The organism is Cellvibrio sp. QJXJ (assembly GCF_024452345.1).
GTDB lineage: Bacteria > Pseudomonadota > Gammaproteobacteria > Pseudomonadales > Cellvibrionaceae > Cellvibrio.
This window is the reverse complement of record NZ_CP101662.1, coordinates 3,227,295-3,688,667: the sequence shown is the minus strand read 5'-3', so window position 1 is coordinate 3,688,667 and position 461,373 is coordinate 3,227,295. Positions and strand designations below refer to the sequence as shown.

At 50.1% G+C, this 461,373-nt stretch carries 384 protein-coding genes and 2 pseudogenes (2 of these 386 running past the window's edge); 213 read left to right on the top strand and 173 right to left on the bottom strand.

All coding sequences use genetic code 11. The features are described from left to right. Positions 1-242, bottom strand: partial view of a prolyl aminopeptidase gene (gene pip, locus NNX04_RS15955; protein WP_007638533.1) — the 5' portion only. Its footprint begins 730 nt before the window's first position; only the first 242 of its 972 coding nucleotides appear in the window; its start codon is at positions 240-242; its stop codon lies beyond the left edge, outside the window. Positions 243-433: 191 nt separating this feature from the next. Between pip and NNX04_RS15950 the strand changes: the two genes are divergently transcribed. After that, on the top strand, positions 434-1,567 hold the full coding sequence (locus tag NNX04_RS15950) for a PQQ-dependent sugar dehydrogenase (RefSeq protein WP_007638536.1): 1,134 nt from the start codon (positions 434-436) through the stop codon (positions 1,565-1,567). An 84-nt stretch (positions 1,568-1,651) separates the two neighbouring features. After that, positions 1,652-2,047, top strand: coding sequence for a gamma-glutamylcyclotransferase family protein (locus NNX04_RS15945; protein WP_007638537.1), 396 nt, complete (start codon positions 1,652-1,654; stop codon positions 2,045-2,047). A gap of 19 nt (positions 2,048-2,066) precedes the next feature. On the opposite strand, the gene NNX04_RS15940 is transcribed toward NNX04_RS15945, so the two are convergent. Both NNX04_RS15940 and NNX04_RS15935 read right to left on the bottom strand, forming a co-directional pair. Further along, entirely contained in the window at positions 2,067-2,348 is a 282-nt protein-coding gene (locus tag NNX04_RS15940; RefSeq protein WP_261946429.1) for a DUF6482 family protein, read from the bottom strand. A gap of 46 nt (positions 2,349-2,394) precedes the next feature. Continuing rightward, positions 2,395-2,697: a DCC1-like thiol-disulfide oxidoreductase family protein gene (locus NNX04_RS15935; RefSeq protein ID WP_410004059.1), complete on the bottom strand. Its 303-nt coding sequence runs from the start codon at positions 2,695-2,697 to the stop codon at positions 2,395-2,397. A 235-nt stretch (positions 2,698-2,932) separates the two neighbouring features. Here NNX04_RS15935 and hemH point away from each other — a divergent pair, with 235 nt between their 5' ends. After that, the gene (hemH, locus tag NNX04_RS15930; protein WP_261946428.1) at positions 2,933-3,955 is read left to right on the top strand and encodes a ferrochelatase; all 1,023 of its coding nucleotides are present in this window, start codon (positions 2,933-2,935) and stop codon (positions 3,953-3,955) included. A gap of 36 nt (positions 3,956-3,991) precedes the next feature. On the opposite strand, the gene NNX04_RS15925 is transcribed toward hemH, so the two are convergent. The 4 genes from NNX04_RS15925 to thiI all read right to left on the bottom strand — a co-directional run bounded on the left by NNX04_RS15925 (position 3,992) and on the right by thiI (position 9,277). Further along, the gene (locus NNX04_RS15925) at positions 3,992-4,651 is read right to left on the bottom strand and encodes a hypothetical protein (protein ID WP_261946427.1); all 660 of its coding nucleotides are present in this window, start codon (positions 4,649-4,651) and stop codon (positions 3,992-3,994) included. A 102-nt stretch (positions 4,652-4,753) separates the two neighbouring features. After that, the gene (gene typA, locus NNX04_RS15920; protein ID WP_232283040.1) at positions 4,754-6,505 is read right to left on the bottom strand and encodes a translational GTPase TypA; all 1,752 of its coding nucleotides are present in this window, start codon (positions 6,503-6,505) and stop codon (positions 4,754-4,756) included. 235 nt (positions 6,506-6,740) lie between these two features. After that, positions 6,741-7,802 carry an acyltransferase gene (locus NNX04_RS15915; protein ID WP_261946426.1) on the bottom strand — a complete coding sequence of 354 codons (1,062 nt, stop codon included), beginning with the start codon at positions 7,800-7,802 and terminating at the stop codon, positions 6,741-6,743. Continuing rightward, positions 7,799-9,277, bottom strand: coding sequence for a tRNA uracil 4-sulfurtransferase ThiI (gene thiI, locus NNX04_RS15910; RefSeq protein ID WP_261946425.1), 1,479 nt, complete (start codon positions 9,275-9,277; stop codon positions 7,799-7,801). Before thiI ends, NNX04_RS15915 begins: the two co-directional genes overlap by 4 nt. 281 nt (positions 9,278-9,558) lie before the next feature. Here thiI and NNX04_RS15905 point away from each other — a divergent pair, with 281 nt between their 5' ends. Then, entirely contained in the window at positions 9,559-11,178 is a 1,620-nt protein-coding gene (locus tag NNX04_RS15905; RefSeq protein ID WP_151055630.1) for a methyl-accepting chemotaxis protein, read from the top strand. 105 nt (positions 11,179-11,283) lie between these two features. On the opposite strand, the gene NNX04_RS15900 is transcribed toward NNX04_RS15905, so the two are convergent. Further along, a complete protein-coding gene (locus NNX04_RS15900) occupies positions 11,284-12,495 on the bottom strand; it encodes a cation:proton antiporter (protein ID WP_040391004.1) in 1,212 nt (403 codons plus the stop codon). A gap of 602 nt (positions 12,496-13,097) precedes the next feature. Between NNX04_RS15900 and glnA the strand changes: the two genes are divergently transcribed. From glnA to NNX04_RS15870, 6 genes are all read left to right on the top strand, one after another. After that, entirely contained in the window at positions 13,098-14,498 is a 1,401-nt protein-coding gene (gene glnA, locus NNX04_RS15895) for a type I glutamate--ammonia ligase (RefSeq protein ID WP_007638557.1), read from the top strand. A gap of 256 nt (positions 14,499-14,754) precedes the next feature. Next, complete coding sequence (locus tag NNX04_RS15890) at positions 14,755-15,429, top strand: ferric reductase-like transmembrane domain-containing protein (RefSeq protein ID WP_261946424.1); 675 nt, start codon at positions 14,755-14,757, stop codon at positions 15,427-15,429. 72 nt (positions 15,430-15,501) lie between these two features. Then, on the top strand, positions 15,502-16,038 hold the full coding sequence (locus tag NNX04_RS15885; RefSeq protein ID WP_151055628.1) for a DUF4124 domain-containing protein: 537 nt from the start codon (positions 15,502-15,504) through the stop codon (positions 16,036-16,038). A 153-nt stretch (positions 16,039-16,191) separates the two neighbouring features. After that, positions 16,192-17,265 (top strand): nitrogen regulation protein NR(II), encoded by a 1,074-nt coding sequence (glnL, locus tag NNX04_RS15880; protein WP_007638563.1) that lies wholly within the window; start codon positions 16,192-16,194, stop codon positions 17,263-17,265. After that, on the top strand, positions 17,252-18,688 hold the full coding sequence (gene ntrC / locus NNX04_RS15875; protein WP_007638565.1) for a nitrogen regulation protein NR(I): 1,437 nt from the start codon (positions 17,252-17,254) through the stop codon (positions 18,686-18,688). The genes glnL and ntrC overlap by 14 nt, the downstream gene beginning before the upstream one ends. Before the next feature lie 263 nt (positions 18,689-18,951). Next, a complete protein-coding gene (locus NNX04_RS15870; protein WP_261946423.1) occupies positions 18,952-20,442 on the top strand; it encodes a methyl-accepting chemotaxis protein in 1,491 nt (496 codons plus the stop codon). A gap of 32 nt (positions 20,443-20,474) precedes the next feature. On the opposite strand, the gene NNX04_RS15865 is transcribed toward NNX04_RS15870, so the two are convergent. Next, positions 20,475-21,647, bottom strand: coding sequence for a GNAT family N-acetyltransferase (locus NNX04_RS15865; RefSeq protein WP_261946422.1), 1,173 nt, complete (start codon positions 21,645-21,647; stop codon positions 20,475-20,477). A 144-nt stretch (positions 21,648-21,791) separates the two neighbouring features. On the opposite strand from NNX04_RS15865, the gene NNX04_RS15860 reads away from it, so the two are divergent. The 3 genes from NNX04_RS15860 to NNX04_RS15850 all read left to right on the top strand — a co-directional run bounded on the left by NNX04_RS15860 (position 21,792) and on the right by NNX04_RS15850 (position 24,788). Continuing rightward, a complete protein-coding gene (locus NNX04_RS15860; RefSeq protein WP_040391008.1) occupies positions 21,792-22,445 on the top strand; it encodes an exopolysaccharide biosynthesis protein in 654 nt (217 codons plus the stop codon). 25 nt (positions 22,446-22,470) lie between these two features. Further along, the gene (locus NNX04_RS15855) at positions 22,471-24,033 is read left to right on the top strand and encodes a TerC family protein (protein WP_198284731.1); all 1,563 of its coding nucleotides are present in this window, start codon (positions 22,471-22,473) and stop codon (positions 24,031-24,033) included. Between the two features lie 191 nt (positions 24,034-24,224). Then, positions 24,225-24,788, top strand: coding sequence for a hypothetical protein (locus NNX04_RS15850; RefSeq protein ID WP_151055622.1), 564 nt, complete (start codon positions 24,225-24,227; stop codon positions 24,786-24,788). A gap of 82 nt (positions 24,789-24,870) precedes the next feature. On the opposite strand, the gene NNX04_RS15845 is transcribed toward NNX04_RS15850, so the two are convergent. Continuing rightward, on the bottom strand, positions 24,871-26,793 hold the full coding sequence (locus NNX04_RS15845; protein ID WP_261946421.1) for an ATP-binding cassette domain-containing protein: 1,923 nt from the start codon (positions 26,791-26,793) through the stop codon (positions 24,871-24,873). A gap of 50 nt (positions 26,794-26,843) precedes the next feature. Here NNX04_RS15845 and NNX04_RS15840 point away from each other — a divergent pair, with 50 nt between their 5' ends. Further along, positions 26,844-27,368, top strand: a complete 525-nt coding sequence (locus tag NNX04_RS15840; protein WP_261946420.1) for a TIGR02444 family protein — start codon at positions 26,844-26,846, stop codon at positions 27,366-27,368. Here NNX04_RS15840 and NNX04_RS15835 read toward each other — a convergent pair. Together NNX04_RS15835 and rph are read right to left on the bottom strand one after the other, a co-directional pair. Then, positions 27,335-27,580: a DUF2789 domain-containing protein gene (locus NNX04_RS15835; protein WP_007638578.1), complete on the bottom strand. Its 246-nt coding sequence runs from the start codon at positions 27,578-27,580 to the stop codon at positions 27,335-27,337. The genes NNX04_RS15840 and NNX04_RS15835 overlap by 34 nt on opposite strands. A gap of 115 nt (positions 27,581-27,695) precedes the next feature. Continuing rightward, positions 27,696-28,418, bottom strand: a complete 723-nt coding sequence (rph, locus tag NNX04_RS15830; protein WP_261946419.1) for a ribonuclease PH — start codon at positions 28,416-28,418, stop codon at positions 27,696-27,698. 164 nt (positions 28,419-28,582) lie between these two features. Here rph and NNX04_RS15825 point away from each other — a divergent pair, with 164 nt between their 5' ends. Further along, positions 28,583-29,452, top strand: coding sequence for a YicC/YloC family endoribonuclease (locus NNX04_RS15825; RefSeq protein WP_007638582.1), 870 nt, complete (start codon positions 28,583-28,585; stop codon positions 29,450-29,452). A gap of 69 nt (positions 29,453-29,521) precedes the next feature. On the opposite strand, the gene NNX04_RS15815 is transcribed toward NNX04_RS15825, so the two are convergent. The 3 genes from NNX04_RS15815 to NNX04_RS15805 all read right to left on the bottom strand — a co-directional run bounded on the left by NNX04_RS15815 (position 29,522) and on the right by NNX04_RS15805 (position 34,999). Beyond that, the gene (locus tag NNX04_RS15815) at positions 29,522-32,155 is read right to left on the bottom strand and encodes a rhamnogalacturonan lyase family protein (protein WP_315973053.1); all 2,634 of its coding nucleotides are present in this window, start codon (positions 32,153-32,155) and stop codon (positions 29,522-29,524) included. A gap of 242 nt (positions 32,156-32,397) precedes the next feature. Further along, positions 32,398-34,485 carry a polyphosphate kinase 1 gene (gene ppk1 / locus NNX04_RS15810; RefSeq protein ID WP_261946418.1) on the bottom strand — a complete coding sequence of 696 codons (2,088 nt, stop codon included), beginning with the start codon at positions 34,483-34,485 and terminating at the stop codon, positions 32,398-32,400. A 196-nt stretch (positions 34,486-34,681) separates the two neighbouring features. Next, positions 34,682-34,999, bottom strand: coding sequence for a DUF4156 domain-containing protein (locus NNX04_RS15805; RefSeq protein WP_151055607.1), 318 nt, complete (start codon positions 34,997-34,999; stop codon positions 34,682-34,684). 287 nt (positions 35,000-35,286) lie between these two features. Here NNX04_RS15805 and NNX04_RS15800 point away from each other — a divergent pair, with 287 nt between their 5' ends. From NNX04_RS15800 to NNX04_RS15770, 7 genes are all read left to right on the top strand, one after another. Then, on the top strand, positions 35,287-37,473 hold the full coding sequence (locus tag NNX04_RS15800; RefSeq protein WP_261946417.1) for a di-heme-cytochrome C peroxidase: 2,187 nt from the start codon (positions 35,287-35,289) through the stop codon (positions 37,471-37,473). Between the two features lie 148 nt (positions 37,474-37,621). Further along, positions 37,622-39,214, top strand: a complete 1,593-nt coding sequence (locus tag NNX04_RS15795) for a serine hydrolase domain-containing protein (protein ID WP_261946416.1) — start codon at positions 37,622-37,624, stop codon at positions 39,212-39,214. A gap of 40 nt (positions 39,215-39,254) precedes the next feature. Further along, positions 39,255-40,088: a CPBP family intramembrane glutamic endopeptidase gene (locus NNX04_RS15790; protein ID WP_261946415.1), complete on the top strand. Its 834-nt coding sequence runs from the start codon at positions 39,255-39,257 to the stop codon at positions 40,086-40,088. 390 nt (positions 40,089-40,478) lie between these two features. Next, positions 40,479-41,063 (top strand): hypothetical protein, encoded by a 585-nt coding sequence (locus NNX04_RS15785; RefSeq protein ID WP_007638603.1) that lies wholly within the window; start codon positions 40,479-40,481, stop codon positions 41,061-41,063. Between the two features lie 384 nt (positions 41,064-41,447). Then, the gene (locus tag NNX04_RS15780) at positions 41,448-41,846 is read left to right on the top strand and encodes a hypothetical protein (RefSeq protein ID WP_261946414.1); all 399 of its coding nucleotides are present in this window, start codon (positions 41,448-41,450) and stop codon (positions 41,844-41,846) included. A 108-nt stretch (positions 41,847-41,954) separates the two neighbouring features. Beyond that, on the top strand, positions 41,955-44,177 hold the full coding sequence (gene uvrD, locus NNX04_RS15775) for a DNA helicase II (protein ID WP_261946413.1): 2,223 nt from the start codon (positions 41,955-41,957) through the stop codon (positions 44,175-44,177). Between the two features lie 104 nt (positions 44,178-44,281). After that, positions 44,282-45,433 carry a TRAP transporter substrate-binding protein gene (locus NNX04_RS15770; protein WP_261946412.1) on the top strand — a complete coding sequence of 384 codons (1,152 nt, stop codon included), beginning with the start codon at positions 44,282-44,284 and terminating at the stop codon, positions 45,431-45,433. Between the two features lie 36 nt (positions 45,434-45,469). Here NNX04_RS15770 and NNX04_RS15765 read toward each other — a convergent pair whose 3' ends face one another. After that, entirely contained in the window at positions 45,470-45,691 is a 222-nt protein-coding gene (locus NNX04_RS15765) for a hypothetical protein (RefSeq protein WP_261946411.1), read from the bottom strand. Positions 45,692-46,137: 446 nt separating this feature from the next. On the opposite strand from NNX04_RS15765, the gene gmk reads away from it, so the two are divergent. The 4 genes from gmk to NNX04_RS15745 all read left to right on the top strand — a co-directional run bounded on the left by gmk (position 46,138) and on the right by NNX04_RS15745 (position 49,722). Further along, positions 46,138-46,755, top strand: a complete 618-nt coding sequence (gmk, locus tag NNX04_RS15760) for a guanylate kinase (RefSeq protein ID WP_007638624.1) — start codon at positions 46,138-46,140, stop codon at positions 46,753-46,755. A 133-nt stretch (positions 46,756-46,888) separates the two neighbouring features. After that, positions 46,889-47,140, top strand: coding sequence for a DNA-directed RNA polymerase subunit omega (rpoZ, locus tag NNX04_RS15755; protein ID WP_007638626.1), 252 nt, complete (start codon positions 46,889-46,891; stop codon positions 47,138-47,140). Positions 47,141-47,200: 60 nt separating this feature from the next. Continuing rightward, entirely contained in the window at positions 47,201-49,315 is a 2,115-nt protein-coding gene (gene spoT / locus NNX04_RS15750) for a bifunctional GTP diphosphokinase/guanosine-3',5'-bis pyrophosphate 3'-pyrophosphohydrolase (RefSeq protein ID WP_007638628.1), read from the top strand. Positions 49,316-49,338: 23 nt separating this feature from the next. Beyond that, on the top strand, positions 49,339-49,722 hold the full coding sequence (locus NNX04_RS15745; RefSeq protein WP_261946410.1) for a RidA family protein: 384 nt from the start codon (positions 49,339-49,341) through the stop codon (positions 49,720-49,722). A gap of 73 nt (positions 49,723-49,795) precedes the next feature. On the opposite strand, the gene lpdA is transcribed toward NNX04_RS15745, so the two are convergent. The 5 genes from lpdA to def form a co-directional block, all read right to left on the bottom strand. Further along, positions 49,796-51,217, bottom strand: a complete 1,422-nt coding sequence (gene lpdA / locus NNX04_RS15740) for a dihydrolipoyl dehydrogenase (protein WP_261946409.1) — start codon at positions 51,215-51,217, stop codon at positions 49,796-49,798. A 42-nt stretch (positions 51,218-51,259) separates the two neighbouring features. Continuing rightward, on the bottom strand, positions 51,260-52,645 hold the full coding sequence (trkA, locus tag NNX04_RS15735) for a Trk system potassium transporter TrkA (protein ID WP_007638633.1): 1,386 nt from the start codon (positions 52,643-52,645) through the stop codon (positions 51,260-51,262). 82 nt (positions 52,646-52,727) lie between these two features. Further along, complete coding sequence (gene rsmB / locus NNX04_RS15730) at positions 52,728-54,029, bottom strand: 16S rRNA (cytosine(967)-C(5))-methyltransferase RsmB (protein WP_261946408.1); 1,302 nt, start codon at positions 54,027-54,029, stop codon at positions 52,728-52,730. Further along, the gene (gene fmt / locus NNX04_RS15725) at positions 54,023-54,994 is read right to left on the bottom strand and encodes a methionyl-tRNA formyltransferase (protein WP_261946407.1); all 972 of its coding nucleotides are present in this window, start codon (positions 54,992-54,994) and stop codon (positions 54,023-54,025) included. The genes rsmB and fmt overlap by 7 nt, the downstream gene beginning before the upstream one ends. An 88-nt stretch (positions 54,995-55,082) precedes the next feature. After that, the gene (gene def, locus NNX04_RS15720; RefSeq protein WP_007638636.1) at positions 55,083-55,592 is read right to left on the bottom strand and encodes a peptide deformylase; all 510 of its coding nucleotides are present in this window, start codon (positions 55,590-55,592) and stop codon (positions 55,083-55,085) included. Between the two features lie 154 nt (positions 55,593-55,746). Between def and NNX04_RS15715 the strand changes: the two genes are divergently transcribed. The 9 genes from NNX04_RS15715 (at position 55,747) to NNX04_RS15675 (ending at position 63,396) form a co-directional block, all read left to right on the top strand. Then, a complete protein-coding gene (locus NNX04_RS15715) occupies positions 55,747-56,784 on the top strand; it encodes a LysM peptidoglycan-binding domain-containing protein (RefSeq protein WP_261946406.1) in 1,038 nt (345 codons plus the stop codon). Between the two features lie 54 nt (positions 56,785-56,838). After that, complete coding sequence (gene dprA / locus NNX04_RS15710) at positions 56,839-58,026, top strand: DNA-processing protein DprA (protein WP_007638638.1); 1,188 nt, start codon at positions 56,839-56,841, stop codon at positions 58,024-58,026. A 103-nt stretch (positions 58,027-58,129) separates the two neighbouring features. Beyond that, positions 58,130-58,699: a Sua5/YciO/YrdC/YwlC family protein gene (locus NNX04_RS15705; protein ID WP_261946405.1), complete on the top strand. Its 570-nt coding sequence runs from the start codon at positions 58,130-58,132 to the stop codon at positions 58,697-58,699. 98 nt (positions 58,700-58,797) lie between these two features. Continuing rightward, the gene (gene hemF / locus NNX04_RS15700) at positions 58,798-59,718 is read left to right on the top strand and encodes an oxygen-dependent coproporphyrinogen oxidase (protein WP_261946404.1); all 921 of its coding nucleotides are present in this window, start codon (positions 58,798-58,800) and stop codon (positions 59,716-59,718) included. Between the two features lie 46 nt (positions 59,719-59,764). Further along, on the top strand, positions 59,765-60,595 hold the full coding sequence (gene aroE / locus NNX04_RS15695) for a shikimate dehydrogenase (RefSeq protein ID WP_261946403.1): 831 nt from the start codon (positions 59,765-59,767) through the stop codon (positions 60,593-60,595). Positions 60,596-60,632: 37 nt separating this feature from the next. Beyond that, positions 60,633-61,562, top strand: coding sequence for a substrate-binding periplasmic protein (locus NNX04_RS15690; protein ID WP_151055579.1), 930 nt, complete (start codon positions 60,633-60,635; stop codon positions 61,560-61,562). Between the two features lie 24 nt (positions 61,563-61,586). Next, positions 61,587-62,009: a YqaA family protein gene (locus NNX04_RS15685; protein WP_261946402.1), complete on the top strand. Its 423-nt coding sequence runs from the start codon at positions 61,587-61,589 to the stop codon at positions 62,007-62,009. A 169-nt stretch (positions 62,010-62,178) separates the two neighbouring features. Beyond that, entirely contained in the window at positions 62,179-62,613 is a 435-nt protein-coding gene (locus tag NNX04_RS15680) for a DoxX family protein (RefSeq protein WP_261946401.1), read from the top strand. A gap of 90 nt (positions 62,614-62,703) precedes the next feature. Continuing rightward, positions 62,704-63,396, top strand: coding sequence for a pirin family protein (locus NNX04_RS15675; RefSeq protein ID WP_261946400.1), 693 nt, complete (start codon positions 62,704-62,706; stop codon positions 63,394-63,396). On the opposite strand, the gene NNX04_RS15670 is transcribed toward NNX04_RS15675, so the two are convergent. Genes NNX04_RS15670 through NNX04_RS15660 form a run of 3 tightly spaced genes read right to left on the bottom strand, consistent with a single transcriptional unit; the run spans position 63,393 to position 66,457 of the window. Then, positions 63,393-64,082, bottom strand: a complete 690-nt coding sequence (locus NNX04_RS15670) for a fumarylacetoacetate hydrolase family protein (RefSeq protein WP_261946399.1) — start codon at positions 64,080-64,082, stop codon at positions 63,393-63,395. The two genes, NNX04_RS15675 and NNX04_RS15670, sit on opposite strands and share 4 nt — an antisense overlap. Positions 64,083-64,084: 2 nt before the next feature. Further along, a complete protein-coding gene (locus NNX04_RS15665; RefSeq protein WP_261946398.1) occupies positions 64,085-65,908 on the bottom strand; it encodes a diguanylate cyclase domain-containing protein in 1,824 nt (607 codons plus the stop codon). A 12-nt stretch (positions 65,909-65,920) separates the two neighbouring features. Then, positions 65,921-66,457, bottom strand: coding sequence for a gamma carbonic anhydrase family protein (locus tag NNX04_RS15660; protein WP_261946397.1), 537 nt, complete (start codon positions 66,455-66,457; stop codon positions 65,921-65,923). Between the two features lie 82 nt (positions 66,458-66,539). Between NNX04_RS15660 and prlC the strand changes: the two genes are divergently transcribed. The 8 genes from prlC (at position 66,540) to NNX04_RS15620 (ending at position 77,207) form a co-directional block, all read left to right on the top strand. Continuing rightward, entirely contained in the window at positions 66,540-68,612 is a 2,073-nt protein-coding gene (prlC, locus tag NNX04_RS15655; protein WP_261946396.1) for an oligopeptidase A, read from the top strand. Further along, on the top strand, positions 68,612-68,866 hold the full coding sequence (locus NNX04_RS15650; RefSeq protein WP_007638662.1) for a YheV family putative zinc ribbon protein: 255 nt from the start codon (positions 68,612-68,614) through the stop codon (positions 68,864-68,866). The genes prlC and NNX04_RS15650 overlap by 1 nt, the downstream gene beginning before the upstream one ends. Before the next feature lie 332 nt (positions 68,867-69,198). Next, positions 69,199-72,279 (top strand): TonB-dependent receptor, encoded by a 3,081-nt coding sequence (locus tag NNX04_RS15645; RefSeq protein WP_007638664.1) that lies wholly within the window; start codon positions 69,199-69,201, stop codon positions 72,277-72,279. Between the two features lie 97 nt (positions 72,280-72,376). Then, positions 72,377-73,132, top strand: coding sequence for a SapC family protein (locus NNX04_RS15640; RefSeq protein ID WP_040391286.1), 756 nt, complete (start codon positions 72,377-72,379; stop codon positions 73,130-73,132). Beyond that, a complete protein-coding gene (locus tag NNX04_RS15635) occupies positions 73,098-74,168 on the top strand; it encodes a cupin-like domain-containing protein (protein WP_232283017.1) in 1,071 nt (356 codons plus the stop codon). The genes NNX04_RS15640 and NNX04_RS15635 overlap by 35 nt, the downstream gene beginning before the upstream one ends. An 11-nt stretch (positions 74,169-74,179) precedes the next feature. Next, entirely contained in the window at positions 74,180-75,661 is a 1,482-nt protein-coding gene (locus tag NNX04_RS15630; RefSeq protein ID WP_007638670.1) for a tryptophan halogenase family protein, read from the top strand. A gap of 17 nt (positions 75,662-75,678) precedes the next feature. Next, complete coding sequence (locus NNX04_RS15625) at positions 75,679-76,377, top strand: DUF6445 family protein (RefSeq protein WP_261946395.1); 699 nt, start codon at positions 75,679-75,681, stop codon at positions 76,375-76,377. A 224-nt stretch (positions 76,378-76,601) separates the two neighbouring features. Then, positions 76,602-77,207, top strand: a complete 606-nt coding sequence (locus NNX04_RS15620) for a TonB-dependent receptor plug domain-containing protein (RefSeq protein WP_007638675.1) — start codon at positions 76,602-76,604, stop codon at positions 77,205-77,207. A 276-nt stretch (positions 77,208-77,483) separates the two neighbouring features. On the opposite strand, the gene NNX04_RS15615 is transcribed toward NNX04_RS15620, so the two are convergent. Continuing rightward, positions 77,484-78,548 (bottom strand): hypothetical protein, encoded by a 1,065-nt coding sequence (locus NNX04_RS15615; RefSeq protein ID WP_040391014.1) that lies wholly within the window; start codon positions 78,546-78,548, stop codon positions 77,484-77,486. 125 nt (positions 78,549-78,673) lie between these two features. On the opposite strand from NNX04_RS15615, the gene NNX04_RS15610 reads away from it, so the two are divergent. Then, the gene (locus tag NNX04_RS15610; protein ID WP_007638689.1) at positions 78,674-78,907 is read left to right on the top strand and encodes a TonB-dependent receptor; all 234 of its coding nucleotides are present in this window, start codon (positions 78,674-78,676) and stop codon (positions 78,905-78,907) included. Between the two features lie 82 nt (positions 78,908-78,989). Here the strand turns inward: NNX04_RS15610 and NNX04_RS15605 are convergent, their stop codons facing one another. After that, positions 78,990-81,575 (bottom strand): glycoside hydrolase family 3 protein, encoded by a 2,586-nt coding sequence (locus tag NNX04_RS15605; protein WP_261946394.1) that lies wholly within the window; start codon positions 81,573-81,575, stop codon positions 78,990-78,992. A 505-nt stretch (positions 81,576-82,080) separates the two neighbouring features. Between NNX04_RS15605 and NNX04_RS15600 the strand changes: the two genes are divergently transcribed. Genes NNX04_RS15600 through NNX04_RS15575 form a run of 6 tightly spaced genes read left to right on the top strand, consistent with a single transcriptional unit; the run spans position 82,081 to position 89,265 of the window. Then, complete coding sequence (locus NNX04_RS15600) at positions 82,081-84,510, top strand: DUF1592 domain-containing protein (protein ID WP_261946393.1); 2,430 nt, start codon at positions 82,081-82,083, stop codon at positions 84,508-84,510. After that, complete coding sequence (locus NNX04_RS15595; protein WP_261946392.1) at positions 84,482-85,837, top strand: DUF1552 domain-containing protein; 1,356 nt, start codon at positions 84,482-84,484, stop codon at positions 85,835-85,837. The genes NNX04_RS15600 and NNX04_RS15595 overlap by 29 nt, the downstream gene beginning before the upstream one ends. Before the next feature lie 21 nt (positions 85,838-85,858). Continuing rightward, on the top strand, positions 85,859-87,208 hold the full coding sequence (locus tag NNX04_RS15590) for an ankyrin repeat domain-containing protein (protein WP_261946391.1): 1,350 nt from the start codon (positions 85,859-85,861) through the stop codon (positions 87,206-87,208). Continuing rightward, positions 87,205-87,696, top strand: coding sequence for a c-type cytochrome (locus NNX04_RS15585; protein WP_261946390.1), 492 nt, complete (start codon positions 87,205-87,207; stop codon positions 87,694-87,696). The genes NNX04_RS15590 and NNX04_RS15585 overlap by 4 nt, the downstream gene beginning before the upstream one ends. A gap of 6 nt (positions 87,697-87,702) precedes the next feature. Further along, a complete protein-coding gene (locus NNX04_RS15580; protein ID WP_261946389.1) occupies positions 87,703-88,365 on the top strand; it encodes a cytochrome b/b6 domain-containing protein in 663 nt (220 codons plus the stop codon). A gap of 27 nt (positions 88,366-88,392) precedes the next feature. Further along, positions 88,393-89,265, top strand: a complete 873-nt coding sequence (locus tag NNX04_RS15575; protein ID WP_261946388.1) for a dienelactone hydrolase family protein — start codon at positions 88,393-88,395, stop codon at positions 89,263-89,265. 22 nt (positions 89,266-89,287) lie between these two features. Here the strand turns inward: NNX04_RS15575 and NNX04_RS15570 are convergent, their stop codons facing one another. The 6 genes from NNX04_RS15570 to NNX04_RS15545 all read right to left on the bottom strand — a co-directional run bounded on the left by NNX04_RS15570 (position 89,288) and on the right by NNX04_RS15545 (position 99,820). Beyond that, a complete protein-coding gene (locus tag NNX04_RS15570; RefSeq protein WP_007638707.1) occupies positions 89,288-90,394 on the bottom strand; it encodes a Wzz/FepE/Etk N-terminal domain-containing protein in 1,107 nt (368 codons plus the stop codon). Between the two features lie 447 nt (positions 90,395-90,841). After that, a complete protein-coding gene (locus tag NNX04_RS15565) occupies positions 90,842-91,636 on the bottom strand; it encodes a gluconate 5-dehydrogenase (RefSeq protein ID WP_261946387.1) in 795 nt (264 codons plus the stop codon). 17 nt (positions 91,637-91,653) lie between these two features. Further along, positions 91,654-92,493 carry a 5-dehydro-4-deoxy-D-glucuronate isomerase gene (kduI, locus tag NNX04_RS15560; RefSeq protein WP_007638710.1) on the bottom strand — a complete coding sequence of 280 codons (840 nt, stop codon included), beginning with the start codon at positions 92,491-92,493 and terminating at the stop codon, positions 91,654-91,656. Positions 92,494-92,611: 118 nt separating this feature from the next. Beyond that, positions 92,612-95,140, bottom strand: coding sequence for a glycoside hydrolase family 88 protein (locus NNX04_RS15555; protein ID WP_261946386.1), 2,529 nt, complete (start codon positions 95,138-95,140; stop codon positions 92,612-92,614). A gap of 166 nt (positions 95,141-95,306) precedes the next feature. Next, positions 95,307-98,024, bottom strand: a complete 2,718-nt coding sequence (locus NNX04_RS15550) for a TonB-dependent receptor (protein ID WP_261946385.1) — start codon at positions 98,022-98,024, stop codon at positions 95,307-95,309. A gap of 278 nt (positions 98,025-98,302) precedes the next feature. Further along, positions 98,303-99,820 carry a glycoside hydrolase family 28 protein gene (locus NNX04_RS15545; protein WP_261946384.1) on the bottom strand — a complete coding sequence of 506 codons (1,518 nt, stop codon included), beginning with the start codon at positions 99,818-99,820 and terminating at the stop codon, positions 98,303-98,305. Positions 99,821-100,488: 668 nt separating this feature from the next. Here NNX04_RS15545 and NNX04_RS15540 point away from each other — a divergent pair. From NNX04_RS15540 to NNX04_RS15520, 5 genes are all read left to right on the top strand, one after another. Further along, complete coding sequence (locus NNX04_RS15540; protein WP_007638720.1) at positions 100,489-102,009, top strand: UxaA family hydrolase; 1,521 nt, start codon at positions 100,489-100,491, stop codon at positions 102,007-102,009. Between the two features lie 190 nt (positions 102,010-102,199). Further along, a complete protein-coding gene (locus tag NNX04_RS15535) occupies positions 102,200-103,372 on the top strand; it encodes a Re/Si-specific NAD(P)(+) transhydrogenase subunit alpha (RefSeq protein ID WP_151055542.1) in 1,173 nt (390 codons plus the stop codon). A gap of 12 nt (positions 103,373-103,384) precedes the next feature. Beyond that, a complete protein-coding gene (locus tag NNX04_RS15530; protein WP_007638723.1) occupies positions 103,385-103,684 on the top strand; it encodes a proton-translocating transhydrogenase family protein in 300 nt (99 codons plus the stop codon). A gap of 2 nt (positions 103,685-103,686) precedes the next feature. Beyond that, on the top strand, positions 103,687-105,093 hold the full coding sequence (locus NNX04_RS15525) for an NAD(P)(+) transhydrogenase (Re/Si-specific) subunit beta (protein WP_151055540.1): 1,407 nt from the start codon (positions 103,687-103,689) through the stop codon (positions 105,091-105,093). Between the two features lie 116 nt (positions 105,094-105,209). Continuing rightward, positions 105,210-105,605, top strand: a complete 396-nt coding sequence (locus NNX04_RS15520; RefSeq protein ID WP_007638725.1) for a VOC family protein — start codon at positions 105,210-105,212, stop codon at positions 105,603-105,605. A 51-nt stretch (positions 105,606-105,656) separates the two neighbouring features. On the opposite strand, the gene NNX04_RS15515 is transcribed toward NNX04_RS15520, so the two are convergent. Next, entirely contained in the window at positions 105,657-106,598 is a 942-nt protein-coding gene (locus tag NNX04_RS15515; protein ID WP_151055536.1) for a sugar kinase, read from the bottom strand. Positions 106,599-106,923: 325 nt separating this feature from the next. On the opposite strand from NNX04_RS15515, the gene NNX04_RS15510 reads away from it, so the two are divergent. Then, entirely contained in the window at positions 106,924-108,399 is a 1,476-nt protein-coding gene (locus NNX04_RS15510; protein ID WP_261946383.1) for a mannitol dehydrogenase family protein, read from the top strand. Between the two features lie 75 nt (positions 108,400-108,474). After that, positions 108,475-109,590 carry a pectinesterase family protein gene (locus NNX04_RS15505; RefSeq protein WP_261946382.1) on the top strand — a complete coding sequence of 372 codons (1,116 nt, stop codon included), beginning with the start codon at positions 108,475-108,477 and terminating at the stop codon, positions 109,588-109,590. An 8-nt stretch (positions 109,591-109,598) separates the two neighbouring features. Here the strand turns inward: NNX04_RS15505 and NNX04_RS15500 are convergent, their stop codons facing one another. Genes NNX04_RS15500 through NNX04_RS15490 form a run of 3 tightly spaced genes read right to left on the bottom strand, consistent with a single transcriptional unit; the run spans position 109,599 to position 114,106 of the window. Further along, positions 109,599-112,097 (bottom strand): ABC transporter permease, encoded by a 2,499-nt coding sequence (locus NNX04_RS15500; protein ID WP_261946381.1) that lies wholly within the window; start codon positions 112,095-112,097, stop codon positions 109,599-109,601. Positions 112,098-112,121: 24 nt separating this feature from the next. Then, positions 112,122-112,805, bottom strand: coding sequence for an ABC transporter ATP-binding protein (locus NNX04_RS15495; protein ID WP_261946380.1), 684 nt, complete (start codon positions 112,803-112,805; stop codon positions 112,122-112,124). 44 nt (positions 112,806-112,849) lie between these two features. Continuing rightward, positions 112,850-114,106, bottom strand: coding sequence for an efflux RND transporter periplasmic adaptor subunit (locus tag NNX04_RS15490; RefSeq protein ID WP_261946379.1), 1,257 nt, complete (start codon positions 114,104-114,106; stop codon positions 112,850-112,852). A gap of 281 nt (positions 114,107-114,387) precedes the next feature. Here NNX04_RS15490 and NNX04_RS15485 point away from each other — a divergent pair, with 281 nt between their 5' ends. The 3 genes from NNX04_RS15485 (at position 114,388) to NNX04_RS15475 (ending at position 119,653) form a co-directional block, all read left to right on the top strand. Continuing rightward, complete coding sequence (locus NNX04_RS15485; protein WP_261946378.1) at positions 114,388-115,785, top strand: sigma-54-dependent transcriptional regulator; 1,398 nt, start codon at positions 114,388-114,390, stop codon at positions 115,783-115,785. Continuing rightward, positions 115,775-117,148 (top strand): sensor histidine kinase, encoded by a 1,374-nt coding sequence (locus NNX04_RS15480; protein WP_261946377.1) that lies wholly within the window; start codon positions 115,775-115,777, stop codon positions 117,146-117,148. The genes NNX04_RS15485 and NNX04_RS15480 overlap by 11 nt, the downstream gene beginning before the upstream one ends. A gap of 159 nt (positions 117,149-117,307) precedes the next feature. Then, the gene (locus NNX04_RS15475) at positions 117,308-119,653 is read left to right on the top strand and encodes a methyl-accepting chemotaxis protein (protein ID WP_261946376.1); all 2,346 of its coding nucleotides are present in this window, start codon (positions 117,308-117,310) and stop codon (positions 119,651-119,653) included. Here the strand turns inward: NNX04_RS15475 and NNX04_RS15470 are convergent, their stop codons facing one another. The 10 genes from NNX04_RS15470 to NNX04_RS15425 form a co-directional block, all read right to left on the bottom strand. Continuing rightward, positions 119,654-120,625: a class 1 fructose-bisphosphatase gene (locus tag NNX04_RS15470; protein ID WP_261946375.1), complete on the bottom strand. Its 972-nt coding sequence runs from the start codon at positions 120,623-120,625 to the stop codon at positions 119,654-119,656. A gap of 179 nt (positions 120,626-120,804) precedes the next feature. Further along, a complete protein-coding gene (gene fbaA / locus NNX04_RS15465; protein WP_198284733.1) occupies positions 120,805-121,884 on the bottom strand; it encodes a class II fructose-bisphosphate aldolase in 1,080 nt (359 codons plus the stop codon). Positions 121,885-122,058: 174 nt separating this feature from the next. Continuing rightward, complete coding sequence (tpiA, locus tag NNX04_RS15460; protein ID WP_007638758.1) at positions 122,059-122,829, bottom strand: triose-phosphate isomerase; 771 nt, start codon at positions 122,827-122,829, stop codon at positions 122,059-122,061. A 239-nt stretch (positions 122,830-123,068) separates the two neighbouring features. Continuing rightward, a complete protein-coding gene (locus NNX04_RS15455) occupies positions 123,069-124,679 on the bottom strand; it encodes a diguanylate cyclase domain-containing protein (protein WP_261946374.1) in 1,611 nt (536 codons plus the stop codon). Continuing rightward, positions 124,676-125,101: a hypothetical protein gene (locus NNX04_RS15450; protein ID WP_040391016.1), complete on the bottom strand. Its 426-nt coding sequence runs from the start codon at positions 125,099-125,101 to the stop codon at positions 124,676-124,678. Before NNX04_RS15450 ends, NNX04_RS15455 begins: the two co-directional genes overlap by 4 nt. After that, positions 125,101-126,375: a hypothetical protein gene (locus NNX04_RS15445; RefSeq protein WP_261946373.1), complete on the bottom strand. Its 1,275-nt coding sequence runs from the start codon at positions 126,373-126,375 to the stop codon at positions 125,101-125,103. The genes NNX04_RS15450 and NNX04_RS15445 overlap by 1 nt, the downstream gene beginning before the upstream one ends. A gap of 100 nt (positions 126,376-126,475) precedes the next feature. Then, positions 126,476-127,366: a response regulator gene (locus NNX04_RS15440; protein WP_261946372.1), complete on the bottom strand. Its 891-nt coding sequence runs from the start codon at positions 127,364-127,366 to the stop codon at positions 126,476-126,478. Between the two features lie 102 nt (positions 127,367-127,468). After that, positions 127,469-127,846, bottom strand: coding sequence for a TfoX/Sxy family protein (locus NNX04_RS15435; protein WP_007638764.1), 378 nt, complete (start codon positions 127,844-127,846; stop codon positions 127,469-127,471). 152 nt (positions 127,847-127,998) lie between these two features. Continuing rightward, entirely contained in the window at positions 127,999-128,775 is a 777-nt protein-coding gene (gene yaaA, locus NNX04_RS15430; protein WP_261946371.1) for a peroxide stress protein YaaA, read from the bottom strand. A gap of 26 nt (positions 128,776-128,801) precedes the next feature. Next, positions 128,802-129,290 (bottom strand): DUF4265 domain-containing protein, encoded by a 489-nt coding sequence (locus NNX04_RS15425; protein WP_007638766.1) that lies wholly within the window; start codon positions 129,288-129,290, stop codon positions 128,802-128,804. A 77-nt stretch (positions 129,291-129,367) separates the two neighbouring features. Here NNX04_RS15425 and NNX04_RS15420 point away from each other — a divergent pair, with 77 nt between their 5' ends. The 14 genes from NNX04_RS15420 (at position 129,368) to NNX04_RS15355 (ending at position 148,974) form a co-directional block, all read left to right on the top strand. Then, positions 129,368-130,639 carry a M48 family metalloprotease gene (locus NNX04_RS15420; RefSeq protein WP_007638767.1) on the top strand — a complete coding sequence of 424 codons (1,272 nt, stop codon included), beginning with the start codon at positions 129,368-129,370 and terminating at the stop codon, positions 130,637-130,639. A gap of 122 nt (positions 130,640-130,761) precedes the next feature. Continuing rightward, entirely contained in the window at positions 130,762-131,331 is a 570-nt protein-coding gene (locus NNX04_RS15415) for a TRAP transporter small permease subunit (protein ID WP_007638768.1), read from the top strand. After that, complete coding sequence (locus NNX04_RS15410; RefSeq protein ID WP_261946370.1) at positions 131,325-132,698, top strand: TRAP transporter large permease; 1,374 nt, start codon at positions 131,325-131,327, stop codon at positions 132,696-132,698. Before NNX04_RS15415 ends, NNX04_RS15410 begins: the two co-directional genes overlap by 7 nt. A gap of 129 nt (positions 132,699-132,827) precedes the next feature. Then, a complete protein-coding gene (locus tag NNX04_RS15405; RefSeq protein WP_261946369.1) occupies positions 132,828-134,987 on the top strand; it encodes a hypothetical protein in 2,160 nt (719 codons plus the stop codon). Positions 134,988-135,096: 109 nt separating this feature from the next. Beyond that, entirely contained in the window at positions 135,097-135,486 is a 390-nt protein-coding gene (locus NNX04_RS15400; protein WP_007638773.1) for an acyl-CoA thioesterase, read from the top strand. A 246-nt stretch (positions 135,487-135,732) separates the two neighbouring features. Beyond that, positions 135,733-136,281 carry a cytochrome b gene (locus tag NNX04_RS15395; RefSeq protein ID WP_007638774.1) on the top strand — a complete coding sequence of 183 codons (549 nt, stop codon included), beginning with the start codon at positions 135,733-135,735 and terminating at the stop codon, positions 136,279-136,281. Between the two features lie 74 nt (positions 136,282-136,355). After that, on the top strand, positions 136,356-136,940 hold the full coding sequence (locus NNX04_RS15390) for a YceI family protein (protein ID WP_007638776.1): 585 nt from the start codon (positions 136,356-136,358) through the stop codon (positions 136,938-136,940). A gap of 277 nt (positions 136,941-137,217) precedes the next feature. Beyond that, positions 137,218-140,730 carry a type I restriction-modification system endonuclease gene (hsdR, locus tag NNX04_RS15385; protein ID WP_261946368.1) on the top strand — a complete coding sequence of 1,171 codons (3,513 nt, stop codon included), beginning with the start codon at positions 137,218-137,220 and terminating at the stop codon, positions 140,728-140,730. 105 nt (positions 140,731-140,835) lie between these two features. Beyond that, entirely contained in the window at positions 140,836-141,492 is a 657-nt protein-coding gene (locus NNX04_RS15380; protein WP_261946367.1) for a hypothetical protein, read from the top strand. Continuing rightward, on the top strand, positions 141,489-142,181 hold the full coding sequence (locus NNX04_RS15375; RefSeq protein WP_261946366.1) for a hypothetical protein: 693 nt from the start codon (positions 141,489-141,491) through the stop codon (positions 142,179-142,181). The genes NNX04_RS15380 and NNX04_RS15375 overlap by 4 nt, the downstream gene beginning before the upstream one ends. A gap of 102 nt (positions 142,182-142,283) precedes the next feature. Continuing rightward, the gene (locus NNX04_RS15370; RefSeq protein ID WP_261946365.1) at positions 142,284-143,882 is read left to right on the top strand and encodes a class I SAM-dependent DNA methyltransferase; all 1,599 of its coding nucleotides are present in this window, start codon (positions 142,284-142,286) and stop codon (positions 143,880-143,882) included. Continuing rightward, on the top strand, positions 143,879-145,255 hold the full coding sequence (locus NNX04_RS15365) for a restriction endonuclease subunit S (protein ID WP_261946364.1): 1,377 nt from the start codon (positions 143,879-143,881) through the stop codon (positions 145,253-145,255). Before NNX04_RS15370 ends, NNX04_RS15365 begins: the two co-directional genes overlap by 4 nt. A 34-nt stretch (positions 145,256-145,289) precedes the next feature. Then, entirely contained in the window at positions 145,290-147,911 is a 2,622-nt protein-coding gene (locus NNX04_RS15360) for a P-loop NTPase fold protein (RefSeq protein ID WP_261946363.1), read from the top strand. A gap of 22 nt (positions 147,912-147,933) precedes the next feature. Then, positions 147,934-148,974: a restriction endonuclease gene (locus NNX04_RS15355; RefSeq protein WP_261946362.1), complete on the top strand. Its 1,041-nt coding sequence runs from the start codon at positions 147,934-147,936 to the stop codon at positions 148,972-148,974. 47 nt (positions 148,975-149,021) lie between these two features. Here the strand turns inward: NNX04_RS15355 and NNX04_RS15350 are convergent, their stop codons facing one another. Further along, on the bottom strand, positions 149,022-149,657 hold the full coding sequence (locus tag NNX04_RS15350; RefSeq protein ID WP_261946361.1) for a putative glycoside hydrolase: 636 nt from the start codon (positions 149,655-149,657) through the stop codon (positions 149,022-149,024). A 120-nt stretch (positions 149,658-149,777) separates the two neighbouring features. Next, a complete protein-coding gene (locus NNX04_RS15345; RefSeq protein ID WP_261946360.1) occupies positions 149,778-151,442 on the bottom strand; it encodes a carboxylesterase/lipase family protein in 1,665 nt (554 codons plus the stop codon). Positions 151,443-151,591: 149 nt separating this feature from the next. Here NNX04_RS15345 and NNX04_RS15340 point away from each other — a divergent pair, with 149 nt between their 5' ends. Both NNX04_RS15340 and NNX04_RS15335 read left to right on the top strand, forming a co-directional pair. Next, entirely contained in the window at positions 151,592-152,611 is a 1,020-nt protein-coding gene (locus tag NNX04_RS15340) for a LacI family DNA-binding transcriptional regulator (protein ID WP_261946359.1), read from the top strand. 139 nt (positions 152,612-152,750) lie between these two features. After that, positions 152,751-154,454, top strand: a complete 1,704-nt coding sequence (locus tag NNX04_RS15335; RefSeq protein WP_261946358.1) for a family 43 glycosylhydrolase — start codon at positions 152,751-152,753, stop codon at positions 154,452-154,454. Positions 154,455-154,482: 28 nt separating this feature from the next. On the opposite strand, the gene NNX04_RS15330 is transcribed toward NNX04_RS15335, so the two are convergent. The 4 genes from NNX04_RS15330 to NNX04_RS15315 all read right to left on the bottom strand — a co-directional run bounded on the left by NNX04_RS15330 (position 154,483) and on the right by NNX04_RS15315 (position 157,462). Next, a complete protein-coding gene (locus tag NNX04_RS15330) occupies positions 154,483-155,988 on the bottom strand; it encodes a Ppx/GppA phosphatase family protein (RefSeq protein ID WP_261946357.1) in 1,506 nt (501 codons plus the stop codon). A gap of 189 nt (positions 155,989-156,177) precedes the next feature. Further along, positions 156,178-156,684 (bottom strand): protein-export chaperone SecB, encoded by a 507-nt coding sequence (gene secB / locus NNX04_RS15325; protein ID WP_151055478.1) that lies wholly within the window; start codon positions 156,682-156,684, stop codon positions 156,178-156,180. Positions 156,685-156,741: 57 nt separating this feature from the next. Then, complete coding sequence (grxC, locus tag NNX04_RS15320) at positions 156,742-156,999, bottom strand: glutaredoxin 3 (RefSeq protein WP_040391020.1); 258 nt, start codon at positions 156,997-156,999, stop codon at positions 156,742-156,744. A gap of 49 nt (positions 157,000-157,048) precedes the next feature. Beyond that, positions 157,049-157,462: a rhodanese-like domain-containing protein gene (locus NNX04_RS15315; protein WP_007638822.1), complete on the bottom strand. Its 414-nt coding sequence runs from the start codon at positions 157,460-157,462 to the stop codon at positions 157,049-157,051. Positions 157,463-157,820: 358 nt separating this feature from the next. Here NNX04_RS15315 and gpmI point away from each other — a divergent pair, with 358 nt between their 5' ends. From gpmI to NNX04_RS15290, 5 genes are all read left to right on the top strand, one after another. Then, the gene (gene gpmI, locus NNX04_RS15310; protein ID WP_007638824.1) at positions 157,821-159,365 is read left to right on the top strand and encodes a 2,3-bisphosphoglycerate-independent phosphoglycerate mutase; all 1,545 of its coding nucleotides are present in this window, start codon (positions 157,821-157,823) and stop codon (positions 159,363-159,365) included. A 70-nt stretch (positions 159,366-159,435) separates the two neighbouring features. Beyond that, entirely contained in the window at positions 159,436-160,617 is a 1,182-nt protein-coding gene (locus NNX04_RS15305) for a murein hydrolase activator EnvC family protein (RefSeq protein WP_261946356.1), read from the top strand. A gap of 141 nt (positions 160,618-160,758) precedes the next feature. Further along, a complete protein-coding gene (locus NNX04_RS15300; protein WP_007638829.1) occupies positions 160,759-162,171 on the top strand; it encodes a S41 family peptidase in 1,413 nt (470 codons plus the stop codon). A gap of 53 nt (positions 162,172-162,224) precedes the next feature. After that, a complete protein-coding gene (locus tag NNX04_RS15295) occupies positions 162,225-163,061 on the top strand; it encodes a divergent polysaccharide deacetylase family protein (protein ID WP_261946355.1) in 837 nt (278 codons plus the stop codon). A gap of 168 nt (positions 163,062-163,229) precedes the next feature. After that, positions 163,230-163,454, top strand: coding sequence for a DUF6316 family protein (locus NNX04_RS15290; RefSeq protein ID WP_040391022.1), 225 nt, complete (start codon positions 163,230-163,232; stop codon positions 163,452-163,454). 82 nt (positions 163,455-163,536) lie between these two features. Here the strand turns inward: NNX04_RS15290 and hisF are convergent, their stop codons facing one another. The 4 genes from hisF to hisB form a co-directional block, all read right to left on the bottom strand. Continuing rightward, positions 163,537-164,310: an imidazole glycerol phosphate synthase subunit HisF gene (gene hisF / locus NNX04_RS15285; protein ID WP_007638833.1), complete on the bottom strand. Its 774-nt coding sequence runs from the start codon at positions 164,308-164,310 to the stop codon at positions 163,537-163,539. Between the two features lie 14 nt (positions 164,311-164,324). Beyond that, positions 164,325-165,056: a 1-(5-phosphoribosyl)-5-[(5-phosphoribosylamino)methylideneamino]imidazole-4-carboxamide isomerase gene (gene hisA / locus NNX04_RS15280; protein WP_261946354.1), complete on the bottom strand. Its 732-nt coding sequence runs from the start codon at positions 165,054-165,056 to the stop codon at positions 164,325-164,327. A 128-nt stretch (positions 165,057-165,184) separates the two neighbouring features. Beyond that, complete coding sequence (hisH, locus tag NNX04_RS15275; RefSeq protein ID WP_261946353.1) at positions 165,185-165,853, bottom strand: imidazole glycerol phosphate synthase subunit HisH; 669 nt, start codon at positions 165,851-165,853, stop codon at positions 165,185-165,187. A gap of 3 nt (positions 165,854-165,856) precedes the next feature. Next, the gene (hisB, locus tag NNX04_RS15270) at positions 165,857-166,486 is read right to left on the bottom strand and encodes an imidazoleglycerol-phosphate dehydratase HisB (RefSeq protein WP_261946352.1); all 630 of its coding nucleotides are present in this window, start codon (positions 166,484-166,486) and stop codon (positions 165,857-165,859) included. 217 nt (positions 166,487-166,703) lie between these two features. On the opposite strand from hisB, the gene NNX04_RS15265 reads away from it, so the two are divergent. Next, positions 166,704-167,375 (top strand): hypothetical protein, encoded by a 672-nt coding sequence (locus NNX04_RS15265; RefSeq protein WP_261946351.1) that lies wholly within the window; start codon positions 166,704-166,706, stop codon positions 167,373-167,375. Between the two features lie 172 nt (positions 167,376-167,547). Next, entirely contained in the window at positions 167,548-168,252 is a 705-nt protein-coding gene (locus NNX04_RS15260; protein ID WP_007638838.1) for a hypothetical protein, read from the top strand. Here NNX04_RS15260 and NNX04_RS15255 read toward each other — a convergent pair. Together NNX04_RS15255 and NNX04_RS15250 are read right to left on the bottom strand one after the other, a co-directional pair. Beyond that, on the bottom strand, positions 168,249-169,550 hold the full coding sequence (locus NNX04_RS15255) for a dicarboxylate/amino acid:cation symporter (RefSeq protein ID WP_261946350.1): 1,302 nt from the start codon (positions 169,548-169,550) through the stop codon (positions 168,249-168,251). The two genes, NNX04_RS15260 and NNX04_RS15255, sit on opposite strands and share 4 nt — an antisense overlap. 84 nt (positions 169,551-169,634) lie before the next feature. Further along, entirely contained in the window at positions 169,635-169,910 is a 276-nt protein-coding gene (locus NNX04_RS15250) for an HU family DNA-binding protein (RefSeq protein WP_007638849.1), read from the bottom strand. Between the two features lie 141 nt (positions 169,911-170,051). Here NNX04_RS15250 and NNX04_RS15245 point away from each other — a divergent pair, with 141 nt between their 5' ends. The 5 genes from NNX04_RS15245 to NNX04_RS15225 all read left to right on the top strand — a co-directional run bounded on the left by NNX04_RS15245 (position 170,052) and on the right by NNX04_RS15225 (position 175,456). Next, entirely contained in the window at positions 170,052-170,642 is a 591-nt protein-coding gene (locus NNX04_RS15245; protein WP_261946349.1) for a chorismate--pyruvate lyase family protein, read from the top strand. Positions 170,643-170,806: 164 nt separating this feature from the next. Continuing rightward, positions 170,807-171,673 (top strand): 4-hydroxybenzoate octaprenyltransferase, encoded by an 867-nt coding sequence (gene ubiA, locus NNX04_RS15240; RefSeq protein WP_261948411.1) that lies wholly within the window; start codon positions 170,807-170,809, stop codon positions 171,671-171,673. Between the two features lie 130 nt (positions 171,674-171,803). Continuing rightward, a complete protein-coding gene (phoB, locus tag NNX04_RS15235; RefSeq protein ID WP_007638853.1) occupies positions 171,804-172,502 on the top strand; it encodes a phosphate regulon transcriptional regulator PhoB in 699 nt (232 codons plus the stop codon). A 147-nt stretch (positions 172,503-172,649) separates the two neighbouring features. Further along, positions 172,650-173,933 carry a phosphate regulon sensor histidine kinase PhoR gene (gene phoR / locus NNX04_RS15230; RefSeq protein ID WP_007638854.1) on the top strand — a complete coding sequence of 428 codons (1,284 nt, stop codon included), beginning with the start codon at positions 172,650-172,652 and terminating at the stop codon, positions 173,931-173,933. Between the two features lie 329 nt (positions 173,934-174,262). Further along, on the top strand, positions 174,263-175,456 hold the full coding sequence (locus NNX04_RS15225) for a lytic polysaccharide monooxygenase (protein WP_007638856.1): 1,194 nt from the start codon (positions 174,263-174,265) through the stop codon (positions 175,454-175,456). Positions 175,457-175,570: 114 nt separating this feature from the next. Here the strand turns inward: NNX04_RS15225 and NNX04_RS15220 are convergent, their stop codons facing one another. Both NNX04_RS15220 and NNX04_RS15215 read right to left on the bottom strand, forming a co-directional pair. Then, positions 175,571-177,331 (bottom strand): ABC transporter transmembrane domain-containing protein, encoded by a 1,761-nt coding sequence (locus tag NNX04_RS15220; protein ID WP_261946348.1) that lies wholly within the window; start codon positions 177,329-177,331, stop codon positions 175,571-175,573. Positions 177,332-177,532: 201 nt separating this feature from the next. Then, the gene (locus NNX04_RS15215) at positions 177,533-177,742 is read right to left on the bottom strand and encodes a cold-shock protein (RefSeq protein ID WP_007638858.1); all 210 of its coding nucleotides are present in this window, start codon (positions 177,740-177,742) and stop codon (positions 177,533-177,535) included. 262 nt (positions 177,743-178,004) lie between these two features. On the opposite strand from NNX04_RS15215, the gene NNX04_RS15210 reads away from it, so the two are divergent. The 4 genes from NNX04_RS15210 to NNX04_RS15195 all read left to right on the top strand — a co-directional run bounded on the left by NNX04_RS15210 (position 178,005) and on the right by NNX04_RS15195 (position 180,948). Further along, positions 178,005-178,433, top strand: a complete 429-nt coding sequence (locus NNX04_RS15210) for a hypothetical protein (RefSeq protein WP_261946347.1) — start codon at positions 178,005-178,007, stop codon at positions 178,431-178,433. Positions 178,434-178,552: 119 nt separating this feature from the next. Then, positions 178,553-179,752 (top strand): Bcr/CflA family multidrug efflux MFS transporter, encoded by a 1,200-nt coding sequence (locus NNX04_RS15205; RefSeq protein WP_261946346.1) that lies wholly within the window; start codon positions 178,553-178,555, stop codon positions 179,750-179,752. A gap of 9 nt (positions 179,753-179,761) precedes the next feature. Further along, positions 179,762-179,986: a VF530 family DNA-binding protein gene (locus NNX04_RS15200; RefSeq protein ID WP_040391328.1), complete on the top strand. Its 225-nt coding sequence runs from the start codon at positions 179,762-179,764 to the stop codon at positions 179,984-179,986. Positions 179,987-180,123: 137 nt separating this feature from the next. Then, a complete protein-coding gene (locus NNX04_RS15195; protein ID WP_151055452.1) occupies positions 180,124-180,948 on the top strand; it encodes an MBL fold metallo-hydrolase in 825 nt (274 codons plus the stop codon). 18 nt (positions 180,949-180,966) lie between these two features. Here NNX04_RS15195 and NNX04_RS15190 read toward each other — a convergent pair whose 3' ends face one another. From NNX04_RS15190 to NNX04_RS15155, 8 genes are all read right to left on the bottom strand, one after another. Then, positions 180,967-181,416 (bottom strand): chemotaxis protein CheX, encoded by a 450-nt coding sequence (locus NNX04_RS15190; protein WP_151055450.1) that lies wholly within the window; start codon positions 181,414-181,416, stop codon positions 180,967-180,969. Between the two features lie 10 nt (positions 181,417-181,426). Next, the gene (locus NNX04_RS15185) at positions 181,427-181,789 is read right to left on the bottom strand and encodes a response regulator (protein ID WP_040391023.1); all 363 of its coding nucleotides are present in this window, start codon (positions 181,787-181,789) and stop codon (positions 181,427-181,429) included. Then, on the bottom strand, positions 181,767-183,965 hold the full coding sequence (locus tag NNX04_RS15180; RefSeq protein WP_261946345.1) for an ATP-binding protein: 2,199 nt from the start codon (positions 183,963-183,965) through the stop codon (positions 181,767-181,769). Before NNX04_RS15180 ends, NNX04_RS15185 begins: the two co-directional genes overlap by 23 nt. A gap of 299 nt (positions 183,966-184,264) precedes the next feature. Continuing rightward, positions 184,265-186,079 carry an ABCB family ABC transporter ATP-binding protein/permease gene (locus tag NNX04_RS15175; RefSeq protein ID WP_261946344.1) on the bottom strand — a complete coding sequence of 605 codons (1,815 nt, stop codon included), beginning with the start codon at positions 186,077-186,079 and terminating at the stop codon, positions 184,265-184,267. A 54-nt stretch (positions 186,080-186,133) separates the two neighbouring features. Continuing rightward, positions 186,134-187,492, bottom strand: a complete 1,359-nt coding sequence (locus NNX04_RS15170) for an ATP-binding protein (protein ID WP_261946343.1) — start codon at positions 187,490-187,492, stop codon at positions 186,134-186,136. Further along, positions 187,489-188,157: a response regulator transcription factor gene (locus NNX04_RS15165; protein ID WP_007638885.1), complete on the bottom strand. Its 669-nt coding sequence runs from the start codon at positions 188,155-188,157 to the stop codon at positions 187,489-187,491. Before NNX04_RS15165 ends, NNX04_RS15170 begins: the two co-directional genes overlap by 4 nt. Then, positions 188,157-188,465: a PepSY domain-containing protein gene (locus tag NNX04_RS15160; RefSeq protein ID WP_261946342.1), complete on the bottom strand. Its 309-nt coding sequence runs from the start codon at positions 188,463-188,465 to the stop codon at positions 188,157-188,159. The genes NNX04_RS15165 and NNX04_RS15160 overlap by 1 nt, the downstream gene beginning before the upstream one ends. A 34-nt stretch (positions 188,466-188,499) precedes the next feature. Next, complete coding sequence (locus NNX04_RS15155; RefSeq protein ID WP_007638887.1) at positions 188,500-188,808, bottom strand: PepSY domain-containing protein; 309 nt, start codon at positions 188,806-188,808, stop codon at positions 188,500-188,502. 307 nt (positions 188,809-189,115) lie between these two features. Between NNX04_RS15155 and NNX04_RS15150 the strand changes: the two genes are divergently transcribed. Further along, the gene (locus NNX04_RS15150; RefSeq protein ID WP_261946341.1) at positions 189,116-191,089 is read left to right on the top strand and encodes an alpha/beta hydrolase family protein; all 1,974 of its coding nucleotides are present in this window, start codon (positions 189,116-189,118) and stop codon (positions 191,087-191,089) included. Positions 191,090-191,249: 160 nt separating this feature from the next. After that, positions 191,250-192,110 (top strand): PA4780 family RIO1-like protein kinase, encoded by an 861-nt coding sequence (locus tag NNX04_RS15145; RefSeq protein WP_007638893.1) that lies wholly within the window; start codon positions 191,250-191,252, stop codon positions 192,108-192,110. A 77-nt stretch (positions 192,111-192,187) separates the two neighbouring features. Here NNX04_RS15145 and NNX04_RS15140 read toward each other — a convergent pair whose 3' ends face one another. The 5 genes from NNX04_RS15140 to NNX04_RS15120 all read right to left on the bottom strand — a co-directional run bounded on the left by NNX04_RS15140 (position 192,188) and on the right by NNX04_RS15120 (position 198,905). Next, positions 192,188-192,883: a hypothetical protein gene (locus NNX04_RS15140; protein ID WP_040391024.1), complete on the bottom strand. Its 696-nt coding sequence runs from the start codon at positions 192,881-192,883 to the stop codon at positions 192,188-192,190. A 75-nt stretch (positions 192,884-192,958) separates the two neighbouring features. Further along, a complete protein-coding gene (locus NNX04_RS15135; protein ID WP_261946340.1) occupies positions 192,959-194,596 on the bottom strand; it encodes a histidine kinase N-terminal 7TM domain-containing diguanylate cyclase in 1,638 nt (545 codons plus the stop codon). A gap of 59 nt (positions 194,597-194,655) precedes the next feature. Next, the gene (locus NNX04_RS15130; RefSeq protein WP_261946339.1) at positions 194,656-195,693 is read right to left on the bottom strand and encodes a metal-dependent hydrolase; all 1,038 of its coding nucleotides are present in this window, start codon (positions 195,691-195,693) and stop codon (positions 194,656-194,658) included. Position 195,694: 1 nt separating this feature from the next. Then, positions 195,695-197,500 (bottom strand): DNA helicase RecQ, encoded by a 1,806-nt coding sequence (recQ, locus tag NNX04_RS15125; protein ID WP_151055440.1) that lies wholly within the window; start codon positions 197,498-197,500, stop codon positions 195,695-195,697. Positions 197,501-197,888: 388 nt separating this feature from the next. After that, positions 197,889-198,905 carry an alpha/beta hydrolase gene (locus NNX04_RS15120; RefSeq protein ID WP_261946338.1) on the bottom strand — a complete coding sequence of 339 codons (1,017 nt, stop codon included), beginning with the start codon at positions 198,903-198,905 and terminating at the stop codon, positions 197,889-197,891. A gap of 201 nt (positions 198,906-199,106) precedes the next feature. On the opposite strand from NNX04_RS15120, the gene NNX04_RS15115 reads away from it, so the two are divergent. From NNX04_RS15115 to NNX04_RS15090, 6 genes are all read left to right on the top strand, one after another. Continuing rightward, positions 199,107-199,457 (top strand): ArsR/SmtB family transcription factor, encoded by a 351-nt coding sequence (locus NNX04_RS15115; protein ID WP_261946337.1) that lies wholly within the window; start codon positions 199,107-199,109, stop codon positions 199,455-199,457. Positions 199,458-199,526: 69 nt separating this feature from the next. Beyond that, positions 199,527-200,063, top strand: a complete 537-nt coding sequence (locus NNX04_RS15110; RefSeq protein ID WP_261946336.1) for an SRPBCC family protein — start codon at positions 199,527-199,529, stop codon at positions 200,061-200,063. 128 nt (positions 200,064-200,191) lie between these two features. Continuing rightward, positions 200,192-200,662 carry an RrF2 family transcriptional regulator gene (locus NNX04_RS15105; RefSeq protein WP_261946335.1) on the top strand — a complete coding sequence of 157 codons (471 nt, stop codon included), beginning with the start codon at positions 200,192-200,194 and terminating at the stop codon, positions 200,660-200,662. Positions 200,663-200,665: 3 nt separating this feature from the next. Further along, on the top strand, positions 200,666-201,571 hold the full coding sequence (locus tag NNX04_RS15100) for an NAD(P)/FAD-dependent oxidoreductase (RefSeq protein WP_261946334.1): 906 nt from the start codon (positions 200,666-200,668) through the stop codon (positions 201,569-201,571). Positions 201,572-201,718: 147 nt separating this feature from the next. Further along, positions 201,719-202,336, top strand: a complete 618-nt coding sequence (locus tag NNX04_RS15095; protein ID WP_151055432.1) for a PEP-CTERM sorting domain-containing protein — start codon at positions 201,719-201,721, stop codon at positions 202,334-202,336. A 322-nt stretch (positions 202,337-202,658) separates the two neighbouring features. Then, complete coding sequence (locus NNX04_RS15090) at positions 202,659-203,423, top strand: HNH endonuclease (protein ID WP_261946333.1); 765 nt, start codon at positions 202,659-202,661, stop codon at positions 203,421-203,423. 129 nt (positions 203,424-203,552) lie between these two features. On the opposite strand, the pseudogene NNX04_RS22920 reads toward NNX04_RS15090, so the two are convergent. From NNX04_RS22920 to NNX04_RS15070, 5 genes and pseudogenes are all read right to left on the bottom strand, one after another. Then, positions 203,553-203,691 (bottom strand): annotated as a pseudogene (locus tag NNX04_RS22920) (IS3 family transposase); the annotation flags it as partial. A gap of 56 nt (positions 203,692-203,747) precedes the next feature. Beyond that, positions 203,748-203,903: pseudogene (locus NNX04_RS15085) on the bottom strand (IS3 family transposase); the annotation flags it as partial. A 114-nt stretch (positions 203,904-204,017) separates the two neighbouring features. Further along, positions 204,018-204,836, bottom strand: a complete 819-nt coding sequence (locus NNX04_RS15080; RefSeq protein ID WP_261946332.1) for a hypothetical protein — start codon at positions 204,834-204,836, stop codon at positions 204,018-204,020. A 19-nt stretch (positions 204,837-204,855) separates the two neighbouring features. After that, positions 204,856-205,371, bottom strand: a complete 516-nt coding sequence (locus NNX04_RS15075) for a hypothetical protein (protein WP_261946331.1) — start codon at positions 205,369-205,371, stop codon at positions 204,856-204,858. 867 nt (positions 205,372-206,238) lie between these two features. Beyond that, complete coding sequence (locus tag NNX04_RS15070; protein WP_261946330.1) at positions 206,239-206,454, bottom strand: hypothetical protein; 216 nt, start codon at positions 206,452-206,454, stop codon at positions 206,239-206,241. A gap of 214 nt (positions 206,455-206,668) precedes the next feature. On the opposite strand from NNX04_RS15070, the gene NNX04_RS15065 reads away from it, so the two are divergent. Then, positions 206,669-207,478 carry a Cof-type HAD-IIB family hydrolase gene (locus tag NNX04_RS15065; protein WP_261946329.1) on the top strand — a complete coding sequence of 270 codons (810 nt, stop codon included), beginning with the start codon at positions 206,669-206,671 and terminating at the stop codon, positions 207,476-207,478. 13 nt (positions 207,479-207,491) lie between these two features. Here the strand turns inward: NNX04_RS15065 and NNX04_RS15060 are convergent, their stop codons facing one another. Next, positions 207,492-207,629, bottom strand: a complete 138-nt coding sequence (locus NNX04_RS15060) for a hypothetical protein (RefSeq protein WP_261946328.1) — start codon at positions 207,627-207,629, stop codon at positions 207,492-207,494. Between the two features lie 89 nt (positions 207,630-207,718). On the opposite strand from NNX04_RS15060, the gene NNX04_RS15055 reads away from it, so the two are divergent. Further along, positions 207,719-208,819: a DUF2157 domain-containing protein gene (locus NNX04_RS15055; protein WP_261946327.1), complete on the top strand. Its 1,101-nt coding sequence runs from the start codon at positions 207,719-207,721 to the stop codon at positions 208,817-208,819. Then, on the top strand, positions 208,816-209,670 hold the full coding sequence (locus NNX04_RS15050; protein WP_261946326.1) for a DUF4824 family protein: 855 nt from the start codon (positions 208,816-208,818) through the stop codon (positions 209,668-209,670). The genes NNX04_RS15055 and NNX04_RS15050 overlap by 4 nt, the downstream gene beginning before the upstream one ends. A gap of 165 nt (positions 209,671-209,835) precedes the next feature. Here the strand turns inward: NNX04_RS15050 and NNX04_RS15045 are convergent, their stop codons facing one another. Continuing rightward, positions 209,836-210,339 (bottom strand): methylated-DNA--[protein]-cysteine S-methyltransferase, encoded by a 504-nt coding sequence (locus tag NNX04_RS15045; protein ID WP_261946325.1) that lies wholly within the window; start codon positions 210,337-210,339, stop codon positions 209,836-209,838. 171 nt (positions 210,340-210,510) lie between these two features. On the opposite strand from NNX04_RS15045, the gene NNX04_RS15040 reads away from it, so the two are divergent. The 8 genes from NNX04_RS15040 (at position 210,511) to NNX04_RS15005 (ending at position 226,010) form a co-directional block, all read left to right on the top strand. Further along, positions 210,511-212,613 carry a TonB-dependent receptor gene (locus NNX04_RS15040; protein WP_261946324.1) on the top strand — a complete coding sequence of 701 codons (2,103 nt, stop codon included), beginning with the start codon at positions 210,511-210,513 and terminating at the stop codon, positions 212,611-212,613. A 60-nt stretch (positions 212,614-212,673) separates the two neighbouring features. Beyond that, positions 212,674-213,759: a PepSY-associated TM helix domain-containing protein gene (locus NNX04_RS15035; protein WP_261946323.1), complete on the top strand. Its 1,086-nt coding sequence runs from the start codon at positions 212,674-212,676 to the stop codon at positions 213,757-213,759. A gap of 104 nt (positions 213,760-213,863) precedes the next feature. Beyond that, entirely contained in the window at positions 213,864-216,797 is a 2,934-nt protein-coding gene (locus NNX04_RS15030; protein WP_261946322.1) for a bifunctional diguanylate cyclase/phosphodiesterase, read from the top strand. A 137-nt stretch (positions 216,798-216,934) separates the two neighbouring features. Next, positions 216,935-217,843: a hydroxypyruvate isomerase family protein gene (locus NNX04_RS15025; protein ID WP_261946321.1), complete on the top strand. Its 909-nt coding sequence runs from the start codon at positions 216,935-216,937 to the stop codon at positions 217,841-217,843. Between the two features lie 20 nt (positions 217,844-217,863). Next, a complete protein-coding gene (locus NNX04_RS15020; RefSeq protein ID WP_261946320.1) occupies positions 217,864-219,552 on the top strand; it encodes a GMC oxidoreductase in 1,689 nt (562 codons plus the stop codon). Then, positions 219,549-220,103, top strand: coding sequence for a gluconate 2-dehydrogenase subunit 3 family protein (locus tag NNX04_RS15015; protein WP_007638955.1), 555 nt, complete (start codon positions 219,549-219,551; stop codon positions 220,101-220,103). Before NNX04_RS15020 ends, NNX04_RS15015 begins: the two co-directional genes overlap by 4 nt. Before the next feature lie 171 nt (positions 220,104-220,274). Then, entirely contained in the window at positions 220,275-223,955 is a 3,681-nt protein-coding gene (locus NNX04_RS15010) for a thrombospondin type 3 repeat-containing protein (protein WP_261946319.1), read from the top strand. A gap of 297 nt (positions 223,956-224,252) precedes the next feature. Then, positions 224,253-226,010, top strand: a complete 1,758-nt coding sequence (locus NNX04_RS15005; protein ID WP_261946318.1) for a polysaccharide lyase — start codon at positions 224,253-224,255, stop codon at positions 226,008-226,010. A 92-nt stretch (positions 226,011-226,102) separates the two neighbouring features. On the opposite strand, the gene NNX04_RS15000 is transcribed toward NNX04_RS15005, so the two are convergent. The 3 genes from NNX04_RS15000 to NNX04_RS14990 form a co-directional block, all read right to left on the bottom strand. Beyond that, positions 226,103-226,429: an SHOCT domain-containing protein gene (locus tag NNX04_RS15000; RefSeq protein WP_261946317.1), complete on the bottom strand. Its 327-nt coding sequence runs from the start codon at positions 226,427-226,429 to the stop codon at positions 226,103-226,105. Positions 226,430-226,519: 90 nt separating this feature from the next. Further along, positions 226,520-227,110: a hypothetical protein gene (locus tag NNX04_RS14995; RefSeq protein ID WP_261946316.1), complete on the bottom strand. Its 591-nt coding sequence runs from the start codon at positions 227,108-227,110 to the stop codon at positions 226,520-226,522. A 148-nt stretch (positions 227,111-227,258) separates the two neighbouring features. Further along, entirely contained in the window at positions 227,259-227,996 is a 738-nt protein-coding gene (locus NNX04_RS14990; RefSeq protein ID WP_261946315.1) for a RipA family octameric membrane protein, read from the bottom strand. A gap of 284 nt (positions 227,997-228,280) precedes the next feature. Here NNX04_RS14990 and NNX04_RS14985 point away from each other — a divergent pair, with 284 nt between their 5' ends. Further along, positions 228,281-229,792, top strand: coding sequence for a methyl-accepting chemotaxis protein (locus tag NNX04_RS14985; RefSeq protein ID WP_261946314.1), 1,512 nt, complete (start codon positions 228,281-228,283; stop codon positions 229,790-229,792). Between the two features lie 138 nt (positions 229,793-229,930). On the opposite strand, the gene NNX04_RS14980 is transcribed toward NNX04_RS14985, so the two are convergent. Beyond that, positions 229,931-230,608, bottom strand: coding sequence for a YkgJ family cysteine cluster protein (locus NNX04_RS14980; protein WP_040391035.1), 678 nt, complete (start codon positions 230,606-230,608; stop codon positions 229,931-229,933). Between the two features lie 486 nt (positions 230,609-231,094). Here NNX04_RS14980 and NNX04_RS14975 point away from each other — a divergent pair, with 486 nt between their 5' ends. Both NNX04_RS14975 and NNX04_RS14970 read left to right on the top strand, forming a co-directional pair. After that, complete coding sequence (locus NNX04_RS14975) at positions 231,095-232,513, top strand: alpha-amylase family protein (RefSeq protein WP_261946313.1); 1,419 nt, start codon at positions 231,095-231,097, stop codon at positions 232,511-232,513. A gap of 131 nt (positions 232,514-232,644) precedes the next feature. Beyond that, positions 232,645-233,727 (top strand): SGNH/GDSL hydrolase family protein, encoded by a 1,083-nt coding sequence (locus NNX04_RS14970; RefSeq protein WP_261946312.1) that lies wholly within the window; start codon positions 232,645-232,647, stop codon positions 233,725-233,727. Between the two features lie 205 nt (positions 233,728-233,932). On the opposite strand, the gene NNX04_RS14965 is transcribed toward NNX04_RS14970, so the two are convergent. Then, positions 233,933-235,333 carry a glycoside hydrolase family 5 protein gene (locus NNX04_RS14965; RefSeq protein ID WP_261946311.1) on the bottom strand — a complete coding sequence of 467 codons (1,401 nt, stop codon included), beginning with the start codon at positions 235,331-235,333 and terminating at the stop codon, positions 233,933-233,935. A gap of 309 nt (positions 235,334-235,642) precedes the next feature. Beyond that, on the bottom strand, positions 235,643-236,263 hold the full coding sequence (locus NNX04_RS14960) for a cation transporter (RefSeq protein WP_151055383.1): 621 nt from the start codon (positions 236,261-236,263) through the stop codon (positions 235,643-235,645). 257 nt (positions 236,264-236,520) lie between these two features. Here NNX04_RS14960 and NNX04_RS14955 point away from each other — a divergent pair, with 257 nt between their 5' ends. Beyond that, complete coding sequence (locus NNX04_RS14955) at positions 236,521-239,067, top strand: sensor domain-containing protein (protein ID WP_261946310.1); 2,547 nt, start codon at positions 236,521-236,523, stop codon at positions 239,065-239,067. A 115-nt stretch (positions 239,068-239,182) separates the two neighbouring features. Here NNX04_RS14955 and NNX04_RS14950 read toward each other — a convergent pair whose 3' ends face one another. Beyond that, positions 239,183-239,707, bottom strand: coding sequence for a Crp/Fnr family transcriptional regulator (locus tag NNX04_RS14950; RefSeq protein WP_261946309.1), 525 nt, complete (start codon positions 239,705-239,707; stop codon positions 239,183-239,185). Between the two features lie 146 nt (positions 239,708-239,853). Here NNX04_RS14950 and NNX04_RS14945 point away from each other — a divergent pair, with 146 nt between their 5' ends. Further along, entirely contained in the window at positions 239,854-240,591 is a 738-nt protein-coding gene (locus NNX04_RS14945; RefSeq protein ID WP_261946308.1) for an SDR family oxidoreductase, read from the top strand. A 25-nt stretch (positions 240,592-240,616) separates the two neighbouring features. Further along, positions 240,617-241,279 carry a VTT domain-containing protein gene (locus NNX04_RS14940; protein ID WP_261946307.1) on the top strand — a complete coding sequence of 221 codons (663 nt, stop codon included), beginning with the start codon at positions 240,617-240,619 and terminating at the stop codon, positions 241,277-241,279. Between the two features lie 137 nt (positions 241,280-241,416). Here NNX04_RS14940 and NNX04_RS14935 read toward each other — a convergent pair whose 3' ends face one another. The 4 genes from NNX04_RS14935 to NNX04_RS14920 form a co-directional block, all read right to left on the bottom strand. After that, the gene (locus tag NNX04_RS14935; protein WP_261946306.1) at positions 241,417-244,545 is read right to left on the bottom strand and encodes an efflux RND transporter permease subunit; all 3,129 of its coding nucleotides are present in this window, start codon (positions 244,543-244,545) and stop codon (positions 241,417-241,419) included. 11 nt (positions 244,546-244,556) lie between these two features. Further along, the gene (locus NNX04_RS14930) at positions 244,557-245,795 is read right to left on the bottom strand and encodes an efflux RND transporter periplasmic adaptor subunit (protein WP_261946305.1); all 1,239 of its coding nucleotides are present in this window, start codon (positions 245,793-245,795) and stop codon (positions 244,557-244,559) included. Continuing rightward, the gene (locus NNX04_RS14925; protein WP_261946304.1) at positions 245,792-247,054 is read right to left on the bottom strand and encodes a TolC family protein; all 1,263 of its coding nucleotides are present in this window, start codon (positions 247,052-247,054) and stop codon (positions 245,792-245,794) included. Before NNX04_RS14925 ends, NNX04_RS14930 begins: the two co-directional genes overlap by 4 nt. An 80-nt stretch (positions 247,055-247,134) precedes the next feature. Then, positions 247,135-247,602 (bottom strand): hypothetical protein, encoded by a 468-nt coding sequence (locus NNX04_RS14920; protein WP_261946303.1) that lies wholly within the window; start codon positions 247,600-247,602, stop codon positions 247,135-247,137. Positions 247,603-247,652: 50 nt separating this feature from the next. Between NNX04_RS14920 and NNX04_RS14915 the strand changes: the two genes are divergently transcribed. The 5 genes from NNX04_RS14915 (at position 247,653) to NNX04_RS14895 (ending at position 255,785) form a co-directional block, all read left to right on the top strand. Next, positions 247,653-250,172: a cation-translocating P-type ATPase gene (locus NNX04_RS14915; protein WP_261946302.1), complete on the top strand. Its 2,520-nt coding sequence runs from the start codon at positions 247,653-247,655 to the stop codon at positions 250,170-250,172. Between the two features lie 90 nt (positions 250,173-250,262). After that, positions 250,263-250,673 carry an MbcA/ParS/Xre antitoxin family protein gene (locus NNX04_RS14910; RefSeq protein ID WP_261946301.1) on the top strand — a complete coding sequence of 137 codons (411 nt, stop codon included), beginning with the start codon at positions 250,263-250,265 and terminating at the stop codon, positions 250,671-250,673. Then, positions 250,673-251,341: an RES family NAD+ phosphorylase gene (locus NNX04_RS14905; RefSeq protein WP_261946300.1), complete on the top strand. Its 669-nt coding sequence runs from the start codon at positions 250,673-250,675 to the stop codon at positions 251,339-251,341. Before NNX04_RS14910 ends, NNX04_RS14905 begins: the two co-directional genes overlap by 1 nt. Positions 251,342-251,379: 38 nt before the next feature. Beyond that, positions 251,380-254,952, top strand: a complete 3,573-nt coding sequence (locus NNX04_RS14900) for a hypothetical protein (protein ID WP_261946299.1) — start codon at positions 251,380-251,382, stop codon at positions 254,950-254,952. Positions 254,953-255,401: 449 nt separating this feature from the next. After that, positions 255,402-255,785, top strand: a complete 384-nt coding sequence (locus NNX04_RS14895) for a GreA/GreB family elongation factor (RefSeq protein WP_261946298.1) — start codon at positions 255,402-255,404, stop codon at positions 255,783-255,785. Positions 255,786-256,144: 359 nt separating this feature from the next. On the opposite strand, the gene NNX04_RS14890 is transcribed toward NNX04_RS14895, so the two are convergent. From NNX04_RS14890 to NNX04_RS14875, 4 genes are all read right to left on the bottom strand, one after another. Next, on the bottom strand, positions 256,145-257,413 hold the full coding sequence (locus NNX04_RS14890) for a hypothetical protein (RefSeq protein ID WP_261946297.1): 1,269 nt from the start codon (positions 257,411-257,413) through the stop codon (positions 256,145-256,147). 34 nt (positions 257,414-257,447) lie between these two features. Continuing rightward, positions 257,448-258,644: an organoarsenical effux MFS transporter ArsJ gene (gene arsJ, locus NNX04_RS14885; protein ID WP_261946296.1), complete on the bottom strand. Its 1,197-nt coding sequence runs from the start codon at positions 258,642-258,644 to the stop codon at positions 257,448-257,450. A gap of 130 nt (positions 258,645-258,774) precedes the next feature. Continuing rightward, on the bottom strand, positions 258,775-259,797 hold the full coding sequence (locus NNX04_RS14880; protein ID WP_261946295.1) for an ArsJ-associated glyceraldehyde-3-phosphate dehydrogenase: 1,023 nt from the start codon (positions 259,795-259,797) through the stop codon (positions 258,775-258,777). A gap of 39 nt (positions 259,798-259,836) precedes the next feature. Continuing rightward, positions 259,837-260,181 carry a metalloregulator ArsR/SmtB family transcription factor gene (locus NNX04_RS14875; protein WP_261946294.1) on the bottom strand — a complete coding sequence of 115 codons (345 nt, stop codon included), beginning with the start codon at positions 260,179-260,181 and terminating at the stop codon, positions 259,837-259,839. A 100-nt stretch (positions 260,182-260,281) separates the two neighbouring features. On the opposite strand from NNX04_RS14875, the gene NNX04_RS14870 reads away from it, so the two are divergent. The 3 genes from NNX04_RS14870 (at position 260,282) to NNX04_RS14860 (ending at position 263,262) form a co-directional block, all read left to right on the top strand. Next, positions 260,282-261,367, top strand: coding sequence for an ArsO family NAD(P)H-dependent flavin-containing monooxygenase (locus NNX04_RS14870; protein WP_261946293.1), 1,086 nt, complete (start codon positions 260,282-260,284; stop codon positions 261,365-261,367). A gap of 154 nt (positions 261,368-261,521) precedes the next feature. After that, complete coding sequence (locus NNX04_RS14865; protein WP_261946292.1) at positions 261,522-262,886, top strand: type II toxin-antitoxin system HipA family toxin; 1,365 nt, start codon at positions 261,522-261,524, stop codon at positions 262,884-262,886. Between the two features lie 31 nt (positions 262,887-262,917). Further along, positions 262,918-263,262: a helix-turn-helix domain-containing protein gene (locus NNX04_RS14860; RefSeq protein ID WP_261946291.1), complete on the top strand. Its 345-nt coding sequence runs from the start codon at positions 262,918-262,920 to the stop codon at positions 263,260-263,262. Positions 263,263-263,266: 4 nt separating this feature from the next. On the opposite strand, the gene modC is transcribed toward NNX04_RS14860, so the two are convergent. From modC to modA, 3 genes are read right to left on the bottom strand one after another with little or no spacing between them, the layout of a single operon-like run. After that, positions 263,267-264,340 carry a molybdenum ABC transporter ATP-binding protein gene (gene modC / locus NNX04_RS14855; protein WP_261946290.1) on the bottom strand — a complete coding sequence of 358 codons (1,074 nt, stop codon included), beginning with the start codon at positions 264,338-264,340 and terminating at the stop codon, positions 263,267-263,269. Between the two features lies 1 nt (position 264,341). Beyond that, positions 264,342-265,022, bottom strand: coding sequence for a molybdate ABC transporter permease subunit (gene modB, locus NNX04_RS14850; RefSeq protein ID WP_261946289.1), 681 nt, complete (start codon positions 265,020-265,022; stop codon positions 264,342-264,344). After that, the gene (gene modA, locus NNX04_RS14845; RefSeq protein WP_261946288.1) at positions 265,012-265,791 is read right to left on the bottom strand and encodes a molybdate ABC transporter substrate-binding protein; all 780 of its coding nucleotides are present in this window, start codon (positions 265,789-265,791) and stop codon (positions 265,012-265,014) included. The genes modB and modA overlap by 11 nt, the downstream gene beginning before the upstream one ends. Before the next feature lie 447 nt (positions 265,792-266,238). On the opposite strand from modA, the gene NNX04_RS14840 reads away from it, so the two are divergent. From NNX04_RS14840 to NNX04_RS14825, 4 genes are all read left to right on the top strand, one after another. After that, a complete protein-coding gene (locus tag NNX04_RS14840) occupies positions 266,239-267,726 on the top strand; it encodes a SulP family inorganic anion transporter (RefSeq protein WP_261946287.1) in 1,488 nt (495 codons plus the stop codon). An 86-nt stretch (positions 267,727-267,812) separates the two neighbouring features. After that, a complete protein-coding gene (locus NNX04_RS14835; RefSeq protein ID WP_261946286.1) occupies positions 267,813-268,979 on the top strand; it encodes a helix-turn-helix domain-containing protein in 1,167 nt (388 codons plus the stop codon). A gap of 75 nt (positions 268,980-269,054) precedes the next feature. Next, a complete protein-coding gene (gene lpxL, locus NNX04_RS14830; protein WP_261946285.1) occupies positions 269,055-270,011 on the top strand; it encodes an LpxL/LpxP family Kdo(2)-lipid IV(A) lauroyl/palmitoleoyl acyltransferase in 957 nt (318 codons plus the stop codon). Positions 270,012-270,081: 70 nt separating this feature from the next. Then, a complete protein-coding gene (locus NNX04_RS14825; protein ID WP_007639020.1) occupies positions 270,082-270,777 on the top strand; it encodes an SDR family oxidoreductase in 696 nt (231 codons plus the stop codon). Here the strand turns inward: NNX04_RS14825 and NNX04_RS14820 are convergent. Both NNX04_RS14820 and NNX04_RS14815 read right to left on the bottom strand, forming a co-directional pair. Beyond that, positions 270,733-271,791, bottom strand: a complete 1,059-nt coding sequence (locus tag NNX04_RS14820; protein ID WP_261946284.1) for a family 16 glycosylhydrolase — start codon at positions 271,789-271,791, stop codon at positions 270,733-270,735. The two genes, NNX04_RS14825 and NNX04_RS14820, sit on opposite strands and share 45 nt — an antisense overlap. Positions 271,792-271,908: 117 nt before the next feature. After that, the gene (locus NNX04_RS14815) at positions 271,909-273,105 is read right to left on the bottom strand and encodes a carbohydrate-binding protein (protein ID WP_151055333.1); all 1,197 of its coding nucleotides are present in this window, start codon (positions 273,103-273,105) and stop codon (positions 271,909-271,911) included. A 330-nt stretch (positions 273,106-273,435) separates the two neighbouring features. Here NNX04_RS14815 and NNX04_RS14810 point away from each other — a divergent pair, with 330 nt between their 5' ends. Genes NNX04_RS14810 through NNX04_RS14795 form a run of 4 tightly spaced genes read left to right on the top strand, consistent with a single transcriptional unit; the run spans position 273,436 to position 276,669 of the window. Next, positions 273,436-274,020: an RNA polymerase sigma factor gene (locus NNX04_RS14810; protein ID WP_007639024.1), complete on the top strand. Its 585-nt coding sequence runs from the start codon at positions 273,436-273,438 to the stop codon at positions 274,018-274,020. After that, the gene (locus tag NNX04_RS14805; protein ID WP_007639025.1) at positions 273,987-274,724 is read left to right on the top strand and encodes an anti-sigma factor; all 738 of its coding nucleotides are present in this window, start codon (positions 273,987-273,989) and stop codon (positions 274,722-274,724) included. Before NNX04_RS14810 ends, NNX04_RS14805 begins: the two co-directional genes overlap by 34 nt. A gap of 34 nt (positions 274,725-274,758) precedes the next feature. Continuing rightward, positions 274,759-275,412 (top strand): leucine-rich repeat domain-containing protein, encoded by a 654-nt coding sequence (locus NNX04_RS14800; RefSeq protein WP_261946283.1) that lies wholly within the window; start codon positions 274,759-274,761, stop codon positions 275,410-275,412. An 18-nt stretch (positions 275,413-275,430) separates the two neighbouring features. After that, positions 275,431-276,669, top strand: coding sequence for an alginate export family protein (locus tag NNX04_RS14795; RefSeq protein ID WP_261946282.1), 1,239 nt, complete (start codon positions 275,431-275,433; stop codon positions 276,667-276,669). A gap of 54 nt (positions 276,670-276,723) precedes the next feature. On the opposite strand, the gene NNX04_RS14790 is transcribed toward NNX04_RS14795, so the two are convergent. From NNX04_RS14790 to NNX04_RS14780, 3 genes are all read right to left on the bottom strand, one after another. After that, positions 276,724-277,824 carry a hypothetical protein gene (locus NNX04_RS14790; RefSeq protein ID WP_261946281.1) on the bottom strand — a complete coding sequence of 367 codons (1,101 nt, stop codon included), beginning with the start codon at positions 277,822-277,824 and terminating at the stop codon, positions 276,724-276,726. After that, positions 277,808-278,614 (bottom strand): hypothetical protein, encoded by an 807-nt coding sequence (locus NNX04_RS14785; protein ID WP_261946280.1) that lies wholly within the window; start codon positions 278,612-278,614, stop codon positions 277,808-277,810. The genes NNX04_RS14790 and NNX04_RS14785 overlap by 17 nt, the downstream gene beginning before the upstream one ends. 84 nt (positions 278,615-278,698) lie before the next feature. Then, a complete protein-coding gene (locus tag NNX04_RS14780; protein WP_007639032.1) occupies positions 278,699-280,120 on the bottom strand; it encodes a lipoprotein in 1,422 nt (473 codons plus the stop codon). A gap of 174 nt (positions 280,121-280,294) precedes the next feature. Between NNX04_RS14780 and NNX04_RS14775 the strand changes: the two genes are divergently transcribed. Both NNX04_RS14775 and NNX04_RS14770 read left to right on the top strand, forming a co-directional pair. Further along, a complete protein-coding gene (locus tag NNX04_RS14775; protein WP_007639034.1) occupies positions 280,295-281,449 on the top strand; it encodes a PA0069 family radical SAM protein in 1,155 nt (384 codons plus the stop codon). 74 nt (positions 281,450-281,523) lie between these two features. Beyond that, on the top strand, positions 281,524-282,495 hold the full coding sequence (locus tag NNX04_RS14770; RefSeq protein WP_261946279.1) for an NAD(P)-dependent alcohol dehydrogenase: 972 nt from the start codon (positions 281,524-281,526) through the stop codon (positions 282,493-282,495). A gap of 252 nt (positions 282,496-282,747) precedes the next feature. On the opposite strand, the gene NNX04_RS14765 is transcribed toward NNX04_RS14770, so the two are convergent. Beyond that, on the bottom strand, positions 282,748-283,182 hold the full coding sequence (locus tag NNX04_RS14765; protein WP_261946278.1) for a PACE efflux transporter: 435 nt from the start codon (positions 283,180-283,182) through the stop codon (positions 282,748-282,750). A 116-nt stretch (positions 283,183-283,298) separates the two neighbouring features. Here NNX04_RS14765 and NNX04_RS14760 point away from each other — a divergent pair, with 116 nt between their 5' ends. Next, complete coding sequence (locus NNX04_RS14760) at positions 283,299-284,231, top strand: LysR family transcriptional regulator (protein ID WP_261946277.1); 933 nt, start codon at positions 283,299-283,301, stop codon at positions 284,229-284,231. Positions 284,232-284,235: 4 nt separating this feature from the next. Here the strand turns inward: NNX04_RS14760 and NNX04_RS14755 are convergent, their stop codons facing one another. The 3 genes from NNX04_RS14755 to NNX04_RS14745 are packed head-to-tail and all read right to left on the bottom strand — an operon-like array spanning position 284,236 to position 287,943. Next, positions 284,236-285,000 carry a LytR/AlgR family response regulator transcription factor gene (locus NNX04_RS14755; RefSeq protein WP_261946276.1) on the bottom strand — a complete coding sequence of 255 codons (765 nt, stop codon included), beginning with the start codon at positions 284,998-285,000 and terminating at the stop codon, positions 284,236-284,238. Continuing rightward, positions 284,997-286,091 (bottom strand): sensor histidine kinase, encoded by a 1,095-nt coding sequence (locus tag NNX04_RS14750; protein WP_261946275.1) that lies wholly within the window; start codon positions 286,089-286,091, stop codon positions 284,997-284,999. Before NNX04_RS14750 ends, NNX04_RS14755 begins: the two co-directional genes overlap by 4 nt. A gap of 4 nt (positions 286,092-286,095) precedes the next feature. Further along, positions 286,096-287,943 carry a serine hydrolase domain-containing protein gene (locus NNX04_RS14745; protein ID WP_261946274.1) on the bottom strand — a complete coding sequence of 616 codons (1,848 nt, stop codon included), beginning with the start codon at positions 287,941-287,943 and terminating at the stop codon, positions 286,096-286,098. A 180-nt stretch (positions 287,944-288,123) separates the two neighbouring features. Here NNX04_RS14745 and NNX04_RS14740 point away from each other — a divergent pair, with 180 nt between their 5' ends. Next, positions 288,124-289,107: an MFS transporter gene (locus tag NNX04_RS14740; RefSeq protein ID WP_261946273.1), complete on the top strand. Its 984-nt coding sequence runs from the start codon at positions 288,124-288,126 to the stop codon at positions 289,105-289,107. After that, positions 289,074-289,457 carry a hypothetical protein gene (locus NNX04_RS14735; RefSeq protein WP_261946272.1) on the top strand — a complete coding sequence of 128 codons (384 nt, stop codon included), beginning with the start codon at positions 289,074-289,076 and terminating at the stop codon, positions 289,455-289,457. The genes NNX04_RS14740 and NNX04_RS14735 overlap by 34 nt, the downstream gene beginning before the upstream one ends. A gap of 16 nt (positions 289,458-289,473) precedes the next feature. Here NNX04_RS14735 and chrA (NNX04_RS14730) read toward each other — a convergent pair whose 3' ends face one another. Next, positions 289,474-290,838, bottom strand: coding sequence for a chromate efflux transporter (chrA, locus tag NNX04_RS14730; RefSeq protein WP_261946271.1), 1,365 nt, complete (start codon positions 290,836-290,838; stop codon positions 289,474-289,476). A 49-nt stretch (positions 290,839-290,887) separates the two neighbouring features. Next, positions 290,888-291,661: a sulfite exporter TauE/SafE family protein gene (locus tag NNX04_RS14725; protein ID WP_261946270.1), complete on the bottom strand. Its 774-nt coding sequence runs from the start codon at positions 291,659-291,661 to the stop codon at positions 290,888-290,890. A gap of 153 nt (positions 291,662-291,814) precedes the next feature. On the opposite strand from NNX04_RS14725, the gene NNX04_RS14720 reads away from it, so the two are divergent. Both NNX04_RS14720 and NNX04_RS14715 read left to right on the top strand, forming a co-directional pair. After that, entirely contained in the window at positions 291,815-292,603 is a 789-nt protein-coding gene (locus NNX04_RS14720) for a glycoside hydrolase family 19 protein (RefSeq protein WP_261946269.1), read from the top strand. A 9-nt stretch (positions 292,604-292,612) separates the two neighbouring features. Continuing rightward, positions 292,613-293,155: an XAC2610-related protein gene (locus NNX04_RS14715; RefSeq protein ID WP_261946268.1), complete on the top strand. Its 543-nt coding sequence runs from the start codon at positions 292,613-292,615 to the stop codon at positions 293,153-293,155. 71 nt (positions 293,156-293,226) lie between these two features. On the opposite strand, the gene NNX04_RS14710 is transcribed toward NNX04_RS14715, so the two are convergent. From NNX04_RS14710 to NNX04_RS14660, 11 genes are all read right to left on the bottom strand, one after another. Beyond that, positions 293,227-295,197, bottom strand: coding sequence for a glycoside hydrolase family 11 protein (locus tag NNX04_RS14710; protein ID WP_261946267.1), 1,971 nt, complete (start codon positions 295,195-295,197; stop codon positions 293,227-293,229). A 1,866-nt stretch (positions 295,198-297,063) separates the two neighbouring features. Beyond that, positions 297,064-297,282, bottom strand: coding sequence for a hypothetical protein (locus NNX04_RS14705; protein ID WP_261946266.1), 219 nt, complete (start codon positions 297,280-297,282; stop codon positions 297,064-297,066). Beyond that, positions 297,270-298,577, bottom strand: a complete 1,308-nt coding sequence (locus tag NNX04_RS14700; RefSeq protein WP_261946265.1) for an MFS transporter — start codon at positions 298,575-298,577, stop codon at positions 297,270-297,272. Before NNX04_RS14700 ends, NNX04_RS14705 begins: the two co-directional genes overlap by 13 nt. A gap of 88 nt (positions 298,578-298,665) precedes the next feature. Beyond that, positions 298,666-299,022 (bottom strand): DUF6488 family protein, encoded by a 357-nt coding sequence (locus tag NNX04_RS14695; protein ID WP_261946264.1) that lies wholly within the window; start codon positions 299,020-299,022, stop codon positions 298,666-298,668. A 31-nt stretch (positions 299,023-299,053) separates the two neighbouring features. Beyond that, positions 299,054-299,902: a HupE/UreJ family protein gene (locus NNX04_RS14690; RefSeq protein WP_261946263.1), complete on the bottom strand. Its 849-nt coding sequence runs from the start codon at positions 299,900-299,902 to the stop codon at positions 299,054-299,056. A 27-nt stretch (positions 299,903-299,929) separates the two neighbouring features. Further along, positions 299,930-303,085 carry an efflux RND transporter permease subunit gene (locus tag NNX04_RS14685; RefSeq protein WP_261946262.1) on the bottom strand — a complete coding sequence of 1,052 codons (3,156 nt, stop codon included), beginning with the start codon at positions 303,083-303,085 and terminating at the stop codon, positions 299,930-299,932. Positions 303,086-303,127: 42 nt separating this feature from the next. Then, on the bottom strand, positions 303,128-304,375 hold the full coding sequence (locus NNX04_RS14680) for an efflux RND transporter periplasmic adaptor subunit (protein WP_261946261.1): 1,248 nt from the start codon (positions 304,373-304,375) through the stop codon (positions 303,128-303,130). A 13-nt stretch (positions 304,376-304,388) separates the two neighbouring features. Beyond that, positions 304,389-305,723 carry a TolC family protein gene (locus tag NNX04_RS14675; protein ID WP_261946260.1) on the bottom strand — a complete coding sequence of 445 codons (1,335 nt, stop codon included), beginning with the start codon at positions 305,721-305,723 and terminating at the stop codon, positions 304,389-304,391. A 24-nt stretch (positions 305,724-305,747) separates the two neighbouring features. Continuing rightward, positions 305,748-306,713: a M56 family metallopeptidase gene (locus tag NNX04_RS14670; RefSeq protein ID WP_261946259.1), complete on the bottom strand. Its 966-nt coding sequence runs from the start codon at positions 306,711-306,713 to the stop codon at positions 305,748-305,750. Then, positions 306,710-307,144 (bottom strand): BlaI/MecI/CopY family transcriptional regulator, encoded by a 435-nt coding sequence (locus NNX04_RS14665; protein WP_261946258.1) that lies wholly within the window; start codon positions 307,142-307,144, stop codon positions 306,710-306,712. The genes NNX04_RS14670 and NNX04_RS14665 overlap by 4 nt, the downstream gene beginning before the upstream one ends. 409 nt (positions 307,145-307,553) lie before the next feature. Beyond that, the gene (locus NNX04_RS14660; protein WP_261946257.1) at positions 307,554-308,129 is read right to left on the bottom strand and encodes a TetR/AcrR family transcriptional regulator; all 576 of its coding nucleotides are present in this window, start codon (positions 308,127-308,129) and stop codon (positions 307,554-307,556) included. A gap of 154 nt (positions 308,130-308,283) precedes the next feature. On the opposite strand from NNX04_RS14660, the gene NNX04_RS14655 reads away from it, so the two are divergent. The 4 genes from NNX04_RS14655 (at position 308,284) to chrA (NNX04_RS14640) (ending at position 314,003) form a co-directional block, all read left to right on the top strand. Continuing rightward, positions 308,284-309,000 (top strand): ABC transporter ATP-binding protein, encoded by a 717-nt coding sequence (locus tag NNX04_RS14655; RefSeq protein ID WP_261946256.1) that lies wholly within the window; start codon positions 308,284-308,286, stop codon positions 308,998-309,000. Beyond that, a complete protein-coding gene (locus NNX04_RS14650) occupies positions 308,997-311,408 on the top strand; it encodes an ABC transporter permease (RefSeq protein ID WP_261946255.1) in 2,412 nt (803 codons plus the stop codon). The genes NNX04_RS14655 and NNX04_RS14650 overlap by 4 nt, the downstream gene beginning before the upstream one ends. Positions 311,409-311,709: 301 nt before the next feature. Continuing rightward, positions 311,710-312,642 carry a chromate resistance protein gene (locus NNX04_RS14645; protein ID WP_261946254.1) on the top strand — a complete coding sequence of 311 codons (933 nt, stop codon included), beginning with the start codon at positions 311,710-311,712 and terminating at the stop codon, positions 312,640-312,642. Beyond that, the gene (chrA, locus tag NNX04_RS14640; protein WP_261946253.1) at positions 312,639-314,003 is read left to right on the top strand and encodes a chromate efflux transporter; all 1,365 of its coding nucleotides are present in this window, start codon (positions 312,639-312,641) and stop codon (positions 314,001-314,003) included. The genes NNX04_RS14645 and chrA (NNX04_RS14640) overlap by 4 nt, the downstream gene beginning before the upstream one ends. Before the next feature lie 157 nt (positions 314,004-314,160). On the opposite strand, the gene NNX04_RS14635 is transcribed toward chrA (NNX04_RS14640), so the two are convergent. From NNX04_RS14635 to NNX04_RS14620, 4 genes are read right to left on the bottom strand one after another with little or no spacing between them, the layout of a single operon-like run. Next, positions 314,161-315,294, bottom strand: coding sequence for a cysteine desulfurase family protein (locus NNX04_RS14635; protein ID WP_261946252.1), 1,134 nt, complete (start codon positions 315,292-315,294; stop codon positions 314,161-314,163). Between the two features lie 20 nt (positions 315,295-315,314). Next, positions 315,315-316,559, bottom strand: coding sequence for a hypothetical protein (locus NNX04_RS14630; RefSeq protein WP_261946251.1), 1,245 nt, complete (start codon positions 316,557-316,559; stop codon positions 315,315-315,317). Further along, entirely contained in the window at positions 316,556-317,359 is an 804-nt protein-coding gene (locus tag NNX04_RS14625) for an outer membrane lipoprotein-sorting protein (RefSeq protein WP_261946250.1), read from the bottom strand. The genes NNX04_RS14630 and NNX04_RS14625 overlap by 4 nt, the downstream gene beginning before the upstream one ends. After that, complete coding sequence (locus NNX04_RS14620; protein ID WP_261946249.1) at positions 317,356-319,716, bottom strand: efflux RND transporter permease subunit; 2,361 nt, start codon at positions 319,714-319,716, stop codon at positions 317,356-317,358. Before NNX04_RS14620 ends, NNX04_RS14625 begins: the two co-directional genes overlap by 4 nt. 289 nt (positions 319,717-320,005) lie before the next feature. On the opposite strand from NNX04_RS14620, the gene NNX04_RS14615 reads away from it, so the two are divergent. The 8 genes from NNX04_RS14615 to NNX04_RS14580 all read left to right on the top strand — a co-directional run bounded on the left by NNX04_RS14615 (position 320,006) and on the right by NNX04_RS14580 (position 327,790). After that, the gene (locus NNX04_RS14615) at positions 320,006-320,680 is read left to right on the top strand and encodes an ArsR/SmtB family transcription factor (protein WP_261946248.1); all 675 of its coding nucleotides are present in this window, start codon (positions 320,006-320,008) and stop codon (positions 320,678-320,680) included. An 80-nt stretch (positions 320,681-320,760) separates the two neighbouring features. Then, positions 320,761-321,114, top strand: a complete 354-nt coding sequence (locus NNX04_RS14610) for a DsrE/DsrF/TusD sulfur relay family protein (RefSeq protein WP_261946247.1) — start codon at positions 320,761-320,763, stop codon at positions 321,112-321,114. 216 nt (positions 321,115-321,330) lie between these two features. Then, positions 321,331-322,149, top strand: a complete 819-nt coding sequence (locus NNX04_RS14605; RefSeq protein WP_261946246.1) for a phosphonate ABC transporter ATP-binding protein — start codon at positions 321,331-321,333, stop codon at positions 322,147-322,149. Continuing rightward, positions 322,136-324,250: a PhnE/PtxC family ABC transporter permease gene (locus NNX04_RS14600; RefSeq protein ID WP_261946245.1), complete on the top strand. Its 2,115-nt coding sequence runs from the start codon at positions 322,136-322,138 to the stop codon at positions 324,248-324,250. The genes NNX04_RS14605 and NNX04_RS14600 overlap by 14 nt, the downstream gene beginning before the upstream one ends. Positions 324,251-324,298: 48 nt before the next feature. Then, on the top strand, positions 324,299-325,186 hold the full coding sequence (locus NNX04_RS14595; protein ID WP_261946244.1) for a putative selenate ABC transporter substrate-binding protein: 888 nt from the start codon (positions 324,299-324,301) through the stop codon (positions 325,184-325,186). 80 nt (positions 325,187-325,266) lie between these two features. Further along, complete coding sequence (locus NNX04_RS14590) at positions 325,267-326,187, top strand: transglutaminase-like domain-containing protein (protein WP_261946243.1); 921 nt, start codon at positions 325,267-325,269, stop codon at positions 326,185-326,187. A gap of 33 nt (positions 326,188-326,220) precedes the next feature. After that, on the top strand, positions 326,221-327,375 hold the full coding sequence (locus NNX04_RS14585; protein ID WP_261946242.1) for an NAD(P)/FAD-dependent oxidoreductase: 1,155 nt from the start codon (positions 326,221-326,223) through the stop codon (positions 327,373-327,375). 49 nt (positions 327,376-327,424) lie between these two features. Beyond that, positions 327,425-327,790: a rhodanese-like domain-containing protein gene (locus NNX04_RS14580; RefSeq protein WP_261946241.1), complete on the top strand. Its 366-nt coding sequence runs from the start codon at positions 327,425-327,427 to the stop codon at positions 327,788-327,790. A 204-nt stretch (positions 327,791-327,994) separates the two neighbouring features. Here NNX04_RS14580 and NNX04_RS14575 read toward each other — a convergent pair whose 3' ends face one another. Continuing rightward, positions 327,995-329,053, bottom strand: a complete 1,059-nt coding sequence (locus NNX04_RS14575) for a hypothetical protein (protein WP_261946240.1) — start codon at positions 329,051-329,053, stop codon at positions 327,995-327,997. A gap of 41 nt (positions 329,054-329,094) precedes the next feature. On the opposite strand from NNX04_RS14575, the gene istA reads away from it, so the two are divergent. Together istA and istB are read left to right on the top strand one after the other, a co-directional pair. Next, on the top strand, positions 329,095-330,636 hold the full coding sequence (gene istA / locus NNX04_RS14570) for an IS21 family transposase (protein WP_261946239.1): 1,542 nt from the start codon (positions 329,095-329,097) through the stop codon (positions 330,634-330,636). Then, positions 330,626-331,414 carry an IS21-like element helper ATPase IstB gene (gene istB / locus NNX04_RS14565; protein ID WP_261946238.1) on the top strand — a complete coding sequence of 263 codons (789 nt, stop codon included), beginning with the start codon at positions 330,626-330,628 and terminating at the stop codon, positions 331,412-331,414. Before istA ends, istB begins: the two co-directional genes overlap by 11 nt. 45 nt (positions 331,415-331,459) lie before the next feature. On the opposite strand, the gene NNX04_RS14560 is transcribed toward istB, so the two are convergent. The 25 genes from NNX04_RS14560 to mnmG all read right to left on the bottom strand — a co-directional run bounded on the left by NNX04_RS14560 (position 331,460) and on the right by mnmG (position 358,444). Next, positions 331,460-332,626 (bottom strand): hypothetical protein, encoded by a 1,167-nt coding sequence (locus tag NNX04_RS14560; RefSeq protein WP_261946237.1) that lies wholly within the window; start codon positions 332,624-332,626, stop codon positions 331,460-331,462. After that, the gene (locus NNX04_RS14555) at positions 332,604-333,461 is read right to left on the bottom strand and encodes a TnsA endonuclease C-terminal domain-containing protein (RefSeq protein WP_261946236.1); all 858 of its coding nucleotides are present in this window, start codon (positions 333,459-333,461) and stop codon (positions 332,604-332,606) included. Before NNX04_RS14555 ends, NNX04_RS14560 begins: the two co-directional genes overlap by 23 nt. 143 nt (positions 333,462-333,604) lie before the next feature. Further along, positions 333,605-335,437 (bottom strand): glutamine--fructose-6-phosphate transaminase (isomerizing), encoded by a 1,833-nt coding sequence (gene glmS / locus NNX04_RS14550; RefSeq protein ID WP_261946235.1) that lies wholly within the window; start codon positions 335,435-335,437, stop codon positions 333,605-333,607. Positions 335,438-335,474: 37 nt separating this feature from the next. Beyond that, positions 335,475-336,242, bottom strand: coding sequence for a DeoR/GlpR family DNA-binding transcription regulator (locus NNX04_RS14545; protein WP_151055277.1), 768 nt, complete (start codon positions 336,240-336,242; stop codon positions 335,475-335,477). Between the two features lie 92 nt (positions 336,243-336,334). Then, positions 336,335-337,564: a serine hydrolase domain-containing protein gene (locus NNX04_RS14540; RefSeq protein WP_261946234.1), complete on the bottom strand. Its 1,230-nt coding sequence runs from the start codon at positions 337,562-337,564 to the stop codon at positions 336,335-336,337. 117 nt (positions 337,565-337,681) lie between these two features. Continuing rightward, the gene (locus NNX04_RS14535) at positions 337,682-338,764 is read right to left on the bottom strand and encodes a helix-turn-helix domain-containing protein (protein WP_261946233.1); all 1,083 of its coding nucleotides are present in this window, start codon (positions 338,762-338,764) and stop codon (positions 337,682-337,684) included. Between the two features lie 94 nt (positions 338,765-338,858). Then, a complete protein-coding gene (locus NNX04_RS14530; protein WP_261946232.1) occupies positions 338,859-340,907 on the bottom strand; it encodes a glycoside hydrolase family 9 protein in 2,049 nt (682 codons plus the stop codon). 188 nt (positions 340,908-341,095) lie between these two features. Further along, positions 341,096-342,118 (bottom strand): DUF4405 domain-containing protein, encoded by a 1,023-nt coding sequence (locus tag NNX04_RS14525; RefSeq protein WP_261946231.1) that lies wholly within the window; start codon positions 342,116-342,118, stop codon positions 341,096-341,098. A gap of 88 nt (positions 342,119-342,206) precedes the next feature. Further along, positions 342,207-342,710, bottom strand: coding sequence for a hypothetical protein (locus NNX04_RS14520; protein WP_261946230.1), 504 nt, complete (start codon positions 342,708-342,710; stop codon positions 342,207-342,209). A 139-nt stretch (positions 342,711-342,849) separates the two neighbouring features. Then, entirely contained in the window at positions 342,850-343,533 is a 684-nt protein-coding gene (locus tag NNX04_RS14515) for a response regulator (protein ID WP_261946229.1), read from the bottom strand. Between the two features lie 30 nt (positions 343,534-343,563). Further along, positions 343,564-344,979 (bottom strand): ATP-binding protein, encoded by a 1,416-nt coding sequence (locus tag NNX04_RS14510; RefSeq protein WP_261946228.1) that lies wholly within the window; start codon positions 344,977-344,979, stop codon positions 343,564-343,566. Between the two features lie 78 nt (positions 344,980-345,057). After that, entirely contained in the window at positions 345,058-346,416 is a 1,359-nt protein-coding gene (gene glmU / locus NNX04_RS14505) for a bifunctional UDP-N-acetylglucosamine diphosphorylase/glucosamine-1-phosphate N-acetyltransferase GlmU (protein WP_261946227.1), read from the bottom strand. 105 nt (positions 346,417-346,521) lie between these two features. Further along, positions 346,522-346,947, bottom strand: coding sequence for a F0F1 ATP synthase subunit epsilon (locus NNX04_RS14500; protein WP_261946226.1), 426 nt, complete (start codon positions 346,945-346,947; stop codon positions 346,522-346,524). A gap of 78 nt (positions 346,948-347,025) precedes the next feature. Next, on the bottom strand, positions 347,026-348,405 hold the full coding sequence (gene atpD, locus NNX04_RS14495) for a F0F1 ATP synthase subunit beta (protein WP_007639060.1): 1,380 nt from the start codon (positions 348,403-348,405) through the stop codon (positions 347,026-347,028). Positions 348,406-348,509: 104 nt separating this feature from the next. After that, positions 348,510-349,373 carry a F0F1 ATP synthase subunit gamma gene (atpG, locus tag NNX04_RS14490; RefSeq protein WP_007639062.1) on the bottom strand — a complete coding sequence of 288 codons (864 nt, stop codon included), beginning with the start codon at positions 349,371-349,373 and terminating at the stop codon, positions 348,510-348,512. A 74-nt stretch (positions 349,374-349,447) separates the two neighbouring features. Beyond that, complete coding sequence (gene atpA / locus NNX04_RS14485) at positions 349,448-350,992, bottom strand: F0F1 ATP synthase subunit alpha (RefSeq protein WP_007639064.1); 1,545 nt, start codon at positions 350,990-350,992, stop codon at positions 349,448-349,450. A 23-nt stretch (positions 350,993-351,015) separates the two neighbouring features. Beyond that, complete coding sequence (locus NNX04_RS14480; RefSeq protein WP_007639068.1) at positions 351,016-351,552, bottom strand: F0F1 ATP synthase subunit delta; 537 nt, start codon at positions 351,550-351,552, stop codon at positions 351,016-351,018. An 11-nt stretch (positions 351,553-351,563) separates the two neighbouring features. Continuing rightward, positions 351,564-352,034, bottom strand: a complete 471-nt coding sequence (locus NNX04_RS14475) for a F0F1 ATP synthase subunit B (RefSeq protein WP_040391052.1) — start codon at positions 352,032-352,034, stop codon at positions 351,564-351,566. A gap of 48 nt (positions 352,035-352,082) precedes the next feature. After that, complete coding sequence (gene atpE / locus NNX04_RS14470) at positions 352,083-352,319, bottom strand: F0F1 ATP synthase subunit C (protein WP_007639073.1); 237 nt, start codon at positions 352,317-352,319, stop codon at positions 352,083-352,085. Positions 352,320-352,386: 67 nt separating this feature from the next. After that, complete coding sequence (gene atpB, locus NNX04_RS14465) at positions 352,387-353,295, bottom strand: F0F1 ATP synthase subunit A (RefSeq protein ID WP_007639074.1); 909 nt, start codon at positions 353,293-353,295, stop codon at positions 352,387-352,389. Between the two features lie 39 nt (positions 353,296-353,334). Continuing rightward, positions 353,335-353,733 carry an ATP synthase subunit I gene (locus tag NNX04_RS14460; RefSeq protein ID WP_157152437.1) on the bottom strand — a complete coding sequence of 133 codons (399 nt, stop codon included), beginning with the start codon at positions 353,731-353,733 and terminating at the stop codon, positions 353,335-353,337. Positions 353,734-354,028: 295 nt separating this feature from the next. Further along, positions 354,029-354,940 (bottom strand): ParB/RepB/Spo0J family partition protein, encoded by a 912-nt coding sequence (locus NNX04_RS14455; RefSeq protein WP_261946225.1) that lies wholly within the window; start codon positions 354,938-354,940, stop codon positions 354,029-354,031. 26 nt (positions 354,941-354,966) lie between these two features. Next, on the bottom strand, positions 354,967-355,767 hold the full coding sequence (locus NNX04_RS14450) for a ParA family protein (RefSeq protein WP_007639078.1): 801 nt from the start codon (positions 355,765-355,767) through the stop codon (positions 354,967-354,969). Positions 355,768-355,803: 36 nt separating this feature from the next. After that, positions 355,804-356,463, bottom strand: a complete 660-nt coding sequence (rsmG, locus tag NNX04_RS14445; RefSeq protein WP_261946224.1) for a 16S rRNA (guanine(527)-N(7))-methyltransferase RsmG — start codon at positions 356,461-356,463, stop codon at positions 355,804-355,806. Between the two features lie 70 nt (positions 356,464-356,533). Beyond that, positions 356,534-358,444, bottom strand: a complete 1,911-nt coding sequence (gene mnmG, locus NNX04_RS14440; protein WP_261946223.1) for a tRNA uridine-5-carboxymethylaminomethyl(34) synthesis enzyme MnmG — start codon at positions 358,442-358,444, stop codon at positions 356,534-356,536. 826 nt (positions 358,445-359,270) lie between these two features. Between mnmG and NNX04_RS14435 the strand changes: the two genes are divergently transcribed. Beyond that, a complete protein-coding gene (locus NNX04_RS14435; protein WP_261946222.1) occupies positions 359,271-359,462 on the top strand; it encodes a DUF6435 family protein in 192 nt (63 codons plus the stop codon). Positions 359,463-359,485: 23 nt separating this feature from the next. Here the strand turns inward: NNX04_RS14435 and mnmE are convergent, their stop codons facing one another. From mnmE to rpmH, 5 genes are all read right to left on the bottom strand, one after another. Then, a complete protein-coding gene (gene mnmE / locus NNX04_RS14430) occupies positions 359,486-360,847 on the bottom strand; it encodes a tRNA uridine-5-carboxymethylaminomethyl(34) synthesis GTPase MnmE (RefSeq protein ID WP_261946221.1) in 1,362 nt (453 codons plus the stop codon). 8 nt (positions 360,848-360,855) lie between these two features. Further along, positions 360,856-362,517: a membrane protein insertase YidC gene (gene yidC, locus NNX04_RS14425; RefSeq protein WP_261946220.1), complete on the bottom strand. Its 1,662-nt coding sequence runs from the start codon at positions 362,515-362,517 to the stop codon at positions 360,856-360,858. Between the two features lies 1 nt (position 362,518). Then, positions 362,519-362,770 carry a membrane protein insertion efficiency factor YidD gene (gene yidD, locus NNX04_RS14420; RefSeq protein ID WP_410004058.1) on the bottom strand — a complete coding sequence of 84 codons (252 nt, stop codon included), beginning with the start codon at positions 362,768-362,770 and terminating at the stop codon, positions 362,519-362,521. A gap of 28 nt (positions 362,771-362,798) precedes the next feature. Then, positions 362,799-363,293, bottom strand: a complete 495-nt coding sequence (gene rnpA / locus NNX04_RS14415; RefSeq protein ID WP_261946219.1) for a ribonuclease P protein component — start codon at positions 363,291-363,293, stop codon at positions 362,799-362,801. 106 nt (positions 363,294-363,399) lie between these two features. Continuing rightward, complete coding sequence (rpmH, locus tag NNX04_RS14410) at positions 363,400-363,537, bottom strand: 50S ribosomal protein L34 (protein WP_081489620.1); 138 nt, start codon at positions 363,535-363,537, stop codon at positions 363,400-363,402. Between the two features lie 494 nt (positions 363,538-364,031). On the opposite strand from rpmH, the gene dnaA reads away from it, so the two are divergent. The 7 genes from dnaA to NNX04_RS14375 all read left to right on the top strand — a co-directional run bounded on the left by dnaA (position 364,032) and on the right by NNX04_RS14375 (position 372,270). After that, the gene (dnaA, locus tag NNX04_RS14405; RefSeq protein ID WP_007639100.1) at positions 364,032-365,615 is read left to right on the top strand and encodes a chromosomal replication initiator protein DnaA; all 1,584 of its coding nucleotides are present in this window, start codon (positions 364,032-364,034) and stop codon (positions 365,613-365,615) included. An 88-nt stretch (positions 365,616-365,703) separates the two neighbouring features. Continuing rightward, complete coding sequence (gene dnaN, locus NNX04_RS14400; RefSeq protein WP_007639106.1) at positions 365,704-366,807, top strand: DNA polymerase III subunit beta; 1,104 nt, start codon at positions 365,704-365,706, stop codon at positions 366,805-366,807. Positions 366,808-366,843: 36 nt separating this feature from the next. Further along, on the top strand, positions 366,844-367,968 hold the full coding sequence (gene recF, locus NNX04_RS14395; RefSeq protein WP_261946218.1) for a DNA replication/repair protein RecF: 1,125 nt from the start codon (positions 366,844-366,846) through the stop codon (positions 367,966-367,968). Positions 367,969-368,018: 50 nt separating this feature from the next. Continuing rightward, entirely contained in the window at positions 368,019-370,439 is a 2,421-nt protein-coding gene (gene gyrB, locus NNX04_RS14390) for a DNA topoisomerase (ATP-hydrolyzing) subunit B (RefSeq protein WP_261946217.1), read from the top strand. 155 nt (positions 370,440-370,594) lie between these two features. After that, on the top strand, positions 370,595-371,467 hold the full coding sequence (locus NNX04_RS14385) for a lytic transglycosylase domain-containing protein (protein WP_261946216.1): 873 nt from the start codon (positions 370,595-370,597) through the stop codon (positions 371,465-371,467). A 3-nt stretch (positions 371,468-371,470) separates the two neighbouring features. Beyond that, positions 371,471-371,896: a DUF5991 domain-containing protein gene (locus NNX04_RS14380; protein WP_261946215.1), complete on the top strand. Its 426-nt coding sequence runs from the start codon at positions 371,471-371,473 to the stop codon at positions 371,894-371,896. A gap of 212 nt (positions 371,897-372,108) precedes the next feature. Then, entirely contained in the window at positions 372,109-372,270 is a 162-nt protein-coding gene (locus NNX04_RS14375) for a hypothetical protein (protein WP_007639109.1), read from the top strand. 34 nt (positions 372,271-372,304) lie between these two features. Here the strand turns inward: NNX04_RS14375 and NNX04_RS14370 are convergent, their stop codons facing one another. After that, positions 372,305-373,867, bottom strand: coding sequence for a sigma-54 interaction domain-containing protein (locus tag NNX04_RS14370; protein ID WP_261946214.1), 1,563 nt, complete (start codon positions 373,865-373,867; stop codon positions 372,305-372,307). Between the two features lie 290 nt (positions 373,868-374,157). On the opposite strand from NNX04_RS14370, the gene NNX04_RS14365 reads away from it, so the two are divergent. The 7 genes from NNX04_RS14365 (at position 374,158) to NNX04_RS14335 (ending at position 381,681) form a co-directional block, all read left to right on the top strand. Beyond that, positions 374,158-375,597, top strand: a complete 1,440-nt coding sequence (locus NNX04_RS14365) for a CmpA/NrtA family ABC transporter substrate-binding protein (protein ID WP_261946213.1) — start codon at positions 374,158-374,160, stop codon at positions 375,595-375,597. 2 nt (positions 375,598-375,599) lie between these two features. After that, a complete protein-coding gene (gene ntrB, locus NNX04_RS14360; protein WP_007639112.1) occupies positions 375,600-376,427 on the top strand; it encodes a nitrate ABC transporter permease in 828 nt (275 codons plus the stop codon). A gap of 4 nt (positions 376,428-376,431) precedes the next feature. Beyond that, complete coding sequence (locus tag NNX04_RS14355) at positions 376,432-377,310, top strand: ABC transporter ATP-binding protein (protein WP_261946212.1); 879 nt, start codon at positions 376,432-376,434, stop codon at positions 377,308-377,310. A gap of 17 nt (positions 377,311-377,327) precedes the next feature. Next, positions 377,328-377,768: a cyanase gene (gene cynS / locus NNX04_RS14350; protein WP_040391059.1), complete on the top strand. Its 441-nt coding sequence runs from the start codon at positions 377,328-377,330 to the stop codon at positions 377,766-377,768. Positions 377,769-377,773: 5 nt separating this feature from the next. Continuing rightward, positions 377,774-378,220: a nuclear transport factor 2 family protein gene (locus tag NNX04_RS14345; RefSeq protein WP_261946211.1), complete on the top strand. Its 447-nt coding sequence runs from the start codon at positions 377,774-377,776 to the stop codon at positions 378,218-378,220. Positions 378,221-378,335: 115 nt separating this feature from the next. Beyond that, on the top strand, positions 378,336-379,664 hold the full coding sequence (locus NNX04_RS14340) for a fibronectin type III domain-containing protein (RefSeq protein ID WP_261946210.1): 1,329 nt from the start codon (positions 378,336-378,338) through the stop codon (positions 379,662-379,664). Between the two features lie 388 nt (positions 379,665-380,052). Then, the gene (locus NNX04_RS14335; protein ID WP_261946209.1) at positions 380,053-381,681 is read left to right on the top strand and encodes a glycoside hydrolase family 43 protein; all 1,629 of its coding nucleotides are present in this window, start codon (positions 380,053-380,055) and stop codon (positions 381,679-381,681) included. A gap of 58 nt (positions 381,682-381,739) precedes the next feature. Here NNX04_RS14335 and NNX04_RS14330 read toward each other — a convergent pair whose 3' ends face one another. Further along, on the bottom strand, positions 381,740-382,204 hold the full coding sequence (locus tag NNX04_RS14330) for an Lrp/AsnC family transcriptional regulator (RefSeq protein WP_261946208.1): 465 nt from the start codon (positions 382,202-382,204) through the stop codon (positions 381,740-381,742). Positions 382,205-382,501: 297 nt separating this feature from the next. Here NNX04_RS14330 and leuA point away from each other — a divergent pair, with 297 nt between their 5' ends. The 7 genes from leuA to NNX04_RS14295 all read left to right on the top strand — a co-directional run bounded on the left by leuA (position 382,502) and on the right by NNX04_RS14295 (position 391,716). Beyond that, the gene (gene leuA, locus NNX04_RS14325; RefSeq protein WP_007639125.1) at positions 382,502-384,169 is read left to right on the top strand and encodes a 2-isopropylmalate synthase; all 1,668 of its coding nucleotides are present in this window, start codon (positions 382,502-382,504) and stop codon (positions 384,167-384,169) included. Positions 384,170-384,604: 435 nt separating this feature from the next. Next, positions 384,605-385,855, top strand: a complete 1,251-nt coding sequence (locus NNX04_RS14320) for an ABC transporter permease (protein WP_007639128.1) — start codon at positions 384,605-384,607, stop codon at positions 385,853-385,855. Between the two features lie 14 nt (positions 385,856-385,869). Further along, a complete protein-coding gene (locus NNX04_RS14315; protein ID WP_007639130.1) occupies positions 385,870-387,132 on the top strand; it encodes an ABC transporter permease in 1,263 nt (420 codons plus the stop codon). Positions 387,133-387,329: 197 nt separating this feature from the next. Next, entirely contained in the window at positions 387,330-388,055 is a 726-nt protein-coding gene (locus NNX04_RS14310; protein ID WP_007639136.1) for an ABC transporter ATP-binding protein, read from the top strand. Between the two features lie 5 nt (positions 388,056-388,060). Then, on the top strand, positions 388,061-389,299 hold the full coding sequence (locus NNX04_RS14305; protein WP_261946207.1) for an ABC transporter permease: 1,239 nt from the start codon (positions 388,061-388,063) through the stop codon (positions 389,297-389,299). A gap of 10 nt (positions 389,300-389,309) precedes the next feature. Next, on the top strand, positions 389,310-390,575 hold the full coding sequence (locus NNX04_RS14300; protein ID WP_151055200.1) for an ABC transporter permease: 1,266 nt from the start codon (positions 389,310-389,312) through the stop codon (positions 390,573-390,575). Between the two features lie 67 nt (positions 390,576-390,642). Then, positions 390,643-391,716 carry an efflux RND transporter periplasmic adaptor subunit gene (locus tag NNX04_RS14295; protein WP_007639139.1) on the top strand — a complete coding sequence of 358 codons (1,074 nt, stop codon included), beginning with the start codon at positions 390,643-390,645 and terminating at the stop codon, positions 391,714-391,716. 79 nt (positions 391,717-391,795) lie between these two features. On the opposite strand, the gene NNX04_RS14290 is transcribed toward NNX04_RS14295, so the two are convergent. After that, positions 391,796-392,533, bottom strand: a complete 738-nt coding sequence (locus NNX04_RS14290) for a hypothetical protein (protein ID WP_151055197.1) — start codon at positions 392,531-392,533, stop codon at positions 391,796-391,798. A gap of 208 nt (positions 392,534-392,741) precedes the next feature. Here NNX04_RS14290 and NNX04_RS14285 point away from each other — a divergent pair, with 208 nt between their 5' ends. From NNX04_RS14285 to NNX04_RS14200, 18 genes are all read left to right on the top strand, one after another. Then, the gene (locus tag NNX04_RS14285; RefSeq protein ID WP_261946206.1) at positions 392,742-393,659 is read left to right on the top strand and encodes a MipA/OmpV family protein; all 918 of its coding nucleotides are present in this window, start codon (positions 392,742-392,744) and stop codon (positions 393,657-393,659) included. A gap of 19 nt (positions 393,660-393,678) precedes the next feature. Continuing rightward, a complete protein-coding gene (locus NNX04_RS14280; RefSeq protein ID WP_225318519.1) occupies positions 393,679-394,104 on the top strand; it encodes a DUF3019 domain-containing protein in 426 nt (141 codons plus the stop codon). Positions 394,105-394,148: 44 nt separating this feature from the next. Next, positions 394,149-395,306: a hypothetical protein gene (locus NNX04_RS14275; protein WP_261946205.1), complete on the top strand. Its 1,158-nt coding sequence runs from the start codon at positions 394,149-394,151 to the stop codon at positions 395,304-395,306. 11 nt (positions 395,307-395,317) lie between these two features. After that, positions 395,318-396,043, top strand: a complete 726-nt coding sequence (locus NNX04_RS14270; protein ID WP_007639144.1) for a hypothetical protein — start codon at positions 395,318-395,320, stop codon at positions 396,041-396,043. A gap of 65 nt (positions 396,044-396,108) precedes the next feature. Then, on the top strand, positions 396,109-396,810 hold the full coding sequence (locus tag NNX04_RS14265; protein ID WP_007639146.1) for a winged helix-turn-helix domain-containing protein: 702 nt from the start codon (positions 396,109-396,111) through the stop codon (positions 396,808-396,810). Positions 396,811-396,816: 6 nt separating this feature from the next. Further along, positions 396,817-398,109, top strand: coding sequence for an ATP-binding protein (locus tag NNX04_RS14260; RefSeq protein ID WP_261946204.1), 1,293 nt, complete (start codon positions 396,817-396,819; stop codon positions 398,107-398,109). A gap of 691 nt (positions 398,110-398,800) precedes the next feature. Then, positions 398,801-401,797, top strand: a complete 2,997-nt coding sequence (locus tag NNX04_RS14255) for a TonB-dependent receptor (protein WP_261946203.1) — start codon at positions 398,801-398,803, stop codon at positions 401,795-401,797. 91 nt (positions 401,798-401,888) lie between these two features. Then, complete coding sequence (locus NNX04_RS14250; protein ID WP_261946202.1) at positions 401,889-404,768, top strand: fibronectin type III domain-containing protein; 2,880 nt, start codon at positions 401,889-401,891, stop codon at positions 404,766-404,768. 106 nt (positions 404,769-404,874) lie between these two features. Beyond that, a complete protein-coding gene (locus NNX04_RS14245; RefSeq protein ID WP_261946201.1) occupies positions 404,875-408,228 on the top strand; it encodes a pectinesterase family protein in 3,354 nt (1,117 codons plus the stop codon). Positions 408,229-408,326: 98 nt separating this feature from the next. Then, entirely contained in the window at positions 408,327-410,297 is a 1,971-nt protein-coding gene (locus NNX04_RS14240) for a pectate lyase family protein (protein WP_261946200.1), read from the top strand. A gap of 679 nt (positions 410,298-410,976) precedes the next feature. Continuing rightward, positions 410,977-414,474, top strand: a complete 3,498-nt coding sequence (locus NNX04_RS14235; RefSeq protein WP_261946199.1) for a pectate lyase family protein — start codon at positions 410,977-410,979, stop codon at positions 414,472-414,474. A 143-nt stretch (positions 414,475-414,617) separates the two neighbouring features. Then, the gene (locus NNX04_RS14230; RefSeq protein WP_261946198.1) at positions 414,618-417,437 is read left to right on the top strand and encodes a pectate lyase family protein; all 2,820 of its coding nucleotides are present in this window, start codon (positions 414,618-414,620) and stop codon (positions 417,435-417,437) included. Positions 417,438-418,143: 706 nt separating this feature from the next. After that, positions 418,144-420,969, top strand: a complete 2,826-nt coding sequence (locus NNX04_RS14225) for a monovalent cation/H+ antiporter subunit A (protein ID WP_261946197.1) — start codon at positions 418,144-418,146, stop codon at positions 420,967-420,969. Continuing rightward, the gene (locus tag NNX04_RS14220) at positions 420,969-421,361 is read left to right on the top strand and encodes a Na+/H+ antiporter subunit C (protein ID WP_007639170.1); all 393 of its coding nucleotides are present in this window, start codon (positions 420,969-420,971) and stop codon (positions 421,359-421,361) included. Before NNX04_RS14225 ends, NNX04_RS14220 begins: the two co-directional genes overlap by 1 nt. Then, positions 421,358-422,908 (top strand): monovalent cation/H+ antiporter subunit D, encoded by a 1,551-nt coding sequence (locus tag NNX04_RS14215; RefSeq protein WP_261946196.1) that lies wholly within the window; start codon positions 421,358-421,360, stop codon positions 422,906-422,908. The genes NNX04_RS14220 and NNX04_RS14215 overlap by 4 nt, the downstream gene beginning before the upstream one ends. Then, on the top strand, positions 422,905-423,447 hold the full coding sequence (locus tag NNX04_RS14210; RefSeq protein WP_261946195.1) for a Na+/H+ antiporter subunit E: 543 nt from the start codon (positions 422,905-422,907) through the stop codon (positions 423,445-423,447). The genes NNX04_RS14215 and NNX04_RS14210 overlap by 4 nt, the downstream gene beginning before the upstream one ends. Then, the gene (locus NNX04_RS14205) at positions 423,429-423,698 is read left to right on the top strand and encodes a K+/H+ antiporter subunit F (RefSeq protein WP_040391064.1); all 270 of its coding nucleotides are present in this window, start codon (positions 423,429-423,431) and stop codon (positions 423,696-423,698) included. The genes NNX04_RS14210 and NNX04_RS14205 overlap by 19 nt, the downstream gene beginning before the upstream one ends. A 40-nt stretch (positions 423,699-423,738) precedes the next feature. Further along, on the top strand, positions 423,739-424,170 hold the full coding sequence (locus NNX04_RS14200; RefSeq protein WP_261946194.1) for a Na+/H+ antiporter subunit G: 432 nt from the start codon (positions 423,739-423,741) through the stop codon (positions 424,168-424,170). Between the two features lie 126 nt (positions 424,171-424,296). Here the strand turns inward: NNX04_RS14200 and NNX04_RS14195 are convergent, their stop codons facing one another. Genes NNX04_RS14195 through NNX04_RS14185 form a run of 3 tightly spaced genes read right to left on the bottom strand, consistent with a single transcriptional unit; the run spans position 424,297 to position 425,539 of the window. Further along, entirely contained in the window at positions 424,297-424,770 is a 474-nt protein-coding gene (locus NNX04_RS14195; RefSeq protein WP_261946193.1) for a hypothetical protein, read from the bottom strand. Positions 424,771-424,775: 5 nt separating this feature from the next. Then, positions 424,776-425,264: a type II toxin-antitoxin system HicB family antitoxin gene (locus tag NNX04_RS14190; RefSeq protein ID WP_261946192.1), complete on the bottom strand. Its 489-nt coding sequence runs from the start codon at positions 425,262-425,264 to the stop codon at positions 424,776-424,778. After that, positions 425,261-425,539 carry a type II toxin-antitoxin system HicA family toxin gene (locus NNX04_RS14185; RefSeq protein ID WP_261946191.1) on the bottom strand — a complete coding sequence of 93 codons (279 nt, stop codon included), beginning with the start codon at positions 425,537-425,539 and terminating at the stop codon, positions 425,261-425,263. Before NNX04_RS14185 ends, NNX04_RS14190 begins: the two co-directional genes overlap by 4 nt. Before the next feature lie 319 nt (positions 425,540-425,858). Here NNX04_RS14185 and blaKHM point away from each other — a divergent pair, with 319 nt between their 5' ends. Both blaKHM and NNX04_RS14175 read left to right on the top strand, forming a co-directional pair. Next, complete coding sequence (gene blaKHM / locus NNX04_RS14180; protein WP_261946190.1) at positions 425,859-426,584, top strand: KHM family subclass B1 metallo-beta-lactamase; 726 nt, start codon at positions 425,859-425,861, stop codon at positions 426,582-426,584. A 19-nt stretch (positions 426,585-426,603) separates the two neighbouring features. Then, on the top strand, positions 426,604-426,963 hold the full coding sequence (locus tag NNX04_RS14175; protein ID WP_261946189.1) for a VOC family protein: 360 nt from the start codon (positions 426,604-426,606) through the stop codon (positions 426,961-426,963). Between the two features lie 82 nt (positions 426,964-427,045). Here NNX04_RS14175 and NNX04_RS14170 read toward each other — a convergent pair whose 3' ends face one another. The 4 genes from NNX04_RS14170 to NNX04_RS14155 form a co-directional block, all read right to left on the bottom strand. Continuing rightward, the gene (locus NNX04_RS14170) at positions 427,046-427,291 is read right to left on the bottom strand and encodes a hypothetical protein (protein WP_261946188.1); all 246 of its coding nucleotides are present in this window, start codon (positions 427,289-427,291) and stop codon (positions 427,046-427,048) included. A gap of 4 nt (positions 427,292-427,295) precedes the next feature. Then, on the bottom strand, positions 427,296-428,504 hold the full coding sequence (locus NNX04_RS14165; RefSeq protein ID WP_261946187.1) for an RtcB family protein: 1,209 nt from the start codon (positions 428,502-428,504) through the stop codon (positions 427,296-427,298). A 424-nt stretch (positions 428,505-428,928) separates the two neighbouring features. Further along, positions 428,929-430,650: a DUF3592 domain-containing protein gene (locus NNX04_RS14160; protein WP_261946186.1), complete on the bottom strand. Its 1,722-nt coding sequence runs from the start codon at positions 430,648-430,650 to the stop codon at positions 428,929-428,931. Between the two features lie 161 nt (positions 430,651-430,811). Next, a complete protein-coding gene (locus tag NNX04_RS14155) occupies positions 430,812-431,099 on the bottom strand; it encodes a hypothetical protein (protein WP_151055122.1) in 288 nt (95 codons plus the stop codon). Between the two features lie 143 nt (positions 431,100-431,242). On the opposite strand from NNX04_RS14155, the gene NNX04_RS14150 reads away from it, so the two are divergent. From NNX04_RS14150 to NNX04_RS14125, 6 genes are all read left to right on the top strand, one after another. After that, a complete protein-coding gene (locus tag NNX04_RS14150) occupies positions 431,243-433,351 on the top strand; it encodes a pectate lyase family protein (protein ID WP_261946185.1) in 2,109 nt (702 codons plus the stop codon). Positions 433,352-433,451: 100 nt separating this feature from the next. Then, positions 433,452-436,028 (top strand): pectate lyase family protein, encoded by a 2,577-nt coding sequence (locus tag NNX04_RS14145; protein WP_261946184.1) that lies wholly within the window; start codon positions 433,452-433,454, stop codon positions 436,026-436,028. A 136-nt stretch (positions 436,029-436,164) separates the two neighbouring features. Continuing rightward, positions 436,165-436,755 carry a Crp/Fnr family transcriptional regulator gene (locus NNX04_RS14140; protein WP_261946183.1) on the top strand — a complete coding sequence of 197 codons (591 nt, stop codon included), beginning with the start codon at positions 436,165-436,167 and terminating at the stop codon, positions 436,753-436,755. Positions 436,756-436,831: 76 nt separating this feature from the next. After that, entirely contained in the window at positions 436,832-437,458 is a 627-nt protein-coding gene (locus NNX04_RS14135; RefSeq protein WP_151055113.1) for an NAD(P)H-dependent oxidoreductase, read from the top strand. Continuing rightward, positions 437,455-437,895 carry a DMT family transporter gene (locus NNX04_RS14130; RefSeq protein WP_151055111.1) on the top strand — a complete coding sequence of 147 codons (441 nt, stop codon included), beginning with the start codon at positions 437,455-437,457 and terminating at the stop codon, positions 437,893-437,895. The genes NNX04_RS14135 and NNX04_RS14130 overlap by 4 nt, the downstream gene beginning before the upstream one ends. Positions 437,896-437,910: 15 nt before the next feature. Beyond that, positions 437,911-438,675 carry a GNAT family N-acetyltransferase gene (locus NNX04_RS14125; protein ID WP_261946182.1) on the top strand — a complete coding sequence of 255 codons (765 nt, stop codon included), beginning with the start codon at positions 437,911-437,913 and terminating at the stop codon, positions 438,673-438,675. A gap of 33 nt (positions 438,676-438,708) precedes the next feature. Here NNX04_RS14125 and ruvX read toward each other — a convergent pair whose 3' ends face one another. The 4 genes from ruvX to gshB all read right to left on the bottom strand — a co-directional run bounded on the left by ruvX (position 438,709) and on the right by gshB (position 441,741). Continuing rightward, positions 438,709-439,131, bottom strand: a complete 423-nt coding sequence (gene ruvX, locus NNX04_RS14120; RefSeq protein ID WP_261946181.1) for a Holliday junction resolvase RuvX — start codon at positions 439,129-439,131, stop codon at positions 438,709-438,711. Between the two features lie 16 nt (positions 439,132-439,147). Further along, positions 439,148-439,744 carry a YqgE/AlgH family protein gene (locus NNX04_RS14115; RefSeq protein ID WP_261946180.1) on the bottom strand — a complete coding sequence of 199 codons (597 nt, stop codon included), beginning with the start codon at positions 439,742-439,744 and terminating at the stop codon, positions 439,148-439,150. A 61-nt stretch (positions 439,745-439,805) separates the two neighbouring features. Beyond that, the gene (locus NNX04_RS14110; RefSeq protein ID WP_261946179.1) at positions 439,806-440,726 is read right to left on the bottom strand and encodes an energy transducer TonB; all 921 of its coding nucleotides are present in this window, start codon (positions 440,724-440,726) and stop codon (positions 439,806-439,808) included. A 61-nt stretch (positions 440,727-440,787) separates the two neighbouring features. Further along, positions 440,788-441,741: a glutathione synthase gene (gshB, locus tag NNX04_RS14105; RefSeq protein WP_040391073.1), complete on the bottom strand. Its 954-nt coding sequence runs from the start codon at positions 441,739-441,741 to the stop codon at positions 440,788-440,790. A gap of 356 nt (positions 441,742-442,097) precedes the next feature. On the opposite strand from gshB, the gene pilG reads away from it, so the two are divergent. The 9 genes from pilG (at position 442,098) to NNX04_RS14060 (ending at position 455,507) form a co-directional block, all read left to right on the top strand. Then, on the top strand, positions 442,098-442,493 hold the full coding sequence (pilG, locus tag NNX04_RS14100) for a twitching motility response regulator PilG (protein ID WP_007639219.1): 396 nt from the start codon (positions 442,098-442,100) through the stop codon (positions 442,491-442,493). 156 nt (positions 442,494-442,649) lie between these two features. Next, positions 442,650-443,012 carry a response regulator gene (locus NNX04_RS14095; protein WP_261946178.1) on the top strand — a complete coding sequence of 121 codons (363 nt, stop codon included), beginning with the start codon at positions 442,650-442,652 and terminating at the stop codon, positions 443,010-443,012. Between the two features lie 124 nt (positions 443,013-443,136). Continuing rightward, a complete protein-coding gene (locus NNX04_RS14090) occupies positions 443,137-443,679 on the top strand; it encodes a chemotaxis protein CheW (RefSeq protein ID WP_007639224.1) in 543 nt (180 codons plus the stop codon). Positions 443,680-443,778: 99 nt separating this feature from the next. Continuing rightward, on the top strand, positions 443,779-445,938 hold the full coding sequence (locus NNX04_RS14085; RefSeq protein WP_040391078.1) for a methyl-accepting chemotaxis protein: 2,160 nt from the start codon (positions 443,779-443,781) through the stop codon (positions 445,936-445,938). 57 nt (positions 445,939-445,995) lie between these two features. Then, entirely contained in the window at positions 445,996-446,853 is an 858-nt protein-coding gene (locus tag NNX04_RS14080; RefSeq protein WP_261946177.1) for a CheR family methyltransferase, read from the top strand. Between the two features lie 40 nt (positions 446,854-446,893). Further along, a complete protein-coding gene (locus NNX04_RS14075) occupies positions 446,894-453,655 on the top strand; it encodes a hybrid sensor histidine kinase/response regulator (RefSeq protein WP_261946176.1) in 6,762 nt (2,253 codons plus the stop codon). A 12-nt stretch (positions 453,656-453,667) separates the two neighbouring features. Further along, positions 453,668-454,585: a chemotaxis protein CheB gene (locus NNX04_RS14070; RefSeq protein WP_261946175.1), complete on the top strand. Its 918-nt coding sequence runs from the start codon at positions 453,668-453,670 to the stop codon at positions 454,583-454,585. 47 nt (positions 454,586-454,632) lie between these two features. After that, positions 454,633-455,118 (top strand): chemotaxis protein CheW, encoded by a 486-nt coding sequence (locus NNX04_RS14065; protein WP_007639233.1) that lies wholly within the window; start codon positions 454,633-454,635, stop codon positions 455,116-455,118. Between the two features lie 50 nt (positions 455,119-455,168). Continuing rightward, positions 455,169-455,507: an FKBP-type peptidyl-prolyl cis-trans isomerase gene (locus NNX04_RS14060; protein WP_007639234.1), complete on the top strand. Its 339-nt coding sequence runs from the start codon at positions 455,169-455,171 to the stop codon at positions 455,505-455,507. 4 nt (positions 455,508-455,511) lie between these two features. Here NNX04_RS14060 and NNX04_RS14055 read toward each other — a convergent pair whose 3' ends face one another. The 4 genes from NNX04_RS14055 to glyQ form a co-directional block, all read right to left on the bottom strand. Then, on the bottom strand, positions 455,512-456,258 hold the full coding sequence (locus NNX04_RS14055) for a lysophospholipid acyltransferase family protein (RefSeq protein WP_007639235.1): 747 nt from the start codon (positions 456,256-456,258) through the stop codon (positions 455,512-455,514). 11 nt (positions 456,259-456,269) lie between these two features. Continuing rightward, a complete protein-coding gene (gmhB, locus tag NNX04_RS14050; protein WP_261946174.1) occupies positions 456,270-456,857 on the bottom strand; it encodes a D-glycero-beta-D-manno-heptose 1,7-bisphosphate 7-phosphatase in 588 nt (195 codons plus the stop codon). Between the two features lie 79 nt (positions 456,858-456,936). After that, entirely contained in the window at positions 456,937-459,015 is a 2,079-nt protein-coding gene (glyS, locus tag NNX04_RS14045; RefSeq protein WP_261946173.1) for a glycine--tRNA ligase subunit beta, read from the bottom strand. Next, complete coding sequence (glyQ, locus tag NNX04_RS14040; protein WP_261946172.1) at positions 459,015-459,965, bottom strand: glycine--tRNA ligase subunit alpha; 951 nt, start codon at positions 459,963-459,965, stop codon at positions 459,015-459,017. Before glyQ ends, glyS begins: the two co-directional genes overlap by 1 nt. A gap of 334 nt (positions 459,966-460,299) precedes the next feature. Between glyQ and NNX04_RS14035 the strand changes: the two genes are divergently transcribed. Both NNX04_RS14035 and NNX04_RS14030 read left to right on the top strand, forming a co-directional pair. Continuing rightward, positions 460,300-460,911 carry a hypothetical protein gene (locus tag NNX04_RS14035; RefSeq protein WP_261946171.1) on the top strand — a complete coding sequence of 204 codons (612 nt, stop codon included), beginning with the start codon at positions 460,300-460,302 and terminating at the stop codon, positions 460,909-460,911. Positions 460,912-460,973: 62 nt separating this feature from the next. Then, positions 460,974-461,373, top strand: partial view of a cytochrome b gene (locus tag NNX04_RS14030; protein ID WP_261946170.1) — the 5' portion only. 146 nt of this gene lie beyond the right edge of the window; the window shows 400 of its 546 coding nt (coding positions 1-400); its start codon is at positions 460,974-460,976; its stop codon lies beyond the right edge, outside the window.

Genomic DNA, 461,373 nt, shown 5'->3' with positions numbered 1-461,373 from the left:
TCCAATTCCGCGTGGGGGCGCGAACGGCCAGCGCCGCGCTGATCAAACAAAACGATGCGATAGACTTCCGGATCAAAAAAGCGGCGGTCGTATTTACCACAACCCGCACCGGGGCCACCGTGTACAAACAATACGGGGATGCCATCGGGGTTGCCGGATTCATCGACATACAATTCGTGGGGGGCTTCTACAGCGATCTGGTGACGTTGGTAGGGTTTGATCTCGGGATAAAAAATCTGCATAAACTCGCCTTGTTCGGGTCAGTGTTCGGGTCTACAACACCGGGATTAGATTGTCATAAAGGTAGCACATCCCCCTGTTAAACCCGAATCTTTTCTCTGTGCAAGCATCCGCCAAAATCGCTTAACAAAGCTTTATTTGCTGCCCATCACCCCGCTTGTTACCCTGAGTCAAATTGATTGAGGAGACTGCTATGACATTATTTACCCCCCTGCGCAAACTCGGTTTACTGGCTTGCCTGATCGCTACCCCCATGGTGGATGCCAAAACTCTGGACGTAAAAACCGAAACCGGGGCGATTCAAGTAAAAACCATCGCAGAAGGCTTGCAAAACGTATGGGGCATGGCGTTCCTGCCCGACGGCCGCATGTTAGTCACCGAGCGCGCCGGGCGGATGCGCATTGTCGGCGCCGATGGCAAAGTAGGTGCGCCGCTCGCTGGCTTGCCGGACATTTACGCCCAAGGCCAAGGCGGTTTACTGGATGTGATATTGGCACCAGATTTTGCCGCCAGCAAACGCATCTATTTCAGTTATTCCGAGCCGGGTACCGGTGGCAATAGCACCGCAGTGAGCTATGCAACACTCGCGGGCGACAAACTCGAAAACGTCACCCGGGTATTTAGCCAACAACCTAAAATTGATTCCAGCGCGCATTTCGGTTCGCGCTTGGTGTGGGCGCCGGATGGCACCTTGTTTATCACCCTGGGCGATCGCTACAGCCAAAAAGACAAAGCCCAAACCCTGGATAACCATCAGGGCAAAGTCGTGCGCATTAATGCCGACGGCACAGTACCAGCCGATAACCCCTATGTAAAAACTGCCGGGGCACTGCCCGAGATTTGGTCTTACGGCCACCGCAATGTGCAAGGCGCCGCGATTAACCCGCTCACCCAAAAGCTCTGGACCGGTGAACATGGCCCGCAAGGCGGCGATGAATTAAATATTGATGAAGCGACCAAAAATTACGGTTGGCCGGTAATCACCTACGGTGAAAATTACGGCGGCGGCAAAATTGGCGAAGGCACTCACAAAGCGGGCATGGAGCAACCGGTTTATAAATGGGTTCCTTCTATCGCAACAGCCGGTTTTATTTTTTACACCGGCGATAAATTTCCACAGTGGAAAAACAATATTTTACTCGCCAGCTTGCGCGAACAAACTCTGGTGCGTTTGACACTGGAAGGCGACAAAATCACCAAAGAGGAGCGCCTGCTGAAAAAAGAACTGGGCGCACGCTTCCGCTCGGTAGTGCAGGGGCCAGATGGTTTGATTTATCTGGTGAGCGATGAGAGCAAAGCAAAAATTTATCAACTATCACCCAAATAATTTTTACGCCTTAACCTGAAAAAGTTATGCTGAACTCCCGCTACGGCGGGAGTTTTTATTGGCGAGTCAGAAGTGAATTAATTTATGTACGACGGTGAATTTATTTTTGTGTACGGCACCTTGCGCCGCGCGTGCAGCACAGGGGCACACAATATTTATTTGGCAGGTGCAGAATTTATCGACAGCGCAGCAGTAGATGGCACTTTGTTTCGGGTTAGCTATTATCCGGCGCTGAAACTCGATAACAGTGGGAGCAAGGTGATTGGAGAGGTTTATAAACTCCACTCCGCGGAGCAATTAGCACGATTGGATGTGTATGAAGAGTGCGATTACCCCGCACAACCGGATCAGGAATATCAACGCCAGAAAATTAATTTACTAACGACGTCAGGAGTAGCGCTGTCGGCATGGGTTTACGCTTATCAACACGCCAGTGAGGGTTTGGAAATTATCACCAGTGGCGACTTTCTGAACCCCTAAAAACACAGGCACACCACCATTAATCGCCAAGGTTAAACGGCATCGGCAATTCCGTTTTTTGCGCCGCCCCGTTGCCAATCATTTCATCGTAGGGCGATTGCATAACCAGCCAGCCATTGGAGTAGCCCAACTTTTTCAGTGCCTCCCGTGCGCGAAACAGGCTGGGGAATTTTGCCACTTTCCCCTCGGCATTGCGCAGCAGTTGTGCGGCGCTACTTGAGCCTTCAGGCTCTTGGGTAGTGCCGGCAAGGTAATGCGCACAATCACTGTAACTGAAAATTAACGCACGCCCACTGACCATAGCGACATCTCAACAGTAAATTGCTGTGTTGTTTAGTTGGGTTTTCTCAACTCGCATTATCCAGCGAGCACGCGTAGCTTTTGCAGTAACGCTTATCTGCCCAGCGGCGATAAACACGATCCACCAGCCCCGACCAAATTCGCCAGCGCAGCGGCTTCCATAAAAAGCCCATGGGTGTAAATGACCAGGCCGCTACATTCGCCTCCACGCCTAACAGCCAGCGACCATCCGGCAATAACAGATGCAAATCGCGCAACATCTGCTCGCGCTCTGCCTCACTAATACTCAGCAGCGAGTGAATATCCACCAGGGTTAATCCAGCACGTTTGTGTTTGCGTAAAAGAGCCATCTCCCCTGCGCACAATGGACAGCGGCCATCATAAAAAAGTTGGGCGCTTTGGATGGGCAGGGGCAATGGCATAAATCGCAAACCTCAATTAACGAGTGGTTTCTCAAACGTTAATACTTACGCCAGTTCTTCCCACCTGGATCAACGCTCGCCTTGCCGGACTCACAGCGAGCGGGTATGTTGTGCTGCTTTAGCGCCGCAGGTTTTAGCGCATCGCGTTTTACGGAGATAGATAATGAGTCAATACACAGCACTGAATTACGACATAGACCCGATTTTTCACGCCGCCAATAAACCCAAGGCAAAAATCGGTATTGTGCTGGCAAATCTGGGCACGCCCGATGCCCCCACCACACCCGCCCTGCGTCGCTACCTGGCAGAGTTTTTGGCTGATCCGCGAGTGATTGAAGTACCGCGCGTGATTTGGATGCTGATTTTGCACGGCATTATTTTACGCGTGCGCCCAAAAAAATCTGCTGCGTTGTATAAAAGTGTGTGGACCAGCGAAGGCTCGCCGCTACTGGCAATTAGCAAACAACAACAGGTGGCGATTCAGGAACAGCTGGGGAATGGATTCAGTGTTAAATTGGGCATGCGCTATGGCAACCCTTCCATTCACAGTGCGCTGCGTGAATTGCAACTCGAAGGCGTGCGCAAAATTATTGTGTTGCCACTCTACCCGCAATACGCTGGCCCCACCACCGGCTCAACCTTTGATGCCGTAGCGATGGAATTAAAAACCTGGCGCTGGGTGCCGGAGTTACATTTTATTAATAACTATTGTGATGAGCCGCTCTACGTGGAAGCACTGGCTAACTCTGTGCGCGAGCACATTGAACAAAATGGCCTGCCGCAAAAAATTATTTTTTCCTATCACGGCATGCCCAAACGTTATTTAACCTCGGGCGACCCCTACTTTTGTCTGTGTCAAAAAACCACGCGTTTGGTGCAGGAAAAACTGGGCTTGGATAAAAACACATGCCTCACCAGTTTTCAATCGCGTTTTGGTCGCGAGGAATGGCTGAAACCCTATACCGATGAAACATTGGAAAATCTGCCGAAAGACGGCATCAAAGATATCGCGATTATATCGCCGGCATTTAGCGCCGACTGTTTGGAAACCTTAGAGGAATTGGCAGTGGAAAATCGCCATGCGTTTATAGCAGCGGGCGGAGAAAAATACGCTTATATTCCAGCCCTGAATGACCGCGCGGATCATATTCATGCGCTGGTGGAATTATTGAAATCAAAGGTATAGAAGCCTCCCTGTCTTTTTAAAAAAGCAGGGAGCAAATTATTTTTTATTTAGTACCGCCAACAGCAACACCCAAAAACACAACACCAAATTAAACAAAGGAATTTGCAATTCTGTGGGCATGGCATAAACCACACTCACTGCCGGAATCCACACCAACCAGTTGGATAAAATAACCGTGGGAATTTTCACCAAGAAAAATTCCCTGCTCATTGCCTGCCGCGTTGCACGAACACTCCAGCCGGACTCCATCCATAGATACACAATAGTAATGCCCGGTGCCGCCCAGAGTGCACTGTAAAGAAATTGATCCACCGCCATTTTAGTGGCTATCGTCGGTAAGTCATTACCACTACCAAACCACTGCTCCTGCAGGCGATAGAAAAAATCCACCTCCATGCCTTTTAATCCCCAAAAGACAATATAAAAAATCAGTAACACCAGAAGGTTGCAACGCGGCGGAAGGCTATTGCTTAACCACAAATACAGGAATGGAATTAATCCACCAAACAGCGCGGTAGCAATAAATGAATAACCAAATCCGTAAGTTTGTTTTAACTCGCCAAATAAGGTGAACGCCGGCTTGGCGGCAGGGATAAAAAAATAAACCAACAACATACTGACTGCAAAAATTTGCAACACCAAACCAGGCAAGAGATTTTGTTTAAACGCGGTGAAAATAGCTTGTTTGATGTTCATTGGGAATGTCCAATCAGTGGCTTGTTGTGCAAAAAAAATCCCCGAGGTTTTACGTCGGGGATTTTTGCAAAACAGAACAATTATTTAATCAGGCAATAATCGTTACGCTTTTTTGCCGCGCTTACGCTCGTTTTCGGTGAGCAGTTTTTTGCGCAGGCGGATGCTTTGTGGCGTTACTTCTACCAATTCGTCATCTTCAATAAATTCCAATGCTTGCTCAAGAGTGTGACGGATAGGCGGAGACAGGGTCAGCGCATCGTCAGTACCGGAAGCACGTACGTTGGTCAATTGCTTGGCTTTGGTTGGGTTTACTACCAGGTCATTGGAGCGCGAGTGAATACCCACGATTTGACCTTCGTACACTTCCACACCAGCACCGAGGAACAAACGACCGCGATCTTGCAGTGGGTGCAGGCCGTAGGCGAGGGTTTTACCTTTCACCATGGAAACCAACACACCGTTTTGACGCTTGGCGACTTCACCCTCTTTTACCGGGCCGTAGTGGTCAAAAATACTGGTCATGATGCCGGAACCGGAAGTCATGGTCAGGAACTGACCACGGAAACCGATCAAGCCGCGCGATGGGCAGAGGAATTCCAACTTGATGCGGCCTTTGCCATCCGGCTCCATATTGTTCAGCTCGCCTTTACGCAGGCCAAGCTCTTCCATCACTTTACCTTGATGCTCTTCTTCAACGTCGATGACCACTTGCTCGAAGGGCTCATGTACCACGCCGTCGATAATTTTCTGAACCACTTCCGGGCGCGATACACCCAACTCGTAGCCTTCACGACGCATGTTTTCGATCAGTACCGACAGGTGCAATTCACCGCGACCGGAAACGATAAATTTATCCGGTGAATCGCCTTGCTGTACGCGCAGCGCTACGTTGGCAATCAATTCCTGATCCAAACGGTCTTTGATGTTACGGCTGGTGACGAACTTGCCTTCTTTACCGGCAAAGGGCGAGTCATTTACCTGGAAGGTCATGCTCACGGTTGGCTCGTCAATCGACAGTGCTGGCAAGGGCTCAATACAATCCGGGCTGCACAGGGTATCGGAGATACCGAGTTTATCGACACCGGTAATACACACGATATCGCCCGCGTAAGCTTTGTCGGTCTCGATACGTTGCAAGCCGTGGTAACCCATCACTTGCAGCACTTTCGCTTTACGGGTGTTGCCTTCGTGGTCAACCACAACGATTTGTTGGTTGGGCGACAGACTGCCGCGAGTGATACGGCCAATACCGATAACACCCACATAGCTGCTGTAGTCCAGCGCCGAAATTTGCATTTGGAAGGGGCCATCCAGGTCAACTTTAGGCGGCTTCACTTTGTCTACGATCATTTGGAACAGCGGAGTCATGTCATCGGCGATGTCATCGGGTGACAGGCCAGCAACACCATTCAACGCGGAGGCGTAAATGATCGGGAAGTCGAGCTGCTCTTCCGTCGCACCCAAGCGGTCAAACAGGTCAAATACTTGATCTACCACCCACTCAGGGCGAGCGCCCGGACGGTCAATCTTGTTGATAACCACAATTGGGTTCAAACCTTGTTCAAACGCTTTGGAGGTTACAAAACGGGTTTGTGGCATTGGGCCGCCAACGGCGTCCACAATCAGCAATACCGAGTCAACCATCGACAATACGCGCTCTACTTCACCGCCGAAGTCGGCGTGGCCGGGAGTGTCCACGATATTGATGCGATAGTCATTCCATTTGATGGCGGTGTTTTTCGCCAGAATGGTAATGCCGCGCTCGCGCTCCTGATCGTTGCTGTCCATGATCAGGTCGGCGCCGTCATCGCGACGATCAAGGGTCCCTGATTGGCGCAACAACTGGTCAACCATAGAGGTTTTGCCGTGGTCAACGTGGGCGATAATGGCGATATTGCGTAGTTTTTCGATTGCTGAATTGTCTGTCACTATGGAATTACTCTTGGGTATGCGCCTAAAGAAAGGCAAATGGGGAAGCGTAAAAAGGCGCGCATTATACCTATGAAGGTGTTGCACGGATATGACTAAGCGATGCTAATTGGTGATTTTTTGGGCTATTGGCCGCCCATAATCACGCCAAGCCACTTTTTTACCCTATCAGCCACCTGCTATCTGAACCCAGCGTGTGACGCAACACCACCGCAATCACCACCGATCCGTAAAACTGCACAATAAATGTCGCGACAAAGATGGCGAGACTGAGTTGGATATTGGCTGCGGGCAAAAATGGTTTAAACACCTCCGTTTGTACCAAATTTTCCAGCGCGATTGTCAGCAGCGGATGGATAAAAAAGATCGGAAAACTCAGTTCAGCAAGCCATGCCAGATGCTGTTGCAACCAGCGCCAGTGGAGGTGGTAGCAGAGTAACAACAGGGCAATACAGGCAAACAATACCTGCACAAATTGCAGATCCAGCCCCTCATAACTAAATGCGGCCTTGTGGTAATTGCCGAGATGACCCCAAAGATAAGTTTGGCTCAGCGCTGTGACTACAACCACCAGCACACTCCCCAAGAGCAGCAGCCCGCGCCATTGATGCACTCGTGCGTAATATTGCGAAACCAACATACCCAGCAAATAAAAAGGCGTGTAGTAAACCAGCGACTGTAAAAAATTATTGTTGGACTGGGGGCGATGCAGAAACAGCGCAACTACCGAAAACGCCAGCAGCAACAATAATTGCCAGCGGCAATGCAACTGCAAGAACCGCATATGCAGCGGGGCACAGCAAAAGGTCAAGAGAATGAAAGGAATGTACCAGTGAGGATAGAGCACATACCCATTGCGCAGGGTGTACCAGACATTGAGCAGGTTCTGCTGCCAGGGGAGGCCATCCTGCCACCAACCAAAGGCGCGAATCAGCAGTGCCAATAGCGAAATAAAAACAAACGGAATCAACAGGGCTTTGGTTTTTTTCGCGACAAAATCGCGATAGTCAAAACGCGCCGCAAATACGCGATGGAAGAAGAAACCGGAGATAAATACAAACAGCCCAGTGCCACCGCGCAACAGGTTTTCGAGCAGCGCCGGAAACAGCGGTTGGGCAAGGAAAATCGAGTGACCGAGCACAATCACGCCAATTGCCAGACCGCGCAGGTAATCAAACTCGACTATTCGTTCCCTCCGCGCTGTCACTGGCGCAAGGCTCATGAAATGGCGCAGGCGCTGCGTGGTTCGGGGCGATAAACCCCCACGTTAAGGTGGCCCGCATCTTTCAGATTGGCGGCATGCAATTGACTCATGACCCCCTTCTGGCAGTAGAGAAAATACTGGAGACTGCTATCCAAGTGCGCAAATTGGTTGTTGAGGGAATAAAAAGGGATGACGCGCACATCTATGCCATCCAGTTTGAGCGGATTGGCCTCCTGCTCATCCGGGTGACGAATATCAATCACCACCTGCCCGGCGGCGATTTCGCCCACCATGGGCACACTCAGGTCAGCATCCAGCTCATCGACAATTTCGTCGATATTCTGCGCGCGCCGCTCGCTGAAGGCGCGATCCAGAATCGTCATGTCGAACTTGCTTTCCTCGTGCTCTACACGCGGCAATTTGGCTCTGGTGGTCGGGTTGACCGAAATCACCCCGCAGTACTCAGGCATGCTCGCGGCAAAGCTCTCAGTGCCGATTTTGCGCGAGATGTCGATAATTTCGCCCTTGTCCATAGTTACCAGCGGACGCAACACTACAGTGTCGACGGCGCGATCAATCACATTCAGATTGATCAGGGTCTGACTCGCTACTTGCGCCACGCTCTCGCCGGTTACCAGCGCCGGAATCTCCAGCGATTCCGCCACTTTTTCCGCTGCGCGCAGCATCATGCGCTTGAGCACCACGCCCATATAAGCGTTGTCGACTTTTTCCAGAATCTCTTTCAGCACTTCCTCAAAGGGCACAGTGACAAACTTCACCCGATGGGAGGCGCCGTATTTATTCCACAGGTAGTAGGCAACTTCTTTCACGCCGATTTCATGGGCGCGGCCGCCCAGATTAAAAAAGCAGTAGTGGGCACGCAGGCCGCGTTTGATGCACAGATAGGTTGAGACGGTGGAGTCAAAACCGCCGGAAATCAGCGACAGCACCGGGTCTTGCGCGCCGAGCGGATAACCACCCAGCCCTTGGGTTTTACTGGTGACGACCCACAGGCGATCACCCTTGATTTCCAGCGGCACAGTGATTTCCGGTTTTTGCAGTATCACGCCCTTGGCCTGCGAATGCTGCAGCAGACCACCGCCCACATACTTCTCGGCCTCCACCGAACTAAAGCTGTGCTGCCCCACGCGCTTGATGCGCACACAAAAGGTTTTGCCGGCCAGCGGCTCGCGCCAGTGATGCAGGGTGTGTTGGAAAATCGACTCCAAATCGCCCAAGGGATATTCATGAATCAACACAAAGTTGGCGATACCGGGGGTATGGGCAAGCACCTCGGCGACCTGCGCGGTGATCTGTGCATCTGCCTCGGGGCTGCGAATTTCAATTTTTTCCCAGTCGCGCTGCACATCAATTTGCACCCCGATATTGGCCAGTAGCAACCTCAGGTTGTCGCGCAGCTGCTTGATAAAGCGCTTACGTACCGGAGGGGTTTTCATAATGATTTCGGGAAAAACTTTGACAACAAAATGCATGGAAGTCGCGCCTGGGGACATTCAGCTGTAGCCCAAGATGGATCTGACAGCTGCAGCTAGCTGGATAAAAAGGCGGCGATTATAAAGCAAGATTGAACAAAAAGCGGGGGCAAGCTTACGCTCCAGCGCAGAATACAGATCAGGTGGATATAATTTTTTGTGGCTTTACGTTTAAGCATATTGGTCAATACTCAATAACACTGGGCATTTCAATGACCTATGACCCGTATGGCTTTGACTGAATTAACCCATAAGCATTTTGCTGCAACAGAGAGGAAGCAATGAGAAACATCAGGATAGGATTGCGTTTGACATTTGGCTTTGGAGCGCTTGCGCTGATTTTGTTAGCGCAAGGCATTTTCGGCCTGAACAGCATGTCGAACATGAATAACCATACAAAAGAAATTACTGGTATTTGGATTCCCACCCTTAACGCCGTGGGAGATTTAAACCTCGCACTGATGCGCTACCGCGTTAATGCGGTGCGTTTAGTGGTGGACGCAGACCCCTCTGCGGTTGCCAAAGGAGAAACAAATTTGCAGTCGCGCGCGCAAGAGCTTGAGCAAGCATCTATGGCCTTTGAGCGCGAAATTACCGAGCCTGAAGAACGGCGGATTTTCGAAGATCTCAAGCAAACCAAATCACTCTATATGCAGAATACCGCGCGGGTTTTGGCCGCCATGAAAGCGGGTGACACCACCGCTGCGATCACCATTGTGGACACCGAACTCAATGTTCTCGCCGACCAAATGACCAAGATGCTTCTTGTCCTTGGACAAATAAACCGCGATGGCGCCAAAAAGGCAGCCGATGCATCCAGCGAAGCTTATACGAGCGCCCAAACCTTAGTCATTGGCAGTATTGTCATCGCCCTTTTCATCACTGCCGTGCTGGCACTTATGATCACGCGCAGCATTGTGAGCCCCTTACAACAAGCCGTAGCCGCCACCGAAACCATCGCCACCGGCAACCTTACCCAGCAGATCCGCTTTGACGGCAACGACGAGCCAGCGCGCCTGCTCGCATCACTCGCGATGATGCAAGATAACCTGCGCAGTACCATCACCCAAATTGGCAACTCGTCGGTACAGTTAGCCTCTGCAGGCGAGGAGCTAAGTTCGGTAGCGGAAGAGTCCTCACGCAACTTACAGCGGCAGAATGATGAGATCCAGCAGGCTGCGTCGGCAGTCACCGAAATGAGCGCCGCGGTGGACGAGGTTGCGCGCAATGCAGTTAGCACGGCCGAGGAGTCCAATGAATCTTCTCGCTTGGCGCATGATGGGCGCGACAAAGTGCATCACACAGTAGCGGCACTTAAATCCATGAGCCAAGAGTTTGGGCGCACCTCAGCATTGATTGGCGGTCTCGCGGAACAATCCAAAGATATTGGCAAGGTATTGGATGTGATTCGCGCCATCGCTGAACAGACTAATTTGCTCGCCTTGAATGCGGCAATTGAAGCGGCGCGTGCCGGAGAGGCTGGCCGTGGTTTTGCAGTAGTGGCGGACGAAGTGCGCGCACTGGCGCATCGCACCCAAGTGTCCACCCAAGAAATTGAACAGATGATTAGCAAGGTGCAAGGCGGCACAGCAGCAGCGGTGGAATCGATGAAAGGCAGCGTCGAACACGCCAGTAAAACCCTCACCGTGGCCGAGCAAGCGGGCGGCGCACTGGAGCAGATTTACCAAAAGGCGGGGCAGATCGGTGAACGCAACCTGTTGATTGCCAGCGCGTCGGAAGAACAGGCCGCGGTCGCGCGCGAAGTGGATCGCAATATTGTGAACATCAGCGATCTCTCCACCCAATCGGCGGCAGGCGCCAATCAAACCAGTGCTGCTACCTACGAGCTGGCGCGGCTGGCAACTGATTTGAATACACTGGTATCGCGCTTTGTTATTTAAGCCGCGTAGTTTATTGCACCCATCATCTGATCGTTGATCAGCGCCAATAAAAATCCCCCGTCACCTGAATGACGGGGGATTTTTACGTATATCCGCAGCCATGAACTACTTGGAGCGGAAGATAATCTCTTTCATTTTTTGCAACTTGGGCGCTACCACCGGTACGGTCAGCATGGTGCTGGCCACTGCCATGATCAGCAGCGCGGTGAAGGTTTCATTGGTGATGATTTCCTTGTCGAGCAAAACATTGGCAAAAATGATCATGATCAGCGCTTTGGTTTGTAACAACCAACCAATAATCGATGCCTCGCCTTTTTCCCACTTGAGGATTTTGCCCGCCGCATGCACACCAGCCAATTTACCCGCCACTGAAGCCACCAGCAGGATGGCTGCCGCGATAAATACCGCCGTGCCACCCACATCCCAATTGGTGCGCAAACCAGTACTGAGGAAGAATACGGGCATGATGATCATCAGGACAAAATGGCGTAATTTATCCATATCTTCCTGATTAAACCATTCGCCATCCATTACGGCACCGGCAAGGAAGGCGCCGACCATATAGTGCAAACCCGCCCAGTCGGCTGCGAGACCGCAGACTGCCAACCAGATAAAACCAGCGTACCAGCGGTCTTTCTCTTGAATCGCCACCATCAACTTGCGGAATAAGTAAGCAAGCACAGTAAAGCCCAGCAAAAACATACCCTGGCGACCCACACGCTCCCAATCCAGCAGAATCAACGCCAATACACCCCAGATGGCGATGTCGTCCAAACTGGCGTAACGCAAAATACGCTGGCCAATCGGTTGACGCAGGATTTCAAGCTTTTCCATCAACAGAATCAGAATCGGCAGCGCCGTTACTGCACAGGCCATGCCCACACCCAGAATAAATTGCCAGGTCATGCCCTTGGCACCAATCCAGCCATCGCTAAAGGCCATCATCGCCAGCGCTGCCCCACAACCAAACAGCAGCGGTGTACCCAGCGCAAGCCCAGCGGTGATGCTACTTTCCCGCTTGTAGGCCCAAGCTTTTTTCAGGTCGAGCTCGATCCCGGCAATCCACACAAAAATCATTACCGCCCACCAAGCAATACCGTTGAGCGATTTGATGACATCCGGGGTGAATACAAAGGTGTAGTACTCAGGAAAGGCTTTGCCCAGCACACCCGGGCCAAGCACTATACCCATGATGATTTGTACGACCACCAGGGGTGCCCAATAGTCAGTGCGACCGAGGCGCCAAATTAAAAAGGGCACCGTAAAAATGATTACCATGGCAATCAGGAATATTTCTGTTGTTGTCATTGCATGCATAACTAACCTTTTATTGTTCTGGGTAGAGTATTGGTTAAAAAAAGAGCGATAAACCCCCGGGCATATCACCTCGCCGTCGGTGTTACCCAATCGCGGCGCAGGCTACAAGGGAATTAGACGTGGAGCGAGGCGAACACCATAGAAATTGACTATCGACTTTTGCAGCAAAAATGAATGGCTTCACAGTGAGAATGCACGCACGCTAGTCAGCGACACGATTTGGTGCAAAGCAACCGCTTTTCTGTGACATGCCAAGAGGCATTCTTGATGCTAATATGGCGACACTATTCAACACAGCACACAATCGCACCACAATAGATCACTTAACAGAAATACCGCACCAAAATAGTGCTTATGGCAATATTTTTCAGGCCTCCATGACCCCAGGAGCCTTATTTTTAAAGGTGTGTTGCTATTTTATTTAAATGGCATATATTTTGCCCCTTTTCTGACACCCTAGTCTTGCCCCGCTCCCCTAAATGAGTCGCGAGTCCGGATGAAGTGGGGAAAATTTTCAGGTAAACGACCTTCGGCCGGTTATCTTGGTAGTTATAACTTTTCACAATCCGTAGCCTTCGGGCTATAACACTTGGAGGCATTCAATGTCTAAGACTTTAGACCTGATCAAAGAACACGAAGCTCGCTGGATTGATTTGCGCTTCACCGATTTCAAAGGTAAAGAGCAGCATGTAACTTTCCCTGCCCACGTTGTAAACGACAGTTTCTTCGTTGACGGTAAAATGTTCGACGGTTCTTCTATCGCTGGCTGGAAAGGCATTAACGACTCAGACATGATCCTGATGCCAGACGATTCAACTGCTGTTCTGGATCCTTTCTACGACGAAGCAACCATCAACATTCGTTGTAACATCGTTGAACCAGCCACCATGCAAGGTTATGACCGCGACCCACGCTCTATCGGCCTGCGCGCTGAAGAGTACCTGAAGTCTACCGGTCTGGGCGATGTAGCCCTGTTTGGTCCAGAGCCAGAATTCTTCATCTTCGACAGCGTTCACTTCCACAGCTCAATGGGCGGTGCTTTCTACAAAATCAAATCCGAAGAAGCGGCATGGTCATCAGGTGACGACGTTGAAGGTAAACACGGCCACGCGCCACGCGTAAAAGGCGGTTACTTCCCCGTTGCTCCAGTAGACTCACTGCACGACATCCGTGGCGCTATGTGTAACGCCATGGAAGCCATGGGCCTGGAAATCGAAATCCATCACCACGAAGTTGCTAACGCTGGCCAATGTGAAATCGGCGTAGGCGCTAACACTCTGGTTAAGAAAGCGGACGAAGTACAGATCCTCAAGTACTGCGTACACAACGTTGCTCATCAATACGGTAAAACCGCAACCTTTATGCCGAAGCCTTTGATCGGTGATAACGGTTCAGGTATGCACGTTCACCAGTCTTTCTCCAAGAATGGTAAAAACCAATTCGCGGGCGACGCTTACGCTGGCCTGAGCGAAACTGCTCTGTACTACGTTGGCGGTATCATCAAGCACGCTAAAGCCTTGAACGCTTTCTGTAATGCGTCTACCAACTCGTACAAGCGTTTGGTTCCAGGCTTTGAAGCTCCAGTAATGCTGGCTTACTCTGCCCGTAACCGCTCTGCCTCTATCCGTATTCCTTACACTGTTGGTGAAAAAGCCAAGCGTATCGAAACCCGCTTCCCTGATCCAACTGCTAACCCATACCTGTGCTTCGCTTCATTGCTGATGGCCGGTATCGACGGTGTTCTGAACAAGATTCATCCGGGCGAAGCAGCGACCAAAGATCTGTACGATCTGGAGCCGGAAGAAGAAGCAGAAATCCCACAAGTGTGCTCATCTTTGGAAGAAGCTTTGGCCTCTTTGGAAGCTGACCATGACTTCCTGTTGGCTGGCGGTGTGTTCTCTAAAGACTTCATCGATGCTTACATCGACCTGAAGAAACAAGAGATCCAACGCGTCAACATGACTCCGCACCCAGTAGAATTCGAACTCTACTACTCAGTGTAAAAGTCAGGGCTGCTTAGGCAGCCTCGTCAGACCTCAAAAACCCGCATAGCCTGGCTTGCGGGTTTTTTCTTACCCGCTTTTTAGCCATTTCTAACGAGATCGATATGCGCCCAGTCACACTCGATACGATCTATCAAATATTGAACACAAACTGCATCAATTCGTACTGATCATTGCTAGATAATGCCCTTACTGACACAAAAAACCTCTAGCGCCTGATCTTGCTTAACCATTAACCTTAAAAGGAATCGATGCAATGAGCCAACTTACCCGCTTCGCTATCGGCATGACCATTCAGAGATTATTCTCAAGCCAGATGTATAAAGGCTGGCAACTCTTCCATGTGAGCGCTGTATTAATCCTTGTTATGACCGGCCTGGCGGTAGCGATGCAGCCGGATCTGGTAGAGGGGTTACGCAGTGCAATCCGCGCTACAGCGCGCTCCTCTTTCGTGTTATTCATCGCCGCATTTACGGCTTCTGCTTTCGCCGTACTAACACCATCCCCCTTCACCAAAGCTCTGGTGCGTGAGCGGCGTTTTATTGGTTTAGCCTTTGCTTTTTCCCATTTTGTTCACGCTGTGTTGATCTATTTCTATGGACAGCTGCATACAGGATTTTGGCCAGCAAGGTCTGTTATCGATAATATCCCCGGCACATTGGCCTATGTATTTATAGTGTTAATGGCGATCACCTCGTTCAAAACACCTGCAAAACTCATGGGACCAAAAGCCTGGAAAAGACTGCATTCGATAGGCATGTGGATCATCGTCGCCGTTTTCGCCTTTGCTAATTTCAAGCGCATTCCCATGAGTGATTGGTACCTGCTACCGTTTGGCATCATCTGCGCTGCAGTGGCAATCCGTCTTGTCGGCAAGTTGGCGCAAGCCAACAGACGCAGCCAAACCGAACTGACTCACCGTAGCGGCTAAAGCGCGCGACGGGCTTTTTCTTTGGGCGCAGCGCGAGTAACCTAGGGCAAATCAACCTAATGGGAGAGTGCAATGCGCGTCTGGTGGCTTTTGTTAATACTCATTGCTCCGCTGGCTACAGCGGAAGTTTACAAAACCGTCGATAAGGATGGCCGCACGGTTTATACCGACAAACCCAAAACCGACAATGCCGAAAAGCTGGAACTGCGCGAGATCAATACCGTACCCGGCGCCCAGCCACTCCCCAACTCATCACCAGCCATTTCGGTAGACTCGCGCCCGGCGCAGGTGGACTACCGGATTGAGATTATTAGCCCCCGCTCCGATGTCACTATCCCGGTTGGCCAGCGCGATCTGGCCATTGCCACCGTACTTCAGCCTGCCCTCCGGGAGGGTCACCTGCTGGTGTATTTTATGAATGGTGAACTACTGGAGGAGACCACGATGAACAATATCATCGTGAAGGATGTGCCGCGCGGCACCCACACCCTGGTTGTCGAAGCCATCGACGTGAATGGGCAATCATTGGGCACATCGGCACCGGTGATTGTTAACGTAATACGCCCTGTTATCAAAAAGAATGCCCCACCAAAGCCCACCCCCAAATAAGCGCACCATTTTGGTGCTATGATTTTCCCGCTATTCACCATTATGGATAGTTTTTCAGGCTAAATTTGCGGGATCATGCCGATTGCTAACTTGGTTTGGTTTTTGCAGTAGCCTAGTTGCCCATTGTCAGGGCGTTCAGGAGAGCAAAAGCCGGTGAACTCGCACAATATCTACAAGCCCATATTGGATAGCCTCAGTACCGCCATTATTTTGGTGGATGTGGACTTGTTGATTTGCCATATGAACCCCGCCGCCGAAGCCTTGCTGGCCATGAGCTGCGAGAGCAATACCGGCGAACCCATCACTTATTTCTTTTACGAGTCCGATGAAACTGACCGCCAACTTAAAATGGCGGCAACCCAAGCCAATCATTACACCAAACGCCATGCGGAATGGCGCTTGCTCAGCGGTGGCTCGGTGACGGTGGATTACACCGTAACCCCCTTTGGCAATCACGATGGGTTAATTATTGAAATCCAGCCGATCGACCGCCTATTGCGCATCAGCCGCGAGGAGATGCTGACCTCATCCCACGAGACCAGCCGCAACCTGATTCGGGGTATGGCTCATGAAATCAAAAACCCGCTGGGTGGCATTCGCGGCGCGGCGCAACTGCTGGCGCGTGAACTGCCCAACAGCAGCCTGACCGAATACACCAGCATCATCATTGATGAAGCGGATCGCCTGCGCAATCTGGTGGATCGCATGCTCGGGCCCAATCAATTGCCCAAATGGCAGTCACTCAATATCCACGAGGCGATTGAGCGGGTGGCCAATATCATCAAGGCCGAAAGCGACGACGCGATCAAAATCGTGCGCGACTACGACCCCAGTATTCCTGAACTGCAAGGTGATAAGGAGATGCTGATTCAAGCGCTGCTAAACATAGTGCGCAACGCCATGCAGGCGCTGACCGAGGCACAGGTGGATAACGGGGTGATCCAACTGCGCACCCGTATCCAGCGCCAATACACCATTGGCCGCAAACACCACGGCCTGATTTGCCGCATCGACATTATCGACAATGGCCCGGGCATACCCGAGCACATGATCGAAAACATTTTTTACCCCATGATTTCCGGCCGCGCCGAGGGCACGGGTTTGGGTTTGACCATTTCGCAACATCTCATTCATCAGCACCATGGCCTCATCGAGTGCCATAGCGAGCCGGGCAATACCCGCTTCTCGCTTTACTTACCAATGGAAACCTACCATGCAGAAGTCTAATAAAGTCTGGATTATCGATGACGATCGCTCCATTCGCTGGGTTCTGGAAAAGGCCCTGCAGCAAGCGCATATAGAGACGCGCTTGTTTGAGTCGGTGGACAGCGCCATGAGCCAGCTCAATCGCGATGCACCCGATGCGATCATCAGCGATATTCGCATGCCCGGCACCGACGGCCTGACCCTGCTCGGCAACCTGCATGCGACCCACCCGCAAATTCCGATCATCATCATGACCGCCCACTCGGATCTGGATAGCGCCGTCGCCGCTTACCAAGGCGGTGCGTTTGAATACTTGCCCAAACCTTTTGATGTGGATGATGCCGTTGCCGTGACCCAGCGCGCCCTCGCCCATGCCCAGGAGCAAAAGTCAGACCACGGTACCGAGACAGCGCTGGAAACCAATACGGAAATCATCGGTGAAGCACCGGCGATGCAAGAAGTATTTCGCGCCATTGGCCGTTTGTCGCAATCCAACATTACCGTGCTGATCAACGGTCAATCGGGTACCGGTAAAGAACTGGTGGCACGTGCCCTGCATCGCCACAGCCCCCGTCGCAACTCACCGTTTATCGCCCTCAACATGGCGGCGATTCCCAAAGATTTGATGGAATCCGAACTATTTGGCCACGAAAAAGGCGCGTTTACCGGCGCTGCCGCACAGCGCCAGGGGCGTTTTGAACAGGCCAATGGCGGCTCTCTGTTCCTCGATGAAATCGGCGATATGCCCGCCGAAACCCAAACCCGCTTATTGCGCGTATTGGCTGACGGTGAGTTCTATCGCGTGGGCGGCCACACACCTGTAAAGGTGGATGTCCGCATTATCGCTGCCACCCACCAGAATCTGGAAACCCTGGTCGCAGACAACCGTTTCCGCGAAGACTTGTTCCATCGCCTCAACGTTATCCGCATCCATATCCCCAAACTCGCCAACCGCCGCGAAGACATTCCCAAGCTGGCGCGCTTCTTCCTGCACAAAGCGGCGACTGAATTAAATGTTGACCCCAAGGTGCTGCTGCCGGAAACCGAAGAGTATTTCTGCACCCTGCAGTGGCCAGGCAACGTGCGCCAGCTGGAAAATACCTGTCGCTGGATCACAGTGATGGCGTCCGGGCGCGAAGTGCATATCGAAGACTTGCCACCAGAGCTGCTCGACAACAAAGAAGTCTCCACTCCGGCTGACGATTGGGAAAAGGCACTGCGTCACTGGGCCGACCAAGCGCTGGCGCGCGGCCAGCACCAACTGCTCAGCGAAGCTGTACCTACATTTGAGCGCGCACTGATTGAGACCGCCCTGAAAAGCACCGCCGGACGCAAGCGCGATGCCGCCAACCTGCTCGGCTGGGGGCGCAATACCCTCACCCGTAAACTCAAAGAGTTGGGTATGGCAGGAGGCAACGACCCGGATGGCGACGGTGAAGATTAAGCTCAACCGCTCAACCTGACGCGATTGTATTCCCCCAGTAGGCGCCAACCCGGTTGGCGCCTAAATCATTTCTTACTTTTCCCCTCCTGTGCGCGCAGCTTCTGTTAGCTGTGTCTATACTCACAACACTTATCAACATTGCGATCATGACCAAGGCAGCGGAACCCAGCCGCTCAAGATTCCTGGCCAGAAGCCGCAATAGTGATTACACAACGGCTCAAACAACAATAAGCGCTATAAACCGAATTAATTCGGGGGGAACCATGGTACAAAAATCCTTACTTACAAAATTAATGACCTTCTTGTTTTTGGTAATGACAGCCATTGCGCTGCTGGTAATTTTTGTTAACTACCGCATTGCCGCCAGCGACCTGCAAAACAAACTCGATAGCGAGACAGCGGCCATGGTGGAGCTCACCAACAGCTCCATTCTGGAAGCAGTGTTTGCTTATGATTTCCAACAAATCGAGGCGATTGCCAAATCGCTGGTGAATACCTCCCTGATTACATCAGTTAATGTCGTAGATCATCGCGGCAAGTCACTGGCTAAAGCGGCCGACGATGATCGCAGCGAAGGGCAAATAGTCCGTCAGGCCATTCCTATTGTGTATGGCGGTAATACCATTGGCAGCTACGACATCACCTTTAGCAGCCAATCCATGACTGATGCATTAGCCGATCAAATTCAAACCAACTCCTTAACGGTAATCGCGCTGCTCGCAGTCAGCCTGCTGACGGTTTACTTCCTGGTGCGCAGCATGGTGCTGGCCCCCATGTATGAAGTGACTCGCTCACTCTCCACCATCGCCGATGGCGGTGGCGATTTAACCCGCCGCCTGCCCACCAATAGCGGCAATGAAATTGCGGCCCTGGCGCACAACTTTAACCGCGTGATGGAGCATATTGCCGACATCATCCGCAACGTGGTGCAGGTAAATGACAAGGTGCGCGCCAACGTCAATACCATGAGCCGCGCGACCGAAAGTACCGTTAATTCCACTTCCCAACAGTTGCGTGAGATTGAGTTAGTCGCCACCGCGGTAGAAGAGCTGTCCGCCTCGGCGACTGAAATTGCACGCCATGCCGGTGAAACCGCCGAGCGTACCAACGCCACCAGTATCCTGGCGGAAGAGGGCAATACCATTGTGAATTTATCGCTGGAAAACGTGAACCGCCTGACCGGACAAATCGAATCCACCGCGCAGAAAATTCAGGTATTGAAAAACAACTCAGTGAATATCGGCTCGGTGATGGAAGTAATCCGCACTATCGCTGAACAGACCAACCTGCTTGCATTGAATGCGGCGATTGAGGCTGCGCGCGCGGGTGAACAGGGCCGCGGTTTTGCGGTGGTAGCCGATGAAGTGCGCTCACTCGCCCAGAAAACCCGCTCGTCCACCGAGGAAATCGAATCCATTATTGTGCAGCTGCAACGCGCCGCCGATGAAGCACATCAGGCGATGCACACCAGCACCACCTCGGCGCGCGAAACCATCGACACCGCATCCAAAGTGGGTGAAGCACTGGGTAAAATTCGCGCCAATATCGGCACTATTAATGACATGAACCACCAAATCGCTACAGCATCCCATCAACAGAGTTCTGTCGCTAATGAGGTGAGTAAAAACATTACGGCGATTCACGGCTTGTCTGAAAACGTGGTGGAAAACGCGCAGGTGGTCAACCACAGCGGCAGCCAGCTGATCAACGAAACCAGCGAACTGAAAAAACAAATCGACAGTTTCAAAGTCTAGCTTCAGAGCTCGTCCCTACCCAAAATGGCGCCTCAGGGCGCCATTTTGTCGTTCTGGTCAATGCTTTTAAACGGCAAAAGTTCACTAGCCTCGGCCGCATACTGCACAACCCCTTCGGCCTCCTGCGCCACAAACTGCGCTATCGCAGAGCGAAAACCGGGCTCTGCAATCCAGTGGTTAGAATAGGTCAGCACCGGCGCAAATCCCCGTGCGATTTTATGCTCCCCCTGCGCGCCACCATCAAAGCGCTGCAATTGCTGGGCAATGGCGTACTCAATACCCTGGTAATAACAGGTTTCAAAATGCAGGAATTGATACTCCTCAAAACAACCCCAGTAGCGACCATAAAGCGTGGAGCTATCGCGCACAAACAGTGAGGCGGCGATAGTACGCTGCTGCGGGTCATCACTTTTGCTGGCACTAATCAGCACCAGATTCTCGCTCATGCTGGCGCCCAACTGCCGAAAAAAGTCCTCCGTCAAATAGCCGCTGTGACCGCTGCGTTTGAGATAAGTCGTGCGATACAGGGCGTAAAATGTTTCCCAATCGGCAGGGTCAAGCTGGCTGCCGGTTTTTACTGCAAACGCAAACCCCTGCTCCCGCACTTGGCGGCGCTCCTTGAGGATATTTTTGCGCTTGCGTGCACTCATACTGGCGACAAAATCCTCGAACCCGGCATACCCCTGATTAACCCAATGGAACTGGCACCCCAGGCGCTGCATCAACCCCTGGGTGCGCAACTGCTCACTCATGGTGCCATCGGGAAACAAGCAGTGCCAACCGGAAAGGCCTTGGCTTACACACTCGGCATTGAGCGCGGGGGCAATCTGCGCCAGCAGCTCCGCTAGCGACGCCTCAGGCGCGCACAACAAACGCGCCCCATAACAGGGAGTAAAAGGAACCGCATTAATCCACTTGGGGTAATACTCCAAACCATGACGGCGATAGGCGTCAGCCCAGGCCCAATCGAACACATACTCGCCATAAGAGTGAGTTTTGATGTAACCCGGCATGGCAGCGATCAAACACCCATCGGCCTCCACCAGCAGATGGTGCGGCTGCCAGCCGCTGCGGGCAGAGGTGCAATCGCTGGTCTCCAGCGCACAGAGAAACTCATAGCGGACAAAGGGGTAATCCGGCGGGCAAAGCCTATTCCAGCTGCCCGCATCCACCAACAGGATTGAACTGATAAAACGAATTTGCACGCCAGTGGCTCCATCGCAAGGGAAAGGCAACCTTATAGATTCAGGCCACCATCGGTAAAGTTACGCAACCACAAATAGGCTTGCTGGTCTTTGTCACCATGAGTGCAGTAGAATCGGCGCACTTTAGTCACTATTGGTTACTCAATGTCTATGTCTGATCCCGACCCCGGGCTGCCAGTGCTACGTCATTCAAGTGTCAGTTTATCCTCCTTGCTATTGGATTTTGCCGCCAACGTCAGTGCTGAGAGAGTAAAAGTTAGTGATATCACTGATTCCCTCGGCCAGCGCTCCTTCGGTTTTATTCTGCTGATTTTCGCCCTCCCCAATTCACTGCCCATTTTGGGCATTCCCGGTGTTTCAACGATTACCGGCCTGCCACTTTTATTTGTGGCGGTGCAAATGGCGTTGGGGCATGAACGGGTATATCTACCGCGCTGGATTGCCAATAGTTCACTGGCCACCACCGATTTCAAAGCACTGATTAACAAGGTAGTGCCCTGGCTAAAGCGTATTGAGCGGCTCATGAAACCGCGCATTCTTTTTCTCACGGCGGGTAACGCCGAGCGCTGGCTAGGTGCTTTCTGTGCCGTGCTCGCACTGTTGCTGGCCCTGCCGATTCCCTTGGGGAACCTCATGCCCGCCCTGGGGATATTATTTATTGCCCTCGGCCTGATTGAAACCGATGGTGTGTGTGTACTTACCGGTATCGCACTGGGTATTGCAAGTTGGGTACTGCTGGGTGGTCTGGCATGGGTGATTTTTAAAACTACCCTGCTGGTTATCGAGCGGATGTTTTAATTCTGAGGCTATAAACGTGGAATGGATGGCTGATCCCGGCGCCTGGCTGGGACTCTTAACCCTTATCGTGCTTGAGATTGTGCTGGGGATCGACAACCTGATCTTTATCGCCATTCTCGCCAACAAACTTCCCCCGCACCAGCGCGACAAAGCGCGGGTTATCGGCCTCAGTTTGGCATTGCTGATGCGCCTGCTGTTGCTCCTGGGCATCTCCTGGCTGGTGACACTTACCGAACCGCTGTTCAGTATTTTTGATAAATCCCTCTCCGGGCGCGATTTAATCCTGTTGCTGGGCGGAATATTCCTCCTCTTTAAAGCCACAGTCGAAGTGCACGAACGCCTGGAAGGTAAGGCCATCACCGCACGCAAAGGTCAGGTTCACGCCGCCTTTTGGGCGGTAGTCGCGCAAATTATTGTGCTGGATGCTGTCTTCTCGCTCGATGCCGTGATTACCGCCGTGGGCATGGTTGAACACGTGGAAGTGATGATGATTGCGGTGGTTATCGCCATGATTATCATGATCGTAGCAAGCAAGGCGCTCACCGATTTTGTCAACCGTCACCCCACCGTGGTGATGCTCTGTTTGGGCTTCCTGCTGATGATTGGTTTCAGCCTGGTAGCCGAAGGTGCCGGCTTCCACATCCCCAAAGGTTACCTGTATGGCGCTATCGCCTTCTCTATATTAATTGAGGTTTTCAACCAGTTAGCGCGCTCCAACCGCACCCGCCACCTGATTGGCGAACGCCCCTTGCGCGACCGAACCGCTGAAGCAGTCTTGAAACTGCTGGGTGGCCGTGGCGATGCGGACGAAGTGGGCGAGGATATCGCCGGCATGACCGCCCATCGCGGTGAAGATGACGCCTTTGAACACAGCGAGCGCAGCATGATTCGCAGCGTGCTGCAGCTCTCAGATCGCCCGGTGCAATCACTCATGACCCCGCGCCCCGATATTGTGTGGGTGGATGCCAACGCCAGCCCGGCAGAGCTGTTGGAGATTCTGAAAACCACCCCGCAAACCCGCCTATTGGTCGCCCGCGACGAACTGGACAACCTGCTGGGCGTAGTCCAGAGCCGCGATTTACTCACCGCCGCACTCGACAATCAACCGCTCGACTTGGCCAAACTGGCACTCTCGCCGCTCGCGGTACCCGAAGGCACCAGTGCGCTCAAAGTGCTCGAAATGCTGCGTCAGGAGCCTTTGCCGCTCGCCATTGTGATTGACGAATACGGCAGCATTAAAGGTCTGGTCACAACCGGCGACTTGCTCGCGGCGATTGCCGGTGAATTAGCCGATACCAACGACCAACCGCTCGCGGTCGCGCGCGACAATAGCTGGTGGCTGGACGGCAGTATCGCCCTCGATCAAGTGGAAGAGCTGTTGCACATTAAACTGGATCGCGGCGATGGCGATTATTTTACCCTCGCGGGTTTACTGCTCGAACAACTGCAGCATGTGCCCGTGGTGGATGAACAAATTTTGCTCGCGGGTTATGAATTTCAAATCAAAAGTATGGAAGGCCGCCGCATTCTGCAGGTGTGTGCCACACCGCTCGTCAACGATCTGGGCACACCGCAAATTGGATATTGAGTAAAAAACCGTCACTCGCTGTGTATGGGCTAAATAAGATGAAAAATGTGTCATCGTACGAGACCCAGCGCACCGACTGGCGCACAAAATCTGCAGATAATGCCGCCACAAAATTAGTGCCGAGGAACATTCAGTTATTGTTCATTTGCGCAGATTAGTATCACCCTTGAAGACCTTACTGGAGAATTTTTATGAAATCATCAATCAAAAAGATGGGCTTGGTTATCGCAGCGGCAGGTTTATTCGGCAGCGTAAATGTGTTGGCAAATTCGCCCATCAGTTACAACTACGCCGCACTGCAATTTGTAAATCAGGACATTGATGACAGCAACTGTGATCAAGACGGTTTGCGCCTGAGCGGCAGCCTGGAATTGAACAGCGATTTTTTTGCCGTGGGTTCTTTTAGTGACCTGAGCGATGGCCGCTGTGGTGCTGAAGCACTGAGCGTGGGTATTGGTTACCACACATTGTTTGGCGCCGATTCAAGTTTGTACGGTACCTTGAGTGTAGAAAATGTTGATATTGATCATTATGACAGCGACTCGGGCATCGTTGCTGCCGTTGGTCTGCGTGGTTTTATCAATCAACAAGTGGAAGCAAAAGCACAACTGGCCCACCACACTGCATTTGATGGCAACACCGTATTAAGTGGTGGCCTTGCCTACTGGTTCGCACGCAACTTTGCTGCAACCGCGGATGTTGGTTTGGGTACAGAAGCCTCAGAAATTGCTTTGGGCGTGCGCATGAATTTTTAATTCTCCAGGGTAAATTCTGGACTGTGCTACCAATAAAAAAGCCGACATTTTTGTCGGCTTTTTTATTGGAAAAAATTGACTGTTATTGGTTTGCCGCCTCCAGCTCTTCACTGATCATCAGCCAATTTTCTTCGGTTTCTTCCAGTTGCGTTTGCAGTTTCCCCTGCTCGGTAATCAGCTCCTGCAATTTTGTTTTATTTTTATCATCGTAAATACTGCTATCGCCTAATAGGCTTTCAATTTCACTTAATCGTTTCTGGAGTTTTTCCAACTGCGCTTCCAGATTTTTCAATTTATTGGTGAGCGGTTTTAGTTGCGCGCGTTGCGCTGCGGACTGTTGGCGCTGGGCTTTTTTATCGACTTTATCACCGCCCTCTGCACTGATGATTTTTTCTTTTTCGACCGCGGCCGCCGTGGTTTTTTGCTGTTGCATCCACTGGTAATAATCCTCCAGATCACCGTCAAACTCTTCAACTTTGCCATCGGCAACCAGCCAGAATTCATTGACGGTGTTGCGCAACAAATGGCGATCATGCGATACCACAATCACCGCGCCTTCAAATTCCTGCAGCGCCATGGTGAGTGCGTGACGCATTTCCAAATCCAAATGGTTGGTGGGTTCGTCGAGCAATAAGACGTTAGGTTTTTCCCACGCGATAATCGCCAGCGCCAAACGCGCTTTTTCACCGCCAGAAAAATGGGTGATAGGTTCAAACGCGCGGTCGCCGTGAAAATCAAAACTGCCGAGAAAATCACGAATTTCCTGCTCGCGCGCCATAGGCGCTAACCGCTGGATATGCAACGCGGCGGAGGCATTAATATCCAGCGCTTCCAATTGATGCTGCGCAAAATAACCCAGCTTGAAATGTTCGCCGTTAGTGCGATCACCGCTCAGCAACGGCAGCGAACCGGCGAGGGTTTTTACCAAACTGGATTTACCCGCGCCGTTAGGGCCGAGCAAACCGATACGCGTTTCCGCGCGAATGCTCAGCTCGACTTTATTCAAAATAACTTTGTTGCCCTGATCATTTTTATAGCCAATATCAGCGCGTGCGATATGCACCAGCGGCACCGACATTTTGTCGTGACATTTAAACGTAAAGGTAAACGGCGAATCGATATGGGCGGGCGCAATTTTTTCCATGCGCTCCAACTCTTTAATCCGGCTCTGTGCCTGACGCGCTTTAGTCGCCTGCGCACGGAAACGGCGAATATAACTTTCGACGTGGGCAATACGCTCTTGTTGCTTCTCAAAACTCGCCTGTTGCTGTGCGAGCTTTTCCGCGCGCTGACGTTCAAACGCGGAATAGTTGCCGCTGTAGTTATCGAGTTTTTGTTTTTCGATATTTACAATGCGATCGACAATATTGTCGAGAAAGTCGCGATCGTGCGAAATGATAATCAAGGTGCCGGCGTAGCGTTTGAGCCACTCTTCCAGCCACAGGGTTGCATCCAAATCCAGGTGGTTGGTCGGCTCATCGAGCAGGAGTAAATCCGATGGACACATCAGCGCCTGCGCGAGGTTCAAACGGATGCGCCAGCCACCGGAAAAATCCGATACCGGACGCTGGTCATCACCCGGGGCAAAACCCAAACCATTTAACAATTGCTGTGCGCGCGACGGCGCAGTGTAAGCGTGGATATTTTCCATATCGCTATACAAATGTGCCAAGGCTTCGCCGTTGTGTTCCGTGTCCTGCAGGGCGGTGGCAATGGCGCGCTCCAAACGGCGCAATTCGCTGTCGCCATCGAGCACATAATCCAGCGCACTGCGGCTGGTATGGCCAACCTCCTGCGCCATATGCGCGACGCGCCACTGCTTGGGGATATCCAGCGAGCCGGTATCACTGTGCAATTGGCCGAGCAATAGTTGGAATAAAGTGGATTTGCCTGTGCCATTGGCGCCGATTAAACCGACTTTCTGGCCAGGGTAAATAGTGAGGTCAGCACCATCCAACAGGAATTTGGTGCCGCGCTGAACGGAGACGTTTTGTAATTGAATCATGGCGCGCATTCTAGCAGACTTGCCCTAAACCCCTGCTAGCGGATTCTGCAATGCCCACACCTGCCCAACTCGATTCCCTGTGGGATTTTTCCCTCGCCCTCTATGCGCAACCCGACGTGGCAGATACCTGTTTACGCCTGCAGGATGAGCAGGGCATCAATGTGAATTTATTGCTTTGGAGTGTATGGCTGGAATGCAAAGGGCTGGCCCTGGACGATGCCCATCTGCACGAAGCCCAACGCCGCACTCGCGGCTGGGATCATCATTACGTGGTGCCTTTGCGCCATTTACGCAAGCGCATAAAGGCGGAATTTGGTATTCAGAACGAAGTGATTGAGGGGGTGCGCAAACATATCAAACAAGCCGAGCTGGCCGCCGAGCAGCAATTGCAGATGCAATTACAAGACCTGACCCAGCAGTGGTTGCAACAGCCTAACGGCCTAAAACCGATGGCTATTGGGAACACACAATTTGAAGGCAGGAATTTGCGCCGCTATCTGGATGACGCGGGTGTGAAGCGCGGCGCAATAGATTCCCTGGTTCAGTGTTTGACTGGCGTTTTGCGCAGCATTTGATCCAGTTGATCGACCAGCTCGCACCAGTCGGAATCCTGCTGCCAGCTTTCACGCAGAAAGGCGCGTTGGGATGGTGTCCAGAAACTGGCATCGGCAAGGCGTATATCGGCGGGTAAAGGGTGATGTTGGATAAACTGCGCGATATCCGCGTAGTCATTATCCAAGCCCAGCTGGGAAAAGAGTTCCGGCATGCCCATGGGTTGTTGATTCATAAAAGATCCTCCGTGTTATATCCCTTAAAGTATGAATCCCCTTTCGGGGAAACGTTCAATTGTTTTTTCATAAAAAAAGGAGCGTACAGAGCGCCCCCTTTTTATCACTTCGTCATTAACCGGCACTCAATGCTTGCTTTTGCAGGGTATGCAACTCCGCAATGGCTTTTTTGCCCAAGCTCAACATGGCAGCAAATTCCGCCTCGCTGAAGGGTTCGGCTTCGGCAGTGCCCTGAATTTCGATAATACCGCCATCATCGCCCAGCACCAGGTTCATATCAGTGTCGGCGGAGGAGTCTTCGGGGTAGTCCAAATCCACCACCGGCACACCTTGGTAAATCCCTACTGAGATAGACGCAATACCGCGTCTGAGCGGCTCACCCGTCACCTTGCCTTGCGCTTTGAGAAAGTTAATCGCATCCGCCAGTGCGACCCAGGCACCGGTGATGGAGGCGGTGCGGGTGCCACCATCGGCCTGAATAACGTCGCAATCAATATGAATGGTGTTTTCACCCAGCGCGGTTAAATCCACCGCGGCACGCAGCGAGCGGCCAATCAAACGCTGGATCTCCACCGTGCGCCCCTGTTGTTTACCGCGCGCGGCTTCGCGATCCATACGCGTGCCGGTGGAGCGCGGCAACATGCCGTATTCGGCGGTGAGCCAACCCTGCCCCTGACCACGTAAGAATGGTGGCACTGAATTGACCACACTGGCCGTACAAATCACTTTGGTATCGCCAAATTCCACCAACACAGAACCTTCAGCGTGTTTGGTGTAATGGCGGGTAATACGAACAGGGCGTAACTGGTCGGGAGTGCGACCGCTAGGGCGTTGCATGGCTTGAATCCTTACTGCAAAAAGGGAACTTTAAAAGGTAAAGCGGGCGGCTGTGATAAGATCCCGCATCGGTTATGACAATTAATTTACGCGGGAACTCTACCAGCTCAAGGGCCGACAAGACCAGCATTGATCGCCCAACCCGCGCCTTTAGAGGATTTACTATGCCACGCAGTATGACCGGGTTCGCACGCCGCGAAGCCAAACTTCCCTGGGGAACCCTCGTCTGGGAAATTCGCAGCGTCAACCACCGCTACCTTGAACCCAGCTTCCGCCTGCCCGAGGATTTCCGCGAAATAGAACCGCACCTGCGCGACGCCATGCGTAAAGCGCTGCAGCGCGGTAAAGTCGAAGCCAGTTTGAACGTGCACTGGGAACAGGAAGGTGAAAACGAATTAGGCCTGAACCTCACCAAAGTCGCGCAGCTCACCAAAGCTGCACAACAAATCAACGGCTTGCTGGGCGATGTTGCAGCGCCAGTAAATGCGCTGGAAATTTTGCGCTGGCCGGGTGTGATTCAAAAGCAGGAGCTGGACCGCGACGCCATGCACCAGGCCGCGCTCGAATTATTTGACAGCGCACTGGAAGGGTTAATCGAACACCGCTCGCGCGAAGGCGCAGAACTGGAACAGCTGATCCTCAGCCGCTTGGACAGCGTCTCCACACAAGTGGTAAAAGTGCGCGCGCGCATGCCCGAAATCCTCGCCGCACAGCGCGAAAAACTGCAAGCCAAACTCAGCGCCCTGCAAGTGGAGTTAGACCCGGAGCGCCTGGAACAGGAAATTGTTTTACTCGCGCAAAAAGCCGACGTGGACGAAGAATTGGATCGCCTGGACACCCACGTCATCGAAGTCAAACGCAGCCTCAAACAAACCGATTCCTTAGGCCGCCGCCTTGACTTCTTGATGCAGGAACTCAACCGCGAAGCCAATACACTCTCATCAAAAAGTATTGTGAGCGATACCACCCAGGCAGCGGTGGAATTGAAGGTGCTGATTGAGCAAATGCGGGAACAGATCCAAAATATCGAATAAATTTTTTGTCGCACACCCAATAAAAAGGCCGATGGAAAACACCATCGGCCTTTTTATTGGGCTAGACAATTAATTACACGCTGAACCCGTTACCACGGGGATTTCTGCCGTGCCGGAGTGGGTTCCTTGAAAACCGAACTCTGCTGACTGGCCGGGTTGAATGCTGGCATTCCAGCCGGCGGGGGTGGCGCTGTAGGGGTTGTTGCCGCTGAGGGTTGCGTTCCAGCTGCTGGTGATGCGCGTGCTGCCGCTGTAGTTCCAACTCACATTCCAGTTGTTGATTGCGCTGGTGCCCGTATTGGTAATGCGGATGGTGCCGGTGAAACCCGAACCCCAGTTGTTGCTGACGATGTAGCTGCAGTTGCCCCCGCTCACTGCACTGGAAGCCGAACTTGAGGCGACGCTGGAAAGCGCACTGCTGGTGACGACTGCACTGCTGTTGGAACCGGCAGTGGGTGTAGCGCTGAAGGCATTGGAGTTGTATGACACACCATTCGCCGTGTATTTCACCCAGAACCAATAGGCCGTGCCATTGCTGAGATCAGTTGCGGTATAGCTGCGGGTGCTGGCGGCGAGCGATGCGATGCGCGTGCGCCCGGCGGGGTCGGCATCGGTGTCGCGATAGATTTCTATCGCACTAATCGTCCCGCTCGCAGACCAACTGAGCGCAACTTGACCATTGCCGGCGCTGCCCCCGAGGGTGACCGCTACGGGCGCCACAGAACTTGAACTGTTGGATGAGCTGCTACTTACCGGCCCGGCGTTGGGGTTGGTGCCGACAAAATACAGATCCGGTGCAGGCGGTGTCGCCATACCATCGCCGAGGAAAAAACCGGGGTGCGGCGGTTGGTTGTAACCTACGTTTTGCCAGGCGATGGCGGTACGGTACTGGCTGTCGTGCATTAGCGTGCGCAGCTTATGGGCGGTGATAGTGTTGGTGGAGAAGATCAGCAATTGGCTGTTGTTTTCGTGGCGCCAGATCACCTCTTCACGCCAGTCGCCCAACAGGTCGGCCGAAAGCCCCGGTGTCGCTTTGGTGCTGTTATTGGAGGCCGCGCCATAGTTGTAGGCGGTGAGCAGGCGCGAGCTGCTGTTAGTGCTGTAATTCCACTTGTCGATCATGGTGTTATTGAGCTGTTCGCGCAGCAGATCGCCATCCCACCAGGCGGCAAAATTGATCGATGCCGGTTTGCTGCTGGTGATTTGGCTACCACTGGCCGAATTGATACCACCGGCGCTGGCCCAGCTCTCGGCGCCCGGGGTGCGTGGGTCTATGTCCATAATCACGCCGCGCCCGATATCGCCACCGCCCTGAAAACTCCAGATGATCTGGCCAGTTTTGGCATCGTGCATTTCCACGCCGTGGTTGCCGTAGCTACTGGGCGATTCATGCACCATAAACACCTCCAAACCGGGGCGACTGGGCAGGAAATCGCTCAAGTGCAGCGCATCCCCATGGCCGAGGCCAGTGGAATAGAGCAGGCTGCCGTTGTCGTTGATGGTGGCGGCGCCATAGACGATTTCATCCCTGCCGTCCTGATCGACATCGCCCACAGTGAGGCTGTGGGCGCCTTGGCCCGCAGCGGCGCCATTGCCGCTGCTATTGCTGTCAAATGTCCAGCGGCGAGTGAGTTGGCCGTTGCGCCAGTCCCAGGCGACGAGTACTGCGCGGGTGTAATAACCGCGCGCCATGATCAGGCTGGGGCGGGTGCCATCCAGATAGGCGATGCCAGCGAGGAAGCGATCCACCCGGTTGCCGTAATTATCGCCCCAGCTGCTGACCGTGCCGCGCGCGGGCAAATAATCCGTTGTTGCCATGGCGACACCGGTATGGCCGTTAAATACGGTTAGGTATTCAGGGCCGCTGAGAATATAACCACTGCTATTGCGGTAATCGGTGTTGGCATTGCTGCCGCCAAGCACTGTGCCTGCAGCGTCGCGGGTGCCGGGGGCGGTTTTCATGGCCACTTCGGCTTTGCCGTCGCCGTCCAGGTCGTACACCATAAATTGCGTGTAGTGGGCGCCGGCGCGAATGTTCCGGCCTAAATCAATACGCCACAACTGGGTGCCGTTTATCTCGTAGGCATCGATAAACACGTTGCCGGTGTAACCGCTTTGGGAGTTGTCCTTGGCGTTGGAGGGGTCCCATTTCACGACAATTTCATACTGTCCATCGCCGTCCAGGTCGCCCACACTCAAGTCATTGGGGGAATAGGTATAAGCCTCACCGCTGGGCGTGGTGCCGCCATTGGGGCGGTTCAAATTTACCGCCAGATAGGGGTTAGACCAGGTCGCTTTGGCTGCGTTAGCGGCATATTCGACGCCATTGATTACCGGGCGAATGGTGTAGGCTGCGCTGGTGGTGCCGCTGCTATCAAGGTAATTGGTACTGTTGGTAATGGGCGTGGCGGTGATTTTGCTGCCGTTGCGATAGACATTAAAACCAACCGCCGCCGGGTCATCGCCGAGCATGCGCCAACTGATAAACACGCCATTGCCTGCGGGCAGGGCAACGACACCGCGATCCAGATATTCCGCTTGGCGCGCCGCAAAAACGGGCGCCGCCGCAAGCCCGATAAGGCCGGCACATACACAATTCCGCAGCATTTTAGGCAATCGGCGCGAAGGCGGCGGTGGATCAATAGTGGGTGAATGGATGGGCTGCGACGGGGCGATCTGTGATTGTGATTGTGATTGTTCCATGACTGTAATCTCGACTTATTGATTATTAGGAGTGCCGCAAGGGCTTGTCGAGGTTATATAAATCTGATTTATAGCGAAGCGCTGTTGTACGCCAGACCGATTTTCAGCGCCACAAATTGTGCAAAATGTGAACTGGGTATGCACAGGATTTTGTGTATTGAAGTGATTTTTACAAATAAAAATTACCACTGACTGGCTTTGGAATCAGCCAGTCAGCAGGTAATGCGGAGGATAAAGTTAAATCAACTCGCGACGTGCGCCGACCAGCGCTCCAACAGGATCGCCTGGGCATCAATTGCCTCTTCGCCCTGTTTGGGTTGGGTGGGCAGGTAGCTGCCGTCCTCTTGCAGAATCCAGGCGTGGGTATTGTCGCGCAGGTATAAATCCAGGTCTTCCAAAATACGGTCGCGGATTTTTTTGTGTTTGATCGGGAAGCAGGTTTCCACGCGATGAAACATGTTGCGCACCATCCAGTCGGCACTGGAGCAGTAGAGTTCCGGGTTGCCGTTATTTTCAAAATAAAACACGCGATGGTGTTCCAAAAACCGGCCGATAATCGAGCGCACCTGAATATTTTCCGATTGCCCTTTTACGCCGGGGCGCAATTGACATACACCGCGCACAATCAAATCAATTTTCACGCCGGCCTGCGAGGCCGCATACAATTCGTTCACCAATTCTTCATCATAAAGTGAATTCATTTTGGCGATGATATGGGCGGGTTTGCCCTGCTCGGCATTTTCTTTTTCGGTGCGAATCCGCCGCACCATACCTTTGTGCAGAGTAAATGGCGCATACAACAGCGATTCCATTTTGGACGCTTTGCCCATGCTGGATAATTGCAAAAATACGCGGTAGACATCTTCACCCAAATCTTTATCCGAGGTGAGCAAACCATAGTCGGTATAAATTTTACTGGTGCGCGGGTGATAGTTGCCGGTGCCCAAATGCACGTAATAACGCAGTTTGGTCTGTTCGCGGCGCGCGACCAAAATCATTTTGGCGTGGGTTTTAAAACCGACCACACCGTAAATCACGTGAATACCAAAACGCTGTAAACGCTCGGCCAGTGCCACGTTTTGTTCTTCATCAAAACGTGCGCGCAATTCCACAATCGCGGTCACCTCTTTGCCCGCTTTGGCAGCGGCAACCAAGGCATCCACAATTGGTGAGTTGGAGCCGGTGCGATAAAGCGTTTGTTTAATCGCCAGCACTTGGGGGTCGGCAGCGGCTTCGCGTAAAAAATCCACCACACACTGAAATGAGTCAAAGGGGTGATGCAGCAACATATCCTGCTTCTGCAACATTTCAAAATACGAGTTGTTGCGCTTGGGCAGTTTGGGCATGGCCTGCACAAACGGTTTGAAATAATGTTGCGGGGTTTTGATCAGTTCAAATAAATCGGCAAAGCGATTGAGGTTCACCGGGCCGTTTATGCGATACAAATCGCGCTCTTTAATTTCGCAGCGCTGCAATAAAAACTGCTCCAGCTCGCCGGGGCAGGTGTCGGTAATTTCCAGGCGCACTTCGTCGCCATATTGGCGATAGGCAAGTTCACCTTGCACCGCGCGCAACAGGTCATCGGTCTCCTCTTCATCGAGAAAAATGTCCGAGTTGCGGGTGAGTCGGAACTGGTAACTTTCCATCACCGTCATGCCCACAAAAATCTCACCCATAAAAAAATGAATAATGGAGGAGACAAAAACAAATGCGCGCCCTTGGGTGACTAATTCTTTGGGCAATTCGACAATGTGTGGCAGCGAGCGCGGCACCTGCACTATGGCGCGGCCGGAGTTGCGCCCAAACGCGTCTTTGCCATCGAGGCGTACAATAAAATTCAAACTTTTATTGAGGATGCGCGGAAAGGGGTGCGCCGGGTCCAGGCCGATGGGGCTGAGTACCGGTAGCACTTCGGATAGAAACACCTGCTTTAAATGCACAATTTGCTCTGGCGTCCACTCGTCGCGGCGCAGCACAGAGATGCCGTTTTCGCGCATCGCCGGCACCACTTCTTCATTCAGAATGCGGTACTGCTCATCCACCAATTGATGGGCGCGCACAGAAATTTCATTCAGCGTCTGGGTTTGGGTCAGGCCGTCCGGCCCTTGGGTTGGGGGCGCATTGCGCTCCAGAATTTCTACCAGGCCACCCACGCGCACTTCAAAAAATTCGTCAAGATTGGTGGAAAAAATACACAGGAATCGCAGCCGTTCCAGCAGTGGCAAACTGCGGTTATAGGCTTGATGCAAAACACGTTTGTTGAATTCGAGCAGGCTCAGCTCGCGGTTGAAATAGGCGTTATCCACCTTGTACCTCGTAACACGATTCATGTGAAGCCAATAAGTTGCGCCAGATTATGGCAATTGTGTGACAGAAATAAGACAGTAGTGTTCCTGTTGTAACACTAGCAAAGAATCGCTGCGGCGGGGCCGTTAGGTGAGAATGAAAAATAGCGGCGGGAAGGAAAAACAAGGCCTGCACTTGCAGGCCTTGGTGACTGATCCACTGGTGGGAATCAGCGACGAATCAGTTGCACTTGTATACATCAAAACTCTGGCGGCCATTGTTCACCAGACTGGCCGGAACAATGGTATCACCACCAAATGAACTGGCTTCATTGCGTGCCATGTTGGTCAATTCAGTGGCCACTTTGTTAGGGTCGCGCTTCATAGAACCAACAAAGTTATCTTTCACTTTTACATTCACGGTGCGGACTTTTTCACAGCTGCGTACGTTAGCGGCGTTGGCAACCGCCACATTGCTGCCTTGTTCATTCACTTTCACCCAAGTACAGGCGCTGGTGAGTGATACCAGGGCTACAGCCAACAGAGACATTTTTTTCATAAGCAGATCCTCGCAAGTGATGGTGGGGTAGTCGCTGGTCAGATACTAGCCAACGACCAAAAACTCGCGGCTACACTAATGCCAGCGCGTCAGGGTTGCAAGCCTTGCCGCGCGCAAGCCTGTGGCATCAAAGATAATAAATTTGGGCAATCGCTATCGGCAGTAGTATCTTTAGCGCTAGCGCATCCGGCCCCGCTGCCGCGCTGTGACTAATATGCGTCACCCCCGTGTTGTACGACCAATAATCAGATTCAGCGATAGGACAATCCCTAAAGAGGAGTTTACCCATGGGTTCATCACCGCAAGGTGCCCGTCATCACCTGTTCAACCGGCAAAATCTGCGGCGGCTAATCAAGCTGTTGGCAGTGCTGGGTATTTTTATGTCAATCACTCTTGCCATTGGCAAACTCTACCAAAAATGGGACGACGACCCGGTGCGCGGTGCGCTGGCGGTAGAAAACGGCACTTTTGGCGAGAACTATTCCACCCCCATCTACCTGGATCAGGGTTGGAGCGCCAACGACAGCCTCTGGTACTACAACACCACCCAAGGCTCGGCACTGATTCCCTACGACTTTTTTATCGCCCTGGAACAGGCCGAATTCAACGAGCCGTTTCGCGCCAAAAGCCTGATCGACAAATACCGCTACCTGCCGCAAAAACCCACTTTCTTCAACCCCGACGGCCTGCCGGTCGGCTTTGTCAAAGAGAGCTATAAAGGCAAGGATTACGTCGGGTTTACCTGCGCCGCCTGCCACACGGGTCAGGTTAACTACAAAGGTACGGCCATCCGGATCGACGGTGGCCCGGCGCTGGCTGATATGGTGGGTTTTCTCACCGAGCTGGAAAAAAGCATGACCCGCGCGCTCACCGACGCGGAAAAAAACCAGCGCTTTGTACAGCAGGTGTTGACGCTGAATAACAGCTACAGCCGCGCGGAGGATGTGCAGAGCGACCTCAAACGCTGGACCCGCAAAATTAACCTCTACAACACTATTAACCACTCCAGTGTCGACTACGGTTATGCGCGCCTCGATGCCTTTGGGCGCATCTACAACCGGGTGCTGGAACATGTGATCAGCCGCAAACAGTTGCGCGATGTACTCATCGGCGCCACCAAAGCCGATGGCGACACCAACCTCATGACCGCCGCACAGGTGGACAAGGTGCTGTACAAGATCAGCGAGACCATTATTGGCGACCTACAGTTTGCCAAAATTATCGAGCGCTTGATGTCTACCGATGACGGCTACCCCGGCCTCGGCATGGTGGATATGGAGCGCATCAAGGCCCTGATTTTCAACGAACCTAACGCCCCCGTCAGCTACCCCTTTTTATGGGACATCGCCCAGTCTGACTATGTGCAGTGGAATGGCTTGGCGAGCAATGCGGGCATGGGGCCGCTGGGGCGCAATACCGGGGAAGTGATTGGTGTGTTCGGCATTTTGGACTGGACCGCCCACAAGCGCGGCTGGACCTTGTCGTCCCTGCTCACCGGTCAGCGCAGCAAAAGTTACCAAATCGACTTTTCCTCCTCGATTGATATGGTGAACCTGTCGCGTCTCGAATCGCACCTTAAAAGCCTGACCTCACCGGTCTGGCCGACGATTGAAACCCACACCAAAAACCCGGAGCAGCAAAAGGCCAATGCGGTATTTGGCGCACTGCCCGAGTGGCGCATCGACTACGCCAAGGTCCGCCGCGGGCGTAAACTCTATGCCGAGTATTGTGAGTCCTGCCATGAAGTGGCGGATCGCACCGACCGGGATCGCATCTTGGTGGCCGACATGTCCAATATCGATGTGGTGGGCACTGACCGGGCCATGGCCGAAAACAGCGTTAATTACACGGGCTATTCCGGTAACTTTAAAAACACCTATCAAAGTGAGAGTGTGGGTTCACTGGTACTTAAAGACCGCGCGCCAGTGGTGCAGATTCTGACTGCCGCCACCATGGGTGAAGTGGCCACCGAACCCGACCCGGATAAGTGGCTGCCGCGCCGCACCCTGGACTGGCTCTATTTAATGGCCAAATCCTTTTTTGATAATGAAATCAAAGCCAGTGTAAAATCCGGCAACTATCTGGCGGATACTACCGCGGCACCCTATCAATCGCTGCTATCCTACAAAGCGCGAGCCTTGAATGGCATTTGGGCGACGGCGCCCTACCTGCACAATGGCTCGGTGCCCAGTATTTACGACCTGCTGTTGCCAGTGAAGCGTCCGGGTGATCCTGAGGACGGAGAATACCGCCCCAATCAGTTTATGGTGGGCAGCCGCGAGTTTGACCCGATCAAAATCGGCCTGCGCAGCGAGGGATACCCCGGCTTTGAATTCAAGGCCGACAAGCGCGGCGACTTTAATTCAGGTCACGAATACGGCACCATCCACTCACCGCCGGTTAAAGGTCAGCAGCAGGAACCGCTGACGGAAAACCAGCGCTGGGATTTAGTCGAATACATAAAAACCTTGTAGTTAAGGTGCGCTAGCCAAAACTTTGTTGCTACTGCACTGGTCAAAGGAACGATAACGCCACTCTCTTCACGCCCGGCACTTGCGGCGGGCGTGAGCAGGGTGGCGTTGTTGTATGTGGATTACCCTAATTTGAGTTGCCCGACGGCATATGTTGTTAACCATCAGTAAGCGCTGTAAAAATCTCCGCCTGCCGAGCATGCCACCCCTGGTTGCGCTGCTGCTGGCGCTCGCGTCCGCGACCACCCTGGCCAGCACCAAGCGGGTGACTGTGCCCATAGCGCTGCCCTTCCAGCAGCACAGTAGTGCCAGCGCCAGCGCTGTAGCCACGGCGGCAGAGCCATCCGCCCACGGCTTGCAAACCACCCAATTCACCCAGACGGCGCCCGCCCCAATAGCCTCATCGGCTGCAGCCTCCAGTGTTGCCGCGCCAGAACCGGTTCCCATTCCGCTCACCCTTCCCAGAGCCCAGGTTGCCGCCTCCCAAGCGCAGGCCTCCAGTCGCCCCGCGGCTCCCCTTGCCACCAAACCTCCGACTTCATCGGCAGCCGCCAAGCCGGCCGTTGCCAAAACCGCACAGCCAAAACCGGCGCCCGAACCTGCCGCGAACATTCCGCTGGTGACTACCGCGCCGATCAAAGCACCACGCTACCCAAGCGGCCACCCCGAGGCGTTTGTGGCAGAGTTTGAGGATTATGTGGCGAAGAAAATTGCGCCCTTTGTACCGGGCGTGGCGATTGTGGTCGTCTCGGGCGGGCAGATTAAATCCCTGCAGGGCTATGGTGTGCGCCGCGCGGGCACGCGCGAGAAAGTCACCCCCGATACGGTATTCCGTCTGGCCTCGCTCTCCAAACCCGTAGCCGCTACCGCCGCCAGCGTGCTGGTGCATGAAGGTGGTATCAGCTGGGATACCACCATTACCTCGGTACTGCCTAAAGTCAGCTTTAAAAATGCCAAATACGGCAAGCAGCTGACCCTGCGCCATGCGCTCAGCCAATCATCGGGGTTGCCGCGCCACACTTACAGCCACTATATCGACCAAAACATGAACTATGCCGATGTGGTGAACCGCCTGCGTTATGTGAACTTCGTTTGCCCGCCCGGCAAGTGTTACGCCTACCAGAATGTCACCTACAGCCTCGCGGGGGATATGATCAAACAGAAATCGGGCATGAGTTTTGAGTCCTACGTCGGCAAAAAAATATTTGAACCCTTGGGGATGCGCAGCGCTTCCTACGGTTTGAACAGCTATAACGCCTCGCCCAACCGCGCCGCGCCGCATATCGCCAATGGCAACCGCTGGGTGCCCACGGCCGTGGTGGCCAACTGGTACAAAGTTGCCCCGGCTGCCGGAGTGAATGCCAGTATTGTGGATATGTCCAAGTTTTTGCTGGGGCAAGTAGGTCGCCGTCAGGATGCCCTACCACTCGCGGTGCTCAAACCCATTCAGTCGCGGGTCACCAAAAACACACCCGAGCAGAACTACTACGGCGTGCGCAAAGCCGTGGGCAACACCGCCTATGGGCTGGGCTGGCGCGTGTTTGATTACGGTCGCAACAAAAACTTTGTGCATCACGGCGGCCACGTCAAAGGCTTCCGCACCGAGATGGTATTTAACCGCGAGCTGCAAATCGGCATGGTGTTCCTCTCCAACTCGGAAACCCGTTTGGCGCGCGATGTAATCTTCAAATTTTTAGATATGCACGAGCGCGCACAACAGGCGGCCCGCGCCAAAAAACAATAACCGCGACTCAAGGCTTCACCGCTACCGCCGAGGGACAACTATGGCACTGGCCAACTTGCACCCGCGCCGCATTTTGCAGGCGCTGGATACCATCGATGCCGAATCACCTTCCTACCAATTGAGCCGCCCCGCGGCTTTGCGCCGGGTTTTTACGGTGCTGGCCTGTGTCAGCGTGAGCCTGTTGATCCTCAACTACAGCCGCTACTCGGTAAATTTGCACGAGCTGCTTGCCCGCTTGGGGCAATGGCAATTGCAGGATGCGGGTTATTACCTACGCGCGCTGGAGGCCAGCGGCTGGCTGGAATTGGCGGGTTATATCTGGTGGACTGGCTGCCACCTGTTTGCGTTTATTGTTATTCCCTGGCTGGTGATCCGTTTTTTGTTCAACGAAAAAATGGTCGATTTCGGCTGGCGCTGGAATCAAGTCGGCCAGCATTGGCGCGGTTATTTGCTGCTACTCAGCCCGATTCTGGTCTTTGTGGTACTGGTCAGCTTGGGCGAGGACTTCGTCAACCATTACCCCTTTTACAACAAGGCCGGGCGCAGCTGGTTGGATTTCCTGCTGTGGGAACTGCTGTATATAAGCCAGTTCATCTTTCTGGAATTCTTTTTCCGTGGATTTATGGTGAACGCCCTGCGCCCGGCAATCGGCGCCAATGCCGTGTGGGTGATGTGTGTCCCCTACCTGATGATTCACTTCCCCAAACTCTGGCTGGAGGCAACGGGGGCGATTTTATTTGGCCTCTTCCTCGGTATTTTGGCACTGCAATCGCGCTCTATTTGGGGCGGGGTTTTGGTACATGCCGGTGTCGCCTTGAGCATGGATATAGCCGCCTTGTTGCGCAAAGGGCAGTGGCCGGTCGAACTTTGGTAAGCGGCCTGCCGTGCCGGTTTTTTTTACATATTCACCCTCGCCCTACGCACCCACCGCCATCGCGGATCAATGGCAAAAGCGCCGTTTTGAGCTGTTTTTATGCTAAGCGATTCACGCCTTAGATACCCTCACACTGAAAACCGTTTTTGATCACTTTTGGCGTTAAAAACCCCAGTCTTTAATGCTGATTTCCGCGTCGATTTTTTTGTCGAGTTACGCGCCAACTTTTTTGCTAACTCCTTCATATTGCAATAAAAACCCCACCAATACAGAGGCTTAACCTAACCCGCAAAACAATCATTTATATGGCGCGTAAATTGCTAAACCAAAGTGTGAGATAAATCACAGCTTAGCTTGAACGTTCAATCAACTAGCGGAAGGAATTTAATCATGAACACTTGGAATCGCTTTTCCGTTTTACCACTGGCAACACTCGCTTTGGTCAGCGCGCTGGTATGTGGCTCTGTACAGGCGGGCACTGTAGCCTGTGATGCAAGTACCTTGGCGCTCGTCACCAATACCACCGACTGTGAAAGGAGCACCAGCGCGACTCAAGACTTCCTCAACACCGATCCAATAACAGTAAATGCTGAGGAATTTTTTAGTTTCGACGACTGGCTGTTTTTGGATAAAGACGAATACGACGATAATTCAGGCCAAAGTGGCAATTGGGCAGTGGATGCCAGCGTATGGGACAACTACAGCAACCTGATGCTGATATTCAAGGACGGCGCGGGCACTACCTTGGTGGGTTATCTGGCTGCTGACGGCGCTACCGGCGGGACATGGGAGTCACCCTTCCGTGAACCCGAGTTTGATATGAAACCTGATGATAAGATTAAGGACGTTTCCCACATCAGCTATTACGTGCGTGGCGCCGTGACCCGGGTTCCCGACACTGGCTCTATTGTACTGATGCTGATTGGTTTGGCGTTCCTGGGGCTGTCGCGTGCACGCACCACCCAAACCGAATAATGGGTGTTTACCGCAAGGATTGATTGCCCGTAAATGTTGATACTTTAGCCACCCAAACCGCCGTACCCCTACGGCGGTTTTTTTATGCCCGCCAAACCGGTTTTCTGCCTTGCCTGGTTATCCGTTGCGACAATTTGGCGGTCCGCATCAATAGTCGGTACGGCCTGATTGCTGGATCATTTTTTTATTTGCATTTATTTGCTTATAGCTGGCGATAAGGATGTTTTTTGTCAGGATGCAAGTGTTTCAACAAAATCAACAACTTGGCGCCTAAATTTACATTTAACCTAAAATCCATGCTCACCAAGCCACAAAAACGTGACTTGCATCACTCTTTTTAGCTGCTACATTCACAAATACCACCGCACCAGCAGGAAAACGGACATGGCTCACCAGTATCACAATATGGCTTTTGTAGTTACCGCCCGCACAGCCTTGGGTTTGCTATTTAGCCTTGCGGCCTTGATCTCGACCCACAGCTACGCCGCCTATGCGGATTGTTTGGCCACCCCTGATACAGACACCCGAGTTGATTGTTTTTCCATACAACCCCACACAGTAGCTGTCACAAACAATGACGGCTACTTTGATGCCGCCGTGGTCGCCGCCGCCAGTATTGCTACAGCGACTACCCCCGCGGCACCGGCGGCTAACCCCGGCTTTTACGTCGCCCAACCCCATAGCCGTGACGAGCGCCAGCCTGAATCCCTGCCCATAATGCTACTCTTGGCCGCACTGGTGACCGTGTGGTTAGTACGCGCCAAAAACGTGAATAACAAGTAAGCTAGCCGGCGCAATCACGGAAACCTGCGCACTGGATCAAAACAAAGATAGTCATATGTATATCTAGCCAGTAAAATCCCCGCATTCATGTATTTACTGGCTCAGGTTATGGACGTTTCCCTCCTCCTCGATCAACTCAACAACGAACAGCGCGAAGCCGTATCGGCGCCAGCAACCAACCAGCTGATCCTCGCTGGTGCGGGCAGCGGTAAAACCCGCGTGCTGGTGCACCGTATTGCCTGGTTGATTCAGGTGGAGCAGATGTCGCCCTATTCGATCATGGCGGTGACCTTTACCAACAAAGCTGCGCGCGAAATGCGCAGCCGGTTGGATGAACTGTTCAATCAGAACAATCAATACATCAACAGCCGCGCCATGTGGGTGGGCACTTTCCACGGGCTGGCCCATCGCCTGCTCAAAGCCCATTGGCAGGACGCTGACCTGCCACAGAATTTCCAGATTTTGGACAGCGACGACCAGCTGCGCCTGATCAAGCGCATTTACCAAGCGCTCAACCTCGACGAAAACAAATGGCCGCATAAACAGGCGCAGTGGTACATCAACGCGCAAAAAGACGAAGGCCTGCGCTCCCGCCACATTCAGGAAACTGCCGATCCTTTTGTGCGCACTATGCTGCAGATTTATCGCGCCTACGAAGAGGATTGCCAGCGCGGTGGCATGGTAGATTTTGCCGAAATCCTGCTGCGCGCCCACGAACTCTGGCTCAACAAACCGCACATCCTTGAGCACTATCGCCAACGCTTCCCGTTTATTTTGGTGGACGAATTCCAGGACACCAACTCAGTGCAATACGCCTGGCTCCGTATGCTGGCGGGCAAAGAATCGCGCGTGACCGCTGTGGGCGATGACGATCAATCCATTTACGGTTGGCGCGGCGCAAAAATCGAAAATATCCAGCGCTTCTCGCAGGATTTTGCCGACACCCACATTTATCGCCTCGAGCAAAATTACCGTTCCACCGGCAATATTCTCAAAGCCGCCAACGCGGTGATCAAACACAACTACGGCCGCCTCGGTAAAGAGCTGTGGACGGACGGCGACAAAGGCGATCCCATTTCGCTCTACGCCGCCTACAACGAACAGGACGAAGCGCGTTTTATTGTCGAGCGGATTCAGGATTGGGCGCGCAAAGGCCACGCGAAAAAAACTATCGCGATTTTGTACCGCTCCAACGCCCAGTCGCGGGTATTGGAAGAAGCTTTATTGCGCGAGGCAATTCCCTATCGCATTTACGGCGGCCAGCGCTTTTATGATCGCCTCGAAATTAAAAATGCAATTGCGTACATGCGCTTGATTAGCAACCGCCACGATGACGCCGGTTTTGAACGGGTGATTAATACCCCGACGCGTGGTATTGGCGGAAAAACCGTGGACGACATTCGCCTGTTTGCACGCGAACAGGGCTGCTCCTTGTGGACAGCTGCAGAGCAGATGCTCGCCAATAAAGTCCTCACCGCACGCGCGGGCAATGCGCTGCAATCCTTTTTAAGTTTGATTAACAAACTCGCGCAGGATGCCAACGAAATTGATATTCACGGCGATACGCCGGGCTTGGATTTAATCGCCAAAATGGTGATAGAAGACACCGGTTTGTTGCTATTCCATCAAAATGAAAAAGGCGAAAAAGGCCAGGCGCGCGGCGAAAACTTGCAGGAATTAATTACCGCCTGCCGCGCCTTTGATGCGGAAGAAGAGAATGCAGAGCTCTCACCCCTGCAACAATTTTTAGATACAGCGGCACTCGATGCCGGTGAAACCCAGGCCGATGAATTTGAAGATGCAGTGCAATTAATGACCCTGCACTCGGCCAAGGGGCTGGAATTTCCACTGGTGTTTTTAGCCGGTGTGGAAGAGGGTTTGTTCCCGCATAAAATGTCGGCGGACGACCCGGATCGATTGGAAGAAGAGCGACGTCTGTGTTACGTGGGCATCACTCGCGCTATGGAAAAGTTATTTATTAGTTACGCTGAAACCCGTCGCTTGTACGGCAATGAAACCTTTAACGCGGTGTCCCGTTTTGTGAAAGAAATTCCTGAAGATTGTATCGAAGAAGTGCGTTTAAAAACCGCAGTTACCCGCCCGGTGAGCGTTAAACGCCCACTTACCCAACCGTCCAATCGCCAACCCATGTATGACACTGGCGAAGACACCGGTTTTCGCCTCGGTCAGCGCGTGACTCACCCCATGTTTGGCGAAGGTGTTATTTTGCAATTTGAAGGCTCGGGCCCCAACGCCGTGATTCAAATTAAATTCGCCGACACTGGCATCAAGCGCCTGGTGATGCAATACGCGAAATTGACGGGGCTATAAGCAGGCCACATAAAACCGGCAGGGCGCTCCCCAAAAGCGCCCTGCGAGTTGATAATAAATAATGATTTATTTTGTATTGTTCAATCACGGATAAGACAAAGGCTATGAACACCAAAACAATAAATTGGTACCCCTTGGTTATCGTTGTATTAGTCGCCGCATTGGCGGCTGTTTTTGCTGCACTGGTGCTGGAAAAAACCAAACCCCAAACACTTACAACACATAACAACCCCGCTTCCGATTCGGCATCAACACAAACCTACCACTGGAAAATGGTCACCTCCTGGCCGAAAAATACCCCTGGTTTGGGCGTGGGCGCGGAAAATGTAGCGCGCGTGATTAATGAAATGTCGGGCGGGCGTTTGCAAATCCATGTCTATGGCGCCAACGAATTAGTGCCCGCGATGGGCGTGTTTGATGCGGTCTCATTCGGCAGTGTGGAGATGGGCCACTCAGGCAGTTATTTCTGGCGCGGCAAAGTGCCCGCCGCACAATTTTTTACCTCTGTGCCCTTTGGTATGAATGCACAAGAATTGTATGGCTGGATCAACCACGGCGGTGGTTTGGAATTGTGGCGTGAACTTTACGCCCCCTTCAATTTAATTCCATTCCCGGCAGGCAATACCGGTGTACAAATGGCTGGTTGGTTTAATCGCGAAATTAATTCGGTGGAAGATTTGCGCGGTTTAAAAATGCGTATTCCCGGTTTAGCAGGCGAAGTTTTTAATTTAGCAGGCGGCACGGCAGTCAATATTCCCGGCGGCGGACTTTATACCGCCTTGCAAACCGGTGTAATCGATGCAGCCGAATGGGTGGGGCCAGAAAATGATTTAGCCTTCGGGTTCCAGCAGATCGCCAAATATTATTACTATCCGGGCTGGCATGAACCGGGCCCGTCGATGGAATTAATCATCAACAAAACAGCATTTGAAAATTTACCCAAAGATTTGCAGGCGATTGTCACTTACGCCGCGCGCGCCATGAGCCAGGATATGTTTGACAGCTACACCGCCAACAACAGTCGCGCCTTAAAAGAATTGGTAGAGCAGCAGGGCGTGGAAATTCGCAAATTGCCCGATGAAGTTTTAACACGCTTTTACGAAATTTCCCAAGAGGTTTACGCGCAGCAGGCAGCAAAAGATCCGCAATTCAAAAAGGTTTACGAATCCTACAAAGCCTTTATGGATGACTCGGCAGATTATCAAAAAATTTCCGAGCAAACCTATTATCAGGTGCGCGAACAACAGCGGCAGTAAACCGATGCTAACGCGCGGCGACATTCGACCCGCGCGTTATTTTTCCGGATCATCCTGCGCGCAAATTTCTACCAATGTGGCTATGCCATTTTTGCGCAATTTTTCCATCAGCTTGGCAAGCTGTTCTACCTGCGCCGCATCCAACTGTTCACCGTGAATAAACTCAAGCCGCTTCTTGGCAACCAGCTCACGCACATATTCAGGGCGCACACGCAGGCGTTCGGCAGTTTGGGTGATGGAAAGCAGTTGACGCAACATGGAGTGCTCGCGAAGGATCGATAAGGTTGCTTACTATGACATATTTATCCACATTCTAACTCCTCTGGCTGTGCTGGTTTTGCCACTGCGATCACTCATCTTCTTAAACTGACATATATTAGAGAGATACAAGCGCCTTTCTCTCATCCACTCTTCCCACGCAACTACGGAGACCATTTTATTTGTGGTGGTATTGCCGTGCGCGGAACATTCTTATGGAGCTGAAAATGGCAAAATTTAAAATTGACTTAAGACTTAATTATGAGTTCTCAGTAGGCAGGAAAGAGATAGCTAAAGTCGGCTATTTGATCCTCTTGGCTTTGCAATCAATAGATATGATTGAACCTTTTTGTAATGCCTCGGCTGTGAGTTATGAATGGCTGTGCCATAATTTATCTCATTATCTGTTTATCCCACGCTCACTTTTTCGTTTGATAGGTTCTCTTATGGCCAACCTCGGCACGCTCTATACCGTCTCTGCCCCCTCTGGCGCAGGCAAAACCAGTTTGGTGAGCGCACTGGTAAAATCCAATCCCGAAGTCTGTGTGTCGGTGTCGCACACCACTCGCCCTATGCGCCCCGGTGAAATTGACGGGGTGAATTACCATTTTGTTGATCACGCGACGTTTGAATCCATGCTGGAGCAGGGCGCCTTTCTGGAACATGCGCGGGTATTTAGCAACCTCTACGGCACATCGCAGCAGTGGGTGGTGGATACGCTAAAGCAGGGCATCGACGTGATTCTGGAAATCGATTGGCAGGGCGCCGAGCAAGTGCGTCGTTTGATGCCAGGCACAGTGAGCCTGTTTATCCTGCCGCCGTCATTGGCCTGTTTGCGTCAACGCTTGACCGGTCGCGGTCAAGATGATGTGGCGGTGATTGATGCGCGGATGAGCGAGGCAATTAGCGAGATGTCGCATTACGTGGAAGCGGACTACTTGATCATCAACGACGACTTCACCGTGGCGCTGGCACAATTCCAGGCGCTGATTACCAGCCAACATATCCGCCTGGCACGCCAAAGCGAGCGCCATAGCCAGTTATTAAAGGAGTTATTGGCTTAGTTATTGGTTTAAATGTGCCCAGTGCGGTTGGCATAGATGCCACCGCTGACGCATAATAGCCGACCGGACTGCAGCCCCGCTGCCTGTCCACCCCAAGCGCCTATAGATCACACCAAGTAGAGCACACAAAGTTATGGCACGTATTACCGTTGAAGATTGTTTGGATCACGTTGATAACCGGTTTGAACTGGTTATGGTTGGCAGCAAGCGCGCGCGTCAATTGGCAATCGGTGGTAAAGAGCCACACGTAGCACCCGAAAACGATAAACCTACCGTTATCGCCCTGCGCGAAATTGAAGAAGGTTTTATCGATGCCAGCATTCTGCTGGAGAAAGACACGCTGCCACAGCCAAAACCCGAGCGCGTGTACGAGAACGATATCTAAGATTTTGATCATGCCAGTCGCCGCTATACTCCATAGCGGCAATTCTGTCTGGAGAAGGGCGTGCAAACCATAGAGGCTTTAAGCCACCGGCTATCGTCTTATCTGGAACCTTCCCAAATCAATTTGGTGAAGCGCGCCTACTTCTATGCCGAACAAGCCCACGACGGCCAAAAACGTCGCAGTGGCGAAGCTTACATAACACACCCTCTCGCGGTTGCTGACATTTTGGCGACCATGCACATGGATCATCAGAGCCTGATGGCGGCCATGCTGCACGACGTGATTGAAGATACCGGCATCAGTAAAAAAGCAATCTCCGGCCAATTTGGCGATGCGGTGGCGGATTTGGTGGACGGCGTATCCAAGCTGACCCAGATCGAATTTGAATCCCACGCCGAAAAACAAGCCGAAAACTTTCAAAAGATGGCCTTGGCCATGGCCAATGACCTGCGCGTGATACTGGTCAAGCTCGCTGACCGTTTGCACAACATGCGTACCCTAGGCGCTATGCCGCCCGACAAAAAGCGCCGCATTGCCAAAGAAACCCTGGAAATTTACGCCCCTATTGCCCACCGTTTGGGTATGAATGAGGTGCGCCTGGAGCTGGAAGATCGCAGCTTCTATTGTATGTATCCGCTGCGCGCCACCCGTTTGCAAGCGGCGCTCAAAACCGCGCGCGGCAACCGCAAAGAATTAGTCGAACAAATCCAGACCTCGTTTGAAAAACGCCTGCAAAAAGAAAGTATCAACGCCATTGTGATTGGCCGGGAAAAACACTTATTCAGCATCTACGAAAAGATGCGTCAAAAGAAAAAATTCTTCAAAGAGATTATGGATGTCTACGCATTCCGCATAGTGGTGGACTCGGTAGACACCTGCTACCGCGTGCTGGGCGTGGTGCACAACCTTTACAAGCCGGTGACCAGTGAGTTCAAGGATTACATTGCCATCCCCAAAACCAATGGTTACCAGTCGCTACATACTGTGCTGGTAGGCATGCACGGGGTGCCGATCGAAGTGCAAATCCGCACCAAGGAAATGGACGAAATGGCCAACAGCGGTATCGCCGCCCATTTCCTGTACAAATCCAATAGTGACGAACCGGTCAACGCCAGCCACAACCGCGCGCGCCAATGGGTGCAGGGTTTGCTGGAAATGCAGAAAAATGCCGGCAACTCCCTCGAATTCATCGAGAACGTGAAAATCGACCTCTTTCCCGACGAGGTCTATGTATTTACTCCCAAAGGCAAAATTGTCGAGCTGCCCACCGGCGCAACACCGGTCGATTTTGCCTACGCCGTGCATACCGATGTCGGCAATACCTGCGTTGCCTGCCGCATTAATGACCGCATGGCGCCACTGTCGCAGCCGCTGCAATCCGGGCAAAAGGTGGCGATTATCACCGCTCAAGGCGCGCAGCCGAATCCCAGCTGGCTCAATTTTGCAGTGTCAGCCAAGGCGCGCTCGGCGATTCGCCACTACCTCAAACACCAGCGCCACCATCAGTCGGTCAGCTTGGGCAAACGCATGCTCAGCCGCGCCCTGAGCGAAATCCAGTTGGACCTGGAACATTTGCCCGAGGAGCTGCAGCAAAAACTGCTGAGCGGTGCGCAACTGGAGTCCATGGATAAACTCTATGAAGAGATAGGCCTGGGCAACAAAGTGGTTTATTCGCTGGTGAAATTGCTGCAGCCGGATGCCGAACTCAAGCCGCGCTCCGGCTCTGCTAACTCGGCGATTACCATCGATTCCGCCGAAGGTATGATGATCAGCTTCGCGCGCTGCTGTCGCCCGATTCCCGGCGACCCGATTATTGGCCATGTCAGCTCCGGTAAAGGCTTGGTGATTCACCAGGACACTTGCCGCAATATCGCCGAGATTCGCAATTACCCCGATAAAATCAGCCAGGTTAACTGGGCTGCTACCGTCAGCGGTGAGTTTTTGGTGGACGTGCGCGTGGAAGTGGAAAGCGAGCGCGGCATTATCGCCACCCTCGCCACCCGCATCACCGAACAGGGCGCAAGTATTGAGCACATCAACGTGCACGAGCGCGACGCTCACAACAGCGTGATCCACCTGTGTATCGGCGTACACAACCGCATCCATCTCGCCAACATCATGCGCCGCATCCGTACCCTGAGCTTTGTGATTCGCGTGAATCGCTCTAAAAATTAATCACTCACCATTAAGGTTTCCCCATGACCAACAAAGCCATTATCCACAGCGATAACGCTCCCGCCGCTATAGGTACTTATTCACAGGCGGTGAAAGTCAACAACACCGTTTACCTCTCCGGCCAAATTCCGCTCGACCCGAAAACCATGCAATTGGTGGAAGGCGATTTTGCTGCCCAAGCCCATCAGGTTTTCAAAAACCTCGCTGCCGTGTGTGAAGCCGCCGATGGCAGTTTGAAAGACATAGTCAAAATCAACATCTACCTCACCGACTTGGCCAACTTCCCAATCGTGAATGAAGTCATGGGCCAGTATTTCCAACCACCCTACCCGGCGCGAGCCGCTATCGGCATCAACCAATTACCACGTGCTTCACTGATTGAAGCAGATGGGATTATGGTGATTTAACTCATCACAACCGTTTAATAAAAAGGCCGATCAGATTGCTCTGATCGGCCTTTTTGTTGCTCAGACAACCGATTTACTTTTTCAGTGTCGCCTTGGGATTAGGCAAATCCGTAATCGTGCCCGCGCCCAGTTCTGCCGCCAGACCCACCGATTCGTGCAGGGTTGGATGAGCATGGATGGTCAGGGCTATATCCTCTACGCTCGCGCCAAATTCCAGCGCCAGGGTCAGTTCACCCAACAGTTCACCGGCGTGCACACCCACCAAACCGGCACCCAGCAGGCGATCGGTTTTGGCGTCATAAATCAGTTTGGTTTTGCCTTCGCTGCGGTCGGCGGCTATGGCGCGGCCGCTGGCGCTCCAGGGGAAAATGGCAGTTTTGTAATCCAGCCCCTGTTGTTTGGCTTCTTTTTCGGTCAGGCCGACCCAGGCGATTTCCGGGTTGGTATAGGCGATGGAGGGGATCGCCATAGGGTCAAAGGCGTGTGGATGACCGGCAACACCTTCGGCGGCGGCATGGCCTTCGTGGGTGGCTTTGTGCGCAAGCATGGGTTGGCCGATGATGTCACCAATCGCATAAATGTGCGGCACATTGGTTTGCAGGTATTGGTTGACGGCGATAAACCCGCGCTCATCCACATTAACCCCGGCTTTTTCCGCGCCGATCAATTTACCGTTAGGCACCCGGCCGACGGCGACCAATACGCCGTCAAACTGACGGGGTTCGGCGGGGGCATTGGCGCCGCTAAAGGCTACTTCAATCGCCTCAGGCTTAGCGGTTACAGCTTCCACTTTGGTGGACAGCAGCACTTCAAATTTGCCGCTGGTGTATTTGTTATAGACCGCAATCAGGTCTTTGTCGGCGGCGGGCACCAGTTGGTCGGCAAACTCTACGACCGTCACTTTACTGCCTAGGGCTTCGTATACAGTGGCCATTTCCAAACCGATAATGCCACCGCCAATCACCAGCAGGCGCGGCGGTACCGAACGCAGCTCGAGGGCCCCAGTTGAGTCAAAAATGCGGGGATCTTCGGGGATAAAGGGCAGTTTTACGCTGCGCGAACCGGCGGCGATAATGGCGTGATCGAAGTCGATCAGGGTAGTTTCATCGCCCTTGACCACTTGTAATTGATTGGCGCCGGTAAAACTGCCATAACCTTCTACCACCCGCACCTTGCGGCCTTTGGCCATGGCACCCACCCCGGACACCAGCTTGCTGACCACCGAATCCTTATAGGCGCGCACCTTGTCCAGGTCATAACTTACCGGACCCATGGTCAGGCCGAGATTGCTGACATGGCGCGATTCGTTCATCACCTCAGCGACATGCAGCAGTGCCTTGGAGGGAATACAACCGACATTCAAACACACCCCGCCGAGACTGGAATAGCGCTCGACCAGGGTGACTTCCAGGCCGAGGTCAGCGGCGCGGAAGGCGGCGGAATAACCGCCGGGGCCGCTGCCGAGTACAACGAGTTGGGTTTTAATGACGGTCATGTGCTGCTCCTTTGGACGAGGGAAATAGGTAAGAGGGTGAGCTTAAAAGAAACTGAAACCCACCTGAAAGAGTTTTTCTACATCGCGAATATGTTTCTTTTGCAACAGAAACACTATGACGTGGTCGCCGGATTGCACCACCACATCGTCGTGGGCGATAACCACTTCGTCGCCGTCCGGCCCTTGGCGCACAATCGCACCTATGTTGGCACCTTCGGGCAGATCTATATCTTCCAGCGCCTTGCCGACCACCTTGGATGACTTGGCGTCGCCGTGGGCGATAATTTCAATCGCCTCAGCCGCCCCGCGGCGCAGTGAGTGAACGTTCACTATATCGCCGCGGCGCACGTGGGTGAGCAGGCTGCCGATAGTGGTGGTTTGCGGCGAGATGGCAATGTCGATATCTCCACCTTGTACCACATCCACATAGGCGGGGTTATTGATCAGTGTCATCACCTTGCGTGCGCCAAGGCGTTTGGCGAGCATGGAGGACATGATGTTGGCTTCATCGTCGTTGGTGAGTGCGAGGAATACATCGGTATCTTCGATGCTCTCCTCCATTAGCAGGTCTTTGTCCGAGGCGCTGCCCTGAATCACAATCGCCCGCTCCAGCTGTTCCGAGAGACGGATGCAGCGCATTTTGTTGTACTCGATAACCCGTACGTTGTAGCGGCCTTCGAGCATTCTGGCGAGGCGCAGGCCAATATTGCCGCCGCCCGCAATAGTGATGCGCTTATAGGCCAGTTCAAGGCGGCGCAATTCGCTCATCACTGCGCGAATATCGGCTTTGGCGGCGATAAAAAACACTTCGTCATCGGCTTCGATCACCGTGGTACCGGTGGGCATTATGGCGCGATTGCGCCGGTAAATGGCGGCAACCCGGGTATCCACCGAGGGCATATGCTCGCGCAAAAAGCGCAGCTCTTGTCCGACCAAAGGCCCGCCGTGATAAGCCTTAACCGCCACCAATTGCACCTTGCCCTCGGCAAAGTCGAGCACCTGCAGGGCGCCGGGCTGCTCAATCAGGCGGAAAATATACTCGGATACCAACTGCTCGGGGCTGATCAATACATCGATGGGAATGGCGCCCGAATCAAACAGCTTTTGCTGGGTGAGGTAGGAGGTAGCGCGCACCCGCGCAATCTTGGTGGGCGTGTGGAACAGGTGTTCGGCAACCGTACAGGCGATCATATTGATTTCGTCGTCACTGGTTACGGCCACCAGCATATCGGCATCACCCAACCCCGCCTGTTCGAGTATGTCGGGGTGCGAGGCTTCGCCGGTGATCACGCTGATATCGAGCCGATCACGCAGTTCGCGCAGTCGCGCCTCGTCGGTATCCACCACGGTGATGTCGTTGGCTTCGCTCGCCAGGTGTTCCGCCAAACTGCCGCCAACTTGCCCGGCGCCAAGAATAATAATTTTCATAAAGTGCCTGTTACCTGCCTCAATTTGTCGCCAAGTCTAGCCTTCGCTGCGCACTTTTGCCGCGAGCGCCTAGGGTATCTAGTTATTTATCTGCCTTGCGCAGGCGCGCGTAGTAAAAACCATCGTGACCATCCAGTTGCGGCAGTAGTTGCCTGCCGCAGGGCTGGCTTAGCCCCCACTCGACCATCAGCTCGTCGCAGATTGCGTCTTGTTGGCGCGCAATAAATGCTTCAATCACACGGGTATTTTCCTTGGGCATCACCGAACAGGTGGCGTAGAGCAAAATGCCGCCCGGTTTGAGCAGTGACCAGAGGCTTTTCAGCAGCTGGGCCTGCAGTTCCCCGAGTTTATCCAGCTCCTCCGGGGTGCGCAGCACTTTGATGTCGGGGTGGCGGCGCACAATACCGGTGGCGGAGCAGGGGGCGTCGAGCAGGATGCGATCGAAAAGTTCGCCATCCCACCAATCATTAGGTGTGGTGCCATCGCCGCAGACAACCTCGGCGCTCACTCCCAGGCGCGCCAGATTTTCGCGCACGCGAGTCAGGCGCCGTTCGTCGGCATCAAGGGCGGTTAGGTGCAGGCTCGGCTCCAGCTCCAGCAAGTGCCCGGTTTTGCCACCAGGAGCACTGCAGGCATCCAACACCCGCAAATTGGGCGACAATTCAAGCAAATCGCCGCTCAATTGTGCGGCTTCGTCCTGCACACTCAACCAACCTTCAGCAAAGTATGGCAGTTTGCGTGGGTCGCAGGCCTGCTCCAGGGTGATGCCGTAGGGGCTGTACTGGGTGGGTTTGGCGCCGATATCGGCATCGCTTAATAGTTGCAGATAGTGGTCGCGACTGATTTTGCGGGTATTTAAACGCAGGCTAAAGGGCGGGTGCTGGTTGTTGGCGGCGATCAACTGCGCGAATTGCGCGGACCAACATTTGCTCAGCATAGCCTCCATCCAGGCTGGGTGATTGCTTTGAAAAGCGCGATTTTCAGCAAGAAATTCATTAATCCTGCCGCTATCGCGCTGGAAGCTGCGCAACACGCCATTGACCAGGTTGGTTGCCCAGGGCTTTTTGATATGGCGTGTGACTTCCACCGTTTCACCAATCGCGGCGTGGTCGGGGATGCGTGTGTGCAGCAGTTGGTAGAGGCCGAGCAGCAACAGAGCCTGCACATCACTGTCTTTGGCGCGCAGGGGTTTGTCCAGCAGGCATTCGGTATAGGCCTGCAGTTGCGGATAAAATCGGCAGGTGCCAAAACACAGTTCTTGCAGCAATGCGCGGTCATTGTCGGGTATTTTTGTGGAAATGGCGGGTAACAGGCTGGAAAGTGAACCTTTGGCCTGCAGTATCTGGGCAATTACCTGCGCCGCCGCAGCGCGCACACTTAACATGCTGGCTGCTCCAATTGTTGGCCAAGGCTAAACAAATCGGGATGGCCGCGCAGTATCTCACCGACACTCATGGCTTTCTTCCCCGGCAATTGCAGCATTTCGAGCACAAGTTGCCCCTCCTTACAGGCGATCCATAATCCTTCGGGGTTGATCTGGGTGATGCTGCCGGGTGCGGCATTGGCGTTAGTATTGGACGCTTTAGCGGCCCAAACACGCATACGTTGATCGTCGCCCGCACCTGCGGGTTTGGTGTGCGCCACGGGGAAGGGATTAAAGGCGCGCACCTTGCGCGCAAGCTCAACGGCGGACAATTGCCAGTTGAGCGCCGCCTCCTCTTTGCTGAGTTTGGGCGCGTAGTTGCTCAAACTGTCGTCCTGTTTTTCCGGCTTAATGGCTCCGGACTCAATCAAATCGAGCGCCTCAATAAGCGCCGGGGCACCAAGGGTGATGAGCCTATCGTGCAGGCTGCCGCCGGTATCTTCAGCCAAAATTGGACAATAAGCCTTAATCAGCATATCGCCTGTATCCAGCCCCACATCCATTTGCATAATGGTCACGCCGGTTTGCGTATCACCCGCTTCGATGGCCCGCTGGATGGGCGCAGCGCCGCGCCAGCGTGGCAGGATCGAAGCGTGCACATTAATACAGCCGAGGCGCGGAGCAGCGAGCACCGCCTGGGGCAGGATTAATCCGTAGGCAACTACCACCATCAAATCGGCATTCAGCGCGGCCAGCGCTTCAACCGCCTCGGGGCTTTTAAAATTGAGCGGTTGGTAGACGGGAATATTGTGTGCGAGTGCAACTTCCTTCACCGGGCTAGCGCTGAGTTTTTTGCCGCGCCCGGCCGGGCGATCCGGCTGGGAATAGACCGCAATCACCTGATGGCGACTGCCCAGCAGGGCTTTTAAATGCTCGGCGGCAAACTCGGGCGTGCCTGCGAAGATAATGCGTAAACCTTGGCTCATGAATAACCTGTCGAATTACAAAGCGTTTAAATCGATAACGATAGAAAATAAAAAAGGCGCCCGTAGCGCCTTTATCTGCTGCGCACGCTTAGCGCGCCTCAGCCTTGTGTTTTTTCTCCAGCTTGGCGCGGATGCGGGTGCGCTTGAAGGGCGAGATGTGATCCACAAACAGCTTACCATTGAGGTGATCCAGCTCGTGCTGGATACAGACTGCAAGCAGCCCCTCAGGGGTTATCTCAAAAGGTTTGCCGTCGCGATCCAGCGCCTTGACACGGATATGATTGGGGCGCACCACAGTTTCATAGAAACCGGGCACCGACAAACAACCCTCGTCGTATTCACTCAACTCCGGATCAAGCACCTCAATCTCGGGGTTGATAAATACCAGCGGCTGGGATTTGTCTTCACTCACGTCTATAACCACAACACGCTTGTGCACATTCACCTGCGATGCAGCAAGACCAATGCCGGGCGCGTCGTACATGGTTTCGAACATATCGTCGACCAATTGACGGATTTTATCATCCACTTCTGTGACGGGTTTGGCGACAGTGCGCAGCCGTGGGTCGGGAAATTCAAGGATAGGTAACAAGGCCATAGTGTTTGTGACAAACTTCTAGTAAAAAGGTAATAACCGCTGCTAACATGATGATCGCACAGGATTTATGCGGTGCACACGGAAACAGCATGGACTTTAACTTATTATTATACGTCTATCTGCCTCAGGACCGAATAAAACAGGATCGGTTTCTATGAAAAAAATATTACTGGCCGTTGCGGCCGCCTCTTTGATCAGCTTCTTCTCCTGGGCTGATGACGCCCTGCTTAAGACTGGTCACCCCGACGAATACACGGTCAAAAAAGGCGATACCCTCTGGGATATTTCCGGCACCTTTTTGAACAGTCCCTGGATGTGGCCCGAGATTTGGCACGTTAATCCACAGATTGAAAACCCCCACCTGATTTTCCCGGGTGACCTGATCAAGTTGATTTACCTGGATGGCCAACCGCGTTTGACGCTGGAACGCACTATGAAAATGGTTCCCGGCGGCGCAACCAAATTGAGCCCCAGCATCCGCGTTCAGCAGATGGATGAAGCCATCAGCGCTATTCCACTCGATAAGATTGATGCCTTCCTCTCGCGCAGCCGAATTGTTGAGCCCGGCGTGCTGGAAGCCTCACCTTATATGCTCGCAGGTCAGCAACAACACCTGATTGTAGGTGCCGGTGATCGCGCCTACGCACGCGGCCAATTCGATGCCAACTACACCAATTACGGTGTATATCGCAAAGGCCAGCTCTTCAAAGATCCAGTCACCAAAGAAGTCCTAGGTGTTTATGCCCAAGGTATAGGCACAGTAGCAGTCAATAAAATGACCGGCGATATAGCGACGCTGGATGTAGTGCGCACCTACGAAGAAGTTCGCCCCGGCGACAACCTGTTGCCTAGCGAAGACCGCTCAGTCGACTCTATTTTCTTTCCGAGCGCGCCCGACTCAGAAATTGAAGCCCAAATTATTGCCGTTGAAGGCGGTGTAACCCAAGTGGGCAAGTTCAACGTGGTTATGATCAACAAGGGTGAGCGCGAAGGCTTGCAAATTGGCAATGTAATGGCCATTTTTAAAGCGGGCGAAGTAGTGAGTGACCGGGTGCGCGGCGGCAAAGTTACATTGCCCGATGAACGTGCCGGCTTGCTGATGGTATTCCGCACCTTTGAAAAAATGAGTTTTGCATTGGTATTGGAATCTGACCGCCCACTGTCTGTCAGGGATAAAGTGCGCAACCCCTAATCTGTAATATATAGAGCTGCCCCCCAGTGGGCAGCATAGCTCAAGGATGATGTAATGCTTTCCCCTCTCGCCGCCCATTTACTCCTTTTACGCCTACCCGATACCGGAACCGCCAGCTACTGGCAGTTAATGGAGCAATTTACCAGCCCTCAGGAACTACTGAGCCTTCCTGCTCGCAGCCTCGCGCCCTACCTCAAGCCGCTGGCCATTGAGGCACTTGCCGACTTTCAGGCCAACCCGCAGCAGAGTCATTTAGCCCGCCTGTTGGCGGCAGATATGATTTATCTGGAGCAACAACCTTCACTGCATTGCCTACTATTTGATGACCCGCGCTACCCGCGCCTGTTGCGTGAAATCCCCAAACCGCCGCCACTGCTGTTTGTGCGCGGCAACCCGGATTGCCTGAGTTTGCCGCAGCTGGCGATAGTGGGCAGCCGCAGCCCAAGCGGGGGCGGCAATGAAAATGCTGAGCGCTTTGCGGCGTATCTGGCCGGTTGCGGCTTGGCGATCACCAGCGGTTTGGCTTTGGGTATAGATGCCGCTGCTCATCGCGGTGCACTATCAGCAGGTGGTATTACCATTGCGGTGATGGGCACCGGCATAGACCGGGTTTATCCATCGCGCCACCATCAATTAGCACAGGCGATTGTCGATGGCGGTGGTGCGCTGGTCAGCGAATTCCCGCTGGGTACTTCATCCCACGCCAGTCATTTTCCCCAGCGCAACCGTATTATCAGTGGCCTCAGTGGCGGCACCTTGGTGGTTGAGGCGGCGGTGCAAAGCGGCTCATTAATCACCGCGTCTTACGCACTGCAACACAACCGTGAGGTGTTTGCGATTCCCGGCTCCATCCACAACCCGCTGGCGCGGGGCTGTCATCAACTCATCCGCCAGGGCGCAACCTTGGTGGAAACCGCGCAAGACATAGTCGATCAACTTTCCGGTTTAATCAGCTACAAGCGTCAGGAGCTGCGCGATAACCTGCAGCAGGAAGAGCTTTTCGCCGCTCCACCCACCCGCAACACCAAGTCCCCATCGAATGAAAAAAATACCCCGACGGAATCGCCCTCACTCAGCGAGCAAGAACAGCAATTGCTGCACGCCTTGGGTTACGATCCGCTGCCGCTGGATCTGCTTGCCGAGCGTATAGGGCAGGACGTGGGCGGCTTGTCGGCGGCGCTGATTGGCCTTGAAATCAAAGGTTTGGTGCAACAGGTTGGCGCGTCTTACCAGCGCTGTTGAATCGCTATAACCTGCCTGCGGGTTGAGCTTGGGCGATGGCTGGGGTAGATTCGCGCCAGACTGCACCCGCAGCCCGTTTTTAGTCAGCCCACAGGTAATACTTATGCTCGATTGGTCAATTCATCCCCGCGTTCAATACGCCGCCCGTCAAATGCGCTTTGGCGGTGTAGTCGCCTACCCGACAGAAGCCGTATGGGGTTTGGGCTGCAATCCGTTCGATGAATTGGCGGTGACGGAATTACTCGCGCTCAAAGAACGCCCCGTGCAAAAAGGGCTGATCCTGGTCGCGGCAAGCTTCCAGATGTTTGCCCCGTTTCTCGATCATTTGGACGACCTGCAGCGCCAGCGCCTAAAAAATAGCTGGCCAGGCCCGATCACCTGGCTAGTACCTGCGAATGGGTTGATTCCCTACTGGATCAGCGGCAACTTTACCAGTGTCGCCCTGCGTGTCACCGACCACCCGGTTGCCGCTGGCCTGTCGCGCGCCTTTGGCGGGCCGATAGTCTCCACCTCCTGCAACCCGCAAGGCCGCGAGCCGGCACGGGACATTCACCAGGTGCGCCGCTACTTTGGCAACCAATTAGCCGCAATCACCGCTGGCGCTGTTGGCAAACGCAAAAATCCCTCCGAGATTCGCGATTTATTGACCGGTAATATTGTTCGCCCCAGTTAGCTTTTGTAAGCGATTTCCCCCCTTTGCAACTGCTCCGCGTAGAATGGCGACCTTTTTAGGCTCGCCTATACTAGACACTCAATTCGCAAGGATCCCCTATGAGCAATTCCCATGGGCCAGATAAGGCCGCGGTAAAAGCCTATCTACTTGATCTGCAAGACCGCATTTGTACCGCACTCGCCGCCGAAGATGGTGGCGCGGATTTTATTGAAGACGCCTGGACCCGCGCCGAGGGCGGTGGCGGCCGCTCGCGTGTGCTTACCAACGGCAAGGTAATTGAAAAGGGCGGAGTGAACTTCTCCCATGTTTACGGCACGCAAATGCCTGCCTCGGCGACGGCACACCGCCCCGAATTGGCGGGCCGAGCATTTGAAGCCATGGGCGTATCGCTCGTGATTCACCCTCACAACCCCTATGTGCCTACCAGTCACGCCAATGTGCGCTTTTTTATCGCCGAAAAAGAGGGCGCGGAACCGGTATGGTGGTTTGGCGGTGGTTACGACTTGACCCCCTATTACGGCAACGAGGCCGACGTAGTGCACTGGCACCAGACCGCCAAAAACGCATGCGATCCGCTCGGCGAACATCTCTACCCAAAATTTAAAAGTTGGTGCGATGACTACTTCTTTTTGAAGCATCGCGGCGAAGCGCGCGGTGTGGGCGGTTTATTTTTTGATGACTACAACGCCGAAAATTTTGCGCAAAGTTTTGCGCTGATGCGCGCGGTCGGCGATAGTTATGTGCCCGCCTACCAGCCGATTGTTAATGCGCGTAAAGATCAGCCATTTACGGAACGCGAGCGCGATTTCCAACTCTATCGCCGTGGCCGCTATGTGGAATTTAATTTGGTGTACGACCGCGGCACCCTGTTTGGTTTGCAAACCGGTGGACGCACCGAATCGATTTTAATGTCACTGCCACCGCTGGTGCGCTGGGAATATAACTGGCAACCGGAAGCGGGCAGTGCTGAAGCTGAACTTTATGAAAAATTTCTCCCTCACCGCGATTGGTTGAAATAAAAATAATTTACCGTCAATTACATTGCGACTATTTAGTGGATAACTCATGACCGATTTATACGCCGTATTCGGCAACCCGATTAATCACAGCAAGTCACCGAATATCCATCGCCAGTTTGCCGAACAAACCGGGCAGGATATGCACTACAACAAACAACTTGTCAACGAAGGCGAATTTGAAAGCGCGGCGCAAGAATTTTTTGCGCAGGGCGGCAGAGGTTTAAACATAACGGTGCCCTTCAAATTAAATGCCTTTGCCTTTGCGCAAAAACGTACCGCGCGCGCGGAGCGTGCCGGCGCTGTAAATACGCTAGCGCGTCTGAGCGATGGCACTATTCTTGGCGATAATACCGACGGCATTGGCATGATTCACGATATGCACAACCTCGGCTGGGAACTGGAAGGCAAACGTGTATTAATTCTCGGGGCGGGCGGTGCCGTGCGCGGTATTTTGCAGCCGCTGCTGGAAGAAAAACCGGCGCAAGTAGTCATTGCTAATCGCACAGTGGAAAAAGCCGAAACGCTGGCAAAAAATTTCCTCGACCTGGGTGACATTTGCGCAAAAAGTTTCGCGCAATTACACGGTGATCACTTTGATATTGTAATTAACGGCACCTCCGCCAGTATGCAAGGTGAATTGCCGCCATTACCAGATGACCTGCTCGCTGCCAACGCTTGTTGTTACGACATGATGTACGGCGCCGAGCCAACTATTTTTTTAACCTGGGCCAAAACCCACGGTGCGGTGCAAATTGCCGATGGTTTGGGCATGCTGATCGGCCAAGCCGCAGAAGCCTTTTATTTGTGGCGACAAATTCGCCCGGAAGTTGTACCGGTAATTACGGCGATGCGCCGCCAGTTGGCAGAGAAAAAATAAATCAATGCAGCAAACAACAGCGGGAGCCCAGAGTGTTATGCGAAAGATCAATCGCCTATGCACACACCGCTGGGTTTTCCTGCCTGTGCCGCAGAGTGCACAGTTGTGTGTGTCGCTGCTATTGAGCGCAATTTTTTTCTTCACTCAAGCAGCGCACGCGGAGCCAAAAACCGAAGGGCATAACCAAGCCCGCACAACTCCGCTGAAAGTGGTAGTGCCCGGCAGCGGTAAAGCCGCGCCCCATGAACCCTATTTTTACTACGTAAACCTGTTGCGCTTGGCACTGGAAAAAACCCGCGCGAGCGATGGCGATTTTGAATTGGGTTTTCACCAACACAGCGGTGGCATAGAGCGCGACCGAACGATGTTGATGGCGGGCGTGGGCATTGACGCTATGTGGGCATCGGTCACCCGCGAGCGAGCGGAAAAATTGCGTGTTGTCGAGGTGGATTTATTAAAAAATCTGAACAACTATCGCGCCCTGTTAATTCACAAAGACAAACAAGCACAATTTTCCAAAGTAACAAGCCTCGCGCAGCTACGGCGCTTTAAAACGGGCACCGGTCCCTATTGGACCGATGGCATCATTATGAAAGACAACGGTTTTACGCTGGTGTACGGTGCCAATTATGGCGGCCTGTTTAAAATGCTCGCCAAACACAGATTTGATTTTTTTTCGCGCGGGCTGCATGAAATTGAAAGTGATTTAATTGCCTTTGCTTCACTGGGATTGATGCAGGAACCTCGTTTGCTGCTCAAGTATGATCGCCCGGTGAGCTACTGTTTTTTTGTCAATAAAGATAATCACGCACTCGCCGACCGCATTGAGCGCGGGCTGCGCCTGGCGCAAGCAGATGGCTCGTTTGATGAATTATTTTTCAGCATGCCCAACTTCAAATACGGCTATGAAATGTTGCGCGATCCGCAGCGCCTTATATTGCAGATTACCAATAAAACCAATCCTTAATTCTTTAATGACTGCGGTACTGTCATGGTATATGCCAGCTTATTTTTTACCGCCCTGATCGCCGCGACATTTTTTCCCCTCTCCTCCGAAGCGCTGCTGGTGTCACTGTTGCATCAGGGCTACTCACCACTGTTGCTCGGGCTGGTCGCCACACTCGGCAATACACTGGGCTCCTGCATCAATTGGTATCTGGGGCGACAGTGCTTGCATTTCCAACACAAAAAATGGTTTCCGATTTCCCCTGCACAGCTGCAGCGCGCCCAGCAGCAGTTTCAACGCTACGGCATTTACTCCCTGCTATTTGCCTGGCTGCCCATAGTCGGTGATCCGCTCACTTTGCTGGCCGGCGTGATGCGGGTGCAATTCCCCTTGTTTGTTGCACTGGTGGCCGTCGGTAAAGCGCTGCGCTATACCTTGGTGATCTGGCTGAGCCTGCAACTGCTCTAACCAGAGTTGACCACACCAAAACAATCTAAAAATTAGATCATAATAAGCAATTTTTAGCTATTTTTAATCTAATTATTAGACCTTATTCTGGTTGCAACTGAGGCGATGACAGAACTTCTGCAGCACCTCACCCCCTTAATGTTCTTTAGCCAATTACCCGGAGTTCACCATGACTGCAATCAACAAAATTCTCGCTACCAATAACTCGTTTTCCGCGCTAGCACTGCGCTTGCCACTGGGCATTATTTTTGCCGCCCACGGTGCGCAAAAACTGTTTGGCTGGTTTGGTGGCTACGGCCTGCAAGGCACCGGCCAGTGGATGGAATCCATCGGCCTGGGCCCCGGTGTGTTGATGGCCGCACTGTCTGGTTCGGCGGAGTTTTTTGGCGGTCTGGCGCTGATTTTGGGTCTGCTCACTCGCCCTGCCGCGCTGGTATTAGCGGTGACCATGCTGGTGGCCATTTTTACCGTGCACTTCAGCAACGGTCTATTTATGAGTAACAACGGCTACGAATTTGGCTTGGCACTCCTGGCCGGTGCAGTTTCGCTGCTGATTTCCGGCGGCGGCCGCGCCAGTATTGACCGCCTGCTCGCTAAACACTGAGCGCAATAATCGCTACAACAGTATTTCTGTAAGAAACTGCAAGAAACCCGCAGCGTCAATGGGGGCGCTGCAAGAAAAATGAGGTGACCTATGATCAGTATTCGACGCAGCCATGAACGCGGTGGTGCCAACTTCGGCTGGCTGGATAGCAAACACACGTTTTCATTCGGCAGTTATTACGATGAGCGCCATATGGGGTTTTCCACCCTGCGCGTCATCAACGACGACCGCGTCACGCCCGGTGCCGGTTTTGCGACTCACGGTCACCGCGACATGGAAATCATCAGTTATGTATTGGAGGGTGAAATCGCCCACAAAGACAGCGAGGGCAACGTCGCCACGCTACCGCCCGGTGAATTCCAGTTGATGTCGGCGGGCAGCGGAATTCGCCACAGCGAATTTAATCCGTCAGACAGCAAACCCCTGCACTTTTTGCAGATCTGGATTGAACCCAATGTGCACGGCGAAGCGCCCGGCTACCAGCAAAAGGCATTTGGCAGCACGCCCGGTTTAACCCTGGCGGTCAGCCCGGACGGTGAAGCGGGCAGTTTGGTGATCAAACAGGATGCCCGGGTGTATCAATTGCGGCTGGACGCAAAGGGCGCGGCGCAATTACCCGCGCTGCGCCAGCGCAACTACTATGTGCATGTGATTAAAGGCGAGCTGTTGATTGAAGGCGAATTGGTGAGCGCTGGCGACGGCGCCAAACTTAACCGTATCGACAACTTGCTGATGCAGGCGCAAGCCACGGCGGTAGAAGCGCTGGTGTTTGATTTACCCTAGGCTTGGGCGGCAACCACCCGCAGCCTAAGTTCTTCGGGAAACCCCTCCAGCCGGGCGACCAGTTCGTCGCCCGGTTGCACCGGCCCCACACCGGCGGGGGTGCCGGTAAAAATCAAATCGCCGGCATCCAGTTTTATATAGCGCGACACCTCCACAATCAATTCCGGCACCGACCACACCATGCTGCGCCAATTGCCGCGCTGCACTTCTTTGCCATTGCGCGTTAGCACCAAATCGCCGAACTGCGAAAGCTCGCTGAAGGTGATGGGTAAGATGGCCGTACAGGGCGCCGAGCCGTCAAAACCCTTGGCCAGCTCCCAGGGGCGGCCCAGTTGTTTGGCTTCTTTTTGGCGGTCGCGACAGGTCATATCCAAACCGACGGCAACACCAAATACATAATCGGCGGCATCGGCAGCCGCAATCTGCGCGCCGGATTTGCCAATCGCAATAACCAATTCCAGCTCGTGTTCAACCTGTTGCGAAAAATGCGGGTAGATAAAATCCCTATGGTTTTGCGCCAGCGCACTCTGCGGTTTGAAAAAGAAAAATGGCGGTTCCCGCTCCGGGTCGTGGCCCATTTCCCGCGCGTGTTCGGCGTAGTTGCGGCCAATGCAGATAATTTTATTGACGCCAAACGATGCGCCCTTAGCCTGCAATACCGGCAGCTGATAAACCCTGGTAGACATAATTATCCCTTGGTATGGGTGGAGTGAATAACGCAGCGATTGCGCCCGGCCGCTTTGGCCTGATTCATGGCGCTGTCGGCAAATTTTAACAGGGTGCTGGCGCTGCGCTCATCGCCATTAAACAGCGCTATGCCAATACTGGTGCTGACTTTGCAGCGCTGGTTGATCAGCACAAAATCCCGCGTAAACAATGCCAATAACTGCTCGCCAAACTCCTGCGCCAAACGCTCGGCGGTGCCAGCATCCTGCCCCAACTGCTCCACCACCAGCACAAATTCATCGCCGCCAAAACGCGCCAAACTGTCGCCCGGGCGCAAATGGGTCAACAGCCGCTGGGCAATTTCCTGCAGCAGCAAATCGCCCTGATCGTGGCCATAGTTGTCGTTGATGTAGCGGAAGTTGTCGATATCGATAAACACCAGCGCCGCATACTGGTGATGGCGACCACAGGCCGCCATAGCCTTTTGCAGCTGCTCATTAAGCTGGCGGCGATTAGGCAGGCGGGTCAGGGCATCGGTAGAGACGCTCTGGCGGATAATGTCCTCTGCCTCTTTGCGCTCGCGAATATCGCGCGAGCTGCCCTGGGCACCCGCAAACTCGCCCTCGGCATTAAAAAACATACGGACCGCCGCTTCAGTCCACACCAGCTCACCGTTTTTATGTTGCAGGCCATAGCGGGCCACGGAATCGCGCACACCGGTGGTGCCATAGCGTTTGGCATTGCGCATGACATGTTGGAATTCGGCGAGCGCACGCTCCCGTTCGCTGGCATGCAGCACAACCTCCATAGGTTGGCCGAGCAGCTCCTGTGGCTGGTAGCCCAGCAATTTGTGCACGGAAGGGCTGAGGTAGGAATAGCGATTGCGGGCGTCTATTTTCCACACCCAGTCGGTCATGTTGTCAGTGAGCAGGGCCATTTGCTGTTCGTGCTCGCGCAGTTGCGCCCGCTGGCGGCTAACTTTGCGATTGAGGCTGCGGGTCTGCAACAGCAAGCCAGCCGCCGTGAGAGCGATCAACACTAGCGCCACCAGCAGCAATGCGCTCCAATTGAACACCCGCACTTCTTTGTGATTGACCCACTTTTGTTGCAGTGCGGTCATTTCCTCCGCGCTGATAGCGCCAATCGCAGTATTGATCTTCGCCAATAGCGCGGTGTTGTCGCGCGCTACCGCAGCGTGGAGCGAGCGCCGGTAGAGCACCGTCAGCACGCGGAATTTATCGGGTGTGGTGTAGCGATCCAGGTAGTACATGCCCACCGGATAATCAGCGACAAAAGCGTCCACTTCGCCTGCAATCGCCGCTTGCACCAGCAGCTCACTGTTTTGATAAAGCTTCAGTGGTTGGGTCTCGTAGTGGCTGAGCAAATACTCTTGTTCATAGGCGCCCGCCACCACACCCAGCGGCATAGCTTGCAGGTCGCCAATATCAATAGCGCCCGCGAGTTTCTTGGTGTGGATAAAAATCGCTGTGCGCAGCTCAAACAACGGCGCGGAAAAAGCGAGGGTTTTGCGCCGCTCGGGCGATAGCAATAAACCACCGTGGATAAGCCCCGGCGTGTTTTGTACGCGGCTGATGGTATCCGGCCAATCCATCAGCTCTACCTGCAGCGGCACCTGTTGTTTGGCGGCGATCAACCGCCAGATATCGATAATCAAACCCTGGGCATTGCCCTGCTGGTCGCGAAAGGCAAAGGGCGCCAAGCGATGATCCTGCACCACCTGCAGTGGTACAGGCGCCGGAACTTGCGGCGGCGCCTCCTGCGCGCTGAGGGTGGCGCTAAGCACCAGCAGCAGCCCACTCGCGGCCGCCTTCAACAACCCAGACATAAAGACCTGCAATTAGCTTTCGCTGAGATAAGTATTTTTGAGCTTTACGTAGTTATTGGCAGAGTAGAGGAAAAAGCTTTTTTCCGTTTCTTTCAACGGGCGAATCTGTTTGACCGGGGTGCCCATATACATAAAACCTGACTCAAGGCGTTTGCCCGGCGGCACCAGTGAACCAGCGCCGATCACCACCTCATCTTCCACTACCGCTCCATCAAGGATAGTCGAACCTATGCCGATCAGGACGCGATTGCCAATCGTGCAACCGTGTAAACACACCGAATGGCCCACGGTCACATCATCGCCAATGATGAGCGGATGACCGGCGGGGTTGTAATCACTGGCGTGGGTGATGTGCAGCACCGAGCCATCCTGCACACTGGTGCGCTGGCCGATGCGGATTTTGTGCATATCGCCGCGAATCACCACACAGGGCCAGACGGAAGAATCGTCGCCCAGCACCACATCGCCAATCACCACGGCCGCTTCATCCACCATTACCCGTGCGCCCAATTGCGGTCGCTGACCTTGGAAACTTCTTATTGCGCCCATAGTTATGCTCCTGAAAATGCTCGTCTTTAATGGGTGTATGATACGCCAAACCCCGCCCGAATTTGCCTCACGGAGCCAGTGCATGACCAATCCCCTGTTAGTTTCACACCGCTTGCCGCCCTTCAGCGCCATCAAAGCGGAACACGTCACCCCGGCGATTAGCGAATTGATTGCGCAAGGGCGCGCGCAACTGGCGCAATTGCTCGCTGATTTACCCAACCCGAGTTGGGATACTTTGGTCGCCCCGCTGGAAGAGCAAGGCGATAAATTGGACCAGGCCTGGGCGCCGGTCAGCCATTTAAATTCGGTTGCCAATAGCGATGAGCTGCGTGCGGCCTATACCGAGAGCGTGGCGCTGCTCACCGAATACTCCACCGAGTTCAGCCAAAACGAAGCACTCTATAACGCCTACCAACAGCTGGCGGACAGCAAAGAATTTGCGCTGTTGCCTCAGGCACAGCAGCAGACAATCAACAATGCCCTGCGCGACTTTCGCCTGGGTGGTGTGGCGTTAAATGATGCGGATAAAAAACGTTTTGGCGAGATCCAAAAACGCCTGTCGGAACTCTCCACGCAATTTTCCAACAACGTATTGGATGCAACCCAAGCCTGGTTTAAACAATTTGATACTGCCGATGCGCTCGCTGGACTACCTGAATCCGCACTCGCACAAGCGGCACAAACTGCAGCGCAAAAAAATCTCAGCGGTTATGTCATCACGCTCGATTTTCCGTCCTACTACGCGGTGATTATGTATGCGGACAATCGCGCATTGCGCCAAGAAATTTATACCGCCTATGTCACCCGCGCCTCCGCTGCTGGCCAAAAAGCCGATGGCTCCTCTGCCGCTGAATGGGACAACAGCGCGCTAATTGCCGAGACTCTGGCGCTGCGCCACGAACTGGCGCAACTGCTCGGATTTGCAAATTATGCGGAGCGTTCACTGGCGAGCAAAATGGCACAATCCACTGAACAGGTGATCCAGTTTCTAAATGAACTCGGGCAAAAATCCAAACCCTTTGCCGAGCGCGATTACGCCGAGTTGCGCGCTTTTGCCGCCGCGCAGGGCTGTGCTGATTTACAGGCCTGGGATACCACTTATTACAGCGAAAAATTGCGCGTGGAAAAATACGCCGTATCGCAAGAAGAATTGCGCCCTTATTTTCCGGCGGAAAAAGTAATCGCCGGTATGTTTGAAATCGTCAAACGTTTGTTTGGCATCGAGGTAAAACAAGTTTCCGAATTTGATACTTATCATCCGGACGTGCGTTTTTATCACATCGAAAAAAATGGCACACAAGTGGCGAGTTTTTATTTGGATATGTTTGCGCGCGACAAAAAACGCGGCGGCGCCTGGATGGCCGATTGCCGCGTGCGGCGCAAAACCGCAACCGGTGTGCAATTGCCGGTGGCGTTTTTAACCTGCAACTTTACGCCACCAGTCGGCAGCAAACCGTCGCTGCTCACCCACGATGAAGTCACCACCCTGTTCCATGAATTCGGCCACGGTTTACATCACATGCTTACCCAGATTGATGTCGCCGCAGTGAGTGGCATTAATGGTGTGGCCTGGGACGCGGTGGAATTACCAAGCCAATTTATGGAGAACTGGTGCTGGGAACCGGAGGCGATTCCACTCATTTCCGGCCACTATGAAAGTGGTGAACCACTGCCACAAGCCTTGCTGGATAAAATGCTCGCCGCCAAAAATTTCCAATCCGGTTTGCAAATGATTCGCCAGATCGAATTTTCGCTGTTCGATTTCCGCTTGCACGCCGAATACAACCCTGCTGCACCGCAATCGGCGCAGGAGGTGTTAAACCAGGTGCGCGATCAAGTCGCGGTGATCAAACCGCCGGCGTTTAATCGCTTTGAAAATAGTTTCAGCCATATTTTTGCCGGTGGTTATGCGGCGGGCTATTACAGCTATAAATGGGCTGAAGTGTTGTCGGCCGATGCCTACTCGCGTTTTGAAGAGGAGGGCATTTTTAATGCGCAAACTGGCGCCAGTTTTCTGCAAGAAATTTTGCAGCAAGGTGGCAGCAAAGCGCCGATGGAGTTGTTCAAACAATTCCGCGGGCGTGAACCCGAAATAGCGGCGCTGTTGCGTCACTCGGGCATTACACCCAGCAATATTCCAGGGGAGGCAGCCTAATGGCTTACAGCAGCAAACGCCGTTTTGTAGCGGGCGCCGTGTGCCCGCGCTGTTCGGAAATGGACAAGCTCGTGGTGTACAGCGAAGAGGGTAAAGACTATCGCGAATGTGTCGCCTGCGGCTTCAAGGATGAAATGCGTTTTAAATTTGCAACGCGCGAATTAGAGACGCGGGTTAATCAAACCGATGATGAAAAAAGTGAAGTACAAGTGGTAAACATCCTGCCATTCCCTGCAGATAAATCTGATAAATAATTTTTTGGCGCGTGTCTCTTTTTTACACGCGCGTATTTTTTCTCCCATAATTTTCCACGCTGGGTATTCCCGTAACAGATCCTCACTTTTCTTAACTTCTGACGTCATTTTATCTTGTTGTCATATTGAACATATGATACTTGTATCCAACCATTCTAGTGACTTGATGTCGCCAGCTACCCTTGGCTCATCATCTGCAGAAGGGCTATTCACGAGAAAAGGATGAGTTGCCAACCAGAGCTTCTGGCCAACCCCGTCGGCACGGGAAAGGCCAAAGCTGACTACATCCTCGGTCTTTCATAATCGATAACAATTCCCAGGAGCTGTACTCCATGAACACAAAAGCACGGTTTAACAAAAAAATCATTGCCACTGCGATCACCTCCACCATGCTCGGTGGCTTTGGTAGCTACGCAGTAGCGCAAGACGACAATCTCGAAGAAGTAATGGTGACGGGTATTCGCGCGTCACTTGAGCGCTCGATGGATATCAAACGCAATTCATCAGGCGTTGTTGATGCAATCAGTTCGCAAGATATCGGTAAGTTCCCTGACACTAACCTGGCTGAATCCTTACAGCGCATCACCGGTGTGTCTATCGACCGCAATAACGGCGAAGGTTCACGTATTACTGTGCGTGGTTTCGGACCCGACAGTAACATGGTAACCCTGAATGGAAGAATCATGCCCGGCGGTAGCGCCTATGGCGGTAGTTCAGGTGCAGATGCGTCTACTCGTGGTGGTAACTCTCGTGCGTTTGACTTCGCGAACCTGGCATCAGAATCTGTTTCTGGCGTAGAAGTATATAAAACCGGTAAAGCTAATGCTGCTGCCGGTGGTATTGGTGCGACCGTAAACATCAAAACCACCCGTCCGTTGGAGCTTGATGGCTTGACCGCAACTGTGGGTGGCAAAGCTGTAATGGATACCACAAACCGCACTGGCGATGACGTTACCCCTGAGCTGTCAGGTTTGGTTGGTTGGGTAGACGACGATGGTGTGTTTGGCGTGTCTTTGTCCGCCAGCTATCAAGAGCGCGATTCAGGCTATACCGGTGCTACTGTAAATGACTGGAGTGTAGCCGAGTGGCAAGGCGGTGCGAGCAACACTCTTTACAACGCGCAGGCAGACAACGAACTCTTCGTTAATGAGCCTGAATTTGGTCAGCTATATTCGCGTCCTAACGACATTCGCTATACCTTCTCAGATCGTCAGCGCGAGCGCACCAATGCCCAGCTGACTTTCCAATATCGCCCTGTGGAAAATGTCACAGCTACTGTTGATTACACTTTTGCACAGAATGACCAGACCGAGCAACGCGGTGAAGTAACCACTTGGGTGCAGAATGGTTCAAGTAACTTGGTTACTGTGGAATTTGATGACTCAACCATCAAAACTCCGCGCTTTATTTCCGAGCGCTATTCAAGCGGTAGAGATGTTGGCTTGTCTCAGCAGTATCGTGCACAAGAAGATACCCTGGAATCATTTGGTCTGAACTTGGCTTGGGAAGTTAACGATCAACTCACCCTTAAATTAGATGCGCATGACTCCTCAACGGAGAGCTTGCCAACTGGCCCAGGTCATTCGGGTGAATTGGATGTCGGTTTGGGTGCTCCAGTTAAAACCGCTGCAACATGGGATTTTAGCGGCAAAAAAGTACCAACATTCACCAATGAGTTCGGCGCAAGCGGAACGTTGACTGATCGCGATATCAGTTCCTCAGTAATGCGCGTTTTCTCGGTAGAGCAGTTATCTGATGTTACACAGGCTAAAGTAGATGCTCAGTGGGAGTTCGAGGACGGCAGCCGTTTTGACTTTGGTATTGAGAGAAGCGAACTTAGCTCGAACACCATCAGCTACAACGGAACTAACGCTCAAATCCTCGGTGGCTGGGGTGCATCTTCTCCCGGCGAGTTCCCTGAAGGTCTGTTTACACCTTTCGATGTGGCGGGTGAATTCGATGACGTAAATACCGGTAATTCACCAGCTATTGGTTTCCGCGCCGATGCACGTGAGCTGGCGGAAGTTTTAGTAGGATTGTATCCCACCACTGAGATAACCCCCGAGAGACCTCTCGGTGCCGGTCCAGCTTATATTGGTATAGAAGACACTCAGAACCCCTACGGCATCGTCCGCAACAGCAAAAGCAACAACCTGGTTGAGGAAGACACTGATGCTGTTTACTTCCAGCTTGGTACTACCGGTGAGTTAGCTGGTAGAGAGCTGAATGTATTGGCCGGTTTGCGCTACGAAACCACCAAGCAGACGTCCTCATCAGATACGCCTCCGGTCGATTATTTCGTTTGGCAATCAGACAATGACTTTAACTCAGTGAGCAAGCCAGCTGGCGCCGCGACTATTGCCAAGAATAGCTATGATGCGTTGTTGCCGAGCCTGGATTTGTCATTGAATCTGACCGATGATGTTGTTACCCGACTCTCATTTGGCAAGACCATTGCGCGTGCTGGTCTGGGTCAGCTGGGTTCTGTTGTTAATTATCGCAACCCTAACGGTTCAACACTCAATCAAGGGACGACTGTTCAAGCAGACGGTCAAAACCCACAGTTGAAACCGCTCGAATCCACTAACTTCGATTTGTCAGTTGAGTGGTACTTTGACACTGCCAGTTACGTTTCTGCCGGTTTCTTCGAGAAGCGTGTTGCAAACTTCACTGGCACTGAGATTACTGAACGTACCTTTGGTATTCTCGATCAAACCTCAGGCCCCAGAGCTGTCGCTGCAAGAAATGCATTGTTGAGCATAAACGAATCGACTGACGATGCTTCAATCTATGCAATGATGCAGATTCTAGGCAACCCAAGTGCATACCCACAGGGTGCTAATGCCTTTAATGCTGCTCTCAGAGACGATTTCAACGATCAAGCGGGTTATGGGTTTATCACTCCAAATGCTGATGATCCGTTGATGGTTTTCGATTACAACGCGCCTGTAAACAATCGTGAAGCCAAGATTTATGGTGCCGAGTTTGGTGCGCAGCATTTCTTTGGTGATACCGGCTTTGGCTTACAAGCGAACTACACCATCGTACGTGGTGATGTGAAATTCGATAATTTGGATCTGTCTACCCAGTTTGCATTGCTTGGTTTGAGTGATACCGCAAACGTTGTATTCATCTATGACAACCATGACATTGAGGCTCGTGTTGCCTATAACTGGCGTGACACTTTCCTCAACAGAACTGGTGTTGGTGCAAACAACCCAGGTTATATCGAGGCATACTCACAAATTGACGCTAACGTGACTTATCACATCAATGACAATCTGTCGGTATCACTCGAGGGTATCAATCTCACTGGTGAAGATCGTCGTGAACACGCTCGTAACAAAAATATGATGTGGGGTTATGACGATTTGGGTGCTCGTTACCAACTCGGTGCGCGCTACAACTTCTAAGTTTTATTTAGAGGTTATCTCAAAAAAAAGAGTCGCTTAGGCGGCTCTTTTTTGTTTTACTCAACTAAATAGTAAAAAGAAATTGATGGTGATCAATATGCGGAAAATGGAAGTATTAAATAATATCGAACATGAAAATTTAGGGGTTAATCCTGAGTTTTCAGCTGATCTGGGTGATGGCATAACAGGTACATTAACGTACATCACGGAATTTTCTGATGTGCAAAAAGAATATCCAATCTTGTGTCGTAGAAACACCGAAAGTGGAGAGTACCAAGCGACAGTTTTTTTTGGCTTTGAGAAAAATGAAAATTTGTTCCTGGTGGATTCCGACCCAAGCAATCAAAAAAATGTAGGCTGGAATGCCAATTATGTGCCAGCGGTTATGGCGCGAGGCCCATTTTCTATTGGCTTAAAACGTGAGATGGTTGAAGGTGTAGAAACCCCTAGCCCATTGGTACAGGTAGATATGAATCACCCTAAAGTGATGAGAGGGGCAGGAGAAAAACTATTTTTAGAGCGCGGGGGGAATAGCCCCTACTTAAATCACGTCTCAAGGGTATTAGAAGTTATTAACGATGGCATTCCTTTAACGAAGCGAATGTTCGAATCTTTTACCAAGTATGAATTGCTTGAGCCTGTTGTTTTAGATATTGAATTTAATAATCAAGATAAACTAAAAATTAGTAGTTACGAAACCATTAATCTGGAAAAGCTTGCTAGCTTGAACGGCGTAGCACTTGAAGAATTGAATCGAAAAGGCTTCCTTCAGGCGGCTTATTTTATGATAGCTTCCATGTCTAATTTCAAGAAGTTGATTGAATGGAAAAACACCAAACTTTTGCGTGGTTGAGGAAAAATTGACTAGTCATAGATCAGTAAGAGTATTGCAAGGCTTAACATCATCCACCATTCCCAAGGATATTGTTGCCAAAGCGGAGCCAGTAATTCTTAAACAGTTGGTCGGTGATTGGCCCTTAGTCAAAGCAGGGAAAATTTCTGATCGATATTCTGTTGATTATTTAAAGCAGTTTTACAATGGAAATACCAGCATCGTTTGTAAAATACCACCTGAGAATAACGGCAGAATGTTTTACAACAGCAATTGTACTGATCTGGATTATGAAAGCTTTAAAGGGCGCATCGATGATACCTTGGAAGCGATTCTGGATTGCGCTGGCAAGGTCGATGAGCCTGCCTACTATATAGCTTCAAATATCATCGACACCCATTTTCCAAATCTCTTGCAGGATAATAATCTAACCATACCGCGCACCATGCACCCTGACGCAATGAAAGAACGCGTCAGCATCTGGATTGGAGCAGCCACTACAGCGACCTGCCACTTTGATGCCCTGGACAACATCGCCTGTTGTGTTGCAGGTAAGCGGCGTTTCACTATCTTCCCTCCGGATCAAGTTACCAATCTATACCCTGGCCCGTTAGAGCCTACCCCCGGTGGTCAAGTGATTAGTTTGGTCGATTTCAAAAATCCAGATTTTGAAAAATTCCCTCGATTTAAAACTGCGCTGCAAAATGCGCTGGTTGCTGAGCTCGAACCTGGCGATGCGTTATACCTTCCCAGCATGTGGTGGCATCATGTAGAAAGCTTGGCGCCATATAATATTTTGGTAAATTACTGGTGGGACGACGCACCTAGTTTTTTGATGTCTGGCATGAATGCTCTTTATGCGGCGATGCTAGGTATTAGAGATAAGTCTGCACATGAGCGGCATGGATGGCAGCAGCTTTTTAATCATTACATCTTCAATGGCGCTGAGACAGCTAATAGTTATATTCCCGCTGAAGCGCATGGCTTTTTAAAACCTCTTGAACGTTTGGAATCGAGAAAGCTTAGAGCTTTACTTATTAATAAATTGAATCGCTAGTGAGAACAGAAATGTCAGAAAAGATGATGAAAGTCGTTATTGCCGGAGGAGGTACAGCAGGCTGGATAACTGCTTCTGCGCTTGCCCATCAAATGGGTGAGATATTGGATATCACACTCATTGAGTCTGAAGATATTGGCACTATTGGTGTCGGCGAAGCCACTATTCCACCGATGAGGACATTCCATCGATTAATTGGTATTAATGAAAAAGAATTTGTTGCTGCAACCAACGCTACATTCAAGCTAGGAATCCAATTTGAAAACTGGAAACAAATTGGCGAGAAATATTTCCATTCTTTTGGGGTGACTGGCAAGCAAACAATAGTTACCGATTTCATACATTTCTGGCTTAGAGGCCAACGTTTGGGTATTGCACAGCCTTTTGGCGATTATTGTCTGGAGTTTAAAGCGGCTCTGGAAGAGCGCTTTGCAATCACTGATCAAATCAAGATGAACTATGCGTTTCACCTGGATGCTGGTAGATACGCTCGATTTTTGCGTGAGCGCGCAGAGGTGCGTGGCGTAAAGCGCATTGAAGGAAAAATAGCGGAAGTACGGGTTAACTCTGAGACTGGTTTTATTAGTACTATTGTTTTGGAATCGCAGCAGGAAATTGAAGGCGATTTATTTATTGACTGTACAGGTATGCGCGGCCTGTTAATTGAGCAAACACTGCAAACTGGCTACGAAGAATGGCGGCAGTGGTTGCCCTGTGACAGGGCCATCGCTGTGCAGACAGAATCAACATCGCCAGCTCTACCCTATACTCGCTCTATTGCTCATCATGCTGGCTGGCGCTGGAAAATTCCGCTACAGCATCGCGTTGGCAATGGTATTGTGTATTCCAGCCCCTATTTGTCTGATGACGAAGCCACGCAGATGTTATTAAACGCGGTGGATGGCAAAGTTCTCACTGAGCCAAAGGTGATTAAGTTTAAAACCGGGCGACGCAAAAAAGCCTGGAATAAAAATTGTATTGCAGTGGGGCTTTCTTCAGGCTTTCTTGAGCCGTTGGAATCTACGAGCATTCACATGATTATGACGGCAGTGACTCGTATTTTGCAGCTTTTCCCCCATGGAAAAATCAACCAATCTACGGTGGATGAATACAATGCTCAAGCTGAGAGTGAGTTTGCGCGCATCAGGGATTTTATTATTTTGCACTACAAAGCGACTGAACGGGATGACAGTCCCTTCTGGCGTTACTGTAAAGAGATGAGCGTGCCTGAAGACTTGCGACATCGAATACAGTTATTCAAAGAAAATGGAAGGTCTAATCAAGTCGAGGGAGAGTTATTTCGTTTGGATTCCTGGACTCAGGTTATGCTTGGTCAAGGCATACTGCCTGACGGTTATCATCCGATAGTAGATTTAATGCCAGAGGTACAATTGCGCGCCTTTTTGGGTGGGCTTGCTAATGACATAAATAATCAACTTGCTGTTTTGCCGTCGCATCAGGAATTTATTGAAGAGTTCTGCCGTCGGGCCTAATGGGTGGTCTAAGACAAATGAAATATAAGTTGCATCCAGCTCTTGATTATAAGTTTTATCTTGTTGGTCAAGAAAAAACGCCGCTATTGGTCATTGATAATTTTCTCAGCGATGCTGAATCACTGATAGATTTTTGTATAAAAAACACAAGCTTCAACAGAGTAGATAATTTTTATCCGGGGCTACGAATGGCAGCCCCGCGTGACTACCTCTACGCGATTAATCATTACCTAGCGGAGCTACTGGAGAATATATTTGATTTAACACCCGATAAAATCGCCGGGTGTAAATCGCTTTACTCTATGGTGATGACGCCGCCTGATAAGTTAGATCCACCCCAATGCCTTCCTCACATTGATTCCTATTTGAGTGGTGATCTTGCCTGCGTCCATTATCTCTGCGGAAAAGAAAAAGGCGGCACATCACTATATCGGCATAGAAAAACCGGTTATGAAAAAATTACCAGCGAAACTATCGATCACTACAAACATTCAGTAGTGAATGAAGGTGCGCTGGAATTTGAAAAAAAAGCTTACATGAATGGTTCAAGTAATTATTTTGAACAAATAGCAAGCGTAGATGCCATGTTCAACCGCATGATTATTTATCCCTCCAATATTTTACACTCTGGCAATATAGCGCCAGATTTCAATTTCAGCACAGACCCCCTCAACGGCCGACTAACGTTAAATTCATTCATATATTCCAAGCGATAGTCTTGATTTTTAGTTTGCTATGAAATTTTTCACCGGATTCATACGCGCTTCAAAATCCCGTCCTTACTTTCCTTTTCTGCTGCTACTGACCAACTTGTATACAAGCAATAACATCCACAACCGAAACATATATACAAGTGCACCAAACAAACAGAATGCTCATAAATAGAGCCTCGTTTTATGTCGGCGCCTGGTACTCACAATAAAACAACACGGGGAACTCTATGAATAAATACACCAATCCACTCTTTTCAGTCAGCTTGCTGACCCTTGCCATAGCGGCCAGCGCGCAGGCGCAAGATCAGGCGTTGGAAGAAATTGTGGTCACCGGCTACAAAGCGGGTTTAAAAGGTGCGCTGGATACCAAGCGCGATTCCAACGACGCGGTGGATGCGATTAGCTCTGAAGATATCGGTAAGTTCCCCGATACCAACCTTGCTGAATCGCTGCAGCGTATTACCGGTGTATCAATTGACCGCAGCGGCGGTGAAGGCCGTCAAGTGACGGTGCGCGGCCTTGGCCCACAGTTCAATACCGTGCTGTTTAATGGCCGCCAAATGCCTAACCCCAACGCCAGCCGTGGTTTTAACTTTGACACGGTGGCGGCGGAAATGGTGAGTGGCGTAGAGGTGTACAAAACCTCAACCGCCGCGACGCAATCAGGCGGCATCGGTGCCACTATTAATGTAAAAACCGCCAAACTGCTGGACTTGGGCACCAAGTTTGCCGGTTCGGTAAAAGGCTTGAATGAAACCAATCTGGACGACATTACTCCCGCCATTTCTGGCCTGATTAGCACCAAGTTCAATGACAATTTTTCAGTGGCGTGAAAATTTTTTTAAAACTATTGAAAAAATACCTTCTCATCTGGAATTTTTACAGAAATATTGCGCAGCATCTAGTGTTTAAATAAAAATTAAATTCCTACCTCTTAACGCACAAATCAAAAAAATCCCCGCCGGTTTTTCCGGCGGGGATTTCTTATGCAGCCTAATCTATCGATCAATCTACACTCACTTGCATCGCATGAACTAAATATTCAATAAGGGCTTCGATTTATATTCGTGCGTAGCGTCGAAAACAAAAAAAATCAATTTTAACCAAGTTTAATCCCAATCCTTGTAGTAGCAAGAAGCTTTTGTAATTTGACATTGGCCTCGATACCACCCTAATGATTCAGGACAATCAATTCCACATTGCTGCGGCATTGGTTCTATATATAAAAACTTACCAAGTTGAATTTCCCCACTTGAGAACACACCATCGTTAATTTCTGCTGAAAAAGTAATCCAGCCATCATTAAGAATATAGCCACTTGGTGATAAGGCAACAGTTCCTTTTTGTTGTGTTACATTAATAGTAGATACTGTTCTCTTTCCGTGACTACTAGTCGAGGCATAAAGAGTAATTTTCGCTGCTCGGTTTTCTTTTATCGCCTTAGAGTTCCAATCAAGCTCATAATACAGAGGGATTCCATAAGGAAATCTCGCATATAAAAATCCAGAAAAATTAAATGGTGCTGAAAAACCATTTGGACCAATATAAGGTCTTCGCTGAAGGAAAAATTCTTTCTTAGAGCAGTAATACTCACCACTGAAAGAGCCATAATTAGTAGAATCACCAGCCTTGGGAGGGTAAATTTTCTCATAAGGGCCATACTGCTCGTAATACTGCTGATTTATCATTAACTGCTGATAGTTTATTGACGGTGATGGTATACCTCTAACACTCCATCGCATTACCCATGCTTGTATGGGATCGTTAATAGGATAATTGCTTGTGAGGATATAGCTTTTGTATGCGTTACCTTCGGTATTCGCTTTATCGCTTCCTCGATAACCTCCGATAGAATCGAAGAAATGCACTCTCTCACCTCTATCAACTCCCCATCTACCATCACCTTTAATTGTAATTTTCTCATTTATGAGTTGATATCGGCCCACATCAGCAGTTAAGAAACTTAGAGAATCCATGAATGAAGAAAAATCAAAACGACATTGATCTCCATATGCACTACAAGTGGTGCCTATCGTTACACCTTGCATTGCCTTACCTCCATTACAGAAAGTTGGTGGGGCCTTTGCAAAAATACTGGCTAAAATTTCGTCGCTTGTTTGAGCATATGAAAAGTTACATAAGAAAAATAAACAAAGTAAAAAACACTTTTTCATTATTAAACTCCATTTAAAATTTAATTAGTTTATTGAAGAAAAATCAAATTTTGGAAAAAATCTAACTCAAATATATTTATATTCGAGCGCAATAATATTCCCACAAGACACTCTTATATTCTAGTATGCAAGATGGACGTTTTGACATTATTGAAAATAACGTTTTCTCTTCCGAAAAAGACTACTCACAAATCGATATTTCCATGAGCTACGACCTGAGCGACAACGTCAGTATCTTCCTCGAAGGCATCAACGTCACCGAAGAAGGCGCCCGCATCCACGGCCGCGAACAGAACCACATGTTCTACGTCGGCGAAGGTGTAGGCCGCTACGCACTGGGCGTGAGAGCAAGCTTCTAAGCCTCTCAGTTAAAACCCCGCAAAACAAAAACCCCCGCATGTTGCCATGCGGGGGTTTTTGTTTAAGGGCAATCAGCCTTGGTTATGGGCAGGTTACATCTTTACCCGCACCTTTGACTACGCTGACCTTGGCAAAGGTAATATCCAAAGTACCGGCGGTGACCAGCGAGAAGGGGGCGAGGACTTGGGTCCAATACTCTTCTGGCGGCTGAGCGATACCAAAGTTCGCACCGGCATTCGGGTAGCAGCTAAAGGGTACTGTCACTGTCTGCCAACCCTGACCGGCAAAACCTTTGAGTTTTTCAGTCAGGTCGATGTCGGACGCACAGTAAGAGCCACAGCCCAAACGCAGGAAGCTGGTAGCGCTCGGTGCCGCGTCTACTTTGATATCGAATACCAAGGCAGAATCGCTATTAACGTAGTTGATAAAGTCCTGACGGTTGCCAACGGACAGCGCCACCTGACCCTGGCCGCTACCGTTCCAGACTACACGGCGCGCATCTTCCTGTACTTCACGATCCACCGCTTGAATCATCAGCGATGAGGCTTTCACGGTGTTGCTGTTCATTGGCATCTGATCATTCTGGAAGCCGATAATTTCCAGCTGCCATGGGTCCATCGGGCGACGGTTAAATAGCTCCATCACATCCATGGCTTCGGCGGCTTTGGGGCCGTCTTCCGGCAAGTTGTCACCCAGGGTGTTTTCATCGGCGTAACTCATGCCGTAGCCATAGGCAAACAAGGGGTCGTAATTGGCATCGCCTTTGTTAAGCGGGGTTTGATCCGGGTGTTTTGGCCAAGAGAAGCTGAGGCGACCTTTCATATCGTGGTTGATTTCACCTTCGGCATTTTTAAAGATCACATCGGCCACACCGGCGCCTTCAGTACCTGGCTGCCAGATAGCAACAAACGCGTCCGAAGCATTCAGTTCACGGTTTACCCAGAGTGGGCGACCGGTGATAAACAGCGATACCACCGGGATACCTTCGCTGCGGAGTTTTTTCAGCAGCTCCCAATCGGCGGGGTTGCGTGGTTTGTAGGCGAGCATGCCCACATCGCCCTGCATTTCGGCGTAGGGGTCTTCACCAAATACCACAATCGCCACATCGGGCTTCTCGCTAAAGGAACCGTCCACACTCAGGGTGGCAGTGCCGCCAGCGGCGCTGACAACTTCATTGATACCGGCGTAGATGGAGGTGCCACCGGGGAAGTCGGAATTGACGTTACCCGTACCCTGCCAGGTGACTGACCAACCGCCACTTTGTTTACCGATGTTGTCCGCGCCATCGCCCGCGACCAATACTTTCTGGTTGCGCGCCAAGGGCAGCAGTTTGTTTTTGTTTTTCAGCATCACCAGCGATTCGCGTACTGCCTGACGGGCGACTGCACGGTGCTCAGGTGCGCCTAACAATTCTTTTTTGCCAGCCAGTGGGCGAGTAGAGGGCGCGCCTTTTTCAAACAGGCCGGCGCGGATTTTCACCCGCAGGATACGGCGTACCGCATCGTCCAAACGCTCGGCGGTAATCTCGCCGGATTTGGCCTGCGCCACCAAATTGTTGTACAAGTCTTTCCAGTTAGGCTCAGGCACCATGTAAATATCCAGACCGGCCATCAGCGATTCAGGGCAATCCACCGCCGTACAACCGGGGATAAAGCTGTGACCGCTCCAATCGCCGACCACCAAGCCATCAAAGCCCATTTGGCCTTTGAGCACGTCAGTCAGCAGGTATTTATGGCCGTGCATACGGGTGCCGTCCCAGCTGGTGAAGGAGGCCATGACCGCCTGCACACCGGACTCCAGCGCACTGAAATAACCGGCGCCGTGAATATCGCGCAGTTCTTTTTCATCGCCCTGGGTTGGCCCGCGATCCACCCCGTTCAGGGTGCCGCCGTCGCCAATAAAGTGCTTGGCAGTGGCGATTACGTGGTTATTGGTGAGGAAGTTTTCGGTATCGCCTTCACCTTGCAAACCCTCCACCATTTTGCCGGCAAAGGCGCCCACGATTTGCGGGTCTTCGGACCAGCTTTCATAGGTACGGCCCCAGCGATCGTCGCGCGCAACGGCAACGGTGGGTGAGAAGTCCCAGTCCAGACCGGTCACCGCGATTTCCACGGCGGTCACACGGCCGATCTCTTTCAATAATTCGGGGTTATTGGTCGCACCCAGCGCGATGTTGTGCGGGAATAAGGTCGCGCCAATCACATTGCCCAATCCGTGCACGGCGTCAGTGCCCCACATGATCGGAATGCCAATGCGACCGTTAGAGGTATCGACCGAGGCGTTGTAATAACTGTCGGCCAGTTTGACCCAGTCTTCCAGGGGCGCGTATTTGTTGCTGCCGGGCGTGCTGCCACCGCCGTTGAGCACTGAACCCACGTGATACTGTTTTACATCCTCCGGGGTGAGGAATTTGATTTCAGGCTGCACCAGCTGGCCGATTTTTTCTTCCAGGGTCATGCGCGCCAGCAAATCATCGATACGCGCCTCTACCGCCGGGTCTTTTTTGACAGCGCTGGCAATCGCCGGCCATTCAACCTTGGCGGCCGTTGTAGCAGGCGCTTCGGTAGGGGCAGGGGGAGCTTCCGTTTTTTTGGCGTCGCAACCCGCGAGCAGCGAGAGCAACAGCGCACCGGGCAAGAGTGCACGAAGAGCGAAGTTATTGTTCATAGTGGGTATGACCTATTCAACGAACCAGAAAAGAGATAACGGATTGTTCGCGCCAGGGGGATGTCGCTGTTAATTAAAATAATATTCATCCATGCGAAAACCAGTGTTTACGCGTGCCAGCGGTGGTTGCGCTGAAGGCGCACGCCTTATAAAGGTAGCATTTTGCCGGTTTTTAGCGAATCAACTTTACTTTTTATGATGGTTTGCTCAAACACTGTCCTAAACGCCTGATCCGGGTAAATTAGGGATCACAGGGCGGCCTGTGGTGCCCAGATTTGGTTCAACCCCTGCACCACTGCCCGCCCACCGTGCACTCGTTACCAAGCTCATGTCATCGCCACCTGCGCAACAGGCTAATAAATAAACCTCTACAACCAACTGAATAATAAGAATAAAAACATAAATTAACAAAATACTGACTAACTGGTCATGAAATTGGACTGGGTTTTGCTATTTCTCTGGCGATACCTTTGTCGCCCAATCCAACGCCAGTAGTCACATGCCTATGATGCCCATTCCACCCTCTTTGTTGCGCCTCGGCGTCGCCCTGCTGTTAAGTGCTGGCGGCAGCAGTGTTGCGCTCGCCAATGCCCCACACAGCAGCGACGATGCCGAAGCCTTTCTGGAAAAACATTGCGCCCGCTGTCATAACGATGAACGCATGGCGGGCAACTGGACGCTCTCCGATGTGGCGCTGGACGATGTGAGTAAGGGTATGAATCTGGCCGATTGGGAGAGCGTGTTGCGCGTGACCCAGCGCGGTGAAATGCCGCCCGCCAGCCGCCCCAAACCCGGCCATGAAGAATTGCACGGTTTTATCGATTGGCTGCAGGGCTCGCTCGATGGTTACGCCGCTGCCAACCCCAACCCCGGCCGCGCGACCTTGCGCCGCTTGAATCGCAATGAATACAGCAACGCGGTGCGCGATTTGCTGCACATCAATCAGGACCTGAGCGAAGCCCTGCCCGCCGATGACTCGGGTTATGGTTTTGACAATATCGCCGATGTGCTTTCGGTCTCGCCGGTGCTGATGGATCGCTACCTCGCCGTGGCGGGCAAAGTAAGCCGTTTGGCAGTCGGGCTGGGATCGGATCAGCCCTATACCACCACTTATCAATTACCCAAAGACGGTTCGATTCTCAATCAGGGCGTGCCCTCTTACGACGAGCGCATGAGCCACTATTTGCCGCTGGATTCACGCGGCGGAGGGGTATTTGCGTATTACGCGCCACACGACGGCGAGTACGAAATTAGCGGTTATCTCAATGCCAACACCAACAACGAGGTGGACCGGCTGGAGGACAATCGTGTGAGCCTACGCGTGCCACTGACGGCGGGCGCGCACCATATTGGCCTGACTTTCCGCAAAGATCTGGCGCTGGATGAGCGGGTGCAAATCCTGCGCAATACCACCGAGGAAGTGCCGCTGCCAAGTGCGCCGCCCACCAACCTGACGTTGGATTTTGTGGTGGATGGCGCGCGTGTGGGTAGCACTCAGGTGCCGTCCTATTACATGTCGCCGCGCTACGCCCAGCACAATTTCCCGCGCGACGTATTGGAGATCAATGTCGCTGGCCCCTACGCGGTTACTGGCCCCGGTGCCACGCCTAGCCGCGCCAAAATCTTCAGCTGCACGCCCGGCATTTGGCCTTTTACCGAAAACTATTGCGCGCAGAAGATCCTCGGCAAGCTGGCGCGTCAGGCTTATCGTCGCCCGTTGGAGGCCAATGATATTGAACGCTTGATGAAGGTTTATCGCCAAGCCCAGAGCAATAGCGGTTTTGAACAGGGCATAGCGGCGGCGATTCAGGCGATGCTGGTTTCGCCCAGTTTTTTGTTCCTCCATGAAAGCGACCCGGTGGATGTCGCACCCGGCACTGTGCATCGCATTAGCGATATGGAATACGCCGCGCGGCTGGCGCTGTTTTTATGGAGCAGCCTGCCCGATGAGGAGTTATTGCGCCTCGCCGAAAAAGGCAAGTTACGCCAACCAAAAGTGCTGCAACAGCAAGTCGCGCGCATGTTGACGGATGACCGCGCACTGGCGCTGGAGCAGAACTTTGCCGGGCAGTGGTTGTACTTGCGCAACCTGGAATTCCATCGCCCCGACGTGAAGGAATTCCCCGATTTTGATGTGCCCTTGCGCGCTGCCATGAAGCGTGAAAGCGAGCTCTTTTTCAGTTCGATTGTGCGCAACAACGCCAGCATTCTCGACTTCCTCAAAAGCGATTACACCTTCCTCAACGAGCGTTTGGCAGCGCATTACGGCATCGCCGGGGTAAAAGGCCCGGAGTTGCGCCGGGTGCAATTGGCGCCGGATTCCATGCGCGGCGGGCTCTTGGGGCAGGCCAGTATTCTCACCGTGACCTCCTACGCCAACCACACCTCGGTAGTGCGCCGCGGGCAGTGGGTACTGGCCAATTTACTCGCCGCGCCACCGCCGCCCGCGCCGCCGGATGTGCCTGCACTGAAAGCGGAATCCACCAGCGGCAAGGCACTTAATGCGCGCGAACAGTTGGCGCAGCACAGCAAAGACCCGGCGTGCCACTCCTGCCATGTGCGCATGGACCCGATTGGCCTGTCGCTGGAGAAATACGATGCGATTGGCCGCCTGCGTGAACTGGACGCCGGTCGCCCGATTGATGTCACCACCGCCATGCCCGATGGCCGCGCCTTTGAGGGCCTGTACGGCCTGCAGGATGTGTTGATGGACAGCCGTGAGCAATTTGCCGGTGCCTTTACCGAACGCTTGATGATTTACGCGTTGGGCCGGGGTTTGGAAGCCAACGACCAGCCCAAGGTGCGCCAGATTATTCGCGCCGCCCGCGCCAACAACTACCCCATGCACGAGATTATTTTGGGGATCTTAACCAGCGAACCCTTCAACTACCGAATGGTGCCAGCCCATGAAAAAACGACCGCCGCAGTTCACTAACGCCTTGTTGTCCCGCCGCAGTTTGCTGCGCGGTTTGGGCGCCGCCATCAGTTTACCGGTGATGGAATCGCTGATTCCCTCGGCGCTGGCCAACACGGTGTTGGAAAATCGCCCGAAAAAACTGAGCGTGTTTTATATGCCCAACGGCTTGCGTATGCCCGAATTTACCCCGGCACTGGCGGGCAGCGGCTATGCGATCACGCCGATTCTGGAGCCCATTGCACGCCATCGCGATAAGTTTGCGGTGATCACTGGCTTGGCGCACTACAACGCCAATGCGCTGGGCGATGGCCCCGGCAGCCACGGTCGCAGTTGCGGCGCCTATCTCACCGGCGCGCACCCCAAACGCACCGAGGGCGCCGACATTTACTGCGGCATCTCCATGGATCAGGTCATCGCCAACCACATTGGTCAACACACACAGCTCGCCTCGCTGGAATTGGGCATCGAACCGCCCAGCCTGCTCGGCAGTTGCGATGTGGGTTACAGCTGCACTTACACCAATACCTTGTCCTGGCGCAGCCCCACCGCGCCTATGCCGGTCACGGTAAAACCGGGCGATGTGTTTGAGCGACTGTTTGGCGATACCCGCGCGTTAGACGAGAACAGTCGCCAAGCCCAGTTGGCCACCAAGGCCAGTATTCTCGATTTTGTCTTGGAGGATGCCGCGCGCCTCTCGCCGCGTTTGGGCATGAATGATCGCCGCAAGTTGGAGGAGTATTTGGACTCCATCCGCACCGTGGAGCAGCGCATCCAAAAAGCCAGTCGCCAAACCCAAGAGGTGGATACCAGTCAGCTGACTTTGCCTGCGGGTATTCCACAGAATTTTGAAGAGCACGTGCGCATCATGATCGACCTGCAGGTACTAGCACTGCAAAGTGACATGACACGTATGAGCACCTTTATGCTGGGGCGCGAACTGAGCAACCGCTCCTACGCCGAAATCGGTGTACCCGATTCCCATCACAGCCTCAGCCATCACGGCGGCGATGAAGCCAAAATCGCCAAGCTGGTCAAAATTAACCAGTACCACATGGCGCAGTTTGGCTATTTGCTCGAGCGTTTGGGCAATACCGCCGACGGCGCGCAAACCCTGCTCGACAGCACCATCGTATTTGGCGGCGCGAGTCTGGGTGAACCGAATGTACACGACAATATGGATTTGCCCGCACTCGTCGCCGGCGGCGGCCTGCGCGGCGGGCGGCACATACAACAACCCAAAGACACGCCCATGAGCAACCTGATGTTGTCGCTCATGCACGAAATGGGTGTGCCCGCAGAAAGTTTTGGCGACAGCACCGGGCCGCTGCAAGCGCTCTATGCCTAGCAATACGAATCAGGAGTTTATGTGAAGTTAATCCCTCTGCTGGCCTTAGCGGCCGCGCTCTGCTCGACCACTGTGTCAATGAGTGCACAGGCCGACTCGGCCGATGACGCCTTGATGCGCGCCATCTACGCGGGCGACACCGCCAAGGTAACGCAAGCGCTTAAACAGGGTGCCAAGCTGAATAAGCCGCGTGCCGACGGTTCATTGCCACTGGCCTGGGCGGTGGAGACGCAAAATCCGGCGCTGGTTGCGCTGCTCTTGGCCAAGGGCGCCAAGGCTGATCTGGGTGATGCCCAGCCGCAAAGTTTCAGCCCACTGGTAGTTGCCTGCCAACGCGGCGACCCAGCGATTGTCGCCGCCTTGTTAGACTCGGGTGCCGATGTCACGCGCACCACCAACAGCGGTATTTCGCCGCTGGCACTCTGTGCCGGTAATTCCAGCGTCGCCATGGTAAAGCGCTTGCTGGCGCTGGGCGCGCCAGTGGATGCCGCCGATGACACGGGCCAAACCCCGCTGATGTGGGCGGCGGCCAAGGGCCAATTGGCAAGCCTACAACTGTTGCTCAACCAGGGTGCAGGGATCAACCGCACCACCGCCAAAGGTTTTACCCCACTGTTTTTTGCACTGACCAGCAAGACACCAGACACCGCGCTGGCCTTGCTGGAAGCGGGCGCCAATGCTGATTACGTCGCGCCCGATGGAACCACCCTGGTGCAAATGGCCATCTACCAACAGCAATTTGTGGTGGCAGAACAGCTTGTGCAGCGCGGTGTGGATCTGAATGCCATTGATCGCAACGGCAACCAATTACTGCATGCGGCGGTGCGTCATCGCCAATTGCCGTTAGTAAACGCGCTGCTCGCCAAGGGCGCCAATCCCAATGCACTCACCGGTACCTCGGCGGTGGTGTGGCGCTATGAAGTGAACTTCACCAGCCGTCCCTACGTAACCTACCCGCAAACCCCGCTGCTGTTGGCGGCGGAGCTGGGCGATACCGCGATCATGCGCGCCCTGGTTGCCGCCGGTGCCGATGTCAACTTCCGCGCGCAGGACGGCACCAGTCTGGTACTGGCCGCCGTGCGCAGTAACGCCAGCGCATTATCCTTGGCACTGTCCTTGGCGCCCGACGTAAAAGCCACCAACAAGCGCGGCGAAACCGCATTGCATTTACTGCTGGGTTACAGTTTTTATATGCCGATGACGGTGGAACAAATCAGCGCAATGTTGCTGGTGCTCGCACAAAAGGGCGCACCGATTGATCTGGCGGACAGCAGCGGCAAGACGCCACTGGCCATCGCCCAACTTGAAGATTTCCGGGCAAAACCCGAATTCGCCACCGCTTTTCAGTTATCGCCACAGGTAAAACTATGATGCTTACAATCTGCAAAAAATTATTAACAACTTCCTGCATAACACCATTGAAAGTAAAAACCGCCGCATTAAGCGCATTGCTTTTTTTACAGCTACCCGCTTACGCTCAGCAAGACATAATCGACGCGCGGCAGGAAGGATTTAAAGACATGGGCGCGGCAATGAAAACCCTGCGCGATGAATTAAAAAGTGGCAATCCCGATAGCGCCGCTATTACCAGTGCTGCAACTGAATTGTCGGTGCTCGCCGAAAAATTACCCACATGGTTTCCGGCGGGCAGCGGCCCGGAATCCGGTTTGGAAACCGACGCACGCGCTTATATTTGGGAAAACAAAGAAAAGTTTGATGCGCTTAGCAACGAATTAATGGTGGAATCCAAAGCCTTGGTCTCACTGGCAAGCAGTGGTGATAAATCGGCGCTGCAGAAAAAATTAGGCACCCTGCGCGATAACTGCTCGTCCTGTCACGACAGTTTCCGTGTGGATTAATTGCCTATGACCATGCCTGCAGTTGAATTAACACTGAGCAAAAAAACTTTGTGGGATTGGCCAGTGCGCATTTGTCACTGGTCGATTGTATTGCTGGTCGCCGCCTGTTGGTGGACGGCGGAAAATCACGACATTGTGTATCACAGCTACTGCGCCTACGCGCTGCTCGGCGTGGTGTTATTTCGCTGTTACTGGGGATTTTTTGGCAGCAGCAGCGCACGCTTCAGCCATTTTTTGCAAACACCGGCAGCAGCATTTCAGTACTTTAAAAATTTAACACAGCGCGATGTGCCGCCATCAGCGGGACACAATCCACTCGGTGGTTACAGCGCGCTCGCGTTACTATTTTTATTGTTGCTGCAAATTGGTTTGGGTTTATTTTCCATCGATGTTGACGGTTTTGATGGTGGCCCTTTTGCCGATTACCTCAGTTTCAAAACCAGCCGCTTAATGGCGGACTGGCATGAAATTACCTTTAATATCTTGCTGGGTTTTATTGCGTTGCATTTGCTTGCGGTAATTTATTATTTGTTATGGCGCCGCCAAAATTTAACTGCCGCTATGGTACACGGCAAAGCCCACATCGCTGAGCCCATTCAAGGGGCGAGCAGAACGCATTTAATTATCGGAATCGTTTTTGCCGCTACACTGGTTTGGTTGATTATGTAATTTCACGACTGCAACAGGAGGCTAATCATGTGTGATGATCTGACGCAAGAAGACAGCGAACGCTACGCGCAAGGCCAGCTCAACCGTCGCCAATTTGTAGCTGGTATGGTGGGCGCCAGTTTGGCGATGTATTTCCCCATTAGCGCCAACGCTATGAGCGTGACCGAAGCCACTGTTAATGTAACCACGCCGGACGGCAGCGCTGATTGTTATTTTGTGCACCCGGCCAGCGGTAAACACCCTGCTGTAATTCTCTGGCCGGATATTCTCGGCCTGCGCCCCGCGTTTGAATTAATGGGCAAACGCCTCGCCCAAGCCGGGTATGCAGTGTTGGTGGTGAATCCATTTTATCGCAGCCAAAAAGCCCCGGTGGTTGGCGAAGGTGCCTCCTATGCCGATGAAGCCACGCGCACCGCCGTAACCGCCCTCGCCAAAACGCTCAGCCCTGCAACCCATGTGATAGATGCAAAAGCCTTTGTCGGTTTTCTCGATCAACAAGCCGCTGTTGATAGCAGCAAAAAAATCGGCACTATGGGTTATTGCATGAGCGGCGCTATCGCCTTTCGCACCGCCGCAACAATTCCGCAGCGCATCGGCGCCGTCGCCAGTTTCCACGGTGGTGGTTTAGTTAGTGACTCGCCCGACAGCCCGCATTTATTAATCCCAAAAACCAATGCGCAATTTCTGGTTGCCATCGCCGAAAACGACGACCAGCGCGATGTCGAAGCAAAAAATGTGTTACGCAAAAGTTTCGCCGATGCAAAAGTAAAAGCCGAAGTGGAAGTCTACGCCGGTGCGTTACACGGCTGGTGCCCGCCCGATTCCCGCGTTTACCACCAGGAGCAGGCCGAACGCGCCTGGAGTCGTTTGTTGGCATTGTTTGAAGCGGCACTGGTTTAACGTCGTTTTAAATAAAGTAAAGTTAAAATCTATTTTCTGGCCGTGCCTGATAATTTTTTATTGCATGAGAAACAAGCGCAATAAAAACTCCAATAAATGCAGATGAAAATATCGCACCTAAAAGAATTAATAATTTTTTTGGCTTAACAGGGTCTAATGAGGAAACAACTGGTCCAGCCAAACGAAATGCTTGAACGTCGTCTTTTAGCGTGCGTATTTTTTTGAGATCATTCTCCAAAATATTTCTCCAACTTTCCATATTCCGCAATTCTGGTGAAAATGCGCTAAGTTGCTCTTTACGGCGTGCCTCCAGTGATTTTATTTCCTCTGACAATACTCGCGTACCAAGCAAGTATTGACGATCATCAACAACCTTTAATTCAACACCTGTTAGTTGTTCATAGGGTGTGTCAATAATATTCAGTGATTGAGCGAGTTTTAGTGACTCTTGTAATTGGAGCAAATTATCCTCCAGCTTCTGTAGCTCACGCTTTTGAAGGGCTTGATAATCAAAATCTAATTGTTGAAGGTTGGATGCATAGGCTTTTTCAAGTTGGGCTACAAATTTTTCCACCACATGTCTGTTTAAAAAATCTACATAGGCAGTCAGTGTTTCAATGTCACGCCCAGGCGCTGGTGTCTCGAGAGTTATTTGACTGAGAGTAACATTTGGGCTTTTAGGATTCGGAGGTGTTAGCGCCAAAGAAATGAAAAACTTTTTAAATGCTCTATCATTTGCGGTGGATTCAATACTTGGATCCTCTGATAGCGGTTGCTGCGACCAGCGCTCCCAAAATAATTTTTGAGTGTTGAGTGAGCTCGCTTGTATTAATACCTCCTGATAAAAATCCTCAGTTTTTAACGGAGCAACTGCATACTGCGAGCCACCAGAAAGTATTGCTGGTTGCAATGCCTGGATATCATAAGGGGACGTACTGTCAAATAAAACCTCCAGCCTATAAGTGGATGGCAGCCATTTTAACCAAAGTCCAGTTGCAATTGCGGATACAACCACTAGCGCAAGAATCAGCCATTTTTTGCGCCAAACAGTAGCGCACAATTCAAGTAAATCTATTTCTTCCTCTCTCTCATAGGAATGATTTTGAAACGTGTTTTGATGGGTATTCATAACAATAACTCATATCGACATCGGCCTAGCAACCGAAAGATGGTGTAACCAGTAAGCAGGAATAAAATTTGTATTTCTGATGGTTTTCTATCCATTTTTGGATAAGAAATTGAACAAAGCTTTAAAAGGCATGCACAAAATTCCTTGTGAGTTTACCACTTGAGCAAGTGGCTGATGGTAACTTTATTACAATTCGATTACTGTAAAAACTTGTAAAGTAATACATTGTAATTGAATTTTAACTACACGTGCTTACGAAAATTTTTTTGATTACAAATGAGAGGACAATACAAATGGTGAATACAAAGCGAGAATTGGCGCTTAAGTTTGCATTATTTACTTGAGCAATCGTAAGGGGATATTAAAAAAACAGCCACCCTTGTGGGGCGGCTGTTGCGGGAGAAACCAGAATGAAAGGGGTAATTCATTCTGGTTTTGTTAAAAGAGTTAAGCTTCGTTACTCGGCTTGCCAATAGTAGCGAGGATACCGCCGTCTACATAAACGATTTGACCGGTGACAAAATCGCTCGCTTTGGAAGCGAGGAAAATGGTCGCGCCTTGCAGGTCATCCGGGTCACCCCATTTGCCCGCGGGTGTGCGGCTGATAATAAAGTCGTTAAACGGATTACCATCAACGCGAATCGGTTCGGTTTGGCTGGTAGCAAAATAACCGGGGCCGATGCCATTTACCTGCACGTTATATTTCGCCCATTCGGTGGCCATATTTTTGGTGAGCATTTTTAATCCGCCTTTGGCAGCGGCGTAGGCGCCTACCGAATTGCGGCCGAGTTCACTCATCATCGAACAGATGTTAATAATTTTACCTTGGCGACGCTCAACCATTTTGCGCGCAACCGGGCGGGTCATAGTAAACACACCGGTCAAATCAATCTTGATGACTTCTTCAAAATCTTCCAGTGTCATTTCCAACAGCGGTGTACGTTTGATGATACCGGCGTTGTTAATCAAAATATCAATCGGGCCGTGGTCAGCTTCGATTTGATCAACAGCAGCAATCACTTCGTCTTCATTAGTGACATTAAATTTGTAACCAAAAGCGTTAAAACCTTTAGCGCGATATTCATTAACCGCGTTGTCGATTTTTTCCTGCGAGGAATTACCGTTAATAATCAATGTGGCGCCGGCGCTTGCCAAGCCGCTCGCCATGGCCATACCCAAACCGTGGGTTGCACCAGTGACTAGCGCGATTTTGCCGGTTAAATCAAATAATGGATGATTCATGTTTTTCTCTCAAAAAATTATTTCAATTCACTGGGCTTATGGAAATCCATATCGGTGTAATCCATATTTTCACCGGCCATGCCCCAAATAAAGGTGTAATTTGCGGTACCCACACCAGAGTGCATAGACCAAGGTGGTGATACTACCGCTTGTTCATTGCCAACCCAAATATGACGGGTCTCTTCCGCTGGGCCCATAAAATGGCATACCGCGTGAGTATCCGGAATGTTGAAATAAAAATAGGCTTCCATCCGGCGGCTGTGCGTGTGCATTGGCATAGTGTTCCAAATGCTGCCGGGTTTTAATTCAGTCATACCCATTTGCAATTGGCAGGTATCGAGTACGGTATTAATCATCAGCTGATAAATATCGCGCTCGTTACAAGTATCACCGGCGCCCATATGCAACACCTTGCTATTTTCCTTATTCACTTTTTTAGTAGGATAAGTTTGGTGTGCGGGAGTTGAATTCAAATAAAACTTGGCAGGATTATTTGCGTCATCGCTACTAAAAATAACGTCTTTTGCACCGCGACCAATGTACAGCGCTTCTTTGGTACCAATTTCATAGACTTCGCCGTCTACCGACACTTTACCGCTGCCACCGATATTAATGGCACCCAACTCACGGCGCGCCAAAAAGAAATCCATTTTGAGCTGATCGTAGGTTTCCAGCACCACCGGTTTAGTCACCGGCATAACACCGCCCACCATCAAACGCTCGTAGTGGGTGTAGGTAAATTCCACTTGGTCGGCGGTAAAAATATTCTCCACTAAAAAATGTTTACGCAGCTTTTCAGTGTCGTAATGTTTGTAGTCATCCAGGTGGACTGCAAAACGTTCCTCTAATACTTTCATAATAAAACCTTCTGTCTCTCAGCTGCTGCGCCTTGGGCGCAACACAGGTTGATGGTAATCCACTCTATAGAAGCAATGCATTTACCTGCATTAATAACATGCAGGCAAACGCGGATAATTATTGTTTTTTAAGTAATTTATATATCTCGACGCCAGCAAAAATAAATGGGCCATTGCCCTTGGCATCGTTGGCAAAAATACGCTCGGTCATGTAGTAATCGTAACTGCCGTCGCGACCAAAACCTAAACCTGCTACCAGACATTGATCGGTCATGCTGATCTTGCCATCTTTGTGCAGGGTTACAAATTCATTGATCAAACCTTCATAGGCTTTCATTGTCGCCGCGCGATAGGACTCGGGCAAATAACCTTTGTTAAGAGCTTTAGCGTAAAAATAAGTGAACATCGCACTGCCGCTGGATTCGCGATAGTTGGCGATGGCACCGGGTTTATCCAGAATTTGCCACCAGGTGCCGGTCTCTGCATCCTGATAGCGTAACAGGTCAGCAGCCAATTCTTGCGTAATATCAATCAGGGTTTTACGCAATTCGGTTTCTGATTCCGGCAAATAATCCAGCACATCCACCAGCGCCATGGCGTACCAGCCCAAACCGCGCAGCCAGTATTGAGAAGCTTGACCCGTTTCTTTATCGGCCCAATCCGCTTGTTTGGATTCGTCCCACGCATGGTAATACAAACCGGTTTCCGGGTTGCGCAGCTGCTCGCGGGCAATCACAAATTCATGCACCGCTTCTTTAAAACTTTCGTGTTGTTGTTCGCCGGTTTCATAGGTCGCCGCATATTGTGCGAGGAAGGGCATGCCCATGTATACGCCATCCAACCATAATTGATTCGGGTAGGTAACACGATGCCAAAAAGCGCCACCACTGGTGCGCGGGTGACGCTTTAAATTTTCACGCAAAAAATCTACCGCTTTGCGATATTTTTCCGCGCCGGTGCGCTGCTCTAGCAGGATTAACACATCGCCTGGTTTGGTTAAGTCGATGCTGAATAAATCCGGCTCGAAGGTGTGGATCTTGCCATCGTCTGCTACAAAACTGCCGGTGACTTTTTCGGCAGCCTCGGCATAGCGTGTATCGGGGCTAACTTCATTCAGCGCTTGCAGTGCCATAATTTGCAAGCCCGCAATATCGTATTCAAATTTGGCGGGGCGACGACGATTTTCATCCCAACCTTGATAGTGATAATTCAGGGTTTTACGTTCCAGTTCGGAGTCGGCCAAGGCTTTAGTCCATTTCAAAGCAGTCTCCGCAGTCAACGGGACTTTTTTGGCCTCGGCGCTAAGTGCAGATTCAAAACGCACACGCGGTTCTTTGGTTAAACGCAATACTTCGCGATCCAGATAGGCTTTAAAATCGGCTTCGGTTTTTACGCCGTCCAGCTCATGCTCCCAAGCGGCGAGGAAGTAATATTCCAATTGGCCACCTTTATCTTTCATCACGGAGACATAAGAGGTTTCGTCTTGTGTTTGTTCCGCGCGATCATCGCGACGGAAAATAATTGCCATGCCCAAATGATCATCGGCACCGCTTAAACTTTGTTTGCCCCAACTGGCAACGTAAGTCCAGGCGTAACCGCTGACATGCTCATTACCTTGCAATAAGCTAGTGCCCGGGTGTTTCACCAAACCTATTGCCATATTCGGCAAACGCTCGGTTTTACTCAGGTTGACTTTCACCAAACGGCTGCCAGCAGTCATCGCAAAATGCGCGGTCATATCCAATTTTTGATTGTTAACTTGCCAGCCGTTGTAATTAATTTTAAAACCGGAATAAATATCGCCATTATTAGTGATGGTGGCGGAGCGGCTGTCGGTTTGTGATACCAGCTCCACATTTTTTCCGTTCCAAAAACCAAAACCACCCATGCCGAGTGACTTGCCAACTTTTAATACATCCACACCCCAGTCGGCATTTTCATGGTAGGAGTCGTAGCCATCCAGGCCGACCTTTTGCAACACCACGTCGTTAACTTTTTTACCAAAAATATCAAACCCGTTGCGCCAATCCAGATACACCCTGTAAGCCACTTTGTCCGATTCTATGCCGGGACCTTCGTAGCGAATCCAATAGGAGTGGTCGGTATATTGTGGCGGTGGATTTACGCTATCCACATTTTTAAAGGTGCCGCCTTCGTAAACTTTACCATTCCACTCACCACCTTCTTTGATGGAAATTTCCGCCTGGGTTTGTTTTTTCAGCGCGGGTTTGGCAATGGCAGGATCGGTGGAAATGATAAAATTTTTGCGCTCGGCGGGCGCAAAATCGGCCGCTAATAACAAGCTGTCCAGCGCGCCATCACCATCGGTATCGACGGTTTGTGAGGCTTGGGGTTGATCGCCCATCAGCACCGCCAGTTTTGCGGCGTCGCTGGCATCGATACCCAAATCATAAAATGAAAAATAAATTGGCTCTTGCGCCAAGGCAAAATCATTGGCGTTACTAATTTCTGCAGTCGCTACTTGATATTGCGCTGCCTTGTCTTGCACAGGTGCTGCAGCACTGGTTTGTTGTTCGCTGGCTTGTTCCGGGGAGCATCCGCTGATTGCTGCCAGGATAAATCCGCCCACCATTGTTTTACTCAATAGGCTTTTGCGGAACGGGTGGCTGTTTAACAATAAACTCACGTGGTTCACCTCTTGTCGCGTCATTAAGTCGTGATTTTTTATCATCACGAATTCAATCGTTTTATTTGATTATCCGCGATAAAAAATCCTACCGCCGATAACTAAATAGGGATGCCAGTTGCCTGGCATCCCTGTTCATTCTGGCGTTTATATCACCAGGGGTTTATCAGTATTTGTACTGAACGCCGAGGTAATATTGTTTGCCAGTGGAATGGTAGTAAGACAAACGTTGTTCACTCTCGGAGCCAACCCACTGATCATCTACTTCATCAGTCAAGTTCAATGCTTCAAAAGTAAATTTGAGGTTTTCACTAAACTGATAACCGAAAGATGCATCAACGTTGGTAGTCTCGTTAGTGCCTTCCTCTTCATTACCATCACGACCAATTGGGCTGGTGAGGTAACCGCTACGACTCGCAAGCGATACGCGCGCGCTGAACACATCGTCTTCCCAATAAAGAGTTGCACTGCTAGTTTCGTCTGACAGGTTCACCAAAGGTTTGGTTGCCTGTACCTGTCCAGTAGTGCTCAGGTAATCCAGATCGGATTCAACTTTGGTGAAAGACCCAATAAAACCAAAGTTACTCCAGAAACCTGGAAGGAAGGTAAATGGTTGCTGATAGCTAATTTCGTAACCATCCAAATCTCCACCTGGGCCATTCGCTGGCACGGAGAAGTTCCACGGCAAGTTTTCATTACAGTTTGCGCCATATCCGCCCAAAGAGGCACCTTGGGTGTTACAGGCGTTTACCGCCGCTTCTATCGGCAGAGGTAAGCCAGTTTGTGTATAGATAGGTGTAGAACGTAATGTTTGAACATGACTCTCAATTTCTTTCTTGAATAAGGTAACCGCAATCAAGCCGCCTTCAGTGAAATACCATTCAGCACCCAAGTCGTAGCTTTTTGCTTTCGTTGGCTCCAGGAAAGGGTTTGAGCCTGCAATGTTAAGGTTAGTACCAGCAACACTTACGTTAACAGCAGGAACAATTGAACCCAGACCAGCTCTTGAAATACCCTCGGAGTAGGCTGCGCGCACCAGAAAATCTTCAATCGGCTCAATGCTGACATTCAACGATGGCAAGGTATCTGAGTAGTCGTGATCCACAGTGATGTAATCGCGAGTCGCGGGCACATTACCATTAAACCAACCGCTAGAAGTTTGATCAGTTTCAAAACGACGCACACCGATATCACCGCGAACTGGCATAGATGCAATGTCGAAATTGAAATCTAACTGAACAAAGAAACCAGTTGTCTCTTCACCCACGGTGTAAGTGCTGCCGTAGTTTGGCACCAAAGCCAAATCGAACAGATTATAAGAATCCATAATCAAACCACGATTAGGAATCAACCACGGACGGCCATCGCCCAAACCTGAATCGTACTCAACAATAAATTCTGGGTTAGATTGAACATTTACCCCATTAGCGCCTTCAGAGGCGAAAGCAAATTGATCCGTGCTGAAGGTGAAATCTTTATAATCAGCACCTGCTTTCAATGTCAGATTTTCACTGAAATCAAATTCCAGAGCAATATTCGCTGCATCATTTTCATTAATAGTGGATTGGGGACGTTGGCGCACGCCCGTCACAGCCCATGATGATTTGTCATAAGCTGCATCACCGAAAGTCAACAGTGGGTCTTTATAATCTCGGTAATCGTAAGTAAAACGTTGGTTATTTGCCTGCATCAGCAAAGTATTTTGAATCGGATTATCGAAATCGGATTTGGTGGTACCGATCATGGCATTCAAACGGAAACTGTCGGTGAAATCTTGTTTCAGAGTCAGGGTAGTTTGAGCAAAATCGGTAGCCATCTCATCGTAACGATTTTCTGACAACAAACGCGCACCAGCGATATCAGCATACACCAAGGTATCGCCTTCGATTGCATAATCAAGGAGATTGCTGGTGGAGTTAGCACCGGGGTTCAATGAGCCCTGCATAAACACTTCCTGACGATTCGCATCGAATTTAGCCCAAAGACTATCGAGGCTAATTTCAGTTGAATCAGTAGGGCGGAATTGCAATGACAAACTGGAGCCTAAACGCTCCATTTCATGCTGATAAGAGTCATAACGTGGAATACGTGGACGGAACGCGGCGTTGGCAGGATGGCTTGCATCAGTTTGAGCTACACCCTCAATTTGCCCAAAACGCTGTGAAGCATTATCAGTCCAACGAACGGTACTTGAGCCTTCATCTTTAACGTTACGCTCGGAATAAGACAACGAAAAGAGCGCACCAAATTTACCGTCAGCAAAAGTATTGCTCACAATAAAGCCCGCACCGGGATCGGTTTCTTCAGATAAATCGTTGTAACCCAAAGAACCGGTTGCAGAGAATGTGAAACCATCATAGTCAAAAGGTTGCGCCGCTTTTAAGTCAACTGTTGCACCCAATGAGCCTTCTTGCACTTCTGCAGCGTTGGTTTTGCGCACAGTTAATGAGCTGAACAGGTCTGAGGCGAAAGTATTGAAGTCAAAACCGCGAGTACGGTTATTGCCACCAACAGAGTCAGTACCACCTGTACTTGACATTGCTTCCATTCCGTTCAAACGAACAGTCGTAAAACCTGGGCCAAGGCCGCGAACAGTGATTTGGCGCCCTTCACCACCGGAGCGGGAAATGGCTACGCCGGGAATGCGTTGCAAGGATTCAGCAAGGTTGTTATCTGGAAACTCTGCGATGTCAGAAGCGACAATCGCATCCACAAAACCTTTTTCATTCTTCTTGATATTAATTGCATTCGCCAAACTGTCACGGAAGCTGCCGGTTACCACAACCTCTTCCAGAGTGTCGTCACCTTGCGCAAACGCTGTGACAGGCATGACCATACTGGCCGCCATGGCTAATACGATTGGATTGAGTGTAAATTTTCTCATAGCTATTCCCCATCTTTTATTGTGTATAAATACATTGAGCTAACGAGCTGTGCCACCACCGATCCTTAAATGTAGCGCTGGCAGTTTTCACAAACATCACAGAACTTTACGCCTACAAGCGCGACATCTGCTTATATTTGGAACCGTTTTGCTATCTGCCAATTCAAGCTTGGCAGATAGCTGGTCTTTCAAATTTATTAATACTTAAAAAGACCAATTAAATTGTTATGTGCAGTTTCGGGTTATTTAAAAAATATCTATTCGCCACCAATTACTGATCACACCTTAAATTCTGCACCTTTAATAGTGACGTTCACCGCAGAGAAGCTTTCCAGCTGCTCCAAAATGCCAATATCACCCACCTGTTTGAAATGGCAGTTAGTGAGATGCAAATTTTGAATGGGCGAGCGTTTGTAACCACGCACCTGGAACACATGTTTGGCGTTCTCGCAGTGCAAATCGCGGATGTCGATATTGCGCACGGTGGGTGTGAATTTACCGGCATCACCTTCTTCATAATCGAAGTCGATAACAATTGCGGTAGTGACTTCACCGATGGTGATGTCGCGGATAAAAAAGTTTTCGATTACGCCACCGCGCACGGAATTGGTTTTGATGCGAATGCCGCGATCCAGATTCGGGCTGCTCATTTCACAGTGCTCGACAAATACATTGCGCACACCGCCAGAAATTTCACTGCCAATCACCACACCGCCGTGACCTTCACGCATTTTGCAGTGGCTGATCACAATATTTTCGGTGGGCGTGTTCAAGCGACGGCCATCGGCATTGCGGCCGGATTTAATGGCGATGCAATCATCACCGGTATCAAACAAGCAGTTTTTGATCACGACATTTTTGCAGGATTCCGGGTCGCAGCCGTCTGAGTTGGGGCCGTGACTAATGCAATTCACTCCATCCACTGTGACGTTTTCACAGAGCACCGGGTTGAGTAACCAGAACGGCGCATTGGTGATGGTTACACCTTCAATCAATACATTTTTACAGGCGTAGGGTTGGATAAAAGGCGGGCGCAAATAAGCACCATCGGCATACATGCGCTCGGCAACGGGCACGCCGTTTTCCATGTCCTGCATCAACTTATCGCGTGCAGCATCCTGGGTGGGAACTCCGGGCATGCTCCAGTCGGTACCGCCTTTCCAGGCGCCACCTTTCCAGGGCCACCAAGTAGTGCGGTTAGCTTGGCCATCCAGCACACCCTTGCCGGTAATCGCAATATTGGTTTGGCCATAGGCATAAATGAGCGGCGAGTAACCCATTAACTCCATGCCTTCCCAGCGGGTAAATACCGCAGGTAAATAGGCGCTGGGGTCAGTGATAAACAGAATGCGCGCGCCTTCAGCCACATGCAGGTTAATGTTGGATAACAGGTGAATCGGGCCGCTCAGGTAATCGCCCCCGGCAACGACAACCTTGCCGCCGCCAGCGTCATGGCAGGCTTTGATAGCGGCTGCAAAGGCCTGGGTATTGTTGTGTTTGCCATCGGCTTTGGCGCCAAAGTCGCGCACATCAAAGCTGCGCTCGGGAAATACCGGGGCAACAACCTGCGCGCGAATGGCTTCGGCCTTGCGCCAGGCATCGATGGAGAAAGCGGCAGGCGCAGTTTGGCGACTGCAAGCCGATAGGCTGGTTAATGTTGCCGACCCGGCGAGGCCCGCAAGGGTCAAGCCAAGAAAGGTGCGACGAGTAGGCTGTTGAAGGCAATAGTCAGTCACTGGTGGTTGCTCTCGTGTTGTCTGCCACTGCTGTAGCTTTTTATAGGTCGTCACCAGCATCTATATAAGCCTGCGCTGCAGGGCATCTATTTATAAGCTGGAGATGGAACGCGCTCTTCTGTTCGGTGTTGTTAGCCGCCAAGGGCAAAGAAGATACACATCCTCATATCGAGTGAAAAACATTCTGTATGTCAGGTTGAATAAAAGCAACCCGCACCCCTTAAAAATTCCCCAAAAAGCATAATTTGAGTATTTTTTTCCCACATTACGCAATGTATACGTTTACATTTAATCCGCAATTGATTTGTAAACGTATACACATAACAATCGATAAAAATAATTTAAAAAATAATCTTAATTCATAAAAGAACACTTATCCTAATTTAGAAAATAATTCAAAATATTCATCACTTATAATTTGGCCCCATTTTGTGTAACAGGCTAAAAGCTCCCCGCAGCCACAATGAGAACGGTTACATAGGGGGTTTTCAGGGTTTTGGGGCTGTTGCCGATGCGTTTTTTGAGGGGTAGATTAGATCCCGGTATTGACCGAATACCATTGCCGATTTTGAGGCGCCGCAAGGCGCCTTTTTTTTCGGGCCAGATTTTTCATCGGGCACGAATCAGCCTTTTATAGGAAAGGGATGGTTTTGCCGGGTGCAAGCCGCCGAAGTTTTACAAGCGAACTACACTTCTTATACCGCTCAATCATCAAGAGAGAAATCAGCGTGAATAGCATTATTGTGTTGCATGACAGTGATAACGTCGGAATCTGCAAGGTAGCGCTGCCCGCTGGTGTGTTGTTTGTAGAAAAGGATGTCACCCTGCGCAGCGACATCCCCGCCATGCATAAGGTAGCCATCCGCGCTATCAGCAAGGGCGAACCCATTCTTAAATACGGCCAGACCATTGGGTTTGCCAGCCAGGACATAGCGGCAGGCGAGCATGTGCATGTGCACAACTGCGCCATGGGCGACTGGGAAAAAGATTACGGCTTCAGCAAAGAAGCCAAAACCACCGAATTTGTGCCTGTCGATCAACGCGCTACCTTTGAGGGTTACAAACGCATTAACGGCAAAGTCGGCACCCGCAATTACGTGGGCATACTCACCACCGTCAACTGCTCGGCGACCGTGGCCAAAGCCATCGCCCAACATTTCACCTTCTCCGGTGAGCTCAATAATTTCCCCAATATCGATGGCGTAGTCGCCATGACCCACGACAGCGGCTGCGGTATGCGCTCGGACGGTGAGGGCTACGAAACCCTGCGTCGCACGTTTAATGGCTACGCGCGCCACCCCAATTTTGGCGGGGTGATGATGGTGGGCCTGGGCTGCGAAACCATGCAGATTCAGCGCGTGATGGAAGAGTGCGGCCTGGCCGACTCCAAAACCTTTACCGCATTTACCATTCAGGATGTCGGCGGCACTCGCCTGGCGATTGAAAAGGGCATAGAAACCCTGCGTGCCATGTTGCCGCTGGTGAATGAATGCCAGCGCGAAACCGTACCGGCCAGCGAATTGGTGATTGGCTTGCAGTGCGGCGGCTCCGATGCACTCTCCGGCGTAACAGCCAACCCGGCGCTGGGCATTGCCGGCGATATTCTGGTGCGCCACGGCGGCACAGTGATTTTGTCCGAGACCCCGGAAATTTTTGGCGCCGAACATTTATTGACGCGTCGCGCACAATCGCCCGCCATCGCGCAAAAATTATTGGATCGCATTGAGTGGTGGAAAGACTACACCGCACGCAACGATTTTGAATTAAACAACAATCCATCACCCGGCAACAAAGCGGGTGGGCTGACAACCATTATTGAAAAATCCCTCGGCGCCCAAGCCAAAAGTGGCTCCACCAATTTGACCGATGTATTCCTCTACGGCGAAGACATTACCACCAAAGGTTTTGTGTTTATGGACAGCCCGGGTTACGACCCGGTGTCGGCCACCGGCCAGGTTGCCTCGGGCGCACAAATTTTGTGTTTCACCACCGGGCGCGGTTCGGCTTTTGGTTGCAAACCCGCACCCAGCATCAAACTTGCAACCAACAGCAAAATCTATGAACACATGAATGAAGACATGGATTTGAACTGCGGCAAGGTGGTGGATGGCGAACTCACCCTGGAGCAATCCGGTCAGGAAATTTTTGAAGAAATTTTAGCGGTTGCCTCTGGCAAAAAAACCAAAAGTGAATTGCTCGGCTACGGCGATAACGAATTTATCCCGTGGAAAATTGGCGCTGTGGTTTAAATCCCCTCTCCCCTTTTCAAAGAAGGGGAGCAAAAACAAAAAAACAATAACCGGAAACATCCGGCCGCTAGACCATTAGAAAGCAAATGACGGCGCCTTCTCAGGCTTTAATAACAGACAGGCTCGCACGGCGCCTCGGCGTCGGGTGCGGCACTGCCAAACATTTGCCATCACCAACGAGACGACAACCATGAAAATAGCCATCACCAAAGAGCGACGTGCGCATGAGCGACGTGTTGCCGCCACACCTGATACCGTTAAAAAATTTATCGCTCTGGGTTTTAGCGTCAGTGTTGAAAAAGATGCCGGCATTAATAGTCGCATCAGCAATGAGTCTTATATCGAGGCAGGTGCAACCATTAGCGATAACCTCGCTGAATTGCTTGGCAGTGCAGACATAGTATTAAAAGTGCAGCGCCCTTTACTTGGGGATGAAAAGCTAGCAGGTGAGGGGGCAATCAATGAGCTCGCGCTAATCAAACGCGGCGCGTTATTAATCGCCATGCTCTCCCCCTATTCCGATCCTGCTGCCATTCAGCAATATGCCGATGCTGGCATCACCGCACTCACACTCGAATTTGTGCCGCGTATTACCCGCGCGCAATCCATGGATGTGCTGAGTTCACAATCCAACCTCGCCGGTTATCGCGCGGTATTGGAAGCAATTAATGTCTACGACCGCGCCATGCCAATGATGATGACCGCCGCAGGAACTATAGCTCCTGCGCGCGTCATGGTGCTCGGCGCCGGTGTGGCTGGCTTGCAAGCCATCGCCACCGCCAAACGCTTGGGTGCGATCGTGTCGGCCACCGACGTGCGCGCCGCCTCCAAAGAGCAGGTGGAAAGCTTGGGTGGAAAATTTGTGATGGTGGACAGCGATGAAGTGAAAAATGCTGAAACCGCCGGTGGTTACGCCAAAGAAATGAGCGACGACTACAAACGGCGCCAGGCCGAACTCGTTGCTGAAACCTTAAAGAAACAAGATATCGCCATTTGCACCGCGTTAATTCCCGGCCGCAAAGCCCCCACCTTGATTAACGATGAGATGGTGCACTCCATGCGCCCCGGCTCGGTGATTGTCGACCTGGCAGCAGAGCAAGGCGGCAATTGCACACTCACTAAACCCGGTGAAGTGATTGAGGTAAACGGCGTGACCATTATCGGCTTATTTAATATTCCCAGCCGTTTATCCGCCGATGCCAGCGCGCTGTACGCCAAAAATATTCTGAATTTTGTAACACCCATGATCGATGCTGACAAACAGTTCAATGTGAATTGGCAGGACGAAATTATCGCGGCGACCGTGCTCACACGCGATAACAAAATTGTTCACCCCAACTTCAAACCAGCTAGCGCTGCTTAACGGGAGATCATCATGGAAGCCAATTTTGTTTCGCAACTTTCTATTTTTGTTTTGGCCATTTTTGTGGGTTACTACGTGGTGTGGAGCGTAACGCCCGCGCTGCATACACCACTGATGGCGGTAACTAACGCTATTTCCAGTGTGATTATTGTGGGCGCATTAATTGCTGTCGGCCCGGAAGGCATGAGCCTATCCAAGGTGCTTGGCTTTTGCGCCATGGTGCTCGCCGCCATTAATATTTTTGGTGGTTTTACTGTTACCCATCGCATGCTTGCCATGTATAAAAAGAAAAATAAAGTAGGGGAGAAATAATCATGGGCAATGTGAATGAAAGTTTAACGTCGCTCGCTTATTTGGTTGCCGCCGTTTTATTCATTATGGCGCTGCGCGGTTTGTCATCACCGGAAACCTCGCGCAAGGGCAATTTCTTTGGCATGTTGGGCATGCTGATCGCCGTAGTCACCACGGTTTTAAGCCCGGCAGTAACCTCCTACGGTTGGATTGTAATTGCGCTCGCCATAGGCGCCGTGATTGGGATTTTTATTGCGCGCAATATCGCCATGACTGCCATGCCACAATTGGTCGCCGCCTTTCACAGCCTGGTGGGCATGGCCGCCGTATTGGTGGCGGGTGCCGCATTTAGCAACCCCGAAGCCTTTGGCATTGTGAATGCAACCGGTGAGATTTTTATCGCCAGCAAAATTGAAATGGGGCTGGGAGTGGTAATTGGTGCAATTACTTTTTCCGGTTCGGTGATTGCATTTACCAAGCTGCAAGGTTTGGTATCGGGCAAGCCGATTGTCTTTCGCGGCCAACATTTTATTAATGCCATTCTCGGCGCGGCGATACTCGCTTTGATCGGTTATTTCTGTGTCGATCAATCGCCTTGGGTATTCTGGGGCATGACCGCATTGGCGTTTGTGATTGGGGTATTGCTGATAATTCCTATTGGCGGCGCTGATATGCCGGTAGTGGTTTCGATGCTCAATTCTTATTCGGGTTGGGCCGCTGCCGGTATTGGTTTTACACTGCACAACGATGCACTGATTGTAACTGGTGCACTAGTCGGCTCGTCAGGTGCCATCCTCTCCTATATCATGTGCAAAGGCATGAATCGCTCGTTTTTTAACGTGATTCTTGGCGGTTTTGGGGCGGACACCACTGCGGCTGCCGGTGGTGATGGTGGTGAAGAGCGCCCGGTAAAACGTGGCAGCGCGGAAGACGCGGCGTTTATTATGAAAAACGCTGGCTCGGTCATTATTGTGCCCGGTTACGGCATGGCGGTAGCACAGGCGCAACATGCGCTGCGTGAAATGTGTGAAGAGTTGAAAAAAGCCGGGGTAAAAATCAGCTACGCCATTCACCCTGTGGCTGGCCGCATGCCGGGACATATGAACGTATTGCTCGCTGAAGCTAACGTGCCTTACGACGAAGTATTTGAGTTGGACGATATCAATAATGAATTCCAAACCGCCGATGTCGCTTTTGTAATTGGCGCTAACGATGTCACCAACCCGGCCGCAAAAACCAATCCACAAAGCCCGATTTTTGGTATGCCGATATTGGAAGTGGAAAAAGCGCGCACCGTATTATTTGTGAAACGCTCCATGGCATCGGGTTACTCCGGTGTAGAAAACGAATTGTTCCACCGCGACAACACCATGATGTTATTTGGCGATGCCAAAAAAATGGTGGAGACAATCGTTAAGAATATTGTATGACCTCATGAGTAGTCCCTTGTTGAGTGCCCTTGGGCACTCTTTTTTCTACTCCTTTTTTTCAGTGTGGGCTGTTTACAGTGCGCACCTTGGCAAGCAGGTTGTTAAACGAATCGCTTATGAAAATTGAACATTTTGCCTTAAACGTAAAAGACCCAATCGCTATGGCGGCGTGGTATGTACAGCACATGGGTTTAACCATTGTGCGCAAACAGGATGGCGGTGCTAACACCCATTTTTTAGGCGATGAAAGCGGCGATGTCATGTTGGAGATTTACAACAACCCACCCGATCAAGTACCCGACTACGCCAATATGAATCCACTACTAGTGCATTTGGCATTTGTGTGCGAAAACCCGGTAGAAAAACGTGCGGCATTGGAAGCGGTAGGCGCGAGTTTTGCGGAAGAAGTCCACATTAAAGATGGCTCGCACTTGGTGATGATGCGCGACCCTTGGGGCTTGGCAATTCAATTGTGCAAGCGCGGCAATAAAATGTTGCGCTGCCAGCAGTAAAAAAATTTTATGTGTATTGCGCGGGAGAATCCCGCGCAATACTAACAAGGCCTATGCGCCAAGTTCTTTATCAAAAATAGCCTTATCAATAATTGCACCGCGATGGCGAATAATAATGCCCGCGCAGCGAATACCCTGCTTGGCGGAATCAGTCAGCGATTTGCCCATCAACCGGCCCGCTAAATAACCGGCATTAAAGGTATCCCCTGCACCCGTGGTATCAATCACGCCCTGCACCGGTGGAACAGGAACACGCAGCTCTTCATTTGGCGTAATGATAATTGCATCATCGGCGCCGCGCTTTAATACCAACTCGCTGAGTGCGTAAGCAGCGTAGCGCTGTTTGCAGCCTTCAACCGAATCATCCCCCCACAGCAGTTGTTCGTCATCCAGCGTCAACAGTGCGATATCGGTGTATTCCATGATCGCTAACATGGCTTGCTGTGCTTCGCTTTTATCGCGCCACAAACGCGGGCGATAGTTACTGTCGAACGCAACAATCACATCCTGCTGACGCAGCTTATGCAGACTGTTGTACAAAAATTCACGGGATTTTTCGCCGATAATCGCCAGTGTAATACCACTCAGGTAAACACAGTTGCAGTGCACCAGTTTTTGGCAAAGTTGATCTGCCGCTTCTTGCGAAGCAAATAATTCACGTGCCGGAGCCTCTTTGCGCCAGTAAAAGAATTCGCGCTCGCCATCGGGGGTATTGCGAATAATGTACAAACCAGGTGAACGACCGGGCAGTTGTTTAATCATGCCGGTGCCAATATTTTCGTTGGCCATGCGCTGCATAATTTGTGTGCTGTAGGGGTCTTCACCTAACTGCGTGACGTAATCAGTTTTTAACCCCAGGCGCGCCATGTACACCGAGGTGTTATAGGTATCGCCCGCAAACGATAAGGCCATGATTTCGCGGCCGTTGCTGTCAGCTGTCGGAAATGGAGCCAGCTCCACCATGACTTCGCCAATCGCTGCTATGTGTGCCATTTGAATAGTTCCGGTTGATAGTAGATGACTAAATAGGTAAGGCTTAAAAACGAATTGTATTTTGCTGCAAACAGAGTTTTTTTGTGGGCGCAAAATAAAAACAAAATATAACACTCTTGGCTTGCTAAAAATAGAATTTTGTCGCGCGTGAGCCGATATACTTTAGCCAACTGAAGTGGTGTAAGGGCTATGGTTAATTGATTTAAATTTTTCGCTTGCGTGTAAAAAATAACACGCAGCCACAACGAATATTATTCCTATTTTTATTCTTGTTAGTCATTTATTTGAATGTATTTTTGGTATTTAACTCTGTTGGATTTTTATAATGAATCGTTTAAACAAACATGCAATCGCTGAACTCCCTAAAGATGTTGTGCTACCAAGCTACGACCGCACCCAACTCAACGCCGGCATAGTGCATTTGGGAATAGGTGCTTTTCATCGCGCCCATCAGGCATTTTATACTGAAGCGGTGTTAAATAAATTTGGTGGTGATTGGGGGATCATTGGCAGCAGCTTGCGTTCCGCCAGTGTGCGCGATCAACTGGTGCCGCAGGATTGTTTGTATACGCTGGTAGAACGTTCCGGCGAAGGTGAAAAATTACAATTGATTGGCGCAGTGCTGGACACCTTGGTGGGCCCGGAAAACCCCGCCGCACTAGTGGCGCAAATGGCCGCGGACAATATTAAAATTGTATCGCTCACCATTACTGAAAAAGGTTACTGCCACGACCCAGCCACCGGCAATTTAAACCTGAATCACCCGGATATTATTCACGATTTGGCGCACCTGGATAAACCCGTCTCCGCGATCGGCTTTTTAGTCTCCGCACTCAAACAGCGTTTTGACAACAACCAAAAAGCATTCACGTTATTAAGCTGCGACAACCTGCCCAACAATGGCGAAGTATTGGAAAAAGTCGTGTGTCAATTTGCAGAAAAAATTGCTCCCGCTTTTGCCCAGTGGATAAAAACCAACGCCACCTTCCCCTGCACTATGATTGACCGCATTGTACCCGCTACTACCGATGAAGATCGCCGCGAGATAGAAGCGCGCCTCGGCCTGCGCGACGAGGGTATGGTGGTGTGCGAACCCTTTTCACAATGGGTAGTGGAAGATAAATTTGCCGATGGTCGCCCTGAGTGGGAGAAAGTAGGCGTTTTGCTGGTGGAAGATGTGCGCGTGTTTGAAAAAATCAAACTGCGTTTATTAAACGGTGCTCACTCCACCATGGCCTACACCGGTTATCTCTCCGGCTTTGATTACATCAGCGAAGTGATGGAACAACCGGCGTTTGTCAATTTGGTAAAAACTTACATGGCGCGCGAAGCGGGTGAAACCGTCACTGCTCCGGCGGGTTTTGACATTGAAGCTTACAAACAACAACTGCGCGAGCGTTTCTCTAACAAAGCACTTAAACATCGCACCTGGCAAATTGCGATGGATGGCTCACAAAAATTGCCGCAGCGTTTATTGGAAACCCTGCGCGAACAATTGCAGGGCAATGGCCACATCGATATTTTGTGTTTGGGTGTCGCCGCCTGGATTCGCTATGTATCGGGTGTGGATGAAAAAGGCAACGCGATTGAAGTGTCTGACCCACTGGCCAAAGAATTGCGCGTTGCTTGCGATGCCAACCAAGGCAACCCTGCCGGCATGGTGCACGCCGTTATCAGTATCGAAAAAGTATTTGGTCGCGATTTAATTAACGAAGCACGTTTTGTAACGACTACTACGCAATGGCTGGAACGTTTTTACGCCAAAGGTGTGTTGGCCTCGGTGCAAGACGCATTTCAATAAACTATCCCGCCACAAAATAAGGGGCAATCAATTGTCCCTTATTTTTATACTATTATTTTTTAACGAGCCACGCCCATGAATTTCCGTTTATTGCATTTTTTTGGCGTTATTGTTTTTATAATGTTTGCTGCTGCGGGTTGCGCCAGCCAGTCGAACTTGCGCTACGATGCAATTGTCAGCGCCTCAGCTTCAGAGGCAAAAAATAGTTTTACCAGCATTCAGGCCGCCCTTGAAGCCGCACCTAATAATGCAACCAAGCCTTATCGTATTTTTATTCACGCCGGTGAGTATTACGAAAAAATTATTATCGCCAAACCCAATATCCACTTAATTGGCGCCAGCAAAAATAACACCCGCTTGTATTACGATGCCTACGCTGGCCAACAAGCCACCTTTGCGGGTGCCACCAAGGGTCAAATCTGGGGCACCTCCGGCTCAGCCACACTCACTGTGCGCACCACCGGTGTATTACTGCAGCAAATAACGGTGGAAAATTCGTTCGATTTTTTGCGCAACGATGCACTGGAGCCTGGCGCGACCGAACGTGTGGGTAATACGCAGGCAGTTGCCTTATTCCTAGATATAGGCAGTGACCAATTTATTGCACGCGAGGTAAATCTGCTTGGCTATCAGGACACCCTGTATGTCAACAGCGGCCGCAGCTGGTTTGATAAAAGCCTGATTGCCGGCAATGTGGATTACATTTTTGGCAGGGGCAACGCAGTGTTTACCGACTCTGAAATTAAAACCCTGCCCCGTGCTAGCGCCAGCACCCCGCACGGTTATGTCACCGCGCCATCTACCAGTATTAATAATTTTTACGGGCTGACATTTATCAACTGCAAACTCACTCGCGCTGATTCAGTCGCGGATAATTCCGTGCCCCTGGGGCGCCCCTGGCACCCCACCACCCAGTTTGCCGACGGCCGCTACGCCGATCCCAATGCGATTGGAAAAGCCGTATTTATTAATAGCTGGATGGATGCGCACATCACCACTGATGGCTGGTATTCAATGAGTGGCACCGCCAAAGACGGCAGCAAAATACATTTTCTACCCGAGGACTCCCGCTTTTTTGAATTTAATAGCAGCGGCCCCGGTGCAGTAATTAATAGCAAACGCCGTCAACTCAGTAATTCAGAAGCCAAAGAATATACGCGCGAAAAAATACTGGGGGATTGGCAACCCTAACGACTATTTTATTCATCGCGTAGCACCTCAGCAGGACGCAAATGGCCAATGCTCAGCGAGTGAAGTGTGACAGTAAACCACACCACTAGTAATGAAATGACCAGTGCGCTAGCGCAGAATATTGGCAGCCACAACAGCAATGAAAAATGTTGATAGAAACTCTCCAACCAGGTGCTTACCGCATAAATTGCCATCGGCCAGGCAATAACATTAGCAAGTATGGCAATCAGGGAAAAATCGCGGTTTAACAAACGAATAATTTGCCACTGTTTGGCTCCGTGTAATTTACGCAGCGCAATTTCGCGCGCGCGTTTTTGCGTATTAAGTGCCGTGATGCCATAAATGCCCAACAGCCCGATGATTAAAGCAACCAACGCAAAACCCGACATAAATAATTGCAGCCGCTGTTCATTGCGATAGCGGTCAGCAAGGGAGTTGGAAAACAACCAGTGATGCGGTGGTGTGCCAGCGGCATTACTCCAAAGGGTTTTAATATTTTCGATTTCCTGCACGCTCGGCTCATGGTCAAAACTCACAGCAAACGCCATACCACCCAAACCGATAGTATTCAGTGTCATATACATACAATCCATGGGCGATTTTCTGTGATCTCCTATATGAAGATTCTCAACCACACCAATTATTTTTGACGAAGGTGCATGGGGCATTCCCGGTTGTTTAAAGACTTGAATGGTTTGGCCCAGAGCCTCTTGTGGCGATGCAAACCCCAGTGCAGTCACTGTCGAGCGGCATAAGATGGTGTCGAATGAAGGGCCACTCTGATCCCTTGAAAATGGTTTATTCAAACTTGTAGCAATGCTTTCTTTGGTTCCCGCGATTAACGCAATGCCATAAGCATCAAAATAATCGGCGTCAGCTACCCAATCATAAATAGCCCTATGCTCATGCGGCTCGTCGTTCACCATGGAACTGATATCCATGGTGTGTTCACTGCGACCAGGAATATCTCCCATAGGTGATGCTGCCGCAATAAAACCGGGCATTTTAGTTAATTCTTGTTTCAACGTTTCGCGCTGAATTTTGCCGAGACCGCTGTTGCTCTGGGCAATAAACATCACAATTCCCTGTGTTTTGTAGCCCGGCTGGTATTCATTGATTAGCGTGAGTTGACGGTGAATAGCAGCAAGCACAATTACCAATGACACTAGCGCTATAAATTGCACCAGTAACAACACTTTGCGCGTAATAATGGATACCGGGGTTTCGGTTGAACGATTCGCGCGCAGAATAATGGCTGGATTCATCCGGGAAAAATAAATGGCGGGATAACAGGCAATTAAAAACGATACCAGTAGTACTATGACGGCACAGATGAGCGCTAATACAGGGCTTACAAAAATGCCATCCACCAAGGGGAACTGCAGCAATCCCGCTAAGTGAGGTAAAAACAATTCGCATAAAATGAGTGCCAACAAAAAAGCGGCAGTGACATACACTAAATTTTCCAGCCAGTACTGCGCTACTAATTGCACAATACCGGCGCCCTGCATACGCCTCAGGGCAACTTCTTTTTGCCGCGCCACATACCCCGCTAACCCGAGGCTAATAAAATTTCCTATAGCAACAATTAAAATGACTAATCCCAACAGCGATAGAATAACTACCCGCGTGCGATTTCCCTCACTCGCGCTGTCGTTCATATGACGTTCGGTAATTGGCATAAGGGAATAGTCAACGCGGCTATATTTATTTTCTTCTTTATCGGTGGATAAACTGGCTTCACCGGCCTTATTCAGCAGGGTTTCTATATGGCTCGCTTCGAGGCTTTTTCTCGCCTTCACATAGGTCTCACGCATAAAAGCTCCCTGCTCAGACGGAATTGGCGGATTTTGCAAGCGGGGAAAAAAGATGGATGGCTTAATATGGCTGCGGGAATTATTTATATCTACTACCGCAATAATGCGCACCTGTTGCAGCGCAGGTTGTTCGCCTGATTGTTGTTGCGCTATTGTTGGCGGCAACCGAAATTCCAGGATTTGTCCTATTGGGCTTTCTTTACCAAAGATCTGCTTGGCAAGAGTTTGGCTAATAAACGCAACGTCAGGACGCTCAGCAAAAGTACTCAGGTCTCCGGCCAATATCTCTGGTTGAAAAATAGCGAGAAAATCAGGATCAACTTGCGTGATGGGCATTGGTTTTGGGAGCGATAAGGGTTCATTGGCATTAACCAAACTAACTTCAGTGCCGCTGCTTTCTATTTTTGTCATCCAAAGCTGGTCATTCAGGCTGGCGCGCAATTGTAAATAATGAATTTCGCTAATTGAATCCCATACTTCTTGCCGATTGCCAATTCGGGATTCACTGCGCACTAGATAAATCTGATCGGCATCCTGCCAAAATGAATCCCAGGTGAGTTCACTGTAGTTGACAATAATCACCGTCAGCACTGCTGCCAACCCCAAACCCAGCCCAATAATTTTTATCGCACTGTTTATTCTATTCTTCACCAAATTACGCAGTGCAATAATCAAATAATGTTTAAACATAACGCATCCCTATTATTAAGGTTATCAAGCAGCAGCCAATTGGGTTTGCGCAACAACTTTTCCGTCAAATAAATTAATACGGCGCTGGGCGTAACTGGCGTGTTCGTTGGAGTGGGTGACTATCACCACGGTCGCGCCTTCTTGATTTAACGTCTTCAGCAAGCGCATCACTTCCTGGCCGTGTACCGAATCCAGATTTCCCGTGGGTTCATCGGCAAGAATGAGTTTGGGGTTGGCAACCAATGCGCGGGCGACAGCAACACGCTGTTGCTGGCCACCGGAGAGTTGGCTGGGCATGTGTTGCGCGCGGTGAGCGATTTCCATTTTTTCGATAACCGCTTGCACACGTGCGCGGCGCTCGGCAGCGGGGATTTTGTGATAGAGCAGCGCCAACTCGATATTCTCAAACACACTGAGCTCATCAATCAGATTAAAACTCTGGAAAATAAAACCTATATTGTGTTTCCGTAATTCACTTAATTTCGACTCGGAATGACGGGCGATATTGTCGCCATTAAAAAAATAATCACCCTGATCCGGGTTGTCCAACATGCCCAGAATGTTGAGCAGGGTCGATTTTCCACAGCCCGATGGCCCCATAATGGCAACAAATTCGCCTTGTTTAATCTCCAGGCTAATATTACCCAGCGCCTTGGTTTCTATCGCTTCGGTGCGAAATATTTTGTCAATATTGTTAAGGCGTATCATGTCCCTCTCCTTGCTATTTATATGTCGGGTTTTATGTCGGTTGATTACTGAATCTTCAGGGAATCAATATCTTTATAGGTGGTATAGGGGCTAACAATGACTTGCTCTTTTTTATCCAAGCCGGCCAGTACTTCGATAAACTGGCTATTGCGCCGCCCCAGTTTTATATCGCGCCGATACGCGCGCTTGCCATCGGCCGATACAACAAAAATCCAATGACCACCCGTGTCTTGAAAAAACGAATTGTTGGGAATTAATTGCGCCGGTTCATTGGCTCCCATCTGCAAGCGCAACTGCAAAGTTTGGCCGCGGCTGATATTCGCGGGCTGCTCGCCGGTAAATACCAAATCCACACGAAACTGGCCGTCAATAACCTGCGGATAAATTTTTTTAATGCGCAGTGGAAATTCTTGCTGATTTATTTTTGCCAGTGCGGTTTGATCTACCCGCGTGCGGTTCATGTAAAACTCATCCACCTGAGCCATTAGTTTGAAGTGATCCGGGTCATCAATTTGGCCAAAACGTTCACCGGGCATCAACGATTGCCCCGGTTCCAGATTAAATGCCGTCAGTCGGCCCGCAATCGGTGCCGTCACATTCAGGCTCGCTAAATTGGTGCGCGCAAAGGTTAAGTTGTTATTGAGCGACGTGACTGAATCGCGCAGCTGTTTCATTTGCGCCGCTTGTAATGCCAGATCAACTTCGCGTGCCTCGCGGATTAATTGTTGACGTTTTTTTAAATAGATCAGATTATCTTCTGCTTCTTTCAATTCTGCTGCGGAAATTAATTGGTGTTTGATGAGCGGGCGCATGCGCTCCAAGCGTTGGCTCTCGGTTGTTATTTGATGATCCAATTCATTCAAGTTGCGTTTATGTTCAAGGTCGTTGCGCGCCAGATTTAATTCCTGGGTTTGCAATAGATTAATCTGTTCGCTCACCTGAGCCTCGCGGGTGATGGACTCCAATTGCAAACGGGTATTGGAGATATCCACAATCGCCGCTCCCGCTGCAATCGTTGCTCCATCTTCCACATGGATTTTTTCTACCCGTCCGCCTTCAATCGCATCCAGATAAAGTGTGCGCAAGGGCATCACCTCACCGCGCAGCGGAATGACATCTTCAAAAATTCCCTGCTGCACCGACGCAATAGCCAAATCATTTTTATTCACGCGCAGTGTGCGCTCACTGCTTGGCGCTGCCATCACCCAGAGCGCGGCAAGCGTTACAAATAATATTACTGCGCTGATTGTTCTACGCCATTTTTGCCAAAAATTTAGTTGTCTGGGTATATCCATTGTCATTAGGAGTTTTCTGTCCGCTCGGCTATCGCTGCTTGAATAAAAAATATTGGACTATCAAAGGCTTATCGCCCGCTTTCGGCGGTATTTATACGTTTGCTCAGATACTTATTTAGCAACAGCCGCGCCACCTCATAAAATATATACATTTCAATAAGTTAGGCGCATTTTATTAACGTGAGCCAGACTTGATGTGTTCGATTACGAACGCTTGTTGTTCGTAATCGGACGACATAAACTGCGGTTACGTTCACTAGAAAACAATAATGCCAAGGACATTTTTCATGACTGCAATTGCTGGACACCTATTAGTGCTTGATGACGACGAGGATATTTTGTTGTCGGCGCGACTGTTACTCAAACGCCAGATAAAAACCTTGAGCTGCTTAAATAATGTGGCCGAGCTGCCGGAGTTTTTAGCGCATCACCCCGTAGATGTGGTGTTGCTGGATATGAATTTTACGCTTGGCGATAATTCTGGCCGCGACGGTTTTGAATGGCTTGCGTATTTGCAAACCCACTACCCGCAGATTGTAGTGGTGGTGATGACGGCTTATGCCGGTGTTGAATTGGCGGTCAATGCAATTAAGGCGGGTGCCACGGATTTTGTGATCAAACCCTGGAGCAATGAAAAATTAATCGCCACCCTTCACAGCGCTTTGGCCTTGGCGCAGGCACGCACTAACAATCACCTATTGCAGAGTGAAAATGTTGCGTTGCGCAGCTCGTTAGAGCATTTGTCACAGCGACAAAAGCCAGCGTGTTTTATCGGCGAGACAGCCAGCATGCGTGAGCTACTGCGCAAACTTAACCTCTGTGCACCAACCGAAGCCAATGTATTAATTTTGGGTGAAAATGGTTCCGGGAAAGAGTTGCTCGCGCGTGAGATTCATGCGCGCTCCAAACGCGCCGGCAATATTTTTATGGCCATTGATATGGGCGCCATTCCCGAAAATTTGTTTGAAGCGGAATTGTTTGGCTATAAAAAAGGGGCGTTTACCGGTGCCAATGAAAATCGCATGGGTAAATTGGTCGCCGCCAATGGCGGAACTTTATTCCTCGATGAAATCGCCAACCTTGCACTGCATCTGCAAGTAAAATTATTGCGTGTGCTAGAGCAGCGTCAGGTAACGCCGGTAGGTGATGAAAAGCCGGTTGCCCTCAATGTGCGTGTTATTGCCGCGACTAATGCTAGCTATGCGCACCTAACGGATGAGAGGCAATTTCGTCAGGATTTATTGTATCGCCTGAATACCGTAGAACTTAACCTGCCGCCACTGCGCGAACGCAAAGAGGATATTCCGTTGTTGGCCGATCATTTCCTCAGTGTTTACGCACAAAAATACCAGCGCAAAAAACCGCTGCTGAGCCACAAAGCGCTGGCCGCACTGCAGGAATATTCCTGGCCAGGCAATGTGCGTGCGCTGAACCATGCCATTGAGCGGGCGTTGGTATTGAGTGATAAAGATATCTTGCAAGCAGAAGATTTTGCGCTCGCCCCTATTGCTGAAAATCCTTCAACTGATTCAACACAAACCAACAGTTTGAACTTGGAAATATTGGAGCGCAATGCAGTTGAGCAGGCACTAAAAAAACATGCCGGGAATATTTCACAAGCGGCGCGGGAATTGGGCTTAACGCGTATGGCGCTCTATCGTAGGATGGAAAAACATGATCTCTAACGCTGTATTGTCAATCAAGTCAGGATTAACGGATTTTCGCACCAATATTCTGCTGCGGTTAGTGTTGATTCTCTGCACCATGTTGTTATTGGCTGGTGTTTATCACGCTGAACCATTTTTATTATTCAGTATGATTGGCATAGCGATCTTATTGTCGATACAGATTTATTTGCTTTTTTGTTATATGCAATCCACCCAGCGCGAAATGGAAAGTTTTTTTGATGCAGTGCGTTATGAAGACGGTGCACGTCGAATCAATACCCGCTTTAAGCAGAGCCAACACTTGAAAGTGCTCTGGGAAGAACTGCAAACGCAGTTGCAACAGCTGCGGCAAAAAAATGAAGAGCTGGTGCGCTATTACAGTTTGCTGCTGGAAAAGGTACCAGTTGCGTTAGTGGTGGTTGACGGTGAAGACGGAAAAATCGAACTGGTTAATTCGGCTGCGCAGCAATTGTTTAAACGCAGCTATTTATCAGCAGTGGATCAATTGCAGGATTACGGCGCGCAACTGGCGTTGGACATACAGCAAATAACGGCAGGCGAACAGCGCAGCTCCCATTTGTTGAGTGATCAGGTGTCTATTGCAGTGGCATTGTCGGCGGCAGAGATTCAATTACCTGGCGGAACCAAAAAGGTAATTAGTATTCAGCCTATCCAACGTGAACTGGATAGACAGGAAATTCTCGCTTGGCAAAATTTGGTGCAGGTATTTACCCACGAAATTATGAATTCAATGACGCCCGTTGCGTCACTGAGCAAAACGGCAAATGAATTATTGTTGACGCAATTAGATAACCATGGGAGTGCCGATGAGGCTTTGCAGGATGCACAACAGGCGATCCATACGGTGGCGCGCCGCGCTGAACATTTAATGCAATTTGTGCAGGCTTATCGACGTATTGCCAATCCACCGCAACTAAAGTGCGTAGATATAGTGGTGCAGGATTTACTACTGGATGTGTGCCGCTTGTTTCAGGTACAGGCAGGCGAACGGGCGATCACATTAGAATGCACAACCATTCCTGAATATCTCAGGCTACATGCTGACCCCGCGCATGTGGAGCAGGCATTAATTAATCTGGTAAAAAATGCGGTTGATGCCCTCGCAGAAAAACCCCATGGTCACATTGTCTTAAAGGCTTATATTGGTCATGGTGGCAATATATTAATTGATGTGATTGATAATGGAGCAGGAATCCCGGCGGACAAATTGGAGCAAATTTTTGTGCCCTTTTACACATCAAAACGCGAAGGTACTGGCGTAGGTTTATTTTTGGTGAAGCAAATTATGCAAGCACATCGCGGATCAGTTTGTGCTTTGCAGGGTGAGAATGGCGGAAGTGTTTTGCGCTTGATGTTTTGACTCACTTAACCTAAAAAATTATTTTTTTGGATTTTTTATAATCAAAAATCATAGCCATGGTGTAAAAATCCAACACCTTGGCCACCGCCTTCAGTCTGTAATCAAATTGTCATAAACACTGCCTAGATTGCGTCGGTATTAACCAATCTGCGTATGCTTATGAAAATCTCCTCCCGTTTGATGCTCGGCGCCATGTTACTCACCGGTGTTGCGGTATTACTGGCCGCTGGTACTACCGGTTGGCTGGCGTTAAAGGAATCCAACCGCGCGTTATCGCACAATCTTGAACAACAATTTCAAGCACTCGCCGCCGGGCGCGCACATGCCGTTACTGCGCAGTTTTCCAATTATCAGGAATTGCTTTTATCGCTCTCACATGGGCGCATGACTCAAGAAGCGGTGTACGGCTTTGTACGCCCCTTTGCATCCTATCGCTATGAGGTTCCCAGCCGGGCGACGGAGGAATTACGCAGCGAATTAATGCAGTGGTACAACAATAGCTATCAACCATATCATCGCCAACAAACGCAAGGTGACGCACTGGATAGCCGCGCATGGCTGGATAAATTCTCGCAAGAGGCGTTACTGATTCAGCATTATTATCTGCAACAGAATCCGCAGGAAATTACTCAATTCGCGCTGATGGACGATGCCAGTGACGCGACCATTTATGGCCAACAACATCGGCGTTACCACAGCAGCTTTCGCGATTTAAGCCAACGTTTTGGTTTTAGCGATTTGCTGTTGATTGATGCCCAAAGTCAAATCGTTATTTATTCCGTCGCCAAAAGCCCACTGTTAGGCACCTCGCTCAAAGACGGGCCATTTAGTCAGTCACCGCTTGCCCAATTGAGTGCACAGTTACAGAGTGCACGCGCCGATGAGGTTTTGCTCTCGCGGTTTTATCTGAACCCTGCACGGTTTAATCAGCAGGTGGCTTATATGGGTTTGCCGGTGTTTCATGATGTGCAAAGCCCCGATAAAGCCGTTGGCTTTTTAGTCGTCGAAATTCCTGCAACACAACTGACACATATTATTAACGCAACACGCAACTGGCAGGCATTGGGTTTGGGCAGCAGTGGCGATGTGTATATCACCGATCAGGATGGGCAATTGCTGACGGAACTGCGGCCCATGCTGGAAGCACCGGAACAGTTTCTATCGCAGTTACAAGCCGTTACCAGCGGTGAGCAATTGGAGAAAATAAATCGCCTGCAGAAAATCAGTGGTTATTTTTCACCAAATACCCAGGCGGTTAAAAGTGCCCTCGCGGGTGAAACCGGCAGCGGTATGACCAACGATTATTTAGCGCAGCGCGTACTGAGCAGCTGGCAACCCCTGGGTTTTGGTGGCCAACAATTTGCGCTGGTGGCGCAACAAGATCCTGACGAAATATTTGCACCACTGGCAAGCCTGCGCAGCACCTTGTGGCGCAGTGTGGCGATTGCCATTGTGGTATTGACCGGGCTTGCCGCGTTAGTCGCCTTTTTATTTGCGCAACACATAGGCGAACCGCTCAAACAATTAGCTGCCGCGATTAAAAAATCGGCGCAGGATAAAAATCTGCTCAGTAGCTTTCCTGCACAGCGCAAGGACGAACTGGGCGATATCGGACAATCACTCAATTATTTATTCAGCGAATTAAATTCGGTGATGATGCAGGTGAACAGTTCCAGTGAACAAAGTTTGCAGGGCGCGCTGGATAATGTCACTACCACCCGCCAGTGTCGCGATGAAACTGCACGCCAACGCCATGAAATGAATCACGTAGGCGCCGAAACTGAAGCAGTCGTGAAATCCCTTGCGCAGATGACCGAGCGTTTAAATCTCGTCACGCAGAAAGTGAATCACGCCGCCCAGGTGGCGGGTGAAGGGCGCCTGCGAGTGCAGAGTGTTGACCAACAAATGCAAATTCTTGCGCAGCAAGTTACTCACTCCTGCTCAACCTTGGCTGAGCTGCGCAGCGCAACGGACAATATAGGCTCGGTATTGGATACGATTCAAAGTGTGGCGGAGCAAACCAATTTATTGGCCTTAAATGCGGCGATTGAAGCGGCACGTGCCGGTGAGCACGGACGCGGCTTTGCGGTAGTCGCCGAAGAGGTGCGCCGCCTGTCATTTGATACCCAAAGCGCGACGGGTGAAATTAAAAAAATGATTGATCAACTGCGTAACTCAGTCACGCAAATTTCGACGGGCCTAAATGCCGAACAGGAAAGTGCACAGAATTGTTTACTAGAAACCCGCGCGACCCAGGACTCGCTCAAAAATATTGAGGCCGCCGTTGCCGAAGCAAGCGCAATTACCCATAGCGTTAATAACAGCGCACAAGATGAAAGTCAGCGTGCGCAATCCATGCGCGGCCGCTTGATCCAGTTGATCACCGGCATTAACGAAACCGATATCGCCATCACCCGCCTTGCCGAAAGCGCCGAGCAGCAAAATGCGCTGGCGAATCGCGTAATGAGCGCCGCTAAAGTATTGCGGTTTGAACAGCGTCGTTGATTAGCGACGCAGATAACTCAAACATTCATCCACTTCGTCGGCGGAGCCGAGAATCACTGCCACGCGTTCATGCAATTGTTGCGGTTGAATGTCTAAAATCCGCTGGCTTTCACTAAAGGCTTTACCGCCCGCATTTTCAATTAACATGGCCATGGGATTGGCTTCATACAACAAGCGTAATTTGGCCGGTTGTTTGGCATTGCGTGAATCTGACGGGTAGAGAAAAATCCCACTGCGCGTGAGTACGCGATGCACATCACCTACCATCGCCGCATTCCAACGCATGTTAAAACGTTTTCCACGCGGACCTATTTCTCCCAGCACCAAATCATCAATATAAGCGCGCATATCCTCGTTCCAGAAACGCGCGTTGCTCATGTTGATGGCAAATTCTTGCGTCTGCGCTGCGAGTTGAATCAGGTCGGCAGTGAGCAAAAAATTGCCTTGGGTTGAATCCAAAGTAAAACAGCGTGTGCCTTTCCCAGTGGTAATTGCCAACAAGGTGGACGGGCCATAGAGCACGTAACCCGCGCAAACCTGGTGTGTGCCCTGCTGCTGGAATTGCAGTTCACTGCTGTGTGGAATTAAATCCAGCGCGCGATAAATACTGAAAATAGTACCTATCTGACCGTTGATATCGATGTTCGAAGAACCGTCGAGCGGATCAAAAGCCACCAGGTATTTACCGGCATCATTACCTGCGACTGCGGTGTCTTCCTCTTCCGAAGCGATGGCCGCAACCAAGGGGCAGGCGAGTAATAAATCCTTCAGCAATTGATTGGAAATTATATCCAAATGCTTTTGGGTTTCGCCCTGGATATTTTCATCCTGCGTTGAACCCAACACGCCCGCCAGTGCGCCTTGGCGCACGCGAAAGGCAATTTCTTTACTCGCATCGACGATGGTTTCGATAACCTGAATCAGGTCGTCGCTGACATCGTCACTGCGCAATACACTGAATAAATTTTTCATGCACTTACCTGTAGTAACGTTTAAATCCAAAACAATCTGCGTTTTTTGTCATACCCGCGCACGCGGGTATCCATAACAACTACTGGACTCCTGCGTTCGCAGGAGTGACGAACGAATCTGCAGGGGTGACAAATAACTTTTCAAGAACGAAAAATAAATTTTTAGGCGCGACGAATAAATTAAATGTAGCGATTAATGCAATTTAAATCGGCAAAGGATTGTTCCAAACGCTTTACCATCACTTCTTCACTGTGACGCAACCATACCCGTGGGTCGTAGAATTTTTTGTTGGGTTTGTCATCGCCCTCGGGGTTGCCAATTTGCCCCTGCAAATAGGCTTCATTGGTTTTGTAATAATCCATAGTGCCCTGCCAGAAAGCCCATTGGGTATCGGTATCGATATTCATTTTAATCACACCGTAGCGGATGGCTTCCGCAATTTCTTCTGCGGCCGAACCCGAACCGCCGTGGAATACAAAATTCAAACTGTTGGCGGGCAAACCAAATTTTTCACTCACATAGGTTTGTGAATTTTTCAAAATAGACGGTGTGAGTTGCACGTTGCCGGGTTTATACACCCCATGCACATTGCCAAAAGAAGCAGCGATGGTGAATTTTTCGCTAATCGCGCTAAGTTTTTCATAAGCGTAGGCGACATCTTCCGGCTGGGTGTAAAGCGCGGAATTATCCAGATTGGTATTGTCTACGCCATCCTCTTCGCCACCGGTGCAGCCCAATTCAATTTCCAGGGTCACATCGATTTTTTTCATGCGCACCAAATACTCGGCTGAAATTTCGATATTTTCTTGCAGCGATTCTTCCGACAGATCGATCATATGCGAACTGAATAGGGGTTTACCGGTCTGCGCAAAATGGGTTTCGCTCGCCGCTAATAATCCATCGATCCAGGGCAATAATTTTTTGGCGGCGTGATCAGTGTGCAAAATCACCGGAACGCCATAAGCTTCCGCGACCGCGTGTACATATTTGGCGGCGGCGATAGAACCTAAAATCGAACTGCCCTGACCTTCAAGCTTGATACTTTTGCCCAGGAAAAATGCCGAACCGCCCTGCGACAGCTGCACAATGACCGGGGAATTTACCCGGCGCGCCGCTTCCAGGGTGGCGTTAATCGTATTGGTATTGCAGATATTGACGGCCGGGTAAGCGAAACCGCCCGCTTTGGCGGCAGCGAATAATTGATTAAGGGCATCGCCGGTAGCAACACCGGGGGCAACGAGGTTCGCGAGACTGTTCATCATCAAATCCTGAGCTGTGGTTGATTTTTTGTGATGACCGAGTTGTTCGCCGATTGGATTTTTTAGTTTTTCTTTTTTATGTCGAATATAAATTTATGTGCACATTTTTTACGATAGGGGCGCTGCTTGCCGCGCCCTTGTCATCTTTATCACACCGCCATGACGGTAAAAAATTTAGTCATTAATTTCCGCCAGTTCCGAAGCCTGCTCACAAATCGCCACAAAGTGACCTGGATCCAGGCTCGCGCCACCAACTAATAAACCGTCGATATCCGGCTGGCGCAGCAGTTCACTGGCGTTGGCTTTGGTCACACTGCCGCCGTACAAAATGCGCACGCGATTGGCGGTGTCTTCGTCAAACAGACGAACAACTTCCGCGCGAATGTATTGATGCACATGCTGGGCAATGGCCGGGGTCGCGGCGAGGCCGGTGCCAATCGCCCATACGGGTTCATAGGCGATGCACAGATCTTTACCGGCCAGATCCAACCCGCCCAAACCTTCACTCAACTGTTTAAACAACACCTGCTCAGTGATATTGGCTTCGCGCTCTTCGCGGTTTTCACCCACACACAACACCGGCAACAGACCGTGATTGAGCGCGGTATTCACTTTGATTTTGCAGCCTTCGTTGTTCTCGGCAAACATGGCGCGGCGCTCCGAGTGGCCGATCAGGCAGAGCGAGCAGCCAGCCTGCTTGAGCATTTGTGCCGAGGTCTCGCCGGTATAAGCACCCGATTCGTAACGGCTCACATTCTGGCTACCAATTTGCAATTCCGAGTACTGCAAAAAGGTGAGCATATCGCGCATGTACAAATAGGGTGGGCAGATAGCAATTTGCGCAGCAAAGTGCTTGCCAATAAACGAGGCCACGGAAGTGCAGATCAGGTCAAGGCCGCCATTGAGCTTCCAGTTGGCAATCACTATGGGTTTACGCTGTTTCATGGTTATGACTCAAAAAAGACCAGGAGCGTCCGGGCTATAGCCGGTCACCCTGTTTGGGTGGGCGCAGTTGATAGGGAAAATGCTACACAGGCGCGTGAAATCGAGCAAGCAACAAAAGGAGATATTTTGTTCAAAACTGCATTTATTTGGTTTTTTAATCCTAATTTATTGCATTTTTTGTGTGTAAACGTTTCAAATAGGGGACAATTAAAAATGTAATCGTTTACATTTTGTCGTATTTATTCGCCCTTACTAAGGCTGTGATCATGGCTGGGATCGTAAATCGCAAAGCGGTTTTTACCGCTGCGTTTGACCTGATACATGGCCTGATCCGCATGTTTGCGCAAGCTGAGCGGATTGTCGCCATGCTCGGGGTAGAGGGCGATGCCGATACTCATTCCAACCACCTCAAGAACGCCCGGCTGCACCGCGATGGGCACTTGTTGGGCATCGAGAATTTTCTGTGCGATACGCTGCACCATTTGCAGGTTGCCGGCGTGATTGAGCAGCAGCAGAAATTCATCGCCACCGATACGAGCCACCACATCGGAGTCGCGCACCAGCTTGCGCAGCCGCTGGGCGATGGCGACCAGCACCCGGTCGCCAGCGTCGTGGCCGTAGGTGTCATTAATAAACTTGAAGCGATCCAGGTCAATCAGCAGCACCGCAAAACGATTATCGCCTGGGCCACGCTGGTTAATCAGGGTATGCAGGGCGTCCTCTACCGATTGGCGGTTGCTCAACCCGGTCAGGGTGTCGGTCTCCGCCAGCTCGCGGGAGCGCCGCTCGGCGTGTTTGCGCTCGGTCACGTCGTACATCACACCTTCAATAGTAGCGGTCTGTTGCCTGCTACCTGCCGGTGAAAAAATACAGTGCACCCAGCGTTCGCGGCCGTCGGCCATGCTCTGGCGCAGGCGTAAATCGGCTGAATGGGGGCGCCCGGTGACGGCAGCCAATTGAATCAGCGAACCCGCTTCGAGGCTATCCAGAAATACGCTGTTAACGAGGTTTTCATGGCCGCTGCCAGCGGGTTGTTGTTCACTCAGGCCGGTGAGGCGGAAAAAAGCGGGGTTGGCAGTGATCAGCAAACCACCCTCGCGCACGAGGAAAATGCCGGCGCTGCTGTCCTCAAAAATACCGCGAAACCGGGTTTCCAACAGTTCGACGCGATGGCGCAGCTGGCGTTCCTCCTCCAGCATTGCCTCCACCGTGTGCAGCAGCGCGTTGATATCGCCACTGAGCTGGCCGATTTCATCCCCGCGATGCAAGCCGGTAACCGGGATTCGCCCGCCATCGCCGGGGGTAATCCGGTGTAGCCGCCCGGACAGGTTTACCAGCGGGCGGGTCATCATCCAATACACCAGAATCAATACCAGCAGCGCCACCACCGCCGCTTGGGCAGCAAGCCCGATGGCGGTGGCCATGGCCGAGTCGCGCGCGCGCAATTCAATCAGCGAACTATTGGGCATTACCGCCAGCTCGCCCACAATTTCTTCTTCATCAAAGGGGCCGTAAAGTGCCAGGGTGACCGGCGCACGACGCGGGTTTGGCGGCGCCTTACCCTGCTGGCCAATCACCTCATTGCCTACCGTAATGCGCGCACCAGTAACTATGTCGTTCTGGGCGAGGCCATCCACCACTTGCTGCGCCAGCTCGCGATTGCCTACATAGGCGGCGATGGCGGCAGTAGCGCGCACCGTCTCTAATAATTGCTGCACCGAGCGCTCGCTGTCGGCGAAGGATTGCTGGTAACTGTGCTGATAGAAATATTGCGACGACAGCGCCACCACCAACAGCGCAGCGGTAGCGACACTCAGGGAAACTTTGATGTGCAGGCTTCTGATATTCATGGTGTGGGGGACAGCTCCATCACCACTTTAACCCCCTTGGGTAGCGGTTGTGCAGGCACGTAGGCTATGGCGCTGGGGTCTTTGGCGACCGCATCGATAATCGCCTGGTCACTGGGAAATTGCTGGGGGGGCGACATACGTCCGGCAAATACCAGGGTGGCCCAGTAGGCATCCACCTGCGCCTCACTTTTGCCAGTCAGGGATTTATAAAAAAGCTCGCGCAGCGGCAGCCCAGCATTCCAGTCAAAAGTGCGCGCAGGGGCGCCATTGGGAAAGGATGATGCGCGCCCCATAAACAGATCTACCACCTGCTTTTGCTGCAGCTGGGTGAGCGGATTGCTGGCATGAACCACCACCACAATGTCAGTACCGAAGGCACTGGCGGGTAGCCACAACAGCAGTATCAGCAATAGTCTGCTCATCAAAACAACATATCCAAAGTAAGGCTGGTGACCGTACTGCGCTGGTCGGTTTGAATGGCTTGGCTCGAGTCGGTACGCAGCCACAGATTGGTGCCATCGGCATCGATACGGAACTCCTCCACCTGCACTTTAAGTGCCATTTTGGCCGCAAAATCCCAGCGGACTCCCGCCCCCGCGCTGGACTGATTAATTCGCACGCCGTTTAGGCTTACCCGGGTAATCTGGGCCAATTGTGCCACCTGTTCCGCCAACGGGCTGGGCAGACCGGCCGGGGCGCTTACATGAATCAACTCACGGCGCGGTTTGGAGCGGCCAGTGAGCGCATAAACCGTAAACTGGTTCAGGCGGCGACCGAGGCTCAGGTAGGCGCGATCACTCTGGGGCACCACCCCCACCTGGCTTTGCAGACGGCTGAATTCGCCCTGCAACAACCAGTCATTGTTGTCGTAGTTCAGCCCCAGGGCGTGATAGCTAAAACGGCGTTCATAGGTAGCCGTCATGTCTGCCAGCCCGGTCGCTTGCGGCCAGTAGGGGCTGACACTATTGAGTGCATTTACCAGCGAGCGGGTGGCGTTGTTGTTGATTTTGATATCGGCGTAGGTATAACGCAGCTTCCAGTGAGCGCGCTCTGCAGCCAGGCTGAAGCCGCCCGCATCAAAATCCAAACGGCTGTGCCCCTCGGAGCGCAGGCCAACGGGAAACTTCTGGTCATGGTTGCCGTAAAAGGCTTTGAGGCGGAGGGTGTTGCCGTTGAATTCAAACTGCTTGGCAAGGTCGATACCGTCGAGGTGGAAAATCGATAGCAAGCCATAAAAGTCATGGGGCGGGCGGGCCCAGGGGTAGGCGTAACCCACCTGGCGATAATCGGACAGGGTAAAAATATCCGCACCCATGCGCCCAACGCGCAGATCGACGCCATCCACCGGGCGATAGCCGATAAAAGCCCACTCCACCGCCTCCTCCAGGCCACTGTTAAAACGCTCCTTGGCGACCAGCTGCACGGTTGCGTCTAGCTGATGACTCCAGCGCCCATGCCATTGGGCACCGATAAGGCTATCGGTTTGCCATTCCCATGCACCGTCGTAGGAACCATCATCCTGGGAGACATCGCGACGGAACACCAGTTGATCGTTGCTACTGGTAACGAGCCCCAAGGTGGCAAAGCCGGAAAAATGGTGCTCGTTAATCGCTTGTGACAGGGGGGATACCAGCAAAGTAGCGGTACAAAGCAGGGTTGACGCAACAACACGAGGAGAAACAACGAAGCAAAACATGAACAACAACCTGTTAAGCCATGCCTGGCGTGTGCACAAAAGAATGGTCTGAGTATAGTCACCCAGGCCGCATTTGCCGCAGACCGGGGTGATAATCAGGCTACATCTGGGCGATATATTTGGACAGGGTCTCAAATTTTTCCGCATCGTTATCGACAAAACGCACCACGATTTTCACCACATTGGTATCCGGCCGGCCTTCACCGGCCTGAATACTGTGGACATAACCGTTCACCCGCGCCAAGCTGTTGCCATCGCCGGTTTCTATGTCCACTACCGCCTGTTCAAACAGGCCGGGCAGGTCGTCGCTGCGCTGCATTAAACCACTCATGAGTTGCAGCGACATTTCACGGATCACGACGCCAAAGGTGCGATTATTGGCAAAGCGTAGCTGCGCCTTGCCTTTAACGGTTTTGGCCGGCGCCGCAACCGCCTGCACCGCCGGTTTGGCGCCCAGTGCGCCTGCACTGTTATTTGTAAAAGGGCTGGCGAAGGGGTTAACTACTGGCGCCGCGGGCTTGGGAGCGGGTTTGGCGCCACCGGTCAGCACATCCACCGAAGCAAAGGCTATGCCCTGAGTGGTGGCACTGCGCGCGCTGGCGACGGGCGTTTTACCCGCCAATTTGAGCTGTTTGAAGACTTTTTTCAGCAACTCATCGGCCGAAAAGGGTTTGGAGAGGTAATCGGAGACGCCCAATTCAATCGCTTTGACTATGTGATTGCGATCACCGCGACTGGAAATCATGATAAACGGCACTGTGCCGGCATTGGGCATAGCGCGCACCGCCGTAAGCAGTTCAGCGCCCGTCATATTGGGCATTTCCCAGTCCGAGAGAATCAAATCCACACTTTGATTTTTCACCTGCGCCAGGGCGCGATTGCCGTCGGGTGCATCCAACACTTCCACACCGGGAATCTTGTCCCGCAACTGTTTTTTGATCATGTCGCGGATGAAAGTGGCATCGTCCACCACCAGAATACGTATTGCCATTGCACGGCTCCCAGGCTGTATATCCCTAGAGCCTAGCCCAAGTTTGGCGCCTGTGCAGGCTTAATAACGCTTTGCCGGCAAGGAGTTAGGGTAGACCCGCGATCAGGCGCGAACGCGGCGCGGCAGCAGGGAAACTATGTTGCTATCTTCGTCAGCGGAGTAGGTGGCGATTGAAGCGTCAACGGCAATACGCACCCAATGGCGCAGTTCATTTGGCTCGTCGAGCAGGTGGTCGGGCAGGTGGTAAAAATCGGATTGCAGCGCTACACCACGCGGCTGCAAGGTCTGCATAGCCTGTTGCTGGTAGAGCGGGCGAGAGCAGTCATCGGCGCGGAAATAGAGGCGATCATTCACGATCAGCGCAAATTGAACCCCGTGGTGATAGATCGCCGCACCATTAAAAATACGGCGATAAGCCACCTCTGCCACGCGCGACAAGCGGGCAATAACATGGTCCAGATAGCGGTTGCTCAGACTCATGGGTGACTTCCTATCCTGTCGCGGCGGGCGCGCATTGGGTTATTGATTTGATGGTGCCAAGATCCAAGTTTTGGCATGGGCAGAGGATAGATCAATTTTTGACGTCAGAAAATGCCTCAACACAAAATCTTACAAATCGACCAGCGGCGGGCTTAAACCAGCTCGGCACGGGTAAACACCCATTCGGTGGGCGATGACATGGCCTTGTTGTAGCGGTATCCCGCGCTATCAAACCCCTTCAGCTGCTCGGCCGCCGTGAGCTGGTTTTGCACTATGTAGGCACTCATCATGCCGCGCGCTTTTTTGGCAAAGAAGCTGATGATTTTGTACTGGCCGTTTTTTTGATCCTTAAACACCGGGGTAATCACCTCGGCCTGCAACCTTTTAGGGTTCACCGCTCCCCAGTATTCGGTGGAGGCGAGGTTGACCAGCACCCGCTCACGCTGTTGCTCCAACTCGGCATTGAGCTGGTCGGTGATGATATCGCCCCAAAAGTGATAGAGATTTTTGCCGCGCGGGTTGGCAAAACCGGTGCCCATTTCCAGCCGGTAGGGCTGGATCAAATCCAGCGGGCGCAGCAAGCCGTAAAGGCCGCTGAGAATACGTAAATGTTGCTGGGCAAATTCGAAGTCGTTGGCGCCGTAATTTTCAGCCGCCATACCGGTGTAAACATCACCTTTGAACGCCAGCACCGCTTGTTTGGCATTGGCCGGGGTAAAGGGCGCCTGCCACTCCAAAAAGCGCTGGGCGTTGAGCTGCCCGAGTTTTTCGCTGATGGACATCAGCTTGGACACCTGCGCGGGCGGCAACTGACGCAGGTCGTTAATCAGCAGCTGCGAGTGCTCCAGAAATTGTGGTTGGCTATAAATAGCGGTGGGCGATGGGCTATCAAAATCCAGGGTTTTAGCGGGAGAAATTACATGCAACATAAATAGGGGACGTCACCACAAAAGGATTATTCGGGTTTAAGCAGATCCAGCCACCAATTGAGCGGTGTTTGGCCGTCGGTGGGGTCGTAGACATTGCCGTACATCCACGCGCTTTGGCCGTCGCGCCCCACAAATTCGTTAAGAATATTTTCAATGGCGCTAAAGCCGCAGCTCACGTGGATGGAATACACCAGCATACGCGGTGTTTCGCGATCCAGTTCACCGCCCAGTTTTTCCAACTCGGGGGTGAGCTGATCGGCGATGGATTGAATATCGCTGCGGCTAAATACACGAATACTCAGATTTCCACTGCGCTGTACCAGGTCAAATTCACGGGTGTCGCTGAGCATTTTGACTACATCACCACTGGCCAGGCCCTTGGCAAACGCGGGCGATTGCACCAACTGGAAATTGCCGTCCTCCAATTCACGCACATGCAGCTGCTCGACAATCGGTTTGCCGTCTGCACCCAGGCCGGCAAAAAGTTCTATCACTTGTAGGGATTTTTTCGACACGTATTCACCTTGTATTAAAATCTTGCCGTCAAACTAGTTGTGGCATTATACCCACCTCTGTCACAAGGAGTTCCACTATGAAACTGTTCTCGCAATTACTTGTACTCGCCAGCCTCAGCCTGCTGATGACTGGCTGTGTGGTTAATCCGGTTACTGGTAAAAGCCAGTTGTCGATCATGTCCCCCGAACAGGAAATCGCCACCGGCACCCAGAACTATGGGCCGGGCCAACAGGCGCAAGGCGGTCAATATGTGGTGGACCCGGGGCTGACGACCTATGTGCAACAGGTGGGCAAAAAATTGGCCGCGGTGAGCGACCGCCCCAACCTGCCCTATGAATTTGTGGTGCTCAATAACGATGTACCCAATGCCTGGGCGATGCCCGGTGGCAAATTGGCGATCAACCGCGGGTTGTTGGTTTATCTGGAAGATGAAGCCCAACTCGCCGCCGTACTGGGCCATGAAATTGTGCATGCCGCCGCCCGTCACAGCGCGCAACAGCAAACCCAAAATGTGTTGATGGGTGCAGGCGTGTTGATTGCCGGTGTTGCCATCGCCGAGAAAAAACCGGAATACGGTGTACTTGGCATGGGAGCGATGGCCGTAGGTGCCCAGGCATGGCAAGCAAAATACGGCCGCAGCCATGAGCTTGAGTCGGATGAAGTGGGCATGAAATATATGGCCAAAGCCGGTTATGACGCCCAAGCGGCAGTCGAGCTGCAAGAAATTTTTGTGAAACTGTCGGAAGGGCGCAATAGCGGTTTTATTGAGGGCTTGTTTGCCAGCCATCCTCCGTCACAATCGCGCGTGGACGCCAACCGTAAACACGCCGCGCAATACCCCGGCGGGGTGCGCAACAAGGCGCAATTCCAACGCGCCATGGCGCAGGTAAACAAAGACAAAAAAGCCTACGAAAATTATCAAAAAGCACAAAAACTCGCGGGCGAGAAAAAATACATCGATGCGCAAAACTACGTTGAACAAGCCATCGCCCAACAACCCAGAGAAAATTTATTTTGGGAGATGAAAGGCCAGCTGTTAATGCAGCAGAAAAAAGACAATGAAGCCGTAGTGGCTCTGGATCGCGCGATTCAAGCCAACCCGCAATATTTCAAACCCTATGTGTTCCGTGGCATCGCCTACAAACAATTGGGTAAAAACGATATGGCGGAAAAAGATTTGACCACCAGCCAGCGCTATTTGCCCACCCAAATTGCCACCTATTATTTAGGTGAAGTTGCACTCGCCAAAGGCAACCGCAGCCAAGCTGCCCAATATTTCCAACAAGCGGCGCAAGGCGGCGGGGAAATTGGCGAAGCAGCGAAGGGACAACTGGGCAAATTGCAGTAATGCAACCGGCAACAACCGCTAAAACATGGCCATAGCAGGGAGGCTAGGCCATAAAAAATGGCGGCGACTATAAGCGCAATGCGTATAATCGCCGCCACACAATTCTGATAACAAATTTCATCATGACCATCTCCTCTCCCGCACTGCCAACATCCCCCTGGTTTATCCGCCTGCTCGATTCCATCGCTGAATTTACCGGCACCACTACCGCATGGCTGACCGGCATTATGGTTATTGTCACCGCGATTGTAGTGGGCTTGCGCCACGGCTTTGATATTGGCTCCATCGGCCTGCAGGAGTCGGTGACTTATATGCACGCGGCGGTATTTATGCTGGGCGCGGCCTACACCTTAAAAAACGATGGCCATGTGCGCGTGGACATACTGCATAAAAAAATGTCGCCGCGCTCCCGCGCCTGGGTGGAAGTCTTAGGCAGTTTATTGTTCACCTTGCCGGTGATGATATTTATCGGCTGGGGCAGTTTGGAATTTGTGCAGGAAAGTTGGCGAATTAACGAAGGCTCCACCGACTCAGGCGGTATCGGCGGCGTGTATTTATTAAAAACCCTATTGCCAGTCATGGCAGTGAGTGTGGGCTTACAAGCCATCGCTGAATTGCTGCGCAGTTTGTTGGTTTTGATGAATATGGCTCCAACCAATGTGGACAAGATCGGGGAGCAACCAGCATGCTGATTGAATTAATTCCGCTGCTGATGTTTGCAGCTATTTGTGTGTTTTTAATGTTTGGCTACCCGGTTGCTTTTACCCTTGCCGGCGTTGCGCTGCTATTTGCCGGGCTGGGTATCGTGGGCGGCATATTTGATCCGAATTTATTAAAAAGTTTTCCCGCACGCCTCTACGGCATTATGAATAACTACACCTTGGTAGCCGTGCCGCTGTTTGTATTTATGGGCACGGTGTTGGAAAAATCCCGCCTCGCCGAAGACCTGCTGGAAAATATGGCCAAAGCCTGTGGCCGCTTGCCCGGTGGTTTGGGCATTTCAGTCGTTGTGGTGGGCGCCATGCTGGCCGCCAGCACCGGCATAGTCGGCGCGACGGTAGTAACTATGGGTTTGATGTCGCTGCCGCTCATGCTCAAACGCGGTTACGCACCCAGTTTTGCCTGCGGCACCATTTGCGCCACCGGCACCCTCGGGCAAATTATTCCGCCCTCCATCGCACTGGTATTACTCGGCGATGTGCTCTCCAGTGCCTATCAACAAGCGCAACTAAAACTGGGCGTGTTCAACCCCAAAACTATTTCGGTGGGCGATTTATTTGTCGCCGCCATAGTACCGGGCATCGCCCTGGTGGTGCTCTACATCCTTTACGTTTTTTTCACCGCCTGGCTGCGTCCCACGATTATTCCGCGCGTGGTCATTGATGCGCAGGAAGAGAAAGTTTCCCTGTTGCGGGTGTTACTGAGTTTGCTGCCGGTATTGTTATTAATCGGTTTGGTATTGGGTTCGATTTTAATCGGCGCCGCCACCCCCACTGAAGCGGCCGGTGTGGGCGCACTGGGTGCCTGTTTACTGGCACTGGCGAAAAAACAATTGAGCTTCCAGCGCCTGCGCGAGGTATCGCAATCCACCATCAAAATTAGCGCAATGATTTTTATGATTCTCATTGGCGCGTCATTATTTTCATTGGTGTTTCGCGGTTTTGGCGGCGAAGAATTAGTGCACGGCTTTTTCAGCCAATTGCCCGGTGGCGTTTTTACCGCCGTGCTGCTGGTAATGTTGGTGATGTTTGTTCTGGGTTTTATTCTCGACTTTATTGAAATTATTTTTGTAGTAGTGCCGATTGTGGCACCGGTACTGCTCGCTATGGGTGTCGATCCCATTTGGCTCGGCATTATGATTGCGGTGAATTTACAAACCTCTTTCCTCACCCCGCCCTTTGGTTTTGCGCTGTTTTATTTGCGTGGCGTTGCACCCGCCAACATTGCCACCAGTGCGATTTATCGCGGCGTTATTCCGTTTATTGCCCTGCAATTAGTGTTGCTCTGCGTCATGGCACTCTGGCCGGAGTTAGTGACCTGGTTACCGGCGCAGTTGTAACACATTTTTTAACAACTCCCACCCGCGCGCTGTGCGACCATTTGCCACTTTATTTTGCACTGGCATTCTTTCTGGTTTAGTCGCAAATGCGGCTAAACAAGGATTTTTTTCATTACAAGGAGAACTACCATGTTAACGCTCATGCGTTTTAGCGCAGCACTTGTTGCACTCAGTTTAGCCGCCTGCGGTGGCGGTGGCAGCGACGACAAACCCAATCGCAGTTCCAGCTCACTGAGCAGTACACCCGTGAGTTCGGTCGCTAATTCATCAACAACGTCTCTCGCTGTTTCATCCAGCAGTGCCGTATCCGTATCCAGTTCACTCTTGAGTTCAAGCTCAACCAGCTCCTCGTCTGCCATCGCCCTGAGCGTGAAAGTAAACGGGGCGATTAGCGGTTTTGACACCAATGGCAATAGCATTGAGTTGGATGCAGATCTGGTCAGCATTGAAATGCATTTATTGGATGCCGAAGACAATTCACTGACGCAGGCGACCCCCATCGCCAGCAGTTATAACTTGAGTGAACAATTGCGTTTTAATGCCGACCTTAGCGCAGCAGATGCCACCCGTTTAGCTGTCACTATTAATTATCCCGGTTACACCAGTTACGCGCGCCGGTTGGATGTAACTGAAGTCATTAACCTCGATGCCAAATTGCAAGCGGTGCCAGTGCAAACCATTGTGCCCGGCAATGCAACCACCGTTACCGGTATTGAACTGGCTGGTTTTAATGTACAAGTCAGCGGCGACGATGCGCAGCAGAGCAACAGTTTGCTGATTCATATTCCGCAGTCCTTATTGCCCGATGACACCAGCTCGCTGGAAGTTGCGGTGCGCACCTTTGACCCCAATGATCCGGACGATGCGGAATTTTTCCCCGGCGCCTACGCTGATTCTGATGGCAATGAATTGGCCTCTGTCGGTTTTAATTTTGCCGATATCAAAACCAACAGCAATGAAACGCTGGCGGTAGCAATGCACAAAGCCCGGCAACAAAAATTAGCCAAGTTGGGCGGTGCGCAAAAAACCTTGGCCCAAGAGCCGGTGATGATTGAATACCAAATTCCCGCACAGAGCTGCAAATTACTCGAAAGCCTGGGTGATGCCGACAGCGCACGCGATGGTTTTCAGGTGCCGCTTTATACATACAATTCCAGCTCGGGTTTGTGGGACTCCATCGGCCACGGCACGGTATTTACCAGCAGCGGCCAACAAGTTGCAGCAACACAAAGTGTGTTTGAATGCGATACCACAAGTTTTTATTTGATTGCCCTCGTTGATAATTCCATCTTCCAACGGGAGTGGTGGAACCTGGATTACCCTCTCGCCTTTAGCCAACCCATTGATTACTGCGCGCAGATCCAGATAAAAAATCCCGAAGGGCAATCACTCGCGGGCATTAACGGTTTGGTGATGGACAATGACAGCGACTTTAATTTCGCCTCGACATTCTTTACCACCGATAGCGATGGCAAAGCGCACGTGCGTATTTCGCAATCCAGTATCAACCCCGACCTGCAAGCTGAGGTGATTTTTTTCAATCAGGATGAATTCAGTTACGTCAGTAAAACCATTACCCTTTCCAGCAATTGCGATGACACCGCGGTGCAAATACTGGAATTGGTTCGCCCACAATTGTGTGAGGTGAGCGGCAGCGTGTTCTATGAAAACGGAGCACCGGTAACACGGAATCTGGTATACGGTTCTACGCCATCAGGGACACCCAATGAAGAAATTATTTGGGGTTTTGATTTTGCCTACAGCGACGCGCAAGGTGCCTATCGCCTGAATTTACCCTGCGGCGGCGAATTTGAAATATTTAATTTCGCCTCATTGCTGGCGCAATCCGGTGAACCGGATAACGGTATGCAACTCACGCGCATTGACGGCAACCTCGATGCCGACGAGCAGAGTGACAACGGCCAGCAAGTGGTGATGAAAACGCTGGAAGTGGAATTCCACCAACCAATCGTCACCGGCACTTATAACCCCGCCACCGATGAATTGGCACTCATGGCCTACGGCGGATTTGATGCATTCCCCATGACCGGACAAGTCAGCGTAAAAAGTATTGATGGCACCATCACCCATCAAACTTTTAACGGCACCTTCACTGCCGATAGCAGCAGTGACGATGAGGAAATGCAGTTCTTCTTTGTGGGCGAGTTGAACCGCACGCTGAGCTTGCCAGCCACCAGCGACAGCGGCTACTTGTTGGAACTCACCCTGACCGATGCCTTTGGCAACACCTGGACGGCAGTGCCCGGTGTTATCGCCATCACGCCGTAACACCAACCGGCTTTGGGTTCAACCTGCACGGCTCCGGCACACACCGGGGCCGTTTTTTATTCAACCGCTATACTCACCCAATCTGTTTATCAATATCCGAGGACACAGGATGCAGCCCGCCACCAACCCTACCGGCACACTCACCCTGCAAACCATCACCATGCCCGCCGATACCAACCCGTTTGGCGATATTTTTGGCGGCTGGGTGATGGCGCAGATGGATATCGCCGGCGCCATCCACGCCAATGAAATCTCCCATGGGCGGGTGGCCACAGTGGCAGTGGGCAGCATGGTATTTATGCGCCCGGTGCCAGTGGGCGCCATCATCAGCTGTTACACCAGCACCCTGCGCATAGGCAACACCTCCATCCGCGTCAAAGTGGAAGTCTGGATCAAGGATTTCCTCACCCACAACATACTGCAGGTCACCCAGGGCGAGTATGTTTATGTCGCCATTGACGAGCAGGGGCAAAAGCGACCAGTGCTCAAAAGCACGTAAAAATCCGATTGAATCCCCCGAAATTTGAATCATAAAGAACGAAAAAACTGATCAAATGATCTTTTACAGTCTTTGCACAATTGCCTGAATTTCCCCTAACACTTTGATATAAAAACACTTTTAAGTGTAAAGCGGGATTTACACAGCACCATTGCCATAGTGTCGCACTTCGGGGCTAGACTAGGTGCTGCTGTAATTCGCAAGGCTTGCTGTTATCTTGAATAAAAGCACACCCCAGAGGCACCTATGCTCAAGGATTCTTCCGCCGGATACGGCCTGATTTCAATTGTTATCCACTGGCTCAGCGCACTGCTGATTTTGTTTTTATTTGGCCTGGGTATCTACATGACCGGGCTGGGTTATTACGACGACTGGTACCACAAAGGCCCGGCACTGCACATCAGCCTCGGCTTGATTGTGCTGCTGCTCATGCTGGCGCGCGTCACCTGGCGCCTGCTCAATCCCACCCCCGTCGCATTGGGCGATAAACCGGTGCAACTCATGGCCGCCAAACTGGTCAAATGGGGCCTGTATCTGGCGATTTTTGTGGTGTTGATTAGCGGCTACCTCATCACCACCGCGGAAGGCAAACCCGCCAGTTTATTTGATTGGATTTACTTTCCTGCGCTTGCCGAACTCCGCGCCGACCAGGTCGACCTTGCAGGTGAACTGCATGAATACCTGGCCTGGGGAATAATTGCACTGGTGGTATTACACGTCGCCGGCGCGCTGGTACATCACTTTGTAGTACGCGACCGCACACTGGTGCGCATGCTCAAGCCGGTGAAAAAATAATTTTGCAACACTGTGTGACTAGATCATTAATTAACTATTGCTCGACAACCGTTTAACCCTAAAGGAGTTTTACTATGTTAAAAAAATCCCTGCTTGCCCTCGCCGTATCCAGCATTGGCGTTATGAGCCTGCCCGCTTTGGCAGACACCTATGAAATTGACGCCAAAGGCGCCCACGCCTCCATCAACTTTGCTGTTAAGCATTTAGGCTACAGCTGGTTGACTGGCCGCTTCGACACTTTCTCCGGCGAGTTCACCTACGACCCAGCCAAACCCGAAGCCAGCACTATCAATGTCACTATCGACACCACCAGTGTTAACTCCAACCACGCCGAGCGTGACAAACACCTGCGCAGCCCGGATTTCCTCAACGTGGAAAAATTCCCCAAAGCCACTTTTGTCAGCAAACAAATCAAAGTGGATGGCGATGACAAAGACGAATTCGACATCATCGGCGACCTGACCCTGAATGGTGTGACCAAAAGCATCACCATCGAAGTGGATAAAGTCGGCGAAGGTAAAGACCCATGGGGCGGCTACCGCGCCGGTTTTGAAGGCGAAACCGAAATCAACATGAAAGATTTCAATATCAAAATGGATTTAGGCCCAGCATCACAAACTGTGAAATTGGAATTGCATGTGGAAGGTATTAAAAAATAATTCAGCGCGAATTATTCTTCCTTGTGCGCTTAAATGCGCAATAAAAAAAGAGGCCACTGCGGCCTCTTTTTTTATGTGTCGATATTATCAGTTCGCAGCCAGCTCAACTAATCGCCCCACACTGCTTTGCCAGTCTTCAAAATCTTGTTAAGGTACAGCGCACCTAAGGAACAGGTGATGGCAACTCGTACAGTAGCAAGGATCAGGCATAATTGAGGAATCATTAGCCCTTGGGTAAATACCCCACCCACTGGCGAGCATCAATGGAGTTTGACCTTTGATATCTTCCAGCCCTGAATCGACCAATTTTGATTTTCTCCAAGAACATGACCCCGTTTTTGTACAGCTTGCGGCAGCGGCTGAGCGTTCTTTCATCAGTGATCCTAACACTACGTTGATTAAGTTGCGCCAACTGGGTGAAGCCATAGCTCAGGATTTGGCCGCGCGCTGCAATATTCGCTTCGATGAACGCACCACGCAGTTGGAGTTACTGCAGCAAATTCGCCATGAGATTCGCCTGGAGCCTAATGTGCTGGAGCTGTTCCACTTATTAAGAGTGGAAGGCAATAAAGCGACTCACCAATTTAAAACCCACCACAAAGAAGCTATTACCGGTATGCGTGCCGCGCGCGAGCTGGCTGTTTGGTACCAGCGTGCATTTGGTAAGCAAGGCGCTGCATTTAAGCCAGCGCCGTTTGCGGCTCCTAAAGATCCTTCAATCGAATTGCGTGAGCTGCAGATTCACATTGCGCAGTTAAAAAGCCAATTAACAGCAACGAATCAGCAGGCATCCGGCAACACTCAACTGCAAGAACTGTTGCAGCGCGAAAAAGAAGAATATGAAGTGCTGGCGCAGCAGATGGATGCTGAAGCTCGTCAATACAAACAGCTAGCTCAAGATACTGAAAAGAGGCTTATCGCCCAGCAGCAAGAATTTGAAGCGCGAATAAAGCAGCTGCAAGATGATCTTGCCCTTCAGTCAGCTGAGCATCAAAAAATCTTGCAGCAACAAGTGGTGCAAGTAAGCCAAAAAACGCAAAAAGCGAGTTCTATGCTTTCGTTGAATGAGGAATTAACCCGTGCTTTTATAGATAAGCAATTAATTGAGGCTGGTTGGGAGGCGGATACCCAAGAGCTGGATTACAAAAAGGGCGCGCGCCCGGAAAAAGGTAAGAACAAAGCGATTGCCGAATGGCCCACAACGGCAGGTCAGCGCGCAGACTATGTGTTGTTTGCCGGGCTAATTCCCATTGCCGTAGTAGAAGCAAAGCGCGAAAACGAAAACGTCGCCGGTAAAATTCCGCAGGCCGAACGTTATTCTCGCGGCTTTAAAATGGATGCAACGCTGATGCCTGCTTGGGCGGAGCAGGGTAGAACCATCGCCTGGCCTGATGCTGCCGAAGGCCATTTTCATATTCCGTTTGTTTATTCCTGCAATGGCCGTGCATTTGTCAAACAGTTAAAGGAACAATCGGGCACATGGTTTAGGGATGTGCGCGAGCCCTCCAATATTGCCGAGCCGCGGGAAAAATTTCATTCGCCGGCGGGCTTGTTGGATAAATTAAAACGCAGCCGTGAACTTGCCGAACAAAAATTAAAAGCCGAAGGTTTTACTTACCTCAAGCTGCGGGATTATCAAGAAAAAGCGATTGTTGCTGTTGAGTCTGCACTAGCCAACGACCAGCGTAATTGTCTGCTGGCGATGGCAACCGGTACCGGAAAGACCCGCACCATTATCGGTTTGATATATCGCTTCCTAAAAGCCGAGCGCTTCAAACGCATTTTGTTTTTGGTGGATCGCACAGCCTTGGGAAATCAAGCATTGGATTCCTTTAAAGAAGCCAAGCTTGAAGAAAACAAAACCCTCTCCTCGATTTACAACATCGCCGAATTGGGCGATATGGCCGCCGAAGCGGAAACGCGCGTGCAGGTGGCTACCGTGCAGGCGATGGTAAAGCGTTTGTTTGCCTCGGATAACCCACCCACAATTGATGCCTACGATTGCATCATCGTTGACGAAGCTCACCGTGGTTATACCCTTGACCAGGAAATGACGGAGGGCGAACTAGCCACGCGCGATGCTGCGCAATATCTTTCCAGTTATCGCCGCGTACTAGACTATTTTGATGCAGTTAAAATCGGATTAACCGCCACACCTGCAAAACACACCAGCGAGATTTTCGGTAAACCCGTTTATACCTATTCCTACCGTGAAGCCGTGGCCGACGACTGGTTGATCGACCATGAACCGCCGATTCGCTATGAAACCTTATTGAGTAAAAACGGCATTAAGCTCGATAAAGGTTCGGCGGTCAGTGCGATCAATACCTATACAGGCGAAATTGAATCCGCCTTGCTGGAAGATGAAATCAATTTTGATGTGGAAGCCTTTAACCGCAAGGTGATTACCGAAGGCTTTAACCAAGTCATTTGCGAACAGCTCGCCAAAGAGCTTGATCCCTTTGGCGATGAAAAAACCATGATCTTTTGTGCAACCGATTTACATGCCGATATGGTTAAACGCTTGTTAGATGAAGCCTTTAAAGAAATTCACAACGGCAGCTACAGCGAAGCCGCCGTGCGTAAAATTACTGGCAAAAGCGACAAGGTAGATCAGTTAATTCGCAACTATAAAAACGAACGTTACCCCAATATCGCCATTACCGTAGATTTGTTAACAACGGGTATAGATGTTCCAAAAATTTGTCATTTGGTTTTTCTGCGCCGTGTTAAATCACGTATTTTGTACGAGCAAATGATTGGCCGTGCCACACGCCGTGCCGATGACATTGGCAAAACTGTATTTAAAATTTACGACCCGGTGGATATATACGCTGCCTTGCAATCGGTCAGCACCATGAAGCCGCTGGTGCGCGACCCCAATATCACACTCGAACAGTTGGTTGATGAACTGACTAATCCCGATACGCTTGAGAAAGGTTTAAATGCACCCGGTGTGCAAGCCGATACCAGCCATGCGCAAGATGTATTGGCAGAGCTTGGCCAGAAAATTATGCGCGTCATGCGTAAAGCGCATAAAGCGGCAGAGTCCAAACCCGAGTTAAAACAAAAGTTGGATGAACTGGAAAACCTTTGGGGCGTTGCGCCGCAAAAACTGCATCAGCACTTGCATGAGTTAGGCCCACGCCAGGCGGCAGAATTTATGCGCCGCAACAACGGCTTTATCAAATCAGTCGATGAAGTGAAGTTTATTCTGGGCAGCGAACATAGGCCGATTATTTATGAAGGGCGCGATGAGTTTTTAACGCGCGAGCAAAACTTTGGCGTAAATGAAAAGCCTGCGGATTACCTGCTCAGCTTTAACGATTTTATTAAAAATAATATCAACCACTCGGCAGCACTGGCGGTGGTTGTTAATAAACCTAAAGACCTGACCCGCGACCAACTCAAAGAAATCAAAGTGCTGCTGGATAACAACGGCTACAGCGAGACCAAACTCAAAGCCGCATGGCGCAACAGCACCAATCAGGAAATTGCCGCCAGCATTATTGGCCACATCCGCCAAGCGGCTTTGGGTGAGCCATTAATTCCCTTTGATCAGCGTGTAAACAATGCTCTGCAAAAAATCCTCGCCTCACACTGTTGGTTGCCCCCGCAGCGCAAATGTCTTGAGCGCCTGGGTAAGCAGTTAGTGCATGAAGTTATTATCGATCAGGGCTTTGTTAACAGCGCCTTTGCTCAGGAAGGTGGTGCTAAGCGGGTAGATAAGTTGCTGGATAATCAGTTGAATCAGGTGTTGGGGCAGTTAGCAGCGGAGTTGTGGGGCTAACTTATCTATTTGTTAAGAAGTGCAAATATCATTGCTGTGCTGATACTGGAAGATGAAGCTTTGTCCTCTGTCCTAAAACAAAGGACAATAGATAGAGCAACAATCATGAAGAGTCAAGACATTCTACTTCTTTTAAAACTGGTGTCCTTATACAAGCTGGAGCAGCATGAGTTGCAGCTTGGCCTTGAGGGAGGGGCATTGTTAGCCACTGCACAAGAATACTGGTCCAGCGGTTCATGGCAGGGGTGGGAGCTAAGTGATGAAGTCCCCGATATAGCGCCAACTGTTCAAGCAAAGGATCGGTACAGCGTTAGAAATCTTGAGGCAATGACCGGCATTAGTAAAAGCGAAATCAGTGCATCGCTAAAACGCTCGTTTAATGCAGGTTTGGCATCATTAGACCGTAAGGTAAAATTCCCGAGAGCAAATAACCGTGCCCTTAAAGAGTTTATTGTGCATGGGCTAAAGTATGTGTTTCCTGCCGAACCAGGGAAAATCATGCGTGGTATACCTACATCGCTAGCGGCTCCGGTTATGGCCGGAAAGTTAATGTCTGCTGGTGATGTGATTAATGTATGGCCAGATCCAACTGGTAATCAAAAAGGCCAATCCATTCAACCGCTTTTTAAATCAGTCCCTAAAGCGGTTAAACAAGATCCTGAGCTTTACAAATTGCTAGCGCTGGCTGACGCAATTCGCCTGGGTAATGCTCGTGAAACCCAGTTAGCTGTTAAGTTATTAGATGATGAATTGCAATTATGAGCCGTTACAACGCCCACCGTTTTATGATTCAGCAGGTAGCCCAGCAGCTTGGTAGCGATTTATTAAGCCAAGTTGCGTTTGTGGGTGGCTGCACCACTGGCCTGCACATTACCGATGAGTTCACCAAAGAAAAAGTGCGCTACACCGAAGATGTAGATTTAATTATTCACGTATTGGGCTACACAGGTTGGCACAAATTCAGTGAGCAAGTGACTGCGCGTGGTTTCAAAATATCAATGGAAGATGAAGTCAATTGCCGGTTCCGCTTGGGCAGTTTGTGTGTGGACTTTATGCCCGATGATGAAAATGTATTAGGTTACTCAAATCAGTGGTATAGCGATGCACTGGCGACCGCGCAGCCCTACCCAATAGATAACGGAATCACTATCCGTTTAGTAACACCTGGCTATTTTCTCGCCACCAAATTCGAAGCGTTTAAAGGTCGCGGCAATGGCGATTTACTTGCCAGTCGCGATATGGAGGATATTTTAAATTTGGTCGATGGCCGCGAAGAATTACTAACCGAAGTGAGGCAACTAGCACCCGAGTTAAAAACCTATTTGGCCAACGCATTTACCCTGCTGCTTGAAATGCCTGAAATTAACTATTTGGTGCAATCTACTGCCGACAACGATTCAGGCAGAGAAGAGATTATTTTTGAGCGCTTAGAACTGCTAGCGAAACTGTAAACAAAACCCTAACCCTCCCCCTTCGCAGGAGAGGGAACTAAAACTCCTCCCCCCTGTTGAGGGGGGAGGCTGGGAGGGGGTTAAACAACTAACGAGATGACCATGACCAACAACGATATAGTCCAAAAACTCTGGAACCTGTGCGACGTACTGCGCGACGACGGCATTAACTACAGCGATTACGTCACTGAATTGGTCTTGCTGTTATTTATCAAAATGGAATTTGAAAATACCGAAGCGGGTTTGCTGAATAAACACAAATTGCCCGAGGGGTGTCGCTGGGGCGATTTGAATGCGAAGTCGGGTTTGAATTTATTAAACGACTACAAACGCATATTGCTTACGCTGTCTACCGGTAAAGATTTGGAAGGTAAACCGGTAGTTACTGATCCATTAATCCTTGCGATTTACAACGATGCCCAAACCCGCCTGCGCGAGCCGCGCCATTTGGAACAATTAATTAAAACGCTGGATGGTATCGATTGGTTTAGCGCGCAGAAAGATGGTTTGGGTGATTTGTATGAAGGCTTGTTAGAAAAAAACGCCAACGAAACCAAATCCGGCGCCGGGCAATACTTTACCCCGCGTGCATTAATCGACAGCATCGTGCGCTGTATCAAACCGCAAGCAGGTGAAACCATTCAAGACCCGGCAGCGGGCACGGCAGGGTTTTTAATTGCAGCGGATAAATATATTCGCGATGCAACTGACAACTTAATCGACCTCAAGCAAAAAGATCGCGACTTTCAAATTCACAACGCCTTTATCGGTGTGGAATTAGTTCCAAGCACCCGCCGCCTCGCATTAATGAATTGTTTATTGCACGGCATGGAAGGCGATGACGAAGGCGTAGTGCATTTGGGTAACGCACTCGGTGATACCGGTAAGAGTTTACATAAAGTGGATGTAGTGCTTGCCAATCCTCCATTTGGCACCGCCAAAGGTGGCGAAGCCAGTATTACGCGCGACGATCTCACCTACAAAACCAGCAACAAACAGCTCGCGTTTTTGCAGCATATTTACCGCACTTTAAAACCCGGTGGTCGCGCAGCCGTGGTATTGCCCGACAATGTGTTATTTGAAAATACTGATGCAGGTTTAAGTATTCGTCGCGACCTCATGGATAAATGCAACCTGCACACCATCTTGCGTTTACCCACCGGTATTTTTTACGCCGCCGGTGTAAAAACCAACGTGTTGTTTTTTACCAAAGGCACCGAGAAAAACCCCAAACAAGAAGAAGGCTGTACCAAAAATGTGTGGGTGTATGACTTGCGCACCAACATGAGCAACTTTGGTAAGCGTACCCCTTTTGGCGAGCAACATTTAAAACCCTTTGAAAAAGTCTTTGGCAAAAAAGCAGACGGTACAAGCAAGCGCACCGAAGGCGAATGGTCGTTTATGGATCAGGATGCGGATTTCAATTTGGAAAATTCCCGCTGGCGTTCATTCACCCGCGATTACATCCGCGATACCAAAGGCGACTCGCTGGATATTTCATGGCTAAAAGATAACGACTCAGTCGATGCGGCGAGTTTGCCCGAGCCAGATGTATTGGCAGCGGAGGCGATGAGTGAATTAACGGAGGCGTTGAGAGAGTTAGATGGATTGCTCGCGGCATTGGGGGCGGGGGATCAAGCGAAGGTGCAGAAAGATTTGTTGGCGGAAGTGTTGGGTTTGGGTGATGGGGTGAAGGTGTGATTGACTTTGACTTACCAAAAGGTTGGTTGCTAACTTCGCTTGGTGAAATTGCTGACTGGGGGGCTGGTGGCACGCCATCAAGAAAAACTGAAAGTTATTATGGCGGTAATATTCCTTGGGTAAAAACAGGAGACTTAGGTCCAAAAGTTTTAACCCAAGCAAGTGAATTTATTACAGAGCAAGCTGTTGCAAATTCGAGTGCAAAATTTTTCCCAAAAGGTTCAGTTGCTATCGCAATGTACGGTGCAACTATCGGCAAAACCTCGATATTGGGAATTGACACCACGACTAATCAGGCTTGTGGCGTGGGTAATCCAATAAAGGGAATTACTTTTACAGAGTTTTTGTATTACATGCTTTGCAATGAAAAAGATAATTTTATCGCAAAAGGCAAGGGAGGAGCGCAACCAAATATTTCACAGGCTTTAATTAAAGAGCATGAGATTGCTTTGCCTCCTCTCGCCGAACAACAACAAATCGCCCAAAAACTGGATGAACTTCTCGCGCAGGTAGACACACTAAAAACCCGCCTCGACGCCATCCCCAACATCCTAAAACGCTTCCGCCAGTCGGTGCTTGCGGCTGCGGTTAGTGGGAGGTTGACGGAGGAGTGGAGAGGGCAGAATGGCGCGCCTCTCTGGCGAAATTTAGCTCTTGGTGAAATTACAAGTTTCCAAAATGGCTTTGCATTTAAGAGTGAGTGGTTTTCTGGTGTTGGTGATTGCCAAGTATTGAAGCTAGGGAATATAAAAAATGGCGAGCTAAGATTGAATGCGTCACCAGCTTTTGTAGATGAAAATATTGCTGAGCTACATAAAAAATATATGCCAGACCCTGAGGATATTCTGATTACGATGACTGGCACTAAATATAAAAGAGATTATGGTTTTACATGTTTAGTGCCAAAAAATCTTAAAACTCTTATAAATCAGCGTGTGGGCAGAATAATTCCCGATAAGAGCGTAGTAATGCCTAGATATTTATTAATATTCTTACAATCAAAAATATTCTTAGATGAGTTTTTCAAGGGTGAGACTGGCGGTGTAAATCAGGGAAATGTTGGATCTGAACATATAAAGAGTTGCGTTGTTGCTCTTCCATTACTCGAAGAACAAACCGAAATCGTTCGCCGCGTAGAACAACTCTTCGCCTACGCCGACCAAATCGAACAGCGCGTAAAAGACGCGCAGGCGCGGGTGAATCATTTAACACAAAGTATTTTAGCCAAAGCCTTTCGGGGTGAACTCACCGCCGACTGGCGCGCGCAGAACCCGGAATTAATTTCGGGGGAAAATTCGGCAGCGGCGTTGTTGGAGAGGGTTAAGGCGGAGCGGGAAGCGGTGGTTAAGCCAAAGCGGAAATTAAAAACGTAAAGCTCATAATGTCAGTATTGAAGGAGTAAATGTCGTGGCTAACAGAATCGAAAGCTCATTAAGAGACTATCAAGAGCAAGCTATTGTTGCAGCGGAGTCGCATCTTCTAAGGAGTGACAGAGCTTCTATTGTGTTGGCTGCTGGTCTTGGTAAATTCAAAATTTTGATCGAGTTAGTAAAGCGTTTTTCACGAGATTCTCTCACGCTAGTAATTGTTGATAGAGCTTCCATAGCTGATCAGTTATTGCACATGTTTATGGAGGATATGGGGGATGGCTTTGCAGGGATTGTGAGTAGAAATGATGCTGGAAAAAGTTATGCACCCGTCAAAATTACTTTGATGCAAAATTTAGATGGAGCAATTAGGCAAACGCAAGATAGGCCTTATGGTTTAGTGGTCTCTTTTGATTTGGGGATGCCTGAAGCTCTACGTTCACAATTAGCTTTTGGATTTCTCTCAAAAAGTAAGCAATTGTTTCTCTCATCGTATCGCGATAGCCGAACTGAAAAGTTTAGTGGTGAGCCAGTTTTCGAATATTCCTTTATTGAGGCGTTGTCTCGAGGGTATTTGCGGCCAGTAGAGTACCGGGTATGCCCGCAGGTAGACACCAATAACCAAGAAAGTATTTCTCTAATTCCTAAGATTCTTCAGGAATTTATAGAAAAAGTAGCTTATACGACTAATTGTAAATCTTTTGTAATTTGTAACAGTATTGCCGAGGCTGAAAAAGTTTATGAGGTGTTTCAGCGTGTTTCTGGCTCAACACAGCCACTTTTAATACATTCAAAAATTCCTTCAGCCTCAGATTTGTTGCGCCGATTTAATGTGGAGAACCGTTATTCTGTTGCAATTATCGTGGACTTATACCTCGGTATTGATTTTCCTAAGCTTACTGATTTGGTTTTACTGCGAAAATTTCCTAGTGAGCTGGCGTTAACTCAGGCTATATCACGTGTTATGCGCGTGAGTGAAGACTCATATGTTGGATATGTGTGGGACTTGGCGGGGAATCAGAAACTCTTCAATCGTGAATTAGGGGGAATAGTTAATTATGATATTCAGACAGAAGAACCATTAATAGAAACTGAAGAGTCTTTGCTAGAGCGGGATAGGACTGCAGTTAAAAACGACATCCCTAAAAAAAGTGATTTGGTAACCCCATTAGAGGATAAACCAGCTAAAGTCGATTTGCTTGGCCGAAAAGGTTTGGTCGATATATTAAAAGGCTTGATCGAGCGAGATACAAAAGACCATCTTATTATTGCTCTATTTGGTCATTGGGGTAGCGGTAAGAGTTCAGTGATTCAAATGCTGCGAGACAAATACGAGAACACATCCAGTAGAAACTTTATAGAATTTAATGCGTGGCAGGCAGAACACAGCAATAGTATGTCCGCTTCAATAGCTCAGCAATTAGTGAATGATTTGTATGGTGCGCAGGGGTTTTTGGGTCAAGTTCTGCTCAGCTATAAAGCTCGAATATTGCAATCCAAGGCAGAGTTAATTAAAGAGTTTGTGTTTGTTGCGATAGTTACTGCTTTTTGTTTAGGTTTTGCGCTGCCCGGATTAGTTGAAGATTTTAAACTGAAGTACGGCGCTTTAGCGGCGCTATCTATCTCACTGCCTGCTTTACTCTCCATTGTAATTTCATACTTAAAGCATCCCTTTACAGGCCAGCTTAAAGAACTGGCTAAACGTCCTAATTTTAAAGAACATATAGGTTTGGGGCATGCTATTCGGGAACAAATTTTTTGTTTGTTGTCTGTATACCCTCTATCGTTTTGGCAAGTTGTAAAAAAGGCCTTCGGCAAAACAATCAATCATAAACATACATACATATTAGTGATTGATGATTTGGATCGTTGCTCGGATAAGAAAATTATTGAAACACTGGAGGCAATACAGCTCATTGTTGATCTTCCTTGCGTCAACATACTCCTTGCTGTCGCCCCAGATGTTTTGATAGAGGCAGTAGCTTCTCGCTATATGGCGCAGCGCAGCGGGTTGTCAGAGGAAGCTGGCAGGATGCTTGCTAGAGATTTTTTAGGGAAAGTCCTACAAATAACTATTACCTTAGATAATCCCTCTGCATTAAATAGAAACCAGTTTATTAATGCACGTTTATATGCTGCGGTGGAAAAGCATGAAAAGATTAATGAAGAGCCTGTGAAGAAAATTATTCTTGAAAGCCAGAAGCCCCAGGTGCCCGAAGAAATTCTTGATTTTACTGATTTTGTTGATGAGGCCGAAGAAGCTTATGACAGAACAGAGAGCTATTTACAAAGTAATAATGAAGAGTATGAGTTCTTTGTTAAGTGCTCTGAACATTTCGATATTCATAACCCACGAACACTTATTCGAATACATAATGCAGTTACCTTATTGAAAGGTGTATATCCTGCTATTTACCAAAGTGACGGAATGTTAAACCATTACATTTATTTAACATTCTGGCATGAGATCTACGCCACGGTAGATGCGACACAAAAGAAAGCAATGCTCAATATTATTCTTCCTGAAAGCGCTGAACCCGACGCAAGTAAGGCCGGTGTAAATGAACCGCTTATCAGTTTTGAAAATATGGAGCATAGTGAAATAAAAACGATGTTATTTCGCGTTAAGAATATGTCACTCCCTGCTATAGAGTTAGGCTAGTTTTGAATAATAGGAGCAAGTAATGGCAGTCTGGTTGGTCAGGGCCGGTTCTCACGGCGAATATGAACAAAAATTCCTGCAGGAAAATCGCATTTATTTAACTTGGGATTATTTAAATAGTCCGTTAGATAAATTACCTGCACGTGATGCCTTAATCAAAACGTTGAGCAGTTTGGATGCTGAAGCTAAGCCCAGAAAATTGGTGAATCACGCCAGTCAAATATGGCCGTTTGCGCATGATATGCAGGTAGGGGATCGCATCATATTACCCTCCAAGCTTCAGCCGGTAATTTATATCGGAAAAATCACCTCCGGCTATCATCACCAAGCGGATGCCGCTAATCCGTTCTATCACTGGCGCAGTGTGGAATGGTTGCCTGATGCTGTGCCGCGCTCCCATTTTTCGCAGGATTTACTTTATAGCTTCGGTGCATTTCTTACGGTGTGTCGCATTACTCGCAACAACGCTGAAATGCGTTTAGCACAAATGGAAACAAACGGGTGGAAAGCGGAATCGGTTAAGGATCTTATTGCCCATACCAACGAATCCAATGAGTTGGACGCGACTGACGAGCAGGTTGATACAGATTTGGAAGAGCTGGGGCGTTCGCAAATTGTAAAATTGATCGAGCGTAAATTTAAAGGGCATCAACTTACCCGACTAGTGACTGCGATATTGCAAGCTCAAGGTTACACCTGTTGGCAAAGCCCTGAAGGCGCCGATGGTGGGGTGGATATTCTTGCTGGCGATGGCCCAATGGGTTTTGGTAATCAACGTATTTGCGTTGAAGTGAAATCCGGTGATGGATTAGTAGATCGTCCAACTGTTGATAAGCTGATGGGCGCTATGACCAAGTTCAATGCAACTCAGGGCTTGTTTGTGGCCTGGGGCGGTTACAGATCCAATGTGCAAAAAGAATTAGCGTCCAGTTTTTTCCGCGTGCGCTTATGGAGTCAAAAGGAACTATTGGAGCAATTATTTTTGGTTTACGAAAAATTGGACGATGAAATTAAAGCCGACCTGCCGTTAATGCGGATCTGGACAGTAGCGCAATCCGAATAAAAATCTTTTTGCGTATCCCCTCCACTCGAGGGGATACGCATTAGAGCTTACTCCTCCACACACCCCTTCTCACCCTCGGGCAATTTTTCCAAACGGATATTGGTAATACTCACCGTGAATTTGCCGTCGGTGGCGATAGTGAACGGGCCATTGATTTTGCTTAAATCGAAGTTGTCGCTTTTGAAGCAATTGAGTGGTAGCGGCATGCTGAACCATTCACCTTTGGGCATGCTTTTAATGAGTTTGTTGATGGGTAAGTCGGCGCGGCAGGGGTAACCGCAGTCCAGGCCGATGTTGACGTTTTTATCGGGTTTTACGTCCACGCGCATATCGATGGTGAGTGATGCGCTGTCTTTGAATTTGGATAGATCAATCGGGTTGCCGTAGAGCGCAAAATTACCCTGCATTTTTTTGCGCGGCGACCAGGTGATTTGAATCGCATCACCTTCACCTTTAAAACTGGTGGGCGCTACCTCGACTTTGCCGCCGGCCGATTTGCCCTCCCGCCCTGTTATGCCGGTGCTCCAATTGGTGGGGTCGCCGAGTGAAATGCTACGGCTAATCAGCTCACCTTTGATCAGATAAAAATAATTGGGGTTCAGTTCTTGTGCCTGAGAAGCTAAAGGCAGCAGAACAATGCCGGACAACGCCAGCAAGGATTTCAGGATGGTGGGGTATTGCATGTTTGAGACCTCGTTAGAAATTATTATGTGGGCAAGCCGCTGTTAAAGGAGCTTTAACAGCTGTGCATAATATTTATCCAACCGGCAAATATGTCAATTGACTATAAGAAAACCCCTCACTTAAAAAGTCCCCCGCTGTACGAAAGGTACTTGCGCATAGAGTTTGCGTTCGCCGCTGCGCGGGTCGTTGACCAATTGCGAGGTTTCGTTAATCACCAAGGTTTCGCGCTTTTCCAAACTGTAGGGATTCCAACGCGGGATGCCTTTGTGGCTGGGGTTACCGGTGTTGGCGAAGGCAATCAGCGCCTCGCTCAGTTGATTGGCCACCTTTTGCGCCGCCGCCGAGTGACCGGTGCGCGCCTGTGGGTGATGGATGGTGTCGAACACCATGGCGATATCGATTGAGTGAAACGCACCCCATTTGCCGTCGTCGAGCGGAGAACCCCAATCGAATTGATACACATAGGCCGGTGCGCCCTGACGCGCGCGGGCTTCGGCTTCCTGTATCGCACCGGGCCAGGAGCGGCCGGCGGTAGTCGCGGCAAAAAATACCTGCGAGGGCGTGTAGTGAGGGTAAAGCTGGCGATAGGTGTCGATTACCACCAGCGGGTTAACATCGGAATACTGGCTGACTTCCAACCTTACGGGCAGTTCCTCCCAGGTCAGGTTGTGGTTTTTGGGATCGCCGCCGAGAAAGGCGCGGGTTTCATCTTTCGTATTGCCAATCACCATGGGGATATGGCGCGATTGCGCGGGCGCTTGCGGGTAAAAGGGGTGTTGGTGCAGCACATGGTTGTCTAGCACCGGGCCAAAGTAGAGGCGATTATTTTCAATGCGCGACGGGTCTTTGGTGTCGAGCGTCGCAGCGATAATGTCCTCCATCGGCAGGTTTTTTATGCGCGCCAGATGCTTGGGCGATAGCTTGAGCGTATCCAGAAACAGCTGCGCACGCTGGGTGGCAGCGCGCGGGCCAGCGGCCGTCACTTGCTGGCCACTCATGGTGAAGGCGCGGTGAAATAAACCCGCAGCGGCGGGAGTTGCCATCAAACTGGCGATTTTGGCGCCGCCGCCCGATTGGCCAAACAGGGTAATGTTTGCGGCATCGCCCCCGAACTCAGGTGCATGTTGTTTGACCCACTGCAGCGCCTGAATCAAATCCAGCTGGCCGACATTGCCCGAGGCGGCAAATTCACGGCTGCCCAGCCCGCGTTCCTCCAATTGCGCCAAATACCAATAGCCAAAGGCGTTGAGGCGATGGTTGACGGTGATTACCACCACGTCACCGCGCAGGCAGAGATTGGTGCCATCGTACAAACCACTGGCGCCGGAACCGGTGTCGTAACCGCCACCGTGAATGTAAAACAGGATTGGGCGCCGCTTGCCGTCGCGCAGGGCGGGGGTCCAGACATTCAGGAACAGGCAATCTTCCGACATCGCCTCCTCGTTGCCGCGCTGGGGAGCAGCGGCGCCGTAGTCCAGCGCGTCGCGCACTCCCTCCCAGGGCAACTCGGGTGACGCGGGGGCAAAGCGGGTTTTGGCAGTATCACCGCCGTAGGGAATACCGCGAAACACCTTGATGCCCTGCTGGCTGTTGCCGCGAATTTTGCCGCTGCGGGTAGTGGCGATGGGGTACTCATCGCTGGCGCCATAAACCCGGCTGGCGCTGCCCGCCAGTAGCAGCGAAGCTAAAGCCCCGGTTTGAAGCAGCTGGCGGCGATCCAGACTCAGGCTAGAGCCTTGAGTATTCTTGACGTGTATCGGCAGCGGGGTCTTGTTATTGTTCATCTGCATTTATCGCCTATAGCTTATTCGAATTAGCGCAAAAAACTAGCACAGGGTAGTTTTGAATACAAGTTGTACCTGAAATTCATATTTTGCTTGCAAATTCGAGTTAGCAAAGGCTAATTTAATAATAACTGAGGATTGGGAAACGCATGGCCAAGACAATCGAAGCAATCGCCGATGAGCTGGGGCTGTCCATTACGACGGTGCGTTTGGTGCTGCTCGGTAAGGCGCGCCAGTATCGCATCAGCGCCAAAACCGAGGCGCGGGTGCGTGAGTATACGGAGCTGCACGGTTATGAAATTAACCATGTAGCGCGCAGTTTGCGGTTGCAACGCAGCGATGCACTGGCATTGATTATTCCGCGTTTATCCAACCACTTTTTCGCCCAATTGGCGGAGTTGCTGGAAATTCGCTGCCGTAAAGCGGGTTTACAGCTATGGATTTCCTGCTGTTACGACAACCCGGACACCCAGCAGGAGCTGATCAAACAATTCCGCGAGCGCAATGTGGATGGCCTGTTCTTGGTACCCGCCAATGCAAATATGCCAGCGCTGGCAGCAGCGCAATTAAAACAGCGGCTGGTATTGCTGGACCGCGACTTTGGCGGCAACGATTACGCGGTGGTGGTGACGGACAACCGGCAGAGCGGCTACCAACTGGCGCAGCGCCTGCACGCTTTTTGTGTACAGCGCGGCGATTTGCAGCCGGACTTTTTATTGTTTGCGGGCAACAGCGGTATGCCCTCCATTAGCCAGCGCTTGGTCGGTTTGAATGCCGCGTTGGATGACTTGGGCCTGGGCGCCAGCCAGCGCCGCGAAGTGCATGTGGCGCACAATGATTTTCACGAGGGCGAGCAGGCCATGGCTGAGCTGATCGACACTGGCCAACCATTGCCCAAGGTGCTGGTTTGTTCATCCATCCCGCTATTTGAAGGCGCGATGCAAGCCCTGAAACAGCGCTTGGGCGGCGCACCGGAAACTATGGTGCTGGCGACCTTTGACGATCACAGCATGCTCGATTTTTTACGCAACCCAGTGTGCTCGGTGCGTCAGGACTATGAGTTTATGATCGAACAGGCGTTTAGCGAAATGGCGCAATTGATCAGTGGCGAGGGCAAACCGGCGCGCCATATCGCCAGCATGCGGCTGGTGCCGCGCAATATGGATTAACCATCCCGGTAACAGGCGGCGGGTGCAGCTCTTGAGTGCAAATTGGTGCAAATTGGTGCAAATAGTTTTCTCGGCAATCACATCAACCACAACAACAAAATGAATCAATAAAACCAAACGATTCAACAGAGGAAGAGACATGCAACCACTATCACTGCGCCAGCTACCACGGCTGCTGGCCTGGGGCGCACTTGCGCTGGCCGCCGCTGGCTGTACGCCGCCACAAACCAAACCCCAGGCGGACGCGAATACCGGGAGCGCCGACTGTGTCGACTACTTGGGCAACGGCTTTTTGCGCCACTGCCAAACCTGGGCAACCACCTACGAAGGCCAGCGCCAGGGCGATTTGGGTGATGGCACTTACCTCAACCCGATTGTCGCCGGTGACCGGCCCGACCCCAGTATTCTCAAAGATGGCGACGACTACTACATGGTGTTCTCCACCTTTGAAAGTTACCCCGCACTGACCATTTGGCACTCCCAGGATCTGGTCAACTGGCAGCCGATTGGCCCGGCACTGACCCACTATATCGGCAGTATTTGGGCGCCGGAGCTGACTAAACATAACGGCCGCTACTATGTGTACATCCCCGCCAAATTGCCCGGCCACAACTCCAACTATGTGGTCTGGGCGGATGATATTCGCGGCCCCTGGTCTGCGCCTATCGACCTGAATCCGCGCGACGCCAAGCAGCAGCGAAAATATGCCGACCGTATCGACCCTGGGCATTTGGTGGGTGAAGACGGCAAGCGCTATTTGTTTTTCTCTCACGGCGATTATGTGCAATTGGCCGATGATGGCCTGAGCCTGGTGGGAGAAATGAAACACACCTACGACGGCTGGAAATACCCGGAGGAGTGGGACGTGGAAAGCTACGCCCAGGAAGGGCCAAAAATGCTGAAACACGGTGACTACTTCTACATGGTCACCGCAGTGGGCGGCACCGCTGGCCCGCCAACCGGCCATATGGTGATTGCGGCGCGTGCCAAATCAGTACACGGCCCCTGGGAGAACTCGCCCTACAACCCCATTATTCGCACCGAATCCGCCGCGGAAAAATGGTGGTCGCGCGGCCACGCCACACTGGTGGAAGGCCCAACCCCCGGCGACTGGTACATGATGTACCACGGCTATGAAAATGGCTTCCATACCCTTGGCCGCCAAACCCTGCTCGAACCCATCGAATGGACAGATGACGGCTGGTTCCGCTCCAAAGGCTTTGATGTGGGCGAACCCATTCCCAAACCCAAAGGCGGCAAGGCGAGCAAACACGGCAGCCCGCTGTCGGACGATTTCAGCAGCAATAAATTTGGCCTGCAGTGGAGTTTTTATCGCGGCGACCAGAGCGAAAACCAACGCTTACACTATGGTCGCGATGCCCAGGGCCCCTATCTGGAACTCAGCCCCAAAGGCACTTCGCCCAGCAACTCATCGCCCATGACCTTTGTGCAGGGCAACCAGGCCTATCAGTTTGAGGTAGATCTGGAGTTGGAAGATGGTGCCGTCGCGGGTGCTATGGTGTTCTATAACGACAAACTCTACGCCGGTGTCGGCATTGCGCCCAAGGGTTTCTGGTTGCATCGCTACGGTATGGATCAGCGTTACAGCGCGCGCCCGGACGGCAATAAATTCCGCCTGCGCGTGACCAATAATCGCCACATACTGACCATTCACTACAGTACCGACCAAGGCAAAACCTGGCGCAAGTACGATACACAAATGGAGGTCTCCGGCTTTCACCACAACGTCGCTTACGGCTTTATGAGCCTGCGCCCGGCGCTTTACGCCGCGGGCACTGGCAAAGTGAAATTCCGCAATTTTGTTTATCGGGCCTTGCCCTAGGTCTACCGGACGTTGCCCTGGCAAGGGTTTACCCGCTGACAACGTCCAACTGGTAACCGACATCGCCTAAATGGCGCTGTTCGGTTTCCAGATCGGCCTGGGTCAGCGGGTGGTTTTGCAGCCACTGCTGCGGCAGTGATAATTTTATTTTTTTGCCTTCCGCTGTCAGTGCAATAACAGGTAAACCGTCTTTAATGCGGCCGCGGTGAAAAATTGCCGCCAGGCGCAACAAGATTGCCAGACGCACTAAATCGATATTATCGAGCGGGAAATTTTTGGCGGGAAAACGTTTGCGATGCGCCAGTACCAACGCGGAAAGCTGGGCTTGCTCTGCGCGCGAACAACCGGCGAGGTCGACGTGTTGCACAATATAGGCCGAGTGTTTGTGATAATCGTTGTGCGCAATATCCAAACCGACTTGATACAAACGCGCGGCCCAACCCAATAATTTGCTCGCATCATTCGCGGTTAATTGCCAGGTTTGCGCCACCTGCGCCAACAATTGCAGCGCGGTGCTTTCCACCGCCGTCGCTTTTTCCATATTCACGTGAAAACGCAGCGCCAGTGCATCCACACTGGCCTGACGAATATCGTGATTTTCCAAGCGACCTTTTTGATCAAACAGCAAACCTTCACGCAGCGCCCAATCGGCTGCGATCATGGTTTTTAATTGCAGCGCTTCAAACAGCGCGCGCAATACAATCGCACCGCCTAAAAAAACCGGTTTGCGATCATCGGATAAACCGGGCATATCAATATCCAGTTTGCCCTCATCCAAATAGCGCGCAATAATTTTATCAAGCGACACAGCGGTGATAGCACCATCGCTCCAGCCATTGGCTTCACAGACTTTCGCGACGGCTTTAATACTGCCCGAAGCGCCCAGCACCTGTTGCCAACCGCGTTCGATAAATTCATCTTTTACCGGCTGTAATTCTTGCAAGCAGGCGATCAGCGCTTTGGTGATGGATTTTTCACTCACCTTGCCATCGTGAAAAAATTGTTTGGTGATGGCAACACAGCCCATGCTCAAACTTTCTTTGAGCGAGGTAGTCATGCCCTCACCTAAAATAACTTCCGTACTGCCACCGCCTATATCCATCACAATACGATTGCCTTTATCCGGTGCAATACAATGCGCCACCCCCAAATAAATCAAGCGCGCTTCTTCATCGCCCGAAATAATTTCCACCGGATGCCCAAGCCGCGCTTCGGCGGCCGCCAGAAATTCACCGCCGTCATTAACACTGCGCAAGGTTTTAGTGCCCACAATACGCACACTGCGCGAAGGGTAAGCGCGCAGGCACTCGCCAAAACGTTCCAAACACGCCAGTGCACGCTCGCGCGCGTCTTTGCTCAAACTGCCATCGGCCTGCAAACCAAAACCCAAGCGCACCGGCTCGCGCAAACGGTCGAGCAGCGTGAGCTGGCCATTGTCCCAGCGCGCCACAATCATATGAAAACTGTTGGAGCCTAAATCCAGCGCGGCAATATGACTGGCAGCGGCCTCGGGGCGGGAAGATAAATTAAACATGGCGCATTTCCGTTTATCAGCAACTGGATTGAGTATGGGCTAGGCGGGAGACGATTGGCGGACAGATTACAATCATCTGACGCCGATGCACAGCCGCCGCGCGCGATTGCGCAACACACGGCAAATTATTCAGGCAATAAAAAAGGCAATCACCGCGGTGATTGCCTTTGTTGAAAACACACCAACAAATTAGTTCAGCGCTTCAGACGCTTCCGGTTTTGCTTGCTGTGCTTGTTGCTGCGCTGCCGTAATCGCTTGCACAAATACCGCATCAAAATTAATCGGTGGCAACATTAAGGGTGGGAAACTGCCGCGACCGAGAATGCCGTCTACCGCTTCACGCGCGTAGGGGAACAAAATTTGTGGGCAGGCGGTGTTAATTAATTGGGTTACCGCAGGGCCTTCAATACCGGAAATGGCAAACAAACCGGCTTGTTTGACTTCCACCAAAAACACGGCGCGATCTTCCAAGCGTGCAGTGATAGTGAGCAACAGCACTACTTCAAACAAACCCTCTTCAATCGGGTTGGCCTGGATATTTAAATCCTGTTGGATATTGGGTTTGTAGGCTTTGGTAAAAGCTTCCGGGCCCATCGGCGTTTCAAACGAAATATCTTTCAAATAAATACGTTGAATCGCGAATACCGGGCCTTTGGCGCCTTCTGCTGCTGCAGTTTGTTGATTATTTTCAGACATAATAAACTCGACTTGGTGGTATTAAAAAATCCTAATGATAAACAATGCAGCGCCGAATCAGCCTTGCGCCAACAATGCATCCAGTTTGCCCGCTTTATCCAGCGCCCACAGATCGGTAAAACCGCCGACATGATGTTCGCCAATCCAGATTTGCGGCACAGTGCGCTGACCGCTTTTATCCATCATTTCCTGGCGTAAATGCGGTTGGGTGTCCACGCGAATTTCCTCAACCGCTACACCTTTTTGCGCCAATAATTTTTTGGCATTAACGCAGTAAGGGCAGACAGCGGTGGTGTACATAGTCACGCGGGCCATAAAAACTCCAACTAATTTGGGGTGGGTCAAAACACTCTTGGGCAGGTTATTACTTGCCCTTTACCAGCGGTAAATTCTGCGCTTGCCACTCGGCAATACCGCCGCCTAAACGGCGCACATCAAACCCTTCTTTGCCGAGAAAGCGGCCGACGGCACCGGCGTGTTGGCCGAGTTTGTCGATCAGGATGATGGTTTTTTCTTTGTAGCTCGCCACTTCAGTCGATTCTTTGGTGAGCTTGGCGTAGGGCACGTTAATCGCCCCGACTATATGGCCCGCCTTGAATTCAGCACTGTCGCGCAGGTCTACCAATACGGCGTTGCCCTCATTGACCAAACGCGTCACTTCGTGGGGTGATACCGGGCGACCGCTTTTAATGCGATCGCGCCATACGTAGATGTAAATCAGCACAATCAGGGTGGTGACCAACAGCCATTCTTGGGTAACAAATACAATAAAGTCCACAGCACTTTGCCTTCTTTTGGTTGGTCTGTTCCGCTAAGTGGGGACACACCAAGGAGTTTTCAATACACCTTGCACACCGTTTTGGCGCGGGCGTCAACAAGGCGCGGAAGTATACACGATTGAACACCGCGATTAACCGGCGCGTGCGGGCTTCAACGCAAAGCGTTCTGCGCGCCATAGCGGGATTGTAAGCGGCAGATAGCGAGTTTTTACATAGAGTTAGCGCGCCCAACCCGCTAGAATACGAACCATTATCGCTGCAGCGAGTCGCTGGCCTGCGAACCCCATTCAACGATAGTGCACCTGAGGCGCTATCGATTTGTCCCGATTCATGTTCATCCGACCCTGGAACCGATTTATGAGCGCAAAAAAACCTATAGTGTTGTTGATTCTCGATGGTTATGGCTACTCCGAAAAAACCAAGTACAACGCCATCGCCGCGGCACACAAACCCGTGTTTGACAAACTCTGGGCCAATAACCCCAAAAGCCTGATTGAAACCTCAGGTATGGCCGTGGGCCTGCCGGAAGGGCAAATGGGCAATAGCGAAGTGGGCCACATGACCCTCGGCGCGGGCCGCGTGGTTTACCAAAACTTTACCCGCATCAATAAGGCCATCAGCGATGGCGACTTCTTCACTAATCCGGTCTATGTAACCGCCATCGATAGCGCCATCGCCGCCGGCAAAGCCGTGCACATCCTCGGCCTGCTCTCTGAGGGGGGTGTACACAGCCATGAAGACCACATCTACGCCATGATGAAAATGGCCGTCGGTCGCGGTGCAAAAGAAGTCTACCTGCACGCCTTTTTGGATGGTCGCGATACGGCCCCGCGCAGCGCCGAAAAATCCCTGCAGCGCGCGCAAGATTTGTTTAAGGAATTGGGCGCTGGACGTGTGGCGTCTATTGTCGGCCGTTATTTTGCGCTCGACCGAGACAACCGCTGGGATCGCGTTAAAGCCGCTTACGATGTCATGGTAACGGGCGATGCCGAATTTGATGCACTCACCGCCGTGGACGGCTTGAAAGCCGCTTACGAGCGCGGCGAAAACGACGAATTTGTAAAAGCCACGGTAATCTGCGGCGAGGACGAAGAAGTCGCCACTATTAACGATGGCGACTCAGTGATTTTTATGAACTTCCGCCCCGATCGCGCACGCGAAATCACCAACGCTCTGATCAGCGAAGACTTCACCGGTTTTGAACGCGAGCTGCACCCAAACATTGCGCACTTTGTACAAACCACGGAATACGCCTCCAGCATCAAAGCACCTATCGCCTTCCCGCCGGAAGACCTGACCAATTCATTTGGCGATTACATTGCACAGCTGGGCAAAACCCAATTGCGCATCGCCGAAACCGAAAAATACGCCCACGTAACTTTCTTCTTCAACAGCGGCAATGAAGTGGTCTACGAAGGTGAAGACCGTATTCTGGTGCCATCGCCCCAAGTGGCTACCTACGACTTGCAACCGGAAATGAACGCGCCAATTGTGACCGACAAATTGGTCGAAGCCATTGAGTCGGGCAAATACGACGCGATTATCTGCAACTACGCCAACTGCGATATGGTCGGTCACTCCGGCATTATGGAAGCGGCAACCAAAGCGGTAGAGGCGGTTGATATCTGCCTTGGCCGTGTATTGGAAGCGGTGGACAAGGTGGGCGGCGAGGCGTTAATCACCGCTGACCACGGCAATGTGGAAGAGATGTTCGACGAAGAAACCGGCCAACCGCACACCCAACACTCTACCTTGCCCGTGCCCTTTATTTTCCACAGCCACCGCAAAGGCACCATCGCCCCCGGCGGTTCGCTGGCGGATGTAGCACCCACCATGCTGCACTTGATGGGCCTGCCGCAACCGAAAGAAATGACCGGACGCAACCTGATTACCCTAGCGTAACCAGCAAGTACAAAGCGGCTGGTGTACTGCACCAGCCGCTTTATTTTTCACCCCTATTGATATGACTACCATGAGTCGATTTTTTGTATTCGCCAAAACTCTCGCACTCAACAGCCTGTGGTGCGCTGTGCTGGTGTTGTCCGCCAGCAGTTATGCCGATGAAAAAGCCGAAATGGCCAAGCTGCAGAAAGAGATAGAAGCACTGCAAAAAGAGCTGCAACAGGTGCAGGGGACACGCTCCAGCTTGCAAAAAGATCTGCAAAAATCGGAACAGGAAATTAACAAACTCCAGCAAAAAGCCAATGAGATCAACAAAGAACTCAAACAGCAAAACAACGAATTGAATCAGCTCAAAAATGAGCGCAGCCAGCTGGAGCAGGCCAAAAAAAAGCAGCAGGGTGAAATTGCAGAGCAAATGCGCGCCGCGCATAAACTAGGCGAACAGAGTGAGGTGAAAGTACTGCTCAATCAGGAATCGCCCGATCAGCTGTCGCGCATCATGAAATACCACAGTTATTTTATGGAGGCGCATACCCAGAAAATGCAGGGTTTTATGGAAACTATCGCCCGCATCGATGCACTAACACCGGAGATAGAAAAAAAAACCCTTGAACTGGGCGCGATGCAAGCACAGTTGGATGAACAGCGCCAACAGCTGAAAAGCCATCAGAGTGAACGCCAAAAAGCGCTGGCGAAAGTTAACCATCAATTCAAAGACAAAAACCAACAGCTCAAACAGCTAAGTGAGGATCGCCGCCGTCTGCAGGCTTTGTTGGAGCGAGTGAGCGAGCGTGTTGCCAGCAGTGGTGCCATCAATTCACCAGCCTATGTACCGTTGCCTGCGGGTGGTGAAAAGTTTTCCCTGCGCAAAGGCCGCTTGCCCTGGCCAACCCAGGGCAGGTTGATCCATCGCTTTGGCAGCGCGCGCATTGCCGGGCAAATTAACTGGAGCGGATCTTATATTGCCGCGCCTATGGGCAATCAGGTAATTGCAGTCCATCATGGGCGCGTGGTTTTTGCCGATTATTTTGGCGGGCACGGGCTGCTGGTGATTGTGGATCACGGCGAAGGCTACCTGAGCCTTTATGCCCACAATCAAAGCCTGCTCAAAAAGGCGGGGGAACCGGTGCGCGCCGGTGAAGCTATTGCCAGTGTTGGCAACTCGGGTGGCCAAGCCAGCACCGGTTTGTATTTTGAAATTCGCCACCAGGGGCGCCCCATAGACCCGGGCGGCTGGCTCGCACGCGGCTAGCAGCACTTTATATTCAGTGCAGCGACTTATTTGTGTACAGCGGTTATTTTTTTGCGGGTGGCTGTCATTCCAAGCCGATTTGGCTTAGTGTGCGCCCCCGATTCAGGATAGATTTTGGCTTATCCAGCCATCGGAGACCTCATGTTTTGCGCGGCTTTTTCCCAGTTCCACGGTAACCTCCGCTCGACCCTTATCAGCCTGCTGGCATTGTTACCGGCACTGGCGCTGGCGGATGAAAAATCCACCGCTAATACAACCACCGGGCTGTTGCCGCTGGAAGAGCTGCGCACTTTCACCCGTGTCTATGACCATGTCCGCAGTGGTTATGTTGATGACATCAGCGATGCACAGCTGCTGGAATACGCCATCAAAGGCATGATTGCCGAGTTAGACCCGCATTCCGCTTATCTGGATAAAGAGGCCTTTGCCGATCTGCAAGCCAACACCTCTGGCGAGTTCGGCGGTGTCGGTCTGGAAGTGAGCCTGGATGATGGCTATGTCAAAGTAGTTACCCCCATCGACGATAGCCCCTCCGCCAAAGCCGGTATTTTGGCGGGTGACATAGTGGTGCGTATCGACGATAAACCCGTCAAGGGCATGGATTTAAACAAAGCGGTCAACCTGATGCGCGGCCCTAAAAACAGCCCGATTAAAATCACCGTGATGCGCGATGGTGTCGATCAACCTATCGATTTCGATTTGCTGCGCGACATTATCAAAGTGCAAAGCGTGCGCACCCGCTTGTTGGAGCAGGATTACTTCTACATTCGCATCGCTCAATTCCAGCTGGATACCGGCAAAGAAATGGGCAAAAAAATTCAGGATCAGCTGAAGAAAAATCAGGACACCAAGGGAATTATCCTCGATTTACGCAACAACCCCGGTGGGGTATTGCAGGCTTCAGTCGAAGTGGTGGATGCATTCCTTGATGGCGGCCAGGTGGTTTACACCCAGGGTCGGCTCGATAACAGCAATATCAGCTATAACGCCGAAGCCGGTGATATTACCGGCGGCCTACCCTTGGTAGTGCTAATCAATGACGGCTCCGCCTCCGCCTCGGAAATCGTCGCCGGCGCCCTGCAGGATCACAAACGCGCCATCATTATGGGCACCCGCAGCTTTGGCAAAGGCTCGGTGCAATCGGTCATCCCCATCAGCAATGACCGCGCCGTAAAACTCACAACCGCACTCTATTACACCCCCAATGGCCGCTCGATTCAGGCGCAAGGCATTGAACCGGATGTAGAAGTAGAACGCGTACAAGTTGCCGCAATCGCCCAGAACAGCGGTGTGACCGAAGCGGATTTGGCGCGCCATTTGGGCAACGGCAAAGGCGGCAAAGAGAGTACCAGTAAAGAGCGAGCCAACCGCCGCATCACCAGTGCCGAGCTGCTACAGGAAGACAACCAGCTGCATGAGGCGTTGAATCTGCTCAAAGGCTTGAATATTTTTCTGCAAAGTTCGCCCTTGGCCAAGAGCACGGAAACCCAACCGGAAATTGCACCGGACATAGTGCTGCAACCCAGTCTCGACGAACCCGTTCAAGACCAATAACCCTCATGTGCACGCCGAAGGCAAGATTCCACTGCCGCTGGCTATTTATCCTCTTGAGTTGCCTGGCGTCGATTGACAGCGCCAGCAGCGCCCCCGCTGCCAATCAACACGCCCAACTGGCAATCATTATCGATGACCTGGGTTACAACCTGCGCCTCGGTCAGCGCACCTTGAACCTGCCCGGCGCTATCACCGTTGCGGTTTTACCCTTTACCCCCCACGGACGCGAGCTGGCCCACTATGCCCATCAACAGGGTAAAGAAGTCATGCTGCACGCGCCCATGAGCAATCATCATGATTATCCTCTAGGGCGCGGGGGCTTGCGCCGCGGCATGGCAAAAACCGAATTCATCGCCGTATTGCGCCAGAATCTCGCCAATGTACCCCATGTCAAAGGCGTGAATAACCATATGGGCAGCCAACTCACAGAAGAGGCCGAACCTATGGGCTGGTTGATGGCGGAGTTAAAACAACAACGGCTCTATTTTGTCGATAGTCGCACCAGCGCCCAGACCCAGGCGCTGATTCAGGCACAGGAAATCGGTTTGCCAAGCCGTCGGCGCGACGTATTTTTGGATGATAAAAAAGACCAGCAGGTCATTTACCAACAGTTGTTGTTAGCACTGGAAAAAGCACAGCAACAAGGCTCAGCCATCGCGATCGGCCACCCTTATCCAGAGACACTGCGCGTATTGGAACAACTACCGGAACTATTGGCGCGCTATCAAGTCCACTTGGTTAAGGCATCGCAATTAATGGCCGATACCATCCCGGGTGGATTAAAGGGAGGCGCGGGCAATTATTGTCTCGCACCGCCCATGAGCCTCTGGCCGGAAACCTGGATGCCCATCAACCCTTTTGACTACACACCGCCAGTGTGGGAAAATTGATGAATTAAACGCCAAGCTGGTTAAATCCAGAATGATCTAAAAATAGCATTGTGGCAGACCAACTAAATCTAGCGATCTGCTTTCGTTGCTGTCTATAATCATGCTGGGCGATTAATGATCAGTCCGCAACAGGGAATATTCAGAGTGGCAGCGCAGCGAGGAATCAATATGGCTACAGCAAATAGAGCAGGCGAACAGGGCAGCGTCCCTTCCCGTCACGGCAGATACATACAGAAAGATGGCTACTGGTACTACACCACCCGCGAAGGCGTGGATATAGGCCCGTTTGATAGCCACGCTGATGCCGAAGTAGGTGTTGGAGAGTTTATTGAATTTATTCAGGCATCCGAACCAAAGGTATCCGATGTACTAAAGCAGTACCGCGCGGCCTAGATCCTTTCTAGGCCGCTGACAAAAACGGGCGCCATTGGGCGCCCGTTTTTGCATGTCTCGTTTCATTTTCAACCAAAAGCTTTTACAGACGCACCTCTATACCCCGCTCACGCATATACTCTTTCGCTTGCTGCAAGGTGTATTCGCGGAAATGAAAAATGCTCGCCGCCAGCACCGCATCGGCACGGCCCTGAGTCACACCATCCACCAAATGCTGCAAATTGCCCACGCCGCCCGAAGCGATCACCGGCACCGGCACAGCATCGCTAATCGCACGCGTCACACCAAGGTCATAACCCTTTTTGGTGCCATCGCCATCCATGCTGGTAAGCAAAATCTCGCCCGCACCATAGGCGGCCATTTTGGCTGCCCACTCCACTGCGTCGATGCCCGTAGGTTTACGGCCACCATGGGTAAAAATCTCCCAGCGCGGTGTCTCGCCGTCAGCGCTGACTTTTTTGGCATCAATCGCCACTACAATGCACTGGGCACCAAAACGGTCAGAGGCCGCTTTTACAAAGTCGGGGTTAAACACTGCTGCTGAGTTGATACTCACTTTATCTGCACCCGCATTAAGCATGATGCGGATATCCTCCACCGTGCGAATACCACCGCCCACCGTGAGCGGGATAAACACCTCGCTGGCGATCTTTTCTACCGTATGTACGGTGGTCGCGCGGCCTTCATGGGTGGCGGTGATATCAAGAAAGGTAATCTCATCCGCACCTTCCTGGTTGTAGCGCTTGGCAATTTCCACCGGATCACCCGCATCGCGGATATCCAGAAATTGCACACCTTTCACCACGCGACCATTGTCGACATCAAGGCAGGGAATTATGCGTTTTGCGAGTGCCATAAACAGTTCCGGAATTAATTAGCGTCGCAGTAGGCCTGCGCTTCCGCCATAGTCAATGTGCCTTCGTAAATCGCACGGCCGGTGATGGCGCCGCAGATGCCCTTATGGGACTCGGCTTTAAGCGCGATGATATCGTCCATATTGGTGACGCCACCGGAGGCGATAATCGGGATGCTGGAAGCCTGCGCCATAGCGACAGTCGCCTGCACATTTACGCCTTGCATCATGCCGTCGCGGGCAATGTCGGTGTAAACAATGCTGCTCACCCCATCCTGCTCAAAACGCTTGGCCAGTTCTGACGCCTGAATATTGGAGACTTCCGCCCAGCCGTCGGTAGCAACCCAACCGTCTTTGGCGTCCAGGCCGACGATGATGTGACCGGGAAATTGTTTGCACATGTCGGTCACAAACTGCGGTTCTTTTACCGCTTTGGTGCCGATAATCACGTATTGAACACCTGCATTCAGGTAATACTCAATCGTTTCCGCGCTGCGAATACCGCCGCCGATCTGGATCGGTAGGTTCGGGTAGGCTTTGGCGATAGCGGTGACCACTCCGCCATTGACGGGCTTGCCTTCAAAGGCGCCGTTCAGGTCGACCAAGTGCAAGCGGCGACAGCCTTGTTGCACCCATTGTGCCGCCATCGCGACGGGATCGTCAGAGAACACGGTGGAATCATCCATCAAGCCCTGGCGCAAACGCACACATTGGCCGTCTTTTAAATCAATTGCGGGGATAATTAACATTAAACAATCTCTATAGATAAATGGATTCGTAGGTTGGCGGTGAGGAACGAACCCCAACATGACCATCTTTCAGCCCATGACCAGCGTTGGGGTTCGCAAGCTCACCACCAACCTACGGCCATGTGGGATCAGGATTTACCATCCCACTGTAAAAAATTCTTCAGTAACTGCAATCCCGCCGTATGGCTTTTCTCTGGGTGGAATTGCACCGCAAACAAATTGCCCTGTGCCAACGCCGCGTGGAAGGGCAGGCCATAAGCGCAAGTTGCAGCGACTTGGCGGGTATCGTCGGCCAAAATATAGAAACTGTGTACAAAGTAGAAACGGCTATCCTGTTCGATGCCGGCCCAGAGCGGGTGGTCATTGTGCTGCACCTGATTCCAACCCATATGCGGCACTTTTAAATGGGCACCGGTGCTATCTGTATGGTTTTCGCCGAAAAAGCGCACTTTTCCGCGCAAGATACCGATGCAATCGACACCGCCGTTTTCTTCGCTGTGATCCATCAACGCCTGCATGCCGACACAAATCCCCAACACCGGTTTACCGGTGGCGATTTGCTCGCGCAGCAGTTTGTCGAAACCGAGGCGTTTAATTTCCGCCATGCAGTCGCGAATAGCGCCAACCCCGGGGAAGACCACCCGGTCAGCAGCAGCTACGACGGCCGGATCGGAAGTCACTACTACCTGTTGTTCGGGCGCAACGTGGCTCAGGGCACTGGCCACTGAGTGGAGGTTGCCCATGCCGTAATCGATAACGGCGACAGTCTGCTTTTCTTTGTTCACTGCCTGGGTCATAAATCAGAGACTACCTTTGGTGGACGGCATAATGCCTTCCATACGCGGATCAAACTCAAGCGCCATACGCAGGGCGCGACCGAAGGCTTTGAACACGGTTTCGATCTGGTGGTGAGCATTGTGGCCGCGCAGGTTGTCCACATGCAGGGTGACGCCGGCGTGGTTGACAAAGCCCTGGAAAAACTCCCAGAACAGCTCTACATCAAACTGGCCGATACGCTTTTGGGTAAAAGGGATGTGCATCACCAGACCGGGGCGACCGGAGAAATCGATCACTACGCGCGACAAAGCCTCATCCAGCGGCACGTAGGCGTGGCCGTAGCGGCGGATGCCTTTTTTATCGCCCACGGCTTTGGCAACGGCCTGACCAATGGTGATGCCAATGTCTTCCACTGAGTGGTGATCGTCGATATGGGTGTCGCCGTCGCAGGTGACGTCCAGGTCGATCATGCCATGGCGGGCGATCTGATCCATCATATGTTCAAGAAAGGGCACGCCGGTGTTAAACACGCCTTTACCGGCGCCATCGAGGTTGAGGCTGACGTTGATTTTGGTTTCCAGGGTATTGCGCGCCACACTGGCAACCCGTTGGTTGGGTGCAGTAGGGTCAGTGCAAGGGGTTAAATCGGTCATAAATACACTCGGCAGGGAGCAGGCTGAAAAGATGCGCGAATTATATAGACTCGGGCCGCTAAATTCACGGAAAGCTGCGCTATAAGCGCGATTGTTAAGTGGGCATACAGTTTCCAGCACCCAAAATTCTTATCAAGTCCCCAGCGGACAAGTGCTGGTTTTACGGCTACCCTGTTTTTCTCACCCTAAATCGCTTCACCCTGAATGGATTATCACTATGAAACCTTACCTGATGAACTCATCACGCATAAAAAACCTGCTGAGCCGCAACACTCTCGTAACCCTGGCCCTGTTGGGCGCCAGTTGTACCGCGCTTGCGGCACCCAATAGCACCCCCAATAATCCGGCTAACGCCAGCTACACCGGCTGGAGCTGGTCGGGGCATGTTGATCATGTCAGGTTTGACGAAGAAGCCGCTGCATCGCAGGGCATTGAAGACACCGCCACAGCGGTAGGTGGCGCAGCGGAATATTATTCCAGCAACAGCGAAAATACCCTGTCGCTGGGCATTAACGTCCTTTTCTACCGCGATAACGCAGCCTTTGGCCAGTATGTAGAGGACTATTGGGGCGACGATGTAGATTACGAAGAGTCAGACGCCAACGCGTTTATGCTATTTGCCGAATACGGCCCCAAATACCGTTTTGGACAGGACAATATGACCTTTGTGACCGTCCGCGGTGGCATCAGCGGTATCCTGGCCTCGGAGCGCAGCATCAGTAATTGCAGCGATTGTTACTCCGAGGATATCGAAATAGACGGCGGGCTCTACGGGGTAATAGGTATAGGTCAAACCCTTGGCCGCCTGGATTTGAGCCTGCAATTCCAACAATATTTTAGTGGCGACATCGACAATAGCCTGCGCCTGAAACTCTCGGGTGCATTTTAATTTCTATATAAAACAAGCACTAACCTGAATACCCCAAGGGTATTCAGGTGAATTTACGCAGTTCTGCCAATTCTTATAAAAAGACGTTATTAAGACTCACTTGCGTTTGTACTGCCATGGTTTACTTTTAAATCGCCACTCGTTGAAGTAGGCGCCGCGAAGGACAATAAATGTGATTACCTATAACCAGTACACGGGCACCATGAATGACCCCTTGAATCCCATTCGCCAGCTGATTCGCCAAGCGCAGGAGCAGGATTCCGCGTCAGGCAAATTGCTCGAATTTGTGGAGTGCCGCAAAGGGCACCTGCATAACGCCATTAAATTACCGGCCGATAAGGCCACCAAAAAGCTCGCCGATTTTGTGGTGCGCTACATCAAACACGTGCCCGATTTTATCGATGCAATCCGCACCATGGCGCAGGAAGCGGGCATCTACGAGGATGTTAAGCCACTGCTGAAAATCGCCAGTGATTACTTTTTATCGCCACCGTCAATTGTGGACCCGCATAGCCAACTGCAGGCGCTGCTTGACGAAGCTTACCTTGCGCATCGTTTGCTGGAGGAAGTGAATGATCGCTTTATGGCAAAAAGTGGCATTCCGCTAGCGCCGATGGATATGACTCTCGCCAATGTGATTGCCCATGAATTAATTGGCGAGCCCTTTGCCAATGAATTGGATCAGGCGGTGCTCTTTTCAGCCGAATTGCTTCTGGATGAACAGGGGTTTACGGGCGAGCACATCGAAGACTATGTGCTTACTCACAAAGTGAAGGGCTGGCAACAGGAACTGGAGCGCTGGCCTTGTCTGGTGGAGGATCTTTCCATCAGCGTGGAGTTTGATCTGGATGACGACGAAACCGCCACCCGCCACTAGACAGGGTCGGTTTCGGCGTTAAGGGTCATATCGTTAAAGCGTGTCTCGTCAAGCATGCCTTCACTTTTGGCGACAATTACTGAAACAACCGCATCGCCGGTAATATTCACGGCGGTGCGCACCATATCCAAAAAGCGATCCACGCCGATAATCAACGCAATGCCTTCCACCGGCAACCCCACCGATTGCAATACCATCGCCAGAGTCACCAGACCAACGCCGGGCACACCGGCGGTGCCGACCGAGGCGAGGGTGGCAGTGAGTATCACCATTAGATAACCCATCAGACCAATATCGATGTTGTAGGCCTGGGCGATAAACACCGTGGCCACACCCTGCATGATGGCGGTTCCATCCATGTTAATAGTGGCGCCCAGAGGTACCGAAAAGCTGGCCACTTTGTTGTCCACCCCCAAATCGTGCTCCACCGTGCGCATGGTCACCGGGAGGGTGGCATTACTGGAGGCAGTACTGAAACCAAATACCATCACCTTCCACATTTTGCGCAGGAAAATCAGCGGGCCTAAGCCGCTCAGGGTTTTCAGCAGCAGGCCGTAGACGCCCAAACCGTGCAGCAGCAATACAAATAACACCGTAAAAAAATACTTGGCGAGATCAAGAATGGCACCAAAACCCAGCGAGGCAAACAGTTTGACCAACAGGCAAAACACGCCATAGGGTGCCAACTGCATCAACAACATCACCATCTTTAACACCACCTCATTGAGGTTCTCAAAGAAGGTGCTCATGTTGCTGCCAATAGTCCCGCCGGTGCGCGCTATGGCCACACCAAACAGAATCGAAAACACAATGACTTGCAGCATATTGCCTTCAGCCATGGCTTGAATCGGGTTGCTGGGGAAAATACTGACAAAGGTCTCTTTAATCGAGGGGGCTGCAGGTGCCGCGTAGTTGCTGGCCAAAGCCATATCCACATCACCACCGGGCTGGACTATTACCGCCACGCCCATCGCCAGTGCAATCGCGAGCGCAGTAGTCAACAAATAGAGCGCCATGGTTTTGGTCGCCAGTGCACCCATACGGCTGTGCCCGCCCAGCGAAGCCGCACCGCAGACCAGCGAGACAAATACCAGCGGAACAACCAATAACTTGAGCGAGGCAACAAATACCTGGCCAATCGCATCCAACAGGCCATTGATTACAACCGTCTGCAACCATTGCCCCAGTTGCGTTGCGGGAACCTTATTCGCTTCATCCACCCCTAAAATCAGGTTAAACACTACCCCAACTACAATGCCCAACAGCATGCCGAGCAGAATCTTGTTAGTCAGTGACATAGGAAAACCTCTTGGAATTATTGGGTATCGAGGGTAGATGACTGCGGCAGCGAACCGCCGCAGAGGGGATGAACAGGGAAAAAATTATTCGTTAACGGCGTCTTTCAACGCTTTGCCCGCTTTAAAAGTGACGGTTTTGCTGGCGGCGATTTGGATAGTGGCACCCGTCTGCGGATTGCGGCCTTCACGCGCGGCGCGCTCGCTCACATTAAAACTGCCAAAACCCAGCAGCGCTACCGACTCACCGCGCGCCAAGGCATTGGTGATCTGCTCAATAAACGCCGAGACCACCAAATCCGCTTTATTTACGCCCAGGTCAGTCGTATTGGCTAGGGCAACAACTATATCGGTCTTATGCATAATGCTTCTCCTTTAGGGTATCAAGCCGCGAGTTTACCTGCTTGCAGGCGGTTGCGGCAGGCTTGACGGCGCTTTTTCACCACCGCGCGCTGAATCAAGCTGATAAACTGCGCCCGCTCACAGCAGGCAGAGGAGATAGTTTTGCCCAGTGCGATAGCTTCCACCCACCGCAGTTTCCGCTGGCGCCCACGCCGACAGCTGCCGCCCCAAAGCCGTCCACCGCGCGCCTTATGCGCTTGGCTGGATGATAGCGGCTCACTCACCGCCCGTTTGATTGCGCTCAGCCAAGGCCAGTTTCACCTGGAGGTTCTGCGTCAATATCTCGCCCTCCCCAGCCGTGAAGAACAACAAGCACTCGCCATGGCGCGGCCCGCGCGCGCATTAATCCGCGAGGTAATTCTGTGTGGTCGCAACCAGCCATGGGTATTTGCGCGCAGTGTACTGCCGTTGTCCAGCCTTAGCGGTAAATTGCGCCACCTGCGCAAACAGCACAATCGTCCACTCGGCGCCTTTTTGTTTAGTCAGCCGCACTTGCGGCGCAGCCCCATTGCAGTAGCCGCCTTTAGCGCCGATGATGGCTATGTGCCCGCCAGTATCGCCCGCCAGAACTCACTCTGGGGACGTCGCTCGGTGTTTGCATTGGATGGGAAACCGCTGCTGGTGAGTGAGGTGTTTTTACCCGCGCTCTGCGCTCAGTTGTTGCAGGATAAACCATCGATCAATAATCAATAACATTTGAATATCGGCTTATGACAACCCCTAAAACGCCCCGCCGCTCCGCTAAACCTGCCACTGCAAAAGCAGCTGGCACCAAAGCCGCCAGCCCAAAAACAGCAACTACAGATACGCCAAAACCGCGTACAACAGCGGCTAAAAAGGCCGGGACTAGCGGGTTTATGGGCAAACTCAAGCAAACACTGCCGCTCTACTGGCGCTTGATGCGCATGGATCGCCCCATAGGCACATTGCTGCTGCTCTGGCCCACCCTCTGGAGCCTGTGGCTGGCAGCCAAAGGCATACCCAGCGTGAAAAACCTGGTGATTTTTACCCTGGGTGTGATTGTGATGCGCGCGGCTGGCTGCGTAATCAATGACTTTGCCGACCGCAAAATCGACGGTAGCGTCGCGCGCACCAAAGATCGCCCACTCGCCACCGGCGCAGTTTCCAGTCGCGAGGCGATTTTTTTATTCATTGGCCTATGCGTGATCGCCTTTGCCTTGGTGCTGATGACCAACCCGCTTACCATCAAACTCTCTGTGGGTGGCCTGCTGCTCGCCTTTTGTTATCCCTTTATGAAACGTCACACCCACTTACCACAGGTGGTATTGGGCGCCGCGTTTGCCTGGGGAATACCCATGGCCTATGCGGCCGAGGCCGGTTCGCTACACGAAAACATTTGGCTGATTTACCTCGCCGTGGTGCTTTGGACGGTGGCCTATGACACCTTTTATGCCATGGTGGATCGCGAGGACGACCTTAAAATCGGCGTGAAATCCACCGCCATCTTGTTTGGGGAACAGGATCGGTTGATGACCGGCATCCTGCAAATCCTGGCGCTCTATGCGCTGATTCTGGTGGGTAATCGCTTTGAGCTGGGGCTGTTCTATTATCTGGGCTTGACGGTGGCGGGTGGTTTGTTTGCCTATCAACAGTGGTTGATTCGCTTTCGCGCGCGCGAAGCCTGCTTCAAAGCCTTTTTAAATAACAACTGGGTGGGTGTGGCGGTATTTGCCGGTTTAGCTATGGATTATTACTGGCACTAAGCCCACGCGACTGCACGCAGCTACAATTTTCTGACTTGTCATAAATATGTAACACTGAGCTTATTAAATAAGCTGCAACAATAGCTTCATGAAACGTGAAGCCTACCGTAGTTTTATTAGGCAGAAGATTATGACTGGTCGCAAAATTCTTATCGTCGACGATGAATCCGCCATTCGCGATATGTTGCGTGTGGCACTGGAGATGGCCGAGTACCAAGTGCTGGAAGCCAGTAACGCGCAGGACGCTCACGGCCTGATTATCGACGAAAAACCCGACCTGATCCTGCTCGATTGGATGATGCCCGGTACCAGCGGTATTGAACTCGCGCGTCGCCTGAAGCGCGACGAAGTTACCGCTAATACTCCCATCATCATGCTCACCGCCAAAGGTGAAGAGGACAACAAAATCCAGGGGCTGGAAGTTGGCGCCGACGATTACATCACCAAACCTTTTTCACCGCGTGAATTGGTCGCCCGCTTGAAAGCAGTATTGCGCCGTGCCGACCCACAGATTTCCGCCGCCCCCATCACCGTACAGGGTCTGTGTTTGGACCCCGCCAGCCACCGCGTCACCATCCACGATCAGTCAGTCGATATGGGCCCCACTGAATATCGCCTGCTGGAGTTTTTTCTCACCCACCAGGAAAGAGCCTATACTCGCAGCCAATTGCTGGATCATGTCTGGGGCGGCAATGTGTATGTGGAGGAGCGCACGGTCGATGTGCATATCCGCCGCCTGCGCAAAGCCCTGACCATCGACGGTCACGAAGACCTGATCCAAACTGTACGCGGTACCGGCTATCGTTTTTCGACACGAATCGAAGCCTGATATCACTAAGCTGCAAGTATTCGGCAGCGGGCAAGCCTGAGCGACAATCGGAGACAGGATGTCGACGATTAGCCCCCATGGATGGGTTCACGGCGTGTCGCGCAGGCTTGCCCGCTGCCGAATACGGATCGAAACTGAGAGGCCCCCTTGTTAAAAGGTTTCAGCGCTGAACTCCAGCGCATTCTGATTATTCTCGCCACCTGCAGCCTGATTGGTTTTTTCAGCGACAACTACGCGCTGTGGATGCTACTCGGCTGTGGCATTTACATTGTGTGGATGCTCTGGCAAATGCGCCGCCTGAACCAGTGGCTACTCAAACGCGAGAGCGAACACCCGCCGGAGGCCAGCGGTATCTGGGGGCAGGTGTTCGACAACATCTACCAACTGCAGCGCGATCAACGCATTGAAAAAGACAACCTGCAAGCGGTGATCAAACGCATCCAGGAAATCAGCTCAGCACTCAAAGACGGGCTGGTCATTCTGGACGCGCGCGGCCATCTGGATTTCTGGAACCCCGCCGCCCATCGCATGCTTGGGTTGAATACCAAAGACCAGGGGCAATCGGTCATCAATTTTGTGCGTCACCCCAAATTTGTCGCCTATTTTGAAGAGGGCAATTACGGCGAGCCGCTGGAAATTCCCTCGCCGCGTTTTCCCTCCAAACACCTGCAATTCCAAATCACCCCGTTTGGCAAAATGGAGCGATTGATTGTGGTGCGTGATGTGACCCAACTGCACAACTTGGAAAAAATGCGTCAGGATTTTATCGCCAACGTCTCCCATGAATTGCGCACACCGCTCACGGTGATAAACGGCTATGTGGAAACCCTCGCCGATAACAACACCACCCCGAGCTGGAATAAACCACTGCAGCAAATGTTGCAGCAAGCCAAGCGTATGTCGCTGCTGATTAACGATTTACTGGTGCTTTCCAAACTCGAAACCACAGAGGCGGGCCACAATTACAAGCCCATTAATATTGAGCAGCTGCTCACCATTGTGAAAAGCGAAGCGGAAGTATTAAGCAAGGATAAAAACCAACAGCTCACGCTGGTGTGCAACAACACCACGCGCCCACTGTTGTTGCAGGGCAACGAAAAAGAATTGCACAGCGCCTTTTCCAATCTGGTAATTAACGCCATCAAATACACCCAGCCCGAAGGGCGCATCAACATGCTGTTATGGCAGGACGAGAAACATTTTTATGTTTCGGTAAGCGATAACGGCCCCGGCATTGATGCCCAACATATTCCGCGCCTGACCGAGCGTTTTTATCGTGTGGATGCCAGCCGCAACAGCGGCACCGGCGGCACCGGGTTGGGTTTGGCGATTGTGAAACACGTGCTGATGCGCCATTACGCCGAATTAAAAATTACCAGTGAACTAGGCAAGGGCAGTATGTTTATTTGTGTTTTTGCACTGCCGCAATAGTTACACCGACATTCGCACATCAGGCTTATTTACTACCGGAGTCTCATCCTTTTGAGGGTGAGACCAGCATCACAATTTTTTCACACCCTGTAATTCAAAGGCTTTTTTGGCGAAATTAATCCGAATTATTGCCAAAACTCGAACGCGCTACGCAAACTCCTACCGCTCAACCCGAAAGTCGGACTCGCCAAATACAACGTTGTCATTTTAGACTCATTGCTGCTGCAAAATATCCGCACCCCGGTTGTTGGATATAAATGCACTGAACATTACCGCGCCGCTCAAGTGGCACCGGTTATACCTTTTTTACTTCCAGCAGGAGATCCAGAGTGAACAAGATCAATAAATGGCACTCACGCCTCAACCTGAAAAGTTGTGGCGTATCAGCCTTAATCATCAGCCTCAGTTCTTTGTTTGCCGTTACCGAAGCCAGCGCCCACGGCTACGTGTCATCACCTAAAAGCCGGGTGATTCAATGTAAGGAAAACGGTATTGAAAACCCTAGTCACCCCGCGTGTATCGCGGCCAAAGCAGCAGGTAACGGCGGCTTGTACACCCCGCAAGAAGTGGCGGTGGGCGGTGTGCGCGACAACCATGAGTTCTTTATTCCCGATGGCCGCCTGTGTAGCGCCAACCGCGCCAACCTGTTTGGCATGGACCTCGCCCGCACCGACTGGCCAGCCACCAGCGTGACTGCTGGTCCACTGAACTTTGTGTGGACTAATACCGCGGCGCACAAAACCACCTATTTCCGCTACTACATCACCCGTGAAGGTTACGATCACAGCCAGCCGTTGCGTTGGAGCGATCTGGAATTGATTCACGATTCAGGCCCGGAAGATCAACAAGCCGTATCTACCCATCGGGTACAACTGCCACCGCGTACCGGTCGTCACATTGTGTACAGCATTTGGCAACGCGACTGGCTGCGCGATGCGGCGGAAGGCTTTTATCAATGTATCGATATCGACTACGGCAACGGTTCTAACCCACCGGCCAGCAGCAGCGCCTCGTCGGTTTATAACTCATCGGTAGCGTCATTGAGCTCTAGCTCCGTCGCCTCCAGCATCTCCAACAATACCTGTGAAGGTCTGGGCATTTGGAACCCGAGCATTGCTTATACCGCACCGACCCAAGTGCAACACAACGGCAAACGCTACCAGGCCAACTACTGGACGCAAAATAACAATCCTGCAAGCAACAGCGGCCAATACAGCTATTGGTTAGATCTGGGTGCCTGTGTAGGTGGAGTAGCTTCATCATCGGTGGCATCAAGCATCCTTGCTAGCTCGTCGTCCAGCGTGAGCAGTGCGGTAGCGTCTTCATCTTCGGCCGCTACCGGCAACTGTAGCTCACCTGCCTATGTCAACGGCGCGACCTATGCTGCAGGAGCCTTAGTACAAAACGGTGGTAGCGAGTACAGCTGCACCGTGGCTGGCTGGTGCACCGTGGGTGGCCCCTATGCACCGGGTACTGGCTGGGCCTGGACCAACGCCTGGTCACTGGTGCGCAGCTGCCAATAATGGCGCAATCTCGAGTGCCGGATCTGCCCTGCAAGTCGGTTCCGGCACCCATCCAATAAAAACGGCCACTGCCTGCGCAGTGGCCGTTTTTTATGCCTGTCTGATTCGTGTAACTCAGGTGTCGCCAGAGGGTTCAGGCTGAAATTGCAAACGGGCCAATTGCTGGTACAGCTCACTCTTGTCCATCAATTCCGTATGAGTCCCTGTCGCCACAATCCGGCCCTGTTGCAACACCACAATGCGATCCGCATTCACCACCGTGGAAAGGCGATGGGCAATCATAATGGTGGTGCGGTTTTGCATCAGTCGCTCCAGCGCCTGCTGCACTGCCTGTTCGCTATTGGAATCCAGCGCGCTGGTGGCTTCGTCCAGCAATAAGATCGGGCGATCAGCAAGAATCGCCCGGGCGATAGCAATACGCTGTTTTTGCCCGCCGGATAAGCGTGCACCGCGCTCGCCCAGGTCGGTATCCAGCCCCTCGGGTAACTGCTGAATAAACTCCATGGCAAACGCCGCCTCGCAAGCTGCGATAACCTGTTCATCGCTCGCCTCGGGCCGCGCATAGCGCACATTTTCACGCACGCTGGTGGCAAAAATCACCGGATCCTGCGGCACCAGGGCGATGCGCGCGCGCACTGCCTGTATGTCAGCGTCTTTCAGGTCGATACCATCGAGCAACACACTGCCGTCCAACGGATCATAAAAGCGCTGCAATAGCTGAAAGACCGTGGTTTTACCCGCGCCCGAAGGGCCAACCAAGGCGACTTTTTCACCGGGATTTACGCGTAAATCAAACCCCGCAAAGACCTGCGTATCCGGCCGCGACGGATAGGCAAAATGCACCGCGCGCAGCTCCACCAAACCGGAGGCAGGCTCGGGTAACGGCAAAGGGTCAGCGCGCAGTGGCAAGCTGGAAGGTGTCGCCAACAGCTCCACCAAGCGCTCGGTCGCACCCGCCGCGCGCTGTAACTCACCAATCACTTCCGAAATAGTACCCATCGCACTGGCGACCAACACGGCGTAAAAGATAAACGCCGACAGTTCGCCCGCGCTAATTCGGCCTGCCAGTACATCGTGGCCGCCCACCCAAAGGATCAATGCGACGGCACTAAACACCAGGGTGATAACTGCAGCCACCAATAACGCGCGCTGCTGAACACGCTTGATGCCCGTCGCAAAAGTCGCCTCCACTCGCTGATTGAATACCGCACCGGCGGCCGCTTCATGGCCATAGGATTGCACGGTGCGAATTTCGTGAATTACCTCATCGGTATAGGCGCCGACATGGGCGACTGAATCCTGGCTGGCCCGCGCCAGAGTTCGCACCCGACGGCCAAAAGCGATAATCGGCACCAATACAAAGGGAATCGCGACCAATACCAGCGCCATTAATTTCAAGCTGGTCACCGCCAGCATCACCAAACCACCCAGCAGCAGCAAAGCGTTGCGCAGCGCCATAGAAACGCTGGAGCCAATCACCGTCTCCAACTGGGTAGTATCATTGGTCAAGCGCGAAAGCACATCGCCAGTACGGTTTTGCTCAAAAAATACGGGTGATAAGGTTAATAGGTGGGCAAATACCCGGCGGCGCAAATCCGCGGTAATGCGTTCACCCAGCCAGGAGACCAAATAAAAACGCGCGTAAGTCGCCACCGACATCAATAAAATCACCGCCAATAAACCCAAGAGCGCCACATTGAGCAACTCCGCACTGCCCGCCACAAACCCTTTATCGATTACTTGTTTAAGCCCTTGCCCAATCAGCAAAACAGAGCCAGCGGCAATCACCAGCGCCAGTAAAGCTGCGGCAATACGGGTTTTATAGGGAGCGAGCAGGTCGACCAAAATCCGGCGTCGGGTCAGGGCAGTGGGCATAGCTATTCCAGAAGGGGGAAGTGGTAGATCAGCAGGAGATTGGGGAGCGCAGGTTAAATACAAGCAAACGTGCGTGAGTGGTGACCTTTGTCAGGCCGGGTCAGAAGTAAAACAGTGCAGGGAAATAACAAAATGACGGGCAACAAAAAAGGCGAGATTTTCATCTCGCCTTTTTAATCACACTTCTAAATCCGCAAGGAATTAGATAGCGGTGATGTTTTCAGCCTGTGGGCCTTTTTGGCCTTGGGTCACAGTGAAGCTAACTTTTTGGCCTTCAGCCAGGGTTTTGAAGCCTGAACCTGAAATGGCGCTGAAGTGAGCGAAAACATCTGGACCAGATTCTTGTTCGATGAAACCGAAACCTTTAGCTTCGTTGAACCATTTTACAGTGCCAGTAGTAGTTTTAGACATAGTGTTACCTATTAATACAAAAGTAAGGATTACCCCGAGGGGCGATTGTGCTGGAAATGTGGGAATTACTTATGTAAACAGGCCAAAATTCTATTACTGGAACTTCGAAATGTGGTGCATAAATATTAGACGTACTTTCAAGCTGAATCCAAGTCTACACGCCTTTGAGGCAAAGTCAATCATTTAACTTTCACTGTGCAACTCATGGGCATAACCCGAGAAGGTTATACTGTGCAGCGCATTTTCCCAGGAGGATTTTAGTATGTTGGTATGGTTGAAAAGAGTATTTTTAGGGCTTTCCGCCAGCGCACTTTGCACCAGCGCGCTGGCCCAGACCAATGATTTTACTCTGGCGGATTGGCCCCCCACGGCCGCACCGTTGAAACCTGTTTATGTCAAAGCCATTATGGAGCAAGCAGGAATTCATCGCGTTTCTTTCTCACGCGATACTGCGTTTTACGTAACTGCACTGGATAGTTTTGCGCACTTGGCACAGGAAAAAAATTATCGCCCTTATTTAAAAACCTCGGTGGCGCAGAATCTGGCCACTCTCGCTGTAGTGCATTGCGATTGGAACAACGGTGTTGAACCCTGGGAGTTCGCACAAAAATATTTAGGCGCTGAACAGCTGGCCTTATTACAAACACGCTACCCTGACGCCATCACCAAACTGCGGAAGAATTGTGAATAGGCGGGTCTATCCATCTAAAAATTCGTTGAATCTGTTTTAATAGACGGGCTCTTTATTGGGCTGCACACAGACTAGGATGTTATTACTCTCTCGCCTCACTTGCGGCCACATCCTCTGTCATGACTCGTCAATCGCATCCTTATTTAATAGTACTGCTCGCTGCCGTTATTGCCACCACACCACTGGCAGTGGATATGTATTTACCGGCTATGCCTAATATCGCCACCGACTTGCACACACACATTGGCACAGTACAACAGTCGCTGAGTATTTTTCTCGCCGCCTATGGTGCGGGCATGCTGTTGTTTGGGCCGCTTGCAGATTCCCTGGGGCGGCGGCCATTGGCGATTTTTGGCTTAACCGGTTTTACCCTCAGCAGTATTGCGCTGGCGTTAGTACAAGATGCGCAGATATTTTTACTCTTGCGCGCAAGCCAGGCATTTTGTGGCGCGGCCGCCACCGTGGTAGTGCCGGGCTTGGTGCGGCAGTTGTATCAGGAACACACCGCCAAGGGCATGTCCTATTTATCCATGATGATGATGCTCGCCCCGCTGCTCGCACCGGGCATTGGTAGTGTGATTTTATGGTTCAGTGAATGGCGCAGTATTTTTATTGTGTTAGCGCTTTATGGAGCGATGATTTTTGCACTGGTGTGGAAGTGGCTGCCAGAGATTAGCCAGCCAATTGCTGGCAATGACGATGCACCCGCAGGATTTTTTAGCGGTTATAAAATTGTATTTTCCAATCGCCAGGCGCGGCCGATGATTCTAAGTATGATGTTCGGGTCGTTTGCGTTTTTTTGTTTTATCACTGCCGTATCGTTTGTATACATTAATTATTTTGGCGTGAGTGAACAAACCTTTAGCCTGCTCTTTGGTGCCAACGTGATTTGTTTAATCCTCGCGAATTTTATTAATAGCCGCTTGGTTACGCGGGTTGGCTCGCTGCGGATGTTACGCTGTGGTTTAGTGATTGCGCTAATTAGCGCCTTTGTTTTATTTCTCGTGAATTATTTGCAGCTGGGCCTGTTATGGACAGTGCTGAGCATAGCGCCACTGATGGGGGCCTTAACGCTGATGTCCACTAATGCTGATGCAATTGTATTGATGAAGTTCCCGCATCACAGCGGTACGGCGACGGCGGTTACCGGAACTTTACGGTTTGGCAGCGGTGCCTTTGCCGGGCCATTACTTGCTTATTTTTATACGGGAACTGCCATGCCTTTTGCGCTGCTGATGCTCAGCGGTGTCGGCGCAGTTGCCCTCTGTCAACTCTGGTATTGGTTTGTGGATAAACAACCTGTGCCGGGCGCACTGTGAGTGAATATCATGCAGGATCAAAAAAATAACCCACTGCACGGGTTGACCTTGGAAACCATCGTTACCCGTCTTGTTGAACATTATGGTTGGCAAGAGCTGGGGCAATTAATCAGCATTCGCTGCTTTCAAAGTGATCCGAGTGTGAAATCCAGTTTGAAATTTTTGCGCAAAACACCTTGGGCGCGTGAAAAAGTCGAACAACTTTATTTAGCTACCGCTTTTTCTGACGGCTGATTTTCCTGGCGATTATTTTTTGATGGCCAAATATTTTAACAACAACCAGCAATTATTGTGGCGGAGTTTGACTCGCATCAACTCAGTGGACAATGAAGCCCTTATGCTGTGCCCTTTGCATTCAGGACACAACTGGCATGAATCAGGCAATCATTCCGCGCGACAAAGCCCATTTTCTCTACAACAAAGATGGCCATCAATGTATCCAGTTTTCTGATCTGGTGGTGGGTGAGGGTATTCAAGCCAATCAATTTTTAATTATCGACAATAACCGCGCCGCACTCATCGATCCCGGTGGCGACCTCACCTATACACCACTCAATATTGAATTGGGCAAACGGGTTAAAACCCATCAGTTGGATTACATTTTTGCCTCACATCAAGATCCGGATATTATTGCCTCGCTACCGCGCTGGATGATGTATACCCAATGTCAGGTTGTCACCTCCAAACTCTGGTCACGTTTTTTGCCGCATCTGGCCTCGCAATATATTACCCAGCAGTTAAGCCAAAACCTGGATGAACGTATTATCGCTATGCCCGATAGGGGCGGCGCGATTGAATTTGGTCGCGGTGAAATAATTGTGTTGCCTGCCCACTTTTTACATTCCGTCGGTAATTTTCATTTTTATGATCCGGTCAGTAAAATTTTATTCAGTGGCGATATGGGCGCTTCGCTTATTGAAGAGCATGCCGAGCAACCAGTAATCGATTTTGATGCACACATTCCCCATATGCTCGGTTTTCACCAACGCTATATGGCCAGCAATAAAGCCTGCCGCTTGTGGGCGAATATGATTCGCGACATGGATGTGGAAATGATGGTGCCGCAGCATGGCAGCCCATTTGTGGGGCGCGCCATGGTGCAGCGTTTTCTGGATTGGATTAGCAACTTGTCCTGTGGCATTGATTTAATGAATCAACACCATTTTGATGCGCAGAAAGCGGGTTATAAAAAATAATTGCGTGCACAAAGCACTTTATTGTTCCAAACAAATAACTACCGCTGCGTGATAGGACTTCCAATATACCGGTATCACATAGGAACGCAGTTGCGCAGGCAGATGAATATGATTGGGCGCGCCTTCAATCATTACCGGTACCGAGATCATAAATTCATGGCCAAAGGTACTGCGCGCATTACCGGAAATAGTATTGGCCACCTCACCCACCAGATCAAAAATATGTTCATTACTGGTATCGGATTCACCGATACTAAGCAGTAAATGCTTTAATAAAATACGCGGCGCGGTGAAATACACGCAGCCACGGTAAGGGCCGGAAATGCCAATAATGCCGGTAATATCATAAGCAGCGGGATTATTGTTTTCGACCAGATAAGGCGTACCGACTTTCACTTCCTTATCATTGGTGTGATGGAAGTAGCGCACAACACCATCGATAAATACTTGTATGGTTTGTTCAGACATTTATTGATCCTTAATCCAGGGTTAGCTCGTTCAATGCATCCAGCAGTTGTTCTTCCGTAAAGGGTTTGCATAAAAATCCGCGCGCCCCTTTTTTTAATGCATCAATACCCGTGGCTTTATCCGACAGTGCAGAAACCACCAAAATCCGCACCGCCGGGTCAAGCGCAATCAATTGCTGGATACAGGCGATGCCATCCATCTCCGGCATGGTTAAATCCATGGTGACTAATTGCGGGCGTGTTTGTTTAAATAATTCCAAGGCTTGTAAACCATTTGCAGCCGACGCCACTACGTTAAATTGATCACTGTCATTACAGCGCTCAATTTTGCGGCGAATAATATTGGAGTCATCAACAATCATCAGTGACAGCATAGGCAGATCCTTGTGAAACAGGTGATAGGGTTTGTTCATTTACAGGCGGAATAATAGGTAAGCTAATAATAAAACGACAAAATTCACCGGCGCGACTGGCCACATTAATTTTGCCGCGCTGACTAATCACATGTTGCATTACTGCCTCCATGCCTATACCGCGCCCCGCATCTTTTGTTACCTCCGCCGCCGTACTAAACCCCGCTTGAAAAATTAACCCGAGTAATTGTTTATTACTCCAGGATTCAATTTCCTGCTCCGACCATTTTCCTGTTGCCAAGGCTTTCTCGCGGATGGCGACATAATCCAAACCCTTACCATCATCGCTAATGGTCAATTCCATTTCGGCGTCCGATAATTTGGCGAGGCGCAAATCAATACGCCCCACCATTGGTTTTTCGCTCAGCTCCCGCTCGTGCGGAGTTTCTATGCCGTGCACCACAGCATTGCGCAGTAACTGGATACAAATTTCTTTCAGCTGTTGCTCGCACTCTGGTGCCAGGTTGATTTCACTCAAACCACTGGCCACCAACCGTACTTGTTTACCGTTGCGCAGCGCCATATTTTGTACAAAGTCATTCAGATGATCCCAGCCATCGTTGCGACGGCTACCGGTAATATTTTGCGTGGATGCCGGACGTGGTGCCTTATTGCTCACCAGCGAAAACTGTCCCAGTTTTTCGGTGAGCTGTTGCACTTGTTGTGTATAACTGATTAAGTTTTCCAGTTGCACCGCGAGGCCGAGGTAGTCATTGCCGCTAATATCCGGTTTGCTGCGCAATTGCGCCAGGGTGTCTTCCATGCTGTGGGCGGCATTTTCAAAAAATGCCAGTTTGAGTGAAGCAGCTTCACCTTTAAAATTGTGAATTTCGCGAAAAATAGTGACTGCTTTATCGCGTACCGCCTGTGCGGTTTTGGCCGGTTGTCGCAAAATGCCATTTATGCGATTGAAACACTGAAAACTGTTATCGATAAATTCTTTCAGCAGTTCAGGGTGGGTATGCAATAACCCGGTAATCATTTCCAGCTGGGATTCATTGTGCTTGCGGCTCTCACTTAATTCGCGCGCGAGTTTCACCCGCTCGGATACATCCTGCACCGTTACCAACACATGGGAAATTTCTCGCTCCTGATACGCGCGCGCAAAACTAAACTGCAAATGTTTAGTAAGAAAACCACCATTAACTTGGGCAATGTTTACTTCCACCAAACTCAACGGATTCAAATCGCCAATCAGTTTTTCTTTGATTTTTGGATCAAACAATAATTCGATAAAACCGCGCGCGGTTTCTGCATCTTTTTCGCTGATCATGTTTTCCAACAAAGTCAGAAATGATTTGCCCGCAAAGGTCTGATTGCCCAACACCTCGGCTAACTTGGCCGAGTGCTGCTCACCAATCATTAACTTATTATCGATCAGGAATAGCCCTTCATTTACCGTCTCCAGAATTTCCATGGTTTCGCGTCGCGCTTTTTCAATCACCGCATCGCTGTCGCGCAATTGGCGAACAAAGTGCAGCAAAATAAACAGGAAGTTCATTACCGCCAGACTGATACCAATGGTTTGAATCAGCCGCAAGCGCTTGGCTTTGGAAGCGGCGACTTGCTCAAGGCTCAAGGTGAGGTCGTTCATGGACGCCAGTATCGACAAGTTGTGCAGGCGCGCCATAGCAACGGCGGCGCTCAGCGCATTTTCAGTGTCCGCCGTTAACGGCTGCCCCAAGCTTGGTGCTGCACTGGCAACAAAATCATCGACTGCGGATTTATAAGGGCGCCAAAGTTGCGCGGTGTTATGCAGTGCATCGCGCCCGGCGCGATTGGTTACTGCCTCGAGGATTACTGTTTCTTTCCCGGCGCCACCGCGCACACTGCCGCCCTGCACAAAGGCTTGCAGGGTTTCATCAAACAACGTTTTACTGAATAACAGCTCTTCATAGGCAGTTTGAAAAGCAGCGGGATCGCCGCGTGAGCTATCCAATACAAACAGAGTTTTTGCCATCCGCTGCGACAACATGCGCTGACGGCCCGCCAGGTTTACACCTACGGCGTCGTCGGCAATTTCAAAAGAGACATAAAAGTTGAGCAGCAATACCGAAGCGTCGAGCAATAAAAAAAGTGCGACAGAAATTAAAATGCCGCGGTATTTACCGTAATTGAATTGAAACGAAGTCGACATGCGTCACGCCCTTATGACCAGAAAAATTGCAGCAACACTGCTGTCGGGCGATCCGATATTGCCCATCACTGCTCCTGACGCGGTTGCGCCTAGTGATCAAGCTATAGCGAAAGCTGTGCCAAGTTAAAAAAGCATTCATTGGCGCGGGAAATGTTTAATTTTGGTGCTAAAAATAGCCACCAACATAGAAAATGCAGCGTAAATTGTGATGTGGTTGCACGGAGACTGGTGCACACCAAAGTAGGCGCGCACAGCTTTGGATCTTTTTTAAGGTTTAGTCCTATTAATTAAGGCGCTGATTATTTTTCCTCTTGCAATTGCAGCGCCCACATCTGCGCGTAACGTCCCTGCAACTCCAGCAGTTGGTTGTGGGTGCCCTGTTCAATAACTTGCCCCTCGTCCATCACCACAATTTGATCGGCGTCCACCACGGTGGATAACCGATGGGCAATGACCAGAGTCGTGTGGCCGGTGGCAACAGCGCGCATCGCCTCCAGGATTGCGTTTTCGGAATGGGAATCCAGGGCGCTGGTGGCTTCATCAAAAATTAAAATCGGTGCGCCTTTTAACAATACTCGCGCTATAGCAATACGCTGTTTTTCCCCGCCGGATACTTTTAATCCGCGCTCGCCTACCAGCGTTTTATCGCCTTCGGGCAAACTGTTAATAAAGTTATCCAGGTGCGCCATTTTTATTGCGCGCGCAATTTGTTCGTCGCTCGCCTGCGGGTTGCCGTAAGCAATGTTCTCGCGAATAGTGGTGTTAAATAACACCGTGTCCTGCGGCACTATGGCGATGGCGCGCCGTAAACTCGCGAGCGAGACAGTGCGAATATCCTGCCCATCGATTTGAATGCTGCCCGCGTGAATATCGTAAAAACGATAGAGCAAGCGCGCGAGTGTACTTTTGCCCGCCCCCGAGGAACCCACAATCGCCACTTTACTGCCCGCCGGAATATGCAAATTAAATTGCTGCAAAATCGGACGCTCGGCGTGATAACCAAAATCTACCCCCTGCCAGTGGATCTCACCCTTGGCAATTGCCAAAGGTTTGGCATCCACCGCGTCTTTAATGGTTGCATCGCGCTTTAACAGCGCGAGCATATTTTCCAAATCGGTGAGCGAGCGGCGAATTTCCCGGTAGACAAAACCTAAAAAATTGAGTGGGATAAATAGCTGGATCATGTAGGCGTTAATCATCGCTAAATCACCAAGGGTCATTTCTTTTTTGATGACACTGTCAGCCGCGATCCACATCATCGCGGTCATGGCCAGTGCAATAATTAATGCCTGCCCCGAGTTGAGAGCCAACAAGGACATGCGATTTTTTAGTTTAGCTGTCTCCCAGTTGGCGAGGAATTTGTCGTAAGTGTCAGCTTCGTACTGCTCGTTGTTAAAATATTTGACGGTTTCGTAATTGAGCAGCGAATCAATTGCGCGGGTACTGGTGGAGGAATCTGCCTGATTTGCTTCGCGTACAAATTTGTTGCGCCATTCGGTGGTGTAAATAGTGAATAACACATAGATGGCTACGGCGACTAAGGTAATCACCGCATACCAAATGGAAAATGCCGCGGCAAAAATAATCGCGACCATTAAAATTTCAAACAGTGTGGGCACTATATTGAACATTAAAAAGCGCATCAAAAAACTGATGCCATTGGTGCCGCGTTCAATATCGCGGCTAATGCCACCGGTGGCGCGATCCAAATGAAACGCCAGCTCCAGCGAATGTAAATGGTTAAATACCCGCAAACCGATTTTACGCATGGCGTGTTCGGTCACGCGGCTAAACAGCGCGTCGCGCACCTCGCCAAAAAACACGCTGCCAAAACGCAGCGCGCCGTAAAACAGGATAAAAAACGCAGGAAAGATTAACGGCGACGCGAGGCTGGCATCCACTCCATCAATAATATGTTTTAGCGCCCAGGGCATCACCAGGGTTGCGCCTTTGGCGGCGAGGAGGGCGAGAATGGCAAGAATGACTCGCCCTTTGAAATCCCACAAATAGGGAAGCAAATACGCCATGCTCTGGCGTAAATTCACCTTGGCATTTTCAGGGCGGGGTTGTTGATTGGGGTGGGCCGATAAACCCGAGGAGTGCATACCGCGCATAACATGAGTCTTTAGGGCTGAAGCGAAAAAAGGACGCCCTTAGCGCAACAAAGGCTAACAGGCGTTGGTTGCCGGTAAGTGTATAACAACCGCGAGGCCGCCGAGTGAACTCTGTTGTAGCTGCAATACACCGCCGCAGTGCTCGACAATATCGCGCACTATGCCAAGCCCCAAGCCATGGCCCTGCACCTGTTCATCAATGCGGGTACCGCGGCTCAATACCTGTTCGCGTTCGGCGGCCGCGATACCGGGGCCGTCGTCCTCGATAACTAATTCAAAATGTTGTGCCACCGGATTATGGCGAATGTTTACTTGCACTTGCTGGCGCGCCCATTTACAGGCGTTGTCGAGCAAGTTGCCCAATAGTTCCAGAATGTCCTCGCGATCCCAGGGCAGGCGTAAATCCGCCGGCGCCGACCAGTGAACCTGCAAATCGCGGCGATGAATTAATTGCAGAGTTGAAATTAAATCCGGTAATTCGGCCGCGCAGTGAAAGTGCGCGCCGGGCAGGGCTTCGCCGGCGAGCCGCGCGCGCGCCAATTCGCGGCTGATGCGCTCTTGCATTTGCTGTAATTGGCTGCGCAAATTATCGCGCAGTTGCGGCTGATTATTTAATTCGCTGCGATTGGCGAGGCTGAACAAAATCGCCAGCGGCGTTTTTAAGGCGTGGCCTAAATTGCCAAGCGCATTGCGCGAGCGTTTAAGGCGATCCTCTGTGTGTTGGCTCAGGCGATTTAATTGCTCAACCAGAGGTTTTAATTCGCTGGGCACTGCAGTTTCGAGCGTGCTGCGCTGCCCCTGTTGCAATTGCGCGATTTGTGCGCGCAAGTCCTCCAGCGGACGCAATGAACGCGCCACTAAATAGCGCTGCAATAATACCAACAGGATCAATGCCGCCAAACCCAACCCGCCACCCATGAATTGCATGCGACGAAAATTATCGAGCATCGGCGTGTAATCCTGCGCGACTTGAATGACGATGGTTTTACCAAAGCGACGAAATTGCGCGCGATAAACTAATAATTGCTGCGCTTCAGGGCCGTCATGCAATGCGCGCTGCAAACCGCGCTGCGTAAGCAGCGGCAATTGATGATCCCACAGCGAGCGCGAGCGCCACTGTTTACCATCAAAATCGATTAAAAAATAATACCCGGAAAAAGGGCGCTGATAAGCGGCACCGATACGCTGTTGATCTAACTCTATGCCATTAGTACCGCGCACCAGGGCAGCCAACAGCGTTTCACTTTGGGTTTGCAATTGGGTGCTGAAATAGCGGCGCAAACCTTGGTCAAAGACCCAGAGGCTGAGTTGCGCGAGCAGCAAACCCACTAAAATTAATACCCCGATCAACCCCACACTCAGCCGCTGTTGAATGGAATTGAAGGCGGGTTTTAAGGGCGACAATTTTCTCACGCTGATTGTTCCACCAGGCGATAGCCCTGGCCGCGCCGTGTTTCTATTGCGGTTTTGCCGAGTTTTCCGCGCAGGTGATTGATATGCACTTCAATTACGTTGGAATCGCGCTCACTTTCACCATCGTATAAATGATCGTGCAATTGCGCTTTGGAAATTATTTTGCCCACGTTCAACATTAAATAGCGCAGCAAACTAAATTCAGCGGCAGTGAGTTCAAAGGTTGCGCCATTTTTGCTGACTTGTTGCAGGGCTTCATCCAATTGCAAACCGGCGGCAGTTAAGTGTGTTTGATTCACCTGACCGTGGCTGCGGCGCAACAGTGCTTGAATACGCAGCTGTAATTCTTCCGGGTGAAACGGTTTGGTGAGGTAATCGTCGGCGCCGGCTTTTAAACCTTCTATACGCTCCGCCCAGTGATCGCGGGCAGTGAGAATTAATACCGGGCGCTGCATTTGCGCCGCGCGCCATTCGCGCAATACATCGAGGCCGGATTTTCCCGGCAAGCCCAAATCCAACACAATTAAATCATAGGGTTCAGTTGCGCCTTGATACGCCGCATCGCGGCCATCGGCGAGCCAATCCACCGCGTAACCGGCGCGTTTTAAATCCGCCGTTAATTCGTCGGCGAGGGCGACATTGTCTTCCACGATAAGAATGCGCATTAGTCATCCTCCTCGTCTTTTAATAATTGGCCGGTGCTGGCATCGATTTCCAACTCGCGCACCACACCTTCGGTGGTAATTAATTCCACGTCATAGACATAAATATCGTCATCCTCCTCCAACTCAACTTCCAACAAGCGGGAGGCGGGATGACGCGCCTGTACCAGCGCGAGTAAATTTTCCAGCGGAATAATGCGCCCCAGCTCGCGCAAGCGCAGGGCTTCGTCCTGGCTCAGGTCATCCGCATTGACACTCAGGGTGAGTGCGAGCAGCGGGATATAACAGAGCAAGCGAATTAAGGGGCGCATGGGTTACCTTGCAAAAGTTTGCGACAATTAAGGATTAATCGTCTTGTTGGTTTTTGAGAATCTCACCGGTGTTGGCATCCAGCTCTATATCCCACTCAAGGCCCTGCGCATCGCGCAGTTCGATTTGATACACGTAGCGGCCCCATTGGTTTTCCAATTCCGTATCCTGCAGCACACCGCCGGGGTGTTGGGCAAGCGCAAGGGCGTTGAGTTTATCGAAGGCTTGAATGCTGCCAGCATCGCGCAATTTAATGGCTTCATCAAGGCTGACATCTTTTGCCTGTACCAGTGCTGTAGCAGAAAGTAAGGCAGCAAAAACGAGAGTATGTTTAATAAAAGTCATGGTGGTGTTCCTATTCATAAGTGGTTGGTAAACGTCATCAGCGATAGCTGAAAAATGGTGGCCTAAGCCTGTGTCGACCAGTTCAGAATAGGGAAGCTCGCTTAAATGAACCTTAATTTAGCCCGGCATAAATATTTAATGCGCAAGCTGTGGGTGTAATTGACTGACAAATGCGACTTATAGATACTGCGCTGACGCCGTAGTACACACTTGTTATCAGGAACCGCACAGAGTCAGAGCGCTCAGGGAACCCGGCACAAGCACTGGGTCTGCGCGCGATTCCAATAATCACACCAAGGATTCAAGTATGTCTCTGCGCACCTGCCTTGCGGCATGTTTGCGTGTTAGCACCTTGCTGGCACTGCTCACTTGCTGCCTCATCCCGACGCAATTACACGCCGCCACAACCAGCCATCAACCCCTGCCGCTGGAAGTGTTTTATAACGATGCGATGATTGAAGATATTGAGCTATCGCCTGATGGTACTCACTTATTGGCGCTGAAAAATTTTGGCGGCGATACCGTAGTGATGGTGGTGGAATTAGCCAGCGGTAAAACTATTTATCCCGCCAAAACCGATAACAAAGAATTTAAATTTAACTGGGTCAGCTGGGCCAATAACGATCGGTTATTGATGAGCTTGCGCTTTGACAGCCGCGCCCCCAACGGCGTGAAGTATTCGCAGACCCGCCTGCTGGCAACCGATGCCAAAAAGCAGGGCAAAATGATCACTCTGGTTAAACCGGATGAAGATGCGCCCTACAACCATGTGAGCCAATATCAAGACAATGTGATTAGCTACCTGCCTGACGACCCGGAGCACGTACTGATCAGCGTGGACCGCGAAATGGCCCATCATCAAACCGTGTACAAAGCCAACGTCTATACCGGCCGCTTGACCCGCGTGAAAAAACACTCGGGCAGCGTGCGCTCCTGGTACGCCGATCGCCAAGGCAATGTGCGTATTGGCGAGCACTACGACGATAAAAAGGGCAAATTTACTTACAAGATTCTTGATCAGGCCACCAATAAGTGGATAGTCGCATGGGAATATAAAGTATTTGATGAGCCATCGATTGGTATAGCCGGCTTTGGCAGCAACCCCAATGAACTTTATATTTTTGCCGATCATGAAGGGCGTCAAGCACTGTTTAAAACCGACCTCTCCCAACCCGGCTTCCCGCGCGAATTAATGCTGAGCCACGAGAATTATGATGTTCGCGGCCGCTTGATTTATTCCCGCGCCCACAAAGAAGTGGTGGGGCTGTATTACAACGACGGCAGTTCGCGCAGTGTGTTCTGGAACAAGGAATTCCAGGCATTCCAAGGTGGTTTGGATAAAGCCCTGCCAGACACCAGCAATTACATAGTGAATATGAGTGAAGATGCACGCAAATACGTGCTCTACACCACTAACGCCACCAACCCCGGCACTTATCTGTACGGCGACCGCGACGCTAAAACCCTGTCACCTCTGGCGGCAGCTTACCCGGATTTAACCGAGGACGTGCTGATCGAAAAAGAAATGCGCCGCTACAAAGCGCGCGATGGTTTGGAACTGGAAGGCTTTTTATCGCTGCCCAAAACCTTTGCCAACAAACCCACCGCCACCATCATCCTGCCCCACGGCGGCCCCATGAGCGAGGACGGTAAAAGCTTCGACATGTTCTCTACCTTTATGGCCAACCGCGGTTACGTGGTATTCCAACCCAACTTCCGCGGCTCCTCGGGTTACGGCCACGATTTTATGATGCAAGCGGTGGGTGGCATGGGCCTTGAAATGCAAGACGATTTGGAAGATGCGGTGAAATACCTGGTCGATGAAAAAATCGCCGACCCGAAAAAAGTCTGCATCGTGGGCGCCAGCTACGGCGGTTATGCCGCACTCATGGGTGCGACCAAAACCCCCGACTTGTTCCAGTGTGCGATCAGTTTTGCCGGTATGTCTGACCTGGTGAAAATGAGCAATAATTTCCGCTATTTCACCAACAAAAACACCGCGCGCAAACAATTCGGCGAGGACAAAAAACAGCTCAAAGAAACCTCACCGGTACGCATGGCCGAAAAAGTCAAAATCCCGATTCTATTAATTCACGGCGACGATGACGTAATCGTACCCGTAGAGCAGAGCCGCATTATGGCGCGCGCCCTGGAAAAAAATGGCAAGGTACATGAATACATCGAATTGGAGGAGGGCACTCACAATCTGGATTACCTGCCCCATCGCCAACAAACCTTTGAAGCCATGGAAAAGTTTTTGCAGACCCATTTGAAAATCTAACTTTTCCTCCGCTCACGTCAGCCCGATAAAAAACGCCGCCCTGCAGCCTGCAAGGCGGCGTTTTTTATCGCTTATGCAAACAGTATTAACACCGCCATTTTTCCGGTTCGCGGGGATGAGTGGTATTATGCAGCCACATTCTCCCCAATTCCGAGCATCAATGAAGATACCAAAACGCTTACAACCTCTGGTCGATGACGGCCTGATCGACGAGGTTTACTACCAATTAATGAGCGGCAAAGAAGCGCAAGTGTTTGTGGTGCGCGCCAATAACGAAGTCCGCTGTGCCAAAGTCTACAAAGAAGCCAATAAACGCAGTTTTAAACAAGCGGTGCAATACCAGGAAGGCCGCACCGTGCGCAATTCGCGCCGCGCGCGCGCCATGGCCAAAGGCACCCGTTACGGCCAAAAAGAAGCGGAAGAGGCCTGGCTGAACGCCGAGGTGGACGCACTTTATCGCCTGGCCGAAGCCGGTGTGCGTGTACCCACACCCTACTGGTTTTTGGAAGGTGTGCTGGTAATGGAGTTAGTAGTCGATGAAGAAGGCGACCCCGCACCGCGCCTGGACGCTGTCGCCTTTGACCCGGAGACAGCGCGCGACTACCACGCGCGCATGATGATGGAAATTGTGCGCATGCTCTGCGCCGGGCTGGTTCACGGTGACTTGTCCGAATTTAACGTGTTGGTGGATTACGAAGGCCCGGTGGTCATCGACCTGCCACAGGCGGTTAACGCGGCCGGTAACAACAACGCCAAAGCCATGCTCACCCGCGATGTAAACAATATGCGTGACTACTTTGGCCAATACGCGCCGGATTTATTAGTCACCCACTACGCCGAAGAAATTTGGGATTTGTTCGAACACGGCAACCTGCACCCCAATGTAAAACTCACCGGCGAATTTGCCGAGAGCAACGTCGACGCCGATATCGCCACCATGATGCGCATTATCGAACACGCGAAAGAAGAAGAGGAAGATCGCAAAGAGCGCGAGCGCATGGCGCGCGATGGCGAGTTTTAACTCCACAAAATAAAAACCCCCGAACAACAATCTGTTCGGGGGTCTGCGATACCCGCTGCTGCCGGAATCAAATTAGCTTAAACGTTTTCACCCACGCTAAACAGGTTGCGATACACCACACCCATTACCAGATTGACCAAAGGCACCGCCCAGATCAAACCAATACCCAAGGGTAGCATCGCCAGAATTACTACAACCAACACCACTAAGTACAAGCCGAAAACTCTAAACCAGCACTTGTGAATGGTTTTACGCGAGGTTTCCAGCGCTTCCCAAATACCCATGTTTTTTTCCACCAGCAGTGGAATCGCCATGGAGTAAGCAACCGCTAAATAAATACCGGGGATAACCAGCAATACCAAGCCGATTAAAATTAAAATCACCATCGCCACATACAACAAAAAGATGGGGATAATTTTTGAATAATAATCAAACACCATAAATGCGTTGGTGGCCGCGCCTACACTGCGCTTAATACCGAGCATGGTGATACCGGCGTAAAGCGGGTAGGTCACCAAACCAATCACAATTTGTGAGATGAACATTATTACCAGCGAATCTTTGCCGATAAATTCAAACGGCAGCGATACCGCGATAGAAATTGCAATGTAAATCAGCATTGCACCCCAAAGGGTTGCCTTGTAACCGCTGGTTAACTGCCAGGCTTCTTTGAATACATCGCCAATATCCCAGTTGGGATTGATTTGATAATGCACCGGTTGTTGCTCGTGCAAATTACTTTGCGGGGTTTGATAGGGATTAGCGTCTGTCATTTCCTTGCTCCTGGTTATTTGATTGACGCGCCAATTAATCATTAAATAGGCAGTTCGTCAATCTACCCGTGCACCTTATTGGTGAACACAATTGCGCCCTGCCGCTTTTGCGCGGTAGAGCGCCGCGTCGGCGTGCAGAATTAATTCATCCAGTGTGTCGCCCTGCTCTGGCCAGAGCGCGAGGCCCGCTGAAAAAGTCAGAGACAGTCCGCCTTTGCGCGTGTCCATCGGTACTGCCGCAAACGCGCTGCAGAGTTTATTAAGCCGGGTAAACGCTGCCTGCGCATCGACATCGGGCAATATCACTAAAAACTCCTCACCACCAATGCGAAAGAGCACATCGGACGCGCGCACATTTTCCACCAAAAATAATGCGACGGATTTAAGCACATCATCGCCAATTAAATGACCGTGATCATCGTTGAGTTGTTTGAAGTGATCCAAATCAATGAGTGCCAACACCATAGGGCGGGAATGACGGCGCGCACGGGCGATTTCCAGCGCAAAAAATTCATCCAGATAACGGCGATTGTATAAACCGGTCAGCGGATCACGCAGCGCTTGCTCGCGTAATAATTCATGTAAGTTGGTGATAGTTTTTAAGCGCTGCTCACTCAGCGCCAAGGCTTCGGACAGTTTTAATTCACTCAAATAGCGCTGGGTAACATCGCGCAAGTAGAGCATTTTGCCGAGCACTAAAGGGCCGTCGCGGGTCGCACGGGTTATCGCACTCGCGCGCAATTCGTAAAAGCGTTCGCCGTCCGCAAGGGTAAGCAGTTGCGGCTCTTGTTGGTTGATATGGAGCGCGAGTAATTGTTGTAAATCCCGGCCTATCACTGGCCACTCTTCTAGCGCGCACCCTTGCCATGCAGTAGGTGAATTCGCCAAGGCCAGCGCCGCCGGATTCGCCTCTATCACCCGCTGCTGCGTATCTATCACGAGCACCGGGTCGAGCAGCGCATCCAGCAATAAATGCCGTGCAACGGGCAGCACATCAAACAAACGCACGCCCACAATTAACCAAGCAAATGCCGCAAGCGTAAACGCAAAACTAAAGGGTGTGGGATCGAAACCAAAAATGGTTTTACCAAACACTACGTAACTGATATTCGCTGCCCAAGGTACTGCTGTGACCAATACAAACGCCAAATAATGGCGGCGATACAAACCGCGGCTGCGCGCCGCAGCCTGAATAACTACCGCAATACAAAACAACATAAATAAATACACGTACACCGCCGCCGCATAAAACAGTGGGCCGTGTGCATAGCGAATAGGTGCACCGGGGGAATTATTAATAGGCGCGGTAGCTGCACCATAAAACAATTGGTGCACAGGATTGGTAAGAGCCAGCAACCAACAACACAGTGGCATTAACATCAGTACCGCTAATTTCCAGCGCGCCAGTGGGCGATGAATACTGTTAACGTACTGCCATAAAAAAATAGCCCAAAAGGTCGGTGCTGCTACTATGCCGGGCCAGGCCATGGCCGCCCAAAATATTTTATGGTTGGGTTGCAACACCGCCATTTCCAGCGCGGCCGCAAACAGCCACCACAAACTGGCAAGGTGAATTAATACAAAACTGAAACGCCCCGGAAATGTGCGTTGCCGGCTCACCCAGTGTGCGAGCCAACTCACGCCCGCACAAATGCCCAGCGTAAAAATAACCGGAAAGCTCAGGTTGAAGGTGCGATCCAACAGTAAATTCATGCTACCTCTGGGGATACCATCATTGTATCGCGTGATTATGTGAGCGTAATAAATACCGCTTAAGGTGTATTTAAAAATTCTATTAATGGCTGATTGGTATTACCCAGCAAGCGCTGCGGAAGCCATTGCAAACTTTGCTCGCTATTGATGTTGGGAGCCACTTGTTGCGGTGTAATAAAATCCAACGGTGCATTAGGTTGCTGATTGCTCCGCTCGGCCACCGCAAAAGTAAAGGTGTAATAGGGTTCAAGGCCCATGCGTAAATCTGTGATGCTAATAACGCCCTTGTGCTCGGACACTTTAAAATAGCCGTGACTAAACCAGGCGATACGCTCTGCTTCCCAATTGCCATCAAGTAGCCGATACAAATCCGTGCCGCGCGGATACTCCACAAAATTAATCTGTGTGTTGTTATCCAGCAGTGAATAAAAACCCTCGGCGTAACCTTCCGGTGTAATAGCCACAATCCGCCATAACAAACTGTTAAAAGGCGATGCAATTACCAACCGTTTTTCCACCGCCAAGCCTTGCGCAGCGATAGCTTTGTCAGCCAGGGTGCCGACATAAAATTGCATCGCCAAACCCCAAACTAAATAGCCGCTGCTCAGCGCCAGGCCGATATTATTCCACCGCAAACCGGTAAATTTTTTGCGCGCCAGTGCGATAACGGTACCGATCAATAGCGGCAAGGTATAGAGCGGATCGATAATAAATACACTGCCGATACCAAATGGATAATCGCTAAACGGCAGTGCCAGTTGAGTGCCATAAATGGTCATGGTGTCCAGCAGTGGATGGGTGATTAACACTAACCACACCGCCAGCCACCAGTGTTTAAATAAATGTTTTTCACGCGCGATGGTGGCGATGAACCATGCAAACAAGGGTGACACTAACGTGAGGTAAAATAACGCGTGACTTTCAGTGCGATGCAAGGTCATATCGCGAATGGGATCGCCGTGACTGATCAACACATCCAGATCCGGTAAGGTGCCCACAACAGCCCCCATAAGCGCGGCTTTCCACAGCGCTGTCTTGCATCCCATCACGGCGACACCCACGGCAGCGCCCAAGGCAATTTGCGATAAAGAGTCCATATTATTCCTCGTATTCCGCCGTGCGAATCACCGCTAAAAACTCTTCACCAAAACGTTTCAATTTACTTTCACCCACACCAGTAATGCTGCGCAATTGTTCTGCTGTAAGCGGGCGGAATTCCAACATTTCGCGCAGAGTCGCATCGTGAAAAATCACGTAAGGCGGTACGCCCTGTTCTTCGGCGAGGCGTTTGCGGCAGGAGCGCAGGGCATTCCACAAACCCTGATCCTCTGCTTCAATCCCCTGACCGAGGTTGGCGCGACGCGGCGAGTTGTTAGCTGCTTTAATATCGCGGCGCAAACTGATTTTCTCGTCGCCACGCAAAAATGCCCGGCAGCTTTCATTTAATACCAAACCGCCAAAACCATCGCTATTGACGTCCAACAAACCACGCGCAACCAGCTGGCGAAAAATCGCTTTCCATTCATCCGCACTTAAATGTTTACCAATGCCGTAGGTGGTGAGTTTGTGATGATCGAACGACAATATTTTTTCATTGTTGCTGCCGCGCAATACATCAATCACATGGCCCGCGCCAAACCGCTGGCCAGTGCGATACACACAGGAGAGCGCCATCTGCACCGCTTCGGTAGCATCCCAGGTTTGTGGTGGTGTAATACAGCAATCGCAATTGCCACAGGGCTGCGCGAGGGTATCGCCAAAATAGCGCAGCAAACTCTGGCGGCGACAGCTGGTAATTTCACACAGGCCCAGCATCGCATTTAACCGTTGCTGTTCATTGCGTTTAAATTCTTCACTGCCTTCACTTTGCGCCATCATCTGCCGCAATTTAACAACATCTTCCAGCCCGTAAAGTAATAAAGTAGTTGCCGGTTCACCATCGCGCCCCGCGCGGCCGGTTTCCTGATAATAAGCTTCAATACTTTTGGGCAGATCCAGATGCGCGACAAAACGCACATCGGGTTTATCGATGCCCATACCAAACGCGATAGTCGCCACCATAATGATGTTGTCTTCGCGTAAAAACCGCTCCTGGTTTTTTTGCCGCACATTGGCAGGTAAACCGGCGTGATAGGGTAGTGCGGTAAATTTTTCACTGCTCAACCACTCGGCAATCTGTTCGACTTTATTGCGCGACAGGCAATATACAATGCCGGAGTTACCCGCTTGTTCTTCACGCAAAAAACGCATCAACTGGATTTTTGGATTATTTTTTTGTGCAATGCGATATTGAATATTCGGGCGATCAAAGCCGTTAATAAATTGCTGCGCATTTTCCAATTGCAAGCGCGCGATAATTTCATCGCGGGTACGCACATCGGCGGTTGCCGTTAATGCAATGCGCGGCACCTGCGGAAATTCGCGGTGCAATAGTTCCAGCTTTAAATAATCGGAACGAAAATCGTGACCCCATTGCGATACGCAGTGGGCTTCATCAATCGCAAACAGGGAAATTTTTATCTGGTGAAATAATTCCAATGTGCGCGGCTGAATTAACCGTTCTGGCGCAACGTAAAGCATATCAAGCTCACCGCGCTGCAACGCCAATTCGGTTTGCCACATTTCTTGCGGTGAAAGCGACGAATTTAAAAACCCGGCACGCACGCCCAATTCGCGCAGCGCACTGACTTGATCCTGCATCAATGCGATCAGTGGTGATACCACAATGCCCACACCTTCACGCACCAGCGCTGGAATTTGGTAGCACAGGGATTTACCGCCACCAGTGGGCATTAGCACCAGTACATCTTCACCGGCAACTAACGCATCAATCACCGCCGCTTGCGGGCCGCGAAATTCATGATAGCCAAAAGTGGAATTTAAAATTGCGAGAGGTGTTTTCATTGCGAAGGGATTACAAACCTTTGATCAAAATGATGGATATATGCATCAAAGGAGCGATTTTTCAGCAAAATGATGAATATAGCCATCATTATCGCGTGAAAGATCGTGCACGCAGGGGCAAAACACCCCTGCATTAACCGGCAGGGAAAAATGACTCGTCAGAGGACGATAACGAAATGTTTAAAACACCGCGTTTACCGCGTTCGGTTTGGATGGCGGGGTGCGCTCTGGCACTACCACCATCACCAAGCCCCACATCACTAACAAACCTGCCAATACCGATACCGACTTTTTCACGATTAATCCCTCCAGCGGACATGTCGTACAAGACTAGGCAGCAAAAACTGAACCATTGCTGAAAAATTGCTGCCCGTCCGCGCGTGAAGGCTTAAAGCTTGAGCGTTTTTTGCAGGAAGTTGATGATGTCCTCCATTGGCCAGAGCGCATCTTTATCAAAACAACTGCCCGCCCAGTTACAGCCGTTATCCAGATAGGCGTGGGTTTTGTTGGGGTAAACCTTGTACTCCACCGGTTGTTTGCCCGCTTTCAGTAAGTCCACATAGTGCTGCGCCGCGGCGGGTGGCGTGGTTTTGTCCAGGCTGCCCACGTGCACAAATTGTGGTGGCAGTGGGTATTCACTGGCCTTGGGCACAAAATAAATGGGCGATACCGCTTTGTAATGCTCCGGGTTGTCGTTCACGTTAATGTCTTTACCAAACAGGCCGCGCGGCTCCGCATTGCCAAACTTCCAAAACATATTGCCGGGCGATTCAAAACCGCCTTTTGCCGCCGCGTAGAGATCAAATGCACCATAACTGACCACGGCCGCCTGCACTTTCAGGCCATCCTCCCGGGCGACTTGTTCGGCGGTTTTGCCTGCGGGTAAATAGCTAGGCTTGAAACCCAAACTCGCACCCGCGTAACCATCGCTCTCCAACTGGCGGCCACGAGTGAGAATCATAGTGGTCAAATGGCCGCCGGCACTGTCGCCGGTAATCGCCACCCGGGTAGGGTCGCCGCTGTATTGGCCAATATTCTCCTTCACCCAGAGCAGGCCGCCGAATACGTCCTCAATAATCTGGTTCATGGTGACCGTGTTGCTCTGATCGCCCAGCAGGCGATAGTTCATATTGGCTACCACCATGTCGCCGTCGCGCGCCACCTTGGTCGCCATGTCGTGCATGATCGAGTTGTTATTCACCAGCCAACCGCCGCCGTGGTAAATCACCAGCACCGGGTAGGATTTTTTGCCCGTCTGCGGCACGTAAATATCCAGCGTGAGCGGGAAGTTGTCGGGCGCGGCAAACTGAATCGCCTTGTGGATTTTTACCGCCTCATCCGCCTGCGCAACCAGTGCACAGCAGCCCAAAAATACCATCGCCATTAATTTACCAAGCTTCAGCATAAACACCTCTTTGCATTGTTATTGTCAGATTTACCACGGCCAAGCATAGATGGCGCAAGGCAGGGACGATAGTGATAAGCGTCACTGCAACCAGCCCTTTACCACGCTTTACGTTTTATAACGCTCGACTGCTGACTCACAAAAGAATTATATTTAACCAAATGGTTGACAATAGATTTATTCAGGAGAATACTTAACCACATGGTAAACAATAAGAACGATCAACTCGATGCTGTCTTTCATGCCCTTGCCGACCCAACGCGCCGGGCGATGGTGGCGCGGCTGGCGCAATCGCCCTGCGGTATTAGCGAACTGGCAGCACCCTTTGAGATGACACTCGCGGCGGTTTCCAAACACATCAAAGTATTGGAAGGCGCGGGGCTGGTAGTGCGCAGTGTGCAGGGGCGCAACCACACCTGTGCGTTGGATACCCGCCCCCTGCACGGCGGTATCGAATGGCTGCGCCACTACGAACAGTTCTGGAACCAACGGCTGGATGCATTGACTGCCGCGCTAGTGGCGGACGATCAAGCGAAAAAGCCAACCGAATAAACCGGGTCGATACTCGCCGAGTCAGACCCTTCATTGTCCACCAACAGGCTTCGGCCAAAGGAGATTGAGATGAACGACTATGGTGTATTGACCGCCCCGGATACCCTGCGCATTGAACGCCTGCTGCCCGGCCCGATTGAACGGGTCTGGCAATACCTGACCGATTCCGACAAACGCGCCACTTGGCTGGCGGCGGGTAACGTGGAGCAACAAATCGGCGGCAAGGTGGAACATACTTTCCGCAATTCCGAACTCTCACCCGAACACGATATTCCGCCACCCAAATACAGCAGCTGCGCGGGCGATGTGCCCATGCTCGGCAAAGTCACCGCCTGCGAACCGCTGCGCCTGCTGAGTTATATCTGGAATGCCGGTTCGGAGGTGGAATCGGAGGTGAGTTTTGAGCTGGCGCCAGAGCAGGATCAGGTCAAACTGACCGTCACCCATCGCCGCCTCACCAACCCGGACGAGCGCCTGAGTGTCGCCGGTGGCTGGCATACCCATCTCAATATTTTGCGCGATGTGCTCAACGGCAAAACCCCGCCCGGTTTCTGGAGAGTGCACACCCAACTGGAGCAGGAATACGCCGCGCGTTTGGCGGGCTGATAAGAATCCAGGGTTGGTTCTGCCAACTCCACATCACGCAACATTAATAGTTGCATGATGATTCCATCTGCGCTACCTTTCACGTAACAACTTGAATTACGTGAAACCCAAGCCTGATGGAGAAAAATATGAAACGCGACTCCCGCCTCTCCGGCGTGCTCCATGTACTGCTGCATATGGCCGAGACCAATGTGCCCATGACCTCGGAAGCACTGGCCAATATGATGAAAACTAACCCCGTGGTTATCCGCCGTGTGCTCGCCGGTTTGCGCGAACACCAGCTGGTTTGTTCCGCCAAAGGTCACGGCGGTGGCTGGCAGATTTGCCGCGCGCTGGACACCATCACCCTGCACGACATTTACCTCGCGCTCGACGAACCCACTTTGCTCGCCATGGGTAATCGCACCGAAGCACCGGGCTGTTTGGTAGAAGCGGCAGTGAATAGCGCCCTCAACCACGCCTTTGTAGAAGCTGAAACACTGCTGCTCAACCATTTCCGCAGCGTCACCCTCGCGCAGCTGAGCGAGGATTTCCACCAACGCATGCAAGCCCGTGGCTTCTCCGGTAGCCATGAACACGCCATTTTTCCCGAGGAGTAAACCATGCAAACATTTGATGTGATTGTGATTGGCGGCAGCTATGCCGGTATGGCGGGCGCACTGCAATTGGCGCGCGGGCGACGCCAAGTGGCGGTGATTGATGCCGGAATCCGCCGCAACCGTTTTGCCGCTCATTCCCACGGCGTGTTGGGGCAGGACGGCAAATCCCCCGCACTGATCGCCAGCGAAGCCAAAGCCCAACTGCTGCTTTACCCCAACCTCAGCTGGATAGAAGGAACCGTTGAGCACGCGGAAAAAGTCGGCGATTTATTCCAAGTCACCACCCGCGACCAGCAAACCCTGAGCGCCAAACGCCTGCTGCTCGCCACCGGTGTAAGCGATCACTTACCCGCCATCACCGGGCTGCAAGACCGCTGGGGCAAAACCGTTTTTCACTGCCCCTACTGCCACGGCTACGAACTCAACCAGGGCCCACTCGGCGTACTCGCGGTGAGCGAAGCCTCGCTGCACCAGGCGTTATTAATTCCCGATTGGGGCCCAACCACGCTGTTCACCAACAACTGTTTTACGCCGGATGAACTCCAGCTAAAACAACTGGCCGCACGCCATGTGCGCCTGGAAACCGAAGCCGTGACCGAAATTACCGGCGAGCAGGCCGCCGTGGTGAAACTCGCCAACGGCCGGTTGGTGGAATTGGCGGGGTTGTTTGTCGCTTCACTCACCAAACCCGCCAGCCCCATCGCGCAGGAGTTAGGCTGCGAACTGGCTGAAAGCCCGGTAGGGTTTTATGTGAAAACCGACGATTTCAAACAAACCTCAATCCCCGGTGTATTTGCCTGCGGCGATTTAGGCCGGGCGATGGGCAGCGTGACCTTTGCCATTGGCGATGGCGCGCAAGCGGGTTTTGCCATCCATCGCTCGCTGATTTTTGAAGGCTTGCCGGGGTAAAACCGGATTGGCAGCAAAAAGTGTCGGGTAATTATGCATTTGTGATTTTGCCAAATTCAATGAACTGATAGGAATCAATTACTTGCGACTATGGCGTCAAAATTGCTATACATACCCTGTCACAATAACTTACATCAGGAATATGTTATGAAAATCAAACAACTCATCAGCCTTGGCGCAGCCGCACTTTTCAGTGTTGGCGCCAACGCAGGCATCATTTTTCAGGACAACTTTGACGCAGAAGCGGGTGCAGCAGGCACTTCCACCCTCAACTACAACGCGTTCAGCAACTGGAGTGTATCCGGCGGTAGCGTTGATGTCGTCGCCAATACCAACGGCTGGGGCATCACCTGTGCGGGCGGTAGCGGCAAATGTGTGGATCTGGACGGTTCAAGTGGTAATGCCGGCATACTGACCAGCTCGCTGTTATCACTTGCCGCAGGTACTTACAACCTGAGCTTCGACATTTCCGGCAACCAACGTGGCGGATCTGCGGACAGCTTCACCCTGGCCCTGGGTGGATTCCTGAGTGAATCATTCACCCTGAGCCCCACCGCGCCATGGCAAACCGTGACCCGCAGCTTCACCGTGAGCAGCAACACTGCTAACTCTATCGTGTTTAACCACGCTGGCGGCGACAACATCGGCATCATGCTCGACAACGTCTCCCTGAGCAAAACCGAAGTTCCAGCACCAGGCACTCTTGCGCTGTTCGGTTTAGGTTTGATCGGTTTAGGTTTTGCCCGTCGTAACGCGCGCAAATAAACCAAACACAGATTGACCAAAAACGGCTCCTTCGGGGGCCGTTTTTGTTTTTGGGGATTAGGATATGTACGCGTAATCGATAGGTTCGATTCGTTCTTGATGGGCTGGTTTAACTTTTAGCGGATTTGTTCAGTCAAACTGAACAAATCCGAGTTTTCTCAAACCAAACCGACCATTTTCGTGACGTCAGGAAAATGATCCCTAGGCATGTGTAATGCCGTGTATTCCCAAAACCATCGTCTATAGTGGAGAATCCGACGACACGAACTGGTGATGGATAATCGAATGGACAAGAACACCCAAGCAGCATGCAGGCCACACCATGGCGAATAATTGGCAGGAAGACGAACTGCTATTAACGCTGCACCTCTACTGCCGCACGCCGTTTGGCAAATTGCATCAGACCAATCCCGAGATTATTAAACTCGCCCAGATAATTGGCCGCACGCCATCGGCTGTGGCGATGAAAGCCTGCAACTTCGCCAGCCTCGATCCCGCTCTCGCACAAAAAGGTTTAGCCGGTGCCAGCAAAGCCGACCGCGCTTTGTGGGATGCGTTTATGACCAACGCCACTGAAGTGGCCGACAAAGCCGAAGCGCTTTATGAAACGCGCGTACTTCCCACCGAACTAATCACGCCTGCAACTGAAAAGCCCCTCGTATTTCCCACAGGCCCAACTGAAACAATCCGCGAAGTTAAAGTGCGCCGTGTGCAGCGCTTTTTTCGTCAAACCGTTTTAGAAAGCTACAACAACCGCTGTGCAATTTCTGGCTTAGCAATTCCTGAGTTGTTGGTAGCGAGCCATATTATTCCGTGGGCGGAAGATGAATCGCGCAGAGCAGATCCTACTAATGGCATTGCGTTGAATGCACTTTATGACAAGGCGTTTGATCGGCATTTAATTTCGTTTGATGAGGAGTTTCGATTGGTGCTCTCATCCAAGATCAAAGAAAAGCAGAAAGATGAAATGGTTCAAGATTACTTTTTACGTTACGAAGGTAAAAAACTAGATATGCCTTACCGATTTTATCCGGATGCACACATCATAAAGCTGCATCGCGAGAGGATGATCGACTTGGCTGTTTGAGATTTAAAAGATTAGCTTCGAGTTTTTGTCCGTAGGTTGTGGTGAGTTTACGAACCGCAACGAATTGAAGGGCAGAAATGTGCCCATAGCGGTACTTCGCACACGAAGTAAATATCCATTGAATGAAGTGCCGTGCGGCTTTTTTACAGCACTGACTTCATAGTCGCGCCTGAGTACATCCACTACAGCTTCGAAAACTCGGCTTTCTGTTGGTTTTGGCGAGTCACCGCTCCAATTCTTTAATGCGCTGCTCGAGTGTTAAGGGGGAGAGGTTTGTGACAACCTCTAGCGGTGGTTGGTTATCCTGATGAGCAATCCAGTTAACATGCTTGCGCAGCCAGCACAAGACTGTTGATTTGCCTTGTACGCCATAACGAGTTGAGCTTGCTTATAGGTCATCCACCTTTTTCGATGATCAACAAGAGTTAACTTAAAGGCGAGAGAATAATCACGCTAGGTGCGTTTGATAATGGGATTAATAACACCTTCCTCAACGGAGGTTGAAAATATCAACTTTTATCTAGGACGGCACATATGAATAAAAGGGCTCCTTCCAAACTCACTTAGTAGGAGCCTTTTTTATTTACCTACTAGTTATTTATTATGGTTTTTAATTTTCTCAAAAAACTTCTTAACTGATTCAGGCATAGAATCATCAAAGTCGCCCAGCCCCATCTCGCTGCGTTGCTGTTGCAAATGGCTATAAATCTGTCTTGCTCGTTGATCTACTGCTGCTAACTCAGCTTCCGATAAAGTTATACGATTCATTTCTTTGAACGTGGGAACCTGATTTTCTGGACTCCATAAGTCGCCACGTAATTCTACAGCCTTATAAAGTGCCAATACTTCTAAAGCTTTAGATTTCTTGTCTGCTTCATCCGTAGCCAAGTCATATACTGTGGTTTTCTCTAAAGTTGCAAGAGCAATCAAAGCTTCAGTTGAGCCATGGACAGCAGCATTCCAATATTGTTTTTTTGCCGCATCAAAACCATACCGCTCAAAATGTTCGCGATCCATATATATTTTTGCCAGCATTTGCATGGCGCGAATATCTCCACTTTCAGCGAGCTTTTCCAAAGTTTCTTGATTGTAACTTATGTATTCGGACTCACCTTCAGCTGAAATAAACTTGCCGCGCTCCGCATACCATTTCGTAATCTCCGCTGCGTCAGCGGGATCACCGAAAAAAGTCTCAAATTGCGTTGCAATCTTAGGTACACTCAATGGACTAATTTTTTCCAGCGGTGGGTTAGGTGGCAAATCTGAGTTGTGGTTTGCAGATGGAATGGCTTGAGAAGACAATTTGGATTGTTTCAAACCTGTGAATGCTACGTAGCTAACCATGGCAATAGTTAACGCAACAACTAGCAATTTAAATGAGTTTTTAGGCTGCATAATGACTCCACTAGGCATAAGATAGCTCCTTTAAAAATTATCTTCTACAAATTGCGTTATAGCCATTCATATTGTCCTGGTAATATTTTTGACAGCGGGCCATATCTGTTCTATAGGTAAGCGCGGAATTATCACGGCATGGATTGGTCCAGCCGATTCCATTCCATGAGAGCGAAATATTGGAGCAGTGATCCCTTTGTCTTGTTTCATCTCGCTCAGCTGCGCTCAACTCACAATTAGCTTTGGTTGAAAGAATATGTCCCTCCTCAGTTCGACAAAACTGTTCACGATCTACAGCACGTCCTTGCATATCACGAGGCACTGATCTTTTACTTGTGAGCAAATAATCAGAGCCAGCTGTGCTAGTAGGCGGCCGTACTCCGATAACGACAACTTCCTCAACAGATCCATTACGCCTTTCATAAGCTGCCATACACTCTAAGAATTGAGGGCTATATGCCATAGGGCACCATGGCGTGCGTGCTTCTGATGATGGTGATAAAAAAATAACCGTAGAAAAGAGGGAGGCGAAGAGAGAGGTTTTTCTAAACATTTTGATTTCCTTAAAAGAATATTTATGCTGCGCTTTATCCCGCGCTTCGCCATAATAACATAAGCTATAGAGTGGACGCTTTCCTTTTGTGAAAAAAGCTAAAAAATAAAAATTACTAGTTTGCTAAATGTTATTTATTCGGAGCATCACTGCTCTAAGTCAATCGCAGGCTATTGTGATCAATAGAATTTTGACAAATAAAACATCAGGCATTTGCTGAATTGACGCTTAGATTTGCATGTGATCGGAAGCCAGAAACAATAGATGAAAAAACACAATATATTTTGCGTGCAATTCAAATGATTCAGAGCCATATATAAAAAATTTGCACTGATGTTTTCAAATCCCGTCTTATGCATCTGAAATGGGTTGGTTTTTGAGCCGACTAGAGAGGAATTGCTAGCAAGCGATTATGGTAAAAGAATCGTTAAGCCGATTTCGAAATTATCCTTTCCACTTGGGGTGTTAAATTTATCTCAACTTCCTCTTTTGGCCGTTAAGTGACCTTAAAAATAACCAGCTACTACCTGGTTATTTTTTTATTAAATCAACCAAAATATCCCGCTGTTGCAAGCGGGTTTTGAAAGAAAACATTAACAACGTTACGGCGCACTGCTGTGCGAGTGCGCCCTACAAAATATAACATTTTGGTATTTGTAGCCCGCATGGAGCCTAACGGAATGCGGGGTTGGTTTTTTGGAGGAAGGAATTAAAAAACAAGATCAACATTAGATGCTCCCATATTTCGCTAGGCTCCATACGGGCTACAAAAATATGTTTATTACCAACGCTTGGGTGATTTTCGTGAGCTGTGGAATACGCGCAGTATTTGGACTTGTTGCAATTCCGGTTTCACCCGGTAGGGGATTATGTAGCGAGTATCGGGAACAATGAGTTCGCGGGTGCCATGGATGCGACCGGGGTGCCTTGAGACATGCTTACGCCCCACTTTTTGAACACATCCACTACCGTAGCGTCGTTGGCGAATTCCCCATTATCGGCTTCTTGAATAGCTGCTTTTATTTCCTGCACTTGCCACTCGTTCAACTCGGCATCCAAATAAATATTCATGGTGGTGGACATAGGTAATACTCACTGCGTTCAGACGAAAGTAAGGTAGCACAGGCGATTAAATTACGTCCAATTGCCTATGCACAGCACCGCCAACACATATTCAGCCTAGTAAAGCGGCAGCGGGGTTGGTCTTTTCATGGCTTCAATTCAAACATCAAAATCCCCCGTATTCCGTTAGACTTCATACCGGCTACACATCACTCTTTTTACCTTGGAATTTTTAATGTTTGAAAAGTCACAAACCCCCAGTACCTTTGTGTTTGATATGGATGGCACCCTGCTTAATGAACACCACGAGCTGTCGCCGCTGACGATTCGTGCGTTGAACGAATTGCGCGAACGTGGTCATCACTTGGTCATCGCCACCGGGCGGCACTTGATGGATATCCGCGCTTACCTGAAACAATTGGGTGGCGGTATAGCGACGATTACTTGCAACGGTGCGATGATTCATAACGGCGATGGCGAGTTGATCCAGCGCGAACTATTGCCGCTGGCGGTGAACGAAACCTTGCTGCCGCTGGGTGAAGCGTGCGGTGTGCATTTGAATATGTATACGGATCGCGAGTGGTTGGTGAATGCGCCCTGCGAATCGATGTTGGATGCGCACCGGCAGTCGCAATTTTTTTATCGCCAAATTCCATTGCAGGAAATGCTGGCCACACCGGCGTTAAAGATTTTGTTTTACGGCGAGAACGCGCTGCTGCAACAACTAAAAACGCAAATACTCACGGCACTACCCGTGCCGATTCATTTAACCTTTTCCGATGAGTATTATCTGGAGGCTATGCCAAACAATATTTCCAAGGGCGATGCGTTAAAAACTCTGGCGGAACATTTGCAATTACCGCTCGCCAATAGCATGGCGTTTGGCGATGGTTTTAATGATGTGGAACTGTTTCGGGCAGTAACTCACCCGGTAGTGATGGCGAATGCGAGTGACAAGCTCAAGCAATTATTTCCCGCTGCGCAAGCTGCAGCGCGCAACCATGATGACGGTGTGGCGCGCTTTTTATTGGAAAAAGTGTTGTAAACAGCACTGATGTTCAGATGGATTTGTGAGTCATCCAATGCAGGAATTCATCGCTGTTGATGAATTCCTTGTAGGTTTCCTCACCCTCAAAATTCGCCGCTTCAAATTGCACACCGGCTTGTTGTTCCAATTGCTCCAACCAATAGATCATTCTTGCGTACGCCGCTGTTTATTGTATTGAATATCGTTAGACTGTTTTTCACCTTACAAGTATTTGTCTATTCAGCCAAAAGGACAGTTATGACCAACCTAACCAAAACCCAGGCACAGGCCCGTGCTGATCAGGTGCGTGCATTTCGTGCGGAGCAGAGCCTACTGAGCGCGCAGGGCTTGTTACAACTGCCGGAGGAAGATGCCGTGCATATTCAGCGCTATCACGATAATTTGTTACACGAGTTGCAACAGGCGCAGGATGTAGACCTGAGTGACGGTGCGCGGCATTTGTCGCTGGGTATGCAAATAGTTTCCTTTCTCGGCGCGGCGGCCTTGGCGGCAAGTTTGTTTTTTCTGTTTTATCAATACTGGGGTTATTTCGCCACCGCAACTCAAGTGGTGATTTTAATTGCGGCGCCGTTATTGAGTTTAGCGGGCGCATACTGGGTACGGCAGTTTGATGCCTCGGGTTATTACGCCAAACTTGCGGGGTTAGTGTCGTTTGCGAGTTGGGTGTTAAACATTGTGATGCTCGGTAGCATTTTTAATGTCACACCATCACCCAATGCATTCGCCGTCTTTGCGCTCTATGGATTTTTGCTTGCCTATTTATTGCAGGTGCGTTTGTTATTAGCGGCGGCAATGATTTGTAGTTTTATTTTTATTGGTGCCAAGTTTGGCACCTGGATGGGTAGCTACTGGATTTACGTGGGCGAAAACCCCGAACATTTTTTCTTGCCTGCGCTCTTTTTCTTTGCGCTGCCACAGTGGCTTAATCAAGCGCGCTTCCACGGTTTTGCGGCGATTTATCAACTGTTATCGGTGGTGGTATTTTTTATCGCGCTGTTGATTTTAGCCAATTGGGCGGGCAGTAGTTATTTGCCCTGGTCGCCCAATGTGATTGAAGGTTGCTATCAAATCGTTGGTTTTGTGGCGAGTGCTCTGCTGGTGCTTTATGGCTTGCGTACCGGCGCCGCTAATTTAATGCTTGCGGGCAATGTGTTTTTTGCGCTGTTTTTATATACCAAATTTTTTGATTGGTGGTGGGATTGGCTGCCTAAATATCTATTCTTTTTGGTGATCGGGCTGACCGCTATTTTGGCGCTGATGGTGTTTAATCGCCTTCGCAAACTGCAACAACAAACCGCAGCGCAACAAACAATACCAACGACAGGAGGTCAATCATGAAAACTATCGCCGCTACATTCACGAGCAAAAAATTGGTTTGGCTTGCGGTTGGCTGCATTCTGTTGGTGAATGCATTTATGTTGGGCAAGGTGTACATAAACCGTTCTGCGGTAATCGCCCAGTTGGAATTGAGCGAACGGGAATTACAATTTCCCTATAACTACGGTTTTAGCAAAGAGGATTCCAGCGCACGTGTGAGTTTGCGCTGGGCGACACCCAATACCGAACCAATCAACATCGAGCTGAATCACTGGCGCTGGCAGCATGATCGCAGTTTACAATTAAGCGCTGCACATTTTGCGAGTTTTCAGTTTCACGCTTGCACACAAAAAACGCGCTTGCATCAAAAACAATCCGGCTGGGTATTAATGGAATTTAATGGCAAAAGTTATACCGACTATGTGGCGCAAGTAGAGCAGTATCACCAGTTAATCATGGGTTTAACGGCTACTGCCAATGGCGAACTGGCAGAAAAAGAATTAGCGGAGAAACGCAAAGACGCCACTGAATTTTTCACCGCTGCACAAACTACTAACTCGCGTTTGTTTTTGATCGATGCCGCCGCCGAGCGCGAACTGCTGGAAGCAGTGCAACGGGAGCGGCAATCTGCCAACAGCGGACAACTGATTATTGTGCCCGCTGAACTGCGCGCGGGATATTATCGCTGCGATAACAATGAGAAGCGCACCACTGAAGTGATTGTCGATAATTTGGCGGTGGAATCACTCTACATCCCCAATCGCCTCGCCACTGATTTCCCTAGCGATAACAATATGCGCCCCACTGTGAAATTTTCCGCGCTGGTCAACTATGGCCGCTTGCATGAGCCCTGGATAAGTAATTTGCAATAACAGCCTATGTTTTATAGGACCCGCATTAAGCCTTGCGAAATACGGGAAGTATTTGCACTTGGTGAAGTTCCCGTTTTACACGGTGGGGGATTAGGTAGCGAGTATCGGAAACGATTAACTCGCGCGTGCCGTGGAGCCAGCCAGGGTGACCAAGGGCGAAGCGCACTATTCCCATAAATCCGCTTGTTGGGCGGGTGATTCCAGCTGCAATAAAAACGCTTTGGCCTCTAACCCACCCGCAAAACCGGTGAGTTTACCGGAGGAGCCAACCACGCGATGGCAGGGGGCGATAATGGAGATGGGATTTTTCCCGTTGGCAGCGCCCACGGCACGCACGGATTTTTCATTGCCAATTTGCTGCGCGATTTGCAGGTAACTGCGGGTTTGCCCATAGGGAATAGTGAGCAACGCGTGCCAGACCTGCTGCTGAAATTCGGTGCCGTGAAAATCCAGCGGCAGCGCAAATACTTTTCGTGTTCCCGCAAAATATTCACCCAGTTGTTGGGCGGTTGCGACCAGCAGCGGGAAGTCATCGCACCGTTGGCCTTTTTCAATACCGACACGGTTTGGATCTTCATTTTCCCACAACACTGCCGCAAGGCCTTGGTCACTGGCAATCAGGGTTAATTGGCCAACGGGGGAAGGGATGATGGTGTGGTTATTTGGCATAAGGTGAAGCCTGATGTTTTTTGAGCGGGCAACATAACACAGGCAATTTAGGCAGCAAGAGCTTGGGATAAAGCGTTGAAATATCCGCCATTGATAGAGATTCTCATTATTGCTAGAATTCCTAATAACTTCCCCCTGCGCCTTTGGTGCTGTCTGTTATAGGAACTCCCCATGTATCGTTTTGTGCGTCCTGCCAGTTTGTTGTTGACCTGTAGTGCTCTGCTGCCGGGTGTTGCCAGTGCCGATAATGGCGTTGAAGAAGTCTTTGTCAGTGCCAGCCGCACCGAGCGCCCGCTGAGTACCATCCCCAATACAGTAACGGTGATTAATGCCGCCGAGCTGGAGCAACAGCTGTCAATTCAGGACGATTTGTCCACGGTGTTAGGCAACCTGATTCCCGGTTTTTCGCCCAGTCGCCAAAAGATGACCAACGCCGGTGAAACCCTGCGTGGACGCAAGCCGCTGTATATGATCGATGGGGTGCCGCAATCCAACCCGCTGCGCGATGGCGGGCGCGAGGGCAATACCATCGACCCGAACGTGATTGAGCGAGTGGAGGTGCTGCACGGCGCTAACGCCATTCACGGGGTGGGCGCGGCGGGTGGCATTATCAACCTGATTACCAAAAAACCGGCGGCCAAGCTGGAGCAGAGCATTCGGGTGAACACCGGTTTCCAAAGCGAAGACCTGGGCGAGAGCGCGGATTACGGGGTGAGTTACAGCCTGTCCAACCGCGTGGGGAATGCCGATGTGATTGCCAGTATCAGCCTGCGCGACATGGGTATGGCGTACGACGGCAAGGGGCAGATTATCGGCGCCGACAATACCCAGGGCGACACTATGGATTCACAATCGGTGAACGGTTTTGTCAAAACCGGTTACGACTGGGACCAGCAGCGCATTGAACTGATGGTGAACCGCTACGAGATCGAAAACCAGAACAATTGGGTATCGGTGACGGGTGATGTGTCTGAGGGCATCCCGAGCAGCGCGGTCAAAGGCGATATTACCGGCGAGGGTGCGAGCAACAAGGTCACCGCCATCAGCCTCAATTACACCCATGAGGATTTTCTGGGGCAAAAGCTGCGGGTTCAGGGCTTTAGCCAGGATTTTGCCGCCACCTATGGCGCCGAAGCCGTGCCGCTCGCGACCTTTCAGGACCCGGCCTACGGCCCCAACTTGATCGACCAATCGCAAAACAACTCGGAAAAACTCGGCATGAAACTGACCCTGGTGAAAGACCAGGTCGCCAATTTGCCAGTGAACCTGGTTTACGGGGTGGATGTACTGCAGGACGAAACCTGGCAGGAGTTGATCCAGACCGGCCGCGCCTGGGTGCCGCCGAGTAAATACCAGAACTACGCACCCTATTTGCAGGGCGAGTTTACCGGTGTCGACAAGCTGACCCTGACCACCGGGGTGCGCTATGAAAAATCCAAACTGGAAGTTAATGACTTCACCACACTTGCCTCTTACGGCAGCCGTTTTGTAGAGGGTGGTGCGCCGGAGTTTTCCGAGACACTTTACAACTACGGCGGCACCTACCAAATCACCAGCGCCTGGCGGGTATTTGCCAACTATGCAGAAGCCTTTGCGATGCCCGATGTGGGCCGGGTGCTGCGCGGTATTAACCAGCCGAACCTGAGAGTAGAAACCTTTCTGGATCTAAAACCGGTGCTGACCGAAAGTACCGAATTTGGCGTGGAATTTAAGACCGGCGACATTAGCGCACAAATCAGTTACTACACCTCGGACTCGGATTTTGGCGAGCGGTTGCAGCGCGATGCCGACGGTATTTACACGGTGGAGCGCGAAAAAACCGCCATCGACGGTATTGAATTCAGCACCGCCTGGGCCGCCACCGATGTGGATCTGTTCAGCTTGCGCTACGCCCAAGCTACCGGTCGCTACGATTCCAACAAAGATGGCCGGGTGGATTCCGATCTGGGCGGCACCAATATCTCCCCCGACCGTGTCAACCTGAGTTGGGATCGCACCTGGTCGGGCAGTGTTGATACACGCTTGCAGGTGAATCACCTGTTGGATCGCGAAGTGAAAAACAGCACTGGCGCCGTTATCAATGAGTTTGAGGGCTACACCACACTGGATGCGAGTGCGACTATCGCCGCGTTTGACGGGGTGATCAGCGTTGCGCTGCAAAACCTCACCGACGAATACTATTTCACCTACTATTCGCAGAGCAGCCCGAACGATATCCGCAACTTCACGGGTGTGGGGCGGAGCATTAATCTGGGCTATCAACGCAGCTTCTAATCCACCAACCACTATGCTGATATCGACAGGCTACCGGGGCATTGCCCATGGTCATCACCAATGACCGCCGCTAATGCCCGCCCGCGCCGGGTGCATAAAGCGCGCGACCGTTTACTGCTGCGCTGGCATCGCTGGTTGGGCCTGGGCGCGCTGGTGTTTTTGTTGCTGGCCGCGTTTAGTGGCAGTTTGCTGGTGTACAAACAGGCGCTGATTAAACAGCTCATCACCCCCAGAGCCGACTTGCCCGCCGATTACGGCGTCGCCCAAATGGCGCTGCAGTTGGATGCCATTGCCGAGCGGATTAAAGGGGATAACAGCGGTTATTTGATCAAGGCGCCCAATACCGAAGAACCCTACTGGGCTCTGACGCGCGATGCCGATCGCAGTGTGCAATTACTTGCGCTCGATTCACTGCAGGCCTATGAGGAGAATCTGTGGCTACTGCAGACACTGGCGTTTTTTAGGCACCTGCACACCGAACTGTTTGCCGGGGTAATTGGAGAAGCAGTACTGCTAGCCAGCGGTGTGCTGGGGTTATTTTTGGCCATCAGCGGGGTGATATTGTGGTGGCCCACCAAACGCAGCTTTCGCTGGCGCTGGGTGTTTCCGCGCCAGATCAAACTGTCCTACCTCATGCACTACCACCGCCATGCCGGTACTCTGGTGACGCCGGTGCTACTGATTATTCTGTTAACCGGCAGCATTATGCTGTGGCAAAAATTGACCAAACCGCTGCTAGTGCCGCCGCCCTCCAGCCAATTGCCCCAGCCAATCCCCGCTGCTGCCAGCGCCACTGCCGGGCAGTTATTGCTGCAGGCACAACAGCAAGTTGCCGACGGTTGGCCAACTTACATCCGCCTGCCCGCGCCCGGTATGGCGGCGATGAGTGTTCGCTATCGCCTGCCGGATGAGTGGCACCCCAACGGGCGTACCTCGGTCAAAATTGAGCTGCCCAGCGGCATTGTTATCCTCAGTGCCCGCGCGGATCAGGTCGACTGGCCACAGCGGCTCATCAACCAGAATTACCCTCTGCATTCGGGTTACGGTATGCACCCGTTTTATCGCCTGCTGATATTGGTTGGCGGTATTACGCTGTTTTGGTTAAGCCTGACCGGCGGCTGGAGCTTTCTGCGCCGTCACCATTGAGCACCAAACCCGCCCTGCGCCAGACACCATAGAAGCCAGTTGGCCGATGCTTTGGGCAGCGAGTGCTATAGTGACGGGGATCTCATTAGTTCCTCAGGTTATTTATGGCTGATTCCTTCCCGCTGCTCTATCGCCGCCCGCGCTTGTTGGCATCGATTGTATTTCTACTCTGCCTTGCACTTTCAACACAGGTGGTCTGGAACCTTGAGCAGAATCATCGCCACAACCTGCGCGCCGATATGGAAAATATTGCGCAAAACCACGCTTTTTTACTGCGCGATAGCCTCCGCCAAGCCCTTACCCTGAATTACTCCATGGCGACACTGGTGCGTTTGAGCCAGGGGCAGACCACCGCCTTTGAAGCTGTAGCGCGGGATATGCTGCCCTACTACGACAGCGTGTCGCACATTAGCCTCTCGCCCAATGGGGTGATCTCCCAGGTGTACCCGCTGGAGGGCAATGAAAAATCCGTCGGTTTTAACCAGCTGGCGGATTCCGCCCAAAATAAAGAGGCCCTGCGCGCACGCGATTCCGGCCAAATGACCCTGACCGGCCCGGTGAATTTGGTGCAGGGCGGCACCGGCGTGGTGGCGCGCTTGCCGATTATGGTGGACGAACAGGGCAGCAGCCGGTTTTGGGGCTTTGGCAATGTGATTATTCGCGTGAATCGCCTGCTGGAAACCGCCAATATCCAACAGCTCAATTCCCAGGGCATGGCCTATAAACTCTGGCGCACCAACCCCTTTGATAACAACCAGGAAGTCATCGCCGTGAATGCGCCGGAGCATTTGCACGACCCGGTGCATAAATCCTTTGATGTACCCAACGGCGAGTGGACCCTGAGTATGGCGCCCATTAGCGGCTGGGTGAATTGGTGGCGCCTGACCAGCGAAATTATGCTGGCGCTGGTACTGAGCGGGCTGCTCGGCTACCAGACTTTTTTGATGGCCAAACTGCAGCGCCGCAAGATCAATTTACAAACGGCGGTGGAGGAGCAGACCCGCGAACTGCTGAATGCGCGCGCGCAATTACAGGCGACGCTGGATGCCATTCCCGATTTGTTATTTGAAATCAGTGCCGATGGCGTTATCCACAATTTCCACACCCATCGCCCGGAATTACTCCTGCTGCAACCCGAGGCCTTTCTCGGCAAAAAAATAAATGATGTAGTGCCCGCCAGAATTAGCGCGCTCATTTACAGCACCATGGAGGAGACGAGCCAACAGGGCTTTGCCAGCGGCAAATACTACAGCCTGCAACTGGCCGATGGCCGCCATGAATTTGAACTCTCCGCTGCCTGCAAGGCGGTATCGCCCGGAGCGCACAAACACTTTGTGATGATCAGCCGCGATATCACCGAGCGCCGGCTGGCGGAAGAGGAATTGCGCGTGGCCGCCACCGCCTTTGAAGCGCGCGAGGGCATGATGATTACCGACCCGGACGGGGTGATTCTGCGCGTCAATAAAGCCTTCAGTGAGATCACCGGCTACAGCGCGGAAGAGGTGATTGGGCAAAACCCGCGCCTGCTCAATTCCGGGCACCACGAACCCGAGTTCTACGCCAATATCTGGCACACCATCATCCATGAGGGCAGTTGGAAAGGGGAGATCTGGAACCGCCGCCGCAGCGGGGAAATTTACCCCGAGTGGCTCACCATCACCGCAGTAAAAAATGGCTGTGACCAAATCACCCACTACGTTTCCACGCTCACCGACATTACCGAGCGCAAGGAAAACGAAGCGCGCATCAACAACCTGGCGTTTTTTGACCCGCTCACCCAACTGCCCAACCGCCGCCTGCTACAGGATCGGCTGGAACACGCCATTGCCGCCAGCGAGCGCAAAAATACCCTGGGGGCATTGCTGTTTATCGATTTGGACGATTTCAAAACCCTCAACGATAACCGCGGCCACCATATTGGCGATTTACTGTTGGTCGCCGTGGCCAACCGCCTGCGCATGGCCGTGCGCGCGCAGGACACAGTCGCGCGCCTCGGGGGCGATGAATTTTTGGTGGTGCTGGAGGACTTGGATTCCAACCACGATCACGCCGCCGCCATCGCCCAGCAAATTGCCGAGACCATTCTGGAGAGCCTGAATGCGCACTACACGCTGGAAGGGCAGGATTATTTCAGCACCCCCAGCATTGGCATTTCGCTGTTTGGCGACCGCTTGGTGCATATCGATGAACTGTTAAAACAGGCCGATCAGGCCATGTACCACGCCAAGGCTGCCGGGCGAAATACCTGGCGCTTCTTCGACCCGGAAATGCAGGAGCACACCGCCCAGCGCTTTGCCCTGCAACATGAAATCCGCGAGGCGCTGCAACTGCAGCAGTTCCAACTGTTTTACCAGCCGCAGGTGGATCACACTGGCGCCATAGTGGGGGCGGAGGCGCTGATCCGCTGGTTCCACCCCCAGCGCGGCATGGTGTCGCCGCTGGAGTTTATCCCCATCGCCGAGGAGTCGGGCTTGATTTTGCCGCTCGGCAACTGGATTGTGGAGGAAGCCTGCCAGCAGCTGGTGCGCTGGAGCCAAAACCCGACCACTGCCCGGTTGGTGATTGCGATCAACGTCAGCGCGCGCCAGTTCCAGCAGCAACAGTTTGTGATGCAGTTGTTAAGCATCTTGCAGCGCACCGGCGCCAACCCACGCTACCTGAAACTGGAGTTGACCGAGAGCATGCTGGTGCACAACCAGCAGGACATCATCGCCAAAATGGACGAGCTGAAAAATCACGGCATCAAGTTTTCGCTGGATGATTTTGGCACCGGCTATTCCTCGCTCTCCTACCTGAAGCGCCTGCCTATCAGCGAATTAAAAATCGATAAATCCTTTGTCAACGACATCTTGACCGACAGCAACGACGCCGCCATCGCACGCATGATTATTCGCCTCGCCCAGAGTATGGAGCTGCGCGTCATCGCCGAAGGGGTAGAGACCCAAACCCAGCGCGACTGGTTGGAAGCCGAGGGTTGTGTGCACTATCAAGGCTATTATTTTGGCAAACCGGTGGCCGCTGCTGACTTTCCGTTATAAGCAGCGCGAACTTATCCAAAAACTTGTAAAGATCCGTTGACCTCGTGGCTAAGCCCTATAGAGCAAGCTAACCTCTGACAACGGCTGTGGAGAGCAGCCGGGGCAATACTTAATAACAAGATAAGGTCACAACAACCATGAGCCATTCCGAAGACCGCCGCGCCCTGTTGCGCGGCGCTGTTGCCGGTGCATTGGGGCTATCCAGCCTTGCGGCACTGGGGGCAGAATCTACATCACCCAAACCGTCCTCATCCACCACCGGTTCTACGGCGCTGAAAGGCAATATTCGCCACTCGGTCGCGCGCTGGACTTTCGATTTCCTCACCCTTGAAGAACTCTGCCTGGTAGTCAAACGCCTGGGCTTTAGTGCGATCGATCTGATCGGGCCCAAAGAGTGGCATATCCTCAAACAGCACGGCGTGGATTCGTCCATGTGCAACGGTGCCGAGCTGAATCTGGAAGATGGCTGGGGCGATAGCCGGTTTCATAAACCGCTGATTGAACGCTACCGCGAACATATCGATCTGGTGGCCGATGCGGGCTATAGAAACCTGATCTGTTTCAGCGGCAACAAACGCGGCATGGACCCGGAAGAGGGGCTAAAACACGCGACCAAGGGCCTGAAAAAAATCCTCGCACAAGCCGAAAAACGCGGCGTGGTCCTGCAAATGGAACTGTTCAATAGCAAGGTGAACCACCCGGATTATTTCGCCGATAACTCCGCCTGGGGCATAGAGCTGTGCAAGCGCCTGGACTCGCCCAATTTCAAGCTGCTGTACGACATCTACCATATGCAAATCAGCGAAGGCGACATCATTCGCACTATCCAGAATCATCACCAATACTTTGGTCACTACCACACCGCGGGTGTGCCGGGGCGCAACGAGATTGATGACACCCAGGAACTCTACTACCCAGCCATAGTGCGCGCTATTCAGGCCACCGGCTTCAAGGGTTACGTGGCACAGGAATTTATGCCCAAACGCGCGACCACAGCGGAGAAAATTGAATCTTTGCAAGCCGCCATTCGCATCTGCGACGTCTGATCCTAATAAGAGGTATATCCATGTCTACACAACATTTTGATGCCATTGTAGTTGGCTCCGGCATCAGCGGCGGCTGGGCCGCTAAAGAACTCACCGAAAAAGGCCTGAAAGTGCTGCTCCTGGAGCGCGGGCGCAATATTGAACACATCAAAGACTATGTAAACGCCACCAAAGAAACCTGGGACTATGAACATCGCGGTCGCCCGACTCAGGAAATGAAAGAAAAACACCCGGTACTGCAGCGCGACTTTGTGCTCAATGAAGAAACCCAGGGCATGTGGGCGAACGAGCAGGAAAACCCCTATGTGGAGAAAAAGCGCTTTGACTGGTACCGCGGCTACCACGTGGGTGGTCGCTCGCTGTTATGGGGTCGCCAAAGCTACCGTTACAGCAAGCAGGATTTTGAAGCCAACCTGCGCGAAGGCGTGGCTGTTGACTGGCCGATCCGCTATGAAGACATGGCCCCCTGGTACGATTACGTTGAGCGTTACGCCGGTATCTCCGGTACCAACGAAGGCTTGGAACAATTGCCCGACGGCCAGTTTTTACCGCCCATCGAACTGAACATTGTGGAAAAAGACGTCGCCGCGCGCATCAAAAAAGCCTATGGCGGCAAACGGGTAATGATCAATAGCCGCACCGCCAACATCACCCAGCCCAAGCCGGAACAGGGTCGGGTCAACTGCCAATACCGCAACAAGTGCTGGCTCGGCTGCCCGTTTGGCGCCTATTTCAGTACCCAGTCATCCACCCTGCCAGCGGCGATGAAAACCGGCAACCTCACCCTGCGCCCCTTTTCCATCGTGAGCCAGGTGCTGTACGACAAGGACAAAAAGCGCGCGCGCGGTGTAGAAGTGATCGATGCCGAAACCAACCAAACCTACGAATTCACCGCCAATGTGATTTTCCTCAACGCCTCCAGTTTTAACTCCACCTGGATTCTGATGAACTCCGCCACTGACATCTGGCCCGGCGGTTTGGGCAGCAGCAGCGGCGAGTTGGGTCACAATGTGATGGATCACCACTTCCGCGTGGGTGCCAGCGGCGTGGTGGAAGGCTTTGAGGACAAGTATTACTACGGCCGCCGCCCCGCCGGTTTTTATATCCCGCGCTTCCGCAATCTGGGCGATGAGAAGCGCAATTACCTGCGCGGCTTTGGCTACCAGGGCTCTGCCAGTCGCGAGGGCTGGGATCGCAACGTCGCCGAATTAGGCATAGGTGCCGGTTTAAAAAATGCCCTGGCCGAACCCGGCGCCTGGACAGTTGGCATGACCGCCTTTGGTGAAATACTGCCGCATCACGACAACCGCATTTACCTCGACCGCAACGTCAAAGACAAATGGGGCCTGCCGGTACTGGCGATGGACGTAGAGCTGCGTGACAACGAACTGGCGATGCGCAAAGACATGCTGCAGGACGCCGTAGATATGCTCGAAGCCGCTGGCCTCAAGAACGTTAAAGGTAGCGACTGGGGCTATGCTCCGGGCATGGGCATCCATGAAATGGGTACCGCGCGCATGGGTCGCGACCCCAAAACCTCGGTGCTCAATGGCTTTAATCAGGTGTGGGATGCGCCCAACGTATTCGTCACCGACGGTGCCGCCATGACCTCCGCCTCCTGCGTCAACCCATCGCTGACTTACATGGCACTCACCGCCCGCGCGGCAGACTATGCCGTCAAAGAATTGAAAAAGGGGAACCTGAAATGAATCGCCGCGAACTCCTAGCCCTGATTACCGCTGCCACCGGCACTGCCATGATTGGCAGCACCGCACTGCTCGGTGGCTGCGCCACCACGGCGTCCGCACCCGCCAAGTTTTCAGCAGAAAACATTGCACTGCTGGATGAAATTGCCGAAACCATCCTGCCGCGCACCGAAACCCCGGGCGCCAAAGATGCCAAAGTCGGCCAATTTATGAGTGTGTATGTGACCGACTGTTACACCCTGGATGAGCGCGCCATCTTCCACAAAGGCTTACTCAGCCTGGAAGCCCAGTGCAACAAAACCTATGGCCGCGGCTTTATGGCCCTGCAACCGGCAGAGCGCACCGCGTTTATCAGCCAACTCGACCAGGAAGCGCGCACGACGGTCGCTGGCGGCGGTGTTCACTACTTCACCATGATCAAGCAGCTCACCCTGTTCGGCTTCTTCACCTCGGAAGTCGGCGGCACCCAAGTGCTGCGCCACATGCCCATCCCCGGCCGCTACGACGGCGCACTCGCCTACAAACCGGGTGATCGCGCTTGGGCGACACGTTAAAACTCCTTTATTCCCATATAGTCTTTTTTGTTCAATGCCCCGCTCAGCAATTGAGCGGGGCGGTTTTTCCCGCTAGACTGGCGCGAAAAATTACAATCGTAATTATTTCCTGACCTAGTTCCCTAACCCCCCTACCACCCAATCCACGATCTTTTTGTGATGGAGCATTCTATGCGCTTGTTTCTAAAAGGAATTGCCAGATCGGTAGTATTCCTGTCATGCCTGTTATCCGCCAGTTTTGCCAGTGCTTTGCATGTTGAGACTGAAGTGCTGGGGGACAAGGTGTATTTTTTGTTTTCCACACCTAACAAAATCGCTATTTACAACATGGCCAGTCAAAGTCAGGAGGCAGATCTCAGCCTGAGTAAAACACCCACTGCCTTTGCTATCAGCGGAACGACCGCCTACGTTGCATTTCAGCGCGAGATACGCGCGATAAGTCTCAGCACCGGCGACAGCACCTTCATCCGCAATGCAAGTAATAATGTCGTGAATCTAACTTTGGTTGGAGACAAGCTTTATGCTTTTGATCAGGACGGCAATAGCTTGGCGATTAACACTCTCAATAATAGCTTGATAGAGACTTCGTCCATTGGGTCTTATTACTCCAACAAAATTCAGCTCGGTTCGGCGGCAAATAACGCTATTTTCGCGCGCAGCGAGGCCAGCTGGTCCGGATTAATGCAGAAATACCAGTTGGACTCTGATGGAAAAATCAAAGATTTTACTTACAGTAACCACAACTGGAACTACAACGGTGCCGCCGGGATTTACCTCAACCAGTCCCATACCAAAGTTTATGATCGATCTGGTTTGATTTTTTTTGCGGGTGACATGAGCTATGCGGGAAGCTTGAGCGGAAGCGTGGAAGCGCTGACCTTTATCGGCGATAACCCGGTTGCACTGCGCGGCACCCAGTTAACTCTGTTTAACTCCAGCCATGTAGGCTTGGGCAGCGTCGATTTAACACAAACCGCCAATTTTTTGAGCGCGCGGGAGCAGCAGGTTTTTGCTTTTGCGGTAAATGATTCAGGCTTCAGTGTCGCTCCAGTAGATCTATCGTCATTCGGTTTGTCTGCTCAAGTTGAGTCGGTTGATCCAAATGGTTTTGCGTATACACCCGAATTTATTGTCTCGGATGCGCAAGACAATCTCTTTTTGGTGGATCGCGAAAGCCTGAGCCTCTTTCGCTGGTCGGTCAGTGAAGATAAATATCTTTCCAGTTGGGCATTGCGATCACCCCCCTCCTGGGTCACTCATTCCAGCGCTCACCAGCGGCTTTATCTGGGTTACCCCGACGGAAGAATCAACTACTTCGATCTGACCCAAGAACAACCGACGGAGACGCTGTTTGCCAATATGCCCTATGCGGTGCAAGGTTTATTGGCGGTCGGAAATTTTGTTTTTGCCGCCGATTTATCAGGTGCCTGGGGTACTCATTACACTTATGACGTGAATGGCACTCTGGTTTACTCAGAGGAATGGGCTGAAATCGCAGACGCCTACCTGTGGGACGCGGTCAGTGAAAGAATTTATTTCCATACCGATCATCATTTCCCGCGTGATCTCGCTTGGCGCAAAGTTGACCTCAGCACGGGCAAACTGACCGATAAAGGCGACTCTCCGTACCACGGCGAAACATTAAGTCCCCGCTATCCCCTGATCCTCAATGAGGACAGTTCGCGCATGCTCAACGGCATGGGGCAAATTATCGATACCCAAACCCTTGGTGTTACAGACGCACTGTCCAATGAAATTAGCTCAGGAGTCTGGATTGGTGAACAACTTATTACCGTGTCCACCAGCCAAACTGATCTGCAATTCTGGCAGGACAATTTTGAATTGGCGTCTAACTTGTACTTGGGCGATGCTCAGAGCCTGAAATTATTCAATCTCAACAATCGCCTGGTGTTGATCAAACAGACGCTGGCCGGCCCTCAAATACTGGCTTACGACCTTACAAACTTACCGGATACCGATGGCGACTCGGTACACGACCTGGCGGATAACTGTTCTGCCGAATCTAATGGGGATCAAGACGACAACGATCTGGATAAACGCGGCGATGCTTGCGATAGTGACGATGACAACGATGGCTTGAGTGATGAGTTTGAAGTCTCTTTTGGGTTAAACCCAAAAAATGCCTCGGACGCTGATGGCGATCTTGATAACGATGGTTATTCAAATCGGGTAGAGCACATGCTGGGTTCTGATCCCGCAAGTGCCGCGTCCTTACCATCACCGCTCGGCGTTTATACCGCTGATTTTGATAATGGTTGGCCAGCTGGTTTTTACACGCCGGCAACTAGCAACACACCTTGGACAATTCAACCTCAAGGGGTTGATGGCAAGGGTTTTGCGCTACGTTCAGGTCTATTCTTTAACACTAACCAAACCAGTGAAGTGAGCTTTACCGCATTGTTTAGCGAGAGCCTCGGCTCGGTGATGGTTAAAAATCACGGCAATAACTCCCACTCTTACCAATTGGAAATCTGGATCGACAACAACCTAATCAGCACACATTACAGTTATTACAACGATTGGACTCGTGTGCATTTTAACGTCGCCGAGGGCGTGCACACTATTACCTTCCGGGTGGTCGCAAACTACTTTTCGAGCAGCGACGGAGAGATTCGTTTCAGTATCGATAATTTGTTGATCGATAAAGATACCGATGGCGATGACGTTAGCGAAGCCTTGGATAACTGCCCTAAGAACGCAAACTGGTGGCAAGGCGATAGCGATGGCGACGGGCTCGGCGATGAGTGCGACAACGACCCCTACAATCTTGACACAGATGGCGATGGCTACGGCGATGTACGCGATAACTGTCCCATTATCGCCAACCCGGATCAAAAAGATGTCGATAATGATTATGTCGGCGATGCCTGCGACCCAACCGATAATCGCCCGGTCGACACCGATAGTGATGGGATCGCCGATAGCTGGGACAACTGCCCGCTAGTAGCCAATACCCAGCAACGGGATCTGGATTGGGACTGGATCGGTGATGCCTGTGACGATGACGTCGATGGCGACGGCATCAAAGGCGTGGAAGAAGCGAAATATAGCTTTATGAGCGATACCAATGTCGGCGATGGCCAATTGGATCAGGATGGAGATGGCGCTACTAATGCCATGGAAATCCATTCCGGTTATAGGCCCGAAGTAGCCGATACCCATCCACAAATAGACTTGTTTGACTACTATCTGGTGGGCGATTTGGACTACACCTATACCGATATTAATGGCTATCGCAGTACCACCCGGGTTCGTAAATCAACAACCGCCAACCAGTTTTTAATGACCCGCGATGGCGGTTATAACTCCACGCTTGAACGTCGCAGCGATGGTATTTACATTAAATCGGCAAGCTTCCCTTACGATTTCAATGCGAACCTGATACTCAATTACACCAACTGGCTGTTGATTCCCCAATCGATGAAATTAGGGCAAACCATCAACAATAATCCCAGTGTTCAGGTGAGCGAGTCGACCAACCCTACACAGGTAGAAACCGTCCGTTTTACGCGTACCATCCGGTTAATTGAAACCGCCACGCGCAGCTGGAAAGGCAAAACTTACGATTCTGTCACCTTGGCAATGACGGAGGTTGATGAAGACGGTTATGAGTCAAGCTACCAGGTGACTTATCTGAAAAATCTGGGGAGCACCGGCGATGGCTACGCGACCCTGGAAAGCGCCACCCTCACCAACATCGATAAACCCGCTCCACCGGCAAACACCGGCGGCGGTAGTGGCGGCGGGGGTGGTGGTAGCACTACGCCCTGGTTGTTAGTGATGCTGCTGTTGCTGGCTGGTTATTCGCGCCAGCGTCAAATCAACCGCTAAAACACTGTTGGCGTTACAAACCACACCCAGCGTGCTGGTTTGTAACGCAACTCGCATTTTTCTCATATATATCCGTTTTGTTTCCCCAGCAGATATTGCCAAGCCAGTAGCGCAGGCGTAAATTCAGCCTCCCGCTCAAGTGTTTCTGAAGTCCTGTTGTAGATCGCTGTCCACGGGCAAACAATAACAATAAAACTGCGTATCTTTACTGGAACCGTTGTACTTTCCTCAGATTGCAGAATGGCATCTCGGTCAATCCGTCCTCTTTATTTCAATAACTAAGACGAGATTGTAACTATGAAAAATATCACTTCTGGCACCGCTCAACGCCGTGTCAATTTTACCCGCAAGCTACTGGTCAGCACCCTGGGTTTACTCGCCAGCGGCTCAGTGTTGGCGGCTGCTACCGGCGGTTTTTCCACTACTGATGGCGGCAATGTGTCGGGCGCCCAGTCTTTTAACGCCTCCACCCACACCCAAATCCAGCAGATTATTGAAAATGCAAAAGACGGCGACTACCCGGTCATCATCACTTACACCGGTAATGAGGATTCGCTGATCAATCAAATGATTCGCGACCACACTGTGGACTCCTCCGGCAATTGCCCCAACCCGCGCTGGAGTGAGGCCTACCGCAAAGTGGAAATTAAAGAATTCACCCGTGGTATTACCATCCAAGGCGCCAACGGCTCCTCGGCAAACTTCGGCATAGTGGTAAATAAATCCAGCAATGTGATTGTGCGCAATATGAAAATTGGCGCACTCGCCGGTGCATCCAACGATGCCGATATGATTCGTATCGACAGCGGTGTCAACGTGTGGATCGATCACAACGAATTATTTGCGGTTAACAACGAGTGTAAAGGTTCACCGGATGGCGACCTGACCTTTGAAAGTGCGATTGATATTAAAAAGGAATCGCAAAACATCACTGTGTCCTACAACATTATCCGCGACAGTAAAAAAGTCGGGCTGGATGGTTCCAGCAGCACCGATATCGGCGGCGGTCGCAAAATCACCTTCCACCACAACATCTATCGCAACGTCGGCGCGCGCCTGCCGCTGCAGCGCGGTGGTTGGACGCACATGTACAACAACCTCTATGACGGCATCACCAGTTCGGGCATTAACGTACGCCAAAATGGCTATGCGTTGATCGAGAGCAACTGGTTCCAAAACGCGGTGAACCCCGTGACCTGCCGTTTTGATAGCAGCAACTGCGGCAAGTGGGATTTGCGCAACAACAACATCCGCAACCCCGGTGATTTTGCGACTTACAACATCACCTGGACCAGCGGCGGCACCATCGACGCCACCAACTGGACCACTACCGCCCCCTTCCCGATTAGCATTCCCTACAGCTATTCACCCGTTACCCCCCAGTGCGTAAAAGACAAAATCGCCCAATACGCCGGTGTGGGTAAAAACGGCGCGCAGTTGACCGCCAGTGCATGCAGTGGCGGCACCACCTCATCGGTGTCGTCGTCAACACCATCCAGCACAGCGAGCAGCTCCAGCAGCGCCGCCGCATCGGGTTCTATCAATCTCTCAACCAGCGTTTCAGGCACCAGCGTTAACCTGAGTTGGTCAACTAGCAACCTCACTACCGCGTCACAAGAGGTATATCGCGATACCGACTCAGACCCTGCTGGTCGCGTACGTATTGCCACACTGACCTCTGCAGCACGCAGCTATACCGACAGCACCGCGAGCGCTGGTACTTACTATTACTGGATCAAAAACACCACCAACGGCGTAGTCACTAACTCAAACGCCGCATCGGTAACTATTGGTGGCACCAGCAGCTCCAGCTCATCAGCAGCTAGCGGTGCACCGGTATTAAGTGGCACAGGTGATTACCCAAGTGGCTTCTCCAAATGCGCTGATCTGGGCGGCACTTGCTCCGTCACCTCCGGCGACGGCTGGGTAGCTTTTGGTCGCAAAGGCAACTGGGTACTGAAGAAAGTCTCGGTACCCGGCTCCATCGCCTGCACCGTATCCGCATTTGGTTCAGATCCACTGGGCAACCCCAACAAGTGCTCTTACAAACGCTAATTATTTTTTAGCGCGCTAAAAACAAAAAACCGATCTCATAAGGATCGGTTTTTTGTTTAGGCTTTTCGAGGTGGTCACACTTACCACACATTTTAAATCTCGTTTAATATCCGCTTTTTTTGGATGTCATAGTCACTCGCAGTGATAAGTCCCTTATTCTTGAGGTTTTCCAAACGCTCTAAACGGGCCTCCATATCCACACTGGCAAATTCAATATTTACTTCAGCGACACCTCTGGATGAAATCAAATTCACCAAATGAAATCCAATTATTGAAACCACCACCAATAACCAAAACCATCCAAACCAACCGCCTTGAGGTATAAGTTCAACCAGCCCTAGGATAAACATTCCTACACCCACTAAAACAGCTAAAGCAGATACTAGTTTGCTTGGCTTCATTGATCCATTGAGTTTCATTTTTTCATCCGATTGATTGAAGATACGTCAGTAAAACCAAAAAGCTGCGCCTTGAAAAGTTCCCGTTCATGTAGCTACACATTGCTAGATTTATACCTCATTTAGCACGCCATTTTTCCGCAGCTCGCGAAGTAGGCTTGCAATTTCAGTTTTTAAAGTTTTATGGCTTTCTTTAAGCGTCTTTGCATAATCAACCAAACCGGAAAAATGCGCATTTGCTTGATTTTGATGAACTTGTAAGCCCGTCTCTTCAAATAATTTGTGAGCATATTCAAATTTAGCAACTAAGTCATTGTTCATCCTATAAGAGTCAGCCATTCCTTTCGATAACGTATAGGTTTTAATAATTTGTTTTCTCAGATCATTGCTAGGAATTTTCCCTATTAAAAAACCATTACTATTATAAATAGTGAAAAAGTCACTAACCAAAGGGTAATACCAAATTAATGCATTGTTTTCAGGTAGTGATTCTAGCCTTGCCCCCATTGTCTCTTGATAGCGATCATATACAGTTTCAATTTCGTCATGAATTGATTGTAATAGACCCGCTAAAAGTTTCTTTTCGTTTTCTCCAGATTGTTCTCTTTGATTTTTATTGGAAATTTGTGTTGCCTTAATAGAACAATAGCCCGCCACTATTGCGCCGATAATTGCGCCAATAAAACCAGACATTAAATCCATAAGATGACCTTGCTAAGTAATTGAAAATAACGTTGAGCGCAGGGGCGCGTTGCAAGTTGCACATGCAATACACTTTGCGCAGAAAACCCACAAAAAGCGCGACTTAAAAACTGTCCAGCGCAAGAAGTGGGCGGCGCTTTGGCGATTGTTAATTATTTTTAATTTCTGTTGTTCTAATTGTTGCCTTGTGCCAAAAACCACCACTGTAAGTTCTACCTAACCAAGCAAAGAGGGTGCAAGCTAAGAAGCTAAAAAAGATTAATACACAGTAAAAGATATTTAGTGGCCGGTTGAGATCAAAAGGCAATAATGAATAAACTAGTAATGTAAGCCATATTAGGGTGACATATAAGCTGATAATTTGATTTATTTTTGAAACTGATATAGGCGAGGGCCCCGTAATTAAATGTGTGGCGCTCTCAGAAAAACCTTTTGGTTTGTTACGAGTCAATACCACTTTGTAAAGTGGTCCAGTGATTTTGTCTTCAAGCATATCAACGTGCTTTTCCCAATTTTCTTGCCACTGCTTGCTACCTCGATTCACCAATATCCAGGCGAAAGAAAAGACTGAACCCAGACAACAAAGTATTACCGACAAGTCTTGTTTGGAGTTTTGTGCGGAGCTAGAAGCTTGTATGGCTATAAAGCCTGCAAAGGTTGCACCTATGAATGTCCAAAAATACGCAGCACGCTTCCAATACAAATCAATTTCAAATTTTCTGATATCTAAGGCCTGCTTTAAAGCTTCCTTTCGCTTCTCGCCAGTAAAATCTTTTCGATATTGATCTTGAGAATATTCTCTTGTTGGCACGAAATTCTCTCCATAGTTAACATTTGTATACCGCGCATGCACGATATCTCTATTCACGTAATTTGAAGCCTTCATTCTCAACCCTTTGGGCGATAAACGAAATAACAGCAAATTACATCTTTCTCTAGCATGACAAATTGCGCATGCGTGTTTTTCAGCAAGCCGGTGCGCGTTACTGTTCCGGGCGTTTGGGTAAGGCTTTGAATATATAGGCTCTGGGTTTATCCGACCAGAGCATTTTGTTCGTCAGGCAGCAGCGAACAATAACCGGTGGCTGTGGTTGGGATTGGAACAACTTGTAAATCCGGTCTAAGGTTAGTTACTAGCCCATGGGGTTAATTAATAAGAAGGAGAAGGTTATGTTGGTGAATATTTCGGTTCCCAAACGTTTGGGAGGCGGGTTTGCGCTGGTGACGCTGACGTTTTTGGCGCTGTTGGTGTTTGTGGCTTATGCCTTTAATACCGAGCATGCAACGACCAAATTGATTTTGAATAACTATGTGCCCGGTACCAGCACGCTTTATTCCGCCGACCGGGATTTGCAGCAGGCGCTGGTGGCGGAGCGCACGCTGATTGCCACCGACCCGGCGAGTGAACAATTCAAACCCCTATTGGACGAACACGCGGAAAACAAACAGCAGGCACGCGACCGGGTGGACAAGTTTTTTAGTTTGATTGAGGACGCCAAACTCAGTGAACTGCGCAACAACTACATCGGCCTGCGCGATACCTGGGAGGCAAGTACCGATCAGGTAGTCGCTATGGTGCAACAGCCGAATGCCGAATCGCACCGACTGGCAATGGAGCTGAGCACTGGCAAAGCCGCTGCGGATTTTGAGGCAATGCGCAATGAACTGGATTTAATGCAGGAGCGATTGGAGCAAATACTGGCCGCCAAACAGGAATCGGCCATTGCCAACTTCGAAACCACCTCTTTGACCATGTTGGTAACGGCCGCAATCGGAGTGCTGCTAGCGATTGGCTTATCCATCGCGCTGTTCCGCAGCATTACCACACCACTGCAAATTGCCGCCCATGCAGTGCGCCAGCTCGCGGAGGGTAATTTAACTTTTCGCAGCCACAGCGACCGGCGCGATGAGTTCGGCCAATTGCTGAACGCGATGAATGAATCCATGGTGCGCCTGTCGCAGACAGTGACCGATATTCTCAATACCTCCGATGCGCTCACTAACGCTTCCACCCAAGTATCGGCAACCACACAAAGTTTGAGTCAAGCGACGACTGAACAGGCGAGTAGCGTGGAAGAAATTTCAGCGTCGCTGGAACAAATTTCCAGCTCGGTAAAACAAAATGCCGACAACGCGCAAATCACCGACAGCATTGCTGCCAAAGCGGCGCAACAAGCAGCGGAAGGCGGCACCACCGTATCCAAAACAGTTGATGCCATGCGTTTAATTGCCGAGAAGGTGGCGATTATCGATGACATCGCCTACCAAACTAATTTGTTGGCCTTAAACGCCGCGATTGAAGCAGGGCGCGCGGGTGAACACGGGCGCGGTTTTGCCGTGGTAGCAAGTGAGGTGCGCAAATTGGCAGAACGCAGCCGGATTGCGGCGCAGGAAATTGATGAATTAACCGCAGGTAATGTGCGCCTGGCCGAGCGCGCCGGTGAACTGTTAATTGATATGGTACCGGCGATTACCAAAACCTCGGATTTAGTACAGGAAATTTCAGCCAGTTCGCTGGAGCAGTCGAGTGGGTTGTCGGAAGTCAATTCGGCGATGTTGCAAATTAATCGCGCGACCCAACAAAACGCGGCAGCGGCGGAGGAGTTGGCAGCAACGGCAGAACAAACCAACGACCAATCGCTGCACCTGCAACAGTTGATGTCTTTCTTTAAAGTTGCCTAGGGAATCGCAGACCAGCGCAGCTAATCCACGCTGTTGATTGTTATGGATACCCACGTTCGCAGGTATGACGAGAGATGAATATTGCAGAACTTGCCCACTGGCGATTTGCGCCAGTGGGCAATATTTTTAAACCTTAATTTAACTAACTTCCAAAGCGGTTTGAAATGTTTTTTTGCCGCGCAAATAACGTTTTAAACAACTCTCATCGGCCAGTACTTCTAACAGCGCCGTATTAAAATCATAAATTCGCGCATCCAAGCCTTTCTGTTCAATCGCCGCTTCAAAACCTTGCGAATGCGCATCGGCCGCGAGCGCCACAGTTTCAATCATGCCGGTTGTTATATCCATATTCGCCGGATCGGCAAAGGATTGTTCACAGGCTTTTGCATCGGTCGCGTGAAAATTACGGCAGCGATAGGGGCGCACCGGATAAACACTGCATTGATTATTGTGCAACAGCGGGCATTTTAAATTGGTGGTGAGATGCTGCTCAGGAGTGATGCTACGAATCACTGCAGCGTTTCGATCAGCCTCTTGTATTATTTGCTGAATATTTTCAGCGCTCAGCTGTTTATGCAGGTAATCCTTGATGTTCAACATTTCATGGGCGCGCACTTCCACTTTGTAATAACAACAAAACGCACAGCCTGCTTGGCAGGCCGGTTTTGTTGGCGATTCAGTAATAGTTTTGGCGATGAGATTATCGTAGCGTTTGAACGATTGGGTGAGTGCCGTTTGAAATTGTTTGGCCCCGGGCAATTGTTGGCTGGCTTTTTGAAACTCTGCCTGCGCCGTCTGTTGAAAAAAATCATTCATTAATAAAATAACTCGCTGATAAAACTTTTTAGTGGATAAGCATCTCTGGGAAATAAAAACTGTTAGCGCAATCATCGCCCCGATTTGCAAAAGAGTTATAAACACGCAAATTGAATACGTATGCAACAGTCTGTTCAATTATTAATAAATGGCTTTAACTATGCCTGTGCACTCGTTATTAGGCACTCACCATTTGCCGCAATTGCCTGCTGTCTGTGCGGCGCTCTAGTGAAATAACAATAACTCTGGATAGAGCTCAGGTCACAACCATTTTTTGTCGCTACCGCAGCCGTGCAACCCACACTGTGAAATGCGATTTACGCGGATGATTTCATCCATTCTCACGCACTGTTTTTTGCAGGCCTATTTGCTTGCGGGATTCGTGCTGCCGTAACAAACAGAATAACCATAACATCTAATAACTCACTACAACTGCTACCGTTGCGCCAATATTTACCTCGCGCCCGGAGCAGGGGAGACACTACTGTGAAAAACCGTTTTTTAACCCAATTGATTTCCAAAGCGTCGTTAACCTTTACCCTCGCCCTGGCGAGTATTGCCAGTGTGCAACACGCCAGCGCCGATGCCATTTTACATGCGTTTGACTGGAACTATAGCGATGTTTCCGCCAAGGCCACGGAAATTAAAAACCTCGGCTACAAAGCGGTATTAGTCGCACCGCCGTTAAAATCCAATTCGGCCAATTCCGCGTGGTGGCAACGGTACCAACCACAGGATATTCGCGTCATCGACCATGCCCGCGGCAATAAACAAAGCTTCCAAACCATGGTGAACGCACTCAACGCCCAAGGCGTGGCAGTCTATGCGGATATCGTTTTGAACCACATGGCGAATGAACGCAATGGCGCTACCGATTTCCCCGGCTCAGCGGCAATTAGCACCTACAACTCCAACACCACTTACTGGAATAATCAAAAATTATTTGGCGATTTAACCCAGGGTTTATTTGGTGGTTACGATTTTAATCCCGCCAATTGCATCAGTGATTACAACGATGTGTGGCAAGTACAAAATTGGCGTTTGTGTGGTGGCAGCGGCGACACCGGTTTGCCAGATATGAACCCCAATAGCTGGGTAGTGACCCAACAGCGCAATTATTTAACCGCGCTCAAAACCATGGGCGTAAAAGGCTTCCGCGTGGACGCGGCCAAACACATGACCGCTTACCACTTGAACCAAATTTTTACCTCCACCATTAAAACCAACATGTATGTATTTGGTGAAATTATTACTGGCGGCGGTGCAGGTAATTTGGATAACGACCGTTTCCTCAGCCCGTACCTACGCGATACTGATCATAAAGCCTATGACTTCCCACTGTTCCACAGCATTCGCAATGCGTTTGGATTCGGCGGCAGCATGAGTTCATTGGTGAACCCGCAAACGGTAGGCCAAGCTATTGATCAATTCCGCGCGGTGACCTTTACCATCAACCACGACATTCCACTTAACGGCGGTTTCCGCAGCTGGATTATGGATGCAACGGACGAAAAATTAGCCTATGCCTACATCATGGGGCGCGATGGTGGTAAACCATTAATTTTTAGCGATACCACTGGCACCGACAGCAATCGCTGGGTTAACGCCTATAAAGCGCCGCACATTGCCGCCATGCTGAAATTCCACAACAAGGTGCAAGGGCAGGGCATGGAAGTATTGGCCCATAACAGCTGCGCGATTTTATTCCGTCGCGGTGAAGAAGGTGTGGTGGGCATTAATAAATGCGGCAGCCAACAAAACTTTAGCGTGAATACCAACAGCCGCTTCAAGTGGTATCGCAACTACCGCGATGTACTGACCAACGGCAATTTGGTCTATATCAGCAGCAGCAATTACACCTTTGCCTTACCCGCACGCGATGCGCGCATGTGGTTACCGGAATAATGTTTTCACTGCATAGGGACATGCACACTTACCCTTCCTTTCACTTGGGTGGTTTAACTATTTCCACCTAGCGGTAATAATCCTCTCCGATAATAATTTGACTATTCATCATCACTATCGCAGAGGCATCTATGTGGAAATTTCTGTTACTCCTGTCATCACTGGTTGCGCTTTCAGCGTGCAACCATCAAGCAGCTCCTAATCACACCGCAAGCAATTTCAGCAGTACCACGGCATCAACCAGTTTTAGCGGCGAACAACTGCGCATGATTGGCCGGTTTGATACCAGTACCCAAGGCAAGGCGCAATTTACCTGGCCGGGCTCCGCCATTGAATTTCGTTTCACCGGTACTGAGGCAAAAATGATGCTGGCCAGCAATGGCGATGTTCGCTTTCAAGTAGCAGTGGACGGTACCCTTCAGGATTTATGGGTAAAAAGTGGTGAGGCAACCTATACCCTGGCCAGTGGTTTAACCAAGGGCGAACACACTATTCGCCTGACACGCTTAACCGAATCCTTTGCGCTGGTTACTGCACTGCTGAGCGACCCGATTGTTGATGGAAAATTATTACCTGCGCCTGCGGCCGCCACAAAACGCTTGTTGGTGATTGGCGATTCCATTACCGCTGGTTACGGGGTAGAGGGCGCTGATCAACATTGCAGTTATGACATGCGCACCAGCAATCAACAATTAACCTATGCCGCGCTGGCCGCCAATGAACTGGGCGCCGACTTACACGCAATCGCCTGGTCCGGTATTGGTGTATGGCGCTCCTACGGAGAAAAAACCCCGGTGAACCCCAGCATGTTAGTGCGCTACCAACGCACGCTTGCTGACGATAGCAATAGCCGCTGGAATGCAAATACTTATCAGCCCGATGCGATATTAATTAACCTGGGCACCAACGATTATTGGGAAGGCTCGGTGAGCGATGACTATCGCGCAAATATGAAAACATTAATCGCCATGGTGCAAACGGATTTCGCCAACAAACCGGTATATTTAATTATCAGCCCCATGCTCGGTGGCGCCCAACGGGAATCGCAAAAAATTATTTTAGGTTCTTTGGTATCCAGCGGTGTAAAGCTAGTGGATTTGGGGAAAATTGAATCTGCCGATGGTTTGGGTTGCGATTGGCACCCGAATAAAATTACCAACCAACGTATGGGCAAAACACTGGTGCAGCATTTAAAAACCGATTTGAACTGGTAACAATCAATCGATAAAACGTTCCACTTGCACCGCAGAAAATATTCAGCGTCGTCAAACCTGCGAACGTAAAAATATAAAACCCGGCTCCATTGCGAAGCCGGGTTTTATTTTTGTGGATAGCGTTAATCTCCCCTAGCCCCTCTTTACCACAGAGAGGAGTCAAGCTCCTACCTTGGTAAAAAGGAGGCGGGGAGAAATTAAAAAATTATTTCGCCGCATTAACAATCGTACTGATAATGGTGGGATAAACCTGATTGCCAGTGTAGCGATCAAATAAACCCATACCACCGTTGGCGGTATAGCCATTGTCCCAATAGATGGGCACTAAACCACGGGTATAAGCCGCGCGGGTAATGTACTGGTTCCAGTAAACACGATAACTTTCTGCCGCTGGAATATTGGTGCGTGAAATAGCCCCGAACTCACCGAGAATAACCGCCACACCGTTATCGACAAATTTGGTTTTCATGCGCTGGAATTGGTTATCCACATGCGCTTCATTGGCCCAGGTTTCTACGTTCGCCGAATTGGTGGCATTTTTACCCCACTGCCAGATGGAACTATTTTCATTCAGGGTGAAATTGTAGGGGTCGTAAAAATGCACTTCCATCATCAAACGTTTGTTAGCGGAATCGCTCGGAATAGTGGCAAAACTAATTGCGTGATCGATATTGGTATTAAAACCCTGCACCACCAAATGACGCACCGCATTATTGCCGCCCGTAGCACGCACCGCATTCACAAAGGTTTGGTTAAAACTATTTTGCACTGTGTAGTATTCAACGGTTGGCGTACCGTAATCGCCATCCACCATTACCTCGTTGGTGCCGGCAAATAATAAATAATCATCATAGTTTTTAAATTGATTGGCGATCTGCGTCCACAATTTAGTGATGCGATTATTAACATCGGTTTGATTGGCGTATTTAGGCTGCATCCAACCGCCGTCCCAATGGATATTAATAATCACATAGAGACCTGCACTTTTTGAATAATCCACCACTTGTTTTACGCGCGCCATCCAACTGCTGCTGATGTTGTAATTCGCATCGGAATACTGGGTCCAGGACACGGGAATACGAATGGTTTTAAAACCGGCCGCTTTTACCGCATTAATCATCGCTTGCGTGGTAACCGGGTTGCCCCATGCGGTTTCACTGCCAATCGCCTCCAGCGAATTACCCAAATTCCAACCGGCGCCCATCAAGGCTGCGAGTTGCACACTGGTGAGGTTGCGCATCGCCGCCGTGGAAGCAGTGCGCGTAGCACTCGCCGCGTTGGAGTTATAGCTTGCGCCATTGGCATTAAATTTAATCCAATACCAGTAGGGCGTTCCCGCCACGGCGGTTGAATCGGTATAACTTCTGGTAGACGCATTTACCGTGGCAATGCGGCTGCGCCCGCTGGGGTTGCTATCGGTATCGCGATAAATCTGCACACTGCTGATACTGCCACTGACCGTCCAGCTCAAACCAATATTACTGGTGCTACCGGTCGCGGTTAAACACACAGTCGCACCGCCGCCACTGCCGCAACTTTGGGCGCTGGAAAAGGGCGAAATACAAAACGCGAGTAAAACGAGGATGGATGAGAAAAAGGATTTCATCTTTATTATTTCCTTTTGGAGTTTTTTAATGCCCGACACTACTGCAGGTGATACATCTCCCCGGAAGCCCGGGGCCTAAGCCAGGGTGAGAGATGCCAGCAGCCAGTTGCACACAAAAATCGCGCAACACTACCGACAACGACCGCGCTGAACGGTCGCAGAAATACTAAGGGTAAGTTTGACTAAAAGACCATAAAAATATTACAAATAGGACTTAATGAGTGCTTTGGAAACAGCTCAAGTTACGGAAAGGAATCGCAGTCAACCGATGTTTCATTTTGAAACATGGAATTATTTTTATATATAAAATCACCCCTCGCGCGCCAGCTCGCGCCGCGCTTGCCTGATTACCTGCCAGGCCGCCGTCAATGCCAGTGAAGCCATAATCACTGCCACAATTAAATCCGGCCACGCAGTGCCAGTACCAAATACTCCGATAGCCGCAATAATTACGGCGATATTTCCCAGCGCATCGTTGCGGGTACACAACCACACACTGCGCATATTGCTGTCGCCATTGCGATAAGCGTAAAGCAGGATCGCAACCCCTACATTCGCCGCCAGTGCCAGCAGGCCAACCAAACTCATGGTTTGCGCATCAGGCAATACGCCGGTAATCAAATTCCATGCAGCATGAATCAAAATACCAATCCCAAATAACGCCATGGACGCCGCTTTCAATAGCGCCGCTGTTGCGCGCGCCTGCACACTCATCGCCAGCACCCAAATACTAATACCGTAGTTGGCCGCATCGCCAAAAAAATCGATAGCATCCGCCAGCAGCGCAACAGACCCCGAGCGCAAACTGAAAAATATCTCTATCGCAAACATAGACGCATTAACGATTAACGCGATCCACAAAATACGACGGTATTTAGGATCGGGTTTGATGGGTGGTTGGTGATCGTGGTTACAGCAATGGGCGCCCATGGTTAACTCCTCTATATTCCAATGGAACGTTTCAATTTAAGATTCCTTATAAAAAAAATCTAAGGGTAATCGCCAATAAATTATTAATCGAACACTAGTCCACAAGATGGAGAATTGATCTGTCAATAAGCTGACAGAGACAACCTGGTTTCGCTCCCTGATTTTATTTTTCATGCAAACACTGATCGCTACTTATACTAAAACCTGATATCTCTGTGTATTAAGCAGAACCTTCACCACCAATACAAGTATTTCCTATGGAACGTCATCTACTCCGCACACTGGGCGATAATATGCTCGATCTCATCTATGCCAAGGATGAGCAAGGCCGTTTTGTCTATGCCAATTTGGCATTGGTAAATATGACCGGGGCAAAATCTGCAGAGGATATCCTGGGAAAAACCGATTTCGACCTCAACCCCCTCAACGCCGCACAAGCCTATCGCGAAGATGATCAATGGGTGATGCGTTCAGGGCAACCGCTAATGGGGCGCGAAGAACAGCTGACCGATTTCAAAACCGGTGAATTGCGCTGGCATTCTACAAGCAAGGTTCCACTGCGTGATGATGAAGGAAAAATTATTGGCATTATTGGTATTACCCGCGATATTACCCAAATTAAACAAGCGGAATTCAATGCGCGCGACTTGAACGCTGAATTGGAAAAACGTGTAGCCCAGCGCACGGCCGAGCTGAGCGCCATAAGCGCTACCCTTGAGCAAGAGCGCAACTTGATGCGCACGTTGGTCGATGCGGTGCCCGACAGTATTTTTATCAAAGACCTCAACAGCAAATTTTTGTTAGCGAATGAGGCGGTTGCCAGGGGCATGGGCACCACGCCGGAGAACTTGATTGGCAAAGATGATTTTGATTTTTTTCCTCAAGCGATGGCGCAGAATTTTTTTGATGATGAACAAACCATCGTTCGCACCAGTGAAGGATTAGTTAACCGGGAGGAGCTGGCCGTCAATAAAGAGACCGGCAATATGCGCTGGTTTCTCACCACCAAGCTGCCCGTGCGCAACGATAAAGACGAAACCGTCGCGCTGGTGGGTATTGGCCGCGACATCACTTTACGCCGCCGCGCCGAGCGCGCACTGCGTGAAAGTGAAGCACGGTTTCGCAGCCTGATCGAATTATCGTCTGATTGGTACTGGGAGCAAGATGCCGATTTGCAATTTATTGATATCGAAGACCCGAACAATAAATCCAGTTATACACGCGATGAAGTTCTCGGCAAAAGTTTAAAGGACTTAGCTGGCACTGCACTCCTATCCGAATCCTGGATTGAATACGACGACCTGGTGGCCGAGCGCAAGCCGTTTCGTGATTTGGAGCTGCGCCGCGTGGCGGATAACGGTAAAACGTATTTTATTAGTTTGACTGGGCTGCCCGCCTTTGATGAAGAAGGACATTTTCGTGGCTACCGCGGCATTGGGCGCGACATTAGCGATCGCAAACGTTCAGAACAACACATTCACTTTTTAGCGACGCACGATAGTTTAACCTCGCTGCCCAATCGTTTTATGTTTAGCCAGATATTGAATTTAGCGATTGATTCTGCGCATCGCTATCACCGCAAACTCGCTGTTTTTTTTATTGATTTGGATAGATTCAAAAATATTAATGATACCCTCGGCCATGAAGCGGGTGATTATTTACTCTGCGAAATGGCTGCACGCCTGAAGCAATGCTTGCGCGCCAGTGACGTGGTGGGTCGCCTCGGTGGCGACGAATTTGTCGTTATGTTGCCTGAGCCGGAAAACACCGAGCAAATAGCCACTGTTGCACAGAAAATTTTATCTGCATCGCTCGAACCCATCTATATCAATGGCCAGGAGTGTCGCGTGACAGCCAGCATCGGCATTTGTATTTATCCGGATGATGGAAGAGACGAACAAACCCTGATGAAAAATGCCGACATCGCCATGTATCGCGCGAAAGAAGAAGGCAAAAACAATTACCAATTTTATTCTCCCGATATAGAAGCCCGCTCACTGGAGCGCTTAGTGCTGGAAAATAATTTGCGCATGGCGTTAGAGCGCAATGAATTTTTCTTGCACTACCAAGCGAAACGCAATTTACAAACTGGCGAAATTGCCGGAGTTGAGGCGCTAGTGCGCTGGCAACATCCTGAGCTTGGCGTTATCTCACCAGCACAATTTATCCCCCTCGCCGAAGAAACCGGTTTGATTGTCTTAATTGGGCGCTGGGTATTAAAAACTGCCTGCGCACAAAATGTTGCCTGGCAAAAACAAGGTTTACCACCGCTGTGCATGGCCGTGAATTTATCCGTGCGGCAGTTTTTTGATGAACATTTAATTCAGGATGTTGCAGATGCATTAAGTGAATCAGGCATGCAGCCAGCGTTGCTGGAAATGGAAATTACCGAAGGTATGGTGATGCAGGATGCAGAGCGCGCAATCCGCATTCTCACCGCAATCAAAACATTGGGTGTGCGCTTGGCAATTGATGATTTTGGTGTGGGCTATTCATCGCTCGCGCAAATAAAACGCTTCCCCATAGATACCTTAAAAGTGGACAGTTCTTTTATCCGCGATATCCCCCAAAACCGCGAAGACCGCGCCATTACCGAAGCGATTATCGCCATGGGTAGAACCTTGAGTTTAACGGTCATTGCAGAAGGTGTAGAAACCAAAGAGCAAGAAGCGTTTTTGCGTGATCATAACTGCGACCAATCCCAAGGCTACTATTTTAGTAAACCCATATCGCCGGAAGATTTTGTGAGTTTTATGAAAGAACAAGCGAAAAATGACAATGTTTATCCACCCATCCAGGAATAAATAACTAGCGAGAGTGCAGTTCGGTAAATGTCGGGATGGTTTTATTTTTTTAATGCGCCTTTGTTTGCAGCTAGCGCTTATAGTTAACCTCGCAATAATATAATAAACGAATTAATTAAACTAATCCGCAGCGTTTGCGAATTCGGCTCAGAGCGACGGGTGTAATTCCCAAATACTGGGCGATATCCTGTTGGGTAACGCGCGCAACCAGATCCGGTTGGTGTTGGTACAAACGTAAATAGCGCTCTTCAGCTGTCAAACAAAGAAATTCAAATTCTCTCATTTCCTTTTTCATTGTTAACTTTAGCAAAAAATGATTGAGCCACTGGGCTAATTCTGGTTGCTGTGTAATGGCTTCCAACAACGTTGAGGGGTTTATTTCAAATGCAGTGGTTGGTTCCAGAGCCATAATACTAAATGAGCAAGCTTGGCCAGCAACCAGTGCCTGCATACTACCAATCACTTCACCTGCGGATATAAATGACTTGATAAAGACTTTGCCGTGACGTGTGTGGTAGTAAGCTTTCACCAAACCTTCCTGAATAAAAAATAACTTTCCCTGCGTCTGCCCTTGTTGCTGTAACAGACTAGCTTTCTGGAAGTACCGCTTCATGCCCATTGAGGCTAAGTGTTCTTGCATTGGATTGTTTCCTTGAGTATTTCCTGCAGGTGTGCCTATTTTGTGTCAATCCAGATCAAAACCAAACTGATTTATTAACCTAGGTTAATGAATAGAGCTGAAACTCTTTTTAAACTTAGTGGGATCCAATAGCAATAAGTCTCATCATGGAATTACACCAGCGCTCTATTTTGATTACCGGAGGAACCTCTGGAATCGGTTTGGAATTGGTGCGGCAGCTGGCGCCTTGCAATAGGGAAATTATAGTGCTGGCGCGAGATCAGCAAAAACTTGATGAGCTACAAAAATCCTATCCCAATGTAATCACCTATGCTTGTGCCTTAGACCAACAGGGGCGACTCATAGCACAGTTACTAAAAATTCGCGCTATGCATACCGCAATTTCCATTGTTATCAATAATGCAGCTGTGCAATTTCCCGAGCGTTATACGGATGAAAATTTCAATTTCGATTCTATAGCAATAGAAGTTGCCACCAATCTGACTGCGCCTCTGCAAATCTGCTCAATAATGCTAAAGCCTTTAATAGAGCATGAAAAGCCCGCTGCTTTTGTCAATATAAATTCAGGTCTTGCGCTTTTCCCAAAAACATCTTCGGCGGTTTATTGCGCGACTAAAGCGGGCCTGCATAATTTTAGTATTAGCCTTGGCTATCAATTGGAAAAAACGCCAATAAAAGTGATTGACGTTATCTTGCCATTGGTTGATACACCTATGACGAAAGGGCGAGGAAGCGGAAAAATAACTGCCGAACAGGCAGCGCAAGAAATTATAAAAGGCATAGAAAAGGGTAAAGCTGAAATCTATGTAGGCAAAGCAAAATGGCTTCCGTTATTAATGCGTATAGCCCCAGGATTAATGAAAAAAATAATGAAGAATGCATAGGGAAAATTACTACAGAGATTTGTTTATGAAGCAAATGTTGATTATTAGTGCGGTATTGGCAAGTATATTTTCAGCCACTTTTTTCCTAATCAATATAACAGGTATTTTATCTCTTTCGGATATAACCTTATGGTTAACAGTGGCCAGTGAAATACATTCCGGTTACTTGATATTATTGGTGATTGGATTGTTAATTTTGGATCTTTTTATTGCAGTGCCAACAATGAGCGTGTGTATTTTGTCGGGGTATTTTTTAGGTGCGCTAGCGGGGGGCATTTCAGCTGCGATAGGAATGTTATTAACGGGATTGATTGGCTATGTGATTAGTTATTTTTCAGGAGAGCGTTTATTAAGAAAAATTTATCGTAATCCACAGAATATCCAGGATATGCAGCAGGTTTTCATTGCTCACTCCAGTGTTCTAATTTTGTTATGTCGCGCCTTGCCTATATTGCCAGAGCTGGTGATATGTTTGGCGGGCATCAATAAAATGCCGCTTCTAAAATTTTCGGCGCTTTATTCTCTAGCCACCTTGCCTTATGCGTTTATAACTGCGTTTGCAGGTTCGCAGAGCAGCCTCAATGATCCCAAACCCGCTATACTCGCAGCAATAACAGTGTCGCTGATCTTATGGTATTGTTGGTTTTTATTTCTGCGCAATTACCGTATTAAAAATAATATTTTCTAAACGAATAAGTTACTCTCGAACGAAAGGATAGTGGACACTGCACTCCCTTATCGCTGCGCCTGGCAATTTCAGAGATTAAAATCACCATAGCGGCAGCGATCCAATATTGGGTGATAATCCAGCCCGTAATTTCCAAGCTATTGTGCAGTGGATTTTCGATGTACCAGTTCGTATAAAATTGGCAGTACCAACAACGTTAGCAGCGTCGATGAAATAATCCCGCCTATAACCACCGTCGCTAATGGCCGCTGCACTTCCGCACCGATTCCCACGTTAAATGCCATAGGCACAAAGCCCAAACTGGCAACTAATGCGGTCATTAATACGGGACGCAATCGTGTGAGTGCACCTTGAATTATTGCTTCCATTAAATCGCCATGTTCAAGATAAAGCTGGCGAATAAATGCGAGCATCACTAATCCATTTAAGACCGCTATGCCGGACAGTGCAATAAAGCCGACACCGGCGGACATGGACATGGGCATGTCGCGCAGCCAAAGCGCGAGTACGCCGCCGGTGAGTGCGAGTGGGACACCGGTGAAAATAATCAGTGCGTCTTTGATCGAACCAAAAGCCATCACCAATAATGCGATCACCATTAACAGTGTGAGTGGTACGACAATCGCTAAACGTTTGCTCGCTGATTCGAGTTGTTCAAAAGTGCCGCCGTAATCCAACCAATAACCTGCGGGTAATTTTACGTCGCTTGCGATGCGCGTTTGCACTTCGTTCACAAAAGAACCCAAATCGCGGCCGCGCACATTGGCGGTGACGATAACTAGCCGTTTGCCATTTTCTCGGCTGACTTGATTGGGTGCGGGTGCGAGTTCTATAGTGGCGATTTCATTTAGCGGTACAAATCCCAGTTCGGTTTTGATGGGTACTGGCAAGCGCTCTAACGCGGATAAATCGTTGCGCAATTTTTCTGGCAAGCGCACAACCAATTCAAAACGGCGGTCGCCTTCGTAAATTAATCCTGCGCTTTCTCCGGCAATTGCAGTGGCGACTAAATCCTGCAATTCATTAACGGATAATCCGTAGGCAGCGAGTTGGTCGCGTTTGGGGGTTACGGTTAATACGGGCAAACCAGTAACTTGCTCCATACGTGCATCGGCTGCTCCGGGAATTTTTTCGAGCACTTCTAAAATTTCCGCTGCTGACACTTGCAGTTGCGCCAAATCATCGCCAATCACTTTAATACCCAAATCTGAACGCACACCGGAGATAAGTTCGTTAAAACGCATCTGGATCGGTTGGGTGAATTCGTAATTGTTGCCGGGCAATTCGCGCACGGCAGTTTCAATCGCTGCCACTAAATCGGATTTTTCGCGTTTGGGATTGGGCCATTCACTGCGCGGTTTGAAGATCACATAGTTATCGGCAACCGAAGGTGGCATGGGATCGGTGGCGATATCGGCGGTGCCGATTTTGGCAAGGACTTTATCCACTTCCGGAAATTGTTTAATGCGCGCTTCCAGTAATGTTTGCATCGCCACTGCTTGATCCAGACCAGTGCCGGGAATACGCAGTGCATGCAGTGCTATATCGCCTTCGTCCAATTGCGGAATAAATTCCGAACCTAGGCGAGTAGAAAGCCAGATGCTGAATATCACCAACACAACAGAACCACCCAATACCAGGCTGCGCCATTTAAACGCTTGCATTAACAAAGGTTGATAGATTTTTTTTGCCGTTTGCATAAAACGGTTTTCATGTTCGGCGATTTTGCCGTTCATGATTAATGCAATGGCAGCGGGTACAAAAGTGAGTGATAGAATTAATGCGGCGGTTAAGGCAATGACTACGGTAATGGCCATGGGGTGAAACATTTTTCCTTCCACGCCGGTGAGCGTGAAAATCGGCAAGTACACCAGCGTAATAATGCCCACACCAAATAAACTCGGGCGAATCACTTCGCCGGTGGCTTCATAGGCAATTTGCAAACGGGTTTTTACATCCAGCGTACCGCCTCTTTGAGCTTCACCCAACCGGCGAATGCAGTTCTCTACAATAATCACGGCACCGTCCACAATTAAACCAAAATCTAACGCGCCCAAGCTCATCAGGTTGGCAGACACACCGGCTTCCACCATACCGGTAATCGTCATCAACATGGTGATAGGAATTACCGCAGCCGTAATTAATGCAGCGCGCATATTGCCGAGCAATAAAAATAAAACGGCAATTACCAACAGCGCACCTTCAAGCAGATTTTTTTGTACGGTGCTGATGGTTTTATCGACCAGTTGCGTGCGGTCATAAACCGCGACTGCACGAACACCTTCCGGCAATGAGCGATTAATCTCTTCCAATTTAATCGACAATGCGCGCGCGACAGTGCGTGAGTTTTCGCCTTTTAACATCAGTGCAGTGCCAAGCACAGTTTCACGCCCGTTTTGGGTTGCCGCACCGGTGCGCAATTCTTTGCCAACGGCCACTTGCGCGAGATCACCAATGCGCACGGCGACGCCTTTGGGATTGCTCACTATTAAATTTTCGATATCCGCAATGCTGGTTAATTGCCCCGGTGTGCGTACCAATAATTGTTGGCCGCTGCGCTCCAGATAACCGGCACCGCGATTGTCGTTATTGTTTTTCAGCGCGACGACCAGATCCTCCATGGTCAGTCCAAACTGCATCAATTTAGTTGGCTCGGGCGTGATGTGATATTGCCGCGTGTAGCCGCCAATCGCGTTTATTTCTACCACGCCTTTGACTTGCATTAACTGCGGGCGGATCACCCAATCCTGCAATTCACGCAGATAACTTTCATTACTCAGCCCAGCTGAGTCGCTCAGGGCTGATGCATCAAATTTTTCTGGATCATCTATTTCCACGGTGTACATAAAAATTTCGCCGAGACCGGTGGCGATGGGACCCATCACCGGTTCTATGCCATCGGGCAATGCACTGTTAATTTGACCGAGGCGCTCGTTAATGAGATTGCGCGCAAAATAAATATCCGTGCCTTCATCAAATACCACAGTGACTTGCGATAAACCGTAGCGCGAAATTGAGCGGGTGTAGGCGAGCTTCGGCAGACCGGCGAGCGCGGTTTCTACCGGATAGGTGATGCGCTGTTCCGTTTCCAGCGGCGAGTAGCCGGGCGCTTCGGTATTGATTTGCACCTGCACATTGGTGATGTCGGGCACTGCATCAATCGGCAGCCGCTGGTAATTCCATAAGCCGAGAATAATCAGTGCGAGCACAGCGGCGAGCACCAGCCAGCGGCGCGCAATGGCCGCGCGTAAAATCGATTCAATCATGATGCTGCCCCTTAGTGATCGTGTGAGGCGCCGGATTTCTCCAGATCAGCCTTGAGCAAAAAGGAGTTTTCCACCACATAGTTATCACCAACCTTTAGGCCGCTGAGCACTTCAGTGAATTGGCCGTCGCTGCGCCCCAGTTCGAGTGGGCGGATTTCATAGGTGTCGCCTATCTGGATAAACACCACTTGCCAATCGCGGAAGGATTGCAGGGCGCGGTTATCAACCATCAGCGGTACCGGCGTTTGGGCTATATCAACCCAGCCTTCCACCGCTTGGTTGGGCACCCAGTTACCGGCGCTGTTATCGACCGGTGCATGGACTTCCAATGTGGGCGTTTCACCGTGGCGCGGGGTGATGTATTCGGTGCGAGTGATCGCTTGCACACCACCCGCACTAAACGTGATGGTTTGGCCGGTTTTGATTTTGCTGGCATCGGTGGGGAAAGCCTGCAAATGCAGCTCTAATACACGCTCATCGAGCAAGGTAAACAACACGCGATCGGCACTGAATTCACCGGGGTTGGCGTGGCGCTCTACTACCACCCCATCAATTGGCGCATGCAGCGGGTATTCGCGCAGACTCTCGTTGGATTCGACCATCGCCAATACATCGCCTGCTTTTACACGGGTGCCGATGGTCGGTTTTACCGAGCGGATCAAACCGGGGTAACGCGCTTGAATGTGACTCACGCGCAGCGGGTCGGCGACTATGGTGCCGTAAAGTTTGATGCGCTCCTGCAACACGCCCTCTCCCGCAATTGCCGTGGTTAAACCCGAGGCCGCCGCGACTTCGTCGGCCATGGTGACACGCCCTTCGTAGGAGGGATAAGTCCATTGGTGCTGTTGGTTTTGGTAGGTTGCAGTCACTTTCACATCAAAGGAATGGGGCTCTTCCACCACACCCTGGCCGCGCAAAAAATCCTGTTCGGCTTTGAACGCAAAGCGATTCACTGCGCCGCCCAAACGGGTGAGTTGCACTTCCAATTTCCAGTCGCTGGGTTTTAGCGATTTGCCATCCACACTCGCCCAAGCGCGGTATTCGGGCGGTACGTCTTGTTCGAAAATCGCCAGCTCGACCACAAAGTCGCCGTCTTCCAGCAGGCGGCCGTTATGGGCGCCCTTTTGCGGTTCCTCTTCGTGGTGTTCGTCGTGTTCATCCTGGCCGTGGTCGTGATCACCCGATGCAAAAAGGTTTACAGACAAGCCGAAGCTCGCGACTAACAACAGGGTTTTGATAAAAGAATTCATTGGGCTTTCTCCCCTGATTGGGTGGATTGAGCTGAGGCGGATGCGGTGAGCCGCTCCAGTTCAATGCGGGTTTCATGGGCGCGCAGGGCGGCGTCGATCAAGGCGGCGCGGGCTTCAAGCAATTCGCGCTGGGCGAGTGCCAGTTCAAGTGAGCTGTAGCGACCCTGGTCGAAAGCGGCGGCGGTAGCGCGGTTGGCGTCTTGTAGCAGCGGCAGGATTTGGTCGCGCAAGCTGTGCAGCTCGGTGAGTGCCTGGCTGTGGGCGCTGTAGGTTTGATTTAAGCGGGCTTCCAGTTGGACTTTGGCGCTATCGGCTGCGAATGTGGCTGCATCTTGCTCGGCACGTGCCTTGCTGATCGCCCCGCTCGCGCGTTTGCCACTGGCGAGTGGAATATTGATGCCAGCGACCAGCGCGGTGTCATCAGTCGCCTGCAACTGGCGCACTCCGGCACTCCATCCCAAGGTCATTTGCCCCTCGGCTTCCGCTTTGCGCAATTCGGCGGTGCGCAGACGGGTTTCGTCGGCGAGCAGGAGCAAGTCAGGGTTTTGCGCGAGGCGGGTTTGCCAATCAGCAAGGGGGGCGGGGTTAGTAAGTGCAAACAAATCACCTTGGGCGCGGGTGAAATCCGGCGTGCTATCGGCCCAATAAGCGCTAAGTTTTAGTGCCTCGGCCTGTACTTGCTGGCGGGCTCTACTGACCTCCAATGCGGCTTTGGCCTGCGCGGCACGGGCGCGCAATAACTCCTCTTGCGGTGCACGACCGGCTTGAACGCGTTTACTCAAGCTGGCAACCAAGGACTGGGCAAGCTTCTGTGCCTGCTCTTGCACTTGCACTTGCTCTTGCGCCGCAATAAGGGCGATAAAACGGTAATTCACCGCCGCGACCAGATCCAATACCGCCACCCGCTGCTCGGTCGCCAATTGCTGTTGGCGTGCAGTGACGACACCGAGGCGCGCATCGCGCTGGTCGCCCAACTCGATTACCGAAGCAAACGAGAGCGTCAGCTCGGCGCCATCGGCACCGGAAAAATCGCCCGAACCGGCGACATTTTCCAATTCAGAATGCAGGCGCATTTCCGGTCGCAATGCGGCGGTAATCTGTTCACCGGCCAGGGCGGCGCGGCGAAATTGATAGCCCGCCAACTGCGGGTTGTGTTGCAAGCTGGCGCTGAGCGCATCTTGCAGGCTAATGCCTTCGGCGAGTGCCGTGCATGCCAAAGCGCCAACCAACAAAGGCAGCACAAACGAAAATTTGTTCATGGTAAATCCTGTCTGATGTGCCTTAGGGGCACAGAGGTTTTATCAAGGCGCAGTCACATGCGCCCAACGCGATTAAACACTCAGACAGAAACCGGCGGCGCGCGCAGTAAAGGTCGCCAATAGAGGGAAGAGGGAGGATAAAACGGTCGATAAATGCTGGCAAAACCAGCGCGGGGCAGTACCAACAACACCAGCGCCAGGGCAGCGAGCAAAACCAAGCCCAAATCGATTTTGCTCAACTTGGCTAATACCGATTTGCCCAGTTCTATATCCGCGTCCTGATGCACTTCTTCGGGGTGATGGTCATGCACCTCATGGCCATCCAAATGCATATGCACCGAAATCGGCGGCTCCTGCCCATCAAAACAATAATGCCCATGCGCCCCCGCCCAGTTGCTGAGCAACCAGAGGGCAAACGCCAAAAAGGCAACATGAGGTGAAAGTGTGGGCATGGAGTAGAACCAATCGACAAGTGGGGCAAGCATAACGGGGGCCGGTGCAATGGGCAAACCTTTGGTTGCTACCTGATCTACATCATAGACGCCCATCCCATAGCCAACTATGGTTAGTAAATAACCAACCCAATGGAGTGCGCGCGATGAACCCGGATGATCGCCAGGGACTAAGCCACGAACAGGCGGCGCAGCGCCTGCAAAGCGAAGGCCCCAACCAGCTACCCAAAGCCAATAGCCGCAACCTGCTGCGCATTTTTTTGGATGTGCTGCGCGAGCCTATGTTTGCGCTGCTGCTGGGCGGCGGGCTTATCTACTGGCTGCTGGGCGATACCACTGAGGCGCTGTTGCTGCTGGTATTTGCCTCGATCTCAGTGAGTATCACCCTCGTGCAGGAGTCGCGCAGCGAGCGGGTGCTGGAGAGTTTGCGCGACCTGGCCAGCCCGCGCGCGCTGGTGATTCGCAGCGGCGAGCGGTTGACCATCGCCGGCACCCAAGTAGTACGCGGCGATTTACTGGTGGTGAACGAGGGCGACAGGGTGGCGGCAGATGCGCGCCTGCTTAGCGCGCAAGAGCTGCTGGTGGATGAGTCGCTGCTGACCGGCGAATCGGTCGCGGTAGGTAAAATCGCCCAAGCCCCAAATACAGCGGTCGAGGCGATTGCCGACAACCAGCGCCTCTATGCCGGAACCCTGGTGGTGCGCGGCACGGGTATCGCGGAAGTCACCGCCATTGGCTTCAATACTGAAATGGGGCATATAGGCACGGCGCTGCGCAGTATCGACACCGAGCAAGCGCACCTGCAGCAGCAACTGCGCTGGTTAGTGCGCGACTTTGCCTTGATCGGCGCACTCGCCGCTCTGGTGGTGGTAGTGCTTTATGGCCTGCTGCGCGACTCCTGGCTGGAGGCGATTTTGAGTGGCATTGCGATTGGTATGTCGCTGCTGCCGGAGGAGTTCCCGCTGGTGATGGCAGTATTTATGGCCATGGGCGCCTGGCGCATTTCCCAAGCGCGGGTGCTGACGCGCCGCGCCGCGAGCATTGAAACTCTGGGTGCCACCACCGTGCTCTGCACCGACAAAACCGGCACCCTCACCCAAAACCGCATGACCCTGATGGCGCTGGTGGGCGCAAGCCACAACTGGTACGCCGCCGCGCAACAACCGCTGGACGATAGCGGCAAAACCCTGCTGGATGCCGCCTTACTCGCCTGCCCGCTGGTGCCGAGCGACCCGATGGATGTGGCGGTACACCGGCTGGCGCAGAGCCACGCCGAACTGACTCGTTTACAAGGTGCTGCCCTGCTGCGCGCCTATGGCCTGCGCCCGGATTTATTTGCCACCACCAATATCCTCCAGCACCCCGGCGACAGTAACCTGCATGCTTACAGCAAGGGGGCACTGGAAGCTATCGCCCAACTCTGCCACTTAAGCGCTGAACAACTGGCGCCGCTGACCGCGCAAGCCAATGAACTGGCCTGCGAGGGAATGCGGGTATTGGCCGTCGCCCAAGCCGCTGTACCGGCGGGCGGGCTGCCCGAATCACCGCGCGCACTGCAGTTTCACTACCTTGGGCTGCTGGCGTTTGCCGACCCGCTGCGCGAGTCAGTACCCGCTGCGGTGGCCGAATGCCAATCTGCCGGTATTCGGGTGATTATGATTACCGGCGACTACGCCACCACCGCCAGCGCCATCGCCCTGCAAGCCGGGTTGCCGCCCAGCGAGGTCTTGGTGGGCGACCAGTTGGAACAGCTGAGCGATGCGGAACTGGCCGAGCGGGTTAAAAGCGTTTCAATTTTTGCGCGCATCCGCCCCCAGCAAAAATTGCGGCTGGTGCAAAGCCTGAAAGCCAACGGCGAGATCGTCGCCATGACTGGCGATGGCGTGAACGATGCGCCCGCCATTAAAGCCGCGCATATCGGCATCGCCATGGGCGGGCGCGGCACCGATGTCGCGCGCGAAGCCTCCTCTATAGTGCTGCTGGACGACGACTTCGGCTCCATCGTCAAAACCATCCGCCTCGGCCGCCGCATTTACGACAACCTGCGCAAAGCCATCGAATTTATCGTGGCGGTACACATCCCCATCGCCGGCCTCGCCATACTGCCGCTACTGATGGGGCTGCCGATGATGCTCACCCCGATTCACATCGCCTTTCTGGAAATGGTGATAGACCCAGCCTGCTCGGTGGTATTTGAGGCCGAGCAGGAAGAGGAGGATGTAATGAACCGCCCACCGCGCGACCCGCAAACACCGCTGTTGGTGGGCGAACGCATTGGCTGGGCGATAATCCAGGGCACTGTCACCCTGGGTTTACTCGCCGCCCTCCTGTTCGGCGGCGCCAGCCTGAATATGCCGGAAGACGACCTGCGCGCTCTGGTATTTGGCGCGCTGGTGCTGTTCAACATGGGGCTGATCCTCATCAACCGCAGCTTCCGCGCCTCCCTCGCGAGCGCCTTTTTGCGCCCCAATCGCTCACTGTGGATTCTGCTCAGCGGTGTCAGCCTCACCCTTGCCATCGCCGTGGGCTGGCCGCCCGCACAGCAATTGTTCAGTTTCGGCAGCTTCCACTGGAATGAGTTTTTGGTGTGTATCGCACTGGGTGTGGTGAGTTTGCTGGTGTTGGAGGGGGTTAAGTTGGTGTGGTTTAGGAAGAAATTAGCCTAAGTAAAACCGTTCAAATCTTATATTTTTCATTGAATATGTTCACTTTTGAACATACATTAATAGCAGGATGTAAAACCGGAGTTAATCAGTATGAATGCCGTACACCCACTTCCCGCTATTGATGACGCCCAGATGAGCCGCGTGGCAGTGAAACTATTCTTTGGTATTACCGAAGAATGGAGCCTGACCGATGAACAGCGCTGCACCCTTGCCGGGCTCGGCACTCGCACCACCCTGCACAATTGGCGGCAAAAATTAGCGGCAGGTGAGCCGATCAAATTGGGCAGAGACACGCTTGAACGTTTGTCTTACCTCGCCGGAATCTACAAAGCTGTGCAGCTCTTGTTTGCTGATCCAGCCCAATGGCAAAACTGGGTGCGCAAACCCAATCGGGATTTTGGCGGTGCCTCGGCATTGCAACGTATGTTGGGTGGGCGAGTAGTGGATTTGGTGGACGTGCGCCGCTATTTGGATGGCTGGCGCGGTGAGGTTTATGTTTGATGACAGCACCTATGCACTACAAGGAAGTTCACAGCAATACCTATCGCCTGATCCCCAGCCACTTCCCACCCATCGCCCTGTTTGAAAACCTGCTCGATCCCACCGAGCTGGATGCCGCCTATGCACTCGAAAGCCTGACCAATGATCGCCTGCAAGATCAAGCGGGCAATATTACCTTGGTCGCCCCTGAAGACCGGGTGACCGGCCCAGGTACCACCGCGATTATGGCCGCCTTCACCCACACCGGAATTCCCAGTCGTTTTACCGATGGCCGCTTTGGCATCTACTACGCCGGTTTGAATTTGGAAACCGCGCTAGCCGAAGCGCGCTTTAGCCGCGCGCGATTTTTACACGCGACCAATGAGCCGCCGCAAATGCTCACCCTGCGCTGCTACAGCTGCGAAGTGCATACACAATTAGTGGATCTCCGCGCTGATCCGCAGGTGCACAACTCCGATAGCTTTGCCTACGCCCAAGCCATAGGGCGACAACTAAAAGCCCAAAACGAAATGGGAATTTTGTATCAATCGGTTCGCCATGCAGGTGGTGAATGTATTGCAGCTCTGCGCCCGAAAGCCTTGACACCACCGGCGATTCAAGCGGGGCATTACCAGTTTTATTGGGATGGGAATTTGATAACGCATGTATTGGCGGTGGCGGAAGTCTAATGAGCATCATCAGAAAAATTTGATTACGAGGTAACACAGTGAGTAAGAAAATTAAACAACTAAGTAATCCAATCTCTACCGGTGGTGGCGGTGTTCATTTTGAAGCGCATATTCAGTCAAGTTTTGTAGTATTAATGCTTACCGGTGGATACGCGCCGTGTTTACCTTGTTGGCCGATCAAAAAAGTTAAACTTCAAGGAAAAATTGAAGGATATGACACAGATGATCTTATCGTGGTTGTTGAAAACGAACAGACTGGCGAAAACAGAAAGCTATTAAGTCAAGTGAAACGCTCGATAGCTTTTACAATTGGAAATGAAATCCTTGGTGAGGTAATTATTGCGGCGTGGTCTGACTTCAATAAACAGAATTTATTTGATCGAAAGAAAGATGTGATTGCGCTGATTACGGGACCTGTAAGCGCATCAGATCAACAAAATGTTCAATGGCTTTTGAATCATGCCAAACAAACTAATGATTCCGTCGATTTCTTCAGGGATGTTGAACAGGCGAACTTTAGCCCTTCAAAAGCTAAAGAAAAATTAAATGTTTTTCGTCATCATTTAAAAAATGCAAAAAATGGCGCTGATATATCAGACGATGAACTATATGAGTTTATGAATTGTTTTTACTTACTGGGCTATGATCTTGGAGAAGAAACAGGAGTTTTACTACCATTACTTCATTCACATTTATCTCAATTCCAACAACAAAATGCCAGAACAATATGGGGGAGAGTTGTTGAATTTGTTCAAACAAGAAACCAACATGCGGGAAGCATAACTCCCGATAAATTACCAGATGACATAATTGAATTATTCAAACGAAAGCCAAGCATTGAGCAAATACCAGTAGATCTAAAACCAATTAAGATTATAGAGGACGTCAATTGGCAGTCTCACCAACATCGCTATCAGCTTGCACTAGTTATCCTGTTGGGTGGATGGGATGAGAAAAATACCAATGACAACGCCATGATGAGCAAACTGCTGGGTATCAGTTATGAAGACTGGCTACCAAAAGCACGAGACATTCTTCATCAACCAAATTCTCCTTTAAAGTTGAAAAATGGCATTTGGACTGTTACCCAAAAAGAGGAGCTGTTGGGAATCTTAGGTTCTCAAATTCTGGATGCTGATATAGAAAAATTTAAAACCATCGCTATCGAAGTTTTAAAGGAACAAAATCCCGCTTTTGAGTTACCCGAAGACCAGCGTTATGCTGCAAACGCTTATGGAAAGGTCTTCAAATATTCTGGCGTTATTCGTCAAGGCATTGCGGAAGGTCTTGCTTTAATTGGAAATCAATCGAAACAATTTACAAAATGCTCTTTAGGTAACGTAGAGACTACCGCATTGTTGATAGTGAGAGAACTACTTAGTGAAGCTCCATGGCAACAATGGGCATCCATTAATAATTTTCTTCCTGATTTGGCAGAAGCGGCGCCAACCGAATTTCTGAGGCAGATTGATAACGCCCTTTTGCAAACACCCTGCGTGTTCGATTCAATTTTTGCTCAAGAAGGTAACGGCCTCACAGGCAGTAACTATATGACAGGTCTCCTATGGGCATTGGAAGGTTTAGCTTGGGAAGAGCAATACCTTGTAAGGGTGTGCTGCATTCTCGCTGAATTGGCTGCCCGCGATCCAGGTGGCAGATGGTCAAATAGACCAGCCAACTCGATTGTTACTATTTTACTTCCTTGGCTACCTCAAACCTTAGCAAACATAGAGAAACGAAAAGTTGCAGTACAAACAATTGTGTCGGAAACACCTAATGTCGGATGGAAATTGTTGTTGAAGTTGTTGCCAGGTCAACATCAAACATCTACAGGATCTCACAAGCCTAAGTGGCGAAAAATAATTATAGATACTGTGGAAACGGCCATATCTCGCAAAGATTATTGGGAACAAGCTTCTTTTCATGCAGATCTTATTGTTAAAGAGGCTCAAGGAAACTTTGATTATTTATTAGAGTTAATAAATCACTTGGGCCATCTTCCTCAGCCAGCTTTTGATACTTTTATTAAATTTCTGTCTTCAGATGAAATACAAAAAGAATCAGATAGAAATAAACGCTTGCTTTGGGATAAGTTAACTTTATTCACTAAAAAACATAGAAAGTTTTCTGATGCTGATTGGGCTCTCTCCGATAAATCACTAGTGCAAATTGAAGACATTGCTAAAAAGGTACAGCCAAGCGATCCACTAAATCTATACCAATATCTATTTTCGAGTGGAGACTACGACCTTTATGAAGAAAAAGGTAACTGGGATGTTCAGAGAGAAAAACTGGATGAAAAACGGCAGCAGGCAATAAAAAATTTGCTGTCTGAACTAGGTCTGAAAGGAGTCATTGATTTCATCGGCGTTGTCTCATCGCCTGAATCAGTTGGGAGCGCATTAGGATTCATTGCCGATAATGATATAGATAAAAAATTATTACCTACTTATCTTGGCTTAGATGAGCAAAAATATAATAAATTTATAGCTTCATATTTATGGCGACGCCGCTATATTCATGGTTGGGAATGGGCAGACAATCTTTCTAAAGCTGATTGGACAAAAGAACAGCTGAGTGAGTTCCTGTCATATCTACCATTTGAGAAAAACGCATGGCAAAGAGCGCACAAGTGGTTACAAGGTGCTGAAAACGAATATTGGATCAGAACATCTGCTAATAGTTACGACACAAATGATGGTCTAGATTATGCCGTCGAAAAATTGATTCAATACGGGCGGCCACGCACTGCCCTAAATTGCATTAGCAAATTGGTTTATGAAAAAAAGCCGATAAGTAACAATGTTTGTATTCGCGCATTAATGGCTGCTATTAATTCAAATGAGCCAGAAAACACTTTATCTCAATATAATATTATTGAGCTAATAAAACACTTACAGCTAGACCCATCAATTGATGAAACAGATTTATTTCGAGTTGAATGGGCTTATTTACCATTACTGGACGGTTATAGTGGAGCAAAACCTACTTTACTTGAATACAAACTTGCCGGTGACCCCAATTTTTTCTGCGAATTAATTCAACTTGTTTATCGCTCAAAAAATGATGATTTCAATAGTGGAGAAATATCCGAGGATAAAAGGGCAATTGCTAAAAATGCTTGGGATTTACTCTATCAATGGCATACCCCACCGGGTACAACTAAAGACGGTAGCTTTAATCCTAAGCTGTTCAAGAACTGGATTATCAAAGTTAAAGAGGAATGTCGAAGATCTGGCCATTTTGAAGTGGCTATGATGACTGTTGGTAACGTTCTTATAAATTCTCCAAAAGATGAATCTGGTCTGTGGATTCATCGTGATATAGCAAGCGAGCTAAATAGTAAAGAAACGGAAGAAATGCGCAACGGTTACGCCACGGGCGCTTTTAACTCGCGAGGAGCCCACATAGTTGACCCAACCGGGAAACCAGAAAAAGAATTAGCAGAACAATTTCACCAAAAGGCCGAATCTGCTGAAAATGAAGGTTACTATCGCTTTTCAGTGACCCTCAAAGGAATAGCGGATAGCTACGAACGCCAAGCCGAAAGAATTATCTCTGATTACAGCGATGAAAATCAGGAGCCCGATGCACACATTGATGAGAAATAAAGCAGATCGTCGCCACGGTGTGGCGACAATTAACCATGAAGTTCTGCAAGATTTCTCCCCAACACACAGATTGTCGCATCGCTGATGCGACAATTGCCTATGAAATTTATGAAGATATTCCAACAATCGAATAAACCGAATCACTTAATTTCCGCAAATCCTAAGATTGTCTACTCACCGAGTAGACAATTAAGCAGGAAACACTGGATTATCGTACGCCTTGGTTGACTTAAATTTTATCGGGGCTATGATTGGCCTTGTCGAATTTATTTTTGTTACTGAAATTATGTTTTCTTTACTGCGTTTCATCCTTAAAAGAGTTTCTCTCGCCTTTCCCCTCTAATCGAGCGGTTATTGCGCTCGTCTGTTTTTCTATTTCCATTTGATTAAATTCACTTAAAACATTTTTTATGTTTTGAGTTGTTATTTTATTGTGCTGGAGAAATAAATTGTCCACCCAATACTTCAATCGTTTGAAAAAACGGCTGAGCGATTGTGCTCGTCAACACTATTTGCATCTCCCTTGGAGCATGAATTTAAACGCGGTCGAATTATTAACGCTGTTTACCACGCTGGAACAAAGTGCTGCGGGCATGGGCGCACACACGCGGCGGATTGCTATCGGGCATAAAGTGACTGTGTTTGATGTGCAGGAAAAAGAAATCATCACACTGGTGTTAACTAATCCACGGGACAGTAATCCTGAAAAGGGTTTTATCTCCTGTTTCTCACCCTTGGGGCGGCAACTGATTGGTCGCAGGCCGGGTGATGTCATCGATATAAAAATATTCGGCCGAACGGCGATATTTCGCGTTATTCGTATTGAACATTAATGTGTGCATTAACGATAAATGAATAGAGGAGTAAGGGCCCATGCATGTTGCAAACTGCTGCCCGCTGTAGGCGATGCTATAGCGAAATAGATACCCGACCAGCTTCTGCAAATAACCCAGCGGCATTATGCGCAGAAGTGCTATTGATCAGGAGTACACCCCATGTCTAAAGAGAAAGTAAAAAAAGAACCGCAAAAATCATTGAAAGATAAACGACGCGATAAAAAAGATAAGCGTGCCAACAAATCCATACTGAGCAGTTAATGATTTTAAGCTGTAGTTAACACTATAGCTAAACCCGTGCAGCCATTTTGCGCACTCGTTACTGAGTGCGCTTTTTTTCATTATTGATAACGCCTTTATCCCGCTACAAACACCGGTGCAAAACCGCCGCCTTGGGTGCGGAAGTTGGTGGTTTGGCCTTGGTATAAACGCGCGGCGAGCAGTTGGATTTTTCCTTCATACACATAGGCGCGAATATCCATTTTTAATGCGGTTTTCTCCTCGTCCACCAGAATACCTCGCTCGCTGGGCGGCACCTGCAATTGCGCAACATAATCGCCCTGCAAAACTTCCTCCCATACACGTTTGGTAATTTTGTCGCCGCGATAAGCGGCTTTACTGCCGTAACCGCTAGCGGGTTTAAAAAATAACTGTTTGCGTTGCTGCCATAAATTTTCTGCATTGTCAGCGCTGACTAACTGGGTGCGGGGAATTCCCGCGAGCAGGGTTTTTATATCCTCAGGGTCTGCACCAAATTCGTTGAGTTTTGTTTTATCGCTGAGCAACGCTAAATTGCGTTTGTCGGCATAAAGCGCGTGGTGATGAGGGCTGGGTGTGAGCACCACCGCATTATGTTCATAAGCCGCACGCAGTGAATGGTTGGATAAATGTGCAAGCGAAAAATCTGTGAGGCGGTTGTAAACCAAATCAATTACTTGATCCTGATAACAGAGTTGTTTATTGAGCAATTGCAATTCACGCGGATCAACAACCAGGGTTTTGATACCGGCACGCTCAAGTACACTTTGCGCCAACAAAAATTCCGGATACAAAAATTGCGCACTGGGGTTTTCATCCACTATGGCAATACAGCGCAATGGTTGCTCGCCGCGCGCCAGCTGCCACTCTTGTAAAAACATGGCGACAAATTCGGCATCCAACTGCGGCGGCAGCAATACCGGCAGCGCACCAGCGGCATTGCAACAGGCAGTTTGTGCACTGAGTAGTGCTGCATTTAAAAAAGCACCGCCGGCGTTGGTATTGATTTCAATAATCTGCGGTCCGGCATCGCTCATATGAAAATCAAACCCCATAAACACACCGGCAGTGAGCGATGGCCGTTGTGCAATTGCCGGGGCATTATTTAATACCTGCTGCTGATAGGCAGGCAATGCCGTCACACGCATTACCGCTTGCACCAGGGTTTGTAACTGTTGCCATTGCGCGGGGGAAATAAACGTTGCGGTCTGGGAAAATAATTGCGCCTCGTGCCGCAAGACTTCTGCCGGCAGCGCTTGAGCTTGCAGGCTGGCAAGCAGTTGGTCGCGGTTAAGGGTTTTGCAAAAACACGCGCGATTTAATAATTCAGCCGCTGAACTGCAATCACAGGGATTATCACGATTCATAGCGCACCCGAATTGATTGAGAGGAATAAAAGGCCTATTGAGTATTGCGCGGTAGCGCGATGGAAATCAATGTCGTTATACCGATAAACAACGCCGCTACCCATAAACAGGCAGCCAGACCCGCTGCTTGATAAACCCAACCTGACAAGAGCGTTCCAATTAAACGCCCCAGCGCATTAGCCATGTAATAAAACCCTACATCGAGCGATACACCATCACTATTGGCATAACGCACAATCAAATAGGAATGCACCGAGGAATTAATGGCAAACACAACACCAAATAGAATCAAGCCGCCGATTAAAATTGTTGTGGCAGGTAAACCGGTCATTAATAAAAAAGCCAGACTCGCGGTTACCACAGTCAGTATTAACGCCCAGAGAAAAGCACTGTACCCAGTGGGTGGATTGCCGGTTTTGTTACGCAATAACACCGGCGCAGCGGATTGCACCAGACCATAACCAATAACCCAGCTCGCTAAAAACCCACCCGTCTGCCAAAAATCCCATTGCAATTGGCTGCTTAAAAAAACTGGCAGCGCAACGACAAACCAAATATCGCGCGCACCAAATAAAAATAACCGCGCGGCGGATAAAATATTGATCGCGCGACTTTTGGAAAATAGCTCATTAAATTTTGGTTTGTTTTTCGCTTTGCCTAGATCCTGTTGCAGCAAAATGACACTCATCAACCAAACCAATGCCAGCACAGCTGACATTAAAATGACCGCTGTATTAAAACCCACCGCGGCCAAGAGCGCGCCGCCCAGAAAAAAACCTACACCTTTCAGGGCGTTTTTAGATCCGGTAAGCAGTGCGATCCATTTAAATAACGCGCCCTGCTGATCGTCCGGCACCAATTGTTTGATCGCACTTTTAGCGCTCATTTTATTCAGATCTTTCGCAATGCCCGACAGCGCCTGCGCGCCCATCACCAAAGGTACCGATAGCCACTGACTGGGCACCGCGAGTAACGCCAGCGCGATCACCTGCAAAGCCAAACCAATATTCATGGTGCGATTCAAACCAATACGCGCGCCTAAATAACCGCCCACTAAATTAGTGACTACACCAAAAATTTCATAAAACAAAAACAGCGCCGCAATTTGCAGCGGGCTGTAACCGAGTTGGTGAAAGTGCAACACCACTAACATGCGCAGCGCGCCGTCGGTGAGGGTAAATGCCCAGTAATTGCCGGTGACTATGGCGTATTGGCGAATGGCTGTACTCATAAAATACCTATAAATTCGTCGCCTAATGCGAACCTTTAATTCCCCCTTGGCTGCGCGCCCCGTTCAAAGAGGGCCAAGGGGGATTTAACGCTGTGTGTGCTAAATTCAAATCTCCCCTAACCCCTCTTTGCTAAAGAGGGGGACTTGAAGGTGCCCATCCCACAAATTTCGCCAATTCCACCGTGCGATTGGCATAACCCCACTCGTTGTCATACCAAGCATAAATTTTCACTAGGGTATCATTCACCACCATAGTGGAAAGTGCATCCACAATCGATGACAGCGGGTTGCCACAAAAATCGCTGGATACTAATGGGCGTGTCTCGTAACCCAGAATATTTTTTAGATAGGTTTCACTCGCCTTTTTTAACAGCGCATTCACTTCTTCCACGCTGGTTGCACGGCTAACTTCAAATACGCAATCAGTCAATGAACCCGTGGCCAGCGGTACACGCACCGCATGGCCATTTAATTTACCGCGCAGCTCCGGAAATATTTCCGCAATGGCAGTCGCGGAACCGGTGCTGGTGGGAATTAAATTTGAGTGGGAGGCGCGCGCGCGGCGCAGATCTTTATGCGGCTGATCCAGAATCGATTGGGTATTGGTTAGATCGTGAATGGTGGTGATGGCGCCGTGTTTAATCCCGAGTTGTTCATGAATCACTTTTACCACCGGTGCCAAACAGTTAGTGGTGCAAGACGCAGCGGTGACTATGCGATGTGTAGCCGGATCAAACAAATGGTGATTCACCCCCATCACTACATTTAATACACCCGGCTCTTTGACCGGTGCACTCACCACGACACGTTTTACACCTTGATCCAAATAAGCTTGCAGCAATTTCACTTCGCGCATTTTGCCGCTGGCTTCAATAACCAGATCGCAAGCGCGCCAATCGGTTTCGGCGATGGTTTTATTGCGCGTAAATTTGATGGGTTTGCCATCAATATAAATGGCATTTTCATCCGCACCCGTTTCTGGTGTCCATTGGCCTTGCACCGAATCGAATTTTAATAAATGCGCAAAAGTAGCGGCATCGCCTGCCGGATCATTAATTTGTACAAATTCAAACTCCGGCCAATGCCAACTCGCGCGCAATGCCAAACGACCAATGCGACCGAAACCATTGATACCGATTTTGATTTTTTTCATGTTCTTTCTCGCAAAAATATTTATTTTGATGATGATTGTTTAACAGCAGCGGTTCGGCCGATCTTCCATTGCGCACAACCGCTGATGATTTTCTTGCAGCCAATCCTGATTAGCAGAGAGCATGGTGCTTAAAATTGTTGCTACCCAATCTGGCAATTCCGGGTGCAAACGGTAATACACCCACTGACCTTGGCGACGATCCGCCAATAAACCGGATTCACGCAACAGTGCCAAATGGCGGGAAATTTTGGGTTGGATTTCATCGAGCGCGCAGGTGAGTTCGCAGACGCACAGCTCTTTTTCGCGTGCGACCAGCAACGCAATGCGCGCGCGGGTTGGGTCAGCGAGGGTTTTACACAGGGAGTCGGGGGTAAATTCAGACATAGATCAAACTAGCCGTATATATGGTTGTGCGAATATATGGTTGTACATATATATTGGCAAGCAGAATGTTTACCGAATCAACCATTATCGGAGCGGCAACATGGATACACCGGTCATAGATTCAACCGACACAGATTCAACGGACATAGTCATCATCGGCGGCGGGCAGGCGACTTTGTCGGTCGCTTATTCTCTGCGCCGCAGCAAGTATTCCTTTGTGATGCTGGATGCCGAGCAAACGCCCGGTGGGGCTTGGCTTCATGGCTGGGACAGCCTGCGACTGTTTTCGCCATCGACCTGGAGTTCACTCTCGGGTTGGCAAATGCCGCCCACTGGCGAGACTTACCCCAGCCGCGATCAGGTGGTGGATTACCTGCGCCACTATGAAAGTCGTTATGAATTTCCGGTGCAGCGCCCGGTGTGGGTATCCGCCGTTAATAACCTTGGCGACCGGCTGGAGGTGGTGAGCGAGCACCAAGCCTGGCGCGCCCGGGTTGTTATCAGCGCGACCGGTACCTGGCGCAATCCGTTTATTCCTGCCTACCCCGGCGCTGATCTGTTTCAGGGAGCGCAACTTCACTCAGCGCACTACCAATCGCCAGCATCCTTTGCAGGGCAAAAAGTGTTGGTGGTGGGCGGCGGGAATTCGGGCGCGCAAATTCTCGCCGAAGTATCGCGCGTTGCTGACTGCACTTGGGTCACAACCAGCGAGCCGATTTTTTTGCCCGATGATGTGGACGGGCGGGTGCTCTTCCAGCGCGCCACTGATCGCTGGAAGGCAGCTCAGGAAGGGCGGGAAATAGAGCAGCCAGTGGGTGGTTTGGGCGATGTGGTAATGGTGCCGCCGGTGAAAGAGGCGCGGGAGCGGGGTGTATTACACGCGGTTCGACCGTTTACCCGCTTTACCGCCAATGGTGTCGTCTGGGCCGATGGCACTGAGTCCGCCGTGGATACCGTGATCTGGTGTACGGGATTCCGCCCTGCGCTCGCGCACTTACAGTCGCTTGGCGTGGTTAATCCAGATGGAAAAGTAGACGTTGCAGGCACCCGCTCTTTGCAGGAACCGCGCCTATGGTTGCTGGGCTATGGCGAGTGGACAGGTTTGGCCTCGGCCACCTTGATTGGTGTCGGGCGCAGTGCCCGCGCTACAGCCGAGGAGATAATCCAGTATTTGGACAGCGCTTGAGTGAGCCCGGGCGATGATGGCGCTGCTTTTTATCGATAGTTATGTGCAAAATATCGCTCATCTAATTTTTTTAGCTTAATTAAAGAGAAATATATTGCTCAAAATTGAAATTAATAACTAATATTGAGCATTATATTTCTCAAATAGGTTTTCGATGAAACTTACTCTGCAAACCTACTTGCACGGCCAATGGCGCGATGCCGCCCAGCTGACCCTGACTAATCCCGATCAAGGGCATGCGGGTGAAAGTTTATTGGGTTATCACCCGCAAGCTTATGCCTTGGAATATTTGGGGCGCGATGATTTGGCGGCCTGCTCCCTGCGCTTGCCGGTCGATTTGATGCAAACCTATCGCAGCACACCTTGGTTCGGCTTTCTTGACGACATAATGCCCGCCGGAGCCAGTCGTCGCTATTGGGTAAATCATTTGGGAATTGGCCACTTATCGCCCAATCAGCAAGATGCACAACTGCTCGCACACGGCACTATTGCGCCAGTGGGCAACCTACGTATCAAAGAATCCTTGCCAGCAATGCCCGCAGGCAGTCAATTGGCGCAGATGCGCTTTGCACTTACCGATGTGGTGGAGCGCCAAAATGATTTTCTGGAATACGCGCAAGCCATGGGTGCTGCCAGCGGTGGTGCGACGGGTGCAGGTGGTGAAGCACCCAAATTGTTGGTGCGCGCGTCGCTTGCAAATGAATCCCTGCCGCAAGACATCTGGATCGACACTTGGCAGGACGATAGCAGCAATAGGGATCAGCATTATTTAGTGAAATTTCCGCGCGGAAAACGCAGCCAGGATGACTGCGATATTTTGCGCGCGGAATATCATTACTATCACGAACTGCATGCGTTGGGCATGGATACGATTGACCTTGCATCCATGCGTCTGCTTGAGGGTGAACAATATCCTTCATTATGGTTGCCGCGTTTTGATGTGAGTTTTCACACCGGTCAGTACGAGCGCTTTGGGCTTGAATCGGTTTACTCGCTGCTAGCAAAAGCACCGGGCAGTTATTTAAATCATTTTTCAGTGGTGCGCGAATTAATCCCACTATTGCAGCAGCAATATGCAGTGCAGGAACTGGGAGAAAATTTTGATCAGGCAGCATTTGTATGTGAATGGGTTAAGCGCGATTTTCTGAATGTAATTTACGGTAATTCCGACAACCATGGCCGCAACACTGCACTTATCAAACGCCCGCAGGGAATCTGGTTATCGCCCATTTATGATTTTGCGCCCATGAAAGCCGACCCTGAAGGCGTTACACGCACCACCACTTGGGGATCACCTTACGAAGAAGCAGGGCGTTTTGATTGGCTGGCGATTGCTCATGCATTAAGTGACTTGGTTGAGCCCGAGCGAGTTATTGGCGAGCTGCGCCAATTAGCCATGCAACTCGGCGGTTTACGCGAGCGCTTGGCGGCGCGCGGGGTGCCTGCACAACTACTCGCTAAACCCACCTTTGGTTTCGATTTTCTCGATGAAAAATTAACACGCTGGCAACTAGTGTGAGCCTGTCCATGAAGAAGCGGGAAAGCATTCTATGAACGAACTCAGCCCATTGGAGCGCGAAGACTTTTTGCGTAATTGCCTGCAAGAATTGTTGCAGGGCGAAACGAGCGAGGGAAAAATTCTCACCCGGTTGCGCAAAAAAATTCTCGGTATGAACCAGAATGATTACGCCGCGCTGGTCGGTTTAAGTCGCCGCACTTTGTCAGATCTTGAAAACGACACTGGCGATCAAAGCCTGAGTGTCATCAACGCTGCGTTTAAACCTTTTGGGTTGCGACTAGGGTTGTTACCGACGCATCAGCATTTGTTGGTTGATTGTGTAAAAAATCTGCCGGAGTTAACCAGCTTGCGCAAAGTAAACGGCTTTCGTCGCTAGAAAACTACTGCAAGAGCGCGACCGATTTTATCTGCACCCAAAACGTTTTACCCACGTCGACATCGAGTGTCGCTATGGCGCGTTTGGTCAGGCGGGCGAGCAAGATGGTGTCGCCGATACGCACGCGCACCAGTGCCAAACCGGGGTGTTCATCCTCGCCTATGGCATCGATCTGGCCGGGCATTTGGTTTTGGATACTGCTGGCAGTTTGCTGTGCCGCCAAGCTGACGTCGCGCGCGAGTACCCGTACCCGCACTGAGGTGCCTACCGCTAGACCCTGATCTTTTGCCCAGAGGCTGCCACCGGCAAAATCCACCCGCGCCAGGTGCCATTCGTTATCCACAGCGCCGATAGTCGCCTCGATAATCACCCCTGCGTCTTCACCTAATTGGATCGGCAAATCGAGCCGTGAAAGGGTTTCGCCCAAATTACCGCTGGCGATGGCGCGACCGTTTTCCATCACCACCAAATGATCCGCCAGCCGCGTCAGCTCTTCGGGCGAGTGGGTGACGTAAAGTACCGGCATGTCCAGCTCGCGGTGCAGGCGCTCAAGGTAGGGAAAAATCTCCCGCTTGCGCTGCAGGTCGAGCGCGGCGAGGGGTTCATCCATCAGCAGCAAACGGGGGCTGACCGCGAGGGCGCGGGCGATGGCAACTCGCTGGCGTTCGCCGCCGGAGAGTAAATCCGGATTGCGAGTCAATAAATGGCCGATACCGAGTAGTTCGATGGCTTGATCCAAACCTGTATGTGCTGCACCGCTACTGCGCCGCATACCGTAGCGAAGGTTGTCTTGCACCGAAAGGTGGGCAAAAAGACTGGCCTCCTGAAAGACATAACCCAGCGGGCGCTTGTGGGTCGGCAGCCATTGTTGGTCGCTTTGCCAGATGTCGCCATCCACCACCAAGCGGCCCTGCGGCGCACGCTCCAGCCCGGCGATACAGCGCAACAACGTGGTTTTACCGGAGCCGGATACACCAAACAACGCGGTAACGCCGCGCCCGGGCAATTCCAGATCCACATCCAGCGCAAAGCCCGGCCATGCGAGTTGAAAGCGCGCTTGAATGTCCAGGTCACTCATCTCACACGCCTCTTACAGGGCGGAAACGGCGGCCCGCATAAATCGCCAGCAATACCACAAAGGAAAACACCAGCAGCACCAGCGCCAGCCGGTGCGCTTGGCTGTAATTTAGCGCTTCCACGTAGTCGTAAATCTGCACTGAGGCCACGCGCGTCACGCCGGGAATATTGCCGCCAATCATCAGCACTACCCCAAATTCGCCAACGGTATGGGCAAAGGTGAGGATGGAGGCAGTGATAAAACCCGGTTTCGCCAAGGGCACAGCCACGGTAAAAAAGGCATCGAACGGCGATGCGCGTAAGGTCGCCGCCACTTCCAGCGGGCGCTCGCCAATAGCCTCAAACGCGGTTTGCAGCGGCTGCACCATAAACGGCAGGGAATAAAATACCGAGGCCAACACCAGCCCCCAAAAGGTAAAGGCCAAGGGCGCGATATTGAGCGCTTCGGTCAACTGCCCCACCGGCCCGCTGGGGCCCATCGCCAACAGCAAATAAAACCCTAACACCGAGGGCGGCAATACCAGCGGCAGCGCGACAATCGCCCCGATTGGCCCCTTCCACCAGCATTTGGTGCGCGCCAACCACCAGGCGATGGGTGTGCCGATTAACAGCAGGATAAACGTGACGATTGCGGCGAGCCGCACCGTGAGCCACAGGGCTTGCAGGTCGCTGTCAGTCAGCATCTGTGTCCCCAGCCGCCGCGTCCGGCAATACAAACCCATAGCGGGTCATCACCTGGCGCGCGGGTTTGCTTTCCATGTAATCCGCAAACTGTTGCGCCAGCTCATTCTTTTCTGCGCGTTTGGTGATGATAAAACCCTGCTCAAGCGGCGCGTGTAGTTCGTCGGGAATCAGCCAATAATCACCCTTGCTCGCCAACTCCGGGTTGAGCGCCAGGGCGAGGGCGATAATGCCCACCTGCGCGTTGCCGGTTTGCACAAATTGCGCGGTGTGGGCGATGTTTTCGCCGTAGACCAGTTTGGGTTCCACCTTTTCCCACAGCCTCTGTGTGCGCAGCGCTTCTTCGGCGCGTTTGCCATAAGGTGCGTGTTTGGGATTGGCGATGGCGATGCGTTTAATGGCTGGATCGGTCAGGTGGGCCAGCGTCATCTGGCTCGCATCCTGTGTTGCGCTCCACAATACGATGCGACCCACGGCATAAGGAACCACTTCGGAGGCGGCGAATCCGGCTTTCGCCAGCAGGCGTGGGAATTCGATATCCGCCGAGAAATACAAATCAAAGGGCGCGCCCTGGCGGATTTGAGTGTGGAATTTGCCCGACGACCCGTAGATCACCTCAACCTCATCCTTGGGATGAGCTTGTTTGAACTCGACCAAGAGTTCGTCCAGCGCAAATTTCAAATCAGCGGCGGCGGCTATGGTGATTTTTTCGGCCTGTGCCAGCGGTGCCCAGGCAAGCAGTAACACTAACAACATTCGCACTCGGGACATAAACGGCGTTCCATTAAAAGGTGAATGAAGTGAGTTTATTAGCCTGCATGGACGCACAGCAACTTATTAAATCGCTCAACTGTTATATAGCGGCTGCTTGCCGGTAGGGTGCTTCATAAATGGCGATTATTAGTGGTCACTGAGCAATCGTGCGTTTTTTAACCTTGCCATACACGGCATCGGCTGGTAAGGTGCGCGCACTTTTTGATGTGAAGTTGTTGCTTATCATGATTTTGTTGCCCTCGGCGTTAACGCCGCCTTAGTTTTTCCCCTCTCCGTTGGTTTTGCATCCGGCAGCTGCTGGTGCGCGCTTTTTTGTATTTTTCCGTTTTTTTAATTAATTTGCGCTAGTGATGTCATTTTCGATCTACCTCGAAGATGGGTTTTCTATTGCCGCGCTGATTTTTAATTTCCTCTAGCCTTCGATTTTTCAATAGGTATCTCGTTATGTTAACGACAGTAAAAGAACAATGGTTTTCCAATCTACGTGGTGATTTTTTGGCAGGTCTGGTGGTTGCGCTTGCGCTGATTCCTGAAGCCATTGCCTTCTCGATTATCGCCGGTGTTGATCCCAAAGTGGGTTTGTACGCGTCGTTTTCCATGGCGGTGATTATCGCCTTTGCCGGTGGTCGCCCGGCGATGATTTCTGCTGCAACGGGCGCAATGGCGCTGTTGATGGTGACACTGGTTAAAGAGCACGGTTTGCAATATTTATTAGCGGCAACGGTATTAACCGGTGCGATTCAAATTGTTGCCGGGTTTTTGCGTTTGGGCGATTTGATGGGCTTTGTGTCGCGTTCCGTCGTCACCGGTTTCGTAAATGCCTTGGCGATTTTAATTTTTATGGCGCAGTTGCCGGAGCTGACTGATGTAACCTGGCATGTATATGCGATGACCGCTGCGGGCCTCGGCATTATCTATTTATTTCCCTATATTCCAAAAATCGGAAAAATTATTCCATCACCACTTGTTTGTATTTTAGTGCTCACCGCCATTGCGTTAATTTTTAAAATTGATATTCGCACCGTGGGCGATATGGGCGAGCTGCCCGATACCTTACCGATTTTTCTGTGGCCAGACGTGCCGCTGAATTTAGAAACCTTAATGATTATTTTGCCCTACTCAATTCCACTGGCGGCGGTAGGTTTATTAGAGTCAATGATGACTGCCACGATTGTGGATGATATGACCGATACCACCAGCGATAAAAACCGCGAATGTAAAGGCCAAGGCGTTGCTAACGTCGCCACGGGTTTGCTCGGTGGTATGGCGGGTTGTGCGATGATTGGTCAATCGGTGATTAACGTAAAATCCGGCGGCCGCACACGCTTATCTACTTTTTTGGCGGGCGCATTGCTATTAATCATGGTGGTGTTTCTAAGCGATTGGATTTCCATTATCCCGATGGCGGCGTTGGTGGCGGTGATGATTATGGTATCGATTGGTACTTTTAGCTGGGCCTCGATTCGCAACCTGAAAACACATCCACTCTCGTCGAATATTGTTATGCTCACCACCGTCACCGTTGTTGTCGCTACGCACAACTTGGCCTACGGTGTATTTATTGGCGTGCTGATGGCAGCGATGTTTTTCGCCAACAAAATTGGCCATTACATGGCAGTCACCTCTGAGTTGAATGAAGATGGCAGTGAGCGCACTTATCAAGTATTTGGTGAAGTTTTTTTCCGCTCGGCAGATATGTTTGTACGCGGTTTTGATCTGAAAGAAAAACTGCCCAAAGTCACCATCGATTTAACCCACGCACATTTTTGGGATATCACATCAGTCGCGGCGTTGGACAAAGTAGTGTTGAAATTCCGCAAAGAAGGTGTAGAAGTAAATGTAATCAATATGAACAAAGCCACTACCACTATCGTGGACAATTTTGGCGTTCACCATAAACCGGAAGAAGTCGTGCAGGTGATGGGGCATTAATCTATCGAGTTTGGCGGAGTTATTCAGTGATAACTCCGCCTGCTAGACTGCATTCACTAACAATATAAAGATACTTACACCATCTTATGAAAACACCCATTTTTAATATTCACGATTTAATCCTCGTACTCACCCTGGCGGTGTGTGTGCTGCTGGTGATTTTCCAGTGGCTACTGTCCAAACAAAAAGCGGTGGCGTCGCAGTTGTTATCGGGGTTTTTTGTGTGCGTGGGTGCCAGTGCGCTGTGCAATATGGTGTTGTGGAATGACTATATTCACTCGCACAGTGAGCTGGCCAAAATAACGCTGGCGCTCGGGTTGGTGACAACCTTGGTGGGTAAAAGTGTGTTTTTGTATTTGTATGTGGTGGCAATTACGCGGGCGAATTTTTCACTGCGCGCAAAAGATGCACTGCATTTATTGAATTTAGTGGCGGTAGTGGGCTTGGTATTGTGGGGCGAGTTGGATAGCGACCGCTTACGTTTTGTGCCTAATGCACACAATGAATTTTCTGCCCGGCTTGCCAATTATTTATGGCATTACCTGAAGTTTTTACCGGTCGCTTATGCCTTTGCCGCCGTGCTGGAAATTTATCGCTACAAACAACAACTGAAAGAATTTTATTCGAGTCTGAGTTTGCAGGGGCCTTATTGGTTGTTGTTGCTCACTTTGGGTTTTGCGCTCAATTGGTTGTGGTCACTCATCGTGCATCTACTCGGGCAGAGCGTGAGTTTTGCGATCGCTGATAGTTTTGGCATCTTCGATAATTACATTACCTTTTTGTTGGTGAACGCACTTTTTGTATATAGCCTGCTCTACGCCCACGAGTTGCTGCTGACACGGGAATCGCCCGGCACCAAAGAGCCACAAGTGATTGCGGCACCCTCGCCGGAAGCGATTGCGCGCATTCGCACCACCATGGAAAGCCAGCAACTGTATTTAACGCAGAATTTAACCATTGAAGATTTTGCGCGGCAGGTGGGCATTCACTACCGCGAGGTTTCGAGCATTATCAATAGTGAATTCAACACCAATTTTTTTGAATTTGTGAATGGTTATCGGGTAGAGCGCGCCAAGCAAATGCTGCTTGATCCAGCGTTTGCGCATTTGAATATTCTGGATATTTTGCTCGAGTCGGGTTTTAACAGTAAGTCGTCTTTCCATCGCTTTTTTAAACGCTATACCGGAGTCTCTGCAGCGGAATTTCGCAAGCAGGGAGGAGTGCCCCAAGCTCCGGCAGAGGGCGCCGAATAATCACCTGCAGGGGACGCTGTAGGTTGAGGTTGTTATAATCGGCCGCCGCACCCCATCGCAAGAGAGAAATACCACTTGGACAAGTCACAGTTACCTCGCTTTCACCGCCGCTTTTTGCTGCCACGCTTCTGGCCAACCTGGTTGGTGTTGGGCTTTTTCTGGCTAATTGCCCAGTTGCCGGTTCAGGCGAACCAGTTTATTGGCCGCGGCTTGGGGCTATTGTTTTACTACCTGGCCAAGTCGCGCCGACGCTATGCGGAAATCAATATTGCACTTTGTTTTCCAGAGCTGGATGCAGCAGCACAAGCCAAAATGGTGCGCGGTACGTTGGTGGCTACCGGGCTGAGTATTACGGAGACCGCGATTGGGCTCTGGGGCCAGGCGGACAAAATGCGCAATCGTTATGAGATTAGCGGGTTGGAGCACATTGCCGAGGCACAGGCGCAAGGCAAGGGCGTGCTGTTGTGCGGCAGTCACTTGACCACCATTGATATCAGCGGCCGCATTATGGCCTACCACATAGATGCCGATGTGCTCTATCGCGCTGACCCTAACCCCTTGATGGCCTACGCCATAGCCAAGGCGCGCTCGCGGGTAAATGGCTCGGCCATCAATCGCGATGACACCCGCCAGTTAATCAAGAGCCTGCGTCAAGGGCGGATTGTTTGGTATGCGCCGGATCAGGACTATGGCCGCAACCACAGTGTATTTGTGCCATTTTTCGGGGTACCGGCCGCGACAGTGGTGGCGACATCGCGTATTGCCAAACTTTCCGGGTGCGCGGTGATTCCATTTTTTTGTTTCCGTGAACCCGGTGGTCGCTATCGGTTGGAAATTCAGCCAGCATTGGAAAATTATCCCAGTGGCGACGATATTGCGGACGCCACACGTATCAACCTAATTTTGGAACAGGCGATTCGTCAGGCGCCGGAGCAATACCTGTGGGTACATCGCCGCTTCAAAACCCGCCCCGAGGGCGAAGCCAGTTTTTATCCACCCAAGAAAAAGCGCGGCTCGCGCCCTAAACTTTAAGGCGGCGGGCGCAGTTAAGCCCGCTACAATCGAGCCGGTTACCATCAAAGCAACGTTAAGGAATTAGACGATGAACATCAAAGATGCAGTTGTATTAATCACCGGAGCCAATCGCGGTATTGGATTGGAATTTGCCCGCGCCGCCCTGGCGCGCGGTGCCCGCAAGGTGTACGCCACCGCCCGCGACCCGCACTCTATCCCACTCGACGGGGTCATCAAACTCAAGCTGGATGTCACGAGCGACGATGATGTCGCGCGCATCGCCGCACAATGCCCCGATGTCACCCTGTTGATCAACAATGCCGGTGTCGCCCGTTTTGGCAGCTTTCTCGCCAATAACAGCGAGGCCAGTTGCGCCGAGCACTTTGACACCAATTTTTACGGCCCCCTGCGCCTGTGCAAAGCCTTTGCGCCGCTGCTCGCCGGTCATGGCGGCGGGGCGATTATCAATGTGTTGTCGCTGGTGAGTTGGTACGCGCCGGTGGAGTTTTCACCTTATTCGGCGAGTAAATCGGCCGCCTGGGCGCTGACCAACAGCTTGCGCCTGGAATTGCGCGGGCAGAATACCCAGGTGATGGCGCTGCATATGGGTTATGTGGATACCGACATGACGGCCAAAATTGATGCGCCCAAAACCCCCGCGGCGCTGATAGTGCAGCGCACCTTCGAGGGTTTGGAGGCGGGTGAAGAGGAAGTATTAGCGGATGAAATGACGCTGAACTTAAAGCGCAATATGAATGCGCCGCGCCCGGCCTATCTGGATTAATAACCGCAGCAGCAACAACCCGGCGAGCATGGCCAACCACAGGCCATGCATCGCACCGCCGCCTCCACTACCAGAATTACTGCCCGTCGCCGCGTTGGAACTGGCGGCAGCCGAACTGATTGCGGCAGCCGATGACGACGACAGCGCCGTTGAACTGGCAGCTTCGCTGCTCTGCGCGGCACTCGTTTCCGAACTGCTGCTTTGCGCCACACTGCTCTGGGCGAGACTGCTGCTGGCAACGGAACTACTGCTGGCAGGTGCACTGGAGCTGCTGACCACCTCGTTATCCGCTGGCGGTGTACCGCTGAAACCCAGCGCCGCGTCGGTGGTCATCGCCAGCACCAGAATGCCGTCTTTTACCACCACATTTTCCGGTGCAAAATCCACCCGGTTGGTATCAAAACTCCAGTTCGCCTTGCCCCAGCGGCTGCTATCAAAGCTGTTAAAGTCGTCGCGCCAACCGCCTTCAAAGGTTTTGGTGGTGGCGTTGTAGGCTTGGTAATCGATGTAATTAATAAATTGGTATACCGGCAGAATGCTGGGGTCCCAGGGGCCAACCCACTCCGCCGATTCCGACGACCAGAGGTTAAAACGCAGGCTTTGCGCATTGGTCAGGCTGGTCACGGTGCTGGTGCCGGTAATGCGGCGCACTTCCACCCCGTCCAGAAACCAGGCGACATAATCCGGCGTCCACTCCAGCACATAGGTGTGATAAGCATCGCCCAGAGATTGCGTCAGGCTGTGCACCTGCTCAACATGAAGCGTGGGGCGCGAGCTGCCCAGAATAATATTGCTCTGCCACTCGGTGGCGTTGTTTTTGCCAAAGACCTCAATGTCGATTTCCTCCCAAAAGGTATTACCCACTTCCGAACCATTTTTGTAGGTAAAGAAGGTGGATAAAATCCCGCTTCCCTTCGCTACCTGCATACGCATTTCAAAACGGCCGTACAAAACGCTGTCATTGGAGTAGATTTCCGCACCTTTGTAAGCTTTGGCACTGGCAAGATTCGCCATTATCGCCACCGTTACAGTTAACAATGCACAGAAGAAACGACACATAACACAGACCTCATCAAGACAAAAAAGGGGTTGGCAACCAGCAGCGGCACGCCAACCCCGAGGGGAGAAAACCTAGATTTTAGTAAGCTTGAGCCAATCGATATTAAACCCACCGCTGTTGGCGTAAATCGCCAAACTCTGTACCCCGGCGGTCAGGTAAATATTGTGGGAGATGGTTTGATAAGTACCCCAACCGCCGGTATTGGGCACGCTAATGGTGCCTAAGCCTACGCCGTTGCGATCCAGCGTGAACTGCGCGGTGGTGAGCGCCGAGGCGACACGGTATTCAACCTTGTAAGTCCCGGTTTGCGGGATATTCACATTGTTGTATTTGAACCATTCACCGGCATCGATATAACCCACGGTGCCGCCCGATACAGTCACGCTGCCGCCGACTTCGTTAAAGTTTTCCGCCTGAATAGTGATAGAGGTAGCGGGGGCGCTGCTACTGCTGCCACTTCCACCGCCAGTGCCGCCATCGGCCGGCGGTGTACCGGTATAACCGGTCTGGCCTTCGCGGGTCAGGGCCAATACCAAAATGCCGTTTTTAACGACGACGTTATTGGGGTCAAAATCCGCCAGGTTTTCGCCAAAAGTCCAGTTGGCTTTGTTCCAGCGGTTGGTATCGAAACTGTTGAAGTCGTCGCGCCAACCCGTGCCAAAACTATTGGTAGAGGCATTCCAGGGTTTGTATTCGATGTAATTCACAAACTGGTACACCGGCAGGATGCTGTCATTCCAAGGGCCGACCCACTCGGCAATATTGGCCGCCCAGAGGTTAAAACGCAGGTCTTGCGGGCTGGTCAGGCTGGTCACAAACTGGCCACCATTGATGCGGCGCACTTGCGTGCCGTTGACAAACCAGGCGATGTAACTGGGGGTCCACTCCAGCACATAGGTGTTGTAACCATCGCCCAGCGAATAGGGCATGGTGTGTACCCCTTCGGTTTTGGTGGTGGGGCGATTGGTGCCAATAATCACATTGCTCTGCCACTGGGTAGCGTTGTTTTTGCCGAAGATCTCGATATCGATCTCTTCCCAAAAAGTGCCCGGCTGCTCCGAACCGTTTTTGTAGGTGAAAAAAGTAGACAATACCCCGCTGCCTTTGGCGACGCGCATGCGCATCTCATAGCGGCCGTATTTGTAGGTTTGCTTGGAGTAGATTTCCGCCGCCTTGTAAGGCTTGGCAGTGGCGGCGCTGGTAATGCTAACGCCGATCAGGGTGGCGAGCGCAAAGAGCACGCCGGTATAGCGATTAATAGAGAACATAGCGAGTACCTTTATCGTTAATTATTAGAGGCATAATGAGTAACGCTGAGGGTGAGTAACCGACGTGGCAGTAAACTTTCACCCGACCTACCACAGCCTCATCTTTGCTAAAAAAAGGCACTCCCGTGCATCAGTTTGCGCAGAAAACCTGAAGTGGTGATAAGTATTTAAGGTCATGCCCACGCACGCGGGGATCTATAAGGTAGTTTGCAGGGGAGCTGGATACCTGCGTTCGCAGGTATGACGATAAATTGTATTAAGTTAGCTGCAACTTTTCCGCCGCAAACCCGTAGTTGGGATTAAGCACAATAATTGAGGATGCAATCCCGCATGACTGACACCACCCCACATCAGGACGAGGAGCTCATCAACCTCATCGCCCGCTGCGCCCTGCGCGACCAGGCCGCGCTCAAGCAGTTGTTTGAGCGGGTCAGCCCCTATTTGAACGCCGTCGCCCAACGCATTTTGCAGTCGCGGGAACTGGGCAATGAGGTATTACAGGAGGCGTTTTTGCAAATTTGGAACAACGCTTCCAGTTACCGGCCGCAGCTCGCGCGACCACTGACCTGGATGGCCAGTATCGTGCGCTACCGGGCCCTGGATCGGCTGGATAAGGAAGTGCGTATCAACCGCAAACTGGATCACTGGCATGAGGATTTGAACGAACTGCCCGGTGGCGATGAACCGGAAACCAGTGCCGCAGCGGGTCAATTGCGCTTTCACCTGCACCAGTGCCTGACCACCCTGGGCGACAAGATCAAACACAGTATTGAGCTAGCCTATTTGTATGGCTATACCCGCGAGCAGATTGCGGAACAGTTCGCCACCAATAGCAACACCGTTAAATCCTGGCTCCATCGCGGCGCCGAAAGGTTAAAACTATGTCTGGAAGCAAAACACCACACTCACCGTTAGACGACAAACTGCTCGCGTTTGATTATGTCTCGGGGGTGTTACGCGGGGCTGAACGTCAGCAGTTTGAAGCGCGCCTGCGCGACGATAGCGCCTTGCAAACCCACGTCAGCTTTTGGGAAGAAGAACTCATGAGCCTGAGCGATCACGAGACGGGCATCACCCCCGAACCGGAAGTCTGGCGCGCTATTGAAGCGCGCTTACAGCAGCCAACACCGGTGCGCACAGCACCGCGTTTTAGCTGGCTCTGGCCGAGTATCTCCGGTTTTGCGAGTGTCATGCTCGCGGTATGCCTCTGGCTGTTAATCGCCCGCGACCCGCTGCAACAATTCATGCAGCAACCCAATGCCGATTATGTCGCGGTGCTGACTAATGAAACGGGCGCGGCGCAGCTGACCGTACTCACCGCCACCGGCGGCGCGCAGCTGTGGTTGAAATGGGAGGCCGTGGAAATTGCGGAGGATAAAAACCTGCAACTCTGGGCGATTTCCAAACGCGATGGGCAAATCCGGCCGCTCGGGGTATTTGCGCAAACCGATATCCAACAGCTGCCCTTATCCGTCGCCCATTGGCGTTTGATTAAAGACGCCTCGCACCTGATTCTGACGGAGGAGGATGTAGGTGGTTCACCGCTGGATGAGCCGAGTGAAATCGTGCTGGCAAAAGGTGTCTGTGTTCTCCTCGCGCAGGTGGATAAGGCCATATAATGCGCCCTATCTTCCCTGCCTGCGGCGCGCTGCTATGTCTAAAAAACACATGACCCGGAAACTATTGTTAGCTTTGTTATTCACCTTCTCCAGCGCGTGTAGTCACGCGCTGGATTTGCCGTTAACAGATGCCAACTTTAAAAATTGCGTCGCGGCATTGGCGGCAAAAAAAAATTGGCAAAACCTTGCCGATATTACCGCGATTGAATGCCACTCCAAAAAAATCACCTCACTTGCTGGCATCGAACACTTTACCCAGCTGCAAAAATTATCGCTCTACAACAACCAACTGACCGATGCAACGCTGGAAAAATTGCCGCTGCTGCGCCATATCAACCTCGCTAAAAATAAAATTACCCACGTAACCCTGGGCGAATTACCGGCGCTGGAAGAGTTATATATTTTTGGCAATAAAATGACAGCGCTGGACTTAAACGCGCTACCCACACTCAAACTGCTAAAAATTAACGACAATAAACTGCTGCAGTTCACCTATCGGGATTTACCCGCGCTGGAAAAAATTTACATGTTTAATAATGCAGTAGAGCATGTGGATATTTATCACTTACCTGCGCTGAAATATATGGACGCACGACAAAACCCCATGCCCGACCCACTCTATGAAGAAATGGATAAACTCACTGGCGTGACGTTTTTACACGATGGCAATGCGGAAGACTGGCAATAATAAAAGGCAGGTAACAGCGTGAGATTATTAGCAGCAAGTTTACTGGCAATCAGTGTAGCGCCCTGTGCAGTGGCAAGCGGTGAACATGAATGGGAGTGGGGCAGCCGCGCGCGTTACGCCCATGTCGATGCTGACAATTCCGGCCAAGCAGCATCCCTATTATTGCGTGGTTCGGTGGCATCAGAGTGGAGTGATATTTTTCATTCAATGGTGGAAGTGGACGCTGTCGGCACTGCCTTTAAAAATGATCACAGCGACGGTGCGCGCTTTAATAACCAGCCCTTAATTCCCGACCCCGATGGCATCGATCTTAATCAGGTTTTTTTATCACTAAACCTGGACGCTGCCGCAATTCATCTCGGTCGCCAGCGTATTAATTTTGACAACCAGCGTTTTATTGGCGGCAATGGTTTTTGGCAAAACGAACAAACCTTTGATGCACTACTGGGCAAATTTAAACTCGCCAGCAATTCAAACTTTACCTACAGCTATATCGCCAATGCCAACCGTATTTTTGGTGAGGATGCTGATGGAAAAAATTCGCAACCCGAACACGATTACGGCAACGGCAACGGCAACGGCAACGGCAACGGCAACGGCAATAGCTCACCAGACAGCGCGTTTTTTGGCGATCACCAACACCATAGCCATCTCACCCGGCTCGAATGGAATGAGTGGGACTACACCCGCGTGGTAGGTTATGCCTACCGCATCGACAACCGGGACATGCCCAGCGCATCCAATAATACGGTTGGTGTGAGCTACAACCTTAACTACAAAGCCCGCCGCATAAAATACCGCGTGCAAATTGAAGCCGCGCAACAAAATCGCTTTGAACTCCATGCGGAAAACTTGCCTTATTATTTGCTCGATCTCGGCTTCGGGTTTAACAGCTGGGAATTGAGCACGCGTTACGAAATTCTCGGTGCAAATAATGGCGCGGCGTTTATTACCCCGTTGGGTTCCAATCACGATTTTGAAGGCTGGGCCGATGAAATAGGCAACACGCCCAATAGCGGCGTGCGCAATTTTTCACTCGGCTTATTATGGCGCGCCTCACCCCTGCGGGTAGAAACCTCCTATCACTTTTTTAAAGATGATGTGGCGGGCAATAACATCGGCCGCGAATTGGATTTGGATTTTGTCTACAAACCCAACCGCAAACACAGCATTTCACTGCGCCTCGCCAATTTTGAACCTGAAACTGGTTCAGGTTCAGTGCGCAAAGTCTATTTGGATTACGCGTTTAATTTGTAATTAGTTTAAAACTGGATACCTGCGTGCGCAGGAATCCAGCTCTAACTATTTCCATCAATAATAAAAATGCAACTGCGCAAACATATCCAGATAATTCCCTGTAGCGCGCTGGGGAATGTCATCGCCTTGGCGCAGGCCGCCGCGAATTTGCAAGTTGGCAAAGGGTGTGTACTCCAATAACAATGAGTGCCGCACGCGGTGGTTTTCATCGATATTGGTGTCCGGATCTAAAAACTCGGTGGTGAGTTTGACGTTATAACCCTTGCTGATTTCACGGTTCAACTCCAGCAAACCTACACGCTGCTGTTGATATTCGCCGGGAATGTTTTCGATGGATTCATCTTTAATTAAATCTGCCTCGGCGAGAAACACAAAACCTTGCCAGACAAATCCACCAAACACATTCGCTTGGGTGCGCGCACCGGCTTCGGCATCGTTATATAACGCGGTTGCACCAATTCGCCAATTGCTGCCCAGGTATTCAGCGCGCGATAAAAACTGCAAATTTTTATCGTCATTGTTGAGCCCGCTGCTGCCATTGCTAATGGCAAAATTAAACAGGGTTTTGCTGTACTGCAGCCCCAGCTCTACACCGTTATCGCCGGTATCAAAATTGAAACCGCTGGCCTGACGGATAAAAGCGCTGTCGTCCTCCAATCGAATTCCATAGGGCAACATAATGCGGCCCGCTTTTAAAAAGTGCTGGCCATTTAATTTGGTAAGAATAAACGCTTCGCGATTCAGCGCACCGCCGGGAGCAATTTGTTCATCGATGTAGAGAGCAAAGCGCGAGTCTTTGGGTTGCAATACCACATAGAGCTGGCCGGATTGGGTTTCAAAACCGCGCGCGTCTTCACCTTCATCGCGATCTGATTGGTAATAGTTAGTGCGCAGGTCTGCGCCGATACGCAGTGTTTCACCCAACTTTCCCGCATCAAATAAATTCAGGCTGCCCGCCGTTTGCGGTAGCTGATGCGTACCATACCAGGCGCCATAGGTTGTGCGTGCACCACCACCCGCCGGGTTGGTATGGCAGGCGGAACATTGCACATTATTTTTCACCGCCAGATAGGGTTCTGCAGCGGCTGTATTTGCCAACAGGCACAACAACAGCGCGGCACCTGCAGCGATAATTTTTTTACAGTGCATAAACATAGCGATAACCTCCACCCTGAATTTCATCGGCATCACCATCGACGACTTGATACTGGTGATCGAGCAGTTGCTGCAATTCGCGGTCGTGAATAATTACTTCCACCTGAAGCGCCTGTGCAGGAATATTGTTAAGGGTTAGATAAAGTGTTTGATCGTTAAGCAGCAGCGAAAAATCTTCCACCGCCTGACGTTCGCTCAGCGTGTGATAAAAAATAGAAATGCTCTCCGGCGCAATGGATTCAAATTGCAGCGCACGGCTAAACAGTAATTCCACGGTGATTTGGTTATTGGTTTTTTGGGTACTGGCGCGCGCTACTTTGGTAGTGGCGGCACCGCTGCCAATCCGCGGGGCGCCATTGGCGATCCAGCTGCGCACTTGATCAATTTGTGTTTGCGATAAAAAGGGCCCACCCAGTGGCATACGCGCGCCAACAATATCGGCAGCACCTTCCAATTTTTTTACTAAATAACTGTCATCTGGGTTGCCGGGATTAACACGCATCAGGGTGGGGATTTCATCAGCGCTGCGATTGACTAAAAATGCGTAGGAATTTTCCTCCGAATCCAAACGCAAACCGCGCGGGGCATTAGCGCCGGTATGGCAGTTGGTGCAAATCGCACCAAAAATGGTTTGCTGTAATTGTGCCAGCGTAACCCCATCATCAGCTGCGCTACTGCTACTTCCGCTGCTACTGGTGCTGGGCAGCCCCTGTTCATTTAACCCTTCCCCGGAACCAGCGCCGCAGGCGGTTAACACCGCGATTGCCAGTGCAAAAAATAATAATTTCATGATCTTGTCTGCTCCTCTTTTTATTAATTGCGTCGTAGCCTAAAAAGCAAAACGGGCACTGCAAAATTTGCAGTGCCCGATTTTTTATGGCCGCGCGATAGTCCAATCGGTGTATTCGCCGGTGACATCACCGGGTGCGTTATCGCCGACAAAGAAGTAGAGCGGTAAACCCTTGTAAGCCCATTGTTTGGAAGTTTCATCGCGCGTGATCACGGTGAAATCGCCAAAGGCTTGTGCATCCGCCGGTGCATAAAGTGCAGGCCAGGCAGCGAGGCAAGCGCCAAAGCAGGTAGTGACACCGGGGGTATCGTCGTCAAAGGTGTAGAGGGTGAAATCGAGGCGGGAATTATCTGCCGCACCAGCTGCAGTGATGATATTGCCGTGAGCAACCAGCAAGCGGTTTTTGGTGGGGTGATTATTCACTGCAACGGGAGGCGTGCGCGCCACAAACCAGTTATTGCCGATTGCTTCACCATTGGTTTGACCGGCTTGGGTATCGCCCGCAAAAAAGTAGAGCGGCATGCCGTTCAGTGCCCACTGCATTTCGCCGCTGGCGCGCTGCACCAAACTGTAGGGTGCGGTGGCAACGGCACCGGCGTGAGCCATTAACGCTGGCCAATTGGTGAGGCAGGTGCCGGAACAATTGCTGACACCAGCGGTGTCATTATCGAAGGTATAGAGCGTAAACCCGTTGCGCTCGGCGGTGCTGGTTTGTTCAACGCCGTCAACCGGCACTGCCAATTTCACACTGCCCGCTGCCGCAAGATGACTACCGAGGGTGGCGTTGGCAACAATCCGGGTAGGCATTGGCCGTGCAAGCAACCAGTTGGGGATGGCTTTGCCAGTGGTTTCACCCGCATTGGTATCACCAATAAAAAAGTACAAGGGTTGGCCTTGGTAGGCCCACTGCAATGCCGGGCCCGCGGTGCCCATGCTGCGCTCAATAATCGAATAGGGTGCGCTGGCTTGATCGCCCGGGTTGGCTAACAGTGGCGGCCAATTGGCCAGGCAAGTACCGCTGCAGTTGGACACGCCGGCGGTGTCATTGGCAAAGGTGTAGAGGCTAAAACCAGTGCGATTTTGTAGCTGCGCGACAAAACTGGTGTTGCCGGAATCCTCGGGCATGCCCACCAACACCTCACCGCTTGCGACAAAATAATCGCCATCGGCACTATTGAGCTGGCTATCGATTAATACCACGGGCGGTACCAATGCCGGTGCCACCGAGCTGGATGACGCTGAACTGGATACTACCGAGCTTGAAGCCGGCGCACTGGATGCAGGTTCGCTGGATAAAGGCGTACTGCTGGGCGCGACCGAACTGGCCGGTGTACTACTGGGTGCGATGGAACTGGCGACCACACTGGAGTAGGCCGTGCTGCCGGGCGTGGATGAATAGCCACCACCTCCACCGCTACCGCCTCCGCCACCACAGGCGCTGAGTAGGGCAGTGCAGGAAAGCGCGATTAACAAGGCGCGATAAGATGTGCGAGTAAGCGGGTTCATGGTAATTCCTCCTGGGATTTGGTTGTCGGAGGAACTTACGGGCAATGCTTGAAAAGGTTGCAGGGGAAATCATTTTTGTTAAATCAAAGGCGACTAACGAATCGCCAAGGCTTGCCAAAGCGCCAATTCGCGCTCAAGATTACTGTTTATTTATACAGTATTTGAGGTGCGGCCATGACCAACGATTATCCGGAGTTTAGCGACCCCGCCCCCTGGATCGAAAAACCCTTGCAGGCGATTAAAGGGCGGGGCGCGGTGAGCAATATGGCGGGGCGCTTTGAAACCCAACTGATTGAAACCGTCGATGACGGCTGGGCCGCTTACAGCGACGATACCGATATCAACCCCGCGCTCAACACCAGTGTCACAGCCGAACTCGCCAAGACGATTCTCAGCCGCAACCAGTCGCCGGATTTGCCGTTTAGTGTGTCGCTTAACCCCTATCGCGGCTGCGAACACGGTTGTGTCTACTGTTTTGCGCGCCCCACCCACGCCTATTTAGGGCTGTCGCCGGGGCTGGATTTTGAGACCCGGCTCTACGCCAAAACCAACGCGCCGGAATTGCTGCGCCGCGAACTCGCCCATCACCAGTATCAGGCCAGCCCGATTGCGCTGGGCATTAATACCGATGCATATCAGCCGGTGGAACGGGCGTTGCGCATCACCCGCCAGTGTCTGGAGGTATTAGATGAATGCCGGCATCCGGTGGGGATAATCACCAAATCAGCACTGATTGAGCGGGATCTGGATTTGCTCAAACCTATGGCCGACAACAACCTGATTGCCGCCGCGGTCACCATCACTACGCTTGATCACCACATTGCGCGCACCCTTGAACCGCGCGCCGCATCGCCCACACGGCGTTTACAAACCATTGAAAAACTGGCGCAGGCGGGCATTCCGGTACTGGTGAGTGTGGCGCCGGTGATTCCGTTTATCACTGAACAGGAGCTGGAAAAGGTGATGCAAGCGGCAGCCAGTGCGGGCGCAACCGCCGCTGGCTACACCGTGCTACGCCTACCCTGGGAGGTAAACCCGCTGTTCCAGCAATGGCTGCAAACCCACTTCCCCGAACGGGCGCAGCGGGTGATGAATCGCATTCGCGATATGCGCGGCGGCAAGGATTACGACGCCAACTTCGCCACCCGTATGCGCGGCGAAGGGCTGTGGGCAGATATGATCCGCCAGCGTTTTGCCAAGGCACTCAAACGCTATGGCCTGAACAAAAGCGGGCGTTTTGTGCAGCTGGATTGCAGCCAGTTTCGCAAACCGCTGAGCATTCCGCCTGCCGCCAAAACCGGTACCGGGCAGTTGGATATATTTGGCTAGCACCTACAGTTAGTTACATTTAGCGCCAGTCCGGCGACCTATACTCGCGCCATAGCCTCTACCTGGAATATGCAATGAAAGCCGCCGTTTATACCCGCTATGGTGCCCCCGGCGTTGTACAGTTGGCCGAGGTGGAACAGCCCCGGCCCAAGGCCAACCAACTCTTGGTGAAAGTCCACGCCAGCTGTGTCAATTCCGCCGATGTGCGCCTGCGCAGCCTGCGGATGCCACTCGGGTTTGGACTGATCTCGCTGCTGGTATTTGGTATGCGCGCGCCGCGCCGACCCATTCTTGGCGTTGATCTGGCGGGTACTGTGGTGGCGGTAGGCAGTGAGGTCAGTCGTTTTAACTCAGGTGATGCGATTATCGCCCTCACCGGTCTGACCATGGGCGCCCATGCCGAATATGTCTGTTTGGATGCCAATGGCGCCATCGCCCATAAACCGGTGCAGCTGGATTTTAACCAGGCTGCGACCCTGGTGTTTGGTGGCACCACCGCCCTGGATTTTTTGCGCCGCGGCCAGCTGCAGGCGGGTGAAAGCATCCTGATTAATGGTGCCAGTGGCGCAGTGGGTTGCGCCGCCCTGCAGCTCGCCCGCCACTACGGCGCGCGCATCACGGCGGTCTGCAGCGACAGCAAACGCGACCTGGTACGCCGCTTGGGTGCGGACGAGGTAGTGGATTACCAGCGCGAAGACTTCACCCGCAGTGGCGAGCGCTATGACGTGATTATGGATACCCAGGGCAATGCGCCCTGGGCCGAAAGTTGCCGTGCACTGGCACCCGGTGGCAGGTTGCTCGCAGTCAGTGCGACCCTGCCGCAAATGTTGCAATCGCTCTATTTACCACTCTGGGAGCGCGAACGGGTGATCGCCGGGCCCTGCGCCGAACGCGCCAGCGATCTGGCAGAACTGGCGGCGCTGGCCGATGCGGGTATCTTGCAACCGGTGATTGATCGCACTTACCCATTGGCGCAGATTGCCGAGGCCCATGCCTATGTGGATGGCGGTCATAAACAGGGCAGTGTGGTTATCAACATCGGCTGATAACCACAGGGCAGGCGTCAAGGGCTGAATTAATCACGCCCTTGGGGAAAGGTAAACATCAACTGCGGCAGTGCAACGACACCGGGGCCACCTTCATGGGGTGTCTTAAGTAAGTGCTCGGATTGGGCACTGGGTGGTGAAATGGTATTTGTCGCAGCACTGTTTATCGCGCCTGGCGGGAATTATTTTTCGAGCGAACTAGTCGCCGTTTATTGCCGATATTTATAAATCAGTATGTGCCGACACGATACCCTAGGCACAACAGTTGGTCTGCTGGCGAACCGGCAGACCAAATACCCCATCAAACACCCAGTTAAAGACAAAGGTGTATACCAGGAAAAAGGCCAATAAACCCAAGTCCATGAGCAGCGCTTCCAGCAAACTGACGTCCAGCCAGAGCGCGATAATCGGTACAAGAAAAATCACCAAGCCACCTTCAAAGCCCAGCGCATGTAACAGGCGTATGCCGATACTGCGACCACAGTTTCCACGCCGCTGTTCCCAGCGTTCAAAAAGGTAGTTGAATATCAGGTTCCAACCAATCGCCACGGCCGATGCCGCCACTGCTATACCCACCGAGTGCGTGGCGCCAGCACCGGTTATCCACTCCAGCAATAGGGCTGAAAGCATAATCGCCACCAATTCGTACAAGCCGACGTAAACCACCCGCCGTTTTATGCCCTGCATATCTACCTCTAGGTTGTTATCTGTTACTCAACACATTGCAGTCAGTTTCTATGCTTTGTGATGATAGAAAAAGTTGGCTACTATCAGTTTTACTGACAGATAAAGGTGTAATGGCGATGAACGGGGCATTTAATTCCGAGACGATCAGCGTGTTTTTGGCCGTACTGGATAGTGGGTCTTTCTCTGCTGCCGCGCGCCAGTTGGGGCGGGTGCCTTCCGCAGTAAGTATGGCGATTGCCAATTTGGAGGCGGAGTTGGCGCTGGAGTTGTTTGATCGCCGCGGGCGCGAACCCAAACCTACGGCGCTGGCGCGCGCATTGGAACCGCAAGCGCGCTTGTTGATCAGCCAGTTGCAGCAGCTGAATACCCAGGCGTTGGAATTAAGTCAGGGTTTGGAGGCGCGCTTGACGCTGGTGATTGCACCGGAGTTGCAGGCCACGCCCTGGATTGAACCGCTGCGAATACTCGCGCAAGAATATCCGCTGCTGGAGACCCAGATCATCACCGCCCCACAGACCGACGCGCTGCAATTACTGCACATGGGCAATGCGCAACTCGCGCTGGTGTTTGAGCGCCCGGCGGCCGATGGGCGCGAGAACTTTCAGGAAGTGGGCCGCGAAACGCTGGTCGCTGTTATCGCCCGCACCCATCCCCTGCTACAGGAAGTTTCTGCCGCAGGCACCATCAACGACAATCAATTGCGCCCGGTGCGGCAGGTGATGGTGGGTAGCCGCAGCCAGGCCGATAAGCCATCCGCCAGCGATAAATTCTGTATCGCATCCGAACATTACTGGCGGGTCGATCAGCCCGAAGTAGCGCTACAGCTGGTACTGGCGGAACTGGGCTGGGCCTGGCTGCCACGCGCATGTGTGCAGCCCTATCTGAATGGCCGCATGCTGGTGGAATTGCCCATTGAAAACTTCACCAATGGCGAGGAGCTGTGGATTGATCTGGTCTGGTCGCGGGAGCGACCACTAGGTTTGGGCGCGCAGCGGTTTGTGAGTTTGATGGCGGAGCAATATCGCAAGCGCCAATCCGGCAATCACTGACCTATTAAAAACTGAGCAACTCTTTTAATTCCTGGGCGTTGCGGCGGGAGATCTCGATTTGTTTGCCATCGTCCATAGTAATTTCATAGCCATCGCCAATACTTTCCTCAATCGAAGCGATTGCCTGTAAATTAACAATGTATTGGCGATTGACGCGGAAAAAATATTTTGTGGGCAAGCGCTCTTCAACTTGGTTAAGTGATTTTTTAATAAAGGCATTGTGTTCATTAAAAAATAACCGCACGTAGTTTTTGCAGCTTTCAAAATAGCGAATGGAATTCAGCGCAACCAAATGGCATTTTTCTCCATCCTTGATAAAAATCTGGCTGTTGATATCCAGTGGTGGTTTGCTGTCATTGCCGACACTTTGGTGATTGCTGCTGTCCTGATTGCTACTGTCGTAATTGCCATTGTCATAATTAACACCGGCAGTCAGTTTATGAATGGCAAGTGCAAGGCGCTCCTGACTAATAGGTTTTAGCAGGTAATCCACCGCGTGATAATCAAACGAGCGGATAGCGTATTCCGAATAAGCGGTAGTAAAAATTATGCGCGGCATATAGTCGAGTTTTTCCAACAGATCAAAACCGCTTTCGCCGGGCATATGAATATCGAGAAAAATAACCTCGGGTTTTAGTTCCTGAATTAACTTCAACGCGCTGGCAGGATGATCCGCTTCACCAACCACTTGTAGCTCAGCAAAACTGCGCAACATATTAATCAAACCTTCACGCGCCAAACGCGAGTCCTCTACCACAATCGCTTTCATAGCTGGGCCTCTTTGGGGATGCGCACAAGCACACTGAATTCGCTGGCGCTGCTGGCAAGGTTAAGCGACGCTTGATCACCATAAAGCAGTTTTAGCCGCTGCTCGATGTTAACCAGCCCGATGCCTGTGCCGGGCGGAAAATTATTATTGCTGGCGGCAATATCGTTGGTTATATCAAAGCGAATGTGATTTGTTTCTTCGTTGCCGGTAATACGCAAGCGGCCGCCTTGGCGTAAATTATCCAAGCCATGTTTGATGGCATTTTCCACCAGCATTTGCAACATCATTGGCGGCACCGGATATTGGTACAGCTCCTGCGCGATTGCCATGGAAAATTGCAGCCGCTCCTCAAGCTGGATTTTTACAATGTCGATGTAGTGCTCAATCATTGCAATTTCTTCGCTCAACAATACTTTATCTTTTTTGCTGGTTTCCAATGAGTAGCGCAGCATTTGCGACAGTTCGGTAATCATGCGGTCAGCGCGCTCAGGATTTTCGTGAATCAGAAAGCGAATATTATTCATCGCATTAAATAAAAAATGCGGATTGAGTTGGTTGGCGAGGCTGCTCAATTGCGCCTCGCGCAGACTGTTCTGCAGGCGCAGGTTTATTAGCTCTGTCTCTTTGATACGTTTGTTGCTGGTGACACTGATGTACATGGAGATCCAGGCACAAATAACCAGCTGGGTGATAAACCCGTTGCTCACCACCATGTTGGCGATGTGGTGCCGCATGTTTGGTGTTGCATCCACCGATGACAGTGCACTAACCAGTGGGTCCCAAAATAGGGGGATCAATATGCCCAACATAACAATCGCCACGGCAAAGCCCGAAATGGCACCATAGCCCATGACTAACGGAATTGTTTTAAGGATGCTTAACGATTGCCAATTAAACTTTTTATACAGTTTTCGGTAACAGAGCACCGCCAGGGTGAACAACGGCAACCAGAGCAAGCCACCCACAATGTTGAACCATACTTGCTCGCGCCAGAGAATAAATCCGACAAGTTGCAACAGGCTCAGTACGGTTAATACTGAGCAGTGATAAATCCAAAATAATTTATCGCGCGGAAAAAAATAAAAACTCATCAAATCAGACCCAGGTTCTTATACCGATAAGACCGTAAACGGCGAGTTGGCCCAGCATATACAAATGCAAACCGGTATGCAGGCAGGCGTAACCATAAATCCACCGGCTGTGTACCTGACCGTAAGATCGCCACAGCACCAGCAGCGATACCAGCGCCGCGAGTGCATAGAGAATACTGCCGAGCGTTATCGTCAGCGAAACAACTGACATACGCCCCAGAGTTTCCATGGAGCCACCCACGGACGGTACTAAAATCACCGCGAACAAAATGACACTGGTCATTAACGGCCAGCTGCGCACCCATACACTGGCATCCATTGGCAAATGTTTAATCCGGCGGCGCAATGCCCACACCGGAAAGCACAGCAGACTTAGCGCGCTCACCAGCAGTAGCAAACTATTTATTGCCAATACACCGTAAGCGCGTAGCGCTGAAATCGGTTTAAATAAATCACTGCTGACTTGCACCACTTGCCCTGCCAATGGGTCTTGCACAATCGCGATACTGGGCAAACCAGTCCAGACATCAATTAGCACCTTGTCGTCACTGGTACGAGCATAGTCACTACTTTTCCAACCGCCCAACAAAGGCTCTCGCTTAAACGTATATTCGCTCGTGGTAAATTTCATCACGCCCTGAATATCGCTAAACATGCGCGCGAATTCGCTGCGGTAATTGATCGGCAGATAATACCCGGATAAACCAGCAAAAGATTCAGGCAGCGGCACCGGAGAAACATTCGGCGGACTTCTGTCTTGCAATAAAAATTCGCGCAGCAGTTTTGAAATATCGCTCATCGCTTGGTGATTGCTGGTATTAATCATAAACACATAGCCAGCGTTTAGCTCAGGCACATAGGCCAGTTCAGCCAAGGCGCCGGGCATGCCGCCGTTGTGACCGCGAAATGTGAGCTGATAATTTTCGTGACCGCTGGTGTAGTTGTGCAAACCATAACCCGAGGTAATACCCGCCGCCGAACCCAGCGTAGTTTGCGCTACTTCCATGCGTGTAATAGAGGCGGGCGATATTATTTGCTGTTGGGCGAACTCGCCGCGCTTAATCAGCAGCTGTAAAAAATTCGCCATGTCGCTCGCCGAAGAATTTACCGAACCCGCTGGGCGGGTGATGATATTCCAGTAATCTTGCGGTTTGCCATTCACATAGAGGCTGGCGCCGCGCTCTTGATAAATCTTTGAATAATAGAAACTGGTGGAATCCATTTGCAGCGGAGCAAACACCTGCTCCTGAATATATTCTTCAAATTTTTTGCCGGTAACTTTTTCCACAATATAAGCGGCAACGGCGGGCCCGATATTGCAATAGGCCATACGTGTGCCGGGAACCCAGCGCGATGTGCGGGAGGCCGGGCGATAATCCAGCCCCGCTTTTAAACTCATAGCGTCGGATGCAGCGGCGTAGGCGTATTCCGCGAGGCTCATATCATCCCAGCCGGTGGTGTGTTCCAGCAGGTGCACTAGGCGAACCGGGTGCGTCTGCTCCCAGGGATTTTCAAAGGCGATATCCGGCGCAAGATCCTGCAGTTTGTCATCCAAATTCAGTCGACCTTCCTCCACCAATTTGAGCACCGCGATAGCCACAAACATTTTGCTAATGGAGCCTATACGGAACAGGGTGTTTTCATCGGCAGGTGTTTGTTGCTCCAACGACGCCAAGCCCAACCCGGCAACCCATTGCGGACCATCGCGGGTTACCAGGGCGATGCCTATGGCAGGAGTCTGGGTATCGACACGAATTTTTTCCACCGCCGCCTGCAGCTCCGCAAGATTTTGCGGTGCAGGCTTATCATCACCTGCGGTTGGTTGCGCCAGCGCCGATTGAAAGCTGCTCATAAAAAGACAGCTGAGATAACAACATAACGCTAAACAACGGATGACCGGGGTGTGTTTCATAAAATCCCTCCTTTTGATTGGTGGAGCTATTTTCGCTTTTGCTCCAAGACCAGAGGGCAAAAGGTGCCGAGCGGGGTAGAGGAAGGATAAGCGGTGCGGTAGTAAGTCAGGAGTAGTAAGATGCCCAAGCTGCGCCAGCAGTCATATTTTTCTTATTTATTTCCATTTTTATCTAAAGCGACTGATTTCCCCATGAATTCCACCGAACCCGTCACTCACTCCCCCAGCCAGCAAGCCACACATCTACCCGCGCCGTCACCTACCGGTGAATTTATTGTGTTGGTCGCGCTGATGATGTCCATGACGGCACTCGCGATTGATGCGGTCTTGCCCGCCTTCGATATGATTCGCGCCGACATTGTTATGGCGCACCCCAATCAGGCGCAGTTGTTAATCAGTCTGTTATTTGCCGGTTTGGCGCTAGGGCAATTGGTAAGCGGGCCATTGTCCGATGCCTTGGGGCGCAAAAAAATTCTCTATGCGGGTTTAGGTTTATTTTTGCTCGGCACAGTGCTGTGCATTTTTGCGCAGGATTTAACCGCATTGCTGCTCGGCCGTTTTGTGCAGGGGTTGGGGGTTTCCGGCCCTTACATTTGCGCCATTTCTATTGTGCGCGACAAATTTGCTGGGCGCCAAATGGCAAAAATTATGTCGGTGGTGATGATGATTTTTATCACCGTACCCGCACTGGCGCCGAGCATCGGGCAGGCCATTATGTTGGTCGCCGACTGGCGCGCGATTTTTGTGTTCTACCTGATTTTTGCAGCGGCAGTCATCGCATTAATTTTTTTCCGTTTGGAAGAAACCCTGCCGCGTGAAAAACGCATTGCGTTCAGTGTGAAAGCAATTAGCGATGGTTTTAAAACCGTGATCAGCAATCGCCTCACCGCCGGTTACACCCTGGCGATGGGGTTATTTTTTGGCTGCTTTTTGGGTTACATCAATTCATCGCAACAAATTCTGCAGGAGCTTTACGGCACCGGAAAACTGTTTACCGTATATTTTGGCGGTTTGGCGCTGGTTCTGGGTTTTGCATCCTTTTTAATTCGCGTTTTGTCGAGCGCCTGGGCATGCATTTTATTAGCCGCCGTGCGATTTACGTGATTATCGCCAGCTCAGTTTTATTTTTATTGCTGCAGTTTTTTATACAACCCGCACTCTGGATGTTTGTGATTTACGCCAGCATTTTATTTTTTAGTTTTGGTTTGGTGTTTGGCAATTTAAACGCGATTGCTATGGAACCCATGGGGCATGTGGCCGGCATAGCGGCGGCGGTGATAGGCGCTAGCTCATCGCTTATTTCCATGGGTTTGGGCACTTACATCGGTCAGGCTTACAACCAATCTGTCATGCCCGTCACCCTGGGTTTTATTATTGTGCCGACACTGGGTTTGCTGGCAACACTCTGGGCCGATGGCGGCAGTAAAAGATATTCTGCGAAACACACAGATTAAAAAAATACACCCTGATTTATAACATCAGGGTGTGTACCAGCAGACCAATCAGCGCACAGGCACCGATCACCTTCATCACGCTGATATTAAAACGAAACAATGCCACCGCCGCCAGCAGCGCAATCACGGCCGATAGCCAATCCAGCTCGCCGCTAAAACCCTCTGGCCAGATAATGTGATAGGCGAAAAATAATGCCAGGTTAACAATCACCCCAACCACTGCTGCAGTAATGGCCGTCAGCGGTGCGGTGAATTTTATATTTTGATGGGTAGTTTCAATCAGCGGAGCCCCCGCAAAAATAAAAATAAACGACGGCAAAAACGTAAACCAGGTAACGATAATAGCGGCCGTTGCGCCCGCTACAAATTGCAAATCAGCACCCAAGGCCTGCTGCACATAGGCACCCACAAACGCGACAAAAGCCACCACCATAATTAACGGCCCGGGCGTGGTTTCACCCAGCGCCAAACCATCAATCATTTGAGTGGGCGTGAGCCAGGAATAATGGGTCACCGCACCTTGGTACACATAGGGCAACACCGCATAGGCACCACCAAAGGTGAGCAGCGCCGCTTTGGTAAAAAACCAGGCCATTTGGGTGAACTGGTGCTGCCATCCATAAACTGACCAGAGCAGTGCCATAGGAATTAACCAGAGCGCTGCACCCACAAGCACAATGCCGGTCAAACGCGACCAGCGAAATAATGCATGCGCAGGCGTGGGCGTATGGTCATCAATCAGGGCAGGGCCGTAATTTTTTTGTGCAGCGCTATTTTTTTGCCCTGAATTGTGACCTGCAGATTGAAATAAATTGGGTCGCCAGCGGCTGCAGATGTAACCCAAAAGTCCGGCACCAATCACTATGTAAGGGAAGGGAATTTTCAATGCAAAAATCGCAATAAACGCCAGCGCTGCAATCGCCCACAACCAATGATTATTTAATACGCGTTTGCCAATGCGATAAGCCGCCTGAAACACAATCGCGGTTACCGCCGGTTTGATGCCGTAAAAAATCCCCGCCACCCAAGCCACATCGCCATAGGCGATATACACCCAGGACAACACAATCAATAACACCAGCGACGGCAAAATAAATAACAAACCCGCCACTAAACCACCCCAGGTGCGGTGCATTAACCAACCCAAATAAGTCGCCAACTGCTGCGCCTCGGGGCCGGGCAATAACATGCAGTAATTGAGTGCATGTAAAAAACGTTTTTCACTGATCCAGCGCCGCCGCTCTACCAACTCCTGATGCATAATCGCAATTTGCCCGGCCGGGCCACCAAAACTGATAAAGCCCAGTTTCAGCCAAAATAAAAACGCCGACCAAAAACTGACCGGGGCAGGTAAGCTATTTTTCTCAGGGGAATCAGTCATGTTGAATAAACGCCGAAAAAAATGTTGAAGGAATCTTATAACCCGAATCTTACCAATAAACCGACACCAAACCTGCACCACTAACCAACAACAAGGCCGTGCCTATCACGCGATAAAATACAACCGGATCCGCACTGACTAACCGCTGGTGAAACTTCAAACCAAAATAGTGTCCAATCGCGGTCGCCGGCAATAACCACAAATGCGCCTGCAATTGCAGATCCACCCCCGCAATTAAAAACGCCACCATTTTGATACTCACCAAAATAAACCAGAGCACAAACAAGGTATCGCGCAATTTTTCCCGCGCCACATGCACCATATACACCGTCATAATCAACGGCGCACCAATCAAAGACGTACCACTAATATAAGCACCGAGCGATAGAAAAATTCCATCACTCACCGGGTGCGAACTTTTAAAGGGTTTATTCAAAATATAAGTGAGGGAATAGACCGAGATAATGACAAAAATAATCGCACTCATAATCTGCGCCGGAATGGTTAACAACCCGGCCACCCCAATAAGCTTGGGGATAATCATAATCTTCAGCGATTTTTTCAGATAAACCCAATCCACCGTGGAGGGCTTTTTTTCCTCCGCCAATGCGCGCTTGCGATTGTTCTGCCACACGGTGAGCGTAGAAAAAATTAACAAGTGCACCGCAATAATCGGCAAATACACCAGCGGCCGGTTATCCACCAACAGCAACAACGGCAAGGACATCATCGCCCCGCCAAAGCCCAAACCGGTGCGCACAAAACCGCTCCACACAAAAATCAGTAGGACTAATGAAAGTTGCAGGAGGGTGAGGTCGTTCATGAGGGGAATCCGAGCCGAAGGAAGGGCTGGACATGATAACGCGTTTAAGTCCACTTCAACTATTGGAATGAGACAACAGACACATCCGTCTGATAGTGAATCGAATTATTATCTAATGGTAAGTGGATATTAATTAAAAAGGAGTTCACAAGCATGTGTATAAAGCAGAGCGTAGGAAACAATGGTTCCAATACGAAAATCGATGTAAAGGTCATACAAGCTGCATTAAATCTCTCTCGATCAAGTAAATTTCCACTAAATGGCGCACTCGCGGTTGATGGCGCAATAGGCAAAAAAACCATTTCGGCAATTGAGCTTTATCAAAAAAATATCCTTAATATGGCCAAACCTGATGGTAGGGTAGATCCAAATGGTTTGACTATCAAAAGCCTCAAGAAAACACTCTCCAAAGGACTAAGTATTGATGCTCTGATCGCGATTATGGGATATGGAAATCCAGCCACCGTGAAGATATACCACCCCCTACTAGTCAAAAATCTTCCCAGATACAGAATTAACTCATCATTACGAACAGCGCATTTTTTGGCCCAAATTGGTCATGAAAGCATGTCGCTTACTTATACCGAAGAAATAGCTAGTGGAATGGCTTACGAAGCTAGAAAAGACCTTGGCAACGTTGAGAAAGGCGATGGAGTGAGGTTTAAAGGAAGAGGGTTGATCCAGTTAACCGGCAGAAAAAACTACTCAGATTACGCAAATTTCGCTTGCCTAAATCTTCTAACAAAAGGAAACGAAAAGCTTGTATCTTTACATCCTATATATGCACTTGATGCCAGTCTATGGTTTTGGGACAAACGAAATTTAAATAATTATTCTGATGTTGATGATTTAAGGGCAGTTACTAGAAGAGTAAATGGTGGTTTTAATGGATTACCTGATCGTCAAGAATATCTTAATAGAGCAAAATTCTTCCTTATATAGGGACTTACGATGAAAAAAATTATTATCTTAGGATTGGTATTTATTTTTAATGCCTGCAACGCCCAACACCATATTAGTGACCCAGCACCAACAACAGAATGTGGGTTTTCGTATGAGGATTTGAAGGAATGCATTCATCAAAACGCACATGGTCTGGTGAAAATTAAAATAGTTACAGAAGATCTGGGGAGCGATGAAAAGCTAATTAAGGCATTGACAGTAGTGTCGTCGCATGGAAATCAGACACTAGTAGTTAGCCCAGACATTAGCATTCTGGCTGGCGATATTGGGTATGTATTATTTCCAGACATTAATTTTGATAGCAATCCCGATTTGGCGGTTACCACTTCTTTCGGTACACCAAATCTTTATCTGGATTATTGGGTTTTTGATCCAACACAGCAAAAATATATTTTTGTCGGGAATTATCCCAAGTTCGATATAAATTCAAAAACCAAAACTCTCGGCGCCACTATTAAGGATAGCGCAGAGCAGTATCAAACCATGAACTGGAAATGGAATGGCAATAGCCTGAAAAGAATGAATCCTTAACTGCAACACTAAAAAAGGCCAAAAAAGAAATTCTCTTTTGGCCTTTTCCCTTTAAAAACTACTGCTCAATATTAATTACAAACCACTCCCCCACCGCCAGCACCCTGGCTATTACAAGTGCTGGTGGTGATGCAGCTAGTGTTGTTCTCCCAACCCCAACCACTGGCGGTGTTAGTGCACAAAGGGTAGCGCGTGCCCCACCAATTGCACTGGCAGGCGTTGCCAGTGGCGACACTACTACTGCTGGCAACGATGGATGTGCTGCTACTGCTACGACTGCTGCTCGCTACTGCACCGGCAGGTGCAACGGCGCGACCAGTGGCGGCGTCAATGCGGCCGGGGCATAAACCCTTGGCGCGTAAGTTGGACGCAATTTGCGCGATAGCGGCGTTGGTATTGTTGTAGTTGGCATCGTGCATCAGGATCACCTGACCATTTTGCAGTTGGTTGGCGGCATTGGCGATGGCTGTTGCACTGGCGCCGTTCCAATCCTGTGAATCCACATTCCAGGTAATCACCCGCAACCCGAGCGCTTGGGCAGCCTGATTGACGTTGGTATTCACTTCCCCGTAAGGCGGACGGAATAGGGTGGGTTTGGGTGCGCCCGCATTTTGGATGGCCTGATTGGTGCGGTTCAGCTCGTCATAAATTTGCTGATAGCCCAGATTGATCAGGTGTGGATGGGTATAGCTGTGGTTTTGTACCTCACCCACGCTCAGCAGTTGCGACATCAGGTTGCTATTGGCCGCTACATAATTGCCCTGCACAAACCAGGTCACTGGCGTGAGATTATTTTGTTTGAGCAGGTTAACCAGAGTAGTGGTGTTGGCGCCGGGACCGTCATCAAACGTAATGCCGACATAACCGGCGCAACTGGCTGTGCTGCCCGCACTGCTGGCGACGCTGCTGTTAGTGCCGCCACCCGTACTGCCACCGCTGCAGTTGCCGCTGAAACAATCGTAGGTGTAACCAAAACCAATCGCGCCGTTGCAGTGCATCAATTCCGAGTTGCCACCGCCGCCACAGGAACCATTGGTATAAAAGGCGGTGTTGTAACTCATATCTTCCGCCTGCCGGGTTTCGCCGTTGACGCGGATGTAATCCACCACCACATCGCGGCTGCCGCCATCATTGTCGAACTGTACCTGGATATCACCCGAGGCAGTGCCGGTGTAATTCAGATCCTGGAAGCTGGTGGTGAGATTCCAACTCGCCACAGTGCTGCCGCCAATACGCAAATTAATATGCTCGCCACCGGCAACACCCCGTGCGCGCACCAGCACACCTCCGGTATTAGCACTGACCGAGCTGGAGCTGCCGCTACCGTTAGACGGAACAGAACTGCTGGTAGTACCGCCCGTGCCTTCACTCACGGTAATGTCGGAACTGCCGCGACTTTGATAACCCTCGGTCGCGAGCACCATGTAGTCGTGATTGCCTAAATTCAGGCCTTTACTCGCCCAAAAATTAAAATGGTTAGCAGTAGTGATGGTGCCGGAGATTTGGCCAAAGCCTTTTTTCGGGCTGCGCACACTGAAGTATTGATAAAAGGTTTGTGTACCGTCGATGGACGGTTGCTGTACCCGCTGGCAGCGACGCACATTGTAGGTAGCGCCATCACTTTGAAAGCTGCCGTAATCTGTGCCACCCGAACAGCTCGCCGGGTTGTAAGAACCGTAACTTTCAATCACGTAATATTCGATCAGGGGGCTGCGCGTCCAACCGTAAAGTGCCAGGTAAGAATTTTGCGAATTATCCACATTGTAACTACCCGAGTAGTTCACCACTTTGGGGCCACCCGGGTTCCAGCCTTTGCCACCCACCCAGTTATTGGTGCCATTGGACCACTGGGACGTATAACGGCCACCCGCTTGCAAACCCATGGACGCATCGCCGGAATCCTTCCAAAAGGTGTAGTAAAAACCGTTGTGGGTACCCGTCGCATTATTGGTCAGGGTTTGTGCCTGGGTGTTGTTTACACCCAATAGGGCGCTGCAGAAAAGCGCCGCCAAGGTGCTTTTACCGATGAGAGGAAATTTCATTATTAAACTCCAGAATAATGCCGCTCAACCAATACCACTAAAAAGATCGAGGGCGTTGAGGACCGACCCTGCTCCTTGTGAACAGGCATTTTTTCGGTCGTCATACTGCCTTGTTGTTATTGTTTAGATTGACGAGGTGATTCCGAAGTGCACTTGTATACGACTGCAAGATGTTATTGTCAAATAAACCTTATGTAGATTGTCGATGTAACCCTATTCAGATTTTTTTGTCGCCGCGCTCATCTTAAAACGAAATTTTTTATTATTTTTTAATGAAATTGAATGCGGATTTTTTTATCAATAAATATGAAAAAGTTTTTACGTGTAAATAGATGTGGAGGTTTTGTATTGGGTTTATTTATTGTCGGGAAGTAACACAGGTGTCGGTGTAAAATAATTAGTGATACTTTTAGAAAGCTAAGATATTGATTTATATAGCTGACTATTTTTGTGCTTTAAAATAAATAGTGATACTAATTTTATTGATCTTTAATAAACAAAAAAAATCATTAAAATAATTGGCGATACTATTTAATCTAATGCAGACATCCCAATATTTACTAACCGAACTGCGGTACCTCCCTCAAACTTAACTTTTTCAACCATAAAGCCAAAAGTATCGGCTTTTTAAATAGACTGGTCGGAACCGACTGCGGGACTATGCTCCAAACCAGCCGGGCGACCATTTTTTTCATTGTCGGCGAAATGCCTGAATTCTCTGCTTCAAATGAGTATATCAAAAAAAAAGATCCAGCCTGCTAAATACAACGTTAGCCAAAGGCTAAAGACGGCTCCCGCCTTGAACGAGGCTTAATTGAAGTAGCTGTAAAGTATGGATGCATACCTTTTATAGCGATGGCAGACGATCAACGCTACCTTACCCCCTATCTGGATTGAATCCCAATAAAAAAAGGCACCAAAAAGGTGCCTTTAGGGTATCCAGAATCACTTCGGCTTTCGCCTCGAACCGCCTTGCGCGGCTACGGGTTTCCCCGCTGGGGGGCGCTCAATCTCATCCGGTCAGTCGCCCCGCAGTGAAATTATCATATAGGTTTCAACTAGAAGCAATTTTTAATTTTCGCTAACGGCTCGGATCCATTTCGCCTGAATTTCTACTGTCAAGTGAACGCGACTAAATGCGAGTAGCTATTAATAACTGAACCAAGCCACTCTATGAAAAACAAGCCAGAATGGCACATAAATCATCATCAAGGCATTTAAAACATTTTTTATACAGAATGGTTGAAATAGAAGCCACTATCCGTTATCGGTCTTTGCTGACTTGATGTACTCATAATGGAGATTGACTTTGAGACATCCATAATTTCAGGCCCGACAAACACCAGAATATGTTAGTAACGTTATAGTACTTCTAAAGGCATTGAGAGTTAACAGTCGCTAATCTGCTTTCTTAGTAAATATTTACTCAAAATTGATTAATATAGTTTAATGGACATGTTGGCGCAGACCGGAACCCGAAAGGGTGCGCCCAAGCCGGGTTATAATTCCCCCTAGCCAGTAAGCAGGATATTCGAAAAATTCCGATAAAAAGTAGGCCGGATTTTATTTAATCTGCCTAATCAGAAATGAAAAAAGCGTTTGGTGCGCTTTTTTCATTTCTAGGTTTTTAGTCTTTTCTGATCTTACGTTGGTTACGCTTAGATATCAGCTTATCCCGCGCTTTCCGTTTTTAACTGATTCAGTAATAGAAACGACTAAAAATTCAACCAATAACGGATTCGTATCGGAACTAAAAAAACTAATCTGCTTTTTTACAACAATTCAATTCCAAACCGTTTTACCGGTAGAGCAAAAAAGGCAAAACAAACCATAGTGAATCAACCGCCACGTTCACACCAAAGCTGACTACCTATTGTTTTTCTGCACCGAAGATGAACTTGAGCCTTCATTTTTTTCGCCGCTATATTTTTTGGATGCAATAAAATAAATATCGGCAGCAACTAAAGTGGCCAGAAAAACCAATACAAAAACAAACGTACGTGTTGCTTTAAATGGAGGCGGATTTTTTTCGGTGAGTTCATTAAGTTTCCTCAGAAATGGCAGGGACAATACTATCTGGGCCATTTTTGATGGTACTCATCAATTAAATAGTCATGGATGTGATTGCCCTGTTCATCCTTTACCAGCAAGTGTTCATGACCTGGCGATAAACTATCGTGATGATGCGAAACCATTGGATCATCGTGCTTGGGCCAAATCGTATAAGCGATAACAATGGCAGTTGCAGCGATAATCGCCATAGGAATAAATGCGAACATAGCGCCAAAGTTCGAGCTTAACCATCCGACCAAGGGGTAAGTCAGAAGCCAGCAGGTGTGTGAGTAGGTGAATTGCGCGGCAAATAATGCAGTTCTATCTTCGCTGCGTGCTGATTTTCGGATAAGACGACCAGTGGGTGTTTGTGCAACCGAATAGCCTATGCCCATGATGAGCCACAGCAATAATAGTAAAAAATAGCTACTGGCAAATGCGCCTAAAAATAAACAGATCGACAGCAGTGTCGCACCTGAAATCATGACGGCCTTGTCTGACTTATGTTCCAAGATGCGTGGCAAATAGAGCGCAGCTAACATTGAACCCAAACCGAAAGCACCAAATGCAAATGTTGTTGCGTGCGCTGATAATTGGAACGTGGATTGGACGATAACCACCGTGTTGACAATCACCATTGCACTTGCAGAGGCAATCGCCAGGTTTAAGGCAAACAATGCTTTTAAGCGGGGTGTATTAAAATAAATCCGTGACCCTTGTTTAATTCGATTCAATACACCTTTGAATGGTGGCCTCTTCGCAACGGGTAACGTGGTTTTCATTACAAAGAATGCGGAGAAAACAAATCCTAAAAATGTGCCTACAAATAGATTGTTATACGTAACAATGGAAAGAAGTAAACCGGCCAATATGGGGCTTAGGATATTTTCCAGATCATATGCCAACCGCGACAGTGACAGCGCTTTTGTATAGTCTTTTTCATCGGGTAATACATCAGGAATGACCGCCTGAAATGCCGGTGTAAAGGCAGCAGAGGCAGATTGTAAAATGAAAATCAGAGTGTAGATTTGCCAAAGTTCGGTGACAAATGGAAGGCACAAGGCAGTTAGCGCCCTGACAACATCCAGGCTTATCAGCACAATTTTTCTAGATAATCTTTCCGCAAAGGCGGAGGCCACCGGTGCCACAGTTATGTATGCAATCATCTTGATTGCTAATGCAATACCGAGTACTTGTGCTGCTTGATCTTTGGCAAGGTCATACGCCAGCAACGCGAGCGCTATCGTGATTAATCCCGTACCCATCAATGCGATAACTTGCGCTAAATACAAATTTCGATAAGTGGAATTTTTCAAAACATCGAGCATAAGGAATAGCCTCTGATGCATTCATCAGAATAAGTTGGGTGTATATCAGCTAGCAAAAAGATCGGGTTTGCTAGCTGATATGGATTTACTATTCCTTCTGGTTTTTAAACTCGCCAGTGAAATTGGCATCGTACACGGCGCCGTCTTCAGATGATAAAAGTACGTACAAAGTTTTTCCTTCTGCATCATTGGTGGCTGCAACGATATAGTAGCCGTCGCCGTTTTTATGAAGCTTCACATTTTTAGCGGGAACTTCAGCCCAGTTGGCTGGCAGCTTTCCAAAACCCAGACCGGCATCTTTTTCGGTTAATTGGGTTAGTGTTTTTTGCGCAACCACTAACGCTGCTGATTCGGTAATGTAAGCGTGCTCATGGTCTTCATGCGCTACAACCAATTGAGCACTGCCCAATACGCCCATCAATAAAAGTGCTGCTAATTTTTTCATTGCTACTTTCCTCTGTGATTAAAAATAACGTTTAGTGTGAATGATAATCTTCGCCATCATGCGTGTGCATGTCGGATTCCTGTGCTTCAGCTGCATCTGGCTCCGCGCCGAGAGTCAAAGGTTTTTTATAGCCTGAAAGTGGTGATTCCGACTTCGCCATATCTTCATGGATATGCGAGTGATCGTCAGCATTGAGTGGAAAGTCGTCCGGGTATTGCGAATGTTGGTACCCGTGTAATTGCATCAACAGTAACAAGCCACCCAGAAACATCAGCAATACGTTAGCGGCTGCACTGAATTTCTGGAAGGATTCGGTTTTACGCCATAGGGTCAACAATACAAACATGATACTCAGCGCAGCAATTTGCCCCAGTTCAACGCCGAGGTTGAATGACAGGATTTTGAGCACTAGCCCTTCGTTGCCTAGTGGCAACTGTTGCAAACGGGTAGAAAGACCGAAGCCGTGAATTAGCCCAAAGATAAAGACCATCCAGATCAAACTGGGCGAGCGGGTTTGCAGGTATTTTTTAAAACCATCGAGGTTATCAAACGCCTTGTAACACACGGTAAGTGCGATCACGGCATCAATCAAATAATAATTGGCGGTGATTCCCGCGAGGGTCGCAAACACCAGAGTAATCGAATGACCAACAGTGAATGCCGTAATTAAAATCAAAATGTCTTTGAAGCGGGTTAGAAAAAACATCACCCCGAACAAAAACAATAAATGATCGTAACCACTGAGCATGTGGGTGGCACCCAGCCGCAGGTATTCCAAATAACCCGCATTCAAAATCCGCGCCTGATCCTCTGCGGACATGCCGTGCGCCAATGCGAAGCTGCTGGCAAAGGTTAAACAAACTAGCAGTAAAAATTTCACAATAGATTCCTTACATTTCAAAAAAGATTAATTGGTCGGTTGCAGATTGTTGTTTACATTATGGTTTGCATTATTGTTCTGTGACGATGATTCACGATGCAGCAATCGATAAAGCGCGGGCAGTACCACGAGCGTTAATAAGGTTGACGATATTATCCCGCCGATCACCACGGTCGCTAATGGCCGCTGTACTTCCGAACCTATACCGCTATTAAATGCCATGGGCACAAAACCCAAACCGGCGACTAATGCAGTCATCAGTACCGGGCGTAAGCGCGTGATAGCGCCCTGAATAATTGCATCATCCAAACCGTGGCCTTGCAGGCGCAGGTCGCGAATAAACGACACCATTACCAATCCGTTTAATACCGCAATACCCGAGAGGGCGATAAAACCGACGGCTGCTGAAATCGAAAATGGAATATCACGCAGCAACAGGGCTAACAATCCACCGGTCAATGCGAGTGGTACGCCGGAAAAAATAATCAAGGCATCTTTCCAGGAACCCAATGCCATCACTAACAACGCGAGAATCAACATCAGTGTGACCGGGACCACTAACGACAAACGTTTTGATGCAGATTGCAATTGTTGATAGGTGCCGCCGTATTCGATCCAGTAACCCGCAGGAAGTTCGACGTTTTCCTCGATAGTCGTGCGCACCTGATCGACAAACGAACCCAGATCCTGACCGCGCACGTTAGCGGTTACCACGATGCGACGTTTGCCATTTTCACGATAGATCTGGTTGTAGCCGATGCTCTGTTCGAAATCGACCAGCTCACCTAGCGGTACATAATCCTGATTCGCCAAAGCAATCGGCAGATCGGCCATGGCATCCATATCGCTGCGCAGTTGCTCTGGCAAACGCACAACGATATTGCTGCGTCTATCACCCTCGTAAAATTGCGCCGCGACCTGACCACCAAAGGCGGTAGCAATGGTGTCTTGTAATTGCTCCAGGGTCACACCGTAACGCGCCATGGTTTCCAGTCGCGGTTGCAGGCTGAGCATAGGGAGACCGGTGACCTGTTCGAGTGATACGTCCGCCGCGCCGGGAATATCGGCAACCGCGTGTTCAATCGCTTCACCCGCTGCTAGCAATTGTTCAAAATCATCGCCAAATACTTTGATCGCCAATTCAGCGCGCACACCGGCGAGCAATTCGTTAAAACGCATTTGGATGGGCTGCAAAAATTCGTAGCGGTTACCGGGCAGTGTATTTACCAAGGCTTCCAACTCGGCCACAACTTGCGCTTTGCTTTTGTCTGGATCGGGCCATTCGCTGCGCGGTTTTAAAATAATAAAGTTGTCGGCCACACTCGGTGGCATAGGGTCAGTTGCCACCTCTGCCGTACCAATCTTGGCAAAAATGCGCTCCACTTCAGGCATGGTTTTAATTTTGGCTTCGAGCTGTTCCTGAAATTGCAGCGCTTGTGTGAGTGAGGTGCCGGGAATGCGCAGCGCATGCATGGCGATATCACCTTCATCCAGATTGGGAATAAATTCACTGCCCAACCGGCTCGATAACAATCCGCACAGCACGACAAAAATCGCCGCAATACTCACTACACCGACACGCCATTTAATGGAGTGTTGCAGCAGTGGTTGATAAAAAGAAAACGCGCGCTGCATGACTTTATTGGGTCGTTCTTCCAAAGGTTTTTTAAACAAGATGGCTACGGCCGCAGGCACAAAGGTAATCGACAAAATCATTGCACTCACCAGCGCAATAATCACGGTAATGGCCATGGGATGGAACATTTTGCCTTCGACGCCAGTGAGCGCAAAAATTGGCAAATACACGGCAGTGATAATAAAGACACCAAAGAGTGCCGGGCGAATCACTTCGCGTGTTGCATCAAACACCAGTGCAAGCCGTTCGTTAAGCGGCAATCGGCGTGTGCGATTGGCTTCGCTCAATCGGCGCAAACAATTTTCTACAATAATCACCGCACCATCGACGATCAAACCAAAATCCAGCGCGCCGAGGCTCATCAGGTTTGCACTTACCTGGCTTTGCACCATACCGGTAATGGTCATTAACATCGCAATAGGAATGACCGCAGCAGTAAGCAGCGCCGCGCGCATATTGCCCAACAAAACAAATAACACCACGATAACCAGCAACGCGCCTTCCAGCAGGTTTTTCTGTACGGTATTGAGCGTTTTATTGACGAGGTTAGTGCGATCATACACGGCAGTAGCCGTGATACCTTCGGGCAGGCTGCGCTGGATTTCCGCTAATTTTTCACTGACATTCATCGCAACCGTGCGGCTGTTTTCGCCGATCAACATAAACACAGTGCTCATCACCACTTCGCGGCCATTTTGCGAGGCGGCGCCGGAGCGCAACTCCAAACCTTCTTCTACATTGGCCACATCTTTAATGCGGATGGGCACACCGTCTTGTTGATAGAGCAGCGTATTTTCGATATCGGCGAGTGTTTGTGCCTGGCCGGGAACGCGCAGCAACCACTGCGCGCCGCTGTGTTCGATAAAACCGGCACCGCGATTGTTATTGCTGCGTTCCAGCGCCGCGATCACCTGTTCCTGATTCAGTTTTAAGGCGAGTAATTTTTGTGGATCGAGCGCAACCAGAATTTCGCGCTTGTAACCGCCAATCGGGTTGACCTCAACCACGCCGGGTACGCGCAACAATTGCGGGCGGATAATCCAGTCATGTACCGAGCGCAAATCCGTCGGTGTCACCACTGATCCATCGGCATTAGTCGCGCCCGGTTCGGCATCCACGGTGAACATAAAAATTTCACCCAAACCTGTTGCTACAGGGCCTAACTTGGGTGTGAGGCCTGCGGGCAATTCATCGGCAGCTGAAAGCAAACGTTCAGTGATTTGCTGGCGGGCAAAATAAATATCCGTACCGTCGTTAAACACCAGCGTAATTTGCGACAAACCATAACGCGACAGTGAGCGCGTGTATTTCAATTCCTTTAAACCACTCATGGAATTTTCCAGCGCAAAACTTACGCGCTGTTCCACTTCCAGTGGCGTGTAACCCGGTGCTTCGGTATTGATCACCACCTGCACATTAGTAATGTCGGGCACGGCATCAATCGGCAGGCGATTGAAATTCCAAAGACCGAGCGCGCACACCGCAAGCACAAGGCTGAGAATCAGCGTGCGCCTTTGTAGCGAAAAATTGATAATCGATTCCAACATGATATTTTCCGTATTCAGTAGTGGGCGTAGTGATCGCGTGTTTTAGTGATCGTGAGACGCGCCGGACTTTTCAATATCCGCTTTAATCACAAAACTATTTTCAGTCACGTAAGTTGTACCGGGTTCCAATCCACCCAGTACTTCCACCCAGTCCCCGGCCTCGCGCCCCAATTCCAACATGCGTACTTCGTATTCATCGCCAATTTGTGCGTAAACCACGGTGAAATCGCGGAAGGCTTGTAAGCCGCTGCGTTTTACTGCGAGTGGCACTTCATACTCATCAATCTGGATCTGCGCCTTCACCATAGCGCCCAAGGGCAAAGGCTGGTCGAGGGTGACGCGGGCGTTGACCGATTGATTGGCATTGGTTTCCAGAGCGACTTGTTCGATGCGGGTTTCAAACTCGGAGTCGGCGAAGGTCAAGGTAACCGGCGCGCCGTTTTTTACCTTATGCAAGTGTTCGGGGAAAACGGCCAGTTCGACCGAAATGCGGCTGTTATCCAGAATTCTGGCCAATGTTTTGCCGCCGGTTTGTTGTCCGGCTTTGGCATGGAGCGCGGTGAGCACGCCTTTGATCGGCGCTTTAACGGTGTAGGACTTCAGGCTCTCGTTACTTTCGACCGTAAACAGCGCTTGCCCGGCTTCGACGGATTGCCCAAGGGTGACTTGAACATCGGTAACGACACCATCAAACCGAGCTTGTACATCGCGTTCCAAATTCGGGTGGGGGACGACCTTACCATAGGCGGCGATAGTTTCCTTGAGCAGCGCCGGACCAGCAATTTCTGTGGCTATTTCCAGCGCTTCTGCAACGGCGGGTTCGATGCGGGTGCGACCTTCAAAGCTTTCGTATTCCCAGCGGTGTTGGTTGCCTTTGTGGGTCGCTTCGACCGTGACAATAAACGAGTGCGGTTCGTAAATAACGCTATCGCCGCGCAGTGCGTCGCCTTGCGGAGCAAAGTTAATCGTATCGATTTTGTTGCCCAAACGGGTCAGGCGAACTTGCAGGCTAAACTCTGCGGGTGCAATCGGTTTGCCATCCACCAACGCCCAGGCGCGGTACTCGGGCGGCACACCGGTTTCAAAAATGGCGAGTTCGAGGGTAAAGTTTTTGTCGTGCAGCAAGCGGCCATTGTGCTCACCTTTTTCGACGGCGGGCGCTTCAGCGGTATGGCCATCGCCATGACCTGCATTTGCATTAGATCCGGAATCGCTACAAGCGCTGAGGCCACAAGCAGTTACCACTACCAGCGCCAGAGCGCAGGCACGGCTTTTTATCATCGGGTTCATACAGAGCCTCATATCAGTTTGTAGTGGAATCAGTTGTTGTTGACGTCGTCGTTGCCGGGGCAATCGCCACACCGGTCAAGCGTTCCAGTTCAATCGCTTTGAGGTGCGCGGCAAGGCTGGCCTCAATCAACGTGTTTTGCGCATCTAAATAATCGCGCTGCACCGCTTGCCATTCGAGATAGCTGTAACGCCCCAAGTCATAGGCGCGGCGAGTTTCGTTGAGAGCGGTAGCGAGGGCGGGCAGGATTTCGGTCTGATAGGCATTCACAATATGCAGGCTGTGCAGCAATTCCTGATGGGTGCCGTACAAATTGGTGTCCAGTTGGATCTGCTCGGCTTCACGCTCGGCGCGGTTGAGCGCCATCAGGGCACGGGCTTCGGTAATACGGCCTTGCTGGCGATCAAACACACCCAGCGGAACTGCAACACCGGCAACCAGCGCCTGGTCATCAGTGGCGGCTAGGTGTTTTACCCCGGCGGATAATCGCCACTGGGGTTTGCTTTGTGCCTTGGCCAGCGCCAGTTGCGACTCCTCCCAGCGCTCGCTGGTGACGAAGTATTGCAGGCGTGGATTCTGATCGAGACGGCTTTTCAATTCGCTATAGCTGGCAACCTTGGGCAGCTGAGTCAGTGTTCCTTCCACCGCCGTGAAGTCAACCTGGGTTGCACCCCACTGTGCGGCTAACTGACGCTTTGCCACCAGCAGTTCGTGTTCAATATCCTCATGCTCCAGCAACCGGCGCGACAACTCCACCTTGGCGCGGGCGCTTTCAGCAGCGGGCGAATTACCGGCATTGACCCGCTGCTCAATCACTTTCACCACATTGCGGGCAAAATCAATAGCCTGTTCGGCTTGTTGCAAACGGGTTTGCAGGGCGAGTGCAAGCATGTACAAGCGCGCACTCTTGGCAGCGGCATCCAGGCGTTGGATATCGCGTTCCACCTCCAGCACCGAGGTGCGTGCCTGCGAGGCATTGACCCGCTCGCGGCGCTGTTGGCCTTCCAGCACCCAACTGATCCCAAGCGTGGTTTCCGCACTATCCATACCGGTCAATTCACCACTGCCGAAGGCATCTTCAACCGCCAGCGTTAATTCGGGATTGGGTTTTAAACCCGCTTGCTGCACCCGGCCAGCCTGCGCCTCGAACTGGTAACCGAAGGCAACCAGAGTCGGATTTTGCTCCAGAGTTTTGCTAACCGCCTGTTGCAAACCGAGGGTTTGAGCAGGTTTTGTCTGTTCTACAGAGTTTGCTAAGGGTGCAATCAACAGCAGTAGCAGTAGGCCTTTTGGCGCAAAAAACCGATTGCGGATCGGTTTTAAGTGCGTGAGTAGAGGGAAAATCAACATAGTAATGGAGTCCAGTGCCGGTAATTAAGGGTGGTAATGCAGAAGGGTTTCGATGCTGTGGTGCAGGCTATTGGCGTAATACATACCGACCGCTACCAATGCAAAGGTACTGAGAAGAAAACTGGGGATCGGAAAAGCGCGGCCATGATCACTGCCCAATAATTGTTGAATGCGAGCTTCTATTGCGGTGGTGCAAAATCCGCAGGCAGAAAAATCCAGGGCGTGACGTTGATAGCGCAGCGCAAGGCGATTCACTTTGACCAGCGTGGCAGCAACGGTAGACGGATCGCAAAACTGACTGGCCACTTCCGCATCGGCCTGCTGTTCAATCAATAGCTCCAACGTTGCGTAAAGTTCCTGGCGGGCTGAAGGGATAAATACCGAGATAAGCATCCCGAAAAGCGACAAACGCAGCGGGTCGCGCGCACGCTGATGCGCCAATTCATGGCGATACACAATATCCAGCTCGTCCGCAGTCAGTGCACGGTCAAGCGCGCGGCTGATGAGGATTTTGGGGTTCAACAATCCCAGAGTGAAGGCGTTGGGGATATCACTCTCTACCCGATAACAGCCGGTTGCATCGACTTCTGAAAATGCCAGCAGTGTTTGCAGCTGGTGATGCTGCCGGGATCTACGCCACAACATCGTCAGTAATTTCCAACCAGCAATCATAGATAGCAGCAAAACCCCGGCACCTTGCCAACTGAACCAATGGAAGTGACCCTGGAGGGAATGCAGGTGGCCATGGTCAACACTCAGGAATTCATGGGTGAGTGCGGGTGTGAGCACCAGAGTGGCGGCGTAGAGGCCGACACCATAGGGAAACAAGGCGATACACCAGAGGAATCGCTGCTTGGCAGTCACATTGAAACAGGTCAGCCACGCCAGTAATCGGGACTGGATAAGTGCCATCAACAGGGCAGCGCCCAGCACGCTCAGGCCAACCACCAGCCAAAGGTGAAGCAGTAGTCCGCCAGTTCCGGTGATCATGGTGCCTCATCCTTTTTTTGTTGCCGGGACGCTTTGATCAGCGCTTCCAAGCTATCCAAATGTGCTTCATCAAGATCGGCAGACAGGCTGACAAAAGCCGCCAGCACATGATTGTGGTCAGAAGAGAAATCCTGGGTAACGGTACGGATCAACTCGCCCAAAAAAGCTTTCTTTTCGATAGCGGCGCGATACTGGTAGGCGTGGCCTTGTTTTTCCCGTGCGAGGATGCCTTTTTTGTGCAGGCGATCCAATGTGCTTTGGATGGTATTAAGGCTTCCGCCGCGCGTCTTTTTAAAATGATCGTGAACCTGTTTGACATCGGCAGTGCCGTGCTCCCACAAGTAATTCAATACCAATTTTTCCAATTCGCCCAGTTGCACAGAAAACGCTCGCTTTAATGGTTTATCAATGTTGGCAGAGCTTAAAGCCATAAAAACCGATGCGCAATCGGTTTTTATGGCTGAACGTCTATTTTGAAGGCGATTTTGGACATTATGTCGAGTATAGCGGTGGATGTTTGGGGGAAATTCGGCTTTATACCAACAGCGGAAGTAAAAAGTAGAGTCTTTATATTTAGGAATTTATGAAGCTGTATGCTGCAGAAGAACTGAATAAATCAAATTACAATAATTCAGTATTGTTTTTAGAAAATAATTTGCAAGAAGTAGGCGAATCGTTTCCAGCAGTAGAAAAATCAATATAACCAGTGACTGCGGTAAAAATTCTGAGAAAACTACCTGTCCTGTCAATTATATTGACGTGCCTTAACTTTCGCTCTTGGCCGGAGCCGCCTGTTGTAAGTTTCGAGCCGATCGAGAATAAAAAACAATTGTCAAAGAATCACAGTGTTTTTATGATTTTTTCAAAACCTGGTAACGCCATATCCTGAAAACATCCATTGACCATTTCTGCGGACAAGTGTTTACGCTCAAGCGTCCAAACACTGGTTGCCCAAATTGCGCCTACTAAATGCTGCACCACTAACTCGGCTCTACTGCTTTGCGCATCACAACCGGGGATTAGTTTAATTTCACGATTAAGCAAATCAGTGAGCATTCGTAAGATGTAACGCTCAACAATAAAAAAATCATCACGCCCCACCAGATCATCATAAAATTTATTATGACTGATGATGTGATCAAAAAAGTAAAAGGTAAATGTCAGATAGCCCTCCCTCGTCGATTCATCCTGACTCACGGCAGATAATAGGTTATCGCGCAAACGATCAATTGAACCCTTCAACACATCCTCTTTACTGGTGAAGTGTGCATAAAAGGTTGTGCGGCCAATATTGGCGCGCTTGATGATGTCTTGTACCGTCATCTTGATATAGCCTTTTTCCAGCATTACCGCCGGAAATACATTCAACACCAGGTCTTTGGTGTGTTGCTGGGATTGCTCCTGGCTACTGGTCATTGGTTTAGCACCTTATCCAAAATGAATCCGAACAAACCGGATATTTTTGTTCTTCGCGGCAGACAAAATAAACATTATCGTGCTGCCTATTCTTTTTAAGGCCACATTTTCGGGTGGACTGGCATCTGCTCTCACTATATAGGGTTCAACTTGCATGTTGTATAGCAATAATTCATCCGGATCCCATCTGGTATCACTGCGCAATCTATCTAAATCCTATGATTCAGCAGGCTCAGATGTTGTTGTCTTGCGTAATATTAATTTGGATATTTTTCAGGGGGAACGTGTCGCTATTGTCGGTAAATCCGGTAGCGGTAAAACCACACTGATTAATTTAATTACTGGAATTGATGCTCCCACATCAGGCGATATTATTATTCACGGGAGGTCAATTATCAATTTAAGTCAAAATGCATTGGCGCAATGGCGAGGTAAAAATATTGGCATTGTTTTTCAATTCTTTCAACTGATTCCTACATTGAATATTCAAGAAAATATTCTATTGCCCATGGATTTTTGTAATCAATTTTCACCCGGAAAACGAGCCGCGCGTGCAATGGAATTATTGGATCGTGTTGGTTTGATTGAACATGCCTTCAAATTACCTGCGGCTTTATCAGGCGGACAGCAACAGCGAGTCGCAATTGCCCGTGCAATGGCAAATGACCCTGCGCTATTGGTAGCCGATGAACCTACTGGCAATTTGGATTCAATTAATACTGATCAGATTATGCAATTGTTTACCCAATTGGCTCACGAAGGAAAAACTATTATTACCGTCAGTCATGAGCGGGATATTAGTCAACACGTCGACAGAATCATCACGCTTAAAGACGGAGAAATTGTTACCTCTGAACAGGTGACAGCATGAAAACGGCTCTGCGTAAATTATCGGGTGATATAAGAGCAACACCAGGACGTTATAGCATGATGGTGATTGCCATAGCATTCAGTTCGGCTGCTATTGTCGCCATGTTGTTAGCCTATATTGTGTTGACGCGCGAAGTGCAGCGCAACTATATAGCAACCAATCCATCGTCCGTACAAATCATAATAGATAAAAAAACTTCAGACGATGAAATAGAAAATGCTTTATCAACAATAGTAAAAAATCCCAGTATTGATGATGCAGAGATCGGCGGACAATTTTATTCAAAGGTTGAAATATCGCCTAATCAATTTGTGACGGCATTGATTTTTGTGTTACCTGATTTGCCACGCGTACGAATTAATAAACCGACACTGGATGCAGGCGAATGGCCTGACATCAATGAAATTCTTTTGGAACGTAAAGCACTCGGTGTAGCGAAAACCGTTATAGGCAAAAATATTCAATTAATTGGGCAGAACGGCCTTACCCACTCGCTAAGGGTGAGTGGCAGTGTTCATGATCCGGCTTTAGCACCTGCCAACACTGAACACATGATTTATGGATATATGTCGAAGACCAGTTTTTTACATTTACAAGAACCAGTTGATGCGAATTTCATCAAATTGACCGTCAAACCAGAAAAACAAAACACTCTGGCAATTGAACATATTGCAGAAGAAATCCTAAATAATATTTCATCAATCGTTGATGTGACGGAAATTAGGATTCCTCCCTTGGGGTTGCATCCTCATCAAACGCAGATGGAATCCGGCCTGAAAATGTTACTGTTATTTAGTTTGCTGGCTGTTGTATTGGGCGCAGTCTTAATTGCGACAACAATATGGGGGCTTTTAGCGCAACAAGTGCAGCAAATTGGCATTATGAAAACCATAGGCGCCAGCTCAACACAAATTTTTTCACTCTATTTCATGCTGCTCACCATAATTGGAATTATCGCATTAATAATTGGATTTCCACTTGGCATTTTGGCAGGTAATACTTTTATTCATATGTCGGCTAATTTATTAAATATCAACATTACCGATTATTCACTACCCAAAAGTGTATGGATATTGAATATTATTTTTTGTATTGGTTTGCCTTTATTGATCTCAATATTCCCTATTCGAGCAGCAGCAATCAAAACCATTAGAGCCGCTCTGGATGATTATGGTATTTCGCATTATTCTGCAGAGAAAATCCAAACCGGATGTAAATTCCGTTTTATATCTCCACTCTGGATAATGATATTGAGAAATATTTTTCGGCGCAGGCAACGCTTGTTTTTTACCTTAATACTTCTGGCGGTTGCGGGTGCAACATTTATTTCCAGTCAAAATTTACTATCATCCTGGGATAAGTTAGGCGAGCAAGCACAAGCGTACCGCCATTATCAGATAGAAGCCCGTTTTTCTGATAGGATTTCAACTGACACCATAAAAACAGAGATACAACAAATACCTGGGATTAATCGCGCAGAATTTTTTACACGCTATCCCGCCACACCGATTACCGCTAGTGGTTTTGCTATTAAGCGAGTTTACCCCGATGGTGGGCACGGAAGTTTAACCTTATATGCAGTGCCCGCCAACACAGACATGCTCAGTATTCAATTAACCCATGGCAATTGGTTAAACGATAATGGAATTGATACGGCAATGAATGCTGGAATGGATGACGTTGTGATAAATCAAACTGCATGGCATCAATTTTTTCCGGAAAAAACAATCGGCGATAGTATTGATGTACAACTGGAAGGTAAAAATTATCAATATCGCTTGAATGGAATTGTCGCCGAGCCACTGAGCGGCGCAAGCCTTTATATTAACCCGCGACCATCACTTAAATCGAATGCAGTGCGCATCAGGCTTGATAAGCCCACAGCATCTTCTATTGATGATTTAGCTTTGCAATTGGAGAAAACACTTAAGCAATCCAATATTCATTTGTATGGAATTTCTACTGAAAATTTTCGAAAAATCAGTAGCAGCGGTCATTTAAAAATAATGGTGTTAGTGCTGGTGATGATTTCGATTACCATGATTCTGGTTGGCTTTATCAGCTTGGCAATTATCATCAGCACCAGTGTCAATGAACGCCTGCGAGAGTTTGCAGTAATGCGCACATTGGGCGCAAAACACTTAACAATTTTTTCACTAGTCATTAACGAATCCCTGTTAATTTCATTGTGCAGTTATCTACTGGCATTTCCTATTGCAATTCTATTTTCGTTTTGCATGGTACAAGTATTGGCAGCGATTAGCCTGCAACCCTTAACTGTGACCACATCGATCAGCGGATTATTCAATTGGTTATTGATTGCACTTCTAGGCGCAATAATTGCCGCTTTCATTCCCGCACTCAATGCCATGCGCTTTACCATCAAAGAAGCGCTTACCCACTCTTAAAACATATTTAATTAATGGAGATTATTATGAAAAAATTCTTATGGATTATTGCGGTGGCTGTATCGCTAGCGCTAATTGTTTTTGCGGTATCACAGAACGTTAATCTGAATGAAATGTTTATGGGCTTTCATGAATAAGATGTATCGCTAAGGGGTTTGCCTACTCTTTTCTGCGCTGCCAATAAATGCACCAATAAATCTGGAGTGGGCATAGACCCTCTCTGGTTTATTGATATGGGCTTGTATGCTCATTACAAAATCCTGTAGAGTTTGTCACTCATTTGTCAACTACTCTACAAATTATGAAATGGATCCTGCTGATTTTATCCCTGCCTACCCAAAACGCGACAGTGCGTATGCGGGTGTGGCGAACCCTGAAGTCTGCTGGTGCCGCAGTATTGCGCGACGGCGTTTACCTGCTTCCACAGCGACAAGAGCATCAGCAATTGTTTGATGGTTTGGCACAAGAAGTAGAGGCAGGTGAAGGCTCGGCTTATGTGCTCATCGTCGATACTGAAGACGCTAGCCAATTTAGCGGCCTGTTTGACCGTAGCGATGACTACGCCAACCTGTTACAGGAGCTGCCTCCGCTAAAAGAATTGGCAACCAGCTCACTGCAAGAGGCGACCAGACAGTTGCGCAAACTGCGTAAAAACTTCACCGCCATCACCGCGACTGATTTTTTCCCCGGCGAAGCCCAGGCGCAAACCCAGCAGGCGCTGCGACAGCTTGAACTTCAGCTCAATCGCCAGTTATCGCCCAACGAACCCCATGAGCACACCGGTGAAATCCCTCGATTGGACATCAGCCTCTATCGCGGGCGGTTATGGGCAACCCGTCAACGCCCTTGGGTGGATCGCCTTGCCAGTGCCTGGCTGATTCGCCGTTTTATCGACCCCGACGCCCGTTTTATGTGGTTGCAAACACCGCAGGATTGCCCCGCCGATGCACTGGGTTTTGATTTTGACGGCGCCAGTTTCACTCACCTCAATGGCAAGGTGACCTTTGAAGTCCTACTGGAAAGTTTTGGTCTCGACCACCTTGGTTTAGCGCGCATGGGCGCCTTGGTGCATTTTCTGGATGCGGGTGGCATCCAGCCCAGCGAAGCCAGTGGGTTGGAGCAAATCCTGTGGGGATTGCGCAACAGCATTCACGACGACGATCAACTCATCGCCACTGCCAATGGCGTCTTCGATGCGCTATTGGCCGCTTTTACCGATAAGGAAACAGCATGAACAACACTGAATTAACGTCCGATCAACCCGTTGATGCGCCTGAGCCGGTCAGCTTTTGGGAAGCATTTCGTTTCTGGTTAAAACTCGGGTTTATCAGCTTTGGTGGCCCGGCAGGACAAATCGCCATCATGCATCAGGAACTGGTGGAGCGCAGACGCTGGATCAGCGAAAAACGTTTTTTGCATGCGCTCAATTACTGCATGGTGTTGCCCGGCCCGGAGGCACAACAACTCGCCACTTACATCGGCTGGTTAATGCATCGCACCTGGGGCGGCATAGTCGCCGGTGTACTGTTTTTATTGCCATCACTGTTTATTTTGATTGCACTCTCCTGGGCGTATATCGCTTATGGTGATGTGAGTTGGGTAGCGGGTTTGTTCTACGGCATCAAACCGGCGGTGACTGCGATAGTCGTGCATGCTGCGCATCGCATTGGCTCACGCGCATTAAAAAATAATGTGATGTGGGCGATTGCCGCTGCCGCGTTTGTGGCGATATTTGCGCTCAATATTCCATTCCCTTACATAGTGATTGCAGCGGCGCTGATTGGTTATTTAGGCGGGCGCTTTTTGCCTGATTATTTCAACGGCGGTGGTGGCCACGGCAAAGCTGATAAATCTTTCGGCACTGCGTTAATCGATGATCACACACCAACGCCTGCACACGCTATTTTCCGCTGGTCGCGTTTCAGCATGATTTTGATTTCCGGCGTATTACTCTGGACGATTCCGCTAGCTGCACTCTGGAGTTATTTCGGTTGGGATCACACCCTCACCCAAATGGCCTGGTTCTTTACCAAAGCGGCGCTGCTCACTTTTGGTGGAGCTTATGCGGTATTACCCTACGTTTATCAGGGCGCGGTCGGCCACTATGCATGGCTCACACCCACGCAAATGATCGACGGTCTCGCGCTCGGCGAAACCACACCAGGGCCGCTGATTATGGTGGTGGCTTTTGTCGGTTTTGTGGGGGGATATGTGCAAGCCGTATTTGGCCCTGACATGGTATTTCTGGCGGGTGCAGTAGCCGCTACTATCGTTACCTGGTTTACCTTTTTACCATCGTTTATTTTTATCTTTGCAGGCGCGCCTTTTATTGAAACGACGCACAACGATTTGAAATTTACGGCACCACTGACTGCTATTACAGCGGCGGTAGTGGGTGTGATTTTAAATCTCGCCCTGTTTTTTGGTTACCACATTTTGTGGCCATCCGGTTTTGATGGGCAGTTTGAGTGGATATCAGCCATCATTGCTATTGCAGCGGGTATCGCATTGTTTCGTTACAAAATGAATGTGATGAAAGTGATTGGTGTTTCGGCGCTGGCTGGGCTGGTGGTTTCGTTACTCGGGATTAACTAAGCGCACCAAACGATGGTTAGTGGCTCTTTAATAATCATCTAATCGGAGGATGATTCATTAATCATGAACTTCCGCTTTTGGCCGAGCGCGGTAACTGACAGTAGGCAAGTTAACGTTTAATCTAGTTAAACGCCAAAACTTTTAATCACCTAAGATATTAACTCGTCATTGTCTTCCAGCTGTTAGTTAAAATTTGGCAGGCTTGTTTAATTTCGTCGTCAGTTGTTGATATCCCCACCGACAATCTTACTGAACCGCGCGCGCGGTCAGCAGATGCACCTATCGCCGCCAACACGCCGCTGACTGCATCGCCATGCGAATGGCAGGCTGATCCTACTGACGCAGCGATTTGGTCTGCTGCGCTTTCAAGAAGTGCACGGCCACTGACACGTGGGAATGAAATATTTAGTGTGTTAGGAAGTCTATGCTCTGGATGGCCATTCAAAATAATTCCGGGAATTTGTGCTAACAAACGGGTGTGCAAATCATCACGTAAATGTTTTAAATGAGGTTCAGCCTCCGGTAGACGTGCGGCAGCTAAACGAGCCGCTTCGCCCAGTGCTGCAACTGCAATAACATTTTCTGTTCCGGGTCGGAGGCTGCGCTCGTGACCTGCGCCATACATGATTGGGTTAATGGGTGTGCCTTCACGCACATACAACGCTCCCACACCTTTTGGGGCATAAAATTTATGGCCTGCAATGGTTAATGCATCAACTCCCAATTCGTTCACATCGACTTTCACTTTACCAATGGATTGAGCAGCATCTACATGCAGCAGTACGCCACGCGCCCGTGCGATCCGCGCGATATAGGAAATGGGCTGGATGGTTCCAATTTCGTTATTGGAATGCATGATGCTAACCAGCGCGGTATCCTGGCGGATGTGGCTCGCGAGCACTTCAAGATTAATTAATCCATTGGCATCAACTGGTAATACTGTTAGATCCCAGCCTTCCCGTTGCAATTGCAAACAGGGTTGCATAACAGCTGGATGTTCAATTGCGCTGGTGATGATATGTTTTTTATTTGCGCTGGCGCGTGCCATCCCGAGGATAGCGAGATTATTGGACTCGGTGGCACAGCCAGTGAAAATAATTTCTGCTGGAGTGGCGGCAATTAGTTGCGCAACCTGCGCACGTGCCAACTGAACCAATTCATTGGCGCGGCGACCGTAGGCGTGACTGGATGATGGGTTTCCAAATTCAGCCAGGCACTGAGTGATCACGTTAATCACTTCGGGCGCAATAGGTGTTGTTGCGTTGTAGTCGAGATAAATTGGTGTGGTCATAATTAAAATCCGATTGATAATCAGTAGGCAAGGCGCAGTGTTAAATAGAGGTTGTCGTTACGATCAAACGCACCGAACATACCTTGCGAATTTCCCGAAAAAATATTTGTTCCGATTTCACCCCAGAGATTATCGTTAAACGCATACCTGAGTGTGGATTGTAAAAATCTGTCAGATTCGCTCAAGCCCCAATAGCTAAATACATTAACCGTTAACGTTTGATGCATGAGGAATTGTGTAAATCGTAGCGTAGCAACTCGGTTCCATTCCGATGATACTGCCATAGCCGATGACGCGGCGGCTCGGTATTCCGAATAGTTTTCCATGTGCTCAATATAAAATTGCACACCCAGTGTGGAGTCTTTCCAAAGCTGCCGATTGTATCCGCTCAACAGGCGGGTCTGGCTATTTTGAATGAAGGGATTTGAACCAGATACATCATCACGTGAATCGTAGTAACCTGCTTCAAGATTCAATACCCCGTTTTTAATTTGCCCCGTAAGACTTGCACCATAGGTGTTCAGGCGTGGGTAGAAAACGTTGGTTCCTGGCGCTGCAATGGCCGGTTGATACGATGCTCTGCGCCAATAGCCTTTCGATGCATAACCGCTGACATCCCACCCTGAAAAGGAACGAGAAAGTTTTCCAGCGTATTCCAAATCATCATCATTCGATTCACTTGTAATCGGAGGCGCTAATGACGGGAATTGCATTTCAAAGCGTCGCATCTCCGGCAAATGATCTTCATCGAAGCGCGCGATAACTGTTTCAATCGTTGTGTTGCCCGGATAAAAATCAAACTTGATCGCATCGGTCGGACGTTTGAGGAAGTCCATTGGCATTCCGCCAAAAAAGGCATTCCAATCTTTGGCGAACACATCGTTGATAAACAGCATATCACCTGTGCCCCAAGTGATCATTTGCCGCCCGGTTCTTAACTGAATGGCGTCTTTTGTCCAATCCCAATAGAGCTCACGCGCCCGTGCACTGGTTTCGTCAAAAACGAAATCCTGAACCAATTCCAGATTTGCAGTAAACGAATGCGCATTGTCATTGGTTGCATAATCTGCTTTCAGTTGTGCACGCAATTCTGAAAATGGAATCTCACAATCACGACTATCGCATGATTCGGTGTGAACTCTGGCGGCGGTGTGTGACTGTAGAGTCCCATTAACCTCGGCGCTGACTTCCGGGTTAATAAGTAGCAAGAGACTCATTGCCAACATCGGTAACGATTTACTGTAAACAAAATCCATGCGCGTCATTTAACCCATTGCTGCGGTGGGTTGCGCAGATAGCGTTCCGTAAAGATATCGGCCTCAAGCCCGGAGTTATAATTGATGTCTTGATAAGTGACATCTGTGCGATATCCGGTTTGCAGGTTTTTCATTGTTCTGGCGGTGATCGTCCATATGTCAGCGATGCTCTCCACTTTAACGGCACTGAACACACGGGATGGACGGTTGCGTAAATCAAAATATTCTTCACTCAAGGGCAACCAGCGTTCTTTGTCGATCAACGAAACCCGGCGACTATAATCAATTGGTTTTACGGGCTTGCTTTCAATGCGGTAGACCGGCCTGCCTTCAAATGTTTCTTCTCCGACCAGCACATGCGTTTCATCGGCAACCTCTCTGCCAGAAACATCTTCGTAGGTAAAATCCGATCCCACAAACGAAGAGCGTTTATCATCAGAAGCAATACGTTTCACTAATTTAATCGCGGGCACAAAGATCCAGCGATCATCTTCTTTTCCGGTAAATTTCTGCACTAGAAATGCAGTCCCTTTCACATCCGTGGGGCGATGGAAATAGGTGTAGTAACGTTGTTCACCGTCAGCTCCATTCAAACGGAGCATAGTCATCTCACGTTCGCGTATGTCACCTTTTGGATTCACTAACTGCATGGTAACTTTGGTACGCACATCGGCACCGGCATAGTAAGTTGCATCCAATGAACGCTGCACAATCTCTGTTGCGTCCATTGCTAAACTCATTGAGGGCACGGCGGCCAGACCCGCCAAACAAAGTCCGGGATTGATGAGTTTTTTAATCAAGGAAATCATGCGCCTTCTCCAATAGAAGTGACTGCGGATGCTGAAGAGCGGGTATCAGGCAGCGCTTTTTTGACGAATAACCAACGTTGAAATAGCAGGATTAACGCCGGGAGATAAATTAATGTGGTCAGTGCGCTCACTAACATCATGCTCAGGATGAATGCGCCTACCGTAATGTAAGGGGTCAGTGGTGCAAACATCATTACCGAAAATGCAGCGGCGAATAAAATGGCATTGCGCATGATGCCTTTGCCGGGGCGCGCAGCTGTCCAGAGTAAATTATCGGCAAGGGTTTCGCCGGTTGTTGCTGTCTCATCCATTCGCTGGCGCAAACGGCTAATGAAATGAATGGAAAAATCGACCGCCATGCCGAGTGATAGACATGAGAGTACGGAGATGGGCATATCAAAATCTTTGCCAGTAAATCCGATCACGGCATAAATCATCATGATGGTAAACAATAGTGGGATGTACCCAATCAGTGCCCACCGGATGGAGCGAAAATTAAAGGCGAGTAATATAAAAACAACGAGCAGTGCCAGAATAAATCCTTTGAGCATGTCCCAGAGAACTTCGTCATTCCACACTACGTTGAAATACGCTGTGCCTGCTGGCTTGAATTCCAGATCGATGGGGTTTTGCTGTTGGTAGTCCTCAACAGCGCGAATAACGGTTCGCATCGCCTCCGCATCCCAAGTCTTCAATTGCAACCAAATGTTGGCTTGCTGGAATGGGTAGTCAACCACATTATCGAGGTCGGACTGTTTAGCAGACATACCGAATAAAAACAGATATTGGGCAATCGTATCGGCATCGGATGGAATCACATAAAAATCGGCGTTGTCTTCGTGCAATACGCGATTAATGCGTTTGACATAATCGACAATCGAAAAGGTTTTGCCGACCTCTGGTAAAGACTCTAAATGGCGCTGCAAGCCATCGAGATATTGCATAGCTTCTGGTGTTTTTATCCCTTCCGCTTGTGGTGCAATGGCAACAATATATCCCGATGCTGTACCACCGAGAGATTGGTTGATTTTTTCATCTGCAATTCGCACTTCACTGCTTTTAGTGAACCATTCGACCAAATTATTATTGATGGTTATTTGGGTAATACCGATAACGGAAATCCCCATCAACACAGCGCCAATTGCAATTATCTTTTTCGGGTGATTGACGCCGATACCGGCAAGTTTTATTAGCCAATGTGTGGAAGCTTGCTCTTTGCTATTTTCGCGAGCGACGGCGGCAAGAATTTTTTTCTCATCCATCATCATCAATAACGCGGGGATTAAGGTAAAGCTCAACAGGCGCAGCAACAAGGTACCGAAAACAATCACACCACCGAAGACTTGTACGGGAATGATTTCCATAAACAGCAGCACTGCAAATCCGGCGGCTGTTGCGAAGGCTGTATAGCGCACAGGGCGACTTACCGCATCCAGAGTTTCATGAATGGCCTGTTGTTTGTTGCCGCCACTGCGATAGCGATGATAAAACTCATTGAAAATATGAATACTGTCTGTGGCAATCGCCATCAGGAATACAGGTGCCATGGAACTCATAATATGCACCGGAAAACCCAATCCGATTAATAGTCCCATGCTGCATAAAATACTGACCATAGCGACGGCCATCATGGACATGGCCAGAGGCAAACTGCTGAACATCCAGAGGATAGCGATAAACATGATCATCCCGGCAATGGGTGCAAACAGTCCCATCATGGTAAACATATCCGCACCAAAGGTATCCCTGACAACCGGATCACCAGCAACATAAAAATCATCACCGCCCTCTTGCGCAGCGATAATGGTGCGGATGTTATCGGCTACCTGTTTGCCGTTAGCACCGTCTTCCAAGGGCACATAGAGAGCGGCCATGGTTTCGTCTTCGGAGATAATCCGGTCGGTGAAGAGCGGATTTCCAATTAGTTTGGCCCGAAGGGTCTCAAGTGCGGCAGTAGTCGTTGGTGCTTCTGACATCAGCGGAGCGACATCAAGTCCCTCACTGTCGGCGCTGATATGGTCAATCGTGTTGAAGCTGACCAGGTCGCGGGCTGCGACACCTTCTATCGCCAATATCTGTTCAGTAACCTGATGTATTTTGCCCAACGTCTTGAGATTGAGGACACCTTCATCGTTGTGCACAGCCACAACAATGGTGTCTTCATATAGCCGGAAGGTTTGTTCGATCTCATCATTCCATACCCTTACCGCCGAGTCAGGTGGCAGCATATTTTTCGGATTGGTATCCAGAGTGATGCGCGGGAACTGGGTGCAGAATAACGCGGTAATGATGAGTGTTATGGCTGCAACCCAGCGGGGATGATGGGTCGCGAATTCCACTAATGTGTGTTTGCGCATAGGGTTAAGGAATCCTTTTAGCTACGGGTGCTTATATCAATACCTGACACCTGAAGCGTCATTATCTTATATTCAATTATTTAATTGAATGCTTGACTAGAATATCTGCTTCAAATAGATTGTCAAGGCAATGAGGATTCAGGGGTTGATCAGCAGCGTTCACCAATGAGAGTTTTTTGCAGGCAATACCGTTTTATTCAGTGAATTAGAGTCTGGGGAGCACATAGCTGTTTGATGAATGGCGTTTGGAATCTATAATTCAAGCAATCAATTGAAAAATGGAAAATCCATGACCTCCTCAAATAGACAGTTCAAAGATTCACTCTACGAGCAATTGGCGCGTATCGGAAAAGCCTTGGCGAGTCCCATTCGATTAGAGCTGCTTGATGTGTTGAGTCAAGGGCCGCGCACCGTTGAATCGATTGCCAATGAAGTAAACCAGAGTGTGGCGAACACGTCGCAGCACTTGCAGATTCTCCGATCTGCGCGGGTGATTGAGTCCGAACGCAATGGCGTCAACATCATTTACCGGCTCGCTGATCAGGAAGTGCTTGGATTGTGCGGGGTGCTTCGTCGCGTGGGTGAAGCGCGATTGTTGGAAGTTCGCCAAGTGACCGAAGCATTCTTACGCGAACGCGGCGCGCTTGAGCGAACCGACAATGAAACATTGCTTGAGCGGGTCAGGCGTGGAGAAGTCACAGTATTGGATGTGCGTCCAACGGATGAATTTTTGGCAGGCCATATTCCGGGCGCAATCTCTGTTCCCCTGTCTGAGCTGGAACAGAAAATGGCTGATCTACCACCGGATCGCGAAATAGTCGCCTACTGTCGTGGGCCATTGTGCGTCATGTCGATTGAGGCCGTGAATCGGTTAAACGAAAAAGGCTACCAGGCAACACGTTGGGAAGAAGGCGTGGCGGATTGGGTAGCACGAGGATTTGCAATACAAACGGGTGCTGTTTGACGGGAGATTAGTAGGAAGTTACGAATGTCCCTCTTGATCCAGTGCCTACCAACACCACAGGAAATCAAGAGGAAACAGACGTGAGCAATATTTTATTCATATTGAATGACGGACCATACGGAACCGAACGTAGCTACAACGGTGTACGACTAGCAGCTGCTATCGCCAAGCGCGCGTCTGACGATGTGCGCATATTTTTGATGGGAGACGCCGCTGTCTGCGCCAAGCGCGGCCAGAAAGTTCCGCAAGGTTATTACAACCTTGAACTGATGTTTGGGCCGGTTATTCGTCGTGAAGGCAAGATTGGTGTTTGCGGCACCTGTATGGATGCACGCGGTATGACCGAAGAAGAGTTAGCAGAAGGTACCCATCGCGGTACGCTGGAAGAACTCACTGATTGGACACTTTGGGCTGACAAAGTCCTGGTTTTCTAAGTAGTACTGAGAATGTGATACGCCTACTGGCGTTTTTTAATAATAAATAGTCAAGCAATCAATTAAATAATTGATTGCTTGGCAAAACCACTGACTCAGATGCATTACTTCAACACTACCCAGCGTCCAGGATGCCGCTGTAGAGAGTGTTGTAGACGTTTATGAGCAGCCAGTAAACCCCGTGAAACCTGACACTCGGGGGAAAGGAGTCAAGTTATGAATCCACATATTTTGCCAAGCTCACAACCTGTGAGTGGCCAAGCTCCCATCCTCGAACTCAAAGCGGTATCGCGGTATTGGGGTAAACGGGCAGCCATCAACAATCTCAATTTGACCATTAAACCTGGCGAAACGGTTGCCCTTATTGGGCCAAGCGGTGGCGGAAAATCCACGCTTATCCGCCTGTTGGCAGGTGTACTTAAACCCACCCAAGGGCGGGTACTGGTTGCCGGAAAAGACCTGGCCAAAATGTCAGCCAACGAGCTGCGTTATCACCGCGCCCATTCACGCATTATTGAACAAACCCATTTACTGGTGCCGCAATTGTCGGTTCACCAGAATGTGGTCGCGGGAAAATTGCCCTTGTGGCCATGGCACAAGGTTATGGCCTCAGCGCTTTGGCCGGTAGAAAAGAAACCAGTGCATTCCCTGTTGGAATCCCTTTCCATTGGTGAGCACCAATGGCGCCCGGCAAGCGACCTTAGTGGGGGTCAAATGCAGCGCGTCGCCATTGCGCGGGCACTTATTTCTGCGCCCACCACATTGCTGGCCGATGAGCCAACAGCGTCACTTGATCCAGCCACCGCCCGCGCGGTAACCGAAATTATCCTCAATCAAGCCAAAGAACGTGGCGTCACTTTGGTTTTTTGCACCCATTGGCTCGATGCAATTATGCACCGTTGCGACCGCATCATCGGATTGCGTGAAGGCACATTAGTACTGGACGCCAAACCCTCAGAAGTTACCCAGGATGCACTCAACTTGCTTTATCAAGGGAGTGAAGAACTGCATGAGGGAAACAATGAGCGAATTTAACCGTAAGCAGGAGCTTAAGCGTTACCTGGTTTGGTTCGTCGTTGGGCTCACCTTTGTTCTGGCGATGGAAGGAACCCGTGTTAATCCGGGTGCACTTTTTGACCGTGATGGGATACGCAACGCCGGTGAATTGCTAAGCGGTTTGCTTAGCCCAAATCTCTCGCCGGATTTTCTCCAGCGTATTTTCCTGCTGTCTTTTGAGAGCTTGTTTGTCGGGATTCTTGGGACAGTGTTTGCCGTTGTTATCGGGATTGGTTTGGCGATGTTTGCCATCCGCATACCTGAATTGCCCGATCCTCCAGGGCGTCAGGGGCGTCGTCAATCCTTCGTGGTTGCCACCGCCAGAACAGTCTCCCGTTTTACGCTGGGCTTTTTCCGGTCAATTCCGGAGATTGTGTGGGCGTACCTATTTGTACAGATCCTCGGTCTCGGGCCAGGTGCTGCGGTATTGGCTATTGGCTTAACCGTGGGCGGTTCTATCGGCAAGCTCTACGCCGAACTCGCTGAAGCAGTAGATCGACAAATTATCGGCGGACTGCGCGCCGCTGGTGTGGGGCGCTGGGGCATTTTAATGCACGGCATTTTGCCGCAGGTGAAGCGCCAATGGGTCGCTTATGCGCTCTTCCGGATGGAGTGCAACATCCGCACGGGCACAATTCTGGGCGTGGTCGGCGCGGGTGGTTTGGGCAGTGAAATTGCCCTGAGTATTCGCTATCTCGAATTCGATAAATTGGCGACTACGCTCATCGCCGTACTGATGTTTGTAATCGCACTCGAATGGGTAAGCGCTTATTTACGGCGTCACCCCGTTAAATGGTCATTGCTATTTGCCGCTGTTGGCGGGATAGCCAGTTTTGCATATCTCGATATTCCCTGGATGGATTTGCTAACAGGAAATTGGAGCAATTTGCCGGGCACTACCGAGTTCGATCTCAGCGCCGAATTTCTCGGTAAAACCGCCACGCTGGTATGGCAAACCTTATTGATGGCATGGATCGCCACGCTGCTCGCCGCCGTCTTCGCATTCTTCCTTGCTCCGCTATCCACTAGATCGTTAGTAACGGGCAGCTACCTGAGTCAAACCTACGGTAAGCGTGGGCTTTCGCTGTGGATGTCGCGTTTGCTGCAAAGCGGCTCACAATTTTTCTTGCAAGTTACGCGCGCGATGCCGGAACTGACTCTGGCGTTGGTTTTTGTTGTCTGGGTTGGGCCCGGTGCGCTGGCCGGGATTCTTGCGATTGCGGTGCACAATATTGGCGTATTAGGTCGCCTTTACACCGATGTTTATGAGGAGGTAGAACCTGGCCCCGCCAAGGCAATGCAAGCGAGCGGTGCCAGTGGTTTATCCACCTGGTTGTACGCAGTGCTACCTCAAGTTAGTCCGCGTGTATTGGCATTTACGCTTTACCGGTTTGAGGTCAATGTGAGGGCAACAGCGACAGTCGGGTTCGTGGGCGCGGGTGGTATTGGTGACTCGCTCTACACCTCGATCAGCTTATTTCACATCAGTGATCTTGTGGTCCTGTTAGTGGTGATGGTGGCGGTTGTCACGCTAGTGGATCAGGTGGGCGACCGCATGCGCAAACGTATCCTCAATGGCCCTTCATGCGAGCCGCCTTTAGCGCAACGGTTGGCAAACTTGCTTTCACGCACGAGCGGCGCGCCGCTGACATCACCAATGACAAGCGATATTCCAAAACTGGAAGTGGCCCAGCTTTGTTGTCGTTGTGGTGCTGCTCCTGCATTCAGTGTTATTCGCCCGGTATCACTCTCATCACAGGGGCTAACATTTATTTCCGACAAGTTTCTGCCTACTGGATTAATGGTGCAACTTGTCGTGGTGTATCCCGATGGAAAATTATCGTCTGTGATAAGTGCCAGAGCATGTCCCTCCGTCTCACCGGCCCACAGCATTGACAGTAAAACTATAAAAAATTATCTCAGCTTTATTGAACCAGCACCGGATTTTCTATCGGCGATGATTGTTATTGCGCAGCGAGATGCAGCGTATTTTATTGACGATAGTGAGTGCTCTACTCACGAAAAAAATGCACGCGGTAATGCACCTATCTCTAGCCAACTGGATAGCACTATCGCATGAAAGGATTAACCCAACCCTCAACACTAACCCTTAACAAAAGGAATCTTTATGAAAACTCTTTCTTCAATGTGTAAACCCTGGCAGCGTTTGATCGCGGCTTTGGTTGTTGGCGGTAGCCTGCTGACATCCGCCGTTTCCTATGCATCTGACGACGTTATCCGCGTGACAGGTATACCTGATGAAAACCCGACCGAACTTGCGCGCAAGAATCAGCCGATGGTCGATTACCTTGAAAAGAAGCTCGGTAAAAAAGTGACTTATGTTGCCGTCACCGATTATGGCGCAGCGGTTTCCGCTCTATCAGCAGGCAAAATTGATTTTGCCTGGCTAGGTGGATTTACATTTGTTCAAGCACGTCATCTGGCAGGAGCCGAACCACTGGCCATGCGCGACATTGATCGTAAATTCAAAAGTGTGTTCATCGCTAACACCGCTTCCGGCATTGAAAAGCCTGAAGATTTTAAAGGTAAGACCTTTGCGTTTGGTTCAAAAAGCTCAACCTCGGGCCATTTGATGCCACGTCATTATTTGCTCAGTCTGCTATCGATAAATCCTGAAAAAGATTTTGCAAGTTTGCCCGTTTACAGCGGCGCTCATGATGCAACCGTAAAGTTGGTTGAATCCGGCAAGATCCAAGGCGGTGCGCTCAATATTGAAGTGTGGGACAGAATGTTGGCGGAGAAAAAATTCGACGCTAAAAAAGTCAAACTGGTATGGACTTCACCCGAGTACGTGGATTATGTCTGGGCGGCCCGTAAAGGTTTATCACCGGAATTGGTTGCCAAATTTAAAGATGCATTTTTGAATCTTGACCCTAGTGTTCCCGAGCAAAAAGCGGTGCTTGATTTGCAAGGTGCAAAAGTATTTGTTGCCGCGAATCAAAGCGATTTTGACTCGATTGAAAAAGTCGCACGCGATACAGGTCTGTTGAAATAAATAGCAGCAACGTTTAGCAGAATACAACCTGAGGCGAATGTTTCGCTGTTCGCTTCAGGTTGATTTAACGGAGAAAGTCCATGAACAGAAGTCGCCGTTTTCAAACCACCTATGATGTAAAAGTGCCCGATTTTCCCAGATCGGCGAAAGAAATTAATGTGTGGATTCCTTTTCCCCGTTCAACCATTGATCAGGAAATACATGCAATCGATATTCAATCCAATATCGATTATAAAATCGAGTACGATTCTACTTATGGTAATGCCGTGTTGTGCGCAACACTGGATACCAGCAAAACCAGTTTGATCGATCTGGTTATTACCACCACGGCAACTCGCCATGAACACACTACGGATTTCCAGCGCTTTGCTGAGGTTCCCAATTCCAGTTGGCAATTGCATCATCAACCGCAATTGCTACCCAATCGCCTGATTCAATTCACCGCCGATATTTTGGGTATCGCCAGAAGCATCAAAGAACAACATGTGACCGCAATTGATATCGCCAAAGCGGCTTATGATCATGTGCTCGAACACATGCAATATGATAAATCCGGTGATGGTTGGGGCAGCGGCGATGCTGACTTTGCCTGTTCCATCGGCAAAGGGAACTGCACCGATTTTCACTCATTATTTCTCGCCATTATTCGCGCGTGTGGAGTACCCGGCCAGTTTGAAATTGGCATGGCATTTCCAACAGGTATGTCCGGAGGTGATATCACGGCATTTAAATGCGGCTACCACTGTTGGACAAGCTTTTACGCACATGGTATTGGTTGGGTGCCAGTCGATTGTTCTGAAGCGGCACAAAAAACAGATCTGCGTGACTACTACTTTGGGGCCATCGATGAAAACCGTTTTTTGTTAAGTTATGGCCGCGATCTGTTGCTGCCGGGAAGAAAAATTGATGATCCTGTAAATTTCTTCACTGACCCGATTATAGAAACAGAATCAGGCCGGGCAGTGTATTACGAAAAAAAATTAAGTTTTACCGACGTTTAACCCCATCACCAATTCAGTGTAAAAGGTAAGTATATGACTTCAGGAAAAACCATTCTGATACTCGGTGGTGGAATCGGCGGCATTGTTGCCGCTACTGAATTACGAAAAAAGTTATCCAGCCAACATCGCATCGTAGTAATCGAACGACTCGCCGACCATGTATTTCCACCATCGTTATTGTGGGTGGCATCGGGTGCTAGAGATGCAAAACAAATATCGAAACCGGTCAGTAGTCTTGCACGGAAAGGTATCGAGGTTATCCAGGGCACAATTGAAAAAATTGATGCGGAAAAGAAAGCAGTGATGGTTAACGGCCAGCAACTCCATGGTGACTATCTCATCATTGCCACAGGTGCAGAGCTTGCACCCGAAACCGTACCTGGATTAATGGCAGCGGGACATAATCTCTATTCACTAGAGGGCGCACAAGCCATTAGGAGTGCGAGCTTAAAACTCAACAAAGGCAAGGTTGTGGTTCTCGTGTGCTCGATGCCTTTTAAATGTCCCGCTGCACCCTACGAAGCGGCCATGTTGCTTGAATCCGATTTCCGCAAAAGGGGCTTGGCTAAAAATGTGAGCGTTGAGATCTATTCACCCGAACCTGGCCCGATGCCAGTTACCGGGCCGGAGGTCTCACAACAAGTTCGCACTATGGTTGAGAGCAAAGGCGTGACTTACTTTCCACAACATGCGGTAAAAGAAATCGACCCTGTAATGCGTGAAATACATTTTGCCAACGGTGACAAAACATCATTCGATTTATTAGTTTACATTCCTCCGCATCGCGCACCCACTGTTGTTCGTGAGGCAGGTCTTCTCGGTGAGAATGGTTGGATTCCTGTTGATCGCTTTAATCTGGCAACAAAGTATCAAGATGTGTACGCCATTGGTGACGTGGCAGGTATTCCGCTCAAAAATGGCAAGCCTTTGCCTAAGGCGGGCGTACTAGCCCACGGCCAAGCCGAAGTAGTTGCCAATAATATTGCAGTCGCTGTAAACGGCTCAGGTGATACAGAATCTTTCAACGGCCACGGTGAATGCTTTCTGGAAATCGGTGATGGTATGGCAGGCATGGGTAAAGGTAATTTCTATGCCGAACCTAATCCCGATATCAAGATGAAACCGCCTGGTCGATTGTTACATTTTGGCAAGATATTATTTGAGAAATACTGGCTGTATAGAATTTGAATAAAAGGGTTTTAAACGGCATCAAAGATGCCTAATTGAGTTACAGTTTATGGCTACCACACACCAAACACTTTGTATCCAGCCTTTAGAGCTTGAACGTCTAATTGCGCAGGATAAAAGATTAATGATCATTGACTTGCGTTCGATGGGGGAATATATCCACAACCATATTTCTAATGCTACTAACATGCCCTCGACAACGCGCCTTGTAAAGCATCTTGAAGATGTGGATCGTAGTCTAAATGTCGTAATAGTTTGCAGATTCGGAGATCAATCGGCTCTCTTGGTAAGCAAATTTTTAGCTTTGGGCTTTGAAAATGTATTTTTTCTTTTTGGCGGAATGTCGGCTTGGGAAGAATTGCACGTGACCTCTCGCATCATTCCTAGTGCTTCGAATACTTACCATTTGCATTAATGATAGTCGTCTGTTTTGGATTATTTGCATTTTTGGTGCGCAAGGTTGGAATTGAGTTGGCGTGATGAAAAATGGGTAGGTTTCAATATAAATCATCTCGTTAAGGGCATCATAAGACTGATCCAAAAATACAGGCAAACAAAATTCCCGGTGTTTTGCATCGGGCATTCAACATTGTCTATGCCCAAGAAATAAGTGAAACAATTATCCATTCGATTGTTTACCTACCTCCGCGTCCAGAGTTGTAGATTTAATTTTATCTACAGATCCATCGATTCCTTGTTTTACTTCACGGTATATCGGGATACTGATATCTTGCGTATCTAAAGTAACGACAAGTGCAAATGGAATTTTCGAGTCCGATAAATCATTATTTTTTATTTTACAATTTATATCTATCTCGATAAGGCTATCAGCAGTGAAAACACCCGCACGCTCACCATAAAAAACTTCATGCTGAACCGTTCCCTGCTTGATCATATTGCCATCATAATTTCTATTATGAGCGCCTAAGGTTTTATCGTGCAAATCGTCTACTATCGAAAACCAACATTTTGCCTCCCGATAATGCGCCCTCTGTGCAGTGATTGGTGAAAACCAAGCTAATGTCACAATTAATCTGCGATTCACAGTCTTTGAAGATAAAGAGGGCGGTAAAGCAAGTTGAAAACGGTGTTGTTCTCCACTTTTAATGTATCCTGAGCGAAGCAATGTCGCTTGGTGATCTTCACAGCCAAATAATCTCTCTGGGCTTACAGCACCATAACCAACAAAGCGGGATAGGTTAGCCCTCCAACGAGACTCTTTTGGATTATCACAAATTACATCCTTAAGAATTTCAAAAGCATCACTCGGTTGAGCCCCGTGACATATCAATGCTTTTAATAAAACTGCTTCTATTTTTTTGTTCAGTTCATTACCACGAGGAGCAACCTCTAAATCGTCCAAGGTTTCTGTTAGCTGCCCGAGTTTTCGTGTTGCCAACGCCGTCGCATTACTGGTCCCTGCAGTATACACATATGTATTCACTTTACCGGGAACATTACCTGGTGCAGCCGTAAGCAGCCCTGGAGGGAGGGGTGAAAATGTAGGGGATAGAATTACGTTACGTGTATCAAATAACTTATTCCGATTCTGGTAAGTTTGCCTACCACCAGGCATAAGAATTTCAGGCTTTATTGACCGCATCTTTCCCCATGACTGTTGATTTGCGTTTAAAACTGACCCACTAAACCCGCATATTTGCGTCGAAAATTGACCCACGTAACCGACTATCCTGCTTGTTTTTTGAGCGGGAGATAGGAGTGATTAACGTGGCCATTTTGAGCAAGATCAGACGTTGGTATTTCCGTGACAAACTCTCGTTACGGGAGATTGCACGACGTACCGGATTTTCCCGCAACACCGTTCGCCGCTACCTGCGCAATGAGATCAGCGAACCGGTTTATCCCAAGCGACAAACACCCAGTAAGCTTGATGCCTTTGCCGATAAGTTGCGGCAGTGGTTGGTCGATGCTGCACGCACCTCCCGCAAGCAGCGTCGTTCACTCAAACAGATGCACGCTGATTTACGTGCGTTGGGGTTTGAAGGCTCCTATGATCGCGTTGCTGTCTTTGCCCGCGATTGGCGCCGCCAGCAGTTGGAATCGAGTAAAGGTGCGAGCAAGCACACCTATATCCCATTGCAATTCAAACCCGGTGAAGCATTCCAGTTTGATTGGAGTGAAGACTGGGCGGTAATTGCGGGCGAACGGGTAAAGCTGCAAGTCGCTCACTTCAAATTGAGTTACAGCCGAGCTTTCTTTGTCCGCGCTTATTTGCTGCAAACCCACGAGATGTTGTTCGATGCGCACCATCATGCCTTTATGGCTTGGGGTGGCATTCCGCAACGCGGGATTTACGACAACATGAAGACGGCTGTCGATAAGGTAAAACGTGGCAAGCAGCGTGATGTGAATGCGCGCTTTGCAGCGATGGTGAGTCACTACTTATTTGATGCAGAGTTCTGCAATCCTGCTGCGGGTTGGGAGAAGGGTCAGGTCGAGAAGAACGTGCAGGATGCGCGAAGAAGGCTTTGGCAACAGGTGCCCGCCCAACCTTCATTGATTGCTTTGAATGACTGGTTACACGAGCGCTGCGTTCAACTCTGGAGTGAATCCACCCATCCCACTGAAGCATTAACCATTCAAGCGGCATTGGATCATGAGCGATCTTTCCTGATGCCGGTGGGGCAACCGTTCGATGGTTTTGTCGAGCAGCCCAAGCGCGTATCGCCCACCTGTTTAATCACCTTCGAACGCACGCGTTACAGCGTACCGTCTTCCTTCGCTAATCGACCGGTGAGTTTGCATACCTATCATGATCACCTGGAGGTGATTGCGGAAGGCAATATCATCGCGGTGCATACCCGCGTGTTTAACCGCAGGCATGAGCAGGTAACGACAGTGTATGACTGGCGACATTACCTCTCGGTGTTGCAGCGCAAACCCGGAGCCATTCGCAACGGTGCTCCCTTCGCAGAATTGCCCAAAGCCTTTCAATCACTGCAAACCATTTTGTTAAAGCGTGTCGGTGGTGACCGCGAGATGGTGGATATTCTTGCACTCGTGCTGCTGCACGATGAGCAAGATGTTCTCACCGCTGTAGAACTTGCATTGGAAACCGGTTCACCCTCCAAACAAATCGTGATCAATATCCTGAGTCGATTAGTAGAGGGAACACCCATCCCACCGATTGAAGTACCGCCTGCATTAGCACTGAGAGTGGAACCACTGGCTAACGTCACTCGCTACGATAACCTGCGCGCTCAAACCATCAGTACTCAAGGAGGACACCATGCACACTAATCCCATGATCCCCGCACTGAAGTCACTCAAACTCTACGGCATGGCCCATGCACTGAACGATCTTGCTGAACAGGATTCACCAGCATTCCAGGCGAGCACCGGCATCCTTGATCATTTACTCAAAGCAGAACTGGCCGAGCGCGAAGTACGTTCGGTGGCTTATCAACTGAAGACTGCCAAATTCCCAGCGTACCGGGATCTGAGTGGCTTTGATTTTACGAGCAGCATGGCCAATGAAGCATTGATCCGGCAATTGTGTGCCGGTGACTTTATGGATAACGCGCAGAATGTCGTGTTTGTCGGTGGCCCTGGAACGGGCAAAACCCACCTTGCCAGTGCCATCGGCATTCAAGCGATTGAGCAACTACATCGCCGCGTTCGTTTCTTCTCGACCATTGAATTGGTGAATGCATTAGAGAAGGAAAAACAGCAAGGCAAAGCCGGACAAATTGCATCACGTTTAATGCATACCGATTTAGTGATTCTGGATGAGATGGGCTATTTACCCCTCAGTCAAACTGGTGGGGCTTTGTTGTTCCACTTAATGAGCAAGTTGTATGAACGCACCAGCATGATCATCACCACCAACCTCAGCTTTGCTGAATGGTCGAATGTATTTGGTGATGCAAAGATGACTACAGCGTTATTGGATCGAGTCACCCATCATTGCCATATTGTTGAAACCGGCAATGATAGCTATCGTTTCAAAGAGAGTTCAGCACAACCGAAAAAGGAGAAAAAGACGACAACTTATCCACAACCCAAACCTGTAAAATAAACCATTAAGGGTGGGTCAAAATTCAACGCAAAAGGTGGGTCAGTTTTAAACGCAAATCAACAATAATGCCTCGGAAAGCACTTCTACTGCTTTTCCTATTAGCTCACCTTTATCCCCAAGAATAGCTTCAGGCTTACCAATGACTGGCCATTCGTCTTGATTAATAGTAATACCGTAACTTGCGCAATATCGCACCTTGTCGAACATGGTGTTTGCCAACGCAAACATTGCACTTACCCATGATGGCCCCTCCAATCCTACGTGCACACCAGTAATCATTCGGCTGAATACATCGATCACGATATAAATTACTGGGCGACCAACAATAACGCTTCGAGTCTCCTCATCAATCAGATAAACATCGCCAATCGTTGCATCGATCTGGTATAGGCTGCCAGGTCCCATTGCACCTGCCGTCGATGACCCCAGGACAGGACGGTAGTCCTTCTGGTAAATAATCTCGCCGAGTCGTTTTTTAATTTTTTCAGTGTCTGTCACTTCCTTTTGGAGGAAGTAATAAAATTGTTCATAGGTTGGAGCCTCGGCTAACTGCTCTTCGTTGTTTTTCTTAGAGCTATCAAACCCAAGCAGAAACAACGCCCTGCGGTATACGAACCGAACCGTATTTTCGTCTTTTGTTAAGTAGTACACTTTGATAACGGTACGAAATATTTTTTCTATTTCTGCTGTGATATTGGTGCCGGTACCTAGCGCTACTTTGCGAGGACGCCCACGCTTTTTATCGGTGATGGCTTTGGGTTTATTCGGACTCCCTTTATTCGTTGTATCCGGATACAGCGCATTTGGACTCTTACCACGTTGCCAATATTCTCTCAGTTTTCTGTATACCAAAGCTTTAGTGGTCTCATGCTTCACAACCATCGCCTGGATCATCTTGCCACGCGAACCGCGTTCATAAATGGCAGGCTCGTTAGTAACGTAAGGCCCCACCATTTCCCACGCCTTTTTTTGGATGTCTTTTGCCCATTGAGATTGCTTGGTTGGGTTCAAGATGAATAATTCGAAAGGATCGTCGATCCAGCGCATCTCTTGATTAGCAAGGTGTTCAATCAAAACAGCACGCTCGACCTGCTGAGGTAGGGCGTTTTCAGCATCTACATTTATCCAGTAAATCGTCTTCGGTTCGCCCCATAAAATGCGGTAGCGGTGACCAGCGAACTCATAGACATCATTCACCAACAGCATATTCATAATCCTGTTCGAGCCAAAAATGCGAAGGTGCAAGGTCTCTTGCCCTTAAGTTCACAATTGTTAACGCTTCGATATCAAAGTAGAACGCCCGCTGGGCAAGGAACTGTCTTAGTAAAGCCAGATGGGTACCTGGGTCGATGTTATATTCATCATCTAAGCGGGTGGTTATAGCGGTAACTTTTTGCGAGGGTGACTGATTAATTGCGGCGAGCAATACCCTAAAATATTCTTGTTGTTGCTCGGGGGTACTTAAATCAAAGTGATTCATGTAGGGATGAAACCACTTTACATTCTTTTGAAGTAAGGCTGGAATTTCCAGCTCAGTTACCAGGTTAAATTGTATGCCCTTGGACGACCAGTAGCGACGTTCCAATTCCATCTTTTCCAGTACGCGCGGATTATCAAGTTCTTCGACGTATTTTGCGGATATTGCCCTGCGAATAGTTTTATCTTGGATATTCAGATCAACCAGAAAGTCTGTGGTAAGGACTTCGTCTGTACCTTGATAGCTCAGATGAGCTATCCCCATCTCACGTGCAATAGCTTGTGATTCCTCAAGAGGCACCGGAAATTGTTCGCGGATATCGGTCACCTGCGAATCCCAATCCAGCATTAGCAATACATGGTATTCAAGGTCGGATAGCAACTGGTGAACGCGACCCACCGTAACGCTGGGCGAGCGATTATACCTTCCCCTGGAGTTCACATCCCTAACAGTCAAATAGGGTTTATAGGATCTTCCGGCGCCTGAACCAGCGCCGTTAGCTAAACGCGAAGCTATCTGCCTTTCCGCTTTAGCCTTGATTCCCTTAGTTTTTTCGGGATTCTTGGACATAAAAAACCCAGTGGCAACCTATTTTGATCAAATATAGGTCACTACTGGGTTAGTATCACTAATTATTTTAAAGTATCGCCATTTATTTTAAAGTATCACTAATTATTTTAAACAGACAACAGGGATACTTCCCGACAAAATTTTTATTCTACGGTTACCGACTTCGCCAAATTCCTCGGCTGATCCACATCGGTTCCCTTAATAATCGCCACGTAATAACTTAATAATTGCAGCGGCAATGTATAAAGAATCGGTGCTAACCAGGGGTGGATATGCGGTACGTTGATGACACGCATGGTGGCGTCGGATTCAAATTTTGCATCTTCATCCGCAAACACATACAAGATGCCGCCGCGTGCGCGCACTTCTTCCACGTTGGATTTTAATTTTTCCAACAAGTCGTTATTGGGTGCTACCACGATGATTGGCATATGGGCGTCGATCAATGCCAATGGACCGTGTTTTAATTCGCCAGCCGCGTAGGCTTCGGCATGAATGTAGGAAATTTCTTTTAATTTTAGCGCGCCTTCCATCGCGATAGGATATTGATCGCCGCGGCCTAAAAATAGCGCATGGTGTTTATCGGCAAACTCTTCGGCAAGGGCTTCAATTTTTGGTGCGAGCGCTAATGACTCTTCCAATTTTGCAGGGAGATTTTTTAACGCGCTGACCATTTCTTTTTGTTGTTCGGAAGAGAGGCCGTTGTATTTGCCAATGGCCAATACCAGCATCGCCAAGCCAACCAATTGGGTGGTGAAAGCTTTAGTGGATGCCACACCAATTTCGGCACCGGCACGCGTCATAAACGCTAAATCCGATTCGCGTACCAGTGATGAACCGGCCACGTTGCAAATACTCAAGCTGCCTAAATAACCGAGTTCTTTTGCCAAGCGCAAAGCGGCAAGCGTGTCTGCGGTTTCACCGGACTGGCTGATGGTGACAACCATGCTGTTAGGTTGTACAAAGGATTTACGGTAGCGAAATTCGCTGGCGATTTCGACATTACAAGAAATACCGGAAAAAGTTTCCAACCAATAGCGTGCAACCATCGCCGAGTGATAGCTGGTGCCGCAGGCGACGATTTGAATGTGTTTTACTTTTTTAAATAATTCAGCCGCGCCGTTGCCAAAGGTTTCATCCATTACTGATTCATTACTCAAACGACCTTCGAGTGTATTCATCACTGCGTTAGGCTGTTCGTAAATTTCCTTGAGCATAAAGTGACGGTATTGGCCTTTATCGCCGGCGTCGTAACTGGCGGTGGATTCGTGAATTTGACGCTCCACCGCTTGGCCGTCTTTATCAAAAATCTTAATCGTGGTGCGGGTGATTTCCGCTACATCGCCTTCTTCCAAAAAGATAAAGCGGCGAGTCACCGGCAAGAGTGCTAATTGATCGGACGCGATAAAGTTTTCACCGATGCCTAAACCAATTACTAAGGGGCTGCCGGAGCGGGCAACCACCAAACGCGATGCATCGTTTTTGTCCATCAAAACCGTGCCATAGGCGCCATGTAATTGTTTTACGGTTTTTTGCACCGCTGCTAATAAACTCTCGGAATTTTTTAATTCTTTTTGCACCAAGTGCGCGATCACTTCGGTGTCGGTATCAGACGTAAAAATATAACCTTCTTCTTGCAACAAACTGCGCAGCGAAGCATGGTTTTCAATAATGCCGTTGTGCACTACGGCGATGTGTTCTTTGGAAACGTGTGGGTGCGCGTTGCGCTCACTCGGTTCGCCGTGTGTCGCCCAGCGGGTGTGCGCGATACCGGTACCGCCCGGTGTTGGGCTGCTGTGTACCGCATCAGATAATTCTTTTACTTTTCCCAGACGACGCAGGCGCTGTAATTCGCCAGTGCTGTTTACCACGGCCACACCGGCGGAGTCATAACCGCGATACTCAAGGCGACGCAATCCTTCCACCAGAATATCCACTACATCACGTTGCGCTACTGCGCCGACAATTCCACACATAATTAACTCCTTAAGCTTTAGTAGTAGTAAAAATAATTTATGCCGATGCGCAAATCACTTGCACACCCTGTTGTTCAATTTTCTGTTTGTCTTTTGCGTCAATACCATCGTCAGTCACCAATACTTTTATCACCGACCAGGGCAATTCCAGATTGTGGATTTTGCGTCCGATCTTGTCAGACTCGGCCATCACAATTACTTCGCGCGCGACTTCGGCCATCACCCGGCTAAGGCTGTAAAGTTCATTGAAGGTGGTTGTGCCGCGCTCCAGATCCAAACCGTCAGCGCCGATAAAAAATTGGTCGAAGTTGTAGGAGCGCAAAATCTGCTCGGCGAGTTGGCCCTGGAAACCTTCGGATTTTGGATCCCAGGTACCGCCAGTCATCAAAATGGTGGGTTCGTTTTCCAGTTCGCGCAGGGCATTGGCGATACTGAGGGAGTTGGTCATTACCACCAGCCCCTGCTTGTGGGATAACTCCGGAAGTAGCGCCGAGGTGGTGGAGCTGCCGCTGTCGAGGATGATGCGGTTGTGGTCGCGGATCAGTTGCGCGGCGGCTTTGGCGATCGCTTGCTTACGAACCGAAACTTTTTCGATTGGATCGCTCATCAATTCTTGCGGCACCGGCACCGCGCCACCGTAACGACGTAACAGTAAACCATTGGATTCCAAGGCAGCTAAATCCTTGCGAATGGTGACTTCCGAGGTTGCAAACTGCTCCGCCAAGGCTTCAACACTGACCTCGCCACTGGCATTCAGCAGGTCAATAATCGCTCGACGGCGCTGCTGGGTGTTACGTTTTGTCATTTTTAGCTGGCCAATAAGTTTCGATATGAAAGTTATTGTAGCCTTTCGAAACTTATTGGCAAGGTTTATTTGGTTAAAAAAGCAACTTGGCGCTAGAAGAACAGGCGTGCCAAGGGCATGCCCACCTGCCCAAAATCCCAGAATTCTTCGACATTGGCGTTGATCATGACGGCAACCACCATATTTCGCTCCGGAATTACCATCAGCCAACTTTGGCTACCACGCGAAACACCGCCGTGATTGGCATTTTTGATGATCCCTTTGCCATCGTCATACTCTGCCCAACGCCAACCGAGCGCATACTTTTGCGGATTGATTGAGCCATCTGATAATGATTGGGGTTGCCAGAAAAGCTCGCGGGTTTTCGGTGCGATAAAGTCATCATTCAGCCAGGCTGATCCCAGCTTGGCCATATCGGAAGGTGTGGAGATGAATCCCCCGCCCGCGAGCCTATGGCTTAAATCGACCGTTTGCCACACGCGAAATGCGGGGTGTTTGCCATCTTTATTCCAGTAGAAGGTCGCCAGAGAATTGGGTTGCGAAAGCTCGTATTCAGCGGCGGTGGAATCCATGCCCAGCGGCGTAAAAATATGGTGACGCATGGCGCTAAGAAACGGCTCTTGCACAACAGCCTCAAGCACCACACTCTGCAATACCGTGTTGAAACTGGTGTAGTGGAATTGGCTGCCCGGTGTAAATAGCAGGTCGTTATCGTCAAACACTTCCAGCGATTCACGTACGGATGTGTAGCGTTTATCGAGCTTGAATAAATAATACATTCCCCACAGATCGCCATAGTTATCCAAATAATCCGGTAAGCCGCTGGAGTGGGATGCCAGTTGCCGCGGTGTAATTTTATTCCAGTGCGGATTGGGCAGATTAGGAGCGTAATGTGCGATGGGTTTATCCAATTCGATTTTTCCATCTTGAAACAATTTGGCGAGTAGCGTTGCCGTCACTGCTTTAGACGTGCTGCCAATCCGGAATTGTGTTCTATCGGTTGCAGGTATTTGTTGTTCGATATTTTCCCAACCCACTGCACCCGTCCAAACGATTTTTCCATCCACCGCGACTGCGGCGGAGATTGCCGGTGCGTGAATTTCTTCCCGATGTTGCGCCAATAATTGCAACGCGGCGGTGGCTTGCGGATGAGCAGAAAATGCCGTTGTTTGAGGATAAGCATCCGGTGCCGCTATATCGGCTGGGAACCACATAGGCACCTTGCCTTCATAGGCAAGGAATTGGTAAATCGGGGCGGCAAACCAAATAAATGCCATCGCACCGGCGAGCAGGCTGATTTTTTTGTAGGAAATATTGCGCATTGTTTTTCACCATCGTGTGTTTATCAAAAACACGCACTTTGGTGAAAGATTTGGAAATTGGCTTAGCAAAATCAAAAAAAGCTGATCAATTTTAAAATTGACCAGCAATATTCAATATTATTCAGGTGAATTCGACTGTTGCGCTGTAGTTCGATAAACCGTCGGCGTAGTGCCCACAATGTCTTTAAACGCTCGATTAAAAGAGGCGATGGAACCGAAACCTATATCCAGCGCAATCGTGAGTACCGGTAATGACGTTTCCACCAAGCGTTTGCTCGCCGCCTCGATTCGGTAGTGATTCAGGAACGCGTTGAAGTTGGTGTAACCCAGCGATTGGTTGATCAATTTACGCAAATGGTGATCTGGACATTCCAATTGTTCGGCTAATTTGCTGATGGTGAGATCGGGTTGTAAGTAACCTTCATCCTCAATAAAGCTATGCAATTTTTTAGCGAGCGCATTTTCTTGCGGGGTTAAACGTGAGTAGCGCGGTGCCTCCGGTATTGGATCTGATATGAATACTGATTCTGGTTTTATCGATAACTCATGAAAAAATATCAGCCCAGCCGTCACACTGGTTCCAATTAAACAAATAGATGCGTTCATCAGCATAAAAATCTGGTGGCGATTTAACCGGGTATTGCTGAGTTCGACCAGATCCAACATCAGAAAAAATAATCCCACCAGCAGCGCAAACCAGAAGCGCGCGACACGCCGCTGTTCCACCAAGTCATTGCGCCAGGTCAGCATCACGCTCGCCAAGAGATGCACAATAAACACCAACGCAATGACATGGCTAGCCATTTGAAGATAGCCACCACCGCCACGAATCAAGAAAACATAAATATAAAAACAGGCCAACAGCACCAAGGCTGCTTTTCCAAAAATTGGCCAGCGCTGTAAATTGAATTCGTCATCAAACAATTGTTTGCCATACAACCATAAAAAAACCGGCATGGTGTGGGTAAACATCAACAGAATGCTGCGAATAAATCCCTGTGGGCGCGGTGAGTAAGGCGCGGTCAGCAATAAATACGCAGCAACACCCAACGCCAACATCAACGGAATAATCTGCGCGCGAAAAGTAGATTGTGAGCGATAGGGTTTATAAAAAAGATACGCGATCAATAGCAGCAACTGACCTATACAGGCGTAGCGGATAAAAAAATCTATATGGGAGATAACACTGGTTTCTATCACATCAGCCCTGAGTAAAGAATCAAAATACCGGGCAGTGATTATGCGGGGAGTTGGAGGGCATTGGTATGCCCTCCGTAAACTGACAGGAGATTAATCAATTCACAAACTTGGACAACAAGCGGATATAAGCGACCTGATAGTCGTTATGGTTCTCGGTTATCTGCCATGAATTGAGTGGCCAGCTTGTATTAAAATCCAGATAGGCTTTCATCGCCGGTTGGCCTTTGGGTGGATTAGGCGCGGCGGCACCACAACCGCTATTCGGGCTATTTGAGGTGCAGTTGCCATCCCAGTCATAAGAAGGGTTGGGGCCGCCAACCAGAAAACCGGGCGCCGGGCCGTAAGTAGAGGTTCCCACACGATCCCAGAGTGCGCTGCCATCGGTAAACCAGGAATGGTAGAACTCGTTGACCGAGCTGTGCACACCCAGGCTGTACATGTTGGACAGGTAGACCATCGCTTGCGGGTTAACACCGTGGATGTAATTGAGATAACCAAGCGCAGCGTTGCGCACCTCCGCAACGTCTGTCCCACTAATGTTGTAATCGATCAAGTTATGAAAGGTCAGCCCTTTGCGCGAGATAGTGCGATTGCTGCCCCAAGTAAAGTTGCTGGTGCCAATAAAGGCGCGATAGGGATCATCCGCATTACGTACAGCTGGCCAGTTATGGTTGGCATTGAGTGCCGTTTGATACTGGCTTTTTATGGTGCTGGCGATATTACTGGTTGCATCGGGCAAACTGGCGTAATAGAGCCAGGCGGTTAACTCGGGTTCACTCCACACATCCACCCAACTGGTTGCATTCGTCGCATTGGCATCTACATGGTCGCGGTAGGTTGATGAACCCGTCGCAGCAAATAGGTAGATTGCCGCCGTGCGTTTTTTGGTCGCACGGCCCGTATCATCAACTTCTTGTTGACCCGCCCCCAAACCCGCCGATGCACCCTCGTTATTGCGGAAAACAACATTCGGGTTGGCAACCGACCAAGTCCAGGCATTTTCGGCGCGGGTTTTCAGGTCGGCCGCGTAGGTATTTAAATCAGCATTACCCAGCGTTGCCAGAATCTTACTGCCCAATGCAAACGCACCGGCGCTGGTGAGGGTGGCAGAAGTACTCGCCGGGCCGTAGTAACTGGGGCCAGTGGCGGCAGAGGGCGGACTGGCATGCGCAAGACCGAGAATCGACAATACAGAGCCATCGTTATTCTGCATTTTCTTGAGCCAATCGAAGCCCCATTTGATCTCGTCAATAATATCGGGCACGCCATTGCCGGATTCAGGGATGTTGTAATCGTCCGTCCAGATAGTCGGGTTTTCTGCGTAGGCGTGGAGCAGGGCGACCAGATAATAGGCGTGCCAGTTGGTGTACTTGTTGTAATCGCCCGCGTCGTACCAACCGCCGGATAAGTCTTTTTCAGTCGCGGCGTTATTTTTGTCGCTAAACAGGCGTGCGTTTTTATCTTGCCCCACACCTATGTGACTGGCTGTATCAGTCCATCCCGCCTCAGCGTAGGGTGCCAATTTGGCAAAACCGGCGCGCTGGTAAAAGAAGCTGCGCATGGCGTGTTTGAGCACCGGCTGGTATATATCGGCCGCGATTTTAAAACCGGGTGAGCGTACGTTTCTTTCAACATCAACCACCGCGTAATTACCGGGTGTGGTTACGCTGGAAAAATCAAACCACCAGGCTTTATCGCCTGCCGCTTCAAAAGTAGCACCGGATTTCCACGAAACGGCGGCACCACTCAATACCACCGCGTTCGTATCCAGATTCAGCAATTGATAAGTTGCGCCAGGGGTAAAGCTGAGGGCGGCATCGTAGCCAGTTTGTGGGTCGCGAATAACCGCGATTTTTTTCGCATCGGGCAGATAACCGAATTGATCGACCACGATAAAGGCGCTAATCGCCGGTGCACCGCTGGCAACCGAACTGGCGGCGCTCGACGCAACTGAACTGGCGATTGGGGTTGATGAGGCAGGGAGGGAAGAAACCGCAACAGACGAGGGTGCAACACTGCTGGCAGGTGCGACCGAGGAGGCAGGCGTGGATGCCGGGGCTGATCCACCGCCTCCGCCACCACCACCACAGGCAGTCATTAATCCACTTAATAAAAAGGTAAGTAATACTTTGGGAGTTTTCATATATCGCTCGTGTTTATTATTGATTTGGTGCGATATTAATCTCTTAACCGGTTACATTCATCAATTTGTTGGCGTCTTGGTAAATCTTTACGTTTCTCTAATTGATCTAATCCACAGCGTTTTGACTCATAAAAAACGAGGCACTTGGCCTCGTTTTTTGTCGTCGTCCACACACTATTTGATTGTTCTTATTCCACATTCGCCACGATAAATTCCAGAATCTGTTTGGCAGTGGTGACATTATCCAATTCGGTATAGAGCGAACCATCCCTTCCTGAATGATGGCCGTGGCCGACAAGGTTAAATAAATGCTGCCCCGGTTTTTGCGAATCAATAATCGACTCATAAATCAGCGAAGGCTGACCCGATGAACCCGTACCAGAATAAATTGCATCATCAGGAAAACGGGTTTTGCTGTAGTAGTCATTAAAATCATAGGTGCGATTAACCTCAACCATCAATTTGTAGCGCCCCATACGCGGTGCCGACAGAGTGACTTGATAATCCACCTTCGGTGTTGCAGCGGCGATGCCGTCCAAATCCGAATTGTGTTGGTCAGGGGTGTAAAGTCCGTCAACCGATTTAATGCCACGTTTATGGCTCCAGTAGGGCAAGGCCTCCGGGCGGCGCACTACATCAATCGCCGGATCTTTAGAACGATAACTGGAGTCAGATGTTTTGCCAGTGATGTACAGCGTATCGATATATTTGCCTTCCAGCGTTTCCATCCACACCACAATTTGCGGCGTGCTGGTGTAAGTCAAACTTAAAAACAACTCTTGCGGTGCAGAGTGATACTCACGGCCGGCTTTAAAAAACACATGCAACTTTGGCGAACTGGTATCGGCACTTAAATCGATGAGTGTGTATTCGCGTTTATCCGGCTCAGCAGATTTTTTCAGGTTGTAACCAAAGGTCGCAACCGATGAGACCGGCGGCAAATTAAAAATCAGCCCCATCACCAGCGGGACTATGCCCGCAATCGCCAAACCCATCGACCATTTTCCCGGACGTTTTTGTATATGATTTTTGTAAGTTTTTGCATTGTGTTTAATGTGCAACACAATGCAAACCAGAAATAGCACCGCGCCCCAGATATGCAGTGAGCCGACAAAATAATTGTAAGGTGTTGCGTACAAAAGTACGCCAGTAATCAGCAATACGGCAAAGGCGACCGATAGGGTAATGGTAGAAATAGTGCGCAAATTCATTTTTTTCTCACGAGTATTATTGTTGAAGCTCTGGATCCCGTCATAGTCGTCATTGCTATGACGGTTTTTCCTTGAGCGCTTTATTGGATCACGCGTTTAATGTTTGTTGCTGCAATTGCTCGCGCAGTTGCAGCAATTCATTATCAAAGGTCTTGCGGATTTCCTGCCGCAAGGATTCAGGCAGTGGTGATGTGGGAGCTTGCTGGTGTGATTGTGGTTGGCTGTATGAAAACGACATAAAGCCGAATTTTTTAGTTTTGGCCCATTCAGCAAATGAGTGTTTGAATTGCGCCAATTCTTCCGGCGTTAAGAGCGCGGCTAATTCTGCTTCTTTTTGCGCAAGAAATTCCGGAATTTTGTCGCTTTGGTTGGTGAAGTACAGCTTGGGTATTTCGCGGTATGAGTCGAGGATAGCCGACATCTTTTCGGCACGTTCAGTATCCAGATTTAATTCCGCTACAAAACGCTGATGGCCAGATGTCCAACCGCTATTGCTATTCCAGTTGGCCTCGCCGCTCCAATCTTTTGCACCAACAAACGATGCACAGGCGATACTGCCAACAATCAAACCGGCGATAATTAACTTTTTCATGACATTGTTCCTCTGTGGTTGTGGTCTACAGATGCCAATCTAGACCTCAAATGAGGAAGCAAAATGCGTGAATTGTGAATGAATTGTGTCTTTTGCGGGGGGGGGGGGGGGGGGGGGAACAGTGCGCTGGTTTGCCCGGCTAAGGTGCTTCGTATTTGTATCCAGCGCCATAAACTGAGCGGATCAACTCAACCTGATCGTTGGCATCGTTGAGTTTTTTGCGCAATTTTTTAATGTGCCCATCTACCGTGCGATCACCGACCACGCGGTAGTCCTGATAGATATTGTCGAGGATATATTGGCGGGAAAAAATCCTGCCGGGCTGGGAATAGAGCAGGGAAAACAATTGAAATTCCACGTTGGTCAACTCAACCACTTGATTGAAAACCCGCAGGCTCATGCTCTGCTCATCAATAACAACTGGCGCTGTTGCAGCAGATTCTTGTGGCGTGTGAAAGCTGCGGCGCAATACCGCTTTAACACGCGCTACTACTTCACGTGCACTAAATGGTTTGCACACATAATCGTCCGCACCCAATTCAAGCCCTAATAACCGGTCAATTTCTTCAACTTTGGCGGTCATCATAATAATGGGCACCGCCGAGTGTTGGCGCTGATGCTTACAAATTTCCAAACCATCCATACCGGGCAACATCAAATCCAACAAAATTAATGCCGGTTCGTTTTGCTGCAACCAACGATGCGCTTCATCGCCGCGATTAAATACAATCGTTTGGAAATTACTGGCATTGAGATAATCAGCCATCAATTTTGCCAAATCAACTTCATCTTCAACCAAACAAATCAACGGTGATGTTTGCATCTTTACATCCTTAATAAACGCGATGAATATTTATTGTTGGGCTTTGGGTAACTCGATGCAAATTTGCAATCCACCCAACGCCGAGGTGCCCGCAGTGATTTTGCCTTGGTGGGCACTGACGATATTTTTACAAATCGCCAACCCCAAACCCGCACCACCCGTTGCACGGCTGCGCGAGTTTTCCAAACGGAAAAGTCGCTCAAAAATTTTATCCTGTTGCTCGGGAGCAACACCCGGTGGACTGTCATCAATGGTTATGACAATATGCGTATCACCTGTGTTGATACCCACTTGAATCTCACCACCAGCATCGGTGTAACGAATGGAGTTTTCCAACAGGTTGCTGAATAACTGTTGCAGTCGGTCGCTATCAGCGACTATTGAGTAGTCCTGAGTTACATCGATATTATCTTTTAACGTTAAATCCGCCGCTTGCGCTTTCACTTGAAAATGTTGAACGCAGGTTTTGACCAAAGGTACGAGAGAAATAGTTTTTTTGTTGTAGCTAAGTGCGCCCACGTCAGACAACGACAGTTCAAATAAATCATCGATCAAATTGCTCAAGCCCAAAACCTTGTCATACAGCAACGCCAGATTTTCATGATTGGCAGGTCTAATACCATCTTGCATGGCTTCAATTTGTACTTTCAATACGGAGAGCGGTGTGCGCATTTCATGGGAAATATCGGCAACCCAAAGTGCACGCGATTGTTGGTTTGCCGCCAGCGCTTCACTGAGCTGATTAAAACTATTGCAGAGTTGGCCGATTTCATCCTGGCTAGTAACCGGAATCGTTTGCGAATAATCGCCAGACGCCAATGCATGGGCTTTTTGAGCGAGGGTAGTCAACGGCTGGCTGATTCGTCGCGCCAGTAGGGTTGCAACAATCGTCGCAATCACCAATACAAATAAACTGATGATGCTGAAAATTTTAAATTGGTGCTGGATAAAATTTTGGTCTTGCTGCCTACTCACAACAGTGGGTTTTACAAAGCCGATAAAACCAACCAGCTGGGTTGCATTGGTCACTGGAATCCAATCCAATGTTTGGTTGGGTTTGTTAACACCCAGCAATAGTTTTTTATCCGCGTCATGCAAACTGATACTGCTGACAAACTCACGGTAATAGGCGCGTGGCGCATTTTCCCCAGCGCGTTGCGCTGGCGGCAGGCCATCAAACAGGGAATCGCTTTCTGCAAAAATAATTTCTTTTAAATTGAGCCAGCGCGATGGATTGGCCTCAAGTGCATCAAAGGAACCTTCTTCGCGATAAACATTTGAAAGTGCACTGCGCAATATTTCTAACCGTTGCACAGATTGCTTTGAGGTGTAATCCAAAAATCCTTGGCGCAAACTGTTATGCAGCAACAGATAAAGCGCCAATACACATAGAGCTATGGTGCCGACAAATGCTAGCCAAAGTTTGGTACTTACTCTCATGTGCATGCGGCTCTCCATAAAAACACGAGATAGATTCCATAAAAAACGAGGCACTTGGCCTCGTTTCATTTTTCATCTTTTGATTTATTTTTTTGTTGGACGTTCCCAACCCTGAATATTGCGCTGCTTGCTGCGTGCAATTGCCAGTTCTCTATCTTCAACATCTTTGGTGATAATCGAACCCGCCCCTACAGTGGCGCCCGCACCAATTTTTACCGGTGCGACCAATGCCGAATTGGAACCGATAAACGCGTTGTCGCCAATTTCGGTTTTAAATTTATTTACGCCGTCGTAATTACAGGTGATAGTTCCAGCACCCACATTCACCTTACTGCCGACTTTGGCATCGCCAATATAACTCAGGTGATTCACTTTACTGCCCTTGGCGATCACGGCTTTTTTAGTCTCGACAAAATTGCCAATTTTAACTTCATCGGCCAGATCAGTGCCTGGGCGCAAACGCGCGTAAGGGCCGATATCACAGTTAGCGGCCATCACCGCTTCTTCAATATGGCTGAAGGCTTTGATGTGAGTTCCCGCACCAATTTTGCTATTGATAATCACGCAGTTAGGCTCAATGACTACACCATCACCCAAGACAACATCGCCTTCAAACACGCAATTCACGTCGATAACCACATCTCGGCCTGCGGTTAGGTTGCCGCGAATATCAATGCGCGATGGATCGAGTAGAGTCACACCCGCTACCATCAACTCATTGGCTTTTTGTTTTTGATAAAAGCGCTCAAGTGCCGCCTGTTGTTGACGATTATTTATACCTTCAACTTCTTCAACCGCATTGGGTTGTTCAACATGGATCGCGATGCCATCGGCTTTCGCCATGGCAATAATATCGGTCAGGTAAAATTCGCCTTGGGCATTATTGTTTTTTAATTGCGGTAACCATTTTTGTAGGTGTACTGCTTTGACGGCCATGATGCCGGTATTGATCTCGGCGATTTTTTTCTGCGCGTCGCTCGCATCTTTGTGCTCGACAATCGCAATCACTGCGCCGGAATTATCGCGCACAATTCGACCGTAGCCGGTTGGATCTTGCATATTCACGGTGAGCAAACCCATTTGGGTTTCGTCCACACCGGCGATTAATTTTTGCAGGGTTTCCGCGCGTGTCAGCGGCACATCGCCGTAGAGGATTAATACGGTTGCATCATTTCTAAGGTGGGGCAGTGCTTGTTGTACCGCGTGGCCAGTGCCGAGTTGCTGGGCTTGCAGGACAAATTTCACATCGGGCGCTGCCATTTTTTCTTCGACTTTTTCCGCACCGTGGCCAACGATAATCAGAATTTGCTCGCCGCCCACCTGACGCGCGGTATCAACCACATGTTGCACCAAGGCTCTGCCGCCAATCGGGTGCAACACTTTGGGCAAATCGGAGCGCATGCGGGTACCTTTACCGGCAGCGAGAATGAGAATATCGAGCATGGTGGAGTCCTTTAGCGTGAATAACCAATCGAGTCTGTAGGGAGGGAAAGATTCTAATAAAAAAGGCGACTCGAAAGTCGCCTTTTTGTAAAACTTATCAACTGCTTACTTGCCTGCTTTTCTTTTGATCGCTTGCAAGGTGCGCAATTGAGCAGCAGCTTCTGCCAATTGGGCGGCAGCACGTTGGAAATCAATCTCTCTGGATTGTTCCGACAGCTGATGTTGTGCCAATTGTTGTGCTTCCAGAGCGGCAGCTTCATCCATATCATCGGCGCGCAAAGCAGTGTCTGCCAGCACAGTTACATGATAGGGCTGAACCTCCAAATAGCCGCCGGATACAAAAAACACTTCTTCGGCGCCGCCTTGTTTAATAAGACGCACTGGGCCAGGATTGATACCGGTCAACAAGGGCGCGTGGCCATAGGCAATACCTATGTCACCCAGAGTACCGGTGGCAATTACCATCTCCACAATACCGGAGAAAATTTCACGCTCAGCACTGACGATATCGCATTGAATAGTCATGGCCATACTAGTGTCTCTTCACTTGAATAAACTGCACTTAAACAGAACAGCACACAAACCCCGCGCCGGGCGCGGGGTGAGGGATTACTTGAGTTTGCCTGCTTTTTCTACAGCTTCGTCAATAGAACCAACCATGTAGAAAGCTTGTTCTGGCAAATGGTCGTAATCACCTGCCAACAAACCTTTGAAACCACGAATGGTTTCTTTCAGTGGAACGTATTTGCCTGGTGAACCGGTAAATACTTCTGCTACGTGGAAAGGTTGTGACAGGAAGCGCTCGATTTTACGTGCACGGGATACGGTTTGTTTGTCTTCTTCTGACAATTCATCCATACCCAGAATCGCAATAATATCTTTCAGCTCTTTGTAACGTTGCAATACGGTTTGTACACCGCGCGCCACGTTGTAGTGATCCTGACCAATGATCATTGGGTCCAACTGACGTGAAGTGGAATCCAATGGGTCGATCGCCGGGTAAATACCTTTTGCAGCAATATCACGGCTCAGTACTACCGTTGAATCCAAGTGCGCAAAGGTGGTTGCTGGTGACGGGTCAGTCAAGTCATCCGCAGGTACGTATACTGCTTGTACAGAGGTGATCGAGCCAATTTTGGTAGAGGTAATACGCTCTTGCAGAACGCCCATCTCTTCCGCCAATGTTGGCTGGTAACCTACCGCTGACGGCATACGGCCGAGCAGTGCAGATACTTCGGTACCGGCCAGGGTGTAGCGGTAGATATTGTCGACGAACAACAGAACGTCTTTACCTTCATCGCGGAATTTTTCCGCCATGGTCAAACCAGTCAAAGCTACGCGCAAACGGTTGCCGGGCGGCTCGTTCATCTGGCCGTATACCATGGCTACTTTGTCGACTACGTTAGAGTCTTTCATCTCGTGGTAGAAGTCGTTCCCTTCACGGGTACGCTCACCTACACCGGCAAACACCGACAAACCGCTGTGTTCTTTTGCGATGTTGTTGATGAGTTCCATCATGTTTACGGTTTTACCTACACCGGCACCACCGAACAGACCAACCTTACCGCCTTTGGCGAAAGGGCACACCAAGTCGATTACTTTGATACCAGTTTCGAGCAACTCTTCAGAAGCAGCCAGTTCTTCGTACTTGGGCGCAGCGCGGTGAATTTGCATACGCTCTTGTTCGCCGATAGGGCCGCACTCGTCGATAGGATTACCCAGAACATCCATAATACGACCGAGGGTTTCTTTACCTACGGGTACTTTGATCGGTTCGTTGGTATTGGTAACAACCAAACCGCGACGCAAACCTTCGGAGGAACCAAGAGCAATAGTGCGCACGACGCCGTCGCCTAATTGCTGTTGCACTTCGAGGGTCAGGTTGCCATCGGTGATAACCAGTGCATCATAAACTTTAGGCACTGCATCGCGTGGGAATTCCACATCGATAACGGCGCCGATAATCTGAACGATACGTCCGCTACTCATTTCCGGTTCCTCTTTGTTCCAGAAATTCCAGATCCCTTTTAATAAAACTCAAGGGGCTGAAGGTTTAAATACAAAAAATCGTTAGCCTGTCTGGACGGGGCAGCTTACTGAACCGCTGCCGCACCACCCACAATTTCAGACAGTTCCTGGGTAATCGCTGCTTGACGCGCTTTGTTGTAAATCAGTTTCAAGCTATCAATCAATTCACCGGCGTTGTCGGTTGCGCTTTTCATTGCAATCATACGCGCGGCTTGTTCACAGGCGGCGTTCTCAACCACTGCTTGATACACTTGTGATTCGATAAAGCGAGTCAACAAACCCTTTAACAGGAACTCGGCATCTGGCTCGTAGATATAATCCCAGTGATGTTTCAACTTGGTATTTTCTTCGGCAACCAAAGGCAACAATTGGCGAACTTTAGGCGACTGGGTCATGGTATTCACAAAATCGTTACTCACCATATACAGCTTGTCGATCTTGCCTTGTTCAAAAGCATCGAGCATCACCTTCACACTACCGATCAGATCGGAAACCGTCGGGGCTTCGCCGATATCACGGGTGGAAGCAACAACATTGCCACCGAAACTTCTGAAAAATTGTGCCGCTTTGGCGCCGACAAGACACAGATCAATAGCGATTTTCTGATCGTTCCAGCCTTTCATATCACGGATGGCTGCTTTAAACAGGTTAGTGTTTAAGCCACCACAGAGACCACGATCACTGGACACCAGAATGTAACCCACGCGTTTGACTTCGCGCTCTTTCATAAACAGGTGTTTGTATTCGGGATTAGCGTTAGCCAAATGCCCGACTACTTCGCGAATACGGTTGGCGTAAGGCTTGCCCAACTGCATACGCTCTTGCGCACGACGCATTTTACTGGCGGCGACCATTTCCATCGCGCTGGTAATTTTCTGCGTGCTTTTGACGCTCGAAATTTGCGTCCGAATTTCTTTAGTGCTTGCCATACTCTCGAACTCAGGTTAACGGCCTAAGACGCTGAGCCATAAAACCGATAGGAATCGATTTTATGGCCGCCAAATTACCAGGTGCGGCTTGCTTTCAGCTTGGTGATCAGCTCTTTGAATTTGCCTTCGAGCTCGCCATTCCAATCACCGGTGGCATCAATCTGCGCCATGGTGTCAGCGTATTCCGAGCTGGCAAACGACAAGAGTGCCGCTTCAAAATCAAGCACCTTGCTCACGTCGATATCTTTGAGATGACCTTCGTTAGCCGCGTAAAGTACCAAAGCCATTTGACCAACACTCATCGGCGCAAATTGCTTTTGCTTCATCAATTCAGTTACACGTTGACCGTGTTCCAATTGTGATTTGGTCGCTTCGTCCAAATCAGAAGCAAATTGCGAGAAGGCAGCCAATTCGCGGTATTGTGCCAACGCGGTACGGATACCGCCGGACAGCTTTTTAACCACTTTAGTTTGTGCCGCACCACCCACGCGCGATACCGAAATACCGGCGTTCATCGCCGGGCGAATGCCCGAGTTGAACATGGACGATTCAAGGAAAATCTGTCCATCGGTAATAGAAATCACGTTGGTTGGAACGAATGCAGACACGTCACCCGCTTGAGTTTCGATGATCGGCAATGCAGTCAAGGAACCGGTTTTGCCTGTCACTTCACCCTTGGTGAATTTCTCAACATAAGCTTCGCTTACACGAGAGGCGCGCTCGAGCAGACGGGAGTGCAGATAGAACACGTCGCCAGGATAGGCTTCACGGCCCGGTGGACGACGTAACAACAGGGAGATTTGACGGTAAGCCCAAGCTTGCTTGGTCAAGTCATCATAAATGATCAGTGCGTCTTGACCGCGATCACGGAAGTATTCACCCATGGTACAGCCGGCAAATGCGGCCAGGAATTGCATGGACGCTGGGTCAGAAGCAGTCGCTGCAATCACAATGGTGTGATCCATCGCGCCGTTCTCTTCAAGCTTGCGTACTACGCTGGCTACCGAAGAGGCTTTTTGGCCAATCGCCACATAAATACACTTAATACCAGAACCTTTTTGGTTGATGATCGCATCAACCGCAATGGCGGTTTTACCGATTTGACGGTCACCGATGATCAGCTCGCGCTGGCCGCGGCCGATAGGCACCATGGCATCGATCGCTTTCAAACCGATTTGTACTGGTTGGTCAACTGACTTACGCCAAATTACGCCCGGTGCAATTTTTTCAACCGCATCAGTCATTTTGGTGTTCAGCGGACCTTTACCGTCGATGGGATTGCCCAGCGCGTCTACTACGCGACCCAGCAGTTCCGGACCAACAGGCACTTCCAGAATACGACCGGTACACTTACATTTCTGGCCTTCGGCCACACCGCGGTAATCGCCGAGGATTACTGCACCAACAGAGTCGCGCTCCAGGTTCAGTGCCATCCCGTAAATTCCGCCTTCAAATTCGATCATCTCACCGTACATAACATCGGCGAGACCATGAATGCGAATAATACCGTCAGTTACGGAAACGACAGTACCTTCGTTTTGAGCTTCTGTTGAAAACTCAAGACCAGCAATACGCTGCTTGATGATTTCACTGATTTCAGAAGGATTCAGTTGCTGCATGCTCTGTTCCTCAACCCCAAAGATTAGGATTTCATTGCTTCGGCGAGTTTAGCCAAGCGCCCACGGACTGAACCGTCAATCACCATGTCGCCGGTGTGGATAACAACACCACCCAGCAGGCTCTTATCTACCGAACCCTGAACACTGACTTTACGATCCAATTTGGCACTCAGTGCTTGAGCCAATTTGTTTATCAAGTCAACCGGCAACTCAAACGCTGCGGTTACCTCAACATCGATGGTTTTTTCTTGCTGGGCTTTCATTTTGGCAAACAGCTCTTTCACAAACGGCAAGAGTGCCAAACGTTTATTGCTCGCAAGAGTGTGGATGAAATTCTGTTGATTCTGATCCAGGTGATCACCACACACTTGTACAAAAACGGAAGCTTTTTGCGCCGCAGAAAGACCAGAAACAGCCAAGGCTTTTTTAACCTGATCCTGTTCTGCAACGGCGGCTGAAACTTCCAGAGCTTCAAACCATGACTGCAATTTATTGGCAGCGATGGCGTATTCAAATGCTGCTTTGGCGTAAGGCCTAGCCAAGGTGGTTAGTTCAGCCATGTCTACCTCTCTTAGAGCTCTGCAGCGAGTTTATTAACCAACTCGTTGTGAGCATTTTGATCGATAGAAGATTCAAGAATTTTTTCCGCACCGGCCAGAGCAAGAACAACCACTTTGCTGCGCAATTCTTCTTTCGCGCGTGCTGTTGCCTGTTCAATTTCCGCTTGGGCAGAGGCCTTGATACGCTCAGCTTCTACGCGCGCTTTCTCTTTTGCTTCTTCAACAACTTCGATAGCGCGCTTGTTAGCTTGATCGATAATGGCAGCAGCTTCTTTCTTGGCAGAAGTCAGTTGCTCAACCACTTTCTTTTTGGCCAGTTCGAGATCTTTTTCGGCTTTATCTGCAGCCTGGAGCCCATCAGCGATACGCTTGGTGCGCTCTGCCATTGCCGCAACAATGGGTGGCCACACAAAGCGTTGTGTCAGGTAAATGAAAATGGCAAACGCCACTATCTGACCGATGAAAGTTGCATTAAGGTTCACAGTTGAATGCCTTTGTTAAAGGGATTAAATGTTGTTGGCGAGCAGTACTTAAACAACAGCAAACAAAATGTACATGCCGATACCAACACCAATCATTGGAACCGCATCCACCAGACCCATCACTACGAAGAACTGGGTACGCAACATTGGCAGTAATTCTGGTTGACGTGCAGCGCCTTCCAAAAATTTGCCACCCAAGAGTGCTACACCGATTGCAGCGCCGATTGCGCCCAAACCGATTACCAGTGCACCTGCCAAATAAATCAAAGCTGTTGCTTCAGTCACAGTGTTTTCTCCTACTTAAGTTGATAAAAATAAAAACCAAAAACCAAAAAAACAATAAATATTAAAACTAGTGTTGCTCATCCGTTTGGAACGCCATGCTCATATATACAATGGTTAGTACCATAAAGATAAAGGCTTGCAAGGCGATGATCAGGATGTGAAACAATGCCCAGACGATCTGCAGTGACATACCAAATACACCCAGAACCAGATTTACGCCGATCATAATTGCAATCAGGATAAAAATTACTTCACCGGCGTAAAGGTTGCCGAACAAACGCAGACCAAGCGATATTGGTTTAGCAATCAGGTTAGATAATTCGAGCACCAGATTTACCGGAATCAGCAGGGTTTGCACAATAAAGTTACTGCTGCTGAAAGGGTGTAAAGTCAGCTCTTTAGCAAAACCTAAAATGCCTTTTTCTCGAATACTGAAGAACAGAATCAGGAGGAAGACGGTAGCGGCCATACCCAAAGTGATGTTGGGATCAGTTGATGGTACAACCTTGAAGAATACCGAATGAGGATCTGCGCCTAACACATGAACACCAAACAACTCTGCAGTTTTTGGCAGTAAGTCGATCGCGATCAAGTCCATGGCATTCATAAAGAATACCCACACCAGAATAGTTAACGCCAAGGGACCAACAACAGCGCTTTTATAAGGAAACATGCCTTTTACGCTGTTATCAACAAACTCAACAACCGCTTCTATACCGTTTTGGAAACCACTTGGTACATCGCTAGTCGCTTTTTTCGCCACACTGCGAAACAACAGGAAAAATACAATGCCAAGTACCAGAGACCAACCCATGGTATCGACATTAACTGCCCAGAAACCCATTTGTGCTGCTTCATCACCACTGTGGGCAAAACCCCAGGTACCGTCAGGCAATTTGCCATAGGTCAGATTGGTAAGGTGGTGCTTGATATATTCTGAGGACGTGATTGCTTCTGCGTGTTCGGCGGATGACATCGTTAAGTTCCAAATGACCAAAGTTGAAATCGGTTCACACTAACTGCGGCCAGCGGCGCTGCGAACTAGTGGATATAGCCAGGCAATTGCCTGAACCAACACATAAGCCAGAATCATAGTTGCGGCGTAAGGAGCGTGCTTTAGCAACGCAATCTGCTTGAACGCGAGCAAAAATAATAAGGCTGTGATAACAAACTTTCCCAACTCACCGACGTAAAAAGCCGCCAGGATTTTTTGGGTTGGCGCGCCCAATGGGGGACGAAACGCCACTAGTGCCAGCCATAAATTGGCTATCACACAAATAATTCCACCAGTGAACAAAGCGATCGCGATTGGATTATTGATCGCCAGACCAGCCAAGCCGATCATCACACTAACCACCAGCTGGATTGCTATTGTTCGAAGAGCAGCGTCACGCCCTTTGAGATAACGCGACATGGTTTTATAGCCCTCCGTTTTTTGCGGCGGCATTCTGTCACAAAGAATCGTTTATTACCATTAGTAACAAATCGATGCTTCGCGCGCCCAAACGTGGCGCATTATAGTGATTAAGCACCCCAGCAGCAACCTTCGTGCTAGCACCAAAGGTAAAAACTGACTAGTAAATTTGTTGTAAATTTACTGATCGATTTATCGATAACTGCAAGTAGTGTTTCAGATTGGAGTTCATAACTAGATATTGGGAAAGGGCACCTTGGCGACAGGTGCCGACACGACGGCTAAAAAACTGAATTTATTTAATATGCCCGAGAATTCCATCCAATTCGTCAAGCGAGTTATAGCTAATCACCAGCTTACCTTTGCCTTTGGCGCCATGTTGGATCTCTACTCCCGCGCCCAAAGTGTCTGAAAGCTGATCTTGCAATCGGCGAATATCGGCCGATACCACTACCTCCGGTTTTACTTTGTCAGGGTTTTTCCCCTCCTGATGCAAACGTACCAACGCTTCCGTCTGCCGTACCGATAAACCTTTAGCCACAATTTGGCGTGCAATAGCTCGTTGGGTTTCATCATCAAGTGTCAGCAGTGCACGCGCATGGCCCATTTCCAGGTCGCCATGTTCAAGCAGGGTTTTGACCTCTTCACTCAACGCAATCAGACGTAACAAGTTGGTGATAGTGGTGCGCGATTTACCCACCGCTTGCGCAACTTCCGCGTGGGTCAATTCAAACTCATCTTGCAAACGTTTCAGCGCAACCGCTTCTTCGATCGGATTGAGATTTTCGCGCTGGATGTTTTCGATCAACGCCATTGCAATCGCGGCTTCATCGGGCACATCGCGAATTACCGCAGGGATTTTATCCAAACCGGCGATCTGGGTCGCACGCCAGCGACGCTCACCGGCGATAATTTCGTAGCGACCTTCACCAATCGGACGCACCACAATCGGCTGCATCACACCCTGGGCTTTAATTGATTCCGCCAGCTCTTCCAGAGCTTCGGTGTGCATATCGCGGCGCGGTTGATATTTACCGCGCTGAATTAATTCAACCGGTAAATGGGCAAGTTTGCCGTCGCGGTAATCGAGTTTGCTATCCACATTGGCAGGATCAAGTGGCATTTCCGGCGCAGGTGAGGTAACACCCAAACCTGCACTCAAAAGTGCATCCAAACCTTTTCCTAATCCTTTGCGTTTAGTCGACATCTGCTTTCGCCTTGTTAAAAATTTTATTAAATAGTTTCTGCGGCAGCAGCCGTTTTTTCGCTACTTTCATTGCGCCGCAAAATTTCACCCGCCAATGCCAAATACGCAATTGCGCCTTTGGACTGACGATCAAACGCCAATACTGGCATACCAAAACTGGGCGCCTCCGCCAAACGCACATTGCGTGGAATGCAAGTGCGATACAAACGATCGCCAAAATGCTGCTGCAACTGCGCCGATACATCGTTGGTCAAACTATTGCGCGGATCATACATGGTGCGCAGTAAACCTTCGATTTTTAAATTCGGGTTGAGCAGTTTTTGAATTTGATTGATGGTGCCCACCAGCGCGGACAAACCTTCCAGCGCATAGTATTCACATTGCATGGCAATAATGACGCCGTCGCAGGCGGTCAAGGCGTTGAGGGTAAGCATATTGAGCGAAGGCGGGCAGTCGATCAGTATGTAATCAAATTGTTCACGCACCTGGTTCAATGCATTTTGCAAACGGCGCTCTTTGTTGTCGAGCGCTAACATTTCTACTTCGGCCGCCGTTAAATCACCGTTGGCAGGTAACACCTGATACTTACCGCTCTCGGATAAAACCAAACAGTTATTAATCGACTCGCGCTCGGTCAGTACATCGTAAATGGATAATTCCACTTCGTTTTTATTGACACCACTGCCCATAGTGGCATTGCCCTGTGGGTCGAGATCCACCAGCAAGACACGCTTTTTGGTTGCTACCAGTGATGCAGCTAAATTCACACAGGTGGTCGTTTTACCAACTCCACCTTTTTGATTGGCAATGGCGTATATCTTGGTCAAGTGAAAATCCTATAACCACAGCGTGGTTGGCAATTTTTATTGTTGCGGTTGCAATACTAACAGATGGCGTTCGCCATCTGTTTCAGCAACCAACAGTTTGACACTTTCGATTAATGCAATTTTATCGGCGATGGGCGCCAACTCATCTTGTGGAAACAGGCCTTTCATCGCCAAAAAAAATCCCTTATCGACTAGCAAGTGTGTGCAACCATCGGTCATATCTTGCAAACTGGCAAAGGCGCGACTAATCACCACATCGAATTTTTGCTCGGGTTTAAATTCTTCCACGCGGCGATTTTCCACACTGACATTGCTTAAACCAAGCAAGGTTTTTACATGGAATAAAAAGCGGGTTTTTTTACCATTGCTATCGAGCAGGGTAAATTGTTGTTCCGGAAACATAATCGCCAATGGAATTCCCGGCAGGCCGCCACCGGTGCCAACATCAATTACCCGCGCAGCGGAAAATTTTTTATTGGCGGTAAACCAAGGCACCACACTTAAACTATCCAACAAATGACGCGCCACCATTTGACGAATATCGCGCACCGCTGAAAGATTATAGGCTTTGTTCCACTTTTCAAATTCGCGTACGTAGGCCAATAATTTTTCAATTTGTGTTTCGTTGAGCGCCACCGACATTTCAATAGCGCCGCGCAACAATTGCGCGCGTAATTCAGCGTTTAAATCAGTCACTCGTCACTCTTTAAAAAATTTGTTTTGTAGGATTGATGGAGCGCAAGCAATACCCATCAATTTTTAAAAATTAAGACGCCTGTTGTTCAGGTGCATCTTCCTGCAGGCGTTTTAACACACCGCGTTTTTTCAAATAAATCAGCACCAGCGAAATCGCTGCCGGGGTAATACCGGAAATGCGCGCCGCTCGCGCCAGGGTTTGCGGCCGCGCAGCGGTCAATTTTTGTTTGACCTCATTGGACAAACCATCTACCACTGAATAATCAAAGTCATCGGGGATAATGGTATTTTCATAGGCGCGCAAACGATCCACATCTTCTTGCTGACGTTCGATATAGCCGGAATATTTTGCCTCAATCTCAACTTGTTCGGCCGCCGCTTCATTGGCGATAGCTTCACCTTTGAGTGAGGCGATATCGGTGTAGCTCAATTCCGGGCGGCGCAACAAATCCATCAAACTGTATTCGCGCGTGAGTTTGGTCTGGATTTTTTGTTCCACTTGTTCTGCTTCTGCAGAACCGGCTTGAATCCAGGTAGAACGCAAACGTTCTTGCTCAAGTGCGATTTGTTCACGTTTATCGCAGAAAATTTTCCACTGTGCATCGCCGATCAAACCAAATTCGCGTGCTTTTTCGGTGAGGCGCAAATCGGCATTGTCTTCACGTAGCAATAACCGATATTCGGCGCGGCTGGTAAACATACGGTATGGTTCTTTGGTACCGAGGGTAATCAAGTCGTCAACCAATACACCAACATAAGCTTGATCGCGAGTTGGACACCAGGCTGCTTTTTCTTGCGCGCGCAGCGCCGCGTTTATTCCCGCAAGCAAACCTTGCGCACCCGCTTCTTCGTAACCGGTGGTGCCATTGATTTGGCCGGCAAAAAATAATCCGCCAATCACTTTGGTTTCCAAACTGTGTTGCAAATCCTGCGGATTAAAATAATCGTATTCAATCGCGTAACCCGGTCGCAGGATATGTGCGTTCTCAAAACCTTTCATCGAGCGCACGATTTCGAGCTGCACATCAAACGGCAAGCTGGTGGAAATTCCGTTCGGGTAAAGCTCGTGGGTAGTCAAACCTTCCGGCTCGATAAATACCTGGTGCGAATCCTTATCCGCGAAGCGGTGGATTTTATCTTCAATCGACGGGCAGTAGCGCGGGCCGATTCCTTCAATCACGCCCGAGTACATGGGCGAGCGATCGAGGTTGCGACGAATCACATCGTGGGTTTTTTCATTAGTGTGAGTGATGTAGCAACAAATTTGTTGCGGTTGCATGGCGCGATTGCCCATCACCGACATCACCGGACGCGGCTCATCGCCGTATTGTTTTTCCAGTACAGCCAAATTGACCGTGCGTGCATCGACGCGCGGGGGTGTACCGGTTTTTAGACGGTCAACGCGCAGCGGTAATTCACGCAGGCGTTTTGAGAGTGCAATCGACGGCGGATCACCCGCGCGACCACCGGAATAATTTTGCATGCCGATGTGGATCAAACCACCAAGGAAAGTACCGGCAGTCAAGACGACTTGATTGGCCATAAATTTCAGGCCCATCTGCGTAACCACACCGCGTACTTGATCGTTTTCCACAATCAGATCGTCAGCGGCTTGTTGGAAAATCCATAGGTTTTCCTGGTTTTCCAGGGTTGCGCGGATCGCGGCTTTGTAGAGGATGCGGTCGGCCTGGGCGCGGGTCGCGCGCACAGCGGGGCCTTTGCGCGCATTAAGTACGCGGAATTGGATGCCGCCTTTGTCGGTAGCGAGTGCCATAGCACCGCCCATGGCATCGATTTCTTTTACCAGATGGCTTTTGCCAATCCCGCCAATCGCCGGGTTACAAGACATTTGGCCGAGGGTTTCGATGTTGTGCGAGAGCAATAAGGTTTTACAGCCCATGCGCGCTGCCGCCAGACAGGCTTCAGTACCGGCATGGCCGCCGCCGATCACAATTACATCAAAACGATCCGGGAAAATCATCGCTTACTACCTTGCAGCCGGGCTGCGTACTAATACCTTGGACAGGCGAGGGACAAAAGGGGCGACATTATAGGGCTTGTCAGCGGTTTGCACAAAACTTGTACAGGGATTAATCAATGCTTTTTTAGCCCCACGTTAGTTGAAGAGAAAATTTGGAGTTTCCTCTAAGACAGGGATGTGGAAGACAAGCCCCCATGGATGCTTCGCCTGTAGGAAAAAGTCCGGCGTGTCTCAGAGAAAACTCTGAACTTCATCCGAGCAGATACTTATTCAAAAAAACAGCTCGCGTTACAACAAAGGAAAATATTTTATGAAATGAATATATGTATTGTTATTTAGGTATTTAAAAGATGTAGTTATATATGTAGCGCGATATTTCTGTGGATAAGGCAAAATAGTTATTGTTTTTCAATAGGTTAATTGAATGATAAGGGACTGGAAAAACATCGCGCAAGCTGGTTCTAAGCTGCTCGAAAGCTGGATATAAAAGCCTTGGTTATACACTCATCCGGAAAATTACCACTTATCCCCAAAAACCTGCCCAGCTTTTGTCGCCATGACTCACAGGTTTGTACACACAGGCTTGTTTTAGTAATCGAAATAGTATTAAAAACAAACATTTAGATGATAAAACTCGATTCAACTGTGGATAAGCTGTGTAAGCGTGTGGAAAAACATGATGATAAGCTTGAATAAAGGTGTCTTTTACTGGAAGGTTTGCGGTTTTTAGTCAGTTTTTATTATTGTTGCACCAGTGATCCCGGTATCGGCTTTTAAGGTACAAGTCAGGACACTATCCCAAACCTATCACCGATGCGGAGCAGCCATGTTTGGTTTTTTGAAGCCCAATCCACTCAAGACCCTTAGGAAGCAATATCTGGCTCTATTGGAGGCAGCTATGCAAGCCCAGCGCAATGGCGATATACGTCGCTACTCTGAATTAACAGAAGAGGCGGAAGCTGTAGCAGTAAAAATAGAATTGCTGGAGAAGGAGGCGCTTAATTCAAGCGCCTCTTGAGAAGGGGAATAGAGGGTGATGAGTTATTTGCCGATACAAAAACTGCTAAAAATGCGCCCCAAGAGGTCATCAGGGGTAAATTCACCAGTGATTTCTCCCAGTGCATTTTGTGCCTGACGCAGATCTTCCGCGAGCAGTTCACCGGCAGCGTAGCCTTGTAATTGGGCTTTGCCCGAGGCGAGGAAATTCTCAGCGCGCGCCAAAGCATCTAAATGGCGGCGGCGGGCGGTAAAACCACTTTCGCCGCTGTCGCTAAAACCCATAATATTTTTCAAATGGTGTTTCAGTGAATCTACACCTGCGCCCGTGGCAGCGCTAATACCTATATAAGTAGCAGCATCAGTTTCAAATAAGCCTGCGGCTTCACCACTCAAATCAATTTTGTTGCGCACCAGGGTGATTTTGCTCGGATCTGGCAGTTGATCGACAAATTCCGGCCAGATCTGATGGGGATTAGTCAGCGTGGTTTGGCGGCTATCGATCAATAACAGGACTCGATCGGCCTGTTGGATTTCCTGCCAAGCGCGCTGGATGCCTATTTGTTCGACCTCATCCGGACTTTCGCGCAAGCCTGCAGTGTCGATGATATGCAGTGGCATGCCATCGATATGGATATGCTCGCGCAGCACATCGCGGGTGGTGCCTTCAATACTGGTGACAATTGCGGATTCACGTCCGCTAAGCGCATTGAGCAGGCTGGATTTACCCGCGTTGGGGCGACCGGCGATAACCACACGCATACCATCGCGCACTAACGCACCTTGTTTTGCCTCTTTAAATACACTGGCTAATTTGCCGATGATGCCATCCAGATCCCGTGCCACCTTGCCATCGCTTAAAAAGTCGATTTCTTCTTCGGGGAAGTCGATTGAAGCCTCCACGTAAATCCGCAAGTGAATCAGTGCTTCCACCAACTCGTTGATGCGTTTGGAGAAGGCGCCTTGCAGTGAGTGCAGGGCGTTGCGCGCCGCCTGTTCAGTAGTGGCGTCGATTAAATCGGCAATAGCTTCGGCTTGTGCGAGGTCGAGTTTGTCATTTAAAAAGGCGCGTTCGGAAAACTCTCCGGGGCGGGCGAGGCGGATACCCAACTGGGTGATTTCGCGCAGCAGTAAATCCAGAATTACCGGGCCGCCGTGACCCTGAAGTTCAAGTACATCTTCACCGGTAAAGGAGTTGGGGCCGGGGAAAAATAACGCTATGCCCTGATCGAGTACCTCACCTTGGTGGCTGGTGAAATCGCAATAATGGGCGTGGCGCGGCTGGAGCGAAACAGTGAGAAGTTGTTCAGCGACTTGTTTGGCTTTTGGGCCGGAGACGCGGACTATGCCGACACCACCACGGCCAGTGGCGGTAGCTATGGCGGCGATGGTGTTGGAAATTATCATAGTGCGGCTTACTTGTGAGAAGGTTCTGCGTCGATTTGTTTGGTGATGATGTACTGCTGCAAAATCGACAGGCTATTGTTAGTTACCCAGTAAAGTACGAGACCGGCCGGGAACCAGAGGAACATAAAAGTGAATACCAACGGCAGCATTTGCATAATGCGCGCCTGCATAGGGTCAGTCGGTTGCGGATTGAGCTTCTGCATAAAATACATGGTGATACCGTAAATAATCGGCAACACAAAGTAAGGGTCTTTAACCGACAGATCGAGAATCCAGCCGAAGAAAGGCGAGTGACGCAACTCAACCGATTCCATCAATACGTAGTAAAGCGCAAGGAATACCGGCATTTGAATCAGCAGCGGCAGACAGCCACCAAAAGGATTTACTTTTTCGGTTTTGTACATTTTCATCATTTCTTGCGAGAACTTCTGGCGGTCATCGCCATAACGCTCTTTCATTTCAGCCATTTTCGGCGCTAACTTACGCATTTTCGCCATAGATTTATAGCTGGTTGCAGAAAGTTTGAAGAACAGCAGTTTGACACAGAGAGTCAGGCCGATAATTGCCAAGCCCCAGTTACCTACCAGGTTGTGGATAAACTTCAATACCCAAAACAGCGGTTTTGCTACCCACCACAGCCAGCCGTAGTCTACGGTCAGGTCGAGGTAAGGGGAGATTTGCTCCAAACGTTCAGTATCTTTGGGGCCGGCATAGAAGTTGGCACTGATAACACCTTGGCTACCTGGTGCGACTTCGTTAACTTTGCCGGTGAAACCCATTAAATAAAGATCGGTATTACCCAATTTACGCAAATGGTAGCTATTGGTACTGGTGGCATCCGGAATCCACGCGCTGACAAAATAATGTTGCACCATAGCGACCCAACCACCTGGAACACTGACCTTCTCTTCTTTTTCGGTCATATCATCAAAGGTGACTTTTTTGTATTTCTCATCGGCAGTGGTGATAGCCGCGCCCAGGTAGGGGTTCATTTCCAGTGCGCTGACTTTGACAAAGTTTTGACTGTCGCGCTTGATTTGACCGTAGAGCTGGGCTGACCAGGTATTGGTGCTTTGGTTATCGATCAGATAATCCACTTTGATCAAATAATCACCGCGGGTAAAGGTAAAGCGCTTGGTGATTTTTACCTCGCCTTGTTGTAACACCAAATCAACTTGTAGTTGATCTTGCCCTTCTGCCAGTTGGTATTCTTGCTGTTCAGAGCTAAACAGTGGGCGACCTTGGGCAGTATCGGTACCGTTCAGGCCGATCAAACCGCTTTGTGCCAGATAGGTATGGTTGTCACGATTGTCGAGCAGGACAAAAGGTTGGTCCGGTGTATCCAGTTTCAAAAAATGGCGTGGCAGGGCCAGTTGTGTGATATCGCCACCCAAGGGGTTAATCACCAGATCAAAGCTGTCGGTTTTTACGCTGATGAGTTTCGCTGTCGCCAACTCAACTTTTTCAGCCTCACTCACATCACCTGCAGCGACAGGGATTTCGCTGGTCGCTGAAGGTACGGCACCTGTTGGTGTCGCCGCAGGAGAAGAATTTTGTGATGCAACGGCTACCGGTGCAGGAAGCTGTTCCTGGAATTCGTTCCAGCGGATAACCAACATCAATAAAGTAGCGAGAATTGCCGCTATTAATAGGTTTTTTTGCCAATCCATCTTAATGACTGCCATCAGTAGTGTGTGAATGGGTAGAAGAACAACAGGTTTTGTTAACCTCGGGCACCGGATCCAGGCCGCCTGCATGCCAAGGGTGGCATTTTAGTAGGCGACGCAGGGTTAGATAAGTCCCTGTTAAAAATCCGTGCTTGATTATTGCCTCTTCCGAGTAATGGGAGCAGCTCGGGTAAAACCGGCATTGATTACCGATCCAGGGGCTAAGCAAGTAGCGATAGCCGTGGAGTAACTTCACGGCTATGTATACCAGACCCTGATTTAGCTTAGTGATCAACCGTTTTAACATCTGCGTTTACCTGCTGTGGCTCCACCTTTGTTGCCGGTGAAGTTTGCGTTTGCGATGTTAACCGATGATGGCGCATTTTTTTGAAAATTCGCTGCCATTGTTGATTAAGTTGTTGGGTAAATTCGCTATTCGACAATTTATCCAAGCCATTGCGCGACAGGACTATCATATCCACACCAACAAACGCCTGTTGTTGCAGGCGAAAGTTTTCACGTACCAAGCGCTTGATGCGATTGCGTTCCACTGCATGGCGAATATGTTTTTTCGCCATCACCAAGCCGAGTCGGCCGTTGGGTAGCTGGTTGAAACGAGCAAGAATCAGAAAATTCTGGTGGGAGGCACGCAGCGGGGCATTATCAAAAACGGGTTTAAAATCAGCGGCGCAAAGTAAACGAAGGGATTTACCAAAACAGAAGTTGTCTCGGGAGTGATTCGAGCTAGCAGGCTGTTGAAATTCTATTTCGGCTGGCATATATGCGCTAAAAATAGTCTAGGAATGACCGTCATCGACTACCTTTATCCCACATCTGCCAATAACGAATTTCAACAAACTGCTAGTGAACCAAAAAGCGGCGTAATTAAACGCGAGTCAGCTCAGCACGGCCTTTGGCGCGACGACGAGCTAAAACAGCACGACCACTTTTAGTAGCCATACGAGCACGGAAACCGTGATTGCGAACACGCTTCAGATTGCTGGGTTGGAAAGTTCTTTTCATGATAAACCTGTTAAAAATCCTGAGTTAATTCACACGGTGTGCGAAAAGAGGCGGGATTTTAATGAAAGCCAATCGCTAAAGCAAATAATTTTGTGCAAATAATCTACAAAAGCCACCAATTCTTCTTATATACACCTTGTACCTCGTTGTCCTCATTTTATTCATGGTTTGTGCACAGGTTTATCCACAGTTTTTGTGGTTTTAAAGGATTTTAAATGATTTCCCCTCGCTTTCTTTTTGTTGTGTAACTGGTTGAATTTTAATGGCTAAGTTTCAATCTATTGAATTTATTTTGGCTTTTACTGTGGATAACTTCAGGGGGCGAGAGTAGACTTGCTACCCCTTGTATAAATTGTTCGCCAGCCGTTTCATTTATCACTTGGGTTTGTCATTGTTCGGCGGGTTTCCCCTGTGGAAGCTACTGGCCGTCTTGTTGCCGTTTACCTCTCTTTTAATAATCAACTAACGCTTGTCGCGTTTCGGGAGTTTTTGTTTTGCTGCAGTCGATTTGGAAACTATGTGCCGCCAGCTTGCAGGATGAGTTGCCATCGCAGCAATTCAATACCTGGATTCGGCCACTGCAGATTGATGAATCAGCAGCACCTTCCGAGTTGCGCTTGTTAGCGCCCAATCGTTTTATTTGCGATTGGGTTGCAGATAAATTTCTTAACCGTATTCGCGAGCTGGCCGGGCACTACCATCAGGATGCCAATCTACAAGTCGCGGTTGGTGTTGCTCCCCGTCCTGCCGCTGGATTTCAGGCACCACCCGTGGCGAGCAATCGTTTTGAGCGCCAGACTCCAGCCGCCGCGTCTGCGGCATTTGTCACCCAAGGGTCATCGGTGACTGATAATTTATCTTTTGTTCCGGCTAATGATGAACCTCGAGCAGTTTCTACCTATTCATCTTCGCCAAAATCTGCAAACTTTGTTGCTAAAAGTAGTGATTATGAAGTTAACGCGGCGGTTGTTGTCGAAGAGCCGCAAGTTGATATTCCCAGCCGCGATACCCTTGGCCGCGCTGCAGCCGATATAGAAGTAGAGGGTGGGCTTAAACACAGTAATTATTTAAATGCCGGTTCAACTTTTGCGACCTTTGTGGAAGGCAAGTCCAACCAGTTGGGTCTGGCCGCCGCACGACAAGTGGCAGAAAACCCAGGCGGCGCTTACAACCCTTTGTTTATTTATGGTGGTGTGGGCTTGGGGAAAACTCACTTGATGCAAGCCGTGGGCAATGCCATGGTTGCCAAGAACCCCAACGCTAAAGTGGTTTACCTGCATTCCGAACGTTTTGTGGCTGATATGGTTAAAGCGCTGCAACTGAATGCGATCAATGATTTCAAACGCTACTATCGTTCCATGGATGCGCTGTTAATTGATGACATCCAATTTTTCGCTGGTAAAGAGCGTTCACAAGAAGAATTCTTTCACACCTTTAATTCATTGCTCGAAGGTGGTCGTCAGATTATCCTCACCTGTGACCGCTTCCCCAAAGAAATTAATGGTCTTGAGGAGCGGCTCAAGTCGCGCTTCGGTTGGGGTTTAACCGTGGCAGTAGAGCCACCCGAACTGGAAACCCGGGTTGCCATTTTGATGAAAAAGGCGGAGCAGGTGAATATAGACCTGCCCCATGAAGCGGCGTTCTTTATCGCTCAACGTATCCGCGCCAATGTCCGTGATTTAGAAGGTGCACTCAAGCGGGTGATTGCCAGCGCCAATTTTACCGGTCGGGCAATTGATGTTGAGCTGGTGCGTGAAGCCCTTAAAGATCTGTTAGCCCTGCAGGATAAACAAGTCGGTATCGACAATATCCAGCGGGTTGTATGTGAATACTACAAAATCAAAATGAACGATATGATTTCCAAGCGTCGCAGTCGTTCAGTGGCGCGTCCGCGTCAGGTGGCTATGGCCTTGGCGAAAGAGTTGACCAACCACAGTTTGCCGGAAATAGGCGAAGCCTTTGGTGGTCGCGACCACACAACTGTTTTGCACGCTTGTCGAAAAATTAAAGAATTGCAGGAAGAGACAGCAGATATCCGCGAGGATATGAAAAACTTGTTACGCTCTCTAACTACTTGATTTTATAGTTAAAAGATAATTACGTTCTTTGTTGCACACTGAGATAAAACCTAAATAAGTCCCGGAAGATTACCAAAGAGACCATCACATGAAATTTGCCGTATCTCGCGAAGCCTTGCTGAAACCCTTACAACTGGTAGCTGGTGTGGTGGAGCGTCGTCAAACGCTGCCGGTATTGTCGAACGTATTGATTCAATTAAATGGCGATCAATTGTCGTTGACCGGTACGGATTTGGAAGTGGAAATTGTAGGCCGCATCACCCTAGAGCAAGCAGGCCAATCCGGTGAGATAACCGTACCGGCGCGCAAGCTAGTAGATATTTGTCGTTCCTTGCCGGATGGCAGCAATATCGAATTTACCCTGGAAGATAACCGTATTCTGGTGAAATCCGGCCGTAGCCGTTTCACCTTGTCGACCTTGCCAGCTGGTGATTTCCCGAATGTGGAAGATGCACCCGGTAATCTGCGTTTCAGCTGTGCACAACAAGAAGTAAAACGCTTGATTGAACGCACTGCATTTGCCATGGCCCAGCAAGATGTTCGCTACTACTTGAATGGTATGTTGTGGGAAGTACGTCAGGATCAACTGCGTGTTGTCGCTACAGATGGTCATCGTATGGCCATGTGTACACGTGCAGTAGCGGTTAATGCCAATGAAGTTGTGCAGGCTATTTTGCCGCGCAAAGGCGTACTGGAATTATCCCGCTTGCTCGATGACTCTTCTGCCCAAGTTGAAGTCGTACTCAGCGCCAATCATATCCGTGTGACCTCGATGGACTATACCTTCACCTCTAAACTGGTGGATGGAAAATTCCCCGAATATGAGCGCGTATTGCCGCGCGGTGGTAACAAAGTGGTGATAGGTTCGCGCCTGGAATTGAAACAAGCCTTTGCTCGCACCGCGATTTTATCCAATGAAAAATACCGTGGTGTACGTTTGCTATTGTCTGATGGCAGCTTGACTATAGTCGCCAATAACCCCGAGCAGGAAGAAGCAGAAGAGCAGGTGACTGTGGATTACACCGGTGATTCTCTGGAAGTAGGCTTCAATGTGAGCTATTTGCAAGATGTCACTAATGTGATCAGTAACGAAAATGTGAAAATTACTCTGTCGGATGCTAACTCCAGTGCATTGCTGGAAGAGCCGGAAAACAGCGACTCTCTCTATGTTGTTATGCCAATGCGCCTCTAAGAGAGGCCATTGGTATAAGCCATTCCTGCCGGTCATATGACCCTCAAGCGTCTTTTTATTCAAAACCTGCGCAATCTCGAAGGGGTTGATATCCTTCCCTCGGCGCAGGTGAATCTCATCTTTGGTGAAAACGGCTCGGGTAAAACCAGTATTCTGGAAGCTATAAACCTCTTGGCTTTAGGTCGATCTTTCCGTAGCCATAAACACAAACCGCTAATCCGCCATCAACAACAAGCCTTTACCGTTTTTGGTCGTGTACATACCGATGACCATTCAGAGGTACCCATTGGTATTACCCGCTCAATGGATGGTGAAGCTAGCTTCAAAGCCAATGGGGTGATTGTTTCCTCTGCAGCTGACCTTGCGGCTTATCTGCCTGTTCAAGTTATTAATTCCGATACTTTTTTATTATTGGAAGGCAGCCCCAAGGTTCGTCGGCAGTTTATCGATTGGTTAGTGTTCCACGTGGAACCTCAATTCTACCCCGCATGGAAGGCTATTCAACGTTGCCTCAAACACCGCAATAGCCTGTTGCGGCGTGATAGAATAGACCGCTTTGAATTAGCCAGTTGGGATCAGGAATTAGTGATTCTCACTGAAAAAATACATGAGTTACGTATTGCCTGCATGGTGGAGTTTGACTCTAACCTTTCCGAGCTGCTGAGGGAGTTTGTTAAGGTGGAGGGCATCAAGCTCAGTTATTATCGCGGCTGGGATAAAGAGCGAGACTATAGCGATATACTCGCCGAGGGTTTTGAACGGGATCAGCGTCTGGGTTATACCCAGATGGGAAGCCACAGGGCAGATTTAAAAATAACGGTGAATGGTCAAGACGCAGCTGAATTGCTATCTCGTGGCCAACAAAAGTTACTGGTCTGTGCATTAAAGATCGCCCAAGGTTATGTGTTTAGCCGTATGACAGGGCGTAAGTCTATTTATCTCGTGGATGATTTACCCGCTGAGTTGGATGAAAAACATCGCAAACTGTTGGTGCATTGGCTTCATGCGATGCAAACCCAGATTTTTATAACTGGTGTTGAACAGGAAGCACTTTTATCCAGCTGGCGTGATATAGAAAACCTAATCCCTAAAATGTTCCACGTGGAACAGGGAAGGGTAAAAGAAATCAGTGAAGTTCTGGTTTCTGGATTGAATGAATAAGTCATCAGCCTGTTGCTGATCGCTACTGAACAAAAAAGCGGAGAAATGCTATGTCAGAAGAGAATGTTTACGACTCGTCCAGTATTAAGGTCCTCAAGGGCCTGGATGCGGTGCGTAAGCGCCCAGGGATGTACATTGGTGACACTGATGATGGTTCAGGCTTGCATCATATGGTGTTTGAAGTCGTGGATAACTCTATCGATGAGGCGCTTGCCGGTCACTGTGATGAAGTACGTGTCATTATTCACCCTGACGAAACTGTCTCTGTCTCTGACAATGGTCGCGGTATCCCTACCGAAATGCATGAAGAGGGGGTCTCTGCTGCCGAAGTAATTATGACCGTGCTCCATGCGGGCGGTAAATTTGACGACAACACCTATAAGGTTTCTGGTGGTTTACATGGTGTGGGTGTATCGGTAGTTAACGCTCTCTCTGAATGGTTAAAGTTGACTATTCGCCGTGGCGGTAAAATCCATGAGCAGATTTATCGCCATGGTGTACCCGATGAAGCATTGAAAGTAGTGGGGGATTCAGCAACTACTGGCACTGAAATTCACTTTAAACCTTCCGCTGAAACTTTTACCAATATCGAATTCCACTTTGAATTGCTGGCCAAACGCCTGCGCGAGCTCTCGTTCCTGAACTCAGGTGTGCGCATTGTGCTGAAAGACGAGCGCAGCGGTAAGGAAGAGGTCTACCAATACGAAGGTGGTTTGCGTGCGTTTGTAGACCATCTGAATAAGAACAAAACCACCATTAATAAGATGGTGCACTTCGTTTCACTTAAACGTGACGATGGTATTGGCGTAGAAGTGGCGCTGCAGTGGAACGATTCTTTCCAGGAAAATCTGTTCTGCTACACCAATAATATCCCGCAGCGCGACGGTGGTACTCACTTGGCGGGTTTCCGTGCGGCGCTTACCCGTGGTTTGAATACCTATATCGAGAAAGAAGGTATCGCCAAAAACGCTAAAGTGGCCACTACCGGTGACGATGCTCGTGAAGGCCTGACTGCGATTATCTCGGTAAAAGTGCCCGATCCTAAATTCTCCAGCCAAACCAAAGACAAACTCGTGTCCTCCGAGGTGAAAACCGCCGTAGAACAGGAAATGAACGAACACTTTGGCGCCTACTTGTTGGAAAACCCGCAAGAAGCCAAAGCCATTGTGGGTAAGATGATTGATGCTGCGCGCGCCCGTGAAGCCGCGCGAAAAGCCCGTGAAATGACTCGCCGTAAAGGTGCATTGGATATCGCTGGCTTGCCCGGCAAGCTGGCCGATTGCCAGGAAAAAGATCCAGCGCTTTCCGAACTCTACCTGGTAGAGGGTGATTCTGCGGGCGGCTCTGCCAAACAAGGCCGTGCGCGTAAAACCCAGGCGATTTTGCCGCTCAAGGGTAAGATCCTCAACGTGGAAAAAGCCCGGTTTGACAAGATGTTATCGAGTGCCGAAGTCGGCACCCTGATTACTGCACTCGGTTGCGGTATTGGTAAAGAGGATTACAACCCGGAAAAACTGCGTTACCACAGCATCATTATCATGACGGATGCTGACGTGGACGGTTCCCACATCCGCACCTTATTGTTGACCTTCTTCTTCCGCCAAATGCGCGAGCTGATTGAACGCGGTCATATCTACATCGCCCAGCCACCGCTGTACAAAATCGCCAAAGGCAAACAGGAGCAATACCTGAAAGACGAAGCGGCTATGACAGAATTCCTCACCCAGGCGGCGCTGGAAGATGCAAGTCTCCACGTCAACCCCAGTGCCCCACCCATTGCCGGTGAAGCGCTGGAGAAGCTGGTGTATGAATACCGCAAGGTGATGGCGACTATTGATCGCTTGTCGCGCCTGTATCCTGCCGATGTGCTGGAAAAGATGATCTACTTACCGGCAGTCCGCCCTGAGCACCTGGCAGATCAAGGCCATATGCAACAATGGTGTGACCAGATGGCTGCGCATTTCAGTATCGACGCCCGTGCCGGTAGTCAGCGCTATATCATCACTGTGCGTGAAGATACCGAGCGCCACCTGTTTATGCCACAGGTAGAAATCACTGCCCATGGTATAGCTACTCCTTATCCGTTTAACCACGACTTCTTTGCCTCAGGTGAATATGCGTCTATTGTTTCACTGGGTGAAAAACTGGAGAGCCTGATCGAAGAGGGCGCTTATATCCAGCGTGGTGAGCGTAAACAACCGCTGTTCAAGTTTGCTGAAGGCCTGGAATGGCTGATGAAAGAGTCACGCAAAGGCTACAACATCCAGCGCTATAAAGGTCTGGGTGAGATGAACCCGGAGCAATTGTGGGATACCACCATGAACCCGGAAACCCGTCGCATGCTGCGTGTGACCATCCAGGACGCGATTGCCGCTGACCAGATCTTCACCTGCCTGATGGGTGATAACGTGGAACCACGCCGTGAGTTTATCGAAACCAACGCATTGGCTGTGGCTAATCTGGATATATAACCAGTTTTAAATAATTCGTTTAGAGAAAAGCCACAACTTCATAAATTGACGTTGTGGCTTTTTTGTTTTTTTAACGTGATACATTGAGTTGATAGATGAGCATACGAGGACTATATTTGCGCCCTTGAGATAGCAATTAACAAAGGAGAATGTTCATGCAAATAAAAAACTCAGTAGGTAAAAAAGGCGTTAATAGTCGCGAAGATGTTGAGTTGGTTCAAATTACCTTAAATAGGGCAATTCAATTTCCCTTTAGGTTATTGGCTGTCGATAAGTTGGTTGGCAAAAAAACTATAGGCGCAATTGAATCATTCCAAAAACAAGTTTTGAAATTCTCTAAGCCAGATGGCCTCGTAGAGGTGAAAGGAAAAACTTGGCAAGCTTTATCTAAATACTTGACTGAACCACCAAAAATAAAAATAGCAACTCACGCTACGTTTCCTGAATTTACACATGTTAGTGAAAATAATGAAAACCAAAAATCACAATCAATATTTTCTGTTGTGCCTCCACAGCATCAATTAAAAATTGCTTGGGGAGCAAAAGTTTCGCCAGCATTTAAACAAAAAGTTATTCAAATATCTAAGCAATTAGAGATTTCACCAGATTATCTAATGGCGTGTATAGCTTTTGAAACAGGTGAGACATTTAGTCCCAGTATTAAAAACGCGGCGGGAAGTGGCGCTGTTGGTTTAATACAATTCATGCCTCAAACAGCCACATATTTAAAAACTAACTCTTCTGCACTGGAAAAAATGTCAGCAGTGGATCAATTGGATTATGTAAAAAAATATTTCAATACATACAAAGGAAAATTACACACACTGGAAGATGTATATATGGCAATACTTCTTCCGACAGCCATAGGAAAACCTGTAGATCATATTTTTTTCAGAAAAGGAACCAAAGCTTATGAACAAAATATTGGGTTGGATAAAAATAAAGATGGAAAAATTGTGTTGAAAGAAGTCGCTGAAACAGTCAGAAAGATGTTTGAAAAGGGAATAAAACCTGGATACATGGGATAAAAAATGAAAAAGTTAGTGATTGCATTCATTGTTTTTTTACAGCTTATCGGAGTTGTTGCTTGTGCCGAAACTAAAAGCTGGAATGGTACATATATATATGAAGCGGATTATGGCAAAAACTACCCGGGTACGCCGATGATCGTGGCTTATACCCTGACAATCGGGCCTGCTAGTTGTTTATTGGAGATAAATGGTTATCAAACTGCCCAAGAAATAACCTGTAAAGTATTGCAGAGAAAATCTGAAATAGAGGTTCATTTTATAGCGTTTAGCGAAACCTCCATGCAGAAGTTTAAGGATATCTATCAACAAGATACGCTGTTATTCACCTTGGAAGAAAAACAGAATACTTTGCTTACGCACTGGAAAGTATTGAACCCGGAAGCTACTATCGCTGAAGATCAGGTATATTTTCAAAAGTATGAATAGTTGAAAGAAGTAAATGATTTCTGTCTTAATTATAACATTTTAAGTTTATTAGAGGACCGAATTCGCAAGGATTCGGCTTTTCTTATTAAAAAATGAAATAAGAAAACTTCTATAATCCCAAAAATGAATTTCAAGCTGGTCTACAATAATACAGAAGTCGTAATAACAGCGATCCAACCTTGAATTAACTGCTTAGTGAGACGGATTTAACGATGACAGAAGTAAAGACACCTAAGGTACTGCTAACGCAAATTGAAGATGCTCTGGAAGAACGTCAGAGCCATGATCGTCGCCAACAGCATAAAGGCATCCCGCAGGACATCCCCAGGGATCGCCGCCAGGGCGACCGCCGTGCGCATAAAAAACATGGCTAAAACGAATTAAAAAAGGGGCTAATTAGCCCCTTTTTTATTGCGGGTACGCAGCCAATAGCTGTTGCCGGTTTATCCCTAATTTTTTCAAGCGCGAGGCAAGGGTAGTGGGTTTGATACCCAGTAATTGCGCCGCACCATCCGCGCCATAAATTTTCCCACCGGTGCGCAGCAGCGCATCCAGTGTTGCCTGGTATTGCATCTGGCGACAATCCTGCTCGGTCAGTGTTTCAGTCGGCGGTTGAATCGATACTTGGCTGGCTTGTTGGAGTTGCGGTAGATCATCGAGCACCAATTTATCGCCCTGGCTGAGAATGACCTGCCGTTCGATACGATTCTCCAGCTCGCGAATATTGCCCGGCCAGTGGTAGGCCTGCAGGCGTTGGATTTGGGCGAGGGAAATTTTAAGCGCGGTTTTGTGAAACCGCTGGCAGGTGGCCTGTAAAAAATGCGCGACCAGCAGCGGTATATCCTCCAGTCGTTCGCGCAGCGGTGCCGAGCGGATGGGAAAAACATTCAGGCGAAAATACAAATCCTCGCGGAATAACCCCTGTTCAACGCGCTGTTTTAAATCGCGATTAGTGGCCGTTATTACCCGTACATCCACCTTGCGGGTGATGGATTCACCTACCCGCTCAAATTCTCCATCCTGTAATACGCGCAATAATTTTCCCTGTAACGCCAATGGTAATTCGCCGACCTCATCAAGAAAGAGTGTGCCGCCATCGGCAACTTCAAAGCGGCCCATGCGTGCGCTCACGGCGCCGGAAAATGCACCGCGTACATGGCCAAAAAATTCGCTCTCAAACAATTCCGGTGGAATAGCTGCACAATTAACCCGAATCAACGGGCGCTGATTGCGCTCACTGGCACGGTGAATAGCGCGTGCGATCAATTCCTTGCCCGTGCCTGACTCTCCGGTAATCAATACCGTGGCTACAGTGGGTGCGACCAGTTGAATCTGGTAATTGATCTGCTGTACGGCGGGGCTTTTACCTACAATAAGATGGGAGCTAAACCCCTCGCTGATTTCCTGTTGCAGATAGGCATTTTCAAGTTCCAGTTTGTGTTTCAGCTGGCCAACTTGTTCCAGCGCCAAACGCAGCTCTTCCATGGTGGAATGCAATTTTGCTTGCGCGCTTTTACGCTCCGATACATCGCGAAAAATGACTACCGCACCCACCCGTTTACCCTGATCAAAAATCGGCGTACTGGTGTACTCCACCGGTACCGGATGGCCGTCGCGACACCAAAACACTTCATCATCCACACGTCGTACCGTGCCATCGTGAAATGCCGCAAAAATCGGGCAGTCCTGTACGCAGTAATCCGAGCCGTCGTTATGGCTGTGATGAATCGCCAAATGAATATTGTTACCAATCAGTTCCTCCGCCTTCCAGCCTAGAATCCGCTCCGCCGCCGGGTTGACGAAGGTGGCGCGCCCTTCAGCGTCCACACCATAAATACCTTCACCCGCCGCATTCAGGATCAGTTGGTTTTGCTGTTCAAATTGTTGGAATACCTGGGTAATCGCCGACATAGCAGGAGTGGATTGATGCTGCGCGGCGGAGTGATGGACTGGGCAGGGCAGGTTGCTCACAGAGGATCCCCTTGCTGGATGCGGTAGGTGGTGGTTGAGTGAATACACACCAGCTAATACAACGAAAAATCGTGCCAAGCTGAACGAAATTTCGTGAGTCACGATTTTTCGTTGTTATCGTTTCCCGCAATAATAAAAAATATCCTTAAAAATCAGTCAATTACGAAAAGTTAAGAGGTTGGCACGGGGCTCGCAATAAGCCTTGTAGCAAGTCAACGCAAGTTCCGGATTTTTCATTGATTCAGCGCGTCGCCAAGTGTTGGTGCGTGCATGCATACAAAGGGGGCGTTATGAGCGATAAAAGTTTGGGTGATGCATACAGCAGCGAAACCTCATTGATTCACCAGCGTGGTTGCCATTGCGATACCTGTCGCCTGGGGGCAGATAACCGTGCCTATTCACAGGCTTTGGAACAACAGGCAGAGCAATACGCCCGGGTGGATTCAATATCGGCGGATGGGAATTTAGGTTCCAGCGAAGCGGTGATGGACCGTGTTATTGAAAACGCCATAGTGCGCGCGGTGTTTAATCAGGATGATCACGGCCGCCGTCGTTTTATTCGTGCGGTAGGTGGCGGCACCCTCGCCGCCGCGCTCTCCTCGGTACTGCCCATGGCGGCGATTAAAGCGGCGGCGCAAGAAGCGGGCGGTCCGCTGGAAAAGAAAAAACTCAATGTTGGTTTTGTGCCTATCACCTGTGCCACGCCGATTATCATGGCGCAGCCCATGGGTTTTTATGCCAAACACGGCTTGGAGGTGGAGGTCATTAAAACCGCGGGTTGGGCCGTGGCGCGCGATAAATCCCTCGCCGGTGAATACGATGCCTCGCATATGTTGACGCCCATGCCGCTGGCGATGAGTTTGGGTATCGGCTCAACCGCCAAAAATTTCATTATGCCGGCGGTGGAAAATATCAATGGCCAGGCGATTGTGTTGCATGTAGACCATAAGGATAAACGCGACCCCAAGCAGTGGAAGGGGTTTAAATTTGGCGTGCCTTTTGAATTTTCCATGCACAATTTTTTGCTGCGTTATTACCTCGCCGAACACGGTTTAGATCCGGATCAGGATGTGCAGATTCGCGTAGTACCGCCGCCGGAAATGGTCGCTAACTTGCGCGCCGGTAACCTCGATGGCTACCTCTCGCCTGACCCTTTTAACCAGCGGGCGGTATGGGAAAAAGTCGGTTTTATCCACACCCTCACCAAAGATATTTGGGATGGTCACCCCTGTTGTGCTTTTGCTTGCAGCCAGGAATTTGCGCTGACCCATCCCAACACCTATGGCGCGCTGCTTAAGTCAATTGTGGAAGCGACGCACTATTCCTCCAAGGCAGAAAATCGCAAGGAAATTGCCGCCGCGATTGCTCCCGCCAATTATCTCAACCAACCCGTGCAAGTTATTGAACAGGTGCTGCTGGGCCGCTACGCCGATGGTTTGGGCGAGGTGAAAAATGTGCCCGACCGCATCGACTTTGATCCTTTCCCATGGCACTCCATGGCGGTATGGATTCTCAGCCAAATGAAGCGCTGGGGTTATATCAAAGGCGCGGTGGACTACCAGACCATCGCGCGTCAGGTTTATCTCGCAACCGATTGTGAAAAGGTGATGAAAGAGTTGGGTTATGCCGTTCCCACCAGCACCAACAAAAACTATTTCATCATGGGCAAAGAATTTGATTACACCAAGCCGGATGAATACATCAACAGTTTTCCAATTCGCAGGGGTTAACCATGAGTTCACTTAACCTGCGTGCGCTGCTGGTATCGCTGAGTTTTCTGGTGTTGGTGCTGGGCTTGTGGGAATTTTCCTCACAAGCACCAGCGGCCAGTGAAGCGCAATCGGAATATGAATTGCTCATGGGCGGTGCGGAACAAGAAGCGCGCGTGCCGCCACCCTCGGCAGTGTTAGTGCGTGCGTGGGAAGAACTGCGCAATCCTTTTTACGATGCGGGCCCCAACGATAAAGGCATAGGTATTCAACTCGGCTATTCGCTATATCGCGTACTGAGCGGATTTTTTCTCGCAACAATTATTGCATTGCCAGTGGGATTTTTAATTGGCATGTCACCGCTCATGTACCGCGCATTAAATCCCTATATTCAAGTGTTGCGCCCCATCTCACCACTGGCGTGGATGCCACTTGCGCTGTTCATTATTAAGGATTCAGAAACCTCAGCAATTTTTGTGATTTTTATTTGCTCCATTTGGCCGATGTTATTGAACACCGCATTTGGTGTAGCGAATGTGCGTGAAGATTGGATCAATGTTGCACGCACTCATGAGCTATCACCGTTACGCACGGCGTTCACCGTTATTTTACCCGCAGCGGCGCCGACTATTTTAACCGGCATGCGCATTTCTATCGGTATCGCCTGGTTGGTTATTGTCGCTGCCGAAATGTTGGTTGGTGGAACCGGGATTGGTTACTACGTGTGGAATGAATGGAATAACCTGGATTTAACCAGTGTGATTTTTTCCATCCTGATGATTGGTCTGGTGGGCATGTTGCTGGATATGGCACTCACTGCCGCTACCAAATTGGTCCAATACGAGGAGTAGTGGAATGAGCCAATCTTTTTTACAAGTTCAACAACTGGCGAAACGTTTTGTATCAAAGCAAGAAACACTCACCGTATTTGAGCAAGCCAATTTTACGATTGAGAAAGGCGAGTTCGTTTGCATTATTGGCCATTCGGGCTGCGGCAAATCGACCATCATGAATACCCTCGCCGGTTTGGATGTGCCCACTGAAGGCGTAGTGATTATGGATGGCCGTGAAGTCAGCGGCCCGAGTTTGGAGCGCGGGGTGGTGTTTCAAAATTATTCGCTATTGCCCTGGTTAAGTGCGCTCGACAATGTGATGTTTGGGGTGGGGGCTCGCTGGCCACAATGGAGTAAAGAAGCAGTTCGCACTCACAGCCTGCGCTATTTAGCGATGGTGGGTTTACAAGGAGTTGAACAGCGCAAACCCGCGCAATTATCCGGCGGTATGCGCCAGCGAGTTTCCATCGCTCGCGCCTTTGCTACCCAACCAAAATTATTATTACTCGACGAACCCTTTGGCGCCCTGGATGCATTAACTCGCGGCGTGATTCAAGACGAGCTAGTGAATATCTGCAGCGAAACTCGCCAAACGGTTTTTATGATTACCCACGATGTCGATGAAGCCATTTTATTATCGGATCGAATCTTATTAATGAGCAATGGACCGGGCGCGGTGATTGCAGAATCGGTGGTGGTGGATTTGCCCAAACCCCGTAAACGCGCCGAAATAATTCATCACCCCGGTTATTACACCATTCGCAATCATCTGGTGGAGTTTTTAGTGAAGCGCTCAAAAACCTTTACTAAAAATTCTGCGTGCGATGAATTCCCGATCAGTGTAAATCCGCTAGACCAACCATCAGTCGAGCAATCGACACCTGTTAATCAACTTTGTTAATGCCTGAGGAAACCACTATGAAAAAGCAAGACGTTGTAGAAGCCATTGTTATCGCCAAACAAAAAATGAACCTGACGTGGGAAGGTGTTGCAGAGAGCATTGGCATGTCGCCGGTGTGGACCACCTCGGTCTGTTTGGGCATGAACAGCGCGCCGGCGGATAAAGCGGAAGCGCTGTGCAAAGTGTTCGATTTACCGGAAGCTGCCAAAATTGCATTGATGCAATGCCCCAGTAAAAGTTGGGAACCGAATGTTCCGCAAGATCCGTTGATTTATCGTTTGTATGAAATGATCGGCGTATATGGCCCAACGATTAAAGAAATCATTCACGAAAAATTTGGTGACGGCATTATGAGTGCGATTGATTTTTCCATGGAAATTGGCAAAGAAGAAAATCCGAAAGGTGATCGGGTGATCATCAATCTCAATGGCAAATTCCTGCCCTACAAAGCCTGGTAATCATTATGAATGTGCAATCCGCTGTGGATTTAACAGCCGTTATACCCCGGCCGCCGTTTCCTCCATTCACGGCAGAAACGGCGCTAAAAAAAGTACAAGCGGCGGAAGATGCCTGGAATAGCCGCGACCCCGAACGTGTTGCTATGGCTTACACGCCGAACAGTGAGTGGCGTAACCGCGATCAATTTTTTTCCGGGCGTGAATCTATCGTTAAATTCTTGCAAGCGAAGTGGAACAAAGAGCTGGATTATCGCCTGAAAAAAGAATTGTGGGCATTCACTGAAAATCGCATTGCGGTGCGTTTTGAATATGAATGGCACGATGCCGAAGGGCAATGGTTTCGTTCTTATGGTAATGAAAATTGGGAGTTCGCTGAAAATGGATTAATGCAGCGACGTTTTGCGAGTATTAACGATGTGAAGATTAGCGCAGAGGAAAGAAAGATCTTATAACCAAAGGTTGTTATGTACCATCGGTGCAAACCTTGACTTGTGGTTGGAGTCTCGGTTGGTGCTAACCAATCTTGCTAGTATCAAAACTGTTATTGGCAAGATTGGTTAAAGCGCTATGAACACTACATTATTTTTTAGAAGATCCCTTTCCATTTTTGCACTCTGCCTTTTAGTGTGCGGTGGTGGTTTAGTGTCCTGTGGTGGCGGAGGTGGGGGTTCATCCGGAAACTCAAATCCATCGGCGCCCGCGAGCCCATCTTCCGCTAATCCTGTATCCAGCACTAGCGCAAGTAGCATTTCTTCCACACTGAATAGCGGCGCTAATTCCTCAAATAGTTCACTCGCTGCGCCACAAAATATTTCTGCCATCCCTGGCACCGCGTCGGTCACGCTAACCTGGAACGCCGTCGCCGGTGCAACTGGCTATCGTATCTACTATGCATCCGAAGCCAATATTCTGATTAACAATATTGCCAGTTTTGCCGATGGAACCCAGGTAGATGATGCAACGTCGCCGCATATTATTACCAACCTGCGCAACGGCGAAACCTATTATTTTGTGGTGATCGCACTCAGCGGAAATCAGGAAAGTATTGCCAGCAGTGAAGTCAGTGCAACACCGGCTGTCATTGATTTAACCAAACAGCCAACCGCGCAGGAGGTGTTAGTCGTTGAGTTAATAAATCGCGCCCGCGCTAATCCTGATTTGGAAGCGACCCGCCTGGGAATCGGTTTAAACGATGGCATCACCGGCACTCAAATTACCAACTCACCCAAACAACCGCTTGCCCATAATTTGTTGTTGATTGAATCTTCACGCGTACATTCGCAATGGATGTTGGATGCCGATGTTTTTTCTCATACAGGTGAAAATAATTCAACACCCCATGAACGGATGCAAGCAGCAGGTTATACATTTACCGGCAATTGGACGAGTGGGGAAAATATCGCCTGGGGCGGAACGACGGGAAGTACAATCAATTTAACCAGCTACGCGATTTCACAACACGAAGGATTATTTAAATCACCGGGGCATCGCGTGAATATCCTTAACGCCAATTTCCGCGAGTTGGGTATTGGTCAGCTGCAAGGTTATTTTATGCAGGATGGCCGCAATTATTTATCGTCCATGCTGACACAAAATTTTGCGCGTTCCGGTTCAAGCTACTTTTTAACGGGTGTTATTTACGATGATAAAAATAACAACGAATTTTATGATGTGGGTGAAGGGTTAAGTGGTATAACGATTACCACCAATGGAAAATCCTATCCGGCATTTAATTCCGGCGCCTACTCAATCCCACTTACCAATGGCAATTATGAATTGAGTATCACCGGCGATGCATTAGGAGCACCAGTTTATTATTCGGTGCAGGTAGCCAATCAAAACCAAAAACTGGATGTAGTTAAGTCGGGAAATAATCTTCGTGTTGTTATTCCCTAAAAATTTAAAATCATAAATTTTACTGCGGGATAGAACTTATCCCGCTGGTAAGGGTAATTCCCCATTTACCATAAATGCGTTACGCGTAAATCGAAATACGTCGACTTTATCCCGCTGTTTAAAAGCTACGTCCTTAGCGCTAACTTCACACAGCCACGCGGTCATTTCTTTTGGGATTTTTTTGTGCAAGTGCTGACATGATGAACCCCTATCATTAAACAATGTGCGATTTGCACTTATGATGGTTTATATGTGAATTTTGAACAAGTTTTAAGCGAAAAGTAAAGAATGAGTAAAGACCTTGTGATGAATTGCTTAGTAGCAGGAAATCACTGAGGATAGGCCACCGATTCGTCACAAAAACCAAACAAAAGAAAGGATCAGCAAGGTGCAAGAACTCACTCATTTCCAAAACGACTCTATGGAGTTTCACAGCTCACTGCCCAAGCGGAAGGTTTTGCCTGCCGTTTTCATACTCACGGGTTTGCTATTGGTGTTGAGTGTGTTGATGGGCTGCCAAACGGCGGAGATCAAAAAACCGTTTGCTCATAATCCTGTGATCTGGGCAGATGTGCCGGACCCAGCTGTGATGCGCGTGGGCGACACTTATTATATGAGTAGCACCACCATGCATATGAATCCCGGTTTGCCGATTATGAAATCAAAGGATTTGGTAAATTGGGAAATGGTGCGTTATGCCTATCCAATTTTATCAAGCGATGAAAAATCCAGTTTGAATAATGGCAAAGAAGCCTATGGTGAAGGAACTTGGGCGAGTAGCTTGCGTTATCACAATGGGCGTTATTACGTCAGTAGTTTTTCCAATACCACCAAAAAAACCTATATTTTTTCAACGGACAATATTGAAACTGGCGATTGGCAACGAGTCGAAATCGATGCCTTGTTTCATGATTCATCATTATTTTTTGATGATGGCCGTGTATTTATGATTTATGGCAATGACGATATTTTTATCGTCGAGCTAACCGCTGATGCTACGGCAATAAAAAAAGACGGCGTTAATCGTGTATTGATCCCAAAAGCGTCACGTGTTGCAGGCGATAAATTCTGGGTTCCTTCCGAAGGTTCGCAGATGTTAAAAGTAAACGGAAAATATTACTTAAATTTAATTTCCTGGCCCGCGAATAAAATGCGTACCCAATTAATTTATCGCTCGGATACTTTGCTGGGAAGCTATGAAGGCAGGGTCGCATTAACGGACAAGGGCATCGCCCAAGGTGGATTAATTGATACACCCGATGGCAAATGGTATGCATTTTTATTTCGTGACCGTGGTGCAGTAGGGCGAATTCCTTATTTGGTTCCTGTGCATTGGAAAGACGGTTGGCCGATATTTGGTGTAAACGGCAAGGTGCCTGATGAGTTACCGATTCAAGTTACACATCAAGGATTCAATAATATTATTGAATCGGATGAATTTTATTATGCTGCCAATCAGCCGCTCAAAATGGCGTGGCAATGGAATCACAATCCAGTTGCCGAAGGCTGGTCGCTTACCGATCGCAACGGATTTTTACGTTTAACCAATTTGCGTTTGGATAAAAGTTTTGTTGAAACGCAAAATACCCTAACCCAACGCACGTTTGGCCCTGTTTCAACTGCGCATACATTCATTGATGCCAGCAACATGAAATCAGGCGATTACGCTGGTATTGGTGCTTTGCAATCTGCCTATGGATTTGTAGGCGTTGAAAAAACCAAAGAAGGTTTATTCATTGTGATGGCGAGCGGTGAAAAAGATCAGTGGGATGTGATTGAACGAGTTCCGCTCACTGAATCAAAAATTCATTTAAAAACCTATACGGATTTCCGCGACTTGAAAGACACGGCAACTTTCGCTTACAGCCTTGACGGCATTGAGTGGAAACCCATCGGCAACACATTGCAGATGAAATATTCACTGGATCATTTTATGGGGTATAGGTTTGCCCTGTTTAACTTCGCCACAGAGCAAACCGGCGGCAGTGTAGATTTTGATTTTATGCGTTTGGAGTAATTGCCGTTTTATAAGTGTGGATGGATGCTTTTTTCAAACACATCAAAACCTCAAGTGTTCATCCCACTGGCAACGCCGTTTTATCAATGGGCGATTTCAGCACAAACGACGAATGCACCCCGCTCACCCCTTCGATGCGGGTGAGTTTTTGCAGCAGGAATTGTTGATAAGCATCCATATCCTTCACTATGACCTTTAACAGGTAATCCGCCGACTGCCCGGTGATCAAGTGGCATTCCAACACTTCGGGGTAGGCTTCTACCGTTTTTTCAAAGGAATCAAACCTGTCCGGGGTGTGTTTATCCATGCTGATCTGGATAAACGACACCAGCGTCAGTCCGAGTTTGCGCGCATTGAGTAGCGCGACATAACCATCGATCAGCCCCGCTTCCTCGAGTGCGCGCACGCGGCGCAGGCAAGGGGAGGGCGACAGGCTGATACTGTCGGCCAATTCTTGGTTGGAAATGCGCCCATTTTGTTGCAGCGCCGCAAGGATCAAACGGTCGTAACGGTCGAGTTCCATAGCGATAAACTCCATATGATGGAAATTAAATTTCAATAAATTGAATTTTATAGCAATAATATTGTTCAATTATTGATATTAACACAAGCTTCGCAATCATCTGCCAAGCTCATCTGCCTATACTGGGCACATGTTGATAAAAGCCGTGCGCTACCCGCGCCGGAATGGGGTTCCTACCTGTGTGACCGCACTTCCAGGAATCCAGCGCTGTTATCCCCAGCTGTTGTGACCGGACCGGGCTTTCCATCAACCTCTATTTTTTACGATATACCTTTTTGCGACATCACGGAGTCAACCATGCTTGCCAATCCATCCAGCAAATACCAGCGTTTTGTCGGTGTTTCCTTGCCCGACCGCCAATGGCCGAATAATCACATTGAAAAACCGCCCATTTGGATGAGCACTGACCTGCGCGATGGCAATCAAGCACTGATCGACCCTATGTCCGTTGCCACCAAAATGCGTATGTTCAAAGAATTGGTCGCGATTGGTTTTAAAGAAATCGAAATCGGTTTTCCTTCGGCCAGCGAAATTGATTACAACTTCACTCGCCAATTGATCGAAGAAAATTTAATTCCCGATGACGTTACCATCGAAGTATTGGTGCAAGCGCGTTACGACTTGATCGAAAAAACCGTGGAAAGTTTGCGCGGCGCTAAGCGTGCGATTTTGCATATGTACAATCCACTCGCACCAGCGTTCCGTAAAATTGTGTACAACACCGATGAAGCAGGTGTAAAAAATATCGCGATTCAAGGTACTAAATGGTGCAAAGAATTAACCGCGAAAGCACCGGAAGTGGATTGGACTTTCCAATACTCGCCGGAAGTGTTTTCATCGACTGAAATCGAATTGGTAAAAGACGTGTGCGATGCGGTGGTAGAAATTTGGAATCCATCCCCGCAAAAGAAATTGATTTTGAATTTGCCCGCCACGGTGGAGATGAACACACCGAATACCTATGCCGATCAAATCGAGTGGATTCACCGTAATATCAATCGCCGCGATTCTATTGTTATCAGCGTGCATCCGCACAATGATCGTGGCACCGCAGTGGCTGCGGCAGAATTGGCAGTGATGGCGGGTGCAGATCGTGTTGAAGGTTGTTTGTTTGGCAACGGCGAGCGCACCGGTAATGTGTGTTTGGTTACTTTGGCGATGAATTTGTATTCGCAGGGCGTTAGCCCAGGGTTGGATTTTTCTGACATAGATCGCGTGCGTAAATTGCATGAAGAGTGCACGCAATTGCCGGTGCATCCGCGTCACCCCTATGCCGGCGAATTGGTATTTACCGCTTTTTCTGGTTCACATCAGGATGCAATCAAAAAAGGTTTTGCAGTGCAGAAAAAAGACGCACTCTGGGAGGTACCTTATTTGCCAATTGACCCGGCCGATTTGAATCGCAGTTACGATGCGGTAGTGCGGGTAAACGCGCAGTCCGGTAAAGGCGGTGTGAGTTTCCTGTTGCAACAGGAAGCCGGTTTGCAATTGCCGCGTCGTTTGCAAATTGAATTTAGCGGTGTGGTACAAAAAGTTAGCGACAGCACCGGGAAAGAAGTTAAAGCGACTGACATCGCACGGATTTTTAACGACGAATATTTTGCGGTAAATTCGCCTATCACTTATCAATCGAGTAAGTTTAGTGAGCAGGATGACACGCATCAGGTTGATATAGTCATCCACGCCCAACATCAGGACAAAACCGTGCAAATCAGCGGCAGCGGTAACGGCCCCATCGATGCCGCCGCCCACGCAATCAGTCAATTTATCGATGCGGAAGTGAGCGTGATTGATTATTCCGAACATTCCGTCGGTGAAGGCTCTGATGTGGCCGCGGTGACTTACGTGGAAATCAAAGTGAAAAATGGCAAACCGGTTTACGGTGTAGGGCAAGATCGCAACATTATTACCTCGGCTATAAAAGCGTTGATTAATGGTGTGAATCGCAGTGGGGCAATTAGCTAAGTAATACCGTTTTATCCAATCTAAAAAGCGCAGCTTCCTAAGATAACTCAAAGGGGCTGCGCTTTTTTATTCACTCTTTTTGAATCCAAATCAGTTCAATCATCATCCAACTATCGAGTCAACCAAATTCTATCCCCCAACCTGAATTTGGTTTTCTCTCCGCACTTGATAGCCAGCCGCGTGCAGCACCCCGGGGCGCGGCTGGTTATTGGGTTCCCGGCAGGTGCTGCTGCAGGGACTCTTTTTTGTCAATTTGCAACTGCATTTTTATAGATGAAAGTGCTAAGCACGCGGGTTGAACAAATATCCAAGTACACCAGTCTGTGTTAATTTGGGCGCCTTATTAATAAAAACAGTGGGAAGTGAATCCAAAAAGGAGATGGGTGCGTCAAAGCACTTATCCAGCTACTGCTACCGCACGATTAGGAAATCGCCATGGACAGCTTGCAAGAAATTCTATTTACCCTGCGCCAAAATAAACTCCGTACTGCGCTTACCGCCTTCGGTGTGTTTTGGGGCATTTTAATGTTGATCCTGTTGCTCGGCTCCGGGCGCGGTATGCAAAACGCATTTGCCGATGGTTGGAGCAACGACGTTTCCGATTCAATTTGGATTTTCCCCAGTACCACCTCTGTACCTTATTTGGGTCTACCGGTTGGCCGTCAAATTGCGTTAACCGACAGTGATATGGCAGCAATTCGCCAACAAATTCCCGGTGTGGGTTATCTCTCCAGCGAAAATCCGCTCGGCTCTTTTATCAATTCTGATATTTCAGTGATGTACGGCAATAAGTCCGGCAGCTTTGGGGTGCTGGGTGTGGCCGATCAATATTTTAATATCAAAGAAAAAGTGCGCTTTGATGATGGCCGCCGTTTGAATCCGTTGGATCAAGATGACAACCGCAAAGTGGTGGTGATAGGTACGCGGGTGAGTGAGCGATTATTTACCACCCACGCCGAAGCCATGGGCAAAGAAATACTAATTAACGGCATTTCTTTCAAAGTGATTGGTTTGTTTTACGACAAGGGTAATCAGGGGCGAATGTCGGAACGGTTGTATATGCCGGTGACCGCATTTAAAAAATCCTTTGGCGGTGGTCAAGAAGTAGCGTTAATTACTGTGCGACCCAAACCCGGTGTCGATGGCATCAAACTGGAAGAAGATATTCTCGCGCTGTTAAAACAGCGCCACAAAATTGCCCCCGACGATGTACGTGCAATTGAAGTGAGCAACAAAGCGCGCGAAGCGGAAGACATCAACGCCATGTTTACCGGCTTGAATATGTTTATCTGGTTGGTGGGCATTGGCACCTTGCTGGCGGGCATTGTGGGGGTAAGCAATATCATGATTATCACGGTGAAAGAGCGCACCCGCGAAATTGGTATTCGCAAAGCACTGGGTGCTAAACCCAGTTCCATTGTGGGGAGCCTGTTATTTGAATCGGTATTGGTGACCAGCGTGGCGGGTTACAGCGGTTTGGTATTGGGCGTGGGAATTTTGGAAGGCGTCTCGGCACTATTAACCGCTTTAAAAGTAGAACTGCCTTTTTTTCAACAACCGGAAATCGATTTGGGTATCGCCATTAGCGCTCTGTTATTGCTGATTCTCTCCGGGGTTTTTGCCGGATTAATGCCCGCATTGCGCGCTGCGCGCATCATGCCGGTTGAAGCAATGAAAGCCGAGTAGGGAAGGAGCAAAACATGTTTGATTGGGATAAATGGCAAGAAATTATCAACAGCCTCAAAAAACAAAAACTGCGCACTGGCTTAACGGCCTTTGGTGTTTTTTGGGGAATTTTTATGTTGGTTATTCTGCTCGGTTTTGGCACGGGCTTTGGCAGCAAAATTGAAGGCATTTTTGGCGATGCAAAAAATGTAGTGATTTTTTGGCCATCCAATACTACCCAGCTCGCCTTTGAAGGCCTGGGTAAAGGCCGCAGTGTGAAATTTACCGAAGCCGATGTAGAAGCCATTCGCCAAAAAATTGCCAGCGTAGAAATGGTGGATGGAAAGAATAATCTCGGCGCCTGGGGTGCCGCGCAGTATGTGGTTTATGGCAAAGAGAGCGGTTCGTTTTCGGTTAATGGCAGCCACCCCGGTTGGGAGCCGTTTGAATTTTTGAAAGTGACGGAAGGTCGTTACATTAACGCGCTGGACGAACGCGAGAAACGCAAGGTGGCGGTAATAGGCACCCGCGTGCAGGAAGTTTTATTTAAAGATGGCACTAACCCTATTGGTGAGGCGATTAAAGTAAACGGTGTGCAATTTGTGGTGGTGGGAATTTATAAATCCACCGAACCCGGTGATGGTGCACAGCAAGCTAACAGTAAAATAATTTTACCCAATCAAACGCTGCGTTACGCGTTTAATCAAGTCGACGCATTTCAAATGTTATTTTTTACTCCGGCACAAGGTTACAGCGCCTTTGATGCCGAGCGCGATGTCAAACAATTGCTCTACCAACGCAATCGCATTCACCCGGATGATTCCGGTGTGATCGGCGGTTTTAATATGGAGCAGGTTTATCAGCAAAATCGTGGTTTGGTAACCGGAGTAATCGGCTTTAGTTGGATGGTAGCGATTGGCACCATCATCGCCGGTGTGATTGGTGTCGGCAATATTATGTTGGTGGTGGTAAAAGAGCGCACGCGCGAAATTGGGTTGCGCAAAGCCATGGGGGCAACGCCCTTGAACATAAGCTTGATGATTGTGCATGAATCGCTGGTGATTACCGTACTTGCCGGTTACACCGGTTTGGTTGCGGGAGTATTTTTATTGGAAGGTATTCGCGCTTTGCTGGTTGGCTTGGGGCAGGGCGATGGTATTTTTGCGTCACCGTTTATTGATATTCAAATTGCAATCATGGCGCTTGCGGTGCTGGTGATTACCGGCGTGGTGGCAGCCTTATTACCAGCACGTAATGCGGCGAGTGTGAATCCCATTACTGCTTTGCAAGATGAATAAAATTGTTAGTGCAGTGAATCCAAAGCTGCTGCTAATGCATCAAAGTTAACAATAAGTCACTAATGGTGACACTTCACAATCGCGCTTAGCTGACACTTGTCATAAAAGTGTTAAGCGCGGTTAAAAAATACGGCTAGCCCTTGAAAAGTGAATAAGCTGCCTGCGCAGCCAACGAGCAAACCGCCAAGGAATTTAACATGATCAAACTCCATAACATCCATAAGTACTATCACTCCGGCGAGCAACCGCTGCATGTATTAAAGGGCATCGACCTGCATATCCGTGAAGGTGAATTGGTTTCGATTATGGGTTCCTCCGGTTCCGGTAAATCGACGCTGCTGAATATTCTCGGCATTTTGGATAGCCACGATCAGGGCGATTATTTTCTCGCCGGCCGTGAAATCAAAAACCTCAAAGAAAAAACAGCGGCAAAACTGCGCAATGAATTGTTGGGTTTTGTATTTCAATCGTTCAATTTATTGCCGTTTAAAAATGCTACAGAAAATGTTGCGCTGCCACTTTATTACCAGGGTGTCAGCCGCAAAGAGCGGAACTACCGTGCGGCACAATATTTGGAAATGGTGGGCTTGAGTAATCGCGCTACCCATATGCCTAATGAACTATCCGGTGGGCAAAAACAGCGCGTGGCGATTGCCCGTGCCTTGGTGACTAAACCTAAAGTGATTCTCGCCGATGAACCCACTGGTGCATTGGATAGCCAAACCACCCAGGAAGTAATGGCGCTGATAAAAGAAGTTCATCAGTTGGGCAATACCATTGTGATTGTTACCCACGAACAGGATATTGCTGATCAAACTCAACGGCAGATTATTTTAAAAGACGGTTTGATTGTTTCGGGCAAACACCATCATGCGCCACTAATAACGGCGGATGATCAGGATGAAGAAGAGATTCTAGGGTAAACACCATGTTTGATGGCTTACAAGAAATCCTCTACACCCTGCGCCAGAATAAATTGCGCACCCTGTTGACTGCCTTTGGGGTGTTCTGGGGTATTTTCATGTTGATTCTATTGCTCGGTGCCGGGCGTGGAATGCAGAACGGTGTTTACGATGGTTTTGGTTCTGACGTGCTGGATTTTATTGTGGTCTATACCGGCACAACGTCGATCGCCCACAACGGCAGGGGCGTCGGTCGTCAAATTGAGTTAACAACGGAAGATATTGCGGCGATTCAACAAAAAATCCCCGGAGTACGTATTGCTGCAGCGGAGAGCCAGCGCGGTGGAATCTCAATCATTTATGAAAAGAAAAATGGTTCTTTTGGAGTGCACGGTGTGCCCGATGATTTTTTCAAAATAAAAGAATCGGTGCCATTTAATTTTGGTCGAAAAATTAACCCGCTCGACGATCAACAGATGCGCAAAATTGCGGTCATTGGCACCGTGGTGAGCGAAAGATTATTTGGTAAAGATATAGACCCAGTGGGTAAAGATATTCGCGTTAACGGTGTAGTGATGAAAGTGGTGGGAGTGTTTTACGACAAGGGTAATCGCGGGCAGGATTCCGAGCGGGTGTACATACCACAAACCACTTTTCAAAAACTGTTTGGTACCAGCGATAAAATTGGCTCCATTTGGTTGCGCCCCCAAGCAGGGGTTGACGGTTTTAAATTTGAAGAAAGTGTCATGCAATTATTAAGGCAATGCCATCAGGTTTCACCGGAAGACAAACGTGCAATCCGTTCGTTCAATATGGCTGAGCCGGCAAAAATGGTGAACGGATTATTTTTGGCAATTAATGCATTCATTTGGTTTGTCGGATTGGGAACATTAATGGCCGGTATAGTCGGGGTGAGCAATATCATGATTATTACCGTGAAGGAGCGCACCCGTGAAATTGGTATTCGCAAAGCGCTGGGCGCAACACCTTTTGGCATTGTCACTACCTTGTTAATGGAATCGATTTTGGTAACGGCAATCGCCGGTTATGCAGGTTTGGTTTTGGGTGTGGGTCTATTGGAATTAGTGTCTTTTGGTTTGCGTTCAGCGGGGGCAAATTTACCTTTCTTCCAAAACCCGGAAGTGAATTTTCAGGTGGCGATTACCGCCATTATTTTATTGGTGTTGGTTGGTGCCTTAGCAGGTTTAGTCCCTGCTTTAAAAGCAGCACGTATCGCACCTATTGAAGCCATGCGCGCTGATTAAGGGCCACTTTATGTTAATAGATACCGAAAAGTGGCAGGAAATTTTCCTCACCCTTAATCAGCATAAAATGCGTACCACACTTACGGCATTTGGTGTGTTCTGGGGCATTTTTATGCTCACTGTTTTGCTCGGCGCCGGTAAAGCCTTGGAAAATGGGGTGGTGGAAGATTTTAAAGAAATTCCCAATGCAGTGTGGATCTGGTCGCAAAGCCCAACACAACTGGCTTATCAAGGTTTACCGGTTGGCCGGCAAATCCGTTTGAAAGTAGATGACGTCGAAGCGATTAAAAATAATGTGCCGAGTGTAGACAGAATTTATGCGCAAAATAGCGTGGGAATTTGGGATGGCTCACCAGCCTACACGGTATACAAAAAAAATAATGGCAGCTTTCCCATTCAAGGTACCCATGCGGGCATGGCGAATATCCACCAACAAAAAATTGTGGAAGGCCGTTATATCAATGAAATAGATGATAACAAGCGCCGCAAGGTGGCAATCATCGGCACTCGCGTAAAAGAGATTTTGTTTAAGCAGGGGGAAAATGCAGTTGGTGCGGATATTACCTTGGCGGGTATTAGTTTTCAGGTAGTGGGCGTTTATAAATCCAGCTCGACTAACCCCAACAGTGCTGAAGAAGAAAAGGTTTATATTCCCAATGACACGCTGCGCTACGCCTTTAACCAAGCGGATTGGGTGGGCAGTTTTGTGGTAATTCCTCCAGCAGGTATACATGCCGCTGTCGCAGAAGCGGATGTAAAAAAATATTTGTACGCGCGCAATAAAGTTGATCCAAATGATATGGGTGTATTGGGCAGTTTTAATTTGCAAAATGAATTCGACAAAATTTACGGTTTGTTCACCGGTATTAATGTGTTCAGTTGGATTGTAGCGATTGGCACAATTATGGCCGGCGCAATTGGTGTGGGCAATATTATGTTGATTGTAGTGAAAGAGCGCACCCGTGAAATTGGTTTGCGCAAAGCGCTCGGCGCAACACCGGCATCCATTATCGGCATGATTGTACAAGAGTCAGTTTTTATCACCGCCATTGCCGGGTATTTCGGTTTGGTAATGGGCGTACTTTTATTGGAAGGTATCAATATGCTGATGGAAGCCAATGGCGGTAGTGCCGGCATGTTCCGCAACCCGGAGGTGGATTTTAATACCGCCCTGAGTGCCGTAGCAGTATTAATTTTTTCAGGGTTCCTGGCTTCACTGATGCCTGCCGCAAAAGCAGCAACTGTGAATCCGATTGTCGCGCTGCAAGACGAGTAAGTTATTCACCACACTGTTTTAATTAATTTTACATCCACTATTTTTTAGCAATCGCAAGAAGGACGTCATGAAAAAGTTTATCTGGTTTGCCGTATTAGGTTTAATCGCGGTAGTGTTTATTGGCACTGCAGTATTCCTCTACAACAAATCCCAGGAAAAACCTGTGGTTTATCAATCGGACGAAGTATTTAAAACCACGATTGTGAAAAAGACGGTGGCAGTGGGTAAGGTGATTCCGCGGCGCGAAGTGGAAATTAAATCCCAGGTTTCCGGTGTCGTAGAAAAGTTGTATGTGGTTGCCGGTCAGAATGTAAACAAAGGCGATATCATTGCCAAAATTACTCTGGCACCCAATATGGTGATGTTGAACCAAGCTGAATCGCAATTAGAAACAGCAAAAATCAATTTACAAAATGCTACTGACGAATTTCAACGGCAGAAAAAGCTATTTGCGGATAAATTAATTTCTACCTCTGAATTTAACAAATTCATGTTGAACTATGATTTGCAGCGCGAGGCAGTGACTGCCGCGGAAAATAATTTGCTGCTGATGAAATCCGGTGCCACTAAAAAATCCGATAAGGTTTCCAACATGATTCCTGCTACCGTCACCGGTATGATTTTGGATCTGCCCTTTAAAGAAGGCGCATTTATTGTAGAGACCAGCTCCTTCGGTGCGGGCACCACTATTGCCACTCTCGCTGACATGAACGATATGATTTTTGAAGGTATGGTGGATGAATCTGAAGTGGGTAAAATCCGCGAAGGTATGGAGTTGGTTCTGGATGTCGGTGCGCTGGAAGGCGAACCCTTCACCGCCGTATTGGAATATATTTCACCCAAGGGTGTAACCGACCAGGGCACGATTAAATTCCAAATCCGCGCCGCCGTAAAACTGAGTGAAAAATTATTCCTGCGCTCCAACTACAGTGCGAATGCCGATATTGTATTGGAGAAAAAAGAAGGCATATTGGCAATCAACGAAGGCAATTTAATTGTGGAAGAGAAAGCCCAATTTGTTGAAATCGAAACCGGCCCGCAAAAATTTGAGAAACGCGAAGTTAAAACCGGCATCTCCGACGGTATTAACATTGAAATTCTGGAAGGCTTAAAAGAAGGCGATAAGATCAAACATCGCTAACTCAGTTCATAAATTAATATCCATAAAAAATCCCGAGCAGATTTTCTGATCGGGATTTTTTATGAAACCCTATTACCACTTAGCGCTTGGTAGCAATCACATCCAGGGTCATAAAATAAATGGTCGTGGTTGACTCAAAGCCTGAATCGGTGCCGAGTAAAATCCAAACGCTGCCATCCTCTGCGGTTACACCGGAAAAGGCGCCTGGTTCGCTGCGCAAGGTTTTGCGCATATAGTCGGTGTTGCTGTCACCACACTCGCGGCTGTTGGCAAAATCTCCCAGCACTATGGCATCGCTGCCACCCACGGCTTGGTTGCCTTTGTCGATATTCATTAACAAATCACCAGCACCGTTATTTACGGCCAGTGGTTCGGTTTTACTCGCACCTGCCTTTATCCACACACTTTCACCCGGCGCACCGCCCACACCCATGCAATTTTTTTGCGCGTTGGTGCCAAAACGGACTTTGAATTGAAATTCATAGCGAGTATTAGGCTCAAGCCCTTCGAATTTTTTGGTGATGAACATAAATAAATCATCACTGTGATTATTGCCACTCAACTTATAACCCTTGCGGTTTGTCGCCAAACTGGCGGGCAGGGTGGTAGAGCCTGCATCAAGCTCATAAAACGATTCCTGACCCACAGGGTAATCCGCAAAACCTGATTTCCAATCGGTATTGGTATCGTTAAAGTCGATGCTCAAGGCTTTTGAATTGGGGTCTACCGGTGGTAGTTTTATGTCGCTCCCACAGGCGCTGAGTAAACCGGTACTTAGTAATAAAATGACGGCGGGAATATAGCCAGTGAGTTGCATAGGGTCGCTCCTTTTAAGGTTATCTTCTATGGAACTATTGTGTGCAGCGCTTGTGGCAGCGTCTGTGGTGGATATGTAGCGACTGGTAAAAAAGTGTAACAGCGAGGGGAATTTTTTTTATCGCCGGATAACAGCTACAATTCCTTACAACCCTATACCGCGCGCTGGTTTATAAATAAGCTATCCCTCTCTTTTTTTGTGCAATCTTATGACTCTGATCCGCCAACTGTTCACCACTTTCTTGCCCGCTTTGGTTGCGCCTTGTTTGGCGGCGACTGCGTTTGCCTGTGAGCAGGGGCAGGGCGATTGTGTGGAGGTAGGTAAATGGGACGTGAGTGTTGGTTTGGGGGTTGGAGTGCGCACCAATCCACTGGCCGATAGTGACGATATTCCGCTGTTTATAGTCCCGCAGATTAATTATCAGGGTGAGCGCTTTTTTATCCAGAACCTGGATTTGGGTATGATCCTTTGGCAGAGTGAAACCCAACAGCTGAACCTGCTCGCCACTCCCAGTTACGATCAGGTCTTTTTTCATCGCTGGAGCCCGAGCAATTTTTTTATTGAAGGCAGTACGCTGGCGACTGCGGGAAAAGATACTGGCGGCGGCAAGAACCCGGTAGTGACCGAGGGTGATGGCGGCGACCGCGAATTGGTTGCGCCGGAATTTATGCCATTGCGCGAGCGCGATTTGCGCGATCGCCACATGGCCGGCCTTGCCGGTATTGAATATAGTTGGTCCAGTTCTTTGGTTGATCTACAGATCCAGTATTTAACCGACTTCACCCAAATTCATTCGGGCGAGGAACTGCGCATCGCCCTCGCCAAACAGTGGCGTTATGGCAAACATCAGTGGCTGGCGTCGGTGGGCGCTAATTGGCAGAGCCGCGAGGTAGTGAATTATTACTACGGCGTAAGTGATGCTGAGGCTGATGAGCGTGGTGCTTATATTACGGACGCGGCGCTCTCGCCGCTGCTGCGTTTGGATTGGAATTACGAGTTAAGCGCGCGCTGGGATTTGCGTGTGCTCGCCAGTTACCGTTTTTTACCCGACGAGATTTCAGCGAGCCCATTAATTAACGATAATAAAGTGATCACGGTTTTCGTTGGAGGGGTATACCATTTCTGATGGCCCGGTGCTGAACCGCTTGACCGCAACCTCGGTTGCATCCGGTTTATTCTTTGCAGCGCAGCTGCTGGGAAGCACGGCGCTCGCCAGCGATTTATCCGGCGCGGGTTCATCCGCATTACCGCTGATCCAGTTCTCCATCAAACCGCGTTTGTGTGTATTGAATGCCGGCGAAGAAGTGTGCCGCGACGAGCTTGAAGTTAAATGGCAATCCGCTGCGGTGCGTTCCCTGTGTTTGTATCAATCGGATAAAACCGAACCGCTGCGCTGTTGGCAAGAGGCCACGCAAGGTGAATATCAATTTGAATTAACCGCCAGTGCAAGCACCGATTTTGAATTGCGCGAAATAGACACGGGAACAGCGGTGAGCGATCAGCGTTTTCAAGTGGTCTACAATGACAAAAAATACCGCCGGGCGCGGCGCAACCCCTGGAGCTTTTTTTAGTTCTGTTCCCCCCGCAACCCATGGACTTATATAGGGTGTTCAATATGTTTCAAGCATTAGCTCACAAGGCGATTGCCTGTCTATTCCTGTTGGCAACTCCGGTTTTGGCCCAAACCGCTTTGTTTCATATGCAAGGTGAAATGGGTGATCGCGAAATGTATTTTGCAGATTTCAGGGTGGTGTCAGATAGGACACCAATGAATATGATTTTCGGCCCGCTCAGTGTAAAAGAGTTGGATGTGACCGCTGTGTATGAAAATGCTGCAAAACCGGAATACGTGGTAATGCGTTTGCAGTTTGAGTGCGTCAATAAATTTTCCTACGATGAGAAAAATATTCCCAAGCAGCCGGGTTTTAATGATCCGGTGAATATGCGCATGGCCGAGAATAGTTACATGCTGCGTCGGTCTGATTTAAAAAGCCAGGCAGTACCGACGAGTGACTGGAAACAAGTCAATTCGCCGATGTTATTAAAGGCCGCAAAAATCGCCTGTAATGATGATGTTATGCACACGGCAGTCAAAGCCGCACTAAACAAAAAAACCGAGCAATTTGAATTAGAGAAATTCAACAAAGAGATTCAAAAAATTGGATTGCCCGCCGATTTTTATTTAGTGAGTTATGTAACAGCGTCAGAATTTTTGGATTTTGCCTGGCAAGTAGCCTGGTGGCCAAAAAAACGCCCTGATCCAACCGGCAGATGGTCCAGTTATCCCACCAAAAAAGAGTGGGCTGAATATCAGAAAAAAATGGCGGAAATAGAAAACACTATTCAGTCGGTAGCGCAAACGATGAAACAGGACCTGGAGGCAAGCATCAACACCATGCAAGCCGAGTTTGATTTTAAGGAAGAGGCTGCAAAAATTCAGGGTAAACGGAAGTTGAATCGATTTGAGGTGCATTTAATTCAAGTCTGGCTTGGTAAAACAGAAACAGAAGTCGTCACAAAAATGGGCAACCCCATAGTCAATGAAGCGGGCACTATGCGCTTTTTGGACTACGCCAATGAATTCAATAATAAATCAGTAGTGATGGACATGAAGTCTGGCGCTGCGTGGGAAGAGGGCATTTATTCGCGCTGCAATTTTCAGTTTATTTTTATCCCTGACCAAAGTTCAGTGTGGCGGGTTGCGGATGTCCGGGTGTGGGCCAGTGGTGATAGCAGTTTTACCTGTAGCGGTTTTGCAGAAGTTCCAGATTAATAGGAGATAAAATGAAATATGTAATCAGTATTCTTGGTGCCAGTTTTTTCACGCTGTTAATTACTACCCACGCCAGTGCCAATTGTCCGGGTGGTATGGTGGCACAAGGAACCAATTGCGTAGCTGACCATAAAGAAAAAACAGCGGCTGCAGACAGCAATTTTGATGTCCTGGGCGGTATTATGGACACCAGCAAAAAAGAAATTAATGTTAAAGAAGCCATCGATGGCAATGTAAAAAATGCCTTGGAGAGCGCGGAGTACAAAGCGTGGGAGCAGGGCAGTTGGGAATTTTTTCAGGCCAGTTCCAAGGCAAAAAAAGGCGAGTATTGCACGGCGTTATTTAATAAACAGGGCAACATAGTGGCATTAATGGGCCCCGGTGGTTCTTACAAAGGCGCGCTACTGGCCTTCTCCAATCTTGCCGATACCGCTAATGGCGGTGGCAAATTCCCCATACCGGAAAAGCCCGGCACTATCGAACTCACGCTCTATCAAAATGCTGACCAACCCGCAAAAGTAAAAGCATTCCATTGGGATCTTGGTCAGGAGGATTTAGTGGGCGATGAAAAACCCCTGATTGTATTTGCGGTACCCACCATCGAGGCGGCGTTGGAAACGATGGAAGAAAAAATCAATTTTCGGCTGGAGTATAATGGCGACATTATCGAACAGGTTGAGTGGCATTCCGGTCAGATGGCAAAACAAAAATTGCTTGCTTGTTTGAAAGGTAACTAGCCGGTAAAAATTTCGTTGATAACAGTATTTCGATTAATCTATTTCTATCTTCCGGGTCTGGCTCCATGTCGCACAACAATTTAATTTTATTGGTTGAAGATGACCGCCGTCTGGCGCAGCTGGTAAAAGATTTTTTAGAGAGCAATGATTTCCAGGTTGCAATTGAGGAAAACGGCAATCGGGTATTGCGTCAAGCGCAAAACTTGAATCCCGCTTTGATCGTATTGGACTTGATGTTGCCCGGTAAAGATGGACTGACCCTGTGCAAAGAATTGCGCCCGCAATTCAAAGGCCCGATTTTAATGCTCACCGCGCGCGATTCCGATGTGGATCAAGTATTGGGTTTGGAATATGGTGCCGACGATTATGTGATTAAACCGGCGGAGCCACGTGTATTGCTTGCCCGAATTCGCGCACTGCTGCGCCGCTATTACCAAAATGATCCGCGTGAACAGGAAGCCTTAAACTTTGGTGAATTGTGCATTCAGCCCACCGCACGTAAAGTATTATTGGCAGGACAGGAAGTGGTGTTATCCAGTCATGAATACGATTTACTGCTCGCGCTCGCCGCGCAAGCGGGGCAAATTCTCAGTCGCGAATTTTTGTTTAACCATATATACAACCGCGAGTACGATGGGCTTGATCGCACTATCGATGTACGCATCTCCCAATTGCGCAAAAAATTAAATGATAATCCCGATAACCCGACGCGCATCAAAACCATTTGGGGTAAGGGATATTTATTTATTGCTGATGCCTGGCAATAAATTCTGATGAACCGCGCCTTTATATCCCTGTATTTTTTTATTGTCGCCTCGGTAGTATTAATTGGCTGGGGGCTCAATCAATTTTGGGAAAACCTCGCGCCCGAGCAGCAACCGACAGCGGAAGTCGTGGCGCTGCTGCAATTGATCGAGCAGGATTTATTAAGCCAACAACCACAGCCAAATGATGGCTATGCACAGCGCGCGCAGCAAATTGCCGCGCACCTCGCGGTGGATCTGGAGTTATTATCGCTGGACGATGTGGCGCAATCGGCCGCGCTGCAGCAATTGCACGCCGGTGAAATTCTGGCGAGTCGCAGTGACAGTCATATCATTTGGTATCAACGCCTTGCGCAAACTGATCAAGTGATGATGTTGATGTTGCCCTTAGGCGATGAAAGCGGCGCGCCTTTGTATCGGCTGTTGCTAATTTTGTTTTATCTCGCGATTGCGCTGGTGATTTATATTTGGGTGTGGCCACTCTCGCGCGATAGTAAAAAACTGGAATTACAAACCCGCACTCTGGGCAAAGACGGTGTGCCCGACACCCTAAAAATTTCCCCTGCCTCTACCCTCTACCCTCTGGCGCAAGCGTTTAATCACATGGCGCAGCGGTTGCGCGAATTAATTGCTTCGCACCGCGAAATGACCAACGCTGTATCCCACGAATTGCGCACGCCGCTGGCGCGGATGAAATTTGCTTTGGCATTACTCGATGAACAACAGCTCGATGAAAAAAATCGCCGTCAATTGCGCAGTGTGGAGCAGGATGTGGCGGAAATGGAGGCACTGATTAGCGCGCTGTTAATGTATGCCGGCTTTGAACAAAAAACCCAACAGCTGCAGCAAACACCGGGACATATGATGGATATGCTCGCTGAGATCGGCGCGCGTTTTCATCGCCACAATGAACGGCAGTTGCAGTTGGAAATTATCGACAAAACCCAAGGTCAGGAATTTAGCTGCGAGTGGAAGCTGATGGAAACCGTGCTGCAAAACCTGATCAACAATGCCGCGCGCTACGCCACTCACACCATTCGCGTGGAGCTGACACAAACTGCTATTCACTATTGTATTGCGGTAGAAGATGACGGCCCCGGCATTGCTGCCGAACAACGCGACAAAGTTTTTGAATCCTTTGTACGCCTTTATGGCGAAAGCACCAGCAATACCGCCACCGGCGGTTTTGGCCTGGGTCTTGCCATAGTAAAACGCATTATGCAGTGGCATCACGGCGGCGCGGTATTTGTTGACCCCCAGACCCTGAGCGGCGCGCGGGCGGAGATTCGGTGGCAGAAATAGGTGTCCAGAAGTGTGTGATGAGCGCTTCTGTCGGCAGCTGGAGCGCCAGTAACTGAACAAATAGTAGATTTAGCTGACAAAAATGTTTCCAATCGAAACACTTTTATATCAAAAAGTGGCGCATTTTTCGTTTTCTGTTGAAATATTGCACTATTTTCACCAGAATCGGGTATCGAGCTAGTCAATTTTTAAATGATAGGTGTAGTATCCATCACCTGTGATCGATGTCTCGATTTGCAAAATAATAAGAGTTGTCCCGGTCGTATTACTCAATCCCTCGGCAAAGAAAATTAATAATCAGAGTGCCCTAGTGCACCATGGAGCAATGCTCCCGCCATTCGCCTGGCACTATAAAACTAAAATCTGGCAATGTAATTTCTATCTCGGTTAATACCAAAATCACCACTGATTTTGGTGGTGGCTCCTAAGCATTCTGAATTCCAGAGCTTGCAAAAAAGCCACGAGATAAATGAAAACAGCATCAACTACATTTCAACCTTCAAAGGTTGGTTCGCCTTGGCTAGCATCATTGCTAAGCCCCGCGTATACCTTTGCGCTGTATTTTCCCTCGTCCTTCTTTGTGCCGCTCTTCAGGGCTGTTTTGTTGCGTCTGTTTAATACGCACACCACTAACAGCCCGCTGTTAAAAATTATTTAACAATTTTTTCAAGCTGTAAAATAGGGGAAGACTATGCATAAGAAACGTTTATTACCACTGTGTATTGCGTTGGTCGCGAGTGGCCAGTTGTATGCGCAGGAGGTGTCAAATTCCGCTGATGTGGAAGAGGTGACGGTCACTGGTGTTCGTAGAGCAGAATTAAATGCGCGGGAAGCTGAGCGTGAAAAGAATATTTTTAGCTCGGTGATTTCACAAGATGATGCCGGTAATTTCGCCGACCAAAACGTTGCTGAATCATTGCAGCGTCTACCTGGCATCACTCTGCAGAAATCCGAAGGTGAAGGTAAGTTCGTTTCTGTGCGTGGTCTTGGCCCGGGTTTTGTAACTGTGCAACAAAATGGATCTGAACTGGCAACAGCAGGTGATGATGGACGTGCGTTTGCGTTGGATGCAATTCCTGCCGACTTACTGGGTGCGATTGAAGTATTTAAATCGCTCACTCCTGATATGGATTTGAACTCTATTGGTGGTGTGGTTAACGTAAAAACCGTTAGTGCATTTGATCGCAAAAAAGATTCTCTGCGTCTGAACGTACAAGATTATTATCAGGATTACAGCGAGGAGCACTCACCTAAGATATCGATTCAAGGTACTAACTTATTTGCCGATGACACCATAGGCTTGGGCTACTCACTGTCCTGGGAGGAGCGCAAAACTGTCAATCAAGAAATGATTCATCATGAAACTACTGACCCGCGCTTTGTACCGTTGAATTTTTCCAATGACGAGCAATTAAATGATTTGAGCAGTTATATGCTCATTCCGTTTGAATTCCAAAACCGCCAGGAAGTCGCCGAACGCGAGCGCAAAGCCATGTCTTTGGATTTCGGTTATCGTCCTACAGAAAACAGCGAATACTATTTGCGCACCAGTTATACCCAATACACCGACTTGGATTTAGCGTGGCGCGAATACTATCGTTTTGGGCAGGCGCAACAGACGATTACCGAAACAACGGTTAATGGCGTACCAACCCAAGTGCGTGAAAATGACATAGCTTATTTGGATCGCACCACTTCTACATTTGCCGTATTGGATACCGATATTCAACAGCAAATGTTTATTCAAGAAACTGACAACACTACGAAATCTTATTCCTTAGGCGGAAAGAATATTTTTGAGGTTAACGGTGGTGAATACACTGTGGACTATGACTATACATGGTCTGAAGCAACCTCCGAAAAGCCAGATGGCCGCCGTGTGCAATTCCGTGTGCGCGATGTTCCCGTTATCGCGCGTTTTGGAAAAGATTTTATTCGCGCCCAAGCTGTAGGTGAAACGGAGATAAATCAATTGCCGGGTGTGGCGGGGGGCTATCTCTCCGGTCAGTCTCAAGGCTATGGAAGCAATGGCATTAGCATGGATAAATTTTTGTTCGACAATTTATTTGTCGAGGATGCCTCGCGTGCTGATGAGCTAGATAGCTTTAACTTTAACTTGAAGCGTGATTACAGTGATGGCTGGCTCAACTACTGGAAAACGGGTGTAAGTGTTAAAAACCGCACTCGAGAGCGCGATCAGGATCGTTGGAGTTTGGCGCCAAATTCGCAAAAGCACCTCTGTTTAACATTGGATGCTCCATTGTCAGGTACTTGTAGTCTTTATGCAGATCAAGGCTCTGCCAAGCTGTTGCAGCATGAAACCGCCTATGTGGATCATCCAAGCTTTGTATATCCGGCAATTACTTATGCAGGCGCAGAAAATCTATTGAATGCGGTTAATGTAATTACATCTACGAGTGATACCCAGCAGGGTCTGGAAAGTATTTATCGCGATTACACGCTAACAGAAGATTCTCTCGCCTTTTATTTTATGGGTGAGTTTAATCTTGCGGAGAACCAGTCGTTAATAGTGGGCGCTCGCTGGGATCAAACCGAGTTTTTCTCCGATGGTTATTTTGCAATTAATAATGATAATTTTGATCTGGGTAGTGGCAATGAAGTGAGTGTTGACTATTCCATTCCTATGCTGCCCGACTCAACCAAATACGATAACTGGTTGCCAAGCATTCACTACCGCTTTGAGCCACGCGAAGATATTTTAATTCGCTCATCTATCTGGACCAGTTTTACCCGCCCCTCTTTTGATCAGGCGCGTACATTTGCCAATTTGGAAAGTAATTTTAGCCTCTGTAACCCAAGCACGGGCTTATGCTCCACTACGGGTGGTGGTGCTACTGAAGCCGAATTGAAAAATTTCACTCTCGGTTCTGATAATACTTTGCGCCTCGGCAATCCAAGTTTAGTGGCCATGACCTCCACTAACTACGATGCGTCAATCGGCTGGTATTTTGATGAAAGCCTGTTTATGCAAGCGGCAATTTTTTATAAAGATATTGCCGACTACATTGTAGATGTACAGGGTGTACAAATGGCAGTGAGAGATTTGCCTGTGCGTTTACCTATTGAGCAGGTTGAAGCGTTTACCATACCTCAAGATTTGGTGATTAATAATGTTAATACCACGGTGAATGGTGATAACGCTAAGGTATACGGTATTGAGTTTACCTTTGTGAAAAACTTTGACTCTGGTTTATTTTTGCAGTCCAACATGACATTTATGAATAGTGAAGCGCGCATGGGCGATTCTATTCGTGTTGGTACTACGCAGTTGCCGGAGCAGGCAGACACCACAGCTAACATGACATTTGGTTGGGAAAATGAAGTCGTTTCTTTACGTTTGAGTGGTAACTACAACAGCAAAATACTTAAGCGTTTGGGAGCTTGCCCAGCCGGAACGGAAAATCGTTTGATATCTACACCAGACAATCCTGGTGCTACCTGCAAAATCTGGTCAGACGTGTATTTGGATGAAACTATTGGTGTGGATTTCAAAGCCACCTACCAAGTCACTGATGAGCTGAAAGTCTATTTTGATGCACTTAATATTACCGATCAGTACATGACCAAGTACTTCCAAGGCAATGAGTATTCTGGTGGAAAAATCATGTATCACAATGAAGCGTTTGGTCGTTCATTCCAAGTGGGACTGAATTACAAATTTATGTAATTGAGCAGCGCCTCTGGTGAGGTGCTTTACTCCCAAAACCCTATGGGGCGGTTTGTACCGCGTAACGATTTAATAGATTTAGGTAACAGCTATGAAGAACGTAAAACTTTTCAGTATGACTTTGCTCAGCGCAGCATTAGTCGCCTGTGGTGGTGGTAGTGGCAGCCCGGAAAAACCGGATTTGTGTCAGGAATACGGTTTGGAGAATTGCGATCGTTTCACCCAGCCTTCCTCATCCAGTGCGGCGAGTGTGGCTCCACCGGTCAATAATATTTTGCCTTTTCACGAAAACTTTAGTGCGCCAAATGCAAGCTCTTTTTTTGATTACAGCTATAAGTCCCTGTTAGAGCCTAATGCAGAAGACACTAATAATACTTTTTATTATTCTACCTCGGGGTTGGATTCCGGCCGTGTATTGGTCGGTGAGGGCAAAATGACTCTAGGCAATGCGCGTTTCACTATCGGTCAGCGTTTGCAAACAACGGGTACGCACATTAACCCAGCGACAGTTGTGACAGATTACAAAGTGGGCACGACCCAAACTGCGGATAATCAAAATTTCCCAATGACCAGATCCTGGGGTGAGTTGGATCTTACCAATCCGTGGAAAATGTCGTTCTGTATACGCGAATTTGAAAAGTTCAGTGGTACGCCGGCAAACCAGCAGTTCATGGTGTATATCGACAATAACTCCACCACATCTGGGCAGTCCATGCATGGCACTGCCAGTCTGTTAACAGAAATTAGTTTGGACGTGTTTGAAGCGGGCAAACGTCTAGAAATTACCTTTCCTGGCATAGATCCAACAGTGGCGACAGGCGAAGTGCGTATTGATGGTCAAGTGCGAGCATTAGTCACCAACAAGGTGGGTACTACCAGTTCATTTTTGCAATTGCGTGTACCCAGCGCTGGCGTAGTAACCATTAGCGATCTGTGGATGGGCTATCAAGCTAATACCACGAGTGAGCCTGCGGCAAATACTTGTACCATTGGTGAGCGTCTACCTAACTGGAACGTGCCTATGCCGCCAGAAGCACCCGTGGCGCCAACCTTTGAACCAGGCAATAACCAGTTACGTGTGAATTGGCCAGTTGCATCACGTGCTACTAGTTACGTTGTGGCTTACAACACCATTGATTCCTTGGAGGGAGCAACGTTAATTGGTAATGGTGATGTGAAAATTACGGGAACAACAACCCTCATTACTGGTTTGGAAAACGGCACCAGCTACTACTTGTTTGTTAAAGCGATTAACAACGGTGGTGAAAGTGCATTTGGTCCGAGTGCAGTGGGTGTGCCAGAAGTACCTGCAACAGCTCCTGAAACTCCAACTGGTTTAACAGTTTATGGTGACAGTCAGCGTGCATTGGTGACATGGGCTGCAACTGATGGTGCAGAAAGTTATTCATTGGCGGTGAACACCCAAAATGAAACCACTACTGCCACTGTGACCGACGGAATTACCGATACTTATAAGCGTTTAACCGGTTTGGTTAATAACACGCCTTATTATGTATTTCTGAAAGCGGGTAATGCAGTGGGTGATAGCGCCTATACCGCAGCACAAGCTGTCACTCCTGCTCCATCGCCCTTTATCTATCAAGCAAATTTCGCGGTAACCAAAGATCTATTTTTTGGTACTAATGGCCCAGCGGTACAAACATTGGGTGTTGATAGTGAAGTACCTATGCATTTCATCGCTGGTGGTGGTGCAGGTATTACCTTAGAAGCGGGTGGTATTCGTTTGGCATCCGGTGGTCGTTTCACTATTGGCCAGGTAGTTGCCCCAAACAGTGAGGGAGTATTAACCCAGACGCCTACGGCATCTTCAGATACCAGCGTAAATGGTGTGCTCGATCTGAGCGGTTATTACAAAGTAGTGATAAATGTGGTCAGCGCCCCAGATAATACTGGGTTATTCCAAGTTTACTTAGACAACAACACTACCAGCGGCGGCTCCTCGATTCATCAGACAACGGCTGCGTCACGCTTAATCAATAGAACTGCAAATACTATTACTGATGGTGAAGAAATTGTATTTGAAATGAATACCAATCGCCGCGGCACTGCAACCTCATTTATCCAGTTGCGTGTTGATGGCGCTATGGGTGCAGAAGGTATTTTGATTAGTGGTGTGCGTATTGAAGCAATCGATGCTCCTGTTGAAAGTTCTTCCAGCAGCGAAGCCAGTTCTTCTGCTCCGGCTAGCAGCTCAGCACCGACAAGTTCAGAAGTATCAAGCTCAGTAGCTCCTAGTTCAGAAGCTAGTAGTTCTTCAGCACCTGCTAGCAGCTCGGAAACATCAAGTTCAGAGGCAAGCAGTTCTTCTGTTGATGGCGGTGCTTCCTCATCCGACGCGGCGAGTTCGTCTAGCGCGGCAAGTGGCGTTGTGACTAAAACCTGGGGTTATGATTCCAGCGCTTACGCTACGGCGGGTACTGATTTATTTACCGCTGCATACACAGTAGCAGGGGATAACAGTATTAAAGCAGGCGCAGATATTACAGTTGATGGACTGCATTTCTATTCAACTGCTGCAAACGTGATGCGCTACCGTCCCGCGGGTTCAACAAACAATGCAACCGCTCTACCTTGGTGGAATACCAACGGCGCGTTCTTTAGCAATAACACCACCATGATGCCTGCGGTGGGTGAAGATATGCCTTCCAATATTCGCGCCTACATTTCAATACCTGTTGAATCGGGTAAAGCAGTGACCTTGAATGTGAGTTTCAAACAAACTGGCTCAGGCGCGACTGCAGCCAAAGTTGCCCTTATAGGTGGAGTTTCACCATTGAAAGCGCTTGCAGTAGCTGACGCCAGTTTTGCCGCTGCAGGTGGTGATAGTGGTTCCAGTATTACGCTTACTTTGGATGCTACACATAGTTTGACCGAGGTCAGATTTATTTATGGAAGAGAAGGGTTAACCACTGGCGGAGTAAATATTACCGCGATCGAGCGCATTCAATAAGTTGTTAGCTTTGAAATGAAAATGCGAAAAATAAGCCGATTTTTATCGGCTTATTTTTCCACCAAAAAACGTTCGTAAGATTAATAATAAAAACGGATTATCGACTATGAAAACTACATCTCTGATTGCATTGTTATGTGCTGCAGGTGCATTGACTGCCTGTGGCGGTTCTAATAATTCATCCAATTCAAACTCAAGTTCCAGCGCTCAGCTTTCCAGCGTTGCCCTGAGCAGCAGCTCCGTGGCGCTGTCCAGTGTGGAGGTATCAAGTGAACAATCGAGCGAACAATCGAGTGAGTCCAGCTCGGTAAGCAGTTCCAGTGAAGAAGCGTCATCCAGTGCCGTGAGCAGTTCTGCTCCTGCAACTGCGTGGGCGTGCCCGGCAACAGGTCTGTATTTCTGCGATGATTTTGGCTTGAACAACAGCGACAAATGGAATTTAAAACCCACCACCCTAAATACTTTGGTGCCCACCGGTGCATTTGATATTGCCGATGACAATGGCAACTACACATTACGTTATACCGCTGACAGTGTTGGTGGTGTGATTGCACTGGTTAAACCAGAAGCCTTTGCCGGTGTGACCTCGGCTGACTATTACGTCGAAGCAAAAATTCGCCCGCGTGCTAACGGCACTACCAGTAACAAACAAATTTATTTGATCACTCGCTATGTGGATGGCAATAACTGGTATGCCGGTGCACTCAATGTGCAAAACGCGACTACCAGCACCCAAGTGGAAATTGCCAAGATGAAAGACGGCTCCATCAGCCGGCCTAAACAAGTGAAAAAGCCCATTGAGCAAGGCACCTTGGGAATGCTGGATGGCCAGTGGTATACCCTGCGCATTGAAGCGTTGGGCAGTAACCTCACGGTGTATCTGGATGGCGAAACCATCGCGACTCACACCGACGCAGATTTCACTGCCGCCGGTTTAATCGGTTTATGGACCGCGAATAAATCGTTTGAAATTGACGATGTAAAAGTGGGTAACGCCAATGAAAAACCGGCATCACTGTTAATTTCACCTGCAGCCAATAGCTATGCGGCGGAAGTGGGCGATGCACCCCGTGCAATTACCATCACTGCTAAAACCGATGCCGGTGCTGACGATAGTGTGACAGTGGTATCCAGCGATAATGCGGTGGTAAGTGTGAGCACGACGGGCAACACTGCCACACTTACGCCCGTAGGTGAGGGCAGTGCAACACTCACTTTCACCAGCAATTCTGGTTTGGTGCGCACCATTACCGCGACTATTGCACCGCAATTTGTGATGCCTACTGCTAGCTACACTTTTACTAACCAGCTTTCACCGGCTGCTGGTGAAACCAATGCCTATGAAGATGCAACGCTGAAATTGACGTTTGATTCTGCTCCTACCTTGGGAACCGCCGGTAGCGTGCGCATTTTTAAAACCAGCGACGATTCATTGGTCGATAAAATTGCCTTGGTGGATGAAAGTGATGCAATTGGTTTTGGCACTTTACGCAACCTGAAAACCAAACCCATTCGCATCAGCGGCAATACCGCCAGCATTAGTTTACACGCGAATAAATTGGAACCTGGCACCAGCTACTATGTAGCGATTAGTGAATCAGTATTTACCGGTGCAACTTTAGCGGGTCAAGCGTTTACAGGCTTGGGTAAAAATGCCAACTGGAATTTCACCACCCGCCCGGCGCTTGCAGCAGGGATAACCAGTTTGGTGGTGGATGACAATGGCACCACCGCGCATTTCCGTTCGGTGCAAGGTGCGCTGAATTATGCGATGAAAAATATCGCTTTGGACGATGCGGCCACTATCACCATCAATAATGGTATTTATGAAGAGCCACTGTATCTGCGCAACAAAAATAATGTGACGTTGATTGGTGAGTCGCGCGATAACACGGTGATTCAATATCCCAACAACGAATTGCTCAACTCCGGTTCTACCGGGCGCGCGTTATTTTTGGTGGAAACAGCAGACATGTTGACGCTGGAAAACCTCACCCTGAAAAACACCACGTTAATTGGTGCCGGTGGTCAGGCTGAAACAATTTATTTCAATAGCACTAACGGCCGTTTGGTGGCGAAGAACGCCAACTTTATCAGTGAGCAGGATACCTTGTTGCTAAAAGGTTGGACTTGGTTCTACAACTCACTGGTTGCGGGGAATGTGGATTTTATTTGGGGTTACAGTAAGGCTTCATTGTTTGAGAAAAGTGAAATCCGCTCCCTGGGTCGCTCTACTGGTAACAACAATGGCGGTTATGTATTGCAAGCGCGCGTTGAAGCGGCGGGCGATAAAGGTTTTGTATTTCTCAACTCCAGCCTGACCAGTGGTGCAGGTCCAACCGGTGAAACGCCAATCGATGGCACTCACTACTTGGCGCGCAGCCCAGGTGGCACAACTACCTTCGATAACATCGTGTTTGTTAATACCAAAGTCGGTTCGCACATTAATGCAATTGGTTGGGCGGGTTTAGGTATCAATTCGCAACCGGCCGCTAATCCGGCAACGGGCACTGCGACCACTGGCTGGCGCGAATACAACAGCATGGATTCGAGTGGTGTACCGCTGAGTCTGACTGGTCGTCAGTTTGGCTATTCATTATCGCTCGCGGAAGCAGCGGGTTATTGCAGCCGTGCGCAAGTATTTGCTGCCTACAACAGCGGCGCTGGTTGGAATCCATTGCCGGATGACATCAGTGACTGTGTGAATGTAGAAGGTGTAGTGACCTCATCATCTGCTTCGAGCGTGTCGTCTACTGAAAGCAGCAGCACATCCAGTGCAGCGACTTCCAGTGAAGCCAGCTCATCAACCAGCTCAGACATGGTAGGTGGGTCTTCAAGTGATGCAAGCAGTTCATCAAGCAGTGTGGCTCCAGTGACTACGACATGGATGCCTACTTATACCGATCTGCAAGCGCTGGTAGCTGCTGCGCCAGCAACTAACAACAATGCCAACTTCAATGCGACTATTGCCCCAGTCACCATCGGAGGAATTAAATTCTATTCCTCTGGTTCAGGTAGTTTGCGTTTACATTTGAATAGCGCTGGCACTGAGTATGCCGTGAATTACAACGGCACCTCTGCCAAAGACGATACGTCTGGCAATCCGGTTACTTTTGTGGAAGGCAGTAGTCAGGTCAATCCAACCGCGCTTAATTTAGCCGGTGGAGTAACCCGTTTTGTATCCGTACCTTTTACACCTGTTGCAACACCAGTGACCTTAACGGTGACCTATTCAAATGGCAGTGCTACTGCAGCAGGGGCATGTCAGAACGGCCAAATCGCTATTGTTGATCAGACCGGAAAAACCTGGAAGGTTGCATCCTCTTGCAGTAATCCAGCGCAATCAACGGTTAGTGTCACAATTACTGATGCGACAGTATCCGAATTGTTTGTCTTGATGAGCCGCAACGGTGACGGTGGTGGTGGCATTCGTATCTGGAAAATTGAAATCACTAAATAAAATTTTACATTAATCCGAGAATACGATCGGCATTGTCCGATCGTTTTGTATTTAGGCTGGGATGCAAAACCTACAGCAGTAATAGAGGTAGATATTTTATGAAACACAGTAATCTTGTTCTCAGTCTTGCCGCCGCAGTTGCATTAACAGCCTGCGGCGGTGGAGGTGGTGGTAGCAGTGGAGGTAACTCATCTGCCGCTCAACTTAGCTCTAGTCCACCAGCGGCCTCATCCACCCCGTCGTCCGTGGTAAGTAGCACATCGCTAGCTGTGGAGAGCAGCTCGTCATTGGTTGCTAGTACCGCAAGCTCTTCTAGCGTTGTTACTGAATCTAGCAGCAGTCTTTTATCATCTAGCTCAGTTAGTAGTGCAGCGTTAAGTAGTAGCAGTACTAGCAGCGTAGCTTTCGACTTCACCAGTTGTAATAACTTTAATACTGCGCAAGGTTTTGCGGCGGCTGGCAATGGAGTGACTGGTGGTGCAGATACCGGTTTGGGCAATAACACAGTGACTGTGACCAACGGTGTGCAATTAAATAGTGTGTTAAGTGCAACCAACGCGACCTACAAAGATTTGCCTTTAATTGTGTATATCGATGGGCCGATCACCTGGGCGAATTCCAACAATACCGAAATTCGTGTGCGTCGCAGTAATGTCTCTATTATTGGTTTGGAAAATAGCGGCGAATTTGATGGTGTAGGTATGCGCATTAGCCACGGTGCGAGCAATATTATTGTGCGCAATTTACTGATGCATGAAGTACCGCAAGCTAACGGCGCAGGCGATCATATTCATCTGGATGGGCAAGACGGCGCGGTTAGCAATATCTGGATTGATCACAACGAGTTTTACAACGATCTGACCGTCGATAAAGATCTTTATGACGAGCTAGTCAGTGGTCGCAGTGATGTTAAAAATGTGACTATTTCCTATAACCTGTTGCGCAATAGTCAAAAAACCTCCCTCTGGGGTTCTTCAGATGATGCAGTTGCGGAAGATGTAGGCCGCACAATCAGTTTCCATCACAACCACTGGAAAGATGTGGTATCGCGTTTGCCACTTTTCCGTTTCGGCGAAGGCCATATCTGGAACAACTACTACCAGAACGTGACGGGTACGGGTATTAACTCGCGCATGGGTGCGAAGATACGTATTGATAACAATGTTTTTGAAAACGTAAAAAATCCTATTCTGTCAGTGGATAGTTCCAGCATTGGCTACTGGAATGCAACGGGTAATAGTTTCACCAGCGTCACTTGGAGCGACACCCCTGTAGCATCCTGCAGCACAGCACCTTGTTATGCCGGTACTAATGATTCTGTTACTACAGATTACCAACCGCCTTACACCTACAATGTTATGGCAACTGCCGATGTAAAAAACCATGTACAGACTTATGCCGGGCGCAACAAAATTAACAGTTGTTTGAATTTGCCGGAGGCCAGCAGCTCGTCGTCTTCTGCCCAATCTTCATCTGCTCCCAGCGGGATCGCCATTAATTGGAAGCCTAGCCATACCGAGTTAGCGTCCGCCGTTGTCTCTCAACCTGGAGCGAATGAAAATACCAATTTCAATGCAACAGCATCAACACCGATAAAAATTGGCGATTTCAATTTCCAATCATCTGGTGCCGGCAATTTGCGATTGCATTTGAATGGTGCAGGTACTGATTATGCGATTAACTACAACGGATCATCTTTGCGCACAGAGCCAACCACCTTGGTGGAAGGCACTAGTGGCCAAGTAAATCCAACCTTGCTCAGTGGTGCGACGGGCGTTTCGCGTTATGTATCCTATGCTTTTGCGCCAAGCAGTAATCCCATCACCATGACCGTAACCTATTCAAATGCCAGTGCTACAGCAGCAGGTGCTTGTCAAAATGGCCAAATAGCAATTGTTGATCAGACAGGAAAAACCTGGAAGGTCGCATCATCTTGCAGCAATCCGGAGCAATCAACCGTTAGCGTGACCATTGCCGATGCGACTGTCTCTGAATTGTTTATTTTAATGAGCCGCAATGGTGACAGCGGTGGTGGCATTCGTATCTGGAATATTGAAGTTACCCAGTAACTTCTACTTAAAAACGGCCAGTACATGCTGGCCGTTTTTATAAATGCCAGACAAATAAAACGGTAAATTCGAGTAGATATGTAACATCAAAATACTATCTTACGCTGTAACCCTTTACAGATTGAAATGTGACTTGATTAATAGTTTAAAAAATTCAAGAATTGACGAATCACCCGCCAACAAAGGCGGAAAAATATAAAAATAACTTCAGAAATATAATTGGGACGGACGTTCCTGAATACCTCGGCATTGGTTTGGTTATCAAATTATTACAATAACCTAGAGAAAACGGCCAATGAAAGTTCTACTACTGATTCTGTCAATTTTTGCTGCTTGTGATAGCAGCACTAATTTATCCAATTTATACTTTCTGCGTTCGTTCTCTCTTGCCAATAGTTGCTCATCGTTTATCAAGCCATGCAGTTTGCATATAGTCTTTTTAAGACTGTCTTATATTAATCCCCCCGATTTTGAACTTTCAAAAAATAGAATAATTTTTCCAATAAATACTCGCAGGCTTTGTGAGTGTTAACGCTTTTATATGCAGAAGTTGGCTAACCAGCTCAGTAATTACGGCAGTAGTAAAAGGTCTTGATAAATAACAAGAATATTGCATGCAAATGCAGTAACTCTTGTTGTTGAAACAATAAAAATTACAGCGATTTATCAGGAATCAACAATGAAAACATCAATTGTATCAACCCTCGTGCTCAGCCTGTTGATGGTTGGTTGCGGTGGCTCAGGCTCAGGCAGTAAAAACACCAGTTCAGCTCCATCGTTATCATCCAGCACTGCTGTATCTGTCAGCAGTATTGCTAGTTCAGATCAGGCAAGTAGTTCAGTACCGGTATTGACCGGCGTGTTTCTCGATGCAGCCGTGGCCAATCTTGGTTACCGCACTGCAACCCGGCAAGGTGTAACCAATACCAATGGCGAATTTAATTATCTTGCTGGTGAATTAATTACCTTTTTTATCGGTGGGTTGGAATTACCCAGTGTAATAGCGAGCGACATTATTACGCCCATGGATATCGCCGATACCAAAAGCCTTAACGATAATCAACTCATTAATATTTTGCGTTTATTGCAAAGCCTCGATGCCGATGGCGATCTCTCAAACGGTATTGAAATTACCGCCGCCGCGATTGCCGCCGGTGTTGTGTTGGATTTCACTGTAGCACCCGATGTATTTGCAGAATCGCCTGCCGTAAAAGCGCTGTTGCAAGCATCCGGAAGTGTTAATCAGGAATTGATTTCTACCGAACAGGCGCTCGCGCACTTTCAAGAGACGTTGGCATTTATTAACGGCACGTCTTCCAGCAGTTCCAGTCAAACTGCAGAAAGCAGTTCATCGGCCACCAGCGAAGACGTAATTGCAGTGCCAGAGTCATCGGTGAGCAGCGCGTCTGTTGTAAGTTCATCATCCAGTGAAACTGTAGTTGCGAGCTCCAGCTCCAGTGCTATTAGTGAAATACCCGCAGTCAGCTCCGCTTCATCGACAAGCAGTATTGATAGTGGCAGCACCGGGATTCGCCCTGCAAAAATGGAAGGTTTTGCCGCCTATGCAGGAGTGACTGGCGGCGCGGGTGGTCCAGTGATTACTGTGACTACAGGTACTGAATTAAATGCGGCATTGTGTGGTGTACGCAGTAGCAATAAAACCGCACCGGTTATAATTTTGGTAAACGGCACCATCAATCACGGTAATACTACTGCGCAGGGTTGTAATACCCAGCCCGATGTGATTGAAATAAAACAAATGAGTAACGTCTCGATTATTGGTGTAGGCTCCAACGCATTGTTTGATCAAATTGGCATTCATGTGCGCGATGCCTCCAACATCATAATCCAGAACGTACATATCCGGAATGTGAAGAAAAGTGGTTCACCAATATCTAATGGTGGTGATGCCATTGGTATGGAGACGGATGTGGATCGCGTCTGGATCGACCACAACTGGTTGGAAGCATCGGGCGGCGAAAAAGATGGTTATGACTCACTGTTGGATATGAAATCCGGTGTGACTAACGTAACTGTGTCTTACAACAAGTTTAATGATTCGAGCCGTGCAGGTTTGGTTGGTTTTAACGATAGCGACACCAACAACAATATTACTTTCCATCACAATTATTATAAAAATATAGAGCAGCGCACGCCCTTGGTTCGCAATGCGCTGGTGCATGTGTATAACAACTATTATTCGAACGACAACATTAATACCATGATCCACGGTATTAATTCGCGTGCGAATGCAAAAGTATTGGTGGAAAGTAACTACTTCTACAACACCAATAATCCGCTGATTGCATCAGATGATTCACCTACACCAGGCTGTTGGCAAACCAATAATGACAACACAGTACTGCCGACGATTTATTACAGCCGTACCGTCGGTAATGGTGCCTTGGTTATTCCAGAAGTTATTGATGGCCAATTGCAATCAACCTGCGCAGTAACTGTGCCTTACACTGTCGAAATGGATCCGGCCGCATCTATACCAGAAATTGTGATGGCGAATGCGGGTGTGGGTAAAATTGGCAATGAGGGTGAAGCGACTAGCAGTTCTTCTGCAAATTCATCGGAAGCAAATACCTCAAGTAATGAATCAAGTGAGCAGTCATCCAGTGCCTTGTCAGTAGGTACTGCGGGTACGCTGAATGAAAGTTTTAATGTTGATAAAGCCACACTCTTCAGTGCGACCTATCAATCCATTTCTACCGATCCAAGCGCAGCACGCTACTTTGTTACTGGAGGCAATAGTGGCATTACTGTAACGAATAATGAGTTAACTATTTCTGCTGGCCGTTTCACTATTGGTCATCGTCCACCGCGCACAAATACCTTGGCAAGTGATACCAGTGCAAATGGTGATTTTGATTTAAGTCGCCCATACCGCATCAGTTTTAATGTAGTGGCTACTTCCGGTACAGGTAAGCTGCAAGTTTATGTTGATAACAATACGACAAGCGTTGCTAACTCAATGCATGGAGGTAGCTCCAGAGTATTTGATGCAGCAGTGAATACCCTGACTGCTGGACAGTTGATTGAAATTACACCCACTGTAGGCACCGCAACGTCGTTTATTGCATTCCGCACCGAAAGTTCTACCAGCGTTACAATTGATAATTTGAAACTGGAATATTTGGATGAAGGTTCATCTGAGTCTTCAGAATCTTCTGCGGGTGGTGCAGTGTCTTCAAGTTCATCGTCAGTCAGCAGTGAGGATGTCTCTTCAGGTTCTTCAATGGTTAGCAGTGAAGCTGAATCAAGCGCAGCGGAATCATCAGTAAGCAGCGAAGAGGCCTCTTCAAGTTCTTCAGTTGCTAGCAGTGAAATTGAATCATCATCCAGTTTAGTTGCATCTTCTGAGTCGAACAGTGAAGCATCATCAAGCGATGAATCTCCAGAATCATCTTCCAGCGTTGCAGAATCATCTGTTGCAAGCAGTGAAGAGTCTTCAAGTTCGGTTGCATCGTCTGAAGCTAGTAGTGAAGCAATGTCAAGTTCCAGCGAGTCAAGTAGTTCAACGCCATCAGTTGATTTATGGTTTGGGGCTTCATTGGATTTATTTGGATCTTCGACGTCAGTACCCCAAGGAAGCATAAGTGTAAATACTGCATCTAGTATCACATTTACAGCCAAAGGCGGCAGTCTGAATACGACAAATCGCAAGTTCTTTTTTGCGTATCAAGATGTAAGTGGTGATTTTGTATTTACTGCCCGCTTTAGTTCAATGACAGTGGCCAATGGCGGCTCTATAACTGTCAATAACAACAATCAATTCCGTTATGGCTTATTAATTACAGAAGCGATTACACCAGTGGCAAATTACATAGACCTCGGCCGTTTTGCGGAATTAGGTTATTACACATTGACAACCTCGCCAACCTATCAAGGATCGAGAGCATTTAAGTTAGATGTGGGTACTGGTTCTGCTCAGTCTCGCAGTAATGGTGCGTGGACAATTGGCCATTATTTACGTATAAGCAGAACAGGCAATAGCATCCAGTTATCGACATCAACAGATGGCGTTAATTTTACCGTTGCTAACACCAGTAGTTTTGTAAATGTTAATAATAATTCAATCGCAACATCTTTAAAGATTGGGTTCTTCGCGGCACCGGGCGTTGATGAACTGATGTTTGGTTTTGATAATATCTCAATCACTCAAAATTAATATTTGAAAGAAAAAACGCCCGGAATTACTCCGGGCGTTTTTCTATCCAAAAAAAATAGAAGCCAGATGTTGGCGCATATCAACCGGCAATAGTTATTGGTCTGATAATCAATAAAAACGACAATGTTTTATCAGGAAAAACTATGAAGAAATTAATTATTTCAGTCACTATGCTCAGCGTATTGATGACCGCCTGTGGTGGTTCTGGGTCAGGTAGTAGTAATACGAGTTCTGTTGCATCCTCACTCTCCAGTTCGACAGTATCTGTAAGCAGTATCGCGAGTTCAGAAGCTAGCTCAGCACAGACCAGTAGCCAGGCGCCGGTAGCAACAGGCGTATTTCTCGATGCAGCGGTTGCCAATATTGGTTACCGCACGGAAACCCAAGAAGGTTTTACCAACACTAATGGTGAATTCAGCTATCGCATAGGCGAATTAATTACATTCTTTATTGGTGGGTTGGAATTACCCAGTGTAGTAGCAAAAGACATTATTACGCCGCTGGATATAGTCAACACAGAAAGCCTTACCGATAACCAACTCATTAATATACTGCGTTTATTACAAAGCCTTGATGCGGATGGTGACGCAAGCAACGGTATTGAAATTACTGCCGCTGCAATTGCAGCCGGAACAGTTTTGGATTTCACTACAGCGCCGGAAGTGTTTGCCGAATCACCGGCGGTAAAAGCATTATTGCAAGCATCCGGTAGCATTAATCAGGAACTGATTTCTGCGGAACAAGCCGTAGCGCATTTTCAAACTACTTTGGAATTAATTAACGGGCCATCGTCCAGTAGTTCGAGCCAATCATCAACGCTGATTATTGAATCCAGTTCATCTATGAATAGTAGTGAAGGTGCTGTTGCTTCAAGTTCCTCAGTTAATAGTAGTGAAATAGTTGTTGAATCCAGTTCCTCTGCAGCTAGCAGTGAAGAACCTATTGCATCAAGTTCTGCAGGTAATGTGGCCGAAGTATTTTTTACGGAAACCTTTGAAGGCGCTACTGCCAGTAATTTCTACACAACCTATCGCGTTAACGGCAGCGGTCAATCGCTCTATAAAAAATCCGGTGGTACGCCAGTGTTTGCAGATGGCACCATTACCTTAACCGGTGCGCGTTTTACCATTGGTGAAGTGGGTAAAGATCTGGATTTAAGCAAGCCCTACAAAATTTCATTTGATGTGATGCAAGCCATCGGTTCCGGAAAAGTACAGATTTTTGTGGATAACGCCAACACCTCCGGCGATAGAATCTTTAATGAAAATGCCAATACTCTGGTTGTGGGTCAACGGTTTGTATTGAGCGCTAGCGATGGCACGGCGAATTCTTTTATACAGATTAGAGCAGAAAGCACCGCGACTTTGACGATTGATAATCTGGTCATTGAATATACCGATGCGGCGGGTTCATCCAGCAGTGCGTCATCCACAGGTAATGCAGGTGCGAGCAGTTCTGCGGCAGGCGGGGTAAGTTCAAGTGCTAATTCATCGATTATTTCATCGAGCCTGAGCAGTTCATCATCAAGCGCACCTTATATTCCCGGCGATGTAAACCTGAGTGCGGACTGTATTAATCTCGCCACTAATCCCAACGTAAACTGGCGCGATACCGCCTTGCAAACCGATCAGGAAATTGTGGAGTGTTTATATAAAACCCTCGGTACTCCAGTGGGCTATGGTGAAAATGCCAAAGGCGGATACGATCCTAACGGCAACAGCAAACTCACTATCATCACTAAAAATTCCAGCACCTCGGTTGAACAGCAAGTGTTGGATGCAATTAGCGGTGAAGCGCACAACTGGATTGTGTTCGACAAAATCCAATTCGCGCAGCCAACCGAAATTGGAATGTACCGTTTGGGTTGCAGCAATCCGACTGTGCAATCCATTCTCGGCGCAACCGAAGCGGAGTGTGTGAATTACCAGCAGTGGTGCGCAAAAAACAGTGTGAGTGAATCGGCCTGTGTGAGCACTTTCTTTAACACGGCGATGAACAAATCCAATAACCCGATTCGCAATCCGGCGATTGGCTCCAACAAAAGTATCGATGGTCGCGGCAGCGAGGCGTACTTCCTGTTTAGCGGTTTTGCGATTGGTAAAGATTCCACTGGCCAACCGACACAGACCGCAACCAGTGTGATTCTCACGCACTTGAACTTTAAAGGCGCAGGCCACACCGAAGACCATTATGTTGACCCGGATATGATTCGCTCCACCGGCGCATCACACGATATTTGGATTCACAAAAATACCTTCGATACCACCGGCGATTCCGCGTTTGATGTGAAAGTCGGCGCCTACGGTATCACCATGTCATTCAACGCAATCCTCGATGTCAAACGCGCAACACTGCACAGCTCCAGCGATAGCCACACAATCGATGCGCAAATCAGAACCACTATGCACCACAATTTATTTGTGACGCGCGATGCGAGTTATATGGCGCTCGGTAATACCCTGCGCCGCGTACCGCTGATCCGCCGTGGTACCTCGCATATGTTGAACAATGTGTTTGTGAATTATCGCAAAGACCTGCTCAGCATTCGTGTGGGCGCGAGCGTGTTGCAGCAAGACAATATGTTTGTGGTCAACCGCATCCATCAGGAAAAAGCGGATCTGGCGGCATCACTGGCGGAGCTGAAAAATAATTTGATCCGCGATGTGACCGGCGGTAATTATCGCGGCGAAGGCAACTTTGTTTGGTTCGGCGATGCGGCCTGCAACCTCGATGAAACCACCAAAACCGGCTTTACCATTAGCTCGGGTGCAGTGGCTAATTTGGCGGAGAACTATTCCGCCACCTCACAGGGCCTATTGGGCAATTGGCATTTTGCGGCTGGGCAGGATCTGGTGGATTACCTGAGCGCTACGGCAGGTAAATATGGTCAGGTGCCGTTTAATTCGCCTTTGTCGGGCGACCGTCATTATGTTCTGGGTTTGGGTAAGGTGGCCTGTCAGTAATTGCAGTGGGACAAAACGATTGGCTATATAGCGAAATGGCGCAATATTCATCATTTTCTATGGTCTATATAGTCAATCGATATTTGTCTGTAAAAATTTGTATGTTATAAATGACTTGTCTATAGGGAATGGCATGGTTTGCAACAATCAACTTTTCCGTTTGCGGTAACGTATTGATTGCAGATCATTTTAATAAGAATAGAAACATAGACACGGGTCACGGCCCGATTTCCTAGCAGGTACCCTTTATGTCCACTCTCAGTATTCGTCAGCAGCTCATGCTCTGCGGGTTATTGATTACTGCACACGTCGTTGTTTTTGCATTAGCTCCTGCCTAAGTTTTTTAACTGAAAACCAGGGCCGCAAAGCCACAGCCACCTCTCAATCAGGGGGCTGTGGCTTTTGTGTTTTTGGGCGTAAGGAACTGTGAAAAAAAACGCCATTGACTGGCATCTGCACGCCAAAATGGGTATAACAGAAGCATGTTGACTTCCTGTTTTGTCCACACATCGGATGCAAAACATCCGCACACCAATGCCTTCTGGCTGCGCAGCCGCTCGCCGCTGTGTCAGCGCCATCCCTTTTTTACTGACCCACCTGCGTTAATCTAAAACTCGTCTGCGTTTTATGCTTATAGTCAGCCTGTTGCGCTGGCTGTAGTTATGCATCTGTTGTGCATTGTCATCAAGCATTCCGGGGATATCGCATGGAATTGTTGTGGATCATCTTACTGCCCCTGCTGGGCGCGTTTTTGCCGCCCTTATGCGAGCGCTTTGGGCGCACTATTTGCGCGGCCTCGGCGTCGATAGGGCCGCTGTTGGCACTGGCTTTATTGGTGTCCTACCTGCCCGCGCTGTTTGAGCGGCAACTGTTTTTCTTCCATCTGGATTGGCTGCCGCAGCTGGGCATGGATTTGAGCCTGCGCCTCGATGGCTTGGGCATGATGTTCGCGCTGTTGATTGTGGTGATTGGCCTGCTGGTGATTTTTTACGCCCGCTACTACTTGGATAAACAGGATTCCCTCGGTCGCCTCTACGCACTTTTGCAACTGTTTATGATGGCGATGCTCGGCATAGTGCTAGCCGATAACATCCTGCTGTTGGTGGTGTTTTGGGAGCTGACCAGCCTGAGTTCATTCCTGCTGATTGGCTATTGGTCCCAGAAGAGTGAGGCGCGTAAAGGCGCGCGTATGGCGCTGGCGATTACCGGGGCAGGGGGGCTGACGTTACTCGCGGGCGCGTTGATTCTTGGCCAAATAACTGGCTCTTACAGTCTGCAAGTGATCACTAACTCGGCCGATTTGATTCAGGCGCATGCGCTTTACCCGGTCGCGCTGATCCTGATTTTGATCGGCGCCTTTACCAAATCAGCCCAGTTTCCCTTCCACTTCTGGTTGCCTCATGCCATGGCGGCACCCACACCGGTATCGGCCTATTTGCATTCGGCGACCATGGTGAAAGCAGGCGTATTTCTGCTCGCGCGTTTGTATCCCGCGTTATCGGGTTCGGATTTGTGGTTCTATCTGGTGACGTTCACCGGCCTTGCGACTCTTGTGTTTGGCGCTTATACCGCGCTCTTTAAACACGACCTTAAAGGCTTGCTTGCCTATTCCACCATCAGCCACCTCGGGTTGATCACCATGTTGTTGGGCTTTAGCAGTGAGCTGGCGACGGTGGCGGCGCTGTTTCATATCGTCAATCACGCGACCTTCAAGGCCTCGCTGTTTATGGCGGCGGGCATTATCGACCACGAAACCGGCACCCGCGATATGCGCCGCATCAACGGCATGTGGCAGTACATGCCGATCACTGCGACCGTGGCCATGGTGTCGGCCTCGGCCATGGCCGGGGTGCCACTGCTCAACGGGTTCCTGAGTAAGGAGATGTTTTTTACCGAGACCTTGCAGGTGGAGTTGATGGGCGGGTTCGACTGGATTATCCCGCTGATGGCGACGCTCGCCGGGATTTTTGCAGTGGCCTATTCCTACCGGTTTATTCACGATGTGTTCTTTAACGGCCAACCCATCAACCTGCCCAAGTTCCCGCCCCACGAGCCGCCGGGTTTTATGATCTTGCCCATGGCCATTTTGGGGGTGCTCTGTTTGCTGGTAGGTATCCTGCCCAATTTCACGGTCGCGCCCATTCTGGATGCGGCCAGTTACGCGGTGTTGGGGGAGGGCATTCCCGACTATCACATCGCCATTTGGCATGGCATCAACCTGCCGCTGGCGATGAGTGTGACGGCGCTGCTCGGCGGCTTGCTGCTCTACTACCAGCGCAAAGGGCTGTTTGCGTTTTATGAGCGTGGTTACCGGGTGGATCAGAAAGAAGAGTTTGAGAAACGCATCCAGAGCCTCGTGCGCTTTGCCCAGCGCGTGACCGATGCTATCGAAAACGGCTCCTTGCAGCGCTCGGCAGCGCTGTTTATCACCACGGCGTTAGTGATGGCGGCGGTGGAATTCTGGCCGCTGGGTTCCCTGCTAGGGAATGTCGCGCTCACGCCGGTGGACTGGGTCAGCTTGTTGCTCGCGGTAGTGTTGATGATCGCCGCATTGGTGACGGTCGTTATCCATCACAACCGCCTTGCAGCGCTCTTGGTGCTGGGCGTGGTGGGGCTGATTTTGTCGCTCGCTTTCGTTCGCTTCTCCGCGCCGGATCTGGCGCTTACGCAAATTTCGGTCGAAGTAGTGACCATTATCCTGCTGATGCTGGCGCTCTACTTCCTGCCGCAAATCACCCCGCACGATTCCGATAAGAGCCGGATTGTGCGCGATATCCTGCTTGCGGGTGGCGCTGGTTTGGGGGTGGCTTTGCTGACCATGGCGATTCTCACTCGTCCCTACGATACAAGTCTGGCCGACTTCTTCCTCGCTAACAGTGTCAGCGGCGGAGGAGGGACTAACGTGGTCAATGTGATTCTGGTGGACTTTCGCGGCTTTGATACCCTCGGCGAAATCACCGTACTGGCGATTGCCGGTCTGGGCGTTTACCTGATGCTCGACGGTTTGCGTTTGCCATTGCCGGGGATGGATGGCGAGGGTCGCCGCTGGGCGCGTGATCCTTATCCCCCCATCCTCACGGTGCTGTCGCGGATTTTGCTGCCGCTCGCGCTTATGGTCTCGGTGTACATTTTCCTGCGCGGCCACAACCAGCCGGGTGGGGGATTTATCGCCGGGCTGATCACCAGCATCGCGCTGATTTTGCAGTATGTGTGCAGCGGCTCGGCCTGGGTGCAGCAGCGCCTGCCACTGGATTATGGCCGCGTGGCGGTGTTCGGCGTATTGATCGCCACAATCACCGGCATTGGCAGCTGGTTATTCGGCTACCCCTTCCTCACTACCAGTTTTACCTATGTGAGCTGGCCACTGGTGGGCAAGTTTGAACTGGCGACGGCGATGATTTTTGATACCGGGGTGTACGTCACCGTGGTGGGTGCGACCCTCCTCATGCTGGCGCAGCTGGGCAATCTGGCGCAAACCACCTACAACACATCGTCCGGTACAGCTTATGGCGACTCAGAGGAGGCACACTGATGGAAGCGCTAATTGCGTTGGTGATTGGGGTATTGGTGAGCTGCGGTGTGTACTTGCTGCTGCGTGCCCGTACCTTTCCGGTCATTCTCGGCCTGACCCTGCTGTCCTATGGGGTTAACCTGTTTATTTTTGTGATGGGTCGCCTGCGCACCGGCGCACCGGCCGTGGTGAACAAGGGCGACAGCCTCAGCTCAACCCTCAACTATGCCGATCCACTCCCGCAAGCACTGGTACTCACCGCGATTGTGATCGGTTTTGCGATGACTGCCTTCCTGCTGGTGCTCGCCTTGCGCGCCCGCGCCGAACTGGGTAATGACCACGTGGATGGCACGGCGGGCTTGGGCGAAAAACCGGTCAAACCGGTTCGCCCATTAGAGGAGGACGAAGTTTGAGTCATTTACTGATCGCTCCTCTCTTACTTCCTCTGCTCACTGCAGTGCTGCTGATTTTTCTCTCCGGCCGCTCGCTATTGCTGATTCGCAGCTTAAGCATTATCTCCACCACGCTACTGGTGGCAGTGGCGATTGCTCTGCTGCAAGTCGCCAACGACGGTCAAATCCACCTTTACGCCTTGGGCAATTGGATGCCGCCGTTCGGAATCGTGCTGGTGTTGGATCGCCTGAGTGCGCTCATGCTACTGGTCACCTCGGTACTCGCGTTGTTCAGCCTTATCTACGCTTCACGCGGCACCGATGGCCCCGGCGACAAGCTCCACGCCATGGTGCAGTTCCTGTTGCTGGGGGTGAACGGCGCATTTCTGACCGGCGATTTGTTCAACCTGTTTGTGTTTTTCGAGGTGTTGCTCATCGCCTCATACGCGCTTTTGTTGCACGGTCGTGGCGCCGAACGGGCGCGTGCGGGTTTGCATTATGTAGTGATTAATCTGGCGGGTTCAGCGCTGTTTTTGATTGCTGTATCGGCGCTTTACGGCATTACCGGCAGCCTCAATATGGCTGATATGGCCGCCAACATCGCCCAACTCGACCCCGCCGATGCCCCCCTCGCCGCCACCGCCGGTGTGTTGTTGTTGGTGGTATTTGGCTTGAAAGCCGCCATAGCGCCGCTGTATTTTTGGCTGCCGCGCGCCTACGCCTCGGCCAGTGCGCCGGTGGCCGCGCTCTTTGCGATCATGACCAAAGTGGGCGTTTACACCATAGTGCGCACTTACACGCTGATCTTTGGCGATAGCGCCGGACCGCTGGCAAATCTTGCGTTGCCATGGCTCTGGCCATTGGCGCTGATTACGCTGGCGCTGGGCTTGCTCGGCGCACTGGCGGCGCGTGAACTGCGCATCCAGATCGCCTATTTGGTGGTGGTGTCGGTGGGCACACTGCTCGCCGGTATCGCGCTTAATACCGAAGCAGCATTGGCGGCGAGTTTCTACTATCTCATTCATTCGACCTGGATTTGCGGTGCGCTGTTTATGCTGGCCAATCTTATCCAGCGCCAGCGTGGCGACCTGGGCGATCGCATCACCAAAGGGCCGCGCATGGTGCAGTCGGCACTACTCGGCAGTCTGTTTTTTATCGCCGCTGTGAGTGTGATTGGCCTGCCGCCGCTAAGTGGATTTATCGGCAAGTTGTTGTTGCTGAGCGCTGCGGGTGCTCAAGGCAATGCAATCTGGCTGTGGGTGCTATTGCTCGCGGGCAGCCTCGCCACGTTGATGGCACTTAGCCGCAGTGGCTCCACCTTTTTCTGGCGTGGAGAGGGTGATGTAGTTTCAACCCGAGATGCAACCGATCCCGATGCCGGCAAACCATTAGCTCAAAAAGGTGAACTGCTGGCGGTAATCGGGCTTTTACTCTGCATTTTTATGGTCACGCTGGGCGCATCGACTGTGCTGGATTACACCCAGGCGCTAGCGCACCAGCTGTTATCGCCCGAGGCTTATATTCAAGCCATGCATAAATTCACCGCAATTGAGGGCAACTCACAATGAACCCACAACCGGCAACACCTTCCTCAACGGCACCTAAAGCGCGCAGCTGGTTTCCGCACAAAACACTGAGCGTTTTTCTGCTACTACTTTGGCTACTGTTGGCCAATGATGTCAGCGTCGGCCAAGTCGTACTTGGCAGCATTCTGGCTTGGCTCATCCCCTGGCTTACGCAAGGTTTCTGGCCCGAGTCCTTGCGCTTGCGTCACCCGCTGGTGCTGGTGAAATTTGTACTGGTAGTGTTCTGGGACATCCTCATTGCCAACCTGATTCTGGCGGTGCGCATCCTCGGCCCCATGCACAAACTGCAACCGGCGTTTATGCAGGTGCCGCTCGATATCCACCATGAGTTCACCATCACTCTGTTTGCCAGCACCATCTCACTCACGCCCGGCACAGTGTCGGCGGATCTGAGTTTGGATCGCCGCTACCTGCTGGTGCACAGCCTGCACGTTACCGATGTAGACGCCGCCATCGCGGAGATGAAACAGCGCTACGAAGCCCCGTTAAAGGAGGTATTTGAATGCTCACCACAGCCATAAGCATCGCCATGTTGCTGCTGGGCATCGCCATCGCCCTCAACCTCTGGCGCCTGATACTCGGCCCCTCGCTGCCCGACCGCATACTCGCGCTCGACACCATGTACATCAACGCCATCGCGCTGCTGGTGTTGTTTGGCATTTACCAAGGCAGCATGCTGTATTTCGAAGCGGCACTACTCATCGCGGTGATGGGTTTTGTCGGCACAGTCGCGCTCAGCAAATACCTGCTGCGCGGCGACATTATTGAATAATAGAAAGTCGAATAATGAAAAGTTAAATAAGGGGAAAACCATGCCCGTCTGGCTTGAATACACTATCAGCTTCTTCCTCCTCGTCGGCGCCGCCTTCGCCCTCATCGGCTCCATCGGCCTGATGCGCCTGCCGGATTTCTACTTGCGCCTGCACGGCCCCGCCAAAGCTACCACTCTGGGGGTGGGCGGCATCATCATCGGCTCAGTGATTTTCTTTTCGACTCAAGGAGATGGTTTGAGTCTGCACGAATTATTAATCGCACTCTTCTTGTTTATCACCGCCCCGGTGAGCGCGCACATAGTCGCCAAAGCGGCACTGCATTTGCGTTTGGAGGCAGTGGAGTGGACGCGGGGGAAGCCGTGGGAAAATGAACTAGCTAAATCCGCACATGATGCTAAAGCGGATGTTGCTGCAGGGCGTTTTGTCACTGAATCGGTGGCTGAGCATATGCGTAGAATCAAGGGTGACTGATGGTTACCTCTACCTATCTGAAAAAGCCATGAAACTAAGCAATAACCACTGGTGATTCACGCGGTTAGTATCACAGGGATAAAAATACGCTGGGTGGTGTTGGGGCAAGAGGTTGTGAACGGCAGCTTACTCGTCATTAACTGGTTGTGGTGCAACAAAATGAAAAGGTAGTGGTAACTTGGGTAGGTTCATACGCGTGCATTGCGACATTACGTATTCGCGCCAATAAGGCCATAAATGGTGACAGGCATTCTTCAGGGCAAATTCATCCAATGCTGTTTGATCTTCTGAAAGATGTGGATCAGTCACAAGGTAATCGATGCAGTAGCTGGCCTCTAATTGTGCTAATGCATCATCTTTTTCGTCACTGACCAAGCGAACACCAACATCTATATATACCCTAAAAATCTTTGTTGATTGATTAGCTTCTGTAATAGAGAGCAAGTTTGATTGCCTAACGCCTTGTTTAAACTGAATACCATAATCTTCAATAACATCAAATTTTGGATCAAAGCCTTCTTTTATCCATGCTGAAACTGAAGTTTGAAAAATATCTTCAAACTGTAATCCCTTTTTTGCTTTTTCAAATGAACTACTCACGGTAATCACCAATTAGCTGTTTTTCTGGAATAGGTTTGTAAATGTACAACCTTAGCTCTTTTGGGAGAGTCATGTTTATTGAGTTTAGTGCCAGGTATATCTGTCCACCCATTGGTCGAATCACTCAATGCGGCATCAAACCCGCGAAAAGCAGAAAGCACAGAAACTAATAACTGATTGAGGCTTACATTTTCTTCCACCGCTTTAACCGCCAAACCGCGATGCAGTGATTTAGGAAGGCGTAAGGTTACCCGCCCACTAAAATCATCAGTTGGAGCCTCTGGTTCAGGCATTGCCCGACCTTTTTCGGCAAAGATAATAGCGGTTGTGCTAATTGTGTCTAATGCCAGTGCGTAAGCTTCTTCGTGAGTATCTGCATATTCGGCCACATCTGGCAGTTCGCGTACCCTGGCTTCAAAGCAATATTCACCTTCAAAAAATCCGTAGCGAACACTAGTGGTATACAGTCTTGGGTCGAACATGGCATCTATCACTCAGATAATTTTCTGAGTGCCTCTTCATATTGATTAATAGTTTTCAAAATTTTTACTATGTATGCAGGTTTAATTTCCGGGTTCTTACCGTGCCCACAGTTAAAGCTACTGCTGTAAAAATCCGCCAATTTGTCGTGAGTAAAAACTTTATGGCCTCCTTGTGAGCCATCACGAACCTCAAATCCCAAAGACTTCAGAAGCGCAGTTACTCTTTGACAGCGGATGTTGCCCTTATTTTGGGTCAATTCCTGTTTGACTTCATCGAAGACGGGCATACTAACAACTCCATGACACTATATATAGTGTCAAAATTCAAAGAAGTAAAGTCTACTAGCATCCTTTTGTTGTAGATGTTGATGCTAAATTTATTGGTTTATGCATTGGAATAGCTAAAAACTATTACATATAAGCCATATCCAAAATATATCAAGTTCTAGCTATAAGTATCCATGTGCAATTATTCTCTCAGTTGAAATTCAGCCTGTGGAGCAACTATGAACACCCACGAAAAACTCAACTACGTCGAATGTGCCGCGTGTGATTTGCCTGCAACCAAGATATTTCTCAATAAGAAGTTAGAAGGAATTCAAAAAAATGAAAATAGTTTCTGTTTTATCGTTTTGTGTGCTGTTGTTTACAAACATGACATGCGCTGACGAACCACTACCTGAACTGGAAATTAAAAAAATCGAAGAGGGCGTTTATCTGTACACCGCTTACGAAAAAATCGAAGGCTGGGGGTTGGTTGGCTCTAACGGATTAGTCGTGCTTGATAACAAAGATGCTTACCTGATTGATACACCTATTTCAGCTAAAGATACTGAAGTATTACTGCAATGGATTGACGCGCAGGGCTTTACCGCTAAGGCAAGTATTTCCACCCATTTCCACAGCGACAGTACTGGTGGTATTGCATTTCTCAACTCAAAGTCCATTCCAACTTATGCCTCCAAGCAAACTAACCAGTTGCTTGAAAATAAAGGCGAAGCAAAAGCCACTCATTCATTTACCAAAAATCCTTTTTGGCTGGTCAATAAAAAAATAGAAGTGTTTTATCCCGGTGCGGGTCACACTTCAGATAATGTCGTGGTGTGGATGCCAGAGCAGAAAATTCTATTCGGCGGCTGTTTTGTCAAACCCGAAGGTCTCGGCAATCTTAGCCACGCAGTAATAGAAGAATGGCCTGCCTCCGCTGAAAAACTTATCACTCGCTACGGCACTGCAAAGCTAGTTGTGCCAGGGCATGGCAAGGTTGGTGATGCTTCGTTCTTGGAAAAAACCAAACAGCGAGCACTTGAAGTGCTTGCAGCGAAAAAGTGAATTTCAAAAGGAGCGACTAATGAATAACCACGAAAAACTCAACTACGTCGAATTCGCTGCGCGCGATTTACTGGCAACCAAAACCTTTTTCTCCAGTGTGTTCGGTTGGGAATTCGTCGATTACGGCCCTGAATACACCGCGTTTTCCAATCAGGGTTTGGATGGTGGTTTTTATCAGGCGGATATGTGCAGCAAAACCAGCAATGGCGCGGCGCTGTTGGTTTTTTATAGCGCGGATATTCAATCGACGTTACAAAAAGTTATCGCTAACGGGGGCACAATTATTAAACCGCTATTCGATTTCCCCGGCGGTTGCCGGTTTCATTTCACTGAGCCGAGTGGCAATGAATTTGCGGTGTGGTCGGAAGCAAAAAATTAATCGCTGTAAACAAATGACACTGATTCACACAGTGCCAATTTCACTCGAGTACAAACAGAGCAGTCCGAAGCACCGATTTCATTTAGTGCAGGATGATTATCGCGCGCTTTGGGCTGCTCTCTTGTGCATCGAAATTGTTAACACTAATTCTGCTGCGCGCTGGTGAACGGGTGGCCGATGACCCTCCTTTTACATCGAGCCACTCGTTAACTTTGCGTTTCATTTCATGTTTGGCAGCCTTACGTTTTGCCTTTTCCGTTTTTTCATGCACACCACCTTTGCTCATAATGGGGTGAAATGCATGACCGTTGCGCCGTTCCTGTTTCATAGCCTTATCCTTTTATACACAAGACTTGTTTGAGTGTATGAACCACTTCTATCAAGTCAGATTGGTTGTGCATAACCTCGTCGATGTCTTTGTATGCCGCAGGAATTTCATCAATTACTGCTTTATCTTTACGACATTCAACACCTTTGGTTTGTGCGATTAAATCTTCTTTGCTAAACGCATGACGTGCTGCAGTGCGGCTCATTTTTCTACCGGCACCGTGGGCGCAGGAGCAAAACGAATCGGTATTGCCTTTTCCGCGCACGATAAAAGACTTAGCGCCCATGCTGCCGGGAATAATTCCCAACTCACCTTCGCGTGCGCTAATGGCTCCTTTACGGGTGACCAATACATCAGCGCCGAAATGATGCTCGCGGCTCACGTAATTATGGTGACAGTTAATCGCGTGGCGATCGGCGTGAAACTTGGGTAAAAATGGCGCTATTGCCCGCAATACCAAGCCCATAATTTCATTGCGATTTACACGCGCGTATTCCTGTGCCCAATTTACCGCCGTCACGTAATCCACAAAGTGCTCGCTGCCTTCGGTGAAATAGGCCAAATCTTTATCGGGCAAATTGTGAATATGTTTGCCCATATCTTTTTTGGCGAGGGCGATAAAATACTGCCCAATCGCATTGCCTATTCCACGGCTGCCAGTGTGCAACATGATCCACACATCTTTATTTTCATCCACACAGACTTCAATAAAATGATTGCCGCTACCGAGGGTGCCCATTTGTTTGGTCCACAGGGTGTTCGGTTGTTTTAACATTTTCATCACTGTGGGATGTTTTTCAAAAAGCCACTCCACACCGGCTGTCATTTGTTTACATGCGCTTTCACGAATGCTCACCGTTTTATGCGCTTGCAAACCTACTGGCACTGCACGTTCGATCGCACTGCGCATTGCGGCGAGGTTATCCGGCAGTTGCGACGATTTAACCGAAAGTCGCACCGCACTCATCCCGCAACCAATATCCACACCCACTGCAGCGGGAATAATGGCATTTAAGGTCGGTATCACCGCGCCTACGGTCGCACCAATACCTAAATGCACATCGGGCATCGCTGCTATATGCGAATGAATAATTGGCAACTCGGCAATTTTTTTCAGTTGCGTCAGCGCTTCATTTTCAATATCGCGGGTGTAAATTTTTACGGGTTTAAAACCATTTCCCGCATTTTTGTTTAATTCAATTTTTACAGGCATAGAAATCCCTTAAGTGATTTTTTTGATAAATCACTTTGCGTTACTAAAAAAATGAAACCTTCGAGTTGGCTTTTTAAATCGCAGAAAAGAAAAAGCCCCGATTAGTTTCCTAATCAGGGCTTTCGTGTTGCGCCTGACTGGAAGGTTTTGTTATCACCTTCCAAGTCTGAATACTCAAAAGGTTGTTAGCGGTTGGTATAGTTCGCGTAAGTCATCATTGAGTACTCCATAAGTTGTGACAAACAAGTTGTCGGGTTGAAAAGCAAAGTGTTTTTAGCACCTTGGAAATTGGGCGCGATAATACGCCGTTTTTTTGAGCTGTCAATTTTATTTCACGGGATGGGTTTTTTACCCGATGCTTTTCAAAAATATCCGTCGCACTGTTGCAATTACTATTTTAAATTTATTGCGGATTCATATCGACCTAACCAATCGCATACCCACTCAAACTTCCAATCGCCTCCAACGCCAGCTGCGCTGTTTCGCGGCCTTGTAAATTGATCGCGACGGGAATTTTTTTGCCGCTGTGGGTGAGGGCAATGATTTTGCAGATTTCTTGATGACCTTTACTGCTCTGTGTGCTGTAGCTGGTGGCGATTTGTAAGTTGCTAATTTCTGCGCGCGGCATTTGATTGCGTCCAATGGGAATTCCCAGCCAGTAGCGTTCGCTGATCAGGCCATTGTGATCCAGCTGGACGCGCAAACTGGTGAAGAGCAGTTTGAGGCAGATAAGTGTGACCAGGCTGCCGAGCAGGGTGAATACCCACACCATGATTGCCGGGGCATCGGATTTAAGGCCCATGAGAATACCGGCGCCCGCAAAAAATACGCCCACGATTAACCCAGTCAGGTTAGTGCTCGCGTTTTGTAGCATCGGGAAATGCATGCGCACGCCGCCGGGGATTTGTTCGATATTGGCGACGGCTTCAATTTGCGCTTCGCGCTCATCCATGAGTTGCGGGTGTTGGCTGCTCATCGGTAGTGCCGTGTGCGCTGGTTCGGCGGTGGCGAATACGGGGATTTCAAACTGGCGCTGCAAATCCACGCCGGGTAAATCGGCATGTAAGTCTAGGCGCCAGAAACGATAGTCGCTGCTGTAGGTTTCCGAGGCGGGCAGGTCGGCGGGCACGTCAAAACACACCGCTAATAAGGTGCCACCGGCGGGTGCAGGTTTTGTGTGCGCCAAGCCGGTGGTTTGCCAGATCACCGTTTCACGGCGACTGCGGTTTTTGCCGCTGCCGGTTTCGTAGCTGCGCAGGCATTGCAGGCTGACGGAAAAACGCTGTTGGCTGTTGTAGGCCAGAGGCAGGGCGAGGGTACCGCCCACTTGTCCACCCAAACGACCGGGGTAGGGGTCGAGCATCAGACGCAACTGGCCAAAACGGCGCCAGCTGCGGGTGTTATTGATGGCCCACGCCAGCATAATCACCCCGAAGAGGGGAAATAATAAAACCATCAGGATGAGCTGGTTACCTTTATCCAGTTCGCCGGGAATAGCAATCACGGCGGGTAGCGAGATAAGGTTCCAAATAAGGGTGAAGCCCCAGAGAAACCAAAGGCCGCTTTTGCCATTGCAGGTCACTTCGCGCTTTGCCCATTGCTGCTGCCCGAGCCAGGGTTTGCTGGTGCTCTCGGGGTGGTTGGTAGCGCCGGTTTTGGCGAGCAGTGTCCACAGCATCAGGCCGATACCTACGCCGCCAAACACCAGCACAAAAATCAGTTTGAAGCCGAGCATGCTCCAGCGCAGGTCGCGGTTGAGCACGGCGTCTGTGGGGTCTGTGGGGTTGACCCAGGCGGGAACGGGCTGTTGGTTTTGCAACGCGGAGGATAGTTGGGCGGCCAGCTGTTGCTGGAAGTCACCAATGTTGTCGCTGCCGCCCATAATGGCTACCCGCTCGCCGGTATAGTCCAGCATCTGGTAGCGATAGGTGTAACGCGCAGTGGCCTGGTAGGTATTGCTATCGTCGCCGCGATTGACCGATAAATTGGCCTCCAGCAGTTGCGCCTGCACTTGCGGCCAGGATTTCATCTGCTGCCATGTATAGAGGTTGGGAATAATACTGAACAGGAGTAAACCGATGCCCACCCCGGCAAAGGGCAGGGCAAAGAGCAACATAAACCAGTTGTGTTTGAGTGTTTTTAGCATGGCTTACTCCTTCAATTCTCTGCCTGGCAGTGTAGCGGCGATTGCCCGCTGATGTGACGCTTTGGTGTGTTCACCAGCGGCTCTTCAAAAAACAAGTAAACGATTACATTAATTATTATTAAAATATGTAATCGTTTTTGTGGCGGTTAATGTTGTTTTCATCACAAAGTATGGCTGAAAACGGCAATTTCCCTCTTGACGCTATGAGCGGTCAGGCGCACCATTTCGTTCAGTTCCACCCGCTGGGTGTGATGGGTAAAAACATAATAATCCCACTGCACCGGCAAACCCCAAATCCACAGCTTTGGCAGAACGACGGGTTTAACCCTGTCGCTCAAAAAGCCCCGTGGGTTGATTCCCGGGTCCCGTTCACAGACGAACACCAATACCCCACAAGTGCTGCGCTGTAACCCAGCAGCCTCAAGCCCGGTGCGACCTTTGGTATGCACCTATCGGCTCCTCGGTCACTACCTCGTCCGGTCTTTATTGGCCGTGTTATCGCTATGTCCTAACGACATCGGCTGCAAGTCCTGACCTGTGCAGGGCGAGACGCCGCAGAAACCAATAACTAAAAGTGGAATAGGTATCAACAATGAAAAACAATATCCCTGTGCGCTCACTGGGCCGTTACGCCCTGTTCGCGGCGGCAACCAGTTTGCTGGCCAGTGCCGTTCAAGCACAAACACTCGGTGACAACCTTGCCATTACTGGCCCCAGCGCTGGCGCCGATGGCTCCGGCTTTAACGACACCAAACTGGTGCGCGACGGTAATGTCGGCACCGCCACCCAAGCCTCAGGTACCAGCAACCAGCGCGTGTCGGTCAAGTGGGGCAGTGCGGTGACGTTTAATACGGTGATCCTGCGTGAAGCGGGCAGCAAAGTGACCAGCTGGAGTTTGGTCGATAACGACACCGGCACTGTGTGGGCGACGGGCACCGGTATCGGCGCCGAGCAGGTGGTAAATTTAGGCACACGCAGCACCAAAAAAATCAATTTGATTGTGAATGCGACCAGCGCCCCGGCGATGGCCGAATTTGAAGTTTATAACGCCAGCGGCACGGCTTCGTCGGCGCCAGCTTCCAGCGCCGCCCCATCCAGTGTTGCCGCGTCCAGTACCTCCGCTTCAAGCGTACCTTCCAGCCAAACGATTGTGTACCAAGCTGAAAGCGGCAGTTTGTCGCAAGCGGCAGTGGAGTCCAACCACAGCGGTTTTACCGGCAGCGGTTTTGTGAACTTCGATAATCTGGTGGGTAGTTCCGCCCAGTGGACCGTCAATCAAGCCAGTGCGGGCACTGCGACTATCACCTTCCGCTATGCCAATGGCACTACCAGCAATCGCGCTATGTCGATCAGTGTCAACGGCACGGTGATCAATTCATCGCTGGCGTTTAATGGCACCGGCGCCTGGGCAACCTGGGCTGAGCAAAGCATGACAACCCAGTTGAATGCCGGCAGCAATGTGATTCGCGCGGTATCTACCACCAGCGATGGCGGCCCGAATCTGGATCAGCTGTCAGTGACCGGTGGAACAGTGGTTGTTAACTCTTCCAGCAGCCAGTCATCGGTTGCACCTAGCAGTGTACCGGCGTCGTCCGTTGCACCGAGCAGTGTGCCCGCCTCCTCGGTTGCGCCAAGCAGCAGTTCGGTGGCTAACACCTCCAGCAGTGCATCCTCTAACAATGGGGCGATTCGCCCGGCGAAAATGGAAGGTTTTGCGGCTCATGCCGGTGTAACTGGCGGTGCCGGAGGTAGCGTCGTTACCGTGTCGACGGGTACGGAATTGAATGCGGCGCTCTGCGGTCGCAGCACCATGAGTGAACCTATAGTGATCCGGGTCAATGGCACTATCAATCACGGCAATACCACTGCCCAGGGCTGTAATACCCAGGCGGATGTGATTGAAATCAAGGCGATGAGCAACATCTCGATTCTAGGGGTGGGCACCAATGCGCTGTTTGATGAAATGGGCATCCATGTGCGCGATGCATCCAACATCATCATCCAAAACGTGCATATCCGTAATGTGAAGAAGAGCGGTTCACCCACCTCCAACGGCGGTGATGCTATCGGCCTGGAAACCAATGTGGATCGCGTGTGGATCGACCACAACTGGCTGGAAGCTTCGGGTGGCGAAAAAGACGGTTACGATTCGCTGCTGGATATGAAAGCCGGGGTGACCAACGTGACGGTTTCCTACAACCTCTACAACGATTCCAGCCGTGCGGGATTAATTGGCTCGAGCGATAGCGACAACAAAAATACCAACATCACCTTCCATCACAACTGGTACAAAAACATCGAACAGCGCACCCCGCTGATCCGCCACGCGTTAGTGCACATGTACAACAACTACTGGTCGAACGACAGTATTGACCACATGTTCCATGCCATTAACTCGCGTATGAACGCCAAGGCGCTGGTGGAGAGCAACTACTTCTACAACGTCAACAACCCGCTGCTGGCCTCCGACGATTCCGATGTTGCCGGCTGCTGGCAAACCAATAACGACAATACGGTATTGCCCTACATCTACTACAGCCGCACGGTGGGTAATGGCGCTTTGGTTATTCCGGAAGTGGTGAGTGGCCAATTGCAATCCACCTGCTCGGTGTCGGTGCCCTACGCGGTACAAATGGATGCCGCTGCCAATGTACCGGCCATCGTTATGGCCAATGCCGGGGTAGGAAAAATCTCGCCGTAATTGATTTTACCAATCCGTCTTCAGGGGCATCCGCTTCGGCGCTGCCCCTCGCAGTGACGCCAATCGTTTTCGATAAACAATAAATTCAAAGGTAATCGAGATGACTATTTTCAAACACACGTCCAAGCACTGCATGCATTGGCTAAGCCGGGGATTGGTGCTCAGTGCCGCCAGCTTGCTTGCCACTGCAGTACACGCACAAACCCTGGGTGCAAACCTTGCTATCACCGGCCCCAGCGCGGGCGCCGATGGCTCGGGTTTTAACGACACCAAGCTGGTACGCGATGGCGACACCGGCACCTATACCCAAGCCAGCGGCACCTCCAACCAACGCGTCTCGGTTAAGTGGGGCAGTGCAGTGAACTTTAATACGGTGATCCTGCGCGAGTCAGGCAGCACCGTAGGCGCCTGGGAGCTGGTGAACAACGATACCGGCGCGGTATTGGCGACAGGTTCTGGCATAGGCGCCGCGCGCACTGTGAACCTGGGTTCGGTGTCGATGAAAAAACTGAACCTGATTGTCAGCGGCAGCTCACCCCTGCGCATGGCGGAGATTGAGGTGTACAACGCCAGTGGTACTGCCAGCTCCAGCTCAGTTGTTTCCAGTGCCGTCGCCTCAAGTTCAGCGCCGTCCAGTGTTGCCGCATCCAGTACCCCGGCATCCAGCAGCGCACCCGCGAGCCAGACAGTGAGCTACGAAGCCGAGAGTGGCAGCCTGTCGCAAGCGGCAGTGGAATCCAATCACACAGGCTACAACGGCAGCGGGTTTGTGAACTTCGACAATCTGGTCGGCAGTTCCGCCCAGTGGACCGTCAATCAAGCCAGTGCCGGCACCGCGACTATCACCTTCCGCTATGCCAATGGCACCACCAGCAATCGCGCCATGGCGATCAGTGTCAATGGCACGGTGATCAATTCCGCGCTGGCGTTTAACGGCACCGGCGCCTGGGCGACCTGGGCGACACAATCGCTCACGGCTAATTTGAATGCCGGTAGCAATGTGATTCGCGCGGTATCCACCACCAGCGATGGCGGCCCGAATCTGGATCAGTTATCAGTGACCGGTGGAACGGTGGTGGGCAACTCCTCCAGCAGCCAGTCATCGGTAGCTTCATCAGTAGCGCCGAGCAGCACACCGGCCTCATCATCGGTGGCCTCCTCAACGCCTTCATCAGTTGCACCTTCATCAACCGCTCAGAGTAGTTCCAGTGTGGCATCAAGCCAGGTCAACAGCAGCGCATCCTCGGTGAATTCCTCCAGCGGTGCCATCAGCGCCGAGTGTATCCAGTTGGCGACTAACCCCTCGGTGAACTGGCGCGATACTTCGCTGCAATCGGATCAGGCGATTGTAGAGTGTCTCTCCAAAACCCTGGGCAAACCGGTGGGTTACGGTGAAAACGCCAAGGGTGGATACGACCCTAACGGTAATAGCAAACTCACTATTATCACCAAAAATTCCAGCACCTCGGTTGAGCAGCAAATCCTGAATGCGATTACTGGCGAAGAGCATAACTGGATCGTATTCGACAAAATCCAATTTGCGCAGCCTCACGAAATTGGCATGTACCGTTTGGGTTGCAGCAACCCGACAGTGCAATCGCTGCTCGGCGCAACGGAAGCCGAGTGTGTGAACTACACGCAATGGTGCGCAAAAAATGGTGTGAGCAGTGCAAATTGTGTAACGCAATTTTTTAACACCGCGATGAACAAATCCAACAACCCGATTCGCAACCCGGTGATAGGCTCCAACAAAACTATCGATGGCCGTGGCAGCGAGGCGTACTTCCTGTTTAGCGGTTTTGCGATTGGTAAAGACTCCACTGGCTCGCCCACCCAAACCGCGACCAGTGTCATCCTCACGCACCTTAACTTTAAAGGCGCAGGCCACACCGAAGACCATTATTGCGACCCGGATATGATCCGCTCCACCGGTGCATCACACGATATCTGGATTCACAAAAACACCTTTGATACCACCGGCGATTCGGCGTTTGATGTGAAAGTGGGTGCTTATGGCATCACCATGTCGTTCAATGAAATTCTCGATGTGAAACGCGCAACACTGCACAGCTCCAGCGACAGCCACACCATCGATGCGCAAATCAGAACCACTATGCACCACAATTTATTTGTGACTCGCGATGCGAGTTATGACTTGCTGGGCAATACCCTGCGCCGCGTACCGCTGATCCGCCGTGGCAGCTCCCACATGTTGAACAATGCATTTATCAACTACCGCAAGGATCTGTTGAGCATTCGCGTCGGTGCGAGTGTATTGCAGGAAGACAATATGTTTGTGGTCAATCGCATTCATCAGGAAAAATCTGACTTGGCCGCATCGCTTACGGAACTGCAAGGCAACCTGATTAAGGATGTGACCGGCGGTAACTATCGCGGTGAGCGCAACTTCCTCTGGTTTGGTGATGCAGCATGTAATGTGGATGAATCGACCAAAACCGGTTTTACCATCAGTTCCGGTACGGTGGCGAATTTAATGAGCAATTATTCCTCTGCCTCACAAACCACACTCAACAACTGGCGCTTTGCTGCAGGTCAGGATTTGGTTGACTACCTGAGCGCCACGGCGGGTAAATACGGCGAGATGCCATTCAACTCACCACTGGCGGGCGACCGTTTTTATGTGCTGGGTTTGGGTAAGGTATCCTGCCAAAACTAATCACCTGATGGCGATCTAAACGACCAGGCCCCGGTGCAAACACCGGGGCTTTTTATTTTATGGCATTCATGCCTTGAATGACCTTGCATAAACTCCCTAGAATCAACGCCTACTGGTTTTTTTGGATAACGAGTTAATGAGTGCAACGGCTGATGCGTTTAATGAACTGAAAAAAACCATGGAATCCTACGCGCCCATTAGCCCGGAGACCTGGGCGGCATTGGTTACGATTTGCAAATTTCGCACGCTCAGTAAACATCAGGTGCTGTACGCCCTGGGTGAAATTCCACCTTCTTTTTCGTTTGTTTATTCCGGGTTGTTCAGATCTTTTATCACCGACGAAAAAGGTGCTGAGTACAATAAAAACTTTTTTTACGAAGGCACATTTCCCGGCTCAATGGTAGCCTTGCTACGCCATACTCCCTCGGCCTTTACCATTGTTGCACTTGAACCTGCGCAGATTATTGAAATTGATTTTCCCGCCTATCGCGCACTCTTATTGCAGCGCGATGATTTAAAACTATTCCAGATCTATTATTTGGAACGCAATTGGTTGCTCGCCAAGGATGCGCGCGAAATTGCAATCGTTCAGGAAGATGCCACCCAGCGCTACGTGCGTTTTATGCGCGAATATCCCTTTTTACTTGAACGCTTATCACAACACCACATCGCATCACATTTGGGAATTACCCCCACCCAACTCAGCCGCATTCGCAAAAAACTGTAATCTATCAACCTATGTAAATGATTTGGGTTTGTTCGCTCTTTATGCTGGTTAACAACTATCACAGCAGGAGTAACGAATGAACTTGATAAAGGCTTTGCACTGGCGCTACGCCGTGCGTGAATTCTCCAGCGATAGCATCGCCCCCGAACAATTGCAGCAATTATTGGAAGCAACACGCTTGAGTGCGTCCTCTTACGGTTTGCAGCCTTATCATTTGCTGGTGATTGAATCACCCAGGATTCGCCAGCAATTAGTTGAATTTTCTTTCGGGCAAGACAAAGTCGCCAATTGTTCTCACTTAATTATTTTTGCCGCGCATACGAATGTGGGTGATGCAACGGTTGATCGCTACATCCAACAATTTTCAGCTGTGCGCGAGGTTGCACCCACACAGTTGCACAATATGGCGCAGCACTACAACGCGGCGTTGGCGCAAATGAACAATGCACAGCGACAAGAGTGGGCGCACCAACAAGCTTATATCGCATTGGGAAATTTGCTTACCTGCGCCGCGCTAATGGAAATTGACACTTGCCCAATGACCGGTATTGAAGCTGAAGGTTACGATTGGGTATTAGGTTTGCGCGAAAAAAATCTTACCACTACGGCGGTTTGCCCTATTGGTAAACGCCACCCGCAAGATCGCACTGCACAGGAGCGCAAAGTGCGTTTTGAACTACACGACATGGTGACAAGGCTGTGAATTATGTTGCGTTGCTTGCCTTGCTAGCGGGCGCCGCTATCGCAATTCAGGCGGGCATGAATGCGCAGTTGGGGGTGTTATTAAAAAGTCCGCTGCTTGCGGCAGCGGTGACTTTTATGGTGGCCTGTGGTTGTGCGCTGATTGTGGCTGCTATGACTGCGCGTCAATTTCCATCGGCGACAAGCATTTACACTGTGCCGGGTTATTTATGGTTTTCCGGTGCAATTAGCGCTTTTGGTGTCGCATCTTTTTATTTTTTGATTCCGCGCATGGGTGTTGGCCCGATGATGTCTTTTGCACTCACCGGGCAATTATTGATTGCGATGTTAATCAGTCATTATGGTTGGTTTGATTTACCCAAAACACCTATCACCTTTTCAAAATCGATGGGTGTACTCGCCATGATTGCAGGAATCGTATTAATTAATCGACGTTAACGCAGAGTGATAAATATGCAAGCATTAGATCAATTGAATATCGCCAACCTGACATCACTGTGGCAAAAAATGGGCGTGGAAGATCATTCAGAATTTGCTACCGATGGATTAAGTATTTCGCCCACCTGGCCCAATCGTTTTTGGTTTGAATGGCATGCAACCTCGGCGCAAATTAATGAACTCAACCATTTTTTACATTGCCTACCTACGCGCGCGGTAATTCCGGTGTGGACTGGCGCCGGTGAACAAGCCGCGCAGTTGGAGCGGTATTTACAGGATGAATGTTTTCAAATTTTGTTTGAGCAGTTGGCGATGTATCTTGATTTGCAAACAATTGTGCAACAAGACTTTCAAACTCTAACGCAACAAGACTTTTCACCCTTGAATATTATTAAAGTGCAAACGACACCAGAACTGATTGCATGGACGGAGACTGCTAGTGCAGCATTTGGTTATTGGATCGATATCAATGCGCTGCAACCCTTAATTGCCGACAGCAATGTCCAGTTATTGCTCGTCAAAAAAAATGATCAGCCCGCAGCAACAGCGTTGATTTATAAAACCGGTGACATTATTGGTGCGCATTTGGTCGGGGTGCGGGAGAATTTTCGCGGGCAGGGCATCGCCAAAAATCTGATGCTGTTGGTAATTCAGCAAGCGGTGGTGATGGGTGGAAAATATTTGACCTTGCAGGCGTCAGCAGCGGGTGAGCCGCTGTATCGCAACCTGGGTTTTGTGGCGCAGTTTGTGATTAAAAATTATCAGCGTGTTGAAAAATAAAAAACGCAGCAGCGCAATTGCAGAGCGGTAATTTTAGGTGGATTGCCGCTCAAACCAGCTTTCCAAAATCAAGCGCGCGGCAATAGAATCCACCGGGTTATGTTTATAGTGACGTGATCCGCCCTGTTCCATCACTTCACCTTTGGCTTCAAAACTACTCAGGCGCTCGTCCACCAATTCCACTTTTACGCCAAAGCGGCCATGCAGGCGGTTGGCAAATTTGCGTGCGCGTGTACTCAATTCGCTTTCGCTGCCATCCATATTGAGTGGCAAGCCTACCAATACCAAATCCGGTTGCCACTCCTGCAACAGCTTTTCGATCTGGGCCCAGTCGGGTACGCCGTCTCGGGCTTTTAATTGCGCTTGGGCATTGGCGGAGCGAGTAATGGTTTGACCGGTGGCGACACCAATATTTTTGGTGCCGTAATCAAATGCGAGCAGGGATTTAATCGTCATGGATGATGGGTATCGATCAGGCGTGACCAGCGGTGCTGGCAATTAAATTCACATCAATACCCAAGGCTTGGGCCGCCGCCGTCCAACGCTGTTCAAGCGGGGTGTTGAAAATAATATTTTTGTCCGCTGGCACGGTGAGCCAGGAGTTTGCAGCAATTTCTGCTTCCAACTGGCCTTCGCCCCAACCGGCATAACCCAGTGCAATCAGCGAATGCTTGGGGCCATGCCCTTCGGCGAGCGCCACGATAATATCGCGCGAGGCAGTGAGGCTGATCTCGGGAGAGATTTCCAGTGTGGATTGCCATTTGGTATCCGGGCTGTGCAATACAAAACCGCGCTCCGGTTGCACCGGGCCGCCGCTCATCACAATTTGCTCACCCAGATCGGATACATCGCTCAGTGCCATTTGCGCAAAAATTTTTTTGAGCAACATGGGTGTCGCCATATTAATCACTACGCCCATGGCGCCTTGTTCACTGTGCTCACAAATGTAAGTCACGGTGTGCGCAAAAGACGAGTCGTTGAGCCCGGGCATGGCAATCAAAAAGTGATCACGCAGGCTGCCGGGAGTGAGCTCGTCAATATCGGTTGGAAAGTCAGGTTTATCGTTCATGGATTCAGTATGAGGCCAACAGGAGCTAAAACAAGCGCTGGGGGAAAATTTATTCCTGTCCCTAATTGGCTGTGGTCGTGATGGTCGATTGTTTGCCGGTGATCTCAAAATTCCAGGTGCGGATGATTTGCAAGCGATCGGCCTGCTTGCGGATCTCGGCGGGGAACTGGGCAAAGGGTGCGGACAGGCGCACTATTTGGCGCGCGGCATCATCCAGAATGCGCTGGCCGGAGGACTGCAATACTTTAATTTCATAGATGGTGCCATCGGGGTTGATTACCACCGACAGACGCAAATGGCCGGTTATTTTGCGGTTCAGCGCTTCTTTGGGGTAATTGCGATTACCAACCTGCTCAACTTTGGTACTCCAGTCATGCAGGTATTTGGCATCGAAAGATTCTTTGGTGGATACCGAGGTCAGGGTGCGTACCCGCGGACGCTTGGCGTACTCCTGACGCTGTTTATCCAATTTGGCTTGCAGGCTGGCAATTTCGGCGGAAACCATCAGTTGATCGTCCGTTAGCCCTTCGCGCTGCTGTACTTCCGTGCGCTCATCCGGGTTCTGCGTCATTTGCGCAACATGGGTGCTGCGCGACTGGGTGGTAATCAGCTGCTGCTCTTTGAGTTTTTGGGTGGCAGCGGCTTGCTGTGGCACCGGGTTAACGTCGCGCACCTGTGTATCGGCAAATTCAGCTTGGCGCTCGGTCGTGAGCTGTTTGGCTTCATCCAGCGTACCGCTGGCTTCCTGATTGTGCTGGGCTAAAAAATCGGCGTCATCCGGCGCACGCGCCGCTTTGTGAGTGGCGAGGGTAATTTCAATGGTCTGTGAAGTATTGCTGTGATCGGGCAATTTAAAACTGATGCCCAGAATCAATAATGCATGCACCACTATCGCCAGAAAAAAGGTAAAACTCAGGCGATCGCCACTATCCACCGGTGCGGTCGCTAAGGTTTGCTGTTCAAAGGCAATGGCCTGATTCATGCTGCTGACTCTGGTTTTTTTCACCGGCGACTAGTTCTGGCGTGTCACTGAAGGGGCAGGTTTAACGGAGCGCTAATTTACGCGCTATGGCATCGACAAGCCGTGACCCAATTCCGGTGTTGTAGGCCTTATCGATTTCACGGGCGCAGGTTGGGCTGGTGACATTGATTTCAGTGAGGTATTCACCAATCACATCCAGGCCGACAAACATCAGCCCTTTGGCTTTTAATACGGGCGCAACTTGCGCGACTATCCAGCGGTCCTTTTCAGTCAGTGGCTGGGCGACACCGGTACCGCCTGCCGCCAGATTGCCACGGGTTTCGCCCTGCGCGGGAATACGCGCCAGGCAGTAGGGCACGGCTTCACCGTCCACCACCAAAATACGCTTGTCCCCTTCGCTGATGGCGGGGATGTAACGCTGCGCCATAATCAACTGCTGGCCAAATTCGGTCAGGGTTTCAAGGATCACACCCACGTTGGGGTCGTCCTGACGGCAGCGGAAGATACGGCTGCCGCCCATGCCATCGAGCGGCTTAAAAATCACATCGCCATAGTGTTTGTGGAACTCGCGCAGGCGCAGCATATCGCGGCTCACTAACACCGGCGGGCAGCACTGGGGAAATTGGGTGGCAAAGATTTTCTCGTTGCAGTCGCGCAGGCTGCGTGGGTCATTCACCACCAGCGCACCTTGCTGTTGCGCTGCTTCGAGAATATACGTGCTATAAATGTATTCATTGTCAAACGGTGGGTCTTTGCGCATCAGGATCACATCCAGATCGCCGAGTTTTTTATCTTCTTGCAGCCCTAATTCGTACCAGCTGTCGCTGTTATCGGCGACAAACAAATTGCGCGTGCTGGCGCGCGCTTCACCCTGTAATAGGTAGAGATCTTTCTGCTCCATGTAGTGCAAATCCCAGCCGCGCTCCTGCGCCGCCAATAGCAGCGCGAGGGTGGTGTCTTTATAAAAAGTAATATCCGCGATGGGATCCATCACCACGCCAAGAGAGATAGCCATAAAGGATGCTCAACTGAAAATACGGAAAGTGGGATTTGCCGCCGGCATAAAAACCCTGCAGCGCACCAAGTGGGAACTAAAGTTAAAGGCTAGGTAGAATTAAAGCAAGGTTATTGCCGCGTGTTTCTACCTCTCAAATGATTATAAAAACTGTACGGATTACTCATATATTCAACTAGTTATGGCGCAAGCCTAAAAACTATGTTAAAAGTTTAGCTCCATTTTAGTGGCGTTATTTTGACGCCTGCTAACCGGTGACTATCTGGCGCGTCCATAGATCTCAATAAATCACGCGTATATCTGGCAGCTACAGTCAATAAATCAGCTGTGGCAATAACAAAAGGCAAGGTCAGAGTATGGAAGTAACTTACGAAAGCCTCAAAGTGATGGTGATAGATGACAGTAAAACCATCCGTCGCACGGCTGAAACACTGCTTAAAAAAGCAGGCTGTATGGTGATTACCGCTACCGATGGCTTTGATGCCCTGGCGAAAATTGCCGACACCCGCCCCGATATCATCTTTGTCGACATCATGATGCCGCGCCTCGACGGCTATCAAACCTGTGCGTTAATCAAAAATAATAGTGAATTCAAGACTACGCCGGTAATCATGTTGTCCAGTAAAGACGGTCTGTTCGACAAAGCCAAAGGGCGTATTGTCGGCTCCGATCAATACCTCACCAAACCCTTTAGTAAAAGCGAGTTGCTGGGCGCCATTGAAGCCCATGTCAAGCATTTGAAAGCATCCTGATAGGCAAGCCCCGATCCTCTCGGGGCGAGTTTGGTTGTTCTCCCGCTGCGCTCAAACGCAATAATACCAACAGGGTCAGCTGGGGCTTCATCCAAATAATTACTGACGATTAACCGCAACCACTGCGGCTACCTAATATGTTTTTTTGGAGCATTTATGGCCAGAGTATTAATTATTGACGACTCACCCACCGAAACTTACAAGCTCACCAGCATGTTGGAAAAAAACGGCCATGTTGTAATGACGGCCGATAATGGTGAAGCAGGTATTGCCATGGCGCAAAAAGAGCTACCCGATGTGGTGTTGATGGATGTGGTGATGCCTGGCCTAAACGGCTTCCAGGCAACTCGCCAGCTGTCCAAAACCCCGGAAACTGCCCATATTCCGGTGATTATTTTCACCACCAAAGACCAGCAAACTGACCGTGTTTGGGGTATGCGCCAAGGCGCCAAAGCCTATTTATCCAAACCGATCACCCAGGAAGTGCTGATGGCCGCTATGGCCGAAGTACTGGCGTAATAAAGGACAAGCTTGTCACCATCCGGGATGATGAATAGACAATAACAACAAGCATCATTCACCGACCTCAGGCTCGCCAGGCCGAAAATCTCTGTGTTGATGCACGACAGTTATGGACAGAGATATGTCAGAACCACAGGCCGCGTTTCAGGCCCTGCTTACATTAGCCCAGCGCAGCCGGGCCGCCGCGCGCGGCTTGCCGGCACAGGCAGATATTCGCCCCCACTGGAGCGGCATTGGCTTTTCCCTGATGGGCAGCTATTTTGTCGCCCCCATCGGCGAAGTGTCGGAAATGCTCGAAGTTCCCAATCACACGCACTTGCCCGGTGTTCAGCCCTGGGTCAAAGGCGTTGCTAATGTGCGCGGTCGTCTGCTGCCGCTGTTTGATCTGGCGATGTTTTTTGGCGATCGCCTGGGCAGTTCACGCAAACACCGTCGCGTCTTAATTCTCGAAACCGAAACACTTTATTCTGGCCTTATCGTCGATCAGGTGTTTGGTATGCAACATTTCCCCATGGATGAATACACTGAACAGGCTGGCGCTGTACCCAATGCCATCCTGCCGTTTGTCACGGGCAGTTATCCTCAAGGAGGCGAGCGCTGGTCGCTATTCAGACCTGCATTGTTGGCCGAGGATCCGCGTTTCACCAACGCGGCCAAGTCGTAGTAGATTCACAATCGCAAGGCAATATCAGGCTTTTTGACCCGCGCAAAAAGCATAGTGGACAGAAAAAATAAAACCGAATGCTGGTGTAGGAGTGTGTAGATGAAAACTGAGTCAAAAATTGCCGCTTTCCGGGCGAAACCCGCGACTATCATCGCTACGGTCTTGCTGATCGGATCGTTTGTGGCGGCGGTAGTACTTCTGGTGCTGATTAACCAGGGTAAAACGAACGACCAACGCTACTTGCAACAGGCGAGTGACTTGCGTGCGCAAGCGTATCGTCTGACGTCTTTGGCACGTGACGCCACCTCGGGCGATGAACAAGCCTTTGGTGAGTTGACCGGGGTGGTGAGCAGCATGAGCGGCACCTGGGACATGTTGCGCACTAGCGACGAGCGCACTCGCAAGGCACTCAGTGTCGAGTTTGATAAGTTCGGTGCTATCTGGAAGGGTGTGCAAAACAACGCCCAGGATATAGCCACCAACAAGGATCTGATTGTATCGCTCAACAATGTGGGTAATACCCTGAATGACAACCTGCCAACGCTGCAGACCGAACACAATAATATTGTGGATATCCTGCTCGAATCCGGCGCTCCTGCCGATCAGGCGATTCAGGCCCAGCTGCTCTCCTGGCGCGCCGAACGTATTGGTCGTAACGTGGATAAAATGCTGCGCGGTGATGCCGATGCTGGCAATGCGGCCGACCAGTTTAACCGCGATGCCAACTTCTATGCCCGGGTACTGAGCGCGATGAAAGAGGGCGACCCGGCGTTGCGTATCACTCGCGTATCTGATCCGCAAGCCCGCGCCAGTCTCGATCAAATCACCCTGTTGTTTGATGGTGTGAGCAAGTCAATTCAGGAAATGGTTGATGGTTCTGCAACCCTGACCCGCGCTCGTCAAGCTGCCGATGCGCTGCTGGTTGATACTCCCCAGCTGCTGCAAAGTCTGGCCGCTATCTCCGATAAAATTGCCCAGCAAGCCGACAATCGCCCCTTTGTTAACAACACCTGGGTAATTGTGTTTGCTGCCATCACCCTGATTTCACTCTTCTTCCTCGGCTTCAACCAGTATCGCGGCGCCCGCAAACGCGCTGACGAAACCACCGAAACCAACGAACGTAACCAAACTGCGATTTTGCGTCTGCTCGACGAACTGGCCGACCTTGCGGACGGTGACTTGACCACTACTGCAACCGTAACCGAGGACTTCACTGGTGCGATCGCTGACTCTATCAACTTCACCATCGACCAGCTGCGTATTCTGGTAGCGCGAATCAACGAAACCGCGGTAAACGTATCGGCCGCTGCGCAAGAAACCCAGCAAACGGCATTGCACCTCGCCGAAGCTTCTGAACACCAGGCGCAAGAAATCGCCGGTGCATCCGCCGCGGTAAACGAGATGGCTGTGACCATTGACCAGGTATCTGCAAACGCCGCCGAATCGGCAGCGGTAGCAGAGCGCGCAGTATCGATCGCGGGCAACGGCGCCAAAGTGGTACAGAACACCATCCACGGGATGGATACCATCCGCGAGCAGATCCAGGACACCTCCAAACGTATTAAACGCCTCGGTGAATCGTCACAAGAGATCGGGGATATCGTAAGCTTGATTAACGACATTGCGGACCAAACCAACATCCTCGCACTTAACGCGGCAATTCAGGCATCGATGGCAGGTGACGCAGGCCGCGGCTTTGCGGTGGTAGCGGACGAAGTTCAACGCCTTGCGGAACGTTCCGCAGCCGCAACCAAGCAGATTGAAGCGCTGGTAAAAACCATTCAGAACGATACCAACGAAGCGGTAATTTCGATGGAACAAACCACTTCTGAAGTGGTGCGCGGTGCGCGCCTTGCACAGGATGCGGGTGTGGCACTGGAAGAAATTGAAAACGTATCTTCAAGCTTGGCGGAATTGATCCAGAACATTTCGAACGCCGCGCGCCAACAAGCATCGTCGGCGGGTCACATCTCCAACACGATGAATGTTATTCAAGAGATTACTACCCAAACCTCTGCCGGTACTTCTGCTACCGCGCAGTCGATTGGTAACCTCGCCGAAATGGCACTTGACCTGCGTGAATCCGTAGCTGGTTTCAAACTGCCGGAAGAGGACATGTCGGAAGGCCGCGCTAATGCCGCGCGCAAAGCCATGGCTACTACTCCAGCCATGGACTTTGACCAGAACGCGGATGTCATTGATTTGGATGAAGAATTGTTGCCTGACGACGATATCTTCGCCAACGCCTCAAAAGCCTGATAAGCAGTCGCCGCCAGCGATCCTGGCGGCGCAGCCTGTAACTCACAGAAAGTACCTATGGCCTGGTCACTACGCACACTACCGACACTCAGCCAGGACCAGTTTGTCCAGTGGGGCAAACTGCTGGAGGAGCGCACCGGTATCCAGCTGGTTTTTCAACAAAAAGCCTGGCTGGAATCGCAGATCTACTCGCGCTTGCGCGACCTGGGCTATGACGATTACGACAGCTATTATCACTTTGTGGCGCAGGACAGTATCGATTCCAAGCTCGAATGGGCGCGCTTGATTGACCGAATCGCGGTCAAGGAAACCAGCTTTTTCCGCCACCGTGAATCCATCGAGTATGTGCGCAGCTACCTACAGCAAAAGATTAACAATCAGTCGCTGCAAGGTAGTTTTGATGTCTGGAGTTTGGGCTGTGCGACCGGTGAAGAACCCTACTCGCTGGCGATGGTAGTAAATGACTGTTTTGAGCTGGCGGCGATTAGCCCCTACTACGGTATTACCGCCATGGATATCAGTTCGTCGGCACTGGCAGCCGGTCGGAAGGGGCGTTATAGCAAACGTCGCACCGAGCAGGTAAAACCGGACGAAGCCAAACGCTATCTACAGGTTTGTACCGACGGTAGCTATGAAGTGGTGAGCAAGCTGCGCGACCGCGTGTGTTTTACCCAAAGCAATATTATCCATGCGCGCCAATTACCCCAGGTGAACGTGGATGTGATTTTCTGTCAAAACCTCTTGGTGTATTTCCGTCGCTGGTTGCGCCGCGATGTATTGAATGCCCTGGTGGAACGGTTAAAACCGGGCGGCTTGTTAGTAGTCGGCCTGGGTGAAGTGATGGACTGGGAACATCCCGAAATGCAGCGCACTGACGATGATCAAGTGCAAGCCTACGTTCGCGTAGAACGCTAAAAAGTCGCACCGAGCGAGAATAACGAGAGGAAAGCTCTGCATGGCAGACAATCGCAATTTTGCCGCGTTGGATTGGTTGATCCACGAGATCAGTGAGACGCTGAAAGAAGCGCGCCAAGCCCTCGAAAGCTATGTTGAAAATCCGAAAGATGCTGCGCGTATCCGCTTTTGCTTGACCCATATCCATCAGGTGCATGGCAGCCTGCAGATGGTGGAGTTCTATGGCGCCGCGATGCTCGCGAGCGAGATGGAGCAGCTCACCCAGGCGATGATCGCCGGTACTGTGGGCAATAGCAGCGAAGCGCAGGAAGTGTTGATGCGCGCTATTTTGCAATTCCCTTTGTATTTGGATCAGGTCAAAGCCACCCGCAAAGACAACCCGCTGGTGGTGCTGCCACTGCTCAACGACCTGCGCGCCGTGCGCGGCGAGAGCCTGCTCACCGATACCAAACTGTTTGTGCCCAATTTAACGCCCGCCAAAAAAGTCAGCGGCGCACGCCTGCCGGTCACTAATGACAATGTGCAATTTCAGGCCATGGTGCTCAAACTGCGTCAGATGTACCAATACGCCGCCTCGGGGTTTATCCGCGGCGTCAACCCGGAAGAAAATCTAGCCTACCTGCAAAAAGCCTTCTCACGCCTGCAAAAATTGACCCACGGCACCGCGCGTTTTGCGCTATGGGACATCTGCCTTGCGCTGGTGGAAGCCATCGAAATTGATGCGATTGAGATGAGCGTGGCCGTTAAAAACCTACTGCGTCAATTGGATAAAGAAATCAAAGTGCTGGCAGTACATGGCACCAAAGCGCTGAACAGTTTCACCAACGATGAGCTGATCAAAAACCTGCTGTATTACGTGGCGCGTGCAGGCAAACACGCGCCTGGCTTCCCCCCTAACTCCCATCTGCAACGTATTTACGATACTTATCAGCTGGAAGAGGCGCTGCTGGAAGGCAAAGAGACCGGCGAAGAAATCCAGGACATGATTTCGGTACCGGATGCAGACGCGATGCGCTCGGTCGTGGGCGCGATCAAAGAAGAATTGGGACTGATCAAAAATGGTCTGGATGTATGCCTCGCGGGCGGTAATACCCAGAACACGCTCAAAGAAGCACTGCCTATCGTCAAGCGGGTTGCCGATACCATGGCGGTTCTTGGTTTAGGTGATTTACGCAAGCGTTTGCTGGAGCAGGGCGCGGCATTGGAGTTAGTGGTTGAGTCCGACAGCCAGTTGTCGGATGAGCAGCTATTGGCCGTGGCCAGCCAGATTATTTCCATCGAAAACTCACTCGACAGCTTGTCTGAATACGGCGCTCAGGATGCTGGTGGCGATGAGGGCGATATCACCCTGAGTCGCGCCAAGGAATCAGTATTGCGCGAATCGCGCAATGGCCTGGAGCATGCCAAAGACGCGATCATTGAATACATTGCCTCCCAGTGGAACCGCCAGCATTTGCAAGCGGTGCCTACTACTTTGCGCGAAATTCGCGGCGGTCTGGATATTATGCCTCTGCCCCGCCCCGCCAGAATTCTTGGCGCCTGCGCCCGCTTTATTGAAGAGCAGTTACTGGCGCAGGACACCACACCCCAATGGTCTACCCTGGACACCTTGGCCGACGCTATTACCAGCGTTGAATACTATTTGGAGCGACTGAGCAGTGGTGGCCGTAAAGAGGAAATCGACTTACTCCTCACTGTGGCGGAAGAAAGTGTTGCCACCCTGGGTTATGCCGTCGCCAAAGTCAGTAACATTGAGCGCGATGAACAGCCCGCCGCTGCCCTGGAAAGTGCATCGCCCAGCAGTGAAGTTAGTGCGGCAGAAGCTGAGTTAGCGGCCGCCTATGAACAAGCGCATGGCAGCGAAACCGCAGCTGATGAGGTGGCTGCCGAAGATGAATCCGCCTATCTGGAAGCGGTGTATGCCAGCGCTACCGGCGATGTGCCCAGCGGTGAAAGTGAAACCATTGAATACTCGCTGCCTGAGGTGGCGGAGTACAACATTGAATCGACTGAGGCAGCCGAAACTACTTCGGCCCCAAGTGATCAGTGGCAAGAAGCGATTGATCAAGAGGTAGATAAAGAGGTCGAAGAAGATCCCGAACCCACCCTGATTGCCACCAACAATGCGCCGGTGATTGAGCGCGATAATGAAGACATCGACGATGAAATTATCGAGATTTTCATCGAAGAGGCCACCGAAGTCACTGAAACTATCAGTGAATACTTCCCACGCTGGGCGCAGAATTTCGACGATAGCGAGGCGTTGATTGAATTCCGTCGCGCTTTCCACACCCTCAAAGGCAGTGGCCGCATGGTGGGCGCCAATGAGATCGGCGAGCTGGCCTGGTCGATTGAAAATATGCTCAATCGCGTGCTCGATCACACGATCAGCCCACAAGCAGCGCATGTGCGCATTATTGAAAATGTCTGCAGCTTGCTGCCGGGCATGATTGCCGCCTTCCGCGACAACGAACTCTACCCGCAAGCGGCCCTGGCTGAAACTTATCGCCAGCAAGCCCAATCCCTGTCGCAGGGGATTATTCCCGACGCGCTGGAGCAAGAAGAGTCAGACAGCGATGCACAGGCGTCGCCAACCGACAACACCTTCGAAGCCACTCCAGAGGAAGTGGCTGCCGAGGCGGAGTTTGAATCCGAAGAGATCAGTCTCAACGATTCGGCAGATAACGATGAGTATCTGCTGACGGCGATTGCCGAGGATCAATTACCGGAGCAAGAAGAGGACGCAGATGCCTATGTGTTGGATCTGGGTCATGAAATCAGCGAACAGGAAGATCTGGTTGATGCAGTCATCGACGAGCTACGGCTGGAGCAGGATTTGCACAGCGAATCAGCAAATGAAGAGCTGCTTGATGCCGAAACTCCACCGCTGTTAATGGTTGAAGAGTCTGTCGATGAGGCGCTGGATCTAGACGATCCGGATGCCCAACTGTGGGATATTTTTGGCGCTGAAGCTATTACTCATCTGCAGGTGGTGGAAGAATTTATCGCGCGGATGGAGGCCGAAGCCCCCATCTACGAACCGCCCAGTGAAGAAATGCAGCGCGCCTTGCACACCCTCAAGGGCAGTGCGCATATGGCGGAAATTACCCAAGTGGCTGAATTGGCGACGCCACTGGAGCGTTTCGCTAAAGAGTTGCGTTCTTATCACGTCAATATCAACGACGATATCCTACAACTGTTGCGTGATGCCGTCAGTTATACCCAAATTGCCCTGCAACAAATCGAGGACGGCGAAACCGTCAATATTCCGCGCTTGCAGCAATTTATTGCACGCGTCAATGAGCTGCGCGACATTCACGTCGCCCCGTTGGTACGCCAGCAGGAACTGGACGAAACCGGCAAGCGCCCGGTTGACCCGGAATTACTCGCTATCTTTATGGCCGAGGAAATGAACCTGCTGCTGGATGCAGACAAGATTATTGCCCAGTGGCAAGCCAACCCGGCGGACACCGTTGAGCTGATTCCCGTAATGGATGAGCTGGGCAAGCTCACCAAAGCGGCGGCCCATGCTTACTTGCCAGCTATGGCGGAGCTGAGCGAGAAGATTCACAGTGTCTATGAAGCGATCATTGCCGATCAGCTCAGCTGTTCAGCACAGGTTTGCAGTTCACTCAACCTGGCTCATGTTGCGCTGCTGGATATGGTGGACGCCATCGCCGCCGGCCAGAATCTCAATGGCATCCCCGACAGCATCAACGATGCCCTGGACGATTTGCTCAGCACCGAAGTTGTTACGCTCACGGCCCTGAGCACCCACCAACTGGGTGGATTTGACGAAGAAATTCCGCTCATGGAAGCGGTGGAAGAAGATTTAATCGATAGCGATGCTGTAGATATCTATACCGGGCTAGACAGCTATACCGCAATAGATAGCCACACCGAAACCGACAGTGACAGCGAATACACCGGGATAGAGCTGGTTGACGACACTGGCGATAGCGACGAAGACAGCATCGAGCTGATTGATTACCCCTCGGCGGAGGTTGCGCAAGCCGAAGAAGATTACGATTACCCTGCGCTGGAAAATGCTGTGGCCGGTTATGACACGGCTGCAGATACGTCGGACCTTCTCGATTTACCGCTGGTGGAAATCGGGGCCGAGCCAGAATTACTAACAGAACCAGAACCAGAACCAGAACCAGAACCAGAACCAGAACCAGAACCAGAACCAGAACCAGAACCAGAACCAACCACTCACGATGCGGAAAATGCTGCCGGGTTCGACGAGGATTACGATCCCGAAATCGTGGAAATCTTTATTGAGGAAGCGGGCGAAATCCTTGAGGAAATCGACGGTTCACTCAACGAATGGCAGGACGATTGGAACAATAGCGACTGTGTTGAGCAGCTAAAACGCTCGCTGCACACGTTCAAAGGTGGCGCGCGTCTGGCTGGCTTGATGGCGCTGGGTGATCTGTCCCACGACTTTGAGACCATGCTGATCGAGATGGATCAGGACGCCGAGTTGGATCAGGCCTTTTTTGCACGCCTGCACGACTTCCAGGATCGCATGCACAGTGGCGTGGAACAGGCGAGCAAACTTCTGAATGGCACAGCTGCCATTACTCCGGCGGCAACGGGCGCAGCGCCCACGGCCAGCGAAGCGCAAGAGTTGGATATTCCACTGCTCGATACCAGTGTTGAACTGGGCGATGAGGCGGATGAGTTGACCCAGGGTTATACGGTTAGCGATGCCGATGAACCTCAGCCGGTTTACAGCAAACCCACGGTGGTGGTCGACAATACCCGCGCCGACCAAATTCGCGCATTTGAAACCGACGGCACACCCAGTGAAAAACCGAATGTGCTGACTTTTGCGCCCAAGGCCAAACCGGCCACGGGCAACCTGCCACAGATTCCCGGCAGTGAATATGGTGGTGGCCTGCGCTCCGGTAATACCGGCCCTGCCCAGGTACAGCATTTGGCAGCGCGCCGCACCGGCCCGCAGGAAGTGGTTAAAGTCTCCGCTGAATTACTGGAAGAATTGGTTAACCTCGCCGGTGAAACCTCCATTAGCCGCGGCCGTATGGAACAGCAGGTTAGCGACTTGAGCGGCTCGATCGAAGAGATGGATGCCACCATCCAGCGGTTGCAAGAACAGCTGCGTCGACTCGATATTGAAACTGAAGCGCAAGTATTGTTCCGCCAGGAGCAGATGGCGCAACACGAAGAATTCGACCCGCTGGAGATGGACCGTTATTCCCAGCTGCAACAACTGTCGCGCTCGCTGATTGAGTCCGCCTCGGATTTGATGGACTTGAAATTCACCCTCGCGGATAAAACCCGCGACACCGAAACCCTGTTGTTGCAACAGTCGCGCATTAACACCGACCTGCAAGAGGGTCTCATGCGCTCGCGCATGGTGCCTTTCTCGCGCCTGGTGCCGCGCCTGCGCCGGATCGTGCGTCAAGCTGCCACCGAACTGGGCAAAGAGGTGGATTTTGAGCTGGACAACGTCGAAGGCGAACTGGATAGAAGTGTACTTGAGCGTATGGTTGCGCCGCTCGAACACATGCTGCGCAACGCGGTTGACCACGGTATTGAAATGCCGGATGAGCGTATCGCCGCCGGCAAAAATCCGAATGGCCGCATTCTGCTTACCCTCGGACGCGAAGGGGGCGATGTTATCCTGCGCCTGATCGACGACGGTCGCGGTATTAACCTCAAGCGCGTGCGTGAAAAAGCCATCGAGCGCGGTTTGATGTCTGCCGACGCCCAGCTCAATGATCAGGACGTGATTCAATTCATCCTGCACGCCGGTTTCAGTACCGCCGACAAAGTCACCCAGATTTCCGGTCGCGGCGTAGGCATGGACGTGGTGCACTCCGAGATCAAACAGCTCGGCGGCGCCATGTTTATCGACTCCAACTGGGGTTCAGGCACTGAATTTACCATCCGCCTGCCGTTTACCGTATCGGTTAACCGCGCGCTGATGGTGCAGATTGGCGATGACCTCTACGCCATCCCGCTCAACTCGATTGAAGGTATTGTGCGCGTCAGCCCCTTTGAGCTGGAGCATTATTACCAGGACGAAACCGCGCGTTTTGATTACGCGGGCGAGCAATATCTGGTGCGCTACCTCGGCAGCCTGCTGGACTCCAGCGCCCAACCCAAACTCGATGGCCAAATGCTGCCACTGCCGGTGGTATTGGTGCGCAGTACCGAACACACCGTAGCGCTGCAGGTGGATCGCCTGCTGGGCTCGCGCGAGATTGTGGTAAAAACCCTTGGCGCCCAGTTCAGTGCGGTGCGCGGAGTATCCGGCGCCACAGTAATGGGCGATGGTAATGTGGTGGTAATTCTCGATTTGCACGCCATGATCCGCGAACAGCTGGCATTGGGCCTGCAAAACGCTATCCAGCTCGAACCGCTCAGTTTGGCAGCGCTCAAAGACGAAGACCTGAGTGAGAAGACGGTAATGGTGGTGGACGACTCGGTAACAGTACGCAAGGTAACCAGCCGCTTCCTGGAGCGCGAAGGTTTCCGCGTAATCACCGCCAAAGACGGGGTAGAGGCGCTGCAAGTATTGCAAGACCATATGCCGGATGTGATGTTGCTCGATATCGAAATGCCGCGTATGGATGGTTTCGAAGTGGCCAAAAATATCCGTACCAGCTCGCGCCTGAAAGATTTGCCGATCATTATGATCACCTCGCGTACCGGTGAAAAACACCGCGAGCGCGCCTTTAGTCTGGGCGTGAACAAGTATCTGGGTAAGCCGTATCAGGAAGATCTGCTGCTGAGCAACATCCAGGAATTGCTGCACATTCGCACCAAATAAGGCAGGGTTGCCATGCTGCGCTTGGGGTTACTGGTGGATAACACCACCAAACAAAAAGCCTTGGCGCAACTGGTCGCACAGGCGGGCCATAAAGTGGGGTTGAGTGTGGTGTTGGAAGGTAATACCGACGCCCCGCTTGAAGCCCACGCGGAGCTGGATGCCTGGCTAGTGGATGTAGCTGAAGAGAGCCACGACGGGCAGCATCTGGATACCTTATTCGCCCAGAGTCGGATACCTATTATCCTCAGCGATAGCAGTGAATTCGCGGTTGGTTCCGAGGGGCATACGGCTTGGTTGCGTCGCATAGGCATGCGCCTGCAACGGCTTCGTAGCGATATCAACCTGCAGCAGAGTACACCCGCCAGCGAACTCTGGCTGCTCGCCGCCTCCACCGGTGGGCCGGCCGCAGTGAAGCGGTTTTTGGCAGAATTGCCTGCCAATCTGGGGGTCGCTTTTTTGTATGTACAGCATATCGATGCCCAGCAAGCCGTCACGCTTAATCGCATGATGAGCAACGCCGGGCACTATCCGGCGATGGTAGCAACCCAGGGGCTAGTGCTAGCGGCCAACAGCTTGACACTGATTACCGCGCGCGACCCGGTGGAATTGCTCGACAACGGTACGCTCATGCTCAACTACGGCCAGCATTGGAAAGGCAGCTACGCGCCTTCCATCGACCAGATAACAGCCAACGCCGCGCGAATTTACCGCGAGCGCTGTAACCTGATAATTTTTACCGGCATGGGTGATGATGGCGCCGCGAGCTGTCGCCTGATCAAACAGGTTGGCGGCAAAGTCTGGGTACAAAGCCCGGATGACTGCACCAGCGATTCCATGCCCGTATCGGCGCTGGCCACTGGCTGTGTCAGCTTGAGCGGCACACCCGAATATTTGGCCAAGGCGCTGGTGCAAGCCCGCCGCTTGGCCTGAATTCCTAATAATTGATCAAGACCAATTGACCGCAGGACATTATTTTCATGAGAGCGCCGCAACGCATTGAGAAAAAAATTGAGGAAGTCGCCAGCCTGTTAATCCCGCTACAGGGCCGCATGCTGCTCGCCCCCAACGTCACCATCGCCGAAATCGTACCGGTGGCACAGGTTGTCCCGGTTGAAAACGCCCCAGCCTGGTATTTGGGCAACTGCACCTGGCGCGAACAGACTATTCCCCTGCTGTCGTTTGAAGTCATGAACGGCGAAGACAAACCCGGTGTTGCCCAACGCTCGCGTTTTGCCGTAATCAACACCACCGGCGTCAACGAGTCACTGCCCTTTATCGCCATTCTCACCCAGGGCTTGCCGCGTCTTGCACGTGTGACGGAAGAGGAAATCACCGCGCGTGAAGACGCCGATAACAAAGCCTTTGAGCTAATGCACGTCTCCTGGGCGGGCGAAGAAGCGGTGATCCCTAATGTGGAAGCCATGGAGCGCGCGTTTTTGGATTACCTGCATTTAGACAATTAAGCCTATTGGATAACTACTGCTATGCCTGCGGGCAGCAGATACGAAAGTTTATGAACGAATTGATTATTGAAGACTTGCACCAAGGCGACGGCAAAACCCTGGTCAAAGGCGCGCTGATCACCACTCATTACACCGGCTGGCTTGAAGACGGCACCGAATTCGATTCCTCCCACCGCAAAGGCAAACCCTTCCAATGTGTGATTGGCACCGGTCGAGTGATTAAAGGCTGGGATCAAGGCCTCATTGGCATGCAAGTCGGCGGTAAACGTAAACTTTACGTTCCCGCCCATCTAGCCTATGGCGAGCGCCAGATCGGCGCCCATATCAAACCCCATTCGAATCTGGTATTCGAGATTGAACTCTTGGAAGTATTAACGCGGGAAGATTAAGTGATTATTCGCTTGCCAATACCCGCACACCATCTTTTCTAGCCGGTGGCATTTTGGCGATTTCGCTTTCAATCCAGTTTTTCACGTCTTCAGTCAGTTGTTTGCGATCCTTACCTGCTGTTTCAAAAGGTTCGCTGATCACCACCCGGATAGTGCCGGGATATTTAATAAAATGTTTGGTTGGCCAACATTCACCGGCATTGTGCGCTATGGCGACAATAGGTACACCGGCGCTGATTGCAATATCGGCACCGCTGCGAGCGTAGTTGCCAATTTGGCCTACAGGGGTGCGTGTGCCTTCAGGGAAAATCAGTAAATTATTGCCTTGCTGCAAACGGCGCAGGCCAATACGTTTAATGTCTTTTAATGCCTGCATAGGGTTGCTGCGGTCAATTGCAATCGGGCGCAAGCTGGCGAGGCCCCAACCGAAAAAAGGAATACGGAACAATTCTTTTTTCAGGATGGTGCTGACCGGGCCAAAATAATATTGCAAGAACATGGTTTCCCACGTGCTTTGGTGTTTGGCCATAACCACACAGGGAAACACATCGCGGCGGCGCTCGCCATGAATTTCAAAACGAATCCCGCAGCATACCCGCAGCCAAAACATCACAAACCGATTCCACAGAGTCACAATTCGCCAACGCCAGGCGTAGGGAAAAATCGGCCAAATAATCACACCGATAAAACCAATTAATACGCTGCTAACGTTGTAACCAATAGTAAAAAGTAAACTGCGAAGTTTGAGCACGTTAAATCCTGTTATGCATTTGGTGAGAGAGATTCGGCCAAAATAAAATCGACAGCGGTAGCAAGATTATCAAAAACTTGTACCTGATCTGGAGAGAGCAGGGGCGGGTCTGTTTGCAGTTTGGCATCGGCGAGCTGTGCGAGCGTTTTTATGCCATTGCCGGTGCGTACTAAAACAGGTTTACACGCCTTGGTAATTGCCGCTTGCAAATCGCGCAAACTATCGCCTATAAAATAACTCGATTCCACCGAGGTATTAAACTCCGCTTCAATCGCATCGAGCATGCCCGGCATAGGCTTGCGGCATTTACATTTATCATCCGGATGATGCGGGCAATAAAAAATACCACCCAACTCGCCGCCTTGTTCTTCAACCAGGCGCGTAATTTTTTCGTGCATCGCCTCCAGGTCTTCCAGTTCAAATTTACCTTTAGCGAGGCCAGCCTGATTCGTTGCAATAACTACCGTAAACCCCGCTTTATTTAAACGTACAATTGCTGCAATGCTACCTTCAATCGGCACGCATTCATCGGCGGATTTTACATAGTCATCGCGGTCGTGATTAATCACACCGTCGCGGTCGAGAATAATTAGTTTCATGCCGTTCCCAATGTATAGGGCGCAATAAATTGCGCCCTTACGTAGGGGCGTGATTTATCACGCCCAGATTTAATGCCAATTAATTTTTCGCCGGAACCAAATACGAAATATCCGCCACTTCCAAAAACAATCCGCGCAATTGTTGCAACAACGCCAAGCGGTTTTGTTGCAGCGCCGGGTCATCACTCATCACCATTACGCTGTCAAAAAACGCATCGACTGGTTGTTGCAAATCCGCGAGTGCCGCGAGTGCTTTGGTATATTCACGTGCAGCGAACAGCGGAGCCACTACAGCGGCTTTTGCGCTTACTGCTGCAGCGAGAGTTTTCTCTGCATCTTCTTGCAAGAGTGCAGCATTAACTTCCGTACTAAGCGTCGCATTTTGTTTAGCAAGAATATTGGATACACGTTTGTTCGCCGCAGCGAGCGCCTGTGCTTGCGGCAATTTGCTGAATTCATTGACCGCGAGTACACGCTGGTTGATATCCAAAGGTTGCGACAATTGTTTTGCGGTTACCGATTGGAAAACTTCGGCAGGGATATTGGCATCTTCAAAGAAGGCACGGAAACGTTCCAACATATAAGCCAATACTTGCTCGACCAACTCGTCGCCGACGGTAAGGTTTTTGTGCTGGTTTTTAGCGAAGGTCAGCAGATCACGCAAATCCAACGCGAGATTTTTCTCAACAAGAATGCGCAAAACAGCAATACTCGCACGACGCAAAGCAAACGGGTCTTTTGAGCCAGTAGGCTGTTGGCCAATTCCAAAAATACCGGTGATGGTATCGAGGCGATCTGCAAGCGCGATAATCGCGCCGGTGGTGGTTGCCGGTAATTGGTCGCCCGCAAAACGCGGCATATATTGTTCGTTCATCGCCGCGGCGACTTCGGCATTTTCGCCGTCGTTAACCGCGTAGTAGTAACCGGCGATGCCTTGCATATCGTCAAACTCGCCGACCATATTGGTCACCAGATCAGACTTACACAATTGCGCTGCGCGTTCAGCCGATGCAGCGTCAGCGTTTAAATTACCAGCGATCAGTTTTGCCAAGCCTGCGACACGTTCGGTTTTATCGTAAATGGTGCCGAGCTGCGCTTGGAACACGATCGTTTTTAAACGATCACGCAATGAAGCGAGCGTGGTTTTCTTATCAGTTTCAAAGAAGAAGGCAGCATCGGATAAACGTGGGCGAATTACACGTTCGTTACCGTCGATAATTTGCGACGGGTCTTTGCTTTGAATATTGGCTACGGTGATGAAATTGTTTTTCAACTTGCCGTTAGCATCTACCACGTGGAAATACTTTTGGTGTTCTTTCATGGAAGCAATTAATGCTTCTGCTGGAACAGCGAGGAAACGCTCTTCAAATTTTCCGGTGAGTGCGACTGGCCATTCAACCAAGGCAGTAACTTCATCGAGCAGGGCAGGGTCAATAACCGCAACACCGCCTACTTTTTTCGCTTCAGCTTCTACTTGTTGTTTGATGGTCGTACCGCGTTCGGCAAAATCGGCGACGACGAAACCGGGATTTTTTAATACGCTGGCGTAATCGCTCGCTTTAGCGAGGTCGATGGTGTTGTTGTAATGGAAGCGGTGACCGCGTGTGGTGCGGCCGGCAGTTAAGCCGAGCAAGCTGGCGTTGACAACATCGCTGCCAAATAACATCACTAACCAATGTACCGGGCGTACAAACTCTTCGCGTTTTGCACCCCATTTCATGCGTTTGGCAATCGGCAATTTAGCGAGTGCGTCAGTGACGATATTTGGAAGAAGCTCAACAGACTTCTTTCCGTCAAATGTTGCTCTGAAAACTAACTTATTTGCTTTTCCGTCAGAATCAACTTTCAACCCAGAAATATCTGCGCCACATTTTGTAGCAAATGCTAAGGCTGCTTTTGTTGGGTTACCTTCAGAATCAAAGCACATGCCTGCTGGTGGTCCCCAGATTTCATGGTGCTGATCTGCTTGTCTTTCTGCAAGGTTTTCAACCAATACAGCTAAACGGCGCGGTGCGGCAAAAGGTTTAATCGCGGTGAAAGATAATTCAGCCGCTTTTAAATTCACTTCGATAGTTTCGGCAAACGAAGCCATCAAATTTTTCAATGCTTTTGGTGGTAACTCTTCGGTTCCCAGTTCAACTAAAAAATCAGCAGACATTATTTTTCCTCCGCAATGGCAGAAAGCATTTCTGCTCGTAAGGCTTCAGGCGCAAGTGGGAAGCCGAGGGCTTTGCGGCTATCGTAATAGGCTTGGGCTACAGCGCGAGACAGGGTGCGCACACGCAAAATAAAACGCTGGCGCTCGGTCACAGAAATCGCGTGGCGCGCATCGAGCAAGTTAAAGGCGTGGGAGGCTTTCATCACCATTTCGTAGGCGGGCAGCGGCAGATTTTTTTCCATCAAACGCTGGCTTTCTTTTTCGTAGAAATCGAAATTGCTGAACAAGAATGCGGTGTCGGCTTCTTCAAAGTTGTAAGTGGATTGCTCCACTTCGTTTTGATGGAACACATCGCCGTAGGTCACTTTGTCTCCATTCGGGTTGATCGTCCACACCAGATCAAAAATCGAATCCACACCTTGCAGGTACATGGCGATACGCTCAATACCGTAGGTGATTTCGCCGGTGACCGGGAAACACTCCAAGCCGCCAACTTGTTGGAAGTAAGTAAATTGCGTCACTTCCATCCCGTTCAACCAGACTTCCCAACCCAGACCCCAGGCGCCGAGGGTGGGCGATTCCCAGTTGTCTTCCACAAAGCGGATGTCATGCACGTTGGTGTCGATACCCATTTCGCGCAGTGAGCCTAAATACAAATCCTGAATATCGGCGGGCGAGGGTTTCATCGCTACCTGGAATTGATAGTAGTGTTGCAAGCGGTTGGGGTTTTCACCGTAGCGGCCATCTTTCGGGCGGCGGCAGGGCTGCACGTAGGCGGTATTCCAGGTTTCCGGGCCTATGGCGCGCAGGAAAGTGGCGGGGTGGAAAGTACCGGCGCCGACTTCGAGGTCGAGCGGTTGCAGAATTACGCAGCCTTGGCGCGCCCAATAATCTTGCAGGGCGAGGATCAAACCCTGGAAGGTGCTTACGTCATAGCGTTTGTCAGACATGGCAGACTCAGTTAAGAAAAGTGATCGAAGAAATTGGAAAATGGCGGCGATTATAGCGGTATTAGAAGGGGGTTTGTATGTTCAAAAACGGAGGTTTATCACTAGTTCTTTCCTGTAGGGGCTTGTCTTTGCGTATATGGGATAAATGGACAGCAATTTCCTGTTTAAAATGAAACTGGGCTCCTCAGCACATATTTTCGGCGATGATCGTAAGTTTTTGATCAATTTGAAATTAACAAGCAGAAGGGTTATGAATTGAGTTATTCGGTAGATAAACCGGCAAGAACCAATTTTTGGAGAAATTAATCACGATAATGAACAAGTGGAATTTAAAATGATGAAAAAAATATTAGGACTATTTTTGTATGTCACCTTAGCACTAACTTCAACGGGCTGTTTTTCACAGCAACAAGGGGGGCAAAAAGAGCCGGTAACCCTGCAAAAAGCAGATGTGACAGTTATCAGGCAATTTAGTGATGTTCTTGCAAATAAAGAGCGCGAAAAATTTGTAGAACTCTTTGCTCCAGCGGAGCTGAGAATTTATCGAGGGTTTGCATCCGGTAATTTGGGGGGGCGCGGTGACTCTCTGATTGAAACGTTTACGGCAAGGAATATAAAGCAAGATCTGACCATTGATATTGATGGGCAAACCCCATTGGATTTTCCATGGTTATTCCCCGGGTTAATCGAGCAAAAAGGCACTGGTTTAGTGATCTATCCACTTGCAACGGGAGCTATTGACCTGCAAAACCCGCCAGCAACATTGTCGCGCCTACAGGAAGCTCTCGCTGGAAAAATGGAACTAGTAAATGGAGTTCCGCTGTTACTGGTGACTGATAAAAACGCACAAGTTCTAGTAGAGGCACAGATTATTGATGGAATATTAGTTGGCGGTTTCGCCATTTTTGATGAATCCCGGCTGTTAGCTATTTGGGATGTCCGTTAGGCGTTTCTATTCTCTGCTGCGGGCTTTTGGTCCGCATCCTTCCCTGTCATTGAGTAACAATTATGGATACCCAACAAACCCTAAGCCCCCTGAGCATCGCCCTGCATTGGGTGATTGCGTTAACCATAATCGCCATGCTTGGCATGGGTTTTTATATGTCGATCAACGAGTACTACCCGCTGTACGACTGGCATAAATCCATCGGTGTAGTGATTTTTGCGGTGATATTGCTGCGGGTTTGGTGGCGGATGAGAAACGGTTGGCCGGTGCCGGTGCGTGCTTATGCGGCGCTGGAACATCGGCTGGCGCGGGCGACCCATTGGGTGCTGATTGTGGGCACTGTGCTGATGCCGATCTCGGGCATGATGTATTCCGGTTTGGGGGGATACGGCATCAAAGTGTTTGGCTGGGTGATGGTGGTGGGTAACAAAAATCCCGCTACCGGCCAGACCGAACCCATCC

What these genes read in the sequence shown, in the direction of transcription:
- NNX04_RS15620 (WP_007638675.1), top strand. Translation starts at nt 76,602, where the DNA reads ATGAATAAATACACCAATCCACTCTTTTCAGTCAGCTTGCTGACCCTT.
- NNX04_RS14755 (WP_261946276.1), bottom strand. Translation starts at nt 285,000, where the DNA reads ATGAAAGCGATTGTGGTAGAGGACTCGCGTTTGGCGCGTGAAGGTTTG.
- NNX04_RS15205 (WP_261946346.1), top strand. Translation starts at nt 178,553, where the DNA reads ATGACTCGTCAATCGCATCCTTATTTAATAGTACTGCTCGCTGCCGTT.
- lpdA (WP_261946409.1), bottom strand. Translation starts at nt 51,217, where the DNA reads ATGACCGTCATTAAAACCCAACTCGTTGTACTCGGCAGCGGCCCCGGC.
- NNX04_RS15155 (WP_007638887.1), bottom strand. Translation starts at nt 188,808, where the DNA reads ATGACTTTTATTAAACATACTCTCGTTTTTGCTGCCTTACTTTCTGCT.
- NNX04_RS14310 (WP_007639136.1), top strand. Translation starts at nt 387,330, where the DNA reads ATGATCAAACTCCATAACATCCATAAGTACTATCACTCCGGCGAGCAA.
- NNX04_RS14515 (WP_261946229.1), bottom strand. Translation starts at nt 343,533, where the DNA reads ATGCAAACATCACCGTTGATTTGTTTGGTTGAAGATGAAGTTGATTTG.
- NNX04_RS14375 (WP_007639109.1), top strand. Translation starts at nt 372,109, where the DNA reads ATGACAGAAGTAAAGACACCTAAGGTACTGCTAACGCAAATTGAAGAT.
- NNX04_RS15405 (WP_261946369.1), top strand. Translation starts at nt 132,828, where the DNA reads ATGTTAACGCTCATGCGTTTTAGCGCAGCACTTGTTGCACTCAGTTTA.
- secB (WP_151055478.1), bottom strand. Translation starts at nt 156,684, where the DNA reads ATGTCTGAAAATAATCAACAAACTGCAGCAGCAGAAGGCGCCAAAGGC.
- NNX04_RS15435 (WP_007638764.1), bottom strand. Translation starts at nt 127,846, where the DNA reads ATGAGTCTGAGCAACCGCTATCTGGACCATGTTATTGCCCGCTTGTCG.
- NNX04_RS15375 (WP_261946366.1), top strand. Translation starts at nt 141,489, where the DNA reads ATGAGCCGTTACAACGCCCACCGTTTTATGATTCAGCAGGTAGCCCAG.
- NNX04_RS14710 (WP_261946267.1), bottom strand. Translation starts at nt 295,197, where the DNA reads ATGAAATTTCCTCTCATCGGTAAAAGCACCTTGGCGGCGCTTTTCTGC.
- NNX04_RS14620 (WP_261946249.1), bottom strand. Translation starts at nt 319,716, where the DNA reads ATGCGCAAACACACATTAGTGGAATTCGCGACCCATCATCCCCGCTGG.
- hisB (WP_261946352.1), bottom strand. Translation starts at nt 166,486, where the DNA reads ATGACCGATTTAACCCCTTGCACTGACCCTACTGCACCCAACCAACGG.
- NNX04_RS15105 (WP_261946335.1), top strand. Translation starts at nt 200,192, where the DNA reads ATGAAACGCGACTCCCGCCTCTCCGGCGTGCTCCATGTACTGCTGCAT.
- NNX04_RS15565 (WP_261946387.1), bottom strand. Translation starts at nt 91,636, where the DNA reads ATGAATCATCCATTATTTGATTTAACCGGCAAAATCGCGCTAGTCACT.
- NNX04_RS14775 (WP_007639034.1), top strand. Translation starts at nt 280,295, where the DNA reads ATGACCAACGATTATCCGGAGTTTAGCGACCCCGCCCCCTGGATCGAA.
- NNX04_RS14220 (WP_007639170.1), top strand. Translation starts at nt 420,969, where the DNA reads ATGGAAGCGCTAATTGCGTTGGTGATTGGGGTATTGGTGAGCTGCGGT.
- NNX04_RS15000 (WP_261946317.1), bottom strand. Translation starts at nt 226,429, where the DNA reads ATGAAACTCAATGGATCAATGAAGCCAAGCAAACTAGTATCTGCTTTA.
- NNX04_RS14680 (WP_261946261.1), bottom strand. Translation starts at nt 304,375, where the DNA reads ATGAACCCGATGATAAAAAGCCGTGCCTGCGCTCTGGCGCTGGTAGTG.
- typA (WP_232283040.1), bottom strand. Translation starts at nt 6,505, where the DNA reads ATGGTTGACCAGTTGTTGCGCCAATCAGGGACCCTTGATCGTCGCGAT.
- NNX04_RS14910 (WP_261946301.1), top strand. Translation starts at nt 250,263, where the DNA reads ATGAATGCCGTACACCCACTTCCCGCTATTGATGACGCCCAGATGAGC.
- NNX04_RS15415 (WP_007638768.1), top strand. Translation starts at nt 130,762, where the DNA reads ATGACCATCTCCTCTCCCGCACTGCCAACATCCCCCTGGTTTATCCGC.
- fbaA (WP_198284733.1), bottom strand. Translation starts at nt 121,884, where the DNA reads ATGAACAGTCTCGCGAACCTCGTTGCCCCCGGTGTTGCTACCGGCGAT.
- NNX04_RS14950 (WP_261946309.1), bottom strand. Translation starts at nt 239,707, where the DNA reads ATGCAAGAACACTTAGCCTCAATGGGCATGAAGCGGTACTTCCAGAAA.
- tpiA (WP_007638758.1), bottom strand. Translation starts at nt 122,829, where the DNA reads ATGAAACAGCGTAAACCCATAGTGATTGCCAACTGGAAGCTCAATGGC.
- NNX04_RS15480 (WP_261946377.1), top strand. Translation starts at nt 115,775, where the DNA reads ATGATCTCTAACGCTGTATTGTCAATCAAGTCAGGATTAACGGATTTT.
- NNX04_RS14500 (WP_261946226.1), bottom strand. Translation starts at nt 346,947, where the DNA reads ATGGCCATGACTATTCAATGCGATATCGTCAGTGCTGAGCGTGAAATT.
- NNX04_RS14745 (WP_261946274.1), bottom strand. Translation starts at nt 287,943, where the DNA reads ATGAGCAGCTTTCAATCGGCGCTGGCGCAACCAACCGCAGGTGATGAT.
- NNX04_RS14740 (WP_261946273.1), top strand. Translation starts at nt 288,124, where the DNA reads ATGCCCAAGCTGCGCCAGCAGTCATATTTTTCTTATTTATTTCCATTT.
- NNX04_RS15305 (WP_261946356.1), top strand. Translation starts at nt 159,436, where the DNA reads ATGAGTCGATTTTTTGTATTCGCCAAAACTCTCGCACTCAACAGCCTG.
- NNX04_RS14255 (WP_261946203.1), top strand. Translation starts at nt 398,801, where the DNA reads ATGCATAAGAAACGTTTATTACCACTGTGTATTGCGTTGGTCGCGAGT.
- NNX04_RS14260 (WP_261946204.1), top strand. Translation starts at nt 396,817, where the DNA reads ATGAACCGCGCCTTTATATCCCTGTATTTTTTTATTGTCGCCTCGGTA.
- NNX04_RS14065 (WP_007639233.1), top strand. Translation starts at nt 454,633, where the DNA reads ATGAGAGCGCCGCAACGCATTGAGAAAAAAATTGAGGAAGTCGCCAGC.
- NNX04_RS15450 (WP_040391016.1), bottom strand. Translation starts at nt 125,101, where the DNA reads ATGAGCAGACTATTGCTGATACTGCTGTTGTGGCTACCCGCCAGTGCC.
- NNX04_RS15935 (WP_410004059.1), bottom strand. Translation starts at nt 2,697, where the DNA reads ATGGCTCTTTTACGCAAACACAAACGTGCTGGATTAACCCTGGTGGAT.
- NNX04_RS15255 (WP_261946350.1), bottom strand. Translation starts at nt 169,550, where the DNA reads ATGTCACTGACTAACAAGATTCTGCTCGGCATGCTGTTGGGCATTGTA.
- NNX04_RS15940 (WP_261946429.1), bottom strand. Translation starts at nt 2,348, where the DNA reads ATGGTCAGTGGGCGTGCGTTAATTTTCAGTTACAGTGATTGTGCGCAT.
- NNX04_RS15350 (WP_261946361.1), bottom strand. Translation starts at nt 149,657, where the DNA reads ATGCAATACCCCACCATCCTGAAATCCTTGCTGGCGTTGTCCGGCATT.
- NNX04_RS14235 (WP_261946199.1), top strand. Translation starts at nt 410,977, where the DNA reads ATGAAAACATCAATTGTATCAACCCTCGTGCTCAGCCTGTTGATGGTT.
- NNX04_RS15475 (WP_261946376.1), top strand. Translation starts at nt 117,308, where the DNA reads ATGAAAATCTCCTCCCGTTTGATGCTCGGCGCCATGTTACTCACCGGT.
- NNX04_RS15840 (WP_261946420.1), top strand. Translation starts at nt 26,844, where the DNA reads ATGCCCACACCTGCCCAACTCGATTCCCTGTGGGATTTTTCCCTCGCC.
- NNX04_RS14295 (WP_007639139.1), top strand. Translation starts at nt 390,643, where the DNA reads ATGAAAAAGTTTATCTGGTTTGCCGTATTAGGTTTAATCGCGGTAGTG.
- gmk (WP_007638624.1), top strand. Translation starts at nt 46,138, where the DNA reads ATGGCCAACCTCGGCACGCTCTATACCGTCTCTGCCCCCTCTGGCGCA.
- NNX04_RS14645 (WP_261946254.1), top strand. Translation starts at nt 311,710, where the DNA reads ATGAAATGGATCCTGCTGATTTTATCCCTGCCTACCCAAAACGCGACA.
- NNX04_RS15135 (WP_261946340.1), bottom strand. Translation starts at nt 194,596, where the DNA reads ATGAATTTACTGTTGGATCGCACCTTCAACCTGAGCTTTCCGGTTATT.
- NNX04_RS15860 (WP_040391008.1), top strand. Translation starts at nt 21,792, where the DNA reads ATGTCTATGTCTGATCCCGACCCCGGGCTGCCAGTGCTACGTCATTCA.
- NNX04_RS14985 (WP_261946314.1), top strand. Translation starts at nt 228,281, where the DNA reads ATGTTGGTGAATATTTCGGTTCCCAAACGTTTGGGAGGCGGGTTTGCG.
- NNX04_RS14920 (WP_261946303.1), bottom strand. Translation starts at nt 247,602, where the DNA reads ATGGGCGTCTATGATGTAGATCAGGTAGCAACCAAAGGTTTGCCCATT.
- NNX04_RS15850 (WP_151055622.1), top strand. Translation starts at nt 24,225, where the DNA reads ATGAAATCATCAATCAAAAAGATGGGCTTGGTTATCGCAGCGGCAGGT.
- NNX04_RS14230 (WP_261946198.1), top strand. Translation starts at nt 414,618, where the DNA reads ATGAAGAAATTAATTATTTCAGTCACTATGCTCAGCGTATTGATGACC.
- NNX04_RS14980 (WP_040391035.1), bottom strand. Translation starts at nt 230,608, where the DNA reads ATGAATGATTTTTTTCAACAGACGGCGCAGGCAGAGTTTCAAAAAGCC.
- glyQ (WP_261946172.1), bottom strand. Translation starts at nt 459,965, where the DNA reads ATGTCTGACAAACGCTATGACGTAAGCACCTTCCAGGGTTTGATCCTC.
- NNX04_RS14780 (WP_007639032.1), bottom strand. Translation starts at nt 280,120, where the DNA reads ATGAACCCGCTTACTCGCACATCTTATCGCGCCTTGTTAATCGCGCTT.
- NNX04_RS15185 (WP_040391023.1), bottom strand. Translation starts at nt 181,789, where the DNA reads ATGCTGTCACTGATGATTGTTGATGACTCCAATATTATTCGCCGCAAA.
- NNX04_RS14580 (WP_261946241.1), top strand. Translation starts at nt 327,425, where the DNA reads ATGGCTACCACACACCAAACACTTTGTATCCAGCCTTTAGAGCTTGAA.
- NNX04_RS15580 (WP_261946389.1), top strand. Translation starts at nt 87,703, where the DNA reads ATGACCATGCCTGCAGTTGAATTAACACTGAGCAAAAAAACTTTGTGG.
- NNX04_RS15585 (WP_261946390.1), top strand. Translation starts at nt 87,205, where the DNA reads ATGATGCTTACAATCTGCAAAAAATTATTAACAACTTCCTGCATAACA.
- NNX04_RS15095 (WP_151055432.1), top strand. Translation starts at nt 201,719, where the DNA reads ATGAAAATCAAACAACTCATCAGCCTTGGCGCAGCCGCACTTTTCAGT.
- NNX04_RS14080 (WP_261946177.1), top strand. Translation starts at nt 445,996, where the DNA reads ATGGCCTGGTCACTACGCACACTACCGACACTCAGCCAGGACCAGTTT.
- NNX04_RS14660 (WP_261946257.1), bottom strand. Translation starts at nt 308,129, where the DNA reads ATGACCAGTAGCCAGGAGCAATCCCAGCAACACACCAAAGACCTGGTG.
- NNX04_RS15115 (WP_261946337.1), top strand. Translation starts at nt 199,107, where the DNA reads ATGGTAAACAATAAGAACGATCAACTCGATGCTGTCTTTCATGCCCTT.
- NNX04_RS15765 (WP_261946411.1), bottom strand. Translation starts at nt 45,691, where the DNA reads ATGTTGCGTCAACTGCTTTCCATCACCCAAACTGCCGAACGCCTGCGT.
- NNX04_RS15530 (WP_007638723.1), top strand. Translation starts at nt 103,385, where the DNA reads ATGGAAGCCAATTTTGTTTCGCAACTTTCTATTTTTGTTTTGGCCATT.
- NNX04_RS15625 (WP_261946395.1), top strand. Translation starts at nt 75,679, where the DNA reads ATGAAATATAAGTTGCATCCAGCTCTTGATTATAAGTTTTATCTTGTT.
- NNX04_RS14675 (WP_261946260.1), bottom strand. Translation starts at nt 305,723, where the DNA reads ATGTTGATTTTCCCTCTACTCACGCACTTAAAACCGATCCGCAATCGG.
- kduI (WP_007638710.1), bottom strand. Translation starts at nt 92,493, where the DNA reads ATGAAAGTATTAGAGGAACGTTTTGCAGTCCACCTGGATGACTACAAA.
- NNX04_RS15300 (WP_007638829.1), top strand. Translation starts at nt 160,759, where the DNA reads ATGTTTTGCGCGGCTTTTTCCCAGTTCCACGGTAACCTCCGCTCGACC.
- NNX04_RS15065 (WP_261946329.1), top strand. Translation starts at nt 206,669, where the DNA reads ATGTTTGAAAAGTCACAAACCCCCAGTACCTTTGTGTTTGATATGGAT.
- NNX04_RS15515 (WP_151055536.1), bottom strand. Translation starts at nt 106,598, where the DNA reads ATGGCACACATAGCAGCGATTGGCGAAGTCATGGTGGAGCTGGCTCCA.
- modB (WP_261946289.1), bottom strand. Translation starts at nt 265,022, where the DNA reads ATGCTGACTGACAGCGACCTGCAAGCCCTGTGGCTCACGGTGCGGCTC.
- prlC (WP_261946396.1), top strand. Translation starts at nt 66,540, where the DNA reads ATGACCAATCCCCTGTTAGTTTCACACCGCTTGCCGCCCTTCAGCGCC.
- NNX04_RS14530 (WP_261946232.1), bottom strand. Translation starts at nt 340,907, where the DNA reads ATGAAAACTCCCAAAGTATTACTTACCTTTTTATTAAGTGGATTAATG.
- NNX04_RS14460 (WP_157152437.1), bottom strand. Translation starts at nt 353,733, where the DNA reads ATGTCGCGTTATCTCAAAGGGCGTGACGCTGCTCTTCGAACAATAGCA.
- ruvX (WP_261946181.1), bottom strand. Translation starts at nt 439,131, where the DNA reads ATGACGATTAAATCCCTGCTCGCATTTGATTACGGCACCAAAAATATT.
- NNX04_RS14735 (WP_261946272.1), top strand. Translation starts at nt 289,074, where the DNA reads ATGCATTTTATTAGCCGCCGTGCGATTTACGTGATTATCGCCAGCTCA.
- NNX04_RS15025 (WP_261946321.1), top strand. Translation starts at nt 216,935, where the DNA reads ATGAGCCATTCCGAAGACCGCCGCGCCCTGTTGCGCGGCGCTGTTGCC.
- rsmB (WP_261946408.1), bottom strand. Translation starts at nt 54,029, where the DNA reads ATGTTAAGTGTGCGCGCTGCGGCGGCGCAGGTAATTGCCCAGATACTG.
- NNX04_RS14185 (WP_261946191.1), bottom strand. Translation starts at nt 425,539, where the DNA reads ATGCCCGTCTTCGATGAAGTCAAACAGGAATTGACCCAAAATAAGGGC.
- grxC (WP_040391020.1), bottom strand. Translation starts at nt 156,999, where the DNA reads ATGGCCCGCGTGACTATGTACACCACCGCTGTCTGCCCTTACTGCGTT.
- NNX04_RS15845 (WP_261946421.1), bottom strand. Translation starts at nt 26,793, where the DNA reads ATGATTCAATTACAAAACGTCTCCGTTCAGCGCGGCACCAAATTCCTG.
- NNX04_RS15885 (WP_151055628.1), top strand. Translation starts at nt 15,502, where the DNA reads ATGCGCGTCTGGTGGCTTTTGTTAATACTCATTGCTCCGCTGGCTACA.
- fmt (WP_261946407.1), bottom strand. Translation starts at nt 54,994, where the DNA reads ATGAGCCAAGGTTTACGCATTATCTTCGCAGGCACGCCCGAGTTTGCC.
- NNX04_RS15440 (WP_261946372.1), bottom strand. Translation starts at nt 127,366, where the DNA reads ATGGCAATACGTATTCTGGTGGTGGACGATGCCACTTTCATCCGCGAC.
- NNX04_RS15630 (WP_007638670.1), top strand. Translation starts at nt 74,180, where the DNA reads ATGTCAGAAAAGATGATGAAAGTCGTTATTGCCGGAGGAGGTACAGCA.
- NNX04_RS15495 (WP_261946380.1), bottom strand. Translation starts at nt 112,805, where the DNA reads ATGATACGCCTTAACAATATTGACAAAATATTTCGCACCGAAGCGATA.
- NNX04_RS15130 (WP_261946339.1), bottom strand. Translation starts at nt 195,693, where the DNA reads ATGGACTCTTTATCGCAAATTGCCTTGGGCGCTGCCGTGGGTGTCGCC.
- NNX04_RS15370 (WP_261946365.1), top strand. Translation starts at nt 142,284, where the DNA reads ATGACCAACAACGATATAGTCCAAAAACTCTGGAACCTGTGCGACGTA.
- NNX04_RS14930 (WP_261946305.1), bottom strand. Translation starts at nt 245,795, where the DNA reads ATGAATTCTTTTATCAAAACCCTGTTGTTAGTCGCGAGCTTCGGCTTG.
- NNX04_RS15445 (WP_261946373.1), bottom strand. Translation starts at nt 126,375, where the DNA reads ATGTTTTGCTTCGTTGTTTCTCCTCGTGTTGTTGCGTCAACCCTGCTT.
- NNX04_RS14630 (WP_261946251.1), bottom strand. Translation starts at nt 316,559, where the DNA reads ATGACGCGCATGGATTTTGTTTACAGTAAATCGTTACCGATGTTGGCA.
- hisA (WP_261946354.1), bottom strand. Translation starts at nt 165,056, where the DNA reads ATGTTAATTATCCCCGCAATTGATTTAAAAGACGGCCAATGTGTGCGT.
- NNX04_RS14625 (WP_261946250.1), bottom strand. Translation starts at nt 317,359, where the DNA reads ATGATTTCCTTGATTAAAAAACTCATCAATCCCGGACTTTGTTTGGCG.
- NNX04_RS15090 (WP_261946333.1), top strand. Translation starts at nt 202,659, where the DNA reads ATGGCGAATAATTGGCAGGAAGACGAACTGCTATTAACGCTGCACCTC.
- NNX04_RS14165 (WP_261946187.1), bottom strand. Translation starts at nt 428,504, where the DNA reads ATGCCTGTAAAAATTGAATTAAACAAAAATGCGGGAAATGGTTTTAAA.
- NNX04_RS15680 (WP_261946401.1), top strand. Translation starts at nt 62,179, where the DNA reads ATGACTGCAATCAACAAAATTCTCGCTACCAATAACTCGTTTTCCGCG.
- yidC (WP_261946220.1), bottom strand. Translation starts at nt 362,517, where the DNA reads ATGGATTGGCAAAAAAACCTATTAATAGCGGCAATTCTCGCTACTTTA.
- glnA (WP_007638557.1), top strand. Translation starts at nt 13,098, where the DNA reads ATGTCTAAGACTTTAGACCTGATCAAAGAACACGAAGCTCGCTGGATT.
- NNX04_RS15330 (WP_261946357.1), bottom strand. Translation starts at nt 155,988, where the DNA reads ATGTTTAATTTATCTTCCCGCCCCGAGGCCGCTGCCAGTCATATTGCC.
- NNX04_RS15035 (WP_261946323.1), top strand. Translation starts at nt 212,674, where the DNA reads ATGACCGCCGCTAATGCCCGCCCGCGCCGGGTGCATAAAGCGCGCGAC.
- NNX04_RS14935 (WP_261946306.1), bottom strand. Translation starts at nt 244,545, where the DNA reads ATGATTGAATCGATTTTACGCGCGGCCATTGCGCGCCGCTGGCTGGTG.
- NNX04_RS14835 (WP_261946286.1), top strand. Translation starts at nt 267,813, where the DNA reads ATGAAAACACCCATTTTTAATATTCACGATTTAATCCTCGTACTCACC.
- NNX04_RS14275 (WP_261946205.1), top strand. Translation starts at nt 394,149, where the DNA reads ATGTTTCAAGCATTAGCTCACAAGGCGATTGCCTGTCTATTCCTGTTG.
- NNX04_RS15675 (WP_261946400.1), top strand. Translation starts at nt 62,704, where the DNA reads ATGATCAGTATTCGACGCAGCCATGAACGCGGTGGTGCCAACTTCGGC.
- atpB (WP_007639074.1), bottom strand. Translation starts at nt 353,295, where the DNA reads ATGTCATCCGCCGAACACGCAGAAGCAATCACGTCCTCAGAATATATC.
- def (WP_007638636.1), bottom strand. Translation starts at nt 55,592, where the DNA reads ATGGCCTTGTTACCTATCCTTGAATTTCCCGACCCACGGCTGCGCACT.
- NNX04_RS14555 (WP_261946236.1), bottom strand. Translation starts at nt 333,461, where the DNA reads ATGTCCAAGAATCCCGAAAAAACTAAGGGAATCAAGGCTAAAGCGGAA.
- NNX04_RS14965 (WP_261946311.1), bottom strand. Translation starts at nt 235,333, where the DNA reads ATGAAATCCTTTTTCTCATCCATCCTCGTTTTACTCGCGTTTTGTATT.
- NNX04_RS14240 (WP_261946200.1), top strand. Translation starts at nt 408,327, where the DNA reads ATGAAACACAGTAATCTTGTTCTCAGTCTTGCCGCCGCAGTTGCATTA.
- mnmE (WP_261946221.1), bottom strand. Translation starts at nt 360,847, where the DNA reads ATGATAATTTCCAACACCATCGCCGCCATAGCTACCGCCACTGGCCGT.
- NNX04_RS15525 (WP_151055540.1), top strand. Translation starts at nt 103,687, where the DNA reads ATGGGCAATGTGAATGAAAGTTTAACGTCGCTCGCTTATTTGGTTGCC.
- NNX04_RS15780 (WP_261946414.1), top strand. Translation starts at nt 41,448, where the DNA reads ATGGCTCACCAGTATCACAATATGGCTTTTGTAGTTACCGCCCGCACA.
- NNX04_RS14915 (WP_261946302.1), top strand. Translation starts at nt 247,653, where the DNA reads ATGAACCCGGATGATCGCCAGGGACTAAGCCACGAACAGGCGGCGCAG.
- glyS (WP_261946173.1), bottom strand. Translation starts at nt 459,015, where the DNA reads ATGTCTGCTGATTTTTTAGTTGAACTGGGAACCGAAGAGTTACCACCA.
- NNX04_RS14125 (WP_261946182.1), top strand. Translation starts at nt 437,911, where the DNA reads ATGCAAGCATTAGATCAATTGAATATCGCCAACCTGACATCACTGTGG.
- rpoZ (WP_007638626.1), top strand. Translation starts at nt 46,889, where the DNA reads ATGGCACGTATTACCGTTGAAGATTGTTTGGATCACGTTGATAACCGG.
- NNX04_RS14060 (WP_007639234.1), top strand. Translation starts at nt 455,169, where the DNA reads ATGAACGAATTGATTATTGAAGACTTGCACCAAGGCGACGGCAAAACC.
- NNX04_RS15190 (WP_151055450.1), bottom strand. Translation starts at nt 181,416, where the DNA reads ATGTCTGAACAAACCATACAAGTATTTATCGATGGTGTTGTGCGCTAC.
- NNX04_RS15900 (WP_040391004.1), bottom strand. Translation starts at nt 12,495, where the DNA reads ATGCATGCAATGACAACAACAGAAATATTCCTGATTGCCATGGTAATC.
- ppk1 (WP_261946418.1), bottom strand. Translation starts at nt 34,485, where the DNA reads ATGAATCGTGTTACGAGGTACAAGGTGGATAACGCCTATTTCAACCGC.
- NNX04_RS14525 (WP_261946231.1), bottom strand. Translation starts at nt 342,118, where the DNA reads ATGAATTTGCGCACTATTTCTACCATTACCCTATCGGTCGCCTTTGCC.
- NNX04_RS14615 (WP_261946248.1), top strand. Translation starts at nt 320,006, where the DNA reads ATGACCTCCTCAAATAGACAGTTCAAAGATTCACTCTACGAGCAATTG.
- NNX04_RS15640 (WP_040391286.1), top strand. Translation starts at nt 72,377, where the DNA reads ATGCGGAAAATGGAAGTATTAAATAATATCGAACATGAAAATTTAGGG.
- leuA (WP_007639125.1), top strand. Translation starts at nt 382,502, where the DNA reads ATGCTTGCCAATCCATCCAGCAAATACCAGCGTTTTGTCGGTGTTTCC.
- aroE (WP_261946403.1), top strand. Translation starts at nt 59,765, where the DNA reads ATGACCGATTTATACGCCGTATTCGGCAACCCGATTAATCACAGCAAG.
- NNX04_RS15535 (WP_151055542.1), top strand. Translation starts at nt 102,200, where the DNA reads ATGAAAATAGCCATCACCAAAGAGCGACGTGCGCATGAGCGACGTGTT.
- NNX04_RS15890 (WP_261946424.1), top strand. Translation starts at nt 14,755, where the DNA reads ATGAGCCAACTTACCCGCTTCGCTATCGGCATGACCATTCAGAGATTA.
- thiI (WP_261946425.1), bottom strand. Translation starts at nt 9,277, where the DNA reads ATGCATTTTGTTGTCAAAGTTTTTCCCGAAATCATTATGAAAACCCCT.
- NNX04_RS15645 (WP_007638664.1), top strand. Translation starts at nt 69,199, where the DNA reads ATGAACACAAAAGCACGGTTTAACAAAAAAATCATTGCCACTGCGATC.
- recQ (WP_151055440.1), bottom strand. Translation starts at nt 197,500, where the DNA reads ATGAAAACACCTCTCGCAATTTTAAATTCCACTTTTGGCTATCATGAA.
- NNX04_RS15340 (WP_261946359.1), top strand. Translation starts at nt 151,592, where the DNA reads ATGGCCAAGACAATCGAAGCAATCGCCGATGAGCTGGGGCTGTCCATT.
- NNX04_RS14250 (WP_261946202.1), top strand. Translation starts at nt 401,889, where the DNA reads ATGAAGAACGTAAAACTTTTCAGTATGACTTTGCTCAGCGCAGCATTA.
- NNX04_RS14345 (WP_261946211.1), top strand. Translation starts at nt 377,774, where the DNA reads ATGAATGTGCAATCCGCTGTGGATTTAACAGCCGTTATACCCCGGCCG.
- NNX04_RS14595 (WP_261946244.1), top strand. Translation starts at nt 324,299, where the DNA reads ATGAAAACTCTTTCTTCAATGTGTAAACCCTGGCAGCGTTTGATCGCG.
- NNX04_RS14880 (WP_261946295.1), bottom strand. Translation starts at nt 259,797, where the DNA reads ATGAAAAAAATCAAAATCGGTATCAATGGTTTCGGTCGCATTGGTCGT.
- NNX04_RS15835 (WP_007638578.1), bottom strand. Translation starts at nt 27,580, where the DNA reads ATGAATCAACAACCCATGGGCATGCCGGAACTCTTTTCCCAGCTGGGC.
- NNX04_RS14385 (WP_261946216.1), top strand. Translation starts at nt 370,595, where the DNA reads ATGCAAATAAAAAACTCAGTAGGTAAAAAAGGCGTTAATAGTCGCGAA.
- istB (WP_261946238.1), top strand. Translation starts at nt 330,626, where the DNA reads ATGCACACTAATCCCATGATCCCCGCACTGAAGTCACTCAAACTCTAC.
- NNX04_RS15745 (WP_261946410.1), top strand. Translation starts at nt 49,339, where the DNA reads ATGACCAACAAAGCCATTATCCACAGCGATAACGCTCCCGCCGCTATA.
- NNX04_RS15610 (WP_007638689.1), top strand. Translation starts at nt 78,674, where the DNA reads ATGCAAGATGGACGTTTTGACATTATTGAAAATAACGTTTTCTCTTCC.
- blaKHM (WP_261946190.1), top strand. Translation starts at nt 425,859, where the DNA reads ATGAAAATAGTTTCTGTTTTATCGTTTTGTGTGCTGTTGTTTACAAAC.
- NNX04_RS14685 (WP_261946262.1), bottom strand. Translation starts at nt 303,085, where the DNA reads ATGTTGGAATCGATTATCAATTTTTCGCTACAAAGGCGCACGCTGATT.
- NNX04_RS14945 (WP_261946308.1), top strand. Translation starts at nt 239,854, where the DNA reads ATGGAATTACACCAGCGCTCTATTTTGATTACCGGAGGAACCTCTGGA.
- gshB (WP_040391073.1), bottom strand. Translation starts at nt 441,741, where the DNA reads ATGGCTATCTCTCTTGGCGTGGTGATGGATCCCATCGCGGATATTACT.
- NNX04_RS14810 (WP_007639024.1), top strand. Translation starts at nt 273,436, where the DNA reads ATGACTGACACCACCCCACATCAGGACGAGGAGCTCATCAACCTCATC.
- NNX04_RS14940 (WP_261946307.1), top strand. Translation starts at nt 240,617, where the DNA reads ATGAAGCAAATGTTGATTATTAGTGCGGTATTGGCAAGTATATTTTCA.
- NNX04_RS14840 (WP_261946287.1), top strand. Translation starts at nt 266,239, where the DNA reads ATGTTAACGACAGTAAAAGAACAATGGTTTTCCAATCTACGTGGTGAT.
- NNX04_RS14085 (WP_040391078.1), top strand. Translation starts at nt 443,779, where the DNA reads ATGAAAACTGAGTCAAAAATTGCCGCTTTCCGGGCGAAACCCGCGACT.
- NNX04_RS14670 (WP_261946259.1), bottom strand. Translation starts at nt 306,713, where the DNA reads ATGATCACCGGAACTGGCGGACTACTGCTTCACCTTTGGCTGGTGGTT.
- NNX04_RS14750 (WP_261946275.1), bottom strand. Translation starts at nt 286,091, where the DNA reads ATGAGTTTTTATTTTTTTCCGCGCGATAAATTATTTTGGATTTATCAC.
- glmS (WP_261946235.1), bottom strand. Translation starts at nt 335,437, where the DNA reads ATGTGTGGAATTGTCGGCGCAGTAGCGCAACGTGATGTAGTGGATATT.
- NNX04_RS14090 (WP_007639224.1), top strand. Translation starts at nt 443,137, where the DNA reads ATGTCAGAACCACAGGCCGCGTTTCAGGCCCTGCTTACATTAGCCCAG.
- NNX04_RS14760 (WP_261946277.1), top strand. Translation starts at nt 283,299, where the DNA reads ATGAACGGGGCATTTAATTCCGAGACGATCAGCGTGTTTTTGGCCGTA.
- NNX04_RS14820 (WP_261946284.1), bottom strand. Translation starts at nt 271,791, where the DNA reads ATGGCGAATCTTGCCAGTGCCAAAGCTTACAAAGGTGCGGAAATCTAC.
- NNX04_RS15950 (WP_007638536.1), top strand. Translation starts at nt 434, where the DNA reads ATGACATTATTTACCCCCCTGCGCAAACTCGGTTTACTGGCTTGCCTG.
- NNX04_RS15715 (WP_261946406.1), top strand. Translation starts at nt 55,747, where the DNA reads ATGAAAAAAATATTACTGGCCGTTGCGGCCGCCTCTTTGATCAGCTTC.
- NNX04_RS15195 (WP_151055452.1), top strand. Translation starts at nt 180,124, where the DNA reads ATGAATCAGGCAATCATTCCGCGCGACAAAGCCCATTTTCTCTACAAC.
- NNX04_RS15250 (WP_007638849.1), bottom strand. Translation starts at nt 169,910, where the DNA reads ATGCATAAGACCGATATAGTTGTTGCCCTAGCCAATACGACTGACCTG.
- hisH (WP_261946353.1), bottom strand. Translation starts at nt 165,853, where the DNA reads ATGACCCAGGCAGTGAACAAAGAAAAGCAGACTGTCGCCGTTATCGAT.
- NNX04_RS15785 (WP_007638603.1), top strand. Translation starts at nt 40,479, where the DNA reads ATGAACACTTGGAATCGCTTTTCCGTTTTACCACTGGCAACACTCGCT.
- NNX04_RS15145 (WP_007638893.1), top strand. Translation starts at nt 191,250, where the DNA reads ATGAAGATACCAAAACGCTTACAACCTCTGGTCGATGACGGCCTGATC.
- NNX04_RS15925 (WP_261946427.1), bottom strand. Translation starts at nt 4,651, where the DNA reads ATGAACATCAAACAAGCTATTTTCACCGCGTTTAAACAAAATCTCTTG.
- NNX04_RS14695 (WP_261946264.1), bottom strand. Translation starts at nt 299,022, where the DNA reads ATGAAAAAATTAGCAGCACTTTTATTGATGGGCGTATTGGGCAGTGCT.
- NNX04_RS14540 (WP_261946234.1), bottom strand. Translation starts at nt 337,564, where the DNA reads ATGCGCAATATTTCCTACAAAAAAATCAGCCTGCTCGCCGGTGCGATG.
- NNX04_RS14265 (WP_007639146.1), top strand. Translation starts at nt 396,109, where the DNA reads ATGTCGCACAACAATTTAATTTTATTGGTTGAAGATGACCGCCGTCTG.
- NNX04_RS15705 (WP_261946405.1), top strand. Translation starts at nt 58,130, where the DNA reads ATGCTCGATTGGTCAATTCATCCCCGCGTTCAATACGCCGCCCGTCAA.
- NNX04_RS15410 (WP_261946370.1), top strand. Translation starts at nt 131,325, where the DNA reads ATGCTGATTGAATTAATTCCGCTGCTGATGTTTGCAGCTATTTGTGTG.
- dnaN (WP_007639106.1), top strand. Translation starts at nt 365,704, where the DNA reads ATGAAATTTGCCGTATCTCGCGAAGCCTTGCTGAAACCCTTACAACTG.
- NNX04_RS15470 (WP_261946375.1), bottom strand. Translation starts at nt 120,625, where the DNA reads ATGAAAAATTTATTCAGTGTATTGCGCAGTGACGATGTCAGCGACGAC.
- rph (WP_261946419.1), bottom strand. Translation starts at nt 28,418, where the DNA reads ATGCAACGCCCTAGCGGTCGCACTCCCGACCAGTTACGCCCTGTTCGT.
- NNX04_RS14170 (WP_261946188.1), bottom strand. Translation starts at nt 427,291, where the DNA reads ATGAAACAGGAACGGCGCAACGGTCATGCATTTCACCCCATTATGAGC.
- NNX04_RS15520 (WP_007638725.1), top strand. Translation starts at nt 105,210, where the DNA reads ATGAAAATTGAACATTTTGCCTTAAACGTAAAAGACCCAATCGCTATG.
- hemH (WP_261946428.1), top strand. Translation starts at nt 2,933, where the DNA reads ATGAGTCAATACACAGCACTGAATTACGACATAGACCCGATTTTTCAC.
- ntrC (WP_007638565.1), top strand. Translation starts at nt 17,252, where the DNA reads ATGCAGAAGTCTAATAAAGTCTGGATTATCGATGACGATCGCTCCATT.
- rnpA (WP_261946219.1), bottom strand. Translation starts at nt 363,293, where the DNA reads ATGCCAGCCGAAATAGAATTTCAACAGCCTGCTAGCTCGAATCACTCC.
- NNX04_RS14340 (WP_261946210.1), top strand. Translation starts at nt 378,336, where the DNA reads ATGAACACTACATTATTTTTTAGAAGATCCCTTTCCATTTTTGCACTC.
- NNX04_RS14890 (WP_261946297.1), bottom strand. Translation starts at nt 257,413, where the DNA reads ATGAATCGTGATAATCCCTGTGATTGCAGTTCAGCGGCTGAATTATTA.
- NNX04_RS14860 (WP_261946291.1), top strand. Translation starts at nt 262,918, where the DNA reads ATGAACGAACTCAGCCCATTGGAGCGCGAAGACTTTTTGCGTAATTGC.
- NNX04_RS15420 (WP_007638767.1), top strand. Translation starts at nt 129,368, where the DNA reads ATGAAACTGTTCTCGCAATTACTTGTACTCGCCAGCCTCAGCCTGCTG.
- NNX04_RS15210 (WP_261946347.1), top strand. Translation starts at nt 178,005, where the DNA reads ATGTTGGTATGGTTGAAAAGAGTATTTTTAGGGCTTTCCGCCAGCGCA.
- modC (WP_261946290.1), bottom strand. Translation starts at nt 264,340, where the DNA reads ATGAGTGACCTGGACATTCAAGCGCGCTTTCAACTCGCATGGCCGGGC.
- NNX04_RS14960 (WP_151055383.1), bottom strand. Translation starts at nt 236,263, where the DNA reads ATGGGCGCCCATTGCTGTAACCACGATCACCAACCACCCATCAAACCC.
- NNX04_RS15140 (WP_040391024.1), bottom strand. Translation starts at nt 192,883, where the DNA reads ATGACAGACGCTAATCCCTATCAAACCCCGCAAAGTAATTTGCACGAG.
- NNX04_RS14035 (WP_261946171.1), top strand. Translation starts at nt 460,300, where the DNA reads ATGATGAAAAAAATATTAGGACTATTTTTGTATGTCACCTTAGCACTA.
- NNX04_RS15815 (WP_315973053.1), bottom strand. Translation starts at nt 32,155, where the DNA reads ATGGAACAATCACAATCACAATCACAGATCGCCCCGTCGCAGCCCATC.
- NNX04_RS15120 (WP_261946338.1), bottom strand. Translation starts at nt 198,905, where the DNA reads ATGCTGAAGCTTGGTAAATTAATGGCGATGGTATTTTTGGGCTGCTGT.
- NNX04_RS14300 (WP_151055200.1), top strand. Translation starts at nt 389,310, where the DNA reads ATGTTAATAGATACCGAAAAGTGGCAGGAAATTTTCCTCACCCTTAAT.
- NNX04_RS14770 (WP_261946279.1), top strand. Translation starts at nt 281,524, where the DNA reads ATGAAAGCCGCCGTTTATACCCGCTATGGTGCCCCCGGCGTTGTACAG.
- NNX04_RS15100 (WP_261946334.1), top strand. Translation starts at nt 200,666, where the DNA reads ATGCAAACATTTGATGTGATTGTGATTGGCGGCAGCTATGCCGGTATG.
- NNX04_RS15390 (WP_007638776.1), top strand. Translation starts at nt 136,356, where the DNA reads ATGTTAAAAAAATCCCTGCTTGCCCTCGCCGTATCCAGCATTGGCGTT.
- NNX04_RS14990 (WP_261946315.1), bottom strand. Translation starts at nt 227,996, where the DNA reads ATGAAGGCTTCAAATTACGTGAATAGAGATATCGTGCATGCGCGGTAT.
- NNX04_RS15110 (WP_261946336.1), top strand. Translation starts at nt 199,527, where the DNA reads ATGAACGACTATGGTGTATTGACCGCCCCGGATACCCTGCGCATTGAA.
- NNX04_RS15030 (WP_261946322.1), top strand. Translation starts at nt 213,864, where the DNA reads ATGGCTGATTCCTTCCCGCTGCTCTATCGCCGCCCGCGCTTGTTGGCA.
- NNX04_RS14355 (WP_261946212.1), top strand. Translation starts at nt 376,432, where the DNA reads ATGAGCCAATCTTTTTTACAAGTTCAACAACTGGCGAAACGTTTTGTA.
- NNX04_RS14075 (WP_261946176.1), top strand. Translation starts at nt 446,894, where the DNA reads ATGGCAGACAATCGCAATTTTGCCGCGTTGGATTGGTTGATCCACGAG.
- NNX04_RS14605 (WP_261946246.1), top strand. Translation starts at nt 321,331, where the DNA reads ATGAATCCACATATTTTGCCAAGCTCACAACCTGTGAGTGGCCAAGCT.
- mnmG (WP_261946223.1), bottom strand. Translation starts at nt 358,444, where the DNA reads ATGATTTTCCCGGATCGTTTTGATGTAATTGTGATCGGCGGCGGCCAT.
- NNX04_RS15485 (WP_261946378.1), top strand. Translation starts at nt 114,388, where the DNA reads ATGACTGCAATTGCTGGACACCTATTAGTGCTTGATGACGACGAGGAT.
- NNX04_RS14110 (WP_261946179.1), bottom strand. Translation starts at nt 440,726, where the DNA reads ATGAATCAGGCCATTGCCTTTGAACAGCAAACCTTAGCGACCGCACCG.
- atpD (WP_007639060.1), bottom strand. Translation starts at nt 348,405, where the DNA reads ATGAGTAGCGGACGTATCGTTCAGATTATCGGCGCCGTTATCGATGTG.
- atpG (WP_007639062.1), bottom strand. Translation starts at nt 349,373, where the DNA reads ATGGCAAGCACTAAAGAAATTCGGACGCAAATTTCGAGCGTCAAAAGC.
- NNX04_RS14200 (WP_261946194.1), top strand. Translation starts at nt 423,739, where the DNA reads ATGCCCGTCTGGCTTGAATACACTATCAGCTTCTTCCTCCTCGTCGGC.
- NNX04_RS14150 (WP_261946185.1), top strand. Translation starts at nt 431,243, where the DNA reads ATGAAAAACAATATCCCTGTGCGCTCACTGGGCCGTTACGCCCTGTTC.
- NNX04_RS15015 (WP_007638955.1), top strand. Translation starts at nt 219,549, where the DNA reads ATGAATCGCCGCGAACTCCTAGCCCTGATTACCGCTGCCACCGGCACT.
- rpmH (WP_081489620.1), bottom strand. Translation starts at nt 363,537, where the DNA reads ATGAAAAGAACTTTCCAACCCAGCAATCTGAAGCGTGTTCGCAATCAC.
- NNX04_RS14175 (WP_261946189.1), top strand. Translation starts at nt 426,604, where the DNA reads ATGAATAACCACGAAAAACTCAACTACGTCGAATTCGCTGCGCGCGAT.
- NNX04_RS15335 (WP_261946358.1), top strand. Translation starts at nt 152,751, where the DNA reads ATGCAACCACTATCACTGCGCCAGCTACCACGGCTGCTGGCCTGGGGC.
- NNX04_RS15265 (WP_261946351.1), top strand. Translation starts at nt 166,704, where the DNA reads ATGAAACCTTACCTGATGAACTCATCACGCATAAAAAACCTGCTGAGC.
- NNX04_RS14305 (WP_261946207.1), top strand. Translation starts at nt 388,061, where the DNA reads ATGTTTGATGGCTTACAAGAAATCCTCTACACCCTGCGCCAGAATAAA.
- NNX04_RS15215 (WP_007638858.1), bottom strand. Translation starts at nt 177,742, where the DNA reads ATGTCTAAAACTACTACTGGCACTGTAAAATGGTTCAACGAAGCTAAA.
- NNX04_RS15905 (WP_151055630.1), top strand. Translation starts at nt 9,559, where the DNA reads ATGAGAAACATCAGGATAGGATTGCGTTTGACATTTGGCTTTGGAGCG.
- NNX04_RS15595 (WP_261946392.1), top strand. Translation starts at nt 84,482, where the DNA reads ATGAAAAAACGACCGCCGCAGTTCACTAACGCCTTGTTGTCCCGCCGC.
- NNX04_RS14585 (WP_261946242.1), top strand. Translation starts at nt 326,221, where the DNA reads ATGACTTCAGGAAAAACCATTCTGATACTCGGTGGTGGAATCGGCGGC.
- NNX04_RS15380 (WP_261946367.1), top strand. Translation starts at nt 140,836, where the DNA reads ATGAAGAGTCAAGACATTCTACTTCTTTTAAAACTGGTGTCCTTATAC.
- NNX04_RS14560 (WP_261946237.1), bottom strand. Translation starts at nt 332,626, where the DNA reads ATGAATATGCTGTTGGTGAATGATGTCTATGAGTTCGCTGGTCACCGC.
- NNX04_RS15660 (WP_261946397.1), bottom strand. Translation starts at nt 66,457, where the DNA reads ATGGGCGCAATAAGAAGTTTCCAAGGTCAGCGACCGCAATTGGGCGCA.
- gyrB (WP_261946217.1), top strand. Translation starts at nt 368,019, where the DNA reads ATGTCAGAAGAGAATGTTTACGACTCGTCCAGTATTAAGGTCCTCAAG.
- hemF (WP_261946404.1), top strand. Translation starts at nt 58,798, where the DNA reads ATGAGCAATTCCCATGGGCCAGATAAGGCCGCGGTAAAAGCCTATCTA.
- NNX04_RS15005 (WP_261946318.1), top strand. Translation starts at nt 224,253, where the DNA reads ATGAAAAATATCACTTCTGGCACCGCTCAACGCCGTGTCAATTTTACC.
- NNX04_RS15795 (WP_261946416.1), top strand. Translation starts at nt 37,622, where the DNA reads ATGTTGTTAACCATCAGTAAGCGCTGTAAAAATCTCCGCCTGCCGAGC.
- NNX04_RS14635 (WP_261946252.1), bottom strand. Translation starts at nt 315,294, where the DNA reads ATGACCACACCAATTTATCTCGACTACAACGCAACAACACCTATTGCG.
- NNX04_RS14545 (WP_151055277.1), bottom strand. Translation starts at nt 336,242, where the DNA reads ATGACAAAACGTAACACCCAGCAGCGCCGTCGAGCGATTATTGACCTG.
- NNX04_RS15045 (WP_261946325.1), bottom strand. Translation starts at nt 210,339, where the DNA reads ATGCCAAATAACCACACCATCATCCCTTCCCCCGTTGGCCAATTAACC.
- NNX04_RS14700 (WP_261946265.1), bottom strand. Translation starts at nt 298,577, where the DNA reads ATGCTCGATGTTTTGAAAAATTCCACTTATCGAAATTTGTATTTAGCG.
- NNX04_RS15050 (WP_261946326.1), top strand. Translation starts at nt 208,816, where the DNA reads ATGAAAACTATCGCCGCTACATTCACGAGCAAAAAATTGGTTTGGCTT.
- NNX04_RS14665 (WP_261946258.1), bottom strand. Translation starts at nt 307,144, where the DNA reads ATGGCTTTAAGCTCTGCCAACATTGATAAACCATTAAAGCGAGCGTTT.
- NNX04_RS14825 (WP_007639020.1), top strand. Translation starts at nt 270,082, where the DNA reads ATGAACATCAAAGATGCAGTTGTATTAATCACCGGAGCCAATCGCGGT.
- chrA (WP_261946253.1), top strand. Translation starts at nt 312,639, where the DNA reads ATGAACAACACTGAATTAACGTCCGATCAACCCGTTGATGCGCCTGAG.
- NNX04_RS15400 (WP_007638773.1), top strand. Translation starts at nt 135,097, where the DNA reads ATGCAGCCCGCCACCAACCCTACCGGCACACTCACCCTGCAAACCATC.
- NNX04_RS14815 (WP_151055333.1), bottom strand. Translation starts at nt 273,105, where the DNA reads ATGTTCTCTATTAATCGCTATACCGGCGTGCTCTTTGCGCTCGCCACC.
- NNX04_RS15825 (WP_007638582.1), top strand. Translation starts at nt 28,583, where the DNA reads ATGCCACGCAGTATGACCGGGTTCGCACGCCGCGAAGCCAAACTTCCC.
- chrA (WP_261946271.1), bottom strand. Translation starts at nt 290,838, where the DNA reads ATGACTGATTCCCCTGAGAAAAATAGCTTACCTGCCCCGGTCAGTTTT.
- NNX04_RS15545 (WP_261946384.1), bottom strand. Translation starts at nt 99,820, where the DNA reads ATGCTGGTGACGACCTATAAAAAGCTACAGCAGTGGCAGACAACACGA.
- NNX04_RS15915 (WP_261946426.1), bottom strand. Translation starts at nt 7,802, where the DNA reads ATGAGCCTTGCGCCAGTGACAGCGCGGAGGGAACGAATAGTCGAGTTT.
- NNX04_RS15670 (WP_261946399.1), bottom strand. Translation starts at nt 64,082, where the DNA reads ATGTCTACCAGGGTTTATCAGCTGCCGGTATTGCAGGCTAAGGGCGCA.
- pilG (WP_007639219.1), top strand. Translation starts at nt 442,098, where the DNA reads ATGGAAGTAACTTACGAAAGCCTCAAAGTGATGGTGATAGATGACAGT.
- NNX04_RS14790 (WP_261946281.1), bottom strand. Translation starts at nt 277,824, where the DNA reads ATGTTTATGCACTGTAAAAAAATTATCGCTGCAGGTGCCGCGCTGTTG.
- NNX04_RS15690 (WP_151055579.1), top strand. Translation starts at nt 60,633, where the DNA reads ATGCGAAAGATCAATCGCCTATGCACACACCGCTGGGTTTTCCTGCCT.
- NNX04_RS15790 (WP_261946415.1), top strand. Translation starts at nt 39,255, where the DNA reads ATGGCACTGGCCAACTTGCACCCGCGCCGCATTTTGCAGGCGCTGGAT.
- NNX04_RS14095 (WP_261946178.1), top strand. Translation starts at nt 442,650, where the DNA reads ATGGCCAGAGTATTAATTATTGACGACTCACCCACCGAAACTTACAAG.
- NNX04_RS14520 (WP_261946230.1), bottom strand. Translation starts at nt 342,710, where the DNA reads ATGAAAAAGTTAATTATCGCCGGTTTGATTGTTGGCAGTATCGCCTGT.
- NNX04_RS14590 (WP_261946243.1), top strand. Translation starts at nt 325,267, where the DNA reads ATGAACAGAAGTCGCCGTTTTCAAACCACCTATGATGTAAAAGTGCCC.
- NNX04_RS15020 (WP_261946320.1), top strand. Translation starts at nt 217,864, where the DNA reads ATGTCTACACAACATTTTGATGCCATTGTAGTTGGCTCCGGCATCAGC.
- NNX04_RS15290 (WP_040391022.1), top strand. Translation starts at nt 163,230, where the DNA reads ATGGCTACAGCAAATAGAGCAGGCGAACAGGGCAGCGTCCCTTCCCGT.
- NNX04_RS15180 (WP_261946345.1), bottom strand. Translation starts at nt 183,965, where the DNA reads ATGTCGACTTCGTTTCAATTCAATTACGGTAAATACCGCGGCATTTTA.
- NNX04_RS15070 (WP_261946330.1), bottom strand. Translation starts at nt 206,454, where the DNA reads ATGTCCACCACCATGAATATTTATTTGGATGCCGAGTTGAACGAGTGG.
- NNX04_RS15575 (WP_261946388.1), top strand. Translation starts at nt 88,393, where the DNA reads ATGTGTGATGATCTGACGCAAGAAGACAGCGAACGCTACGCGCAAGGC.
- NNX04_RS14145 (WP_261946184.1), top strand. Translation starts at nt 433,452, where the DNA reads ATGACTATTTTCAAACACACGTCCAAGCACTGCATGCATTGGCTAAGC.
- NNX04_RS14705 (WP_261946266.1), bottom strand. Translation starts at nt 297,282, where the DNA reads ATGGCCCAGATAGTATTGTCCCTGCCATTTCTGAGGAAACTTAATGAA.
- NNX04_RS14805 (WP_007639025.1), top strand. Translation starts at nt 273,987, where the DNA reads ATGTCTGGAAGCAAAACACCACACTCACCGTTAGACGACAAACTGCTC.
- yaaA (WP_261946371.1), bottom strand. Translation starts at nt 128,775, where the DNA reads ATGTTGCATGTAATTTCTCCCGCTAAAACCCTGGATTTTGATAGCCCA.
- NNX04_RS15605 (WP_261946394.1), bottom strand. Translation starts at nt 81,575, where the DNA reads ATGAACAATAACTTCGCTCTTCGTGCACTCTTGCCCGGTGCGCTGTTG.
- NNX04_RS15685 (WP_261946402.1), top strand. Translation starts at nt 61,587, where the DNA reads ATGGTATATGCCAGCTTATTTTTTACCGCCCTGATCGCCGCGACATTT.
- NNX04_RS15060 (WP_261946328.1), bottom strand. Translation starts at nt 207,629, where the DNA reads ATGATCTATTGGTTGGAGCAATTGGAACAACAAGCCGGTGTGCAATTT.
- NNX04_RS15570 (WP_007638707.1), bottom strand. Translation starts at nt 90,394, where the DNA reads ATGAATACCCATCAAAACACGTTTCAAAATCATTCCTATGAGAGAGAG.
- NNX04_RS14115 (WP_261946180.1), bottom strand. Translation starts at nt 439,744, where the DNA reads ATGAACGATAAACCTGACTTTCCAACCGATATTGACGAGCTCACTCCC.
- NNX04_RS14510 (WP_261946228.1), bottom strand. Translation starts at nt 344,979, where the DNA reads ATGCACATGAGAGTAAGTACCAAACTTTGGCTAGCATTTGTCGGCACC.
- NNX04_RS14205 (WP_040391064.1), top strand. Translation starts at nt 423,429, where the DNA reads ATGCTCACCACAGCCATAAGCATCGCCATGTTGCTGCTGGGCATCGCC.
- NNX04_RS14210 (WP_261946195.1), top strand. Translation starts at nt 422,905, where the DNA reads ATGAACCCACAACCGGCAACACCTTCCTCAACGGCACCTAAAGCGCGC.
- NNX04_RS14480 (WP_007639068.1), bottom strand. Translation starts at nt 351,552, where the DNA reads ATGGCTGAACTAACCACCTTGGCTAGGCCTTACGCCAAAGCAGCATTT.
- NNX04_RS14365 (WP_261946213.1), top strand. Translation starts at nt 374,158, where the DNA reads ATGAGCGATAAAAGTTTGGGTGATGCATACAGCAGCGAAACCTCATTG.
- NNX04_RS15220 (WP_261946348.1), bottom strand. Translation starts at nt 177,331, where the DNA reads ATGCCCACTGCCCTGACCCGACGCCGGATTTTGGTCGACCTGCTCGCT.
- NNX04_RS14315 (WP_007639130.1), top strand. Translation starts at nt 385,870, where the DNA reads ATGTTTGATTGGGATAAATGGCAAGAAATTATCAACAGCCTCAAAAAA.
- NNX04_RS15510 (WP_261946383.1), top strand. Translation starts at nt 106,924, where the DNA reads ATGAATCGTTTAAACAAACATGCAATCGCTGAACTCCCTAAAGATGTT.
- NNX04_RS15165 (WP_007638885.1), bottom strand. Translation starts at nt 188,157, where the DNA reads ATGCGCATTCTTATCGTGGAAGACAATGTCGCCCTCGCCGACGAATTA.
- NNX04_RS15600 (WP_261946393.1), top strand. Translation starts at nt 82,081, where the DNA reads ATGATGCCCATTCCACCCTCTTTGTTGCGCCTCGGCGTCGCCCTGCTG.
- modA (WP_261946288.1), bottom strand. Translation starts at nt 265,791, where the DNA reads ATGTCCCGAGTGCGAATGTTGTTAGTGTTACTGCTTGCCTGGGCACCG.
- ntrB (WP_007639112.1), top strand. Translation starts at nt 375,600, where the DNA reads ATGAGTTCACTTAACCTGCGTGCGCTGCTGGTATCGCTGAGTTTTCTG.
- NNX04_RS14800 (WP_261946283.1), top strand. Translation starts at nt 274,759, where the DNA reads ATGTCTAAAAAACACATGACCCGGAAACTATTGTTAGCTTTGTTATTC.
- NNX04_RS14925 (WP_261946304.1), bottom strand. Translation starts at nt 247,054, where the DNA reads ATGAACAAATTTTCGTTTGTGCTGCCTTTGTTGGTTGGCGCTTTGGCA.
- NNX04_RS14070 (WP_261946175.1), top strand. Translation starts at nt 453,668, where the DNA reads ATGCTGCGCTTGGGGTTACTGGTGGATAACACCACCAAACAAAAAGCC.
- NNX04_RS15160 (WP_261946342.1), bottom strand. Translation starts at nt 188,465, where the DNA reads ATGCGCCCCTTAATTCGCTTGCTCTGTTATATCCCGCTGCTCGCACTC.
- NNX04_RS15615 (WP_040391014.1), bottom strand. Translation starts at nt 78,548, where the DNA reads ATGAAAAAGTGTTTTTTACTTTGTTTATTTTTCTTATGTAACTTTTCA.
- NNX04_RS15945 (WP_007638537.1), top strand. Translation starts at nt 1,652, where the DNA reads ATGTACGACGGTGAATTTATTTTTGTGTACGGCACCTTGCGCCGCGCG.
- NNX04_RS15175 (WP_261946344.1), bottom strand. Translation starts at nt 186,079, where the DNA reads ATGCGCGGTATGCACTCCTCGGGTTTATCGGCCCACCCCAATCAACAA.
- NNX04_RS14320 (WP_007639128.1), top strand. Translation starts at nt 384,605, where the DNA reads ATGGACAGCTTGCAAGAAATTCTATTTACCCTGCGCCAAAATAAACTC.
- NNX04_RS14225 (WP_261946197.1), top strand. Translation starts at nt 418,144, where the DNA reads ATGGAATTGTTGTGGATCATCTTACTGCCCCTGCTGGGCGCGTTTTTG.
- NNX04_RS14970 (WP_261946312.1), top strand. Translation starts at nt 232,645, where the DNA reads ATGTGGAAATTTCTGTTACTCCTGTCATCACTGGTTGCGCTTTCAGCG.
- NNX04_RS14720 (WP_261946269.1), top strand. Translation starts at nt 291,815, where the DNA reads ATGTGTATAAAGCAGAGCGTAGGAAACAATGGTTCCAATACGAAAATC.
- NNX04_RS15150 (WP_261946341.1), top strand. Translation starts at nt 189,116, where the DNA reads ATGTCTCTGCGCACCTGCCTTGCGGCATGTTTGCGTGTTAGCACCTTG.
- NNX04_RS15040 (WP_261946324.1), top strand. Translation starts at nt 210,511, where the DNA reads ATGTATCGTTTTGTGCGTCCTGCCAGTTTGTTGTTGACCTGTAGTGCT.
- NNX04_RS14140 (WP_261946183.1), top strand. Translation starts at nt 436,165, where the DNA reads ATGAGTGCAACGGCTGATGCGTTTAATGAACTGAAAAAAACCATGGAA.
- NNX04_RS15770 (WP_261946412.1), top strand. Translation starts at nt 44,282, where the DNA reads ATGAACACCAAAACAATAAATTGGTACCCCTTGGTTATCGTTGTATTA.
- NNX04_RS15075 (WP_261946331.1), bottom strand. Translation starts at nt 205,371, where the DNA reads ATGTTTAGAAAAACCTCTCTCTTCGCCTCCCTCTTTTCTACGGTTATT.
- NNX04_RS14330 (WP_261946208.1), bottom strand. Translation starts at nt 382,204, where the DNA reads ATGGAACTCGACCGTTACGACCGTTTGATCCTTGCGGCGCTGCAACAA.
- NNX04_RS14160 (WP_261946186.1), bottom strand. Translation starts at nt 430,650, where the DNA reads ATGCTAAAAACACTCAAACACAACTGGTTTATGTTGCTCTTTGCCCTG.
- NNX04_RS14995 (WP_261946316.1), bottom strand. Translation starts at nt 227,110, where the DNA reads ATGGATTTAATGTCTGGTTTTATTGGCGCAATTATCGGCGCAATAGTG.
- NNX04_RS14245 (WP_261946201.1), top strand. Translation starts at nt 404,875, where the DNA reads ATGAAAACTACATCTCTGATTGCATTGTTATGTGCTGCAGGTGCATTG.
- NNX04_RS15455 (WP_261946374.1), bottom strand. Translation starts at nt 124,679, where the DNA reads ATGAATATCAGAAGCCTGCACATCAAAGTTTCCCTGAGTGTCGCTACC.
- recF (WP_261946218.1), top strand. Translation starts at nt 366,844, where the DNA reads ATGACCCTCAAGCGTCTTTTTATTCAAAACCTGCGCAATCTCGAAGGG.
- NNX04_RS14435 (WP_261946222.1), top strand. Translation starts at nt 359,271, where the DNA reads ATGTTTGGTTTTTTGAAGCCCAATCCACTCAAGACCCTTAGGAAGCAA.
- arsJ (WP_261946296.1), bottom strand. Translation starts at nt 258,644, where the DNA reads ATGAGTACAGCCATTCGCCAATACGCCATAGTCACCGGCAATTACTGG.
- phoB (WP_007638853.1), top strand. Translation starts at nt 171,804, where the DNA reads ATGACTGGTCGCAAAATTCTTATCGTCGACGATGAATCCGCCATTCGC.
- NNX04_RS14765 (WP_261946278.1), bottom strand. Translation starts at nt 283,182, where the DNA reads ATGCAGGGCATAAAACGGCGGGTGGTTTACGTCGGCTTGTACGAATTG.
- NNX04_RS15650 (WP_007638662.1), top strand. Translation starts at nt 68,612, where the DNA reads ATGGCTTACAGCAGCAAACGCCGTTTTGTAGCGGGCGCCGTGTGCCCG.
- NNX04_RS14290 (WP_151055197.1), bottom strand. Translation starts at nt 392,533, where the DNA reads ATGCAACTCACTGGCTATATTCCCGCCGTCATTTTATTACTAAGTACC.
- NNX04_RS14655 (WP_261946256.1), top strand. Translation starts at nt 308,284, where the DNA reads ATGTTGTATAGCAATAATTCATCCGGATCCCATCTGGTATCACTGCGC.
- NNX04_RS15550 (WP_261946385.1), bottom strand. Translation starts at nt 98,024, where the DNA reads ATGAGAAAATTTACACTCAATCCAATCGTATTAGCCATGGCGGCCAGT.
- NNX04_RS14455 (WP_261946225.1), bottom strand. Translation starts at nt 354,940, where the DNA reads ATGTCGACTAAACGCAAAGGATTAGGAAAAGGTTTGGATGCACTTTTG.
- NNX04_RS14715 (WP_261946268.1), top strand. Translation starts at nt 292,613, where the DNA reads ATGAAAAAAATTATTATCTTAGGATTGGTATTTATTTTTAATGCCTGC.
- NNX04_RS14650 (WP_261946255.1), top strand. Translation starts at nt 308,997, where the DNA reads ATGAAAACGGCTCTGCGTAAATTATCGGGTGATATAAGAGCAACACCA.
- NNX04_RS14285 (WP_261946206.1), top strand. Translation starts at nt 392,742, where the DNA reads ATGACTCTGATCCGCCAACTGTTCACCACTTTCTTGCCCGCTTTGGTT.
- NNX04_RS15200 (WP_040391328.1), top strand. Translation starts at nt 179,762, where the DNA reads ATGCAGGATCAAAAAAATAACCCACTGCACGGGTTGACCTTGGAAACC.
- glmU (WP_261946227.1), bottom strand. Translation starts at nt 346,416, where the DNA reads ATGCTCGATATTCTCATTCTCGCTGCCGGTAAAGGTACCCGCATGCGC.
- uvrD (WP_261946413.1), top strand. Translation starts at nt 41,955, where the DNA reads ATGGACGTTTCCCTCCTCCTCGATCAACTCAACAACGAACAGCGCGAA.
- NNX04_RS14725 (WP_261946270.1), bottom strand. Translation starts at nt 291,661, where the DNA reads ATGAACGACCTCACCCTCCTGCAACTTTCATTAGTCCTACTGATTTTT.
- NNX04_RS15055 (WP_261946327.1), top strand. Translation starts at nt 207,719, where the DNA reads ATGACCAACCTAACCAAAACCCAGGCACAGGCCCGTGCTGATCAGGTG.
- NNX04_RS15080 (WP_261946332.1), bottom strand. Translation starts at nt 204,836, where the DNA reads ATGCCTAGTGGAGTCATTATGCAGCCTAAAAACTCATTTAAATTGCTA.
- NNX04_RS14870 (WP_261946293.1), top strand. Translation starts at nt 260,282, where the DNA reads ATGGATACACCGGTCATAGATTCAACCGACACAGATTCAACGGACATA.
- NNX04_RS14785 (WP_261946280.1), bottom strand. Translation starts at nt 278,614, where the DNA reads ATGAAATTATTATTTTTTGCACTGGCAATCGCGGTGTTAACCGCCTGC.
- NNX04_RS15870 (WP_261946423.1), top strand. Translation starts at nt 18,952, where the DNA reads ATGGTACAAAAATCCTTACTTACAAAATTAATGACCTTCTTGTTTTTG.
- NNX04_RS15665 (WP_261946398.1), bottom strand. Translation starts at nt 65,908, where the DNA reads ATGTCTGGGTTGTTGAAGGCGGCCGCGAGTGGGCTGCTGCTGGTGCTT.
- NNX04_RS14380 (WP_261946215.1), top strand. Translation starts at nt 371,471, where the DNA reads ATGAAAAAGTTAGTGATTGCATTCATTGTTTTTTTACAGCTTATCGGA.
- dprA (WP_007638638.1), top strand. Translation starts at nt 56,839, where the DNA reads ATGCTTTCCCCTCTCGCCGCCCATTTACTCCTTTTACGCCTACCCGAT.
- NNX04_RS15345 (WP_261946360.1), bottom strand. Translation starts at nt 151,442, where the DNA reads ATGAACAATAACAAGACCCCGCTGCCGATACACGTCAAGAATACTCAA.
- NNX04_RS15800 (WP_261946417.1), top strand. Translation starts at nt 35,287, where the DNA reads ATGGGTTCATCACCGCAAGGTGCCCGTCATCACCTGTTCAACCGGCAA.
- NNX04_RS15355 (WP_261946362.1), top strand. Translation starts at nt 147,934, where the DNA reads ATGGCAGTCTGGTTGGTCAGGGCCGGTTCTCACGGCGAATATGAACAA.
- NNX04_RS14955 (WP_261946310.1), top strand. Translation starts at nt 236,521, where the DNA reads ATGGAACGTCATCTACTCCGCACACTGGGCGATAATATGCTCGATCTC.
- NNX04_RS15500 (WP_261946381.1), bottom strand. Translation starts at nt 112,097, where the DNA reads ATGTTTAAACATTATTTGATTATTGCACTGCGTAATTTGGTGAAGAAT.
- hisF (WP_007638833.1), bottom strand. Translation starts at nt 164,310, where the DNA reads ATGGCACTCGCAAAACGCATAATTCCCTGCCTTGATGTCGACAATGGT.
- NNX04_RS15010 (WP_261946319.1), top strand. Translation starts at nt 220,275, where the DNA reads ATGCGCTTGTTTCTAAAAGGAATTGCCAGATCGGTAGTATTCCTGTCA.
- NNX04_RS15805 (WP_151055607.1), bottom strand. Translation starts at nt 34,999, where the DNA reads ATGAAAAAAATGTCTCTGTTGGCTGTAGCCCTGGTATCACTCACCAGC.
- NNX04_RS14270 (WP_007639144.1), top strand. Translation starts at nt 395,318, where the DNA reads ATGAAATATGTAATCAGTATTCTTGGTGCCAGTTTTTTCACGCTGTTA.
- gpmI (WP_007638824.1), top strand. Translation starts at nt 157,821, where the DNA reads ATGAGCGCAAAAAAACCTATAGTGTTGTTGATTCTCGATGGTTATGGC.
- NNX04_RS14135 (WP_151055113.1), top strand. Translation starts at nt 436,832, where the DNA reads ATGAACTTGATAAAGGCTTTGCACTGGCGCTACGCCGTGCGTGAATTC.
- NNX04_RS15855 (WP_198284731.1), top strand. Translation starts at nt 22,471, where the DNA reads ATGGCTGATCCCGGCGCCTGGCTGGGACTCTTAACCCTTATCGTGCTT.
- ubiA (WP_261948411.1), top strand. Translation starts at nt 170,807, where the DNA reads ATGGGCAAACTCAAGCAAACACTGCCGCTCTACTGGCGCTTGATGCGC.
- NNX04_RS15395 (WP_007638774.1), top strand. Translation starts at nt 135,733, where the DNA reads ATGCTCAAGGATTCTTCCGCCGGATACGGCCTGATTTCAATTGTTATC.
- NNX04_RS14875 (WP_261946294.1), bottom strand. Translation starts at nt 260,181, where the DNA reads ATGTCTGAATTTACCCCCGACTCCCTGTGTAAAACCCTCGCTGACCCA.
- NNX04_RS14600 (WP_261946245.1), top strand. Translation starts at nt 322,136, where the DNA reads ATGAGCGAATTTAACCGTAAGCAGGAGCTTAAGCGTTACCTGGTTTGG.
- NNX04_RS14905 (WP_261946300.1), top strand. Translation starts at nt 250,673, where the DNA reads ATGACAGCACCTATGCACTACAAGGAAGTTCACAGCAATACCTATCGC.
- gmhB (WP_261946174.1), bottom strand. Translation starts at nt 456,857, where the DNA reads ATGAAACTAATTATTCTCGACCGCGACGGTGTGATTAATCACGACCGC.
- NNX04_RS14865 (WP_261946292.1), top strand. Translation starts at nt 261,522, where the DNA reads ATGAAACTTACTCTGCAAACCTACTTGCACGGCCAATGGCGCGATGCC.
- NNX04_RS15505 (WP_261946382.1), top strand. Translation starts at nt 108,475, where the DNA reads ATGAATTTCCGTTTATTGCATTTTTTTGGCGTTATTGTTTTTATAATG.
- NNX04_RS15490 (WP_261946379.1), bottom strand. Translation starts at nt 114,106, where the DNA reads ATGACAATGGATATACCCAGACAACTAAATTTTTGGCAAAAATGGCGT.
- atpA (WP_007639064.1), bottom strand. Translation starts at nt 350,992, where the DNA reads ATGCAGCAACTGAATCCTTCTGAAATCAGTGAAATCATCAAGCAGCGT.
- cynS (WP_040391059.1), top strand. Translation starts at nt 377,328, where the DNA reads ATGAAAAAGCAAGACGTTGTAGAAGCCATTGTTATCGCCAAACAAAAA.
- trkA (WP_007638633.1), bottom strand. Translation starts at nt 52,645, where the DNA reads ATGAAAATTATTATTCTTGGCGCCGGGCAAGTTGGCGGCAGTTTGGCG.